Origin of the sequence: Acidovorax sp. LjRoot66, assembly GCF_964253305.1 — a bacterium.
Classification (GTDB): domain Bacteria; phylum Pseudomonadota; class Gammaproteobacteria; order Burkholderiales; family Burkholderiaceae_C; genus Acidovorax.
In genome coordinates this window covers 664,430-1,107,266 of the sequence record NZ_CAXUQU020000001.1, presented here as the reverse complement: position 1 = coordinate 1,107,266, position 442,837 = coordinate 664,430, and the positions used below count along the sequence as shown (strand labels likewise).

General features: G+C 66.0%; 415 protein-coding genes, 13 tRNA genes and 6 pseudogenes (2 of these 434 cut by a window edge). 191 read left to right on the top strand and 243 right to left on the bottom strand.

What is annotated here, in order from left to right; translation table 11 throughout:
• Nucleotides 1-480, bottom strand: the 5' portion of a protein-coding gene (locus ACSQ3Y_RS05255; protein ID WP_436176643.1) for a TauD/TfdA dioxygenase family protein. Its footprint begins 447 nt before the window's first position; only the first 480 of its 927 coding nucleotides appear in the window; the start codon lies at nt 478-480; the stop codon falls past the left edge of the window.
• Between the two features lie 135 nt (nt 481-615).
• Entirely contained in the window at nt 616-1,419 is an 804-nt protein-coding gene (hisN, locus tag ACSQ3Y_RS05250; RefSeq protein ID WP_428002619.1) for a histidinol-phosphatase, read from the bottom strand.
• A 215-nt stretch (nt 1,420-1,634) separates the two neighbouring features.
• On the opposite strand from hisN, the gene ACSQ3Y_RS05245 reads away from it, so the two are divergent.
• The 6 genes from ACSQ3Y_RS05245 to eutC are packed head-to-tail and all read left to right on the top strand — an operon-like array spanning nt 1,635 to nt 8,388.
• Nucleotides 1,635-2,660 (top strand): ABC transporter substrate-binding protein, encoded by a 1,026-nt coding sequence (locus tag ACSQ3Y_RS05245; RefSeq protein ID WP_436176642.1) that lies wholly within the window; start codon nt 1,635-1,637, stop codon nt 2,658-2,660.
• Nucleotides 2,661-2,714: 54 nt separating this feature from the next.
• Nucleotides 2,715-3,713 (top strand): ABC transporter ATP-binding protein, encoded by a 999-nt coding sequence (locus tag ACSQ3Y_RS05240; protein WP_428002621.1) that lies wholly within the window; start codon nt 2,715-2,717, stop codon nt 3,711-3,713.
• The gene (locus ACSQ3Y_RS05235; RefSeq protein WP_436176641.1) at nt 3,710-5,359 is read left to right on the top strand and encodes an ABC transporter permease subunit; all 1,650 of its coding nucleotides are present in this window, start codon (nt 3,710-3,712) and stop codon (nt 5,357-5,359) included. The genes ACSQ3Y_RS05240 and ACSQ3Y_RS05235 overlap by 4 nt, the downstream gene beginning before the upstream one ends.
• A 28-nt stretch (nt 5,360-5,387) precedes the next feature.
• Nucleotides 5,388-6,155, top strand: a complete 768-nt coding sequence (locus tag ACSQ3Y_RS05230; protein WP_436176640.1) for a DeoR/GlpR family DNA-binding transcription regulator — start codon at nt 5,388-5,390, stop codon at nt 6,153-6,155.
• A 23-nt stretch (nt 6,156-6,178) separates the two neighbouring features.
• The gene (locus tag ACSQ3Y_RS05225; protein WP_436176639.1) at nt 6,179-7,579 is read left to right on the top strand and encodes an ethanolamine ammonia-lyase subunit EutB; all 1,401 of its coding nucleotides are present in this window, start codon (nt 6,179-6,181) and stop codon (nt 7,577-7,579) included.
• On the top strand, nt 7,576-8,388 hold the full coding sequence (eutC, locus tag ACSQ3Y_RS05220; protein WP_436176638.1) for an ethanolamine ammonia-lyase subunit EutC: 813 nt from the start codon (nt 7,576-7,578) through the stop codon (nt 8,386-8,388). Before ACSQ3Y_RS05225 ends, eutC begins: the two co-directional genes overlap by 4 nt.
• Nucleotides 8,389-8,391: 3 nt before the next feature.
• Here eutC and ACSQ3Y_RS05215 read toward each other — a convergent pair whose 3' ends face one another.
• Nucleotides 8,392-9,507 carry a class I SAM-dependent methyltransferase gene (locus tag ACSQ3Y_RS05215; protein WP_436176637.1) on the bottom strand — a complete coding sequence of 372 codons (1,116 nt, stop codon included), beginning with the start codon at nt 9,505-9,507 and terminating at the stop codon, nt 8,392-8,394.
• An 8-nt stretch (nt 9,508-9,515) separates the two neighbouring features.
• Here ACSQ3Y_RS05215 and ACSQ3Y_RS05210 point away from each other — a divergent pair, with 8 nt between their 5' ends.
• Complete coding sequence (locus tag ACSQ3Y_RS05210) at nt 9,516-10,304, top strand: SDR family oxidoreductase (RefSeq protein ID WP_436176636.1); 789 nt, start codon at nt 9,516-9,518, stop codon at nt 10,302-10,304.
• Between the two features lie 28 nt (nt 10,305-10,332).
• A complete protein-coding gene (locus ACSQ3Y_RS05205) occupies nt 10,333-10,710 on the top strand; it encodes a dihydroneopterin aldolase (RefSeq protein ID WP_057266428.1) in 378 nt (125 codons plus the stop codon).
• 91 nt (nt 10,711-10,801) lie between these two features.
• Here ACSQ3Y_RS05205 and ACSQ3Y_RS05200 read toward each other — a convergent pair whose 3' ends face one another.
• The 4 genes from ACSQ3Y_RS05200 to ACSQ3Y_RS05185 form a co-directional block, all read right to left on the bottom strand.
• The gene (locus ACSQ3Y_RS05200) at nt 10,802-11,410 is read right to left on the bottom strand and encodes an HNH endonuclease (protein WP_436176635.1); all 609 of its coding nucleotides are present in this window, start codon (nt 11,408-11,410) and stop codon (nt 10,802-10,804) included.
• A 170-nt stretch (nt 11,411-11,580) separates the two neighbouring features.
• Entirely contained in the window at nt 11,581-11,769 is a 189-nt protein-coding gene (locus tag ACSQ3Y_RS05195; RefSeq protein ID WP_436176634.1) for a hypothetical protein, read from the bottom strand.
• 422 nt (nt 11,770-12,191) lie between these two features.
• Nucleotides 12,192-12,267 (bottom strand) — tRNA-Lys (locus ACSQ3Y_RS05190).
• A 26-nt stretch (nt 12,268-12,293) separates the two neighbouring features.
• Nucleotides 12,294-12,369: transfer RNA gene (locus tag ACSQ3Y_RS05185), tRNA-Trp, on the bottom strand.
• Nucleotides 12,370-13,186: 817 nt separating this feature from the next.
• Between ACSQ3Y_RS05185 and ACSQ3Y_RS05180 the strand changes: the two genes are divergently transcribed.
• The 6 genes from ACSQ3Y_RS05180 (at nt 13,187) to ACSQ3Y_RS05155 (ending at nt 19,088) form a co-directional block, all read left to right on the top strand.
• Entirely contained in the window at nt 13,187-13,597 is a 411-nt protein-coding gene (locus tag ACSQ3Y_RS05180) for a hypothetical protein (RefSeq protein WP_436176633.1), read from the top strand.
• A 165-nt stretch (nt 13,598-13,762) separates the two neighbouring features.
• Nucleotides 13,763-14,749 carry a tRNA 2-thiocytidine(32) synthetase TtcA gene (ttcA, locus tag ACSQ3Y_RS05175; protein WP_428002629.1) on the top strand — a complete coding sequence of 329 codons (987 nt, stop codon included), beginning with the start codon at nt 13,763-13,765 and terminating at the stop codon, nt 14,747-14,749.
• 56 nt (nt 14,750-14,805) lie between these two features.
• Nucleotides 14,806-15,432 (top strand): DUF4136 domain-containing protein, encoded by a 627-nt coding sequence (locus tag ACSQ3Y_RS05170; protein ID WP_436176632.1) that lies wholly within the window; start codon nt 14,806-14,808, stop codon nt 15,430-15,432.
• Between the two features lie 10 nt (nt 15,433-15,442).
• Nucleotides 15,443-16,081: a histidine phosphatase family protein gene (locus ACSQ3Y_RS05165; protein ID WP_179682246.1), complete on the top strand. Its 639-nt coding sequence runs from the start codon at nt 15,443-15,445 to the stop codon at nt 16,079-16,081.
• Nucleotides 16,065-17,237 carry a DSD1 family PLP-dependent enzyme gene (locus ACSQ3Y_RS05160; RefSeq protein WP_436176631.1) on the top strand — a complete coding sequence of 391 codons (1,173 nt, stop codon included), beginning with the start codon at nt 16,065-16,067 and terminating at the stop codon, nt 17,235-17,237. Before ACSQ3Y_RS05165 ends, ACSQ3Y_RS05160 begins: the two co-directional genes overlap by 17 nt.
• Nucleotides 17,238-17,273: 36 nt before the next feature.
• Nucleotides 17,274-19,088 carry a lysoplasmalogenase family protein gene (locus ACSQ3Y_RS05155; RefSeq protein WP_436176630.1) on the top strand — a complete coding sequence of 605 codons (1,815 nt, stop codon included), beginning with the start codon at nt 17,274-17,276 and terminating at the stop codon, nt 19,086-19,088.
• Here ACSQ3Y_RS05155 and ACSQ3Y_RS05150 read toward each other — a convergent pair.
• Together ACSQ3Y_RS05150 and ruvB are read right to left on the bottom strand one after the other, a co-directional pair.
• Nucleotides 19,021-19,929 carry a hypothetical protein gene (locus ACSQ3Y_RS05150; protein WP_436176629.1) on the bottom strand — a complete coding sequence of 303 codons (909 nt, stop codon included), beginning with the start codon at nt 19,927-19,929 and terminating at the stop codon, nt 19,021-19,023. The genes ACSQ3Y_RS05155 and ACSQ3Y_RS05150 overlap by 68 nt on opposite strands.
• A 19-nt stretch (nt 19,930-19,948) precedes the next feature.
• On the bottom strand, nt 19,949-21,010 hold the full coding sequence (gene ruvB / locus ACSQ3Y_RS05145; protein WP_436176628.1) for a Holliday junction branch migration DNA helicase RuvB: 1,062 nt from the start codon (nt 21,008-21,010) through the stop codon (nt 19,949-19,951).
• A 117-nt stretch (nt 21,011-21,127) separates the two neighbouring features.
• On the opposite strand from ruvB, the gene ACSQ3Y_RS05140 reads away from it, so the two are divergent.
• Nucleotides 21,128-22,267 carry a carbonic anhydrase family protein gene (locus ACSQ3Y_RS05140; RefSeq protein WP_436176627.1) on the top strand — a complete coding sequence of 380 codons (1,140 nt, stop codon included), beginning with the start codon at nt 21,128-21,130 and terminating at the stop codon, nt 22,265-22,267.
• Between the two features lie 14 nt (nt 22,268-22,281).
• On the opposite strand, the gene ruvA is transcribed toward ACSQ3Y_RS05140, so the two are convergent.
• Nucleotides 22,282-22,857 (bottom strand): Holliday junction branch migration protein RuvA, encoded by a 576-nt coding sequence (gene ruvA / locus ACSQ3Y_RS05135; RefSeq protein ID WP_057199954.1) that lies wholly within the window; start codon nt 22,855-22,857, stop codon nt 22,282-22,284.
• Nucleotides 22,858-22,939: 82 nt separating this feature from the next.
• Here ruvA and ACSQ3Y_RS05130 point away from each other — a divergent pair, with 82 nt between their 5' ends.
• Entirely contained in the window at nt 22,940-23,896 is a 957-nt protein-coding gene (locus ACSQ3Y_RS05130) for a PhoH family protein (RefSeq protein ID WP_057266435.1), read from the top strand.
• Nucleotides 23,897-23,927: 31 nt separating this feature from the next.
• Nucleotides 23,928-24,425, top strand: a complete 498-nt coding sequence (ybeY, locus tag ACSQ3Y_RS05125) for an rRNA maturation RNase YbeY (protein ID WP_436176626.1) — start codon at nt 23,928-23,930, stop codon at nt 24,423-24,425.
• Here the strand turns inward: ybeY and ACSQ3Y_RS05120 are convergent.
• Nucleotides 24,422-25,018, bottom strand: a complete 597-nt coding sequence (locus ACSQ3Y_RS05120) for a histidine phosphatase family protein (RefSeq protein ID WP_436176625.1) — start codon at nt 25,016-25,018, stop codon at nt 24,422-24,424. The two genes, ybeY and ACSQ3Y_RS05120, sit on opposite strands and share 4 nt — an antisense overlap.
• Nucleotides 25,019-25,293: 275 nt before the next feature.
• Here ACSQ3Y_RS05120 and ACSQ3Y_RS05115 point away from each other — a divergent pair, with 275 nt between their 5' ends.
• The 6 genes from ACSQ3Y_RS05115 to ACSQ3Y_RS05090 all read left to right on the top strand — a co-directional run bounded on the left by ACSQ3Y_RS05115 (nt 25,294) and on the right by ACSQ3Y_RS05090 (nt 31,197).
• Nucleotides 25,294-26,034, top strand: a complete 741-nt coding sequence (locus ACSQ3Y_RS05115) for a sulfite exporter TauE/SafE family protein (protein WP_436176624.1) — start codon at nt 25,294-25,296, stop codon at nt 26,032-26,034.
• Nucleotides 26,035-26,123: 89 nt separating this feature from the next.
• Nucleotides 26,124-26,999: an AEC family transporter gene (locus ACSQ3Y_RS05110; protein WP_436176623.1), complete on the top strand. Its 876-nt coding sequence runs from the start codon at nt 26,124-26,126 to the stop codon at nt 26,997-26,999.
• 150 nt (nt 27,000-27,149) lie between these two features.
• Nucleotides 27,150-29,519, top strand: a complete 2,370-nt coding sequence (locus ACSQ3Y_RS05105; RefSeq protein ID WP_436176622.1) for an ATP-binding protein — start codon at nt 27,150-27,152, stop codon at nt 29,517-29,519.
• Entirely contained in the window at nt 29,516-30,241 is a 726-nt protein-coding gene (locus tag ACSQ3Y_RS05100; protein ID WP_436176621.1) for a methyl-accepting chemotaxis protein, read from the top strand. Before ACSQ3Y_RS05105 ends, ACSQ3Y_RS05100 begins: the two co-directional genes overlap by 4 nt.
• 10 nt (nt 30,242-30,251) lie before the next feature.
• Nucleotides 30,252-30,806 (top strand): hypothetical protein, encoded by a 555-nt coding sequence (locus ACSQ3Y_RS05095; protein WP_057199946.1) that lies wholly within the window; start codon nt 30,252-30,254, stop codon nt 30,804-30,806.
• Nucleotides 30,807-30,828: 22 nt separating this feature from the next.
• A complete protein-coding gene (locus tag ACSQ3Y_RS05090; RefSeq protein ID WP_057266441.1) occupies nt 30,829-31,197 on the top strand; it encodes a response regulator in 369 nt (122 codons plus the stop codon).
• Between the two features lie 9 nt (nt 31,198-31,206).
• On the opposite strand, the gene dtd is transcribed toward ACSQ3Y_RS05090, so the two are convergent.
• A complete protein-coding gene (gene dtd, locus ACSQ3Y_RS05085; protein WP_057266442.1) occupies nt 31,207-31,665 on the bottom strand; it encodes a D-aminoacyl-tRNA deacylase in 459 nt (152 codons plus the stop codon).
• Nucleotides 31,662-32,597: a cation diffusion facilitator family transporter gene (locus ACSQ3Y_RS05080; RefSeq protein WP_428002638.1), complete on the bottom strand. Its 936-nt coding sequence runs from the start codon at nt 32,595-32,597 to the stop codon at nt 31,662-31,664. The genes dtd and ACSQ3Y_RS05080 overlap by 4 nt, the downstream gene beginning before the upstream one ends.
• Before the next feature lie 60 nt (nt 32,598-32,657).
• Between ACSQ3Y_RS05080 and ACSQ3Y_RS05075 the strand changes: the two genes are divergently transcribed.
• The 4 genes from ACSQ3Y_RS05075 (at nt 32,658) to ACSQ3Y_RS05060 (ending at nt 36,191) form a co-directional block, all read left to right on the top strand.
• A complete protein-coding gene (locus tag ACSQ3Y_RS05075; protein WP_436176620.1) occupies nt 32,658-34,202 on the top strand; it encodes a sensor histidine kinase in 1,545 nt (514 codons plus the stop codon).
• Nucleotides 34,199-34,831: a response regulator transcription factor gene (locus tag ACSQ3Y_RS05070; RefSeq protein ID WP_436176619.1), complete on the top strand. Its 633-nt coding sequence runs from the start codon at nt 34,199-34,201 to the stop codon at nt 34,829-34,831. Before ACSQ3Y_RS05075 ends, ACSQ3Y_RS05070 begins: the two co-directional genes overlap by 4 nt.
• A gap of 117 nt (nt 34,832-34,948) precedes the next feature.
• Nucleotides 34,949-35,440 carry a GlcG/HbpS family heme-binding protein gene (locus ACSQ3Y_RS05065; RefSeq protein ID WP_057266446.1) on the top strand — a complete coding sequence of 164 codons (492 nt, stop codon included), beginning with the start codon at nt 34,949-34,951 and terminating at the stop codon, nt 35,438-35,440.
• Between the two features lie 28 nt (nt 35,441-35,468).
• Nucleotides 35,469-36,191, top strand: a complete 723-nt coding sequence (locus tag ACSQ3Y_RS05060) for an ankyrin repeat domain-containing protein (protein ID WP_157412310.1) — start codon at nt 35,469-35,471, stop codon at nt 36,189-36,191.
• On the opposite strand, the gene dbpA is transcribed toward ACSQ3Y_RS05060, so the two are convergent.
• Entirely contained in the window at nt 36,181-37,584 is a 1,404-nt protein-coding gene (gene dbpA / locus ACSQ3Y_RS05055) for an ATP-dependent RNA helicase DbpA (RefSeq protein WP_057266447.1), read from the bottom strand. The two genes, ACSQ3Y_RS05060 and dbpA, sit on opposite strands and share 11 nt — an antisense overlap.
• A 127-nt stretch (nt 37,585-37,711) precedes the next feature.
• Here dbpA and ACSQ3Y_RS05050 point away from each other — a divergent pair, with 127 nt between their 5' ends.
• From ACSQ3Y_RS05050 to ACSQ3Y_RS05035, 4 genes are all read left to right on the top strand, one after another.
• A complete protein-coding gene (locus ACSQ3Y_RS05050; RefSeq protein WP_436176618.1) occupies nt 37,712-39,793 on the top strand; it encodes a putative bifunctional diguanylate cyclase/phosphodiesterase in 2,082 nt (693 codons plus the stop codon).
• A 111-nt stretch (nt 39,794-39,904) separates the two neighbouring features.
• On the top strand, nt 39,905-41,386 hold the full coding sequence (locus tag ACSQ3Y_RS05045) for an AMP nucleosidase (protein WP_436176617.1): 1,482 nt from the start codon (nt 39,905-39,907) through the stop codon (nt 41,384-41,386).
• 33 nt (nt 41,387-41,419) lie between these two features.
• On the top strand, nt 41,420-42,553 hold the full coding sequence (locus tag ACSQ3Y_RS05040; protein ID WP_057199936.1) for a GGDEF domain-containing protein: 1,134 nt from the start codon (nt 41,420-41,422) through the stop codon (nt 42,551-42,553).
• Between the two features lie 199 nt (nt 42,554-42,752).
• The gene (locus tag ACSQ3Y_RS05035; protein ID WP_057199935.1) at nt 42,753-43,694 is read left to right on the top strand and encodes an ATP-binding cassette domain-containing protein; all 942 of its coding nucleotides are present in this window, start codon (nt 42,753-42,755) and stop codon (nt 43,692-43,694) included.
• A 6-nt stretch (nt 43,695-43,700) separates the two neighbouring features.
• Here ACSQ3Y_RS05035 and purT read toward each other — a convergent pair whose 3' ends face one another.
• Nucleotides 43,701-44,903 (bottom strand): formate-dependent phosphoribosylglycinamide formyltransferase, encoded by a 1,203-nt coding sequence (gene purT / locus ACSQ3Y_RS05030; RefSeq protein WP_436176616.1) that lies wholly within the window; start codon nt 44,901-44,903, stop codon nt 43,701-43,703.
• A 138-nt stretch (nt 44,904-45,041) separates the two neighbouring features.
• Between purT and ACSQ3Y_RS05025 the strand changes: the two genes are divergently transcribed.
• The 8 genes from ACSQ3Y_RS05025 (at nt 45,042) to ACSQ3Y_RS04990 (ending at nt 53,112) form a co-directional block, all read left to right on the top strand.
• A complete protein-coding gene (locus ACSQ3Y_RS05025) occupies nt 45,042-46,655 on the top strand; it encodes a sigma 54-interacting transcriptional regulator (protein ID WP_436176615.1) in 1,614 nt (537 codons plus the stop codon).
• A gap of 235 nt (nt 46,656-46,890) precedes the next feature.
• Nucleotides 46,891-47,790, top strand: coding sequence for a sulfurtransferase (locus ACSQ3Y_RS05020; RefSeq protein WP_057199932.1), 900 nt, complete (start codon nt 46,891-46,893; stop codon nt 47,788-47,790).
• 69 nt (nt 47,791-47,859) lie between these two features.
• Entirely contained in the window at nt 47,860-48,429 is a 570-nt protein-coding gene (locus ACSQ3Y_RS05015) for an OsmC family protein (protein ID WP_057199931.1), read from the top strand.
• Between the two features lie 56 nt (nt 48,430-48,485).
• Entirely contained in the window at nt 48,486-49,640 is a 1,155-nt protein-coding gene (locus ACSQ3Y_RS05010; RefSeq protein ID WP_436176614.1) for an acyl-CoA dehydrogenase family protein, read from the top strand.
• The gene (locus ACSQ3Y_RS05005) at nt 49,637-50,917 is read left to right on the top strand and encodes an FAD-dependent oxidoreductase (RefSeq protein ID WP_436176613.1); all 1,281 of its coding nucleotides are present in this window, start codon (nt 49,637-49,639) and stop codon (nt 50,915-50,917) included. Before ACSQ3Y_RS05010 ends, ACSQ3Y_RS05005 begins: the two co-directional genes overlap by 4 nt.
• Before the next feature lie 141 nt (nt 50,918-51,058).
• A complete protein-coding gene (locus tag ACSQ3Y_RS05000) occupies nt 51,059-51,637 on the top strand; it encodes a DUF3455 domain-containing protein (protein WP_436176612.1) in 579 nt (192 codons plus the stop codon).
• 159 nt (nt 51,638-51,796) lie between these two features.
• The gene (locus ACSQ3Y_RS04995; RefSeq protein ID WP_057266458.1) at nt 51,797-52,363 is read left to right on the top strand and encodes a sigma-70 family RNA polymerase sigma factor; all 567 of its coding nucleotides are present in this window, start codon (nt 51,797-51,799) and stop codon (nt 52,361-52,363) included.
• Nucleotides 52,360-53,112, top strand: coding sequence for an anti-sigma factor (locus ACSQ3Y_RS04990; protein WP_436176611.1), 753 nt, complete (start codon nt 52,360-52,362; stop codon nt 53,110-53,112). The genes ACSQ3Y_RS04995 and ACSQ3Y_RS04990 overlap by 4 nt, the downstream gene beginning before the upstream one ends.
• A gap of 27 nt (nt 53,113-53,139) precedes the next feature.
• On the opposite strand, the gene cynS is transcribed toward ACSQ3Y_RS04990, so the two are convergent.
• From cynS to ACSQ3Y_RS04960, 6 genes are all read right to left on the bottom strand, one after another.
• Nucleotides 53,140-53,583 carry a cyanase gene (gene cynS / locus ACSQ3Y_RS04985; RefSeq protein WP_057199926.1) on the bottom strand — a complete coding sequence of 148 codons (444 nt, stop codon included), beginning with the start codon at nt 53,581-53,583 and terminating at the stop codon, nt 53,140-53,142.
• Nucleotides 53,584-53,688: 105 nt separating this feature from the next.
• A complete protein-coding gene (locus ACSQ3Y_RS04980; protein ID WP_436176610.1) occupies nt 53,689-54,564 on the bottom strand; it encodes an ABC transporter ATP-binding protein in 876 nt (291 codons plus the stop codon).
• Entirely contained in the window at nt 54,554-55,423 is an 870-nt protein-coding gene (gene ntrB, locus ACSQ3Y_RS04975) for a nitrate ABC transporter permease (protein ID WP_436176609.1), read from the bottom strand. Before ntrB ends, ACSQ3Y_RS04980 begins: the two co-directional genes overlap by 11 nt.
• A gap of 170 nt (nt 55,424-55,593) precedes the next feature.
• Entirely contained in the window at nt 55,594-56,997 is a 1,404-nt protein-coding gene (locus tag ACSQ3Y_RS04970; protein WP_436176608.1) for a CmpA/NrtA family ABC transporter substrate-binding protein, read from the bottom strand.
• Between the two features lie 146 nt (nt 56,998-57,143).
• Nucleotides 57,144-57,830, bottom strand: a complete 687-nt coding sequence (locus ACSQ3Y_RS04965) for a response regulator (protein ID WP_436176607.1) — start codon at nt 57,828-57,830, stop codon at nt 57,144-57,146.
• On the bottom strand, nt 57,827-59,038 hold the full coding sequence (locus tag ACSQ3Y_RS04960) for an ATP-binding protein (protein ID WP_436176606.1): 1,212 nt from the start codon (nt 59,036-59,038) through the stop codon (nt 57,827-57,829). Before ACSQ3Y_RS04960 ends, ACSQ3Y_RS04965 begins: the two co-directional genes overlap by 4 nt.
• 54 nt (nt 59,039-59,092) lie before the next feature.
• Here ACSQ3Y_RS04960 and ACSQ3Y_RS04955 point away from each other — a divergent pair, with 54 nt between their 5' ends.
• A complete protein-coding gene (locus ACSQ3Y_RS04955) occupies nt 59,093-59,938 on the top strand; it encodes an ABC transporter permease (RefSeq protein ID WP_436176605.1) in 846 nt (281 codons plus the stop codon).
• A gap of 19 nt (nt 59,939-59,957) precedes the next feature.
• Here ACSQ3Y_RS04955 and ACSQ3Y_RS04950 read toward each other — a convergent pair whose 3' ends face one another.
• The 3 genes from ACSQ3Y_RS04950 to ACSQ3Y_RS04940 all read right to left on the bottom strand — a co-directional run bounded on the left by ACSQ3Y_RS04950 (nt 59,958) and on the right by ACSQ3Y_RS04940 (nt 64,092).
• Nucleotides 59,958-60,290, bottom strand: a complete 333-nt coding sequence (locus tag ACSQ3Y_RS04950; protein ID WP_057199919.1) for an STAS domain-containing protein — start codon at nt 60,288-60,290, stop codon at nt 59,958-59,960.
• 95 nt (nt 60,291-60,385) lie between these two features.
• Nucleotides 60,386-61,453, bottom strand: a complete 1,068-nt coding sequence (locus ACSQ3Y_RS04945; RefSeq protein WP_436176604.1) for an ABC transporter substrate-binding protein — start codon at nt 61,451-61,453, stop codon at nt 60,386-60,388.
• Between the two features lie 20 nt (nt 61,454-61,473).
• Nucleotides 61,474-64,092 (bottom strand): MFS transporter, encoded by a 2,619-nt coding sequence (locus ACSQ3Y_RS04940; RefSeq protein WP_436176603.1) that lies wholly within the window; start codon nt 64,090-64,092, stop codon nt 61,474-61,476.
• A gap of 206 nt (nt 64,093-64,298) precedes the next feature.
• On the opposite strand from ACSQ3Y_RS04940, the gene ACSQ3Y_RS04935 reads away from it, so the two are divergent.
• The gene (locus ACSQ3Y_RS04935; RefSeq protein WP_436176602.1) at nt 64,299-64,967 is read left to right on the top strand and encodes a GNAT family N-acetyltransferase; all 669 of its coding nucleotides are present in this window, start codon (nt 64,299-64,301) and stop codon (nt 64,965-64,967) included.
• Here ACSQ3Y_RS04935 and ACSQ3Y_RS04930 read toward each other — a convergent pair.
• The 3 genes from ACSQ3Y_RS04930 to ACSQ3Y_RS04920 are packed head-to-tail and all read right to left on the bottom strand — an operon-like array spanning nt 64,946 to nt 69,778.
• Complete coding sequence (locus ACSQ3Y_RS04930) at nt 64,946-67,030, bottom strand: PP2C family protein-serine/threonine phosphatase (protein WP_436176601.1); 2,085 nt, start codon at nt 67,028-67,030, stop codon at nt 64,946-64,948. The two genes, ACSQ3Y_RS04935 and ACSQ3Y_RS04930, sit on opposite strands and share 22 nt — an antisense overlap.
• Nucleotides 67,020-68,987 (bottom strand): hypothetical protein, encoded by a 1,968-nt coding sequence (locus ACSQ3Y_RS04925; protein ID WP_436176600.1) that lies wholly within the window; start codon nt 68,985-68,987, stop codon nt 67,020-67,022. Before ACSQ3Y_RS04925 ends, ACSQ3Y_RS04930 begins: the two co-directional genes overlap by 11 nt.
• Nucleotides 68,984-69,778 (bottom strand): hypothetical protein, encoded by a 795-nt coding sequence (locus ACSQ3Y_RS04920; protein ID WP_436176599.1) that lies wholly within the window; start codon nt 69,776-69,778, stop codon nt 68,984-68,986. Before ACSQ3Y_RS04920 ends, ACSQ3Y_RS04925 begins: the two co-directional genes overlap by 4 nt.
• 95 nt (nt 69,779-69,873) lie before the next feature.
• Here ACSQ3Y_RS04920 and ACSQ3Y_RS04915 point away from each other — a divergent pair, with 95 nt between their 5' ends.
• Together ACSQ3Y_RS04915 and ACSQ3Y_RS04910 are read left to right on the top strand one after the other, a co-directional pair.
• Nucleotides 69,874-70,320 (top strand): ATP-binding protein, encoded by a 447-nt coding sequence (locus tag ACSQ3Y_RS04915; RefSeq protein ID WP_436176598.1) that lies wholly within the window; start codon nt 69,874-69,876, stop codon nt 70,318-70,320.
• 194 nt (nt 70,321-70,514) lie between these two features.
• Nucleotides 70,515-71,270, top strand: coding sequence for a diguanylate cyclase domain-containing protein (locus ACSQ3Y_RS04910; protein ID WP_436176597.1), 756 nt, complete (start codon nt 70,515-70,517; stop codon nt 71,268-71,270).
• 19 nt (nt 71,271-71,289) lie between these two features.
• On the opposite strand, the gene ACSQ3Y_RS04905 is transcribed toward ACSQ3Y_RS04910, so the two are convergent.
• Together ACSQ3Y_RS04905 and ACSQ3Y_RS04900 are read right to left on the bottom strand one after the other, a co-directional pair.
• Nucleotides 71,290-72,045, bottom strand: a complete 756-nt coding sequence (locus tag ACSQ3Y_RS04905; protein WP_428002658.1) for a hypothetical protein — start codon at nt 72,043-72,045, stop codon at nt 71,290-71,292.
• Nucleotides 72,046-72,234: 189 nt separating this feature from the next.
• On the bottom strand, nt 72,235-73,824 hold the full coding sequence (locus ACSQ3Y_RS04900) for a GMC family oxidoreductase (protein WP_436180086.1): 1,590 nt from the start codon (nt 73,822-73,824) through the stop codon (nt 72,235-72,237).
• Nucleotides 73,825-73,953: 129 nt separating this feature from the next.
• Here ACSQ3Y_RS04900 and ACSQ3Y_RS04895 point away from each other — a divergent pair, with 129 nt between their 5' ends.
• The 8 genes from ACSQ3Y_RS04895 (at nt 73,954) to ACSQ3Y_RS04860 (ending at nt 79,992) form a co-directional block, all read left to right on the top strand.
• Nucleotides 73,954-74,802: a 3-hydroxybutyryl-CoA dehydrogenase gene (locus ACSQ3Y_RS04895; protein WP_436176596.1), complete on the top strand. Its 849-nt coding sequence runs from the start codon at nt 73,954-73,956 to the stop codon at nt 74,800-74,802.
• An 83-nt stretch (nt 74,803-74,885) separates the two neighbouring features.
• On the top strand, nt 74,886-75,704 hold the full coding sequence (locus ACSQ3Y_RS04890; RefSeq protein ID WP_436176595.1) for a crotonase/enoyl-CoA hydratase family protein: 819 nt from the start codon (nt 74,886-74,888) through the stop codon (nt 75,702-75,704).
• Between the two features lie 183 nt (nt 75,705-75,887).
• Nucleotides 75,888-76,355 carry a MarR family winged helix-turn-helix transcriptional regulator gene (locus ACSQ3Y_RS04885; protein ID WP_007861056.1) on the top strand — a complete coding sequence of 156 codons (468 nt, stop codon included), beginning with the start codon at nt 75,888-75,890 and terminating at the stop codon, nt 76,353-76,355.
• A gap of 61 nt (nt 76,356-76,416) precedes the next feature.
• On the top strand, nt 76,417-76,833 hold the full coding sequence (locus tag ACSQ3Y_RS04880; protein WP_436176594.1) for an organic hydroperoxide resistance protein: 417 nt from the start codon (nt 76,417-76,419) through the stop codon (nt 76,831-76,833).
• A 3-nt stretch (nt 76,834-76,836) separates the two neighbouring features.
• Nucleotides 76,837-77,217: a DUF1304 domain-containing protein gene (locus ACSQ3Y_RS04875; RefSeq protein ID WP_082603993.1), complete on the top strand. Its 381-nt coding sequence runs from the start codon at nt 76,837-76,839 to the stop codon at nt 77,215-77,217.
• A 148-nt stretch (nt 77,218-77,365) separates the two neighbouring features.
• Nucleotides 77,366-78,460, top strand: coding sequence for a DUF2855 family protein (locus ACSQ3Y_RS04870; protein ID WP_436176593.1), 1,095 nt, complete (start codon nt 77,366-77,368; stop codon nt 78,458-78,460).
• 34 nt (nt 78,461-78,494) lie between these two features.
• A complete protein-coding gene (locus tag ACSQ3Y_RS04865) occupies nt 78,495-79,526 on the top strand; it encodes a serine/threonine protein kinase (RefSeq protein WP_057266476.1) in 1,032 nt (343 codons plus the stop codon).
• Nucleotides 79,527-79,686: 160 nt separating this feature from the next.
• On the top strand, nt 79,687-79,992 hold the full coding sequence (locus ACSQ3Y_RS04860) for a hypothetical protein (RefSeq protein WP_057199903.1): 306 nt from the start codon (nt 79,687-79,689) through the stop codon (nt 79,990-79,992).
• Nucleotides 79,993-80,065: 73 nt separating this feature from the next.
• On the opposite strand, the gene htpG is transcribed toward ACSQ3Y_RS04860, so the two are convergent.
• Nucleotides 80,066-82,042, bottom strand: coding sequence for a molecular chaperone HtpG (gene htpG, locus ACSQ3Y_RS04855; protein WP_436176592.1), 1,977 nt, complete (start codon nt 82,040-82,042; stop codon nt 80,066-80,068).
• 278 nt (nt 82,043-82,320) lie between these two features.
• On the opposite strand from htpG, the gene aqpZ reads away from it, so the two are divergent.
• Entirely contained in the window at nt 82,321-83,016 is a 696-nt protein-coding gene (gene aqpZ, locus ACSQ3Y_RS04850) for an aquaporin Z (RefSeq protein ID WP_428002664.1), read from the top strand.
• Between the two features lie 51 nt (nt 83,017-83,067).
• Here aqpZ and ACSQ3Y_RS04845 read toward each other — a convergent pair whose 3' ends face one another.
• The 6 genes from ACSQ3Y_RS04845 to ACSQ3Y_RS04820 all read right to left on the bottom strand — a co-directional run bounded on the left by ACSQ3Y_RS04845 (nt 83,068) and on the right by ACSQ3Y_RS04820 (nt 90,623).
• Entirely contained in the window at nt 83,068-84,003 is a 936-nt protein-coding gene (locus ACSQ3Y_RS04845; protein WP_436176591.1) for an exopolyphosphatase, read from the bottom strand.
• Between the two features lie 104 nt (nt 84,004-84,107).
• A complete protein-coding gene (locus ACSQ3Y_RS04840; RefSeq protein ID WP_436176590.1) occupies nt 84,108-85,352 on the bottom strand; it encodes an esterase/lipase family protein in 1,245 nt (414 codons plus the stop codon).
• Nucleotides 85,353-85,557: 205 nt separating this feature from the next.
• Nucleotides 85,558-86,352, bottom strand: a complete 795-nt coding sequence (locus ACSQ3Y_RS04835) for a pseudouridine synthase (RefSeq protein ID WP_436176589.1) — start codon at nt 86,350-86,352, stop codon at nt 85,558-85,560.
• 388 nt (nt 86,353-86,740) lie between these two features.
• Nucleotides 86,741-89,092, bottom strand: coding sequence for a putative bifunctional diguanylate cyclase/phosphodiesterase (locus tag ACSQ3Y_RS04830; RefSeq protein WP_436176588.1), 2,352 nt, complete (start codon nt 89,090-89,092; stop codon nt 86,741-86,743).
• Nucleotides 89,089-89,727: a methylamine utilization protein gene (locus ACSQ3Y_RS04825; protein ID WP_200963926.1), complete on the bottom strand. Its 639-nt coding sequence runs from the start codon at nt 89,725-89,727 to the stop codon at nt 89,089-89,091. Before ACSQ3Y_RS04825 ends, ACSQ3Y_RS04830 begins: the two co-directional genes overlap by 4 nt.
• Complete coding sequence (locus ACSQ3Y_RS04820; RefSeq protein ID WP_057266481.1) at nt 89,724-90,623, bottom strand: DUF4394 domain-containing protein; 900 nt, start codon at nt 90,621-90,623, stop codon at nt 89,724-89,726. The genes ACSQ3Y_RS04825 and ACSQ3Y_RS04820 overlap by 4 nt, the downstream gene beginning before the upstream one ends.
• A gap of 393 nt (nt 90,624-91,016) precedes the next feature.
• Here ACSQ3Y_RS04820 and ACSQ3Y_RS04815 point away from each other — a divergent pair, with 393 nt between their 5' ends.
• Complete coding sequence (locus tag ACSQ3Y_RS04815) at nt 91,017-92,705, top strand: methyl-accepting chemotaxis protein (protein WP_057266482.1); 1,689 nt, start codon at nt 91,017-91,019, stop codon at nt 92,703-92,705.
• Nucleotides 92,706-92,709: 4 nt separating this feature from the next.
• Here ACSQ3Y_RS04815 and ACSQ3Y_RS04810 read toward each other — a convergent pair whose 3' ends face one another.
• Nucleotides 92,710-93,438, bottom strand: coding sequence for a Crp/Fnr family transcriptional regulator (locus ACSQ3Y_RS04810; protein WP_057199895.1), 729 nt, complete (start codon nt 93,436-93,438; stop codon nt 92,710-92,712).
• A 157-nt stretch (nt 93,439-93,595) separates the two neighbouring features.
• Here ACSQ3Y_RS04810 and ACSQ3Y_RS04805 point away from each other — a divergent pair, with 157 nt between their 5' ends.
• Nucleotides 93,596-94,759: an ABC transporter substrate-binding protein gene (locus ACSQ3Y_RS04805; RefSeq protein ID WP_436176587.1), complete on the top strand. Its 1,164-nt coding sequence runs from the start codon at nt 93,596-93,598 to the stop codon at nt 94,757-94,759.
• A 19-nt stretch (nt 94,760-94,778) separates the two neighbouring features.
• Here ACSQ3Y_RS04805 and ACSQ3Y_RS04800 read toward each other — a convergent pair whose 3' ends face one another.
• The gene (locus tag ACSQ3Y_RS04800; RefSeq protein WP_436176586.1) at nt 94,779-95,591 is read right to left on the bottom strand and encodes a general secretion pathway protein GspB; all 813 of its coding nucleotides are present in this window, start codon (nt 95,589-95,591) and stop codon (nt 94,779-94,781) included.
• Nucleotides 95,592-95,596: 5 nt separating this feature from the next.
• The gene (locus ACSQ3Y_RS04795; RefSeq protein ID WP_436176585.1) at nt 95,597-97,354 is read right to left on the bottom strand and encodes an ExeA family protein; all 1,758 of its coding nucleotides are present in this window, start codon (nt 97,352-97,354) and stop codon (nt 95,597-95,599) included.
• 234 nt (nt 97,355-97,588) lie between these two features.
• On the opposite strand from ACSQ3Y_RS04795, the gene ACSQ3Y_RS04790 reads away from it, so the two are divergent.
• From ACSQ3Y_RS04790 to ACSQ3Y_RS04750, 9 genes are all read left to right on the top strand, one after another.
• Complete coding sequence (locus ACSQ3Y_RS04790) at nt 97,589-99,535, top strand: AMP-dependent synthetase/ligase (protein WP_436176584.1); 1,947 nt, start codon at nt 97,589-97,591, stop codon at nt 99,533-99,535.
• Nucleotides 99,536-99,656: 121 nt separating this feature from the next.
• Nucleotides 99,657-100,442 (top strand): ABC transporter ATP-binding protein, encoded by a 786-nt coding sequence (locus tag ACSQ3Y_RS04785; RefSeq protein ID WP_436180085.1) that lies wholly within the window; start codon nt 99,657-99,659, stop codon nt 100,440-100,442.
• A gap of 20 nt (nt 100,443-100,462) precedes the next feature.
• Nucleotides 100,463-101,392, top strand: coding sequence for a branched-chain amino acid ABC transporter permease (locus ACSQ3Y_RS04780; RefSeq protein ID WP_436176583.1), 930 nt, complete (start codon nt 100,463-100,465; stop codon nt 101,390-101,392).
• 151 nt (nt 101,393-101,543) lie between these two features.
• The gene (locus tag ACSQ3Y_RS04775) at nt 101,544-102,620 is read left to right on the top strand and encodes a branched-chain amino acid ABC transporter permease (protein ID WP_436176582.1); all 1,077 of its coding nucleotides are present in this window, start codon (nt 101,544-101,546) and stop codon (nt 102,618-102,620) included.
• Nucleotides 102,621-102,765: 145 nt separating this feature from the next.
• Nucleotides 102,766-104,094: an ABC transporter substrate-binding protein gene (locus ACSQ3Y_RS04770; protein WP_305743610.1), complete on the top strand. Its 1,329-nt coding sequence runs from the start codon at nt 102,766-102,768 to the stop codon at nt 104,092-104,094.
• 137 nt (nt 104,095-104,231) lie between these two features.
• A complete protein-coding gene (locus tag ACSQ3Y_RS04765; RefSeq protein ID WP_057199886.1) occupies nt 104,232-105,044 on the top strand; it encodes an ABC transporter ATP-binding protein in 813 nt (270 codons plus the stop codon).
• A 37-nt stretch (nt 105,045-105,081) separates the two neighbouring features.
• The gene (locus tag ACSQ3Y_RS04760; protein WP_436176581.1) at nt 105,082-106,332 is read left to right on the top strand and encodes a phenylacetate--CoA ligase family protein; all 1,251 of its coding nucleotides are present in this window, start codon (nt 105,082-105,084) and stop codon (nt 106,330-106,332) included.
• A gap of 348 nt (nt 106,333-106,680) precedes the next feature.
• Nucleotides 106,681-107,667 (top strand): tripartite tricarboxylate transporter substrate-binding protein, encoded by a 987-nt coding sequence (locus tag ACSQ3Y_RS04755; protein ID WP_436176580.1) that lies wholly within the window; start codon nt 106,681-106,683, stop codon nt 107,665-107,667.
• Between the two features lie 314 nt (nt 107,668-107,981).
• The gene (locus tag ACSQ3Y_RS04750; RefSeq protein WP_436180084.1) at nt 107,982-108,998 is read left to right on the top strand and encodes a Bug family tripartite tricarboxylate transporter substrate binding protein; all 1,017 of its coding nucleotides are present in this window, start codon (nt 107,982-107,984) and stop codon (nt 108,996-108,998) included.
• Nucleotides 108,999-109,125: 127 nt separating this feature from the next.
• On the opposite strand, the gene ACSQ3Y_RS04745 is transcribed toward ACSQ3Y_RS04750, so the two are convergent.
• Together ACSQ3Y_RS04745 and ACSQ3Y_RS04740 are read right to left on the bottom strand one after the other, a co-directional pair.
• The gene (locus tag ACSQ3Y_RS04745) at nt 109,126-109,452 is read right to left on the bottom strand and encodes a DUF1840 domain-containing protein (RefSeq protein WP_436176579.1); all 327 of its coding nucleotides are present in this window, start codon (nt 109,450-109,452) and stop codon (nt 109,126-109,128) included.
• Nucleotides 109,453-109,516: 64 nt separating this feature from the next.
• Nucleotides 109,517-110,785 carry a class I SAM-dependent methyltransferase gene (locus tag ACSQ3Y_RS04740; protein WP_436176578.1) on the bottom strand — a complete coding sequence of 423 codons (1,269 nt, stop codon included), beginning with the start codon at nt 110,783-110,785 and terminating at the stop codon, nt 109,517-109,519.
• Nucleotides 110,786-110,909: 124 nt separating this feature from the next.
• On the opposite strand from ACSQ3Y_RS04740, the gene ACSQ3Y_RS04735 reads away from it, so the two are divergent.
• The 6 genes from ACSQ3Y_RS04735 to ACSQ3Y_RS04710 are packed head-to-tail and all read left to right on the top strand — an operon-like array spanning nt 110,910 to nt 117,899.
• Complete coding sequence (locus ACSQ3Y_RS04735; protein ID WP_436176577.1) at nt 110,910-113,261, top strand: bifunctional salicylyl-CoA 5-hydroxylase/oxidoreductase; 2,352 nt, start codon at nt 110,910-110,912, stop codon at nt 113,259-113,261.
• A 3-nt stretch (nt 113,262-113,264) separates the two neighbouring features.
• Nucleotides 113,265-113,756 carry a MarR family winged helix-turn-helix transcriptional regulator gene (locus ACSQ3Y_RS04730; RefSeq protein WP_436176576.1) on the top strand — a complete coding sequence of 164 codons (492 nt, stop codon included), beginning with the start codon at nt 113,265-113,267 and terminating at the stop codon, nt 113,754-113,756.
• Nucleotides 113,753-114,607, top strand: coding sequence for an enoyl-CoA hydratase family protein (locus ACSQ3Y_RS04725; protein ID WP_436176575.1), 855 nt, complete (start codon nt 113,753-113,755; stop codon nt 114,605-114,607). Before ACSQ3Y_RS04730 ends, ACSQ3Y_RS04725 begins: the two co-directional genes overlap by 4 nt.
• Nucleotides 114,608-114,610: 3 nt before the next feature.
• A complete protein-coding gene (locus tag ACSQ3Y_RS04720) occupies nt 114,611-115,810 on the top strand; it encodes an acyl-CoA dehydrogenase family protein (protein WP_436176574.1) in 1,200 nt (399 codons plus the stop codon).
• Nucleotides 115,811-115,839: 29 nt separating this feature from the next.
• Nucleotides 115,840-117,504 (top strand): AMP-binding protein, encoded by a 1,665-nt coding sequence (locus tag ACSQ3Y_RS04715; protein ID WP_436176573.1) that lies wholly within the window; start codon nt 115,840-115,842, stop codon nt 117,502-117,504.
• Nucleotides 117,501-117,899, top strand: coding sequence for a RidA family protein (locus tag ACSQ3Y_RS04710; RefSeq protein ID WP_436176572.1), 399 nt, complete (start codon nt 117,501-117,503; stop codon nt 117,897-117,899). Before ACSQ3Y_RS04715 ends, ACSQ3Y_RS04710 begins: the two co-directional genes overlap by 4 nt.
• Before the next feature lie 33 nt (nt 117,900-117,932).
• Here ACSQ3Y_RS04710 and ACSQ3Y_RS04705 read toward each other — a convergent pair whose 3' ends face one another.
• Nucleotides 117,933-118,889 carry an EamA family transporter gene (locus ACSQ3Y_RS04705; RefSeq protein ID WP_436176571.1) on the bottom strand — a complete coding sequence of 319 codons (957 nt, stop codon included), beginning with the start codon at nt 118,887-118,889 and terminating at the stop codon, nt 117,933-117,935.
• 70 nt (nt 118,890-118,959) lie between these two features.
• Between ACSQ3Y_RS04705 and ACSQ3Y_RS04700 the strand changes: the two genes are divergently transcribed.
• On the top strand, nt 118,960-119,445 hold the full coding sequence (locus ACSQ3Y_RS04700; protein WP_305743622.1) for an Lrp/AsnC family transcriptional regulator: 486 nt from the start codon (nt 118,960-118,962) through the stop codon (nt 119,443-119,445).
• A 4-nt stretch (nt 119,446-119,449) separates the two neighbouring features.
• Here ACSQ3Y_RS04700 and ACSQ3Y_RS04695 read toward each other — a convergent pair whose 3' ends face one another.
• The 6 genes from ACSQ3Y_RS04695 to ACSQ3Y_RS04670 are packed head-to-tail and all read right to left on the bottom strand — an operon-like array spanning nt 119,450 to nt 125,981.
• Nucleotides 119,450-120,277 (bottom strand): aspartate dehydrogenase, encoded by an 828-nt coding sequence (locus ACSQ3Y_RS04695; RefSeq protein WP_082603990.1) that lies wholly within the window; start codon nt 120,275-120,277, stop codon nt 119,450-119,452.
• Nucleotides 120,274-120,882 carry a 3-hydroxyanthranilate 3,4-dioxygenase gene (locus ACSQ3Y_RS04690; protein WP_057199873.1) on the bottom strand — a complete coding sequence of 203 codons (609 nt, stop codon included), beginning with the start codon at nt 120,880-120,882 and terminating at the stop codon, nt 120,274-120,276. The genes ACSQ3Y_RS04695 and ACSQ3Y_RS04690 overlap by 4 nt, the downstream gene beginning before the upstream one ends.
• Nucleotides 120,883-120,890: 8 nt before the next feature.
• Nucleotides 120,891-122,318, bottom strand: coding sequence for an FAD binding domain-containing protein (locus ACSQ3Y_RS04685; RefSeq protein ID WP_436176570.1), 1,428 nt, complete (start codon nt 122,316-122,318; stop codon nt 120,891-120,893).
• The gene (locus tag ACSQ3Y_RS04680; protein WP_235514224.1) at nt 122,315-122,821 is read right to left on the bottom strand and encodes a (2Fe-2S)-binding protein; all 507 of its coding nucleotides are present in this window, start codon (nt 122,819-122,821) and stop codon (nt 122,315-122,317) included. The genes ACSQ3Y_RS04685 and ACSQ3Y_RS04680 overlap by 4 nt, the downstream gene beginning before the upstream one ends.
• Nucleotides 122,822-122,834: 13 nt before the next feature.
• Nucleotides 122,835-123,815: a dihydrodipicolinate synthase family protein gene (locus ACSQ3Y_RS04675; RefSeq protein WP_057199872.1), complete on the bottom strand. Its 981-nt coding sequence runs from the start codon at nt 123,813-123,815 to the stop codon at nt 122,835-122,837.
• A gap of 30 nt (nt 123,816-123,845) precedes the next feature.
• Nucleotides 123,846-125,981 carry a xanthine dehydrogenase family protein molybdopterin-binding subunit gene (locus tag ACSQ3Y_RS04670; protein WP_436176569.1) on the bottom strand — a complete coding sequence of 712 codons (2,136 nt, stop codon included), beginning with the start codon at nt 125,979-125,981 and terminating at the stop codon, nt 123,846-123,848.
• A gap of 82 nt (nt 125,982-126,063) precedes the next feature.
• Between ACSQ3Y_RS04670 and ACSQ3Y_RS04665 the strand changes: the two genes are divergently transcribed.
• The 3 genes from ACSQ3Y_RS04665 (at nt 126,064) to ACSQ3Y_RS04655 (ending at nt 129,030) form a co-directional block, all read left to right on the top strand.
• Nucleotides 126,064-126,984 (top strand): LysR family transcriptional regulator, encoded by a 921-nt coding sequence (locus ACSQ3Y_RS04665; RefSeq protein ID WP_436176568.1) that lies wholly within the window; start codon nt 126,064-126,066, stop codon nt 126,982-126,984.
• Between the two features lie 110 nt (nt 126,985-127,094).
• Entirely contained in the window at nt 127,095-128,123 is a 1,029-nt protein-coding gene (locus ACSQ3Y_RS04660; protein ID WP_436176567.1) for a Bug family tripartite tricarboxylate transporter substrate binding protein, read from the top strand.
• A gap of 40 nt (nt 128,124-128,163) precedes the next feature.
• The gene (locus ACSQ3Y_RS04655) at nt 128,164-129,030 is read left to right on the top strand and encodes a VOC family protein (protein WP_436176566.1); all 867 of its coding nucleotides are present in this window, start codon (nt 128,164-128,166) and stop codon (nt 129,028-129,030) included.
• A gap of 127 nt (nt 129,031-129,157) precedes the next feature.
• Here the strand turns inward: ACSQ3Y_RS04655 and ACSQ3Y_RS04650 are convergent, their stop codons facing one another.
• The 12 genes from ACSQ3Y_RS04650 to phnG form a co-directional block, all read right to left on the bottom strand.
• Nucleotides 129,158-129,715 (bottom strand): phosphonate degradation HD-domain oxygenase, encoded by a 558-nt coding sequence (locus ACSQ3Y_RS04650; protein WP_436176565.1) that lies wholly within the window; start codon nt 129,713-129,715, stop codon nt 129,158-129,160.
• 8 nt (nt 129,716-129,723) lie between these two features.
• Nucleotides 129,724-130,530, bottom strand: coding sequence for a phosphonate ABC transporter, permease protein PhnE (gene phnE / locus ACSQ3Y_RS04645; protein ID WP_057199866.1), 807 nt, complete (start codon nt 130,528-130,530; stop codon nt 129,724-129,726).
• 41 nt (nt 130,531-130,571) lie between these two features.
• Nucleotides 130,572-131,519 (bottom strand): phosphonate ABC transporter substrate-binding protein, encoded by a 948-nt coding sequence (phnD, locus tag ACSQ3Y_RS04640; protein ID WP_057199865.1) that lies wholly within the window; start codon nt 131,517-131,519, stop codon nt 130,572-130,574.
• A gap of 57 nt (nt 131,520-131,576) precedes the next feature.
• A complete protein-coding gene (gene phnC / locus ACSQ3Y_RS04635; protein WP_057200223.1) occupies nt 131,577-132,440 on the bottom strand; it encodes a phosphonate ABC transporter ATP-binding protein in 864 nt (287 codons plus the stop codon).
• Between the two features lie 92 nt (nt 132,441-132,532).
• The gene (locus ACSQ3Y_RS04630) at nt 132,533-133,690 is read right to left on the bottom strand and encodes an alpha-D-ribose 1-methylphosphonate 5-triphosphate diphosphatase (RefSeq protein ID WP_436176564.1); all 1,158 of its coding nucleotides are present in this window, start codon (nt 133,688-133,690) and stop codon (nt 132,533-132,535) included.
• Complete coding sequence (gene phnL / locus ACSQ3Y_RS04625; protein WP_057199863.1) at nt 133,687-134,418, bottom strand: phosphonate C-P lyase system protein PhnL; 732 nt, start codon at nt 134,416-134,418, stop codon at nt 133,687-133,689. The genes ACSQ3Y_RS04630 and phnL overlap by 4 nt, the downstream gene beginning before the upstream one ends.
• Nucleotides 134,415-135,206 carry a phosphonate C-P lyase system protein PhnK gene (phnK, locus tag ACSQ3Y_RS04620; RefSeq protein WP_057199862.1) on the bottom strand — a complete coding sequence of 264 codons (792 nt, stop codon included), beginning with the start codon at nt 135,204-135,206 and terminating at the stop codon, nt 134,415-134,417. Before phnK ends, phnL begins: the two co-directional genes overlap by 4 nt.
• Nucleotide 135,207: 1 nt before the next feature.
• Nucleotides 135,208-135,666 carry an N-acetyltransferase family protein gene (locus tag ACSQ3Y_RS04615; protein WP_436176563.1) on the bottom strand — a complete coding sequence of 153 codons (459 nt, stop codon included), beginning with the start codon at nt 135,664-135,666 and terminating at the stop codon, nt 135,208-135,210.
• The gene (locus tag ACSQ3Y_RS04610; protein WP_057199860.1) at nt 135,663-136,580 is read right to left on the bottom strand and encodes an alpha-D-ribose 1-methylphosphonate 5-phosphate C-P-lyase PhnJ; all 918 of its coding nucleotides are present in this window, start codon (nt 136,578-136,580) and stop codon (nt 135,663-135,665) included. The genes ACSQ3Y_RS04615 and ACSQ3Y_RS04610 overlap by 4 nt, the downstream gene beginning before the upstream one ends.
• The gene (locus ACSQ3Y_RS04605) at nt 136,577-137,692 is read right to left on the bottom strand and encodes a carbon-phosphorus lyase complex subunit PhnI (protein ID WP_057266502.1); all 1,116 of its coding nucleotides are present in this window, start codon (nt 137,690-137,692) and stop codon (nt 136,577-136,579) included. Before ACSQ3Y_RS04605 ends, ACSQ3Y_RS04610 begins: the two co-directional genes overlap by 4 nt.
• A gap of 5 nt (nt 137,693-137,697) precedes the next feature.
• A complete protein-coding gene (phnH, locus tag ACSQ3Y_RS04600; protein WP_428002694.1) occupies nt 137,698-138,336 on the bottom strand; it encodes a phosphonate C-P lyase system protein PhnH in 639 nt (212 codons plus the stop codon).
• A complete protein-coding gene (gene phnG, locus ACSQ3Y_RS04595; RefSeq protein WP_436176562.1) occupies nt 138,333-138,854 on the bottom strand; it encodes a phosphonate C-P lyase system protein PhnG in 522 nt (173 codons plus the stop codon). Before phnG ends, phnH begins: the two co-directional genes overlap by 4 nt.
• Nucleotides 138,855-138,929: 75 nt before the next feature.
• Between phnG and phnF the strand changes: the two genes are divergently transcribed.
• Genes phnF through phnN form a run of 3 tightly spaced genes read left to right on the top strand, consistent with a single transcriptional unit; the run spans nt 138,930 to nt 141,020 of the window.
• Nucleotides 138,930-139,709 (top strand): phosphonate metabolism transcriptional regulator PhnF, encoded by a 780-nt coding sequence (gene phnF, locus ACSQ3Y_RS04590; RefSeq protein ID WP_436176561.1) that lies wholly within the window; start codon nt 138,930-138,932, stop codon nt 139,707-139,709.
• Entirely contained in the window at nt 139,696-140,433 is a 738-nt protein-coding gene (locus ACSQ3Y_RS04585; protein WP_436176560.1) for a DUF1045 domain-containing protein, read from the top strand. Before phnF ends, ACSQ3Y_RS04585 begins: the two co-directional genes overlap by 14 nt.
• A complete protein-coding gene (gene phnN / locus ACSQ3Y_RS04580; RefSeq protein WP_428002698.1) occupies nt 140,430-141,020 on the top strand; it encodes a phosphonate metabolism protein/1,5-bisphosphokinase (PRPP-forming) PhnN in 591 nt (196 codons plus the stop codon). Before ACSQ3Y_RS04585 ends, phnN begins: the two co-directional genes overlap by 4 nt.
• Here phnN and ACSQ3Y_RS04575 read toward each other — a convergent pair.
• Nucleotides 141,001-141,660, bottom strand: coding sequence for a DNA-3-methyladenine glycosylase I (locus ACSQ3Y_RS04575; RefSeq protein ID WP_428002699.1), 660 nt, complete (start codon nt 141,658-141,660; stop codon nt 141,001-141,003). The genes phnN and ACSQ3Y_RS04575 overlap by 20 nt on opposite strands.
• A gap of 62 nt (nt 141,661-141,722) precedes the next feature.
• Between ACSQ3Y_RS04575 and ACSQ3Y_RS04570 the strand changes: the two genes are divergently transcribed.
• Genes ACSQ3Y_RS04570 through ACSQ3Y_RS04560 form a run of 3 tightly spaced genes read left to right on the top strand, consistent with a single transcriptional unit; the run spans nt 141,723 to nt 143,926 of the window.
• The gene (locus tag ACSQ3Y_RS04570) at nt 141,723-142,853 is read left to right on the top strand and encodes an aminopeptidase (protein WP_436176559.1); all 1,131 of its coding nucleotides are present in this window, start codon (nt 141,723-141,725) and stop codon (nt 142,851-142,853) included.
• Nucleotides 142,846-143,241 carry a polyhydroxyalkanoic acid system family protein gene (locus ACSQ3Y_RS04565; protein ID WP_057199851.1) on the top strand — a complete coding sequence of 132 codons (396 nt, stop codon included), beginning with the start codon at nt 142,846-142,848 and terminating at the stop codon, nt 143,239-143,241. Before ACSQ3Y_RS04570 ends, ACSQ3Y_RS04565 begins: the two co-directional genes overlap by 8 nt.
• A gap of 7 nt (nt 143,242-143,248) precedes the next feature.
• Nucleotides 143,249-143,926 (top strand): nitroreductase, encoded by a 678-nt coding sequence (locus ACSQ3Y_RS04560; protein WP_057266510.1) that lies wholly within the window; start codon nt 143,249-143,251, stop codon nt 143,924-143,926.
• Between the two features lie 106 nt (nt 143,927-144,032).
• Here ACSQ3Y_RS04560 and ACSQ3Y_RS04555 read toward each other — a convergent pair whose 3' ends face one another.
• Nucleotides 144,033-145,139, bottom strand: coding sequence for an ornithine cyclodeaminase (locus tag ACSQ3Y_RS04555; RefSeq protein WP_057199849.1), 1,107 nt, complete (start codon nt 145,137-145,139; stop codon nt 144,033-144,035).
• A gap of 128 nt (nt 145,140-145,267) precedes the next feature.
• Between ACSQ3Y_RS04555 and ACSQ3Y_RS04550 the strand changes: the two genes are divergently transcribed.
• Nucleotides 145,268-145,687, top strand: coding sequence for an Lrp/AsnC family transcriptional regulator (locus ACSQ3Y_RS04550; protein ID WP_057200222.1), 420 nt, complete (start codon nt 145,268-145,270; stop codon nt 145,685-145,687).
• Between the two features lie 17 nt (nt 145,688-145,704).
• Here ACSQ3Y_RS04550 and ACSQ3Y_RS04545 read toward each other — a convergent pair whose 3' ends face one another.
• Entirely contained in the window at nt 145,705-146,436 is a 732-nt protein-coding gene (locus ACSQ3Y_RS04545; RefSeq protein ID WP_057199848.1) for an IclR family transcriptional regulator, read from the bottom strand.
• 147 nt (nt 146,437-146,583) lie between these two features.
• Nucleotides 146,584-146,838, bottom strand: coding sequence for an acyl-CoA-binding protein (locus tag ACSQ3Y_RS04540; RefSeq protein WP_007860945.1), 255 nt, complete (start codon nt 146,836-146,838; stop codon nt 146,584-146,586).
• Nucleotides 146,839-146,988: 150 nt separating this feature from the next.
• Between ACSQ3Y_RS04540 and ACSQ3Y_RS04535 the strand changes: the two genes are divergently transcribed.
• Both ACSQ3Y_RS04535 and ACSQ3Y_RS04530 read left to right on the top strand, forming a co-directional pair.
• A complete protein-coding gene (locus ACSQ3Y_RS04535; protein WP_436176558.1) occupies nt 146,989-148,632 on the top strand; it encodes a wax ester/triacylglycerol synthase family O-acyltransferase in 1,644 nt (547 codons plus the stop codon).
• Between the two features lie 4 nt (nt 148,633-148,636).
• Nucleotides 148,637-149,197, top strand: coding sequence for a DUF922 domain-containing Zn-dependent protease (locus tag ACSQ3Y_RS04530; RefSeq protein ID WP_436176557.1), 561 nt, complete (start codon nt 148,637-148,639; stop codon nt 149,195-149,197).
• A 6-nt stretch (nt 149,198-149,203) separates the two neighbouring features.
• Here ACSQ3Y_RS04530 and ACSQ3Y_RS04525 read toward each other — a convergent pair whose 3' ends face one another.
• Nucleotides 149,204-149,779: a TetR/AcrR family transcriptional regulator gene (locus ACSQ3Y_RS04525; RefSeq protein WP_436176556.1), complete on the bottom strand. Its 576-nt coding sequence runs from the start codon at nt 149,777-149,779 to the stop codon at nt 149,204-149,206.
• 97 nt (nt 149,780-149,876) lie between these two features.
• Between ACSQ3Y_RS04525 and ACSQ3Y_RS04520 the strand changes: the two genes are divergently transcribed.
• On the top strand, nt 149,877-150,344 hold the full coding sequence (locus ACSQ3Y_RS04520) for a DUF1348 family protein (protein WP_428002706.1): 468 nt from the start codon (nt 149,877-149,879) through the stop codon (nt 150,342-150,344).
• A gap of 1 nt (nt 150,345) precedes the next feature.
• Here the strand turns inward: ACSQ3Y_RS04520 and ACSQ3Y_RS04515 are convergent, their stop codons facing one another.
• Together ACSQ3Y_RS04515 and ACSQ3Y_RS04510 are read right to left on the bottom strand one after the other, a co-directional pair.
• A complete protein-coding gene (locus tag ACSQ3Y_RS04515; protein WP_436176555.1) occupies nt 150,346-151,443 on the bottom strand; it encodes a M14 family metallopeptidase in 1,098 nt (365 codons plus the stop codon).
• 96 nt (nt 151,444-151,539) lie between these two features.
• Nucleotides 151,540-152,748 (bottom strand): M20 aminoacylase family protein, encoded by a 1,209-nt coding sequence (locus tag ACSQ3Y_RS04510; protein WP_428002708.1) that lies wholly within the window; start codon nt 152,746-152,748, stop codon nt 151,540-151,542.
• An 83-nt stretch (nt 152,749-152,831) separates the two neighbouring features.
• On the opposite strand from ACSQ3Y_RS04510, the gene argE reads away from it, so the two are divergent.
• Nucleotides 152,832-153,989, top strand: a complete 1,158-nt coding sequence (gene argE / locus ACSQ3Y_RS04505) for an acetylornithine deacetylase (RefSeq protein WP_428002709.1) — start codon at nt 152,832-152,834, stop codon at nt 153,987-153,989.
• A gap of 13 nt (nt 153,990-154,002) precedes the next feature.
• Here argE and ACSQ3Y_RS04500 read toward each other — a convergent pair whose 3' ends face one another.
• Nucleotides 154,003-155,151, bottom strand: coding sequence for an ABC transporter substrate-binding protein (locus ACSQ3Y_RS04500; RefSeq protein WP_436176554.1), 1,149 nt, complete (start codon nt 155,149-155,151; stop codon nt 154,003-154,005).
• A 125-nt stretch (nt 155,152-155,276) separates the two neighbouring features.
• Here ACSQ3Y_RS04500 and ACSQ3Y_RS04495 point away from each other — a divergent pair, with 125 nt between their 5' ends.
• Nucleotides 155,277-157,364, top strand: coding sequence for a molybdopterin-containing oxidoreductase family protein (locus ACSQ3Y_RS04495; RefSeq protein WP_436176553.1), 2,088 nt, complete (start codon nt 155,277-155,279; stop codon nt 157,362-157,364).
• 4 nt (nt 157,365-157,368) lie between these two features.
• Here the strand turns inward: ACSQ3Y_RS04495 and ACSQ3Y_RS04490 are convergent, their stop codons facing one another.
• The 5 genes from ACSQ3Y_RS04490 to ACSQ3Y_RS04470 all read right to left on the bottom strand — a co-directional run bounded on the left by ACSQ3Y_RS04490 (nt 157,369) and on the right by ACSQ3Y_RS04470 (nt 162,813).
• Nucleotides 157,369-159,003 (bottom strand): MFS transporter, encoded by a 1,635-nt coding sequence (locus ACSQ3Y_RS04490; protein ID WP_436176552.1) that lies wholly within the window; start codon nt 159,001-159,003, stop codon nt 157,369-157,371.
• Nucleotides 158,993-159,403 (bottom strand): DoxX family protein, encoded by a 411-nt coding sequence (locus ACSQ3Y_RS04485; RefSeq protein ID WP_057266520.1) that lies wholly within the window; start codon nt 159,401-159,403, stop codon nt 158,993-158,995. Before ACSQ3Y_RS04485 ends, ACSQ3Y_RS04490 begins: the two co-directional genes overlap by 11 nt.
• Nucleotides 159,403-161,292, bottom strand: a complete 1,890-nt coding sequence (locus ACSQ3Y_RS04480) for an amidohydrolase (protein WP_428002713.1) — start codon at nt 161,290-161,292, stop codon at nt 159,403-159,405. The genes ACSQ3Y_RS04485 and ACSQ3Y_RS04480 overlap by 1 nt, the downstream gene beginning before the upstream one ends.
• A 93-nt stretch (nt 161,293-161,385) precedes the next feature.
• Nucleotides 161,386-162,036 carry a hydrolase gene (locus ACSQ3Y_RS04475; RefSeq protein ID WP_369819433.1) on the bottom strand — a complete coding sequence of 217 codons (651 nt, stop codon included), beginning with the start codon at nt 162,034-162,036 and terminating at the stop codon, nt 161,386-161,388.
• 51 nt (nt 162,037-162,087) lie between these two features.
• Nucleotides 162,088-162,813, bottom strand: coding sequence for a pirin family protein (locus ACSQ3Y_RS04470; RefSeq protein ID WP_057199836.1), 726 nt, complete (start codon nt 162,811-162,813; stop codon nt 162,088-162,090).
• Nucleotides 162,814-162,997: 184 nt separating this feature from the next.
• Here ACSQ3Y_RS04470 and ACSQ3Y_RS04465 point away from each other — a divergent pair, with 184 nt between their 5' ends.
• A complete protein-coding gene (locus ACSQ3Y_RS04465) occupies nt 162,998-163,900 on the top strand; it encodes a LysR family transcriptional regulator (RefSeq protein ID WP_436176551.1) in 903 nt (300 codons plus the stop codon).
• 30 nt (nt 163,901-163,930) lie between these two features.
• Here the strand turns inward: ACSQ3Y_RS04465 and ACSQ3Y_RS04460 are convergent, their stop codons facing one another.
• The 10 genes and pseudogenes from ACSQ3Y_RS04460 to ACSQ3Y_RS04415 form a co-directional block, all read right to left on the bottom strand.
• Complete coding sequence (locus ACSQ3Y_RS04460) at nt 163,931-164,614, bottom strand: type 1 glutamine amidotransferase domain-containing protein (RefSeq protein ID WP_436176550.1); 684 nt, start codon at nt 164,612-164,614, stop codon at nt 163,931-163,933.
• A 39-nt stretch (nt 164,615-164,653) separates the two neighbouring features.
• Complete coding sequence (locus ACSQ3Y_RS04455; protein WP_436176549.1) at nt 164,654-165,817, bottom strand: iron-containing alcohol dehydrogenase; 1,164 nt, start codon at nt 165,815-165,817, stop codon at nt 164,654-164,656.
• Between the two features lie 110 nt (nt 165,818-165,927).
• Nucleotides 165,928-166,656 carry a TetR/AcrR family transcriptional regulator gene (locus ACSQ3Y_RS04450; RefSeq protein WP_436176548.1) on the bottom strand — a complete coding sequence of 243 codons (729 nt, stop codon included), beginning with the start codon at nt 166,654-166,656 and terminating at the stop codon, nt 165,928-165,930.
• Nucleotides 166,657-166,733: 77 nt separating this feature from the next.
• Nucleotides 166,734-167,138, bottom strand: a pseudogene (locus ACSQ3Y_RS04445) (GNAT family N-acetyltransferase).
• Between the two features lie 50 nt (nt 167,139-167,188).
• Entirely contained in the window at nt 167,189-167,815 is a 627-nt protein-coding gene (locus ACSQ3Y_RS04440) for a LysE family translocator (RefSeq protein ID WP_436176547.1), read from the bottom strand.
• Nucleotides 167,816-167,909: 94 nt separating this feature from the next.
• On the bottom strand, nt 167,910-168,365 hold the full coding sequence (locus tag ACSQ3Y_RS04435; RefSeq protein WP_436176546.1) for an SRPBCC family protein: 456 nt from the start codon (nt 168,363-168,365) through the stop codon (nt 167,910-167,912).
• A 95-nt stretch (nt 168,366-168,460) separates the two neighbouring features.
• Nucleotides 168,461-168,793 carry a DUF6176 family protein gene (locus ACSQ3Y_RS04430; protein WP_436176545.1) on the bottom strand — a complete coding sequence of 111 codons (333 nt, stop codon included), beginning with the start codon at nt 168,791-168,793 and terminating at the stop codon, nt 168,461-168,463.
• A 102-nt stretch (nt 168,794-168,895) separates the two neighbouring features.
• Entirely contained in the window at nt 168,896-169,873 is a 978-nt protein-coding gene (locus tag ACSQ3Y_RS04425) for a Bug family tripartite tricarboxylate transporter substrate binding protein (RefSeq protein WP_436180083.1), read from the bottom strand.
• A 54-nt stretch (nt 169,874-169,927) separates the two neighbouring features.
• Nucleotides 169,928-170,953, bottom strand: a complete 1,026-nt coding sequence (locus ACSQ3Y_RS04420; protein ID WP_436176544.1) for a TraB/GumN family protein — start codon at nt 170,951-170,953, stop codon at nt 169,928-169,930.
• Nucleotides 170,954-171,144: 191 nt separating this feature from the next.
• Complete coding sequence (locus tag ACSQ3Y_RS04415; RefSeq protein WP_436176543.1) at nt 171,145-172,152, bottom strand: fumarylacetoacetate hydrolase family protein; 1,008 nt, start codon at nt 172,150-172,152, stop codon at nt 171,145-171,147.
• Between the two features lie 104 nt (nt 172,153-172,256).
• On the opposite strand from ACSQ3Y_RS04415, the gene ACSQ3Y_RS04410 reads away from it, so the two are divergent.
• The 3 genes from ACSQ3Y_RS04410 to ACSQ3Y_RS04400 all read left to right on the top strand — a co-directional run bounded on the left by ACSQ3Y_RS04410 (nt 172,257) and on the right by ACSQ3Y_RS04400 (nt 174,726).
• Nucleotides 172,257-173,039 carry an IclR family transcriptional regulator gene (locus ACSQ3Y_RS04410; protein ID WP_057199828.1) on the top strand — a complete coding sequence of 261 codons (783 nt, stop codon included), beginning with the start codon at nt 172,257-172,259 and terminating at the stop codon, nt 173,037-173,039.
• 19 nt (nt 173,040-173,058) lie between these two features.
• On the top strand, nt 173,059-174,204 hold the full coding sequence (locus ACSQ3Y_RS04405) for a DUF3108 domain-containing protein (protein WP_436176542.1): 1,146 nt from the start codon (nt 173,059-173,061) through the stop codon (nt 174,202-174,204).
• A gap of 225 nt (nt 174,205-174,429) precedes the next feature.
• Nucleotides 174,430-174,726 carry a BTH_I0359 family protein gene (locus tag ACSQ3Y_RS04400; protein ID WP_007848772.1) on the top strand — a complete coding sequence of 99 codons (297 nt, stop codon included), beginning with the start codon at nt 174,430-174,432 and terminating at the stop codon, nt 174,724-174,726.
• A 27-nt stretch (nt 174,727-174,753) separates the two neighbouring features.
• On the opposite strand, the gene ACSQ3Y_RS04395 is transcribed toward ACSQ3Y_RS04400, so the two are convergent.
• Together ACSQ3Y_RS04395 and ACSQ3Y_RS04390 are read right to left on the bottom strand one after the other, a co-directional pair.
• Nucleotides 174,754-175,821, bottom strand: coding sequence for an AbrB family transcriptional regulator (locus tag ACSQ3Y_RS04395; protein WP_436176541.1), 1,068 nt, complete (start codon nt 175,819-175,821; stop codon nt 174,754-174,756).
• Nucleotides 175,822-175,921: 100 nt separating this feature from the next.
• Nucleotides 175,922-177,424 carry a PLP-dependent aminotransferase family protein gene (locus tag ACSQ3Y_RS04390; RefSeq protein WP_436176540.1) on the bottom strand — a complete coding sequence of 501 codons (1,503 nt, stop codon included), beginning with the start codon at nt 177,422-177,424 and terminating at the stop codon, nt 175,922-175,924.
• Nucleotides 177,425-177,532: 108 nt separating this feature from the next.
• Here ACSQ3Y_RS04390 and ACSQ3Y_RS04385 point away from each other — a divergent pair.
• Nucleotides 177,533-178,240: pseudogene (locus ACSQ3Y_RS04385) on the top strand (GNAT family N-acetyltransferase); the annotation flags it as partial.
• Here the strand turns inward: ACSQ3Y_RS04385 and ACSQ3Y_RS04380 are convergent.
• Genes ACSQ3Y_RS04380 through ACSQ3Y_RS04370 form a run of 3 tightly spaced genes read right to left on the bottom strand, consistent with a single transcriptional unit; the run spans nt 178,221 to nt 181,949 of the window.
• A complete protein-coding gene (locus tag ACSQ3Y_RS04380) occupies nt 178,221-178,736 on the bottom strand; it encodes a hemerythrin domain-containing protein (protein ID WP_436180082.1) in 516 nt (171 codons plus the stop codon). The pseudogene ACSQ3Y_RS04385 and the gene ACSQ3Y_RS04380 overlap by 20 nt on opposite strands.
• A gap of 53 nt (nt 178,737-178,789) precedes the next feature.
• Nucleotides 178,790-179,473: a nitroreductase family protein gene (locus ACSQ3Y_RS04375; protein WP_436176539.1), complete on the bottom strand. Its 684-nt coding sequence runs from the start codon at nt 179,471-179,473 to the stop codon at nt 178,790-178,792.
• 43 nt (nt 179,474-179,516) lie between these two features.
• The gene (locus tag ACSQ3Y_RS04370; protein WP_436176538.1) at nt 179,517-181,949 is read right to left on the bottom strand and encodes an adenosylcobalamin-dependent ribonucleoside-diphosphate reductase; all 2,433 of its coding nucleotides are present in this window, start codon (nt 181,947-181,949) and stop codon (nt 179,517-179,519) included.
• Nucleotides 181,950-182,176: 227 nt separating this feature from the next.
• On the opposite strand from ACSQ3Y_RS04370, the gene ACSQ3Y_RS04365 reads away from it, so the two are divergent.
• The gene (locus tag ACSQ3Y_RS04365; protein ID WP_436176537.1) at nt 182,177-182,977 is read left to right on the top strand and encodes a ChaN family lipoprotein; all 801 of its coding nucleotides are present in this window, start codon (nt 182,177-182,179) and stop codon (nt 182,975-182,977) included.
• A gap of 24 nt (nt 182,978-183,001) precedes the next feature.
• Here ACSQ3Y_RS04365 and ACSQ3Y_RS04360 read toward each other — a convergent pair whose 3' ends face one another.
• The gene (locus ACSQ3Y_RS04360; protein WP_436176536.1) at nt 183,002-184,987 is read right to left on the bottom strand and encodes a putative bifunctional diguanylate cyclase/phosphodiesterase; all 1,986 of its coding nucleotides are present in this window, start codon (nt 184,985-184,987) and stop codon (nt 183,002-183,004) included.
• 51 nt (nt 184,988-185,038) lie between these two features.
• On the opposite strand from ACSQ3Y_RS04360, the gene purU reads away from it, so the two are divergent.
• From purU to ACSQ3Y_RS04330, 6 genes and pseudogenes are all read left to right on the top strand, one after another.
• Nucleotides 185,039-185,890, top strand: coding sequence for a formyltetrahydrofolate deformylase (purU, locus tag ACSQ3Y_RS04355; RefSeq protein ID WP_436176535.1), 852 nt, complete (start codon nt 185,039-185,041; stop codon nt 185,888-185,890).
• Nucleotides 185,891-185,909: 19 nt separating this feature from the next.
• A complete protein-coding gene (locus ACSQ3Y_RS04350) occupies nt 185,910-186,824 on the top strand; it encodes a LysR substrate-binding domain-containing protein (RefSeq protein WP_436176534.1) in 915 nt (304 codons plus the stop codon).
• Nucleotides 186,821-187,348, top strand: coding sequence for an N-acetyltransferase family protein (locus ACSQ3Y_RS04345; protein WP_436176533.1), 528 nt, complete (start codon nt 186,821-186,823; stop codon nt 187,346-187,348). The genes ACSQ3Y_RS04350 and ACSQ3Y_RS04345 overlap by 4 nt, the downstream gene beginning before the upstream one ends.
• A 76-nt stretch (nt 187,349-187,424) precedes the next feature.
• Entirely contained in the window at nt 187,425-188,948 is a 1,524-nt protein-coding gene (locus ACSQ3Y_RS04340; RefSeq protein WP_436176532.1) for an FAD-linked oxidase C-terminal domain-containing protein, read from the top strand.
• 46 nt (nt 188,949-188,994) lie between these two features.
• Nucleotides 188,995-189,360: a CidA/LrgA family protein gene (locus ACSQ3Y_RS04335; RefSeq protein ID WP_057199815.1), complete on the top strand. Its 366-nt coding sequence runs from the start codon at nt 188,995-188,997 to the stop codon at nt 189,358-189,360.
• A pseudogene (locus ACSQ3Y_RS04330) lies at nt 189,357-190,080 on the top strand (LrgB family protein). The gene ACSQ3Y_RS04335 and the pseudogene ACSQ3Y_RS04330 overlap by 4 nt, the downstream one beginning before the upstream one ends.
• On the opposite strand, the gene ACSQ3Y_RS04325 reads toward ACSQ3Y_RS04330, so the two are convergent.
• The 3 genes from ACSQ3Y_RS04325 to ACSQ3Y_RS04315 form a co-directional block, all read right to left on the bottom strand.
• Entirely contained in the window at nt 190,077-191,372 is a 1,296-nt protein-coding gene (locus ACSQ3Y_RS04325; protein ID WP_436176531.1) for a DUF445 domain-containing protein, read from the bottom strand. The pseudogene ACSQ3Y_RS04330 and the gene ACSQ3Y_RS04325 sit on opposite strands and share 4 nt — an antisense overlap.
• A 28-nt stretch (nt 191,373-191,400) precedes the next feature.
• Nucleotides 191,401-192,540: an aminotransferase class V-fold PLP-dependent enzyme gene (locus ACSQ3Y_RS04320; protein WP_436176530.1), complete on the bottom strand. Its 1,140-nt coding sequence runs from the start codon at nt 192,538-192,540 to the stop codon at nt 191,401-191,403.
• Nucleotides 192,541-192,644: 104 nt separating this feature from the next.
• Nucleotides 192,645-195,911, bottom strand: a complete 3,267-nt coding sequence (locus ACSQ3Y_RS04315; RefSeq protein ID WP_436180081.1) for a carboxyl transferase domain-containing protein — start codon at nt 195,909-195,911, stop codon at nt 192,645-192,647.
• Between the two features lie 183 nt (nt 195,912-196,094).
• Here ACSQ3Y_RS04315 and ltaE point away from each other — a divergent pair, with 183 nt between their 5' ends.
• Nucleotides 196,095-197,162 (top strand): low-specificity L-threonine aldolase, encoded by a 1,068-nt coding sequence (gene ltaE, locus ACSQ3Y_RS04310; RefSeq protein WP_436176529.1) that lies wholly within the window; start codon nt 196,095-196,097, stop codon nt 197,160-197,162.
• A gap of 9 nt (nt 197,163-197,171) precedes the next feature.
• Here the strand turns inward: ltaE and ACSQ3Y_RS04305 are convergent, their stop codons facing one another.
• Complete coding sequence (locus tag ACSQ3Y_RS04305) at nt 197,172-197,888, bottom strand: YggS family pyridoxal phosphate-dependent enzyme (RefSeq protein WP_436176528.1); 717 nt, start codon at nt 197,886-197,888, stop codon at nt 197,172-197,174.
• A gap of 38 nt (nt 197,889-197,926) precedes the next feature.
• Here ACSQ3Y_RS04305 and ACSQ3Y_RS04300 point away from each other — a divergent pair, with 38 nt between their 5' ends.
• The 4 genes from ACSQ3Y_RS04300 (at nt 197,927) to ACSQ3Y_RS04285 (ending at nt 202,024) form a co-directional block, all read left to right on the top strand.
• Complete coding sequence (locus ACSQ3Y_RS04300) at nt 197,927-198,970, top strand: type IV pilus twitching motility protein PilT (protein WP_436176527.1); 1,044 nt, start codon at nt 197,927-197,929, stop codon at nt 198,968-198,970.
• Between the two features lie 226 nt (nt 198,971-199,196).
• A complete protein-coding gene (locus tag ACSQ3Y_RS04295; RefSeq protein ID WP_057199809.1) occupies nt 199,197-199,835 on the top strand; it encodes a cyclic nucleotide-binding domain-containing protein in 639 nt (212 codons plus the stop codon).
• A 43-nt stretch (nt 199,836-199,878) separates the two neighbouring features.
• Nucleotides 199,879-201,015, top strand: a complete 1,137-nt coding sequence (locus ACSQ3Y_RS04290) for a PilT/PilU family type 4a pilus ATPase (RefSeq protein ID WP_057199808.1) — start codon at nt 199,879-199,881, stop codon at nt 201,013-201,015.
• 94 nt (nt 201,016-201,109) lie between these two features.
• The gene (locus tag ACSQ3Y_RS04285; RefSeq protein ID WP_436176526.1) at nt 201,110-202,024 is read left to right on the top strand and encodes an NAD(P)-dependent oxidoreductase; all 915 of its coding nucleotides are present in this window, start codon (nt 201,110-201,112) and stop codon (nt 202,022-202,024) included.
• Nucleotides 202,025-202,148: 124 nt separating this feature from the next.
• Here the strand turns inward: ACSQ3Y_RS04285 and ACSQ3Y_RS04280 are convergent, their stop codons facing one another.
• The 3 genes from ACSQ3Y_RS04280 to ACSQ3Y_RS04270 form a co-directional block, all read right to left on the bottom strand.
• Entirely contained in the window at nt 202,149-202,805 is a 657-nt protein-coding gene (locus tag ACSQ3Y_RS04280) for a BON domain-containing protein (protein ID WP_057266551.1), read from the bottom strand.
• Nucleotides 202,802-203,407 carry an SIS domain-containing protein gene (locus ACSQ3Y_RS04275; RefSeq protein ID WP_057199805.1) on the bottom strand — a complete coding sequence of 202 codons (606 nt, stop codon included), beginning with the start codon at nt 203,405-203,407 and terminating at the stop codon, nt 202,802-202,804. The genes ACSQ3Y_RS04280 and ACSQ3Y_RS04275 overlap by 4 nt, the downstream gene beginning before the upstream one ends.
• Before the next feature lie 103 nt (nt 203,408-203,510).
• Nucleotides 203,511-203,930, bottom strand: a complete 420-nt coding sequence (locus ACSQ3Y_RS04270; protein WP_436176525.1) for a YraN family protein — start codon at nt 203,928-203,930, stop codon at nt 203,511-203,513.
• Here ACSQ3Y_RS04270 and rsmI point away from each other — a divergent pair.
• Nucleotides 203,930-204,850 carry a 16S rRNA (cytidine(1402)-2'-O)-methyltransferase gene (rsmI, locus tag ACSQ3Y_RS04265; protein WP_436176524.1) on the top strand — a complete coding sequence of 307 codons (921 nt, stop codon included), beginning with the start codon at nt 203,930-203,932 and terminating at the stop codon, nt 204,848-204,850. The genes ACSQ3Y_RS04270 and rsmI overlap by 1 nt on opposite strands.
• A gap of 9 nt (nt 204,851-204,859) precedes the next feature.
• Here rsmI and ACSQ3Y_RS04260 read toward each other — a convergent pair whose 3' ends face one another.
• Together ACSQ3Y_RS04260 and ACSQ3Y_RS04255 are read right to left on the bottom strand one after the other, a co-directional pair.
• On the bottom strand, nt 204,860-206,119 hold the full coding sequence (locus tag ACSQ3Y_RS04260) for an Hsp70 family protein (protein WP_436176523.1): 1,260 nt from the start codon (nt 206,117-206,119) through the stop codon (nt 204,860-204,862).
• Between the two features lie 229 nt (nt 206,120-206,348).
• Nucleotides 206,349-207,338: a LysR family transcriptional regulator gene (locus tag ACSQ3Y_RS04255; RefSeq protein WP_436176522.1), complete on the bottom strand. Its 990-nt coding sequence runs from the start codon at nt 207,336-207,338 to the stop codon at nt 206,349-206,351.
• Nucleotides 207,339-207,435: 97 nt separating this feature from the next.
• Between ACSQ3Y_RS04255 and ACSQ3Y_RS04250 the strand changes: the two genes are divergently transcribed.
• Nucleotides 207,436-208,695 (top strand): MFS transporter, encoded by a 1,260-nt coding sequence (locus ACSQ3Y_RS04250; RefSeq protein WP_436176521.1) that lies wholly within the window; start codon nt 207,436-207,438, stop codon nt 208,693-208,695.
• A gap of 17 nt (nt 208,696-208,712) precedes the next feature.
• On the opposite strand, the gene ACSQ3Y_RS04245 is transcribed toward ACSQ3Y_RS04250, so the two are convergent.
• From ACSQ3Y_RS04245 to ACSQ3Y_RS04125, 25 genes are all read right to left on the bottom strand, one after another.
• Complete coding sequence (locus ACSQ3Y_RS04245; RefSeq protein WP_436176520.1) at nt 208,713-209,183, bottom strand: nitroreductase family protein; 471 nt, start codon at nt 209,181-209,183, stop codon at nt 208,713-208,715.
• Nucleotides 209,184-209,490: 307 nt separating this feature from the next.
• Nucleotides 209,491-209,575, bottom strand: a tRNA-Leu gene (locus tag ACSQ3Y_RS04240).
• Between the two features lie 16 nt (nt 209,576-209,591).
• Nucleotides 209,592-209,665 (bottom strand) — tRNA-His (locus ACSQ3Y_RS04235).
• Nucleotides 209,666-209,693: 28 nt separating this feature from the next.
• A tRNA-Cys gene (locus ACSQ3Y_RS04230) sits at nt 209,694-209,767 on the bottom strand.
• A gap of 31 nt (nt 209,768-209,798) precedes the next feature.
• A tRNA-Arg gene (locus ACSQ3Y_RS04225) sits at nt 209,799-209,875 on the bottom strand.
• Between the two features lie 10 nt (nt 209,876-209,885).
• Nucleotides 209,886-209,959: transfer RNA gene (locus ACSQ3Y_RS04220), tRNA-Leu, on the bottom strand.
• Between the two features lie 1,074 nt (nt 209,960-211,033).
• Nucleotides 211,034-211,109: transfer RNA gene (locus tag ACSQ3Y_RS04215), tRNA-Phe, on the bottom strand.
• Between the two features lie 57 nt (nt 211,110-211,166).
• Nucleotides 211,167-211,847, bottom strand: a complete 681-nt coding sequence (locus tag ACSQ3Y_RS04210; RefSeq protein ID WP_057199800.1) for a response regulator — start codon at nt 211,845-211,847, stop codon at nt 211,167-211,169.
• A 40-nt stretch (nt 211,848-211,887) separates the two neighbouring features.
• Nucleotides 211,888-214,179, bottom strand: coding sequence for a sensor histidine kinase (locus ACSQ3Y_RS04205; RefSeq protein ID WP_057199799.1), 2,292 nt, complete (start codon nt 214,177-214,179; stop codon nt 211,888-211,890).
• The gene (locus ACSQ3Y_RS04200; protein ID WP_436176519.1) at nt 214,176-214,751 is read right to left on the bottom strand and encodes a DUF4390 domain-containing protein; all 576 of its coding nucleotides are present in this window, start codon (nt 214,749-214,751) and stop codon (nt 214,176-214,178) included. Before ACSQ3Y_RS04200 ends, ACSQ3Y_RS04205 begins: the two co-directional genes overlap by 4 nt.
• A gap of 40 nt (nt 214,752-214,791) precedes the next feature.
• The gene (rsmB, locus tag ACSQ3Y_RS04195; RefSeq protein WP_436176518.1) at nt 214,792-216,219 is read right to left on the bottom strand and encodes a 16S rRNA (cytosine(967)-C(5))-methyltransferase RsmB; all 1,428 of its coding nucleotides are present in this window, start codon (nt 216,217-216,219) and stop codon (nt 214,792-214,794) included.
• Nucleotides 216,220-216,289: 70 nt separating this feature from the next.
• Nucleotides 216,290-216,877 (bottom strand): LemA family protein, encoded by a 588-nt coding sequence (locus ACSQ3Y_RS04190; protein ID WP_436176517.1) that lies wholly within the window; start codon nt 216,875-216,877, stop codon nt 216,290-216,292.
• Between the two features lie 211 nt (nt 216,878-217,088).
• Nucleotides 217,089-221,336: a DNA-directed RNA polymerase subunit beta' gene (rpoC, locus tag ACSQ3Y_RS04185; protein WP_057199796.1), complete on the bottom strand. Its 4,248-nt coding sequence runs from the start codon at nt 221,334-221,336 to the stop codon at nt 217,089-217,091.
• A gap of 21 nt (nt 221,337-221,357) precedes the next feature.
• Nucleotides 221,358-225,470 (bottom strand): DNA-directed RNA polymerase subunit beta, encoded by a 4,113-nt coding sequence (rpoB, locus tag ACSQ3Y_RS04180; RefSeq protein WP_057199795.1) that lies wholly within the window; start codon nt 225,468-225,470, stop codon nt 221,358-221,360.
• Nucleotides 225,471-225,735: 265 nt separating this feature from the next.
• Complete coding sequence (rplL, locus tag ACSQ3Y_RS04175; RefSeq protein WP_057199794.1) at nt 225,736-226,113, bottom strand: 50S ribosomal protein L7/L12; 378 nt, start codon at nt 226,111-226,113, stop codon at nt 225,736-225,738.
• Nucleotides 226,114-226,153: 40 nt separating this feature from the next.
• Nucleotides 226,154-226,678 (bottom strand): 50S ribosomal protein L10, encoded by a 525-nt coding sequence (gene rplJ / locus ACSQ3Y_RS04170; protein ID WP_057199793.1) that lies wholly within the window; start codon nt 226,676-226,678, stop codon nt 226,154-226,156.
• Nucleotides 226,679-226,916: 238 nt separating this feature from the next.
• Nucleotides 226,917-227,612 (bottom strand): 50S ribosomal protein L1, encoded by a 696-nt coding sequence (gene rplA, locus ACSQ3Y_RS04165; RefSeq protein WP_057199792.1) that lies wholly within the window; start codon nt 227,610-227,612, stop codon nt 226,917-226,919.
• Nucleotide 227,613: 1 nt separating this feature from the next.
• The gene (gene rplK / locus ACSQ3Y_RS04160; RefSeq protein ID WP_057199791.1) at nt 227,614-228,045 is read right to left on the bottom strand and encodes a 50S ribosomal protein L11; all 432 of its coding nucleotides are present in this window, start codon (nt 228,043-228,045) and stop codon (nt 227,614-227,616) included.
• A gap of 119 nt (nt 228,046-228,164) precedes the next feature.
• Nucleotides 228,165-228,761 carry a transcription termination/antitermination protein NusG gene (gene nusG, locus ACSQ3Y_RS04155; protein ID WP_057199790.1) on the bottom strand — a complete coding sequence of 199 codons (597 nt, stop codon included), beginning with the start codon at nt 228,759-228,761 and terminating at the stop codon, nt 228,165-228,167.
• Between the two features lie 4 nt (nt 228,762-228,765).
• Nucleotides 228,766-229,149: a preprotein translocase subunit SecE gene (gene secE, locus ACSQ3Y_RS04150; RefSeq protein WP_057199789.1), complete on the bottom strand. Its 384-nt coding sequence runs from the start codon at nt 229,147-229,149 to the stop codon at nt 228,766-228,768.
• Nucleotides 229,150-229,238: 89 nt separating this feature from the next.
• Nucleotides 229,239-229,314, bottom strand: a tRNA-Trp gene (locus ACSQ3Y_RS04145).
• Between the two features lie 9 nt (nt 229,315-229,323).
• Nucleotides 229,324-230,514, bottom strand: coding sequence for an elongation factor Tu (gene tuf, locus ACSQ3Y_RS04140; protein WP_179682390.1), 1,191 nt, complete (start codon nt 230,512-230,514; stop codon nt 229,324-229,326).
• 75 nt (nt 230,515-230,589) lie between these two features.
• Nucleotides 230,590-230,664, bottom strand: a tRNA-Thr gene (locus tag ACSQ3Y_RS04135).
• Nucleotides 230,665-230,728: 64 nt separating this feature from the next.
• Nucleotides 230,729-230,802, bottom strand: a tRNA-Gly gene (locus tag ACSQ3Y_RS04130).
• 69 nt (nt 230,803-230,871) lie between these two features.
• Nucleotides 230,872-230,957 (bottom strand) — tRNA-Tyr (locus ACSQ3Y_RS04125).
• Between the two features lie 154 nt (nt 230,958-231,111).
• On the opposite strand from ACSQ3Y_RS04125, the gene ACSQ3Y_RS04120 reads away from it, so the two are divergent.
• Nucleotides 231,112-231,417: a diguanylate cyclase gene (locus ACSQ3Y_RS04120; RefSeq protein WP_082604273.1), complete on the top strand. Its 306-nt coding sequence runs from the start codon at nt 231,112-231,114 to the stop codon at nt 231,415-231,417.
• A gap of 75 nt (nt 231,418-231,492) precedes the next feature.
• Here the strand turns inward: ACSQ3Y_RS04120 and ACSQ3Y_RS04115 are convergent, their stop codons facing one another.
• The 3 genes from ACSQ3Y_RS04115 to ACSQ3Y_RS04105 all read right to left on the bottom strand — a co-directional run bounded on the left by ACSQ3Y_RS04115 (nt 231,493) and on the right by ACSQ3Y_RS04105 (nt 232,913).
• Nucleotides 231,493-231,834, bottom strand: a complete 342-nt coding sequence (locus tag ACSQ3Y_RS04115) for a hypothetical protein (protein WP_057203543.1) — start codon at nt 231,832-231,834, stop codon at nt 231,493-231,495.
• 285 nt (nt 231,835-232,119) lie between these two features.
• A tRNA-Arg gene (locus tag ACSQ3Y_RS04110) sits at nt 232,120-232,195 on the bottom strand.
• A 67-nt stretch (nt 232,196-232,262) separates the two neighbouring features.
• Nucleotides 232,263-232,913 carry a TetR family transcriptional regulator gene (locus tag ACSQ3Y_RS04105; protein ID WP_436176516.1) on the bottom strand — a complete coding sequence of 217 codons (651 nt, stop codon included), beginning with the start codon at nt 232,911-232,913 and terminating at the stop codon, nt 232,263-232,265.
• Nucleotides 232,914-233,076: 163 nt separating this feature from the next.
• Here ACSQ3Y_RS04105 and ACSQ3Y_RS04100 point away from each other — a divergent pair, with 163 nt between their 5' ends.
• From ACSQ3Y_RS04100 to ACSQ3Y_RS04085, 4 genes are all read left to right on the top strand, one after another.
• Nucleotides 233,077-234,381 (top strand): efflux RND transporter periplasmic adaptor subunit, encoded by a 1,305-nt coding sequence (locus tag ACSQ3Y_RS04100; protein ID WP_428002740.1) that lies wholly within the window; start codon nt 233,077-233,079, stop codon nt 234,379-234,381.
• A 9-nt stretch (nt 234,382-234,390) separates the two neighbouring features.
• Nucleotides 234,391-237,546: an efflux RND transporter permease subunit gene (locus ACSQ3Y_RS04095; protein WP_436176515.1), complete on the top strand. Its 3,156-nt coding sequence runs from the start codon at nt 234,391-234,393 to the stop codon at nt 237,544-237,546.
• A complete protein-coding gene (locus tag ACSQ3Y_RS04090) occupies nt 237,539-238,966 on the top strand; it encodes an efflux transporter outer membrane subunit (protein ID WP_436176514.1) in 1,428 nt (475 codons plus the stop codon). The genes ACSQ3Y_RS04095 and ACSQ3Y_RS04090 overlap by 8 nt, the downstream gene beginning before the upstream one ends.
• A gap of 158 nt (nt 238,967-239,124) precedes the next feature.
• Entirely contained in the window at nt 239,125-239,691 is a 567-nt protein-coding gene (locus tag ACSQ3Y_RS04085; protein ID WP_436176513.1) for a c-type cytochrome, read from the top strand.
• A 58-nt stretch (nt 239,692-239,749) separates the two neighbouring features.
• Here ACSQ3Y_RS04085 and ACSQ3Y_RS04080 read toward each other — a convergent pair whose 3' ends face one another.
• From ACSQ3Y_RS04080 to ACSQ3Y_RS04070, 3 genes are read right to left on the bottom strand one after another with little or no spacing between them, the layout of a single operon-like run.
• Nucleotides 239,750-240,283 (bottom strand): DUF2946 family protein, encoded by a 534-nt coding sequence (locus ACSQ3Y_RS04080; RefSeq protein ID WP_057265549.1) that lies wholly within the window; start codon nt 240,281-240,283, stop codon nt 239,750-239,752.
• On the bottom strand, nt 240,276-241,301 hold the full coding sequence (locus tag ACSQ3Y_RS04075; RefSeq protein ID WP_200961136.1) for a YheT family hydrolase: 1,026 nt from the start codon (nt 241,299-241,301) through the stop codon (nt 240,276-240,278). The genes ACSQ3Y_RS04080 and ACSQ3Y_RS04075 overlap by 8 nt, the downstream gene beginning before the upstream one ends.
• Nucleotides 241,302-241,312: 11 nt before the next feature.
• Nucleotides 241,313-241,762 (bottom strand): YybH family protein, encoded by a 450-nt coding sequence (locus tag ACSQ3Y_RS04070; protein WP_436176512.1) that lies wholly within the window; start codon nt 241,760-241,762, stop codon nt 241,313-241,315.
• A 381-nt stretch (nt 241,763-242,143) separates the two neighbouring features.
• Here ACSQ3Y_RS04070 and ACSQ3Y_RS04065 point away from each other — a divergent pair, with 381 nt between their 5' ends.
• From ACSQ3Y_RS04065 to ACSQ3Y_RS04055, 3 genes are all read left to right on the top strand, one after another.
• Complete coding sequence (locus ACSQ3Y_RS04065) at nt 242,144-242,437, top strand: hypothetical protein (protein ID WP_007857805.1); 294 nt, start codon at nt 242,144-242,146, stop codon at nt 242,435-242,437.
• 59 nt (nt 242,438-242,496) lie between these two features.
• Entirely contained in the window at nt 242,497-242,790 is a 294-nt protein-coding gene (locus ACSQ3Y_RS04060; RefSeq protein ID WP_436176511.1) for a DUF4148 domain-containing protein, read from the top strand.
• Nucleotides 242,791-242,990: 200 nt separating this feature from the next.
• Nucleotides 242,991-243,785 (top strand): hypothetical protein, encoded by a 795-nt coding sequence (locus tag ACSQ3Y_RS04055; protein ID WP_436176510.1) that lies wholly within the window; start codon nt 242,991-242,993, stop codon nt 243,783-243,785.
• A 65-nt stretch (nt 243,786-243,850) separates the two neighbouring features.
• Here ACSQ3Y_RS04055 and ACSQ3Y_RS04050 read toward each other — a convergent pair whose 3' ends face one another.
• The 9 genes from ACSQ3Y_RS04050 to ACSQ3Y_RS04010 form a co-directional block, all read right to left on the bottom strand.
• Nucleotides 243,851-244,267: a F0F1 ATP synthase subunit epsilon gene (locus ACSQ3Y_RS04050; protein ID WP_057203545.1), complete on the bottom strand. Its 417-nt coding sequence runs from the start codon at nt 244,265-244,267 to the stop codon at nt 243,851-243,853.
• Nucleotides 244,268-244,345: 78 nt separating this feature from the next.
• On the bottom strand, nt 244,346-245,752 hold the full coding sequence (gene atpD / locus ACSQ3Y_RS04045; protein WP_057203535.1) for a F0F1 ATP synthase subunit beta: 1,407 nt from the start codon (nt 245,750-245,752) through the stop codon (nt 244,346-244,348).
• Nucleotides 245,753-245,785: 33 nt separating this feature from the next.
• On the bottom strand, nt 245,786-246,652 hold the full coding sequence (gene atpG, locus ACSQ3Y_RS04040) for a F0F1 ATP synthase subunit gamma (protein ID WP_057203534.1): 867 nt from the start codon (nt 246,650-246,652) through the stop codon (nt 245,786-245,788).
• 18 nt (nt 246,653-246,670) lie between these two features.
• Nucleotides 246,671-248,224 (bottom strand): F0F1 ATP synthase subunit alpha, encoded by a 1,554-nt coding sequence (gene atpA, locus ACSQ3Y_RS04035; RefSeq protein ID WP_057203533.1) that lies wholly within the window; start codon nt 248,222-248,224, stop codon nt 246,671-246,673.
• A 42-nt stretch (nt 248,225-248,266) separates the two neighbouring features.
• A complete protein-coding gene (locus ACSQ3Y_RS04030; protein ID WP_436176509.1) occupies nt 248,267-248,809 on the bottom strand; it encodes a F0F1 ATP synthase subunit delta in 543 nt (180 codons plus the stop codon).
• A 10-nt stretch (nt 248,810-248,819) separates the two neighbouring features.
• On the bottom strand, nt 248,820-249,290 hold the full coding sequence (locus tag ACSQ3Y_RS04025) for a F0F1 ATP synthase subunit B (protein WP_007847746.1): 471 nt from the start codon (nt 249,288-249,290) through the stop codon (nt 248,820-248,822).
• Between the two features lie 34 nt (nt 249,291-249,324).
• Nucleotides 249,325-249,594: a F0F1 ATP synthase subunit C gene (gene atpE, locus ACSQ3Y_RS04020; protein WP_007847749.1), complete on the bottom strand. Its 270-nt coding sequence runs from the start codon at nt 249,592-249,594 to the stop codon at nt 249,325-249,327.
• 59 nt (nt 249,595-249,653) lie between these two features.
• Complete coding sequence (atpB, locus tag ACSQ3Y_RS04015; RefSeq protein ID WP_057203531.1) at nt 249,654-250,532, bottom strand: F0F1 ATP synthase subunit A; 879 nt, start codon at nt 250,530-250,532, stop codon at nt 249,654-249,656.
• A 19-nt stretch (nt 250,533-250,551) separates the two neighbouring features.
• Nucleotides 250,552-251,025: an ATP synthase subunit I gene (locus ACSQ3Y_RS04010; RefSeq protein ID WP_057203530.1), complete on the bottom strand. Its 474-nt coding sequence runs from the start codon at nt 251,023-251,025 to the stop codon at nt 250,552-250,554.
• A 274-nt stretch (nt 251,026-251,299) separates the two neighbouring features.
• On the opposite strand from ACSQ3Y_RS04010, the gene ACSQ3Y_RS04005 reads away from it, so the two are divergent.
• The 5 genes from ACSQ3Y_RS04005 to ACSQ3Y_RS03985 all read left to right on the top strand — a co-directional run bounded on the left by ACSQ3Y_RS04005 (nt 251,300) and on the right by ACSQ3Y_RS03985 (nt 254,951).
• Nucleotides 251,300-251,620: a YbeD family protein gene (locus tag ACSQ3Y_RS04005; RefSeq protein WP_057203544.1), complete on the top strand. Its 321-nt coding sequence runs from the start codon at nt 251,300-251,302 to the stop codon at nt 251,618-251,620.
• 61 nt (nt 251,621-251,681) lie between these two features.
• On the top strand, nt 251,682-252,320 hold the full coding sequence (lipB, locus tag ACSQ3Y_RS04000) for a lipoyl(octanoyl) transferase LipB (protein WP_369819474.1): 639 nt from the start codon (nt 251,682-251,684) through the stop codon (nt 252,318-252,320).
• A 14-nt stretch (nt 252,321-252,334) separates the two neighbouring features.
• Complete coding sequence (lipA, locus tag ACSQ3Y_RS03995) at nt 252,335-253,315, top strand: lipoyl synthase (protein ID WP_057203528.1); 981 nt, start codon at nt 252,335-252,337, stop codon at nt 253,313-253,315.
• Nucleotides 253,316-253,345: 30 nt separating this feature from the next.
• Nucleotides 253,346-254,050, top strand: a complete 705-nt coding sequence (locus ACSQ3Y_RS03990; RefSeq protein WP_436176508.1) for an AraC family transcriptional regulator — start codon at nt 253,346-253,348, stop codon at nt 254,048-254,050.
• Nucleotides 254,051-254,117: 67 nt separating this feature from the next.
• Nucleotides 254,118-254,951 (top strand): DMT family transporter, encoded by an 834-nt coding sequence (locus ACSQ3Y_RS03985; protein WP_436176507.1) that lies wholly within the window; start codon nt 254,118-254,120, stop codon nt 254,949-254,951.
• Here ACSQ3Y_RS03985 and ACSQ3Y_RS03980 read toward each other — a convergent pair.
• The 6 genes from ACSQ3Y_RS03980 to ACSQ3Y_RS03955 are packed head-to-tail and all read right to left on the bottom strand — an operon-like array spanning nt 254,917 to nt 260,527.
• Nucleotides 254,917-256,194 (bottom strand): MFS transporter, encoded by a 1,278-nt coding sequence (locus ACSQ3Y_RS03980; RefSeq protein ID WP_436176506.1) that lies wholly within the window; start codon nt 256,192-256,194, stop codon nt 254,917-254,919. The two genes, ACSQ3Y_RS03985 and ACSQ3Y_RS03980, sit on opposite strands and share 35 nt — an antisense overlap.
• A gap of 55 nt (nt 256,195-256,249) precedes the next feature.
• Complete coding sequence (ptsP, locus tag ACSQ3Y_RS03975) at nt 256,250-258,007, bottom strand: phosphoenolpyruvate--protein phosphotransferase (protein WP_305743739.1); 1,758 nt, start codon at nt 258,005-258,007, stop codon at nt 256,250-256,252.
• 52 nt (nt 258,008-258,059) lie between these two features.
• Nucleotides 258,060-258,329 (bottom strand): HPr family phosphocarrier protein, encoded by a 270-nt coding sequence (locus ACSQ3Y_RS03970; RefSeq protein WP_436176505.1) that lies wholly within the window; start codon nt 258,327-258,329, stop codon nt 258,060-258,062.
• The gene (locus ACSQ3Y_RS03965; protein WP_057203522.1) at nt 258,298-258,747 is read right to left on the bottom strand and encodes a PTS sugar transporter subunit IIA; all 450 of its coding nucleotides are present in this window, start codon (nt 258,745-258,747) and stop codon (nt 258,298-258,300) included. Before ACSQ3Y_RS03965 ends, ACSQ3Y_RS03970 begins: the two co-directional genes overlap by 32 nt.
• Complete coding sequence (locus tag ACSQ3Y_RS03960) at nt 258,744-259,994, bottom strand: MFS transporter (protein WP_057203521.1); 1,251 nt, start codon at nt 259,992-259,994, stop codon at nt 258,744-258,746. The genes ACSQ3Y_RS03965 and ACSQ3Y_RS03960 overlap by 4 nt, the downstream gene beginning before the upstream one ends.
• A complete protein-coding gene (locus tag ACSQ3Y_RS03955; protein WP_436176504.1) occupies nt 259,991-260,527 on the bottom strand; it encodes a hypothetical protein in 537 nt (178 codons plus the stop codon). The genes ACSQ3Y_RS03960 and ACSQ3Y_RS03955 overlap by 4 nt, the downstream gene beginning before the upstream one ends.
• Before the next feature lie 173 nt (nt 260,528-260,700).
• Here ACSQ3Y_RS03955 and ACSQ3Y_RS03950 point away from each other — a divergent pair, with 173 nt between their 5' ends.
• Nucleotides 260,701-261,204 (top strand): TlpA disulfide reductase family protein, encoded by a 504-nt coding sequence (locus ACSQ3Y_RS03950; RefSeq protein ID WP_057265567.1) that lies wholly within the window; start codon nt 260,701-260,703, stop codon nt 261,202-261,204.
• A 78-nt stretch (nt 261,205-261,282) separates the two neighbouring features.
• On the opposite strand, the gene ACSQ3Y_RS03945 is transcribed toward ACSQ3Y_RS03950, so the two are convergent.
• On the bottom strand, nt 261,283-261,738 hold the full coding sequence (locus ACSQ3Y_RS03945) for a c-type cytochrome (RefSeq protein WP_436176503.1): 456 nt from the start codon (nt 261,736-261,738) through the stop codon (nt 261,283-261,285).
• A 167-nt stretch (nt 261,739-261,905) separates the two neighbouring features.
• On the opposite strand from ACSQ3Y_RS03945, the gene ACSQ3Y_RS03940 reads away from it, so the two are divergent.
• Nucleotides 261,906-262,574, top strand: coding sequence for a cytochrome b/b6 domain-containing protein (locus ACSQ3Y_RS03940; RefSeq protein WP_436176502.1), 669 nt, complete (start codon nt 261,906-261,908; stop codon nt 262,572-262,574).
• A 47-nt stretch (nt 262,575-262,621) separates the two neighbouring features.
• Complete coding sequence (locus ACSQ3Y_RS03935) at nt 262,622-263,113, top strand: GNAT family N-acetyltransferase (protein WP_057203516.1); 492 nt, start codon at nt 262,622-262,624, stop codon at nt 263,111-263,113.
• Nucleotides 263,114-263,161: 48 nt separating this feature from the next.
• On the opposite strand, the gene ACSQ3Y_RS03930 is transcribed toward ACSQ3Y_RS03935, so the two are convergent.
• From ACSQ3Y_RS03930 to ACSQ3Y_RS03830, 21 genes are all read right to left on the bottom strand, one after another.
• Nucleotides 263,162-263,668, bottom strand: coding sequence for a peroxiredoxin (locus ACSQ3Y_RS03930; RefSeq protein ID WP_057203515.1), 507 nt, complete (start codon nt 263,666-263,668; stop codon nt 263,162-263,164).
• Nucleotides 263,669-263,801: 133 nt separating this feature from the next.
• A complete protein-coding gene (gene rpsQ, locus ACSQ3Y_RS03925; protein ID WP_007847796.1) occupies nt 263,802-264,071 on the bottom strand; it encodes a 30S ribosomal protein S17 in 270 nt (89 codons plus the stop codon).
• Between the two features lie 9 nt (nt 264,072-264,080).
• Nucleotides 264,081-264,275: a 50S ribosomal protein L29 gene (gene rpmC / locus ACSQ3Y_RS03920; protein ID WP_057203514.1), complete on the bottom strand. Its 195-nt coding sequence runs from the start codon at nt 264,273-264,275 to the stop codon at nt 264,081-264,083.
• A 16-nt stretch (nt 264,276-264,291) separates the two neighbouring features.
• A complete protein-coding gene (rplP, locus tag ACSQ3Y_RS03915; protein WP_007847799.1) occupies nt 264,292-264,708 on the bottom strand; it encodes a 50S ribosomal protein L16 in 417 nt (138 codons plus the stop codon).
• Nucleotides 264,709-264,710: 2 nt separating this feature from the next.
• Nucleotides 264,711-265,595: a 30S ribosomal protein S3 gene (rpsC, locus tag ACSQ3Y_RS03910; RefSeq protein WP_057203513.1), complete on the bottom strand. Its 885-nt coding sequence runs from the start codon at nt 265,593-265,595 to the stop codon at nt 264,711-264,713.
• Nucleotides 265,596-265,609: 14 nt separating this feature from the next.
• Nucleotides 265,610-265,942: a 50S ribosomal protein L22 gene (gene rplV, locus ACSQ3Y_RS03905; RefSeq protein ID WP_007847806.1), complete on the bottom strand. Its 333-nt coding sequence runs from the start codon at nt 265,940-265,942 to the stop codon at nt 265,610-265,612.
• 9 nt (nt 265,943-265,951) lie between these two features.
• Entirely contained in the window at nt 265,952-266,227 is a 276-nt protein-coding gene (gene rpsS, locus ACSQ3Y_RS03900) for a 30S ribosomal protein S19 (RefSeq protein WP_027997031.1), read from the bottom strand.
• A 10-nt stretch (nt 266,228-266,237) separates the two neighbouring features.
• Nucleotides 266,238-267,062: a 50S ribosomal protein L2 gene (gene rplB / locus ACSQ3Y_RS03895; protein WP_007847814.1), complete on the bottom strand. Its 825-nt coding sequence runs from the start codon at nt 267,060-267,062 to the stop codon at nt 266,238-266,240.
• A 2-nt stretch (nt 267,063-267,064) separates the two neighbouring features.
• A complete protein-coding gene (gene rplW, locus ACSQ3Y_RS03890; RefSeq protein ID WP_010467173.1) occupies nt 267,065-267,379 on the bottom strand; it encodes a 50S ribosomal protein L23 in 315 nt (104 codons plus the stop codon).
• The gene (gene rplD, locus ACSQ3Y_RS03885; RefSeq protein ID WP_010467171.1) at nt 267,376-267,996 is read right to left on the bottom strand and encodes a 50S ribosomal protein L4; all 621 of its coding nucleotides are present in this window, start codon (nt 267,994-267,996) and stop codon (nt 267,376-267,378) included. Before rplD ends, rplW begins: the two co-directional genes overlap by 4 nt.
• Nucleotides 267,996-268,670, bottom strand: a complete 675-nt coding sequence (gene rplC / locus ACSQ3Y_RS03880; RefSeq protein WP_057203511.1) for a 50S ribosomal protein L3 — start codon at nt 268,668-268,670, stop codon at nt 267,996-267,998. The genes rplD and rplC overlap by 1 nt, the downstream gene beginning before the upstream one ends.
• A 213-nt stretch (nt 268,671-268,883) precedes the next feature.
• On the bottom strand, nt 268,884-269,195 hold the full coding sequence (rpsJ, locus tag ACSQ3Y_RS03875; protein WP_005796953.1) for a 30S ribosomal protein S10: 312 nt from the start codon (nt 269,193-269,195) through the stop codon (nt 268,884-268,886).
• Nucleotides 269,196-269,224: 29 nt separating this feature from the next.
• Complete coding sequence (tuf, locus tag ACSQ3Y_RS03870; protein WP_179682390.1) at nt 269,225-270,415, bottom strand: elongation factor Tu; 1,191 nt, start codon at nt 270,413-270,415, stop codon at nt 269,225-269,227.
• Between the two features lie 178 nt (nt 270,416-270,593).
• Nucleotides 270,594-272,696 carry an elongation factor G gene (gene fusA / locus ACSQ3Y_RS03865; RefSeq protein ID WP_436176501.1) on the bottom strand — a complete coding sequence of 701 codons (2,103 nt, stop codon included), beginning with the start codon at nt 272,694-272,696 and terminating at the stop codon, nt 270,594-270,596.
• 151 nt (nt 272,697-272,847) lie between these two features.
• A complete protein-coding gene (gene rpsG, locus ACSQ3Y_RS03860) occupies nt 272,848-273,321 on the bottom strand; it encodes a 30S ribosomal protein S7 (RefSeq protein ID WP_005798541.1) in 474 nt (157 codons plus the stop codon).
• Nucleotides 273,322-273,484: 163 nt separating this feature from the next.
• Nucleotides 273,485-273,862 carry a 30S ribosomal protein S12 gene (gene rpsL, locus ACSQ3Y_RS03855; RefSeq protein WP_007851137.1) on the bottom strand — a complete coding sequence of 126 codons (378 nt, stop codon included), beginning with the start codon at nt 273,860-273,862 and terminating at the stop codon, nt 273,485-273,487.
• Between the two features lie 285 nt (nt 273,863-274,147).
• Nucleotides 274,148-275,317, bottom strand: coding sequence for a D-alanyl-D-alanine carboxypeptidase family protein (locus ACSQ3Y_RS03850; protein WP_057202587.1), 1,170 nt, complete (start codon nt 275,315-275,317; stop codon nt 274,148-274,150).
• Nucleotides 275,318-275,416: 99 nt separating this feature from the next.
• A complete protein-coding gene (locus tag ACSQ3Y_RS03845) occupies nt 275,417-276,058 on the bottom strand; it encodes an alpha/beta hydrolase (protein ID WP_436176500.1) in 642 nt (213 codons plus the stop codon).
• A gap of 92 nt (nt 276,059-276,150) precedes the next feature.
• Entirely contained in the window at nt 276,151-276,516 is a 366-nt protein-coding gene (locus ACSQ3Y_RS03840; protein ID WP_436176499.1) for a (2Fe-2S) ferredoxin domain-containing protein, read from the bottom strand.
• 58 nt (nt 276,517-276,574) lie between these two features.
• A complete protein-coding gene (locus tag ACSQ3Y_RS03835) occupies nt 276,575-277,672 on the bottom strand; it encodes a VanZ family protein (protein WP_436176498.1) in 1,098 nt (365 codons plus the stop codon).
• A 16-nt stretch (nt 277,673-277,688) separates the two neighbouring features.
• The gene (locus ACSQ3Y_RS03830) at nt 277,689-278,117 is read right to left on the bottom strand and encodes a CopD family protein (RefSeq protein ID WP_436176497.1); all 429 of its coding nucleotides are present in this window, start codon (nt 278,115-278,117) and stop codon (nt 277,689-277,691) included.
• Between the two features lie 284 nt (nt 278,118-278,401).
• On the opposite strand from ACSQ3Y_RS03830, the gene hemB reads away from it, so the two are divergent.
• Together hemB and ACSQ3Y_RS03820 are read left to right on the top strand one after the other, a co-directional pair.
• A complete protein-coding gene (gene hemB, locus ACSQ3Y_RS03825; RefSeq protein WP_057202592.1) occupies nt 278,402-279,412 on the top strand; it encodes a porphobilinogen synthase in 1,011 nt (336 codons plus the stop codon).
• Nucleotides 279,413-279,473: 61 nt separating this feature from the next.
• Entirely contained in the window at nt 279,474-280,592 is a 1,119-nt protein-coding gene (locus ACSQ3Y_RS03820) for a magnesium transporter CorA family protein (RefSeq protein ID WP_436176496.1), read from the top strand.
• A 43-nt stretch (nt 280,593-280,635) separates the two neighbouring features.
• Here ACSQ3Y_RS03820 and ACSQ3Y_RS03815 read toward each other — a convergent pair whose 3' ends face one another.
• The 3 genes from ACSQ3Y_RS03815 to ACSQ3Y_RS03805 form a co-directional block, all read right to left on the bottom strand.
• Nucleotides 280,636-281,199 carry a chalcone isomerase family protein gene (locus tag ACSQ3Y_RS03815; RefSeq protein ID WP_436176495.1) on the bottom strand — a complete coding sequence of 188 codons (564 nt, stop codon included), beginning with the start codon at nt 281,197-281,199 and terminating at the stop codon, nt 280,636-280,638.
• Nucleotides 281,200-281,351: 152 nt separating this feature from the next.
• Entirely contained in the window at nt 281,352-282,251 is a 900-nt protein-coding gene (locus ACSQ3Y_RS03810) for an amidohydrolase (protein ID WP_436176494.1), read from the bottom strand.
• Between the two features lie 4 nt (nt 282,252-282,255).
• Complete coding sequence (locus tag ACSQ3Y_RS03805) at nt 282,256-282,945, bottom strand: dienelactone hydrolase family protein (RefSeq protein WP_436176493.1); 690 nt, start codon at nt 282,943-282,945, stop codon at nt 282,256-282,258.
• A 117-nt stretch (nt 282,946-283,062) separates the two neighbouring features.
• Between ACSQ3Y_RS03805 and ACSQ3Y_RS03800 the strand changes: the two genes are divergently transcribed.
• Genes ACSQ3Y_RS03800 through creC form a run of 4 tightly spaced genes read left to right on the top strand, consistent with a single transcriptional unit; the run spans nt 283,063 to nt 286,636 of the window.
• Nucleotides 283,063-283,809 (top strand): SDR family oxidoreductase, encoded by a 747-nt coding sequence (locus ACSQ3Y_RS03800; RefSeq protein WP_436176492.1) that lies wholly within the window; start codon nt 283,063-283,065, stop codon nt 283,807-283,809.
• Nucleotide 283,810: 1 nt separating this feature from the next.
• On the top strand, nt 283,811-284,446 hold the full coding sequence (locus ACSQ3Y_RS03795; protein ID WP_057202598.1) for a MarC family protein: 636 nt from the start codon (nt 283,811-283,813) through the stop codon (nt 284,444-284,446).
• A gap of 14 nt (nt 284,447-284,460) precedes the next feature.
• Complete coding sequence (gene creB, locus ACSQ3Y_RS03790) at nt 284,461-285,153, top strand: two-component system response regulator CreB (RefSeq protein WP_436176491.1); 693 nt, start codon at nt 284,461-284,463, stop codon at nt 285,151-285,153.
• Between the two features lie 16 nt (nt 285,154-285,169).
• The gene (gene creC, locus ACSQ3Y_RS03785; RefSeq protein ID WP_436176490.1) at nt 285,170-286,636 is read left to right on the top strand and encodes a two-component system sensor histidine kinase CreC; all 1,467 of its coding nucleotides are present in this window, start codon (nt 285,170-285,172) and stop codon (nt 286,634-286,636) included.
• On the opposite strand, the gene ACSQ3Y_RS03780 is transcribed toward creC, so the two are convergent.
• Complete coding sequence (locus ACSQ3Y_RS03780; protein WP_436176489.1) at nt 286,633-287,175, bottom strand: hypothetical protein; 543 nt, start codon at nt 287,173-287,175, stop codon at nt 286,633-286,635. The genes creC and ACSQ3Y_RS03780 overlap by 4 nt on opposite strands.
• 121 nt (nt 287,176-287,296) lie before the next feature.
• Between ACSQ3Y_RS03780 and creD the strand changes: the two genes are divergently transcribed.
• Entirely contained in the window at nt 287,297-288,784 is a 1,488-nt protein-coding gene (creD, locus tag ACSQ3Y_RS03775; protein WP_436176488.1) for a cell envelope integrity protein CreD, read from the top strand.
• Nucleotides 288,781-289,116: a hypothetical protein gene (locus ACSQ3Y_RS03770; RefSeq protein ID WP_235516094.1), complete on the top strand. Its 336-nt coding sequence runs from the start codon at nt 288,781-288,783 to the stop codon at nt 289,114-289,116. The genes creD and ACSQ3Y_RS03770 overlap by 4 nt, the downstream gene beginning before the upstream one ends.
• 20 nt (nt 289,117-289,136) lie before the next feature.
• Here ACSQ3Y_RS03770 and ACSQ3Y_RS03765 read toward each other — a convergent pair whose 3' ends face one another.
• From ACSQ3Y_RS03765 to ACSQ3Y_RS03755, 3 genes are all read right to left on the bottom strand, one after another.
• Nucleotides 289,137-289,631: a hemerythrin domain-containing protein gene (locus ACSQ3Y_RS03765; protein ID WP_057266604.1), complete on the bottom strand. Its 495-nt coding sequence runs from the start codon at nt 289,629-289,631 to the stop codon at nt 289,137-289,139.
• A 175-nt stretch (nt 289,632-289,806) separates the two neighbouring features.
• A complete protein-coding gene (locus ACSQ3Y_RS03760; protein ID WP_057202602.1) occupies nt 289,807-290,388 on the bottom strand; it encodes a hypothetical protein in 582 nt (193 codons plus the stop codon).
• Nucleotides 290,389-290,516: 128 nt separating this feature from the next.
• Entirely contained in the window at nt 290,517-290,735 is a 219-nt protein-coding gene (locus ACSQ3Y_RS03755) for a CsbD family protein (RefSeq protein ID WP_057202724.1), read from the bottom strand.
• A gap of 349 nt (nt 290,736-291,084) precedes the next feature.
• Here ACSQ3Y_RS03755 and ACSQ3Y_RS03750 point away from each other — a divergent pair, with 349 nt between their 5' ends.
• From ACSQ3Y_RS03750 to ACSQ3Y_RS03740, 3 genes are all read left to right on the top strand, one after another.
• On the top strand, nt 291,085-293,250 hold the full coding sequence (locus tag ACSQ3Y_RS03750; protein WP_436176487.1) for a DUF1800 domain-containing protein: 2,166 nt from the start codon (nt 291,085-291,087) through the stop codon (nt 293,248-293,250).
• Between the two features lie 13 nt (nt 293,251-293,263).
• The gene (locus ACSQ3Y_RS03745; RefSeq protein WP_057202604.1) at nt 293,264-294,709 is read left to right on the top strand and encodes a DUF1501 domain-containing protein; all 1,446 of its coding nucleotides are present in this window, start codon (nt 293,264-293,266) and stop codon (nt 294,707-294,709) included.
• 90 nt (nt 294,710-294,799) lie between these two features.
• The gene (locus ACSQ3Y_RS03740) at nt 294,800-296,158 is read left to right on the top strand and encodes an NAD(P)/FAD-dependent oxidoreductase (RefSeq protein ID WP_436176486.1); all 1,359 of its coding nucleotides are present in this window, start codon (nt 294,800-294,802) and stop codon (nt 296,156-296,158) included.
• Between the two features lie 271 nt (nt 296,159-296,429).
• Here the strand turns inward: ACSQ3Y_RS03740 and ACSQ3Y_RS03735 are convergent, their stop codons facing one another.
• The 5 genes from ACSQ3Y_RS03735 to ACSQ3Y_RS03715 all read right to left on the bottom strand — a co-directional run bounded on the left by ACSQ3Y_RS03735 (nt 296,430) and on the right by ACSQ3Y_RS03715 (nt 301,480).
• Nucleotides 296,430-297,371, bottom strand: a complete 942-nt coding sequence (locus ACSQ3Y_RS03735) for a DUF6923 family protein (protein ID WP_057266607.1) — start codon at nt 297,369-297,371, stop codon at nt 296,430-296,432.
• Nucleotides 297,372-297,758: 387 nt separating this feature from the next.
• Complete coding sequence (locus ACSQ3Y_RS03730) at nt 297,759-298,439, bottom strand: ABC-type transport auxiliary lipoprotein family protein (protein ID WP_436176485.1); 681 nt, start codon at nt 298,437-298,439, stop codon at nt 297,759-297,761.
• Nucleotides 298,440-298,474: 35 nt separating this feature from the next.
• Complete coding sequence (locus ACSQ3Y_RS03725) at nt 298,475-299,452, bottom strand: MlaD family protein (protein ID WP_057266608.1); 978 nt, start codon at nt 299,450-299,452, stop codon at nt 298,475-298,477.
• Entirely contained in the window at nt 299,452-300,393 is a 942-nt protein-coding gene (locus ACSQ3Y_RS03720; protein WP_436176484.1) for an ABC transporter ATP-binding protein, read from the bottom strand. The genes ACSQ3Y_RS03725 and ACSQ3Y_RS03720 overlap by 1 nt, the downstream gene beginning before the upstream one ends.
• On the bottom strand, nt 300,353-301,480 hold the full coding sequence (locus tag ACSQ3Y_RS03715) for an MlaE family ABC transporter permease (RefSeq protein WP_436176483.1): 1,128 nt from the start codon (nt 301,478-301,480) through the stop codon (nt 300,353-300,355). Before ACSQ3Y_RS03715 ends, ACSQ3Y_RS03720 begins: the two co-directional genes overlap by 41 nt.
• 278 nt (nt 301,481-301,758) lie before the next feature.
• Here ACSQ3Y_RS03715 and ACSQ3Y_RS03710 point away from each other — a divergent pair, with 278 nt between their 5' ends.
• Nucleotides 301,759-303,432 (top strand): GMC family oxidoreductase, encoded by a 1,674-nt coding sequence (locus ACSQ3Y_RS03710; RefSeq protein ID WP_436176482.1) that lies wholly within the window; start codon nt 301,759-301,761, stop codon nt 303,430-303,432.
• A 10-nt stretch (nt 303,433-303,442) separates the two neighbouring features.
• Here the strand turns inward: ACSQ3Y_RS03710 and ACSQ3Y_RS03705 are convergent, their stop codons facing one another.
• Nucleotides 303,443-303,766 carry a hypothetical protein gene (locus tag ACSQ3Y_RS03705; protein ID WP_436176481.1) on the bottom strand — a complete coding sequence of 108 codons (324 nt, stop codon included), beginning with the start codon at nt 303,764-303,766 and terminating at the stop codon, nt 303,443-303,445.
• Between the two features lie 30 nt (nt 303,767-303,796).
• Complete coding sequence (locus ACSQ3Y_RS03700; protein ID WP_436176480.1) at nt 303,797-305,170, bottom strand: ammonium transporter; 1,374 nt, start codon at nt 305,168-305,170, stop codon at nt 303,797-303,799.
• Nucleotides 305,171-305,526: 356 nt separating this feature from the next.
• On the opposite strand from ACSQ3Y_RS03700, the gene ACSQ3Y_RS03695 reads away from it, so the two are divergent.
• The 6 genes from ACSQ3Y_RS03695 to ACSQ3Y_RS03670 all read left to right on the top strand — a co-directional run bounded on the left by ACSQ3Y_RS03695 (nt 305,527) and on the right by ACSQ3Y_RS03670 (nt 311,171).
• Nucleotides 305,527-306,285, top strand: a complete 759-nt coding sequence (locus ACSQ3Y_RS03695) for a sulfite exporter TauE/SafE family protein (RefSeq protein ID WP_436176479.1) — start codon at nt 305,527-305,529, stop codon at nt 306,283-306,285.
• A gap of 271 nt (nt 306,286-306,556) precedes the next feature.
• Nucleotides 306,557-307,321 carry an ABC transporter substrate-binding protein gene (locus tag ACSQ3Y_RS03690; protein WP_057266613.1) on the top strand — a complete coding sequence of 255 codons (765 nt, stop codon included), beginning with the start codon at nt 306,557-306,559 and terminating at the stop codon, nt 307,319-307,321.
• Between the two features lie 31 nt (nt 307,322-307,352).
• Nucleotides 307,353-308,135: an amino acid ABC transporter permease gene (locus tag ACSQ3Y_RS03685; protein WP_057202614.1), complete on the top strand. Its 783-nt coding sequence runs from the start codon at nt 307,353-307,355 to the stop codon at nt 308,133-308,135.
• Entirely contained in the window at nt 308,132-308,875 is a 744-nt protein-coding gene (locus tag ACSQ3Y_RS03680; protein ID WP_436176478.1) for an amino acid ABC transporter ATP-binding protein, read from the top strand. Before ACSQ3Y_RS03685 ends, ACSQ3Y_RS03680 begins: the two co-directional genes overlap by 4 nt.
• Nucleotides 308,876-308,921: 46 nt before the next feature.
• Nucleotides 308,922-310,217 carry a DcaP family trimeric outer membrane transporter gene (locus ACSQ3Y_RS03675; RefSeq protein WP_436176477.1) on the top strand — a complete coding sequence of 432 codons (1,296 nt, stop codon included), beginning with the start codon at nt 308,922-308,924 and terminating at the stop codon, nt 310,215-310,217.
• A gap of 66 nt (nt 310,218-310,283) precedes the next feature.
• Nucleotides 310,284-311,171, top strand: coding sequence for a DMT family transporter (locus ACSQ3Y_RS03670; protein WP_436176476.1), 888 nt, complete (start codon nt 310,284-310,286; stop codon nt 311,169-311,171).
• Nucleotides 311,172-311,177: 6 nt separating this feature from the next.
• Here ACSQ3Y_RS03670 and mrdA read toward each other — a convergent pair whose 3' ends face one another.
• The 4 genes from mrdA to ACSQ3Y_RS03650 form a co-directional block, all read right to left on the bottom strand.
• On the bottom strand, nt 311,178-313,124 hold the full coding sequence (gene mrdA / locus ACSQ3Y_RS03665; RefSeq protein ID WP_057202618.1) for a penicillin-binding protein 2: 1,947 nt from the start codon (nt 313,122-313,124) through the stop codon (nt 311,178-311,180).
• A 63-nt stretch (nt 313,125-313,187) separates the two neighbouring features.
• Nucleotides 313,188-313,706: a rod shape-determining protein MreD gene (gene mreD / locus ACSQ3Y_RS03660; protein WP_057202619.1), complete on the bottom strand. Its 519-nt coding sequence runs from the start codon at nt 313,704-313,706 to the stop codon at nt 313,188-313,190.
• A complete protein-coding gene (mreC, locus tag ACSQ3Y_RS03655; protein WP_057202727.1) occupies nt 313,703-314,626 on the bottom strand; it encodes a rod shape-determining protein MreC in 924 nt (307 codons plus the stop codon). Before mreC ends, mreD begins: the two co-directional genes overlap by 4 nt.
• 132 nt (nt 314,627-314,758) lie before the next feature.
• The gene (locus tag ACSQ3Y_RS03650) at nt 314,759-315,802 is read right to left on the bottom strand and encodes a rod shape-determining protein (protein ID WP_007858125.1); all 1,044 of its coding nucleotides are present in this window, start codon (nt 315,800-315,802) and stop codon (nt 314,759-314,761) included.
• A gap of 204 nt (nt 315,803-316,006) precedes the next feature.
• On the opposite strand from ACSQ3Y_RS03650, the gene gatC reads away from it, so the two are divergent.
• From gatC to gatB, 3 genes are read left to right on the top strand one after another with little or no spacing between them, the layout of a single operon-like run.
• The gene (gene gatC / locus ACSQ3Y_RS03645) at nt 316,007-316,306 is read left to right on the top strand and encodes an Asp-tRNA(Asn)/Glu-tRNA(Gln) amidotransferase subunit GatC (RefSeq protein WP_057202620.1); all 300 of its coding nucleotides are present in this window, start codon (nt 316,007-316,009) and stop codon (nt 316,304-316,306) included.
• A gap of 7 nt (nt 316,307-316,313) precedes the next feature.
• A complete protein-coding gene (gene gatA, locus ACSQ3Y_RS03640) occupies nt 316,314-317,813 on the top strand; it encodes an Asp-tRNA(Asn)/Glu-tRNA(Gln) amidotransferase subunit GatA (protein ID WP_057266617.1) in 1,500 nt (499 codons plus the stop codon).
• A gap of 1 nt (nt 317,814) precedes the next feature.
• Complete coding sequence (gene gatB, locus ACSQ3Y_RS03635; RefSeq protein WP_436176475.1) at nt 317,815-319,281, top strand: Asp-tRNA(Asn)/Glu-tRNA(Gln) amidotransferase subunit GatB; 1,467 nt, start codon at nt 317,815-317,817, stop codon at nt 319,279-319,281.
• 68 nt (nt 319,282-319,349) lie between these two features.
• On the opposite strand, the gene ACSQ3Y_RS03630 is transcribed toward gatB, so the two are convergent.
• Both ACSQ3Y_RS03630 and pyrE read right to left on the bottom strand, forming a co-directional pair.
• Nucleotides 319,350-320,051, bottom strand: coding sequence for a hypothetical protein (locus ACSQ3Y_RS03630; protein ID WP_057202623.1), 702 nt, complete (start codon nt 320,049-320,051; stop codon nt 319,350-319,352).
• 4 nt (nt 320,052-320,055) lie between these two features.
• Nucleotides 320,056-320,754: an orotate phosphoribosyltransferase gene (gene pyrE, locus ACSQ3Y_RS03625; protein WP_057202624.1), complete on the bottom strand. Its 699-nt coding sequence runs from the start codon at nt 320,752-320,754 to the stop codon at nt 320,056-320,058.
• Between the two features lie 10 nt (nt 320,755-320,764).
• Here pyrE and ACSQ3Y_RS03620 point away from each other — a divergent pair, with 10 nt between their 5' ends.
• On the top strand, nt 320,765-321,568 hold the full coding sequence (locus ACSQ3Y_RS03620) for an exodeoxyribonuclease III (RefSeq protein ID WP_428002774.1): 804 nt from the start codon (nt 320,765-320,767) through the stop codon (nt 321,566-321,568).
• Here the strand turns inward: ACSQ3Y_RS03620 and ACSQ3Y_RS03615 are convergent.
• The 6 genes from ACSQ3Y_RS03615 to ACSQ3Y_RS03590 all read right to left on the bottom strand — a co-directional run bounded on the left by ACSQ3Y_RS03615 (nt 321,550) and on the right by ACSQ3Y_RS03590 (nt 327,764).
• Nucleotides 321,550-322,551, bottom strand: a complete 1,002-nt coding sequence (locus ACSQ3Y_RS03615; RefSeq protein WP_436176474.1) for a hypothetical protein — start codon at nt 322,549-322,551, stop codon at nt 321,550-321,552. The genes ACSQ3Y_RS03620 and ACSQ3Y_RS03615 overlap by 19 nt on opposite strands.
• A complete protein-coding gene (locus ACSQ3Y_RS03610; protein WP_436176473.1) occupies nt 322,535-323,122 on the bottom strand; it encodes a DUF6932 family protein in 588 nt (195 codons plus the stop codon). The genes ACSQ3Y_RS03615 and ACSQ3Y_RS03610 overlap by 17 nt, the downstream gene beginning before the upstream one ends.
• 223 nt (nt 323,123-323,345) lie before the next feature.
• Nucleotides 323,346-323,618, bottom strand: coding sequence for a DUF3325 domain-containing protein (locus ACSQ3Y_RS03605; RefSeq protein ID WP_436176472.1), 273 nt, complete (start codon nt 323,616-323,618; stop codon nt 323,346-323,348).
• Nucleotides 323,618-325,273 (bottom strand): PepSY-associated TM helix domain-containing protein, encoded by a 1,656-nt coding sequence (locus tag ACSQ3Y_RS03600; protein ID WP_436176471.1) that lies wholly within the window; start codon nt 325,271-325,273, stop codon nt 323,618-323,620. The genes ACSQ3Y_RS03605 and ACSQ3Y_RS03600 overlap by 1 nt, the downstream gene beginning before the upstream one ends.
• Complete coding sequence (locus tag ACSQ3Y_RS03595; RefSeq protein ID WP_057202629.1) at nt 325,270-325,572, bottom strand: DUF3649 domain-containing protein; 303 nt, start codon at nt 325,570-325,572, stop codon at nt 325,270-325,272. The genes ACSQ3Y_RS03600 and ACSQ3Y_RS03595 overlap by 4 nt, the downstream gene beginning before the upstream one ends.
• A gap of 26 nt (nt 325,573-325,598) precedes the next feature.
• Nucleotides 325,599-327,764, bottom strand: coding sequence for a TonB-dependent receptor (locus tag ACSQ3Y_RS03590; protein ID WP_057202630.1), 2,166 nt, complete (start codon nt 327,762-327,764; stop codon nt 325,599-325,601).
• Nucleotides 327,765-328,299: 535 nt separating this feature from the next.
• Between ACSQ3Y_RS03590 and ACSQ3Y_RS03585 the strand changes: the two genes are divergently transcribed.
• Entirely contained in the window at nt 328,300-328,839 is a 540-nt protein-coding gene (locus ACSQ3Y_RS03585) for a DUF3016 domain-containing protein (protein WP_057202631.1), read from the top strand.
• Between the two features lie 372 nt (nt 328,840-329,211).
• Here the strand turns inward: ACSQ3Y_RS03585 and ACSQ3Y_RS03580 are convergent, their stop codons facing one another.
• The 8 genes from ACSQ3Y_RS03580 to ACSQ3Y_RS03545 all read right to left on the bottom strand — a co-directional run bounded on the left by ACSQ3Y_RS03580 (nt 329,212) and on the right by ACSQ3Y_RS03545 (nt 337,104).
• Nucleotides 329,212-330,051 carry a TniQ family protein gene (locus ACSQ3Y_RS03580; RefSeq protein ID WP_436180080.1) on the bottom strand — a complete coding sequence of 280 codons (840 nt, stop codon included), beginning with the start codon at nt 330,049-330,051 and terminating at the stop codon, nt 329,212-329,214.
• A 284-nt stretch (nt 330,052-330,335) separates the two neighbouring features.
• Nucleotides 330,336-331,448 (bottom strand): TniQ family protein, encoded by a 1,113-nt coding sequence (locus tag ACSQ3Y_RS03575; protein WP_436176470.1) that lies wholly within the window; start codon nt 331,446-331,448, stop codon nt 330,336-330,338.
• Nucleotides 331,441-332,721 (bottom strand): ATP-binding protein, encoded by a 1,281-nt coding sequence (locus ACSQ3Y_RS03570; protein ID WP_436176469.1) that lies wholly within the window; start codon nt 332,719-332,721, stop codon nt 331,441-331,443. Before ACSQ3Y_RS03570 ends, ACSQ3Y_RS03575 begins: the two co-directional genes overlap by 8 nt.
• Nucleotides 332,718-334,982: a hypothetical protein gene (locus ACSQ3Y_RS03565; protein WP_436176468.1), complete on the bottom strand. Its 2,265-nt coding sequence runs from the start codon at nt 334,980-334,982 to the stop codon at nt 332,718-332,720. The genes ACSQ3Y_RS03570 and ACSQ3Y_RS03565 overlap by 4 nt, the downstream gene beginning before the upstream one ends.
• Complete coding sequence (locus ACSQ3Y_RS03560) at nt 334,975-335,871, bottom strand: hypothetical protein (protein WP_436176467.1); 897 nt, start codon at nt 335,869-335,871, stop codon at nt 334,975-334,977. The genes ACSQ3Y_RS03565 and ACSQ3Y_RS03560 overlap by 8 nt, the downstream gene beginning before the upstream one ends.
• Before the next feature lie 8 nt (nt 335,872-335,879).
• Nucleotides 335,880-336,107, bottom strand: coding sequence for a hypothetical protein (locus ACSQ3Y_RS03555; protein ID WP_436176466.1), 228 nt, complete (start codon nt 336,105-336,107; stop codon nt 335,880-335,882).
• 205 nt (nt 336,108-336,312) lie between these two features.
• Nucleotides 336,313-336,579 (bottom strand): hypothetical protein, encoded by a 267-nt coding sequence (locus ACSQ3Y_RS03550; RefSeq protein WP_436180079.1) that lies wholly within the window; start codon nt 336,577-336,579, stop codon nt 336,313-336,315.
• A 291-nt stretch (nt 336,580-336,870) separates the two neighbouring features.
• Nucleotides 336,871-337,104 carry a helix-turn-helix domain-containing protein gene (locus ACSQ3Y_RS03545; RefSeq protein ID WP_436176465.1) on the bottom strand — a complete coding sequence of 78 codons (234 nt, stop codon included), beginning with the start codon at nt 337,102-337,104 and terminating at the stop codon, nt 336,871-336,873.
• Nucleotides 337,105-337,293: 189 nt separating this feature from the next.
• On the opposite strand from ACSQ3Y_RS03545, the gene ACSQ3Y_RS03540 reads away from it, so the two are divergent.
• Nucleotides 337,294-337,716: a hypothetical protein gene (locus tag ACSQ3Y_RS03540; RefSeq protein WP_436176464.1), complete on the top strand. Its 423-nt coding sequence runs from the start codon at nt 337,294-337,296 to the stop codon at nt 337,714-337,716.
• Between the two features lie 17 nt (nt 337,717-337,733).
• On the opposite strand, the gene ACSQ3Y_RS03535 is transcribed toward ACSQ3Y_RS03540, so the two are convergent.
• The 4 genes from ACSQ3Y_RS03535 to ACSQ3Y_RS03520 form a co-directional block, all read right to left on the bottom strand.
• On the bottom strand, nt 337,734-337,955 hold the full coding sequence (locus ACSQ3Y_RS03535; protein WP_436176463.1) for a hypothetical protein: 222 nt from the start codon (nt 337,953-337,955) through the stop codon (nt 337,734-337,736).
• On the bottom strand, nt 337,942-339,585 hold the full coding sequence (gene tnpC, locus ACSQ3Y_RS03530) for an IS66 family transposase (protein ID WP_436176462.1): 1,644 nt from the start codon (nt 339,583-339,585) through the stop codon (nt 337,942-337,944). The genes ACSQ3Y_RS03535 and tnpC overlap by 14 nt, the downstream gene beginning before the upstream one ends.
• 102 nt (nt 339,586-339,687) lie before the next feature.
• Entirely contained in the window at nt 339,688-340,026 is a 339-nt protein-coding gene (gene tnpB, locus ACSQ3Y_RS03525) for an IS66 family insertion sequence element accessory protein TnpB (RefSeq protein ID WP_055392902.1), read from the bottom strand.
• Complete coding sequence (locus tag ACSQ3Y_RS03520) at nt 340,023-340,415, bottom strand: transposase (RefSeq protein WP_436176461.1); 393 nt, start codon at nt 340,413-340,415, stop codon at nt 340,023-340,025. Before ACSQ3Y_RS03520 ends, tnpB begins: the two co-directional genes overlap by 4 nt.
• Nucleotides 340,416-340,857: 442 nt before the next feature.
• On the opposite strand from ACSQ3Y_RS03520, the gene ACSQ3Y_RS03515 reads away from it, so the two are divergent.
• From ACSQ3Y_RS03515 to ACSQ3Y_RS03460, 12 genes are all read left to right on the top strand, one after another.
• Entirely contained in the window at nt 340,858-341,160 is a 303-nt protein-coding gene (locus tag ACSQ3Y_RS03515; RefSeq protein WP_436176460.1) for a hypothetical protein, read from the top strand.
• Between the two features lie 471 nt (nt 341,161-341,631).
• Nucleotides 341,632-341,922, top strand: a complete 291-nt coding sequence (locus ACSQ3Y_RS03510; protein ID WP_436176459.1) for an H-NS histone family protein — start codon at nt 341,632-341,634, stop codon at nt 341,920-341,922.
• Between the two features lie 1,383 nt (nt 341,923-343,305).
• Nucleotides 343,306-343,521, top strand: coding sequence for a methylation-associated defense system helix-turn-helix domain-containing protein MAD1 (gene mads1, locus ACSQ3Y_RS03505; RefSeq protein ID WP_103524192.1), 216 nt, complete (start codon nt 343,306-343,308; stop codon nt 343,519-343,521).
• A complete protein-coding gene (gene mads2 / locus ACSQ3Y_RS03500) occupies nt 343,514-345,562 on the top strand; it encodes a methylation-associated defense system DNA methyltransferase MAD2 (RefSeq protein ID WP_436176458.1) in 2,049 nt (682 codons plus the stop codon). The genes mads1 and mads2 overlap by 8 nt, the downstream gene beginning before the upstream one ends.
• Complete coding sequence (gene mads3 / locus ACSQ3Y_RS03495) at nt 345,559-346,896, top strand: methylation-associated defense system AAA family ATPase MAD3 (protein WP_436176457.1); 1,338 nt, start codon at nt 345,559-345,561, stop codon at nt 346,894-346,896. Before mads2 ends, mads3 begins: the two co-directional genes overlap by 4 nt.
• Nucleotides 346,893-347,549 (top strand): methylation-associated defense system protein MAD4, encoded by a 657-nt coding sequence (mads4, locus tag ACSQ3Y_RS03490; protein ID WP_436176456.1) that lies wholly within the window; start codon nt 346,893-346,895, stop codon nt 347,547-347,549. The genes mads3 and mads4 overlap by 4 nt, the downstream gene beginning before the upstream one ends.
• Entirely contained in the window at nt 347,546-348,964 is a 1,419-nt protein-coding gene (mads5, locus tag ACSQ3Y_RS03485) for a methylation-associated defense system restriction endonuclease subunit S MAD5 (RefSeq protein WP_436176455.1), read from the top strand. Before mads4 ends, mads5 begins: the two co-directional genes overlap by 4 nt.
• Nucleotide 348,965: 1 nt before the next feature.
• On the top strand, nt 348,966-353,141 hold the full coding sequence (mads6, locus tag ACSQ3Y_RS03480) for a methylation-associated defense system protein kinase MAD6 (protein ID WP_436176454.1): 4,176 nt from the start codon (nt 348,966-348,968) through the stop codon (nt 353,139-353,141).
• Complete coding sequence (gene mads7 / locus ACSQ3Y_RS03475) at nt 353,141-354,814, top strand: methylation-associated defense system protein MAD7 (RefSeq protein ID WP_436176453.1); 1,674 nt, start codon at nt 353,141-353,143, stop codon at nt 354,812-354,814. The genes mads6 and mads7 overlap by 1 nt, the downstream gene beginning before the upstream one ends.
• Nucleotides 354,811-360,390 carry a methylation-associated defense system ATP-binding protein MAD8 gene (gene mads8 / locus ACSQ3Y_RS03470; RefSeq protein WP_436176452.1) on the top strand — a complete coding sequence of 1,860 codons (5,580 nt, stop codon included), beginning with the start codon at nt 354,811-354,813 and terminating at the stop codon, nt 360,388-360,390. Before mads7 ends, mads8 begins: the two co-directional genes overlap by 4 nt.
• 450 nt (nt 360,391-360,840) lie before the next feature.
• Nucleotides 360,841-361,479, top strand: coding sequence for an MBL fold metallo-hydrolase (locus ACSQ3Y_RS03465; RefSeq protein WP_057202653.1), 639 nt, complete (start codon nt 360,841-360,843; stop codon nt 361,477-361,479).
• 141 nt (nt 361,480-361,620) lie between these two features.
• Nucleotides 361,621-362,706 carry a GGDEF domain-containing protein gene (locus ACSQ3Y_RS03460; RefSeq protein ID WP_436176451.1) on the top strand — a complete coding sequence of 362 codons (1,086 nt, stop codon included), beginning with the start codon at nt 361,621-361,623 and terminating at the stop codon, nt 362,704-362,706.
• A gap of 7 nt (nt 362,707-362,713) precedes the next feature.
• Here ACSQ3Y_RS03460 and ACSQ3Y_RS03455 read toward each other — a convergent pair whose 3' ends face one another.
• Nucleotides 362,714-363,556: a M48 family metallopeptidase gene (locus ACSQ3Y_RS03455; RefSeq protein ID WP_428002795.1), complete on the bottom strand. Its 843-nt coding sequence runs from the start codon at nt 363,554-363,556 to the stop codon at nt 362,714-362,716.
• Between the two features lie 37 nt (nt 363,557-363,593).
• On the opposite strand from ACSQ3Y_RS03455, the gene ACSQ3Y_RS03450 reads away from it, so the two are divergent.
• From ACSQ3Y_RS03450 to ACSQ3Y_RS03440, 3 genes are all read left to right on the top strand, one after another.
• A complete protein-coding gene (locus ACSQ3Y_RS03450) occupies nt 363,594-365,210 on the top strand; it encodes an AmpG family muropeptide MFS transporter (RefSeq protein ID WP_436176450.1) in 1,617 nt (538 codons plus the stop codon).
• A 134-nt stretch (nt 365,211-365,344) separates the two neighbouring features.
• Nucleotides 365,345-366,061: a response regulator transcription factor gene (locus tag ACSQ3Y_RS03445; RefSeq protein ID WP_057202655.1), complete on the top strand. Its 717-nt coding sequence runs from the start codon at nt 365,345-365,347 to the stop codon at nt 366,059-366,061.
• 6 nt (nt 366,062-366,067) lie between these two features.
• Nucleotides 366,068-367,324 (top strand): HAMP domain-containing sensor histidine kinase, encoded by a 1,257-nt coding sequence (locus ACSQ3Y_RS03440; RefSeq protein WP_057202656.1) that lies wholly within the window; start codon nt 366,068-366,070, stop codon nt 367,322-367,324.
• Here the strand turns inward: ACSQ3Y_RS03440 and ACSQ3Y_RS03435 are convergent.
• On the bottom strand, nt 367,299-368,537 hold the full coding sequence (locus tag ACSQ3Y_RS03435) for a YbfB/YjiJ family MFS transporter (RefSeq protein ID WP_436180078.1): 1,239 nt from the start codon (nt 368,535-368,537) through the stop codon (nt 367,299-367,301). The two genes, ACSQ3Y_RS03440 and ACSQ3Y_RS03435, sit on opposite strands and share 26 nt — an antisense overlap.
• Nucleotides 368,538-368,652: 115 nt before the next feature.
• Between ACSQ3Y_RS03435 and ACSQ3Y_RS03430 the strand changes: the two genes are divergently transcribed.
• Together ACSQ3Y_RS03430 and ACSQ3Y_RS03425 are read left to right on the top strand one after the other, a co-directional pair.
• A complete protein-coding gene (locus tag ACSQ3Y_RS03430; protein WP_057202735.1) occupies nt 368,653-369,507 on the top strand; it encodes a LysR substrate-binding domain-containing protein in 855 nt (284 codons plus the stop codon).
• Nucleotides 369,508-369,537: 30 nt separating this feature from the next.
• Nucleotides 369,538-370,617, top strand: coding sequence for an NAD(P)H-dependent flavin oxidoreductase (locus tag ACSQ3Y_RS03425; protein ID WP_436176449.1), 1,080 nt, complete (start codon nt 369,538-369,540; stop codon nt 370,615-370,617).
• A gap of 10 nt (nt 370,618-370,627) precedes the next feature.
• On the opposite strand, the gene ACSQ3Y_RS03420 is transcribed toward ACSQ3Y_RS03425, so the two are convergent.
• From ACSQ3Y_RS03420 to ACSQ3Y_RS03395, 6 genes are read right to left on the bottom strand one after another with little or no spacing between them, the layout of a single operon-like run.
• On the bottom strand, nt 370,628-371,602 hold the full coding sequence (locus ACSQ3Y_RS03420) for a glycosyltransferase (protein WP_057202658.1): 975 nt from the start codon (nt 371,600-371,602) through the stop codon (nt 370,628-370,630).
• 20 nt (nt 371,603-371,622) lie between these two features.
• Nucleotides 371,623-372,879: an O-antigen ligase family protein gene (locus ACSQ3Y_RS03415; RefSeq protein WP_057202659.1), complete on the bottom strand. Its 1,257-nt coding sequence runs from the start codon at nt 372,877-372,879 to the stop codon at nt 371,623-371,625.
• A complete protein-coding gene (locus ACSQ3Y_RS03410) occupies nt 372,879-373,694 on the bottom strand; it encodes a glycosyltransferase family 2 protein (protein ID WP_436176448.1) in 816 nt (271 codons plus the stop codon). The genes ACSQ3Y_RS03415 and ACSQ3Y_RS03410 overlap by 1 nt, the downstream gene beginning before the upstream one ends.
• A gap of 3 nt (nt 373,695-373,697) precedes the next feature.
• The gene (locus ACSQ3Y_RS03405) at nt 373,698-373,904 is read right to left on the bottom strand and encodes a zinc-finger domain-containing protein (RefSeq protein WP_057202661.1); all 207 of its coding nucleotides are present in this window, start codon (nt 373,902-373,904) and stop codon (nt 373,698-373,700) included.
• 3 nt (nt 373,905-373,907) lie between these two features.
• On the bottom strand, nt 373,908-374,846 hold the full coding sequence (locus ACSQ3Y_RS03400; protein WP_057202662.1) for a branched-chain amino acid transaminase: 939 nt from the start codon (nt 374,844-374,846) through the stop codon (nt 373,908-373,910).
• A gap of 40 nt (nt 374,847-374,886) precedes the next feature.
• The gene (locus ACSQ3Y_RS03395) at nt 374,887-375,333 is read right to left on the bottom strand and encodes a glycerate kinase (RefSeq protein ID WP_436176447.1); all 447 of its coding nucleotides are present in this window, start codon (nt 375,331-375,333) and stop codon (nt 374,887-374,889) included.
• Between the two features lie 251 nt (nt 375,334-375,584).
• Between ACSQ3Y_RS03395 and ACSQ3Y_RS03390 the strand changes: the two genes are divergently transcribed.
• On the top strand, nt 375,585-377,351 hold the full coding sequence (locus ACSQ3Y_RS03390) for a methyl-accepting chemotaxis protein (protein WP_436176446.1): 1,767 nt from the start codon (nt 375,585-375,587) through the stop codon (nt 377,349-377,351).
• Between the two features lie 28 nt (nt 377,352-377,379).
• Here the strand turns inward: ACSQ3Y_RS03390 and radA are convergent, their stop codons facing one another.
• Nucleotides 377,380-378,759, bottom strand: coding sequence for a DNA repair protein RadA (radA, locus tag ACSQ3Y_RS03385; protein WP_057202665.1), 1,380 nt, complete (start codon nt 378,757-378,759; stop codon nt 377,380-377,382).
• A 156-nt stretch (nt 378,760-378,915) separates the two neighbouring features.
• On the opposite strand from radA, the gene ACSQ3Y_RS03380 reads away from it, so the two are divergent.
• Genes ACSQ3Y_RS03380 through ACSQ3Y_RS03370 form a run of 3 tightly spaced genes read left to right on the top strand, consistent with a single transcriptional unit; the run spans nt 378,916 to nt 381,379 of the window.
• Nucleotides 378,916-379,740 carry an aldolase/citrate lyase family protein gene (locus ACSQ3Y_RS03380; protein WP_428002801.1) on the top strand — a complete coding sequence of 275 codons (825 nt, stop codon included), beginning with the start codon at nt 378,916-378,918 and terminating at the stop codon, nt 379,738-379,740.
• Between the two features lie 30 nt (nt 379,741-379,770).
• On the top strand, nt 379,771-380,748 hold the full coding sequence (locus ACSQ3Y_RS03375; protein ID WP_057202667.1) for a 2-dehydropantoate 2-reductase: 978 nt from the start codon (nt 379,771-379,773) through the stop codon (nt 380,746-380,748).
• A gap of 22 nt (nt 380,749-380,770) precedes the next feature.
• On the top strand, nt 380,771-381,379 hold the full coding sequence (locus tag ACSQ3Y_RS03370; RefSeq protein WP_057202668.1) for a glutathione S-transferase family protein: 609 nt from the start codon (nt 380,771-380,773) through the stop codon (nt 381,377-381,379).
• 175 nt (nt 381,380-381,554) lie between these two features.
• Here ACSQ3Y_RS03370 and ACSQ3Y_RS03365 read toward each other — a convergent pair whose 3' ends face one another.
• Nucleotides 381,555-383,135, bottom strand: a complete 1,581-nt coding sequence (locus ACSQ3Y_RS03365; RefSeq protein ID WP_436176445.1) for an ABC transporter substrate-binding protein — start codon at nt 383,133-383,135, stop codon at nt 381,555-381,557.
• 118 nt (nt 383,136-383,253) lie between these two features.
• Nucleotides 383,254-383,868, bottom strand: a complete 615-nt coding sequence (locus ACSQ3Y_RS03360; RefSeq protein ID WP_436176444.1) for a LysE/ArgO family amino acid transporter — start codon at nt 383,866-383,868, stop codon at nt 383,254-383,256.
• Between the two features lie 70 nt (nt 383,869-383,938).
• Here ACSQ3Y_RS03360 and ACSQ3Y_RS03355 point away from each other — a divergent pair, with 70 nt between their 5' ends.
• A complete protein-coding gene (locus tag ACSQ3Y_RS03355) occupies nt 383,939-384,847 on the top strand; it encodes a LysR family transcriptional regulator ArgP (protein ID WP_428002805.1) in 909 nt (302 codons plus the stop codon).
• Between the two features lie 9 nt (nt 384,848-384,856).
• Here the strand turns inward: ACSQ3Y_RS03355 and ACSQ3Y_RS03350 are convergent, their stop codons facing one another.
• A complete protein-coding gene (locus tag ACSQ3Y_RS03350) occupies nt 384,857-385,663 on the bottom strand; it encodes a siderophore-interacting protein (protein WP_436176443.1) in 807 nt (268 codons plus the stop codon).
• 72 nt (nt 385,664-385,735) lie between these two features.
• On the opposite strand from ACSQ3Y_RS03350, the gene ACSQ3Y_RS03345 reads away from it, so the two are divergent.
• The 7 genes and pseudogenes from ACSQ3Y_RS03345 to ACSQ3Y_RS03315 form a co-directional block, all read left to right on the top strand.
• On the top strand, nt 385,736-386,197 hold the full coding sequence (locus ACSQ3Y_RS03345; protein WP_057202673.1) for a MarR family winged helix-turn-helix transcriptional regulator: 462 nt from the start codon (nt 385,736-385,738) through the stop codon (nt 386,195-386,197).
• A gap of 235 nt (nt 386,198-386,432) precedes the next feature.
• Nucleotides 386,433-386,945 (top strand): N-acetyltransferase family protein, encoded by a 513-nt coding sequence (locus ACSQ3Y_RS03340; RefSeq protein ID WP_436176442.1) that lies wholly within the window; start codon nt 386,433-386,435, stop codon nt 386,943-386,945.
• A 21-nt stretch (nt 386,946-386,966) separates the two neighbouring features.
• Nucleotides 386,967-388,235 (top strand): ABC transporter substrate-binding protein, encoded by a 1,269-nt coding sequence (locus ACSQ3Y_RS03335; RefSeq protein ID WP_436176441.1) that lies wholly within the window; start codon nt 386,967-386,969, stop codon nt 388,233-388,235.
• A gap of 60 nt (nt 388,236-388,295) precedes the next feature.
• The gene (locus ACSQ3Y_RS03330) at nt 388,296-388,769 is read left to right on the top strand and encodes a phage tail protein (protein WP_436180077.1); all 474 of its coding nucleotides are present in this window, start codon (nt 388,296-388,298) and stop codon (nt 388,767-388,769) included.
• 12 nt (nt 388,770-388,781) lie between these two features.
• Complete coding sequence (locus ACSQ3Y_RS03325) at nt 388,782-389,300, top strand: phage tail protein (protein WP_436176440.1); 519 nt, start codon at nt 388,782-388,784, stop codon at nt 389,298-389,300.
• Between the two features lie 33 nt (nt 389,301-389,333).
• A complete protein-coding gene (locus ACSQ3Y_RS03320) occupies nt 389,334-389,840 on the top strand; it encodes a phage tail protein (RefSeq protein WP_436176439.1) in 507 nt (168 codons plus the stop codon).
• Nucleotides 389,841-389,862: 22 nt separating this feature from the next.
• Nucleotides 389,863-393,996: pseudogene (locus ACSQ3Y_RS03315) on the top strand (beta strand repeat-containing protein); the annotation flags it as partial.
• Between the two features lie 1,639 nt (nt 393,997-395,635).
• On the opposite strand, the gene ACSQ3Y_RS03310 reads toward ACSQ3Y_RS03315, so the two are convergent.
• Entirely contained in the window at nt 395,636-396,502 is an 867-nt protein-coding gene (locus ACSQ3Y_RS03310; protein ID WP_436176438.1) for a hypothetical protein, read from the bottom strand.
• Nucleotides 396,503-396,600: 98 nt separating this feature from the next.
• A complete protein-coding gene (gene alr, locus ACSQ3Y_RS03305; protein ID WP_436176437.1) occupies nt 396,601-397,719 on the bottom strand; it encodes an alanine racemase in 1,119 nt (372 codons plus the stop codon).
• A 134-nt stretch (nt 397,720-397,853) separates the two neighbouring features.
• Between alr and lplT the strand changes: the two genes are divergently transcribed.
• Together lplT and ACSQ3Y_RS03295 are read left to right on the top strand one after the other, a co-directional pair.
• Nucleotides 397,854-399,158, top strand: coding sequence for a lysophospholipid transporter LplT (gene lplT / locus ACSQ3Y_RS03300; RefSeq protein WP_057202682.1), 1,305 nt, complete (start codon nt 397,854-397,856; stop codon nt 399,156-399,158).
• Nucleotides 399,159-399,369: 211 nt separating this feature from the next.
• Nucleotides 399,370-399,855, top strand: coding sequence for a glutathione peroxidase (locus tag ACSQ3Y_RS03295; RefSeq protein WP_436176436.1), 486 nt, complete (start codon nt 399,370-399,372; stop codon nt 399,853-399,855).
• A 10-nt stretch (nt 399,856-399,865) separates the two neighbouring features.
• Here ACSQ3Y_RS03295 and ACSQ3Y_RS03290 read toward each other — a convergent pair whose 3' ends face one another.
• Both ACSQ3Y_RS03290 and ACSQ3Y_RS03285 read right to left on the bottom strand, forming a co-directional pair.
• A complete protein-coding gene (locus tag ACSQ3Y_RS03290) occupies nt 399,866-400,339 on the bottom strand; it encodes a GNAT family N-acetyltransferase (RefSeq protein WP_436176435.1) in 474 nt (157 codons plus the stop codon).
• 36 nt (nt 400,340-400,375) lie between these two features.
• A complete protein-coding gene (locus ACSQ3Y_RS03285; protein WP_436176434.1) occupies nt 400,376-401,590 on the bottom strand; it encodes an acyltransferase family protein in 1,215 nt (404 codons plus the stop codon).
• Between the two features lie 141 nt (nt 401,591-401,731).
• On the opposite strand from ACSQ3Y_RS03285, the gene ACSQ3Y_RS03280 reads away from it, so the two are divergent.
• The gene (locus ACSQ3Y_RS03280; RefSeq protein ID WP_436176433.1) at nt 401,732-402,658 is read left to right on the top strand and encodes a LytTR family DNA-binding domain-containing protein; all 927 of its coding nucleotides are present in this window, start codon (nt 401,732-401,734) and stop codon (nt 402,656-402,658) included.
• Here the strand turns inward: ACSQ3Y_RS03280 and ACSQ3Y_RS03275 are convergent, their stop codons facing one another.
• The 9 genes from ACSQ3Y_RS03275 to ACSQ3Y_RS03235 all read right to left on the bottom strand — a co-directional run bounded on the left by ACSQ3Y_RS03275 (nt 402,659) and on the right by ACSQ3Y_RS03235 (nt 411,153).
• Nucleotides 402,659-403,219: a dihydrofolate reductase family protein gene (locus tag ACSQ3Y_RS03275; protein WP_436176432.1), complete on the bottom strand. Its 561-nt coding sequence runs from the start codon at nt 403,217-403,219 to the stop codon at nt 402,659-402,661. It abuts the gene before it with no gap.
• Complete coding sequence (locus ACSQ3Y_RS03270; RefSeq protein ID WP_057202687.1) at nt 403,216-403,941, bottom strand: helix-turn-helix transcriptional regulator; 726 nt, start codon at nt 403,939-403,941, stop codon at nt 403,216-403,218. The genes ACSQ3Y_RS03275 and ACSQ3Y_RS03270 overlap by 4 nt, the downstream gene beginning before the upstream one ends.
• Before the next feature lie 192 nt (nt 403,942-404,133).
• Nucleotides 404,134-404,598, bottom strand: coding sequence for a GyrI-like domain-containing protein (locus tag ACSQ3Y_RS03265; protein ID WP_436176431.1), 465 nt, complete (start codon nt 404,596-404,598; stop codon nt 404,134-404,136).
• 248 nt (nt 404,599-404,846) lie between these two features.
• The gene (locus tag ACSQ3Y_RS03260; protein ID WP_436176430.1) at nt 404,847-405,761 is read right to left on the bottom strand and encodes a ProQ/FINO family protein; all 915 of its coding nucleotides are present in this window, start codon (nt 405,759-405,761) and stop codon (nt 404,847-404,849) included.
• A gap of 129 nt (nt 405,762-405,890) precedes the next feature.
• A complete protein-coding gene (glcF, locus tag ACSQ3Y_RS03255) occupies nt 405,891-407,150 on the bottom strand; it encodes a glycolate oxidase subunit GlcF (RefSeq protein WP_436176429.1) in 1,260 nt (419 codons plus the stop codon).
• Nucleotides 407,151-407,207: 57 nt separating this feature from the next.
• Entirely contained in the window at nt 407,208-408,332 is a 1,125-nt protein-coding gene (glcE, locus tag ACSQ3Y_RS03250; protein WP_436180076.1) for a glycolate oxidase subunit GlcE, read from the bottom strand.
• 268 nt (nt 408,333-408,600) lie between these two features.
• On the bottom strand, nt 408,601-410,025 hold the full coding sequence (locus tag ACSQ3Y_RS03245) for an ammonium transporter (protein WP_057202691.1): 1,425 nt from the start codon (nt 410,023-410,025) through the stop codon (nt 408,601-408,603).
• Nucleotides 410,026-410,058: 33 nt separating this feature from the next.
• Nucleotides 410,059-410,397 (bottom strand): P-II family nitrogen regulator, encoded by a 339-nt coding sequence (glnK, locus tag ACSQ3Y_RS03240; RefSeq protein ID WP_007851823.1) that lies wholly within the window; start codon nt 410,395-410,397, stop codon nt 410,059-410,061.
• Between the two features lie 45 nt (nt 410,398-410,442).
• Nucleotides 410,443-411,153 carry a TorF family putative porin gene (locus ACSQ3Y_RS03235; RefSeq protein WP_305746902.1) on the bottom strand — a complete coding sequence of 237 codons (711 nt, stop codon included), beginning with the start codon at nt 411,151-411,153 and terminating at the stop codon, nt 410,443-410,445.
• Between the two features lie 214 nt (nt 411,154-411,367).
• Between ACSQ3Y_RS03235 and ACSQ3Y_RS03230 the strand changes: the two are divergent.
• Nucleotides 411,368-411,580 (top strand): annotated as a pseudogene (locus ACSQ3Y_RS03230) (magnesium chelatase domain-containing protein); the annotation flags it as partial.
• A gap of 341 nt (nt 411,581-411,921) precedes the next feature.
• Here ACSQ3Y_RS03230 and ACSQ3Y_RS03225 read toward each other — a convergent pair.
• Complete coding sequence (locus tag ACSQ3Y_RS03225; protein ID WP_436176428.1) at nt 411,922-412,224, bottom strand: helix-turn-helix domain-containing protein; 303 nt, start codon at nt 412,222-412,224, stop codon at nt 411,922-411,924.
• A gap of 209 nt (nt 412,225-412,433) precedes the next feature.
• Here ACSQ3Y_RS03225 and ACSQ3Y_RS03220 point away from each other — a divergent pair, with 209 nt between their 5' ends.
• From ACSQ3Y_RS03220 to ACSQ3Y_RS03210, 3 genes are all read left to right on the top strand, one after another.
• Nucleotides 412,434-412,922 (top strand): hypothetical protein, encoded by a 489-nt coding sequence (locus ACSQ3Y_RS03220; RefSeq protein ID WP_436176427.1) that lies wholly within the window; start codon nt 412,434-412,436, stop codon nt 412,920-412,922.
• Between the two features lie 1,151 nt (nt 412,923-414,073).
• A complete protein-coding gene (locus ACSQ3Y_RS03215) occupies nt 414,074-414,364 on the top strand; it encodes an H-NS histone family protein (protein ID WP_436176426.1) in 291 nt (96 codons plus the stop codon).
• A gap of 588 nt (nt 414,365-414,952) precedes the next feature.
• Nucleotides 414,953-415,294: a hypothetical protein gene (locus tag ACSQ3Y_RS03210; RefSeq protein ID WP_436176425.1), complete on the top strand. Its 342-nt coding sequence runs from the start codon at nt 414,953-414,955 to the stop codon at nt 415,292-415,294.
• A 1,533-nt stretch (nt 415,295-416,827) separates the two neighbouring features.
• Here the strand turns inward: ACSQ3Y_RS03210 and ACSQ3Y_RS03205 are convergent.
• The gene (locus tag ACSQ3Y_RS03205) at nt 416,828-417,796 is read right to left on the bottom strand and encodes a hypothetical protein (protein ID WP_436176424.1); all 969 of its coding nucleotides are present in this window, start codon (nt 417,794-417,796) and stop codon (nt 416,828-416,830) included.
• A gap of 430 nt (nt 417,797-418,226) precedes the next feature.
• Here ACSQ3Y_RS03205 and istA point away from each other — a divergent pair, with 430 nt between their 5' ends.
• The 5 genes and pseudogenes from istA (at nt 418,227) to ACSQ3Y_RS03180 (ending at nt 423,599) form a co-directional block, all read left to right on the top strand.
• On the top strand, nt 418,227-419,759 hold the full coding sequence (istA, locus tag ACSQ3Y_RS03200; RefSeq protein ID WP_436176423.1) for an IS21 family transposase: 1,533 nt from the start codon (nt 418,227-418,229) through the stop codon (nt 419,757-419,759).
• Between the two features lie 2 nt (nt 419,760-419,761).
• Nucleotides 419,762-420,514, top strand: a complete 753-nt coding sequence (gene istB / locus ACSQ3Y_RS03195) for an IS21-like element helper ATPase IstB (RefSeq protein WP_436176422.1) — start codon at nt 419,762-419,764, stop codon at nt 420,512-420,514.
• Between the two features lie 388 nt (nt 420,515-420,902).
• Nucleotides 420,903-421,102: pseudogene (locus ACSQ3Y_RS03190) on the top strand (IS5/IS1182 family transposase); the annotation flags it as partial.
• Between the two features lie 264 nt (nt 421,103-421,366).
• On the top strand, nt 421,367-422,071 hold the full coding sequence (locus ACSQ3Y_RS03185) for a hypothetical protein (RefSeq protein ID WP_436176421.1): 705 nt from the start codon (nt 421,367-421,369) through the stop codon (nt 422,069-422,071).
• Between the two features lie 19 nt (nt 422,072-422,090).
• The gene (locus ACSQ3Y_RS03180) at nt 422,091-423,599 is read left to right on the top strand and encodes a S8 family peptidase (RefSeq protein WP_436176420.1); all 1,509 of its coding nucleotides are present in this window, start codon (nt 422,091-422,093) and stop codon (nt 423,597-423,599) included.
• 55 nt (nt 423,600-423,654) lie between these two features.
• On the opposite strand, the gene ACSQ3Y_RS03175 is transcribed toward ACSQ3Y_RS03180, so the two are convergent.
• Nucleotides 423,655-425,061, bottom strand: a complete 1,407-nt coding sequence (locus tag ACSQ3Y_RS03175; protein WP_436176419.1) for an RCC1 domain-containing protein — start codon at nt 425,059-425,061, stop codon at nt 423,655-423,657.
• 744 nt (nt 425,062-425,805) lie between these two features.
• Here ACSQ3Y_RS03175 and ACSQ3Y_RS03170 point away from each other — a divergent pair.
• From ACSQ3Y_RS03170 to fliQ, 4 genes are all read left to right on the top strand, one after another.
• Nucleotides 425,806-426,000 carry a hypothetical protein gene (locus ACSQ3Y_RS03170; RefSeq protein ID WP_436180202.1) on the top strand — a complete coding sequence of 65 codons (195 nt, stop codon included), beginning with the start codon at nt 425,806-425,808 and terminating at the stop codon, nt 425,998-426,000.
• Nucleotides 425,973-426,161 carry a zinc ribbon domain-containing protein gene (locus ACSQ3Y_RS03165; protein WP_436180075.1) on the top strand — a complete coding sequence of 63 codons (189 nt, stop codon included), beginning with the start codon at nt 425,973-425,975 and terminating at the stop codon, nt 426,159-426,161. Before ACSQ3Y_RS03170 ends, ACSQ3Y_RS03165 begins: the two co-directional genes overlap by 28 nt.
• A 150-nt stretch (nt 426,162-426,311) precedes the next feature.
• Complete coding sequence (locus ACSQ3Y_RS03160; protein WP_436176418.1) at nt 426,312-426,650, top strand: DUF4148 domain-containing protein; 339 nt, start codon at nt 426,312-426,314, stop codon at nt 426,648-426,650.
• 179 nt (nt 426,651-426,829) lie between these two features.
• On the top strand, nt 426,830-427,099 hold the full coding sequence (gene fliQ / locus ACSQ3Y_RS03155; protein ID WP_100409543.1) for a flagellar biosynthesis protein FliQ: 270 nt from the start codon (nt 426,830-426,832) through the stop codon (nt 427,097-427,099).
• A 355-nt stretch (nt 427,100-427,454) separates the two neighbouring features.
• On the opposite strand, the gene ACSQ3Y_RS03150 is transcribed toward fliQ, so the two are convergent.
• The 3 genes from ACSQ3Y_RS03150 to ACSQ3Y_RS03140 form a co-directional block, all read right to left on the bottom strand.
• Nucleotides 427,455-428,632, bottom strand: a protein-coding gene (locus ACSQ3Y_RS03150; RefSeq protein WP_436176417.1) for an IS3 family transposase whose coding sequence is annotated in 2 segments (ribosomal slippage) — nt 427,455-428,350 and nt 428,350-428,632 — 1,179 coding nt in all. Because the reading frame shifts where the segments join, the coding sequence is not laid out codon by codon here.
• Nucleotides 428,633-428,824: 192 nt separating this feature from the next.
• A complete protein-coding gene (locus ACSQ3Y_RS03145; protein WP_100409542.1) occupies nt 428,825-430,159 on the bottom strand; it encodes a heavy metal sensor histidine kinase in 1,335 nt (444 codons plus the stop codon).
• A complete protein-coding gene (locus ACSQ3Y_RS03140) occupies nt 430,156-430,842 on the bottom strand; it encodes a heavy metal response regulator transcription factor (RefSeq protein WP_100409541.1) in 687 nt (228 codons plus the stop codon). Before ACSQ3Y_RS03140 ends, ACSQ3Y_RS03145 begins: the two co-directional genes overlap by 4 nt.
• 143 nt (nt 430,843-430,985) lie before the next feature.
• Here ACSQ3Y_RS03140 and ACSQ3Y_RS03135 point away from each other — a divergent pair, with 143 nt between their 5' ends.
• The gene (locus tag ACSQ3Y_RS03135) at nt 430,986-431,318 is read left to right on the top strand and encodes a DUF4148 domain-containing protein (RefSeq protein WP_436176416.1); all 333 of its coding nucleotides are present in this window, start codon (nt 430,986-430,988) and stop codon (nt 431,316-431,318) included.
• Nucleotides 431,319-431,461: 143 nt separating this feature from the next.
• Nucleotides 431,462-433,144 (top strand): phosphoethanolamine transferase, encoded by a 1,683-nt coding sequence (locus ACSQ3Y_RS03130; RefSeq protein ID WP_436176415.1) that lies wholly within the window; start codon nt 431,462-431,464, stop codon nt 433,142-433,144.
• A gap of 122 nt (nt 433,145-433,266) precedes the next feature.
• Here ACSQ3Y_RS03130 and ACSQ3Y_RS03125 read toward each other — a convergent pair whose 3' ends face one another.
• From ACSQ3Y_RS03125 to ACSQ3Y_RS03090, 8 genes are all read right to left on the bottom strand, one after another.
• A complete protein-coding gene (locus tag ACSQ3Y_RS03125; protein WP_436176414.1) occupies nt 433,267-433,617 on the bottom strand; it encodes a hypothetical protein in 351 nt (116 codons plus the stop codon).
• A 200-nt stretch (nt 433,618-433,817) separates the two neighbouring features.
• Entirely contained in the window at nt 433,818-434,750 is a 933-nt protein-coding gene (locus ACSQ3Y_RS03120; protein ID WP_436176413.1) for a cation diffusion facilitator family transporter, read from the bottom strand.
• A gap of 478 nt (nt 434,751-435,228) precedes the next feature.
• Complete coding sequence (locus tag ACSQ3Y_RS03115) at nt 435,229-435,609, bottom strand: hypothetical protein (RefSeq protein WP_436176412.1); 381 nt, start codon at nt 435,607-435,609, stop codon at nt 435,229-435,231.
• A 59-nt stretch (nt 435,610-435,668) separates the two neighbouring features.
• Nucleotides 435,669-438,854: a CusA/CzcA family heavy metal efflux RND transporter gene (locus ACSQ3Y_RS03110; protein WP_436176411.1), complete on the bottom strand. Its 3,186-nt coding sequence runs from the start codon at nt 438,852-438,854 to the stop codon at nt 435,669-435,671.
• A 15-nt stretch (nt 438,855-438,869) separates the two neighbouring features.
• Nucleotides 438,870-440,468, bottom strand: a complete 1,599-nt coding sequence (locus ACSQ3Y_RS03105) for an efflux RND transporter periplasmic adaptor subunit (RefSeq protein ID WP_436176410.1) — start codon at nt 440,466-440,468, stop codon at nt 438,870-438,872.
• An 8-nt stretch (nt 440,469-440,476) separates the two neighbouring features.
• Nucleotides 440,477-441,838 (bottom strand): TolC family protein, encoded by a 1,362-nt coding sequence (locus ACSQ3Y_RS03100; protein ID WP_436176409.1) that lies wholly within the window; start codon nt 441,836-441,838, stop codon nt 440,477-440,479.
• Nucleotides 441,839-441,992: 154 nt separating this feature from the next.
• Entirely contained in the window at nt 441,993-442,352 is a 360-nt protein-coding gene (czcI, locus tag ACSQ3Y_RS03095) for a cation efflux protein, CzcI family (protein WP_436176408.1), read from the bottom strand.
• A 197-nt stretch (nt 442,353-442,549) separates the two neighbouring features.
• On the bottom strand, nt 442,550-442,837 hold the 3' portion of the coding sequence (locus ACSQ3Y_RS03090; RefSeq protein WP_055402095.1) for a DUF4148 domain-containing protein. 234 nt of this gene lie beyond the right edge of the window; the window shows 288 of its 522 coding nt (coding positions 235-522); the start codon falls outside the window, past its right edge — the gene reads right to left on this strand; it ends in the stop codon at nt 442,550-442,552.

The window sequence follows — 442,837 nt, the reverse complement described above, 5'->3', positions numbered from 1 at the left end:
GTCGGCGAACAGGGTGTCGCCGCCCTCGCCCGGCAGCTCCTGCGCGTGCAGCAGCGAGCCCAGGCTGGGCTTGTCCTTGTACGACAGGTCCGAATGCCAGTAGTGGCCCGCATCGCCCAGACCGATGGGCTGGCCAGCGGCGTCCTTGATGTTGGAGACGATCAGGATTTCGGGATGGTCCGCAAGCTGGAAATTCTTGAGCACGTGGATCTGCAGCGGCCCGAACAGGCGGCTGAAATCGATGTGCTGGCGCGGCGTGATGCGCTGGTCTCGAAACACCAGCACATGGTGGTCCAGGTGCGCGCGGTGGATGCGAGCGAAGTCCTCCCGGCCCAGCGGGCGCGCCAGGTCCAGGCCCAGCACCTCGGCACCCAACGGGCCTGCGGAGCCGGCCACGGTGCGGATCACCAGACCTTGCGGTAGCGCATCGTCGGCTATGGCGGGCGGAGGATTGGAAGCGGGTGAAAGGACGGCCGACATGGGAACCTCGTGGGGAATCTGGGCATATGTGCCCCTGAGACCTTCACTCTAGGTCGCGCCGCTTGTTCTGGGAACGAATGTTTTCTCAGTTATTAACAACCAAAACAGCTAAGCATCAGCCGCCTTGCGTCCCTTTCAAGCGCCCTGGAGGCGCTGGAGCGCCAGCGCGTGCAGCGCCGGGGTGGCAGCCGCCACTACCCTGCCGTCCGAGTCGACCGAGAGCGCACGTCCCTGCCAGTCGGTGATGCAGCCGCCGGCCCCCTCGACCAGGCACACCAGCGCGAGGTAGTCGTAGGGCTGCAGGCCGGCCTCCACCACCAGGTCCACATGCCCTGCCGCGAGCTGGGCGTACGAATAGCAGTCGCCCCCGAACCGCCGCAGCGCACATTCGCGGCTCAGCGCATCGAAGCGGCGCCATTCATCGGCCGTGAAGGCATCGGGCGAGGTGGTGTAGATGCGCGCCAGCGCCAGTGCCTGGCAGGTGCTTGCGCGCACCGTGTGGCCGTTGCATTGCGTTTCCTCACCAGCCACGCCCACCCAGCGCTCGCCCAGCACCGGCATGTCCATCAGGCCCAGCAGCGGCCGGCCCTGGTGCAGCAAGGCCACCAGCGTGCCCCACAGCGGGGAGCCGGTGATGAAACTCTTGGTGCCGTCGATAGGGTCGATCACCCACAGATGGGGCGCCTCCAGCCGCTCGCGGCCATGTTCCTCGCCCAGGATGCCGTGGTCCGGGCACTGCGCGTGCAGCACGGCACGCATGGCGGCCTCGGTCTCGCGGTCGGCCACGGTCACAGGGCTTTCATCCGATTTGGTGAGCACGTCCAGCGGCGTGCGGAAGTAGCGCATCGACGGGGCGCGCGCCGCGTCGGCCATCGCCAGCGCGATGGACACGAACGCTGCGCCGCCGAGGACGGCAGGGGAAGGGGTGGTGCTGCTCATGGGATTCGACCGATCAGGGCAAGGGAGGTTGGATGGAGCCCATCGACGGACCTCGGCACGCAGTGCGAAGGGTCCAGCGGTTGGCATATTTAGTGCTTGTGTATTTTCATGCAAAAACAATAATTAGCACAAGTGCAATAAAACGCACAAATATGGTGAGAGTCCTGCGGCCCGCCGCCCCAACTTCTTGCAACGCACCGTTCTGGAGAAAATTCATGCTGACCCACTCCCCCACTCTTTCGGCCTTGCGGTTTCTTGCACTGTGCTGCGTGCTCGCTGGCGGCCTGCCCGCAGTGCATGCAGGCACCGTCACGGCCTACACCGCCCTCGAAGAGGACGAAATCAAGGAATACGTCGCTGCCGCAAAGAAGGACATGCCCGACGTGGACGTGAAGGTGCTGCGCCTGTCCACCGGCGACCTGGGTGCGCGCATCCTGGCCGAGGCCAGCAACCCGCAGCACGACGTGATCTGGGGCTGGGCACTGACCAACACATTGGACCCACGCATCACTGCGCTGCTGGAGCCCTACACCGCCAAGGGCAGTGACAAGCTGGCCGCCAAGGACAAGGCGGCCGACGGCAAGTGGTTCACCACCACCGGCTACATGGCCGCCTTTTGCGTGAACACCGAAGTGCTCAAGGCCAAGAACCTGCCCATGCCCCAGTCGTGGAAGGACCTGACCAACCCCGTCTACAAGGGCGAGGTGGTCATGCCCAACCCGGTGTCGTCGGGCACGGGCTACCTGCAGATCGCGGCGCTGCTGCAGTCCAAGGGCGCGGATGAAGGCTGGAAGTTCCTCAAGGCGCTGGACGGCAACGTGGCCCAGTACATCAAGTCGGGCTCGCGCCCCTGCAAGGCCGCGCGGGCGGGCGAGTTCGCCATCGGCACCTCGCTGGCGTTCGCCGCCATGCAGTCGGTGGAAGAAGGCTTTCCGCTGAAGATGGTCATCCCGACCGACGGGGCGGGCTATGAGCTCGAGGCCTCGGGCCTGATGGCGGCGTCGAAGAACAAGGCCGATGCCAAGCGCTTCCTCGACTGGACGCTGTCGCCCAGCGCCGCGGCGCTGTACACCAAGTACAAGGAAATCGTGACCATCCCCGGCGCGCCCCAGTCCAAGGCGGCCAAGGCAGCCGGCCTGCCGGTGGACCTGTCCAAGACCCTGTACCCGATGGATTTCGCCAAGTCGGCCAAGGACCGCGACACGATTCTCTCGACCTGGCAAAAGACCATCGGCCGCTGAGCCACGAGCACCGTTTCGACGACCACCCCAGAACCAGAAGGCGCGCGCACCACCATGTCCCTGCAGATCACCGACCTGCACAAGAGTTTCGAGGGCCAGGTGGCGCTCGAACGCATCACGCTCACCGTGGGCAGCGCCGAATTCGTCTGCCTGCTGGGCCCCAGCGGCTGCGGCAAGACCACGCTGCTGCGCATCGTCGCCGGGCTGCTGCCGGCGGACGGTGGCGCCATCATGCTGGGCGAGCGCAACCTGGCCACGCTGCCGGCGCGCGAGCGCGGCTTTGGCATCGTGTTCCAGTCGTACTCCCTGTTCCCGCACATGACCGTGGCACAAAACGTGGGTTACGGCCTGGCCATCCGCAACACGCCTGCAGCAGCCACCAAGGCGCGGGTGACCGAACTCCTGGACATGGTGGGCCTGGCCGACTTCGTCGGGCGCTACCCGGCGCAGTTGTCGGGTGGCCAGCAGCAGCGCGTGGCGATTGCGCGTGCGCTGGCGGTGAACCCCTCGCTGCTGCTGCTCGACGAGCCCCTGTCGGCGCTGGACGCGCGCGTGCGCGCCGACCTGCGCCATGAGTTGCGCGAAGTGCAGCGGCGCCTGGGCATACCGACCATCATGGTCACCCACGACCAGGAGGAGGCCATGGCCATGGCCGACCGCGTGGTCTGCATGCACCAGGGCCGCATCGAGCAGGCCGGCACGCCACGGGAGCTGTACCTGCGCCCGCGCACCCGCTTCGTCGCCAACTTCATGGGGCACAGCAACCTGCTCACCCCGGCGCAGGCGCAGACCCTGCAGCCAACACTACCCGGCTCGGCACCCGATGGCATGGCCCTGCTGTGCGTGCGGCCCGAGCGCCTGCGCATCGAGGCGCGTGCCGACGCGCCCGGGTGCGTGCTCGGCACCACCTTCCTGGGCAGCATCCAGCGCATACAGGTGCGCTGGCAAGACCTGGACCTGCTGGTGGAAACCAGCAGCGCCCAGCCGCTTCAACCCGGCGATGCCGTGGCCCTGGGCCTGAACGCCGACGACTGCGCCTGGGTGCAGGCATGAGCAGCGCCGCCCTGCCCCCCATGAGTGCAGGCGAACGCTGGCTGCTGCGCGCCTGCCTGTGGCTGCCGCTGGCGGCGCTGGTGCTGTTCTTCGGCATTCCCATGCTGTCCATCGCTTGGCGCAGCTTCATGCAGGACAGCGGCGGCATCGGCTGGGGCAACTACGCCGCGCTGCTGGACACGCCGGGCGTGTGGCGCGCCCTGTCCAACAGCCTGCTGCTGGGTGCGGTGACCACGGCCGTCACATTGCTGCTGGCCTTCGTGGTGGCCTACGGGATGGAGCGCACCTGCATGCCGGGGCGCAATTTCGTGGGCATGGCACTGGCATTGCCCATGCTGGCCCCTTCGCTGGTGCTGGGCCTGGGGCTGATCTTCCTGCTCGGGCGCAACGGCATCGTGGGCAAGATGCTCGGTGTGCGGCCCGATATCTACGGCTTCTGGGGCCTGCTGATTGCCGACGTGCTGTATGCCCTGCCCCAGGCGGTACTGATCGTGCGCACGTCCCTGCGCCAGGGCGACGCGCGCCAGTACGATGCCGCCGAGGTGCTGGGTGCCACGCCGTGGCGCCAGTTCCGCGACATCACACTGCCGCAGGCGCGCTACGGCCTGCTGAGCGCGGCCTTCGTGGTCTTCACCATCACCATCACCGATTTCGGCAACGCCGTGGTGATCGGTGGCAACTTCCCCGTGCTGGCCACCGAGATCTACAACCAGGTCAGCGGGCAGATGAAGTTCGGCATGGGGGCGGTGGTGGGCCTGCTGATGCTGGCGCCTGCGGCGCTGTCGATCTTCATCGAGCGCTTTGCGGCCCGGCGCGCGGGCGCCGGGGCCGAGTCGGCCCTGCCGCCCATACCCACACGCCGGGCAGGCCGCGACACCGCGTTCTTCTTCGCCAACCTGGTCATTGCCGGTTCCATCGTGGCCGTGGTGGCCACCGTCGTGCTCGCCAGCTTCATCCGCCTGTGGCCCTACCGGCTGGACCTGTCGCTCAAGCATTACGACATCACCATTGCGGGCGGCTATGCGCCGCTGTGGACGTCGCTCTGGGTATCGGCCCTGGCCGCCAGCATCGGCACCACCCTGCTGTTCCTGCTGTGCTTTGGAATACGCCGCCTGCCGGGGCCTGTGGCACGCGCCGCCACGCTGCTCTCGGCCCTGCCGGTGGGCGTGCCGGGGCTGGTGCTGGGCCTGGCCTACGTATTCACCTTCAACGCGGGCGGCATGCCCTGGGGTCTCTTGTACGGCACGGCCATTCTGCTCGCGCTGTGCAATTACTATCACTACCACACGCAGGGCTTCGTGACCATGATGACCGGCATGCGCAACGTGCCCGCCACGCTCGAAGACGCCACCACCGTGCTGGGCGGCGGCACCTGGCGCGTGCTGCGCGACGTGGTGCTGCCGGCCCTCATGCCCACGCTGCTGGCGGTGCTGGTGTTCCTGTTCATGCGCTCCATGGTGACATTGTCGGCCGTGATCTTCCTGATCACCCCGTCGCTGCCCATGGGTGCGGTCACGGTGATGCGGCTGGACGAGGCCGGTTTCACCTCGCAGGCAGCGGCGTTCTCGACCTGCATCATGGCAGTGGTGGGATCGCTGACACTGGCACTGCACCTGCTGGCGCGCAAGCGCCGGCCCACCGCATGACGAACACACCCGACAGGACCTGAAGGACATGCTGCAGGAAGAACGATTCATACGCATCCGCACGCTGCTGTCGACGCTGTCGCGCGTAAGCACCGAGCGCATCGCGCAGGAGCTCGATGTATCGCGCGAGACCGTGCGCCGCGACATCGTTGAACTGGAGGCCCAGGGCGTGCTGCGCCGCGTGCACGGCGGTGTGGTGGCCCCCGGCCCCGAGCCCGAGCCGCCGCTGTCGGTGCGCCAGGCCGTGCGTGAACGCGAGAAGCGCGCCATCGCCCGCGCCGCGCTGCAGCAGTTGCAGCCCGGGCAGACGCTGTTTCTGGATGCCGGCAGCACCACCACCATCCTGGCCGAGGAGCTGTCGGCCCTGTCCGGGATGACGGTGGTGACCAATGGGCTCAATGTGGCACTGCGGCTGGCCGGGGCCGATGCTGGACGGACGGCGCGCAACGAGGTGATCCTGCTGGGTGGGCGTACCGACCCCGGGGTGCAGGCCACCCATGGCGACACCACGGTGGCAGAGATCCACCGCTACCGCGCCGATGTGGCGCTGCTCTCGCCCGTAGGCATCCACGGCCAGCACGGGGCCACCAGCTTCGAGCACCGCGAGGCCGCAGTGGCGCGCGCCATGGCGGGGCAGGCGCAGCGCCTCATCGTGCTGGCCGACCACAGCAAGATCGGCCAGGCCAGCCGCGTGGTGTACGCCGGCCTGGCCGACATCGACACCATCATCACGGATGCGGGTGCGCGCGCCCTGTCGGCCTTGCAGGCGGCGGGCAGCCACGTCATCATTGCCTGACCCCCAACCGCTCTTACTCGACCATGCACGCGCCGGCCCCCTACCACCACACCGTCAGCGGCACCCACTGGGTGTTTGGTGACCTGCGCGAACTGATGGCCAAAGCCACGCCAGCGCGTTCTGGGGACGCATTGGCCGGCATCGCGGCGGGGTCGGCAGTGGAACGCATGGCCGCGCGCATGTGCCTGGCCGACGTGCCGCTGGCGCGCTTCCTGAGCGAAGCTCTGGTGCCTTACGAGAGCGACGAGGTCACCCGCCTGATCATCGACACGCACGACGCGGCGGCGTTTGCACCCATCGCCCACCTCACCGTGGGCGGCTTGCGCGACTGGCTGCTGGCCGCCGACACGGCCGCGCTTGCCGCCGTGGCGGGCGGCCTCACCCCCGAGATGGCCGCCGCCGTGAGCAAGCTCATGCGCAACCAGGACCTGGTGGCCGTGGCGCGCAACTGCCGGGTGGTCACGCGCTTTCGCAACACCATCGGCCTGCCGGGCCACCTGGCCGTGCGCCTGCAGCCCAACCACCCGACCGACGACCTGCGCGGCATCGCGGCGTCGATGGTCGACGGCCTGCTCTACGGTGCGGGCGACGCGGTGATCGGCATCAACCCGGCCACGGACAGCATCGCCGCCCTCACCGGCCTGGTACACATGCTGGACGAAGTGATCGACAAGCTGCAGATCCCCACGCAATCGTGTGTGCTGACCCACGTGACCAACACCGTGCAGATGATCGAGCAGGGCGCGCCGGTGGACCTGGTGTTCCAGTCCATCGCCGGCACCGAGAAGGCCAACGCCGGCTTTGGCGTCCACCTGGCGCTGCTGCGCGAGGCGCGCGAGGCGGCCCTGTCCCTCAAGCGCGGCACGCTGGGCGACAACGTGATGTATTTCGAGACCGGCCAGGGCAGCGCCCTGTCGGCCAACGCCCACCACGGCGTGGACCAGCAGACCTGCGAGGCGCGGGCCTACGGCGTGGCGCGCGCGTTCTCGCCGCTGCTCACCAACACGGTGGTCGGCTTCATCGGGCCGGAGTACCTGTACGACGGCAAGCAGATCATCCGCGCCGGCCTGGAAGACCATTTCTGCGGCAAGCTGCTCGGCGTGCCGCTGGGCTGCGACGTCTGCTACACCAACCATGCCGAGGCCGATTCTGACGACATGGACACGCTGATGACGCTGCTGGGCGTGGCGGGCCTGACCTTCATCATGGGCGTGCCCGGGGCCGACGACATCATGCTCAACTACCAGAGCACCTCGTTCCACGACGCGCTGTACCTGCGCGAGGTGCTGGGCCTCAAGCGCGCGCCCGAGTTCGAGGCCTGGCTGCAACGCATGCAACTGGCCGACGGCGCGGGGCGGCTGCTTCCCGCTGCGCAGCAGCAGGCAGCCATTGCGCAGCTGCGGCAGATCGGTATGCGGGCATGAACGATCCAGCGCCCTTCACCGGCCCTCCGCCCGACCCCTGGGGCGACCTGCGCGCCCACACCGCAGCGCGGCTGGCCTTGGGCCGCGCGGGCACGGCCATCCCCACGCGCGAGCTGCTCGACTTCGGCCTGGCCCATGCCCAGGCACGCGATGCCGTGCACCTGCCGCTCGACGCCGACACGCTGGCGGTGCAGCTCGCCGGGCTGGGCTGCACCACGCTGCGCGTGGCCAGCGCCGCGCCCGACCGTGCCACCTACCTGCTACGCCCCGACCTTGGCCGGCGCCTGGGCGATGCCGATGCGCAGCGGCTGCGCGGCCAGGCGGATAGCGATGGTGCGGGCTGCGACCTGCTGCTGGTGGTGGCCGACGGCCTGTCGGCGCTGGCCACCGAGCGCAATGCCTTGCCGCTGGTGCAAGCCATTTTGCGCACGGCACCGCCGGGCTGGCACATCGGCCCGGTTGCCATCGCCACCCAGGCGCGCGTGGCGCTGGGCGACGAGGTGGGCGCGCTGCTGGGTGCGCGCATGGTGGCGGTGCTGATCGGCGAGCGCCCGGGCCTGAGTTCACCCGACAGCCTGGGCATCTACCTCACCTGGCACCCGCAGGCGGGCCGCAGCGATGCCGAACGCAACTGCATCTCCAACGTGCGGCCCGAGGGGCTGGCGCCGGCCGCTGCGGCGGCGCGCCTGTGGTGGCTGTGCGCCGAGGCGCGGCGCCTGGGGCTCACGGGCATAGGCCTCAAGGACCGCAGCGATGCGCTGACCCTGAATGCCGGGCCGGCGCCGGGCGGCGCGCTGCCCGGCGGCTGACAGCTACAGCCGGTGCGAACGGTCGCCCTGGGCAAAGCTCACGGGCTCCCAGGGCTCGCCCGCGCCCAGGGCCAGCACCTTGAACAGCTCGCCCATCTCGTGCTCCATGATGAGTTTGGCGGCGGTGGCGCGCTCCAGGGGGGGCAGTTCCACCATGCGCTGGGCCAGTCCGCAGTTGATTAGGAAGTGCGCCTGCGTGGTGTAGCCCAGCACCTGCAGGCCGGCCTCCTGCGCGGCCAGCGCCATGGCGGTGAAGTTGACGTGGGCGGTGATGTCCTTGCGGCCCACCTCCACCAGCGGGTCGCTGTCGGACAGATGGCCCTGGTGGCACATCACGGTGCCCATGTGGCGCTGGGGGTGGTAGTACTCACTCTCGCCAAAACCGTAGTCCAGCAGGAAGGCCGCACCGCGCTGCAGGCGGTCAGCCAGCATGCGGATGAAGCCCTCGCCCTGGGGATGGATCTCGGTCAGGTAGTCCTGCGGGCCCTCCACCTCCACCGGCGGGCGCAGGTCGGTGGCTTGGTCTGCCCAGGTGAAGGCGCCGTCGTGCAGCGCTACGCCGCGCTCGTGCCACACGCCCCCGTGCTGGCCACCATGGCGGGCCAGCAGCTTCACGGGCATGGCGTCGAGCACCTCGTTGCCCACCACCACGCCTTCGAAACGTTCGGGCAGCGCATCGACCCATTGCACCTTGTGCGCGTGCGCTGCCAGCAGCGTCTGCTGGCGCCCGCGCAGGCTGCCCGAAAGGTCGACGATGGTGTAGCGCTGCACGCGCTCGCCCAGGGCATCGAGCAGCTGCAGCGCCAGCGCGCCGGACCCGGCGCCGAACTCCCAGACCTGGCTGGTGCCGGTGCGCTCGAAGGCCTCGCCCACCTGCACGGCCAGGGTCTGGCCGAACAGCGGCGTGAGCTCGGGCGCGGTCACGAAATCGCTGCCCGATTCGGGCAGCAGGCCGAACTTGGCGGAGTCGTTGGCGTAGTAGCCCAGGCCGGGCGTGTACAGGGCCAGGGCCATGAACTGGTCGAAGCCGATCCAGCCGCCAGCGGCGGCAATGGCATCGGCAATGTGCGCCGTGAGGGCGGTCGTTAAACTGTCGGGTGTTTTCTTCACGGCCCGCATTGTCCCTCATGCCTTCTTCACCCCGCCCCCGTACTGTGCTTGTCACCGGCGCCGCCAGGCGCCTGGGCCGCAGCATTGCGCTGGCGCTGGCGGCCGGCGGCTGGCAGGTGGCCGTGCACTACCGCAGCTCCGAGCAGGACGCCATCGACACGGTAGCCGAGTGCGCGCGACTGTCAGCGGGCCAGAGCGCGCATTTCGATGGCGACTTCGATGACGAAGCCGCCGTGCGCGCCCTGGTGCCGCGCGTGGTGGAACGTTTCGGCGCGCTCGATGCCGTGGTCAACAACGCCTCGCTGTTCGAGCATGACAACGCCGCCACGCTGGGCTTTGCCAGCCTGGAAAAGCACCTGCGCAGCAATGCCGGCGCCCCGGTGCTGCTGGCCCAGGCCCTGCACGAGCACCTGCAGGCCCGCGCAGCGGCCGGCGAGGCCGATGCCCAGGGCGCGGTGGTCAACCTGCTCGACCAGAAGCTGTGGAACCAGAACCCCGATTTCATGAGCTACACGCTGTCCAAGGCGGCGCTGGAAGCCGCCGGCACCATGCTGGCGCTGGCGCTGGCGCCGAGGGTGCGGGTGGTGGGCGTGGCCCCGGGCCTCACGCTCACGAGCCACATGCTCAGCGACGAGAAATTCGCACAGCTGCACGCCCTGAGCCCGCTGGGCCGCTCTTCCACCCCCGAAGACGTGGCCGCCACTGTGCGCTTTGCGCTGGAGAACCGCTCCATCACCGGCACCACGCTGATGGTGGACGGCGGCCAGCACCTGATGAAATTCGAGCGCGATTTCTCGTTGATGTGAGCACCCACCCGCTCACACAGGAAACACCATGACGACCACCCACGCCACAGGCACCCAGATCCTCACGCTCAGCGGTTTGCGCTTCGACGCCAACCTGGGCATCCTCTCGCACGAGAAGACCGACCCCCAGCCCATCCAGGTGGACGCCGAACTGAGCCTGGGCGCCCAGCCGCTGTCGCCGCGCGACGACGACATCCTGCACGTGCTGGACTACCGCAAAGTGCGCCAGATCATCATCGACGAGTGCCGCGCCGAGCACGTGAACCTGCTCGAAAGCCTGATCGGCAAGCTCGCCAACCGGCTGATGCAATTGCCCGGCGTGCTGGGCGTGCGCGTCAAGATCGCCAAGCTGGAGATCTTCGACGACTGCGAAGTGGCGATTCGCATAGAAACCGGGCAGTGGTGAGCGGCTGCCACGGCTGAAAACCGGGGAAGAAAAAAGGGCCGTGGTCACTGACCACGGCCCTTTCACATTCGGTTTGCAAACCCCAGGCGTCTCAATGAAGCCTGGAGCCCTTGGGCAGCCTCTTGGCCAGCCACTCGTGAACGTCCGCACGCACGTTGCGCCCGTCCAGCAGGAAGGACTCGTAGCGGCTGGGCACGTAGGGCAGGTACAAGAGCCGCATGCCGGCCTCCTCGGGCAGGCGGTCGGCCTTGTAGCCGTTGCACCCGGCGCAGGCCGCCACGAGGTTGGTCCACGAAGTGGCGCCACCGCGCGACTGCGGCACAATGTGCTCGCACTGCAGCAGCTCTTCGCCGAAGACACCGCCGCAGTAGGCACAGGTGTGGCGGTCACGGCGCAGCAGACGGCGCTTGGTGAGCCCGGGCACCACGTCAAAGAGGTTGATCCGGGACACACCGCGCAGGGCGATGATGGGCGCGATTTGAAGCAGCGACTGCCGGCCCGTCGCCGCGTTGTGCCCGCCACGCAATGTGGCCAGGGCATCGAGGCCGGCGTCCCAGGCGACGGCGCCGCTGGCGTAGTGCACGGCGGCTTGCTCCAGCGGCATCCAGGATTGGGGAGTGCCTTGCAGGTCCAGCTGCAGCACGCGGGGCGTGGGTGCCAGGGGCTTTCGGGCAGGGGCTTCGGTTACGGTGCGGGGCATGGGTGCTTCCTTTCTTGCTTGGCAATGGAGGGCGCAGCCGCCCAGCCAAGCGCACGCCCCGTTTCAACAGCAACAATCAGTCAATGCCAACAGGGGCCGTCCATCGGCAATCGATGGCTGCCCTGGTGGATGCAGTGGTGCAGGCAGCGGGCGCACGAACGCACACGCCGCTACCACTCGCCGACCTCGCGCACGCGCTGGTCGAGGTCCATGTGCTCAAGCCGACGGGCGGCAGGAGCAGCAACGCGGAAGGCCACACGGGGCAGGCGAGCGCGCACGGATGCCAGGCGGGCCAGCCAGCCGGCGAGGCCGGAACGGCGCTGCTGGACGCCAAGGGAAAAGGAATGCTGGATGGCCATGGTGGTCTCCTGAAAATTGAATGGATGGATAGAACGGGGTTGGTGGGTTGAAGAAAGAAGGGCAGACCGGGGAGGGATCGAACCTCCGAATGGCGGAATCAAAATCCGCTGCCCTGGAACCTGTTCAAGGCCTTTTTGAAGCCGCGTTGGGGCGCAATCGGGATGAGTGGATGCTTCGGATGCACCGCATGGGCTCGTGCCCATGCAAGCAGCCGGGGCGTCCAATCGCCCGATTTCGCCCCAACCCTTCGGGCAAGTACCTTGCCGGGCGGTCTGCGGCGTTGCGGCGCTTGCCGATAGCACGGGCTATCGGCTGCGCACCGCGCCTTGCATCCCATCCCGGCAAGGTACTTGCGCGGCTTCAAAAAGACCTTGAACAGGTTCCGACACTTGGCGACCGGTCAACAAAAGGAAAAAGGAGGCGCCGCAGACAGGAGTCGAACCTGCAATCCCCGGTCGAAAAGACCAGGCGCCCCAATCCGAGAGGGCTGCTACGGCATGGCTGGCCATGGCCAGGAAAAAGATGGCACGCGTGGAAGGAGTCGAACCCTCAACCCCTGGTTTTGGAGACCAGTGCTCTGCCAGTTGAGCTACACACGCAAAAAAGGAAAATGAACAGGCGCTCCCGCGGGAGCGCATCTCCATTTCGGTTGTGTCTTCACGCGACCACGGCCCACGGGGAGCTGCGCATGCACGTCGCTGCACTGGGTGATCAATCCCAGCACATCCCGCCGGGCCGCGCATGCGGCCGGTTCCGGCGGTGAAAAGCAAAGGCACACCCGAAATGGAGAGAGGGTCGGGGTGCTGCACACACCTGCCTCTCTGCTTTCGATGGGCAGGCCGGTCGTCTCTCTGGTTGAGCAGACCGCCTGCAGCGAACTGTTAAAGAACCTGGGGCCCCGGCGGGTCGATGCCTGCGGGGGCAGCGGCTGGCGCTGCGGGAAAAGAAGGGGAATTGAGAAAAACGGCCGGCAATGAAAAAGGCCCGGAACCACCTGGTTGCCGGGCCTCTTGATCAAGAGATCGGGAGGGAGAGCGCCTGTGGGCTATTGCCCTGCGCTGCAACCTCCGCCCGGGGGGGGAGCGGTATCCTCGAAACCATTGCCCAGCCACTGCGGCTGGCTGCCATTGCCCTGCAAATACGAGGTGCGCTGCTGCGATGGCAGTCGCTTTGCATGGGATGGCATGGACGACAACGTGCGCGCAATCAACGCCCCGCGCACGGCCACGGCACCCTGGCGGGAGCGGTGGAAGATGGCGGTGCGGCAGGCGTTCACGGTGGTCTTTCGGCGGCAGGTCGGTTCGGTGGTGAATTCGAGGAGGACAAGGAGTCCTGATGAAAATGGACTGTAAATAGTCTTTACTTACCCGTCAACACCCTGCACAATCTTTTTTCTGCGTTTGTTGTTTTTTCTTTGTGACCCCGCCTCCCCTCACCGTCATCCGCCGCACCAACGTGCTGGCACTGCACCGCCTGTTCCTCGAAAAAGAGATCGCTGCCGGCAAGCCGGCCAAGGGGCTGGACCAAGCCTTTGCCGCCTCGCTCGAAATCTCCCCGAGCATGTGGAGCCAGATCAAGAGCTCCCGCCCCATCGGCGACACGCTGGCGCGCCAGATCGAGCGCCATGCGCGTGTGGACATCGGCTGGCTCGACGCCGAGCACGCCTCGGAGCAGCCCGACCCGGGCGAGGAGCGCTTCCTGGCGCTGGCACGCGAGGCCTGGCGCCGGGCCAATGCAAAGGGCAAGCGCGACATGCGGCTGTGGCTTGCAGAGCGGGCCGCCCCCTTGCAACAAGCTGGCGGCGAGTCCTCGGAAGCGGAAAAATAGCGCTTTGAGCGGGGCTTCGCCCCCACTGGAGAGCCCGCTCCAGCCCATGGGCGGGCGGTTTCGCCGACAATTGGGGCTTATTTCCGTCATTTTGGCCCCAGCGCGTGCGCACCCTGTCCGGGCGCCCGGCGGGCATCGCTTTCACCAGACCCCAGAGCCCCTTCCATGAGCGCAGTGATGAACGAACCCCAACGGGCCGGCTGGACCGCCGAGCCCCCCGAAGTGGCAGACACCGGCCCCGATGCGGCCGCGGCTGCATCGGGCCCTGCGCGCCTGAAGATCGAACGCGAGGCGCACAAGCTCGAAAAGCGCCTGTGCCGCGAGGTCGGCAAGGCCATCGTCGACTTCAACATGATCGAAGAGGGCGACAAGGTCATGGTCTGCATGTCCGGCGGCAAGGACAGCTATGCCCTGCTGGACATCCTGCAAAAGCTCAAGGCGCGTGCGCCCATCCACTTCGACCTGGTGGCCGTGAACCTGGACCAGAAGCAGCCCGGCTTTCCCGAGCACGTGCTGCCCGAGTACCTGGCAAGCACGGGCGTGCCCTTCCACATCGAGAACGAAGACACCTACAGCATCGTCAAGCGCCTGATCCCCGAGGGCAAGACCACCTGCAGCCTGTGCAGCCGCCTGCGCCGGGGCATCCTGTACCGCGTGGCCGACGAGCTGGGCTGCACCAAGATTGCGCTGGGCCACCACCGCGACGACATTTTGCAGACGCTGCTGCTCAACATGTTCTTCGGCGGCAAGATGAAGAGCATGCCCCCGAAGCTGGTCAGCGACGACGGCCGCCACGTGGTGATCCGCCCGCTGGCCTACGTGACCGAGAAGGACACCACGCGCTGGGCCGCGCAGCGCAACTTCCCCATCATCCCCTGCAACCTGTGCGGCAGCCAGGAGAACCTGCAGCGCAAGCAGGTGGGCGAGATGCTGCGCGAGTGGGAGAAGAAATTCCCCGGCCGCGTGGAGAACATGTTCAACGCGCTGCAGAACGTGGTGCCCTCGCACCTGCTGGACGGCAGCCAGTACGATTTCAAGAACGCGCGCGCCACCGGCGTGGCCAGCGAAGACGGCGACAAGGCCTTCGACAAGGAAGAGTTTTCGGCCCCCAGCCCGTCGTTACCAGGTGTGCAGGTGGTGCAGCTGTCGTGAACCTCGGCGGCAGGAGCACACTCCAAGGTGGATTGACCCCATCCCTGGAGACAACCATGACCCGTCGCTGGATTTATGCCCTGCTGCTGTGCGCAGCAGTGGCCACCCTGGCCGGCTGCAGCACCACCCGCGTGGTGGAAGGCCAGGTGCAGAGCTTCTCCACCCTGGCCGCCGTGCCCAGCCCGGCGACCTACCGCCTCGACCGCCTGCCCTCGCAGCAGACCCCGGCGTTCGACGCCATTGCCGCGCTGGCCGAGCGGTCGCTGGCCCGTGCCGGCCTGCAGCGCGACGATGCCGCGCCGAAGCTGCTGGTGCAGATCGGCGTACAGGCCGGCACGGTGCCGCGCTACGACCCCTATTTGCCCTATGGGCCCTATAGGCACCCTGGTTTCTACGGCGCCTACGGAGGCTGGGGCTATCGCGGCTGGCATGGCCGCAGTTGGGGGGTCGGCGGCCTGTGGCGCATGGGCGAGCCCACGCCTCTGCACCGCCGTGCCGTTAGCCTGGTGATGCGCGACGCGGCCATGCAGGCCAGCGTCTACGAAACCTCGGCCGTGCACGAGGACGTGTGGGTGGCCGACCCCGCCGTGTTCGGCATCCTGTTCGATGCGGCACTTACCGGCTTCCCCAAGCCCTCCGGCGGCCCACGCCAGGTGCGCATTCCCTTCGCGCCCCCACCCTGATCCCACCTGAATGCAAGCCACCCGAATCATTGCCGTACGCCATGGCGAAACCGCCTGGAACGTAGACACCCGCATCCAGGGCCACCTGGACATTCCCCTGAACGAGACCGGCCAGTGGCAGGCGCAGCAGTTGGCGCAGGCGCTGGCCAGCGAGCCCATCGACGCCATCTACGCCAGCGACCTGCAACGCGCCTATGCCACGGCCCAGGCCGTGGCCGATGCCACGGGCGCACCCATCACGCCCGAAACCGGCCTGCGCGAGCGCAGCTTCGGCCATTTCCAGGGACGCACCTTTGCCGAGATCGAGGCCGAGATGCCCGAGGACGCGCGGCGCTGGCGCAAGCGTGACCCCGAGTACGTGCCCGAGGGCGGCGAATCGCTGGTCATGCTGCGTGAGCGCATCGAACGCACGGTGTTCGCGCTGGCCGAAAAGCACCCCGGCGAGCAGGTGCTGATGGTGGCCCACGGCGGCGTGCTCGACGTGCTGTACCGCATGGCCACGCGCCAGGAGATCCAGGCACCGCGCACCTGGCAGCTGTCCAACGCGGCCATCAACCGCCTGCTGTGGACACCCGACGGCCTCACGCTGGTCGGCTGGGCCGATACCCAACACCTGGACAACGCGGCCCGCGATGAAACCCTTACCTGAAGCCCTGCGCGCCAGCATCGGCGCGCGGGTGGACCTGATCGACACGCCCGCGCTGGTGGTGGACCTCGATGCCATGGAACGCAACATCCAGCGCATGGCCGACTTCGCCCGCAAGCACCGGGTGCGCTGGCGCCCCCATGCCAAGCTGCACAAGAGCGCCGAGCTGGCACTCCTGATGCAGCAGGCCGGCGCCCAGGGCGTGTGCGTGCAGAAGGTGGCCGAGGCCGAGGCCCTGGCCGCCGGCGGCGTGACCGACATCTACATCAGCAACCAGGTCGTGGCCGGCCCCAAGCTGCTGCGCGTGGCGCGGCTGGCGGCCCAGTTGGCCGCGCGTGGCGGGCGACTGGCGCTGGCGGTGGACCACCCCGAAGGCATCGAACGCCTGGCCGAGGCCATGGCGCTGGCCGGCAGCGATGCCTGCATCGACGTGTTCGTGGAGATCGACGTGGGCCAGGGCCGCTGCGGCGTGCCCCCGGGCGAGGATGCGGTGCCGCTCGCCCAGGCCATCGTGCGCCACGCCCAGCGCCTGCGCTTTGCCGGGCTGCAGGCCTACCACGGCCGCGCCCAGCACCTGACGGGCATGGCCGAGCGGCGCGAGACCATTGCCGGCGTGGTGCGCGCAGCGGCCTACACCCGCCACTGCATCGAGGCTGCAGGCATTCCCGTGCCGCTGATCACCGGATCGGGTACCGGCACCCTGGTGCACGAAGCGGCCAGCGGCGTCTACGGCGAGCTGCAGGCTGGCTCCTTTCTGTTCATGGATGCCGACTACGCGCGCAACGAGCGCGAGCCGGCGCAACCCACGTTCGAGCACTCCCTGTTCATCAAGACGCAGGTGATCTCCGTGCGCGACACCCATGCGGTGTGCGATGCCGGCCACAAGAGCCATGCCATCGACTCAGGCCTGCCCCTGGTGGCCATGCTGCCGCCCGAGCGCGCGCTGCGCTACGGCAATGGCGGCGACGAGCACGGCCTGCTGTACACCGAGAGCCCCAAGGCCCGGCTGCCGGCCCTGGGCCGCATGCTGTGGCTGATTCCCGGGCACTGCGACCCCACGGTAAACCTGCATGACCACCTGATCGGCGTGCGCGGCGGGCTGGCGCTGGGCACGGTGGAGCGCATCATCAGGGTTGATGCCAGAGGCGCGCTGACCTGATTGGGGCAAGAATCGGCGAAACACTGCATTCGCCCCATGAGCCCCAGCCAGATCATCGTCCTTGCCACACCCGTCTTCTTTTTGCTGATCGCCATCGAACTGGCGGTGGGCTACAAGCGCCAGCGCGTAACCTACCGCATGGCCGATGCCATCAGCAGCATCAGCCTCGGGATGCTGAGCCAGACCAGCGCAGTGTTCACCCGGCTCTTGCGCGTGGGCATCTACACCGCCGTGTTCGAGCATGTGGCGCTGTGGCGCAATGACGCCTTCTGGCTCAGCGTGCCGGGCTGGCTGCTGGCGCTGGTGTTCTACGACTTCTGCTACTACTGGCTGCACCGCATGGGCCACGAATCGGCCGTGCTCTGGGCCGCGCACGCGGTGCACCACCAGAGCCAGGACTACAACTTGTCGACCGCGCTGCGCCAGACCAGCTCGGGCGCGCTGCTGGGCTGGGTGTTCTACGTGCCCATGGCGCTGGCCGGCGTGCCGCCGCTGGTGTTCGCCATCGTGGCGCTGGTGGACCTGCTCTACCAGTTCTGGGTGCACACCGAGCAGGTCGGGCGCCTGGGGTGGTTCGACCGCTGGTTCTGCAGCCCCAGCAACCACCGCGTGCACCACGCGGTGAATGACGTCTACCTGGACAAGAACTACGGCGGCATCCTGGTCCTGTGGGACCGGATGTTCGGCACCTTCAAGGACGAGGACGACCAGGAAAAGTGCGTCTACGGCACGCGTGGCTTGCTCAACAGCTGGGACCCGCTGTGGGCCAATGCCCAGGTCTATGCAAGCCTGGCGCACGACAGCTGGCATGCACGCAACTGGCTCGACAAACTCCGGGTGTGGATCAAGCCGCCCGGCTGGCGGCCGGCCGATGTGGCCGAGCGCTTCCCCAAGCCCCCCTTCGACATCGCACGGATGCCGCTGTACCACCCGCCCATGTCGCGCGCGCTGCAGTGGTTTGCGGGCGTGCAGTTCGCCCTCATGCTGGCGGGCGTGGCCGCCTTCCTCTGGCAGGCCGACAGGTCACCGCTGAGGCACAACGCCATCTGGTTCGCCACATTGCTGGCCATGCAATGGGCCCTGGGAGCGGCGGTGCAGGGGCGCATCGGCATGGGCATGGCGCTGCTGATCGAGTCGGCTGCCCTGGCCACGGCGACCAGTGTGCTCGGACTGCAGGAATGGCATTGGCTCTTCAAGCCGCTGACCATGGTGATTGCCATCGCCGTGGTCGCCGGGCATCTGCGCACGGCGGCCCCTGGCAACCGCCTCGACAGGACCGAAGGCCGCTGGCTCATCGCTGCGCTGGCCGGCTCGCTCGCGGGCGATGTGTTCCTGATGTTCGGCGGCTTCTTCATTCCCGGGCTGGTGAGCTTTCTGCTCGCCCACCTCTGCTACATCGTGTTGTTCCGCAAGGGCGTGCCCTGGTTTGCGCGGCGCGGCGCGTTGGTGGTCACGCTGGCCATCGGCGTGGGCATGTATGCCTTCCTGTGGCTGGGCGGGCTGCCGGCCGCTTTGCGCGGGCCGGTGGCGGCGTATGTGCTGGTGATTGCGCTCATGGCCGCCCAGGCCATCGGCCGCGCCGCTGTGCTGGGTGGACGCGGCGCCTGGCTGGTCGCCATCGGCGCCGGGTTCTTCATGCTCAGCGATGCCACGCTGGCCACCAACCGCTTCGTGCAGCCCCTGCCGCTGGCGCAGTTGTGGGTGCTGGCGACCTACTACATCGCGCAGGTGCTGATCGTGGCGGGCATGCTGGACGGTGCCCGCAGCCAGCGCCGGGCTCCCGTCACTGAGGAGGGGCCTGCGGCGAGCGCTGCGCTGCCGCCGACGGGATATGCAACGCCCCGGCCATGAGCACGGCCCCCAGGGCCAGCAGGAACCAGGCGCTCAGCAACCACAGGAAGGTATCGGCATTGCGCTGGCCCGGATGGGACTGCAGGTTCAGCGCCGCCACCTCCTCGACCACCCCGGCAAACCCCCTGCCCGCCACATAGTGGTAGGCCGCGCCGCCCAGCGCCCACAGGCCGATGAAAATCAGCGCCAGGGCCATGCAGGCCAGCCCTGCGCGCGGCCGCCGACCCACGCAGAGGCACCATGCCGACAGGCCGCCCACCACCGCCGCCCCGCACAGCCACCACAGCTGCAGGTCATCGCGCGCCAGGGGCAGCACCCATTCCCATGCCCAGGGCAGCGGGGCCAACAGCCACTCGGATTGCGGCGCCAACCCGGGCCAGGCCCCCAGGGCGCCCCACATGCCCGGCGCGCTCAACAGCCACAGCAGCAAGGTGATACCCGCCAACACGGCCGTAGCCGCGTAGGCCCGCAACCGCCAGCGTTGGCAACGCTCGGACGCCCGGGCGGGCCAGTGGCGCCCCGCCAGGCAGGTGGCCCACGCCGCGGCCAGGCACCACACGCTGGCCGCGCCACACACGGCCACCCCGCCGGGCAGATCCTCGAAGCCCTCGAACATGAACACGGTGAGCTGGCCATAGACCACCCCGCCCAATCCGTAGAGTAGCAGGGTGCCAACGACCAGGGCCAGGCCGCAGGAACCCATGAACCTGCGCCCGGGCGCGAGGGCCTCCCACTGGGCCCGCAAGGCCGGCGTCCAGCTCACCCCAGGGCTCCGGCGCACGGGCTCCGCCTTGGCGGCGCTCTCGCGCGGGTTCTTGCGGCGACGGCTGGAGCGGGCCATGGGATAGCTCCCTTGCTTTTCAGGCTTCGAACAGGTCCTGCCCGCCGGCCTGGGGGGGGGTCACGCCCAGGTGCCGGTAGGCGGCCAGCGTGGCCACGCGGCCGCGGGTGGTGCGCTGCAGAAAGCCTTGCTGGATGAGGTAGGGCTCGATCACGTCCTCGATGGTGCCGGCCTCCTCGCCGATGCTGGCGGCGATATTGTCCAGGCCCACCGGGCCGCCATCGAAGCGGTGGATCACGGCCTCGAGCAGCTTGCGGTCCATCACGTCGAATCCCTGCGGGTCCACGTCGAGCATGGCCAGGGCGCGGTTGGCGATATCCAGGGTGATGCGGCCGTCGCCCTTGACCTCGGCATAGTCGCGCACGCGGCGCAGCAACCGGTTGGCGATGCGCGGCGTGCCGCGCGAGCGGCGGGCGATCTCGAAGCCACCCACTTCGTCCATGGGCACGTCGAGCAGGCCGGCGCTGCGCTGCACGATGCGCGCAAGCTCCTGCGCGGTGTAAAACTCCAGCCGCGCGACGATGCCGAAACGGTCGCGCAACGGGTTGGTGAGCATGCCGGCGCGCGTGGTGGCCCCCACCAGGGTGAAGGGCTGCAGGTCGAGCTTGATGCTGCGCGCCGCCGGCCCCTCGCCGATCATGATGTCGATCTGGTAGTCCTCCAGCGCCGGGTACAGGATTTCCTCGACCACGGGCGAGAGGCGGTGGATCTCGTCGATGAAGAGGACGTCGTTCTTTTCCAGGTTGGTCAGCAATGCGGCCAGGTCCTTGGGCTTTTCGAGCACGGGGCCGCTGGTCTGGCGCAGGTTCACGCCCAGCTCGGCCGCGATGATGTGGCTCAGCGTGGTCTTGCCCAGGCCCGGCGGGCCGAACAGCAGCACGTGGTCCAGCGCCTCGCCGCGCTTGCGCGCCGCGCCAATGAAGATCTCCAACTGCTCACGTGCCTTGGCCTGGCCCACGTACTCCTGCAGCAGCTTGGGGCGCAGGGCGCGCTCGATGGCCTCCTCCTGCGGCGAGGCGGGCGCGGCGGACACCACGCGCTTGGGCGGTATGGGGGCGAAGTCGTCGGTCTGGATGGTCACGGTGGTTCTGTCCGGGGTCGAATACCCGCGCGGGCGGGCCGGCTGGAACTATATAGCCCAGGCGGCCCCCCCAGGGGGTAAAGTAAGTGGGTACTGTGCCGATACATGAAGCACACCATGAAACAGATGCTGCCCGCGCCCACCCGCCTGCCACGGCCGCTGCAATTGCTGGCCGCACTGGCCGCCAGTGGCGCAGCCGCCCTGACCGCGACTGCCCAGACCGCGCCCCCGCCCGCCCGCACCGCCAGCGGCGCCATCCGCATCGAGAACCCGCAGGACAAGGCCACCCTGGCCACCCGGATCGACGAGGCCATCCAGTGCGCCAAGGACAAGAACGCCACGCCGGCCAAACCCGGTGCGCGCAAGAACGCCGGCCCTATCCCCAGCGTGGAAGTGCGCGTGCCACCCGACCGCGCGCGCAAGCCGGCCCAGGCCGAAGCTCTCCCGCCGGCATCGCCCCGGCAGACCGTGCGGGACCCTGGGGCCAGCCGCCGCTACATCCAGTCGCGTGCAGCCGAACTGGCCGCCGCAGCACCGCCTGCAGCCCCACCACCGCCAGCCGACCCGCGCACGGTGCGCTGGGACCATGCCAGCGGCGACAAGGGACCCGAGGCCTGGGGCGGCCTGCACCCGGATTTTTCGACCTGCAGCCAGGGCACGCGCCAGTCGCCCATCCACATCACCCCGCAGGACGTGGCGCTCGGCCCGGCCGACCCCTTGCCGTTCGGCAACCAGTTCTTCGGCGGCACGGTGTGGAACACGGGGCATGGCCTGGCGCTGGAGGTGGAAGGCACCAGCATCCTGCCCCTGCGCGGAGCGCCCTGGCGGCTCATGCGCCTGCAGTTCCGCCACCCCGCAGAGGAGCGCGTGCACCTGCAGAGCTACCCCATGGCCACCGAGCTGGTGTACCAGGGCCCGAGCGGCCAGATGGCCGTGGTCAGCGTGCCCATGCAACTGGGCAGCCCCAATGCCTTCATCACCCGCCTCTGGACGCACATGCCCCTGGACGCCCAGGACCGCGTGCGCCTGCCGCAGCCGGTGCTCTCGGTGGGCGAGTTGCTGCCGCAGGACCGGCGCTACTACCAGTACGCGGGCTCGCTGACCTCGCCGCCCTGCACCGAGGGCGTGCTGCGCATCGTGATGAAGACCCCGGTGAGCGTGGGCCTGGAGCAACTGCGCCTGCTGGCGCGCGTCTCGCAGCCCAATGCGCGGCCGGTGCAGCCGACCAATGGCCGCCTGGTGCGCGAGGCCCAGTAGGCGCCCGTTCGGACCTACCTGGCCAGCGACTTGAGCGCCAGCTTGATGCCGTCGCTCACACCCACGTCGGCCGGCAGGGCCTTGAGGGCAGCGGCCGCTTCCTTGTCGTTGTAGCCCAGGGCCAGCAGGGCCTGCAGGATGTCGGCCTGCGCATCGCTGGTGGCGTGGCTGCGCGCCCCCCCCATGTCGGCGCCCAGCTTGCCCTTGAGTTCCAGCAGCAGGCGCTCGGCGGTCTTCTTGCCGATGCCGGGCACCTTGACCAGACGCCCCGCCTCCTGCAGCGTGATGGCCTGGGCCAGGTCGCCCACGCCCATGCCGCTCAGGATGGACAGCGCCGTGCGCGGGCCCACGCCCGAGATCTTGATCAGCTCGCGAAAGGCCTGGCGCTCCTCGGAAGTGGCAAAGCCGTACAGCAGTTGCGCATCCTCGCGCACAATGAACTGCGTGAGCAGGCTCACGCGCTCCCCCACGGAGGGCAGGTTGTAGAAGGTGCTCATGGGCACATTCACCTCGTAACCCACGCCGTGGCAGTCCAAAAGCACCTCGGGGGGATTCTTCTCCAGCAGGGTGCCGGTCAATTTGCCTATCATTGATGTCCTTTGCCGTCGCTGGCGTGACAAGCAGCGCCGTCGCTCTTGCGTTCTGTTCTATTGCCTGACGGGAATTATCAGCGTGATCCTGCGCCACACCTTCACTCCCCACAACAACACCCGGCTCACGCACCTGTGCGGCCCGGCCGATGCGCACCTGCGCACCATCGAGGTGGCGCTGCAGGTGAGCATCGCGCACCGGCACGAACAGTTCAAGGTGGATGGCCCCAAGGCCAAGGCCACGCAGGCGATGGAGTTGCTGCAGGCCCTGTACGAGATGGCCGAGCGCCCGATCCCCGAGGACCACATCCAGCTCATGCTGGCGGGCGACAGCGAGCTGCTGGAGGCACCGGACGACGCCATCGTGCTCAGCACGCGCCGCCCGGACCTGCGCGGGCGCACGCCCACACAGAACCTGTACCTGCAGAACATCGCCACGCACGACATCACCTTCGGCATCGGCCCGGCCGGCACCGGCAAGACCTACCTGGCCGTGGCCTGTGCGGTGGATGCGTTGGAGCGCAGCAACGTGCAGCGCATCGTGCTGACGCGCCCGGCGGTGGAGGCCGGCGAGCGCCTGGGCTTCCTCCCCGGCGACCTGGCGCAGAAGGTCGACCCCTACCTGCGCCCGCTGTACGACGCGCTGTACGAACTGATGGGCAACGACAAGGTGCAGAAGGCCTTCGAGCGCAACGCCATCGAGATCGCGCCGCTGGCCTTCATGCGCGGGCGCACGCTGAACAACGCCTTCGTGATCCTCGATGAAGCGCAGAACACCACGCCCGAGCAGATGAAGATGTTCCTCACCCGCATCGGCTTCGGCGCGCGCGCCGTGGTCACGGGTGACGTGAGCCAGGTCGACCTGCCCAAAGGTGCCATGAGCGGCCTGGTCGATGCCGAGCGCGTTCTCAAGCGCGTCAAGGGCATCGCCGTCACCCACTTCACCAGCGCCGACGTGGTGCGCCACCCGTTGGTGGCGCGCATCGTGGACGCCTACGACGCACCCCGCCGTGCGGTAGCCACGCGCACCCGCGCGTGAGCGGACAGTCCTCTGACAAGACACCCCACCCATGCCCTTGAACCAACTTTCCCTGTCGCTGCAGTTCGGCCGCTTCGACGGCGCCGCCGCGCACCGCGCCGTGCTGCCGCGCCACAAGGTCACGCGCTGGATACGCCACGCCCTGGCCACCGACGCCGAGATCACCGTGCGCATCGTCGATGCAGAGGAAGGCCGCCAACTCAACAAGGACTACCGCCACAAGGACTACGCGACCAACGTGCTGACCTTCGACTACACGCAGGAACCCCTGGTCACGGCCGACCTGGTGCTGTGCGCCCCAGTGATCGAGCGCGAAGCGAAGGAGCAGAACAAGAGCCTGGAAGAGCACTACGCCCACATGCTGGTGCATGGCGCACTGCACGCCCAAGGCTGGGACCACGAGACCAGCGCGGCCGATGCCGACGAGATGGAGGCCTACGAGACCGCCATCCTGCAGGAGCTGGGCTTTGCCGATCCGTACGACGCCAAGCCGGTGGCACCGAAGCCCGCCAAGTCGCGCAAACGTTAGGGAGAGGGCCCGACTCCATCGACCGGCAGCCACCACGACAGCGCGCGGGGCTCTGGCCCCCACTGGATGCTGAAGTAGTTGCCACCGCCATTGGCGGGCTGGTCCCATTGCCGCGAGATGGGATGCCCGGTGAGGTGGCAGTACAGCAACGCACCCACCGCCCCATGCGAGACGATGGCCAGTGCCCCGGCAGAGGTATCGGCTGCGGCGATGGATGCCACGGCCTCCACGATGCGCGCCTGGGCGTGCGCCGCAGTCTCCCACCCGCGCACCGACTGCTCCGGCTGCGCAAAGAAGGCGTCGGCCACGGCCTCGAACTCGGCCAGTGGCAGGTAGCCGGTGGACGAGCGGTCGTTCTCGCCGAGCGCTGCCACCTGCGTGGGCGCCAATCCCCGGCGCTCCGCCAGTATCTGCGCACCATCGATGGCCTTTTGCTCGGTGCTGCAGTAGACAGCCGTGATCTCTGGCACCCAGGGCTGCGACAGGGCCGCCGCCATGCGCACACGCCCCCGCTCGGACAAGGGCCAGCGCGTGATCGGGACAAGGGGGCTGATCACCACGTCGGGATGGCTGATGAAATGGATCGTGCGCATGGGCTCCCTGCGGGAATGGGTTGGACAGCGCGAGCACGACGGCCCGGCCATCGCTGTTTTTAACGCAAAACACCTTTTACCCGGCGCAGGCATTGCCCCGCGCCTGGACAGTGCCATACCCAGGCCTGGCGCGCCCTGGCGGCCTGCTGTGCCCAGCCGCCAGGGCCCGCAACCGGCCGCAACGCAGGGCTCGGCGTCCGAAAAGGCAGGCGGCCCGCACCTAAGATGCGCGGCGCGCCGACCCCAGACCGGCTTCTCCTCCATGTGAAAGCCCCATGTTCGAAACCGCCCTGCTGCTCACCGCCGCCTTCGTGGCCGGCGCCCTCAATGCCGTTGCCGGGGGCGGCAGCTTCCTGACCCTGCCGGCCCTGGTGTTCACGGGCATGCCCCCCGTGGTGGCCAATGCCACGGGCACCGTGGCATTGCTGCCGGGCTACCTGGCCGGGGCCTGGGGCTTTCGCGAAGACACGGCCCCACCGCCGGGCCTGTCGATGCGGCTGCTGGTGGCGCTGTCCCTGGCCGGCGGCGCGGCCGGCGCAGCCCTGCTGCTGGTGACGCCCGAGGCCACCTTCCGCCGTGTGGTGCCCTGGCTGCTGCTGGCCGCCACCGCGCTGTTCGCCTTCGGCCCCTGGCTGCGGCAGCGCCTGGCAGGTGGTGTGCCCTCCACCCCCAAGGCCGTCGCGGGCGTGCTGGCCGTGGCGGCTTACGGCGGCTACTTCAACGGCGGCCTGGGTATTCTTCTATTGGCGCTGTTCGGGCTGCTTGGACAAACGAACCTGCATGCCATGAACGGGCTCAAGAACTGGGTCTCGGCCCTGCTCACGGCGATGGCCGTGGCCATCTATGCCGCCGGCGGCGTGGTCCTGTGGCCGCAGGCCCTGGTGATGATGCTGGCCGCCACGGCCGGAGGCTACGGCGGCGCGCGCTTGGCACGGCGCATTCCCGCGCAGTGGCTGCGCGGCGGCATCGTGGCCACGGGGCTGGTGATGGCAGCCTTGTTCTTCTGGCGGCGATGAACGGCGGCGCCTGAGGCCGAGGCACCCATCCCATCCGATGGGCGAGGCGGCTGGTGCCTTAAGCTCGGAGGGCTGCTTTCCACGTCCCCATGCTGCTGCGCATCCTCTCCATCCTGTTTCCCCTGTTCGCCATTGCCGCCCTGGGCTATGCCGTCGGGCGGCGCATGAAGCCCGATCTCTCGACCGCCAACCAGCTCAACCTGGCGGTGTTCGTGCCCGCACTCGTGTTCGGGGCCATGGCGGGCAAGGACTTCCGTGTGCAGGACCACCTGCCACTGCTGCTGGCCACGCTGGCGCTGATCGCCGGCACGGGCGTGGTGGGCTGGCTTGTGGCCCGCGCGCTGGGCCTGGAGCCCAAGACGCTGGTGCCGCCGATGATGTTCAACAACTGCGGCAACCTGGGCTTGCCGCTGGCGGTGCTGGCGTTCGGCCAGGAGGCGCTGGCCCCGGCGATTGCGATGTTCGTGGTGTCCAACGCGCTGCAGTTCTCCTTCGGCATCTGGCTGCTGGACCACCAGGCGCGGCTGCGCACCATGTGGACCTCGCCCTCCATCCTGGCCGCCATCGCGGGGCTGGCGGTGGGCATGGCGGGCATGGCGCTGTGGCCGCCATTGCTCACGGCCATCCGCATGGTGGGCGATGTGTCTATTCCGCTGATGCTCTTCGCGCTGGGTGCGCGCCTGGCGGATTCGCACATCCAGTCCGTCGGCTTCGGCGTCTTTGGCGCCGTGCTGCGCCCGGTGACGGGCATGGCCATCGCCTGGGCTGTGGCCTGGGGCATGGACCTGGCACCGCGCGAGCAGGGCTTGCTGCTGGTGTTCGGCGCCCTGCCCCCTGCGGTGATCAACTTCATCCTCGCCGAACGCTACCGGCAGGAACCCGAGAAGGTGGCCTCGATGGTGCTGATCGGCAACCTGGCAGCCCTGGTGTTCCTGCCCATCGCACTGGCGCTGACGCTGCAATAGCCGCAGCCGACCGCGCCACGAAAAGCGCAGACCGCGCAGGCCTGCGCCGCCTTGCCCCTCGAAGGCCCGGGGGAAATGTCATGAAGGCGCCACGGACGTCGCCGACAGTTGAATCAAATTGTTACATTGGTTCAGCAGCCAGTCCCTCCCATGACCGTTCGCCTGCGCATCATCCTGCTCATCACCCTCACCTTCCTGGCGCTGTGCGCCATCGGTGGCTTCGCGCTCTACCAGTCGTCCCGCGGTGCGCAGCAGGTCAAGGCCGTGACCGAGGGTGTGGTGCCCAGCACCATCCAGTCGGTGGAAATGATGGGGCAGCTCAAGGACGTGCACATAGCCACCATGGCCATGGTGTCGGCACCCGACGGGGAGAGCGCCAAGACCACCTACGAGGCGCTGAGCTCGCGCAAAAGCGAACTCAAGGCAGCCCTGGCTTCGCAGATGCGCCAGGCCGACAGCGATGCGCAGCGCGGCCTGATCAAGGAGGCAGAGATGAGCTTGGAGAACTACTTCCAGGCCATCGACGACACGGCCCAATTCAAGCTCGCCGGCCAGCAGGAGGCCGCCGAGGCCACCATGGCCGCCACCGTGGACCAGTACCTGCGCGAGCAGGGCCAGATGATCGAGGCCGTGCAGGTCGAGAAGCGCCGCGGCAAGGACCAGGCCATCGCCTCGCTGAACGCCAACCTGACCCAGACCACGACGACGCTCACCACGATCACGGTCATCGCCGTGCTGGGCATGGCGGGCATCGGCTTCATGCTGTACCGCCAGATCGTGCGCCCCATCGGCGAGATGGAGCACAAGATGACCGAGATCGCCACCAGCCAGGACTTCTCGCACCGAGTGCCGGTCACCCGAATGGACGAGATCGGGCGCTCGCTCACGGCCTTCAACCTGATGGTGGAGAAGATCCAGCAAAGCACGGAACTCGTGCGCCAGAAGACGGCCGACATCCAGGTCATGCTGCACACCATCCCGCAGGGCATCATGACCCTGCAGGCCGGCGGCGTGATCCACCCCGAATACTCGGACCACCTGGCCAGCATCGTGGAAACCAGCGATCTCGCGGGGCGCAGTGTGACCGATGTGCTGCTGGCCCATACCGACCTGGGCGCGGATGCACTGTCGCAAGCGACGACGGCCATCGATGCCTGCATCGGCGAAGACGCCATGAACTTCGATTTCAATGCCCACCTGCTGCCGGGCGAGGTGAGCGTGCGCTTCGCGGATGGCAAGACCAAGGTGCTGGACCTCACCTGGTCGCCCATCGCCTCGGGCGACGGCAGCACCGAGCGCCTGATGCTGTGCGTGCGCGACGTGACCGAACTGCGCGAGCTGGCACGCTCCGCGCAGGCGCAAAAGCAGGAGCTGGCAATGATCGGCGAGGTGCTCGCCGTGCAACAGGAAAAGTTCCACGACTTCGTGGACAGCTCGGCCTCCTTCGTGCTGCACAACCAGCGCCTGCTGGATGGCTCGGCCACCGATGCGGCAGCCCGCGCGGCCGCCGTGGCAGAGCTGTTTCGCAACATGCACACCATCAAGGGCAATGCCCGCACCTACGGCCTGCTGCAGCTGGCCGACTTGGCGCACGCGGCCGAGCAGCGCTACGACGCGCTGCGCCAGGACCTCTCTGGCTGGGACAGCGCGGCACTGGATGCCGAGCTGCAGGCGGTGCGCGCATCGCTGGACAGCTACGCGCACATCAACGATACCAAGCTGGGCCGCAAGGGCCCCGGGCGCCGCGGCAGCGTGGAGAAGTACCTGATGGTGCCGCGCGAACGCATCGACGAACTGCTGCACGCGGCGGGCAGTGCCCTGCAAGGCAGCAAGGACCTGCATGCCACGCGTGCCATGCTGGAACAGGTACAGCACGCCTTGCAGCTGCTGGGCACCCACACGCTGCACAACGTGCTGGAGACGGTGGTGGACTCGCTGCCCGACCTGGCGCTGGAACTGGGCAAGCAGGTGCCCAGGGTCGTCATCGCCGATGGCGGCATCGTGCTGCGCACCCAGGTGACCGACGTGCTGCGCAACGCCTTCATGCACCTGCTGCGCAACGCGCTCGACCACGGCATCGAAGCCCCGCCGGGCCGGGCCGCGCAAGGCAAGGCGCCACAGGGCCGGATCGAGATCGCCATGGGCCAGGCGGATGGCCAGATCACGCTGCGGCTTTCCGATGACGGCCGGGGCCTGGACCTGGACCGCATCCGCGCAAAAGCCATTGCATCGGGCCTCGTGCAGGAAGACAGCGCTTTGGCTCCGGCAGAGACCGCGCAGTTGATCTTTGCACCCGGTTTTTCCACGGCCAGCGAAGTGACCGCCATCTCGGGACGCGGGGTGGGCATGGACGCGGTGAAGGCCTTCATCGAATCCGTGGGCGGCAGCATCGCGCTGGAACTCCAGCCGGCCGATGGGCAAGCAGGCCACGCACCGTTCCACACCGTGATCCACCTGCCCGCCCAGTACGGCGTGGCACGCCGCGCCCCGGCGGAACATGCCGAGAAGGAAGCGCAATGATGGAAGTGCTGATTCTGCTGTGCGGCTGCGCGCTGGGCGCCGTGGTCGGCTGGTGGCTGTGCGGCCGCACGCTGCGCAACGCAGCCTTGCAGACCGAGGACGTCGGCAACGATGCGCAATGGGAAGTGGAGAACGAGAATGCCCGGCTCCAGTCCCAGGTCGATCAGTTGCACGGCTCGCTGCAGCAGGCACAGGCCAGCATGCAGAACGCCATTGGGCAGTGGGAGCAGGAACAGCGCCAGATCGAGCACAGTGCCGGCCAGCAGACGCAAGCCGTGGTGCGGGCCGTGGTGCAGGGTGCCATGGGCCACAGCCAGACGCTGGCCAAGGCACTGGCCGATCTGCAGGGCATCAGCAAGACCTTCGAGCGCTGGCATGCCGACATGAGCAAGCTCGTGACCCACAACAAGGACATGCACGAGAAGAACGACGAGTTCGCACGCATCGTGCGCCAAATGGTGATCGTGGCGCTCAACGCATCGATCGAGGCAGCCCGCGCGGGCAGCGCGGGCCGCGGCTTCGCCGTGGTGGCCAACGAGATGCGCACACTGTCGGTGAATGCCGAGGCCCTGTCCAAGCACTACCGGGACAACCTCTACAAGAACGACCTGATCGCCACCACCACCTTCCAGGACATGCAGGCCGGCGGCAAGATGATCATCAACGCGTCCATGGGGCTGGAGCTGACGAATCGCAAGATCCAGGCCGCCCTGTCTGCCTGAGCCATCCGCCATGACGTTGAGCCAACGCGCCAGGGACAGCCTGGACAGCATGATGATCGCCGGCCTGCGCCAGGGCATGGGGCCGCAGCATTCGGAGATGCAGATCCGCACCGTGCCTGCGGTGGAGCAGGACTCGCTCACCCACATGGCGGTGCTGTCGATTGCCTCCTATTCGTTTCGCGTCATCGCAGCGCTGCACTTTGCGCACGATGCGCGCACGCGTGCATGGATTGCGGGCGTGGTCGGGCAGGACGAGCGCGAGATGGGCCCGCAGCCATTCATCGACGCCATCTGCGAGGTCGGCAACATGTGCTGCGGCGCCATGAACCGTGAGCTGGGCGCCTTCTACGATTGCCTGGGCCTGTCGACCCCACAGATCCTGGATATCCGCAGCCTGCCTCACATGGCGCAGATCGGCACCGACCACCTGCAGCATTTCCGCATCGACATGCCCGGCGGTCTGCCGCTGCATGCCACCCTGTGCGCCCGTGCCTACACGCCCATGGACTTCCATTGGAAGCCGCCCGAGGTCGAACAGGTCGCGGGCGAACTGGAATTTTTCTGACCACTTTTGAAGGACTCGCACCATGGCCAACATCCTCGTCGTCGACGACTCCAGCACCGTGCGCAACGAAGTCGGCGGCTTCCTGGGCAAGAACGGTTTCGACGTCGCTTTCGCCGTGGACGGCCGCGACGGCCTGACCCAGCTGCAGCAGGACCCGCGCATCAAGCTCGTGGTCTGCGACGTGAACATGCCCCACATGGACGGCCTGACCATGGCCGAAAAAGTGCGCAGCGAACTCAGGAACACCGGGGTCAACATCGTGATGCTGACCACCGAGAACTCGCCCGCGATGAAGGAGCGCGGCAAGGCCGCCGGCATCCGCGGCTGGATCGTCAAGCCGTTCAACGGCCCGGCCGTGCTTGGCTCGTTCCAGAAACTGGTCGGTGCCTGAACGCCTGCGCTATGGCGTCGGTGCGGCCGGCGCAATGCGCAGCGGTATGGTGATCGGCCCATCGTTGACCAGGTGCACCTGCATCTCGGTGGCGAAGCGGCCGGTGGCCACCACCGGGTGCAGCGCACGCGCCTGCTGCACCACGTAGTCGAACAGGCGCCGCCCATCGTCGGGTGCTGCCGCCTGGGTAAAGCTCGGGCGGTTGCCGCCCGTCGTGTCGGCGGCCAGCGTGAACTGGCTCACCAGCAGCAGCCCGCCGGCCACGTCCTGCAGGCTGCGGTTCATCTTGCCGGCGTCGTCGGCAAAGATGCGCAGCTTGAGCAGCTTGGCCAGCAGTTTGTCGGCCTCGGCCTCGGTATCGCCGCGCTCGGCGCACACCAGCACCAGCAGGCCGGCGCCGATAGCGCCCACGGTGGTTCCATCCACATCCACGCGGGCTTCGCGCACGCGTTGCAAGACACTGATCACGTCACGTCCTTGGGGTCGTCAAAATGGGCTTCCACATCGGTGGGCAGCAGTTCGATGGTCGCACGCAGGCCAGGCACGGCGGCCATCAGCGCCCGCTCCACCTGGCCACGCAACTCGGCGGCCTGGCCCAGGGTCCAAATGGCTGGCACATGCAGATGCAGATCGACGAATTGGCGCTGGCCGGCCCGGCGTGTGGACACATGGTCAAAGCGCAGCACCCCCGGTGCCTGCCCTTGCACGAACTGCTGCAGGGTGGCTTCAATGCGGGCCTGCACCGCGGGCGGGGCGGCCTCGTCCATCAACCCCTGGGATGAGCGCCAGACCAGCGACACGCCTTCCTTGAGGATGTTGATCGCCACGGCGATGGCGGCCACGGCATCGAGCCAGAGCCAGCCAGTGAGCGCGGCACCGGCAATGCCGACCAGCACCCCGGCCGAAGTCCACACGTCGGTGACGAGGTGGCGGGCATCGGCTTCCAGCGCAATCGAGCGGTACGCACGGGCGGACCGGAACATGAACCATGCCAGCAGGCCGTTGAGGCCGGAACTCACCGCCGAGAGCACCAGGCCCCAACCCACCTGCTCCAGGGGTTGCGGGTCGAACAGCCGATGCCCGGCCGCCCAGAAGATGCCCAACGACACGCCAACGATCAGGATGCCTTCGAAGCCGGATGAAAAATACTCGGCCTTGTGGTGGCCGTACGGGTGGTTGTCGTCCGCCGGGCGTTGCGCCACGGTGACCATGGCCAGGGCAAAAATGGCGCTGGCCAGGTTGACGAAGGACTCCAGGGCGTCCGACAGCAGCCCCACCGAGCCGGTCACGTACCAGGCCAGCGTCTTGAGAACGATGGTGACCAGCGCCACGGCCACGGACGCCCACAGCAGGTTGCGCGGCGTGAACCAGGGGTGCAGGGTGGAGGCAGTGGGGGGCATGGGCGGGTGGAGGCGTTCGGACAGGATTACAACAGACCCGGCCGTGCCAGAATCCGCCCCATGACCAAGGCATGGCGTCACCGCCTCGCAGGATTGCTGTTGTGGGCCCTCGTGGCGGCTGCCGGTGCCGGCTGGCTGGCGCATGCGCGCGTGGAACAGCTGCGCGCGGCCTTCGATACGGATGCGCGCATCGTGCACCGGCTGCTGAGCCAGCGCGTGGTGCAGCACGATGCGGTGATGGCCACGCTGGCGCTGCTGCAGCCCCCGGTGCCGGGCGCTGTGGCCGACACGGCGGCGGCGTCGACCCTGCCTCGCCTGCCGTCCGTCTACCCCCAGATCCTGGCCGTGCTGCAGCGCCCGGCTGCGGGTGCCTGGCCCGCTGCGCAGAAGGCCGCGCTGGATGCAGCCGAGGCGGCCTCGCGCCGCTCCGGGCGCGCCGAGATGGCCCTGGCCGACCTGGCCGCCGGCCGCTACCACCTGGTGCTCGCCGGCACACCGGCCAGCTATGCGCTGCAGATCGACCTGGCGGCCACCGTGCCGCTGGACGAATGGCCCATGAACCCGGTGACCAGCCCGGTGCGCGTGGCGCTGGACCGGGCTGGCCAGTCCTTCGTCGTGCAGCCAGGGCGCCGGCTGGACCGCATGGGCTGGCACTTCAGCGTGCACAAGCTGCTGGCATCGCCGAGCCAGCCCCTGGACGTGGTGGCCGAGCGCACCGTGACCCCGGCCGAGCTGCCCTGGTGGGCCATGCTGGGCTGGTGCGTGCTCACGGCAGCCCTGTGGGCCGGCGCGCTGGCCTGGTGGCGCCAGCGCGTGGCACGCCAGCGGGCCGAAGAGCTGCTGCGCCTGGGCCAGGTGGCCCGGCTCAACACCCTGGGCGAGCTGGCCGCCGGCATGGCGCACGAGCTCAACCAACCCCTCACGGCCTTGCTGGCCAGCACCCAGGCCGCCAAGCGCCTGCTGGGCGAATCGCCTCCCGACCTGGACACCGCCTTCGACGCCATGGGCCGTGCCGTGGAGCAGGCGCGTCGCGCATCGGCCGTGGTGGGTCGGCTGCGCCGCCTGGTGGAGCGCCCCGACCTGGCCGGGCAGGCCCATCCGCTGGCCCTGCCCGCCGCCGTGCAGGACGTTCTGCACCTGGTGGAGCCCGAACTGCAGCAGCGCGGCGTGGCACTGGTCCTGGAGGCGGAACCCGACCTGCCTGCAGTGCTGGCCGAACCCGTGGCCCTGCAGCAGATCGTGCACAACCTGGTGATGAATGCCCTGCAGGCCATGGAGCAGGTGCCGGCCGCCGAGCGCCGGCTGGAGCTGCACCTGGCCCGGCAGGACACGGGCCAGGTGGCACTGACCGTGCGCGACCATGGCCCGGGCATACCGGCCGAGGCGCGCGACCGCCTGTTCGAGCCTTTCTACACCACGCGCGAGGGCGGCCTGGGCCTGGGACTCACGCTGTGTGAAAGCCTGGCCCAGGCCATGGGTGCGCAGCTGTGGCTCGCACCCGCTGCAGGCCGGGGCGCGGCCTTCGTGCTGGTGCTGCCGGTCACGGCGCAGGCCCCCGCTGCAGCGCACCCGGCTGCCCCCCTCCACACCCCCGTGCTTCCATGACCGACCATGCCACGCCCCTGTCCCCGCTGATCCACCTGGTGGACGACGATGCCGCCGTGCGCGAGGGCCTCGCCCTGCTGATCGGCACCGTGGGCCTGCGCGTGCAGGCCTGGGCCGACCCGCTGGCCTTTGCCGCAGGCTTCGACCGCGCCAGCATCGGCGCCATCGTGCTCGACGTGCGCATGCCGGGCACCAGCGGTCTGGCCCTGCTGGAGCAACTGCTCGAGCAGGGCGTGGACCAGCCGGTGATCATGCTCACAGGCCATGGCACGGTGGACATGTGCCGCCGCGCATTCAAGGCCGGGGCTGCCGAGTTCCTCGAAAAGCCGGTGGACGACGAGGTGCTGCTCGAAGCGCTGCAGAACGCGGTGCGCCAGCATGTGCGCTCGCGCGAGCGCCACCAGGCCGACCAGCAGGCGCGCGAGCGCCATGCCCAGCTCTCGGCGCGCGAGCGCGAGGTGCTGGGCCTGATCGTCGAAGGCCTGACCAACAAGGAGATCGGCCGTGCGCTGGAGCTCTCGCCGCGCACCGTGGAAACCCACCGCGCCAACCTGTTCGCCAAGCTCGGGGCCGAGTCGCTGGCCCAGTTGATAAGGCGCTACGCCGCGCTGGTGGACGGCGCTCCGTAGTTCTACGGAGGCCCGCGCGTAGCCGCACGAATGGCGCCGGCGGCCTGCATTTTTTACAGTTCTCCCACGGCCTGACGACCTGCCAGGCCGGCCTTCCAAACCACCGGAGAACACACCATGCAACGCCACTTCAAGACCGCCGCCATCGCCCTCGCTTTCGTCGCCACCGCTGCCAGCGCCGAAGGCGTGCGCACCGAAAAGAACATCTCGCTGGACCTGGCCACACAGATCGCCGCCCAGACCGTGGCCACCTGCACCGCCAACGGCTATGCCGTGACCGCCACCGTGGTGGACCGCGCCGGCACCGTGCGCGCCGTGCACCGCGCCGACAACGCCGGCCCGCACACACTGGAAGCCAGCCGCCTGAAGGCCTACACCTCGGCATCGGCCAAGAACACCACGCTGGCCATGATGGAAGGCGCCCAGAAGAACCCCGCTGCCGCCAACCTGGTCAACATCCCCGGCTACCTGCTGCTGGGCGGCGGCGTGCCCGTGAAGGTGGGCAACGAAGTGATCGGCGCCGTGGGCGTGGGCGGTGCGCCCGGCGGCCACCTGGACGAGCAGTGCGCTGTGGCCGGCATCGCCAAGGTGCAGGACCTGCTCAAGTAAGCCACACCTGACCGACCAGGAAAGAGCCATGGCCCACCGCACCGCCCCTTCTTTTTCGAGCACGGCGCGTGCGCTGTGCGCCATTGCCGCCACCCTGGCCTTCGCTGCCCTGCAGCCGGCCCAGGCCCAGGTTCCGCCCAACCCGGCGGAACTGGCGGCCTACCAGGGCGTGCATGCCGCTGCGGCACAGGGCGACACTGCCGCCCTGCAGCGCCTGCTCGCAGGCCCGAGTGCCGCAGCACAGCTCAATGCCCGCGACGCCCACGGCCGCACGCCCCTGCACGTGGCCGCCTTCGCGCGCCAGCGCGAGGCCATCCGCTTGCTGGCCAGGGCCGGTGCTGGGCTGGATCTGCTGGAAAACGACCGCTACGACGCGGTGACGATTGCCGCCGTGGCCGACGACGAGGACACCCTGGCCCTGCTGCTCTCGCTGGGTGCCAGCGCGAAGCAGGTGACCAGCCGCTACGACGGCACGGCCCTGATCGCCGCCGCCCACCTGGGGCATGACGGCGTAGTGCGCCAGCTGATCGCGGCCGGCGCACCGCTGGACCATGTGAACAACCTGCACTGGACAGCGCTGATCGAGTCCATCGTGCTGGGCAACGGCGGGCCACGCCACCAGGCCACGCTCAAGGCCCTCGTCAAGGCGGGGGCCAGCCAGGCACTGACCGACCGGCAGGGCAACACGCCGCTGCAACTGGCAAAGCAGCGGGGCTACGATGCCATGGTGCAGATGCTGGTCAGTCGGTGACCAGGCGGGCCTTCACGGACTTGCCTTTGACCTTGCCGCTGTTGAGGCGGTCGGCCACCTGGCGGCCCACGGTGCGGTCCACCGCCACGTAGGTGGAGAACTCGTTGACGTTGATCTTGCCGATCTGCTCGCGCGTGAAGCCCATCTCGCCGGTGAGCGCACCCAGCACGTCGCCGGCGCGGATCTTCTCTTTGCGGCCCCCGATGATCTGGATGGTGGCCATGGGCGGCACCAGCGGCCCGTCGCCGGTGGGCGTGAGTTCGGCCAATGGGTAAAAACGCGATTCGCGGCCCTGCAGCTGCTCGATCTTGCCCACGCTGCCCATCTCGTCCATGCTGGACAGGTTGAGCGCCAGGCCCTCGGCGTCGCCCCGGCCGGTGCGGCCGATGCGGTGGATGTGCACCTCGGCGTCGGGCGTCACGTCCACGTTGACCACCGCTGCCAGGTTGGCGATATCGAGACCGCGCGCGGCCACGTCGGTGGCCACCAGCACCGAGCAGCTGCGGTTGGCGAACTGCACCAGCACCTGGTCGCGCTCGCGCTGCTCCAGCTCACCATACAGCGCCAGGGCGCTGAAGCCCTGGGCCTGCAGCACGGCCACCAGGTCGCGGCACTGCTGCTTGGTGTTGCAAAAGGCCAGCGAGGACTCGGGCCGGAAGTGGTCCAGGATCTGCGACACGGCGTGCAGGCGCTCGGAATTCTTCACCTCGTACCAGCGCTGCTCGATCTTGCCCTCGGCATGCTGGGCCTGCACCGTGATCTGCTCGGGCGCCTTCATGAACTGCTGGCTCAGCTTGGCGATGCCCTCGGGGTAGGTGGCCGAGAACAGCAGGGTCTGTCGTTCCTTGGGGCACTGGCGCGCCACGGTGGCGATGTCGTCGAAGAAACCCATGTCCAGCATGCGGTCGGCCTCGTCGAGCACCAGGGTGTTGAGCGCTTCCAGCGACAGGTGCTGGCGCTCCAGGTGGTCCATCACGCGGCCGGGCGTGCCGACCACGATGTGGGCGCCGTGCTCCAGGCTCACCGTCTGGCCGCGCAGCGGCACGCCGCCGCACAGGGTGACGACCTTGATGTTCTCCTCGGCCCGCGCCAGGCGGCGGATCTCGGTGGTCACCTGGTCGGCCAGCTCGCGCGTGGGGCACAGCACCAGCGCCTGCACGGCAAAGCGGCGCGGGTTGAGGTTGGCCAGCAGGGCCAGGGCGAAGGCCGCCGTCTTGCCGCTACCGGTGCTGGCCTGGGCGATCAGGTCCTTGCCCAGCAGGGCGGGCGGCAGGCTGGCGGCCTGGATAGGGGTCATCTGCGTGTAGCCCAGCTGCTGCAGATTGGCCAGCGTGGCGGGGCTCAGGGCCAGCGTGCTGAAGTCAGTGCCGGCTTGGTTTTCTTTGGAGGTCATGGCCCCGATTATCCGGGGCGCGCCGGAAAAGACCTATTTGCCCTGCCACGTGCATAGGGAGAACTACCTTACGCCGGCGTCAGGTGAATCGGCTATAACGGAATACAGCGCAGGAACCGGGTGGTACATGCCAGAAACGATCAACGCAGCCAGCACCGCCGAGCAGGGCCGCTCCAGCGACCTGCTGCTGCGCCTGATCGCGGACTCCGTGCCCGCGCTGATGGCCTATTTCGACCTGCCCGGCCTGCATTGCCTGTTTGCCAACCAGGGCTATGCGGCCTACAACGGCCATTCCACCGAATCCATCCTCGGCCTCACGGTGCAGCAGGCCATCGGCGACAAGGCCTGGCAGGCCATACAGCCCCATGTGGAGCGCTCCACCCGGGGCGAGCACGTCAAGTACGCGCGCGAGCAGACCCTGCCCAATGGCGAAGTGCGCATGATCGAAGTGAATCTCATCCCGCACTTCGAAGGCGCGCAGAAGGACCGGCAACTGGGCTCCTTCGTGCTGATCACCGACATCACCGAGCGCTGGCGTGCCGAGCGCTCCGTGCGCGAGAGCGAAGAGCGCATGCGCAAGTTCACCGAAGCCACGGACGAGGCCATCGTGTTCCACCGCGACGGCCTGATCTCCGACGGCAACGAGGCCTTGTACCGGCTCACCGGCTATGCGCTGCACGAGGTGGTGGGCCTGTCCATCTTCAACTTCATCAGCCCCGAATGGCGCGCCGTGGCGCTCGACTACACGCGCAGCGGCCGCGAAGACCCCTACGAGGTCACCATACGCCACAAGGATGGCCATGCCATCCCGGTGGAGGTGGTGGGCAAGACCATGCCGTTCCACCATGCGGACTACCGCATCGTGGTGGTGCGCGACATCACGGCGCGCAAGCAGGCGCAGGAGCGCGAAGCCTTCAACGCCCTGCACGACTCGCTCACACAGTTGCCCAACCGCCGCCACCTGATGGACCAGTTGGCCAAGGCGCTGGCCCGCCGCCAGGGCCAGGTGGCGGTGCTGTTCGTGAACCTGGACCATTTCAAGACCGTGAACGATTCGCTCGGCCACCACGCCGGCGACCAGCTGCTGCGCGAAGTGGCCGACCGGCTGCGCCACGCTGTGGGCGAAGCCGACGTGGTGGCCCGCCTGGGCAGCGACGAGTTCGTGCTGGTGCTCACCAGCATCCACGCGCCCGAGGATGCGGCCCGGGTGGCCGACGCCGTGCTGCAGGCCATGCGCACTGTCTTCACGGTAGGCCACCTGCCGCTGACCATGTCGCCGTCCATCGGCATCAGCCTGTTCCCGGACGATGGGGCCACCGGCGACGCGCTGCTGCGCTGCGCCGACGCGGCCATGCAGCAGGCCAAGGACAGCGGCCGCGGCAACCGCCAGTTCTACCAGCCCGGCATGGACCTGCGCGCCATGGAAGTGCTGCAGCAGGAGCGCCTGCTGCGCGAGGCCATCGCAGACAACGCCTTCGTGCTGCACTACCAGCCGCAGATCTGCCTGAAGGACGGCACGCTCAGAGGCTTCGAGGCCCTGGTGCGCTGGAACCACCCGGTGCGCGGTCTGGTGGGCCCCACCGATTTCATCGCTTTCGCCGAGTCGCGCGGGCTCATCACGCCGATTGGCCGCTGGGTGCTGCACGAGGCCTGCCGCCAGCTCAAGGCCTGGCAGGACGAGGGGCTGGCCCTGGTGCCGGTGGCCGTGAACCTGTCGGCCCTGGAGTTTCGCCAGCGCGATGTGGCCGGCGAGATCGCCGCCGCCCTCACGGCCACGGGCCTGGCACCGCAGTACCTGGAGATCGAGCTGACCGAATCGGTGCTGATGCACCAGAACGGCCAGGTGCTCGATACGCTGCAAGCGCTCAAGGACCTGGGCGTGGGCATCTCCATCGATGATTTCGGCACCGGCTACTCGTCGCTGGCCTACCTCAAGCGCTACCCCATCGACAAGCTCAAGATCGACCGCTCCTTCGTGATGGACACCCCAGGCAGCGCCGACGATGTGGCCATCGTCACCGCCATCGTGCAGATGGGACGCAGCCTGCAGCTCCAAACCGTGGCCGAGGGGGTAGAGACTGCCGAGCAGATGGCCCTGCTGCGCAGCCTGGGCTGCGACCTGATCCAGGGACACCTGATCTCCGTGCCCCTGGACGCCCCGGCCATCCGCCAGTGGCTGCTGGGCCAGGGCGCGCAAACTGCGGCCTGAACGCCACACCGGCCCCGGGAGAGGGTCCGACAGGGCGGTTTCCCGCGAATTTCTGGTGCAGGGCAGGTGGCTGTCACCCCCACCACCCCGCCGCATGTGGACAATAGGGCCATGCCCCTGATTCCCGACTTCATCGCCCCCACCCGCCACACCGACCCGGCCGAGGCCCTGGCCCAGGTGCAGCGCATCTACCAGCAGCAGATAGGCCACCTGCGCGAGGCCATGCACCAGTTCGTCTCCGGCGATACGCCGGCGGGGCATGTACGCGCCTTCTACCCCTTCGTGCGCATCCACACCACCACGGTGGCACGGGCGGACACCAAGCTGGCCTATGGCTTCGTGGAAGGCCCCGGCCGCTACGAGACCACGCTGACCCGCCCGGACCTGTTTGCACGGTACTATGCCGAGCAGTTCCGCCTGCTGCGAAAGAGCCACAACGTGGAACTGGAAGTGGGCACCAGCGCACAACCCATCCCGATCCACTTCTCGTTCGCCGAGCACGACCACATCGAAGGCACACTGACGCAGGAGCGCCGCATGCTGATGCGCGACGTGTTCGACCTGCCCGATCTGGCCGCCATGGACGATGGCATCGCCAACGGCACCTGGGCGCCGCGCCAGGGCGAGGCACAGCCGCTGTCGCTGTTCACCGCGCCACGTGTGGACTACTCGCTGCACCGCCTGCGCCACTACACGGGCACGGCACCCGAGTGGTTCCAGAACTTCGTGCTGTTCACCAACTACCAGTTCTACATCGACGAGTTCGTGCGCCTGGGCCATGCCGAGATGGCCAAACCCGACAGCGAGTACGTGGCCTTCATCGAGCCGGGCAACGTGATCACGCGCCGCGTCGGCGTGCCGGCGGCGGAGGCCGACGCCCTGGGCGTGGCCCCGCCGCGCCTGCCGCAGATGCCCGCCTACCACCTGGTGCGCCAGGACCGCAGCGGCATCACCATGGTCAACATCGGCGTGGGCCCGGCCAACGCCAAGACCATCACCGACCACATCGCCGTGCTGCGCCCGCATGCCTGGATGATGCTGGGCCACTGCGCTGGCCTGCGCAACAGCCAGCAACTGGGCGACTATGTGCTGGCGCATGCCTACGTGCGCGAAGACCACGTGCTCGACGAGGAGTTGCCGCTGTGGGTGCCGATCCCGGCGCTGGCCGAGATCCAGGTGGCGCTGGAGCAGGCAGTGGCCGACGTGACCCAGATCGCCGAAGCCGACCTCAAGCGCATCATGCGCACCGGCACCGTGGCCAGCACCGACAACCGCAACTGGGAGCTCTTGCCCGACAACATGCCCCAGCGCCGCTTCAGCCAGAGCCGCGCCGTGGCGCTGGACATGGAAAGCGCCACCATCGCGGCCAACGGTTTCCGCTTTCGCGTGCCCTACGGCACCCTGCTGTGCGTGAGCGACAAGCCGCTGCATGGCGAGATCAAGCTGCCCGGCATGGCCAACCACTTCTACCGCGAGCGGGTGGACCAGCACCTGCGCATCGGCATGCGCGCCATCGAGATCCTGCGCGAGGGCGGCATCCACCGCCTGCACAGCCGCAAGCTGCGCAGCTTTGCCGAGGTGGCATTCCAGTAATACCATCCCCGCCACACGGCGGCGCACCCATCCATGCCACTGGACTTTCTGACACTGATGGCGGTGATGGCCGCCAACCTGTTCATGATCTCGGCCGCCCTGCCGCTGATCATGGGCCCCGGGGTGAGCCCGGCGGCCCGCTGCGTGCAGGCCAGCATGCTGCTGCAGGCCACGGCCTGGGCCGCCATCATCGCGGCTGGCTACTGGTGGGACCAGGCCCTGTCCACCCTTTCGGTGGCCTGCAATGCGCTGGCGCAGTGGATGCTGTACCGCGCCCTGGGCGAATGGCTGGGCGAGCGGCCCTTGAAGTCCCTGCTGCGGGTGCTGGTGGTGATCACCCCGCTGGGCTATACGCTCGCCTTTGGCGACTATGCCTGGCGCGTGGGCTGGGCCAACCTGCTGATGGCCGCCATCCTGCTCATCGTGGCACGCGCCACGCTCTACCCTGCACGCTATGCCGACCCGCGCTGGCGGCGCCTGCTGATGGCCTGCCTGGTCACCTCGGCGGCGTTCACCCTGGCGCGCGGCATGCTGGGCGCCTTCACCGACCAGTACCCGAGCTTTCGCACCCCCCACCCCGTGAACCTGGCGGCGGCCGTGGCCACCAATGTCTGCTTGGTGCTGGGCACCGTGGCCCTGCTGGTGGCTTGGCGTGCCGAGGCCGAGCAGAAGCTGCGCGCGCTGGCCATGACCGATGGGCTCACCGGCGTGCTCAACCGGCGCGGCTTCACCAAGCAGGCCGAGAACATGCTCTCGCACGCCTGGCGCCACCACCTGCCGCTCACGGCACTGGTGCTGGACCTGGACTATTTCAAGCAGATCAACGACACCCACGGCCATGAGAGGGGCGACCGGGCGCTGAAACTCTTCGCCCGCCTGCTGGAAGAAACCTGCCGCACCGGTGACCTGGTCGGGCGGCTCGGCGGCGAGGAATTCGGCGTGCTGCTGCTGCACAACAGCGCGCCTGCGGGACTTGCCTTCGACCGCCGCCTGCGCACGCGCCTGCACGACGCCAGCTCTGCCGAACTGGGCTTTGCGCTTGACTACAGCGCCGGCATGGCCGTGCTGCTGCCTGCGGAAACGCGCCTGCCCGACCTGATGGGCCGGGCCGATGCCGCGCTTTACCTGGCCAAGGCACAAGGGCGCGGCCGGATGGTTGAAGCCTGAGAGGCTGAGAGTCTTTCGTCCATGCCCGCCTTGCACGCCAAAACACCCCGGCTCGTCGTTGCAAATGCGCGCCATAGCCCGAGCTATGGCTGTGCTTTGCGCCTAGATCCAGGGCGTTCTGGCGCGCCCCTCGGACACGGCCAAAAAACTCCCAGCCTCTGAGCGCACGCCGTATTCCGGTATCGCACACAATCGGTGCATGAAGGATCTATTCGAAGTGCGCGATCTGCGCAAAAGCTATGGCGAGACCACGGTGGTCAACGATGTCTCGTTCGCCATTGCCCCCGGTGAATGTCTGGGCGTGATCGGCCCCAACGGCGCGGGCAAGACCACCACCATCCGCATGTGCCTGGGCCTGGCCAACCCCGACAGCGGCAGCGTGCGCTTTTACCCCAGCGCTGGTGCTGCCCCGCTGCACATGCCGCACGACGCCCTGGCCATCAAGGCGCAGATCGGGGTGGTGACGCAGTTCGACACGCTGGACCCGGATTTCACCTGCTACGAAAATCTGCGCGTGTTCGGCCGCTACTTCGGCATCAAGGGCCCGGCCATGGACGAGCGCGTGCCCAAACTGCTCGAATTCGCGGCCCTCACGCACAAGGCGAACGCCAAACCCGGTGAATTGTCGGGCGGCATGAAGCGGCGGCTGAGCCTGGCGCGCGCCCTGGTCAATGACCCGCGCCTGCTGCTGCTGGACGAACCCACCACGGGCCTCGACCCCCAGGCCCGCCACCTGATGTGGGAGCGGCTGCAATTGCTGCTGCAGCAGGGCAAGTCCATTTTGCTGACCACCCACTTCATGGACGAGGCCGAGCGTCTGTGCTCGCGCCTGCTGGTGCTCGACCATGGCAAGAAGATCGCCGAAGGCCGCCCGCGCGAGCTCATCGCCCAGCACCTGGAGCCCGACGTGGTGGAGGTTTTCGGGGTGGGCGCCGTGGCGCTGGCCGAAGATGCCGCGCTGCGCAGCCTGGCGGCGCGCGTGGAAGTCAGCGGCGAAACGGTGTTCTTCTACACCCAGAATGCCCAGCCGCTGCTGCACGCGCTGGGTGCGCACCCGCATCTGCGCACCCTGCACCGGCCTGCCAACCTGGAGGATCTGTTCCTCAAGCTCACCGGCCGGCAGATTCGCGAGGATGGTTGAACGGGATCAGGCCTTCCGTGGCTTGACTTTGCTGGCGGCCAGCTTGGCGTTGTCTCGCGCGGTGTGCACGTCCGCAGCGCGGGCCAGGGCCACGCCCATGCGGCGCTTGGTGAAGCTCTCTGGCTTGCCGAAGAGGCGCAGGTCGGTATCGGGCACGCGCAGGGCCTCTTCCACGCCGTCGAAGACGATGCCCACGGCGTCCACCCCGCCGTAGATCACGGCGCTGGCGCCGGGGTTGCGCAGGCTGGTGTCCACCGGCAGGCCCAGGATGGCGCGAGCGTGCAGCTCGAACTCGCTCTGGTTCTGGGTGCACAGGGTGACCAGGCCGGTGTCGTGCGGGCGGGGGCTCACTTCGCTGAACCACACGTCCTGGCCCTTGACGAACAGCTCCACGCCGAACAGGCCCTGGCCGCCCAGGTTGTCGGTCACGGCTTTGGCGATCTGGCGCGATTTTTCGAGCGCTGCCGGGTGCATGGGGTGGGGCTGCCAGCTTTCTACGTAGTCACCGCTGACCTGCACGTGGCCGATGGGGTCGCAGAAATGGGTCTCGATCTGGCCATCGGCGCCCACGGCGCGCACGGTGAGCTGGGTGATCTCGTAGTCGAAGTCGATGAAGCCCTCGACGATGACGCGGCCGTGGCTCACGCGACCGCCGGCCATGGCGTAGTCCCAGGCCTTTTTCACATCGTCGGGGCCGTCGATCTTGCTCTGGCCCTTGCCCGAGCTGCTCATCACCGGCTTGACGATGCAGGGGTAGCCGATGCCGGCGTCGATGGCCGCCTGCAGCTCGTGCAGCGAATTGCAGAATTGGTAGGGGCTGGTGGGCAGGCCCAGGGTTTCGGCGGCCAGCACGCGGATGCCTTCGCGGTCCATGGTCAGGCGCGCGGCGCGTGCGGTGGGGATCACGCGCACGGTGCCGGCGGCCTCCAGCTCTTCGAGCATGGGGGTGGCGATGGCCTCGATCTCGGGCACCACCAGGTGCGGGCGCTCGGCCTCGATCAGCGCCTTGAGCTGGGCCGGGTCGCTCATGGTGATGGTGCGACGGTGGTGGGCCACCTGCTGGCCGGGTGCGTTCTCGTAGCGGTCGACCGCAATGGTTTCCACGCCCAAGCGCTGCAGCGCGATCAGCACCTCCTTGCCGAGCTCACCCGAGCCCAACAGCATGACTTTGGTGGCATGGGGGGACAAGGGGGTTCCGAAGGTGGTCATGGCGGTGCTTTCGACAGGATGGGAGGGGTGGAGAAAAGGAATCGGGCAGGCGGCTGACCGCTCCGGGTAGCGACTTTAATGCACCGGACCGCCCGGACACCCATCGCGGCGGGCGCAAAACTTGCAAGAAGCACCCACATGACCGCCCCGCCATCCCCCGGCAAGCCCCGTGCTCAGGACACGCCCGACTGGCATGCGCAAGAGTTGCTGCTGATGCGCGAGGTGATGCGCCTGATTGGCCGCAGCCTGGCGCCGGGCCTGGTACTGCGCGAAATGCTGCACCTGATGAGCGAACTGCTGGGCCTGAACCGCGGGCGGATCGTGCTGGTGGATGCACCGGCGGGCGCGACCGCTGCTGCTGCGCGCACCTCCTCCATCCAGCACGCCTATGGCCTCACGCAGGCCGAGGTGGAGCGCGGGCGCTACGCCTGGGGCGAGGGCATCACCGGGCGTGTGCTGTCTACAGGGCAGCCGGCCATCGTGCAGGACATCGATGCCGAGCCGCTGTTCCTGGCGCGTGCGGTGGAGCGCAGCCACCTGCCGCCCGAGACGGTAGCCTTCATCGCCCTGCCCATCGAACTCAACCACGCGCCCATCGGCGTGCTGGCCTGCCACCGCATCCGCAGCCGCCAGCGCCACCTGAACGACGACTTGGCCGTGCTGCGCGTGCTGGCCACGCTGGTAGGCCAGTTGCTGCAGCTCGAGGCCCTGGTGGCCGAGCAAACGCGCCAGTTGGAGGCACGCAACGCCGTGCTGGCCAATGCGCTCAACACCAAGAGTGCGCGCTACGGGCTGATCGGCAACTCGCCGCCGCTGCTGCAGGCACTGGGCGAGCTTGAGCGCGTGTCTCAGACCCAGGCCACGGTGCTGCTGCTGGGTGAATCGGGCACGGGCAAGGAGCTGTTCGCGCGCGCCGTGCACCTGGCCAGCGGCCGGCGCGACCGGCCCTTTATCAAGGTCAACTGCTCGGCCATACCGGATGCGCTGTTCGAGTCGGAGCTGTTCGGCTACGAGCGCGGCGCCTTCACGGGCGCCAGCACCGCGCGCGCGGGCTGGTTCGAGCAGGCCGACAGCGGCACCATCTTCCTCGACGAGATCGGCGAGCTGCCGCTGGCCATGCAATCGAAGCTGCTGCGCACCCTGCAGGAGGGCACGCTGGTGCGTCTGGGCGGGCAGCGCGAGGTGAAGGTCAACGTGCGCCTGGTGGCCGCCACCAACCGCGACCTGGCGCGCGAGGTGGAGGCCGGGCGGTTCCGCCAGGACCTGTACTACCGGCTCAACGTGATCCCGATCCGCCTGCCCTCTCTGGCCGAGCGGCGCGAGGACATCCGTGCCCTGGCGCTGCACTTTGTGAGCCGCGCCAACCAGGCCCACCAGCGCAACGTGAACCTGGCGGCAGATGCCCTGGCGCGGCTGGAGGCACACCCCTGGCCCGGCAACATCCGCGAACTGGGCAACCTGATCGAACGGATGGTGCTGCTGGCCGAAGGCACGCTGGTGACCGGTGCGGAGCTGGATCGCTTCCTTCCTGGCGCCATGGCCATCCAGCCGGCCCCCGTGGCAGCCCCCCCGGCGCAGGCGCCAGCCGAGGCGCCCCTGGTGCGCGACTACGCCCCGGCGCATTCCCACAGCGCCCACACCCTGCAGGCGGCCCTGGCCGAGCACCACGGCAACCAGTCGCGCGCGGCTCAAAGCCTGGGGCTCACGTTGCGCCAGTTCAGCTACCGCCTGCGCAAGGCGGGCCTGCGCTGAGCCTGGCGGCAGGCCCGCCACTGTGTCGACAATTTGTCGACACAGTGTTCAGGGCAGTCGCCAACAGTCCATGCAATCGAGGCCATGAAGCCCATTTTTGCTATCTATTGAGTAGCACCTGAAATAGCATGGGAAACGATTTCATGGGATTTCACGCTGAATCGGCCGCGCTGGCACACCTGTTGCAGTAAGGGAAGCAGGCCATCCTGCCCACCACCGCATCGAAAGGTTTCCCATGAGCACCGATTCCGACGCCGTCCTGATCTCGCCCACCCAATTGCAGGCCCTGCAGGCCGCAGAGCCCGTCGTCCTGATCGACACCCGCGACGCCGACACCTATGCCCTGGGCCACATCCCGGGTGCGGTGAACCTGCGCGAGACCTTCACCTTCCTGGCCACCTCCAGCCCCGAAGGCCTGCAGGAACTCAAGGACACCTTTGCCGCGCACCTGGGGGCCATCGGCCTGTCGGGCGCCGAGACGGCGGTGTTCTACGAAGACGCACTGAACAGCGGCTACGGCCAGTCCTGCCGCGGCTACTACCTGCTGACTTGGCTGGGCTACCCCAAGGTCAAGGTATTGAACGGCGGCTATTCGGCCTGGAAGGCGGCCGAGCTGCCGGTTTCCACCGAAGCCGTGGTGCCCACTCCCGCGATCTTCCCGACCAGCCTGGCCACCGCCGATGTGATGCTGACCAAGGACAACGTCGCCGAGGCCCTGGGCACCGACACCGTGCTGCTGGACGTGCGCGACGTGGACGAGTGGATCGGCGAAAGCTCCAGCCCCTACGGCAAGGACTTCGCACCGCGCAAGGGCCGCCTGCCGGGCGCCAAGTGGGTGGAGTGGTACCGCTTCATGAAGCCCTCAGCGCAAGGCCCGGTCTTCAAATCGCCGGACGAGGTGCGCGCCGAGTGCGCCACAGCAGGCATTGCCCCGAGCGACACGGTGTACCTGTACTGCTTCAAGGGCGCACGTGCGTCCAACACCTTCCTGGCCCTTAAGCAGGCCGGCTTTGCCGACGTGCGCATGTACTTCGGCTCGTGGAACGAATGGTCGCGTGACGACAAGCTGCCCATCGAGAGCGGCTTGCCCCTGCTGCGCACGGCGCGCAAACCCGCGCTGGCCCTGGCCGCCTGAGGCACTGGCGGGCGCCTCCATGCGCCCCTTCTCATTTCTCCATCTTTCATCAATGCACCAAGGAAACCCATGTCCACCGACCTGCTGGAACCCACCGCCCCCGTCACCACCGTCCACACCGCGTTGCGTCCCATCGACCGCGATGGCCTGATGGCCTTTGCCGAAAAAGGCCGCAACAACCCCGCCAGCCGCGGCACCAACAAGGTCCACACGGTGATGGAGGGGCAGTACCGCTCGCTGAGCACCGTGGGCCAGCACACGCCGGTGGTGGTGGACGAGCCACTGCACCTGTTCGGCCAGGACACGGCACCCGCCCCGGGCGAGATCGTGCTCTCGGGCCTGGGCGGCTGCCTGGCCGTGGGCATCACCGCCGTGGCCACCTGGAAGCAGGTCCAACTCAGCAAGATCGAGATCTTCATGGAGGGCGACATCGGCAACCCCGCTGCCTGGGGTGCCGGGGGCGCGCTGCAGAAGCTGCCCCCCGAGATGGGCTTCCAGGCGATCCGCGTGAAGGTGCTGATCGAGGGCGACGCACCGCGCGAAGTGCTCGACGAGATCGTGCAGCACGCCAATTTCTACTCGCCCGTGGCCAACAGCATGCGCAACCCGATCCCGTTCGAGATCAGCCTGGCCGACTGAGCTACCCGCCCGTCCCCGTCTTTGCCCTGCCGCGCACACCCAAGGACCCTGCCCCCATGAAACCCGCCGACCTCCCTCCCCAACTCCACCTGGACGGCGCCCTGCAGGGCGACGCACTGCTCGCCGCCGTGCGCGCCATCGCCCAGGGCCCGCTGGCCGCGCAGGCCGAGGCCATCGACCGCGTGGGCTACTACCCGCGCGCCGAGCTGCAGCAACTGGGCGCCGTGGGCGCGATGGGCGTGCACCTGGACAGCACGGCCGGACCGGCGGACTATGGCGTGGCCATCCGCGCCATGGCCGAGGTCTCGCGCGTGTGCGGTGCCACCGGCTTCATGTTGTGGTGCCAGGCAGTGTGCGGGCTGTACCTGCAGCAGTCGGGCAACCCGGCGCTGATGGGCGAGGTGCTGCAGCGCCATGCCAGCGGGGTCGGCCTGGGCGGCACGGCCCTGTCCAACCCCATGAAGAGCTATGCCCAGATCGAGGCCCTGCTGCTCAAGGCCACGCCGGTGGACGGCGGCTACCTGGTGAACGGCACCCTGCCCTGGGTCAGCAACCTGGGGCCGGACCACTACTGCGGCGCCGTCGCCGCCATCGCCCAGCCCGAAGGCAGCGCGCCGCGCGAGCTGATGTTTTTGCTGCGCTGCGGTGCGCCGGGCGTGGAGATGCGCGAGTGCCCGAGCTTTTCGGGCATGGAGGGCACGGGCACCTACGCGCTGCGCCTCAAGGACCATTTCGTCGGCACCGACAACACCATTGCCGACCCCACTCGGCCAACCATCGCGCGCATCCGCGCCGCCTTCGTCATGCTGCAATGCGGCATGGCCGTGGGCATCACGCAGGGGGCCATCGACTCGATGTGGGCGGTGGAGGCCCAGCTCGGCCACGTCAACCAGTTCCTCGAAGACCGGCCCGACGCCCTGCAGGCCGAACTCGACGCGCTGACCGCGCGCGTGATGCGGCTGGCCGAGACGCCCTTCGACACCCGCACCGATTTCTTCGTCGACGTGCTGGACGCCCGCGCCCATGGCGCCGAGCTGTGCCTGCGCGCAGCCCAGTCGGCCCTGATGCACCAGGGCGCGCGCGGCTATCTCATGAGCTCGGACGTGCAGCGCCGGGTGCGCGAATCGCACTTCGTGGCCATCGTCACCCCGGCCATCAAGCACTTGCGCAAGGAGATCGCGCGCCTGTCCACCGAGGAGATGCCGGCATGAGCGCTGCCGCCCTCACCCACTCCACGCTGGCCGACGACCCCTGGCTGCAGTACATCTGCCACGCCTGCGGCTACATCTACGATGAGGCACAGGGCGACCCCGACGGCGGCCTGCCGCCCGGTACACGGTTTGCCGACATCCCCGAGGACTGGGCCTGCCCGCTGTGCGGCGTGACCAAGGGCGATTTCGAGCCCTACCTGGCACCCAGCCTGGAGGCGCTCCAGGCCCAGGCCCGCAGCCGCACGGCCAGCGCCCCCGCGGTCAGCCGCCATGCGGCCCCTGGCGTGGTCATCGTTGGCGCGGGCCGGGCCGGCTGGCTGGTCGCCGAAGCCCTGCGCGCCCTGAACGCTCAGCGCCCCATCACCCTGGTGACGGACTGCAGCGGCGATCTGTACGACAAGCCGCAGCTGTCCATCGCCATGGCCAAGCACCTGCCCGCCGAGCGCCTGGTGCGCGAAACCGGCACCGCCGCGGCGGCGCGCCTGAACCTGCGGCTGCTGGCACACACGCATGCCGTGCGCATCGACACATCTGCGAACGGTGGCACGTTGCGCACCACGCGCGGCCCGCTGCGCTACCAGCACCTGGTGCTGGCCCATGGCGCGCGCGCTGCCCTGCCCCCGGGGCTGCCGGCAGCGCTGTGCTGGCGCATCAACCACCTGCAGGCCTACCAGCGCCTACGCGCGGCCCTGGGCCACACGCCACGCCGGGTGCTCATCGTGGGCGCCGGTCTGATCGGCTGCGAGCTGGCCAATGACTTGGCGCTGGGCGGCCACAGCATCACCCTGCTCGATACCGAGCCCCTGCCGCTGGCGCGCTGCGCTGGCGAAGCCCGCGCCAGTGAACTGCTGGCGGCATGGGGGCAGCTGCCCATCGCGTTCGTGGGTAGCGTGCGCGTGGCTTCGCTTGATCCCCTCGCAGTGCCCAGTCCGGATGGAGCCCTGCAGCTGACCACCACCGACGGCCGGCAGTTCACGGCCGACCAGGTGATCGTGGCCGCCGGCCTGCAGACCCCGCCGCGCCTGGCCCAGAGTGCCGGCCTGGCCTGGGATGGCGGCATTGCCGTGACACCCGCGCAATTGCAGACCAGCGTCCAGGGCATCCACGCCCTGGGCGACTGCATCACCATCGGCGGGCAGGCCAGCCGCTTCATTGAGCCCATCGCCCGGCAGGCGCGCACCATCGCTGCGGCGATTGCCGGGGCGGGCGATGTGCCGTATGAGCCCCGGCCCGCCTCCATCCGGGTCAAGACCAGCTCCTGGCCCATGAGCCTCTGATCGGTGAAACCCGGGCACGCAAAAAAATTTTCAACTATTTTTCTGCGGGCCTGCATCCAAACGGCGTCCTCGTGGGTAGTACCTGCAGCAGCCCACTTTTTTGCTGCTGTCCATCCAACCCATTTGAAGAAGAGGAACGCCATGACGACCACCCAGCCAACGATCTCCCGCCTCATCCCCCTGGCCGGCGCCATCGCCGCCGCAGCCCTGCTGACGGCCTGCGGCTCGATGATGGGCTCCAGCACCGGGCCCATGTTCTCGCAGGACAGCCTGCCCGACACCGTGAAGGTGCCCGGCGGCAACAAGGTCGCCATGGAAACCGTGGGCGTGGGCGAGATCACCTACGAATGCCGCGACAAGGCCAACGCGCCCGGCCAGACCGAATGGTTCTTCGTGGGCCCCAAGGCCGTGCTCAACGACCGCGCCGGCAAGCAAGTGGGCACCTACTACGGCCCACCCGCCACCTGGGAGTCGAAGGACGGCTCCAAGCTGACCGCCACACAGGTGGCAGTGGCCCCGGCCGGTGCCGGCAACATCCCCTACCAGCTGGTCAAGGCCAACCCGGCCATGGGTTCGGGCGCCATGACGGGCGTGACCTACATCCAGCGCGTGGCCTTGAAGGGCGGCGCGGCACCCGCTGCCGCCTGCAGCGCCGCCAACAAGGGCGAGCGCCAGATCGTGAAGTACCAGGCCGACTACATCTTCTGGAAGGCAGCGTAAGACGCCGCCTGCCATTGCAGGCGTGTACGCAATCCCCTGGGACACAGGGGATTGCGCGTGGATTCAGTAGCTTCTCGGCTACGATGCATCCACGCTCTGGGCCCGCGCGCTGCGCGGTGCCCAGCCACAGAACCGACCGTGCCAAGCCCCTCGCAACCTGTGCCTGACACTCCTGGCGATTTTGACTACGAAGCGGCCCTGGCCGGCTGCGCTGCCGGCGACCGCCAGGCCATGCGCCGGCTGTACGAGCACGAGGGCCCACGCATGCTGGGCGTGGCGCTGCGCATCGTGCGCCAGCGGGCATTGGCCGAGGACATCGTGCACGACGCCTGCGTGAACATCTGGAGCCGGGCCACGGGCTACGACGCGGCGCGCGGCAGTGCGCGCGGCTGGATCTACAGCGTGGTGCGCCACCTGGCGCTGAACGCCGTGCGCAACGCGCGCCGCCACGTCGATATCGACGAGGAAACCACCCACACCCTGGAGGCCGACATGTCCGTGCAGGCCTTCCATGACGCCGCCAGCAGCTTCGAGTTGAACACCAGCCTGGGCCGCCTGCAGCACTGCCTGGAGGCACTGGACCCTGCCCGACGCAACTGCGTGCTGCACGCCTATGTCGAAGGCTGCTCGCACGGCGAAATCGCCGAGCGCCTGGGCGCGCCGCTGGGCACCGTGAAGGCCTGGATACGGCGCAGCCTCACCTCGCTGCGGGAGTGCATGGCATGAGCACGCCCACACCCGGACTGGACCCCGACGACCTGCAGCTGCTGGCCGGTGAATACGTGCTGGGCACCTTGCCGGCCGCGGAGCGCCTGGCCGTGTCGCAGCGCCTGGCCACCGAGCCTGCGCTGCAGCAGGCCGTGAACGACTGGGAAGAGCGGCTGCTGCCGCTGACCCATCTGGCCGAACCCGTGCCACTGCCCACGCACTTGGCTTCGCGCATCGAGGCATCGCTGCAAGGCCTGCGCCAGCAGGCCAGGGCGCAGAGCGCACCTGCGGCAATGCCCCCGCGCAGCACCTCCGGCAGATGGTGGAACCACCTGGGCCTGTGGCGCGCGCTCGCGGGGTCGGGCTTTGCCATGGCGGCCGTGATGGCTGCGGTGCTGGTCACCCGCACGGCACCGGTGGCAGCACCACCGAAATTCATGGTCGTGCTGGTGGCGCCGCAGGACAAGGCGCCCGGCTGGGTGGTGCAGGCCAACTCGACCCGGCAGATCAGCCTGATACCGCTGGGCGTGGCCGAAGTGCCGGCCGACAAGGCGCTCGAGTTCTGGACCAAGGCCGACGGCTGGAACGGCCCCGTCTCGCTGGGCCTGGTCAAGCCCGGCCAGCCGCTGCAACTGGCCCTCGACAAGCTGCCGCCACTGCAGCCCAACCAGCTCTTCGAGCTGACGCTGGAGCCACCCACGGGCTCGCCCATTGGCAAGCCCACAGGGCCTATCCAGTTCATCGGCCGGGCCGTCCAGGTACTCTGAGCGCTGCTGCCGGCGAAGCGAGCAGACTCAGTACTGCTTATAGGGAAGGAACTTGCCCGAGAGAACCACATTGACGCGGTCGCCCTTGGGGTCGGCTTCACGCGTGATGTCCATACTGAAGTCAATGGCGCTCATGATGCCGTCACCGAACTCCTCGTGGATCAGCTCCTTGATGGTCGTGCCGTAGACGCTCACGATCTCGTACCAGCGGTAGATCAGCGGGTCGGTGGGCACGGGTGTAGGCAGCGAACCCTTGTAGGGCACGACCTGCAGCCACTTCTGCTCTTCGGCCGTGAGGCCGAAGATCTTGCCCAGCACCTTGGCCTGCTCGGGCGATGCGGTCATCTGCCCCAGGCACAGGGCGGTGGTCCACTCCTTGGACTGGCCGACCTTCTTGGCAATGGCATCCCATTGCAGGCCCTTCGAGACTTTGGTGCTGATGATCTTTTCGGTGACGTCGTTGCGGTTCATGTTGGCTCCTTTGGGTTTGGACGTTGGAACAGGGGGCAAAAATTCAGGGTGCAGATCTCCCCGGCCACCCATGCAGGCGACCCGGCGGGGTGGTCTCTGGCGAGGTCAGTGGGCCTTGGCCCGGGTCACGAGAAAGTCCACGATGTGGTTGCGCAGCGCGTAGTAGCCGTCCAGGTGGTGCAGGCTGCTGCGCGTGCGTTCGCGCGGCAGCGGGTTCACCACCACCTCGGCGATGCCGCCCGGGTGGTAGCCCGCGGGCGACTCGTTGCCGTTGCTCATGAGCAGAATGCGGTCGGCCAGCAGGATGGCCTCGTCCACGTCGTGGGTGATCATGAACACCGTCTGCTGCGTCTGGCGCACGATGGCCATCAGCTCGTCCTGGATGGTGCCGCGCGTGAGCGCATCGAGCGCGCCGAAGGGCTCGTCGAGCAGCAGCATCTTGGGCTGGATGGAGAAGGCGCGCGCAATGCCCACGCGCTGCTTCATGCCGCCCGACAGCTGCGAGGGCTTCTTGTCGATGGCGGGCGACAGGCCCACCAGCGCGACAAACTTCTCCACATGCGCGTCGACTTGGGGCCTCTTCCAGTCGGGCCAGCGCGATTTGACGGCAAAGGCGATGTTTTGGCGCACCGTGAGCCAGGGCATCAGCGCGTGGCTCTGGAACACCACGCCCCGGTCCAGGCTGGGGCCGGCGACTTCGCGGCCGTCCATGATGACGGTGCCCGAGGTGGCGGTGTCCAGGCCCGCCAGCACGTTGAGGATGGTGGTCTTGCCACAGCCCGAGTGACCGATGATGCAGACGAACTCGCCCTTGTCGAGCACGAACGACACGTCGGCGAACACCGGCTTGGCGGCCACATAGGCCTTGCTGAGCTGGTCGATCTGGAGGAAGCCGGAGGTCACGGGGGAGGCCTTTCGTTGCGGGGCATCGGTGGCGATGGTCTGGGTAGCGGCGGGGCGCTGGGCGACATCACTCCACATAGGTCACCACCTTCTGCAGTTGGCCGAAGGCCAGGTCAAGCAGCATGCCGACCACGCCGATCACCAGGATGGCGAAGATCACGTTGGTGAGCGACAGGTTGTTCCACTCGTTCCACACGAAGTAGCCGATGCCGGTGCCGCCCACCAGCATCTCGGCGGCCACGATCACCAGCCAGGCGATGCCCATGCTGATGCGCATGCCCGTGAGGATGGTGGGCGCCGCCGCCGGCAGGATCACCAGGAAGGCCTTGCGCAGCGGGTTGACCTGCAGCGTGGCCGAGACGTTGAGCCACTCCCGCTTGACCGAGGCCACGCCGAAGGCCGTGTTCACCAGCATCGGCCAGACCGAGCAGATGAAGATCACGAAGATGCCCGAGATCGACGAATCCTTGATGGTGTAGAGCGCCAGCGGCATCCACGCCAGCGGGCTGATGGGCTTGAGCACCTGAATGAACGGATCGAACGCACGGCGCAGCAATGGCGACATGCCGATGATGAAGCCCAGCGGTATCGCCACCAGGCAGGCCAGGCCAAAACCCAGCGCCACGCGGCCCAGCGAATGCGCCAGCTGGATGGCGATGCCCTTGTCGTTGGGCCCGTTGTCGTAGAACGGGTTGGACATATGGCTCCACACCGTGGCGCCCATTTCGCCCAGCGAGGGGAAACCGCTGCTCTTGGTGCTGGCACCCGGGTCCTTGCCCATCATCTTGGCGTATTCGATCTGCTCCGCCGTCATGCCCGCAGTGCTGTTGGCGGGGCCCGACGACGCCGTGGCCGCGTACCAGATGCCCAGAATGATCAGGAAGATCAGCACGGACAGGAGGCCCGCGCGCAGGTTGAGGTTCTTGGAACTTGTCATGTCAAATCTCCGTGCGCTTCACAAATCCACCAGCCCGCGAAACGGGCAGGGCCGAAGCCAGCGCCCCCGCGCAAGGGCCGCCCCCCCGCGCTGGGGGCGTCCCCCTCCCGCACTGCGCAGCAATGCGAGAGAGGGGTGAAGGCGCGAAGCGACTCAGGGGGTGCTTCATTTCATGTCACCTTGCGAATCGGGAAACTTTTCGCGTACTCGGCGGCCTTGGCGGCGTCGAACTCGCGGCCCATGATCTTGAACTTGGGGTACGCGCCCTCGGGCACCTTCTGGTCCAGCGCTTTCATCTGCTTCTTGGCGTCCGTCAGCAGGAAGACCTTCTCGGCGATCTGCTTGTAGTCCACGTCGCCCTTGACGTAGCCCCAGCGCTGCATCTGCGTGAGCATCCACACGGCCATGCTCTGCCAGGGCATGGGGTCGAAGTCGGCGCGGTCAGGCACGTTCTGGATCTTGCCCAGGCCGTCGGCGAACTTGCCGGTGAGCACCTGCGTGATCACGGCTTCGGGCTGGTTCAGGTAGGCCTGGGGCGCGATCACCTTGGCGATGAGCTCGCGGTTGGCCGGGTCGCGCGCCATGGCGGCCGAGGTGAGCACGGCGCGGTACAGCGCGGCGAAGGTGTTGGGGTTCTTCTGGATGAACTCGGTGCTGGTGCCGAAGGCGCAGCAGGGGTGGCCGTTCCACAGGTCCTTGGTGAGCAGGTGGATGAAGCCCACTTCCTCGAACACGGCGCGCTGATTGAACGGATCGGGGCCCAGAAAGCCGTCGATATTGCCGGCGCGCAGGTTGGCCACCATCTCGGCCGGCGGAACCACGCGCAGTTGCACGTCGGTATCGGGGTTCAGCCCCGCCTCGGCCAGGTAGTAGCGCAGCAGGAAATTGTGCATGCTGTACTCGAACGGGATCGCGAACTTGAATCCCTTCCAGTTCTTCGGGTCGCGGTTGTCCTTGTGCTTGAGGCTCATCGTGATGGCCTGGCCGTTCACGTTCTGGATGGTGGCCACGTTCATCGGCGTGGCGTTGGAACCCAGGCCCATGGAGATCGCCAGCGGCATCGGCGACAGGAAGTGCGTGGCGTCGTACTCCTTGTTGATCATCTTGTCGCGGATCAGCGCCCAGCCTGCCGTCTTGGTGACTTCGACATTCAGGCCCTGCTTGCTGTAGAAGCCCAGCGGATGGGCCATGATCAGCGGTGTGGCGCAGGTGATCGGAATGAAGCCGATCTTGAGATTGGTCTTCTCCAGCGCGCCTTTTTCCTGTGCCATGGCCTGCATGCTGGCCACTGGCAGCACACTGGCAATGGCCGCCATGGCCGTGCCCTTGCCCACCGCCTTGATGAAGCGCCGGCGCACCGCGTCCTGCGGGAACAGCGCCTTGACCAGGGTGGCTTCGATGAATTCGTTGCTGTAGGCCTCGAACTCGCTGGTGAGGCTGCGCTGGCGCAGGGTGGCGGCGGCAGCGTCGGCCGACACCTCGGCATGGTGGTCTGCGGCCGTATGGTCGCGGCCGCAGCTGCACTTGAGCATCAACGGGCGGTCGGCATCGAAAGGCGAGAAGAATTCGGACATGGCACACCTCGGAGAAGTTGATGCCATGCACTACGCAAAGCGCGGGCCAGTTGCACCCTCACCCGCCCCGCCGCCATGAATTCGTGGGGGCGATGTCTACAGCATGTAGGGGCAGCACTACAAACCGGGCCTGCATTGCCCGGAAATCACTCCGCCGGCGTGCCGCGTGCCAGCAGCGCCAGCTCCACGTCGTTGCGCGCGCCGGTTTTTTCGAGGATGCGGGCGCGGTAGGTACTCACCGTATTGGGCGCAAGCTTGAGCTGCGCACCAATTTCGCCCACGCTCTGCCCCGCCGTGAGCAATCGGAACACCTGGTGCTCCCGGTACGATAGCGCGTCCACCCCGGCTGGCACGCCCTGCTGGGTCACCCGCACCACCCCGGTGCGCTCTACCGCGCCCGCCAGCGCCTGGGCCGTGGCCTCCGTAAGGTAGCGGCCACCGGCAGCCACCTTGCGCACGGCAGCCACCATGTCGTCGGGGTCGGCGCTCTTGTGCAGGTAGCCAGCCGCGCCCATCTGGATGCAGCGCACCGCGTACTGCCGCTCGGGGTAGGTGCTGAGCATCAGCACCGGCAGCACCGGCCAGGCCTTGCGCAGGGCCTGCAGCACCTCCAGGCCATCCATGCCCGGCATGGCGATATCGAGCAGCACCAGGTCGATGCCGGCCGGACCGGAGAGCGCCGCCACCTGGTCGAGCACCTCCTGACCATGGGTGGCCTCGCCTGCCACCACGATGTCGGGCAGGCCGTTGGCCGGGTCGCCCAGCACCTGTTTGAGGCCCTCGCGCACGATGCGGTGGTCGTCGCCAATGAGCACGCGCACCGGAGCGCTCATGGCGTAGCCTCCAGCGGGATGCGCAACTTCAGGCACGAGCCATCGCCGGGCTCGCTGCTGATGTGCAGGTGGCCACCAAGTTGCCGCGCACGCTCGCGCATGCCCATGACGCCATAGGCCGTGGGCGCCTCAAGCGCCTGGCGCGTGGCGCCCACCCCGTTGTCCTGCACACGCAACTGCAAGTGATCGTCCTCGATGTCGATGTGGATGCGAATAGCGCTGGCCTGTGCATGCCGCCCGACGTTGCTCAGCATCTCCTGGAAGATGCGGAACACCGCGATGGCGGCTGGCTCGGGCAGGTGCAGCGCCTCGGGCACCTCCATCTGCCAGTGGAGCTGCAATTCTGCCGACTGCACGAACTCCTGCGCCTGCCACTCCAGCGCCGCCCACAGACCCTGGTGGTCCAGGATGCTCGGGCGCAGGTCGGTGATGATGCGGCCCACATTGTCCACCGCATTCTCGATCAGGCGGCTCATGTTCTGGCACTTGCAGCGCATCTGCTGGCGCATGTCTATGGCCGCCTCGGGGGCGCGCTCGCCCTGCTCGCCCAGGCGCTTGTGCAGCCAGTTGACGTCCATCTTCAAAGCCACGAGCAGGCTGCCCAGCTCGTCGTGCACCTCGCGCGCGATGCGCGTGCGCTCGTCCTCGCGCACCTGCTCGGAATACGCCGAGAGTTCGCGCAACTGGCCCAGCGCCTGTGACAGCTCCTGTGTGCGCGCGGCCACCCGGCGCTCCAGTTCGTCGTTGGCGCGGGCCAGTTCGTCGTGCGCGCGCTGCAGTTCGCCGGCCGCGCGCCGGCGCTCGGTGATGTCCACGAAGGTGACCACCGCGCCCTGCACCTGGCCGGCCTCGACGATGGGGTGGCTCGAATACTCCACGGCAAAGGCCGTGCCGTCCGCGCGCCAGAAGACCTCGCTGTCCACTCGGCAAGGCAGGCCCGAGCGGAAGGCATTGAAGATCGGGCAGTCGCTGTCGGCATAGGGGCTGCCGTCGGGGTGGGAGTGGTGGGTCAGCGCATGCATGTTGCGCCCCATCACCTCCCCGGTGGCCAGCCCCAGCATGCGCGCGCCGGCCCGGTTGATGAAGACGCAATCGCCCGCCAGATCGATGCCGAACACGCCCTCGCCCGTGGATTCGAGCAACAGGCCCAGCCGCTCGCGCCAGAGGGCGGGGGCGTTGGGGGGCAGGTGCAGTGCGCTGGCGGACATGCGCCAGGGCGCAAGCAATGGCCATGCCCGGGCAAGCCGCAGCACAATAGGGCCATGCAAACCGCTCCCCCTTCGCTCCAGGCGCCGCCACCCACCCCGTCCGTATGGATGCCGCCTTCGCTGTCCTCGCGCTGGTGGCCCGTGTTCCTGCGCAACCTGCTGGTCTGGCGCAAGCTGGCCATCCCCAGCCTGGTGGGCAACATCGCCGAACCGCTGATGTGGCTGGTGGCCTTCGGCTACGGCATGGGCGCGCTGGTGGGCGAGGTGAACGTGGCCGCAGAGGGTGGTATGACCAAGGTGCCCTACATCCTGTTCCTGGCCAGCGGATCGATCTGCATGAGCGCCATGAATGCGGCGAGTTTCGAGGCGTTGTACTCGGCCTTCTCGCGCATGCACGTGCAAAAGACCTGGGACGGCATCATGAACGCGCCCGTGCGCCTGGACGACGTGGTGCTGGCCGAGATGCTCTGGGCCGCCTTCAAAGCCCTGTTCACCGTGACGGCCATCCTCGGGGTGATGCTGGCATTGGGCATCAGCCACAGCCCCAAGCTGCTCGTGGCCTGGCCCGTGCTGCTGGGCGTGGGCATCATGTTCTCGAGCATCGCGCTGATCTTCAACGCGCTGGCCAAGGGCTACGACTTCTTCACCTACTATTTCACACTGGTGCTCACGCCGATGATGTTCCTGTCGGGCGTGTTCTTCCCGCGCGAGCAGTTGCCGCCCATCGTGCGCGCCATCTCCGACTGGTTGCCGCTGACGAACGCCGTCGAGCTGGTGCGCCCGCTGTTCATGGACCAGTGGCCCGCCCACCCCTGGCGCCATGGCCTGGTGCTGGTGGTGACCACGGTGGCGGCCTTCTGGGTGGCATTGGCGCTGACGCGGCGGCGCTTTCGCAGCTAAACCCAGGGCGGTGGACCACTCAGACTTTGGCCAGTCCTTCGTCCAGGGTATGGGTCACAGCGAACAGGGTCAGGAAGCCGCTCATGTCAAACACCTCGCGCACCATGTCGCTCAGGCCGACCAGCACCAGCTTGCCCTTGCTGGCACGCAGCTTCTTGCCCGCGAGCAGCACCACGCGCAGGCCGGCGGAACTGATGTAGTCCAGCGCAGAGAGGTCAAACACCACGCGCTGCGTGCCCGCTTGGAGCTGCTCGGCGACCACGCGCTCGAGTTCGGGCGAGCTGTTGCTGTCGAGGCGGCCGCGTGGGCGCAGGATCAAGATGTCGTCGCGGCGCTCCTGTTCGAGGTTCATGGGCGCAATCCTTGGAATCGTGGCTGTAGAAAAGGAGTCCTGGAACTCCGGTTCGGTCCATTGTAGGGGCCGCACCGCAGTTCGCGGCCGGCGCTTCAGTTGGCGGCGGCCTGCTTGGGCACGTTGATCACTTCGGCCACATTCAGCAGCAGCATGGGCGGATACAGGTCCAGCGCCTGCACCGTGCGCATGTTGACCAGCAGCGAGAAGCGCTGAAGGGTAGAGGCCGCGATGGCCTGGGGCGGTTTTTTCTCGACCAGGATCTGGCGCGCCATGGAGCCGGCATAGCGGCCGATGTTGGCGCCATTGGAGAACAGCCCGAACAGGCAGCCTGACTGGCGCACGATGCTTTCGGTTGCGCAGAAGGTCGGCAGCTTGTTCTGGAGCGCGGCGGTGGTGACGGCGTCGCGGTGCGTGAAGGCCAGGAAGGTGATGGGGCCGACATAGAGGAAGTCGACCTTGCGTTCGGCCAGGGTCTGGATCTGCGGGGCGATCTGCGTGGGGTCGGGTCCGCCTTGGGGTAGCAGGGGCAGGCTGGCCTCGACCACCTCGAAATTCTGCGTGCGCGCCAGCTCCTTGAGCCGGTCGCGGATCAGGCCGGAGTTGGGCTCGGCCGGGTTGTGCAGGTAGCCCAGGCGCGTGAAAGGGCGGTAGGCACGGATGGCGTTGAGTTGCACCGGCAGCGGTGCCACGTGGCTCACGCCCGTGACGTTGCGGCCATGGCCCTCCAGCGTGCGCAGCAGACCGGCGCCCACCGGGTCGGTCACCTCGGTGAAGACGATGGGCAGGTCGCGAATCGCATCGTCTTTGCCTGCCTGGTCATCCCGGCCCGCCAGGGCGAGGGTGGTGGGTGTGCCCCAGGCATAGATCAGGTCCGGGCGTGCCGCGCGCACCTTGGCGCGCAGCTCGGGAATGTCCTCACTGCGGCCCGAGAAGCGGATGCTCACGTACTGCACGGGCACGTCCTGGCGCTGCAGGTAGCCGGTGAAGCCCGCCTCGATGTTCTGGTCGTCGCGCGGTAGCACCATGGCGATGGTGAAGCGCTTGGTGGCGGCCGCCACGCCAGAGGCCGCCGCGTTGGCGGCGCTCTGGGCCATGGCAGCCGAGCTGCCCAGCAGGGCGCAGGTGGCCCCGGCGGCGATGAGGAGGCGGCGCAGATTCATCGTAATTCTCCAGAGGGTCATCAGGCCGCCGCAGCGGCCTGGGTGCGGGGGTTGCGCAGGCCGGCGGCCAGGCTCAAGGTCGACACCGACAGCAGCAGGCCCACGGCCACCACTGCGCCGGCATAGCCGAAGGCGGTCACGGCGACCGCCGTGACAAAGGGCGCAACGATGCTGCCGCCACGCTCGATCAGCCGGAACGCGGCCAGCGCCTGCTCGGGTGTGGCGCTCGCGCGGCTCGCCTCCACGCCCTCGAAGGCCTCGGTCGTCAGCGCGATCTGCGGTGACGACTGCATCGCCTGGCCAAAGCCCAGCAGGGCGCAGCAGGCGGCCATGCCCCAGACGCCGCCCAGGGCCGGCAGCGACAGGCAGGCCAGCACGCTGAGCACGCCGCCCGCCACGATGAAGGGCTTGCGCTGCCCGAGCAGGTCCGACCAGTGCGCCGCCAGCGAGGCGGTGAGCGCAAAGCACAGGAAGTACAGCAGCAGCACCCGGCCCGCGACCGCAGGCGGCTGCTGCAGCTCGTTCATGTACAGGGGCACCACCACCGAGAGAATGGTCACGGCCACCAGGCGGCCCGGCAGGGCCGCACCCAGGATCACCCAGATGGCGCGCGGCTCGCGCAGCACCGCCATGTAGCCGCGCCAGCCGCCGGAGGTGGCCAGGCCGCGCTGGGCTGCGGCGCTGCCCTCGGGCACGGGCAGCGACAGGCGCAGGGCGGCCAGCAGGGCGCCGACCATGCACAGCGCGCAGGCCAGGAAACCGATGCCGTCGCCAGCGCGGGCGGCGATCATGCCGCCGAAGGGCGGGCCGACGATGCCTGCCGCCACAATGGCCGCAGCCACTTCGGCCAGACCTCGCGCGCGCTGTTGCGGCGGCGTGATGCGCACGATGGCCGTCTGCACCAGGATCAGCGCCAGGCCGTAGGCCGCACCACCCAGGGCGCGCAGGCCGATCAGGGTCCACGCGTCGGTCGCCCAGGCGGTGGCGGTCAGCGCGAGGGTGCCGACCAGGGCCGCCAGCATCAGGCTCCAGCGCAGGTCGAAGCGCCGCGCCAGTGCCGGGCCGGCGGGCTGGGCCAGGGCCAGCGTGGCCATGAAGGCGGCGACGGGCAATCCGGCCACCATGGCGGGCGACAGGGCGGCATCGATGGGCCGCACCTCGCTGGCGAACACGGTAAAGAAGGGGCGCAGCAGCTCTTCGGACAGGGCCACCAGGAACACGGTCAGGCGCAGCAAGGTGAGCTGGGCGCCGACCTGGGGCGTTTCGGCCGTGGCGCTGCCACTGCGCGCAGCGCGAATCAGCTGTGCCCGGCATTCGGCGGCGTCGCGCTCATGGGCCTGGGCGCTTTCCTGGTCGATGGTGTGGTTTTTTTGCCAGCGCCGCTGCAGCCCTTGCCACAACCGGGCCTGCACATAGGCGGCCAGCGGGAACAGCAGCGAGCGGCGCCACAGGCCGCGCGCGAGTTCGCGCACCAGCACGGCGGCGATCACCAGGGCCAGCACCAGGTCGATCAACATGCCCGCGAGCTGGCGGTCCACGAAGTCGGCAGGGTAGCCGACGACCACAGCGCCATCGCCGGCCGTGAGCTTGCGCCGCGGGAAGTCGGACGCATCTTCGCGTGCCTGCGCAGGCGCGTCGCCGCTCCAGGTGGCATTTTGCGCCGGGCCGCTGGGGGGCTGCAGTGCCAGGTAGTTCAGCTCGGGCGCTTCGACAAGCTGCTGCCGAAACAGTTCGTCCACCCCATTCATCGCGCTCCAGGGCACGCCGAGCGACAGCGCGCGCGCGACCTGGCCCGACAGCGCGCGGCCCACAGCGTCGGCGTTTTCCTGGATCTGCGCCGTGACGGCCGGGCGGGCTGCCTCGCGCGCGATCCACAGCATCGCGGCGGGCGCCACCACCGCGCTGAAGACCACGGCCAGCCAGAGTTGTTTGGCGGAGCCCTGGATGGCCCGTGCGCCGACGCCACTGCCGATGCCGCGCATGGAGGTGATGACGCGGCTGCTCCAGCGCAGCAGCAGCCACCAGGTGATCAACAGGGCCAGCAGCATCAGCGGCAGGGCGCGCAGCACCATGTCCAGCGCGACGCCCCGCGCCTGGGCGCGCACCTCGGCCAGGTCGAGCGCCCCCCACAGGGTGGCCGCTGGGACGCCGGTGGAATCGAAAATGGCCGCGCCAACCCACGCATAGCGGCCCGTGTTGCGTACCGCCGGGGCATGGCCCGGCCCGGCGTCGATCACCGCCTGCCTCCAGCGCGGCGCGATGGTGGCATGCAGCTCAGGGTCGCCCGAGCGCAAAACGGCCTCGCCCCTATCGGTGTCGATGAACACCCCGCGCAGCGGGCTGCCCGCTGCGCCCAGGCGCGCGACCCGCTCGGACAGCACGGTCTGGTCGGCCACGGAAACGCCGAAGCGCAGCCCGGACTCGGTCTCGTCGGCCACCTGGCGCAGCAGGCGCACGGTACGGTCCTGCGTGAGCTGGGTCAGCAACTGCTCGGTCCGCCAGGCGATCAGCACCAGGGACAGGCCAAACAGCACCAGCGCAAAGATCGCAGCGAATACCAGGGATTCGCGCCGCAGGCGTCGCTGCAGTGCGGCCACATCGATTTCGGTGCCGGGCGTGGGGTTGGTCGTGTCGGTCATGGAAGTGCTTCCTTGGTATGCCGGTTTCGTCGAATGTCATGGAGCTGTTCTATAGTCGGGGCGTCGTTACGAACCCTTTCAACCCTTTCGACCCGTTGCGCGCTGTTTGCGCCTCCTCGTCTACCGTGCTCAGCTCCCTGTCCCCCATCCCGCGCGTCCTGCTGCCCGAAGTGGGATTGGGCCAACTGCCCCAAGCGCACACCCGCTTGTTGGAGTCGCAAGACTTCGAGGCGTGGGTGGCCTTGCGCAACACCGTGCTGGCCACGCTGCCCGACCCTGACCTCTATGTGCGCGAGGACGACGAGGCGCGCTTCTTCCAGGCCCACCTGTCCCCCAGCGGCGAAGTCATCGGGGTGTTCGTGGACGACGCCCTGATCGCCTACGCCATGATCGAACTGCCGGGCGAACAGGAGGCCCACAACCTGGGCCATGTGATCGGCCTGGAGCCGGCACAGCAGGGCATGGTGGCGCATCTGTCGAGCTGCATGGTGCTGCCGCAGTGGCGTGGCCGCCAGTTGCAGCGCACGCTGCTGTCGGCGCGCCTGGGCCTGGCGCAGGCCTGCGGACGTCCCTTGTGCATGGCCCTGGTCTCCCTGCTCAACCACCGCAGCCGCCACAACATGCTGCGCCAGGGCTTGCGTGTCGTCTGGACCGGCATGATCGACGGCCTGCATCGCCACGTGGCCATGATCGATCTTGAGCAGGGCATGGACTTTGCGGCCGAGGGGGAGTTGCTGCTGCCCAGCCTGGACTACGAGGCGCTGCGCGCGGCGGCGCTGGCCGGCTACGCCTGCGTGGGCGAGGTGCGCGCACCCGACGGTGCGGTGTCGTTGCGCTACGCGCGCCATCTCGGTCACAACCGCCGCCCCCGGTAGGTCATTGCCACCACCGTGATGTCGTCGGCCTGCGCGGCGCCGTTCTCGAAGCCGCGCACGGCACGCACGAGCTGCTCGGGAATGCGCGCCGTGACCACCTCTCGGGGGTCGCTGACAATGGCTGCCATGGCCACCAGCAGGGCGGCGTCCCCAAAAAGCGCGTTCTCCGCATTGGTGGCCTCGGTCACGCCGTCGGTATAGAGCACGACGGTTTCGCCAGGGGCCAGCGTAACCTCGCCCTCGGTGTATTCCTGCTCTTCCATCACCGCCAGCGCCATGTTCCTGCCGCGCGGGAACAGCGCGGCGCTGGTGCCGGTCAGGCGCACCGGCGGGTTGTGGCCCGCATTCACATAGACCAGCCGCCCGGTGGGCAGGTGCAGCACGCCGTAGAACACGGTGACGAACATCATCTGGTCGTTCTCGGCGCACAGCTGGTCGTTCAGGGCCCGGATGGTGGCGCCGGGTTCGCGCAGAAACAGTGCGTTGCTCTTGAGCAGGGTGCGTGAGATCGCCATGAAGAATGCGGCCGGCACGCCCTTGCCCGACACGTCGGCCACGACCACCGCCAGGTGCTCGTCGTCGATCGGGAAATAGTCGTAGAAGTCGCCCCCTACTTCCTTGGCAGGGATCATGGTGGCCGCGATGTCGACCTCACCTACGTCGGGCGCCGAGCGCGGCAGGATGGACAGCTGCATCTGGCGGGCAATCTCCAGCTCCTGTTGCAGGCTGGCCAGGGTGGCCTGGGTCACCACCGCCGCCTGCAGCTCGCGCAGCAGCTTGAGCAGGCGGCTTTGCTGGTTGGTCACCAGGCCGGACATGCGGCCCAGGATCCCCGCGAGTTCGGCCAAATGGTTGGTCGGCGCGGCGCTGGCGTCGGCCGAGGCATGGCTGGCCGGCGTCTCGGCGCTCGAACCGAGCGCCGCGAGAATCTCCTCGCGCGAGGCCAGGTCCAGGCTGTCGGCCAGGGTACGCAGTTGGTCGCGGATCAGGCGCTCCTGCTGCTGGCGGGTGCGGATGCGCTCCTGGCGCAGGGTTTCGAGGTTGAGCAGTTCCGAGCGGATGGCCACCACGCCGCGCGCGATCTCTCCGGACTCGTCCTCGGCGTCTTCCTCGCCCTGGTCCAGCGAGGCATCGGTGGCGCCGCGCGCCAGCGCGTTGAGCACGCCGACCGAGCGCGCCAGCGGCTCCATCGCATGGCGCAGGTAGACCACGAGGCCTGCCGCCAGCATCGCTGCGAAGGCCAGCGCCGCCGCCAGCGCGGTGCGCGAGAACAGCTGGTCGGCGTAGTGCCGGTCGCTCACGTCCTGCATCCAGACCAGAGCGCCAACGATGCGCGCATCGGGGTTGCGCACGGGCTGGCTGACGATGCGCAGGGCGCGTGGTTCACGGTTGTGGCCTTCCAGCTGCACGGTGACGGCCTGGTTGGAGCGCACGGGGATCGGCGTTTCGGTGGCAGCCAGCACGCCCGCGCGGGTACCCACGGATTCCGCGCCGCGCATGTTGGCCAGGAAGATGTCACCTCCCAGGTAGGTGGCCAGCTCGGACAGCTTGGGGGCCACGTCCTGGCCCACAGCCAGCGCGCCGCCGTCGAAGCCGCGCACCACCACCCACTGGTACTGGCGCACCGCCACCTGGCTGAGCCCGCGCACGGCGCCGCTCTGGCCGATGGCCGAGGCCACCCACCGGACTTCGGCCATCGGCTGCGGATCGATGCCGGGCTCGGTGGTGGCCACCAGCGTGCCCTGGCGGTCGAAGACATCGATGCGCAAGCCTGGTGCGCGCCGAGTCGCGGCCGCAAGCAGCGCGTCGATGCGGGCCCCGGCGCCCTGCGCTGCAAGGTCGCGGATAGCCGCGTCCTCCAGCAGCTGCCGGGCCAGCACGTCCTGGCGGTCGAGGTTTTCGTTCTGCAGCTTGTCCCAGGCGATGCGCTGGTTCTGCAGCAGCACTTCGTCGTAACGCTGCGACCAGCGCTGATCGCTGAGCCAGCCCATCGCGGCGAAGGCAGCGACCAGCAGGGCCATGGCGGCCAGCAGGATGGCGATCAGCCGGTGCTTAAGGTGCATGGTGCCCCCCGGCGCGATCCGCGCCCGCAGCGGCGCGCGCAGCATGCCGGCTGCAAACCATCAGCAGCAACGCAGCCGCTAGCAGCGGCCAGCCGCCGTGCAGGTGGGCGCCCAGAGCGCCACTGGAAACCACGGCGCCGAGGCCCATCGCGGCCCATTGGGCCGCCGACAGCTCGGGCGGCCGGCCCTGGCCCTCGGCAATGCGCGCCAGGCGGCCCAGCGCGACGCCGGTCAGCAGGGCGGCCAGCACCAGCGCCGCATCCTGCAGATACCAGCCCGTGGGCAGCCACCCCGAGGCAATGACCAAGGCCAGCAGGGTGGCTACGGCGGCCACGGCGGTCAGGATGCTCGGGGACGGCATGCGCCCGCGCAGGAACAGCCCGGCCGCCACGCCCAACCCCAGCAGGGGTGCCCAGATGGGGGGCTGCCCCAGCGCATGTACGGCCAGCGCCAGGCCCAGCAGCAAGCCGGCGGCGCCGGACTGGCCCAGCGCCCTGGTGCGGTCGGCCGCGGGCCGGGCCGTTGCGGGCAGGGCGTTGCCGTGCCCCCCCGTGCGGCTGCGCCAGGGGCTGCGCGGTCCGTTCCAGCGCACCACAAAAAAGCCCGCGCACACGGCGGGCAGCAGCAGCGCATAGGCTCCCTGCAGCATGCCCAAGGCGTCCAGCGCCAGACTGCCCAGCGCCGGGCCCAGCCAGACGGCGGTGACGGTCCAGGCGCTCCAGGTCGCGGCGCGCCAGCGCGGCCGGGCATAGGCATATTCGGGCCGGGTGCGTGGCACATGTTCGACGGCCTGGCAGGCGGCCAGCACGGCGCCCGCCACCAGGCCGTGCCAGGCACCAGCCGCCATGGCGAAGGTCCAGGGCAGGCTCGCTGGCAGGCCGCTGGCGCAGGCCATGGCCGTGGCCAGCAGGGCGATGCAGGCGGGCAGCACCACGGTGGGCGCGGGCCAGCGGCGCCAGCGTGTCACGGACCAGGCCGCCGTGCCCGCCACGAAGAAGGTGGCCAGGCTGGCGGCAGTGGCCGGTGCCAAGCCGTGCCATTGCCAGGGTGTTTCGCCTTGCAGATGCAGGCTGCGCAGCCACAGGGTCTGCAGCGCCAGCGCGCTCAACGCCACAAGCAGGGTGACCCAGAAAGCCTGGGCCTCTGCTGCGACCACCCGCACCTGGGCGATACCGTGTTCGGCGAAGCGGTCGTCGGCCTCGGCCTTGGCCAGCAACTGGTCCAGGCGTTCGCGCCGCAGGTGCTGCGGCTCGGTCTGGCGCAGCGAGACGATGAGGCGGCGCACGCGTACCAGCCCTTCGTGCACCTCGCGCACCGCATGGCCCAACTGCTGCACCCGCAGGTCGAACCCGCGCCGTTGCGGCAGCACCACGGTGTTGTCGTAGCGACCCTGGGCGATGGCGCGGCGCGCGCGCCAGGCGGCATGGTTGCGCAGCTCGATGCCCTGGGCCTGCGAAAAGCGCGCGGCCAGATAGGCCAGCAGGGCCAGCAGCCCGATGGCCGGCAACAGCAGGGCGGCTGTGGCACGGGCGAAGGCGGCGGCACCGCTGTCGCGCAAAGCCAGGCGCAGGGTGGCCACGGGAGCGCCACGGACCTGCACAGGCGCCTCGGCCGTGGCACCTGCCGCAGCTGCGTCGCGCGTGACCTCCCAGAGCACCTTGCCGTCGGGCAGCACGAGTGCCACGGCATGGATGTCGGGCTGCGACGCCATGCGCTGCTGGAACAGCGCCTCTACGCCCACCAGGCCGCGCAGCGGGATGCCGGATTCGACGGCGTGGCTGATGCGCACGCTCAGCGACTGGGCCATCAGCTGCGAACGTGTGCGGTCGCTTGCGGCCCGCAGGTCGCGCAACTGGTCATAGGTGTAGATGGACAGGACGCAGGCAGCCAGCAGCAGCAGCACCAAGGCCGTGATGCCCAGGCGGGTCGCGGGGTCGAAAGCGCGGCGCGCGCTCATTCGGACCGCTCGCCTTCGTCCAGGCGCACCAGGCATTCGTCCATGCGCTGGCGAACCTGGGCACTGCGCACCAGTGCCCGCGTCTGCGAGCGCTGGCATTCGATGCGCAACCGGGCCGACTGCGGTTGCAGGGCCCAGAGCGTGGCCAGCCAGCCCAGCAGCGCGGCGATGGCCAGCACCAGCACCGCCATGGCGCCCAGCGTGAGCGTTTGCCCATCGGGCTGCCACACCGCGAGCCGAAAGCGCACGGGCTGGGTCGCATACGTGGCGCTGATGTGGCCCACGACCTCGCCGAAGGCGTTGTGCAGGGGAAGGCCCATGATGGCCTCTCCCGGGAGCGCTGCGCTCCAGATCCGGTCCTGGCGCGCGCCGGCTTCGGCCGCACGTGCCGCACGTGGCTGCAGCGCCTCACCGATGGCACCCCGGTCCGTGCTGAAGAGGGCGATGCCCGCGCGGTCCACCACATCGATGGCGTAAAGCTGGGTGTCACTGGCCAAGGCACCCTCCAGCCGGGGCTGGATGCCGCGGTGGTCGGGCAGGTCAAAGCCCAGCCCGAGGTCGCCCTCGATGGCCTCCTGCAGTTCCACCAGCGTCAGCGACAGGCGCGAGCGCTCTATCTGCGCTTCTTCCTGCGCGCGCACGTCCAGCAGCAGGCTGGTGATCAGTGCGATGCCGGCCAGCACGATGAGCAGCCACAGTCCGGCGAGTTCCCACAGCGCGGCGAGTGTGGGCCTTGCCGCGACGGCGGTGCCGGCGACCTGGGGTGCTGAGGGCGACGAAAGCGTTTGCATGGTCCGGCTCATGCCACAATGCTTCGGCGACCCACCGGACTGCGGCGCAGACAGCGCCCGCAGGAGCAGCCCAAGGTTTCAGCGCGCAGACATCTATGAATCCACCGCTCGAATGGCAGCAGACCCTGCACGGCACCGTTGCCGAGCTTCCCTTTTTCTTCGAGCGGCTGGAGGCCTGGGCGGACGACAACGGGGTGCCGATGCCCCTGGCGTCGTCCTTTGGACTGATGCTCGACGAATTGCTGACCAACGTGGCCATGCATGGCTATTCGGGACAAGGCGGCCTGGTGGAGGTGCATGTGCGCTTTGATGCGCCGGCCCGGCTGCAGGCCGTGTTGCGCGACCATGGGCGGGCATTCGATCCCACCACCTTGGCAGCGCCCGACGTGGGGGCCTCGCTCGATGATCGGGACATAGGTGGCCTGGGCGTGCATTTCGTGCAGAGGTTGGCAGATCGTTTCGAGTATCGGCGCGATGGTGAGGTCAACGAAGTCACGGTATCGCGTTGCCTGCCGGCCGCTGGGGCGACGCAATCACGGTAGGGCCTGCTGACAGGCCCTAGATTGTTAACAAGTGTACGAGCGTATCATCGTGTCCGTCGCGGGGCTGTCGTTTGTGCGCCTCGCTTTGCGCTTTTTGTAACACCCAAACATGCCGTTGTTGCTGTGATTTTCGCGCTGGCACGCGCCTGCAGCAGCCACGAACATGCTGCCTGCCGCCACGAGGAGAACACCCTGTGACCCCTGCCGAGACCGACGACGCCTTCCTGCAACGCCTGTGCGACATCATGCAGCGCATCGCCCAGCAGGGGGACCTGCGCGCCATCGGGCCGCTCATGGACATGACCGGCGAGCGCCCCGAGGAAAGCGTGCAGGCCCGCCTGACCGAGGCCTTCGCCCACATGGTGGTCAAGCTGGAGGCGCGCGAGTTCGAACTCGAATGCCGTATCTCCGATCTGGACGAGACCCGCCGCGAGTTGGAGGCCGCCAACCTGGACCCGCTGACCGGCCTGCCCAACCGCATGATTGCGCGCGACCGGCTGCGCCAGGCGCTGACCGACGCCAACACGCGCCAGGGGCTGCTCACGGTGCTGTTCCTTGACCTGGACAAGTTCAAGCATGTCAACGACACCATGGGCCATGCAGCGGGCGACGAACTGCTGTGCCTGGTGACGCAGCGCCTGCGCGGCTGCCTGCGCGAAGGCGACACCCTGGCACGCCTGGGCGGCGACGAGTTCCTGTGCGTCTTGCCCGGCGCCAGCGCCGAAGACGCACAGAGCGTGGCAAACCGCATGGTGGTGGCGCTGACCGACCGCTTTCAGCTCGCCGTCGGCGGCGCGGACATCGGCACCAGCATCGGCCTGTCGCATTTCCCTGACCACGGGCGCGGCGTGGATGAGCTGATCGCCCACGCCGACGCCGGCCTGTACGAGGCCAAGCGCAACGGCCGCAACCGCTGGTGCTACGCGCCGACCGAAGCCGCAGCGGACTAACCGCCCCGCACCGCCGGGCTCAGTACGGCGGCGCGATCTCGCAGGACATGCCCAGGCTGCGCATCAGCTTGATCCATTCGTAGGGCGTGAGATGGGGCTTCACGCTGTGGAGCACGCCGGTGAACACAGGTGCCGGGGCGTGGGCGCGCATGTCGGCCAGCAGGGCCGTGCGCTCGGGCGGCGACATGAAGGGCACCAGCCAGCGCAGGATGGCCATCATCTCCTCGGGCGGGATGGAGGCGACCAGGGCGTTGTGCACCTCCACCAGTTCCGAGTCGCTGTAGTGCGCCCAGAGCACGCTGTTGTGGGCGGTTTCCTCGGCATGCATGTGCTCGAAGTTGTGGGCGATGAACAGCGCCAGCTGGCGGTACAGCGCCTGGGTGGCCACGGGCCGCGCGGCACGCGCACAGCCCAGCAGCTGCGTGATGCCAGCAGCCAATGCGGCGATGGCGGCCTCGTGCTCAACATGCTCGCTTTCGAGCACGCGGGCCGCGCCCGGTGCCCGGGCTTCGATGGCCGTGTGCACGAAGGTGTTTTCGTGCTGCAGGTGCGAGCGGCACAGGTCCAGCAGGTCCATCACACGTTCGCAGTGGCTGGCGAATTCCTCCTCATCGGTCACGTCCATGCGGCCCAGGGCCAGCAGGGTGTGGGCCATCACGGCGCGCAGGGCCTTGTGGATGCCGGCATACATGTCCATGCGCGGCGCGCTGGGTTGTGCCAAAGGGTTGGTATGGGCCGAGATCAGGGCCGAGATTTCGCGGGGGTCGATGTTCATCGCTTTGCTCTTCTTTCATGCTGCCCTTGCGGGGCGTTGCCACACCGCCTGCAGGAGAGTTCTGGCGGTGTCCGGCCGGATGCACCATGCATCCGCAGCCGATGAAAGAAGTCTAGGAAAGCACTGCGATTTCGCCTGTGAAGAATTTCCGCTTTCAGCGCCCTGCGCCAATCCAGGGCGTGACATCCATCACGCCGCAGCGCGCAGCATGTCCACGGCCTTCTCGGCGATCATCACCGTGGGGGCGTTGGTGTTGCCACTCACGATGCGCGGCATGATGGAGGCGTCCACCACGCGCAGGCCCTGCAGTCCGTGCACGCGCAGTTGCGCATCCACCACGTCGAGCGGGCCCGGCCCCATGCGGCAGGTGCCCACCGGGTGGTAGATGGTGTCGGCGTACTGGCGGATGAACTGCTCGATCTGTGCCGGGGTCTGTGCACCGGCCGATGCAGGCAGCTCGCGCGCACCGAAGCGCGCCAGCGCCGGCTGCGCCAGGATGTCGCGCAGGCGCTGGAAGCCGCGCACCATGCGCTGCATGTCGTCCGCGTCCTCCAGGAAGCGCGGGTCCACCAGCGGCAGGGCCATCGGGTCCTTGGTGGCCAGCGCCACCGAGCCCCGGCTGCGCGGTTGCAGCAGGCACACGTGGGCCGAGTAGCCGTGGCCCAGCACCGTCTTGCGGCCATGGTCCACGAGCTTGCCGATCACGAAGTGCAGCTGCAGGTCGGGCGCGGCCTCGGCCGGGTCGCTCTTGATGAAGCCACCGGCCTCGGCGAAGTTGGTGGTCAGCATGCCGCTGCGGCTGCGGCGCCATTCGAGCACGCCAAGCAGTTGGCTCCACATGCCCGAGGGTGAGATGCCGAACAGGTCCTTGAGCTCGGGCGCGTTCATGACCTGCACCACGTCTGGATGGTCATGCAGGTGCTGGCCCACGCCCGGCAGGTCGTGAAGCACCGGGATGCCATGGCGGTGCAGGTGCGCGCCCGGCCCCACGCCCGAGAGCATGAGCAGTTGCGGCGAGAGCAGCGCGCCGGCGCTCAGCAGCACCTCGCGGCTGGCGCGCACCTCGTGCAACGCGCCACCCTGGCGGTACTCCACGCCCATGGCACGCTGGCCCTCGAACAGGATGCGCGTGGCGTGCGCGCCGGTGACCACCTGCAGGTTGCTGCGCGAAAGGTGGGGCGTGAGGTAGCCCTTGGCCACGCTGTGGCGCTCGCCGTTCTTGTGCGTCACCTGGTACATGCCCACGCCTTCCTGCGTGGCGCCGTTGAAGTCGGTGTTGTGCGGGTGGCCGGCCTGCACGCCGGCCTCGTTGAAGAACTGGCTGAAGCGGTTGGGCGAGCGCAGATCGGCCACGTTCAGGGGGCCACCCTGGCCGTGCCAGGCATCGGTGCCGCGCTCGTTGTGCTCGGCCCTGAGGAAGTAGGGCTTGACGTCCTCCCAACCCCAGCCGGGGTTGCCCTGGGCCGCCCAGTGGTCGTAGTCGGCATGCTGGCCGCGGACGTAGACCATGGCGTTGATGGAACTCGAGCCCCCCAGCACCTTGCCGCGCGGCTGGTAACCCTGGCGGCCATGGAGTGCGGCCTGTGGGGTGGTGTTCTGGCCCCAGCCGTTGAGCTCGAACTTGGCCATCACGGCCAGGCCCGCCGGGCAGTGGATGAGCACGCTCCTGTCGGCAGGGCCGGCTTCGAGCAGGCACACGCGCACGGCGGGGTCTTCGGTGAGCCGGCCGGCCAGCACGGAGCCGGCGGAGCCGCCCCCGATCACGATGTAGTCGAACAACATGTTTTTTGTCTCCAGGCCCTGCGCAAAGCCTTTGCCGCGCCGGGACCCGACAGACCATAACCGAACGGGCGTGCGATTCGGCTTACCATGCTGCCCGTCTGTTTCACTTTGAAGAGAGCTCTCTATATGACGATTCAAACGGTTGGCATCATCGGCGCGGGCACCATGGGCAACGGCATTGCGCAGGCCTGCGCGGTCTCGGGCATCGACGTGGTGATGGTGGACATCTCCGATGCGGCAGTGCAAAAAGGCCTGGCCACGGTGTCGGGCAGCCTGGACCGCCTGATCAAAAAGGAAAAGATCACGGCGGCCGACAAGGATGCAGCACTCGCGCGCATCAAGGTCTCCACCAGCTACGAGGACCTCAAGGCAGCCCAGTTGGTGATCGAGGCCGCCACCGAGAACTACGAGCTCAAGCTCAAGATCTTGAAGCAGGTGGATGCGCTGGTGGCGCCCGAGGTGCTGATCGCGTCGAACACCTCGTCGATCTCCATCACCAAGCTGGCCGCAGCCACCTCGCGTGCCGACCGCTTCATCGGCATGCACTTCTTCAACCCCGTGCCCATGATGGCGCTGGTAGAGATCATCCGCGGCCTGCAGACCAGCGATGCCACGCACGACGCCGTAAAGGCGCTGGCCGAAGCCCTGGGCAAGAGCCCCATCACCGTGAAGAACGCGCCCGGCTTCGTCGTCAACCGCATCCTGGTGCCCATGATCAACGAGGCCTTCTTCGTGCTGGCCGAAGGCCTGGCCACGCCCGAGGACATCGACGCCGGCATGAAGCTCGGCTGCAACCAGCCCATCGGCCCGCTGGCGCTGGCCGACATGATCGGCCTGGACGTGTGCCTGGCCGTGATGGACGTCTACCTCACCGAGTTCGGCGACAGCAAGTACCGCCCCTGCCCGCTGCTCAAGGAAATGGTGGCCGCCGGCCGCCTGGGCCGCAAGACGGGCCAGGGCGTCTATACCTACTGACGGTCCCGGGCGCGCTGTCCCCGCGGCGACGGCGCAACCATTCCATCGGGTTTTCAATCATGGGCAAGGAGACATCCGCGCCCATGACCAGCATCACCCCCACCATGCCCCCAGCCGAAGGCTGCATCGATACCCAGGTGCTCGGCCACGTGCTGCTGATCGGCATCAACCGGCCGGCCAAGCGCAATGGCTGGACACCGCCCATGTTCCGCCAGCTGGCCGAGGCCTATACCCGGCTGGACGACGACCCCGCCCTGCGCGTGGGCGTGCTGCATGCCTTTGGCGACCACTTCACTGCAGGCCTGGACCTGCCGGCCGTCAGCGCCTACATGCAGCGCGGCGAGAAGGCCGTCCCAGAAGGCATGGTGGAGCCCCACGACTACGGCTTGCCCGGCTACCGGCGCCGCACCAAGCCCATGGTGGTGGCGGTCAAGGGCATCTGCTTCACGGTGGGCATCGAGCTCATGCTGGGCGCCGACATCGTGGTCGCGGCGGATGACTGCCGCTTCTCGCAGATGGAGGTGCAGCGCGGCATCATGGCCACGGGCGGCGCCACGCTGCGCATGGCCGAGCGCGCCGGCACCGGCAATGCCCTGCTGCACCTGCTGACCGCCGACGAGTTCGGCAGCGCCGAGGCGCTGCGCCTGAACTTCGTACAGAAGGTGGTGCCAGCAGCCCAGGTGCTTGACGAAGCCCTGGCCATTGCCCAGCGCATCGAGGCCCAGGCCCCGATGGCCGTGGTGGCCACCCGGCTCAACGTGCTCAAGGCCATCGAGCAGGGGCAAGCGGCTGCGGTGGCCGATTTCATCCCGGTACAGAAGCAGTTGGCCAACAGCGAGGATGCAGCGGAGGGCGTGCGCGCCTTCGTCGAGCGGCGCCCTGCCCGCTTCTCGGGTCGCTGAAGGCCAATCCGGCAATGGGCCTGTCACGGATGGTTGCCACCATGGCCTTGCGCGCGCAACTGCGCCGTGCGTGAACAACAGCTTCCACTGAAACTGGCTGCACTGCGCCACAAGACCAACCCAGCAACAAAAGATTACACAATTCAATTGCACACAATTTAATTTCAGGGCACAATTCATCCCATGGCACGCAGCAACCCCTCCACCCACACCCCCAGCCCAGCCCTGCTGCGCCTGGACAACCAGGTGTGCTTCGCGCTGTATTCCGCCTCGCTGGCAATGACCAAGCTGTACAAGCCTCTGCTCGAAACCGTGGGCCTGACCTACCCCCAGTACCTGGTGATGCTGGTGCTGTGGGAGCAGGACGGCGTGACTGTCTCCGAACTGGGCGAGCGCCTGTTCCTCGATTCGGGCACGCTCACCCCTTTGCTCAAGCGCCTGGAAACCTCGGGCCTGATCGCCCGCATCCGTGATGCCCAGGACGAGCGCCGCGTGCGCATCAGCCTCACGGCCCCGGGCCGGGCGCTGCGCGACAAGGCCGAGGCCATTCCGCCCTGCGTGCTCGAAAGCAGCCAGTGCACCCTGCCCGAGCTGACCGCCCTGACCGGGCAGCTCAAGACATTCCGCGATCGGATCCAGCCGCCGCGCTGACTTTTTTTCTTTCCCACCCCGTCCGCATTCAGGACATTCATCCACTGCAAAGGAAGACACCATGACGCAACTCGAAAAAGTCCTCTACACCGCCAAGGCCCACGTGACCGGTGGCCGTGACGGCGCCGCCAAGACCGACGATGGCCGGCTGGATGTCAAGCTGTCCTCGCCTGGCACGTCCGGCACCGGCACCAACCCCGAGCAGCTGTTCGCCTCGGGCTACGCAGCCTGCTTCATCGGCGCCATGAAGGCTGTCGGCGGCAAGATCGGCATCCCCGTGCCCCAGGACGTGTCCATCGACGCCGAAGTCGACCTGGGCCCGATCCCGAACGCCTATGGCATCGCTGCCCGCCTGAAGATCAGCCTGCCTGGCCTGGACCCTGTCACGGCCCAGAAGCTGGTGGACGCAGCCCACCAGGTCTGCCCCTACTCCAACGCCACGCGCGGCAACATCGACGTGACCATCACGCTGGTGTAATCGGTGGCCCGGCTGCTGATTCCCCGCATCGCGGTGGCCCTGGTGGCCATCGAGCATGTGTACATCCTGGTGCTGGAGATGTTCTTCTGGAACAAGCCGCTGGGGCTGAAGACCTTCAACCTGACCCAGGAGCTGGCCGACGCCACCGTGACGCTGGCCGCCAACCAGGGCCTGTACAACGGGTTTCTGGCGGCGGGCCTCATCTTCGGCCTCGCCACCAACAACCGGGTGTTCAAGATCTTCTTTCTGGCCTGCGTGATCGTGGCCGGGGTTTACGGCGGTGCCACCGCCGTGCCCAAGATCTTCTTCACCCAGGCCCTGCCCGCACTGATCGCCCTGGCGCTGGTGCTGACACTGGACAAACCCAAGGCCCGCAACGCCTGAGACGCACCACCGCTACCAGGGCCGCGGCCCTGAACAAAGGCCCGCCGGCCTTGCTGGCGGGCCTTTTTCCATGGGGCGGTGCACCCGTGTGTCGCGCATGCGCCGACGCCTGCTTGAACGCATTGGCAGATTCGTTTAGCGTGCGGCCATGAGCACCACCACCCTCCTCGTGCGCCAGGATGCCCTGGCCCACACCGCCCTGCGCACCACCCAGGAAGTTCCTCTGGCCGATGGCCAGGTGCGCGTGCGCGTCGAGCGCTTTGCGCTCACGGCCAACAACATCACCTATGCCGCACTGGGCGGCATGCTCAATTACTGGCAGTTCTTTCCATCGGACGAGACGGGCTGGGGCATCGTGCCTGTGTGGGGCTTCGGCGACGTGGTCCAGTCCCTGCACCCTGGCGTGGCTGTGGGCGAGCGGCTCTACGGCTACTGGCCCATGTCCACCCACGCCGTGCTCACGCCCGCACGGCTGACCCCGGCAGGCTTTTACGACGGCGCAGCCCACCGTGCCAGCCTGCACGCGGTGTACAACCAGTACGTACGCACCCGCACCGATCCGTTTTACACGCCCGACTCCGAGGAGATCCAGGCACTGCTGCGCCCGCTGTTCATCACCTCCTGGCTGATCGACGACTTCATGGCCGACCAGCAGTTCTTCGGTGCCAAGCGCCTGCTGCTGTCCAGCGCATCGAGCAAGACGGCCTACGGCACTGCCTTCCAGCTCGCGCAGCGGGGCGGCCTGGAGGTGATTGGCCTGACCTCGCCCGGCAATGTGGCCTTCTGCGAAAGCCTGGGCTGCTACGACCGGGTGGTGGCCTACGACGCGCAGGAGCAGATCGAGGCTGCCACGCCCTGCATCTACATCGACTTTGCCGGCAGCGTGGCCGTGCGCGAGGCCATCCACCAGCGCTTTTCCGCGCTGGCCTACAGCTGCGCCGTGGGCGCCAGCCATGTGAACGACCTGGGCGGCGCCGGCCAGTTGCCCGGCCCGCGCCCGACCATGTTCTTTGCACCCGCAAAGATCAAGAAGCGCCGCGACGACTGGGGCGCGCAGGTGCTCAACGAGCGGCTCGTGGCTGCCTGGCAGGCCTTTGCCGCAGCCGTGCAGGCGCCGCCCACCCCCTGGCTGCAGGTGCAGCAGCACCAGGGCCCCGATGCCGCACAGGCGCTGTTTGCCACCGTTCTGGCGGGCGGGGGCGACCCCCGCAGCGGCCACATGGCCAGCCTTCAGCCCTCCTGATCGGCGGGGGCTCCAGCGCGGGGGACAATGGGGCATGAACCGACTGCCCCCGACCGACCCCACCGCCGCCCCCAGCGCCTCTGACCTGCACCCCTACGCGCGCCTGACGCCGGACCAGGTGCTCGACGCACTGGCCAGCGTGGGCCTGTACGGAGACGGCCGGCTCATGGCCCTGTCGTCCTATGAGAACCGTGTCTACCAGGTTTCGCTCGAAGACGGCCAGCGCGTGGTGGCCAAGTTCTACCGCCCCAGTCGCTGGACGGACGCCCAGATCCTCGAAGAGCATGCCTTTGCCGCCGAACTGATGGCGGCCGAGGTGCCGGCCGTGGGCCCGATGGCACTGAACGGCAGCACCCTGCACACCCACGGCGGCTTTGCCTTTTCCGTGAGCCCCTGGCGCGGCGGGCGCGGGCCCGAGCTCGACGACTTCGAGGTGCTCGAGTGGATCGGCCGCTTTCTGGCCCGCATCCACACCGTGGGCTCGGCCCGGCCCTTCACGCACCGCCCTGCGCTGGACCTGCAGGGCTTTGGCACGGCATCGCGCGACTGGCTGCTGGGCCACGACATGATTCCGCTGGACATGCAATCGGCCTGGCGCGAGCAGTGCGAGAAGGCGCTTGCGCTGGTGGCGGCCAGCAGCCTGCAGAATGCCAAGGCCATCCGCCTGCATGGTGACTGCCACCCCGGCAACATCCTCTGGACGCCGACCGACCTGCCCGGCGGCGGTCCGCACTTCGTGGACCTGGACGACGCGCGCATGGGCCCGGCCGTGCAGGATCTTTGGATGCTGCTGTCCGGCGACCGGCGCCAGCGCACGCAGCAGCTCAGTGCCCTGATCGAAGGCTACGAGCAGTTCCGCAGCTTCGACCGGCGCGAGCTGGCCCTGGTCGAGCCGCTGCGCACACTGCGCCTGATCCACTACAGCGCCTGGCTGGCGCGGCGCTGGGAGGACCCGATCTTCCCGGCCACCTTCCCCTGGTTCGGCAGCAGCGACTACTGGCGCGGCCAGGTGGACATGCTGATCGAGCAATGCGAAGCCATGGGCGAAGAGCCACTGAGCGCCTGAAGAAGGCGCATCGCGCAGGGCGATGCAGGGCCAGATCCGTGCGCAAGCGCTGGGAATGCAGCCAGTCTTGCGGCCGGGGAAAGGACCATTGGCGCTTGGGGCCCGAGCGGGCCTCGTATATGCTTGAAGCCATCTTTGCTATTGCACACTGGCCAGTCCCATGAAAGACCTGTTCCGCAACCTTCTCTCGATCCGCCAGCAACGCAAGCCGGCCCCCGTGGGCAGCGTGCCTGCAGTGGGGATCGCCATCATCCGTGGCGACGTCAAGATGACCGTCACCGAGCCCATCTCGCGCGACCTGTGGAGCTGGATGGTGCTGTCGGGCTGGCGCAATGTGCCGGTCAAGAACGATCGCCGCCAGTACACCGAGCTGCCCGACGGTCTGCTCAAGCAGTTGATCGATGCGGCGCCGACCGAGCGCGACGCCGTCCACGCCCGCATCATGGCCAAAGCAAAGGAAGAGTGACGACGACGCCACTCTCCAAGGCGCCCCGCGCGCCTGTCGGTGCAGCCGCCCGGGGCAGCTGCACGCGCAGGCATCACACCAGCAAGGCGTTCACGCGCTTGACGTAGGCCGCTGGGTCGGCAGGCAGGCCGCCCTCGGCCAGCAGGGCCTGGTCGAACAGGATGTGCGCCAGGTCATGGAAATGCACGCTGCCTTCGAGCTTCTTGACCAGGGCATGCTCGGCATTCACCTCCAGCACGGGCTTGGACTCGGGTGCCTGCTGGCCGGCCTGCTTGAGCATGCGGGCCAGCTGGGTGCTCATGCCATCGTCCTGGACCACCAGGCAGGCCGGTGAGTCGACCAGGCGCGTGGTCACGCGCACGTCCTCGGCCTTGTCCTTCAGGGCCTCCTTGAGCTTGGCCAGCAGGGGCTTGAAGGCCTCGGCGGCCTCTTCGGCGGCCTTCTTCTCGGCCTCGTCCTGCAGCGAACCCAGGTCCACCGCGCCCTTGGCCACGCTTTGCAGCGGGGTGCCATCGAACTCGTTGAGGTAGTTCAGCGCCCACTCGTCCACGCGGTCGGTCATCAGCAGCACTTCGATGCCCTTCTTCTTGAAGACTTCGAGCTGCGGGCTGTTCTTGGCTGCGGCCAGGGTGTCGGCGGTGATGTAGTAGATGGCCTCCTGGCCGTCTTTCATGCGCGCCTTGTAGTCGGCGAAGCTGACGCTGGCGGTGTCGCTGGTGGTGCTGGCAAAGCGCAGCAGCTTGGCCAGACGCTCGCGGTTGCCAAAATCCTCGCCCAGGCCTTCCTTGAGCACCGAGCCGAATTCGGCGTAGAACGCGCTGTACTTGCCTTCCTTGGCCTGGTCGTCGGCATCGACCACGTCGGTCACACCGTCGGCACCGGCGGCGGCTTCATGCTTGTCGTGCTTGGCCAGGTCTTCGAGCATGGACAGCACGCGCTTGGTCGAGCCTTCGCGGATGGCGCGCACGTCGCGGCTTTCCTGCAGCAGCTCCCGGCTCACGTTCAGGGGCAGGTCGGCCGAGTCGATCACGCCCTTGACGAAGCGCAGGTAGGTGGGCATCAGCGCCTCGGCGTCGTCCATGATGAACACGCGCTTGACGTACAGCTTCACGCCGGCCTTCTTGTCGCGGTTCCACAGGTCGAACGGCGCCTTGGCGGGGATGTACAGCAGCTGCGTGTACTCGGTGTTGCCTTCCACGCGGTTGTGCGCCCAGGTCAGCGGAGCCTCGTGGTCGTGGCTGATGGCCTTGTAGAACTCCTGGTACTGCTCTTCGGAGATGTCCTTCTTGGGGCGCGTCCACAGGGCACTGGCCTTGTTGATGGTTTCCCACTCGCCGGTCTTGGCCATGCCGCCGGGCTGGCGGCCACCGCTCTCGTCCGCAGGATTGATCAGCTCACCGTCCTTCCACTCTTCCTTTTCCATCAGGATGGGCAGGCTGATGTGGTCCGAATATTTGGCGATGACGGACTTGAGCTTCCAGGCGTTGAGGTATTCCTCGGCATCGTCGCGCAGGTGCAGGATGATGCTGGTGCCACGCGCGGCACGGGTGATGGCCTCCACCTCGAAGTCCCCGGTGCCGCCGCTGGTCCAGCGCACACCCTCTTCGGCCGGCACGCCGGCACGGCGCGACTCCACAGTGATCTTTTCGGCGACGATGAAGCCGGAGTAAAAGCCCACGCCGAACTGGCCGATGAGCTGCGCATCGGCCTTCTGGTCGCCCGAGAGCTTGCCCATGAAGTCCTTGGTGCCGCTCTTGGCGATGGTGCCCAGGTGGTCGATGGCTTCCTGCGCCGTCATGCCGATGCCGTTGTCGGTGATGGTCAGCGTCTTGGCGGCCTGGTCGAAGGACACCCGCACTTCGAGGTTGGGCGCGTCTTCGTACAAGGCATTGTTGTTCAGGGCCTCGAAGCGCAGCTTGTCGCAGGCGTCCGAGGCGTTGGAGATCAGCTCGCGCAGGAAGATTTCCTGGTTGGAGTACAGCGAGTGGGTGACCAGGTGCAGAAGCTGGGCCACTTCGGCCTGGAACGACAGGGTTTGTTTGTTGCTCATGGTGTCTTGGAGTTGCTTTCGAACGGTCTCAGGGAGCGCCGTCGGCACGCCAGAGGCCAGCGTGCAAAGGACGTTCGCGGGTGCTCAGCTCGGGGCGTATCCGCCGATTTCAAGGCTGGCGCTGCGCGGATGCCCGCCGGCCAGCGCAGCCCGGCGGCGAGCTTACCGCGCATTGTTGACATTTGGCGGGCCATTGGCGCTGGTATTGCCTATTTTGCCGCCATAAGATGCACCCGTGCTGCGGCGGGGTGCCGCCAGCCGTGCCTTTGGAATCCCCCATGCCCACCTCCCTGCAAAAATGGTCTGCCGAGTTCCTCGGTACTTTCTGGCTTACGTTCGGCGGCTGCGGCAGCGCCGTGCTGGCCGCCGCGTTCCCCCAGCTGGGCATCGGCTTCCTGGGCGTTTCCCTGGCGTTCGGCCTCACGGTGCTCACGGGCGCCTATGCACTGGGGCCCATCTCCGGCGGGCATTTCAACCCGGCAGTGTCGGTCGGCCTGGTCATCGGGGGCCGGTTCAAGGCGGCCGAACTGCCAGGCTACATCGCCGCCCAGGTGCTGGGCGCCATCGTGGCGGCAGGCGCGCTCTACCTGATCGCGACCGGCAAGCCCGGGGCCGACATCGGCGGATTTGCCACCAACGGCTATGGCGAGCACTCCCCCGGCGGCTACGGCCTGATGGCCGCCGTGGTGACCGAAGTGGTGCTCACGGCCGTGTTCCTCATCGTGATCCTGGGCGCCACCTCGCGCCGGGCAGCCGAAGGGGTGGGCGGGCTGGCGATTGGCCTGTGCCTGACGCTGATCCACCTGATCTCGATCCCGGTGACCAACACCTCGGTCAATCCGGCGCGCAGCACCGGCCCGGCCCTGTTCGGCCCGGGTTATGCGCTGTCGGAGCTGTGGGTCTTCTGGGCCGCACCCCTGGTTGGCGCCCTGCTGGGCGCAGCCCTGTACCGGGTTCTCTTCGGCGAAGATTGACCGAAGGGCGCAGGGAGCGCGGCACTCAGCCCCTCCCCTCGCCAGGCCACCTTAGCGGTCGAGCGTGATGCGCTGAATCAGCGCTTGCAGGATGTTGTCGGCCTTGTCATTGGCCACCTGGCAGGTGCCTGCGGCGGCATGGCCGCCACCGCCGAACTCCAGCATGAGGTTGCCCACATGGGTCTGGCTGCTGCGGTCCAGGATGGATTTGCCGGTGGCCAGCACGGTGTTCTGCTTTTGCAGCCCCCACATCATGTGGATGGAGATGTTGGCCGTGGGGAACAGCGCGTAGATCATGAAGCGGTTGGTCGCCCAGATGGTCTCCTCGTCGCGCAGGTCCAGCACCACCAGGTTGCTGATCTTGATGGCGCAGCGCAGCAGTTGATCCTTGGCCTTGGGCGCGTGCTCGCGGTAGAGCACCACGCGCTCCTGCACGTCGGGCAGCGCCAGGATCTCTTCGATGGTGTGGTCGCGGCAGTACTTGATGAGGTCCATCATCAGCGCGTAGTTGCTGATGCGGAACTCGCGGAAGCGCCCCAGGCCGGTGCGCGAATCCATGAGGTAATTGAGCAGCACCCAGCCCTCGGGGTTCAGGATGTCCTCGCGCGAGTACTGGGCCGAGTCTGCCTGGTCCACCGCCGCCATCATCTCGTCGGTGATGCGTGGAAACGCCGCCTTGCCACCATAGTGGTTGTAGACCACGCGTGCCGCCGAGGGCGCATGCGCCTCGATGATGTGGTTGCTGTCGCGCCGCCCCGAGTTGCGGACGGTTTCAGATTCATGGTGGTCGAACACCAGATGCGCGCCAGGCACGTAGGGCAGGTTGGTGGTGATGTCCCGTTCGGTGATCGGTACCTTGCCGTCCTGCATGTCCTTGGGGTGCACGAAGGTGATGTCATCGATCAGGTCCAGCTCATTGAGCAGCACGGCACACACCAGGCCGTCAAAGTCGCTGCGGGTCACGAGGCGGTATTTTTTGTCGCTCACTGCGTTTCTCCTTGTTACATGCGGCGCGAATGGCACGATGGTAGCAATGCCCGCGCCCCAGTTGGCGCGCGAGCACAAATAAAGGCGACAGCCGGCACTGGTGTTCAGCCTGCCGGTGCGAGCCAAAGCGCCAGTTGCCGCGCCACACGGACATTGCCCAGCAATTGCAGGTGGCCCACCCGGTGTACCACGCACTGCTGCGCTGCGGCAAACGCCAGGCGCCTCGCAGGGTCATCATGCCAGCCCAGGGCGCTGTGCAGCGGCACCAGGCCGTCGCCCACCAACCGCTCCGCCACCGGGCTGCGCTGGGCTGCCAGCGTTGCGGCAACGGTACAGCACAAGACCCCCACAGGCAATGGCAGGTGGGTGCGCACATCCGGGCTCTTGCGGAAACGATCGCGCCCCTGCCAGTCGGCATCCAGCACATGGCCATAGCGAAGGTCGGTGATGCCGCCGCTGCGCAGCTGGGCCAGGCGGGCGAAGGGGCGCGAGTACGGGGTGCTGCCCAGCAGCGCATCCACCCAGTGGCCGGCACGCTCCAGCGGCGCGCCATGGTGCGGCGTGCCCAGGCACACCAGGTGGCGCAACAGGCCGCGCCAGGGCAGGCCCGCCTGCTCGGCCTGCTGGCAGGCGCTGCGTGCCACCAGCCCACCCATGCTGTGGCCCACGATGCTCAGTTGCGTGACCGGCACCGGCCAGGCCGCCACCAGGGTCTGCAACTGGCGCGCCAGCTCGGCACCATTGGTGGAGGTGTGCAGCCCGGTGTTGTAGCGCAGGTACACAGGCGTGCAGCCCAGCGCCTGCGCCAGGTGCGCGCCATGGTCATGGCCCTCGTGCTCCCACTGCAGGTCGTTCATGCACAGGCCATGCACCAGCACCAGCAGGTGGACCGATGCCGTGCCCGCCGCCCCCAGGGCTACCGGATCCAGCGGCCGGCCCTGCTGAAAAAAGCCCATGGAGGTGGCCAGCGGGTTGCCATCCTCCGCCAGGCGGTCACCCATCACGCCATTGAGCGCGGCCAGCACAGCCTGGCGCTCGCGCGGCACCGCCTGCGCCTCTTCGGGCACGCCCATGATGAACGGCTCCAGCCGCACCAAGGCTGCCTGCAGGCCGGCATCCACCAGGCTGGTGATGCCCCGCACGCTGCCATAGACCATGCCGGTCAGGCCGCGCGTGCGGCCCGGCGTGGGGCCTCCCGGCAGGCCCATCGTGCCCAGCACCGATTGGTGCACCCCTTCAGCCACGCGGCTGATGCTGGCCGTGGCCTGGGTGGCCAGGCGGGCCACCCCCCGCAGGTCGGAGGGACGCAACTGGCGCAAGGCACGCGCGGGGGAGGGTTTGGATGGCATGGCTGGCTCCGGTCAATGAAAAATGGCTGGAGCCGCGCGGGACTCAGAGGCTGAGAATTTTTTAGCCGTGTCCGAAGGGCGCGTCAAAACGCACTGGATCTAGGCGCAAAGCACAGCCATAGCTCGGGCTATGGCGAGCATTTGCAACGACGAGCCAGGGTGTTTTGGCGTGCACAGCAGGCATGGATGAAAGACTCTCAGCCTCTCAGAATTGCTCGTGCGGCAACAGGTAGCGCCATTGCCCCACGGGCAGGTTGCCCAGCGTCACCCGCCCGATGCGGATGCGCTTGAGCCCCACCACCTTGAGGCCCACCTGCTCGCACATGCGGCGGATCTGGCGCTTCTTGCCCTCGGTGAGCACGAAGCGCAGCTGCTCGGGGTTCTGCCACTCCACCCGGGCCTGCTTGAGCGGCTGGCCATCGAGCTCCAGCCCATGGCACAGGCGCGCCAGCTGTGCAGGCGGAAACGCCGCCTGCACGTCGAGCGCCACATCCCCGTACTGCACGCGCACCAGGTACTCCTTGTCCACGGTGGAGTCCTCGCCGATCAGCTGGCGCGCTACGCGCCCATCCTGCGTGAGCACCAGCAGCCCCACGGAGTCGATGTCCAGCCGGCCGGCCGGCGCCAGGCCGCGCAACTGCGGCGGCGAAAAACGCATGCGCCCCGGGTCGTCGCGCCAGTGGGTGCGGGGGTTGATCAGCGCCACGGCAGGCGTGTGGCCGTCCTCGGCCTGCCCGCTCACGTAGCCCATGGGTTTGTGCAGCAGGATGGTGACCTGCTGCTCCTGCTGGCCCTGGGCCCGCTTGTCCACTTCGATGCGGTCGGCCGGCAGCACCTGCAGGCCCATGGGCGCCACCTCGCCGTTGACCTTGACCCAGCCGTGGGCGATCCAGTCGTCGGCCTCGCGGCGCGAGCACAGGCCGAGTTCGGCCATGCGCTTGTTCAGGCGCGAGGTGCCTGCAGCGGCTGCGGTGGCCTTGACCGGCACCGCTGGGCGCACGGGAGCAGCAGGGGCGGACGGCCGGACACCCTTGGCAGAAGCGGCTCCACGCGGGGCGGCTGGCGGCGCGGGCTCTGCTCGCCACACGTTGCCGCGTGCCGAGGGTGCTGCAGCGGCAGGGCGGGATGGCGGACGTGCATCGGGCCGCGCATTGCTGCGGGCAGCACCAGGCGCAGGGGCGCGGGACGTGGCCGCAGCGGGTGACGAAGAAGCAACAGGCGGCGCGGCGGGTCGGCGCAACACGGCGCGCCGGGGCAGCGGATCACCAGGCTCGGCGGCTGGGGCGGCAGGAGGACGGGAAGAAGGCATTGCCCGTATTTTCACCTCTGCGCAGGCATTTGGGCGGCCAAGCTTGCAAAGCGGGCACCAAATGGAGGCCCCGTAGCCGTTATGGCGTGGCGGCGTTGGCGATCTGGCGGGACTGCCAGGCCAGGAAGTCTTCGGCCCCCAGCGGGCGGCTGATGTGGTAGCCCTGCGCCTCATCGCAGGACAGGGCGCGCAACCGGTCCAGGATGGCCAGGGTCTCCACCCCCTCGGCCACCACCGTGAGGCCCAGGTTGTGGGCCAGGTCGATGGTGGAGCGCACGATCATCGCATCGTCCTCGCCGGACTCCATGCCCATCACGAAGGACTTGTCGATCTTGAGCTCGTCCACCGGCAAGCGCTTGAGGTAGGCCAGCGACGAATACCCCGTGCCGAAATCGTCGATGGACAGCTTGAAGCCCTGCTCGGACAGCCGGTTGAGCATGGCCTCGGCGCGCTGGGGGTCGTCCATGATCGCGCTTTCGGTGATCTCCAGGCAGAAGGCGCTGGCCTGCACGCCATGGCGCGCAAGGATGGTGGCCAGGCGCGCGCTGAGCTCCGGGTCCAGCAGGTCGCGCGTGGAGAGGTTGACCGATATGCGCAGCGGCATCTCCGCCGTGCGCGGGTCGGCCAGCAGGCGCGCCACCTCCTCGAACATCCACAGCGTGAGCTGGCGCACAAAGCCCGTCTGCTCGGCAAACGGGATGAAGTCCATGGGCGGCACCAGGCCGCGCTGCGGGTGCTGCCAGCGCACCAGCGCTTCGGCCGCCAGGCCCGCCTGGCCATGCAGGGGCACCTTGGGCTGCAGGTACAGGCGCAGCTCGTTGTGCTCCACGGCGTGGCGCAGCTCGGTCAGCAGCGACAGGGTCTGGGCGCTGGCCGAGTCGAAGGAGGCGTCGTAGCGCAGCGCGCCGCTGAGCTTGCGCTTGGCGGCGTACATGGCGATCTCGGAGCGGCTGAGCAGGGTGTCGGCATCACCAGCGTCGGCCGGCCAGCAGGCGAAGCCCATGCCGGCGCTCAGGTCCACCGTCTGGTCCTCGAAGGCCAGGGGCTCCTCGAAGGACTGGTTGATGCGCTGGGCCAGCGCGTACGCCTCCTGGGCACCCGTGCGCAGCAGCAGCGCGAACTCGTTGCCGCCGAGCCGGGCCACCATGTCGCTGTCACCCGGCAACTGCTTTTGCAGGCGCTCGGCCACGGCCTGCAGCAGGCGGTCGCCGAAGGCATAGCCGAGCACGTCGTTCACGTGCTTGAAACGGTCCAGGTCGAGCGTCAGCACCGTCAAGGGCTGCACGGAGCCTTCCTCCTGTGCGGCGATGGCGTGCACCACCGCCTCGCGAAAGCGCTCGCGGTTGGGCAGGCCCGTGAGCCGGTCCCAATAAGCCAGGCGGCGGATTTCGGCCTGCTGGCTGCCGATGTCCAGGCGCATGCGGTCGAAGGAGCGGGCCAGGTTGCCGATCTCGTCCTGGCGCCCGGTATGCGAGAGCGGCACCCCGTATTCGCCGCGCGACAGGCGCTGCGTGGCGGCCAGCAGGGAGCGCAGGGGCGTTGCCAGGCGCTGCGCCACCAGGCCGGTGCCCGCCGCAAACAGCAGCACGCCGGCCACGGTGATGATGGCCAGCAGCACCTGCAATTGCTGGTAGGGGGCCACCACCTCGTCCACCGAGCGCAGCAGCAGTGTTTTCACTTCACTGCCCGCGTTGCCCAGCGGGGCCTCGCGCACCAACAGCGTGCCCTCATCGGTCTTGAGCTCCGCAATCGGCAGGCCCTGGCGATGAAGGCCGGCCAGCGCCGGGCCCGACAGAGTGGTCACGGGCACCGACACACGGCCATCCGCCGCCCTGACCACCACGGCCACCTGCACCGACAGCAGTTGCCGCATTTCCTCGGCCAGTGGCTGGCCGATGGGAAAACCCATCAGCACCCACCCGATGACCACCGGCGCGCGCATGGGCACCATCACGAACTGGTAGGGCACGCCGGCCATCACCGCCACCTGGCTGCCCTGCGGCTGGGCCGCCAGCGGTGGCACGACCTGGCGCAGCGTGGCGGGAAAATCCAGCATGTCGTCCGACAGGCTGGCGGCGCGCAGCTCCAGGTTGGTGCCCAGCAGCGCCGTCACGGCCGCGCCGATGCGGTTGCCATGGTTCTCCAGCACCGACTGTATGGTCTCCTCGTCATCGGAATTGATGGCCGAGCGAAAGCCGTAGTCGGCCGCCAGCAGGGCCGAGCCCTGGCGCAGCTTGTCCGCGTTCTGGTCCAGCAGGCGCCGCCAGACGTTCTCGTCGGTATCGAGGGCGCGGGCGATCTGGCTGCGCGCATTGCGCTCGATGCTGGCACGCACCACGGCAAAGCCCGCCGCCTGCACGATGAGCAGCAGCAGCAGCGAGATGCCCACCAGCTTCAGGATGAGGCTGCGCCGCAACAGGGACAGGTTCAAGGCTGCAGTCCCGCCATGCGCACCGAGGCGCTGGCATTGCCGGTGGCCGCAACGGTCAGTGCCTGCTCCAGCGCCGGCGCCCCCACCGGCAACCGGTGGTGCCAGGCCCGGAGCTTGTAGGTGCCCGGGGCCACGTTGTCGATCTGGGCCTTGCCCGTCGCGGGCGAGCTGGCGTAGTAGGGGGTGTCCACCACCAGGATCCAGCCGGTCATCTGGTCATGGATGTTGCAGCCCAGCACCACCACCCCTGCCTGGTCGAAAAGAACCGGCTTGGCGGGCGTTCCGGCGTAGAGCTTGAGCTCGAACTTCTTCGTGGGCGAGAAGGAATAGACGTGGTGGCGCACCGTGTCGCGGTTGGGGAACAGCACCTCCGTGCCCACCGGCACCACCATCATCACGGGTACGAACTGGCGCTTTTCCTGCGCCATCTCCACACCGGGCTGGGGTTTGACCAGGCGCCTGGCCTCGGCCGATTCGAGGAACACCACGGCATCGGCCAGCGGCTTGCCCGCAGCATCGGTCAGCTCCACCTGCACCGAGGCCGCATGCGCCACGCCCGCCATGGCCGACACACAGCCGGCCAACACACACCCGTGCGCCAGCAGCCGTTGCGCCAGGACGGGCCGCGCACTCATGGCTCTATCGCCATGCCCGCCAGAGGGGCCCCACTGCCGATCACGCCCAGCGAGACGGCGCGGCCGGTCTCCAGATCTACCTTGTACAGGCGCGAGCGCGGATCGCCGGAAGTGCGCGCCGCCAGCAGGGCCACGTTGCCCACGTCGGAGATGTCAAAGGAGGCATCGGACAGCGGCCCCAGGCCCAACGGGCCCACAGTGCGCAGTTGGCCCGTGTTGGGCGAGACCACGGGCGTGGTGCCCTCGCGCGAGCCTTGCATCACCAGCGCGCCCCGGGCACGGTCGATGGCGTAGTTGGTGGTGATCTTGCTGTCCTGCGGGTTGTAGGTGTAGCCGGCGGCCACCACGTCGGGCACGCGGCCAACGTTCACATCACCAGGCGCGTAGTGCAGCACGGGGTCGGGCTGCACGCCCGGCTGGGCGGGGTCGCCATCGACCACGGCGCCGGTGTCCGGGTGCAGCCGCAGGTTCAGCCCGGAGGACGACACCACGCGGATGCGGTCCGCCGCCGGATTGAAATCGACACCGAAAGACCCACCCGTGAGCGGCAGCGCGGCCGGCGCGGAGCCCACAGCCGTCAGTGCCCCGGAAGAAATATCCAGCGTGTACAGGCGCCCCGCTTGGGACAGGGCGTACAGCACGCCCTTGGCCACGCGGAAATCCACACCGACCAGGCGCTCGCCCGAGGCCAGGCCCGTCACGCGCCGGCGCTCCAGCACGGTATCGGGTCGGCGCGCATCGAACACGATGAGTTCGTGGTCTGCCGTCACGGCCACGAGGCGCTCTCGTCGCTCCGATGCATCAGGCATCGGGCCGCCGGTGCATGCGGCCAGACCCATCAGCACCATCGTGGCCAGGACACCATGCAGAGGGCGGAAAGTGTGGAAGCGGCTCATGGAGGACCTTTGCTGAAACTGTAACGGGTTTATACCCGATAGGGCTTCGGCATGCTGCACTAGAGTGAACATCCTGCGCTGGCGCTCCCGTCAAAAACGATAGCACCCACTCCATGCGGAATATGTAACAAGAGACGTTTGATGGCCTGCGAATCGGCAAGCACCCAAGGGTTCCCCCTGGCCCGCACCCATGCCCCGGGCATGGCACCCCATTTGTAACAGCGGCCATGCGCGCTGCGCATGGGGCCATCCTGAAGCGTCATAACACTTTGTGACATTTGTCCCTACACTGTGTACGCCCACCCTGCGCCACGATAGTGACAGGCCACCCGCCTGCCTGGGCACCGTTATTGCTTCGTGTTACCCCATTGCATTCAACAGCCAAGGACCTCCATGCCGGCCGCCTCGCCTATCAAATCCCTGTCGATCTCCAGCCGCCTGGGCCTGGGCTTCGGTTGCCTGCTGGTCCTGCTGATGGCAGTGGCCGCCGTGGGCCAGCTCTCGGTGGGAAAACTGCACGAGCATCTGCAGCAGGTCACCGGCACCGGGGCCACCAAGACCCGGCTGGTCAACGAAATGCTGGACAGCGTGAGCGCCATCGGCATCCAGAGCCGCTCTGCCGCCATGCTCAACGAGATCGATCCCAAGCAGGCCCGCGACCAGATCAAGAACGCCGAAAAATCCGTGCAGGGCTATGCGCGCCAGGAGGCCAGCCTGTCGGACCTGTTCAAGGCCGACGGCACCACCGATGCCGAGCGTAAGCTGCTGGCCGAGGTGCAGGAATTCGGCCGCAAGAGCCGCCCCGAGCTGGACTCCGCGATGAAGGCCGCCGACGATGGCGACACCGTGAGCGCCACGCTGAACCTCATGACCAAAGTCGCGCCGCTGGAAACCGCCTGGCGCGGCAAGCTGGCCGAGCTGATCGAACTGCAGAACACCTTGAACAGCCAGGCCACGGCCTCGGCCGAGGTGACGCAGAGCCGGGCGCGCTGGACGGGTGGTGCGCTGGTGCTGCTGGCCATTGGCCTGGGCGCCCTCATCGCCTGGCGCATCACGAGCAGCATCACCGCCCCCATCGGCCGTGCGGTGGTGGTGGCCGAGCGCATTGCACGCGGCGACCTGACCTCGCAGGTGGAAGTGCGCATCCACGATGAGACCGGCCGCCTGCTCGAAGCCATTGCCGCCATGCAGGACCGGCTGCGCAGCCTGGTGGGTGACATCGGCGGCACGGCGGAATCCATCCTCGTGGCCAGCTCCGAAGTCGCCTCGGGCAACCTCGACCTGAGCCAGCGCACCGAGCAGACTTCGCACAACCTGCAGGGCGCCGCCAATGCCCTGGCCGATCTGACGGGCACCGTGTCGCAAAGCGCCGACGCCGCGCGCCAGGCCAACCAGCTCGCCTCCTCGGCGTCGGACGCGGCCACGCGTGGCGGTGAAGTGGTCTCGCAGGTGGTACGCACCATGGACACCATCAGTGGCAGCTCGCGCAAGATCGCCGACATCACCAGCGTGATCGACGGCATTGCCTTCCAGACCAACATCCTGGCGCTCAATGCGGCGGTGGAAGCCGCCCGTGCGGGCGAGCAAGGCCGCGGCTTTGCCGTGGTGGCCAGCGAGGTACGCAGCCTGGCCGGGCGCGCAGCCCAGGCCGCCAAGGAAATCAAGACGCTGATCGGCGCCAGCGTCGAGCATGTGCAGGAGGGCAGCGCCCTGGTGAACCACGCGGGCAAGACCATCGAGGAACTGGTGATGTCCGTGCGCCGCGTGTCCGACATCATGGGCGAGATCACCGCCGCCACGCAGGAGCAGAGCCAGCGCATCGGCGAGGTCAGCCATTCGGTGGGCGCGCTCGAAGAGATGACGCAGCAGAACGCCGCGCTGGTGGAGGAAGGTGCTGCCGCCGCCGACAGCCTCAAGGAACAGGCCAGCCGCCTGACGCAGATGGTGCACACCTTCCGCCTGAGCCGCGACCGCACCGACGACCGCGAATGGAGTGGCTCCCCAGACGCCGCGGCCTCCGTGCCAGCCCCCACTCCACTGGGCCAGCGCACGGCTGCCATGCCCGCGCTGCCGCGCGCCTGAGCATTTAGCGCGGCTCAGCCAGGCGCTGAAAGATGCTGGACTGCAGCGCCGCCAGGTCCAGCACCCGCAGGCCGCCGTATTCCACGCGGATGGCGCCCTCCACTTCCAGCGCCGCCAGCGCCTCGTTCACGCGCTGACGCGACAAGCCCACCAGATAGGCCAGTTCCTGCTGCGTGATGCGCAGCACCTCGCCCACCCCGGGGTAAAGCACCGGGTTGAACAGCGAGGCCAGGCTGCGCGCCACGCGCACATCAGGGTTGTTCAGCCGGTCGATCTCACGCGCCGCGATGAACTGGCCCAGCCGCTCGTTGAGCTGGTTCATCACGAAGCGGTTGAAGCCGATGGAATGGTCCAGCAGCCAGTGGAAGGTGTCGATCGGCAGACCGGCCACGATGCTCTTGCGCAGCGCCTGGATGTTGTAGCGGTAGGGCTCGCGCTTCATGGCCGTGCCCTCGCCGAACCAGCCGCCGGGCGGCACGCCGGTGTAGGTCATGGTCTGGCCCTGTGCGTTGTCGCTGCTCATCTTCAGCAGCCCCTCCACCACACCGAACCAGTAGGTCACGGGCCGGCCCACGCGGCACACGTAATCCCCCGGCGCGGCATCGCCCACCAACAGGGCTGCCTCGGCGCGTTCGCGCTCGGCGGGCTGCAGCGGCCTCAGCCACGGGATGTTGGCCAGCTCGGCCTCGGTGGGCAGGCGCCGGCGCTGGTGCAGTGACAGATCCTGGTTCATGGAGCGCGATGGAGGGGCGAAGCGGGCGGAGTGCGTGCGGGAATACCACGATGCGAATTGTCGCCGCAACGATAGATCTGCGCCAATCGCCTGCGGATGATGGCCGCCTGTCAGGCATTTTCGCGCGCGGCCACGACCCCAAGGAGACACCACCACCATGACCACAGGCAGCACCCACACCCCGAGCCCGCACTTGCAGCGGCGCACTTTGCTGGCCAGCGCCATCGCCCTGCCACTGGCGCACTGGGGCAAGGCCACGGCACAGGAGGGGGCGATCCGGATCGGCCAATCCACCGCCCTCACCGGACCGCTCGGAGACCTGGGCTCGGCCATGCACCAGGGCGCCAAGGCGGCCTTTGCGGGCATCAACGCCAAGGGCGGCGTGCACGGCCGCGCCATCGAGCTGACCACGCTGGACGACGCCTACGAGGTGCCCAAGGCCCTGGCCAATGTGGACAAGTTCCTGGCCGACCCGGGCAACTTCGCCCTCTTCAACTGCATGGGCACGCCCATGATCGAGGCCATGCTGCCCAAGGTGGTGGACAGCGGCGTGCCCTTCTTCGCCCCGTTCACCGGCGCCCAGCTCACGCGCACGAAGAACGCGCGCAGCGTGTTCAACATCCGCGCCAGCTATGCCGACGAGGCCGAGAAGCTGGTGCAGCACCTGTCCACCATCGGCATCCAGCGCATCGGCATGGTCTACCAGAACAACGCCTTCGGCAAAGAGGTGTTCACGGCGGCCCAGCAGTCCATGGGCCGGCTCAAGCTGCCCGCCGCCGTCACCGTGACGGTGGAGAACAATGCTTCGGACGCAGGCGCTGCGGCCGCAAAACTGGCAGGCTCGGACCTCGAAGCCATCGTCATCGGCCTGGCGGGCAAGCCCACGCTGGAGTTCGTGAAGGCCTTTCGCGCACTCAAGCGCGGCGTGACGCTGTATGCGCTGTCGGTCATGGGCACGCCCGCCACGGTGAAGGCGCTCGGCGCCGACGCCACCGGCATGGCCATCTCGCAGGTGGTGCCCCTGCCCTCCAACGTGGTGATGCCCGTGGTGCGCGACTTCCAGGCGGCCTGGAAGGCCTCGGGCGCTACGGCCGAACCCTCGCACCTGGCGCTGGAGGGCTACCTCAACGCCCGGGTCTTCGCCGAGGCCCTGCAGCGCGCCGGCCGCAACCCGACGCGCGCAGCCTTCATCGACGCCACCTGGAACCTCAAGAAATGGGACCTGGGCGGCTTCGAGGTCAATGCCAGCACGCCGGACCGCAATGCCTCGCGCTTCGTCGAACTCACCCTGATCGGCCGGGACGGGCGCTTCTTGCGCTAGGTTCTGTCAACCCCATAGGCTACTGCGGCGCCACGGCGTAGCGGTAGCCACGGAACGACCAGACGGTACGGCCCTGCTCGATGCGTTCGAGCTTGAGCCCCGGCGCAGCCTGGTCGCCCTCCTGCAGCACCTGGCCGTTGACGATGGCCATGCGGTGCGCCGGATTGCTGGAATAGGTGGCGCCCGTGACCTGCAGCGCGGGCAACTGCTCGCGCACCGAGGGCGGCAGGTCGTTCTGGGCGAACACCGGGCCGTTGGGCGGTGCGGCAGTGGGCGCCGCCGCCACGGCGGGTGCGGCAGCCAGGGGCGGCTGCGCGCGCGCTGCGGGCGCGGGTTCGCGTTGCACCTCGGCGTCACGGGGGCGTGCAGGCGCAGCCACCCCGGCCGGCTTCTCACGCACCGGCTCTGCCAGGCGCAGTGGTGCTACCGGCCGCGGCTCCACCCTGGCGGGGGTGATGGGAGGGCTGGCCACAGGGGCTGGCAGGGGCGCCAGGGGAGCGGCGGCAGGCGCTGGGGGCGCGGGCATGGCGGGGGGGGCCACGGCGGTGGCCGGTGGTGCAACGGGCGCGACAGACACAGGGGGCTGCGGCGTTGACGCAACGACCACCCCGCTGGCCGGGGCACTGCGCTGCATGGCCCACCAGGTGCCCCCGGCGGCCAGCGCGGCCACGGCCACCACCGCCGACCCGATCACCAGCAGGTTGGCAGAACCGGCCCGGTCAGCCCCCGGGGAGGCGCTCGTCGCGGGCATGGCCTGCGTATGGATGCTCGGCACGGCGCCCCGGCCCCGCTCGGCTTCTGCGCGCCGCAGCGCATCAAGGATGTAGGACATGGGGATCAGGCTCCGGTGCGCAGGCGCGGCTCTTTCACGCCGGTGGCGCGGTTGAGCAGTATGAGGGTCAGGGGGCCAGCGCGGCCGTCGGGCGTCACGCCCTGGGCCATCTGGAACCGGTGGATGCGCGACTGGCGCAGTGCTGGCGTCATGGGCCGGCTGCTGGGGCCCAGGCCCCCAGCCGCCTTGGAAGCCAGGCGCGCGTCGAGCCAGATTGCCCCCGCCGGGCTTTCGGTGATTTCGCCCTTGTCGGGCATGCCGGGGGGGGCACGCCACAGCGTGACCATGTCGCCACGCCAGACCTGCGCCAGGTCGGCCAGCGGCACGTGCAGCGTGCGGCCACCGCTCTCCAGTGTGGCTAGCTCTGCATCCAGGCTGCGCAGCACGGCCGATACGGCATTGTCACCCTCCTCCGAGGGGAACAGCGTGAGCAGCACGGGCCGGTCGATCTGGCGGATCAGGTTCAGCCCCGCACGGCGGTTGCGGTAGCAGCGCAGCCCGTCGCGCGGCAGCGTGGCGCAGGCGTCCGCGCCATCGGGCAGCGTAGCGCCCCAGGCCGACGCCAGGGCCTGCCAGGCCGACACATCGTTGGACGGCTGCGCCAGCAGGAACTGCTGCAGCCCGGACAGGGGGGCGGGAGCCGCTGCGACCGATGCCGCAGAGGCCGCTGGCGCCGGCACGGCAGCAGATGGCAAAGCGGGGGCAGAGGCCGCCGCTGCGGGCGGCGTCGACGCGGTGCTGGACGCACTGCGCTGCGGTGCCGCCGCTGGCGTGGCCACTCGCCCCGCCGCACCTGGTGGGCCCTGCAAGGGACGCACGCCCAGGGCCCAGCCGGCGGCAGCCACGATGGCAGCCCCAGCCACTACGCCCACCCCGGCCACCGCCCAGCGGGGCAGCCCCCCCTTGACGTTGGGAGTTGCGGCCGCCCCCGAGGCAGCCACCGGCGCACCAAAGACCTCGCGCGCGGCCCGCTCGACGATGGCCGTGCTGACTTCACGCGTGCCGGCCGCATAGGCCCCCAGCAGCGCCCGGTCGCACAGCAGGTTGATGCGCCGCGGTATGCCGCGCGACAGCGCATGCACGCGCCTGAGGGCGCGCCGGCTGAACGGCACCGGGCCGCGCAGCCCGGCCACGGCCAGGCGGTGCGCGATGTACTGCTGTGTCTCCTGCGGGCTCAGGGCGTCGAGGTGAAAGCGCGCAATCACGCGCTGGGCCAGCTGCTCCAGCGACGGGCGCGCCACCATGCTGCGCAGCTCCGGCTGGCCGATGAGGATGATCTGCAGCAGCTTGCGCTCGCGGGTCTCCAGGTTGGTCAGTAGGCGCAGTTGCTCCAGCACGTCGGCCTCCAGGTTCTGCGCCTCGTCGATGATGAGCACGTTGTTGCGCCCGGCGGCGTGCGCGGCCAGCAGGGAGGCGTTGAGCGGGTCGATGCAGTCCTTCACGGTCTCGTGGCCCGGCACCGCCGCCTTGTGCGGCACGCCGAACTCGTCGCAGATCGAGCGCAGCAACTCACCCACCGTGAGCTTGGGGTTGAAGATGTAGGCCACATTGCAGTGCTCGGGGATCTGCTCCAGGAAGCAGCGGCACACCGTGGTCTTGCCCGCGCCCACTTCGCCCGTGAGCAAGACGAAGCCGCCGCCGGCATCCAGCCCATACAGCAGGTGGGCCAGGGCCTCCCGGTGCCGCTCGCTCATGAAAAGATAGCGCGGATCGGGGGCGATGGAGAACGGCGGGTGCTGAAGACCGAAGAACGGGGCGTACATGTCCGTGAGGATACCGCCCCACCGTGAAGTGCTCCGCGATACCCTGCCCGCGACCGTCACCAAGCCATCGCCCCAAGGGGGCAGGGTTTCACCCAAGGGGTAGTTTCCCGTAAATTGTCGTCGGCAAGACAAGACGACGTCAAAGTCGGCCCTAGCATCCCTCCATCACGCAGCCACAAGGCCGCGCTCCCGGCTGTCACCGGGCGGACATCCCCTCATTTTTTAGGAACCGGAATGAAGACCACGTTCCCGCAATTGCTGCTCAAGCACGCCGCCGAGCGCCCGACGGCTGCGGCCCTGCGCGAAAAAGAATATGGTATCTGGCAAGCCCACAGCTGGGCCGACCTGGCGACGCTGGTGGAGCATGTGGCGGCCGGCCTGCACCAGGCGGGGCTGCAACGCCATGAGCACATGGTGGTGATCGGTGCCAACCGCCCGCGCCTGTACGCCACCATGCTGGCCGCACAGTCGCTGGGCGCCGTTCCGGTGCCGCTGTACCAGGACGCCGTGGGCGCCGAGTGCATCTTCCCGCTGAACAACGCCGAGGTGCGCTTTTGCCTGGTGGAAGACCAGGAGCAGGTCGACAAACTGCTCGAAATCCGTGAGCAGTGCCCGCAGATCGCCCGTATCTTCTTCGACGACCCGCGGGGCCTGCGCAACTACCAGGAAGAAGGCCTGTCGTCACTGGATGCGCTGATCGAAACGGGCAAGGCCTTTGCCGCCCAGCACCCGAAGTGGTTTCGTGACGAGGTTGCCAAGGTACAGCCCGAGGACGTGGCCGCGATGTTCTTCACCTCGGGCACCACGGGCAATCCCAAGGGCGTGGTGCACACCCACAGCACCTTGCTCGACCGCGCCTCGGCCGGCGCCGAGTTCGACAAGCTCACCGACAGCGAAGAGGTACTGGCCTACCTGCCCCCGGCCTGGATCGGCCAGAACATCTTCAGCTACGCGCAGTGGCTGGCCTGCGGCTACGTGGTCAACTGCCCCGAGTCGGCCAGCACCGTCACCATCGACTTGAAGGAAGTGGGCCCCACCTACTACTTCGCGCCGCCGCGCATCTTCGAAGGCCTGCTCACCAGCGTGATGATCCGCATGGAAGACGCCGGCACCCTCAAGCGCAAGATGTTCCAGGCCTGCATGGCCGTGGCCCAGCGCGTGGGCCCGGCCCTCATGGACGGCGCACCCGTGGGCGGCCTTGACCGCATCAAGTACGCCCTGGGCAACCTGCTGGTCTACGGCCCGCTGCGCAACAACCTGGGGTTCTCGCGCGTGCGGGTGGCCTACACGGCAGGCGAGGCCATCGGGCCCGACCTGTTCACCTTCTACCGCTCCATCGGCATCAACTTGAAGCAGCTCTACGGCTCCACCGAGACCGCCGTGTTCGTCTGCCTGCAGCCCGACAACCAGGCCCGCGCCGACACCGTGGGCGTGCCCATCCGCGGAGTGGAGATCAAGGTGGCCGAGAACGGCGAAATCCTCGTCAAGTCCGCCGGCCTGCTCAAGGAGTACTACAAGAACCCCACGGCCACGGCCGAGGTGCTCACGGCCGACGGCTGGTACCACACCAGCGACGCCGGCTTTCTCGACGCGCATGGCCACCTGAAGATCATCGACCGCGTGAAGGACGTAGGCCGCATCAAGGGCGGCGCCAACGACGGTGCCATGTTCGCACCCAAGTATGTGGAGAACAAGCTCAAGTTCTTCCCGCACATCAAGGAAGTCGTTGCCTTGGGCGACGGCCGCGAGAAGGTGTGCGTGATGGTCAACATCGACTTCGACGCCGTGGGCAACTGGGCCGAGCGCCGCAACATCCCTTACGCCGGCTACACCGATCTGGCGCAAAAGCCCGAGGTGTACGAGCTCATCCGCGAATGCGTGGAGAAGGTCAATGCCGACCTGGCCACGGACGCCCTGCTGGCGGGCAGCCAGGTCAGCCGCTTCCTGGTGCTGCACAAGGAACTGGATGCCGACGACGGCGAGCTCACGCGCACCAACAAGGTCCGCCGCGGCTTCATCGCCGACAAGTACGGCGTGCTGGTCGAGGCGCTGTATGCCGGGCGCACCGAGCAGTTCATCGAAACCCAGGTCAAGTTCGAGGACGGCCGCACGGGCAGCGTGAGCGCCACGCTCAAGCTGTCGGACACCAAAACGTATCCCAGCATGCGGAGCGCCGCATGATGGGATCGTTTCAGAGAAGGCTCACTTGCGAAGCAAGTTATGCCTTAACCAAGACCTTCGCCTCCGTCAAGGCCGCCGCATGAAACCCGCTCTCTACCCGCCCGAGCAGCAACACCCCACCATGAACCAAAAGAAGATCGGCGACGTCATCCTCGACGTCAAGAACATCAGCCTGCGGTTCGGCGGCGTGAAGGCGCTCACCGACATCTCGTTCAACGTCAAGGAGCACGAGATCCGCGCCATCATCGGGCCCAACGGCGCGGGCAAGAGCTCCATGCTCAACTGCATCAACGGCGTGTACACGCCGCAGGACGGCTCCATCACCTTCCGCGGCAAGACCTTCTCGCACATGAATTCGCGCCAGGTAGCCGAGATGGGCGTGGCCCGCACCTTCCAGAACCTGGCGCTGTTCAAGGGCATGAGCGTGATCGACAACATCATGACCGGGCGCAACCTGAAGATCAAAAGCAACCTGCTGCTGCAGGCGCTGCGCATCGGCCCGGCCGAGCGCGAGGAGATCCGCCACCGCGAGTTCGTCGAGCACATCATCGACTTCCTGGAAATCCAGGCGTTTCGCAAGACCCCTGTGGGCCAGTTGCCCTACGGCCTGCAAAAGCGCGTGGACCTGGGCCGCGCACTGGCCATGGAGCCGCAGGTGCTGCTGCTCGACGAGCCCATGGCCGGCATGAACGTCGAGGAAAAACAGGACATGTGCCGCTTCATCCTCGACGTGAACGACGAGTTCGGCACCACCATCGTGCTCATCGAGCACGACATGGGCGTGGTGATGGACATCTCCGACCGCGTGGTGGTGCTCGACTACGGCAAGAAGATCGGCGACGGCACCCCCGACGAAGTGCGCAACAACGAAGACGTGATCAGTGCCTACCTGGGCACGTCGCACTGAACGCGCAGGAGAACAAAAACATGGCATTCTTTCTTGAAACACTCATCGGCGGCCTCATGGCGGGCATGCTGTATTCGCTGGTGGCGCTGGGCTTCGTGCTGATCTACAAGGCATCGGGCGTCTTCAACTTCGCGCAGGGCGCAATGGTGCTGTTCGCGGCCCTCGCCATGGCACGCTTTGCCGAGTGGATCCCCAAGTGGACGGGCATCGCGAGCCCCGTGGTCGCCACCGTGGCGGCCTTCATCATCGCGGGCGCCATCATGTTCGTGGTGGCCTGGCTGATCGAGAAGCTGGTGCTGCGCCACCTCGTGAACCAGGAGGGCGCCACGCTGCTCATGGCCACGCTGGGCATCACCTACTTCCTGGAGGGCCTGGGCCAGACGATTTTTGGCAGCGACATCTACAAGATCGACATCGGCATGCCCAAGGAACCGATCTTCGCGTTCGAATCCCTGTTCCAGGGCGGCATCCTGATCAACAAGGAAGACGTCATCGCCGCCGGCATTGCCGCCGCGCTGGTGGTGCTGCTCAGCGTCTTCTTCCAGAAGACCTCCACCGGCCGCGCCCTGCGCGCCGTGGCCGACGACCACCAGGCGGCCCAGTCCATCGGCATCCCGCTCAACCGCATCTGGGTGATCGTCTGGTGCGTGGCCGGCGTCGTGGCCCTGGTGGCCGGAATGATCTGGGGCTCCAAGCTCGGCGTGCAGTTCTCGCTGACCACCGTGGCCCTGCGTGCCCTGCCCGTGGTGATCCTGGGCGGCCTCACTTCGGTACCCGGCGCCATCATCGGCGGCCTGATCATCGGCGTGGGCGAGAAGCTCTCCGAGGTCTACCTGGGCCCCTACGTGGGAGGGGGCATCGAGATCTGGTTTGCGTATGTACTGGCGCTGGTTTTCCTTCTCTTCAGGCCACAGGGCTTGTTCGGGGAAAAAATCATTGATCGCGTATGAAATACGAGAGCAATGATTTTTCGAAGGAGGCACAACGCGCAACGCGCGTTGTCAGCGGAGCCGAAGGCGCCGCGTGGCACCGCAGGTGCGCCCCCGGGCAAAAGATCATCGATCGCGTTTAACCCATAACAAGAACCAGCAGGAGACTCCCATGTTTTACCGCGAAAACGGCCAATTCAAGACCAGCTACCGCTCGGACCAGCAGATCTTCCCGATCGCGCAGGACCGCATCGCCATCTTCCTCATCCTGGCCGTGGCCTTCATCGCCGTGCCCATGCTGGCCAGCGACTACATCTTCCGCGCCATCCTGATCCCCTTCGTCATCATGGCGCTGGCGGCCCTGGGGGTGAACATCCTCGTGGGCTACTGCGGGCAGATCTCGCTGGGCTCGGGTGCCTTCATGGCTGTGGGGGCCTACGGCGCCTACAACTTCTTCGTGCGCATTCCGGGCATGCCGCTGATCCCGGCGCTGATCCTTGGCGGCCTGTGCGCTACCTTCTTCGGCATCCTGTTCGGGCTGCCCAGCCTGCGCGTCAAGGGCCTGTACCTTGCCGTGGCGACGCTGGCCGCGCAGTTCTTCAGCGACTGGATGTTCCTGCGCATCAAGTGGTTCACCAACAACTCCGATTCAGGCTCGGTGTCAGTGAACAGCCTGCAGGTCTTCGGCATGCCCATCGAGAGCGCGACCAGCAAGTACCTCTTTTGCCTGGCCGTGCTGGTGGTGGTGGCGCTGCTGGCCAAGAACCTGGTGCGCGGCGCCATCGGCCGCGAGTGGATGGCGATCCGCGACATGGACGTGGCTGCGGCCGTGATTGGCATCCGCCCCATGTATGCCAAGCTCAGCGCGTTTGCCGTCAGCTCCTTCATCATCGGCATGGCCGGTGCCCTGTGGGCCTTCGTGCACCTGAGCGCCTGGGAGCCGGCGGCCTTCTCGGTGGAGATCTCGTTTCGCCTGTTGTTCATGGTGATCATCGGTGGCCTGGGCTCCATCATGGGCGGCTTCTTCGGTGCGGCCTTCATCGTCGTGCTGCCCATCGTGCTCAACCAGTTCCTGCCCGCGCTCATGGGCCTCTTCGGCATCCAGATCTCCACGGCAGGCGTGTCGCATGCCGAGTTGATGATCTTCGGCGCGCTCATCGTCTGGTTCCTGATCGTCGAGCCCCACGGCCTGGCCAAGCTGTGGTCCACGGGCAAGCAGAAGCTGCGCCTGTGGCCCTTCCCGCACTGAGCAGGTTCGCTCATACCCATGCAGCCCCAAGGAAAGTCCCTACTCGCAATTCCCGATGTGGCTGGCCCGCTGGCCGCGTCCACTCGGTAGCTCACCCCGACTGTTTTCCCCCGTGCTTCAACACATTCATTCAAAGGAGACATCCATGAAGCTTTCGAAACTCGTGATCGCCGCTGCGGTGGTTGCTGCAGGTGCTTCGTCCATCGCGACGAGCGCCTTCGCGCAAGCCAAGGAGCAGTTCTTCCCGCTGCTGTCCTACCGCACCGGACCCTACGCGCCCAACGGCGTGCCATGGGCCAACGGCAAGCAGGACTACATCAAGATGATCAACGCCCGTGACGGCGGCATCAACGGTGTGAAGCTGACCTTTGAAGAATGCGAAACCGGCTACGCCACCGACCGCGGCGTGGAATGCTATGAGCGCCTGAAGGGCAAGCCCGGCGTGGCGCTGTTCGACCCGCAGGCCACGGGCATCACCTTTGCGCTGACCGAGAAGGCGCCTGTCGACAAGATCCCGCTGATGACGCTGGGCTACGGCCTGTCGGTGGCGCAGGACGGCCAGGCTTTCAAGTGGAACTTCCCCTTCATGGGCAGCTACTGGACCGGCGCCGACATCCTGATCCAGCACATCGGCAAGGGCGCGGGTGGCATGGACAAGCTCAAGGGCAAGAAGATCGCCCTGGTCTACCACGACAGTCCGTTCGGCAAGGAACCCATCCCGCTGCTGCAGGAGCGCGCCAAGATGCATGGCTTCGAACTGCAGATGCTGCCCGTGACTGCGCCCGGCGTGGAGCAGAAAGCCACCTGGCTGCAGGTGCGCCAGAGCCGCCCCGACTACGTGCTGCTGTGGGGCTGGGGCGTGATGAACTCCACCGCCTTGAAGGAAGCACAGGCCACGGGCTTCCCGCGCGACAAGCTCTACGGTGTGTGGTGGGCCGGTGCCGAGCCTGACGTGCGCGACGTGGGCGAAGGCGCCAAGGGCTACCACGCACTGGCGCTGAACGGCTACGGCACGCAGAGCAAGGTCATCCAGGACATCCTCAAGCACGTGCACGACAAGAGCCAGGGCACGGGCCCCAAGGACGAAGTGGGCTCGGTGCTGTACACGCGCGGCGTGATCATCCAGATGCTGGCCGTGGAATCGGTGCGCCGCGCGCAGGAGCGTTTCGGCAAGGGCAAGGTCATGACCGGCGAGCAGGTGCGCTGGGGCATGGAAAACCTCGCCCTGGACCAGAAGAAGCTCGACGCCATGGGCTTTGGTGGCGTGATGCGCCCCCTGTCCACCAGCTGCGCCGACCACATGGGCTCCACCTGGGCCCGCGTGCACTCGTGGGACGGCAGCAAGTGGAATTTCTCGTCCGACTGGTACCAGGCCGATGACCAGATCATCAAGCCCATGGTCAAGGCTGGTGCAGACAAGTACCTTGCCGATAAGAAGATGACCCGACGCGACGCCGCCGACTGTCAGTCCTGATGTGAATGGCACGCAGGGCCACCGCGCCCTGCCGCCATCACCACGGTGCGGCTCCATTGAGCCGCCAGCCGACAGGCTTGCAGCGCACGCAATGCGTGCGCCACCAGGCCTGCCGATTGGTCAACCGGTAACGACATATGGAACAAGCTACAAACATCGTTCTCAACGTCAATGGCATCGAAGTCATCTACAACCACGTGATCCTGGTGCTCAAGGGTGTCTCGCTGCAGGTGCGCGAGGGCAGCATCGTCGCCATCCTGGGGGGCAACGGGGCGGGCAAGACGACCACGCTGCGGGCCGTCTCCAACCTGCTGCAGGGCGAGCGCGGCGCGGTCACCAAGGGGAGCATCGAGCTGCGCGGCGAGCGCATCGAGAACCTCTCGCCGGCCGACCTCGTCAAGCGCGGCGTGGTACAGGTGATGGAGGGCCGCCACTGCTTCGCCCACCTGACCATCGAGGAAAACCTGATGACGGGCTCCTACACCCGCACCAGCAAGGCCGAGATCGCGGCCAATCTGGAGAAGGTGTACAACTATTTCCCGCGCCTCAAGACCCGGCGCACCTCGCAGGCGGCCTACACCTCGGGTGGCGAGCAGCAGATGTGCGCCATCGGCCGCGCGCTGATGGCCAACCCCAGCATGGTGCTGCTGGACGAGCCCTCCATGGGCCTGGCGCCGCAGATCGTGGAAGAGGTGTTCAACATCGTCAAGGACCTGAACACCAAGGAAAAGGTCACCTTCCTGCTGGCCGAGCAGAACACCAACATGGCCCTGAAGTACGCCGACTACGGCTACATCATGGAAAGCGGCCGCGTGGTGATGGATGGCGCGGCCAGCGACCTGGCCAGCAACGAGGACGTCAAGGAGTTCTACCTGGGCGTGGGCGGCGGTGAGCGCAAGAGCTTCAAGGACGTCAAGAGCTACAAGCGCCGCAAGCGCTGGCTGGCCTGAAGCCTGTCTTTGCCTTGTTCGCACCCGAAAGCATTCCATGACCGCAGACCACTACGACGATCTTGAAACCCGTGACCCCAAGGCGCGCGAAGCGGCCTTGCTCGCCGCCTTGCCCGGTCAGGTGGCCCACGCCCAGACAGCATCGCCCGCCTTTGCCGGCATCCTGGCAGGCGTCGACGCCTCGGCGGTCACCAGCCGCGCATCCCTGGCGCAGTTGCCCGTGACGCGCAAGCACGAGTTGCTGGAGCGCCAGCAGGCCGGCCGCGCCACCAATGTCTTCGGCGGCTTCAGCGCCCTCAACTTCGGTGCCGCCATGCCGCGCGTGTTCGCCAGCCCCGGCACCATCTATGAACCCGAGGGCACGCGCCGCGACTACTGGCGCATGGCGCGCGCCATGTACGGCGCGGGCTTTCGCCCGGGCGAGCTGATCCACAACAGCTTCAGCTACCACTTCGTTCCCGCCGGCTCCATGATGGAGACGGGCGCCCATGCGCTGGGCTGCACCGTGTTTGCCGGCGGCACCGGCCAGACCGAGCAGCAGGTGCAGGCCATGGCCGAGCTGCGGCCGGCCGGCTACATCGGCACGCCGAGCTTCCTCAAGCTCATCGTCGAGAAGGCCGCAGAGATGGGTGTGGCCCTGCCCACCGTGACCAAGGCCCTGGTCTCGGGCGAGGCGTTCCCGCCCTCGCTGCGCGACTGGTTCACCGAGCGCGGCATTGCCGGCTACCAGTGCTATGCCACGGCCGACCTCGGACTGATCGCCTACGAGACCAGCGCCCGCGAAGGCCTGGTGCTCGACGAAGGCGTGATCGTGGAGATCGTGCGCCCCGGCACCGGCGACCCCGTGCCCGAGGGCGAGGTGGGCGAACTGGTGGTGACCACGCTGAACCCCGACTACCCGCTGGTGCGCTTTGGCACCGGCGACCTCTCGGCGGTGCTGCCCGGCACCTGCCCCACGGGCCGCACCAACAGCCGCATCAGGGGCTGGATGGGGCGCGCCGACCAGACCACCAAGGTGCGCGGCATGTTCGTGCACCCCGGCCAGGTGGCCGCCATCGCAAGGCGCTTTCCGCAGGTGCTGCGCGCACGCCTGGTGGTCAGCGGCGAGATGGCCAACGACCAGATGCTGCTGCAGGTGGAGACCACCGAGACCGCCGAAGGCCTGGCGCGCCAGCTGGGCGACGCCATCCGCGAAGTGACCAAGCTGCGCGGCGAGGTGCAGATGGTGCCGCCGGGCAGTCTGCCCAACGATGGCCGTGTGATCGAGGACGCGCGCAGCTATCGGTGAAGACATGGATTCTCGCGAATCCGTTGGACCCATGGGGGATTAATGGAGCAGACCCATATTCCCTATATATAGACATATTCTGCGCATATGGAACCGGGCTGCTGACCCATTTTGCCGAACACCTCCAAAATCCTTGGCAAAGGTCAAACCAAGGGAAAACTCTGCCCCGCTTCGGCGCCAGTGTTTACCCTTAAGTTGCTACGCTATCAGTAGCAACAAACGGTTTTGTATAGAGCCCTTGAAGCCTCTTTTGCTTAAAGTCACTACCCCCCGCATGGTACGTAATTCCCGCAATACTGGCGAATGGGTCGCTGGATATCATGGCCCGTCTTTTACAGAGGAGCACTCATGAAAAAACTGATCCAACTCGCCCTTGTCGCCGCAGCGGCAGCAGCCGCATTCGGCGCCACCGCACAGGAATATCCATCCAAGGACAAGACGGTCACCATCGTGGTGCCCTTCGCTGCCGGCGGCCCCACCGACCGCGTGGCGCGTGACCTGGCCGAAGCCCTGCGCAAGCCGCTGGGCGCCAACGTGGTGGTGGACAACACCGCCGGCGCCGGCAGCTCCATCGGTGCCGCCCGCGTCGCCCGCGCCGCACCCGACGGCTACACCCTGCTGCTCAACCACATCGGCATGTCCACCATGCCTGCGCTGTACCGCAAGCTGGCCTTCAGCGTGCCCAACGACTTCGAATACCTGGGCATGGTCAACGACGTGCCCATGACGCTGATCGCACGCCCCACCATGGCGGCGAACAACTACAAGGAGCTGTCGGCCTGGCTCGCACAGAACAAGGGCAAGATCAACCTGGGCAACGCCGGCCTGGGTTCTGCCTCGCACCTGTGCGGCCTGATGTTCCAGAGCGCCGTGCAGATCGACATGACCCCCGTCCCCTACAAGGGCACGGCGCCAGCCATCACCGACCTTATCGGCGGCCAGATCGACCTGCTGTGCGACCAGACCACCAACACCTCGGGCCAGATCGAATCGAAGAAGGTCAAGGCCTATGCCGTGACCACGCCCAAGCGCCTGACCACCCCTCTGCTCAAGGACCTGCCCACGCTGGCCGAGTCGGGTCTGAAGAACTTCGAAGTGACCATCTGGCATGGCCTGTACGGCCCCAAGGGCACGCCACCTGACATCGCCAAGAAGATCAACGACGCACTCAAGGTGGCACTGAAGGACCCTGAATTCATCAAGAAGCAGGAAGGCCTGGGCGCCGTGGTCGTGACCGACAAGCGCATCGAGCCCGCCGAACACAAGAAGTTCGTCGTGTCCGAAATCGACAAGTGGACTGCCGTCATCAAGGCGGCAGGCACCTACGCCGACTGATCGGCAACCACACACGCAAGACCGCGTACACAGCACTGCGACGAAGCCACCACGCCCCCCGGGCCTGGTGGCTTTTTTGCGCCTTCGGGCGCCCGACAGGGTGTGGCGCCGGGTCCATCGGGTGTCGCATTGGAGCGTCGATCTGCGGGTATTCCATCTGCCCCCAATGCAGGCGCGCGCGTAGAACAGGGGCATACCACCCGACACGACAGACAAGGACGCACCCCATGGCCCAGCAAGCCCCTCGCCCCCTGCCAAGCAACACCGCCATAGCCACCAAGGTCCAGGCCCGCAACCGCCGCAAGGCCATCGCCATGGCCTTCACGCTGAGCGCGCTCGGCGCCCTGGCCGTGGCCACCGCCAGCGCCCTGCTGCTGCCCCGCTCTGCCCACGCCCAGGCCACCCCCGGCGGCTGGCCCAACAAGCCCGTGCGCATCGTCGTGCCCTTTGCGCCCGGCGGCACCACCGACATCCTGGCGCGCGCGCTGACGCCCGACCTGTCCCGCGTGTTCGGCCAGCAGTTCGTGGTCGACAACCGGGCCGGCGCCGGCGGCAACGTGGGTGCCGAGATCGTGGCCAAGGCCCCGGCCGACGGCTACACCCTGCTCATGGGCACCGTGGGCACCCATGGCATCAACCGCGCGCTGTACGCCAAGCTTCCCTACGACCCGATCAAGGATTTCGCGCCCATCACCCTGGTCGCCGCCGTGCCCAACGTCATGGTGATGAATGTCGACAAGGCCAAGTCCCTGGGCATCACCAACGTACAGGACTTCATCCGCGTCGCCAAGGCCAGCCCCGGCAAGTTCAACATGGCGTCGAGCGGCAATGGCACCTCCATCCACCTGGCAGGCGAGCTGTTCAAGAGCATGACCGGCACCTTCATGCTGCACCTGCCCTACCGGGGCTCCGGCCCGGCGCTGCTGGACCTGGTGGGCGGCAATGCCGACGTGATGTTCGACAACCTGCCCTCCTCCATGGCCCAGATCAAGGCCGGCAAGCTCACCGCGCTGGCCGTGACGAGCAGCCAGCGCTCCGGCGCCCTGCCTGATGTGCCCACGGTGGAACAGGCCGGCGGCCCCACGCTCAAGGGCTTTGAGGCCAGCTCTTGGTTCGGCCTGCTGGCTCCGGCCGGCACCCCGCCCGAGATCGTGAACCGCATCCAGCAGGAAGTCGCCAAGTCCCTGGCCTCACCGGCGATGAAGGAGCGGCTGGTGGCGCAGGGCGCGATCCCCGGTGGCAACACACCAGCCGAGTTCGCAAAGCACATCGACGCCGAGCACAAGAAGTGGGCGCAGGTGGTGAAGGCTTCGGGGGCCAAGGTGGATTGAACCTGACCACCTCAGCCATCAAGGGGCGGCTGCCAGCAGGCGTGGCGGCAACAGGCATCCGAAATGCACAAGGCCCGCGCAAGCGGGCCTTCTTCTCATGGTCGCGGCGTCCTGCTGCCGAGACGGGTCACACCCCCCAGACCACGTCCGCCTTCTCCGCCGCACTCTTGCGCAGCATCTCGATGAACGGCGCTGCGCGCTGGCGCAGCTTCACCGTATCGGCGCGGGCGCCTTGGTCGTCCTCCTCCTCCGCGTCCTGGCCTTCTGGGGCCGGCGGCTGGGCTTCGCTGGAGGCCACCGCAGCCTCCAGTGCCGAGATCGCACCGGGGATCTGCGCGGCGGTCACGATGCCGCTGCTGCCAGGGGCCTTGCCGATGATTTCCAGGATCTGGCGGCCCTGGGGTTCGAGCATGATCAGGTCGGCGGCGGCTTTGGACTTGAATTTGTAGAGCATGGTGTGCTGTGGTCTCTCGGGTTGGCTGTGGTTGTCGCAGTTGCCTGGTTGTCTGTGATGTCGTCTAGTTCTTGTAGATGTACTCCCGCGTGAACGGGTAGTCCGATTGTGCGCCGGGCATGGTGCCCGTTGCCGTATCCCCGTCGGGCCGTATAGCCAGCATCTGGTGCAGGGCCATCCAGCCGCGCTCGAACCCGAGGGCGCTCCCGGCAAGGTACAGGCGGTACGCACGCAGTACTTTATCTCCCCGCCCGGCCCCGCCCTGTGCGGCCAGCACCTCGCGCGCCGCAGGCAGTTGCGCCTCCAGCCTGTCGGACCACGCCCACAGGGTGCGCGCGTAGTGCGGGCGCAGGTTCTCGGTGTCCACCATTTCCAGGCCCGCGCGGGCCATGTCCGCCAGCACCACGCTCACGTGCAGCAACTCGCCACCGGGAAAGATGTACGCCTCGATGAAGTCGCCCATGCCGGCGCCCAATTGGGTGTTGCCCACCGCGCCAGCGGTGATGCCGTGGTTGAGCAGCAGGCCGCCTGGGCGCAGCAGGCGGTGCACGGTGTCGAAGTAGCGGCCCATCTGCGCGCGGCCCACGTGCTCGAACATGCCGACGGATGCAATCTTGTCGAAGGGTTCACGGGGCTGCAGCTCGCGGTAGTCGCGCAGCTCCATGCGCACTCGGCCCTGCAGGCCGCGCTCTTCGATCAGGCGCTGCACGTGCGCGTGCTGGTGGCGCGAGAGGGTGATGCCCGTGGCGTCCACGCCATAGTGCTCGGCCGCCCACAGCAGCAGGCCGCCCCAGCCGGCGCCGATGTCCAGGAAGCGCTCGCCGGGTGCCAGGCGCAGCTTGCGGCAGATGTGGTCGAGCTTGGCCTCTTGCGCCTGGCCCAGTTCCATGGCGGCGCCCTGGTAGTAGGCGCAGGAGTACACGCGCCGCTCGTCCAGCCACAGGGCATAGAAGTCGTCGGACAGGTCGTAGTGGAACTGGATATGCCGGGCGTCATGCCCCAGGGTGTGCGCGGCCATGGAACGGGCCCGCGCCAGCGCGCGGTGCCACCATCGGTGCTGCTGCCCGTGCGCGGGGTCGCGGGTGAGCAGGCCGGCCGCAGCGGCCATCAGGTCGCGCATGCCACCTTCGAGTGCCACGCGGCCCTCGACGATGGCGGCGCCCACGTTGCCGATCTCGCCCGTTGCCAGGGCGACGAGAGCCATGCGGTCGCGAAACCGCAAGGTGACGGCGGGCTTGCTGGCGCCCAGTTGCCGGCCCGCAGGCAGCTGGACCGCCATGGGCACGGGCAACGCAGCCAACCGCCCTTCCAGAGCGTGCAGCAGGTGCTTCATGCCAACCATTCTTGGCCCTGTGCTGCAGTGCGTCAACACCCCACCTGGATCGCAAAGGTCGCCCAAACGCTTTTTCGGGATGGCCCCATTGACAGTATTTTGTTTAAGCCTAAACTATTTTCCCATGAACATCCTTTGCATTGGCGGCGGCCCCGCAGGTCTGTATTTCGCCCTGCTCATGAAACAGCAGAACCCGGCGCACCGCGTGACCGTGCTGGAGCGCAACCGCCCGTTCGACACCTTTGGCTGGGGCGTGGTGCTGTCGGACCAGACGCTGGCCAACCTGCAGGCGGCCGATGCCGCCACGGCGCGCCAGATCGGCGATGCGTTCAACCACTGGGACGATATCGAGGTGTTCTTCAAGGGCCGCAGCGTGCGCTCGGGCGGGCACGGGTTCTGCGGCATCGGACGCAAGCGGCTGCTCAACATCCTGCAGGAGCGCTGCATCGCGGTGGGGGTGGAACTGGTGTTCGAAGCCGACGTGCAGGACGACCAGGAAGCCGCCGCGAAGTACAACGCCGACCTGGTGATCGCCAGCGACGGCCTGAACAGCCGCATCCGCACGCGCTACACCACCACCTACCAGCCCGATATCGACCTGCGCCAGTGCCGTTTCGTCTGGCTGGGCACGCACAAGAAGTTCGATGCTTTTACCTTTGCTTTCGAACAGACGGAGCATGGCTGGTTCCAGGCGCATGCGTACCAGTTCGATGCCGACACCTCCACCTTCATCGTGGAGACGCCCGAAGCCGTGTGGAAGGCCCATGGCCTGGACCAGATGGAGCAGCCCGAGGCGATTGCCTTTTGCGAGCGCCTGTTCGGCAAGTACCTGGATGGCAATGCCCTCATCAGCAACGCCACGCACCTGCGCGGTTCGGCCAACTGGATCCGCTTTCCACGCGTGATCTGCAAAACCTGGGTGCACCGCGAGGCCATCGGTGGCAAGCAGGTGCCCATCGTGCTGATGGGCGATGCGGCGCACACGGCGCACTTCTCGATCGGCAGCGGCACCAAGCTGGCGCTCGAAGACGCCATCGACCTGGCCAACGAGTTCGCCACCGGTCTGCCCGTCAATGAGGTGTTGCAGCACTACGAAACGCGCCGCAGTGTGGAGGTGCTCAAGATCCAGAACGCGGCGCGCAACTCCACCGAATGGTTCGAGAACGTGACGCGCTACACCGGCATGGAGGTGGAGCAGTTTGCCTACTCGCTGCTCACGCGCAGCCAGCGCATCAGCCACGAAAACCTGCGCCTGCGCGATGCGCAGTGGCTGGAAGGGTACGAGGGCTGGCTGGCGGGCGGCAAGACCGCCGTGCCGCCCATGCTGACACCGTTCAAATTGCGGGATCTCACGCTCAAGAACCGCATCGTCGTCTCGCCCATGGCCACCTACAGCGCGGTCGATGGCGTGCCGCAGGACTTCTTGCTGGTGCACCTGGGCGCGCGCGCCCTGGGCGGCGCGGCGATGGTGATGGTGGAGATGACCAGCCCCACGCCCGAAGGCCGCATCACCCCCGGCTGCACGGGCCTATGGAACGACGCGCAGCAGGCTGCGTTCGCGCGTATCGTGCAGTTCGTGCATGGCAGCAGCAGCGCCAAAATCGGCATGCAGCTGGGCCACAGCGGCCCCAAGGGCTCCACCCGCGTGGGTTGGGAGGGCACGGACGAGCCGCTCGAACAAGGCAACTGGTCCCTGCTGGCCGCCAGCCCCCTGGCCTATGGCGACCAGAACCAGACCCCCACGGCGATGACGCGCGCGGCCATGGATGCGATGACCGCAGCCTTCACCGACAGCGCGCGCCGCGCCGCTGCCTGCGGCTTCGACTGGCTGGAGCTGCACTGCGCGCATGGCTACCTGCTGGCCAGCTTCATCAGCCCCATCACCAACCAGCGCACGGACGAATACGGCGGCAGCCTCGCCAACCGCTGCCGCTACCCGCTGGAAGTGTTCACCGCGCTGCGCGCCGTGTGGCCGGCGGACAAGCCCATGAGCGTGCGCATCTCGGCCCACGACTGGGCGCCCGGCGGCACCACGCCCGACGATGCGGTGGAGATCGCGCGCCTGTTCAAGGCGGCGGGGTGCGACCTGATCGACGTGTCTTCCGGCCAGACCACGCGCAGCGCCAAGCCGGTCTACGGACGCATGTACCAGACACCGTTTGCCGACCGCATCCGCAACGAGGTGGACATAGCCACCATGGCCGTGGGCGCGATCACCGAGGCCGACCACGCCAACAGCATCATCGCGGCCGGCCGTGCCGACCTGTGTGCCATCGCCCGCCCGCACCTGGCCGACCCGGCCTGGACGCTGCACGCCGCGGCCCAGTTGAGCCCCGTGGCCGCCGCCCATACCGACTGGCCCGTGCAGTACCACAGCGGCCGCGACCAGATGCTGCGCGAGATCGGCAAACAAAAGCAGCTGCAGGCCGCATTGGAAGCGCAGCAAAAGCGCGGCTCCAACGAGGAAGAGGGCTAGGCCATGGACCTCGAAGCCCGACTGCACGGCGCCGCGCCGAGCGAGCACCCCGAGGCCCTGCGCCTGTGGCTGCGCATGCTGACCTGCACGCAGCTGATCGAAAAGCAGGTGCGCGCCGGCCTGCGCGCCCAGTTCGACACCACGCTGCCGCGCTTCGATCTGATGGCACAGCTCGAACGCGCGCCCGACGGCCTGAAGATGAAGGACCTGTCGCGCCGCATGATGGTCACGAGCGGCAACGTCACCGGCATCACCGACCAGCTCGTGGCCGAGGGCCTGGTGGAGCGCGTGGACGTGGAGGGCGACCGCCGCGCCTACTGCGTGCGCCTGACGCCCCAGGGCCGCCAGCAGTTCAACGACATGGCCCGCCAGCACGAGCAGTGGATCGTCGAGGCCTTCGCCTCGCTGGGCGAGCGCGACATCGCCACCCTGCACCGGCTGCTGGGCAGGGTCAAGGAACACACGCAACAACACCCTGTGGAGACAGAGCAATGAAGCACAACATCAGCGCGGCCAACCCCATGCGCGCGCAGTTCGAACCCAAGGCCCCTTACGCGGCCCAGCATTTCGCCTGGAGCTTTGCCGACGGCGTGGGCACCGTCACGCTGAACCGGCCCGAACGCAAGAACCCGCTGACCTTCCAGAGCTATGCGGAGCTGCGCGACTTCTTCTACGCGCTGCGCTTCGCCACCGACGTGAAGTGCGTGGTGGTCACCGGCGCGGGCGGCAATTTCTGCTCGGGCGGCGACGTGCACGAGATCATCGGCCCGCTGACCACAATGAGCATGCCCGAGCTGCTGGAGTTCACGCGCATGACGGGTGACCTGGTCAAGGCCATGCGCGCCTGCCCGCAGCCCATCCTGGGCGCCATCGACGGCATCTGCGCCGGTGCGGGCGCCATGATGGCCCTGGCCTGCGACATGCGCTACGGCACGGCGGCGGCCAAGACGGCATTTCTCTTCACCCGCGTGGGCCTGGCAGGCGCCGACATGGGCGCCTGTGCATTGTTGCCGCGCCTCATCGGCCAGGGCCGTGCCTCGGAGCTGCTGTTCACCGGCCGCGCGATGACCGCACAGGAAGGCCTGGCCTGGGGCTTCTTCAACGGCCTGTACGACGCGGCCGACCTGCTGCGAGAGGTGCAGGAGACCGCTCGCTCGCTGGCCAGCGGCCCGACCTTTGCGCATGGGATGACCAAGACCATGCTGGCCCAGGAATGGGCCATGACCATCGACCAGGCCATCGAGGCCGAGGCCCAGGCCCAGGCCATCTGCATGCAGACGCAGGACTTCCGCCGCGCCTACGAGGCCTTTGCGGCCAAGCAGAAACCCGTGTTCGAGGGGGACTGAGCCATGCACGTTGCCACCCCACCGGCGCCCTGCCCGCCTTCGACGGCCCACCTGGCCCTGCCCTTCTTCGACGACGCACACCGCGCGCTGGCGCGCGGCCTGGTGCCCTGGGCCGCGGCCCAGGACGTGGACGAGACCGACGACCGCGCTGCCTGCCGCGACTGGGTGCAGCGCCTGGGCGCGGGCGGCTGGCTGCGCTACTGTGTGCCGGCCGCGCATGGCGGCGCTCTGCCCGCGCTGGACTCGCGCGCGCTGGTGCTGCTGCGCGAAACCCTGGCCTTCCACTCGCCCTTGGCGGACTTCGCGTTTGCCATGCAGGGCCTGGGCAGCGGTGCCATCACCCTGGCCGGCAGCCCGGCCCAGCAGGCCCACTACCTGCAGGGCGTGGCCAGCGGCCAGCTGATTGCGGCTTTTGCACTGAGCGAGCCCGAGGCCGGGTCGGACGTGGGCGCCATGCGCACCACGGCGCTGCCGGCAGCCGGCGGGGCCTATGCCCTCGATGGCAGCAAGACCTGGATCAGCAATGGCGGCATCGCCGACTTCTACTGCGTGTTCGCAAAGACCGAGCCGGACGGCGGCACGCGCGGCATCAGCGCCTTCATCGTCGATGCCACGGCGCAAGGCCTGGACACGTCGAAGCACATCCACGTGATGGCCCCGCACCCGCTGGCCACGCTGGCCTTCACGGATTGCCAGGTGCCCGCCACCGCCCTGCTGGGCGAGTTGAACGGCGGCTTCAAGCTGGCCATGCGCACGCTGGACATCTTCCGCGCGTCCGTGGCTGCCGCAGCCCTGGGCATGGCCCGCCGGGCCCTGGCCGAGGCCGTGCACCATGCGCGCCAGCGCAAGATGTTCGGCCAGACGCTGGCGGACTTCCAGCTCACGCAGGCACGCATCGGCGAGATGGCGGCGCTGGTGGACAGCGCGGCGCTGCTGACCTACCGCGCCGCCTGGCTGCGCGACGAGGGTGAAAAACACGGCGGCACGCGCGTGACGGCGGAGGCGGCCATGGCGAAGATGACCGCCACCGAAAACGCCCAGCGCGTGATCGACATGGCGCTGCAGCTGCATGGCGGGCGCGGCGTGGAGGTGGGCAGCAAGGTGGAAAGCCTGTACCGCGACATCCGCTCGCTGCGCATCTACGAAGGCGCCACCGAGGTGCAGCAGCTCATCATCGGCAAGGCCGTCCTGCGAGCATCCTGACCCGCAGCCCACAAGGAAGGATCAACCCCATGGCCCACCCCAGCGCCCAGCCCGACCAGTTCGTGCACGACCGCCTGCCCGCACGCGAAGCCCTGCCTGCGTTCCACTACGACACACCCGAGCTGCAGATCGCCGACCAGGCCAATCTGGTGCAGGCCCTGTTCGACCAGGCCGAGCGCGCCGGCCATGGCGACCGCCCCCTGCTGCGCGGCCCGCACCGCAGCTACAGCTACCGCGAGGCACGCACCGAGGCCGCGCGCATTGCCGAGCTGCTGACACGGGAACATGGCCTGGTGCCCGGCAACCGTGTGCTGCTGCGCGGCGGCAACACGGTGGAGATGGCGCTGGCCTGGCTGGGCGTGGTGCACGCCGGGCTGGTGGCGGTGGCCACCATGCCGCTGCTGCGCGCGGTGGAGCTGGGCAGCATCATCGAGCGGGCCCAGCCCACGCTGGCGCTGTGCGATGGCCGGCTGCTGGCCGAGCTGCAGGCGGCCCAGGCGGAGCACCCGGTGCTTGCCACCACCATCGCTTTCCACACCGCGCCCGATGCGGGCGACCTGCTGGTGCGTGCGCAGGCCATGCCGGGCACCCTGCCGGCATGCCCCACGTCGGCCGACGACGTGGCACTGATGGCCTTCACCTCGGGCACCACGGGCGCGCCCAAGGCGGCCGTGCACACACACCGCGACGTGCTCGCCGCCTGCGAGGCCTGGCCGCGCCATGTGCTGCGCGCCCGGCCCGAGGACATCGTCGCGGGCTCGCCACCTCTGGCCTTCACCTTCGGGCTCGGCGGGTTGCTGCTGTTCCCGATGTGGGCCGGCGCCAGCATCTACTTCCCGGACCAACCCTACACGCCCGAGACCATGGTGCACCTGATGCGCGAGGCCGGGGTGACCATCTGCTACACCGCCCCCACCTTCTACCGCCAGATGGCGCCGTTCGCGCGCCAGCTGGGCCTGCCCACGCTGCGCACCAGCGTGAGCGCTGGGGAGGCCCTGCCCGACGCCACGCGCCAGCTGTGGAAGGAGGCCACGGGCATCGACATGACCGACGGCATCGGCGCCACCGAGATGTTCCACATCTTCATCTCGGCCGCAGGTGGCGAGAGCCGCGCCGGTGCCATCGGCAAGGTGGTGCCGGGCTACCAGGCCAAGGTGGTGGACGGCCAGGGCAAGGAACTGCCGCGTGGCACAGTGGGCAAGCTCGCAGTGGTCGGCCCCACCGGCTGCCGCTACCTCGACGACCCGCGCCAGGCCAAGTACGTGAAGAACGGCTGGAACTACCCGGGCGACGCCTTCGTGCAGGACGCGGACGGCTACTTCTTCTACCAGGCGCGCGACGACGACATGATCATCACCGCAGGCTACAACGTCGGCGGCCCCGAGGTGGAAGACGCCCTGCTGCGCCACCCGGCCGTGGCCGAATGCGCCGTGATCGGCGTGCCCGACGAGGAGCGCGGCATGGTGGTCAAGGCCTACTGCGTGCTCAAGCCCGGCCACACGGGCGACGCCGCCATGGCCAAGGCCTTGCAGGACCATGTGAAGGCCACCATCGCCCCGTTCAAATACCCGCGCCTGTTGGAGTTCGCGGCCACCCTGCCGCGCACGGAAACGGGCAAACTCCAGCGCTTTCGGCTGCGCCAGCGCGAAGCCGCTGCAGCAGCAGCCACTCCTTCATCGAACACGACACCATGAACACCCACTTGCACCCCCCCGGCTGGGCCATGCCCAAGGGCTACGCCAACGGCGTGGCCGCGCGCGGCACGATGATCTTCACCGGTGGCCAGATCGGCTGGAATGCCGAGCAGCAGTTCGAGAGCGATGACTTCATCGCCCAGACGCGCCAGACCCTGCTCAATGTGCGCGCCGTGCTCGAAGCCGGTGGCGCCGGCCCCGAGCACCTGGTGCGCCTGACCTGGTACGTGGTGGACCGCAACGAGTACAACGCACGGCTGAAGGAGTTGGGCGTGGTCTACCGCGAGGTGCTGGGCAAGAACTTCCCGGCCATGGCTTGCGTACAGGTGGCCGGCCTGATGGAAGAGCGCGCCAAGATCGAGATCGAGGCCACGGCCGTAGTGCCCGACGCGTGACCGCTCAGGGCGCACAGGGCCTGTCAACAAGCCCTATCCCGCCTGGCCTGCGCCGCTTTCGAGCGCAGCTGGCGCACGGCGCCCCCAACGTTCCATGAGCGCCTTGCCGTAGAGGATGAACACCAGCGCCGCACCGATCAGCGGCAACGCGGCATACACCCAGCCTGTGAGCAACTCGCCGCCCAGCGCCACGCCCACCAGCAGGGCCACGGCCGGGTTCACGAACGAATAGCTGCCCGCCAGCGCGGACGAGGTGTTCTGCAGCAGCCACAGGTAGGCGTTGAGCGCCACCAGCGTGCCGAAGAACAGCAGGTACACCCAGGCCGCCCACGACTTCGCACTGACCTGGCCGAGCGCACTGACCGGCTCGAAGCACAGCGCCACCACCAGGCCCATGGCCCCTCCCGTGAACCACTGCGCGGCCGAGGCCATGGCCGGCGCGGGCAGGCTCAGCCTGCGCGAGGCGTAGGAGCCGATGCTCCAGCACAGCGGCGCGCCGAAGGCCAGCAGCGCACCCAGCCAGGTGGCCGAGAAGTCGCCCTCCATCGCCAGCAGCAGCGCCCCCACCACGCCCAGGCCCAGGCCGATCCAGCTGGTGGCGGGCACACGCTCGCCACCCCAGCGCGACCAGAGCGCAAGCCACATGGGCATGGTGGTGACCACCGTGGCCATCAGGCCCGAGCCGATGCCCATCTTCTGCGCAAAGCCCATGAGGTTCATCGCCAGGAAGACCATGCACCCGCCCACCACGGCCGAGTTGCGCCACTGCACGGCCGTGGGCAGGGCATGGCCCTGCCACAGCGCCACGGCCAGCATGATGGCGCCGGCGCAGAGGAAACGGATGGCGTTCATCAGCAGTGGCGGCATGGTCTGCACGGCGATGCCGATGGCGAAATAGGTGGTGCCCCAGACCACGTAGACCAGCAACAAGGCGATGGCGATAGCCCACACACGGTGCTTGCCTGCTTGCGCATTGAAAAATGTCGGCATATTCTTCACCTGACCGGAAAATTTATGGAAATCACCTTGATTTCGGAATTTTTACCAAATTCATGCGCTTATGCAAGCAAATATTCAGACAGATGAGATAGACACCAGAATTATTTCTGCCTTGGGCACCGATGGCCGACGTTCATACGCCGACGTCGGGGCCGAAGTGGGCCTGTCGACGGCTGCCGTGCATGAGCGGGTGAAGAAGATGCTGGACAAGGGCGTGATCCGCCGTTTCTCGATCAGCGTGGACCATGAGCGCGTGGGGCTGAACTTCACGGCCTTTGTCGCCATCCGCAACGATGGCGGCATCCACTGCCGCGACGTGGCGCCGCGCCTGCGCGCCATGCCCCAGGTGGAAGAGCTGCACAGCGTGGCGGGCGAGTACGACTTCCTGGCCAAGATACGCACCACGCATGCACGTGCGCTGGAAGACGTGATCTACGAGATCAAGGCGATTGCGGGCGTGGCCCGCACCACCAGCACCGTGGTGCTCAATACCGAGTTCGAGGACCGCCCGCTGGACCTGAACTGGATGAACGACAAGGCGGGCTGATTCTTCAGATGGCGATGCCCGGCAGGGCATTGCGCACCGCGCGCACCAGGCTGTAGACCGTGAGGGCCGAGGTCTTGGGGTTGGCCGCCAGCGGCAGGTTCTCCATCTGCAGCTCAAGGCAGCCGAAGGCACCGCGTGCGATGACGGTATGCACGTTGCGCACCACGCCAGGGTCGGCCACCAGCTCGACCTGGGTGCGGTCCAGCCCCAGCCCGGCCAACGAGACCGTCGCCGCCACGTTGGCGTTCTTCGGGAACTGCCGGGCCGCCTCGCGTGCGCTGCCGCGAAAAATGACCTGTGGCGTCGCCAGGCGGGTCAAGTCGAAGGCCGGCTCGGCCGGCGTGCCCGCCCAGCTCAGCGGTGGCTTGCGCCCCACATAGACCACCTCGTCAAGCCCGCCGAAGCGCGCTGCGGCCAATGCGTCGATGGCGCCGATGGCGCCGGCCACCAGTTGCAGCCGGGTGCCGCCTTCATGGGCCGCCGCCTCCAGCCGTGCGAGCAGATCCGTATCGTGCAGGGCGCCGACCGAGGCCATGGCACAGGGGATGCCGGCCTGCAGGGCAGGCACCACATGGGCCAGCACCGCAGTGTGGCCAGCGCATTCGACGACAAGATCAGGGCGCTGCCCCGGCCCGCAATCCAGCGTGCTGGCCACACGCACATCCGGCGCGATGGCTGTGCACGCCGCCTGCGCGGCCACAGTGGAGCCCGGGGACACGATGACCTGCGCCAGCCGCACCCGATGGTCACTCGCCAGTTCCCGCGCCAGGGCCTGGCCGATGGCACCAAACCCGACCACGGCGAGCCGCAGCGGTGAGTGCACCCGCGTCATGCCGGGGCCGCCGTGTTCGGAAAGCGCTCGGCACAGCGTGCATGCCAGCGGCGCCAGTCGCGGCCCGGGTGCACCTCGCCGCAGTGCGCGCAGCTGCGCTCGGCCGGTGCGCAATCGTAGAAGGCCGAGTAGGTGCGCGGCAGGTCCTCGACGATGCTCGTGAGCTGCAGCTCGCTGCGCACCACCAAGCCGCCGCAGGCCGCGCAGTACCACTCGAAAGCGTCGATGGAGCCCACGGGCCGGCTGCGCTCCACCACCGTGCACAGGCTGCCCGGCTCCGGGCGCTGCGGCGAATGGCGCACATGGGCAGGCAACAGGAAAATGTCTCCCTCGCGCAGGTGCACGCGCTCGAACTTTCCGCGGTCGGCGATCAGCAGCGAGGCGTTGCCCTTGAACTGGTGGAAGTATTCCTCGTAGGGGTCGTCGTGGAAGTCGGTGCGCTCGTTGGGGCCGCCCACCACGGTGCAAACCAGGTCGGCGTTCTGCCATATCTGCTGGTTGCCCACGGGGGGCTGCAGGCGCGCACTGTTGGCATCGAGCCAGTGCTGGAAGTTCAGGGGCTTGCTGTGGTGGTCGTAGGCCACGTCGGCTGGCTGGTAGGGCATGGGGACACTCACTTTCGAAACAGGGAAAACCACCGCACCAGCAGGCGCCGCAGCCTGTGCCACGCAGATGGGGGAGGCAGGTGATCGGCGGAAACGCCCAGCAGCCGGCTGAAACGCTCGAAGAACTCTTCGCTGAGCTTGCGCGAGCTGGCCTCGACCAGCCGGTTGCCGAACTGCGCCAGGCGCCCGCTGAGCTGCACCTGCACCCACCAGTGCAGCACCGTGCCGCCATCGGCCGTGGGCGCAAAGCGCACGCGCGCCGTGCCCTGGCCGCTGCCCAGGGCGCCCGCCTGGCCGACGAAGACCATGGTCAGCGACCGGGGCGGCTGCAGGTCGTGCAGCGTGACATCGCTCTTGAAGCGCACCGACAGCGGGCCCAGGCCGACCTTGACCGTGGCCTCGTAGTCCGTGGGGCTGCGCTGGGCCAGGGCCTCGCAGCCGGGGATGCTGGCCTGCAGGTTCTTTGCATCGAGGATGGCCTGCCAGACCTGGGCCGGCGGTGCCGCCAGCAGCTGCCGGCCGCCAAAGCCATCCTTGGGCGCTGCTTCTTGGCCTGCCTCTGCTGGCGCCTGCCGGACCGCCGGTGGTGCCAGTGGCGCATGGCGCGGCAGCGCCTCGCCCGTGAGGGCGGATACGCAGCGCCGCACGAGCACACCCGCCAGGTGGCAGCGGTAGCCGGCCGAGGCATGCAGGTCGCCCAGCGCCGAGAGGCTATCGGGTGCGACGGCAGACAGGGCTGCCAAGCCGAGTTGGTCGCTGAGCGCCTCTTCGGCATCGGACCAGCGCGTGACGCCCATGCCCAGCCCGGTCACGGCCACGCGCACCTGGCCCGCCCCGGTATGCGCCACGGCCACGCCGACCAGCGCAAAACGCGAGGCCGGCTGCTCGAACTTGAGGTAGTGCAGGCCCGCCATCTGCGCAAAGCGCACCCCGACAATCAGCTCGCCCGATGCCAGCGCCGTGGTGTACAGGCCCTGGAAGTAGGCATCCGCCGCGATCTCGCGCTGCGAGGTGACAATGGTGGCACCCGCTGCCAGCACGCCCCCCGGCCAGCAGGCCGCTGGGTCGTTGTGCGCGAGCGAGCCGCCGAGGGTGCCCATGTTGCGCACCTGCGCATCGGCAATGCCGCCGGCCAGGGCCGCCAGGCCGGGCGCGAAGCCGCGCACGGTGGCGCTGGCCGCGACGCTGGCATGCGTGGCCATGGCGCCGATCCACAGCGCAGGCGCGCCGTCCGGCCCGGTTTCCACGCGGATATCGCGCAGGCCCGGCACGTCCTGCAGGTCGACCAGCAGCGACGGCGTGGCCATGCCCAGCTTCATCGCGGCCAGCAGCGACTGGCCGCCCGCCAGCCAGGCCTGGCTGCCTTGCGGCGAGGGGGTCATCAGCGCCAGCGCCTCGGCCAGCGAGGTGGGACGCTCAAAGTCCAGTGCGTTCATGCCGGCTCCGCTCCGCGCATCGCGGTCAGGCCTTCGCAGACCGCCTTCACGATGCCCTCGTAGCCCGTGCAGCGGCACAGGTTGCCACCCAGGGCATGGCGCACCCAGTGCGGGTCGATGGATTCGCCAGCGGCCTCGGGCTCGTCGGCCATGGCCACCGCGCGCATCAGAAAGCCCGGCGTGCAGAAGCCGCACTGCAGCGCATGGTGGCGGCTGAAGGCCTGCTGCATGGGGTGCAGCCGGCCCTGTGCCGGGGCCAGGCCCTCGACCGTGCGCACCGCCCTGCCCTGCACCTGCACGGCCAGCACGTTGCACGACTTCACGACCCGGCCATCCACCTGCACCGTACAGGCGCCGCACTGGGCCGTGTCGCAGCCCTGGTGCGTGCCGCACAGGCCCAGCGGGCCGCGCAGGCAATCCACCAGCAGCGTGTTGGCCTCGACCTGCACGCTGCACGCGCTGCCGTTGACCTCTATCCGGACTTCCTGCATGCCCTGCTTCATCCTGTGGTGGTCATCAGGCCAGGCGCAGGCCACAGCCCGCGAAGGCTTCGCGCGTGGCAGCCAGCTCGGCTTCGGTCATGTTCAGCAGTGGCCGGCGCACCGGGCCGCCGTGCTGGCCCAGCAACTCCTGCCAGGCCTTGCCATGCGCCTGCGGCTTGCCGGCAGGCTTGCTGGCGCGGAACGCGGCGCGCACGGGCTCCAGGCTGTCGCGCACCTTGCGCGCCTGTGCATGCTGGCCGGCAAACGCGAGACGGGTGTATTCGTTCATGCGCTGGTCGACCTTGGTCTGCAGCAGGAAGGGAGGCGTGGAGCACAGGTAGAGCTTCCAGTTGAGCTCGATGATGTTCTCCAGCCAATCCTCCTCGGAGGGGTTGCTCACCTGGATCTTGTGGCCGGCCAGTTCGGTCAGGCGCTTGTAGCGGGCGCGGTCGGCGCTGTACTTGATGGCCACGATGTTGGGCAGGTCGGCGATGCGGTTGCACAGCTCGGGGCTCATGGTGTAGCCGCAGTCGGGGTGGTTCCACATGGCGATGCCGATGTCCAGTTGCTCCGACAGGTAGCGGTAGTACTCGTAGATCGTCTCCTCGGTGTCGGCACCGAAGTGCAGCACCGGGCTGTGCACGATCACGTAGTCGGCGCCGGCGTTGGCCGAGTGGCGTGCCAGGTCGAGCACCACGTCGAGGTTGGTGTCGGAGCACGAGGTGATGATGCCGCAGCGGCCGATGCCGCAGCGGTCGCCTGCGGCCTGTGCGGCCTCGACCGACAGGGTGATCAGGCGCTTGCGCTCCTGCACCGACATGGCGAAGAACTCGGCCTGCTTGCCCGCGATGAACAGGCCGCCGAGCTTGAGGTCGCGGATCCAGTGGTCCATGTTCTGGCGCAGCGCCTTCTCGTCGATGCGCAATGCCTCGTCGAAGGGGGTGAGGTTGGCGGCCCAGACGCCGACGAAATGTTCGCGTGCGTATTCCTTGGCTTCAGACTTTTGGTAATCCATGGTGTTTTCCTTTCAAGACATGGGTTCGGTTCATGCAGACTGGCCGCTCATCGCGCGCCAGAACTGTTCGGAGGTGAGGGGAAACTGCAGCGCGCATTCGCCCAGTGGCGCCAGCGCGTCGCGCGCCGCGTTCATCAGCGCGGCCGGCACGCCGATGCAGCCGGCCTCGCCCACGCCCTTGGCGCCCAGCAGGTTGTGGGGGCTGGGCGTGGCAAAGCTCTTGATGTCGATGGCGGACGGCATGTCGTCGGCGCGCGGTGCGGCGTAGTCCATCAGCGAACCGGTCACCAGTTGGCCTGCGCCGTCGTAGACCAGGCGCTCCAGCATGGCCTGGCCCAGGCCCTGGGCCAGGCCGCCGATCAACTGGCCCTTGGCCAGCTCGGGGTGAACGATGTGGCCGGCGTCGTCGACCCAGGTGATCTGCTCGATGGTGGGGCGGCCGGTGTCACGGTCCACTGCCATGCGGGCGATCACGCAGCCATAGCTCCAGGCCTCGCCGCCCGTGAAGCGGCCCGCCGAGGACAGCGGCAGCGCCTCGCCCGCCGCGCGCCGCGCCAGCAGGTCGCGGCAGGCCTGCACGATGGCGCTGCCCGCAAGGGCGGTGCTGCGGCTGGCCAGCGCGCCCACACCGGGGGGGCACAGTGCTGTGTCGCCATAGACCACGGTGATGTCCTGCTCGTCCAGCTTGAGCGCCTCGGCCGCTATGCGCGCATAGGTGGTGCCATGGCCCTGGCCCTGCGCAGGCGATCCCGTGGCCACGGTCACGCGGCCGTCTGCGTGCCAGTCCACGCGCGCCGATTCCCAGCCCACGCCACAGGGCTCGACATAGAGCGCGAGGCCGATGCCCACCACCTCGCCGTTGGCGCGGCGCTGCGCCTGCAGCACGCGCTGCTCCGCGTAGCCGAAGCGCTCGCAGGCGAGCTCCAGCGCGCGCCGGTAGTCGCCACTGTCGAACACCTCGCCGGTGGGCGTGGTGTAGGGCATGTCGGCCGCCTCCACTAGGTTGCGCCGGCGCAGTTCCACCGGGTCGATGCCCGCCGCGCGTGCGGCCTGCTCGACCAGGGTTTCCATCAGCAGCGCGGCCTCGGGCCGGCCCGCACCGCGGTAGATGGTGACCGGCGCCGTGTGCGCCAGGCCTGCACGGCCCTGCACGTCGAGCCGCGCCACGCGGTACGGCCCGGGCAGGATGCGCGCCGTGTTGCGCAGCGGCACCACGGCCGAGAACGGCAGCCAGGCACCGAGCGTGAAATGCAGCTCGGCCTGCAGTGCAGCAAAGTGCCCTTGCGCCGTGACGGACAACCGGCCGGCCAGGCGCGCGCCGCGGCCATGCATGCCGGAGGTGAACTCGTCCGAGCGCGTCGAACTCCAGCGCACCGAGGCACCTAGCCGGCGCGCGGCCAGGGGAATGGCCAGGTCTTCGGGACACAGCGAGGACTTGGCGCCAAAGGCACCGCCCACGTTGCCGGTGATGACACGCACGCGCGCTTCGTCCCAGCCGAGCGCGGCGGCAATGTCGGCCTGCGCGCGGGACGGCGACTGCGTGCCGAGGTGGACCGTGAGGCGGGCCGTTGCCGCATCGGCACCGGCATGCCAGTGCGCGAGCATGCCGCGCGGCTCCATCGACAGGGCCAGCACGCGCGGCACCTCCAGCGCGGCATGGACCTCGCAGGCCACGGCAGCATGGGCCCCCGAGGCTTCGAAGTGGTGCACCACCTCGGTCACAAGGCTCGCACCATCAAAGTCCAGCACGGGTGCCAGCGGCTCGATGTCGAGCTGCACGCAAGCTGCGGCCTGCTGCGCCTGGGCCAGCGACCGGGCGAGCACCAGCGCCACGGGCTGGCCGACATAGACCACCTCACCGCGTGCCAGCGGTTCGATGCGCGGAACGCTTGCCACGGGCAGCAGCGAATTGGGAGGAGGCATGTGGACCACACGGCCGGCCTTCGACGGGGCCAGAAGGGTTGCGGCAGTGAGCACCGCCACGACACCGCCAGACTGCTCGGCCGCCTCGGTCGCGATGGAACGCAGCCGGCCGTGCGGCAAGGGCGAGCGCACGAACACCGCGTGCAGCGCGCCCTCGGCCGCCACATCGCCGGTGTACTGCCCACGGCCCGTGAGCAGGGCGGGGTCTTCGCGGCGAAGGGGATGGAAGGCCTGGTTCAGCATGGATCGGATTAGACCGACGCACCCCTCACCGGGCAATCGCATAATTTTGAAAGACTTTGAAGTTTGCCGACACAATCGCGCCATGGATCTTCTGGACAACCCCTCCAACCTCAGCCTGCGCCAGCTGCGCGCCTTCTGGCTCGTGGCGCACGAAGGCACCATGACCCGGGCTGCGGCGCGCATGCACCTGACGATCTCGGCGCTGTCGATGCTCGTGCGCACGCTGGAGGAAGAACTTGGCGTGCGCCTGTTCGAGCGCACCACGCGCCGCATCGAGCTGACCGAGGCCGGCCGCCAGTTCCTGCCCACGGTGCGCGACGTGTTCTTCGCACTCGACTCGGGCCTGCAGACGCTGCAGGAAAGCAAGCGCCGCAAGAGCGAGCGGCTCTCGGTCGTGACCTCGCCGCTGCTGGCGGCCAGCCTGGTGCCCGAGGTCATCGCGCGCTTTCGCGAGCAGTTCCCCAACGTCACGGTGACGCTGGTGGATGCGCCCGTGGACCAGGTCGTGGCGCATGTGCGCGAGGGCAAGTCGGACTTCGGCATCTGCACCGCCGACCTGGCCTCGACAGACCTGGTCTCGCAGGTGCTCTACAAGGACACGCTGGTGCTGGCCTGCAGCCCCGACCACCCGCTGGCCGAGCGGCACGAAGCCAGCTGGGGCGACCTCACGGACCAGAGCCTGATCCTGCTGACCTCGAACACGGGCCTGCGCCGGCTGGCCGACCAGACCCTGGGCCAGCTCACGCTGCGCCTGAAGCCAGCCTTCGAGGTGGCCAACATCCAGACCGCCGTCGGCCTGGTGGCGGCGGGCCTCGGGGTCTCGGTGCTGCCGGCCTACAGCCTGTCGCGGGTCGATGGGCAGCGCGTGGTCTCGGTGCCGCTGACCGACCCCGTGGTGACGCGCGAAATCGTCGCGCTGTGCACCCGCGCACGGCCATTTTCAATGGCCGCTGAAGCATTCTTGAAGCTGTTCACAAAATACGCGGACCAGAGCACGATTTAGGCGGTTTTCGATCGGTTTTGCTGGTGTTGCCTCTGTTCAGCAGGTCAACGCACCAGTACAAAAGTAAGGCGCCCTCACATGTCCCGGCGCACACACAAGGAAACCGATCCATGAAACCCCTTTGCGGCGCCAGCCCAACCCAGGCCCCCCCATCCCCCTTGTCCCGCCGCCAGGTCCTGGTGCTGGGCGCCGGCAGCACCGCCGCCTGGCTGCACGCCACGCCATCGATGGCGAACACCTGGCCTTCCAAGCCCATCAAGATCACCACCGCAGCCTCCACCGGCAGCGGGCCCGATGTCTCGCTGCGCCTGGTGGCCGAGCAGCTGTCGCGCCGCTGGGGCCAACCCGTCATCGTCGACAACAAGCCCGGCGGCAACGGCGTGGTGGCCTTCAACGCCACGCGCAGCGCCGCCTCGGACGGCCATGAGCTGATCCACCTGGACAGCAGCATGCTGACCTCCAACATGCACCTGTACAGCCGCCTGCCCTACGACCCGCAGCGCGACTTCGCCCCCATCCGCCCGACGCTGCAGACCGACTTCTTCGTCGCGGTGGCCAAGGACAGCCCTTTCAAATCCATCGACGACATCGTGCAGGCCGCCCAGGCCGCGCCGGAGCGTGTCACCTACGGCTCGTGGGGCCTGGGCAGCCCGGGCCACCTGGGCGCGCTGCGCCTGCTGGCCGCCACCAACACGCGCATGACGCATGTGCCCTACAAGGAAATCCCGCAGCTGTTCGCCGCCGTGGCCACCGGCGAGGTGCAGTGGGCGCTGGGCAGCATCGCGAGTGCAGGGCCCATGGAGAAGTCGGGCCGCATCCGCTTCGTGGGCGTGGCGGCAGCGCAACCCTCGCCCTTTGCGCCCGGGGTGCCCGGCATGGCCGCATCGGCACAGGCCAAGGCCTTCGTGGCCAATGCCTGGTTCGGCCTGTTCGCCCCCCGCAGCACACCCAAGCCCCTGCGCGAGAGGATCGCAGCGGACATCACCGAGATACTCGCCACGCCGGACATTGCCGACCGCTACCGCACGCTGGGCTACAACCGCTTCGACCAGAAGCCCGACGAGTTCGGCGAGTACATTGGCCGGGAGACACAGCTGTGGAGCCGCGTGATCGCCGACGCCAAATTGAAGCTGGACTAGCAAGCGCGCCCGGCAAAAAAATGACGGAGACAAAAAGAAGATGATTGTACTCAAGGACATCAGCTACGTGCGCCTGGGCACGCGCGACCTCGATGGCGCCTGCCGGTACGCCAACGACATCCTGGGCCTGCGCGAAGGGCAGCGCTACGGGCCGCCCCGGCATGGCAAGGCCGTGGGCTTTCGCAGCGATGCGCGCGAGCAGACGCTGGTGTACTTCGACGGGGACCCTGCGGACCACACGACCGGTTTCGAGATCGCCTCCATGGCCGAACTGCAGTCCGCCGCCGCCGAGCTCGAGCGCCTGGGCCATGCGGTGCGCGAGGGCCGTGCCTACGAGTGCGAGCAGCGCCGCGTGCAGGCCTTCATCGGCTTCAAGGACCCGAGCGGCAACGCCATCGAGCTGGCGGTGGCGCCCTTCCACAGCGGTGTGCGTTTCTTTCCGACGCGCGACACGGGCAACACCGGTTTCTCGCACGTGGGGCTGCGCAGCACCGACCCGGCGCGCGACGAGCGCTTCTGGACCACGGTGCTCAGTGCCAAGGTCAGCGACCGCATCGGCGCCGCCCCCTTGCTGCGCATCGACGAGGTGCACCACAAGATCGCGCTGTTCCCTTCGGGCTATGCAGGGGTGCAGCACATCAACCACCAGGTGGCGTCGATCGACGACCTGATGCGCGCCTGGTATCTGCTGCAGTCGCGCGGCGTGCGCGTGGTGTTCGGCCCCGGCAAGCATCCGACCTCGGGCGCGATGTTCCTCTACTTCGAGGGGCCGGACGGCATGGTCTACGAGTTCTCGAGCGGCGTGCGCATGGTCACCGACCCGGATGCAGCGCCGCGCCAGTTCCCGTTCCACCCGACGTCGTTCTGCATGTGGGGATCGGTGCCCGACATTCCAGAATTCCGCTGATACGGATTTGCCTTCAACCGTCTAACGTCGTTGGTTCGCCTTGCCGTGCCAACGCACTGTCTGCGGCTCCCCGCCTAGTTATACGGCCGAATGAAAATCCGTAGGAAGCGCCCGCCGCCTTCGTCGCTCAATCCGCAGCGGCCACGCGCTCCATCAGTGCCAGGTAGTGCGGCAGCGGCGGCGTGGCGCGGCCGGGCACCTTGGCCAGGTCGTCGTAGCGGCGCAGCCGGATGGCCTCCTGCGCAAAGGCCTGCTCGGCAAACCGGGCGCATTCGACCAGGCCGTAGGCGCCGCCCTGCAGCTCCAGGCTGTGCTGCGACGCGGGCGAGAGCGCGGCCCAGTAGTCGGCGTCCACCGCGCACAGGTAGCGCTTGGCATCGACGTGCATGCGGATGGGCTCCAGCACCGCCTCGGGCAGCACGCCGCGCAGGAACGGCAGGGCCACGTACTGGTGCAGGTCGTCGTGGCGCGGTGCACGGGCCTCGTGCTCTGCTGCGGCGAGGGCCAGCAGGTGGCCCAGGTCGTGCAACAGGGCCGCGACGACGGTGGCGGGGGTCTCGCCGGCCTCCTCGGCCAGGTGGGCGCATTGCAGCGCGTGGTCGAGCTGGCTCACGGCCTCGCGGCCATACTGCTTCTGGCCGCGCTCGGTGAGCAGCAGGGCGATGTCGTGCTGGGTCAATGCCATGGGAAGCCTCAGATCATGGTCTTGCGGATGCGCGCCGACACCATGTCGATCAGGCTCACGGTGACCACGATGATGAGCATCACCGCGCAGGTCTCGGCGTACTGGAAGCCGCGGATGATCTCCCACAACACCACGCCGATGCCACCCGCCCCCACCATGCCCACCACCGAGGCAGAGCGCACGTTGGCCTCGAAGCGGTAGAGGGTGTAGGAGATCCACAGCGGGATCACCTGGGGGATCACGCCGTAGATGATCTCGTGCAGGGCGCTCGCCCCCGTGGAGCGGATGCCTTCCACGGGCTGCGGGTCGATGGCCTCCACGGCCTCGGAGAACAGCTTGGCCAGCGTGCCGGTGGTGTGGATCCACAGCGCCAGCACGCCGGCGAACGGGCCCAGGCCCACGGCCACCACGAAGAGCATGGCGAACACCATCTCGTTGATGGCACGGCAGGCGTCGAGCACGCGGCGCACCGGCTGGTTCACCCACCAGGGCGCGATGTTGGACGAGGCCAGCAGCGCCAACGGCACGGCGGTGACCACCGCGAGCGCCGTGCCCCACAGCGCGATCTGCAGGGTGACCAGCATCTCCTGCACGTAGATCTGCCACTGCGAGAAATTGGGCGGAAAGAACTCGGCCGCGTACTGGGCCATGTTGCCCGAATCCTTGATGAGATCGAGCGGGCGCATGTCGGCGCCCTTCCAGGATGCGGCCAGCACCACCAGCAGGATGCCCCAGGACAAGTACCAGGCGAGGCTACGCTTGGGCGCAGTGGTGCTCGCCAGGGTTGCGAGCGAGGGGGTCAGTGCAGAGGACATGGTGGGGGCTGGCCGGATGCGTTACTTGCTTGTTTGCTTGCTTACTTCAGGGAGGCCAGTTGCTGGTCGATCTCGGCCAGGCGGGTCTTCTTGTCGCCATCGGCCAGGGTGGCGTCGGCCTCGATCTTGTTGCGCTTGCCAAACAGGTCGAGCTGGCGGATGGGCATGAGCTGCGCATTGGTCGACGGCTTGAAACCCGAGAGCTTGGAGATCTTCATGACGATCTCTTTCTCGCGCGCATCGGTCTTGGCGTAGTTGTAGAAGAAGTCCTTGATCTTGGCCTTGGTGGCTTCGGGCAGGTCCTTGCGCATCACCAACGGATCGAGCGCGATCAGCGGCGAGGTCCAGACGATCTTGATGTCCTTGAACTTCTCGGGCTGGCGTTCCTTGATCTTCTCGAGGTTTTCGCTGTTGTTGGTGGCCACGTCGACCTGCTTGTTGGCCACGGCCAGGGCATTGGTCTCGTGGTTGGCGCTGCGCGCAATCTTGAAATGGGTCTTGGCGTCGATCTTGTTCTGTGCAAAGGCGTAGTAGCCGGGCACCAGGAAACCCGAGGTGGAGTTGGGATCACCGTTGCCAAAACTCAGCGACTTGCCGTTCTTGAGCACGTCGTCCAGCGTGGCCAGGGGGCTGTCCTTGTGCACGATCAGGTGCGAGTAGTAGCCCTGGGTGCCATCGGCATTGACCATCTGCGCAAACACTTCGCCATTGGCGCGGTCCACCGCCTCCATGGCCGACTTGTTGCCCAGCCATGCGACCTGCATCTTGTTGAAGCGCATGGCTTCGATGAGGCCGGCATAGTCGGAGGCGAAGAAGGCATTGATCTTCAGGCCCGTCTGCTTGGCCATGTCGTCCAGCAGGGGCTGCCAGTCGGCCTTGAGGTTTTGCGAGGCTTCGGTCGAGATCATGCCGAAGTTGATGTCCTGGGCGAGGGCGCCCGTGGTCATGCCCAGGGCGAGGGCCAGGGCTGCGCACAGTTTCTTGATCATGGATGGCTCCAGAGAGGTGACAACGGTAGGGAAAAGGGAAGCAAAAGACAGAGAACTTCAGGCGGCCTGGGCCAGCGGCTGGGCTGCCCAGCCGGAAGCCGGCTGCTGCGCCGGTGCAGGCACCACGGCCAGCGGCAGGCTGGCGCCCAGGATCTCATCGGCCTGCACGCCATAGAGCTCGCGCAGCAGCGCCGGTGTGAGGGCGGCCGAGGGGCCGTCGTAGACCACGCGGCCCTGGTGCAGCGCGACCACGCGGGGGCAGTATTTGATGGCCACGTCCACCTGGTGCAGCGAGACGACGACGGTGCTGCCGTCCTCGCGGTTGATGCGCGCCAGGATGTCCATGACCTTGCGCGAGGATTCGGGGTCGAGCGAGGCGATGGGCTCGTCGGCCAGCACCACCTTGGCGCCCTGCACCAGGGTGCGCGCAATGGCGGCGCGCTGCTGCTGCCCGCCCGAGAGGGTGGAGGCACGCTGCGCGTGGCAGTCGGCAATGCCCACGCGGGCCAGGGCCTCCAGCGCCAGGGCGCGCTCGTGCGGGCGGAACACGCGCAGCCAGCCGCGCCATTTCGGCGTGCGGTGCAGCATGCCCACCAGCACGTTCATCATCACGGGCAGGCGGTCGACCAGGTTGAATTGCTGGAACACGAAGCCCACCTGCGAGCGCACCTTGCGGATGTCGCGGTGGATGCGCCCGCCCTGCTGCACGCAGCGGCCGTCAACCTCGATCAGCGAGTGGCTGTCGCCATCGGCCACCACCAGGCCGGCCACATGGCGCAGCAGCGTGGACTTGCCCGAGCCCGAGGCGCCGATGAGCGCCACCATCTCGCCGGCATGCACCGTGAGGTCGATGTCGCGCAGCGCGTGCTTGCCGTTGGCGAAGTGCTTGTTCAGTTGTTCGATACGCAGGGCGATGGGCATGGCGGATTCCAAGTCGTCTATACAAATGCAGTGTGGAAGGCGGCTGTGACAGTGCTTTGACAGTTGCGGGAAATTTGCATGTCAAGCTACGTTCAGAGCACGCGCTGCCCTTCGCGCCAGACACCGCGCACCACGGCCTGCTGTGAGCCATCGGGCAGATCGGCCATGTGCACCTGGACCAGGTCGGCGCGCAGGCCGGGCGTGAGCTCGCCCCGGTCCTGCATGCCCGACGCGCGTGCCGGGTTGCGCGTGACGGTGGCCACGGCCTCGGGCAGCGTGAGGATGCCGTCGTGCACCAGGCGCATCACGGCGCTCAGCAGGCTGCCGGGCACATAGTCGGACGAGAGGATGTCCAGCAGGCCCTGGCGCGCCAGGTCGGCCGCCGCCACGTTGCCCGAGTGCGAGCCGCCGCGCACCACGTTGGGCCCACCCATCACGGTGAGCAGGCCGCGCTCGCGCGCGGCCTTTGCCGCCGCCAGCGTGGTCGGGAACTCGGACATGCCCGCGCCTTCGGCATGGGCCTGCTCCACGTGCGCCACCGTGGTGTCGTCGTGGCTGGCCAGGGCGATGCCGTGGGTGCGGCAGTAGTCCACGAAGTAGGCACGGTGCGGCTCGGCGTACTGGGCCTGCAGGGTGGTGGCATGCTGCACCTGGCGCTCGAACTTCTCGCTGCTCCAGCCCTTCTTGCCGGTGTAGTAGGTGCGCGCCTGCTCGATGTTCTCCCACTGGCGCTGGCCCGGGGTGTGGTCCATCAGCGAGATCAGCGACAGGCGCGGGTGGCCGTGGAAGGGGCCGAACAGGTCGATGGTGTTGGGCGCGGGCAGCTCGCAGCGCACGTGCAGGTGGTGGTCGGCGCGCAGCAGGTTGCGCTCGGTGCAGGTGTCGATGGTGTCGAGCACGCGGTTCCAGGCGCTGCCGCGCAGGCTGTCCACGTCGGCCTCGCCCACGCCCAGCGCGTCAAGCACGGTGGTGATGCCCGCTGCTGCGATCTCGGCGTCGTGTGCCAGCAGGGCCGGCATCTCGGCCCACTGCACCTTGGGGCGCGGCATCAGGTGGCGCTCGAAGTTGTCGGTGTGCACCTCCACCAGACCGGGCAGCAGGTAGTCGCCCCCGAGGTCGATGCCCTGCAGCGCGGCGGTGCCGCCCGAGGCCAGGGAGTCGATGCGCCCGCCCTGCACCGAGAGCGAGCCCTGCACCACCTCGCCGGGCAGCACCATGCGGGCGTTGTGAAAGACCACGCCAGCGCTCATGCTGCCACCCCGCGGAAGTCACCCACGTTCACGCGGCGCGTGGCGACGGCGGCACCCACGTGCGCGTCGTGGAAGATGCCGACCAGCGCGGCGCCGCGCTCCACTGCCTCCCGGACCAGGGCGATCACCGTGTCGGTGTTGGCCGCATCGAGCGACGCCGTGGGCTCGTCGAGCAGCAGCAGGGGCTTGGGCTTGATCATGTTGCGCGCGATGTTGATGCGCTGCTGCTCGCCGCCCGAGAAGGTGGCGGGCGGCAGGTGCCACAGGCGCTCGGGAATGTTCAGGCGGGTAAGCCACTGGCGCGCGGTCTCGCGCGCGGCTTCCAGTGCGTGGGCGTCGTCGCCCGCATCTTCGGCCAGGGGTTCGGCCACCACGTCGAGCGCGCTCACGCGGGGGATCACGCGCAGGAACTGGCTCACGTAGCCCACGGTGTCGCGGCGCAGTTGCACCAGTGCGCGCGGGCTGGCCTGGGTCACGTCCACCGCCGGGCCGCTGGCGGGCTGCACGGTGATGCTGCCCGCGTTGGCGCGGTAGTTGGCGTAGATCATTTTCAGCAGCGTGCTTTTGCCCATGCCCGAGGGGCCGTCGAGCACCACGCATTCGCCCGCGCCGACGGTCAGGTCCACGTTGCCGAGCACGGGCAGCTCGATGCCGTTCTGGTGGTGCAGGGTGAAGCGCTTGGCCACGCCCTTGAGCTCCAGGATGGGGAGGTTGGTGTTCATCATCATGGTTGCAGTACCGAGGAAACGAGGAGCTGGGTATAGGGGTGCTGCGGGTCGTCGAGCACCTGGTCGGTCAGGCCCGACTCGACCACGCGGCCGCGCTGCATCACCACCATGCGGTGCGCCAGCAGGCGGGCCACAGCCAGGTCATGGGTGACGACGATGGCCGCCAGCTGCATCTGCCGCGTGAGCTGGCGCAGCAGGTCCAGGAGGCGCGCCTGCACCGAGACGTCCAGGCCCGAGGTGGGTTCGTCCATGAACACCAGGCGCGGCTGGGTGACCAGGTTGCGCGCGATCTGCAGGCGCTGGCGCATGCCGCCGGAAAAAGCGCGCGGCGCGTCGTCGATGCGGCTGGCATCGATCTCCACGCGCTGCAGCCACTCGGTGGCGGTGGCGCGCAGGCGGCCATAGTGGCGCTCGCCCAGGCCCATGAGGCGCTCGCCCACATTGGCACCGGCCGACACGTCCATGCGCAGGCCGTCGGCCGCGTTCTGGTGCACGAAGCCCCAGTCGGTGCGGGCCAGAAGGCGCTGCTGCGCCTCGCTCATGCCGAGCACGTCCTGCAGGCTGCCGTCGCGGCCCTGAAACTGCACGCTGCCCGCGTCGGGCCGGCTGCGTGCGGCCACGGCGTTGAGCAGGGTGGACTTGCCCGAGCCGGACTCGCCGACCACGGCCAGCACTTCGCCGGGCCACAGGTCGAACGAGGCGTCCTGCAGCGCCACGCGCTGGCCGTAGCGCTTGCTGATGCCGCGCACGCTGAGCAGGGGGGTGGGGGATGAAAGGGTGGCGTCCATGTCAGGGCTCGATCGAGAAACTGAGGCCGTGCTGCGCAAAGCCCAGGGATTCATAGAAGGCATGCGCATCGGCGCGCTTGCGATGGGACGACAGGGCCAGTTTGTAGCAACCGGCCTCGCGCGCCTGCTGCACGGCGTGGGCCATCATCTGGCGGCCGATGCCCTGGCCCTTGCGGTCGGCGGCGACCACCACGTCCTCGACCACGGCCGAGGGGGCACCCCGGTGGGCCAGGTTGTGCATGACCAGCAGCGCGTAGGTGCCGACCACGTCGGCATCGGGTTCGGCGCCCTCGCAGGCCACCCAGAGACGGTAGCTCGGGTAGGCGCGAAACTGGGCCAGCAGGGTCCTGGCCTCGGCCAGACTGAGCACCTGCTCGGGGCTGTCCTCGATGCCCTGGTACAGGGCCAGCACTTCGTCCAGGTCGGCCTCGGTGGCCTCGCGCAGGGTCACTGTGCTCATGCGGGCGCCCCTTCGGACACCGTTGCCGCTGCGGCAGCCTGGCGCTCCTGGCAGTAGTCCGAGTCGGAACAGACGTGCATGCGCGTGCCCTGGTCGTCGGTGATGACCTCGTCGAGGAAACTGTCGGTGGCGCCGCACAGGGCGCAGGCGCAGTCCCAGCGCTGCACCTCGAAGGGGTGGTCCTCGAAGCCCAGGCTTTCCACCGGCGTGTAGGGCGGCACGGCGTAGATGCGCTTTTCGCGGCCTGCGCCAAAGAGCTGCAACGCCGGGTTCATGTGCATCTTGGGGTTGTCGAACTTGGGGATCGGCGACGGCGCCATCACGTAGCGGCCGTTGACCAGCACCGGGTAGTCGTACGTGGTGGCGATGTGGCCGTAGCGCGCGATGTCCTCATAGAGCTTGACGTGCATCAGCCCGTACTCGGCCAGGCCGTGCAGGGTGCGCGTCTCGGTCTCGCGCGGCTCCAGGCGCTGCATGGGCTCGGGCACCGGCACCTGGTAGACGAGCACCTGGCCTTCGGCCAGCGGGGTCTCGGGGATGCGGTGGCGCGTCTGGATCAGCGTCGCCTCGGTGGTGCGCGTGGTGGTGGCCACGCCCGTGGTGCGCTCGAAGAAGCGGCGGATGTTGACCGCGTTGACCGTGTCGTCCGAGCCCTGGTCGATGACCTTGAGGCAATCGTCCGGCCCGATGATGGCGGCCGTGACCTGGATGCCGCCCGTGCCCCAGCCATAGGGCAGCGGCATCTCGCGCGAGCCGAAGGGCACCTGGTAGCCGGGGATGGCCACGGCCTTGAGGATGGCCCGGCGGATCATGCGCTTGGTGCGCTCGTCCAGGTAGGCGAAGTTGAAGTGCCCGTCGGTGGGCGCGGCATCGGCGGGCAGGCCCATCAGCGCGGGCTCGTGGGGCGCGTTCATGCGTCGTCTCCCAGGGTGGTTTCTTCGGAGGGGTTGGCCGCCGCAGTGGCGCGCATGCGGCGCACCAGCTCCAGCTCGGACTGGAAGTCCACGTAGTGCGGCAGCTTCAGGTGCTGCACGAAGCCCGAGGCTTCCAGGCTGTCGCTGTGCGAGAGCACGAACTCCTGCATCTGCGCGGGCGACTCCACCGGCTCGCCCAGCTCGTCGGCGCGCAGGGCGCGGTCCACCAGGCTCATGGCCATGGCCTTGCGCTCGCTGTGGCCGAAGGCCAGGCCATAGCCGCGCGTGAACTGCGGCGGCTGGTGCTTGCTGCCCGCGAACTGGTTGACCATCTCGCATTCGGTGATTTCCATATCGCCGATGGAGATGGCAAAGCCCAGCTCTTCAGGGACGATCTCCATCGCCACCGTGCCCAGGCGCAACTCGCCCACGAAGGGGTGCGAGTGCGCATAGCCGCGCTGCGTTGAATACGCCATGGCCAGCAGAAAGCCCTCATCGCCGCGCGCCAGGTTCTGCAGCCGCGTGGCGCGGTTGGCCGGAAAGCGCAGCGGCTCGCGCGTGAGGTCGGCGGGGGCCGGGTCGCCCTCGGGGATGGGGCGGGTCTCGATCAGCCCTTCCTGGTTGAGCAGGTCCACCACGCGCGGCGTGGTGGCGGGTGCATCGACCAAGGGCGCGGGAGCTGCGGCAGCGGCCACTGCATCGCCCCGGGCCAGCAGCGTGAAGTCAAGCAGGCGCTGGGTGTAGTCGTAGGTGGGGCCGAGCACCTGGCCGCCGGGCAGGTCCTTGAAGGTGGCGGAGATGCGCCGGGTGAGCACCATGCGCGCGGTGTCCAGCGGCCGGGTGGTGCCCAGGCGCGGCAGCGTGGCACGGTAGGCACGCAGCAAAAAGATGGCTTCGACCAGGTCGCCCGAGGCCTGCTTGATGGCCAGCGCCGCGAGCTCGGGGTCGTACACCGAGCCTTCGGTCATCACCCGGTCCACGGCGAGCTTGAGCTGCGCGCGGATCTGCGCCACCGAGAGTTCGGGCTCGGCAGTATCGCCCCGGCGCTGCTCGGCCAGCAGGCGGTAGCTGTTGAGGATGGCGGTTTCCCCGCCCTTGACGGCAACGTACATGCGCTTCAGGCCTCCACGGTGGATGGTTCGATACAGGTCGTGCGTGGCAGGCCGGCGATGTGGCTGGCCGTGGCCAGCACCACGTCCACCCCGCGCGGGAAGGCGCCGTGGTTGTCGGCCCACTGCGCAGCGAAGTCACCGGGCAGGCCGGCCACGTGCAGGTGCTGCGCGTCGCGGATACCCGGGCCCGTGAGGCGCCAGGCGCCCGCGCCGTGCAGGGCCGGGGCCAGCACCGCCACGTCGATTACGCAGGTGGCGGACTGGTCGGGGTATTCGTCGCTGCCGCACTGCAGGCCGGCCAGGGCGGGCATGGCATCGCCTGCGGCCACCCAGGCAAAGCGCGCCTGTTCGGGTGCATCGACCAGCACGCAGCCGGTATGAAAGCGCAGCCACACGCCGGCCTGGCTGGCCGCCAGCCGGGGCGAAAGCCACAGCGTGCATTCGCTGTCGAGCAGGGCCAGCAGCACAGCGGCCGAGGCCGCGTGCCCGGTGGCGGGCACTTCAGCGTCGTGCACGATGGCGACCGGGGCGCCTGGCTGCGACAGTGCCTGCAGCACGGCGCGGAACACGCCCTGGCTGCCCAGGGCCTCACTGGAGAAGCCCGCACCCAGGGCGGACAGGGAGGTGGTAGGGGTCGCGCTCATTCCTGGTCCTCGTCGCTGCCGTCGTTGCTGCCGCTTTCGCGGGCCACCGTGAAAAAGTCCACCCGCGTGCTGGCCGTGCGGGCCTGGCGCTCGGACTGCACCTGGGCCAGGTGGCGGCGGATGGGGTCGAGCAGACTGGCGTCCAGCGCGGCCTGGCGCGCAGGGTCCTGCAGCAGCGCATCGGCCAGGGCGGCCAGTTGCACCTGGCGGTGCGAGCGGCCGAGCACGTAGGCCACACCCACGGTGGGCTCTCCGCCATCGGCTCCATCCACGTCCACGCGCAGTGCGCAGCGGGTGACCGTGACCTCGCCCAGGTTGAAGCGCTCGCCGGTGCCGCCAGCGCGGCCCTGCACCATCATCAGCCCGGTTTCGGGGGCACGCAGCCAGCGGGCGGGCAGTGCGGTGTGGTCGTGCAGCGCGGGCTCCAGAAGGTCGATGGGCGCCCGGGCCAGCAGCGCCATCCAGTGCGCCCGCGAGAGCGGGCGGCCCGGGCCCGGGTTGTCAAAGGCTTGAAACATGAAGGTGGTACTCTTTAAGTTGTATAGACAAATTGAACAACTGGCGCCAGCTTAGACAGCGCGCATGTAGGTTTCATGACAGCCACCACCAGCACACAAGTTCTTGCCAACCCCGCCCCTACCGCACGCACGGCACGCCCGGCACGCGACAGCTTCTGGACCCGCATTGCCGCCGAACTGGCCGAGGCCATCGGCAGCGGCATCTACCCTCCGGGCCAGCGCCTGCCCTCGGAACATGCCTTGGCCGAGCAGTTCGGCGTGAACCGGCACACCATCCGCCGCTCGCTGGCCAGCCTGTGCAGCCAGGGGCTGGTGCGCATCACGCAGGGCAGCGGCACCTATGTGGAGGACTTCGCGGTGGACCTGGCACTGGGCAAGCGGGTGCGCCACCAGCAGGGCCTGGCCCAGGCCGGCCTGCGCGGCAGCCTGGTGGTGCTGCAGGAGCAGACGGTGCGCGCCACGTCCGCGCTGGCCAAGGCCCTGCAGGTGCCGGCCCGCAGCCCGCTGCTGCAGTTGCGCGTGATTGGCCAGGCCGAGGGCCAGCCGCTGCACGTGAGCGAGCGCTACTTTCCCCTGCCCCGCTTCGAGGGCCTGGCCACCATGGTGCGCGAGACCGGCTCCATCACCGCCGGCTTCACCGCGCACGGTGTGGCCGACTACACCCGGCGCGAGAGCCGCATCACCGCCGAGCTGCCCGATGCTGCCGTGGCCGCCGAGCTGCGCCAGCCCGCCACGCGCCCGGTGCTGCTGGTCGAGAGCCTGAACGTCGACCTGGCCGGCACGCCCATCGAATGGGCGCGCGCCTGGTTTGCGGGCGACCGCGTCAAACTCACCATCACCCATGACGACGAGTAACACCCCCTCCCCCACCGCCGCCCACCACCGCTATGCGGTGTACTTCGCGCCCAACCCCGGCACCCTGGCCTGGCTCGCTGGCAGCCACTGGCTGGGCCGCTGCGCCGCGCTGCTGCAGCCCATGCAGCCACTGGACATCCACGGCGTGGCCCGGGAAGAACTGGAGCGGCTGACCGCCGCCCCGCGCCGCTACGGCTGGCATGCCACGCTCAAGGCCCCGTTTGCGCTGGCGCCGGGCGTGGACTGGCTCACGCTGCACCATGCCGTGCAGACGCTGGCCCAGGGGCTGCGGCCGTTCAGCATGCCGCCCATGCAGGTCGAGCGCATCGGCGATTTCCTCGCACTGGTGCCCGTGGCCGCGCACCCGGCCAACGCCGAGATCCAGGCCGCAGCCGCTGCCTGTGTGACGCAACTGCAGCCGCTGGCGGCAGCGCTGTCAGAAGGGGAGCTGGCGCGCCGCCGCGCCGCCGGGCTCACACCCCGGCAGGATGCACTGCTGCAGCAGTGGGGCTACCCCTTCGTGCTGGAGGAGTTCCGCTTCCACTTGTCGCTGACCGGCTCGCTCGCGGCTGCGGATGACGAGACCGTGGAGCTGGTGCAGGACGCTGCCGACCAGTTCTTTGCCGACCTGCCGCCGCTGCGCTTTGGCAGCCTGGCCCTGTTCGCCGAACCCACGCCGGGAGCCGACTTCGTGCTGCTGGACCACCTGGAGCTCGGCGCATGAGCACCACAGCGAAATTGCTGTATTTCATGGGCCCCTCGGGCGCCGGCAAGGACAGCCTGCTCGACTGGCTGCGCCAGCACCTGCCCGCCGGCCTGCCCGTGCAGTGGGCGCGGCGCACCATCAGCCGCCCGGCCAGCCCCGGTGGCGAAGCGCATGAAAGCACCACGCCCGACGCCCACGCCGCGCTGCGCGCCGCCGGTGCGTTTGCCCTGCACTGGGAGGCCAACGGCCTGGCCTATGGCGTGCGCCATGCCGAGCTGGCGCCGCTGGGCCAGGGCCGCTGGCTGCTGGTGAACGGTTCACGCGCCTACCTGCCCGAGGCGCTGCAGCGCTACCCGGCCCTGGTGGCCGTGCACATCACGGCCAGCCCGGACGTGCTGCGCCAGCGCATCCTTTTGCGCGGCCGGGAAAGTTCTGACGAAGTGGAGCAGCGCGTGCAGCGCGCGCTGCGCTTCCTGGCGCCACCGGGCACGGCCGGCATCGAGGTGCGCAACGACACCAGCCTGGACGCGGCGGGCCGGCAGTTGCTGCAGGCCCTGGAAAGGCTGCCCGGCTGGCCAGGCCTGGTCAACGCCCCGGTGGGGTGAAATCCGCCCGCGCCTTGAGCGCCTTCTCGCGCGCATGGCAGCCTTCGAGGTGGTCGTTGACCAGGCCCATGGCCTGCATGAAGGCATACACGGTGGTGGGGCCGACAAAGCTCCAGCCGCGCTTCTTGAGGTCCTTGGACATCGCGGTGGAGCCTGGCGAGGTGATGAAGGTGCGCGCCACCTCGCGCGTGATGCGCTCGGGCCGCTCGCCAGCGGCGGGCTCGTACTGCCAGGCGTAGCGCGCAAGCGAGCCGAATTCCTGCCTGAGCTCCAACACACGCTTGGCGTTGTTGATGGTCGAGACGATCTTGCCCCGGTGGCGCACGATGGCTGCGTCCTGCACCAGGCGCTCCACGTCGGAGTCAGTGAACTCTGCGACCTGCTCGGCATCGAACTGCGCGAACGCCGCCCGAAATCCCTCGCGCTTGTTCAGGATGGTGAGCCAGCTCAGGCCCGACTGGAAGCCCTCCAGGCACAGCTTCTCGAACAGGCGCCGGTCGTCCGCCACCGGAAAACCCCATTCGCTGTCATGGTAGTGGCGGTACAGCGGCGTGGCCTGGCACCAGGTGCAGCGCGGGCAGCCTGCGTCGTCGGCGAACAGGCCGTCGGGAATCTCGGGGGTGGCGGTGGCTTCGGTCATGGACGGGATTCTAGGAATTCCATCCGCCATGCTGCTGACAGGCCCTAAACTGAACACCGGATATGCCACAGCCATTCGCTTCACGTTCCGTCCCGCTCCGCCTTGGCGCCGCACTGTCTGCCTTCATTGCCAGCCTGGCCCTGGCCGGCTGCGCCAGCAATGGCAATGCCCTGGGCTACTACTGGCAATCGGTGCGCGGCCATGTGCAGCTGATGCGCTCGGCCGAGCCGCTGGAGGACTGGATCGCGCGCACCGACATCCCGCTGCCGCTGCGCGAGCGCCTGCAACTGGCCCAGCGCGCCCGCGCCTTCGCGGTGACCGAACTGGGCCTGCCCGACAACCCGAGCTACCGCCGCTATGCGGACTTGAAGCGCCCGGCCGCCGTGTGGAACGTGGTCGCCGCGCCGCCCTATTCGCTGACGCTGCACACCTGGTGCTTCCCGGTGACGGGCTGCATCGGCTACCGGGGCTATTTCGACGAGGCGGACGCGAAGGCCGAGGCCGGCCGGCTGACGCAGGAAGGCCTGGAGGTCGAGGTCTATGGCGTGCCCGCCTATTCCACCCTGGGCTACATGAACTGGGCCGGGGGCGATCCGCTGCTGAGCACCTTCATCGGCTGGCCCGAAGGCGAATTCGTGCGCCTGCTCTTCCACGAGCTGGCGCACCAAGTGGTCTACGCCAAGGGCGACACGCTGTTCAATGAATCCTTTGCCACCGCCGTGGAGCGGCTGGGCAGCGCACGCTGGCTGGCCCAGCAGGCCACGCCCCAGGCCAGCACCGCCTTCGTGGCCAGCGAGGCGCGCCGGCGCGAGTTCCGCGCGCTGACCCAGGCCACGCGCGAACGCCTGGCCAGGATCTATGCCCAGGAAGGCATGCCGGAAAGGGAGGCGCAGAAGGCCGCTGCCATGCAGTCCTTTCGCGCCGACTATGCGGCCCTGCGCGAGCGCTGGCAGGCCACGCCGGCCCAGACGGCCGGCTACGACCGCTGGGTATCCAGCGCCAACAATGCCAGCTTTGCGGCCCAGGCGGCCTACAACGAGTTCGTCCCCGCCTTCGAGGCGATCTTCGAGCGCGAGGGGCGCGACTGGCACCGGTTCTATGATGCGGTGCGTGTACTGAGTGAACAACCCCAGGCACAGCGCCACGAGGCGCTGCGCCAATTGCTACCCAACCAGGAGACCCCCGGTGCCTGACATCCATATCCACCGCGAACACCAACTGGGCTTCAAGCAGGCCCGCAAAGTCGCTTTTTCCTGGGCCGAGAAGGCCGAGGAGAAGTTCGACATGGAATGCACCTACGAAGAGGGCGAGACCGAGGACACGCTGCACTTCAGCCGCTCCGGGGTCAAGGGCACCCTGCTGGTGGATGCCAACCAGTTCGAGATGAAGGCGCAACTGGGCTTTCTGTTCGGCGCGTTCAAGGACCGCATCGAAGCAGAGATCGGCGAGCAGCTCGATGCCCTGCTGAACGCCCCCCCGCCCGCCGCCAAAAAGGCCGCGCCGAAAAAGAAGGCCGCCGACGACGCGAAACCCGCCAAGGCGGCCGCAGCCAAGGCACCGGCCAAAGCCAAAAAGGCCTGAGCCCTCCATGGCCGCGCCCGCGTTCGACACGTTCAGCGACCTGCTGCACACGCGCTACAGCTGCCGCGCCTTTCTGCCTGAGCCGCTGCCCCGCGCCACCACTGAGAGCATCCTGGCCACGGCGCAGCGCACGGCATCGTGGTGCAACGCCCAGCCCTGGCAGGTGCACATCGCCAGCGGCGAAACCCTGGAGCGCCTGCGCAGCGCCTTCCAGGAGCGCATTGCCAGCACACCGCCGGAGCCCGACCTGCCCTGGCCGCGTGAGTACCGAGGCGTGTACCAGGAGCGCCGGCGCGAATGCGGCTACGGCCTGTACGAAGCGCTGGGTATTGCCAAGGGTGACCGGGCCGCATCGGCGCGCCAGGCGGCCGAAAATTTCAGCATGTTCGGTGCGCCGCACGTGGCCATTGTGAGCAGCGACGAGGCGTTGGGTGTGTATGGCGCGGTGGACTGCGGCGCCTACGTCGCCAACTTTTTGCTGGCCGCGCACAGCCTGGGCGTGGCTTCGGTGCCGCAGGCGGCGCTGGCCTCGTACCCCGGTGTGCTGCGCGAGGTGCTGGGCATCGGCGAGGACCGCACCATCGTCTGCGGCATCTCTTTCGGCCTGGCCGACCCGGCGCACCCGGCCAACCAGTTCCGCACCACGCGGGCGGATCCGGCCAGCAGCGTGGTCTGGCGCGACTGAGCTACAGCCCCGGGGCAGGACAGAGCCTCGCCTGTGACCCCACCGAGCAGCCTGCCGGTCACTGGATCCGCTCCGGTGCCGCTGGGCTGGTGAGGCTTTCGTCGCTTCAGGCAACGGCCTGAAGCCGGTGCGTCGCGCTCTGCACAACAGCCTCACCTGCTCCGGCCTGGCGCAAGGCACCGAACAGGTCCTTGGGGTTGGCCAGATCCGGGATCAACTGGATGCGTTCGCCCACGCCCAGTTCCAGCGCCGCATCGCGCATGAAGCGCAGGGCCGAGAAGTCCTCCAGTGCAAAACCCACCGAATCGAAAATCGTCACTTCGGCATCGCTCGCGCGGCCGGCCTCGCGGCCGGCCAGCACCTGCCACAGCTCGGTCACGGCAAAGTCGGCCGGCATCTGCTGGATCTCGCCTTCGATGCGGGTCTGGGGCGGGTACTCGACGAACACGCGGCCGCGCGTGAGCACCTCGGCCTGCAGCTCGGTCTTGCCGGGGCAGTCGCCCCCCACGGCGTTGATGTGCATGCCGGGCGCCACCATGTCGGCGGTGAGGATGGTGGCGCGGGTCTTGTCGGCCGTCACCGTGGTCACGATGTCGGCGCCGCGCACGGCCTCGGCCGTGCTGCCGCAGACGGTGACCACCAGGCCCGATGGCTGCAGGTTGGCCTGCAGCTTGGCGGTGGCGGCAGGGTCGGTGTCGTACAGCCGCACTTCGGTGATGCCCACCAGATGCTGGAAGGCCAGGGCCTGGAATTCGCTCTGCGCGCCGTTGCCGATCAGCGCCATCACCCGGCTGCCGGGCCGCGCCAGGGCCTTGGCCGCCACGGCCGACATGGCTGCCGTGCGCAAGGCGGTGGTCAGGGTCAGCTCGCTGAGCAGTTGCGGCGTGCCCGTGGCCACGTCGGCCAGCACGCCGAAGGCCATCACGGTGGACAGGCCCAGGCGCGTGTTCTTGGGGTGGCCGTTGACGTACTTGAAGGTGTAGGTCGCGTCGTCGGCAATCGGCATGAGCTCGATCGCGCCATCGGGCGAGTAGCTGGCCACCCGGGCCGACTTGTCGAAGCTCTCCCAGCGCAAGAAGTCCTCGGTGATGTTGGCGGCAATGCCAGCAAGGCAGGCCGCGAGGCCCTTGCGCCGGATCAGCTCCACCGCTTCGGGGGCGCTCAGGTAGAGGGTGGATACGCTGGTGTGGTGGGGGGTGGCGTCGTGTCGCATGGGGTGTCTCCGGTTCGGTGGCATCCAGTGTCCAGCGGGCGCGAGGCAATGTGAATCGGCAAAAATGTACCGAAATGCGCGGTTGATTGTCAAAATGGCAGCCATTGCTCACTTTCTGCACCACCACCATGGATGAACTCGACCGCTCCCTGATTGCACTGCTGCGTGGTAATGCGCGCATGAACGTCGCCGACCTGGCGCACAAGCTCGGTGTCTCCCGCGGCACGGTGACCAACCGCATCCGCAAGCTCGAAGACAGCCAGGTGATCGTGGGCTACACCGTCAAGCTGCGGCCCGAGGCCGAGCCCGACCGCATCCGTGCCTGGATGGGCGTGCTGGTCGAAGGCAACCAGTCGCGCCAGGTGGTGGCCAGCCTGCTGGGCGAGCCCGGCGTGGCCGCCCTGCACGACACCAATGGCCGCTGGGACCTGCTGGCCGAGCTGGAGGCGGGCAGCATGGCCGAGCTGGCGCAGGTGCTCGAGCGCATCCGACTGATTTCGGGCATCCGAGGCACCGAGACCAATATTCACCTCACGACCTACCGCTAGCGGTTGGCAGGCAGTGCTCAGCCGATCTGGCCGCCCAGGCTGCGTGCGGCTTCGAGCACGCTTTTCACGTAGCGCTCGTCGTAGCGGTGGGCCGGCATGGTCAGCGTGACGGCAGCAGCCACCGTGCCATCGGCGGCAAACACCGGCGCCGAGATGCCGGCCACCTCGCTGAGCCGGTCGCCCACGCTGGCCAGGTAGCCGTCGGCGCGGATGCGCGCGTACAGCGCGCGGTCATGCCGGCCGAGCGAGTTGGACAGTGCCGCGTCGAAGGCCACCAGCACGCGCCCGCCCGTGCCCCGGTCCAGCGGCAGCAGGTCGCCTGCGCGGATATGGTCGCGGATGGGGTGCGGCGAGTCCACGCGGAACTGGCACAGCCGCGCATCGCCCTGGCGCACGTGGTAGGCCGCGCTCTCGCCCGTGGCGGCCACCAGCTCGCGCAGCACGGGCAGCACCACCCGGTCGAGCGAGAACGAGGCCGCATACAGCGCATGCAGCCGCCCCACCTCGGGCCCGATGGCATAGCGGCCGTCGTCCAGGCGCTGCACCCAGCGCGCATGCTCGAGCGAGGCCAAGAGGCGCAGTGCCGTGCTCTTGTACAGCCGGGTGCGCGTGGCCAGCTCGGTCAAGGCCAGCGGCCCGTCGCCCTGGCGGAAGGCGGCCATCAAGCTCAGGGCGCGGTCCACGGCAGCCGCGCCGCCCGGGGCGGCATCGGCATCGGCAACGGATTCGGAAACGGCTTTGCGGGGCATGGAGACCAGGGTGCGCGAAGGAGTCGCCCAAGAGAATGAGGTTCTGTCTATTGAAACATTGATGCCCCCACCCGTCCAGCCCGTGCCGCAACGCCCATGAAAAAGCGGCCCGCAGGCCGCTCGGTCAGTCGCGGGGTATGGCCCGGATCAGCTCAGCTCGGTGATCAGGTCGATGTACTGCTGCTTGGCGGCATCGGCCTCGGTGCCCTTGAGCGCGTTCCACGCATCCCACTTGGCGCGGCCCACCATGTCGGAGAAGCTGGGCTTCTTTTCGGTGTTGTCGCCCACGGTGGCCTGCTTGTACAGCGCGTAGATCTTGAGCAGCGTGGCGTTGTTGGGGCGCTCGCTCAGGTTCTCGGAATTGGCTTTGGCGGCTTCGAAGGCGGCATTCAGGTCGGCCATGGGTTGCTCCTTGGGGTTCGAAAGATGGGGGAGGGAAAGAACGGTGTCGGCAATGGTTTGCGGCGTTGTATCTTACGGTCTGCACAAGGCCCTGCGCTGTGCAATCCATAGAGGCAAGCCCCCAAAACAACCACAACAGGTGTACATCCGATGGTGACCCGCATTGCTGCTCCCAACGCCACCCGCTCCGAAGGCCTGGCCAGCCCGCTGAACACCGCCTCCCAGGTCGCCCGCAAGGCGCGGGCCACCACTGCGGCCGCCGCCCAGGCCTTGCCACCCGCTGCGCGCAAGGCCGCCGGCGCGGTGCAAAAGAATGTGCGCCGCGCCGCCACCGGAATGCTCGGCCTGTCGGGCGAGCGCATGAGCAAGGTCGACACGGCCTGGCTGCGCATGGACTCGGGCAGCAACCTGATGATGATCAATGGCGTGTGGACGCTGGCCCCCGGCATCGCCTGGGAGGCGCTGTGCGAGCGCGTGCAGCAGCGCCTGCTGCAGTACCCGCGTTTTCGCCAGCGCGTGGTCGAAGACGCGGCCGGCGCCACCTGGGTCGAAGACCGCCAGTTCGATATTGCCGCCCACGTGCTGCGCGAGACCCTACCCCAGGAACCGGGCCAGAGCATGCAGCGCGCCCTGCAAGACCGCGTGGGTGAGCTGGCCATGCAGCCCCTGGACCCGCGCCGCCCGCTGTGGCAGATGCACCTGGTCGAGAACTTCACAGGCGACGACGGCCAGCAGGGCAGCGCACTGATCGTGCGCATCCACCACTGCATCGCTGACGGCATCGCCCTGATCTCGGTCACCATGTCCATCGTGGACGGGGGGTCCGAGCCGCCCAAGCGCAGCCGCAAGGAGCGCGAGGCCGCCGCGACGGCCGAGGACTGGATCGCCGATGCACTGATCAAGCCGCTGGCCGGCCTTACCGTGAAGGCGCTGGACCTGGCGGGCGATGGCGCGGCGCGCTCGTTCAAGGTGCTGGGGGACCCCGAGAAGGCCATGCAGCACGGCCTGGCTGGCACCATGGACATGGCGCGCGTGGCCTACCAGCTGGTGAGCGACGCGGCCGCTCTGGCGCTGATGCCCGACGATTCGCCCACGCGCCTGAAGGGCCAGCCCGGCCAGGCCAAGCGTGTGGCCTGGTGCCCGCCGATCCCGCTCGAAGAGGTCAAGGCCATCGGCAAGGCGCTCAACTGCTCGATCAACGACGTGCTGATGTCTTGTGTGGCGGGTGCCATCGGGGGCTATCTGCGCAGCCAGGGCGACGACCCTGCGGGCCAGGAGATCCGCGCCATGATCCCCGTGAACCTGCGTCCCATGGAGGAGGCCTGGAAGCTGGGCAACCGCTTCGGCCTGGTGCCACTGGTGCTGCCCATCGGCGTGGCCAACCCGGTGGAGCGCGTGTACGAGGTGCGCCGGCGCATGAATGCGCTCAAGGGCAGCACCCAGCCCATCCTCGCGTTCGCCATGCTGGCCGTGGCAGGCCTGATGATCAAGCCCGCACAGGACGCGCTGCTCAACCTCTTCGGCCGCAAGACCACTGCGGTGATGACCAATGTGCCCGGCCCCAAGGAGCAGCTCACGCTGTGCGGCGCGCGCGTCACGCAGTGCATGTTCTGGGTGCCGCAGTCGGGGGACATTGGCCTGGGGGTCTCCATCCTGAGCTATGGCGGCGGCGTGCAGTTCGGCGTGATCACCGACACCACGCTGTGCCCCGAGCCGCAGCTCATCATCGATGCGTTCGCGCCCGAGTTCGACCAGCTCTCGCTGCTCACGCTGATGCTGCCCTGGGGAGATTGAGATCTTGCGCTGGCTGGTCGTTCTCACGCTGGCCGTGCTGCAGCAACATCCCGCCGGCGCCGCCGTGGTGCAGGAGCATGTGCAGCGGCCCTACCCTGTGCAGTTGCAGCCAGGGCAGACATTGCGCCAGGCACTCCAGGCCGCCACGCCCATCGTGGTGAATGGCCGCCGCTTCCATGGTTACACACGCTGGAATGTGCGCTGGAACTACCGCTGGTGGCGCGAGGCCTCGGGCCGCTGCGCCATCACCGAAGTCGCCACGCGGCTGACCACGGAGGTGCAGTTGCCGGAGTCGCGCGGCGCGACTCCCCAGCAGCAGGCCACCTTTGACCGCTACCTGCGCGCCTTGGCGCAGCATGAGCAGGGGCATGCGCAGTTCGGGCGGGATGCGGCCCAGGCCATCGACCAGGGCATTGCAAGCCTGCCTGCGGCGGCCGATTGCGCCACGCTGGAGCGCAACGCCGACGCGCTGGGTCGCCGCCTGCTGCAGGAGCATGTGGAACGTGAGAAGCAGTACGACCGCGACACCGGCCACGGTGCGGCGCAAGGCGCACGGCTGGACTGAAGGCCGCTATTCGAGCCCCAAGGCGGGCAGCAGGCGCGACACGCTGGCCAGCACCGCGGGCACCGGCTCACCCAGTTGCACGCGCACGATGGCACCCTCCACCACCAGGGCCAGTGCCTGGGCATCCTGCGCCTGCGTGGCCGATGGCGGCAACAGCATGGCCAACAGGTCTGTCATGTCCTGCTTGTGGCGGCGGGCGATGGCGTTGACCTCGGGCACGGTATCGCCCAGTTCGCTCACGCTGTTGATGAAGGCGCAGCCCCGGAAGTCCTCACGGGTGAACCACTCGCCCAACGCAGGGGCCAGTGCGACCAATCCGGTGCCAGCCTTGCCATGGCGCGCCAGCGCATCGGCGAACCAGGCCATCCACAGGGCATGCCGCATCTCCAGGTAGGCGCAGACGAGATCGTTCTTGCTCGGAAAGTGCCGGTAGAAGGTCACCTTGGTCACCCCCGACTCGGCAATCACCTTGTCGATGCCGGTGGCGCGGATGCCCTCGCGGTAGAACAACCGGTGCGCTGTGTACAGCAGGCGGTCCCGGGCAGGCAGGTGTTTGACGTCAGTGGTCGGAGCAAGCAGCATGGCGCATTGTAGACAAGTCTGTCTACGTGCGGATATGATGATCACGTAGACAGACCTGTCCACATGACTTCCACCCTTTCCAACCGAGGTACTGCCCATGGAATCCCGCCCGCCCCTGCCTCCCTTCACCCTGGAGACCGCGATCCAGAAAGTCCGCCTGGCCGAAGACGGCTGGAATTCGCGCGACCCGGCGCGCGTGGCGCTGGCCTATACGCAAGACACACGCTGGCGCAACCGGGCCGAGTTCCCCGTGGGGCGCGAGGCCGCGCAGCAGTTTCTCGAGCGCAAGTGGGCGCGCGAACTCGACTACCGGCTCATCAAGGAGATCTGGGCGTTCAGCTCGCACCGCATCGGGGTGCGCTTTGCCTACGAATGGCACGACGACGCCGGCAACTGGTACCGCAGCCACGGCAATGAGAACTGGGAATTCAACGACGCCGGGCTGATGGCCGTGCGCCACGCCAGCATCAACGACCAGCCGATCAAGGCGGCGGACCGGCTGTTCCACTGGCCCCAGGGTCGGCGCCCGGACGACCATCCGGGTCTGACCGAACTGGGCCTTTGAGTCAGCGGCTCAGGCCGTCGATAGCCTGGAACATGGACTGCCGGGCCTGGCTCACGATCTGGCCCTTCCAGGCGTCGGTGTCGGTGTAGAACGCTTCCAGCATCTGCGCCTTGATCTGCTTTGCCTGCCCGGCCGGCGCCTGGGGGTGCAGGTTGAGCCACTGCTCGGCGCGGATGGCGTTCATCACGTCAAGTACCGGCACGGTGCCGTATTCCATCGCGATGCCGGTGCTCTCGGCGTGCGGGCATTCATCGTAGATCGCGTTCCACATCAGCCCGGTGAGGAAGGCCGAGGTCGATGATCCGTCGTAGATGGAGGTCACCGGCGTCGCGCCGCCGCCATCCCACCAGGCGCGGGCGCGGGCCACCGAGGCGTCGTCGTCCTTGCCCGCGTAGATGCGTTCGCCGTGGCCACTGGGGCCCAGGCCGGTGTGCAGGTCGATCCAGGCGATCTGCGAGGCACGGGCACCATGCTGGCGCAGCACCTGGCGCAGCGTGCGGTTGCTCCAGGTGGGCTCAGTGCCGCCGAAGAACACGCCTTCGGGAAACTCGTGCTGGCCGCGCGAGATGGCGGCCTGCCAGGATGCCTCGCCCTTGGTGTCTATGTACCACTGCACGGCCGCCAGGTTGTCGGCCGACGGTGGCCACACTTCAGGCAGCAGCAGCGGCTGCACCTCGCGGTAGGCCTCGTTCACGGGCAGAGGCTTTGAAAAGTCCTGGAAGTTTCGGTTCAGGTCCACGTTCTCGTGCGTGAAGCGGCGCACGTGCGAAAAGCCGTAGGGGTTGAGCGCATGGATGTAGAGCGTGGCCACGCCCGCCGCGTGCGCCTTGTCGCGCCACTCCTGGTCGTGCAGTGCATGCACCTGCACCCCGCTGCCGCAGTAGCCTTCCACGCCATGGCAGGCGCTGCTCACGATGAGCAGCTTGGTCGCATCGCCCGGCCCGTCGCGCACCACGTCCATGGCAAGGTCTTCACCATCACGCCCTTTGAGTGGGTGGGCATGCGACTCGATGGGCAGGCCCGCCGCGGCCGCGCCCTCGAGAAACTTCTTGCGGGCCTGGGCGTAGCTGGGCGAAAAGGCGTCGACGATGCCGATCATGGGGCGGTTGCTTTCGTGGGTGGGGTCGGGAACACAAGAAAACCCGGAGCGCGCGAGGGCACCCGGGGCTTCAGGAAAGAGACGACAACAGGGGTGTCAGGCCGTCGTGGGCTGCGCCAGCCAGTCCTCGGCCAGCTTCACCCAGTAGGTCGCACCCAGCGGGATCAGGTCGTCGTTGAAGTCGTAGCTCGGGTTGTGCAGCGTGCAGGGGCCGCCGCCATGGCCCATCTCGCGGTGCGCACCGTCGCCGTTGGCGATGAAGCAGTAGGCACCGGGCTTGGCCTGCAGCATGAAGGCAAAGTCCTCGGCGCCCATGGTGGGCTCCTGCACCAGCACGTTGGCCTCGCCGACGATGCCGGCCATGACCTTGCGCGCGAACTCGGCCTCGGCCGGCGAGTTCACGGTGGGCGGGTAGTTGCGGTGAAAGTGGAACTCGCAGGTGGCGTCGTGCGCGGCGCAGGTGTGCTCGGCCACCTGCTTCATGCGCTTTTCGATCATGTCCAGCACCTCGATGGAGAAGGTGCGCACCGTGCCCTGCAGCTCGCAGCTGTCGGGCACCACGTTGGTGGCCTCGCCCGCATGCACCATGGTCACCGAGATCACGCCCGCATCCACCGGCTTCTTGTTGCGGCTGATGATGGTCTGGAAGGCCTGCACCATCTGGCAGGCGATCGGCACCGGGTCGATGCCGTTGTGCGGCAACGCCGCATGGCTGCCCTTGCCGCGGATGGTGATCTTGAACTCGTTGCTCGACGCCATCACCGGGCCGGGGCTCACGGCGAACTGGCCCACGGGCATGCCGGGCCAGTTGTGCATGCCGTACACCGCCTGCATGGGGAACTGTTCGAACAGGCCGTCGGTGATCATCTCGCGCGCACCGCCACCGCCCTCTTCGGCCGGCTGGAAGATCAGGTACACGGTGCCGTCGAAGTTGCGGTGCTTGGCGAAGTGCTGCGCCGCCGCCAGCAGCATGGCGGTATGGCCATCGTGCCCGCAGGCGTGCATCTTGCCGGTGTGCTTGCTGGCATGGGCAAAGGTGTTGAACTCCTGCATGGGCAGCGCATCCATGTCGGCGCGCAGGCCAATGGCCCGGCCGCTGGCACCCCCGTCGCGCCCCTTGACGATGCCCACCACGCCCGTGGTGCCCAGGCCCCGGTGGATGGGAATGCCCCACTCGGTGAGCTTGTTGGCCACGACGTCGGCCGTGCGCACCTCTTGGAAGCACAGCTCGGGGTGGGCGTGAATGTCCCGGCGCACCGCTGCAATACTGGCCGCCTGGGTGACGATGGAGTCAATAACGTTCATGATATGTGTCCTTACGATTTCACAGTCTAGCCCGAGAGCAACCAGCGTGCCAACCCGGGTTATTTACTACACGAGCCCTTTTCATGATTTCACCCCAAGCCCTCGAACTGGCGCAATCCCTGGTACGCATGAACACCGTGAGCCACAACTCCAACCTGGAGTTGATCCACTTCATCCGCGACCACCTGGGCCAACTGGGCGTGAAAAGCCGCCTGACCTACAACGCCGACAAGACCAAGGCCAACCTGTTCGCCACGCTGGGCGAGGGCAAGCCCGCCGGGGTGATCCTCTCGGGCCACACCGACACCGTGCCATGGGACGGCCAGGATTGGACGATGGACCCGCTGAGCGCCCTCGTCAAGGACGGCAACCTGTACGGTCGGGGCAGCGCCGACATGAAGGCCTTCATCGGCATCGCGGTCTCGCATGCCGAACAGTTCCTCGCCAGCGACGCCCCGTTTGCCCTGCACTTTGCCTTCAGCTACGACGAGGAGGTGGGCTGCTTCGGCGTCAAGGAGCTGATCGCCGACCTGCGCGACGCCAGCATCCGCCCGCTGGCCTGCATCGTGGGCGAGCCCACGAGCATGGTGCCGGCCATCGCGCACAAGGGTGTGTACCGCTACAAATGCTGCGTGCGCGGCAAGGAGGCACATTCGTCCCTCACGCCGCAGTCGGTGAACGCCATCGAGATGGCGGCGCGCGTGGTCGGCCGGGTGCGTGACATGGCCGAGGGCTTCGAGCGCAGCGAGCCTCGCTTCGAGGGCTTCGACGTGCCGTTCTCCACCGCCAGCGTGGGCCAGTTCCATGGCGGCATTGCCGACAACGTGGTGCCGCGCGACGCCGAGTTCCGCTACGAATTCCGCGACCTGCCCACCGCCAACGCCGCCCAGATGCAGTCCGAGGTGTTGGCCTATGCGCGCTCGCTCGAACCCGCGATGCAGAAGGTGGCCCCGCAGACGGGCTTTTCTTTCGAGACCATCTGCGAGATCCCGAGCTTTCTGGGCAACAAGGACGATGCCGTGACCCGCCTGGCGCAGGAACTCAGCGGCGAGCAAGGCACCACCCTGGTGGCCTTCGGCACCGAAGCGGGGCTGTTCAAGAACGCCGGCATCCCCACGGTGGTGTGCGGCCCCGGCAGCATCCAGCAGGCGCACCAGCCCGATGAGTTCGTGAGCCTTGCGCAATTGGGCCGCTGCGAGGCCTTCATGCAGGGGCTGGCACGCACCAAGGCCTTCGGCTGAAACAGGAAGGCCGTCAGGTCCTCACGCGCCCATCACCGGTCAGCATCGACATTTCCACAAAATGCGATGCCGCATGGTCCGTGGCGCTGTACGACACCTGAAAGCCCGAGATGGCCTGCGAGCCCAGGCCTTCGAGCCCGGCGATCAGGCCTTCGCGGGTGATCTTGCCGCTGCCATTGGCCTGGCGCAGGCCCTCGGCAAAGACGCGCGCAGCGACATAGCCCTCCATGCTGGAGTAGTTGGCCTGCACCTTGTCGCCACCTTTCTTGATGGCTTCGAGGAACTCGCGCGTGATCTGGCGCGAGGGCTGGTAGGGCGAGGGCATGACCTGCGAGACCACCACCCCGGCACCGTCCTTGCCCAGTTCGTCGGCCAAGGCCTGCGTACCCACGAAGGACACGTTGTAGAACGTGCCGCCAAACCCCGCCTTGCGCGCGGCGCGCACGAAGGCGGCGCTGCCCGCATAGGCGGCGATCTGCACCACCGCATCGGGCTTGGCGGCCACCAGCTTGTCCACCGCAGCCTTCACGTCCACCGAGTTGCGCTCCACGGTGGCCGTGGCGGCGGGCGCCAGCTTCTGCTCGGTCAGCGCACGCACCACGCCGTCGAGCCCGGCCTTGCCATAGGCATCATTCTGGTAGAAGACCGCGATCTTCTTGATCCCCAGGTTGGTGAGCTGGCGCACGATGAGCGCGGTTTCGTCGTAGTACGAGGCTCGCACGTGGAACACCAGCCGGTTGAACGGCTGGCGCAATGCCTCGGCCCCCGTGAACGGGCCGAAGAACGGCACCTTCTCCTTGGTGAACAGGGGCAGCGCGGCCAGGCTGGTAGGGGTGCCGATGTAGCCGAACAGCGCAAACACGTCGTCGGCCATGAGCTTCTTGGTGTTCTCGGCGCAGCGGTCGGGCTCGTAGCCATCGTCGAGGGTGCGGATCTCGATCTGCCGCTTGCCCACGCCGCCCTGGGCATTGAGCTGGTCGAAGAACAGCTTGGCGCCCTGGTGGAACTGGATGCCCAGTTGCGCCGCCGGGCCGGTGAAAGGGGCCGACTGGCCCAGCACAATGCGCCCTTCGCCTTGCGCCTGGGCCATCTGGAAGCCGCCAAGCGCCGCTGCGCCCAGCCCCACCGAAAACTGCCTGCGCCCCACTACAGTCTGGTTCATGGTGAAATCCTGGTTTCAGGGCTTTGCGCCCCATTTGCCATCGCCGCAAGGCGACCCCTCTGGAAGGGCGCGCCACGAGCGCGCAGCCTCCAGCCCCGCAGCCAGTTTAACGACCAGCCCACCAAATGCCCACGATTTCGGCCTCTGTCCCCACTGATTCCGTGCCCTTTGCCGTGCGCGGCGCCTGCCCGCACGACTGCCCCGACACCTGTGCGCTGATCACCACCGTGGTCGATGGCGTGGCCACGCGGGTGCAGGGCAACCCCGACCACGCACACACCGATGGCGTGCTGTGTGCCAAGGTTTCGCGCTACACCGAGCGCAGCTACCACCCGGAGCGGGTGCTCACCCCCCTCAAGCGCACCGGCCCCAAGGGCAGCGGGCAGTTCACCCCGGTCACCTGGGACGAGGCGCTGGCCGACATCGCGCAGCGCCTGTCCACCATCGCCGCGCGCGACCCTGAGGCCATACTGCCCTACAGCTACGCCGGCACCATGGGCATGGTGCAGGGCGAGAGCATGGACCGGCGCTTCTTCAATCAATTGGGCGCCTCGCTGCTGGACCGCACCATCTGTGCGTCGGCCGGTGCCGAGGCCCTGGTGCAGACCCTGGGCGGCAAGGTCGGCATGAAGGTCGAGTTCTTCGCCGAGGCGCAGCTGATCCTGATCTGGGGCAGCAACTCCATCGGCAGCAACCTGCACTTCTGGCGCTATGCGCAGCAGGCCAAGCGCAATGGCGCCCGGCTGGTCTGCATCGACCCGCGCAAGACCGAGACGGCCGACAAGTGCCACGAGCACATCGCCCTGCGCCCCGGCACCGATGCCGCGCTGGCCCTGGCGCTGATGCACGAACTGATCGCCCACGACTGGCTGGACCACGACTACATCGCGCGCCACACCCTGGGCTGGGAGGGCCTGCGCGAGCGCGCCCTGCAGTGGCCGCCCGAGCGCGCGGCCGAGGTCTGCGGCGTGCCCGTGGAGCAGATCCGCCAGTTGGCGAAGGACTACGGCACCACCCAACCCGCCGCCATCCGCCTGAACTACGGCATGCAGCGCGTGCGCGGTGGCGGCAACGCCGTGCGCGCCGTCACCTGCCTGCCCGCGCTCACGGGGGCCTGGCGCCACCGCGCGGGCGGCATGCTGCTGTCGAGCTCGGGCCAGTACCCGGTGCAGCGCGCGGTGCTGCAGCGCCCCGACCTGCTGGCGGGGCGCCAGCCGCGCACCATCAACATGTCCACCATCGGCGACGACCTGCTGCGCCCGGCCTCGCCCGCCTTCGGCCCGCAGGTGCAGGCCGTGGTGGTCTACAACAGCAACCCCGTGGCCGTGGCGCCCGAGTCGGGCAAGGTGGTGCAGGGCTTTGCGCGCGAAGACCTGTTCACCGTGGTGTTGGAGCACTTTCACACCGATACAGCCGACTACGCCGACTACATCTTGCCGGCCACCACGCAGCTCGAGCACTGGGACGTGCACCTGTCGTACGGCCACACCGATGTGGTGCTCAACCGGCCGGCCATCGCGCCGCTGGGCCAGGCGCGCTCGAACGCGCAGATCTTCCGCGACCTGGCGGCCCGCCTGGGCTACACCAACCCCTGCTTTGCCGACAGCGACGAGACGCTGTGCCGCCAGGCCTTCGGCGATGCGGTGGACTTCGCACTGCTCGAATCGCAGGGCTTTGCCACGCTGGCCATGCCCGATGCGCCGTTTGCCGAAGGGCAATTCCCCTCGCCCTCGGGCAGGTGCGAGTTCTACAGCGCGCGCCTGGCCGCGCAGGGCCTGGACGGCCTGCCCGACCATCTGCCCAACTACGAGCTGCAGGGCAGCTCGGCCCAGTACCCGCTGGCCATGATCTCGCCGCCGGCGCGCAACTTCCTGAACTCCAGCTTCGTCAACGTGCAGAGCCTGCGCGACATCGAAGGCCGGCCGCTGCTGGAGATCCACCCCGACGACGCCGAGGCGCGCGGCATTGCCAACGACAGCATCGTGCGCGTGTTCAATGCCCGGGGCAGCTACCGCTGCCACGCCAGCGTGTCGCGCCGCGCCCGGCCCGGCGTGGTCAACGGCATGGGCATCTGGTGGCGCAAGCTGGGCCTGGACGGCACCAACGTCAACGAGATCACCAGCCAGGCCCTGACCGACCTGGGCCGCGCCCCCACCTTCTACGACTGCCTGGTGGAGGTGGAGGCCGTGGACGCGACGGACGCCGTGGCCTGAACCTTCACCCCGGCGCCAGCGCCAGGAAGTGGTGCACCACGGGCTTGCCGGGCCCCTGATGGAAGCGCAGCGCCTGGGCCTGCAGGTCGGCATCGGCCTGGGAGACGCGGTCGTGCTGGCGCAGGTGCTCGGCCCAGGACTCGACCAGGAACCATTCGATCACGCGCTCCGGCTCGCCCGTGTGCTCGGCCACGCCCCAGGCATAGGCCCCGTCACGGCGGCGCTCCGTGGCCACCAGTTGCATGGCCTGCAGGAAGGCCGGCTGGTCGGCCTTGCGGATGCGGTACTCCACCTGCACCATCACCGGACCACGGTCGTGCGCAACGGGCTCGGCCAGCAGGGGCTCGGGCCAGTGGCGCGAGGGCTGCAGGTCCGCCTCGCCCGTGGGCAGCTTCACGCGATGGAACACGAAGGCCACCACCACCAGCCCGGCCGCACCGATGAGCAAGGTGGTAGGCAGCCCCGCCTGCCCCGCCACCAGGCCCCAGCCCAGGCTGCCGGCGGCCATGGCGCCGTTGAACACCATGAGGTAGATGGCCAGGCCGCGCCCGCGCACCCAGTTGGGCAGCACGGCCTGGGCAACACCGTTGAGTGTGGTCAGCGCGATGATCCAGCCCAGGCCCAGCACCATCATCAGCACCACGGCGGCCCATTGCGGCGGCGCCAGGGTCAGCGCGCCCATCACGGTCGCCGTGAGCAGCGAGGCGGTGAGCACCAGGCCATCGGTATCGAGCCGGCGGCGCAGCCGGGGCAGCAGCACGGCACCCAGAATGGCACCCGCCCCCACGGCACCCAGCAGCACGCCATAGAAGCCGGCCGAGCCGCCCAGCATGCGCCGGGCCACCAGCGGCAACAGCGCCCACACCGAGCTGGCGAACAGGAAGAACACCGCTGCGCGCAGCAGCACCACGTGCAGCTCGCGGCTGGCGCGGGCATAGCGCACGCCGGCCCGGAAGGCGCCGAAGAACTGCTCGTTGCGCCCCGTGTCCACGGCGGGCGGCCGGCGCCACCACAGCAATGCCGCCACCACGAACACATAGCTCAGCACGTCGAGGCCATAGGCAGCGGCCGCGCCGAAGCTGGCCAGCAGCAGGCCGCCCACCGCAGGGCCCACGGCCCGTGCGATGTTGATGCCCAGCGAGTTGAGCGCCACGGCGTTGCGCAGTTCGCTGCGCGGCACCAGCTCGGGCACGATGGACTGCCAGGTTGGCCCCATGAGGGCCGCACCCACGCCACCCAGGAAGGTCAGCGCGATCAGGTACTCCACCGTGAGGGTGTGGGTCTGCGCCAGCAGCAGCAGGCCGCCGCTGACACCGGCCAGCAGGATCTGCACACCGATCAGGAAGCGCCGCCGGTCCAGGATGTCCGACAGCACACCCGCCGGCAGCGCCAGCAAAAAGATCGGCAGCGTGGCCGCCGTCTGCACCAGGGCCACGGCCGTGGGGCTGGTGGACAGCTCGGTCACCATCCAGGCGCTGGCCACATCGCGCATGAAGCTGCCGATATTGCCCAGCACCGTGGCGGCCCACAGCACCGCGAACACCGGCAGGCGCAACGGAGCGAAGCTGCCGGACGGCGCAGCGGGCACTGCCGCCGGCGCAGGGGTTTCAGGATGTTGGTGCTCGTGTTCATGTGCCATGCAGGCCTCCCAGGTCGTGCCAGGCCACGAGCACGAAACCGCCCGCCAGACCCCAGTGTTCAAAGAATGCGTTGGCTGCGCGCCGGCGCTCTGCCGGTGCTGCCTGCCAGAAGCGGTCGGCCACGAAGGCCGCCAGCACCGTGAAGCCTGCGAGCGCCAGCGCCCCGACCCACCGATACCAGCCCGAAACCACCAGGGCCGAGGCCCCGAGTTGCAATGCGATGGTGGCGGCCGCCAGCGGCGCGGCCGGCGCCAGGCCGAAGTGCCGCATCTCGGCCACGGCACCGGCGAAATCGCGCGCCTTGGCGAAGCCACCCTGCAGGTAGGCTGCGCACAGGCACAGCAGGGCCAGCGACTGCACCCAGGGTGCGGTCGCTGCGGAGTGAAGGGCCTCGGCCATCACACCGCCCAGCAGGCGCAGCCCAGAGCGCCCCAGAAGCCCTTGAGGTCGGCAATCGGCAGCTGGCTGCTCCAGGCCGTGGCGTGCTGGTGGCCGTGCACATTGCAGTCGTTGGCGCAGGCACAGGCGGCCGCCGCCTGGCGCAGGGCCGCCTGCAAGGGCTTGCCTTCCTGGTCGCCCCAGCCACCGTAGCCGCCGAAGGTGCGCACCGGCGACCAGTCGGGCATGGCGGGCGGCGGCGCGGCACCGTCGTGCGCGGCGAATTCGCCCACGCCGTAGACCACCTTGCCGCCCACCACGGTGAGCAGGGCCGTGGTGTCGGCGATGTCGGACTCGGGGCAGGCGAAGAAGTCGCGGTCGGGCACCACCAGGTCGGCGAGTTGGCCCACCTCGATGCGGCCCTTCTTGCCCTCCTCGTTGGAAAACCAGGTCACGTTCTCGGTCCACATGCGCAGCGCGGCTTCGCGGTCCAGGCAGTTGCGCTGCGGGGTCAGCTGCAGGCCACCCACCGTCTTGCCCGTGACCAGCCAGGACAGCGACACCCAGGGGTTGTACGAGGCCACGCGCGTGGCGTCGGTGCCGGCGGAGACCTTGACGCCTTTTTCGAGCATGCGCTTGACGGGCGGCGTGGCCTCGGCGGCGCCTGCGCCGTAGCGTTCGACGAAATACTCGCCCTGGTAGGCCATGCGGTGCTGCACGGCCACGCCTCCGCCCAGTGCGGCGATGCGGTCGATGGAGCGCTCCGAAATCGTCTCGGCATGGTCGAAGAACCAGTTCAAGCCGGCCAGCGGCGTGTCGCGGTTCACCTTCTCGAACACGTCGAGCGCGCGGGTGATGGTTTCGTCGTAGGTGGCATGCATGCGCCAGGGCCAGCGGTTCTGCGCCAGGATGCGCACCACGCCCTCCAGGTCGTCTTCCATCTCCGGGCCCATGTCGGGCCGGGGCTGGCGGAAGTCCTCGAAGTCGGCGGCCGAGAACACCAGCATCTCGCCCGCGCCGTTGTGGCGAAAGTAATCCGTGCCCTGCTTGTACTGCGAGGTCGCCGTCCAGTGCAGGAAGTCCTCTTTCTCCTGCTTGGGCTTTTGCGTGAACAGGTTGTAGGCCAGGCGGATGGTGAGCTGGTCGGCGTCGGCCAGTTCCTGGATCACGGCGTAGTCGTCAGGATAGGCCTGGAAGCCCCCGCCCGCATCGATGGCGCCAGTGACACCCAGGCGGTTGAGCTCGCGCATGAAGTGGCGCGTGGAATTGACCTGGTACTCGTGCGGCAGCTTCGGGCCCTTGGCCAGCGTGGCGTACAGGATGGCGGCATTGGGCTTGGCCAGCAACAGGCCAGTGGGGTTGCCCGCGCTGTCGCGCACGATCTCGCCGCCCGGGGGCGCGGGCGTCTCGCGCGTGTAGCCCACGGCGCGCAGCGCGGCGGCATTGAGCAGGGCTCGGTCGTACAGGTGCAGGATGAACACCGGCGTATCGGGCGCCACGGCATTGAGCTCGGCAATCGTGGGCAGGCGCTTTTCGGCGAACTGGTGTTCGGTGAAGCCCCCCACCACGCGCACCCACTGCGGCGCAGGCGTCACCGCCACCTGGCGGCGCAGCATGGCCATGGCGTCGGCCAGGCTGCGCACGCCGTCCCAGCGCAGCTCCATGTTGAAGTTCAGGCCGCCACGGATGATGTGCAGGTGGTTGTCGATGAGCCCGGGCAGCACAGAGCGGCCCTGCAGGTCGATGACGCGCGTGCCGGGGCCGGCCAGCGGCAGGATCTCGCGGTCCGCACCGACCTGGGCGAAGCGGCCGCCCGCGATGGCCACGGCGCTGGCCGTGGGCTGGGCCCGGTTGAGCGTGGTGAAGCGGCCGTGGTGCAGGATCAGGTCGGGCGTGCTGGTCTGGGCCATGGGAGAGGTTCCTTCAGAGGCGGGAGATGGCGAGGTGCCGCAGTATCGGGCACCCCTCGGGGCTGTTGGGTGACTCGGGGAAAGCGCAGCCCATCAACCTTCGTGCGCGTTGAACATGCTTTTCGCGTAGGTGATGCCCAAGCCGTAACCCCCGCCGAACTTCTTCGCGATGCCCGTCGTCATGTCATAGGTGTCGGTGCGGGCCCAGTCGCGCTGCAGCTCCAGCAGGTACTGCAGCGCGGTGATGGGCCGTGCGCCGGCCTGCACCATGCGCTCCATGGCGCGGTTGTGGGCCTCGGTGGAGATGTCGCCGCTGGCATCGGCGATCACGTAGACCTCGAACCCCTGGTCCAGTGCCGACAGGGCCGGCCCGACGATGCAGACGCTGGTCCACAGGCCGGCCAGCACGATGCGTGGCTTGCCGATGGCGTTGATGCGATCGATCACCGCGGCATCCTCCCAGGTGTTCATGGAGGTGCGGTCCAGTAGCGCCTGGCCGGGGAACGGGGCCGTGACTTCCTCGAACATGGGGCCCGAGAAGCTCTTTTCGGCCACGGTGGTGAGGATGGTCGGCACCTTGAAGCCGGCCGCTGCGCTGGCCACCAGGCCGGCATTGGAGCGCAGCGTGATCGCATCGATGGAGTGCGTGGCAAAGGCCATCTGCGACTGGAAGTCGATCATCACCAGGGTGTGGTCGTTCGGGGTCAGTAGCGTGGAACCGGCGGCGGGCTTGGCGATGGGCATCATGGGAATCTCCTAAAAATTGGAAAAAGGCCTTGGAAAAAGGGATCGGACTCAGCCGGGCATCACAGGCAACTCGTTGGGGCGCAGGTCGAACACCAGCACCTCGGCCTGCTCGCCATCGGCAAAGCGCAGCGCCTCGGGCTCGCGGATGCGGGCCCCGTCGCCTTCGGACAGGCGCTCGCCGTTGACCGTGAGGCTGCCGCGGGCCACGTGCACATACACATGGCGGTCGACACCCACGTCCAGCGTGGCGGACTCGGCACCATCGAACAGACCGGCATAGACCCGGGCGTCCTGGTTCACGGCCAGGGAGCCATCCGTGCCTTCGGGCGAGATGATCTGGCGCAGGCGGCCACGCTTGTCGGCCTCGCTGAAGTGCACCTGCTGGTAGCGCGGTGCGGCACCGCGCACGCCGGGCACGAGCCAGATCTGCAAAAAGTGCACGGCTTCGTCACCCGAGTGGTTGAACTCGCTGTGCTCCACGCCGGTGCCGGCGCTCATCATCTGCACGTCGCCAGGGCGGATGACCGAACCCGTGCCCATGGAGTCCTTGTGCTCCAGCGCGCCTTCGAGCACGTAGGAGAAGATTTCCATGTCGCGGTGGCCGTGGGTGCCAAAGCCCTTGGAAGGGGCGACGCGGTCGTCGTTGATCACCAGCAGGTCCGAAAAGCCTTGCTGCTTGAGGTCACGGTAGTGGCCGAACGAAAAGGTGTGGCGCGAGTGCAGCCAGCCGTGGTTGGCATTGCCGCGGTGTTGGGCTTTGCGGATGTCGAGCATGGTGATGTCCTTTCTTCAGATTCGATGGGGTTCACACTGAACTTCTGGCCTGCCGTCCGGCAGTTGTCAGAGAGCTGCAGTGCTCGGGTGAAGAAAGTATCTCGCCGCAGAGGGGGGCATAGGTTGAAACATCAACGGCTCCATGATCGATAATTTCGATGATTGAAACATCCCGCTTTTGGCCATGCTGAAACTGACCCTGGAAGCCATCGAACTCGTGGACGCCATCGCGCGGCACGGCTCCTTCGCGGGCGCGTCCGAGCAACTGCACAAGGTGCCCTCCACCATCTCCTACGCCGTGGGCAAGCTGGAGGAACAACTGGGCTTTGCCCTGTTCACACGCAACGGCCCGCGCGTCACGCTCACGCCTGCTGGGCAGGAGATGCTCAAGGAAGGCCGCTGGTTGCTGGTGGCCGCCGGTCACCTGGAATCGCGCATGCGCCAGATCGCGACGGGCTTCGAGTCGGAGCTGCGCCTGGTGCACGACTCGCTGATCCCTACCAGCGCCTTCAACGACGACATCTGCGCCTTCGAGGACCTCCATTGCGGCACGCGCCTGCGCATCGGCTGCGAGGCGCTCACCGGCACCTGGGAGGCGTTGCGCGAGGGCCGCGCCGACATCGTCGTGGCCGCAGGCGAGGGCCCGGCCGGCGGCGGCTACAAGGCCGTGGCCGTGGGCAGCCTCGCGTTCGCCTTCTGCGTGACGGCCACGCACCCGCTGGCGCAGCTCAAACGCCCGCTGGCGCGCAACGACCTGCTGGAGCACACGGCCGTGGTGGTGGGGGATGGCGCGCGATCGCTGTCGGACCGCACGGTGGGCCTGCTCGCCGGGCAGCGGCGCATCACCGTGCCCTCGATGCAGGCCAAGATCGCCTGCCAGGCCGCGGGCCTGGGCCACGGTTTCGTGCCGCGCGTGTGCGTGCGCCACGAACTGGAGACCGGCATTCTGGTGGAGTTGGTGGTGCAGGAGCCCCGCGCCGACGAAACCTTCTGGCTGGCCTGGAGGCCCGAGCACATGGGCGAGGCGCTCAAGTGGTGGCGCCAGCGGCTGGCCCGGCCGCTGCTGCCGGGGATCCTGCCGCACTGATCTGGCCGGGGACCAGGCCCCTGTCGGGCTTCAGCCCAGTTGCTGCAGCACGGCGTGCGCGCCCTGCTCCGACGAGGCCGGGTTCTGGCCCGTGATCAGGTTGCCATCGGTCAATACATAGGGCGCCCAGTCGGCCCCCTTGGAGTACTGGCCGCCGTTGGCCTGGAGCATGTCTTCCACGAGGAAGGGGACTACCTTGGTCAGTTGCACGGCCTCTTCCTCGGTGTTGGTGAATCCGGTGACCTTCTTGCCGTCGACCAGTGGCTTTCCGTTGGGCGCCTTGGCATGGCGCAGCACGCCCGGCGCATGGCACACCAGGGCCAGGGGCTTGCCGGCGGCAAAGGTTTTCTCGATCAGCGCAATCGACTGCGCGTCCTCGGCCAGGTCCCACAGCGGGCCGTGGCCGCCGGGGTAGAACACGGCGTCGAAGTCCTCGGCGCGCACGCTGGCCAGCGCCACGGTGTTCGCCAGCACGTTCTGTGCGTCGGCATCGGCCTTGAAGCGGCGCGTGGCATCGGTCTGCGCGCCCGGGTCGTCGCTCTTGGGGTCCAGCGGCGGCTGGCCGCCTTTGGGCGATGCCAGGGTGATCTGCGCGCCCGCGTCCTTGAACACGTAGTACGGCGCGGCAAACTCTTCGAGCCAGAAGCCCGTCTTCTTGCCGGTGTCGCCCAGCTGGTCGTGCGAGGTCAGGACCATCAGGATTTTTTTCGTCATGGTGTGGCTTTCAAAGTTGGTGAAGGAAATGGAAAGTGATCAAAGTGCCGCTTCGAGCACGCGGCGGCTCACCGCCGGTGTCACATCGCGGTGCTCGCCGAGCGTGACCATGCCGTGCGCTTCGAGCTGCGCCACCAGCTTGTCCACGCTGTCCGCGCCCACGCCGTAGGCCGACAGCCGCGTGGGGATGCCCATGCGCTCGAAGAAATTGCGCGTGGCGGCAATCGTGGCGTCGATGCGCTCTTCGTCGGTGCCGGCGCGGATGCCCCAGACGCGTTCGCCGTACTGCAGCAGCTTGGTGGCCTTGGTCGCGCGCTGCGCATCGAGCAGCGAGGGCAGCACCACGGCCAGCGTGCGCGCATGGTCAATGCCGTGCAGGGCGGTCAGCTCATGGCCGATCATGTGCGTGGCCCAGTCCTGCGGCACGCCGGCACCGATCAGGCCGTTGAGCGCCAGCGTGGCCGTCCACATCAGGTTGGCGCGGTCGGCATACACCGGCTCCGGCGCGGCCAGGATGCGTGGGCCCACCTCGATCAGCGTCTGCAGGATGCCTTCGGCAAAACGGTCCTGCACCGCGCCGTCCACCGGGTAGGTCAGGTACTGCTCCACCGTATGCACGAAGGCATCGACCACGCCATTGGCCAGCTGCTGCGGCGGCAGGGTATAGGTCTTGGTCGGGTCGAGCACCGAGAACACGGGGTAGGTGTGCTTGCTGCCGAAGGCCAGCTTGGACCCCTTGGCGCGGTGCGTGATGACGCCGCCGTTGTTCATCTCCGAGCCCGTGGCGGGCAGCGTGAGCACCGAACCGAAGGGCAGCGCACCGGTCACGTTGCGGCCATGCTGCTCCAGGATGGCCCAGGGATCGCCACCCTCGAACTTCACGGCAGCGGCGATGAACTTCACCGCGTCGATCACCGAGCCGCCGCCCACGGCGAGCAGGAAGTCGAAGCCGCCGCCCCGGATCTGCGCCACGGCCTGCATCGAGGTCTCGTAGCTCGGGTTGGGCTCGATGCCGCTGAAGGTGGCGTGCTGGCGCGCGCCGAGTGCCGTGCGCACCTCGGCCAGCGTGCCGGTCTTCTCGGCGCTGGCGCCGCCCACCAGGATGAGCACCTTGGCATGGGGCGGCACCAGCTTGTCCAGGTCGGCGATGCGGTCCTTGCCGAAGGCGATGTGGGTGGGGTTGTGGAAGTCGAAGTTGAGCATGGGGGTTCCGTGGGGTTGTGGTGGTGAAGGGTGGGAAGAAATTCGGTCAAAGTAGACCGGTCGGCTAGTTATTCAAATGGGCATGGCAAGCATTGAAGAGGCCGCTGCTTTCAGGCGGGTTGGCGCAGCGCCTTGCCTTTGCCCGCGCGAGGCGCCGCCCGGCCTCCCTGCGCATGTGCAACTTTCGGCCTGACTGGTGCCAGCGGAGCGCCCGGCCCGGCATCCGCGCCGCCCAGCAAGGCATCCGTGGCGCGCAACGCATGCTCGAACGATGAGCCATCGCGCCGCAGCTTGGCCAACAGGCTGGCGCCCAGCCACATCTCGTAGAGCGTGAGCGCCATGGCCTCGGGGTCCGTGGCCTGCGGCACCGAACCGTCCTGAACAGCCTCGCGCAGGCAGCGGGCGAGCCGCGCCACGATCTGCGTAGCGCCATCGCGCAGGGCGATGCGCATGGTGTCCGACATGTCGGCCACCTCGGCGCTGAGCTTGACGACCAGGCACTTGCTGCCTTCGCCTGTACCCGCATCGCAGGCCGGGCCGTCCACCCCGCACTGCGATACGTTCCAGTAGGCCCAGTAGCGCATCAGCCGCACGCGCGCTGGCTGGCCATCGGGTACCAGCATCTGCTCGAGGTGGGCCAGGTAGCGCTCCATGTAGCTGGCCAGCAGGGCCTCGCCGAAGCGCTCCTTGGAGCTGAAGTAATGGTAGAACGAGCCCTTGGGCACGCCGGCCGCGGCCAGGATCTCGGCCAGCCCCACGCCCACGAAGCCTTTGGTGGCGATGAGGCGCTCGCCACAGCGAAGGATGTGGGTGCGGGTGGAGGGTTGTTCGGTGGTCACGGGGCTATTGTGCGCCGATTAGACCGGTCGTCTAGCAATCTGCCGGAACGACCCTGTCGCCGTAATGGCCTTCCCGCTCAGCGGTTCAGGCCGCTCCGTACGCAGTGCATCAGCAGCGCGGCGCCATCCGGCGTGGTGATCTCTGCCACCGGCCGAAAACCGGCCTGCGCGTAGCAGCGGATGGCGCGCGCATTGTCGGGGCTGGGGTCCGTCTGGACCAGGCTCACGGCAGGGTCGGCCAGCAGTTGCGCGGTGAAGGCGCGCACCAGTGCGCGGCCCATGCCCATTGCTACTTAGGACTGGATGAATCCCACAGGCTCTCCGTTCAGCGAGGCGATGTACGCCAGCGTGGCGCCGGGTGCGCCCTGCCCGGCCACATGGTCCGCGTGCAGTTGCTCGATGGATTCGGCCGGCCCCCGCCATTGCGCCAAATGCGGCCGCAGCAGCCAGCCCTGCAGCATCGGCAGATCCTGCGCGCACACCAGCCCAAACCAGAAGTCGGATGCGCCAGGCAAGCGCGCAGCTCCGCCCATCACACCGGGCGGCGGGCCATCAAGGCCCACACGCCCGCAGCGCTGAGCAGCGAGCCCCCTGCAAGGTTGAAGCGGCGCTGCGCACGCGGCGAAGCCAGCAGTTGGCTGGCCGAACCGGCAAACACAGCATAGGCCGTGGCGTTGAGCGCTGCCAGCGTGACGAAGGTCGCGGCCAGGATCCACAGCTGCTGCGCAATCGGTGCGCCGGGTCGGATGAACTGCGGCAAGAAGGCCACGAAAAACACGATGCCCTTGGGGTTGAGCGCGGTCACGAGGTAGGTGTTGGCGAACAGCTTCCAGCGCGAGCCCGGGGCTTTGGGCGCGGCCAGTTCGGCCACCCCCACGCCGGCGCGCAGCATCTTGATGCCCAGGTACAGCAGGTACAGGCCACCGGCCCACTTGATGACCGTGAACCAGAAGGCCGAGGTGGCCAAGAGCGTGCCCAGACCCAGCAGTGAGACCGCCAGCGCCGTCGAATCGCCGAGTCCCACGGCAGCGACCAGCGGCACGTTGGCGCGGCGCCCGTGGGCCATGGAATAGCTGATCACCGTGAGGACGGTGGGCCCGGGGATGATGAGCATCACCGCGCAGGCGGCGACGAAGGCGAACCAGATGTCGAGGGACATAGGCGAAGGCTCCTTGGAAGGCGCAACGGCTGCGCCTGTGCAATACGCCCTCAGTATGGCAAAAAGCCGGGATGCCTGCCTTGCGTCCGCGCGCTCAGTACCCGGCCGGGATATCGGGCTCGACCAGCTGGATCAGCAGCGTCAGCGACTCCTGCCAGCCCAGGTAGCAGGCCTCGGTGGGGATCACGGCGGGGATGCCTTCCTGCACCACGCTCATCTCGGTGCCGCAGGACACGGGTGTCAGGGTGACCGTGGTGGTCATCTCGCCGGGCAGGTTGGCGTCGTCGAAGCGTGCGTTGTAGCGCAGGCGCTCGCCCGGCACAAGTTCCAGGTAGGTACCGCCGAACGAATGGCTGCCGCCCGCGCCGTGGTTGGTGAACGACATGCGGTATTCGCCACCCACGCGGGCATCGAGGGCGTGCACCTCGCCCGTGAAGCCGTGCGGCGGCAGCCACTTGGCCAGGGCCTGGGGGTTGAGAAAGGCGCGGTAGATGCGGTCGGGCGTGGAACGGATCACGCGGTGCAGGCGTACGGTGCCAGTAGTAGTCATGGTTGGTGCCTGTGAAACAGAGGACGGCCCTCTAGAACCTACGACGTTCGACCATGGCGGATATCGACACGGTCCAAATCAGGGAAAACCCCAGATCATGGCTTGCATGCAAGGTCCAGCAGCAAATCCAGTCGCCGCACCTGTGCCCAGGTGTCGCGCTTGAAGGCGCGGTGGTAGGCATCGATGGCCGCCACGGAGCGCGCAGCCACCTCCTGCGCCAGTTGCTGCGAGCCCGAGCGCATGTAGTAGACGAGGAAGTCGCCCTCGGCCCCCGAGTCGAGGAACACCGACTCCACCGTCACGCCCTCGGCCGCCAGGGTCTGCAGCGCTTCGTCGCGATGGGTGCGCAGGTGCTCCGCCCATTCCTGCACCCGGGACAGAGAGCCAGGCTGGAGCTGGATGCGGGCGCAGACGACGTCTTCGGGCATGGGGGCGGGCATCGCTTGGACGAGAGAAAGGGCCACTATCGCCGGTGCACCCGGCGATGGCAACCCTATGGCCCGGGGGTAGAGTGCCCCGGTGAAGACCACTCAGTCGAGTTTCACGCCCGCCGCCTTGATGATCTCGCCCCAGCGCTTGGATTCGGCGCGGGCCATGGTGCGGAACTGCTCGGGCGTGCCGGGCAGCGGCTCCATGCCGAAATCGGTCATGCGCTTGAGCACGGTGGGGTTGGCCAGCGCCTTGTTCAGGTCGCCGTTCAGGCGCGCGGTGATGGCCGCCGGAAGGGCCGCAGGGCCAAGGATGCCCTGGAAGGCGTAGACCTCGGTGTTGGGCACGCCGGCTTCGGCCAGGGTGGGCACGTCGGGCAAGGCCGCCACGCGCTTGGCAGAGCCGATGGCCAGGGCGCGCACCTTGCCCGAGGTGATCACGGGCAGGCCGGCCGCCAGGTCGAGGAACATGCACGGCACCTGGCCGCCCATCACGTCCTGCAGCGCGGGCGCCGCGCCGCGGTAGGGGATGTGCGTCAAGAAGGTCTTGGTGCGGTTCTTGAACATCTCCATCGCCAGGTGGTGCGGCGAGCCGTTGCCGGGCGATGCGTAGTTGACCTTGCCGGGGTTGGCGCGCACGTAAGCCAGGAATTCCTTGACGGTCTTGGCCTCGAACGAGGGGTGCACCACCAGCGCCAGCGGAAAGCGGCTGATGCCACCCACGTAGGTGAAGTCCTTCTCGGGGTTGAAGGGCAGCTTGGTGAACAGGTGCTCGTTGAAGGCCAGCACGGCGTTGTCGGCCGACATGAAGGTGTTGCCATCGGGCTTGGCCGTGGCCACCAGCTGCGCGCCGATGTTGGTGGCAGCACCCGGGCGGTTGTCCACCACGATCTGCTGGCCCAGGGTTTGGCGCATGGCCTCTGCCAACGTGCGGGCCAGCACGTCGGTGCCGCCGCCGGCCGGGTAGGGCACCACCCAGCGCAAGGGCTGGTCGGGCCAGGCCCCCTGGGCCTGGGCCCAGGGGGCTGCGGCAGACGCGCCGGCAGCGGCCAGGGCGGAAAGAACGGTACGGCGTTGCAGGGTCATGGTTTTGTCTCCGTTGCAGGAAGAAAGAAAAGGAAACTGGGAACGGGACTATCGCGGCGCATTCGGTGGCTTGCGCTGCCGTGAGCCCGATGCGGCAGGGGGCACGCGCGTCACGCGAAACCCCTGGGCGGCCATCAGGGCGGGCAGGCCCTCGGGGCCCACCATGTGCAGCACCCCAACGGCCGCGAACACCGCGTGGCCGGCCGCATGCTGCGCTGCGATGCCGGCGGCCAGGGCGGGGTTGCGGCCCTCCACGATGCGTGCGTAGTCGGCGCGGTCTTCGGCGGTGTTGAGGCAGCCGCACCAGTCGCCGTAGTGGCGCAAGGTTTCAAGCTGGCCGTCGGCCCAGGCACGTGTGAGGGTGGCAATGATCTTGCGGGCCTGCCCGCCTTCGAGCTGCCGCAGGCCCTCGTCCATGGTGCGCGCCACCTTGGCCGGGTCGTCCGACACCAGCAGCGCGATCTGCGCCTCGGCGGACTCCAGCGAGACGACCTTCTTGTCCATGGCGCGCGCCAGACCCGCGAGGAACAGGTCGATGCCATAGGCCGGGTCGATCCCGGCGGTGCGCGCAGCCAGGCCGACCAGCGACATGAGCTGAATCTCGGGCCGCAGGCGCGCCAGCGCCGCATCGGCGCACAGTGCTTCGCTCTGCACGCGCAGGCGCTTTGCCAAGGGCTCGGGCAGGGGTGGCGTGTTGGGGCCTGGCATGACGGCGGTGGCCAGTCCACCGGCGACCGCCGGGTCCATCAGGTCCACTTCCAGCGCGATGCGGTCGGCACGCCGCAGTGCTTCGCGCACCGCAGGTCCGGGCAGCACCCAGCCACGCTCGGCCGCATGGATGGTGCCGTAGAGCCAACTGGTGCGGCCGTCCTTCTCGATGCGCCAGAGCAGGCCGCGGTCGCGGTCGTCACGGCGGGCCGCCTCGGCATCGGCGGGGCCGATGGGGGTCGCGGCGGGTGGGCAGGCAGTGGCGTCGCTCTTGGCATGCACTACAAGGGCCGACACCAGCAAGGCCAGACCGACAAGGCCTGTGCGCAGGCAGCGGCCTGGGAGTGGCAGGAAAAGACTGGGCATATCAGCAGCCCAATGTGCCAAGCATCGCCACGGCTTGTAAAACTGGCGCGCTCCATACCAGTGCCCCCGCGCAAGGGCCGCCCCGCCGCGAAGGCGGCGTATCCAGCGCTTGCGCTGGGGGCGTCCCCCTCCCAGATTGCGAAGCAATATGAGAGAGGGGTGAAGGCGCGAAGCGACTCAGGGGGTGCATCTCAACCCGGCTCCACGATGGCCTGGTCGATGGCGCCAAAGATGCTCGCGCCGTCCTTGCCCTTGACCTCGATGCGAATGGTGTCGCCGAACTTCATGAACTCGGTGTTGGGCTTGCCGTCCTGGATGGTCTCGATGCAGCGCTTTTCGGCAATGCAGCTGTAGCCCTTGGGCCACTCGGTGCGGCCGTTCTGCTCCACGCCCTTGTTGCTCACGGTGCCGCTGCCGATGATGGAGCCGGCGCGCACGTTGCGCGTCTTGGCCACATGGGCGATGAGCTGGCCGAAGTGGAAGGTCATCTCCGGGCCGGCATCGCACATGCCGACCTTGCGGCCGTTCCAGGTGGACTGCACCACCAGGTCCAGGCGGCCCTGGTGCCAGGCGTCGCCCAGTTCGTCGAGCGTCACCGCCACCGGGCTGAAGGCAGTGGCCGGCTTGCTCTGGAAGAAGCCGAAGCCCTTGGCCAGCTCGGCCGGGATCAGGTTGCGCAGGCTCACGTCGTTGGCAACCATCACCAGGCGGATACCGTCTAGCGCCTGCTCGGGCGTGGCGCCCATCTTCACGTCGCCGGTGATGACCGCGATCTCGGCCTCGAAGTCGATGCCCATGGCTTCGCTGGGCACCACCACGTCATCGCAGGGGCCGATGAAGTCATCGCTGCCGCCCTGGTACATCAGCGGGTCGGAGTAAAAGCTCTCGGGCACCTCGGCATTGCGCGCCTTGCGCACCAGCTCCACGTGGTTGAGGTAGGCCGAGCCGTCAGCCCACTGGTAGGCGCGTGGCAGTGGGGCCATGCACTGGGCCGGGTCGAACGGGAAGGCATGGCGCGCGCGGCCGGCGTTGAGCTGGTCGTACACGTCCTGCAGCTGGGGCGAGAGGAAGCCCCAGTCGTCGAGCACCTGCTGCAGCTTGCTGGCAATGCCGGTCGCATAATGGGCCGTGCCCAAGTCGCGCGAAACGACGACCAGTTGGCCGTCGCGCGAGCCGTCTTTGTAAGTGGCTAGTTTCATGGGGCAGAACCTCTGTCTCTGGAAGGTGGATGGCACAACCCTTGGCGAAAATTACGCTTGGGTAAACTGATTTAACTAAACAAAACTACCAAATTTTAGTGCACATGGACAAAGAACGTGCAGGTATCCAGTCCGTGGAAGTCGGCTTTGCCTTGCTGGAAGGCCTCACCCATGCGCGAGGCCCGTTGATGCTCAAGGACGTGGCGGCCTCGGCCGGCATGAGTGCCGCCAAGGCCCACCGCTATCTGGTGAGTTTTCAGCGCCTGGGCCTGGTCACACAGGATAGCCGCACCGCGCGCTACGACCTGGGCCCGGCGGCTCTCAAGCTGGGGCTGGCATCGCTGGCGCGGCTCGACGCGGTGCGACTTGCGCGCGAGCGCATGCCGGCCCTCATGGGAGACATCGGCCACACCCTGGCACTGGCGGTATGGGGCAACCATGGGCCCACCATCGTGCACTGGGAGGAGTCGCCCCAGGCCGTCACCGCCAACCTGCGGCTGGGCGACGTGATGCCCTTGCTGGCCTCGGCCACCGGCCGCTGCTTCGCCGCCCACCTGCCGCCCGAGGTGGCCGCGCCCCTGCTCAAGGAAGAGCTGGCCCGCGCCAGCAAGATGCGCCGCACCGACCTGCCCACCACCATGGCCGAGGTGCAGACCATGCTGGCCGAGGTGCGCGAGCGCGGCGCGGCGCGTGTGGTGGACACCCTGCTGCCCGGCATCGTGGGCTTCTGCGCGCCGGTGTTCGATGCCGACGGCCACCTGGAGCTGGGCATCACCACGCTGGGCTCCATCGCCACCTTCGACCCCGAATGGGGCGGCGCCATCGACACCCCGCTGCGCGCCGCGGCGGGCCAGCTGTCGCGCGATCTGGGCGCGGGCTGCGCATGACGCACGGGCAGCCCCGCTGATGCCCCGGCGCGCGCTGATCGCCCTCACCGCGCTGGTGCTGGCGCTGCACTGGCTGCTGCTCCAAGGCGTGCCCCTGGTGTGGGACAGCCCGGCCGCTCCCTCAGGCCAGGTCTTCAGCACGCGCACCATTGCCGCCGCGCCCGCGCCCGTGGCCGCACCTGCAGCGACACCCACGCCTTCGGCCACCCCGCCACCCGCCGCGCCGGCACCCGTGCCACGCAAGAGACCACCGCGCCCCGCACCGGTCGCCGAAGCCCACCCTGCTGAGCCGGCAGTGGCAGCACCAGAACCTGTGGTTCCCCCCGAGCCGGCCCTGGAGGCGGCGGCCGCAGCGCCCTCCGCTCCTGCCATGCCCGAGCCCGCAGCCTCTGCCGCCGTGGCGACAGCATCCGCCCCGGCTGCACCCGCGTCCACCCCGGTGGAGGTGAACCCTACGGCCGCCGGCATCGACATCGCCCCGCCCGGCAGCGGCACGGGCCAGACCGCCAGTGCCGCGCCACCGCCGGTGCAGATTCCGCCGCCCGTGCGGCTGACCTACGAGGTCAAGGGCCAGGCCAAGAAATTCGATTACACAGCCCGGGCCGAGCTGCTGTGGCAGCACGATGGCAGCCGCTACGAGGCGCGCCAGGAAGTGAGCGCCTTCCTCATCGGCTCGCGCACCCAGCGCAGCACGGGCTTGGTCAGCGCCCAAGGGCTGCAGCCCGAGCGCTTTGGGGACCGCTCGCGCAGCGAGCAGGCCGCGCATTTCGACCATGCGCAGGGCCGCGTGACCTTCAGCGTCAACACGCCGCAGGCCGCCATCGGCCCGGGTGCGCAGGACCGGCTGAGCATGTTCATCCAGCTGGCGGCCATGCTGGCGGCCGACCCGGCCCGCTACACCCCGGGCACGCAGATCACGCTGACCACGGTGAGCGCGCGCAACGCCGACCGCTGGACCTTCAGCATCGAAGCCCCGGAGACCCTGAACCTGCCGGTAGGCGCCACCCCCACCCTCAAGCTGCTGCGCCTGCCCCGGCGCGACTACGACCAGAAGGCAGAGCTGTGGCTGGCCCCGGGCCTGGGCTACCTGCCCGCGCGCATCAAGCTCACCCAGTCGAATGGCGACTTTGCGGACCTCTTGTTGCGCGGTAGTGAGAAGCCCTGAGGCGCCGTAGGCCGTGGCGCCTCAGCAGGCGGCCGGACCGGCCAAATGCCCGTAAGGATTGCACTCCCGCCGGTGTTGCGTTATCCCCACCGCCTGCGAAATACCCCTGCGGGGCCACCGCTTCGCACAATTCGTGAAATACTGTTACCACGCAGGGCCAGCCCACAAGCCTTGAACTCTGCCGACCCGCTGTCATCTGACATTCATATCGACAAAGGGAACACGATGCACATGCTCTACGACTCCGAATCCTTTGTGGTGGTCCATATGCTGCCCGACGCCCGGGAGTCCGTTGGCCAGGCACTCAACGACACCGCACCACCCAAGCCCCAGCTGGCACGCCACGGCTTCGAGATCGTGGACAAGCGCTCGGGCAAGGAGGTGTACCTGGATGGATCGTGGGCCGAGATGTTCCAGCAGCAGATCCTGGCCTGGCAGCGCGACACCCCCACGCAGGAAGAAGTGGAAGATGCCCTGGACCGCTATGCGGGCCTGGCGCAAAACCCTGTCGTGGTCCACTGACCCACCGGCGCTCGCGGGCGCCGACCATCACTCCACCGGATAAAGCCGCCTGAACAGCGGCTCCACCAGGATCAGCACGGCAATCAGCCGGCAGACCTGGAAGGCCGTGACCACGGGAACGCCCAGCTGCAGCACCTTGGCCGTGATGGCCATCTCGGTGATGCCGCCCGGCGAGGTGCCCAGCAGCAGCGTCACCCAGGGCAAGCCCGTGCCCCAGGCCAGCACCGCAGCAAACAGTGCGCAGATGCCCATCAGCCCCAGGGTTCCCACCGCCACGCTGGCCAGCCAGTGCGGCGCGGCGCGCAAAAAATCCGCCCGAAAGCGCACCCCCAGGCTGACCCCGATCACCAGTTGCGCGGCATTCACCAGCCACTGCGGCACGGCCGAGAAGCTGATGCCCGCCATGGCAAAGCCCATGGACACCACCAGCGCACCCATGAACCAGGGGTTGGCACGGCCTAGCCGGTCCATGGCCAGGGCGCCCGCGCCGGTGAGCAATGCCATGAGCGCGAGGCCGGGCCAGTCCACCACGCGCGTGGCGGGCGGCAGGATGTCGATGCCGTGCAACCCGCTCCATTGCAGCGCGAACGGGATGGTGATGGTCACGATCAGCAGGCGCAGGCTGTGGCTGGCGGCCACGAGGTCGGTGCGCGCGTTCTCGCGCTCGGCCAGCAGGGTCATCTCCGACGCGGCGCCGATGGCGCCCGAGAAATAGCTGGTGGCGCGCATCATGCTGGCCGGCACGCCGTGCATGCGCGGCGCATGCACCCGGTACAGCCAGGCGCCGAACAGCCAGCCCAGCACCAGCGCCCAGACGATGCCCAGCGCAATGGCCCACCACAGGCCAGCCACCAGGCCCATGACCTGGGGCGTGAAATACAGGCCCAGCGCCGCGCCAATGGTCCACTGCCCCCCATTGCGCAGCGGCCCCCAGCTTTCGGTGGGCGCACCGGCGATGGACAGCAGCGAGGTGGCCAGCAGCGGCCCGATCATCCACGGCAGCGGGGTCTTGAGGGCGACGCAGGCGGCGGCCGCAGCCCATGCCACGGCAAGGGTCAGCACCACGCGGCTGGTGAATTGAAAATAAGTACGCATACGAAAGACGGCAACCCGCGAGTATCGCTTGCGCACTCGGATGTGCCCCAAAGCCCTGCACTGCCCGTGGGGCATGGCAGGCATCGCACATGGCGGGGGGTCACGCCCGGCGGACGTCTCCTGCCAGTTGCGACAGCCGCTGCACGAGCGGCGCAAACAGCTCCACGGGCGTGTGGCCATAACCCAGCACCAGGCCGTTGTCCTCGGGCCGGGGCTGGAGGGCAAAGGCCGACAGCGGCGCGGGCGCCATGCCGTGCCCGCGCGCTGCGGTGGCAATGGCCTGGTCCGGGTAAGCGGGCGGCAGGCGCAGCATGAGGTGCATGCCGCAGTGCCCGCCCTCGATGCCATGCGGCACCACGAGGTGCTGCGCCAGCGCCGCGCGCAGCTGCTGCTGGCGCTCGCGGTAAAGGCGGCGCATGCGGCCCAGGTGGCGGCTGAACTGGCCGCTGTCGATGAAGTCCGCCAGCGCCAGCTGGGCATGGCGCTGGCCGCCGCGCAGCATCTCGGCCAAGGGCGGGCGCACGGCGGCCAGCACCGCCTCGGGCAACACGACGAAGCCGATGCGCAGCGCGGGGAACATGGTCTTGCTGAAGGTGCCCACGTAAAGCACCGGCGCCCCATCGGCCAGCCCCTGCATGGCGGCGATGGGCTCGCCCGCATGGCGGAACTCGCTGTCGTAGTCGTCTTCGATGATCCAGGCGCCATGGCGGCGCGCCTGCTCCATCAGCGCCAGGCGCCGCGCCACCGACAGCACCGACCCGCCCGGGTACTGGTGCGAGGGCGAGGTGTAGACCAGGCGCGGCGTGCGCGTGCGCCAATCGGCCTCGTCGGCCACGAGGCCCTGCGCATCCACGCGCAGCGGCAGCGTGCGCAGGTCGCCCGCGTGCAGGGCCGATTGGGCGCCGCGGTAGCCGGGGTCTTCCACCCAGGCCGTGTCGCCCGGGTTGGTGAGCAGGCGCACGCACAGCACCAAGGCCTCCTGCGCGCCTTCGGTGATCACCACCTGCTCAGGCGTGCAGCGCACGCCCCGGGCCAGCGCCAGGTGGCGCGCGATGGCGGTGCGCAGCGCCATTTCGCCGAGCGGATCGCTATAGCCCAGGGCGGCAGGGCCGCCGTCGCGCACCGCGCGGTCGAGTGCGCGGCGCCAGGCAGCAGATGGGAACTGCGAGAGTGCGGGCGTGCCCGGGCTCAGCCAATGGGCCGGCCCCGGGCGCACTGCCCTGGGCTGCATGAGCGCCAGGCGCGCGGCCGTGGCGGGAAGCTGTACTGCCGGCTGCGGGACGGACGCGGCCACCGATGGCGACGACAGCGCTGCCACCCGTGTGCCCTGCCGGTCGGACTGCACATAGCCCTCGGCCAGCAGGTGCTCATACGCCGCCGTCACGGTATTGCGCGAGATGGCCAGGCCCTCGGCCAGGGCGCGCGAACCGGGCAGCGGGCTGCCAGCGGCCAAGCGCCCATCCAGGATGGCTTGGCGCAGCCGCTGGAACAGCTGGCGCCGCAGGGGCGCGGCCCCCGGGCCGTGGTCCAGCGCCTGCTCCAGCAGGGTTGGGGGAACCGAGGGTACTGCCGGGAGCGCGGCATCCATGAAGGCATCGGGCATGCGTGGCACCTGAAGTTTTTCTTAATCTGGCACTTTTCACAATGCCACGCTCAGTTTACCGTTCGGTCTGCCCTTTCCCCTGCCATCAACACAAAGGACCTCTTTCGCATGGCTTCCACCCTGAACGCCTACCAGCAGCCCGTCGGATCCCCCCTGCCCGGCTGGAGCGCACGCCCGCGCCCCGCACGCGACGTGATTGAAGGCCGCTACTGCCGCCTCGAGCCCCTGGACGCAGCGCGCCATGCCACCCAGCTGCATGCTGCCTACGTAAAGGCATCGGATGGCCGGGACTGGACCTACATGACCGTCGGCCCGTTTGCCGACGAGGCCAGCTACCGCACCCACTGCGAGCAGGCGGCGGCCAGCACCGACCCGCTGCACTACGCCGTGATCGACCAGCGCACCGACAAGGCCGTGGGCACGCTGGCGCTGATGCGCATCGACCCGGCCAACGGCGTGGTAGAGGTCGGGCATGTGATGTTCTCGCCGCTGCTCCAGCGCACGCCGATCTCCACCGAGGCGCAGTACCTGCTGATGAAGTACGTGTTCGCCGACCTCGGTTATCGGCGCTATGAATGGAAGTGCGACAGCCTGAATGGCCCCTCGCGCCAGGCGGCTGCGCGCCTGGGCTTCACGTTCGAGGGCATCTTCCGCCAGGCCATCGTCTACAAGGGCCGCAACCGCGACACGGCCTGGTTCTCCATCGTCGACAGCGAATGGCCCACGATCAAGACCGGCTTCGAGCGCTGGCTGGCGGCCGCCAATTTCGACACCCAGGGCGCGCAGCGCGCCTCGCTCACGCAATTGCGCGCGGCCGGCCCGGTGGCCGCGACGGTATGACCTGCCGCCTGGATGCCATCTCGCGCCCCATGGGGGCCAGGGCTTCGGGTGGCAACAGCTGCTGCACGGCCGGGTAGACCGCGCCTTCTTCATCTTCGATGTGGCGCACATAGCGCCGTGCAAAGCGCTCCAGAGCGGCCTCGTCCTCCGCGCTGAAGGCGCTAGCCTGGCCGTCCGCCAGGGCCTGCAGGGGCTGCCGCGCCGCAGCCCACTCGGCCACCATGTCCTGGTGGTCCTGCAGCAGGCGCTGCACCAGCGCGACCATCGCGGCGTCCCCCTCGGCCAGCAGCGGCGGGAACACATGCAGTTCCTCGTCCTGGTGGTGCAGGGGCGCCGCGATGTCGAAGTAGCGCAGCACATCGTGCGCGGCCTGCCGGGCGGACTCGTCGCTGCCCTGCAGCGCCACATGCGCGCGCAACCGGCCCAGCAGTGCCAGCGTGCGCTGCACCCGCTCGTGGCAGGCCTCGAGCATGGCAAAGGGCTCTTCGAAGCCCACGGCCGGGGTGTTGAAACCAGGAAGGGACGTCAACCGCGTCCCTCGGCCGGATCGAATGGCTGCACCACGCCGTCGGCGCCCAGGGTGCTCACATAGGAGCCCGCCCCAGGGCGCGTGCGGGCCGCCACCTTGCGCGCCTGCACGCTGCCGATGCTCAGAAAGCACAGGGCCAGTTCGTCCGGTCCCAGCCCGAAGAGCGCACGCAACCCGGCCGACTTGAGGGCCCGGCCACTGGTCAGCGCCGAGCCATAGCCCTGCGCCGTGGCCATGAGCAGCATGTTCTGCAGTGCGCAGCCGGTGGACACCAGGCGCTCGGCCAGGTCGATGCGCGGGTCGCCCCGGCCGGCATCCACCACCGCCAGCAGCAGCACCGGCGCGCGGTAGGCCTTCTCGCGCGCCAGCGCCAGTTGCTCCGGCGTGGCGGCCTCGTCGCGCTCGGCCAGCGCCTGGGCAAACACCTCCGCCAGGGCCGCGCGCGCGGCCTCGGGCACCAGCACAAAACGCCAGGGCAGCAACTGCCCGTGGTCGGGCGCATGGGCCGCCGCGTCCAGGATCGCCGAGAGCTCGGCGGCGCTGGGGCCGGGCGCCACCAGCCGCTTGGGCAGCACGGTGCGGCGGGTGCGCATGAGCGCCCAGGCACTGGCTGCCGTGGCCTCCACCGCAGGCGGCACGCCATGGGGCACGGGCCGCAGCGGCCAGGGGATCACCGCCATGGATGGCTTTCCGGACCGGCAGTGGGCAGGCAAGGGCTGCGCATCAGCCGCAGGCCCCGGTGTGCCCGCACTGCGTGCAGTAGTCGCAGCCATCCTTGCGGATCACGGCATGCGCACCGCATTCCACGCACTTCTTGCCGGCCATGGCCTGGGGCACGGCCCCGGGGGGCGCTGCCGGTTCGTCCAGCGGCAACTGCTGTTGCACCGGGTCGGCCACGCGGCGTGCGAGGATGTTCTGGATGGCATAGGCCATGGCCGCCACTTCGGAGTCATGCCACATGGGCACCTGCGTGCCATCCTCCTTGCGGTGCGTGCCCAGGCGCACGGGGCCCCGGTCCCAGGCCACCTTGCGCATGTCGCTGAGCGCACGCTCCAGAAAGCCACCGCGCGCCGCCAGCGAGAGCATGCGCATGCTGGAGGTGATCCACTGCTGCGACTCGCCGCTCTGCCCCACGGGCATGAAGAACTCGATGGCCCGGTCTACCGTGGCATGGCCCACGCCCGTGGGCACGGGCAGAAAGGAGACCAGCAGGTACAGGGTCTTGCGGCCCTCCTGCGTCCAGTACTCGACCTTCTCGGCCACGGCCGAGAGGCCGCCCTTGGGCCGGCTTTCGATCACGGTGCGCATCGGGTCCACCGGCGGCGCGGCCGGTGCCGGTGCCGCCGTCGCCGGGGCGCTGTGCGTTTCGAGCACCGAGCCCAGGATGGCATTCGGCCGGTAGGTCGCCAGGCCCTTGAGGCGCGCGCGCCAGGCGTGCAGGTACAGGTCCTTGAAACCTTCGTAAGGGTAGTCGGCAGGGATGTTCACGGTCTTGGAGATCGCCGTGTCCACAAACGGCTGCACCGCCTCCATCATCGCGATGTGACCCTCGGCCGGCATGGCCAGCGCCGAGACGAAGTACTCGGGCAGTTGCAGCACGTTGCCGCCGAGCTCGCGGTACAGGCGCCAGGCATGGTCTTCTACCGCGTACTCGCTGGTGCTGCCGTCGGCCTCCCGCTTCTTGCGCTTGTACATCCAGGAAAACGGCGGCTCGATGCCGTTGGAGGCGTTGTCGGCAAAGGCCAGGCTCACCGTGCCCGTAGGCGCGATGGACAGCAGGTGGCTGTTGCGGATGCCATGGGTGCGGATGGCCTCCTTGATGGGTTCAGGCAGGCGGCTGGCAAACGTGCCTTCAGAGAGGTAAGGTCCGGCCTCGAATTTCGGGAACGCGCCCTTCTCGCGCGCCAGGTCCACCGAGGCCAGGTAGGCCGCATCGCGCATGCCTGCAGCAATGCGCACCGCCATGTCGCGCCCCTCGGGCAGGTCGTAGCGCAGGCACAGCATGGCCAGCGTATTGCCCATGCCCGTGAAGCCCACGCCGATGCGCCGCTTGGCCATGGCCTCGTCGCGCTGCTGCGGCAACGGCCAGAAGGTCACGTCGAGCACGTTGTCGAGTGCCCGCACCTGCAGCGCCACCGAGGCGGAGAAGGCCTCGAAGTCGAACTGCGCAACCCCGCCGAAGCCGAATGGGTGGCGCACGAAGCGCGTGAGGATGATGGGCCCCAGGTCGCAGCAGCCGTACGAGGGAAGTGGCTGTTCCCCGCAAGGATTCGTGGCGGCGATGTCCTCGCAGTAGTGCAGGTTGTTGTCCTCGTTGATGTGGTCGAGGAACAGGATGCCGGGCTCGGCGAAGTCGTAGGCCGATTGCATGATGCTGTCCCACAGCGTGCGCGCCGGCACCGTGGCGTACACCCACTGGCCGTCAGCGCGCTGGTGGGCGCCCTGGGCGATCAGCGGCTCGATGGGTCGGGCCTGGTGCACCAGCTCCCAGGGGCCGTCGTTCTGCACGGCCTGGATGAAGGCATCGGGCACGCCGACCGAGACGTTGAAGTTGTTCCAGCGCCCGGGCGTGCGCTTGGCCGTGATGAATTCCTGCACGTCGGGGTGGTCGATGCGCAGCACGCCCATCTGCGCGCCGCGCCGCGCACCCGCGCTCTCCACCGTGGAGCATGACTGGTCGAACACGTTCATGTAGCTGCACGGCCCCGAGGCCGTGGAAGCGGTGCCCATCACCCGCGCGCCCTTGGGGCGGATGCGCGAGAAGTCGTAGCCCACGCCGCCGCCGCGGCGCATGGTCTCCGCGGCCTCGCGCAGGGCTTCGTAGATGCCGGGGTAGCCGCCGTCGTCCATGCCCTGGATGCAGTCGCCCACGGGCTGCACGAAGCAGTTGATCAGCGTGGCCTGGATGTCGGTGCCCGCCGCGCTCATGATGCGCCCGGCACCGATGGCGCCGGCCTGCAGGTTACCGAGGAACAGCGCCTCGTACTTGTCGCGCAGGGCGGGTGCCTCGACCGATGCCAGGGCACGCGCCACGCGCCGGTACAGGTCGTCGGCGCTGGTTTCGCCGTTTTTGAGGTACTTCTCGCGCAGGACGTCGAGGCTGATGGGTTGCATGGAGGTGGCGCCGGTCAAAGCACTGGATGTTTCGCGTTTCATGGCTGAAGGTCCTTGCGCTCCATCAACAAACAGAGGGTCCCCGCACGCTGCAACCCGGCCGGGGAGGCGAAAAACAGCACCATACATCGGCCCGATAGCCACACGGCTGCCGTGGCCTCACCTCTGCCGCCAGCCCGCAAGGCAGGCCCTGCATGGTGGGCCGCTAGCATTACGGCATGCACACCACGCCTTTGTCCAGCCTTGCAATGGCACGAAAAGCCCTGCCCATGGTGGCAGCCCTCGCACTGGCCGGCTGCGCGGCCCCGCCGGCCCAGAATCCCCCATCCTGGCCCGCCGACTTGCAGCAGGTGCTGCCCGCCGACGTGCTGCTGCTGGGCGAGCAGCACGATGCCCCCGAGCACCAGCGCCTGCAGCGCGAGGCCGTGCAATGGCTGGCCGCGCGGGGGGCGCTGGCAGCCGTGGTGATGGAGATGGCCGAGCAGGGCGGCAGCACCGCCGGCCTGCCGCGCGACGCCACCGACGCCCAGGCGCAGGCCGCCCTGCAGTGGCAGGACAAGGCCTGGCCCTGGGCCCAATACGGCCCGGTGGTGATGGCGGCCGTTGCCGCCGGCGTACCGGTGCTGGGCGGCAACCTGCCGCGCAGCCAGATGCGCGCCGCCATAGGCCAGGCTCAGTGGGACGCGCACCTGCCTGCCGCCGCGCTGCAGCGCCAATACACCGAGATCCGCGACGGCCACTGCGGCCTGCTGCCGCAAGCGCAGATCGCGCCCATGGCGCGCATCCAGATCGCACGCGACGCGAGCATGGCACAGGCCGCCACCTCGGCCCTGCAGCCCGGCAAGACCGTGCTGCTCGTGGCCGGCGCCGGCCACGTCTGGCGCGGCCTGGGCGTGCCCACGCACCTGGGCACCCAGGTGGCGGCCAAGGTGGTGGTGGCCCGCGCCGGCGGCGAACCGGCGGCCGCGCATGCCGATGCCGACCTGGTGGCACCGACACCGGCGCTGCCGCCGCGCGATGCCTGCGCCGAGCTGCGCGAGAAGTGGGGCAATGCCCCGCAAAAACCGTGAGCCCAGGCTGGCCGCAGGAACGTCCTATGCGGAGCGGTGATCGGACACGGGTTGGGCCTTGAGCAGCGCAGCAAACGCCTGCGCGCGCAAGGGCCGACTGCACAGGTAGCCCTGGTAGGTGTCGCAGCCCCGCTCCTGCAGGAAGGCCAGCTGCGCGGGGGTCTCCACCCCCTCGGCCAGCACCGACAGGCCCATGCTGTGCCCCATGGCGATGATGGCCGCGCTGATGGCCATGTCATCGGTGCTTCGCGGGATGTCGCGGGTAAAGCCCTGGTCGATCTTGAGCACGTCGATGGGAAAGCGCTTGAGCTGTGCGAGCGAGGAGTAGCCGGTGCCGAAGTCGTCCACCGCGATCCGCACGCCCAGGCCGCGCAGGCCCAGCAGTACCTGCAGGGCCTCTTCGGCGCGTTCGGCCAGCGCGGTCTCGGTGATCTCCAGCTCCAGCCGCGCCGCCGGAAAGCCCGAATCGGCCAGCGCCGCCGCCGTGCAGCCGGCCACGTCGGTCAGGTGGAACTGGCGCGGCGAGACGTTGACGGCCAGCGTCAGGTCCGGCAGCCCCTCATCGCGCCACTGCCGGCCCTGGCGGCAGACCTCGCGCAGCACCCATTCGCCGAGCGGGCCGATGACGCCCGAGGTCTCGGCCACGGGGATGAAGCGCGCGGGCGAGATGAGGCCTTCGTCGGGGTCGTTCCAGCGTACCAGGGCCTCGGCCCCCACGATGCGGCCGCTGGCGATATCGACCTGCGGCTGGTAGTAGACCTCCATGTGGCCCTGCGCCAGCGCCAGCCGCAGGCGCGACTCGAGCGCCAGGCGCTCGCGCGCGGCCTGGGTCATGGTCTCGTGGAAAAAGCACCAGGCACCGCGCCCGCGCGCCTTGGCGCCATAGACAGCGGCATGCGCGCCCTGCTGCAGGCCCTCCACCGTGTCGGCATGGGTCGGGTACATGCAGATGCCCACGCTGGCCCCGGCCACCACCTCCAGGCCGTCGGGCGAACGCCAGGGCTCGGCAACGGCCGCAATCAGCTGGCGCGCCACGGCCGCCGCGCCCTCGGAGTTGCGCATGTGGCGTGCCACCACGGCCAGTTCGTCCCCTGCCATGCGCCCCAGCAGGTCGCCCGGGCGCAGGGCCGACTGCACCTTCTTCGCAATGTGCTGCAGCACCTGGTCGCCGGTGGCGTGGCCATAGCTGTCGTTCACGTCCTTGAAGCGGTCCAGGTTGATCAGCAGCACCGCCAGGTGCTCGCCGCTCAGACGCGCCTCGCCCACCGCCTCGGCCAGCTCGGCGCCAAAGCGCGTGCGGTTGGACAGGCCGGTGAGCGCATCGTTGTGCGCCAGGAACTCCAGGCGCTGCTGCTGCGCCTTCTCCTCGGAGATGTCGGAGAACATGCACACGTAGTGCGTCACCGCGCCTGCAGGGTCGCGCACGGCGCTCAGCGACATGTGCTCGGGGAAGACCTCGCCGTTCTTGCGCCGGTTCCAGATCTCGCCCTGCCAGTGGCCGGCGCCGTGGATGGACGCCCACATGGCGTCGTAGAAGGCCTTGTCATGGCGGCCCGACTTGAACACGCGCGGGTTCTGGCCCAGCAGTTCCGTCTCGGTATAGCCCAGCAGCCGGGTGAACGCCGCATTGACCGACAGGATGCGGCCCTGCGCATCGGTCACCACCACGCCCTCGATGGTGTTGTCCACCACCGTGCTGGCCAGGCGCTGGCGCTCCTCGCTGGTGGCCAGGGCCGCACGCACGGCCGCGATGTCGACCCGGTCCTTGAGCACGCGCGCCCGGGCCTGCTCGGCCTCGCGTGCGCGGTGCGCCAGCCAGCCGGCCAGCACCCCGGTGAGCAGCACGTAGAGCCAGCCCTTCCAGGTCTGGTAGCGGGTCAGGTCATCCGGGTCCGTGACCCAGTGGGCCAGCAACAGGTCGCCCACCCACACCCACACCACGCCCAGCACGAGGTACAGCGCCGCCACGCGCCAGGGAACCAACGCCCGTGGGCCTTCCGACTCTTGCATGAAATCCCTCTTCCAAACCCGTCCGGGCCTTGCTGCGACAATGGTGCAGCTATGACGACCCAAGCCTATATCCTTACCCTGTCCTGCCCCGACCGCCTGGGGCTGGTGCACGCTGTCTCCGGCTTCCTGCTGGAGCACGGCGGCAACATCGAAGAAGCCGCGCAGTACAACGACCACGCCACCGGCCTTTTCTTCATGCGTGTGCAGTTCGCCTGCAGCCAGCACGACCATGCCACGCTCAAGGAGCGGCTGACCGCGTTTGCCGACCCGCACGAGATGCGCTGGAGCCTGCATGCCACGGCCCAGCCCGTCAAGACCGTGCTCATGGTCAGCCGCGAAGGCCACTGCCTCAACGACCTGCTGTTCCGCTGGAAATCCGGCCTGCTGCCCGTGGACATCCGCGCCATCATCAGCAACCACCGCGACTTCTACCAGCTGGCCGCCAGCTACAACGTGCCGTTCCACCACATCCCGGTCACAGCCGCCACCAAGGCGCAGGCCGAGGCCAAGCAGTTCGAGATCATCGAGGCCGAAGGGGCCGAGCTGGTGGTGCTGGCGCGCTACATGCAGGTGCTGTCGGACGACCTGTGCAGAAAGCTTGCGGGCCGTGCGATCAACATCCACCACAGCTTTCTGCCCAGCTTCAAAGGCGCCAAGCCCTATTACCAGGCGCATGACCGGGGCGTGAAGCTCATCGGCGCCACGGCCCACTACGTCACCGCCGACCTCGACGAAGGCCCGATTATCGAGCAGGACGTGGCCCGCGCCGACCACACCGACACGGTGGAAGACCTGACCGCACGCGGCCGCGACACCGAAAGCCAGGTGCTGGCCCGCGCCGTGAAGTGGCACAGCGAGCACCGCGTGCTGCTCAACGGGCACAAGACGGTCGTTTTCCGCTGAGCCCCGCGCCAGAGCGACGATGGCCACGGCCGCTCCATCACCCGCCTCTTCGTTCCTCAGCAGCGCGGCGCGGCGGATCCCGCCCATCCAGTGCCTGCTGACCTTCGAGGCGCTGGCACGCCTGCGCAGCGTGACGCAGACGGCCGACGAGCTGTGCGTCACGCCCAGCGCGGTGAGCCACCGCGTCAAGCAGCTCGAGCAGATCCTGGGCGTGCGGCTGTTCGGCCGGGCCGATTTCTCGCTGACGACCGAGGGCAGCGCCTACCTGGCGCATGTGCGCGAAGGGCTGGGGGCGCTGCAGCGCTTTCCGGGCGCGGCGGCGGCACCGGGCCGGCGCCGGCTCAAGCTGGCGGTGACGCCGACGTTTGCACGCACCATCCTGATCCCGCGCCTGCGCCAGTTCACCGAGGCCTACCCCGAGATCGACCTGGCGCTGCAGGTCTCCATCCCGCTGCTGGACGTGGTGGCGGAGGATGCCGACCTGATGGTGCGCTTTGGCGCGGGCCACTATGCCGACGTGGAGCATGTGGAACTGGCACGCGACGTGGTCACGCCCCTGGCATCGCCCGCCTTCGTGCGCGAGCACGGCCCGTTCGATCGCCCCGAGGACCTCGAAGGCGTGGCCCTGCTGCGTAGCCCGCTGGAGCCCTGGCGCACCTGGTTCGGCGCCACCGGCCTGGACTGGGCCGAGCCGAGCGAGGGCTCGCAGTTCAACGACATCGGCCTGATGTGCGACGCCGCGTCCGCCGGGATGGGCGTGGCGCTGGTGCGCCTGAAGCTGGGCGCGCCCTGGCTCGAGAACGGCACGCTGGTGCGCCTGTTCGACACCGACACCACCAGCCCCCACGCCCACTACCTGTGCTGGCGCACCGGCACCATGGACCGTTGGGAATGCGCGGCCTTTGCCGAATGGCTGCGCAAGATCATGGTGTGAGTGTGCGCATACGCCCGGCACAACAGGACGATGCCGCCGCCATCGCCCGCATCCATGTCGCGGCCTGGCAGGCTGCCTACACGGGCATCATCGACGCGGCCTACCTGGCGGCCCTGTCCACCGCCCAGCGCGCAGCCTACTGGGCCCAGGCCATTGTCCAGGGCCGTCCCAGGCTGCTGCTGGCGCAGGACGGCCAGGGTGCGGTGACGGGCTGGATCGCCTTCGGCGACTGCCGCGACAAGGATGCGCCGGCCACCCGGGGCGAAGTCTGGGCCATCTACGTGGACCCGGCCCGCTGGTCGCAGGGGGCGGGCCAGGCGCTGTGGCAGCAGGCCCGGGAGCAGCTGCAGCAACAAGGCAAGGACGAGGCCAGCCTGTGGGTGCTGGCCGCCAACCAGCGGGCCATCCGCTTCTATGCGGCGCTGGGCTTCGTGCCCGATCCAGGGAGCGACAGGACCATCACGGTGGCCGGAGCGCCGATTGGCGAGGTTCGCCAGGTCTGCCCGCTGGCGCAAGGCGGCTGACACCCTGCAGCGGATTTCACACCGGCACTCCAAAAATCTCACGGCGGCCGGCGCCGCCATGGCCTACAGTGGCGGCATGCAGACCGCTTCCCTCTCCTCCCTCGCAGCCAAGGCAGCCACCGGGCCCACGCCAGCCGAGCGCGCAGCGCGCCAGGCCGAGGTGGTGCAGGCACTGTCCCGCACCGTGCCGGCCCATGCCCTTCTGTGGCATGCCGAAGACACCACGCCCTACGAATGCGACGGTCTCACCGCCTACCGCCAGCGCCCGCTGGTGGTCTGCCTGCCCGAGACCTACGAACAGGTGCAGGCCGTGCTGCAGGCCTGCCACCGGCTGCACGTACCGGTGGTGGCGCGCGGCGCGGGCACCGGCCTGTCGGGCGGGGCCATGCCCGACGCCCTGGGCGTGACGCTCTCGCTGGCCAAGTTCAACCGCATCCTCGACCTGGACCCGGTGAACCGCACGGCCGTGGTGCAGTGCGGCGTGCGCAACCTGGCCATCAGCGAGGCGGCCGCGCCCTATGGCCTGTACTACGCGCCCGACCCCAGCAGCCAGATCGCCTGCACCATCGGCGGCAACGTGGCCGAGAACTCGGGCGGCGTGCATTGCCTCAAGTACGGCCTGACGATACACAACGTGCTCAAGGTGCGCGGGTTCACCGTCGAGGGCGAAGCCGTGGAGTTCGGCAGCGGTGCGCTCGATGCGCCCGGCTACGACCTGCTGGCCGCCGTGATCGGCAGCGAGGGTATGCTGGCCGTGACCACCGAGGTCACGGTACGCCTGATCCCCAAGCCGCAGTTGGCGCGCTGCATCATGGCCAGCTTCGACGACGTGCGCAAGGCGGGCGCTGCGGTGGCCGCTGTCATCGCAGCGGGCATCATCCCTGCAGGGCTGGAGATGATGGACAAGCCCATGACCGCCGCGGTCGAAGACTTCGTGCACGCGGGCTACGACCTCAACGCCGAGGCCATCCTGCTGTGCGAGAGCGACGGCACGCCCGAGGAGGTGGAGGAGGAGGTCGGCCGCATGACCGAGGTGCTGCGCGCTGCGGGCGCCGTGGCCATCTCGGTCAGCTGCGACGAGGCCGAGCGCCTGCGCTTCTGGAGCGGGCGCAAGAATGCCTTCCCGGCCAGTGGGCGCATCAGCCCCGACTACATGTGCATGGACTCCACCATCCCGCGCAAGCGCTTGGCCGACATCCTGCTGGCCATTGCCGAGATGGAAAAGAAGTACCAACTGCGCTGCGCCAACGTGTTCCACGCGGGCGACGGCAACCTGCACCCACTGATTTTGTTCGACGCCAACGACCCCGACCAGTTGCACCGCTGCGAGCTGTTCGGCGCCGACATCCTGGAGACCAGCGTGGCCATGGGCGGCACCGTGACCGGCGAGCACGGCGTGGGTGTGGAAAAGCTCAACAGCATGTGCGTGCAGTTCAGCGCTGCCGAGAATGCGCAGATGTTCGGCCTCAAGCATGCGTTCGATCCGGCCGGCCTGCTCAACCCCGGCAAGGTCATCCCGACGCTGCACCGCTGCGCGGAGTACGGAAAGATGCTGGTGCGCGCGGGGCAGATCAGGCACCCGGACCTGCCCCGCTTCTGACGTGCAGCAACAGCCGTCCATCGCGCCACCCCCATCGCCTGGCCCGATGAAGGGACTTCAGGGCCTGGCCTTCCTGCTCCTGATGCAGTCGGCCGGCGAGGCGCTGTCGCACTTTCTGCACCTGCCCGTGCCTGGCCCTGTGGTGGGCATGGTGCTGCTGCTCCTGGCATTGCACTGGGGGCCCGTGCAGCGGGCCGTGGCACCGGCGGCGGGTTTTCTGCTCACGCACCTGTCGCTGCTGTTCGTGCCGGTGGGCGTGGGGGTGATGACGCACCTGGACCTGCTGGGCGCCTACGGCCTGCGCCTGGTCATCGTGATCGTGCTGTCCACCTGGGCCGGCATGGCGGCCACGGTGCTGGTGCTGCGGGCGTTCAAGCCAGAGGCGACCACGCAAGGAGGCAGCACGCAATGACCAACTTCGTGGAGCTCTGGGTCTACCTGTCGCAGGCGCCGCTATTCGGCCTTACGGCCACACTGGCGGTGTACGTGCTGGCGCAGGCCTTTTCCGCACGCATGGGCCATGCGGCCTGGGCCAATCCGGTGCTCTGGTCGGTGGTGGTGCTGGCCTGTGCGCTGCTGGCCACGGGCACGGCCTACCCCACCTTCTTTGCCGGGGCGCAGTTCATCCACTTCCTGCTGGGGCCGGCCGTGGTGGCCCTGGGCTGGCCGCTGTGGAAACGCCGTGCCGAACTGCGCCAGCGCTGGGCCGCCTGTTGCTGGCCGCCCTGGCCGGCGGCAGTGCTGCAGCCGCGAGTGCCGTGGGCCTCGGCTGGCCATGGGCCTGCCGGTGGACATGCTGATGTCCCTGGCACCCAAGTCGGTCACCGCGCCCGTGGCCATGGGCGTGGCCGCGCAGATCGGCGGCGTGCCGGCGCTGGCCGCGCTGTTCGCGGTGCTCACCGGCATGGTCGGCGCGCTCTCGGGCCGCACCCTGTTTGGCTGGCTGCGCGTGGGCACCGACGCATCGGGCATGGTGGCACGCGGTTTTGCGCTGGGCACCGCATCGCACGGCATCGGCGCTGCGCAGGCGCTGCAGGACGATGCCGATGCGGGCGCCTATGCCGGCCTGGCTCTCGGACTGCAAGTGGTGTTGGCGGCGCTGCTGGTGCCGCTGGTGGTGCAGTTTTTCTAGCGCACCACGCGCCAGATCTCACCCGCGTGAGACAGGCCGAACAACACCAGCCCGATGAGCCCGCCCACCACCGTGCCGTTGATGCGGATGTACTGCAGATCCCGGCCGACCTGCAGCTCGATGAGGTCCGACATCTCCCGCGCATCCCAGCGCTGCACCGTGTCCTCTATGTGCTGGGCGATGAAGGCCGACACATCGGGCGCCAGGCCCTGCACCCAGCGCTCAAGCCGCGCGTTGAGCGATTCGCGCAGTGCGGGGTCGCCCGCGAGCGATTGCCCCAGCCAGCCCCCCATGGCCTGCACGTTGCGCGCCACCGCAGACCCGGGATCGTCCAGGTCACGCTGCAGCGCCGCGCGCATGCCTTGCCACAGCTCCTGCACATACCTGCCCAGCGTGGCATCGGTCTGCAGGTAGGTGCGGATCTCCTCGCCCCGGCGCTGCCAGTCGGGGTCGGTCTGCAGCCGCGCCACCAGGCGCTGCACGGCCTCGTCGAACTGGGCGCGCAGCTGGTGCTGCGGGTTCGCCGCCACCTCGCCCAGAAGACCGGCCAGGGCATTGGCCACCATGGCCGAGCCCTTGTCGCCCAGCCAGTCGGTGGGCAACACCTTTTCCTTGACCGGGTGGTCCTTCTTGAGCCACTGCACGATGGTGTGCGCGATCAGGTGGCGCGTCTCCTCGTTCTGCAGCAAGGTGATGAGCCGGGCCAGCGCATCGTCGAGCAGCGCCTGGTGGCGGCCGTTGTGCGTGAGCGCGCCCAGCACCGTGGCCATGGTCTGCGACAGGTCGATCTGCCCGATCAGCGTGCGCGCGGCACGCTGGATGAAGCGCTCCACCTGGGCATCCTGCACGGCATCGAGCCCAGCCGAAATGAGCCGCACCGCCTGTTGGCCCAGCAGCGCGGCATGACCCGGCGCCACCAGCCATTCGGCCAGGCGCGCGACCGGGTCGTGGCGGCGGATCAGCGCCACCAGCGAGGGCGGATCGAGGAACTTGTCGCGCACGAAACCGGCCAGGTTGCGGCCAATGCGGTCCTTGTTGCGCGCGATGATGGCCGTGTGCGGAATGGGCAGGCCCATGGGGTGGCGAAACAGCGCCACCACCGCGAACCAGTCGGCCAGCGCGCCCACCATGGCCGCCTCGGCCACGGCCTTCAGGCAATCGAGCGCCAGGCCCCGCTCCACCAGGCTGGTGCCAATGAACACCGCGGTAGCAAGCAGCAGCAGGGCCAGCGCCTGGCGCTTGGCCGTGCGCAGCGCCGCGCGCGCGGCGTCCGGCTCGGTGCGGGATGTCATCGTGCCGGCCCCATGGGCAGGAGGAAGCTCAGGCGGCTGCCGCGATCTGGCCCAGCGCCGTGGACAGGTGGCCCACCGTGCGCTCCACGTTGTGCCATTTTTCCAGGCCGAAGAGGCCGATGCGGAAGGTCTTGAAATCCGGGCCTTCGTCGCACTGCAACGGCACGCCGGCAGCGGTCTGCAGGCCGACCTCCATGAACTTCTTGCCGCTCTGGATGCCGGGGTCGGTGGTGTAGCTCACGACCACGCCCGGGGCCTTGAAGCCTTCGGCCGCCACGCTCGGGAAGCCCTTGGATTCGAGCAACGCGCGCACCTGGGCGCCGAGCTCGATCTGCTCGTCGCGCACCTTGTCGAAGCCGTACTCGCGCGTCTCCAGCATCACCTCGCGCAGGCGCACCAGTGCATCGGTGGGCATGGTCGTGTGGTAGGCATGCTGGCCCTTTTCGTAGCCCTCGGCGATCTGCATCCACTTCTTGAGGTCGCACGAGAAGCTGCTGCTGGTCGTGCCCTCGATGGCTTGGCGCGCACGCTCGCTGAGCATCACCATGGCGCAGCAGGGCGAGCCGCTCCAGCCCTTTTGCGGGGCCGAGATCAGCACATCCACGCCGGTGGCCTGCATGTCCACCCACATCGCGCCCGAGGCCACGCAGTCGAGCACGAACAGCGCGCCGACCTCGTGCGCGGCCGCCGTCAGCGTGCGCAGGTAGTCGTCGGGCAGGATGATGCCGCTGGCCGTCTCCACATGCGGTGCGAACACCACCTTGGGCCGCTCGGCGCGGATGGCGGCCGCCACCTCGTCGGCCGGGCATGGCGCCCACGCGTCCTGCGGGCCATCGCCCTGCTTGCGCGCCTTGCAGACCACGGCACCGCCGCCCAGGCCACCGGCCGCGTCGAAGATCTGGCTCCAGCGGTAGCTGAACCAGCCGTTGCGCACGATGAGCACTTTTTCGTTGTTGGCGAACTGGCGCGCCACGGCTTCCATGCCGAAAGTGCCGCTGCCGGGCACCAGCACAGCGGTGTGGGCGTTGTAGACCTGCTTGAGCGTGGCCAGGATGTCCTGCATCGCGCCGGTGAAGCGCTTGGACATGTGGTTGAGCGCGCGGTCGGTGTAAACCACCGAGAATTCGAGCAGGCCGTCGGGGTCGATATCGGGCAGCAAACCGGGCATGGGAAAGTCTCCGTTGGATGGGGCACAAGGCAGTGCGCGACCATTCGGCCGCGAGCGCCTCAATCAGCCGACCAGCTTAGCATGGCCTTTTCACACCGGAGTGGCTACCAGGTATCGACAAAGCGATGCCCCATGGGCGCCACCTGGGCCGATGCCAACCCCCGCGCCAGCCAGGCGCGGGTCTCTGCCGGGTCGATCACGGCGTCGATCTCCAGCGTCGCCGCCATGTGCATGGCCTCGCCATTGGCGTACTGGCGTGCCACAAGCTTCTGGAACAAGGCGTCGCGCTCCGCCCCCTCGGGTACGGCCTCGAGCTCCTTGCGAAAGCCCAGGCGCACGGCGCCTTCGAGCCCCATGGCACCGAACTCGCCCGTGGGCCAGGCCACGGTGAACACGGGGGCATGGAAGCCCCCGGCCGTCATGCCCATGGCGCCCAGGCCATAGCCCTTGCGCAGCACCACGCTGAAGCAGGGCACGCGCAGGCTCGCGGCGGTGACGAACAGGCGGCTCACGTGGCGCACCTGGGCCGTGGCCTCCACCTCGGGGCCGACCATGAAGCCGGGCGTGTCCACCAGGCTCACCAGGGGCAGGCCATGGGCGTTGCACAGCTGCATGAAGCGCGCGCCCTTGTCGGCGGCGTCGGCATCGATGGCGCCGCCCAGGTGCAGCGGATTGCTGGCCAGCAGACCCACAGGGCGCCCCTCGATGCGCGCCAGCGCCGTGTGGATGCCGGCGCCGAAGCCGGTGCGCAACATGAGCAGGCTGCCTTCGTCCACCAGACCAGCCAGGGCGGCGCGCGTGTCGTACACGCGCAGCCGGTTCTCGGGCACCACGGCGCGCAGCAGGCGCGGGTCGGGCGCAGTCCACTGCGCCACGCGCCCCTGGAAGAACGAAAGATAGTGCCGCGCCGCACGCACCGCGCCGGCTTCGTCCTCCACCAGCACGTCGATCACACCATTGGCATGCTGCACGCGGCTCGGGCCGATCTGCTCTGGCTTGAACACACCGAGCCCCCCGCCCTCGATCATGGCGGGCCCACCCATGCCGATGTTGCTGCTGCGCGTGGCGATGACCACGTCGCTGCAGCCGAGCAGCGCCGCATTGCCGGCAAAGCAGCGCCCCGCGGCGATGCCCACCACGGGCACCTGGGCCGACAGCGCGGCATAGCTGGCAAAGGTGTGCACGTGCAGGCCGGCCACCACCGGCATGTCGGTGTCACCGGGCCGCCCGCCCCCGCCTTCGGCGAACAGCACCACGGGCAACTTCTGCGCCAGGGCAATGCCGAGCATGCGGTCCGTCTTGGCATGGTTGCGCGCGCCCTGCGTGCCGGCCAGCACCGTGGCGTCGTAGGACATGACGACCGCGCGCGATTTCTCGGGCCCGAAATCGGCGCCGTTGATGCCGCCGATGCCCGTGACCATGCCGTCGGCCGGTGTGTTGGCGACCAGGTCCTCCAGGCTGCGCCGGCGTGTCTGCGCAGCAATGGCCAGCGCGCCGTACTCGATGAAGCTGCCTTCGTCGCACAGGTCGGCGATGTTTTCGCGCGCGCTGCGCCCGCCCTGCGCGTGGCGCTTGGCCATGGCCTCGGGGCGCGCGGCATCGAGCGTGAAGGCATGGCGATCGAGCACGCGCTGCAGGTCGGGGCGGATGTGGTCGGCGCCCTGTACAGCAGCGCCCTCCTCCACCACGGCCTGCGCGCCTTGCGCTGCGTCGAGCACCAGCAGCGGCTGGCCCTGTACCAGGTAGCCGCCCGGCACGGCCAGCAGTGCGCGCACCCGGCCCGCATGCGGCGCCAGCAGCACATGCTCCATCTTCATGGCTTCGAGCACGGCCAGCTCGGCCCCGGCGGCCACCACATCGCCCTCGGCCACCGACCATTGCACCAGCCGCGCAGGCATGGGCGCCAGCACCGCCCCTTCGGGTGCGGATTCTGGCTGCGCGGCCTCGTGACCAGCGGCCGCAGCCAGGGGCTCATCCGCCAGGTGCCCCGCCGCATCCAGCAGCTCGGGCAGCACCGTCTCCAGCCAGCGCGTGTGCACCTGCTGGCTTTCCATTTCGGGCCGTGCGGCCAGCGCGCGCAACAACGCCACATTGGTTGCTACGCCGCCGATCCGGCATTCGGCCAGCGCGCGCCGGGAGCGGCGCAGCACGTCGGCAATGCGGGGGCTGCGCGTGTGCACGATGAGCTTGGCCAGCAGTGTGTCGTAGTGCGGCGAGGGGGCCACCCCCGCCACGCCGTGCGTGTCCACGCGGATGCCCGGTCCGGCCGGCAGGTCGAAGCGCGTAAGCGGGCCGCTGCCGGGCACCGAACCACCCTGTGCATCCAGCGTCTCGGCGTTGATGCGCCACTGCAGGGCAAAGCCCTGCGCCACGGGCGGCGCACCGGGGTCGAGCCCCAGATCGCGCAGGCTCCGGCCGGCCGCCAATGCAATCTGGGTCTGCACCAGGTCCACGCCCGTGACTTCCTCGGTGATGGTGTGCTCCACCTGCAGGCGCGGGTTGGCCTCGATGAAGACGAAGGGCAGCGTTTCGGACGCCAGGTCCACCAGGAACTCGAAGGTGCCCAGGCCCTCGTACGCCACCTCGCGCGCCATGGCAAGCGCTGCCGCCACGATGCGTTCGCGCAGCGGTGCAGGCAGCGAGGGGCTGGGCGCCACCTCCACCAGCTTCTGGAAGCGCCGCTGCAGCGTGCACTCGCGCTCGCCCAGGGACATCACCTCGCGCCCGTCGCCGAGCACCTGCACCTCGATATGGCGCGCCCCGGCCATCAGCCGCTCGACATAGACGCCATCGACCCCGAAGGCCGCCAGCGCCTCGCTGCGGCAGCGCGCATAGGCAGCCGGCAGCTCATCGGCGGACTGCACGGGGCGCATGCCGCGTCCGCCACCACCGCCGATGGCCTTGACCACGATGCCCGCGCCGCCCTGCGCCTGCCAGAACTGCAAGGCCTCCTCCAGCGGGACGGCGGCCTGCGTGCCCGGCATCAGCGGCACGCCGCAGCGCAGTGCCATTGCGCGCGCCCGGGCCTTGTCGCCGAACAGTGCCAGTTGTTCAGGTGTGGGGCCGATGAAGCGCAGACCGGCCTCGGCACAGGCACGCGCGAAGTCGGCGCGTTCGCTCAGGAAGCCATAGCCCGGGTGCACGGCATCACAGCCCTGGGCGCGCGCAATGGCAATCAGGTTCGCGCCATCCAGGTAGGCCGCCGGGCCCGTGGCCCCAAGCGCCACCGCCGCATCGGCCGCACGCACGTGGGGCGCCTGGGCATCGTCCTGCGCGTACACGGCCACGCTGGCGATGGACAGGTCTTGCAGTGCGCGCACGATGCGCAGGGCGATCTCGCCGCGGTTGGCGACCAGGACTTTGTGGAACAACGGGGAATGGGCTGGCGGCATGGGTGCTTTCCGGTCGGGCAAGTGGCCCGGCATTCTGGCGCGCGCTGCGCGCCGCAGGTGGTACGCAGGGGACAACGGCCCAGGCGCATTAACCCCCAAGGTTCCACCCGCCATCGGTGCCCGCTACCATGCCTTGCATTTCCACAGCCTCCGAGAAGCCCCATGCCCGACTTTCGCAGCGACACCGTCACCCAGCCCACGCCCGCCATGCGGGCGGCCATGTTCGATGCCCCGCTGGGCGACGACGTGTTTGGCGACGATCCTTCCGTGAACGCGCTGCAGGAATACGCGGCGCAGTTGCTGGGCTTCGAGGCCGCTCTGTTCGCGCCTTCGGGCACGCAGACCAACCTGATCGCCCTGTGGGGCCACTGCCAGCGTGGCGACGAGGCCATCGTCGGCCAGAGCTGGCACACCTACCGCTGGGAGGCCGGTGGCATGGCGGTGCTGGGCTCCATCCAGCCCCAGCCCGTGGAGACCCAGCCCGACGGAACCTTGCGCCTGTCCGACATCGCCGCCGCCATCAAGCCCGACGACCCGCACTTCGCGCGCACCCGCCTGGTGGTGCTGGAGAACACCACGGGCGGCCAGGTGCTGCCCCCGGCCTACGTGGCCGAGGTGGCCGCGCTGGCACGCCAGCGCGGTCTGGCCATGCACCTGGACGGCGCACGCATGTTCAACGCAGCCACGGCCAATGCGGCGAAGGCCGGCACCGATGTGTACGACGAGGCCCGCGCCCTGTGCAGCCACTTCGATTCGGCCTCGCTGTGCCTGAGCAAGGGCCTGGGCGCGCCCATCGGCTCGCTGGTGCTGGGATCGCACGATTTCATCCGCCAGGCGCGGCGCACGCGCAAGATCCTGGGCGGCGGCATGCGCCAGGCTGGCGTGCTGGCCGCGGCCGGCCGCTATGCACTGGAGCACCATGTGCGCCGCATGGCCGACGACCACGCCCGGCTGGCCCAATTGGCCGAGGGCCTGGCCGAGGCCAACCGCAGCCACCCGGTGCTGCGCGGCAAGATCACCGTGCACCCCTGGCAGACCAACATTCTGTTCACCGACCTGCACACGGACGTGGCCCCCGCCTTCACCGCCTGGCTGGCCCAGCACGGCGTGCGCGTGACCAGCGGCCTCTACGCCGGCCAGACCCGCCTGCGCTGGGTGTCCCACCTGGATGTGAGCGACGCCGACATCAAGGCCGCGCTGGACTGCGTGGCGATCTTCACCGGGAACTGACCCCGGGGTTCAGCCGGCGGGATACGTCCGCCCGCCGAAGATGCCGGTCCCCACCCGCACCAGGGTGGCGCCCGCATGGATGGCAGCCTCCAGATCGGCCGTCATGCCCATCGACAGCGTGTCAAAGTCCGCCAGGCCCGGTTCGCCGCGGGCCTTGATCTGCCCAAAAAGGCGCTGCGCGCGCAGGTGGAGTTCCTTTTGCACCTCGAAATCGGGGGCATGGTCAGGGATGCTCATGAGCCCCCGCACCACGAGCCGTGGCAGTTTCGCCACAGCCTGGGCCAAAGCCAGCGCCTCCTCGGGAGGGACGCCGGACTTGGTATCGCCCCCATCCACGTTGACCTGGATGCACACTTGCAGCGGGGCCAGGTGCTCGGGGCGCTGGGTCGACAGGCGCTCGGCGATCTTCAGGCGGTCCACCGTGTGCACCCAGTCGAAATGTTCGGCCACCAGGCGCGTCTTGTTGCTCTGGATGGGACCGATGCAGTGCCACTGCAGGCTGGCGGGTGATAGTTGGCGCAGGGCTGCCACCTTCTCCACCCCCTCCTGAATGTAGTTTTCGCCAAAGGCCCGCTGGCCTGCGGCCACCGCCTCAGCCACCGCGTCGGCACCGAAGGTCTTGGAAACCGCCAGCAGCGACACCTCGGCCGGATCGCGCCCGGCAGCAGCGCACGCCTGTGCGATACGTCGCATAACCTGTTGGAGGTTGTTATCAATCGTGGTCATAATGATTGGCAAGCGTACCAAACGATAGAGGGGATCCCGTGGACATTACCCAGCTGCTGGCGTTCAGCGTCAAGAACAAGGCCTCCGACCTGCACCTTTCCGCAGGCCTGCCGCCCATGATCCGGGTCCACGGGGACGTTCGGCGCATCAACGTCGACGCGCTGGACCACAAGACGGTCCATGGCATGGTGTACGACATCATGAGCGACTCCCAGCGAAAAGCCTACGAGGAGTTCCTGGAAGTCGACTTCTCCTTCGAAATCGAGGGCCTGGCCCGTTTTCGCGTCAACGCCTTCAACCAGAACCGGGGCGCAGCCGCCGTGTTCCGGACGATTCCGAGCAAGATCCTGACGCTGGAGCAGCTCAACGCCCCCAAGATCTTCGGCGACCTGGCCCTGAAGCCGCGCGGCCTGGTGCTGGTGACCGGCCCCACGGGCTCGGGCAAGTCCACCACGCTGGCCGCCATGGTCAACTACCTCAACGAAACCGAGTACGGCCACATCCTCACGGTGGAAGACCCGATCGAGTTCGTGCACGAATCCAAGAAGTGCCTGATCAACCAGCGCGAAGTCGGCCCGATGACGCTGTCCTTCGCCGCCGCGCTGAAATCCGCGCTGCGCGAAGATCCGGACGCCATCCTGGTGGGTGAAATGCGCGACCTGGAAACCATCCGCCTGGCCATGACGGCCGCCGAAACGGGCCACCTGGTCTTCGGCACGCTGCACACCTCCAGCGCCGCCAAGACCATCGACCGGATCATCGACGTGTTCCCCGCCGAAGAAAAGGAAATGGTTCGCGCGATGCTCTCCGAATCGCTGCAGGCCGTGATCTCGCAGACGCTGTGCAAGACCAAGGACGGCTCGGGCCGCGTGGCCGCACACGAGATCATGCTGGGCACCAGCGCCATCCGCAACCTGATCCGCGAGGCCAAGGTGGCGCAGATGTACTCCACCATCCAGACCAGCAACAGCGTGGGCATGCAGACACTGGACCAGAACCTCACCGACATGGTGCGCCGCAACATCATCAGCCCCGCAGAAGCCCGCGGCAAGGCCAAGATTCCGGAAAACTTCCCCGGGTGACCATGAGCCCTCCCCTGAGTCGCTTCGCGCCTTCCCCTTCAAAGGGGACGCCGCCAGCGCGGCGGGGCGGCCCTTGCGCGGCGGCCGCTGGCCCGGGCCGCGCCGGTTTCATGCACGGCGGCAGAACCCGCAGCACAATGGGGCATTCGCAGGCCAGCAAAGGCCGCCATTTCCCCACATTGACAGACGACACGGCGGCGCAGTGCGCCGCACTACGGAGCACACTATGAAAGGCATTCTCGGCCTTCTGCGCATGAAGTCGATCGGCAACAAGCCGGCGGAGGACAACACCGATTCCGTGCTGTTCTCCACGGCCTTTGCCGGCCAGGGAGTGGACGACTCCATGCTGGTGCCCTGGGAGGCTCGCGCCGTGGAGGTGGGGGCCAAGCGCCTGCCCACGAGCCGTGGCGGCAAGCTGCTGCAAGGGCTGTGGGCCAAGGACAAGTACATGGCCCACCTGGACAAGGACGCCGTGGAGCGCATGGAGCGCTTTTTCGAGTTTGCCGCCATCCCCTCCAACCGCGACGTGATCCGCCAGGACGAGTACGGCAACTTCATGGTGGTGCTGCTCACCGGCACCATTGCCGTGGACCGCGTACAGCCCTGGGGCGAGCACCTGCGCCTGGCCGAGACCCGGCCCGGTGACATCCTGGGCGAAATGTCGCTGCTGGACAGCGGTATCCGCTTTTCGGCCTGCACCACGCTCACCGACTGCGAGATCGCCGTGCTGAGCGCCGAGGCCATGGACGACATGATGACCAAGGACCCCCAGCTCGCGGCCAGCCTGATTGCGCTGCTGGCCCGCAAGCTGTCGTTGCGCCTGCGCGTGGTGAGTGCCCGCCTGAGCGACAACAACCAGAAATGACAATGACCGTCCGGCAGACCAGGACCCCAAGGGAGAAACTCTGATGGAACGCGATCAGGCCAGTAAATTCATCAACGACCTGCTCAAGCTGATGGTCAGCCGCAACGGCAGCGACTTGTTCATCACGGCAGAGTTTCCACCGGCCATCAAGGTCGATGGCAAGGTGACCAAGGTGTCGCCGCAGCCGCTCACGCCCAACCACACGCTCACGCTGGCGCGTGCCGTCATGAGCGACAAGCAGGTGGCCGACTTCGAGCGCACCAAGGAATGCAATTTCGCGATCTCGCCCGCAGGCATCGGCCGCTTCCGGGTGAATGCCTTCATCCAGCAGGGCAAGGTCGGCATGGTGATGCGGACGATTCCGCTCACGCTGCCCACCATCGATGGCCTGGGCGTGCCCCAGGTGCTCAAGGAAGTGACCATGGCCAAGCGCGGCCTGTGCATCCTGGTGGGTGCCACGGGCTCGGGCAAGTCGACCACGCTGGCCGCCATGGTGGACTGGCGCAACGAGAACTCGTTCGGCCACATCATCACGGTGGAGGACCCGGTCGAGTTCGTGCATCCGCACAAGAACTGCGTGGTGACGCAGCGCGAGGTGGGCCTGGATACCGACAGCTGGGAAGCCGCACTCAAGAACACGCTGCGCCAGGCGCCCGACGTGATCCTGATGGGCGAAATCCGCGACCGCGAGACCATGGAGCATGCCGTGGCGTTTGCCGAGACCGGTCACCTGTGCCTGGCCACGCTGCACGCCAACAGTGCCAACCAGGCGCTGGACCGCATCATCAACTTCTTCCCCGAAGAACGCCGCGCTCAGCTGCTGATGGACCTGTCGCTGAACCTGCGCGCCATGGTCTCCCAGCGCCTGATTCCCAAGCAGGACGGCAAGGGCCGTGCTGCTGCCGTGGAGATCATGCTCAACACGCCGCTGATCTCGGACCTGATCTTCAAGGGCGATGTCTCCGAGATCAAGGAGATCATGAAGAAGAGCCGCAACCTGGGCATGCAGACCTTCGACCAGGCGCTCTTCGACGCCTATGAGGCCAACGTCATCAGCTACGAAGACGCGCTGCGCAACGCCGACTCGCTCAACGACCTGCGACTGCAGATCAAGCTCAACAGCCAGCGCGCCAAGTCGCCCGACCTGGCCCAGGGCACCGAGCATTTCGCGATCGTCTGAGTTTTCACCCTACAACAAGTACCGAGCAGAACCACACACACTCGCCCGCCCATGAGGGCGGGCTTTTTTTTGACCCCATCACGGACCGAATCCCATGCCAAGCACCAATCCCCGCAGCTACAACGCCACCCCTTCGCGCAAGGTCGCCTTCCTGGGCCTGGGCGTCATGGGCTACCCCATGGCCGGCCACCTGGCCATGGCGGGCCACGCAGTCACCGTGTACAACCGCACGGCCGCCAAGTCGGCCGCCTGGTGCGAGGAGTTCGCCGGCAGCCAGGCACCACGCCAGGCCGCCACGCCCCGCGAGGCGGCCGCAGGCGCCGACATTGTGTTCTGCTGCGTCGGCAATGACGACGACCTGCGCTCCGTCACCCTGGGTGCCGACGGTGCCTTCGCGGGCATGCAGGCCGGCGCCATCTTCGTGGACCACACCACGGCGTCGGCCGAGGTGGCGCGTGAGCTGTACGCCGCAGCGCAGGCTGCGGGCCTGCAGTTCGTCGATGCACCGGTATCCGGCGGCCAGGCGGGTGCGCAGAACGGTTTGCTCACCGTGATGTGCGGTGGCGACACTGCGGCCTTCGAGACCGCCCAGCCTGTGGCCATGGCCTTTGCGCGGGCTTTCACGCTGCTGGGCGCCAGCGGCTCGGGCCAACTGGCCAAGATGGTCAACCAGATCTGCATCGCCGGGCTGGTGCAAGGCCTGTCCGAGGCCGTGGCCTTTGGCCAGAACGCGGGCCTGGACATGAAGCAGGTGCTGGACGTGATCGGCAAGGGCGCAGCGCAGAGCTGGCAGATGGACAACCGCGGCAAGACCATGGTCGACGGCAAGTTCGACTTCGGCTTTGCCGTGGACTGGATGCGCAAGGATCTGGGCCTGGTGCTCGACGAGGCCCGGCGCAACGGCTCGCGCGTGCCCGTCACCGCGCTGGTGGACCAGTTCTATGCCGACGTGCAGGGCATGGGCGGCAACCGTTGGGATACATCCAGCCTGGTCAAACGCTTGAAATAAGCTCCCCCTGAGGCGCTGCGCGCCTTCCCCCTGAGGGGGACGCCCCCGGTGCGGCGGGGCGGCCCTTGCACGGGGGCACTGGCTTGGGCAGTGCCAGTTTCAAATGCCATGCCCCAAACAGAGGTCAGAGCGAACGAGCGGGCGCGGTGTCGGTGGTGACCGGCGCGGGTGTCGGCGCGTTGCGGCGCAGTTCTTCTTCGGTGACGATTTCGAACACGCGCACGACCTTGCTCACGCCGCTCACGCCACGGGAGATCTCGGTGGCGCGGCCGGCTTCGCGCTGGGTGACGCGGCCCATCAGGTAGACGATGTTGCGCTCGGTCACCACCTTGAAGGCGTTGGCCGAGATGTCGGCCGCATCCACGAAGCTGGCGCGCACCTTGCCGGTGATCACGGTGTCGTTGGAGCGCTGGCCCAGCGAGGTATTGGGCAGCACGCCCAGGTCATTGACCACCGAGCGCACGTTCTCCACACCGGTCACGATGCGCTCGACGGTCTCGCGGTCCTGGGCACTGGCCACTTCACCGGTCAGCAGGGCCTGGCGGTTGTAGCTGGTCACGTTCACATGGGCACGGTCGCCCAGTGCCTCGCGGATGCGGTTGGCGGCGCGCAGCTCGATGCCTTCATCCTCGACCTGGGTGCCCGTCGTGCGGCGGTCCACGGCCATCATGCTGCCCACCACGGCGCCCCCCACAATCAGCGGGGCGCAGGCCGACAGGCTGGCTGCCAGGGCGGCAGCGGCCAGGGCCGTGCAGAGGGTACGGGTCACGGTTTGCTTCATAGCGGTATCTCCTGTTCACCAAGTAACTGGGCGTCCACGCCGTCGCACAGGCAGTGCAGCACCAGGGCGTGGACTTCGCGCACGCGGGCGGCGCGGTCATGCGGCACGCAGACCAGCACATCGGTCTCGCGCAGCACGGCCGCCAGTTGCCCGCCGGTGCGGCCGGTGAGCACCACCACCGTCATGTCGCGCTCGTGCGCCGCTTCGGTCGCTGCAAGCAGGTTGGCGTCGTTGCCGCTGACCGACAGGACCAGCAGCAGGTCACCCGCCTGGCCCAATGCCCGCACCTGGCGGGCAAACTGCTGGGCCCCCACGTCCTGGGCGCCGGGCAGCCCGGCCGTCAGCAGGGTGCTGTCGGCCGTGAGGGCCAGGGCGGCCAGCTCGGGGCGCTCGCGCTCGAAGCCCGCGACGCAGAAGGCGGCGAACTGCTGCGCCTCGGCCGCCGAGGGGCCATTGCCGCAGGCCAGCACCTTGCCGCCGCTGGTCACGCAGGCCAGGATGGCCTGCACTGCCGCCGCGATGGGGGTGCTCAGGGTCTGGGCCGACTGGTATTTCAGATCGGCACTGTCGATGAAGTGCTGTTGGATGCGTTGCTCAAGCATGGAGGCCCGATGATACCCGCCGCGTGTTACAGCTTTTGCCGCAAATTTTGTAGCAAAGGGTTTAGGCTGCACAGGGCATTGCCCCTGGTCACGAACCCGATGCTCATTGGGAATCGAAAGCCGCCTTGAGCCATTGCACCTTCAGCTCCTCCACCAGCACCACATCGAAGCGGCAGGGCGGCGGAGAAGCCAGGCGCATCAGGTAAAACCGCGCCGCGAGCACGATGCGCTGCTGCTTGACGGCGCCGATGCTCGCCCCGGCCCCACCAAAGGCCTGGCTGGCACGGCTGCGCACCTCCACAAACACGGTCGTGCCATCGCGCTCGCGCATCACCAGGTCGATCTCGCCCCCGCCGCGCCCAGGCGTCCGATAATTGCGCTCAAGCAGTTGCAGGCCGGCAGACTGCAGATGCGCCAGGGCGCGGTCCTCCGCCGCGTTGCCTTGCGCCCGCGTGGTTCCCCCGCCGGTGGCGGGCGCCGGCTCTGCAACGGCCTGCTTTCGTCCCAATCCAAGGAATTTCATTGAGCGCCTCTTTCGCTTCCGCCCTCGATGCCGCACGCGATGCGGCGGCTGCGCAGCATTATCCGCAGGGGGCCCTGTACGTGGTGGCCACACCCATCGGCAACCTGGCCGACATCACGCTGCGTGCCCTGCACGTGCTGCAGATGGCCGACACCGTGGCCTGCGAGGATACGCGCCACACCCAGTCGCTGCTGCGCGCCTACGGCATCGACAAGAACACCTCGCAGCTGCTGGCGGTGCACCAGCACAACGAGGCCGAGGCCGCGCAGAACGTGGTGCAGCGCCTGCAGCAGGGCCAGCGTGTGGCCTATGTGAGCGACGCCGGCACCCCGGGCGTGAGCGACCCGGGCGCCCGCCTGGTGGCTGCCGTGCAGGCGGCGGGCCTGCGCGCCCTGCCCCTGCCCGGGGCCAGCAGCATCACCACGGCGCTGAGCGTGGCGGGCGCCGTGGCACACAGCGCCGAGCATGGCGGTTTCGTGTTTGTGGGCTTTTTGCCGGTGAAGAACGCCGAGCGCGCCAGCACCATCGCCCAACTGGCCGGCGAGCCGCGCTGCGTGGTGCTGCTGGAAGCCCCCCACCGCATCGGTGAACTCGCGCAGGCCCTGGCGGTGCTGGGCGAGCGCCAGGTGACCCTGGCGCGCGAGCTGACCAAGCAGTTCGAAGAGGTGGTGACCCAGCCTGCGCAGGCGCTCAGCGCCTGGCTGGAAGGGGCGCCCCAGCGCTCGCGTGGCGAGTTCGTGGTGCTGCTGCACCCGGTGCCGGTGGCCGCCGATGACGGCGAGAGCCTGCGCGTGCTGCGCCTGCTGCTGGCCGAGCTGCCCCTCAAGACCGCCGTGCGCCTGGCGGCCGAGATCACCGGCGCATCGCGCAACGTGCTCTACAACACGGCGCTCACCTGGAAAAAGGGCGAGGAAGGCTGAACCGAAGCTTCAGCGGCCCGACACCGCCAGGCCGGCGGCCACGCCACCGAACAGGTCGCCTTCGACCTGCGGCGTTGCAGGAAACGCCTGGCGCAACGCCTCGCGCAGCGGCCGCAATGCCGATGAGCCCCCGGTGAGGTAGATCGCATCGGGCCCGCGCGGTGCCAGGCCCGCGAGCTGCACGCACTCCTGCGCGCAGGCCACCACCTGCTCCAGGGGCGAGGCCAGGTGCTGCGACAGCCCTTCGGGCGTGATGGCCGAAGCCAGCGCGGGCTCGATCCAGTCCAGCGCCATGGGTGCCGCTGCATCCGACAGCGAGGCGGCGATCTTGGCCTGTTCCACCGTGTTCGCCATGCGGTGACCCAGGCGTTCGTTGAGCACCGTCATCAGCCGCGCATGCAGGACCTGGTCGGCATAGTCGGTGCGCAGGTTCTGGGCATCGCGCAGCGCGCGCGGCGCGTACAGCCACTGAATCAGGTGCCAGGTCGACAGGTCGAAGAACACGCGGTTGGGCACTTCGCGCCCGGTCGGCCCGAGGTGGCGAAAACCCAGCATGGGCATCAGCAGCTCCAGGCTCAGGCGCCGGTCGAAGTCGGTGCCGCCCACGTGCACGCCGGTCGTGGCCAGCACGTCGGCAGCGCGGTCGGTGCCCAGCGCCAGGCGCTCGGGCCCCAGGCGCACCACGGTGAAATCGGAAGTACCGCCGCCGATGTCCACCACCAGCACCAGCGATTCGTGGCTGATGCGCTGCTCGTAGTCGAGCGCGGCGGCAATCGGCTCGAACTGGAAGGACACGTTCTCGAAGCCGGCATCGAGCGCCGCCTTGCGCAGCGAATCCTCGGCCTGCTGGTCGCGCGCCGGGTCGTCATCCACGAAGTGAACGGGCCGCCCCATCATCACCTGGCCGGGCATGGCGCCCAGCGCCTCGGTCGCCTTTTTGGCCAGCATGCGCAGGAACAGGCCGATGATGTCCTGGTAGCTCATGAGCTGGTTGTGCACGGCCGTCTTGTCCTGCAGCAGCGCACTGCCCAGCAGGCTCTTGAGCGAGCGCATGAGCCGCCCCTCGGTGCCTGCAAGGTACTGGCCCACGGCGTCGCGGCCAAAGTGCGTGCGGTGGTCCTCGGCGTTGAAGAACAGCGCCGTGGGCAAGGTGACGCCCTCCCCTTCCAGCGCGATCATGCGCGCGGGCGAGCGCCCCTGGCGCACCGCCATGGCCGAGTTCGAGGTGCCAAAGTCAATGCCGAGCGTGGTGTCCTTCAGGAGGGGCATGGGAGAGTCTGCAAAAGAGAAGGGGAAGCAAGGCGCAAGCCAGGGCTGGACCCCCGGGAATGCACGGGGTGGAAATGCGGGAGCACAAGGCTCCTTCGGCCCACCACGGGAGAGGGAAGGGCCCCTTGAACGCCCAGGAGGCTGCGCCAGCGCAAGGGGAGCGGGATTGTGCCACGGCCTAGACGGCCCCAAGGGCACGGAGTGCATTCGACCCTGCCAGGCCCGATGATCACGCCTGAGGCGGCGAGGTGATCATGGCCGGCACAGCCTCCCGCATGGTCGAAACGAAACGCAGCAGCCGCGATGGGTAGAAGCTGGCGTACGGATAGGTCAGGTACACCGGTAGCGGTGCCGGTTGCCACGGGGGCGCAAGGTGAACCAGCCGCCCTTCGGCCACATCCTGCGCCATCAGCCAGGCCGACCCCGCGCAGGCGCCAAGCCCCAGCTTGGCCGCGCTGCGCAGGGCATACAGGCTGTCGGTGCTCATGCGCGGGCGCAGGGCGATGCGGCGCGTTTCCCCAGTAGCGGCGTGGGTCAGCGCCAGCTCATTGCGGTAGTAGGTATGCAGCGCCAGCCAGGGCAATGCCGCCAGGCCTTCGGGATCCGTGGGCACGCCCGCGCCCAGCAGCGCCGGGGTGCCGACCACGATGCGCGGCACCTCGGCCAGGCGGATGGCCACCACCGCCGGGTCGGCCGGCTCGCCAACCTGGATGGCGCAGTCGATGCCGGCACCGATAAAGTCGCGCACATCGTCCTGCAGCAGCCATTCCACCGACACGCGCGGGTGCGCCCGCAGAAACTGCGCCAGTGGCCCGACGAACATTTCCTGCCCGAAGGCATGCGGCATGGCCACGCGCAGCGTTCCCTCGGGCTCCTCCTGCGCGCCGCGCAGATCGGCCTCGAAGGAAGCCCAGCTCGCCAGCAACTCCTTGGCCCGTTGGTAACAGCGCTCCCCGTCCACCGTGAGGCGCATGGTGTGCGTGGAACGCTGCAGCAGGCGCACCCCCAGCGACTGTTCCAGCGCCTGCAGGCGGCGACTCACCGTGGGCTGGGTGGCATGCATCTGCGCTGCCGCAGCCGAGAGGCTGCCGGCCTCGACGATGCGCACGAAGGTCTCCATCAACTGCAGGCGGTTGCCCAGCGCACCGGCGCTGCCCGCCTGGGGCAGCGGTGCTGCGGACCGTGGGCCCGGGGGTGTGAACGCAGCGTCTTTGGTCATGCAATCAGCGTATATCCAATGTGCACCACATCCTACTACCAAGAGTACCGCCAGGCGATCACACTTGGGCTCAAGGTCCTCACCAAGGGTTAACACCATGTCTCTCATACACAAAACGGATGCCATTGGCGGCATCACCCCCGGCCCCCACAGCCCGATGGCCGACACGCCCACAATTGCGGCCCCCCTGGTGCTGCTGCTCGCGGCCGGTGCCGGCCTGGGGGTGGCCTCGCTCTACTACAGCCAGCCCATGCTGGGTGTGTTGGGGGCAGATATCGGGGCATCCGACCAGGCCGTGGGCTGGGTGCCTACGCTCACGCAGCTCGGCTACGCGCTGGGCATCCTGCTGCTGGCGCCGCTGGGGGACCGGTTCGACCGGCGCAGCATCATCCTGGCCAAGGCCGCCGCGCTGGTGGCGGCCTTGCTGCTGGCCGCCCTGGCGCCGACCATCGGCGTGCTGCTGGCCGCCAGCCTGGCGATCGGCATCACCGCCACCCTGGCACAGGACATCGTGCCCGCGGCCGCTGCGCTGGCGCCTGCCGCACATCGGGGCAAGGTGGTGGGCACGGTGATGACCGGGCTGCTGCTGGGCATTTTGCTGTCCCGCGTGGTCAGCGGCTTCGTGGCCGAGCATTTCAGCTGGCGCAGCATGTTCGTGGCAGCGGCCGCCAGCATGGCTGCCATCGGCATCGCCGCCTGGCGCGGCCTGCCGCGCTTCAGCCCGACCACCCAGTTGCCCTACGGCCAACTGCTGGCATCGCTGGCCACGCTGTGGCAGCGCCATGGCGGCCTGCGGCGCGCGGCACTGGCGCAAGGCCTGCTCTCGGTGGGGTTCAGCGCGTTCTGGTCCACGCTGGCGGTGATGCTGCATGGCGCGCCCTTCCACCTGGGCAGCACTGCGGCTGGCGCCTTCGGCCTGGCCGGGGCGGCCGGCGCGCTGGCGGCGCCGCTGGCAGGCCGCCTGGCCGACCGCCGGGGGCCCGGGCTCGTCACCCGCCTGGGGGCGGGCCTGGCCGCCCTGTCCTTTGCGGCGATGGCGCTGGCGCCTTGGCTGTCCCCCACCGCCCAGCTGTGCCTGCTGGTGGCCGCTGCCATCGGTTTCGACCTGGGTGTGCAGGCCGCGCTGATCGCGCACCAGACCCTGGTCTACAGCATCGACCCAGGTGCCCGCAGCCGGCTCAATGCCGTCCTGATGACCGGCATGTTCATCGGCATGGCCGCCGGCGCCGCCCTGGGCAGCCTGCTGCTGGTGCAGTGGGGCTGGATGGGCGTGACGCTGCTGGCCGTGTCGGCCAGCCTGGCGGCCCTGGCCGTGCGCATGGGAGGTTCGGCCCAACGGGCGGGCAGCACCGCCTGAGGCACGCAGGTTCCGGCTTATTCCACGGATCCCGTGGCCCAGAAGCCCCCAAAACCCAGGATGTGCAGCGCGTTGAGCATGTTCATCACCGCAGCACCGGTGGCCAGCACCTGCTCACTCTCTGGCACCTTGTGCGGCACCTTCACATGGGCGACCAGGGCCACGAGCATCGGCGCCGCCATGGCCTTGCCGCGAAAACGCTCGCCATCGTCATAGGGGTCGCGCGCCCGGGCCGCCCGCGCGAATACCTGGCCCAGCGCAGCCCGCGCGTCGCCGCGCACGACGACGAAACGCCAGGGCCGCAGCTGCCCCTGGTCAGACGCGCGCATGGCGGCGGCGAACACCAGGTCCAGCGCGGCAGCATCGGGCGCCGGCTCGACCAGCGGCCACGGCGAATGCCGGCTGAGCAGCAGGTCCATGGCATGGCGCTGCGCCGGCGACAACAGCGGTTGGGACAAGGCCAGGGTGGAGGGGTCGGAGACAGACATGGTGTCCTTTGCGATAGGGCGAAAAGAGCACCCCGATGCCGGTCGGCATCGCGACTGATGGCAAGGGACATGGTGGCGGGCGGCCGGGCGGCGACGGCCTTGCGCGCAACGGGCGTCGTGCGCGGGCGGTGCCCAGGGGCTGGCTGGCGCAGGGGTGGAAAGCCCACCCCATTGCGCGGCATGGAAGCCATCGTTCACCGGGGAGCTGGCGAACGGAACCATGTTAGACCAGGGTCGAGGGACACTGCCCGGGCGCGCGGCTTTCACCGGACTTGCGACAGGGTGTCTCGCCGGTGCATGCTGGCGCTGGTCTCTCCCGTCCGATTCGAACGGACATGCCCGAAGGCGCCAGGGTTTGAGGCTGGTGCGTCTGCCAGTTGCGCCATGAAGAAAGGCAAGGGGAATGAATGGGGTGCACGAACGGAATCGAACCGTCGTGGTCGGGATCACAACCCGCAGCTCTGCCATTGAGCTACGCGCACCACGAAAGAAAAGGGACACAAAAAATGATGGAGGCGCGGGCCGGATTCAAACCGGTGTCTGCGGATTTGCAATCCGCTGCATGGTCGCTTTGCTACCGCACCCTTGGGTGCCTGCGAAACAGGCACTGGAAACTGGCCCCACGTGCACGACTCGAACGTGCAGCCCCTTGCTTCGTAGACAAGTGCTCTGATCCATTGAGCTAACGCGGGAAAAAATGGGTGCCCCAGGGGAGAGTCGAACTCCCAGAATCTTGCTTCTAAGGCAAGCACGTATGCCGGTTCCGTCACCGGGGCTTGATAAAAAGGGAAATCCTCCATTTCGGTTGTGCCCTCACGCGATGGGCAACGCACGGCCGGCGCGCGCCCCGTCGACATCGCTGCACAGGGGTCCCCGGCACATCCCGCCAGGCCGTCCAAGCGGCTGCTTGCTGGCGGTGTGGTGAAGACACACCCGAAATGGAGCGGACCGTCGGGCCAGATCCCGGGGTCCACACAATGGGGTCGCAGTGCCGATTCCAGTGTTCAGCAGGGCCCCACGGCAAATTTTCAATGAACAGTACGCAGCAGCGCGGTCACTGCAGAGTGGATGGGGCGGCTTGCCGCCCGGTTGAAAAACAAAGAGGCCCGGAACCTTGCGGTGTCCGGGCCTCTGCGAAGAGAGCTTGGGAGGTGCGCGCCTATGCGCCCCCTCCACCCGGTAGCCACGGATCCCGATGGTCATGCGCACACCAATGCGCAGCCAGGCACGGCAGCTTGCGCAGGGCAGAACACAAGGCGACGCGCACGAGCGCCCGGCCCGGTGCGGGTCGGTTGCTGATGGGGGTGGCTGCTGCGTTCACGTTCAATCCTGGTGAATAGGTCAATCGGCGGAAATCGGGGGCGGTCGAAACCGCGATGAATCAGACTGTAAATAGTCTTTACTTTGCAGTCAACCACTTCATGGGAAAATTTTTTGTGCCCGGTTCGATGCGGCTCCCCCGCCCTGCCCAACGGCGGCCCACCGCGCACTCTGGGCAACGGCAGTCCTTGGGGTCGCGATGCAGATGCCATCGGCCCATGGCAACCTTAGGGTGCCGGCGCAGGCACAAGAGAAGTGGCTCAGGGATTGCGCAGTGGTGGCAATGGAGGCAACGGCGGCGGGGGACGCGGTTGACGAGATCAACGGCCACTGAAGGGGCCGGCGTCGCCGTCAAGGTGGCGTGACTGGCCGCTGACCCCATGCCGCCATGACAGGCGCTATCAATTTGCATCACGCCGGACCCTGAGGGCCCAGATGATGGCGCTGCCCCAACCCGCTCTGCAAAGAGGACCGGCGCGTCAAAGCAAAACGCCCCAGAACCCGTTAGGGCGCTGGGGCGCATGCATATTTGGTGGCCTGGGGCGGAATCGAACCACCGACACAAGGATTTTCAATCCTCTGCTCTACCGACTGAGCTACCGGGCCTGAGCCTCAAATTATAGCCAGAAAATTGGCCCTGAAAAAATTGGAGGCAAATTTTTTTCAAGCACGCTTGCCGCGGCCCAGGTCCACACCCAATTGGCGCAGCTTGCGGTACAGGTGGGTGCGCTCCAGGCCGGTCTTTTCGGCCACGCGGGTCATCGAGCCGCCTTCGCGGGCGAGGTGGAACTCGAAGTAGGCTTTTTCGAAACCGTCGCGCGCTTCGCGCAGCGGGCGGTCCAGATCGAAGCCCTGGTGCGAATGCGGGCCGGTCTCCACGCCGGACAGGGCCGTGATCACGGGCACCTGGGTGAAGGTCGCATCGGCCGGTGCCGCCGCCGGGGCCTGCACGGCCGCCACGGGGGCCGCATGGTGGGCTGCGTTGCGCGCCAGGCCCTGCTCCACCGCCTTGAGCAGCTTTTGCAGGGTGATGGGCTTTTCAAGGAACGAGAAGGCGCCGATGCGGGTGGCCTCGACCGCCGTGTCGATGGTGGCGTGGCCGCTCATCATGATGACGGGCATGGTCAGCACGCCGCCGGTGGCCCATTCCTTGAGCAACGATACGCCGTCGGTATCGGGCATCCAGATGTCGAGCAGCACCAGGTCGTAGTTGCTGCCGGCACGGGCCGCACGGGCCTGGGTCGCGTTTTCCGCGAGATCCACGCTGTGGCCTTCGTCGTTCAGGATTTCCGACAGCAGGTCGCGAATGCCGAGCTCATCGTCGACCACCAGAATGTTTGCCATGTGTGTTGAAGCGCCTTGGGAGGTACTGCGGGGGGCGTTGTTATGCCGCCACCGCTGGTTCAGTGGCGAATGATAACGACACTTGGGCGCCCCGCACCACGCCATCTTCCATCCGGTTGGACAGGTCGATGCGTGCGCCGTGCTCATCGGCGATCTTTTTGACCACGGCAAGACCGAGCCCCGTGCCCCGCGGTTTGGTGGTGACATAGGGCTCGAAAGCGCGCTGCAGGATGTGTGCGGGAAAGCCGCTGCCGCTGTCCGAAACCGTCAGCCGCACGCGCCGGGAGGACTCGCTCCAGCGCGTGGCGATGCGCACGGCGGGCAGGTTTTCGGCCCCGGCGGCACGTGCCTGCTCCGTCGCATCCTGCGCGTTCTGCAGCAGGTTGTGCACCACCTGGCGCAGTTGCTGGGCGTCTCCGGCGATGCTCGGACAGGACGGATCGAGCTCGGCTTTCACAGGGACGGTGGCGTTTTCCTCCCCATAGAGGTGCAGCACATCGGTCACCAGTGCATTGATGTCCAGGGCATGCAACTCGGCCGCCGGCAGGCGCGCGTAGTCGCGGAATTCGTTGACCAGGCGCTTCATCGCATCGACCTGTTCGACGATGGTCTTGACCGACTTGGCGAGCACGGCCTGCTCGCTCGCAGCCACCTTGCCGGTGAGCTTCATCTCCAGCCGTTCGGCCGACAGCTGGATGGGCGTCAGGGGGTTCTTGATCTCGTGCGCAAGGCGCCGCGCAACCTCTCCCCAGGCCTGCGCGCGCTGTGCAGAAACGATTTCAGAAATGTCGTCAAAAACCAACAGTCGGGTCGAATCGGGCAGTTCTGCCCCCCGCGCGATGATGCTCGTCGCATGCTGGCCGACCCCCGCGAGCGAGGCGTGCAGCTCGAACGGGTGCTGCCAGTGGTCCAGGCCGTGGTGGTCGCGCTCGCCCAGAAAGGCGGCGAACTGCTTCTGCACGGCGGCGGCAAAGTCGGCCAGGCCAGGCACCTCGGCCAGCGCCCGCCCTTCGAAGGCGGCCATGGGCGCGCGCAGGATGCGTGTGGCGCCGGGGTTGGACGAGCGGATGGCGCCCGCGCCATCGAGCACCATCACCCCGGCGGTCAGGTTGTCCAGGATGGTCTGCAGGTTGGCGCGCGCAGCATCCACCTCGCTCATGCTCTGCTCCACCGCGCCCCGGGCGTCGGCCAGTTGCTGGGTCATGAGCGCGAACGAGCGGGTCAGCCCGCCCAGCTCGTCCCTGCCTTGCAGGGCGGCCTTGGGGCTCAGGTTGCCGGCGGCCACCTCGCGCACCCCTTCGGCCAGCACCAGCAACGGCCGCACCAGTTGGTTGCCAAGGAGCACAGCCAGCAGCACGGCACCGAAGACGGCCAGGAACAGGCTCAGCGTGAGCGTGCCCACGTACATGCGCCGCAGGCCGCCGCGCGCCAGGGCCCGCTCCTGGTACTCGCGGTTGGCCTCCTGCACGGCGATGGCGTTCTCCACCAGGGCCGGCGGCAGCATCAGCGTGGCCTGCAGGTAGCGCGGCTCGGCCAGCAGGCCCACCGTGGGGCTGCTGACCAGGGCGATGATCTTCACACGCGCGTTCTGCACGGCGGCCGGGTCGGCGATGTCGTCCAGCCCCTCGATCTGCGTGAGGGCACGCTGCTGACGCACCGTGCGCAGCAGCGGCACACCGGGGCGCTCGGGGTTCAGGCTGAAGCGGGACTGGCCGGCGCTGGCCACGGCCTGGCCGGCGCTGTTCCAGAGGATGACGTCGGTGGCGCCCAATTGGTCGCGGATGCGCTCCAGTACCACGCCGGCCGAGGCGTCGGGGACCTGCGCCACCTGGGCACTGGCCGTGCGCGTCTTGGAGGCCATGTCGGTGGCCAGGGCATCGAGCGAGACACGCGCCAGGTTCACCCCGGCGGACAGCGCCCCCTCCACCTTCACGTCGAACCAGCTTTCAATGGAGCGGGTGACGAACTGGTAGGACACCACATAGATCAGCAAGCCAGGCACCAGGCCGACCAGCGCAAAGATGGCCGCCAGCTTCACCAGCAGGCGGCTGCCGAAGCGACCCCGGCGCAGCCGCAGCCACAGGCGCACGGCCACCCAGCCCAGCACCGCGAGCAGCAACAAGGCCACCAGCACGTTCACGCCGAAGAGCCAGGCGTAGTTGCGTTCGTACAGGGCGCGGTTGTTGGTGGCCAGGGTCAGCAAAAAGAGCAGCACCAGCCCGATAGCGGACATGATGGCCGCCCCCACCCCTACGGCCCAGCGCACGGCGCGGGACTGGCGCGCCGCCAGATGCGCCGAGGCCGACGCAGGCGGCCTGGGGTCCGGTGTCACTTGGCGCCCTCCTGCAGCGCGAGGCGGCCGGAGCGCGAGACAAGCAGGTTCCAGCCGGTCCGGCCCACGGCGCCGATCTGGAACGGCCGGGGCAGCTGTGACATATCAAGCCTGAACCTGAACTGTATCGTATGGCCGGCATCTGCATCGATTGCAGCACTTTCTGCAATCTTCCAGCGCGAAACCCGCTGCATGGCAGACAGGGCATCGTCCAAGTCATCGAAATTCTGGCCCAGCGCCACCCCCAGGCCGGTGTTGGTGAAGGGGGCGGTCGAGGTGCTCAGGCGCCAGCGCCGGGTCAGGGGCTGGTAGCTCAGCCGCAGGTAGCGCGTGGCCTCGGCCACCTGGCGGTCGGACCAGTACCAGCGGTCGCGCATGACCTGCGCCTCCATCACGAAGAACATCGGGATGCCCTTGCGCAAGGCCTCCTCGGCCAGTTCCGGCAGGTCGAACTCCAGGCTGGTGCTCAGGTAGACGCCATCGTCCAGGCGCTGCAGGCGCAGTTCGGCCACCTCGCCGCGGTTGGCTTCTGCCCGGGCCGTCGGCACCCAAGCCAGCAGGGTGATCAGCATCAAAAGCGCGCCAATCCAGAGCCAACGAGCCGCAAAGCGCTCAGTCGGTCGATTTTTGCAACAGTGCGTAAAAAAATCCGTCGTGGTCACCGAATCGATTGTCCGGGACAGCCCCCTGCTTGTCCGCTGCGCGAGGGATTAAATGCCCGGGCGAGGGGAGCAATTGTGCATCGGTGTTGTGTGCAAGAAACGTTTGTACCTGCGCATCACCTTCGGCACGGAAGACGGAGCAGGTGCAGTACAGCAGCCGCCCACCGGGGGCGACCAGGGGCCACAGGGTGGCCAGCAAGCGCTTTTGCAGGGCCGCGAGCTGGGCAATGTCCGTCTCGCGGCGCAGCCAGCGCACGTCCGGGTGGCGGCGCACGATGCCCGAGGCGGTGCATGGCGCATCGAGCAGGATGGCCTCGAACAGCGCCCCGCCATTGGCCGCCGGCCACCAGGCCTCGGGCTGGGCGGCGTCGGCCACCAGCACCTGTGCCGCCAGGCCCAGGCGGGCGAGGGTCTGGTGGATGCGTTCGGCGCGCGTGGCGTCGATCTCCAGCGCCGTCACCTGCAAGGGCTCGCCCTCGCCGGCCATCTCCAGCAGGTGGGCGGTCTTGCCACCGGGGGCGGCGCAGGCGTCCAGCACACGCAGGCTGCGCGTGCGGTCCATGCCCTGCAGCAGCAGCGGGGCGGCTTGCTGGGCGGCGGTGTCCTGTACCGACACCCGGCCAGCCGCAAAACCGGGCAGCGCCTGTACCGGCAGCGGCCGGTGCAGCACCAGGCCCTCGGTGCCAATCGGGTCGGCATCGGCGCCCATGGCGGCCAACTCGTGCTGGTACTGCGCCTGGCTGCCCTGCAGGCGGTTCACGCGCAGCGCCATCGGGGCGTGGGTGTTGTTGGCGTGCAGGATCTGCTCCCACTGCTGGGGGTGGTCCTTCTGCAGGCGCTTGATCCACCACAGCGGGTGGTTCCAGCGGGCCACGGGATCGGCATCGGTAGCCCCTACCAGCGCATCGCTTTCGCGCAGAAAGCGCCGCAGGCAGGCGTTGATGAAGGATGCCTGCGCATGCGTGGCCGGGTGCCGCTTGGCCGCTTCCACCGCCTGGTTGACCAGGGTGAAGGGTTCATAAGGCGCCTCGTCGGCGCGCCAGCACAGTGCCAGCGCGCTGCACAGCAGCGCGTCCGCATCGGGCGGCGGCGGCCGCTTGGCCAGTTGGCGCCGCAGCGCCTCGGCACGCCCCAGGTTGCGCAGCACCTGGAACAGCAGGGCTTGCACGCCGGGGCGCAGCGTGGTGCTGACCGCGTCCAGCGCGGCCGTGCCCGAGACACCCTCGCGGATGGCCTGTAGCACACCGGCCACGGCGCTGAGCTGCTGCCACAGTGCCACCTGCTGCGCATCGCCTCCACGGCCGGCACCGGCTTGCGCGGGGTTGCGATCAGGGCGCCGCCCTTCGGGCGCGGCAGGGTGGGAGGGGGCTGGATGCATGGTGGGTGCCTCGTGGTGCCGGCGCACAGGTGCGCTGGCGGTCAAAAGAAAGGGGGCCGGGGCGCGTTCATCACAGCCCCTTGGTGGCCTTGAAGCCGAAAATCCAGGCCAGCACACGGGCGGGAAACTGGTGGATGGCGGCGTCGTGCTGCCCGGCGGCATGGTTGATCACCTGCACGGCCAGATCGATCTGCGCGTGGTGCTCTTCCCAGCGGATGGACCAGGGCGCCAGCACCTCACTGGCTCCCGGGCCATCGGCCTCGGTGACCACGGTGCGCCAGGTGGCATCGAGCACGCTGCGCGCTGCGGTGAGCGCGGCCAGCGCATCGCGCTGCAGGGGCTGCGAGCGTGCCACGGCCAGCGACGCCCCCATCTGCGTGGTGGCGCCGCGCAGGGCCGCGATCTTGGCCGGGTCGAACACCGGGCGCTGAACCGGCGGCGCGGTGTCCGTGCAGCCGCTGGGCATGCCGGGGCCCGCGCTGTGGCCCTGGACCGCGTCGAACTCGCCCAGCAGCGCAATCAGTCGCACCAGGTGGGCGTCCACCGCGCCAAAGGCCTGGACCACGGAGGAGCGCAACCGCGTCAGCCGGTTGTAGGCCCCCAGGGCCCAGAACAGCATGATGGCGACAAGAATCCAGAAAAGAGGCGATGACCACATACGCATGGCCTGGGGCGTGCGCTGCAAACGCAGCCCGCGGCCGAGAAAGAGGGAACAGGGAAAAATCGGAGCGCTTGATCGCTCCAGTAAAAACGCTCCCGACCTGTCCAGAGACAGGGCGGGAGCGCATCAAGGCCCGGGGTTGCGCCGAACCAGAACCCCGTGCGCCGCGCATTGCATCGCTGGGTCCTTGTCCGGTGCCGCCTGGCTTTTAGTCTGCGGAAGCGTCCGTGGCAGTGGTGGTGCTGCTGCCTTCGACTTCCGTGGCATCGTCCGACGACGAGGACGCAGCCATTTCAGCGGCTTCGGCTTCGGCGATGGCGCGGCGCTCGGCGTCGTCCATGGCGTCCTTGGCCTTGCGTGCCTGGTGGTAGGCCATGCCGGTGCCGGCAGGGATCAGGCGACCCACGATCACGTTTTCCTTCAGGCCACGCAGCTCGTCGCGCTTGCCCATGATGGCAGCCTCGGTGAGCACGCGGGTGGTTTCCTGGAAGGAAGCCGCCGAGATGAACGAGTCGGTGGACAGCGATGCCTTGGTGATACCCAGCAGCAGGTTGCTGTAGGTCGCAGGGATCTTGCCTTCGGACTGCAGTGCATCGTTGGTGTTCAGGATCTCGGAACGCTCGACCTGTTCGCCACCGATGTAGTTCGACTCGCCAGTGTTCTCGACCACGACGCGGCGCAGCATCTGGCGAACGATCACCTCGATGTGCTTGTCGTTGATCTTCACACCCTGCAAGCGGTACACGTCCTGCACTTCATCGACGATGTAGCGCGACAGCTCTTCGATGCCCAGCAGGCGCAGGATGTCCTGCGGGTCGGCCGGGCCGTCGACGATGGACTCGCCCTTGTTCACCACCTGGCCTTCGTGCACCAGGATGTTCTTTTCCTTGGGCACGAGCTCTTCGAACACGTGGCCTTCGGGATCGGTGATCTGCAGGCGGACCTTGCCCTTGGTTTCCTTGCCGAACGACACGGTGCCGGTCATCTCGGCCAGCGTGCCCTTGTCCTTCGGGGTACGGGCTTCGAACAGCTCGGCCACACGGGGCAGACCGCCGGTGATGTCGCGGGTCTTCTGGCCTTCGACCGGAATACGCGCCAGCACTTCGCCGGGGCCCACGTCCTGGCCGTCACGCACCTGGATGAGCGAACCGATCTGGAAGCCGATGGTCACCGAGTGGTCGGTGCCAGGGATCTTCACTTCGTTGTTCTGCGCATCGATCAGCTTGACCTGCGGACGCACGACCTTGGCGGCGCCACGGCGCTTGGGATCGATCACCACCAGGGTGGACAGACCGGTCACTTCGTCGAGCTGCTTGGCAACCGTCAGGCCTTCTTCGACGTTCTCGAACTTCACCTGGCCGGCGAACTCGGTAATGATCGGGCGGGTCAGCGGGTCCCAGTTGGCCAGGATGGTGCCGGCCTTGATGGTCTGGTCGGCCTTCACCGTCAGCAGGGCGCCGTACGGCACCTTGTGGCGCTCGCGCTCGCGGCCATGCTCGTCATGGATGATGATCTCACCCGAACGTGCAATCACCACCAGCTCGCCCTTGGTGTTGCTCACGTAGCGCATCGTGGCGTTGAAGCCGATCACGCCGTTGGACTTGGCTTCCACGCTCGAAGCGATGGCAGCGCGCGATGCGGCACCACCGATGTGGAACGTGCGCATGGTCAGCTGCGTGCCGGGTTCACCGATAGACTGGGCAGCGATCACACCCACGGCTTCGCCGAGGTTGATCAGGCCGCCGCGGCCCAGATCTCGGCCGTAGCATCGGGCGCACAGGCCGTAGCGGGTTTCGCAGGTCAGTGCCGTGCGCACCTTCACCTCGTCCACGCCAGCAGCTTCCATTTCCTCGATGAGGTCTTCTTCCAGCATCACGCCGGCGGGCACCAGCACCGAACGGTTCTCGGGGTGCAGCACGTCTTCGGCAGCGGTACGGCCCAGGATACGGTCGCGCAGCGATTCGATCACTTCACCGCCTTCAACGATGGCGCGCATCAGCGAACCATTGGAAGTGCCGCAATCCTCTTCGGTCACGACCAGATCCTGCGTCACGTCCACCAGGCGGCGCGTCAGGTAGCCGGAGTTGGCCGTCTTCAGCGCCGTGTCGGCCAGACCCTTACGGGCACCGTGGGTGGAGATGAAGTACTCCAGCACGTTCAGGCCTTCGCGGAAGTTCGCGGTGATGGGCGTCTCGATGATCGAGCCGTCAGGCTTGGCCATCAGGCCCCGCATGCCGGCCACCTGGCGGATCTGGGCGGCAGAGCCGCGGGCGCCGGAGTCGGCCATCATGTAGATGGAGTTGAAGGACTCCTGGTCCACTTCCTTGCCGTGGCGGTCGATGACCTTCTGCTTGGACAGCTGGGCCATCATCACCTTGGACACTTCGTCGCCAGCCTTGCCCCAGATGTCCACCACCTTGTTGTAGCGCTCGCCAGAGGTCACCAGACCCGAGACGTACTGCTGTTCGATCTCTTTGACTTCCTTCTCCGAGCGCTCGATGATGCCGGCCTTCTGGGGCGGCACCAGCATGTCGTCGATGCAGATGGAAATGCCGGCGCGCGTGGCCAGGCGGAAACCGTTTTGCAGCAGCTTGTCGGCAAACACCACCGTTTCCTTGAGACCGCACTTGCGGAAGGAGACGTTGATGAGCTTGGAGATTTCCTTCTTCTTCAGGGCCTTGTTGATGTTCGAGAACGGCAGGCCCTTGGGCAGGATCTCGGACAGCAGGGCACGGCCGGTGGTGGTTTCCACCATCTTGACCTCGGGCACGAACTCGCCGGTGTCCTTGTTCTTGGTCCACTCGGTCAGGCGCACGTTGATGCGCGTGGCCAGCTCGACCTCGCCCGCGTCGAACGCGCGCTGCACTTCACCGGTGTCGGCGAAGATCAGGCCTTCGCCCTTGGCGTTGATGCGGTCACGGGTGGCGTAGTACAGGCCCAGCACCACGTCCTGCGAAGGAACGATGGAAGGCTCGCCCGAAGCGGGGAACAGCACGTTGTTGGAGGCCAGCATCAGCGTGCGGGCTTCCATCTGCGCTTCCACCGACAGCGGGACGTGGACGGCCATCTGGTCACCGTCGAAGTCGGCGTTGAAGGCCGCGCAGACGAGGGGGTGCAGCTGGATGGCCTTGCCTTCGATCAGGATGGGCTCGAACGCCTGGATGCCCAGGCGGTGCAGCGTAGGCGCACGGTTGAGCATCACCGGATGTTCCTTGATGACCTCTTCCAGGATGTCCCACACCACCGGCGTGCCGGATTCGACTTCCTTCTTGGCGGCTTTGATCGTCGTCGCGATGCCCATGGCTTCCAGGCGCGAGAAGATAAAAGGCTTGAACAGCTCCAGGGCCATCAGCTTGGGCAGGCCGCACTGGTGCAGCTTGAGCGTTGGGCCCACGGTGATCACGGAACGACCGGAGTAGTCCACGCGCTTGCCCAGCAAGTTCTGGCGGAAACGGCCGGACTTGCCCTTGATCATGTCGGCCAGCGACTTCAGGGCACGCTTGTTGGCGCCTGTCATGGCCTTGCCACGGCGGCCGTTGTCCAGCAGCGAGTCCACGGCTTCCTGCAGCATCCGCTTTTCGTTGCGGGCGATGATTTCAGGGGCCTTCAGCTCCAGCAGGCGGCGCAAGCGGCTGTTGCGGTTGATGACGCGGCGGTACAGGTCGTTCAGGTCGGACGTGGCGAAGCGGCCGCCGTCCAGCGGCACCAGCGGACGCAGGTCCGGTGGCAGCACGGGCAGCACTTCAAGCACCATCCACTCGGGCTTGATGCCCGACTTCTTGAACGCTTCGAGCACCTTCAGGCGCTTGGCGTTCTTCTTGACCTTGACTTCCGAGCCGGTCAGGTCGCCGCGCAGGCGTTCGATCGACAGGTCGATGTCGATGGATTCCAGCAGGTCCTTGATGCCTTCGGCGCCCATCTTGGCGATGAATTCGTCGCCGTATTCCTTGCGCTTGGCATCGTAGTCGTCCTCGGACATGATGCTGAACTTCTTCAGCGGGGTCATGCCGGGGTCGGTCACCACGTAGGCTTCGAAGTACAGCACGCGTTCGATGTCGCGCAGCGTCATGTCGAGCACCAGGCCCAGGCGCGATGGCAGCGACTTCAGGAACCAGATGTGCGCGCAGGGCGCGGCCAGGTCGATGTGGCCCATGCGCTCGCGGCGCACCTTGGTCTGCGTGACTTCAACGCCGCACTTCTCGCAGATCACGCCACGGTGCTTGAGGCGCTTGTACTTGCCGCACAGGCATTCGTAGTCCTTGATGGGACCGAAGATCTTGGCGCAGAACAGGCCGTCGCGCTCGGGCTTGAACGTGCGGTAGTTGATGGTCTCGGGCTTCTTCACCTCACCGAAAGACCACGAACGGATCTTCTCGGGCGAAGCCATGCCGATGCGGATGGCATCGAAGTGCTCATCCGGCGTGAATTGCTTGAACAGGTCGAGTAGCGATTTCATAGTGACTCTTTCCTTTTCCGCTTAGGAGCGTTCCAGCTCGATATCAAGGCCCAGCGAGCGGATTTCCTTGACCAGCACATTGAACGATTCCGGCATGCCGGCTTCGATCGCGTGTTCGCCCTTGACGATGGACTCGTACACCTTGGTACGACCGACCACGTCGTCGGACTTGACGGTGAGCATTTCCTGCAGGACGTAGGCTGCACCGTAGGCTTCCAGCGCCCACACTTCCATTTCCCCGAAACGCTGGCCACCGAACTGGGCCTTGCCGCCCAGCGGCTGCTGCGTGACCAGGGAGTACGGGCCCGTGGAACGGGCATGCATCTTGTCGTCCACCAAGTGGTGCAGCTTCAGGTAGTGCATGTAGCCGATGGTGGTGGGACGCTCGAAGCGGTCACCCGTGCGGCCATCGTGCAGGTAAGCCTGCGTGCGCGTGGGCGTCAGGCCCTTGCGCTCGGCGATGTCGTCGGGGTAGGCCAGCTTGAGCATGTCCATGATTTCTTCTTCCGAAGCACCATCGAACACCGGGGTCGCGTAAGGCACGCCAGCGGTCAGATGCCCGGCCATGGCCAGCACGTCTTCGTCGGTCAGCTGCGACAGGTCTTCCTTGCGGCCGCGGGAGTTGTACACCTCTTCGAGGAAGGTACGCATCTCGGAGGCCTTGGCTTCCTGCTGCAGCATGTCGCCGATGCGCTGCCCAATGCCCTTGCCGGCCCAGCCCAGATGGACTTCGAGCACCTGCCCGATGTTCATCCGCGAAGGCACGCCCAGCGGGTTCAGCACGATGTCGGCAGGGGTGCCGTCGGCCATGTAGGGCATGTCTTCGACCGGAACGATCTTGGACACCACACCCTTGTTGCCGTGGCGGCCGGCCATCTTGTCACCAGGCTGCAGGCGGCGCTTGACGGCCAGGTAGACCTTGACCATCTTGAGCACGCCAGCGGGCAGCTCGTCGCCTTGCGTGAGCTTCTTGCGCTTTTCCTCGAAAGACAGGTCGAAGCTGTGGCGCGTCTGCTCCAGGGCGTTCTTGATGCTTTCGAGCTGGGTGGCGACTTCGTCTTCCGCAGGGCGGATGTCGAACCAGTGGAACTTCTCGACCGAAGCCAGGTAGGCCTTGTCGATCTTCGTGCCCTTGGCCAGCTTCTGCGGGCCGCCATTGGCCACGCGGCCATTGAGCAGCTTCTCGATACGGTCGAAGGCGTCGGCCTCGACGATGCGCAGCTGGTCGTTCAGGTCCAGGCGGAAGCGCTTGAGTTCATCGTCGATGATCTGCTGGGCGCGCTTGTCGCGCTGGATCCCTTCGCGGGTGAACACCTGCACGTCGATCACGGTGCCTTGCGAGCCCTGGTCCACGCGCAGCGAGGTGTCCTTCACGTCGGAAGCCTTCTCGCCGAAGATGGCGCGCAAGAGCTTCTCTTCAGGCGTGAGGGTGGTCTCGCCCTTGGGCGTGACCTTGCCCACCAGCGTATCACCGGGTTGCACTTCGGCGCCCACGTAGATGATGCCGGACTCGTCCAGGCGGTTCAGTTGCTGTTCCGACAGGTTCGGAATGTCGCGCGTGATTTCTTCCGCACCGAGCTTCGTGTCGCGGGCCATGACCACCAGTTCCTCGATGTGGATCGAGGTGTAGCGGTCTTCGGACACCACGCGTTCGGAGATCAGGATCGAATCTTCGAAGTTGTAGCCGTTCCATGGCATGAAGGCGATCAGCATGTTCTGGCCGATGGCGATTTCGCCGAAGTCCGTCGATGCGCCGTCGGCAATCACGTCACCCTTGACCAGCATGTCGCCCTTCTTGACGATGGGGCGCTGGTGGATGTTGGTGTTCTGGTTGGAACGCTGGTACTTGATGAGGTTGTAGATGTCCACACCCACTTCACCGGCAACGGCTTCCACGTCGTTCACGCGCACCACGATGCGCGTGGCATCCACGTAGTCCACGATACCGCCACGGGTGGCTGTGACCACGGTGCCGGAGTCGACAGCGGCCACACGCTCGATACCCGTGCCCACCAGGGGCTTCTCGGGGCGCAGCACGGGCACGGCCTGGCGCGACATGTTGGCGCCCATCAGCGCGCGGTTCGCATCATCGTGCTCCAGGAACGGAACCAGCGATGCAGCCACCGACACGATCTGTGCGGGCGACACGTCCATGTACTGCACGCGGTCTGCGCCGCACAGGATGGATTCACCCTTTTCACGGGCAGACACCAGGTCGCCCGTCAGGCGGCCGTCCTTGTCGAGCAGGGCGTTGGCCTGCGCGATCACGTACTTGCCTTCTTCGATGGCCGACAGGTAGTCGATCTCGTTCGTGACCTTGGCGTCCACCACGCGGCGGTACGGGGTTTCGATGAAACCGTACTCGTTCAGGCGGGCGTACAGGGCCAGCGAATTGATCAGCCCGATGTTCGGGCCTTCAGGCGTTTCGATAGGGCAGACGCGGCCGTAATGGGTCACGTGCACGTCGCGCACTTCGAAGCCTGCGCGTTCGCGGGTCAGACCACCCGGGCCCAGTGCGGAAACACGGCGCTTGTGCGTGATTTCGGCGAGCGGGTTGGTCTGGTCCATGAACTGCGACAGCTGCGAGGCACCGAAGAATTCCTTCAGCGCGGCCGAGATCGGCTTGCTGTTGATCAGGTCGTGGGGCATCAGCGGCTCTTGCTCGGCCTGGCCCAGACGCTCCTTCACAGCCTTCTCGATACGTGCCAGGCCGGTGCGGTACTGGTTTTCGGCCAGTTCGCCCACGCAGCGCACGCGGCGGTTGCCCAGGTGATCGATGTCATCGACTTCGCCATTGCCGTTGCGCAGGTCCACCAGGATCTTGACCACGGCCAGGATGTCCTCGTTGGACAGCACCATGGGGCCGGTGGATTCGTCGCGGCCGATCTTGGCGTTGAACTTCATGCGGCCCACTCGCGACAGGTCGTACGTGTCCGGGTTGTAGAACAGGCGCTGGAACAGGGCCTGCACGGCGTCTTCGGTTGGCGGCTCGCCGGGGCGCATCATGCGGTAGATGGCCACGCGGGCAGCGAACTCGTCCACCGTTTCGTCGATGCGCAGGGTCTGCGACATGTACGCGCCCTGGTCGAGTTCATTGGTGTAGATGCACTGCACGTCCTGGATGCCGGCCACGCGCAGCTTCTTGAGCAGCGCTTCGGTCAGCTCGTCGTTGGCCTTGGCGATGATTTCACCGGTGTCCGTATCGACGATGTTGCGGGCCACCACGCGGCCGATCAGGAAGTCTTCGGGCACGCTGATGTGCGTGGTGCCGGACTGTTCCAGTTCACGGGTGTGGCGTGCGGTGACGCGCTTGTCCTTGGCGACCACGACCTTGCCCGACTTGTCGGTGATGTCGAAACGCGCGACTTCGCCGCGCAGGCGCTCGGACACGAATTCCATCTGCGCACCGCTGTCCATGATGCGGAAGTTGTCGTTCACGAAGAAGTTCGCGAGGATGGACTCGGGGTTCAGGCCGATGGCCTTGAGCAGAATCGTGACCGGCATCTTGCGGCGACGGTCCACGCGGAAATACAGGATGTCCTTCGGGTCGAATTCGAAGTCCAGCCAGGAGCCGCGGTAGGGGATGATGCGCGCGGAGAACAGCAGCTTGCCCGAGCTGTGCGTCTTGCCCTTGTCGTGTTCGAAGAACACGCCAGGCGAGCGGTGCAGCTGCGAAACGATCACGCGTTCCGTGCCGTTGATGATGAAGGAGCCCTTTTCGGTCATCAGGGGCACTTCGCCCATGTAGACCTCTTGTTCCTTGACTTCCTTGACCACCTTGGACTGCGACGTCGAGGACTCGCGGTCATAGATGATGAGCTGCACCTTGGCGCGCACGGCCGATGCGAAGGTCAGACCACGGGTCTGGCACTCGCGCACGTCGAAAGCCGGCTTGGCAAGGTTGTACTCGATGAACTTCATCTCCACAAAACCGTTGTGCGAGACGATGGGGAAGGCAGCGTCAAAGGCAGCCTGCAGACCTTCAATGGTGCGTTTTTGCGGTGCTTTATCAGCCTGCAGGAAGGCGGTGTATGCGTCCTTCTGCATCTGCAGCAGATAAGGAACTTCCAGCACGCTGTCGCGGCTGCCGAAACTTTTGCGGATTCGCTTGCGTTCGGTATAGGAATAGGCCATGAGATCTCCGGGCAAAGACATGAGTCCTGGGTCTTCGACGACTGACCCGCAAAGGCTCTCCTCCTTGCGGGCTTGGCGGTTGGCCACTACCAACCATGGCGGACGGCGATGCGTTGCACATCACCCGAACCAAGGTATCTTCTGCTGTCGGGGTTGTCAGAAGACACTCGAAAACCGCTTTATGGGTGCGGCTTTCGGGTGCGCTCTGAAAGCACCAAAGGCTGGAGGCCCGCGAGGAGCACTCCAGCCCTTGAAGGGGACTGAATTACTTCAGTTCAGCCTTGGCACCGGCTTCCACCAGCTTCTTGACTGCTGCTTCGGCGTCGGCCTTGGCAATAGCTTCCTTGACGTTCTTTGGAGCGCCGTCCACCAGGTCCTTGGCTTCCTTGAGGCCCAGGCCGGTGATTTCGCGCACAGCCTTGATCACGGAAACCTTGTTGGCGCCGGCTTCGAGCAGGACCACGTTGAATTCCGTTTGCTCTTCAGCTGCTGCAGCACCGCCGCCGCCGCCGCCGGCAGCAGGAGCTGCCATGGCAGCTGCGCTCACGCCAAACTTCTCTTCAATGGCCTTCACCAGGTCATTGAGTTCCAGAACCGTCATGCTGTCCAGAGCGGTCAAAAATGCGTCTTTATCGAATGCCATTTTTATTTCCTAACAATTTTGTTGGTTATCCATCGGGCCATCAGGCCGCGACAGGTTCGGCGGCCGGTACGGCAGCGCCTTCGCCTTTTTTGGCCGCCAGCGCGCCCAGCACAACGGCCGTACGCGACATGGGGGACATAAGCAAGCCACAAATCTGAGCCAACAGGACTTCCTTGGAAGGAATGTTGGCCAGTTGCTTAACGCCGTTGACATCCAGGGCTTTGCCACCGAAAGCGCCACCGCGAATCACCAGCTTGTCGTTGGTCTTCGCGAAATCGGCCACCACCTTGGCGGCGGCCACAGCGTCTTCGGAGAAGCCGTAGATCAGCGGGCCGGTCATCTGGTCAGCCACCACGTCAAATGCGCTGCCTGCTACAGCACGGCGGGCCAGGGTGTTCTTCAGAACACTCAAGGTCACGCCCTTGCTGCGAGCATCAACACGCAGTTTGGTCATGTCGGCGACCGTGATGCCACGGTATTCCGCGATCACAAGCGTTTGAGCTTTAGCGGCGAGGCTGGTCACTTCACTGATGACCGCTTCTTTCTCACTGCGATTAAGACTCAAGGTCTACTCCTTAAAATGCGCACTCGGCGGTTGCCTCGTGCACGCTCTTGTTGCAGCGACCAACTGTTCAGGAAAGTTTTCCATCTGCAGCGGGATCGCCATCTGCGTTGGCGTCTCTGTGTCTTTAAGCGCGACGGGATCGCGCACCAACGGTCTTGGATGGCCTGTGGCTACCGAAGCAGCCTCAGCCCACCACATCGGGCCTGCCCGTGAAGGCGGGTCCGAAGATTTCTTGCAATTACGCTGCGATGGTCTGCGTATCCACGCGGACACCCAGGCCCATCGTGGAAGACACTGCCACCTTGCGCAGGTACACACCCTTGCTGGTTGCAGGCTTGGCCTTGGTCAGGGCTTCGATCAGTGCAGCCAGGTTGCCTTGCAGCTTGTCGTTGTCGAACGAGCGGCGGCCGATCGTGCTGTGCACGATACCGGCCTTGTCGACGCGGAACTGCACTTGACCTGCCTTGGCGTTCTTCACAGCCGTAGCGACGTCAGGCGTCACGGTGCCCACCTTGGGGTTGGGCATCAGGCCACGTGGGCCCAGGATCTGGCCCAGCGTACCCACGACGCGCATGGCATCAGGGGCAGCGATCACCACGTCGAAGGGCATGTCGCCGGCCTTGACCATGGCGGCCAGGTCGTCCATACCGACGATGTCGGCACCAGCAGCCTTGGCTTCTTCAGCCTTGGCGCCCTGGGCGAACACAGCCACGCGGGTCGTCTTGCCGGTACCGTTGGGCAGCACCACGGCGCCGCGAACCACCTGGTCGGACTTCTTGGCATCGATGCCAAGCTGAACGGCCACATCGATGGATTCGTCGAACTTGGCCGTAGCGGCTTCCTTCACGATCACGACTGCATCGGCGAATGCGTACAGCTTGTTGCTGTCGACTTTGCCTTGCAGGGCTTTTTGCTTCTTGGTCAGCTTGGCCATATTACAAACCCTCCACCGTCACGCCCATCGAGCGTGCAGAGCCAGCCAGCGTGCGCACAGCGGCGGCTACGTTGGCGGCGTTCATGTCCTTCATCTTGGTCTTGGCGATCTCTTCGAGCTGTTCGCGCGTGATCTTGCCGACCTTGGTCTTCAGCGGGTTCGCAGAACCCTTGTCGAGCTTGATGGCCTTCTTGATCAGGGTCGTCGCAGGCGGCGTCTTGATGATGAAGGTGAAGCTCTTGTCTGCGAAAGCCGTGATGACCACGGGCAATGGCAGGCCTGGCTCAACGCCTTGGGTCTGCGCATTGAATGCCTTGCAGAACTCCATGATGTTGAGACCACGTTGACCCAGTGCTGGGCCGATCGGTGGGGATGGATTGGCCTTACCAGCTGGAACTTGCAGCTTGATAAAACCGACGATTTTTTTCGCCATGCTTTACTCCTTGCGGGTGATAACGCCTTGGCCTTGCGGCCTGAGCTCCCCGGGGTTAACGACTCGACAACACTTTCATCCGCACCGAGCCGAAAGGTGCGGCATCCAAACCTTGAAGCTCAGGTCTTTTCAACCTGGCCGAATTCGAGCTCCACCGGGGTGGAGCGGCCGAAGATCATGACGGACACCCGTACACGGCTCTTCTCGTAATTGACTTCTTCCACCGAGCCATTGAAGTCGGTGAACGGGCCTTCCTTGACGCGCACCAGCTCGCCCACCATGAACTCCACCTTGTGGCGGGGCTTCTCGGTGCCTTCCTGCATCTGGCTGACGATCTTCTGCACTTCGTCTTCCGAGATGGGGGCGGGACGGTTCTTGGCACCGCCCACAAAACCCGTGACCTTGTTGGTGTGCTTCACCAAGTGCCAGGTATCGTCGTCCATGACCATTTCAACGAACACATAGCCCGGGAACAGGCGGCGCTCGGTGGTCTTGCGCTGGCCGTTCTTCATTTCCACGACTTCTTCGGTGGGAACGAGGATGCGGCCGAACTTGGTCTCCATGCCCGAACGGCCGATGCGCTCCACAATGTTGCGCTCGACCGCTTTTTCCATGCCCGAGTAGGCATGAACGATGTACCAGCGCAGATCGGGATTCGATGGCGCGGCGGGTGCCAGAGCCTCGGCTCCGGTGGTTTCCACAGGGGTGCTTGTCATGGCGTTACTTCCTCCAGCCCAAAACGAGGTCGTACAGAAGCCATTCGAGGGTCTTGTCGGTGAACCACAGGAAAAGCGCCATGATGACGACAAACGCAAACACGTAGGCCGTCATCTGCAAGGTTTCCTTGCGGGTGGGCCAGACGACCTTCTTGACTTCGCGCCAGGCTTCGCGCGCAAACGCGACAAACTGCCGGCCTGGCTCGGACACCAGGAACACGGCAGCGGCAGCAACCAGTCCGACGATCAATGCGGCCCACTGGGCAATCGCACCCTGCTTGCTCAGCAAGTAAAAGCCAGCGACCGATGCAATGACCAGCGCGGCCACAGCAGCAAGCTTGGCTTTGTCAGCACCGGTATTGACGGTTTCAACCTGGGAAGTGGCCATGTGTATTGTTTCCTGCTCCGATTCGCGGCGTCGCCCAAGACGCCGAAGCCCGCCAGGGTCTGGCGGGCTTGTTGGGGGCCACATTCAAGTGGCAGGGGCAGTAGGAATCGAACCTACAACCTTTGGTTTTGGAGACCAACGCTCTGCCAATTGAGCTATACCCCTATAACCTTATTAGGCGATGATCTTGGCCACGACGCCGGCGCCGACGGTACGACCGCCTTCACGGATGGCGAAGCGCAGGCCTTCTTCCATGGCGATGGGGTTGATCAGCTTCACAGTGATCGACACGTTGTCGCCTGGCATGACCATTTCCTTGTCCGCTGGCAGCTCGATGGCGCCGGTGACGTCGGTCGTGCGGAAGTAGAACTGGGGACGGTAGTTGTTGAAGAACGGGGTGTGGCGGCCGCCTTCGTCCTTGCTCAGCACATACACTTCAGCCGTGAAGTGGGTGTGTGGCTTGATCGAGCCGGGCTTGCACAGCACTTGGCCGCGTTCCACGTCTTCACGCTTGGTGCCGCGCAGCAGCAGGCCAACGTTGTCGCCAGCCTGGCCTTGGTCCAGCAGCTTGCGGAACATTTCCACGCCGGTGCAGGTGGTCTTGACGGTGTCCTTGATGCCGACGATTTCGATTTCTTCGCCGACCTTGACGATACCGCGCTCGATACGGCCGGTCACGACGGTGCCGCGGCCAGAGATCGAGAACACGTCTTCCACAGGCATCAGGAAGGCGCCGTCCACAGCGCGCTCTGGCGTGGGGATGTAGTTGTCCAGTGCGTCGGCCAGCTTCATGATGGCTTCTTCACCCAGGGCACCCTTGTCGCCTTCCAGGGCGAGCTTGGCGGAACCGCGGATGATCGGGGTGTCGTCGCCTGGGAAGTTGTATTTGTCCAGGAGTTCGCGCACTTCCATTTCGACGAGTTCAAGCAGCTCTTCGTCGTCAACCATGTCGCACTTGTTCAGGAACACGATGATGTAAGGAACACCCACCTGGCGGGCCAGCAGGATGTGCTCACGGGTCTGGGGCATGGGGCCGTCTGCGGCCGAGCACACCAGAATGGCGCCGTCCATCTGGGCTGCGCCGGTGATCATGTTCTTCACATAGTCGGCGTGGCCTGGGCAGTCCACGTGGGCGTAGTGGCGGTTGGCCGTTTCGTATTCCACGTGTGCGGTGTTGATCGTGATGCCGCGGGCCTTTTCTTCAGGTGCTGCGTCGATCTGGTCGTATGCCTTGGCTTCGCCGCCGAACTTGGAAGACAGCACCGTGGCGATGGCCGCCGTCAGGGTCGTCTTGCCATGGTCCACGTGGCCGATCGTGCCCACGTTGACGTGAGGCTTCGTGCGCTCGAATTTACCTTTTGCCATTTTTCCGACTCCGAAAAAAATCTACAACTACACAACAAGGTTTCGGCACAACCTGAAGCGGATGCACCAGAATTTTGGTGCCCATGGCGGGAATCGGACCCGCGACCTCTCCCTTACCAAGGGAGTGCTCTACCACTGAGCCACATGGGCAATTGAAACTGCTTTCGCAGCATCAAAAGACTTCTACTTCTCAACCAACCAGCAAACCGAACAATGGAGCGGGAGACGGGAATCGAACCCGCGTCATTAGCTTGGAAGGCTAGGGTTCTACCATTGAACTACTCCCGCACTGCCAACTGGCCCTGCGACCCCAGCCCCGCGAAGGACCTGCCGCAACCTGCTTTCATTTTCTTCTACTGGTGGAGGGGACTGGATTCGAACCAGTGTAGGCGTAAGCCAACAGATTTACAGTCTGCCCCCTTTAGCCACTCGGGCACCCCTCCGGAGAATTTCGAATTATAGCACTGAATTTTTGCACTTCGCAAAAGTGCCAGCCGAAAAATTCCAAACACTACTTTTCATCCCGAACATTCCGCCGCACTTCTTGCGAGAGCACCGGCGTTTTTGTCCGAGACTTCGATTCTATGCCACCCACGGATGCCCTGGCGCCAGCCTGAGGCTTTCTGCACCAAAAAAATACCACCCCTGCGCCGAGGTCCACACGGCCCTCTCGTCTCGCCGCCAGCGCCACAGAGCCGGCCAGCGACCTCGGGTGGCGATGGCACCCTGGCGCGGCGGGCGATCCTGCAGCACGGCAGCGAAGAGATGATGCGCTGGCAGCGCTACCGCAATCCCTTCTCGGTACTGCTGCCGGACATCGACCACTTCAAGGCCGTCAATGACCAGCATGGGCATCTGGTGGGAGACCGGGTGCTGGCGGAAACCGAGGCTCCCGCCGCCTGATGCACATGCACATGCACATTCCCATGCCCGGGCAGGCCGGCGAGCGCCGCGCCCTGCCGCCGTGGCATGCCTACCTCATCTGCGGTCATCCACCACATTGAACTCGAAGCGGAACTGCACCGCCACTTTCTCGGGCAGCGTGACCACGACACGCGTCTCCTGCGGATGAAGCACCGTGCTGCCATCGGCCACGACAGCGCCGTGGGCCACGGTCAGCACCTCGTCCTTGCTGGTCGCGGTGCGGCGCGTGGCCTCCCAGCCAAACTGCCCTGGCCGCAGCTTCTGGCGCTGCACCCAGGCCCAGATCTTCACGATCTCGGCATCCACCTCGGCCTGCAGGGCCCGTGGTGTCTGGGCCTGGCCGGAAAACTCGTAACGGTCCTCACGGAGGACCCATTTGAATAGCAGATGCGACATGGGGGGAGAAGATGTTGTTCCAGGGTTGTGCCGCAGCCATCGACATCAGCACTATGGCGCGGCCTTTGCAGGCGGCATCAGGAACGAAGGCAATGGATGGAAAGTGGCGGCACGGCAATGCACCAGGCACCTGGCCCGGCGGCACTCGGCACGAACAGGGGCCGACAAGGCCCGGCACCGAAGACGCGAAGCCACACCAAGGCAAGCATGGGCGCGCTGCGCAGCGCTGCGGTCAGGTGGAGGGAGCACGCTCGCGTGTACATCCAGGTTCATTCCGGAAGATGGTGGTGCGGCTGGCGGGGATCGAACCCACGACCCTTGGCTTCGGAGGCCAATACTCTATCCACTGAGCTACAGCCGCATGCGTGTAGCTTTGGATTATCGCATGCAGCAGGACCCCTCCAGCACAAGCGGGGCCCGCCCACCGTTCACAGCCTGTCCGCAGCCGGCGCCGGCGCCCCGAGCCGCAGGCCCAGGCCGGAGATGAAGGCATCGGTGCAGACCCGGCCGATGCCGACGAGATCGAACACCCCGTTGGAGAGGATCCAGTTCTGGATCAGGCCATCGAACAGCGCGTGCAGCCCCATAGCCGCGCCCATCGGCGATACCGGCATGGCCGCGTGCTGGGCCTGGGCCGCCAGCTCGAAATCACGGGCCAGTTGGCGGATGAACCCATCACTGGCAGCCAGGTGGCGCTCGCGCACCGCCACCAGCTCGCCCACATATTCCACCTTGTGCATGGCGATCTCGAACACCCGGCGGGTGCGCTCGTCCGAGGCCACGCTCTCCAGCACCAGGGCCATCACGGCACGCAGGCGCTGCAGCGGATCGGGGCAGACGCTGGCCTCGAACTCGCCATAGCCCTGCTCCAGCGGCAGCGTCACCCGGTCCATCATGGCATTGAAGAGGTCGACCTTGTCCTTGAAGTGCCAATAGATGGCGCCCCGGGTCGTGCCGGCGGCCAGGGCAATGTCGCTCAAGGAGGCGCGGGAGACGCCCTTGTCGTAAAACACCTTTTCCGCTGCGTCGATCAGGCCGTTGCGGGTGGCAATCGCGTCCTCTTTGGTTCTGCGCACCATGGGTACAGCCTCTCATTCCGTGCAAATTCGCGGGCGGCCAGGGGTGGACGCCGCCTCTATTATACATCCATGGTTGTATGTATAATTGTCCATCTATTGGTAGAAACTCTTAGTCGCCGACGCAAATTGCTGGTCGGCGGTGCCTGCCGTGACCATACCGTTGATGCCCAACACAAGGACTCCCATGCCTCGCCTGCGTGACCCCTCTCCCCGCATTGCGCGCGTCCCTGCCCTGCAGCGGATGCTGCCAGTGGCCGCCCTGTGCGCCGTTGCCGTCTTTCTCGCCGCGTGCGGCAAGGCCGATGCCCCGGCCGCAGCCGGCGGCGCCCCCAAGATGCCTCCCGTCGAAGTGGGCGTGGTGGTTGCCACCCCAGGCGACGTGGGCCTGATCACCGAGCTGCCCGGCCGGGTGGAAGCGTCGCGCGTTGCCCAGGTGCGCGCACGGGCCGCCGGCATCCTGCTGCAGCGCCAGTTCCGCGAAGGCAGCGACGTGAAGGCGGGCCAGCCCCTGTTCCGCATCGACCCGGCCACCTACGCGGCGGCCGCCGACAGTGCCAAGGCCAGCCTGGCCAAGGCCGAGGCCAATCTGGCGCAGGCCACGGCCACGGTGGAACGCTACCGCCCACTGGTCGCCGCCAACGCCATCAGCAAGCAGGATTTCGTGAACGCCGAGGCCACCCAGAAGCAGGCCCAGGCCGATGTGGAGGCCGGCCGCGCCGCCACACGCACGGCGGGCATCAACCTGGGCTACGCCAGCGTGACGGCGCCCATCTCCGGGCGCATCGGCCGTGCCCTGGTGACCGAAGGCGCGCTGGTGGGCCAGGGTGAAGCCACGCCGCTGGCCATCATCCAGCAGATCGATCCGGTGTACGTGAACTTCACCCAGTCGGCCACCGATGTGTTCCAGCTGCGCCGTGCCATGGAAAACGGCCAGCTCAAGCGCGCGGGCGGCGAAGCGGCCAGCGTGAAGCTGCTGCTCAGCGATGGCTCGGCGTACGCACACCCCGGCAAGCTGCTGTTCTCGGACCTGTCGGTCGATGCCAGCACCGGCCAGGTCACGCTGCGCGCCGAAGTGCCCAACCCCAAGGGCGAGCTGCTGCCTGGCCTGTACCTGCGCGTGCAGATCGAGCAGGCCCAGGCCAGCAATGCCATCACCCTGCCACAGCAGGCCGTGACGCGCACCCAGCAGGGTGACACGGTGAGCGTGGTCGGCGACGACGGCAAGATCAGCCCGCGCAGCGTGAAGATCAGCGCTGCGCAGAACAACCGCTGGGTGGTGCTCGATGGTCTGAAGGCCGGCGAGAAGGTCATGGTCGACGGCTTCCAGAAGCTGCAGATGCTGCCCCCGGGCACGCCCGTGAAACCCGTCCCATGGCAGGCTGCCGGCGCCGCGCCAGCAGCGGCCCCTGCCGCCGCCGCAGCGTCCGACGCGGCACCCGCCGCCTCCGCAGCCGCATCGAAGCCATAAGGGGCATCCATGGCCAAGTTCTTTATCGACCGCCCGATCTTCGCGTGGGTGATCGCGCTGTTCATCATGGTGATGGGCGGCGTGGCGATCACGCAGTTGCCGATCGCGCAGTACCCGCCGGTGGCACCGCCATCGATCGTCATCAACGCCGCCTACCCCGGCGCATCGGCGCAGACGCTGGAGGACAGCGTGCTGTCCGTCATCGAACGCGAGATGAACGGCTCACCCGGCCTGATCTACATGGAGTCCGTGGCCCAGGCCGATGGCTCCGGCAGCATCACGCTGAGTTTCCAGCCCGGCACCAATGCCGAGCTGGCGCAGGTGGACGTGCAGAACCGCCTCTCGCGCGCTTCTCCTCGGCTGCCCTCGGCCGTGACGCAGCAGGGCGTGCGCGTGGACAAGTCGCGCTCCAACTTCCTGTTGTTCACGATGCTCTCGTCGACCAACCCAAAGATGGACACCGTGGCCCTGGGCGACTACGCCTCGCGCAACATCGTGCCAGAGTTGCAGCGCCTGACCGGCATCGGCCAGGCCCAGCTGTTCGGCACCGAGCGCTCCATGCGCATCTGGATCGACCCGGCCAAGATGGTCAGCTTCAACCTGTCATCGGCGGAGATCACGGCCGCCATTCGCGCACAGAACGCGCAGGTGGCCAGCGGCACCATCGGTGACCTGCCCAATGTGGCCGGCCAAGGCATCGCCGCCACGGTGGTGGTCAACGGCCAGCTGTCCAGCGTCGAGCAATTCGGCGCCATTGTGCTGCGCGCCAACCCCGACGGCTCCACCGTGCGCCTGAAGGACGTGGCGCGTGTGGAACTCGGTGGCCAGGCCTACTCCACCTCGGCACGCCTGAACGGCAAGCCCGCCGTCGGTATCGGTGTGCAGTTGACCCCGAGCGGCAATGCGCTGGAGGCTGCCAAGGCCGTGCGTGTGAAGATGGACGAACTGGCACGCTTCTTCCCCGAAGGCACGGAATGGAGCATTCCCTACGACAGCTCGCGCTTCGTGGACATCTCCATCACCCAGGTGGCCATCACGCTGCTGGAAGCCGTGGCCCTGGTGTTCCTGGTAATGTTCCTGTTCCTGCAGAACTGGCGCTACACCATCATCCCAACCATCGTGGTACCCATCGCCCTGCTGGGCACGTTCGCCACGCTGCTGGCCCTGGGCTTCTCGATCAACGTGCTGACCATGTTCGGCATGGTGCTGGTGATCGGTATCGTGGTGGACGATGCCATCGTGGTGGTGGAAAACGTCGAACGCATCATGAGCGAGGAAGGCCTGCCGCCGCTGGAAGCCACCCGCAAGGCCATGCGCCAGATCTCGGGCGCCATCATCGGCGTGACCGTAGTGCTGATCTCGGTGTTCGTGCCGCTGGCCTTCTTTGCAGGCTCCACCGGCAACATTTACCGCCAGTTTTCGGCGGTGATGGTGACCTCCATCGCATTCTCGGCTTTCATGGCGCTGTCGCTCACGCCAGCCCTGTGCGCCACACTGCTCAAGCCGGTGGAAGCCGGCCACCACCATGAAAAGAGCGGCTTCTTCGGCTGGTTCAACCGCGGTTTCTCACGCACCGCCAAGGGCTATGAAGGCGTGGTATCGCGCATCCTCAAAAAGGCCGCGCGCTACCTGATCATCTACGCCGCCATCGTCGGGGCCGTGGCGGTCGTTTACATGCGCCTGCCCACTTCGTTCCTGCCAGGTGAAGACCAGGGCAACATCATCGTCAACGTGCAGCTGCCGCCAGGCGCCACGCAGGAGCGAACGCTGGCCGTGATGCAGCAGGTCGAGGAATTCATCCTCAAGCAGCCCGAGGTGCAGAGCATGGTCGGCGTGCTGGGCTTCAGCTTCTCAGGCCAGGGCCAGAACGCGGCGCTCGCCTTCGTGACCTTGAAGGACTGGAAGGAACGCCACGCCCCCGGCCAGTCGGCCCAGGACCTGGCCGGCCGCGCCTTCGGCGGGCTGATGGGCATCCGCGATGCCTTCATCTACCCGCTGAGCCCGCCCCCCATTCCCGAGCTGGGCAATGCCAGCGGCTTCTCGTTCCGCCTGCAGGACCGCAGCGGCGCCGGGCACGAAGCGCTGATCAACGCCCGCAACCAGTTGCTGGGCATGGCATCGCAGAGCAAGGTGATCACCCAGGTGCGCCCCGACGGCCTGGAAGACGCGCCGCAGCTGCAGATCGATATCGACCGCGACAAGGCCAACGCACTGGGCGTACCGTTCGACGCGATCAACTCGGCCCTGTCCACGGCCCTGGGCTCCACCTACGTGAACGACTTCCCGAACCAGGGCCGTCTGCAGCGCGTGGTGGTGCAGGCCGATGCACCGGCACGCATGCAACCCGACGATCTGCTCAAGATCAACGCCACCAACAGCCAGGGCAAGCCCGTACCGCTGTCGGCCTTTGCCAGCACCCGCTGGATCAAGGGCGCGCAGCAGACGGTGCGCTACAACGGCTACCCTGCTGCGCGCATCTCGGGTTCGCCCGCGCCCGGCATGAGCACCGGCGCAGCCATGGCCGAGATGGAAAAGCTCGCGGCCCAGTTGCCCGCAGGCTTTGGCTACGAGTGGACGGGCCAGTCCCGCGAAGAAAAGCTCGCCGGCTCGCAGTCGCTGATCCTGTACAGCTTCGCCATCCTGGCGGTGTTCCTGTGCCTGGCCGCACTGTACGAGAGCTGGTCGATCCCGCTGGCCGTGATCCTGGTCGTGCCGCTCGGCGTGCTGGGCGTGCTGCTGGCCACCCTGCTGCGCGGCTACGCGAACGACGTGTACTTCCAGGTGGGGCTGATCACCATCATCGGCCTGTCCGCCAAGAACGCCATCCTGATCATCGAGTTCGCCAAGGACCTGCAGGCGCAGGGCAAGGGCGTGATCGAGTCGGCACTGGCCGCAGCCCACTTGCGCTTTCGGCCCATCGTGATGACCTCCCTCGCCTTCGGCTTGGGCGTGGTGCCACTGGTCATCGCCTCGGGCGCGGGCTCGGCGAGCCAGCGTGCCATCGGTACCGGCGTGCTCGGCGGCATGATCACCGGCACGGCGCTGGCCGTGTTCTTCGTGCCCGTGTTCTTCGTGGTGGTGCGCGGCCTGTTCAAGGGCAGCGCACGCCAGCAGGAGATGAACCGCCGCCATGCAGAAGAAGCAGGAGTTGGAACCCATGACTGATCGACGTACCCCCATGCCCCTGGCTGTGGCCGCCGCTGTGGCGCTGCTGCTCTCCGGCTGCTCTTTGATTCCCACGTACGAGCGCCCCGCAGCGCCCGTGCCCGGCACCTACCAGGCGGGCACGGCCACGCCTGCCGGTGCTGCCACCGCAGCCGCCGTGCCGTGGAAGGACTACTTCGCCGACCCGCGCCTGCAGACCCTGATCGGCGCAGCGCTGGCCAACAACCGCGACCTGCGCGTGGCCGCGCTCAACATCGAGCAGGCGCGTGCACAGTTCCAGATCCGCCGGGCCGACCAGTTCCCCAGCGTGGGCCTGGGTGTCAACGCCAGCCGGGGGCCCTCGGCCTCCAATGGCGACCTGACCAACTCGTTCAGCGTGGGCCTGGCCCTTTCGGCCTGGGAGATCGACTTCTTCGGCCGCATCGCCAGCCTCAAGGAACAGGCGCTGGCGCAGTACCTGGCCAGCGAGGAAGGCCGCAACGCCGCCCAGGTCAGCCTGGTGGCCGCCGTTGCCAACGGCTGGCTCACGCTGCTGGCCGACGAAGAGCTGCTCAAGCTCTCGCGCCGCACTCTGACTTCGCGCGAGGAATCGGTGCGCCTCACGCGCCTGCGCCTGGATGCCGGCGTGGCCTCAGAACTCGACTTCCGCCAGGCAGAATCGCTGACGCAGGCCGCACGCGCCACCCTGGCGCAACAGCAGCGCCAGCGTGCGCTGGACGAAAACGCGCTGGCCCTGCTGCTGGGCCAGCCGGTGCCGGCCGACGTGCTGGCCAGCCTGGCGGGCAGCACGCTGGCCAATGCGCCGGCCATGTCCGCCCTGCCTGCCGGCCTGCCGTCGGAGCTGCTCACGCAGCGCCCCGACATCCGCCAGGCCGAACAGCAGTTGATCGCGGCCAACGCCAACATCGGCGCTGCGCGCGCTGCGTTCTTCCCCCGCATCTCGCTGACGGCGCAGGCCGGCACGGCCAGCGGCGAGCTCTCGGGCCTGTTCAAGAGCGGCTCCTGGGGCTTCACCCTCGCGCCGTCGCTGCTGCTGCCGATCTTCGACGCGGGCCGCAACCAGGCCAACCTGCAGAGTTCGCAGGCCTCGCGCAGCATTGCTGTGGCGCAGTACGAGAAGGCCATCCAGACGGCGTTCCGCGAAGTGTCCGACGCGCTGGCCGGCCAGTCCACCCTGGCCGAGCAGTCCGATGCCCAGCAGCGCCAGGCCGAGGCCGAGGAAGCGCGCCTGCGCCTGGCCGACCTGCGCTACCGCAACGGCGTCTCCAGCTACCTGGACCTGCTCGATGCCGAGCGCTCCCTGTTCGCCACCCAGCAGGGTGTGGTGCAGGTGCGACTGGCCCAGCTGCAGAACCAGGTGCTGCTGTACAAGGCCCTGGGCGGCGGCGGTACGGCCGCCCCGGTGGCGGCGGGCTCCTGAGCCCCGTCGGGCGGCCACTGCCTGTGGCAGTGGGCCGCCCGGAAATGTTTTCTGTGCCTTTCAACGCGCAGGTCGCGCGCGCTTCAGGGCCCGGGGGCCCCGGCAGATATAATTGAAGGTTGATTGCATCAAAGCCCCACGATAAACCCGAGGAAGTCATGAGCGACACCCACCACGAAGAAGCCCATACCGGCCCGATCAAGAACCCCAAGCAGTTGCTGATCGCGGTACTTGCCTCGTTTGTGATTCCGATTTTTGCCATCATTGGCCTGGTCCTGTACGTCACCTCGGACAACAAGCCGGCGGCCGGCGCGGTGGACACCCAGAAAGCGACCGCCGCGCGCATCCAGAAGGTAGGCATGGTCGAAGTGCGCGACGCCAACCGGCCGCTGGCCAATGGCGAAGCGGTCTACAAGGCCCAATGCGCCGCCTGCCACGCCACGGGTGCAGCAGGGGCACCGAAGTTTGGCGATGCCGCCGCCTGGGGCCCTCGCATCGTTGCCGGCCTGGACGCGCTGGTGAATTCGGCGCTCAAAGGCAAGGGTGCCATGGCGCCGCAAGGAGGTGGCGATTTCAGCGACACCGAGATTGCGCGCGCCGCGGCCTTCATGGCCAATGCCGGTGGTGCCAAGTTCCAAGAACCTGCAGCCCCCGCGGCGGCGGCTTCCGCTGCAGGTGACGGAGCATCGGCCGCAATGGCGCCAGCGTCTGGCGCATCGCAATAAGCGAACTGCGCGCGCCAAGCAAAAGCCGACCCTGCGAGGTCGGCTTTTTTGTGGGAAATCAGGCAGCGGTGGCGTGCCGCGCTGCCGGGCTGGGCACGAAGCCATAGCGGGCCGGCAGTTCCTCGGCCTGCACCTCCACCGGCGTCCAGCGCCCCTGCTCCACCGCGTCGGCGGCCAGTCCCACATCCAGGGTGTGCACGAGGCCCAGGCCCAGGGGCGTGGCCAGGTAGACACGGCCTTGCGCATCGAGCAGGCATTGCTCCACGGTCGTGGGCTTGCCGGTGTGGGAGGTCACCGATCCATCGGCCGCCAGGCGCCAGACCAGCGGTGTGGCTTCGAGCTCCACATACACGCGCTGCGGCCCGTTCTGGAAGAACCACTGCCCTGCTTCGTCGGCTTCGTAGTTGCGGTGGATGAAGTCGATCAGCTTTTCGTGCTGCAGCAGCGAGCCCTTGGCCTGTGGAAACGGGCCGACGGCCTGCGTCCTGTCGTCGCGCATGTACCAGCGCCCGCGCGCATCCAGCCCCAGCCAGCCGTAGCAGTCGGGCACGTTGGGCCATTTGGCCAAGGCCTGTTTGACGATGTCATCCATGCCGCGATTGTGCCCCCGCGCCAGGATCTTCCGTGTCAGCCTGCGCCGCGAGCCAGGCGCCCACGGTGTCCGGCATGGCGCGCACATGGCCGGGCAGGCGCCCCTTGGCAAAGCCCACGTGGCCGCCATGCGCGGGCTGCCAGAGGGTGACGCACGGGCCCACCTCGCTCACACTGGGCAGGCTGCTGGCCGGAACGAAGGGGTCGTTGCGCGCATTCACCACCAGGGCCGGGATGCGGATGCGGTGCAGCAGCGGCTTGGCCGAAGCCCGCAGCCAGTAGTCCTCGGTGTTGCGAAAGCCATGCACCGGCGCGGTGAAGACGTTGTCGAATTCATACAGGTCGCGCGCCGCCAGCAGGGCCTGGCGGTCGAACAGGCCCGGGTGCTGCGCCAGCTTCTGCAAGGCCTTGGGGACCAGACTGCGCATGAACATGCGGGTGTAGACCTGCCGATTGAAGCCACGCCCGATGGCATGCCCACCGGCGGCCAGGTCGATGGGCGAGCACACCGCCGCCACGGCATCGGCACTGCGGCCGGCCTCCTCGCCCACCTCGGCGGCCCAGCGCAGGAGCGCATTGCCCCCGAGCGACACGCCTGCCGCCATCAGCGGGCCTTTGTGGCCAGCACGCAGGCGCTGCAGCATCCAGCCGATCTCGGCATGGTCACCCGAGTGGTAGGCGCGCGGGGCCCGGTTGATCTCGCCGCTGCAGCCACGGAAATGCGGCAACGCGCAGGCCCAGCCGCGCTCGCGCGCAAGGTCGGCAAAGGCCTCGCTGTAGTGGCTGCGCGAGGAGCCTTCGAGGCCGTGGAACACCACCAGCAGCGGGCGCTTCGTGCCCGGTGCCACCCCATCGTCCAGGAAGTCCACATCCACGAAATCGCCATCGGGCGTGGCCCAGCGCTCGCGCCGGTACCGCGGTGATGCGCCGAAGGCACGGCGCGAGTACAGCGCGGGCCAGATGGTCTGCAGTTGCCCGCCGGGCAGCCACCGTGGCGCCGTGTATTGCAGGGAGTGCATAGAGTGCAGCGTCAATGCAGCACCGGCTGCTGCGCCTGCATGGCCTGTACGTCCTCCGCCACGCCCGCGCTGGCGTGGTGCACCACCAGGCGCCAGCCCTGCGGGGTCTTGTGGTACACGTTGGTGGCAATCACGATGGCGCGGTGCATGCCGTCGGGCAACATCACCTCCACATGCTCGGCCACGCTGTGCACGGCGCTGGTCAGCGCCTGCACGCGGCGCACCTGCGTCGGCCGGGCACGCACCGTGCCGTTGGCAAACATGGCCTCGAACGCCGTGCGGATGGCGCCCGCCCCTACGAGCCGGGGGCCACCCGGGTGCACGCAGACGATGTCCTCTTCATCCGCCCAGCACGACATCAGCAGTTCGATGTCGCCCCGCTGGAGTGCGTCGTAAAAAGCGGCTTCGGTCTCGTCCGAAGAACCGCCCTGGGTGGCTGCGGTGGGTCGTGCACGTGGCATGGGCAAAAAAGGGGGTGGTGGGCGTGAGCCTATTGTGCGCGGTCCGCTGCCGCAGCGGATGGACCGGCATGGAACCGCCGTGGACAGCCTCTGCTCGACCCCCACCATCGTCCCGATTTTCGCTACGGGTTTTCATGTACCCAGACCCGGGAAGCGCCCGCTCGTTCCACTGAGGCTCGGGTAAACCCTTCAAAGTTCCTTCGGCATTGTTTCCAATACTGGAACAGTCAGTTCGCGACTGGGTGGTTTTTCTTTGATCACCTGCGGCGTACAGTTCAACCCATCGATGAGCCGAACCCGCAAGGCGACTCACCGAACCCGGTTCAGAGTTGTTTTTGCTCCGGTTTTTTTGAGTCACTTTTTTCTTCCAAGGATTTCATCATGAACACGACCGCACGCTTCCTCTCCATCGCCGCTGTTGCCGCTTTCGCTTCTTTCGGCGCTTACGCCGACGAAGCCGATGCTTCGCAATTCGCCACCAAGTTCGAAACCAACCGCACCCGCGCCGAAGTGGCCGCTGAAGCCGCTACCGTGGCCCAGACCCGCAGCATCGAACCCGCTGGTTCGCGTGTCGTGACGTACAAGTCCACCGCCGACCGCGCTGCCGTGCGTGCCCAGGCTGCCGATGCCGTGCGCACCGGCCAGATCTCTTCCGGCGAAATCGGCGCTCTGTAAGCCGCCCCGGATTGAACTGACCCCTGCCCCATCAAATTAATCAAAGAATCGAGATCACCATGAACAAGACCGCACGTTTCCTCTCCATCGCCGCCGTGGCTGCTTTCTCCGCTTTCGGTGCCCACGCTGACGAAGCCGACAGCTCGCAGTTCGCCCTGAAGTTCGACACGAACCGCACCCGCGCTGAAGTGGCTGCTGAAGCCGCTACCGTGGCACAGACCCGCAGCCTGGAACCCGCTGGTTCGCGCGTCGTGACCTACAAGTCCACGGCTGACCGTGCTGCCGTGCGTGCAGCAGCCGCAGAAGCTGTGCGCCTGGGCCAGATCCCTTCGGGCGAAATCAGCGCCCTGTAATTTGCAAGGCAACGGGGCTGCAGACCGCACTGCCGCCACCCTGCACAAGCCGAGATCTCGCAAGAGGCCTCGGCTTTTTTCATGGGCAATCGCACGGGCAGCGGCAAGTGACTGCTCACCCTGGGGCCCGGTCACAATGCACAGGCCAGCAACTTGTCTCCATGCCCTTGATGCCAGCCTACCGATCCATCGACCACATCATGCTGCGCCTGACCAACGCAGAGCCATTGTTCGACCTGTTCAGCCGCGTGTTCGGTTTGCCCGTGGCTTGGCCCCTGCAGCACGCCGCTTTCGCGACCTACGGCTGGGTGCATGCGGGCAACACGGACCTCGAATTCTGGGGCGCAGCTTCCAATGCCGATCTTCCCGGGCATGCACGGCCACCGCTCATCCACGGCTTCGCGCTGGAGCCCGCCCTGCCCTTGCCACAAGCGCTGGAGCACACAGCGGCTGCAGGCATCGCCAGCAAGCCCGCCCGTACCTTCCAGTCTCCCAACACACAAGGCGAAGTGGTCACAAACTTCACCAATGCCGTCGTGCTCGATGTATCCGAGCCGAGCTGCTGCATTTTCTTCTGTGAGTGGAATCCTCGCGCGGCCATCTATCCCTGGGACGAAGCAGCCACACCGGTACAACGCCGCGGCCGGCACCGGCAGGCGCTGCAGGAAGCCCATGGGGGCCCGCTCGGACTCATCGGGCTACAGTCGATACGCATGGGCACGCCCGATCTGGGCATGCATCGAAAGCACTGGCAGCGTCTCAGTGGCTCGCCCTCTGGGCAACCGATCATGCTTGCGCCGGGGATCTCGCTGGAACTGGTTCCCGCCGGACAGTTGCGGATCGAGTCACTCACGTTCAGCGTGCACTCACTGGCCACGGCACGCATGTTCCTGGCAAGCCGCCAACTGCTGCAGGATGACACTTGGGACACACTGTGGATAGCATGCGAGGGCCTGCGCATCGGCCTCGTTGAAAGCACGGGCGCGCAGGCATAAAAAAACCCGGCGGGGCCGGGTTTTTTGAACAGATCCGCAAGGATCTGGGGGCTTGCTTGTCTTATTTACTTCTTCTGGCGAAACTTGCGCAGCGCGGCGATCTGGGCGGCCATGACGGCCAGCTCGGACTGTGCCCGGGCCAGGTCGATCTCGCTCTTGGCATTCTTGAGCGCTTCTTCGGCCGATGCCTTGGCAGCATTGGCCTTCTCGTCGTCCAGGTCCTTGCCGCGGATGGCGGTGTCGGACAGCACGGTCACGCGGTTGGGCTGCACTTCCAGAATGCCACCGGCCACGAACACGAATTCTTCGCGGCCGTCGGCCATTTCGATGCGCACCGAGCCCGGCTTGATGCGCGTGATCAGCGGGGTGTGGCGGGGAAAGATGCCCAGTTCGCCAGACTCGCCCGGCAGCGCGACAAAGCGTGCTTCACCGGAGAAGATCGACTCTTCGGCACTGACCACATCAACATGGATGGTGTTCATCATTGCTCCTAGGAAAAGAGGGGTTGCTTGATTGCTCGTGAAGGCCGGGCAGCGCGGAGCTGCTCAGCCGCCAGGCAATCAGGCCACCTTCTTGGCCTTTTCGAAGGCTTCGTCGATGGTACCAACCATGTAGAACGCCTGTTCCGGCAGGTGGTCGCACTCGCCGCTGACGATCATCTTGAAACCACGGATGGTTTCCGACAGGGGAACGTACTTGCCTGGCGAGCCCGTGAACACTTCGGCCACGTGGAAAGGCTGCGACAGGAAACGCTGGATCTTGCGCGCGCGGGCCACGGCCAGCTTGTCGTCAGGAGCCAGTTCGTCCATGCCCAGAATGGCGATGATGTCGCGCAATTCCTTGTAGCGCTGCAGCGTGCCTTGCACCGCGCGGGCCGTGGCGTAGTGGTCTTCGCCCACGACGTTCGGGTCCAGCTGGCGGCTGGTCGAATCCAGCGGGTCCACGGCAGGGTAGATACCCAGCGAGGCGATGTCACGCGACAGCACCACGGTGGAGTCCAAGTGGGCAAAGGTCGTGGCAGGCGAAGGATCGGTCAAGTCATCGGCTGGCACGTAAACGGCCTGGATGGAGGTGATCGAACCGACCTTGGTCGAGGTGATGCGCTCTTGCAGGCGGCCCATTTCTTCGGCCAGCGTAGGCTGGTAGCCCACGGCGGAAGGCATGCGGCCCAGCAGAGCGGACACTTCGGTACCGGCCAGCGTGTAGCGGTAGATGTTGTCCACGAAGAACAGCACGTCACGGCCTTCGTCACGGAAGGACTCGGCGATGGTCAGGCCGGTCAGCGCCACGCGCAGACGGTTGCCTGGGGGCTCGTTCATCTGACCGTACACCATGGCAACCTTGGACTCTTCGAGCTTCTCCAGGTTCACCACGCCGGAATCGGCCATTTCATGGTAGAAGTCGTTCCCTTCGCGGGTACGCTCGCCCACACCAGCGAACACCGACAGACCCGAGTGGGCCTTGGCGATGTTGTTGATGAGTTCCATCATGTTCACGGTCTTGCCCACGCCGGCGCCACCGAACAGACCCACCTTGCCGCCCTTGGCGAACGGGCACACCAGGTCGATCACCTTGATGCCGGTTTCCAGCAGCTCTTGCGATGGCGACAGTTCGTCGTACGCAGGGGCCTTGCGGTGGATGGATGCCGTCAGTTCCTGGCTCACGGGACCACGTTCGTCGATGGGCGCACCCAGCACGTCCATGATGCGGCCCAGCGTCGCCTTGCCCACGGGCACGGTGATGGCGTTGCCGGTGTTGGTCACCATGATGCCGCGGCGCAGGCCGTCGGACGAACCCAGCGCAATGGTACGCACCACGCCGTCGCCCAGCTGCTGCTGCACTTCCAGCGTCAGGGTGGAACCTTCGAGCTTCAGAGCGTCGTAAATCTTGGGCATCTGGTCGCGTGGGAACTCAACGTCCACCACCGCGCCGATACATTGAACAATCTTGCCTTGCACTTGAGCCATTTTTCGCTCCAATTTAGATGTTGGTTGAGCTGCTTACACAGCAGCGGCGCCAGCCACGATTTCCGAAAGTTCTTTCGTGATCGCTGCCTGGCGCGTCTTGTTGTAGACCAGCTTCAACTCGCCAATGACGCTGCCGGCGTTGTCGGTGGCGGCCTTCATGGCCACCATGCGTGCCGACTGCTCGGACGCCATGTTTTCCGCAACCGCCTGGTAGATCAGGGACTCGACATAGCGGACCAGCAGATCGTCGATCACGGTCTGTGCATCGGGCTCGTAGATGTAGTCCCAGCCATGTTCGGTCTTCTCGGCCTGCATCTGCTCGGACGACAGGGGGAGCAGCTGCTCCACCACCGATTCCTGCTTCATGGTGTTGATGAACTTGGTGTAGCTCAGGTACACCGCGTTGATCTTGCCTTCTGCATAGGCGTCGAGCAGCACCTTCACGGGGCCGATCAGCTTGTCCAGGTGGGGCTTGTCGCCCAGGCCCGTCACGTGCGAAACCACCTTGGCACCGACACGGTTCAGGAAACCCAGGCCCTTGTTGCCGATGGCAACCGCCTCGGTGGACACGCCAGCGCCCTGCAGCTCACGCAGCTTGGCCGTCACGATGCGCAGCACGTTGGTGTTCATGCCACCGCACAGGCCCTTGTCGGTCGTCACCACGATCACGCCGGCGACCTTGGCATCGTTCACTTTCATGAACGGGTGCACGTACTCTGGATTGGCGTGGCCGAGATTGGCTGCAATGTTGCGGATCTTCTCGCTGTAAGGGCGGGCAGCCCGCATCCGTTCCTGCGCCTTGCGCATTTTGGATGCAGCCACCATCTCCATGGCTTTGGTGATCTTCTTGGTGTTTTCCACCGATTTGATCTTGCCGCGTATTTCCTTGCCTGCTGCCATGATGGCTCCTCGTCCGGTTTAAGCGAACGACTTCTTGAACGCGGCGACGGCAGCGGTCAATTCGGCTTCAGCGTCCTTGTCCATGGCCTTGGCCTGTTCCAGCTTGGCCAGCAGTGCGGCGTGGCTGGTCTTCAGGAACTGGTGCAGGCCGTGTTCGAAGTCGAGAACCTTCTTGACGTCGATGTCGTCCATGAAGCCCTTGTTCACAGCGAACAGCGTGGCACCCATCAGCGAGATGGGCAGCGGGCTGTACTGTGCCTGCTTGAGCAGTTCGGTCACGCGGGCACCGCGGTCCAGCTGCTTGCGGGTGGCTTCGTCCAGGTCGGAAGCGAACTGCGCGAACGCAGCCAGTTCACGGTACTGGGCCAGGTCGGTACGGATACCGCCGGACAGGTTCTTCACCAGCTTGGTCTGGGCGGCACCACCGACGCGCGACACCGAGATACCGGCGTTGATGGCGGGGCGGATACCGGCGTTGAACAGGCTGGTTTCCAGGAAGATCTGGCCGTCCGTGATCGAGATCACGTTGGTAGGAACGAAGGCGGACACGTCGCCGGCTTGCGTTTCGATGATGGGCAGTGCCGTCAGCGAACCGGTCTTGCCCTTGACTTCACCCTTGGTGAAGGCTTCGACGTAATCGGCATTCACGCGGGCTGCGCGCTCGAGCAGGCGGCTGTGGAGATAGAACACGTCGCCGGGGTAGGCTTCGCGGCCTGGTGGGCGGCGCAGCAGCAGCGAAACCTGGCGGTAGGCCACGGCCTGCTTGGACAGGTCGTCATAAACGATCAGGGCGTCCTGGCCGCGGTCGCGGAAGTACTCGCCCATCGTGCAGCCCGAGTAGGCCGACACGTACTGCATGGCTGCCGATTCGGAGGCCGATGCGGCCACCACGATCGTGTAGTCCATGGCACCGGCTTGTTCCAGCGCGCGCACCACGTTCTTGATCGACGAAGCCTTCTGGCCGATGGCGACGTAGATGCAACTGACGCCCTGGCCCTTCTGGGCGATGATGGCGTCGATGGCGACCGCCGTCTTGCCGGTCTGGCGGTCACCGATGATCAGTTCGCGCTGGCCACGGCCCACAGGCACCATGGAGTCGATGGACTTCAGGCCGGTCTGCAGGGGCTGGTCCACCGATTTACGGGCGATAACGCCCGGAGCGACCTTTTCGATCACGTCGGTGAGCTTGGCGTTGATGGGGCCCTTGCCGTCGATGGGCTGGCCCAGGGCGTTCACCACGCGGCCAATCAGCTCGGGGCCGACCGGCACTTCCAGAATGCGGCCCGTGCACTTGACGGTGTCGCCTTCGGAGATATGTTCGTACTCACCCAGAATCACGGCGCCGACGGAGTCGCGCTCGAGGTTCAGGGCCAGGCCGTAGGAGGGCTGGCCGTCCTTGGTGGCAGGGAACTCGAGCATTTCACCGGCCATCACGTCCGACAGGCCGTGCACGCGCACGATACCGTCAGACACGGACACCACGGTACCCTGGTTGCGGATATCGCTGCTGGCGGCCAGACCTTCGATGCGGCTCTTGATGAGTTCAGAAATTTCTGCGGGATTGAGTTGCATGACTCTTTCCTTCTTTCTTTGGTTCGCTGTCCTCGCCGCGCGTTACGCGGTGAGGGCCGCTTTCATTTGTTCAAGACGGGCCTTGACCGAAGTGTCCAGCACCTCGTCACCCACCACTACGCGAATGCCACCGATCAGGGACGCATCCAGCTGAACGGTGAGGTTGAGCTTGCGGCCAAAGCGCTTTTCCAGCGCCGAGCCGACCTCAGCCAGTGCAGCGGCATCCATCGGAAAGGCGCTGTGCACCACGGCGTCCGAAGAGCCGCTGCGGCGATTCACGAGGGCACGAAACTGCGCAGCGACTTCCGGCAGCGCCTGCAGGCGCCCGTTGTCGATGACCGTGCGCAGGAAGTTCTTGGCCGTATCGGACAGCGCCGAACGCGCAACACCCGTGACGACGGCAAACACCTGGTCTGCCGTCACCTTGGGGCTGTCTGCCAGCTGGCGCAACTGGGGGTTGGCGGCAATCGCCGCCAGTTCATCGACCCAGTCAGCGGTGCTGGCCAGGTCCATGCCCGCACCCGCAGTAGCGGCCTTGAACAGGGCTTCGGCGTAAGGGCGGGCAATGGTGGCGAGTTCAGCCATGTGTGTCCCCTTACAGCTCGGTCTTCAGGCGGTTGAGCAGGTCGGCGTGAACGCCGGCATTGACTTCCTTGCGGAGAATCTGCTCAGCACCCTTGACGGCCAGCGCAGCGACCTGCTCACGCAGGGCTTCGCGGGCTTGCACCGTTTGCTGTTCGGCTTCGGCACGGGCGGAGGCAACGATCTTGTTGCCCTCTTCCGTGGCGCGTGCCTTGGCTTCTTCGATGATGGCCTGGGCACGTCGGTCGGCGTCCGCAAGACGCGAGGCCGTTTCGTTGCGTGCCTGTGACAGTTCCTTCTCGACGCGCTGGTTGGCAGCGGTCAGTTCGGACTTGGCACGGTCGGCAGCAGCGAGGCCTTCGGCGATTTTCTGGGCTCGTTCATCCAACGCCTTCGCGATCGGGGGCCACACGAATTTCATCGTGAACCACACCAGGATCAGGAAGACGATGGCCTGAATGAACAGGGTCGCGTTGATACTCACGGCAACACCTTTCTAGAGTGGCGTTGGGTGGGAATTACTTGGGCAGGTTGGCCAAGAACGTGGAAGCGAAGGGGTTGGCGAAAGCGAACAGCAGGGCGATGGCCACGCCGATCAGGAAAGCCGCATCGATCAGACCGGCCAAGATGAACATCTTGGTTTGCAGTTCGTTGATCAGCTCAGGCTGACGGGCCGACGATTCGAGGAACTTGCCACCCATCAGTGCGATACCGATGGAAGCGCCGATAGCGCCGAGGCCAACGATCAGACCACAAGCCAGAGCGACGAGACCGAGAATGTTTTCCATGATGACTCCTGAGTTAAAAAAAGAAAGGTTGAAAAGGAAAGAGAAACGAAAGGGAACCGTTAGTGCGCGTTGTGCGCCTGACCGAGGTAGATCAGCGCAAGCATCATGAAGATGAAGGCTTGCAGCGAGATCACCAGAATGTGGAACAGCGTCCAGATGGTGCCAGCAATGATGTGGCCCACAGGCAGCAGCACACCCGACAGCGACAGTGCAGCCGCACCACCCATCAGGGCGATGAGCATGAACACCAGTTCGCCGGCGTACATGTTGCCGAACAACCGCATGCCATGCGAGACGGTGTTGGCGACATATTCAATGACCTGCATCAGCAGGTTGATCACGCCCAGGATCAGGGCGAAGATGGGATTCTTGCTGGTGCCGAACGGGGCCGACACGAGTTCGTGCGCCCAGCCGCCAGCGCCCTTGATCTTCACGCTGTACCAGAAGCGCAGAATCAGGATGGCGAATGCCAGGCCCAGGGTGGTGGACAGGTCGGCCGTGGGCACGACGCGCAGGTAGGCATGGTGCGGATCGTGGCCGGCAGCACCGTAGATCTGGGCCCAGATGGCGGGCAGCAGGTCCACCGGCAGCATGTCCATGAAGTTCATCATGAAGATCCAGACGAACACCGTCAGACCCAGGGGAGCGATGAACTTGCGGCTCTCGGCGTTGTGGATGTTGGCCTTGGCCTGGTTGTCCACCATCTCGACCAGCATTTCCACCGCCGCCTGGAAGCGGCCGGGCACGCCGGAGGTTGCCTTACGGGCAGCTGACCACAGGATCAAAAGCGTGAGGGCACCCAGAACCAAACCCACGATGATCGAGTCATAGTTGATGACCGTGAAGTCAACAATCTTGGTCTGGTTGACGTTTTGAAGATGCTGCAGGTGGTGAACGATGTATTCACTTGCAGTCGGAGCGTGCGCTTCTGCGGCCATCGGACAACTCTTCTCTATATCAATCGGTTTTTCGGACACCAGGCCGCACCAGAAGCGCGACCCAATACGTTTTCATCGTGACCACCATGCCCGCCAGCAAGGCAAGCCAGACCAACCCCGGCACAGCCCAGGGGGCCACAGCCAGCAGCGCGACGGTGAACACGATCTTGGCTATCTCCCAGCCAAAGAACCCCGCCATGGAGGCGCCTGCATTTCCAGACGCCATCTGGCGCGACATACCGCGGGCGAACAATGCGGCCGGAGCCACCACTGCAAGCGCGCCGTAGGCGGCAGACCAGCCCACTTCGGCCCTGCCCGTCAGCCCCCAGGCCACCAGGGCCACGAGCACGCCGACAAGCGCCTGACCCGCCACCACCTTCCACATCGAGACGGGAGGGTTGCGGCTGCGCCACTGGTCCGCTTCCTGCGCGGACAAGGGCTTGAAGTCAGAATCTTCAGCCTCAGTTTCTGTCTCAGGGGCGATTGTTTTCATTGTTGGTAACGCCCATGTTACAGACTGCAAATTTCACAAAGCCTCTAATTATAAGTAAAAACCCGTGGCGAACGACAAAGACCTGCAATCAGGGTCTGAAAGGGGGGTGCGCGCCAGCACCTCTGTGGTGACCCACCAACGCCCGCCATGGTGCGGCAGCCCCGGTTATGCACCAAAAAGGCGCGCAGCTGTATGACACATCCACGCCGACCCGAAGGGCTTGCCGCACAATGGCCCCGCCTGCACCGCCACCGAAAAATCGAAGCTCCTGCATATGACGTCCTCTCCTTTGCCACCGAACCTCACCATCCTCGACTCGGCCGCTGCGGATGCCCGCAAGGACTCGCTGATCGAGTACCCTTCGCAGTTTCCGATCAAGGTCATGGGGGCCAAGGTGGACGGCTTCGTGCACGCGGTCACCGAACTGGCCCGCCAGTACGATCCGACTTTCGACCCCGCCACCATTGAACTGCGCGACAGCAGCAAGGGCAATTACCTCGGGGTTACTGTCACCATCACGGCCACCAGCCGCGAGCAGCTCGACGACCTGTACCGCGCGCTGTCATCGCACCCCCTGGTCAAGGTCGTGCTGTAAGGCCGTGACCATCGATCTGCGCACGCTCGGGCGGGTGGACTATGCCGCCACGGTGCAGGCCATGCAGGCCTACACGGCCACACGCACGGCCGACACGCCCGATGCCCTGTGGCTGTGCGAGCACGACGCGCTCTACACGCAAGGCCTGGCCGGCAAGAGTGACCACCTGCTGAATCCCGGCGCCATTCCGGTGGTGCCCACCAACCGGGGTGGCCAGGTCACCTTCCACGGGCCGGGCCAGGTGGTGGCCTACCCGCTCATCGACCTGCAGCGCGCGGGCTACTACGTCAAGGAATATGTTTACCGGCTGGAAGAAGCGCTGATCCGCACGCTGGCGCACTTCGGCGTCACGGGCCACCGCGTGGCCGGCGCGCCCGGCATCTACGTGCGCCTGGATGACCCGCACAGCCACGCCCTGCTGCCCCAGCGCCCGCAAAAACGCGAAGGCCAGGCGGCACCCGAACCCAACTTCGAGGGCCTCGGGAAGATCGCCGCTTTAGGCATCAAGGTCAGCCGCCACAGCACCTACCACGGCGCCGCGCTGAACGTGGCGATGGACCTGGAACCCTTCGGCCGCATCAACCCTTGCGGCTACGCGGGACTGCGAACCGTGGACCTTTCTACAATCGGGGTCCAAACCACCTGGGAAGAAGCCGCGCAGGTGCTGGGCCAGCAGCTCGGCATCCGCCTGTCTCCCTGAACCGCCTACAAGCCATGAGCACCACCGACGTCGTCCGCGAAGCGCAGTCCACCGAAGCCTACAACCCGCTGGCCAAGCAGAAGGCTGCGGCCAAGCTGTCGCGCATTCCTATCAAGGTGGAACAGGGCGAAGTGCTCAAGAAGCCCGACTGGATCCGCGTGAAGGCCGGCTCGCCCACCACGCGCTTCTACGAGATCAAGGACATCCTGCGCCAGAACAATCTGCACACGGTGTGCGAAGAGGCCTCCTGCCCCAACATCGGCGAGTGCTTCGGCAAGGGCACGGCCACGTTCATGATCATGGGCGACAAGTGCACCCGCCGCTGCCCCTTCTGCGACGTGGGCCACGGCCGACCCGACCCGCTGGACAAGGACGAGCCGCTGAACCTGGCCAAGACCATCGCGCAGCTGCGCCTGAAGTACGTGGTGATCACCAGCGTCGACCGAGACGATCTGCGCGACGGCGGCAGCGGCCACTTCGTGGAATGCATCCAGAACATCCGCGAACTCTCGCCGCTTACGCAGATCGAGATCCTGGTGCCCGATTTCCGCGGCCGCGACGACCGTGCGCTCGAGATCCTCAAGGCCGCGCCGCCCGACGTGATGAACCACAACCTGGAAACCGCGCCGCGCCTGTACAAGGAAGCGCGCCCGGGCTCCGACTACCAGTTCAGCCTGAACCTGCTCAAGAAGTTCAAGGCCCTGCACCCCAAGGTGCCGACCAAGAGCGGCATCATGGTGGGCCTGGGCGAGACGGACGAAGAGATCCTGCAGGTGATGCGCGACATGCGCGCGCACGACATCGACATGCTGACCATCGGCCAGTACCTGTCGCCCAGCAGCAGCCACCTGCCCGTGCGCCGCTATGTGCACCCCGACACCTTCAAGATGTTCGAGCAAGAGGCCTACAAGATGGGCTTCAGCCACGCCGCCGTGGGCGCCATGGTGCGCAGCAGCTACCACGCCGACCAGCAGGCGCACGCCGCCGGCGTGTAAGCACTGCCGCAGCGCCAACGCGCACACGCCATGGACACCGCCGGCTCGCTCTCGCTGCGCCGGTACGGCGCCTCCCCCGGCAGCCACAGCCATGGACACTTCCAGGTGCTGCTGGGCCTGGCCGGCGCGCTCGACCTGGAGGTCGACGGATGCGGCATGCGCGTGGCCATCGGCGGCGGCTGCGTCATTGCGCCAGGTGCACACCACGATTTCGAGGCCAGCGGCGGCAGCCTGTGCCTGGTGCTGGACAGCAGCGACATGGGCTGGGCCCACTGCACCGCCCCTGCGCTGCAGGCAGCGCTACCGCCCCCGACGCTGACCCTGGCCCGCTACCTCGCCAGCGCCCTGCAGCAAGGCCGCCCCCTGGCCCAGGTCCACGGCCCCGCCCTGCTGCTGGAGGCCTGGCTACCCTCCTCCCGGATACCGGCCCCAGCGGAAGATGCCAGTGCACGCCGCCGTGCCATCGACTGGCCGGCGTTGCGCCAATGGGCCGCCCGGCATTGGCACCAGCCGCTGTCGGTGGCGGACATGGCGCAGCAGGTGCACCTGAGCCCCAGCCAGTTCGCGGCGCGCTGCCGTGCGGAGCAAGGCCAGGGCGCCATGGCCTGGCTGCGCAGCCAGCGGCTCGGGCATGCCCAGTTGCTGCGCGCGGGCGGCATGGCCGTGGCCGAGGTGGCGCGCCGCACGGGCTACCGCTCGCCATCGGCCCTGACGGCGGCGCTGCGCCGGGGCTGATCCCGGACCGCAGGGCGGCGACGATGCTCCGTCGTTGCGCGATGCCCAGCGCGCTTACAGTGCCCGCATGCAAGCCAACTTCTATGCCCTGGGCGCCATCGCGCTGTGGGCCTCCCTCGCCTCGCTGGGCGTTTCGCTCGCCCATGTGCCGCCGTTCCTGCTGACGGGCATTGCCCTCATCATCGGCAGCATTCCTGCCTGGCCCTTCGTGCTGCGCGACCCGTCGCAGTGGCGCATTCCACTGCGCACGCTGGCGCTGGGGGTGTATGGCCTCTTCGCCTACCACTTCCTGCTGTTCATCGCGCTGCGCAACGCACCGCCGGTGGAGGCCAACCTGGTCAACTACCTGTGGCCGCTGTTCATCGTGGTGCTCTCGCCCGTGCTGCTGCCGGGCATCCGGCTGCGCTGGCCGCATGTGCTGGCGGCACTGCTGGGCTTTGGCGGCGCGGCCATCGCCATCCTGGGCGGGCGCGAACTCAGCGGCACCCTGGCCTGGGGCTATGTGCCGGCCTTCGCGGCGGCGCTGATCTGGGCCACCTATTCGCTGATGACCAAGCGCGTGGCGGCCTTTCCGACCACGGCCATCGGCCTGTTCGGCCTGGTCTCGGGCGTGCTCTCGCTGCTGTGCCACGTGGCGCTGGAGCCTGCGGCCACCCTCGCACCGCGCGACTGGCTGCTGCTGGCCGTGATGGGCCTGGGGCCGCTCGGTGCCTCGTTCTTCCTGTGGGACAAGGCGCTCAAGCTCGGCGATGCGCGGCACATCGGCATCCTGAGCTACATCACGCCGCTGGCCTCGACCGCCCTGCTGATCGTGGTGAGCGGCCGTGCGTTCAGCGGGAGCATCGCGCTGGCCACGGCCTTGATCATCAGTGCGGCCATCCTGGGCGTTCGGGCGAAGTAGAGGCGTCCCTGCGCACCCTGCGCAATCGCAGGAAGAGCCAGCCGGTGATGCAGAGGTTCAGCAGGTTCCAGCCGATGCCGTTGAGGAAGGCGGCGTGGTAGCTGCCGGTGACGTCGAAGATAAAGCCCGACAGCCAGCCGCCCAGGGCCATGCCCACGAGCGTGGCCATGATGACGGCGCCGACCCGCACGCTCGCCTGTGCGGGCGCGAAGTGCTCGCGCACGATGATGGCGTAGGTCGGCACGATGCCGCCCTGGAACAGGCCGAACAGCGCGGAGATCACGTACAGCGGCACCAGGCCGTCATAGGGCAAAAATAGCAGCAGGGCGATGCCCTGCAGCGCAGACCCCAGCAGCAAGGTGCGGATGCCACCGATGCGGTCGCAGACCAGCCCGAAGACCAGCCGGCTCACGATGCCGCAGGCCAGCATGAGCGACAGCATCTGCGCACCCTGGGCGGCGCCGAAGCCCAGGTCGGTGCAATAGGCCACGATGTGGACCTGTGGCATGGCCATGGCGACGCAGCACGCCACACCGGCCACGCACAGCAGCGCCATCGCGACGCCAGGCGGCAGGCCGAAGGGACGCGTGTGGTCCACAGCGGCAGCCTGGGCTCCATCCGCCACGGCCTGGATGGCCGGCGGGCGCTGGCGCATGCGCAGCGACAGCGCGAGCATGCCCAGGCCGCAGACGACCCCCAGTGCCATGTAGGTCGGCCTCCAGCCGACGGTGTCGACACCGTACTGCACGATGGGCGGCCAGACCGCGCCCGCCACATAGTTGCCGCTGGCGCACACCGCCACCGCAATGCCGCGCCGCCGGTTCCACCACAGCGCCGTGTCGGCCAGCAGGGGGGCAAAGGTGGCCGAGCTGCCGATGAAGCCCATCACCGCGTGCGCCAGGCCGAAGGCCCATATGCTGCCGGAAAAGGCCGCGCCCACAAAGCCGCCGAGCACGGCCAGCGCGCCCAGCCAAAGCACGGGCGTGAGGCCATGGCGGTCCGCCAGCCTGCCCGTGAGCAGCCCGCCCAGGCCCAGGCAGACCATCATCAAGGTGTAGGGCAGCGACGCGCTGGCACGGCCAACGCCGAACTCGCTTTGCACGGCCGGGAGCACGACCGACACGACATACATGCTGCTGTTGCCCAGCACCACCAGGCCCAGGGTGACCAGCAGGCGCTGGAAGGCCTGGCGCGAGTCGATGAGGGACGCGTCTGCGGGTGCTGTTACCGGGATATGGGCCAACTCGACCTCCAGCGCTGGTCCAGCAGGCGCTGGCAGCTATTGAATCAAAAGCGTTCTACGACGCCAGCAAGGCCGCAGGCTCTTCGCCGTCGAGCACCTGCAGCGCCCAGGGTACGAGCTTGCGCGTGTCGGCGCGCAGGATCTCCTGCTTGACGGCCAGGATCTGCGCGGGGTGCATGGAGAAGCTGCGCAGGCCCAGGCCCAGCAGCAGGCGCGTCATGCTCACATCGCCGGCGGTCTCGCCGCAGACACAGACGCTCTTGCCCTGGCGCTCGCCCTCGGCGATCACATCGGCCACCAGGCGCAGCACGGCCGGGTGCACCGGGTCGTACAGGTGGGCCACCGCCTCGTCGGCCCGGTCGATGGCCAGGGTGTACTGGATCAGGTCGTTGGTGCCGATGGACAGAAAGTCGAAATAGCGCAGAAAGGTGCGCACCATCAGCGCCGCAGCCGGCACCTCGATCATGGCGCCCAGCTGGATAGGGCCATAGGGCTCTCCCCGGGCATCGAGCTCGGCGCGCGCCAGGTCCACCTGGGCCAGGGTCTGGTGGATCTCGTTGGTGTGCGCCAGCATGGGGAACAGCAGGTTCACTTTGCCATGCGCCGCCGCACGCAGCACGGCGCGCAGCTGGGTGCGGAACATGGCCGGGTCGGCCAGGCTCCAGCGGATGGCGCGCAAGCCCAGCGCGGGGTTCAGGTGCGTGTCCTTGTGCACCTTGTTGTCCAGCGGCTTGTCGGCCCCCACGTCGATGGTGCGGATGGTGACCGGCAGGCCCTGCATGCCGTCCAGGGCCTCGCGGTAGGCGCGGTACTGCTCATCCTCCCCCGGCAGGTTGCCGGTGCGCCCCATGAACAAAAATTCACTGCGGAACAGGCCCACACCCACGGCGCCGGCGCGCACCGCACCCACGGCATCGCCGGGCTGCTCGATGTTGGCCAGGAGTTCGATGCGGTGGCCGTCGATGGTGACAGCCGGCGTGTGCCGCAGGCGCGACAGGCGCTCGCGTTCGAGCTCGGTCTGGCGCTGGCGAAAGCCGTACTCGGCCAGGATGATGGGCGAGGGGTCGACGATGATCACGCCGGCATCGCCGTCGATGATGACCCAGTCGTCCTGCCGCACCAACTGGCTGGCCGCGCGCGCGCCGACCACGGCGGGGATGTCCATGCTGCGCGCGACGATGGCGGTGTGCGAGGTCTTGCCGCCCACGTCGGTCACGAAGCCGGCGAACACGCTCTGCTTGAATTGCAGCATGTCGGCAGGCGACAGGTCGTGCGCCACCAGCACCAGGGGTACGTCCACCGTGTCGTCGAGCAGCAGATCCTGCTGGGTCTTGCGGCGCGGGCTGCTGGCCGGCGGGGCCACGGGGCTGGCCACGCCCTTCATGTAGCGCAGGATGCGCTCGACCACCTGCTCCAGGTCAGCCTTGCGCTCGCGCAGGTACTCGTCCTCCATCTCGTCAAACTGGCGCGCAATCACTTCGAGCTGAGTGGTGAGCGCCCACTCTGCGTTGTACAGGCGCTCGGTGATCCAGTGCTTGACGCCGCCCGTGAGGGCCTCGTCCTGCAGCAGCATCAGGTGCACGTCGAGCAGTGCGGTGAGCTCGTGCGGGGCGTCGGCGGGCATGTCGGTCTGCAGGCGCTGCAGCTCCTCGACCACCGCATTGCGGCCCTGGCGCACGCGCTCGATTTCGGCCGGTATCTGCTCGGGCTGGATGAAGTAGTGGGCCACGTCCACGCGGCTCGAGGCCACGAGCACGGCACGGCCGATGGCAATGCCGCGCGCCACCGCCAGACCGTGAACGGCAAAGGTCATCGCAATTCCCTTTCTTCAGCCACCATGGATGCGCGCGCTGCGACCATGGCGTTTACTCGCCTTCGCCGAACTTGTCAGCGATCAGCGCCAGCAGGGCATCCATCGCCTCCTGCTCGCGCTCGCCATTCGTCTCCACCTCGACCTCGGTGCCGATACCGGCAGCCAGCATCATGACCCCCATGATGCTCTTGGCATTGATGCGGCGGTCGCCACGGCTCATGAAAACGTCGCAGGGGAAGCTGCCGGCCAGCTTGGTGAGCTTGGCCGAGGCGCGGGCGTGCAGGCCCAGTTTATTGCTGATGGTCGTACGAGTCTTGATCATGTCGGTTGCGTCGGGACTGGTTCTGCGGCGCGGCGATGGCCACCTGCATCACCCCTTGCGTGCCGCCCACCACCGCGCGGGTGACGACCGAATCAAGGGGCTCTGCACGGTAGCTCACGGCACGCAGCAGCATCGGAAGATTGACCCCTGTGACCAAACGCGAGCGGACACCGTCCACCAGGCGCTGCGCCACGTTGCAGGGGGTGGCGCCGAACACGTCGGTCAGCACCAGGGTGGAGTCGGGCCCCAATTGCTCCAGCAGGATACGCGCCTGGGCCAGGGACTCCTCGGGCCGCTCATTGGGCTGCACATCGAGTGCGGCCACGCTGTCGCCACAGTCGGCAAACACGTGCAGCACGCATTCGCGCAGGGCATGGGCCAAAGGGGCGTGGGCGATGATCAGGATGCTGGTGCTCATGGGACAGAGGTTTGAAGCGCATTATGGCGCTGCCCCCGCAGGGCGAACCAGAGGTAGGACCCCGTGTTGCACACCAGGAACACCCCCATGGCCGCCTGGAACGAGGCCGTCGTGGACAGGCCGGCGGCGGCAAATGCATCCACCGCCAGGCCAATGCCCCACTGCACCACGAACACGCCGGCAAAGATCACCAGGTTGAAGGCCGACAGCGCACGCCCCGCCAGAGCCTGCGGAAAGGCCATGCCCACTGCCGGTTGCGAGAGCGAAACGAAGGTGCACGACACGCAGAACAGTGCCCACGCCGCGCCCCCCGCCGCAGGCCCGGCGACGATGATGGCCAGCAGGATGAGAAGCGACAGCGGCAGGCCCGCGAGGATGAGTCGGTCGGCCCCGAGGCCGTGGCGCAGCAGCCAGGGATTGACCATGCCCCAGGCCCAGAAGGTGCACAGCATGCAAAGGTTGATCCAGAAGAGGCCGGTGGCCGACTCGAGCGCGCTGTAGCCGGCCACCTGCTGCATCCAGGGGCCCGCCCACAGGGTCTGCATGGCCACCATGCCGCCGTAGACGAAGAAGCCCAGCGGGGCCATGCGCTGAAAGTACGGATGGCGCCAGACCATGGCGTAGCCCCCCGGCGCGGGCGAGGCACCGGCGCCCGCAACCGGGGTGGCCGCATGCCAGCGCGGCACCCACAGCGCAATGCCCACCATGGCCACGCCGATCAGCACGGCCAACCCCCAGAACAGCGGGCGCCAGCCCACCAGCGGCACGGCCCACTGCACCGGCAGGGTGGAGGCCACCATGCCCAGCGAGCCCGTCATCAGCATCCAGGAATTGGCACGCATCTGCGCCGTGGCATCGAACCAGCGGCGGTAGCCGGTAAGCGGCGCCATCAGGCAGGCACTCACCCCCGCGCCGCACAGCACGCGCCCGGCCAGCAGGCCCGAGAACCCCGTGGCCATCGAGAACACCAGGCAACCCGCGACGGCCACGCCCAAAAAGCCGAGCAGCACCTTTTGCGGGCCATGCCGGTCCAGCCAGGTACCGAGCGGCAACTGCGTGGCAGAAAAGCCCAGAAAGTAGCCGCCCGCCAGCAGGCCCAGGTCGCTGGCGTGCAGGGTGAACTCCTGCGACAGCGTGGGCGCCAGGGTGGCCGTGACGGCGCGCAGCAGGGCCGAAAGGAAGTAGGCGAACGCGAAGGCCAGGAAGACGATGACGGCCGCGCGCCGTGGCAGCACACCGGCGCTCATGGCAACACCAGCCCGCTAAAGAAGGTATCGGCCACCTCGGGGCGGGGCTTGGGTGTGTAGACCACGGCGTGGTACAGCTGCATCTGCGGCCCCACGGTGCGGGCAAACCAGACCGCCTGCGCGGTGACGGCCTGCCCATCGGGTCCCTTCCCCTGGGCCACGGTGCGCACCGATTGGGGCAGCGGCAGGGCATTGCGGGGCACAAACGGCACCTCGTGGGCCTGGGCCTGCGCGCCACCCAGGCGCGCCAGCACGGCCGCGCGCCAGTGGGCCAGCGCCACGCCGGTCTGCGCCGGGTCGGCCAGCGTGGCGTGGGACACGGCAAAGGTCGCCCCGTCGGCCTCGCAGCCGACCATGGACAGGTCGACCGGCGTGCCCGCCAGCTCCACCTTGCGCGTGGCATGGTCGGGCTTGCAGGGCAGCGTGATGGTGAGGGCGGCTTCGGGCAGGGCCACGCTGCGCCAGTTGAGTGCCGGGCTGCATGCGGCCAGTCCCAGGAGGGCGCTGGCGGCGCCGGTCAATGTCCAGTTCATGGGCCCATTATCGGCAGTGGCCGGATATTTCGTGCGCGGAGCCCGGGAAGGGAGAACTTTTGCACCGCCCCGCACTCCATCACCTCAGTGGACAGGCCAGCCGGCAGGCGGGAGCCTTGTCCGGCACAATACCGTGCGGGTTGGAGCCCGCACTTCCGGGATGGGATGACGCCATGGGTATCAAGCAGTGGGCAGCAGGTGCAGCGGTGGTGGCTTTTGCCGCCGTGGGCGCCTACGTGTACCTGGACACGGGCCGCTCTGCGGCGCCCGAGTCCACTTTCGTGCTGCTCGACGGCTCGCGCCAGTCCACCGCCGACCTGCACGGCAAGGTGACGCTGGTGAATTTCTGGGCCACGAGCTGCACCACCTGCGTGGCCGAGATGCCCGAGATCATTGCCACCTACAAGAAATACCAGCCCAAGGGCTTCGAAACACTGGCCGTGGCCATGAGCTACGACCCGCCGAGCTACGTGGTGAACTTTGCAGAAACGCGCAAGCTGCCCTTCAAGGTGGCCATCGACAACACCGGCGCCGTGGCCCAGGCCTGGGGCGACGTGCGGCTCACGCCCTCGACCTTCATCGTCAACAAGCGCGGCGAGATCGTGAAGACCTATGTGGGCGCCCCCAACTTCCCGGAACTGCACCAACTGATCGAGAAGCTGCTCGCCGAGACCTGAACGGGTCTCTCGCAAAGCAAAAAAGCCTCTTCTATCTGGAAGAGGCTTTTTGCTTTGGGGCCGCCGCAGCGGCCGGCTTCACTTGGCGCGGTAGTTGTCGTGGCAGGCCTTGCAGGAATTGGCGGCCGAGCCGAAGGCAGTCTTCAGGTTGTCCAGGTTGCTCGTCTTGGCGGCTGCGGCGAGCTTGACGGTCTCGGCTTCGAGCTTGTCGGAATGCTCCTTGAACTTGGCCTGCTGGGTCCAGATCTCGGGCAGCGCCTTGGTCGGTGCCCCCTTGTCGGTGCCGGCACCAAAGGCGGCCCAGGGCAGCTTGGCCATCTCGGCGACAACGTCCGCATTTTCCTGTGCCGCCTTGGCGTCGAAGGGGATGCGGCCATTGGCCATGGCACCCAGGCGCCCGAAATGCTGGCCCATCACGAACAACGCGCTCTGGCGGTATTTGATGGCATCTTCGGGTTTGGCAAACTGGGCAGATGCGGGCGCCGACAGGGTGACGACGGCCGCAGCAAAGGCGACTACAGCGAGGGTTTTCATCGGATGTTTCCTTTTATCGTGGGGAGCAAAAACCAACCAGCCGCCGCCAGTATGCCGCGTTGCGGCGGTTTTGGCATGCCCGATGGTGCGCGTTGGCGGCGCCGGCCATCTCGCGCACAATGCGGCCAACGACACCCCCACGACACGGCAAGCGCCGGACCACGACCATGACACACACCGTCCGCATCTGGGATCTGCCCACCCGCCTCTTTCACTGGGCCCTGGCCGCCAGCGTGATCGCCCTGGTGGTCACCGCGAAGGTGGGCGGCAATGCCATGGTCTGGCACCTGCGCCTGGGCTATGTGGTGCTGGCGCTGCTGGTCTTTCGCCTGGTGTGGGGGCTTGTGGGCGGGCGCTGGTCGCGCTTTGGCGCCTTCCTGTACTCGCCGGTGCGTCTGGTGCGCTACCTGCGCGGCGCGGGCCACCCCGAGGACGGTGTGGGCCACAGCCCACTGGGCGCGCTCTCGGTCTTCGCCCTGCTTGCGGTGCTGGTGGCACAGGTGGGCACCGGCCTGCTCAGCGACGATGAGATCGCCTTTTCAGGGCCGCTGACCCGCTTTGTCTCCAATGCGGTCGTGGGCCAGGCCACGGGTTACCACAAGGAGATCGGCCAGTACCTGGTGCTGGGCCTGGTGGCGTTGCATGTCCTGGCCATCGGTTTCTATGTGCTGGTGCGCAAGCACCGGCTGGTGGCGCCCATGCTGCATGGTGACAAGGAAATGCCCCAGCCCGTGGCGCCATCTCGCGACGACCTCGCCACCCGCGCCCTGGCCCTGGTCGCATTGGGTGTGGGCGCTGGAGTGGCGTGGTGGGTGTCCACCCTGAGCGCGTTCTGAGTGCGAGCCGCTACACTGCGGATTCCTGCATTTCCTGAATTCGCGCCTTGGACAAGCCTGCCGTCACCTTGCTGAACCCGTCGTCTGCCGCCGAGATGGAGACGGTCCGCGAGATTTTCCGGGAGTACGCCGCGACCCTGGGGGTGGACCTTGCGTTCCAGGACTTTGAGGCCGAGCTGGCCAGCCTGCCGGGCGACTACGCTGCCCCACGCGGGCACCTGCTGCTGGCCCAGGTGGATGGCGCCATCGCCGGTTGCTGCGCCCTGCGGCCGCTGGATGCGGCCGACTACCCCAATGCCAGCGAGATGAAGCGCCTGTACGTGCGCAAGGCCTTCCGCGGCTTCGGCCTGGGCCGCGAGCTGGCCGAAGCCATGCTTGACCAGGCGCGCCGCGCGGGCTACGCCTGCGTGCTGCTCGATACGCTCGACGACATGGAGTCGGCCCGTGCGCTCTACACGGACCTGGGGTTCGAGGAGATCCCGCCTTACTACCACAACCCCATTGCAGGGTCGCATTACCTCAAGGCGGATATCTCCTGAACGCCGCCGGCCCCTTCGCAGCAGGTGCTGCCCAGGGCCGGGAGTCGATTACGCCTTGGCCTGGGCCAGGAGGGTGGCGGCGTCGCTGACTTCGAACTTGCCCGGGGCCTCGATGTTGAGCGTGACGACCTTGCCGTCGCGCACCAGCATCGAGTAGCGGTTGCTGCGCAGGCCCAGGCCCTTGCCGTTGAGGTCCAGCGTCAGGCCGGTGGCCTTGGCGAAGGTGGCGTCGCCGTCACCGAGCATGCGCACCTTGCCTTCGGTCTTCTGGTCGCGCGCCCAGGCGCCCATCACGAAGGCATCGTTCACGCTCACGCACCAGATCTCGTCCACGCCGGCGGCCTTGAACTCGTCCACCTTTTCCACATAGCCGGGCACGTGCTTGGCCGAGCAGGTGGGCGTGAAAGCCCCGGGCAGCGCGAACAGGGCAATGGTCTTGCCCGCCGTGGCCTTGTCCACCGGCACCGGGTTCGGGCCAATGGAGCAGCCTTCGCCCTCGACTTCCGAGTATTCCATCAGCGTGCTGGCTGGCAGGGTGTCACCGACTTTGATCATTGATCTCTCCTAGGGTTGTTGGGGTGGTATCCGCATGCCCGGGGCAGAGCGCACAAAACGCAGGCCCCAAAAGCAAAACGACCCACATTGTGGGTCGTTTTGGAGGGCAGTGCTGCCAACAAGCCGGGAGGGCTTAGAGCAGGCCGGCCTTTTGCACCAAGCGGGTGGCAACCCAGTTCTTGGTCTTGGAGAGCGGACGGCTCTCGGTGATTTCGATCACGTCGCCCAGCTTGTACTCGCCATTTTCATCATGGGCGTGGTACTTGCTCGACTTGCCCACGATCTTGCCGTAGAGCTCGTGCTTCACACGGCGCTCGATCAGCACGGTCACGGTCTTCTGGCGCTTGTCGCTGACCACCTTGCCAATCAAGGTGCGCTTGAGGGATTTTTTAGCTTCCGTCATGTCGGCTCCTTACTTGGCGGCTTGCTTTTCAGCAAGGATGGTTTTTGCACGGGCGATATCGCGGCGGGTGGTACGCAGCGTGTTGGTGTTGGCCAACTGCTGGGTAGCCTTCTGCATGCGCAGGCCGAAGTGGGCCTTCTGCAGAGCCTTGATTTCGCCTTCGATGCCGGCAACGTCTTTTTGGCGCAGTTCAGTAGTCTTCATTGCTTGTTCTCCTGAATTACGAGCCAATGTGGCGGCTGACGAACGTGGTGCGCAGCGGCAGCTTGGCCGCAGCCAGGCGGAACGCTTCACGGGCCAGTTCTTCGGGCACGCCGACGATCTCGAACACGATCTTGCCGGGCTGGATCTCGGCCACGTAGTACTCGGGGTTGCCCTTACCGTTACCCATACGCACTTCTGCGGGCTTGGTAGAGATTGGCTTGTCCGGGAACACGCGGATCCAGATGCGGCCACCACGCTTCACGTGGCGGGAGATTGCACGGCGTGCAGCCTCGATCTGGCGGGCCGTCAGGCGGCCACGGTCGGTGCACTTCAGACCGAAATCACCGAAAGCAACGGAAGCACCCCGCGTTGCGACACCGGTGTTACGGCCCTTTTGCTCCTTGCGGTATTTGCGGCGAGCAGGTTGCAGCATACTTATTCTCCTTTTCCGTCCGCTGCTGTAGCGGGCGCGGCGACTTTGCGTACGCGCTTAACGGCGGTGTTATCAGCGCCACCAGCTTCCACTGGCTTGTCGCTGCCGTCGGCCGGACCGGTGTTCACACCGGCTGGACGACGTGGGCCTCCACGGCCAGCACCTGGACGGTCGCCACCTGGGCGGCCATCACGGCGTGGACCGCGTGGGCGGCGTTCTTCGTCTGGACGTGGGGTTTCCACGGCAGGCAGGTCGTTACGACCCAGCGTATCGCCCTTGTAGACCCAGACCTTGACGCCGATCACACCGTAGGTGGTCTTGGCTTCGGAGGTGCCGTAGTCGATGTCGGCGCGCAGCGTGTGAAGTGGCACGCGGCCTTCACGGTACCACTCGCAGCGGGCGATTTCGATACCGTTCAGACGGCCGGACGACATGATCTTGATGCCCTGGGCACCCAGACGCATGGCGTTCTGCATGGCGCGCTTCATGGCACGGCGGAACATGATCCGCTTTTCGAGCTGCTGCGTGATGCTGTCGGCGATCAGCTTGGCATCGATTTCGGGCTTGCGCACTTCTTCGATGTTCACTGCGACAGGCACGCCCAGGCGAAGAGCGAGTTCCTTCTTGAGGTTCTCGATGTCTTCACCCTTCTTGCCGATCACCACACCAGGACGAGCCGAGTAGATGGTGATGCGGGCGTTCTTGGCGGGGCGCTCGATCAGGATGCGCGACACGGCGGCGTTCTTGAGCTTGGCCTTCAGGTACTCGCGCACCTTGATGTCTTCGGCCAGCATGCCCGCGAAGTCGCGGTTGCTGGCGTACCAACGGCTGGACCAGTTGCGGCTGACCGCAAGGCGGAAGCCGGTAGGATGGATTTTTTGTCCCATAGTCTTCCGAGCCTTTAGTTGCCAACCGTCACGTACACATGGCACGTGGGCTTGCTGATGCGATTGCCGCGGCCTTTGGCGCGCGCGGTGAAGCGCTTGAGCGTGGTGCCTTGCTCGACGTAGATGGTCTTGACCTTCAGTTCGTCGATGTCAGCGCCGTCGTTGTGCTCAGCGTTGGCGATGGCGGACTCCAGAACCTTCTTGACGATTCCCGCAGCTTTTTTCTGCGTGAAGTTCAGGATGTTCAGAGCCTGGTCCACCTTCTTGCCGCGGATCAAGTCAGCGACCAGACGGCCCTTGTCGACCGACAGACGGACGCCCCGGAGGACTGCACGTGTTTCAGACATGGTCGTTCCTTATTTCTTGACTTTTTTGTCAGCGGGGTGACCCTTGAAGGTGCGCGTCAGGGCGAATTCGCCGAGCTTGTGGCCCACCATCTGGTCGGTAACGTAGACAGGTACGTGCTGCTTGCCGTTGTGCACGGCGATGGTCAGACCGATGAAATCGGGCAGAACCATGGAGCGACGCGACCAGGTCTTCACTGGCTTCTTATCCTTGGTGGCAACGGCCTTTTCGACCTTGGCCAGCAAGTGATGGTCAACAAATGGACCCTTTTTGAGAGAGCGAGTCATCTGTTACCCCTTACTTCTTGCGACGCGACACGATCATGATCTGTGTGCGCTTGTTGTTACGGGTGCGATAACCCTTGGTCAGATTGCCCCAAGGATCGACTGCATGGCGGCCTTCGCCGGTGCGGCCTTCGCCACCACCGTGAGGGTGATCCACTGGGTTCATGGCAACGCCGCGAACCGTAGGACGAATACCCATCCAGCGCTTCACACCGGCCTTGCCGAGTTGGCGCAGGCTGTGTTCTTCGTTGGCCACTTCGCCAATGGTGGCGCGGCATTCGATGTGGATCTTGCGCACTTCACCCGAGCGCATGCGCACTTGAGCGTAGGTACCTTCGCGGGCCAGCAGGGTTGCCGAAGCACCAGCCGAGCGGGCGATCTGAGCACCGGCACCGGGCTTGAGCTCGATGCAGTGGATGGTCGAACCCACAGGGATGTTGCGGATAGGCAGCGTGTTGCCAGCGCGGATCGGGGCTTCCGAACCGGACAGCAGGGTTGCGCCCACTTCCAGGTTGCGGGGAGCGATGATGTAGCGACGCTCGCCGTCGGCATAGCACACCAGAGCGATGTGGGCCGTACGGTTTGGATCGTACTCAATGCGCTCGACCTTGGCTGGAATGCCGTCCTTGTTGCGCTTGAAGTCCACCACACGGTAGTGGTGCTTGTGGCCACCGCCCTTGTGGCGGGTGGTGATGTGACCGTTGTTGTTACGGCCGGCCTTCTGGAACTGGGGTTCCAGCAGGGGGGCGTACGCTTCACCCTTGTACAGGTGGTCACGCGTGACCTTCACCACGGCACGTTGGCCGGGCGAAGTGGGTTTCATCTTGATGACAGCCATGATTACGCGGCCTCCCCGGAGAGGTTCAGCTCTTGACCTGGTTGCAGCGTGACATAAGCCTTGCGAACGTTGTCGCGGCGGCCGATGGTCTTGCCAAAACGCTTGGTCTTGCCTTTGGTGTTCACCACAGAAACGCCCTTGACCTCGACCTTGAACATCAATTCCACAGCGGCCTTGATTTCTGGCTTGGTTGCGTTCTGCAGCACCTTGAACGTCACAGCATTGGACTTCTCGGCAACCATGGTGGCCTTTTCGGACACGATGGGAGCGACCAGCACTTGCATCAGACGACCTTCGTCAAACTTGAGTGTGCTCATGCGAACATCTCCTTGAGTTTGTCGATTGCACCCTTGGTGACGAGCACTTTCTTGAAACGGACCAGCGACACGGGGTCGGCGTAACGGGGCTCGACGACGAGCACGTTCACCAGATTGCGCGAAGCCAGGTACAGGTTTTCGTCCACTTCCTCGGCGATCACCATCACCGATTGCAGGTTCATCGCCTTGAACTTGTCGGCCAGGACCTTGGTCTTGGGCGAGTCAAGCTTCAGCGAGTCAACCACCGCCAGACGGCCTTCGCGGGCCAGCTGCGACAAAATCGCAGACATGCCGGCGCGGTACATCTTCTTGTTGATCTTTTGCGTGAAGTTTTCGTCAGGCATGTTCGGGAAAATCCGACCGCCCCCGCGCCACAGTGGCGACGAGGTCATACCTGCACGTGCGTTACCCGTACCCTTTTGCTTGAAAGGCTTCTTGGTCGAGTGGCGGACTTGTTCACGGTCCTTCTGCGCACGGGTGCCCTGGCGGGCGTTGGCTTGGTAAGCCACGACGATCTGGTGCACCAGATCTTCGTTGTATTCACGACCGAACACGGTCTCAGGAACGTCCAGCTTGGACGCGCCCTGGCCTTGGTCATTCAGGAGTTCGAGCTGCATTAGTTCGCTCCTTTGGAGGCTTTGGCCTTGACCGCTGGACGCACCGTCACGAACCCACCCTTGGAGCCCGGAATAGCGCCCTTGATCAAGAGCAGTTGACGCGCTTCGTCGATGCGGATCACATCGAGGTTTTGCGTGGTCTTGGTGACATCGCCGAGGTGGCCCGTCATCCGCTTGCCAGGGAACACGCGGCCTGGATCCTGCGCCATACCAATGGAGCCGGGAACGTTGTGCGAACGGCTGTTACCGTGCGACGCGCGTTGCGACTTCATGTTGTGACGCTTGATGGTGCCGGCGTAGCCTTTACCGATCGAGGTGCCTTGCACGTCGACCTTCTGGCCCACGGAAAACACGGACGTCACAACGACCGATGCGCCAGCTTGGTACTGGGCAGCGGTGTCGGCGGTCACGCGGAATTCCTGGATGATTTCACCGGCTTCCACACCTGCCTTGGCAAGGTGACCGGCTTCTGGCTTGGTCACGCGCGATGCTTTGCGCGAACCGAACGTGACCTGCAGGGCCACGTAGCCATCGTTCTCTTGGGTTTTGATCTGGGTTACGCGGTTGTTGGACACATCCACCACCGTGACAGGCACTGCGTCCCCGTCATCGGTGAACAGACGCATCATGCCCACCTTGCGACCCAGCAACCCGAGGGAGTTGCTCAGACTCATTTGTTTCTCCAAAACTTCCACCGCCGCAACTTCAATTGGCTGCGGCGTTGCACTCGCGTGCATGAAAGAGGGTTATTAAAACTTCGCCCTGCGAGCACCCGTAAGCGCACGCAAATTAAGCGAAGCCCTAAAGTATAACGCGAACTGCTTTTGCAAGCAAGTTCGCGTTATACGAGACCACACCCGGCGGGCAAGCCCGCCAGGAAGGGATCATTACTGCAGCTTGATCTCGACGTCCACGCCGGCGGGCAGGTCGAGCTTCATCAGGGCGTCCACCGTCTTGTCGGTAGGGTCCACGATGTCCATCAGGCGCTGGTGCGTGCGGATTTCGAGCTGGTCGCGGCTGGTCTTGTTGACGTGCGGCGAGCGCAGGATGTCGAAACGCTTCATGCGCGTCGGCAGGGGCACGGGGCCCTTGACGATGGCGCCGGTGCGCTTGGCGGTGTCAACAATTTCGGCAGCGGACTGGTCGATCAGCTTGTAGTCAAACGCCTTCAGGCGGATGCGGATTTTTTGCTTGGACATGTCAAGTTCCTTGTTGTTCTACTGAGCGATTAGGCGATGATCTTGGCCACGACGCCGGCGCCGACGGTACGACCGCCTTCACGGATGGCGAAGCGCAGGCCTTCTTCCATGGCGATGGGGTTGATCAGCTTCACAGTGATCGACACGTTGTCGCCTGGCATGACCATTTCCTTGTCCGCTGGCAGCTCGATGGCGCCGGTGACGTCGGTCGTGCGGAAGTAGAACTGGGGACGGTAGTTGTTGAAGAACGGGGTGTGGCGGCCGCCTTCGTCCTTGCTCAGCACATACACTTCAGCCGTGAAGTGGGTGTGTGGCTTGATCGAGCCGGGCTTGCACAGCACTTGGCCGCGTTCCACGTCTTCACGCTTGGTGCCGCGCAGCAGCAGGCCAACGTTGTCGCCAGCCTGGCCTTGGTCCAGCAGCTTGCGGAACATTTCCACGCCGGTGCAGGTGGTCTTGACGGTGTCCTTGATGCCGACGATTTCGATTTCTTCGCCGACCTTGACGATACCGCGCTCGATACGGCCGGTCACGACGGTGCCGCGGCCAGAGATCGAGAACACGTCTTCCACAGGCATCAGGAAGGCGCCGTCCACAGCGCGCTCTGGCGTGGGGATGTAGTTGTCCAGTGCGTCGGCCAGCTTCATGATGGCTTCTTCACCCAGGGCACCCTTGTCGCCTTCCAGGGCGAGCTTGGCGGAACCGCGGATGATCGGGGTGTCGTCGCCTGGGAAGTTGTATTTGTCCAGGAGTTCGCGCACTTCCATTTCGACGAGTTCAAGCAGCTCTTCGTCGTCAACCATGTCGCACTTGTTCAGGAACACGATGATGTAAGGAACACCCACCTGGCGGGCCAGCAGGATGTGCTCACGGGTCTGGGGCATGGGGCCGTCTGCGGCCGAGCACACCAGAATGGCGCCGTCCATCTGGGCTGCGCCGGTGATCATGTTCTTCACATAGTCGGCGTGGCCTGGGCAGTCCACGTGGGCGTAGTGGCGGTTGGCCGTTTCGTATTCCACGTGTGCGGTGTTGATCGTGATGCCGCGGGCCTTTTCTTCAGGTGCTGCGTCGATCTGGTCGTATGCCTTGGCTTCGCCGCCGAACTTGGAAGACAGCACCGTGGCGATGGCCGCCGTCAGGGTCGTCTTGCCATGGTCCACGTGGCCGATCGTGCCCACGTTGACGTGGGGCTTGGTGCGTTCGAATTTACCTTTTGCCATTTTTCAATTCTCCAAAGAGCGATGCCTGTGTTGTGGTTTAACGTCTGCATCCGATTGCTGGTTCGCCCTGCACAGGCAACGGGGCGGCACCGGATCGCAGACTGCAAAAATCTTGCGTGGGGCGGGTGGTGCCGCCAGTACCTGGAACCAGGTGCTGGCGCCAGTCCCTGCGAACGGCTTACTTGGCGCGGGCAGCCATGATGGCTTCCGACACGTTGCGAGGCGCTTCGCTGTAGTGCTTGAATTCCATCGAGTACGTGGCGCGGCCTTGCGTGGCCGAGCGCAGCGTGGTCGAGTAGCCGAACATTTCCGACAGGGGCACTTCGGCGCGGATGGCCTTGCCACCGCCAGGAATGTCTTCCATGCCTTGCACCATGCCGCGACGCGAGGACAGATCGCCCATCACGTTGCCGGCGTAGTCTTCAGGCGTTTCCACTTCCACGGCCATCATGGGTTCCAGGATGACCGGGTTGGCCTTGCGGCAGCCTTCCTTGAAGCCGAAGATGGCAGCCATCTTGAACGCCAGTTCGTTCGAGTCCACATCGTGGTACGAACCGAAGTGCAGCGTGACCTTGACGTCCACCACGGGGTAGCCGGCCAGGACGCCTTGCGTCACGGCTTCGTTGATGCCCTTTTCCACGGCCGGGATGAATTCGCGAGGAACCACACCGCCCTTGATGGCGTCGACGAACTCGATGCCCTTGCCCACTTCGTTGGGTTCGATCTTGAGCACGACGTGGCCATACTGGCCCTTGCCGCCGGACTGGCGCACGAACTTGCCTTCGGCTTCTTCCACCGTCTTGCGGATGGTTTCGCGGTAAGCCACCTGGGGCTTGCCCACGTTGGCTTCCACGCCGAATTCACGCTTCATGCGGTCGACGATGATTTCCAGATGCAGCTCGCCCATGCCGGCGATTAGGGTCTGGCCCGATTCTTCATCGGTCTTCACGCGGAACGACGGATCTTCGGCAGCCAGGCGTTGCAGGGCGATGCCCATCTTTTCCTGGTCGGCCTTGGTCTTGGGTTCCACAGCCTGCGTGATCACGGGCTCAGGGAACACCATGCGCTCCAGAATGATCTGGGAGTCGATGTCGCTCAGCGTTTCGCCGGTGGTCACGTCCTTCAGGCCCACGCAGGCAGCGATGTCGCCGGCGCGGATTTCTTCGACTTCCTGGCGCTCGTTGGCGTGCATCTGCACGATACGGCCAATGCGTTCCTTCTTGCCCTTGATGGGGTTGTAGACGGTGTCGCCCTTGGTCAGCACGCCGGAGTACACACGCACGAAGGTCAGCTGGCCCACGAACGGGTCGGTCATCAGCTTGAATGCCAGGGCCGAGAACTTCTCGCTGTCATCCGCCTTGCGGGTCACGGGATTTTCGTCTTCATCGGTACCGGTCACGTCTGCGATGTCCGTCGGCGCGGGCAGGTAGTCGATCACGGCGTCGAGCATGCGCTGCACACCCTTGTTCTTGAACGCGGTGCCGCACAGCATCGGATGGATTTCCGTGGCGATGGTACGAGTGCGCAGGCCGAACTTGATCTCGTCCTCGGTGAGGTCGCCCTCTTCCAGGTACTTGTTCATCAGCTCTTCAGAGGCTTCAGCCGCAGCTTCGACCATCTTTTCGCGCCACTCCTTGGCGGACGCCAGCAGTTCGGCCGGAATTTCTTCGTAGCTGAACTTCATGCCCTGGGATGCTTCGTCCCAGATGATGGCCTTCATCTTGAGCAGGTCGACCACGCCGGTGAAGGTGTCTTCTGCGCCGATCGGGATCACCACGGGCACGGGGTTGGCCTTAAGGCGCAGCTTCATCTGGTCATAGACCTTGAAGAAGTTGGCACCGGTACGGTCCATCTTGTTCACGAATGCCAGACGTGGCACCTTGTACTTGTTGGCCTGGCGCCAGACGGTTTCCGACTGGGGCTGCACGCCGCCCACGGCGCAGTACACCATGCAGGCGCCGTCGAGCACGCGCATCGAACGTTCCACTTCGATGGTGAAATCCACGTGGCCGGGGGTGTCGATGATGTTGAAACGGTGCTCGGGGTAGGAGTTGTCCATACCCTTCCAGAAGCAGGTCGTGGCAGCCGAGGTGATCGTGATGCCGCGCTCTTGCTCCTGTTCCATCCAGTCCATGGTGGCAGCGCCATCGTGCACTTCACCAATCTTGTGGCTCACGCCCGTGTAGAACAGGATGCGTTCGGTGGTCGTGGTCTTGCCAGCGTCAATGTGGGCCGAGATACCGATATTGCGGTAGCGCTCGATGGGAGTCTTGCGAGCCATGGTGGATCCTTGGATGGGTCGTGTTATTCAGGGGAGGGGCCCAGCATTGTGGCGCTGCAACCCGTCAATTTTGTGACCACCTCAATCGCCACAAGGCTGCAGGCAAAAATGCCGGCAGCCTTGCGCTTGGCGACGAAAGCAGTTCGTCGATTTAGAAGCGGAAGTGGCTGAAAGCCTTGTTGGCTTCGGCCATGCGGTGAACTTCGTCACGCTTCTTCATGGCACCGCCACGGCCTTCGGTCGCTTCGAGCAACTCGTTGGCCAGACGCTGGGCCATCGACTTCTCGCCGCGCTTGCGGGCCGCTTCCTTGATCCAGCGCATGGACAGGGCCAGGCGACGGACAGGGCGCACTTCGACTGGCACCTGGTAGTTGGCACCGCCCACACGGCGGGACTTCACTTCGACCATGGGCTTCACGTTGTTGATGGCAACGGTGAAGGCTTCCAGCGGGTCCTTGTCAGGGTGCTTCTTCTCGATCAGTTCCAGGGCACCGTAAATGATGCGCTCTGCAACAGCTTTCTTGCCGCCTTCCATGATCACGTTCATGAATTTCGACAGCTCTACATTGCCGAACTTGGGATCCGGCAGGATTTCACGTTTGGGGACTTCGCGACGACGTGGCATTTTTCACCTCATATTGCTTCAGTTGGCATCTTTTCAGACACCGCGAGATTCATTCAGAACCCCACTTACTCGACCCACACGGAACAGTCCGCGCTTGGGGTCACTTCGTTTGACTGCGCCTGCCAGGCGAATCAAACACCGATGGAGACACAACCGCCAGGGCTTACTTGGCCTTTGGCTTCTTGGCGCCGTACTTGGAGCGCGATTGCTTGCGGTCTTTCACGCCTTGCAAGTCGAGCGAACCACGCACGATGTGGTAACGCACACCGGGCAAGTCCTTGACACGACCGCCACGAACCAGCACCACGCTGTGTTCCTGCAGGTTGTGGCCTTCGCCGCCGATGTAGGAAATGACTTCGAAGCCGTTGGTCAGGCGAACCTTGGCGACCTTGCGCAGAGCGGAGTTAGGCTTCTTTGGCGTCGTGGTGTACACACGGGTGCACACGCCGCGGCGCTGAGGAGAGTTTTCCATCGCAGGGCTCTTGGACTTGATCTTTTCGACCTCGCGCCCCTGACGGACTAGTTGATTGATGGTTGGCATGAATACGTCCCTAAACGTAAAAAACGAAAACGTGAAACCCTTCGGAATTTCCGAAAAGCCTTCTAATGTAGCAGCATGGACACCGATGGGCAAGTGCCGCGCGGCTTCCCCCTTAAAGCCCCTCCCGGTACGCCGACATCGCCCGCCGCCTTTGAAAGCGCGCGGCCGATGCCAGGGCAGCCGTGCAAGGGCCGCCCCGCCGCACGGGCTGCGTCCCCCTTCCCGAATGGCGCAGCCATTCGAGAGAAGGGGTGAAGGCGCGGCAGCGCCTCAGGGGGTTGCACTCTATTTGATCCAGAGGCGGATGGCATCCCAGGCGCGGCCCAGAATGCCGGCCTGCGCCACGCCATCGAGCGCCACCAGAGGCACCTCGGCCAGCGTCTGCTCGCCCAGCACGACCTTCAGCGAGCCCACCGCCTGGCCCTTGGCAAAGGGTGCCACCAGGGGGTCGGGGCGGGCGATCTCGGTCTTGATCTTGCCGCCGCTGCCCGAGGGCACGGCCACCACGATGGCCTCCGCACGGCCGATCTTGAGGGTGTTTTCCGTGCCCTTCCAGACAGCGGGGGTGGCCACGGGCTGGCCGGCGTCGAACAGCTTGACCGCCTCGAAGGCGGTGTAGCCCCAGTTCAGCAGCTTCTGGCTTTCATTGGCACGGGCATTCTCGCTGGCGGCGCCCAGCACGATGGACAGCAGTCGGCGCTGGCCGACATTGGGGAAGTCGCGCTTGGAGGTGGCCACCAGGCAGTACCCGGCGGCGGCGGTATGGCCGGTCTTGAGGCCATCCACCGTCGGGTCGCGGAACAGCAGGGAATTGCGGTTGTTGCCGTTGGAGACGGGCGTGCCCGGGTAGCTGTACTGCTTGGTGGCGTAGTAGTGCATGTACTCCGGGAAGTCCTTCATGAGCCGGCTGGCCAGCACGCCCAAATCGCGGGCGGTGGTGGTGTGGCCGGGCTCGGTCAGGCCCTCGGGGTTCTTGTAGGCGGTGTTCTTCATGCCCAGGGCCTTGGCCTGGTCGTTCATCAGCTTGACGAAGTTCTCGGCGGTGCCGCCCACGCCTTCGGCCAGGGCCATGGTGGCGTCATTGCCCGACTGCACGATCATGCCCTTGATCAGGTCGTCCACCGGCACCTGCATCTTGGGGTCGATGAACATGCGCGAGCCGGGCATTTTCCAGGCCAGCACGCTCACCGGCAGCTTCTGGTCGAGGGCGATCTTCTTGGCACGCAGGGCATCGAACACCAGGTAGCCGGTCATCAGCTTGGTCAGCGAAGCCTGCTCCACTGGCGCATCGATGTCCTTGGCGGCCAGCACCTGCCCAGCCGTGATATCCAGCAGCAGGTAGTTGCGCGCGGCGATCTCCGGTGGCTGAGGGGCCTGCACCTGCGCCCACAGGGCGGCTGGCGCGAGCACCGCAGCAAGGAGGACGGAGCGCAGCGTGTGCAATAAGGACTTCATGGAAACAAGCATTCGGGTGAGAGAAGAGGAAAAAAAACAGCAGAAAGCAGCGGAATGGCAGTGTGCAGCCTGCGCGGCGCACCGGCCAGCCGTGGAGCGTCAGGCCCCGGCCAGCAGATGGCGGGTCACCAGATTTTTCAGAAGCGGCAATTGTCCGTGAAAGAAATGCCCCCCACCGGGGACGACTGTCACAGGGAGTATCTGGGGGCGTGCCCAGTCCATCACGGCGGCCAGGGGCACGGTGTCGTCCTGTTCGCCATGCACGACCAGGGTGCGCTCGTGCGCCTCGGGCGGCACCGGGGCCACGGTGAAGCGGCTGGCCGCGGTGCCCACCAACACCACGCGCTCAATGGCGCGTTCGCCCCACAGGCTGGCCAGCGCATGGCTCGTGACGAAGGCCCCAAAGGAGAAGCCAGCCAGAGCCAACGGCCCCTCAGGCGCCGCCTGGCGCACCACGTCCAGAAAGTCCTCGGCTTCGCCCCGGCCTTCGTCGTGCGTACCAGCACTGCCACCCACGCCGCGGAAGTTGAAGCGCACCGCCGTCCAGCCGCTGTGCACGAAGGCCCGCGCCAGGGTCTGCACCACCTTGTTGTCCATGGTGCCGCCAAACAGCGGGTGGGGGTGGGCAATGACGGCAATGCCGCGCGGGGCCGCGCCCTCGGGCAGCACGGCGGCGTCGCGCACCGCCTCGATGGCGCCGGCGGCGCCGGTGAGGGTCAGGCGTTCGGTCTGGGAATTCACGAAAATTTGCTACCAGGTCAATAGCAGCCTGCGCATGCAAGGCAATGCAGGCCGCCTGGAATCAGGAGGGGCGACAGCGCTCTGAATGCGAATCAGCGGCCGAGTTCCGGCGGCGTGAGCAACCGTTCCACGACTTTGCCGTTCTTGAGGTGGGATTCGACGATCTCGTCGATGTCGGCGTTGTCCACGAAGGTGTACCAGGTGGCCTCGGGGTAGACCACGGCGATCGGCCCGCCGGCGCAGCGGTCCAGGCAGCCCGCCTTGTTCACGCGCACCTTGCCGGCGCCGGACAGGCCGGCGGCCTTCACCTGCGACTTGCAGCGGTCAAAGGCGGCCTGCGCACCGTGGTGGGCGCAGCTGTCTTCGCCGTTGGTGCGGTCGTTCAGGCAAAAGAAGATGTGCCGCTGGTAGTAGCCCGGCTGTGCCGCCGGTGCCGTTGTCGTGGAGGTGTCGGTCATGCCGCCATTCTAGAAGCGGTCCCCTGCACGGCCTATGCCCAAAACCCCCAAAAGGAGCTCAGGCCGGGCCATCGCGCCGGGCCACGCGCACAACCACATAGGCCAGTGCCGCATAGGGCCAGACCCAGCCCAGCCACTGGCCCAGGCCGTAGAAGCGGATGAAGCGCCCCTGCTCCCAGGCCTGCAGGGTCTGGGCAAAATAGGCACTGGTCGGCGCCTGGTTGAGCAGCCCCAGGTGCCACACCAGCACCAGCAGCAGCACGGCCGCGCAGGCGCGCCGGGGCAAAGCCAGCAGCACGACCGCAAGAGCAAGCGCGCTCCACACGCCCACGCGCACGGGCAGGCCCATCCATTCCCACGCATGGGCGGGGCCCCAACTCAGCGCCGCCGACAGCGCCGTGAGCACCACGCCCACCACCACCACAGCCAGAGCGAACAGCGCCCGGCGCGATGCCTGGCGGATCACGCAGTAGCCCAAAAGACAGGGAATCAGCAGACCCAGCGTCACGCACAGCAGCTCGCCGCCGGGGGACAGGGGGTCGAGCGCGGTGTCGCGCATGGGCAGCCAGTCCAGGAACGGGGTGTCGGCCAGGATCTCGACCAGGGCCCCTTCCAGCCGCTCGAGCACCTGACCCAAACCGAACGGCAGGGCCGCCGGGAACAGCAGGGCCAGGGGCCACAAAGCCAGCAGCACCAGCGCGCCATGGGCATCCTGCACGAACCACCGGTTGCGAAAGTCGCTCCAGCGGTCGATGGCGCCCAGCCGCTCCAGCGCCGACGCCGTGAGCGCCCCCGCCAGCGTGCCTGCCGAATTGAGCAGCAGGTCCATGTTGGAAGGCACGCGCCGGGGCAGGTAGATCTGCAGGAACTCCAGGGTCAGCGACAGCAGCACACCGGCCACCGTGGCCAGCACCCAGGCCCCCCAGCGCCAGCGCATGCGCAGCAGAGCGAGCGCCAGCAGGAAGCCCAGCGGGGCATAGCCCACCAGGTTGGAGGTGACGTCAAAGCCGGTCCAGTACGGCGGCGGAATCGGCGAGGCGAGGAACACCCAGGGATCGATGCCTTGCGCGCGCCAGCCGTCGAACGGAAACAGGCTGGCAAAGACGATCAGCGCCGCATAGATCAGCGCGAGGGGGCCGGCCGAGCTTTTGTACACGGGCGCTCTGGTGCCGTCAGAAAGGCTTGACCACCACCAGCACCACGGCGGTCACCAGCAGCAGCACCGGCACCTCGTTGAACCAGCGGAACCACCGGTGGCTGCGGCGGCTGCTGCCATCGGCCAGCTTGCGCAGCAGCACGCCGCAGGCGTGGTGGTAGCCGATGGCCAGCACCACCACGGCCAGCTTGGCATGCATCCAGCCATTGCCCGGCCCGCGGCCAATGCCATAGCCCAGCCACAGCCAGAGGCCCAGCGCAAGCGCCGGCACCGCCAGCAAGGTGGTGAAGCGCAGCAGCTTGCGCGCCATGAGCACCAGGCGCTCGCGCTCGGCCACCGAGCCCGGCGCCACCATGGCCAGGTTCACGAAGATGCGTGGCAGGTAGAACAGGCCGGCGAACCAGCTGGCGATGAAGACGATGTGGAAGGCTTTGACCCAGAGCATGGCTGCAGTTTAAGGGAACGCTGAACAAATCCTGGCGACGCGCACGCACAGAAGGCCAAGCAGGCAAAGCCCCAAAAAAAAAGCCCGGCAAAAGCTGCCGGGCTTCGAAAGCCCTGCCCGCATTGCGGCAGCCCAGGGCCCCGCTCAGGGAGGAAAAGCGGGGGACAGCAAGCTGCCCGCAACCAATTTAGCACCAGCCTGCGGGGCGTACAAGCAGGGTTTGACAACTCCGGCAGCAGCCCTCTCGCCGCCTTGGTGGGCGCGCTTGAGGCACAATTTTCCCCATGCACCTCCCAAGCCCCGCCCCTTTTCCGCAAAACCGCCCGCGCCGCCTGCGCCGCGACGCCTTCACCCGCAACCTGGTGCGCGAGCACAGCGTCACCCCGCACGACCTGATCTACCCGGTGTTCGTGCACGAAGGCGAGAACCGGCGAGAGGCCGTGCTTTCCATGCCGGGTGTGGACCGCCTGAGCCTGGACCTGCTGCTGCCCGTGGCCGAGGACTGCGTGCAGTTGGGCATCCCGGTGCTGGCCCTGTTCCCGGCCATTGACGCGGCCCTGAAGACGCCCGATGGCAAGGAAGCCCTGAACCCCGACGGCCTGATCCCGCGCGTGGTGCGCGCCTTGAAGAAGGAATTTCCCACCCTGGGCGTGATGACCGACGTGGCGCTGGACCCCTACACCAGCCACGGGCAGGACGGCGTGCTGGACGACACCGGCTACATCATCAACGACGACACGGTGGAGATCCTCACCGGCCAGGCGCTCACGCATGCCGAGGCGGGCGTGGACATCGTCGCCCCCAGCGACATGATGGACGGGCGCATCGGTGCCATCCGTGAGGCGCTGGAGGTGCAGGGCCACATCCACACGCGCATCATGGCCTACAGCGCCAAGTACGCCAGCGCCTTCTACGGCCCCTTCCGCGACGCCGTGGGCACACGCGGCGCGCTGGGCAAGGCCGACAAGAACGTCTACCAGATGGACCCCGGCAACACCGACGAGGCGCTGCGCGAGGTGGCCCAGGACATCGCCGAAGGCGCCGACATGGTGATGGTCAAGCCCGGCATGCCCTACCTGGACGTGGTGCGCCGCGTGAAGGACGAGTTCGGCGTGCCCACCTTCGCCTACCAGGTGAGCGGTGAATACGCCATGCTCAAGGCCGCTGCGGCCAACGGCTGGCTGGACCACGACGCGGTGATGATGGAAAGCCTGCTGGCATTCAAGCGTGCGGGTGCCGATGGCGTGCTGACCTACTTTGCCCGCGACGCCGCCCGCTTGCTCCTCAAGCGATAGAGAAACGCGGCGCTAACAGCGCCGCCGCCACTTCCCACAGACATCCAACCAACGGGCATCGATGCGCATTTTCCATATCCAGAGCAGTGGGGCCCAGGAGCTGGACGTCCTGCCCCATGCGCCGCCAGAGCAGGGCTTTTTCTGGATTGCCTGCGCGCGCCCGGCCTTCCAGGCGCAACTGGCCGAGGTCCAGGGTGCCCTGCAGCGGCTGACCGGCCTGCAATTGGTGGACTTGCATGTCTCCGACCTGCTCAACGGGCAGTTGCCGTCGCACTACGACTACACCTCGCAATACGACCTTCTGGTGTTCCGCCGCCTGGCCACGGTGCCTTCGGAGGACAGCGCTGACACGGCGAAGGCCACGCACCGGCGCGGCGGCACGCCGGTGCTGCGGCGCATCGACACCAGCCCGGTGGGGTTCGCCGTGTTCGACCGGGTGCTGCTGACGGTGCACCCTGGCGACTGCAGCGTGCGCGACGCCTATGCGGCGCGCCTGCTGGCGCCGGCCCCCATGGACCCGCGCGAAGGCCGGGCCAATCCCACCGCATCTGGTTCGCGCAAGCCCACCTCACCGGCCGACCTGATGCTGCGCGTGGTGAACCTCATGGTGGATGGCTACCTGGACCTGCGCCGCGAACTCTCGCGCGAACTCGATCACTGGCAGACCGAGCTCCTCAAGCCCAGGGCACGCAACGTCAACTGGAGTTCGCTGCTGGAGGCACGCCTGTCGCTGCACGCACTGGACGAGATCTGCGAGGACCAGCGCACCGCCGTGCAGGACTGGATCGACGCGCTGGAGACCTGGGAGACGCCCCAGACACCCGCCGGCATGCGCGACCTGGACCTGCTCAAGGTGCGCAGCCGCGACGTGCTGGAGCACATCGAGCGCGTGGTGCACCATGTGCGGCGCATGGAGCAAAGCACCGAAACCACGGTGCAGATGCATTTTTCGATGCAGGGCAACCGCACCAACGACATCATGCGCACGCTGACGGCGCTCACGGCGGTGTTCCTGCCGCTGAACCTGATTGCCGGCATCTTCGGCATGAACTTCGAGTTCATCCCGCTGGTGCACAAGCAGGACGGTTTCTGGTGGGCCATGGGCTCCATGATCACCATCGCCACCCTCCTGATCTCGGTGTTCTGGCGCAAGCGCTACCTGGCCCGGACAGGCTCCTGAAAGCCTTTGCCGACATGCCCGTGCGTTCGCAGCGGGAGGCAGGTCAGTTGGTGCCGGCCGACAGCAAGGCGTCCTTGAGCTGGCTGTCCACCGGCGAGGCCCCCAGCCAGATGCGCAGCACCATGCCGAAGTATTCGGCATCACCCACCGGCGCGCCCTGGGCCTGGCCCTGGATATAGAAGGTGGTGCCCTTGCCCGGCACGAACTCCATCGCGAAGGTGTCGCCCGATGCCAGCTTGGTGCGGCCCGAGAAGATCTCGACCAGGCGGTTGCTCGACGGCGTGTGGCGCCGGATCTGGTCGGGCGTGGCGTTGGCAGACAGGCCCTTGATGAAAGACAGCCCCAGGTCCGTGCCCGGAATGTCGCGCTGGGCGACAAAATCCAGCCGCATGGGGCCGGTGGTGGCCAGGATCTCCTCGGCCGTGCGGACCTTGCGCGGCAGGTACAGCGCCATGTCGTAGACCTTGAACACGGCGCGGTAGCGCGTGCCCGCGCCCTGCAGCACCAGCGGTGTGCCCTGCACGGCCTGGGTGGGCCCGAAGGTCGGGGCGCCGCCATGGCAGGGGCCAGGGCGCCCAGGCTGGCGGCCGCCAGGGCCAGCGCGCAAGCGGTGCGCGCCAGAGGCCGCACGGGACGGGTCAAAAGGGTTGTTGTGGTTTTCAAGGACTTGTCTCCGCAATGCAGGCTGCGGCGCGCCAGGAAAGCCCTGGCCGCGCCACGCCGGCACGGAAATCATAGGCGACAGCGCGCCCCAAAGCCCTATTTGCGTGGCACGGGCACCCCGAACAGGGCCGCGCTGTTGCCAAACGCCACACCCTGCGCCACGGCTGGTGGCAGGCCACCCAGCCAGGTCCGGTAGCCCTTCATGAGACCTTCGTAGTGCTGCCAGCGCTGGTTGACCCAGGTGTCCGAGCCCACCACGAAGCGCGTGGGGTACTTGAGCAGCAAGGCGCGCCAGGCAGGGCACAGCTGGTTGTCGTCGCACACCAGGCCGGGGCGGTACGACAGCTCGCCCACCAGGCCCGGGTAGCGCGCCATGAGTGCGTCCACCCGCTCCACCGGTGCGCCGCCGATGCCCGTGTGCGCCCAGACCAGGCGCAGCTTCTGGCCCTTGGACGGGGTGTTGGCCATGAGCAGGTCGATGGCGGCATCGTCCACATGCGCCAGCACCACCAGGTCGCGCTGCTCGGCCAGCAGCATCAGCTTTTTGGCCACGGGGCCATCGGCATTGGCGCTGTCGTACAGGTGGAACTCGCCAATGCCCTTGTAGGGGCCGGATGCCGTGCCCTTGGCCAGTTCGGCCAGCACCATCTCGTAGATGCTCTCGTCGCGGAACCAGTTGCTGTAGTCCTCGCGGTTGCGGTACAGGCGCACGAAGGGCACGACGGCGATGCCCGCTTCGCGCACTTCCTTGGAGGCAGCCAGCGCGAGAGAGCCCGTGTTGGGCCGCGAGTTGGCCACGATGGCGCGCACGCCCGATGCCTGCATGCGTGCCAGCACGTCAGCCGGTGGGTGCGGGCCTGCCGCACCGTTCCAGGCCTCCTCGTTGTAGTGCAGGTGCGAGTCGAACAGAGGGCCGGTGTAGTCGGCCGCCTGGGATGCGCAGGCCAACCCACCCAGTGCCAACGCCACGAAACCGCGCAGGAAGCTGCAGGCCATGGCGTCAGCCCAGGTGCTTGTCGAAGAAAGCCAGCGTGCGGTCACGCGCGGCCAGGGCCGAGGCCTCGTCGTAGCTGCCGCGCTGGTCGCAGTTGAAGCCGTGGTCGGCCTCGTAGATATGCACTTCCACCTCGGGGTGCGTGCGCGCGAAGGCCTGCACGCCATCCACCGGGATGTGCTTGTCGCGCTGGCCGAAGTGGGCCAGCACGGGGACCTGGGGCTGGCGCGCCATCTCGGTCTCGGTGGTGATGCCGCCACCATAGTAGGGCACGGCGGCCGACAGGCCCTTGAGCAGGCAGGCCGAGCGCCAGGTCAGCAGGCCGCCCCAGCAAAAGCCCACGATGCCCACCTTGCGGCTGCTGCGTTCGGCCGCGTGGTCGATGGCGGCCTGGATGTCGGGCAGCACGCCGGGGCTGGGCAGGCCTTCCACGGCCGCCTTGAGGGCTGCGCCAGCAGCAATGTCCTCGGGCGTGTAGCCCAGTTCCACGCCGGGCTGCACGCGGTGGAAGGTGGCAGGCGCCACGGCCACGTAGCCCCGCGCGGCAAAGCGGTCGGCCACGGCGCGGATGTGCGAGTTGACCCCGAAGATCTCCTGCAGCACGACCACGGCGCCGCGTGGGGCGGTATCGGGCTCGGCCACCCAGGCGGGAAAGACGAAGCCGTCGGCGGACTTCAGATCGACAAATTGGCCCATGGTGCAACTCCTTGAAGACGAAAAAACCAGACAGATAGAGAATGGAAGGGGGCCAACCAGGCCCCGCAGGGGTCCCCGGCAATGCTGTAATGCCCCATTCTTGCAGGAGACGCCGATTTGGACAAAGTCGCATTGATTACCGGGGGCAGCCGGGGCATTGGCGCCGCCACCGCCGTGCTGGCCGCCAGCCAGGGCTGGGCCGTGGCCGTGAACTACCTGGCCAACCAGGCCGCCGCCGAGGCCGTGGTGCAGCAGATCCGCGCCCAGGGCGGCCAGGCCATCGCCGTGCAGGGCGACGTGGCCCATGAAGAGCAGGTGCTGGCCATGTTCGCAGCGGTCGATGCACAGCTCGGTCGCCTCACGGCCCTGGTGAACAACGCCGGGGTGGTGGATGTGACGGCCCGTGTGGACGAGATGGGCGTAGCGCGCCTGCGCCGCATGTTCGAGACGAATGTGATCGGCGCCATTGTCTGCGCCCGCGAGGCGGTACGGCGCATGAGCACGCGCCATGGCGGCACGGGTGGCTCCATCGTCAATGTGTCCAGCGCCGCCTCGCGCCTGGGCTCGGCCCACCAGTATGTGGACTATGCGGCCAGCAAGGGCGCCATCGACAGCTTCACCATCGGCCTGGCGCGCGAGGTGGCAGCCGAGGGTATCCGGGTGAATGCCGTGCGACCGGGGCTCATCGAGACCGAGATCCACGCCAGCGGCGGCCTGCCCGACCGGGTGCAGGACCTGGCCCACCAGGTGCCCATGCAGCGCGGCGGCACGGCCGACGAGGTGGCCCAGGTCATCGTGTGGCTGATGTCCGATGCATCGCCCTACACCACCATGTCATTTTTAGACGTCTCTGGAGGCCGTTGATATGGACCTGAAACCCCTCATCACCTTGCTGGCCATCGTGAACCCGCTGGCCATCGTGCCCTTCTTCATCCACTACACGCAGGGGTTTTCGGCGGCGCAGCGGCGCGCCACGATCCGCACGGCGGCGTTTGCCTCGTTCTGCGTGATCGCGGCCTGTGCGCTGCTGGGCCTGCAGATCCTGGAGTTCTTCAACATCTCGCTGCAGAGCTTCCAGGTGGGCGGGGGCATGCTGCTGCTGATCAGCGCGATGAACATGCTCAACGCCCAGCCGGCCGAAGCCAAGCCCATGACCAATGAGCTGGAGGAAGGTGTGGAGAAGGCGGCCACGGGCTCCAGCATCGCGGTGGTGCCGCTGACCATTCCACTGCTCACGGGGCCGGCCAGCATGTCCACCGTGGTAATTTATGCCGACAGGGCACAGACCATCTGGCAGCAGCTGGCGCTGGTGGGCTACGGCGTGGTGATCGCCCTGGCCACGGCGGTGTGTTTTTCGCTGGCCGACCCGATCGCTCGCGTGCTGGGCAAGACCGGCATCAACGTGATGACGCGGCTCATGGGTCTGATCCTCGCAGCCCTGGCGGTGGAAGTGATGGCCGACGGCCTGGGCAAGCTGTTCCCGGTGCTGGTGGCGCGTTGATTTCGCTGCGCACCATGCCGGCACGCCTGCTGCTGCTGGAAGACGACCCGGCCATCGCGCGCACCGTGGCCTATGCGCTGGAGCGCGAAGGCCTGGCGGTGACGCACAGCCTGCTGGTGCACGATGCACGCCAGCAGATGCGCCAGCAGCCCTTCGACCTGCTGGTGCTGGACGTGGGCCTGCCCGATGGCAGCGGGCTGGACCTGCTGCGCGAGCTGCGTGGCGCGCCTGCCACCGCCACCCTGCCGGTGCTGGTGCTCAGCGCGCACGGTGAAGAAATCGACCGCGTGCTGGGCCTGGAGCTGGGGGCCGACGACTACCTGGCCAAGCCCTTCAGCCCGCGCGAGCTGGGGGCGCGTGTGAAGGCCCTGCTGCGCCGCGCCAGTGCGCACACTGCCGCCATCGCCACGACAGCCCCTGCGCCGCTGTTCCACGACGACGAGGCCGGTCAGCGCATCAGCCTGCGCGGCCAGCCGCTGGCGCTCACGCGGCGCGAATACCGGCTACTGGCCTGCCTGCTGCGCGGCGCGGGACGCATCCACTCGCGCGATGCGCTGCTGGCCGCGGCCTGGGGCGACGACAGCGAGAGCACCGACCGCACGGTGGACACGCACATCAAGACGCTGCGCGCCAAGCTGCGTGAGATCGATTCCAGCCGCGAATACATCAGCACACACCGCGGCATGGGCTACTGCCTGGACCCGTAGACAAGGACTGCCGCCTATGCGCCTGGGCATCCGCCTGCTGTTCGCCTTCTTCCTGATCAACGGCATCGCTGCCTTCTTCGTGCTGCGCGTGTTCACGGCCGAGATCAAGCCCAGTGTGCGCGAGGTGATGGAGGACATGATGGTGGACACCGCCAACATCCTGGCCGAGCTGGCCAGCGATGACCTGGCGGCCGGCCGGCTGGAGGATGGCGCGGCGGGCAGTGCCTTTGCCCAGCATGTGCGTCACTACGCCACCCGGCCCATTGATGCGGCGATCTGGGGCTTTTCCAAGCAGTCGCTGGACTACCGCATCTACGTGACCGACGCCACGGGCCGGGTGCTGTTCGATTCGGAAAACCGCGCGGTGGGGGCCGACTATTCGCAGTGGCGCGACGTCGCGCGCACCCTGCGCGGCGAGTACGGCGCGCGCTCCACCCGCGACGTGGAGGGCGACGACACCAGCGGGGTGATGCATGTGGCCGCCCCCATCTACGTGCCGGGCACGGCGGCCGAGGGCAGCCGCATCGCCGGCGTGCTCACCGTGGCCAAGCCCACGCGCACAGTGCAGCGCTTCATCGACCGGGCCGAGAACAAGGTGCTGGCCAGCGGCGTGCTGCTGCTGGTGCTGTCGGCCGCCGTCGGCGTGGCCGTGACACTTTGGATGGTGTGGAACGTGCGCCGCCTGCGCGACTATGCGCTGAGCGTGCAGGGCCCCGCTGCGGGCGACCACGATTCGCCGCCCACCACGGCCCTGGCCGTGCCCAAGGTGCCGGGCGAGCTGGGCGACCTGGCCCGCGCCATGGACCGCATGCGCGCGCGGCTGGAGGGGCGCGACTACATCGAAGGCTATGTGCGCGCCCTCACCCACGAGCTCAAGAGCCCCGTGGCCGCCATCCGCGGCGCCGGCGAGCTGCTGCAGGACGATCTGCCCCCGGCCGACCGCGCCGAATTTGCCACCCAGGTGGTGCAGCAGGCCGAGCGTCTGCAGCGCATCATCGACCGACTGCTGGAGCTGAGCAAGCTGGAGCAACGCCACCATGCCGATGCGCCCGTGCCCGTGGCGCTGCAGGACTGCGCGCGCGCCGCCGTGGCCCACACGCAAGGGCGCGCGGGCCAGCGCGGCATCGCCCTGGCCGTCACCGGCAGCGGTGCCAGCGGCCCTTGGGAGGCCGAGCTCGTGACCCTGGCCCTGACCAACCTGCTCGACAACGCCATCGATTTCGCCCCGGCCGGCAGCCGCGTGCAGGTGGAGCTGGCCGGCAGCACCGTGGCCGTGCAGGACAGCGGCCCGGGCGTGCCCGACTACGCCCTGCCGCGCCTGGGCGAGCGTTTCTTCACCACCGCACGGCCCGGCGGCGAGCGCAGCGGATCGGGCCTAGGGCTGGCCATCGTGCGGCGCGTGATGGCGCTGCACGGCGGGCAGATGGTGGTGCGCAATACGGCGCCGGGGCTGCGGGTGGAGCTGGAGTTCCGCAGCGACTAGCCAGCGGTGGCAAGCCGTGGCTGGGCGTTCAGGAAGTGGACCAGATCGCCGATGGTGGTGACCCGGTCGTAGAAGGGATTGGCCTGCGGGCAAGAGAGGTCGCGGCCCGCGCGCTGGGCCATATTTACAAGGACATCGTCCAGGTCTTCAGAGTCCAGCAGCAGATCGTCCTTCAGACGGTCTGTCGCACGCAGCGGCAGCACCCACCTTGCCGAGTAATAGCGCTGAAGCTCCTCGTACACCGACCGAACGACCCAGGTGTCCACCTTCCGGCAGTCGATGGCCCGGGCAAATTGGCATATGGACTCTCCCGACCGCGCCTGCACCCATTGCACCAGACGCTTGTTCTGCTGCCGCCCCTCGATGGCCACCAGAGCCCAGAGCGCCGCGGCTATCGCGCACCCAGTGACGGGATAGGCCCACAAGAAGAGCAGCAGTGAGCGCAGCAGTGCCAATGCAGCCACAGCCACGAAGATGCGGCCGAGCCAAGGCATGGCGGGGCGCTGGACCTTGGGCATGAACCGGGAAGCTCTGCGCACGGTGATCCTCCTGCAGTGGCTGAAGAAAAGCCATTCTGCCACCGGCTCCACTTCACACTGCCCTCACAAACTTCATCGCCCCCTCACACCCGCCGCCAACACTGCCTCCACCTAATTCCCTATGGAGGATCTCTTGAAATACCCCTTGTTCACCAAACTGGGCGCACTCGCGGTCATCGTGCTGCTGCTGCTCATCGGGCTGGGCCTGATCGAGGACGTGGTGCGCGACCGGCAGCGCTACCGCAGCATGACGGCGCAGAGCGTGGCCGACAGCCTGGCCGGGCCGCAAACGCTGATGGGCCCGATGATCCACAGCGCCTGTGTGGAAAGCTGGGACGTGGAGACCGGCAAGGGCGAGGAGCGCCGCACGGTGGAGCAGCGGCGCGAGTTTTTGCTCACGGCCATGCCCGAGCAGCTCAAGGTGGTCACCGGCGCAGCGATGGAAGAGCGCGCGCGCGGCCTGCACAAGGTCAACACCTACAACCTCAAGTCGCACGTCACCGCGCAGTGGGGGGCGCTCACCAGCCTGCAACCGCAAAGCACCATGAAGGGCTCGCGCATGAACTGCGGCGCGCCCATCCTGATGGTGGCCGTGGGCGATGCGCGCGGCATCCGCACGGCGCGGGTCACGCTGGGCGAGCAGGCGCTGGTGCTCAAGCCCGGCACCTTCCACCCCACCTACACCCGTGGCCTGCATGCCGGCCTGCCCGAGTCGGTGCGCGGCCAGGCCACAGGCCTGACCGCCACGCTGGACCTGGAGCTGGTGGGCACGGAGCGCCTGGCCATCGTGCCGATCGGGGGCAACACCGAAGTACAGATGAGCAGCAGTTGGCCCCACCCTTCGTTCTCGGGGCAGTTTCTTCCGTCCGAGCGCGAGGTGACCAAGGCAGGTTTCACCGCCCGCTGGCGCCTGTCCTCGCTGGCGACCACCGCACAGAAAGACATTGCCGACGGCAAGCGGGTGTGCGTGAACAGCGGCGGCGGTGGCGACGACAGCAGTGAGTACGCCACGGGCAACGCCACCCCGCGCGAATGCGCCGAAAGCTTCAGCGTGGCCTTCGTGGACCCGGTCAACCCCTACACACTGGCCGATCGGGCCACCAAGTACGGCGTGCTGTTCATCGCCCTGACCTTCGTGGCCGTGGGCCTGTTCGAGTTGATGAAGAAGCTGCGCGTGCACCCGGTGCAGTACCTGCTGGTGGGCAGTGCGCTGTGCAGCTTCTTCCTGCTGCTGGTGAGCCTGTCGGAGCACCTGCCGTTCGGCATCTCCTACGGCGTTGCGGCCACCGCCTGCGTGCTGCTGCTGGCCTACTATGCAAGCCACATGCTGGGCAGCCTGGCGCGCGGCATACCGCTGGGTGCGGGGATCGCGCTGCTGTACGGCCTGCTGTACGTGCTGCTGCAGCTGGAGCAGACGGCGCTGGCCGTGGGTTCCATCGCGCTGTTCCTGGTACTGGCCGCCGTGATGGTACTGACCCGCAAGGTGAACTGGTATGGACTGACCTCACCCGCCGGCACGCCCCGCCCACCCCTGCCGCCACGGGAGCCACCCAGCGTGCCCCCGCCCCACTCGGGCCTGGCCACCTCCACCCAGCCAGGGCGTCCATGATGCACAGCACCGAGCAGCCCACCACCTCGCCCGCATTGGCCTGGGCACACCACCTCAGTGCCGCAGCCACCACCCACCCGGCACCGGACCTGTCGGACGCGGAGGCCCGGCGTGTGCAGCGCTACCGCGACCAGTTGCTGGCGGCCCTGCAGGCGCACGACCGTGCCGCGCTGCACAGCGCCAAGCAGGCCGTGCTGCGGGCAGCCTATGGCCCGCCGGGCACATCCGGGCCACCCGCCTCGGCGGCGCTGCGCTCTGCACTGCGGGATCTGTCTTGGCACATGGCGATTGTGCTGCTTCCACGCCATCCCACCAGTGCGCTGAGCCACTGAGGTACGCGCCGTGCCAACGCTCAGGCTGGCACGGGCTGGGCCGAAGGCGAGCAGCTGGCACTGCCGCAGCCGTGCACCAGCCCCTGGGGCAAGGCCTCGGGGGCCTTCACCACACCGGTGGCCGCGTCGAACCCCACGCGGCGCAGGTGCAGCGCCAGGGCGGCGTCCATGCTCTGCGCATGCTGAGGAAACCACAGCGCCAGTTCGCCGGCCATCATGCGCAGCACCTGCAGCTCACCCCGGCCAGCACGCTCAGCCCCTTCGCGCATGACCTGCAGCACCACCTTGTGCTGCATGCTGTGGCAGTTGCCCGCTGCAAAGCGCGTGCCGGCCATCCACTGGTCTTCCATGCCGAAATGCTGCTCTGTGTGGGCAATGAGCGCCTGCCAGCGCGCCAGCAGTTGCGCATCGTCCGAATGCTCCGCCCGCGCCAGGAGCTCGACGAACTCCTCATGGGTCTCGTCCATCAGCGGCAGGTCCAGTGCCAGTGCGTCAGACCATTCCAGTGCTGCCATGTGCCGTTCCGTTCTTGCAAGCCAATTGAAGGGCCAGCTTAGAGGCGCAAGGCCAAGGCCGCTTTGATGCAGGTCAGACACCATGGCGCAGCTCCATGACAAAGCCCCGCACGGGGCGGGGCTAGGTGAAGCACCATCGGCCCTGAAGGCCGTGGTGCGGGGGCTGGCCCGAGATTTAGCTCTGGCCGTACATGCGCTTGGCGTCGTCCACACACTTGGACTTGGCATCACCGCTCATGGCGTCGCAACGCTCCTTGGCGGCCTTGTAGTTGGCTTCGTTCTTTTCGGCCGATGCGTCCTTGCGGGCTTCGGCGACCTGGGCGCCCTTCTCGGCGGCATTGTCGGCAGGCTTGGCTGCGGCCTTGGCCACCTTGGCGTTTTCCTTGGCGGTGGTGTGGGCTGCCTTGGCATCCTTCACGCACACGTCCTTGGCGTTGCCCTTCAAGTCATCGCACTTTTCCTTGGCCACATCGTAGTCGGCGTCGGCACGTGCCATGCGGGCCTTGTTCGTGGCCTTGTCGGAAGGCTTGTGCTGGGCATCCAGTTCGGCCTTGGCCACGTTTTCGGCGCCCTTGGCTTCCTTGACGCAGATGTCCTTGGCGTTGTCCTTCAGGGTGTCGCAATTGGTCTTGGCAGCCTTGTAGTCGGCAGAGATCTTGTCCTTGGCCGTCTTGTACTCGGCGTCGGTCATGGCCATCGCGGAAGTGGCCAGCAGGCCGGCGGCGATGGAAGCGATCAGGGTGCGTGCGAATTTCATGGTTTTCTCCTCGGGGTCTCAGGGGATGTCTTGTAGGGGTGCTGAAAGAGCGTTGTGCATTCGGTAGCCCGCCAGCTGCAGGGCCTTGGGCCCTGGAGGGTTCTGGCTACCGGTGCGCCAAGGCCATGTCAGTCGTTGAAGCGGAAGTCGGGATGGCGGGTTTGCCAGTCGCTGAGCTGCTTTTCGGCGGCGTCGCGGGCAATGCCCTGGCGTTCCTGCAGCTTGCCCAGGAACTGCTCGCGCTTGCCGTCGATGACGTCCAGGTCATCGTTGGTGAGCTTGCCCCACTGTTCGGTGATCTTGCCGGTGAACTGCTTCCAGTTGCCCTTGATGGTGTCTTCGTTCATGGTGTGCATCCTCGAAAAAATTCGCTTCAGCCATCCACTCGGTTTGCGTGGAACACTTGCGTGATGCGATGGAGAGACTGTAAGAAGGAGTCCGCCTGCGGCGCGTAGTCCGCACCGTGGTACCCACGTCGGCGCACGCCTACGGGCATGCCGGACAAGCACCCGCTAAAGCAGCCTGGGTGTTTCAATCGTTGAAAAAGCAGGTGTTGCTGCTGCGCATCGCGCCATGCGGCCCTCTCCTCTGTACGAGGCCAGCACGTTTCTTTTGGTAACGCTTACTGTCGGGTAGGGAATGCCACTTTTGTAGGAGGTTGCCTACACTTCTGTACAAATCTTCACAAAAGTCGCTATGACACACGCCCACGAAGCATCCGATGCAGCCTTGGCAGCACCGCTGCACGCCCGCACAGCCTCCTCTTTGTCGCCGGCTGATGCAGCGCCAACAGCATCGGACTCCGCGGGCGCTCCCTGGCTCAAGCTGTCGGCGGCAGCCGCCGCCAGCGCGGCCCTCGCGGCCTGCGGCGGCGGCGAGGCCGAAGCCGAGGCCCCCCAGGCGCTCAAGCAGGCCGACAACGCGCCCCGCATGCCCCTGCTGGGCGACATGGGCGGCTCGGGCTCCTTCCGGTCGGACCAGGCGGCCAGCCGCACGCCCACACCCGACGAACTGATGGACTGGGCGGAGATGGTCTTCCCGCAGTACTTCGACTCGCACCAGGCCACAGTGACCAGCGGCACGCTCGTCTTCCGCTACTACGGGGGCACGCGCAACTACCTGGGTGTGTACCAGGGCAACGTTGTGGTGCTGGGCCCGCCCACCAACAACGCCGTGGTCAACGTCGGCGCGCTGGCCAGCTTTGGCGATGCGGTCTTCTCCAGCGGCCGGCCGCTCAACGACCAGGACGCTGCTCGCTTTCTGCTGCAGGCAGGGTTCGCCGCCACCACGCAGGACATCGCCACCGTCCGCTCCATCGGCTTCGACGCCTGGCTGAACTCGCAGTTCAACGCCCCCATCGGCATATCGGGCTGGGAGTGGCTCAACCAGCGCGGGTATGCGGCGGTCGACAATTCCACGGCCTACTACGACAACACCTATCCGGGCGACTGCATGATCTGGTCGCAGCTCATGACATCGCCCGATGGCCTGCGCAAGCGGGTCGCGCTGGCGCTGTCGGAGATCTTCGTGGTTTCGCTCTCGGGCCTGGACTTCAACTGGCGCAGCCACGCCATCGCGCACTACTGGGACACCCTGGTATTCCATTCGTTCGGCAACTTCCGCAACCTGCTGCAGGACGTGTCGCTCAACCCCGCGATGGGCTACTACCTCAACACCCGCGGCAACCAGAAGGAGAACACCGCCACGGGCCGCCAGCCGGATGAGAACTATGCGCGCGAGGTCATGCAGCTCATGTCCATCGGGCTGGTCATGCTCAACATCGACGGCACCGTGCGCCGCGACGGCGCGGGCCAGCCCATCGAAAGCTACAGCCAGTCCGACGTGACCAACCTGGCGCGCGTGTTCACGGGCTACGATTACAACCAGTCGCTGAACCAGCAGGGCACCGTGCCCGGCACGACACGCACAGTGCCCAACACGGCGTTCACGCGGCTGCCCATGTCGCTCAATGCCTCGCTGCACTCCAACCTGGCGGTCAACTTCCTGGGTGCCTCCATTCCGGCCAATACGCCCGGTGCCGCGGCCCTGGCCACGGCAATGGACACCCTGTTCTACCACGGCAACGTGGCGCCGTTCATCTGCAAGCAGCTGATCCAGCGGCTGGTTACCAGCAACCCCTCGCCGGCCTATGTGGCGCGCGTTGCCAGCGTGTTCAACAACAACGGTGCCAGCGTGCGCGGCGACATGAAGGCGGTGGTCCGCGCCATCCTGCTCGACGATGAAGCGCGTTCGTCCGCGGGACTCACACAACCGGGCTTCGGCAAGCTGCGCGAGCCCATGCTGCGCCTGGTGCAGTGGGGTCGCACCTTCAACATCAGCTCCACCTTCGGCAGCTGGAAGATCGGGGACACCAGCTCCGCCAGTTCGCGCCTGGGCCAGAGCCCGCTGCGCTCACCCTCGGTGTTCAACTTCTTTCGGCCCGGCTATGTGCCGCCGTCCACGGCCCTGGCCCAGAGCGGTGCCGTGGCGCCCGAGTTCCAGCTGGTCAACGAAAGCAGCGTGGGCGGCTACCTGAACTACATCCAGGGCGTGATCCGCAACGGCATCTACGTGAACGCGCCCGACCTGCCCAACAACGGCAGCAACGGGAACAACGGCTATGACATCAAGGCGCTGTACACGCATGAGATGGTGCTGGTCGTCGACCCCGACGCCCTGGTCGCGCGCATCAACCTGCTGATGTGTGCGGGCCAGCTGTCGGCCGCCACCGTGAAACTGATTGCCGATGCGATCAAGGCAACACCCGTCACGGCCGCGAGCACCGACGCCGTCAAGCTCAACCGCATCGCGTCGGCGATCTTCCTGGTCATGGCTTCGGCCGAGTACCTCATCCAGAAATAAGAGGACGCGCGCCATGCACCTGCTCCAACCCGAACTCCACACCCGCCGGGCCTTCCTGCGCCGCAGCGGCCAACTGGGCCTGGCCGGCACCGCCCTGCCGTTTGCGCTGAACCTGGCCGCCATGGGCGAGGCGGCCGCCTTCACCGCCACCGACTACAAGGCCCTGGTCTGCGTCTTCCTCTATGGTGGCAACGACTATGCCAACACCGTGGTCACCTACGACGACCCGAGCTACCTCAAGTACAGCGCCATCCGGGGCGGCAATGGCCTGGGTGGTGGCGGCATCGCCATCCCCAAGGCGGAGCTGGCGGCGACGCTGCTCAACCCCACGGCCGGCCTGCCAGGTGGGCGCCAGTACGCGCTGCACCCTGCCATGTCGGGCCTCACGGGCCTGTTCAACAACGGCAAAGCCGCCGTGCAACTCAACGTGGGCCCGCTGGTGGTGCCGCTGACCAAGGCCCAGTACAACGGCTCCAACCGCAGCCTGTACCCGCTGCCACCCAAGCTGTTTTCGCACAACGACCAGCAGTCGGTGTGGCAGTCGTCCTCGCCCGAAGGCTCCACCATCGGCTGGGGCGGCAACATCGGCGATCTGGCCCTGTCGTCCAACGCCAATTCGCTGTTCACCTGCATCTCGGTCACGGGCAATGCGGTGTTCCTCTCGGGCGACTCGGCGCTGCAATACCAGGTGAGCACGAGTGGCGCGATCCCGATCAATGGCGTCAAGAGCAGCGTCTATGGCTCCACGGCCGTGCGCTCGGCGCTGACCAGCCTGATTCAGCAGACCAGCAGCCAGACGCTGGAGAACGAATACAACAAGGTGACCACGCGCGCCGTGACCTCCGAATCGCTGGTCACCACCGGCATTGCGGGCGTGAACCTGGCCACGCCCTTCCCCGCCAACAACGGCCTGGCGGACCAGCTCAAGATGGTGGCCCGCCTGATCGGCGCGCGCGGCACCATGGGCACCAAGCGCCAGGTGTTCATGGTCTCGATGGGCGGCTTCGACCTGCACGACAACCTCATCTCCCAGCAGCCCGGCCTGATGCAGCGCCTGAGCGATGCGATGACCGCCTTCCACAGCGCCACGGTGGAGCTGGGCATTGCCGACAAGGTGACGGCCTTCACCGCCTCGGACTTTGGCCGCACGCTCAACTCCAATGGCGATGGATCCGACCATGGCTGGGGCAGCCACCACCTCATGGTGGGCGGTGCCGTCAAGGGCAAGGCCTTTTACGGCTCGGCCCCCCCGGTCAGCAACACCAGCACCGCCGCACCCGATGACCAGTGGCACGTGGGCCAGGGCCGCCTGCTGCCCAGCACCTCGGTGGACCAATACGCCGCCACGCTGGCCAAGTGGTTTGGCGTGAGCAGCACCGAGATCGCCAGTGTGTTGCCCAACCTGAGCCACTTCGGCGGTGCCGAATACCCCGTGGACCTGGGCTTCATGAACGCTTGAGCGGCCACGCCGTCACAACGCCCCGCACGCTGCAACGCCTGCGGGGCGTGCCTTTACGGGACCCCACTGCAGACTGCCCATAATGCAGCCATGAGCAGCATTCCCAACACACCCATCCGCCCCCGGGTCGTCATCATCGGTTGCGGGTTTGGCGGGCTGGAGGCGGCGCGCGCGCTGCACGGCAGCGCCATCGACGTCACGGTGGTCGACAAGACCAACCACCACCTGTTCCAGCCCCTGCTCTACCAGGTGGCCACGGCCGGACTCTCGGCACCGGCCATTGCTGCGCCCATCCGCCACCTGTTTCGCAAACAACCCAACGTGACCACGCTGCTGGGCGAGGTGGAGCGCATCGACGTGGCCGCGCGCAGCGTGCTGCTGCAAGGTGGCGACGCCCTGCCCTACGACCACCTGATCGTGGCCGCGGGTGCCACGCACAGCTATTTCGGCCGCGACGACTGGGCGCCCTTCGCCCCGGGCCTCAAGACGCTGGACGATGCCTTCGACATCCGCCGTCGCATCCTGCTGGCCTTCGAGGCCGCCGAGCGCACAGGCGACCCTGTGCAGCGCGCCGCCTGGCTCAATTTCGTGGTGGTCGGCGGTGGCCCCACGGGCGTGGAAATGGCCGGCACCCTCGCCGAGATCGCGCGCCACACACTGCCCGGCGAGTTCCGGCACATCGACCCGGCCAGCGCGAAGATCATCCTGCTCGAAGGGGGCACGCGCGTGCTGCAGGCCATGCCCGAGCCCTTGAGCCAGCGCGCCAAGGAGCAACTGGAAAAGCTGGGCGTGGAAGTGCGCGTGAACGCACGGGTGACGGCCATCGATGCGATCGGCCTCACGGTGGCAGGCCCCGCGCCGGGTGCTGACCCCACGGCCACCAGCTACGCGATTCCCAGCCAGTGCATCGTCTGGGCCGCCGGCGTGGCCGCCTCGCCCCTGGGCCGGCTGCTGGCCGAGGCCACCGGCTGCACCACCGACCGCGCCGGCCGCGTGGTGGTCGAGCCTGACCTCACATTGCCCGGCCACCCAGAGATCAGCGTGGTGGGCGACCTGGCCGCCGCCAAGAGCCATGTCCCCGGCCAGGAACCCACGCCCGTCCCCGGCGTCTCCCCCGGCGCCAAGCAGATGGGCCGCGCCGCCGCCGCCAACGTGCTGCGCCGCCTGGCCCAGCAGCAGACCCAGCCGTTTCGCTACCGCGACTACGGCAACCTGGCCACCATCGGCCGCAACGCAGCGGTGGTGGACCTCACCTCACCGATCGGCCCGGTGCGCTTTTCAGGCTACTTCGCCTGGCTGTTCTGGTTGTTTGCCCACGTGTACTTCCTCATCGGCTTTCGCAACCGCCTGGTCGTGCTCATGGACTGGGGCTGGGCCTACTGGAGCTTTGCGCGCTACGCGCGCGTGGTGACGGGCATCGAGGGATCGAAAAAGCGAGTCCAGGAATAGGGCGATAACGCGCACAGCCTGTGTGCACGCTCGGCTTAAGAGCGGCTAACAAAACTCTTCTGGCGTCGTTGCTGCGTCTTGTCGTACTACTCGTACTGCCTGCGACGCACCGCCTAGCCAGAACCGCTTCGCTGAGTTTTGTTATCCGCTCTAAGCCAGGGCAGCCGTGCAAGGGCCGCCCCGCCGCACCGGCTGCGTCCCCCTTCCCGAATTGCGCAGCAATTCGAGAGAAGGGGTGAAGGCGCGAAGCGCCTCAGGGGGATGTACCGAATCAATACCCAGCGCCGATTGCCAGCGGCAGGAAGGTATCCACCGGGCCCAGCACGGCGGGCGAACTGCCGACGATGGTGTAGCTCAGCTGGCCATTGCTGATGGACAGGATGGCGCCGGTGTCGCGGTAGAAGCGGTAGTACTGGTTGCCGTAGGTCAGCGAGGGCGAGAACGAGGGCTTGAACAGCGTGGGGAAGGTGTCTTCCGCATAGTTGAACAAGCGGTCGTCGGCACGGGTGACCACGGCCTTGAATGGTGCCAGGCCACCGGCCTGCCCCAGCCCCGTGAACTCCATCACGTAGCTGATCGAACCGGTGGAGGGGTCCACCTTGAACAGCTTGGTGAATGCGGCGCCGTACAGGGTGTTGCTGTCGCCTTCCGCCAGGCCGTAGACCGAAGTGGCCAGGCCGAAGCTGCCGACGTTGGCCGACTGCTGGTTGTTGCGCAGGTTGACGATGCCCAGCGAGTCGTTCTCGCCCGCAAAGAACAGCCGGCCATTGAGGTAGGCCAGGTCACCCGCCGATTGCGCCGGAAGGGTACCGACCACCGTGGCCTGCGCGGTGGCGGGGTTGACCTGGTAGAGGTTCTTGTTGACGGCGGAGGCAGCGTACAGCTTGCCGCTGCCATCGAAGGTCAGTGCATTGGCGGTGCTGATGCCGTGCTTGCCGAGCAGCACGGCACTGCCATCGGCGGCCAGGCGGTACAGCGAATTGAAGGTCAGCACGTAGAGGGTGCCCGCCGCGTCGGTGGCGATGTCGGTGATGGAGCCATCGACCGTGGGGCGGGACACCAGGGTCAGGGACTTGGCGTCCACATCGACGAGCATGATCTTGCCACTGTCCTGCACGTAAAGCTTGTCACCGGCCCAGGCGGTGGTGGCAGTGGCGGCGAGGGCGATGGTGGCGGCACAGGCGGAGCGCAGCAGCGATGGCTTGAAGAACATACGGGAAATTACCTCGGCAATGAACGTGGATCGGAGCCCGCTGTGGGCCGCGATGGCGGCATGCCATCCGGCGCTGCACTCGCAGGCGAAGGGGAACACAAGGGCTGGAGGCGGTGGCGGGCGATGGGCTGGCCATGGCAGTGCCCCACCGGGAGCCAGGCACCCAGGGAACGCATTGGCGGTCTGCGGGCCCCGTACCGGACAGCCTGCCTCGTTGCAGCCCGACAAGAGATTTGCGCAATCCCGAAGGCCGTCAACACGTTCAGGCACATTATGGAAGAGCACCGCAAGCACCGACACCCTACCTGAGTAGGGGTGCTGCAACCATCCGTAACAAGACTGGCTTTGGGGGTGCGCCGGTGCGGGTGCGTGTCCGCTTCCTGCGGCTCAGCGCCCCACCTGTTCCAGCCATTCGTCCAATTCGCGCGCCGCCTGGTTGGTAGCGTCGGCCAGTGCCCGGGTGCCGCCAGCCGCATCGGCTGTGGCAGCGGGGCGTTGCACGATGAAGACACGCTGGCCCACCAGGTTCTCGCCCAGATGCGTCGGCTCGGCAACGGTGGCACGCAGGCGCACCAGGCCGGCGCTTTCTGCGGCGCTGGTGAACACCTGGCTGAACTCTTCGAGCTCCAGGCGCAGCACGGTGGGCCGCTTGTTCGCCACACGGGCCTGCACGGCCGCGTCGCTGGTGCTCAGGATGGCCCGGCGCAGGCCCAGGTGCTCGCGGATGCGCTGCTGCACCAGCACGGCCGGGGGCTGGCTCCAGCGTGCTGCGGCATAGGGGCGTGGCTGCTGGGCATCGGCGTAGGCCAGCCGGTAGAGCACCGACGTGCTGCTTTCGGGCATGCCGGTTGACTCCACATCGGCCAGGGCCAGCGGCGCCAGCGGGGCCCGGCGGTCGCCCGGGGCCGTTGCCATGGCACCGGGGCCGAAGTCGTACTGCACCGCCCGCGTGGGCGGGCCGGGCAGGGCCGAGCACCCGGCCAGCACGGCAGCGGCGCACACCAGGGCGGCGCCCCGGCGGGCCAGGCGAGCCAGGCGCCCCGAGACAGTGCGTTGGATATCCAGCATGGCGATGTACTCCTTGAATTCGTCGGACGGCGGCATCAGCGCGCGGCGCCTGGTGCGGCAAAGCCCTCTTCGCCCGGACCAGGCGGGATGCGGCCCGAGCCATAGATGAACGACTGCGGGTTGTCGCTCACGCTGTTGGCGGCCCGGCCGATCTGGCGCGCGGTGCGCGACAGTTCGTCGGCCGCACGGGTGACGCGCGGCAGCGTATTGCTGCCCAGTGCATCGGCCGCGCGCGTGAGCGCCTGGGTGCCCTGCGTGATCTGGTCGATGGGGCCGCCTTCAACGGTGAGGCGCTGGTTGGTGGCGTTGATGCCTGCGGCCATGTCCGACACACTGGTGCCGGCCTTCTGCAGCGACTGCAGCGTCTGGCGTGCATCGCCGGCCAGCGCGGGCAGTGACGCCAACGCAGGGTCCAACCGGGTTTGCACCGTGGTGTCCAGCCGCTTGGTGAGCGCGTTGACGCTGCCGGCCGCCTGGCCGATGTTGCCGATGGCGTCCGTGAGCAGCTTCTGGTTGGTGTCGCCCAGCAACTGGTTGATGCGACGCGTGGCCTCCTCCACCTGGCCCAGGATGGCCGGCGCCTGCTCGGCCAGGCGGCCAAACGGCGAAGGCTTGAGCGGCAGGCGCGGCAGGCCGCTCGGGCCGGGGGGCAGCTCGGGGTACGGCGCTGCGGCATCGTCGAGCTGCACATGGGCCAGGCCGGTGACGCCCTGGTAGCCCAGCACGGCGAAGGTGTTGGGACTGATGGGCGCCTGCTCATTCACGGCAATGCGGATCAGCACATTGCCACTGACCTGGGGATCGAAGCCGATGCGCGTGACCTTGCCCACGGCCACGCCCTTGTAGCGCACCGTGGCCTGGGGCTGCAGGCCGCTCACGCCGTCCTTGGTGGACAGCTCGTACTGCTCGTAGTTGGCGTTGTCGCGCGTGAGCCAGATGGCCAGCCCTGCCAGCATGGCGGCCACCACGATGACGAAGATGCCGGCGGCGAGTGCGTGTGATTTGTTTTCCATCAGGCGTCCTTGGAAGTCTGCATTGGGGCCGCGGGCGGCTGCTCGGGCAAGCCCGCCAGGGGGGCCATGGCGCGCTGGCCACGTTCACCCATGAAGAATTGCTCGACGAAGGGGTGTTTGAAACGCGCCACTTCAGTCGGCGGGCCAGTGACGACAACCTTCTTGTCGGCCAGCACGGCCACGCGGGTGGACAGGGCAAACAGGGTGTCGAGGTCGTGCGTGACCATGACCATGGTGAGGCCCAGCGCCGCGTGCAGCTCGCGCAGCAGTGCGCAGAACTCGTCGGCACTGCTCGGGTCGAGCCCTGCGGTAGGCTCGTCGAGCAGCAGCAGCGGCGGATCCATGATGAGGGCGCGCGCCAGGGCCACGCGCTTGACCATGCCACCGGACAGATCGGCCGGCATGCGGCTGGCGTGCTCGGGCTTGAGGCCCACCATCTGCAGCTTGACCAGCGCGGCATCGCGCACCAGATCGTCGGGCAGGGTGCCCTGCTCGCGCAGCGCGAAGGCCACGTTGTCGAGCACGTTGAAGGCCGAGAACAGCGCACCGTGCTGGAACAGCATGCCCACCCGACTGGCAGCACCTTCGCGCCCCATCTCGGAGGCCGGGCGGCCGAGCACGGTGACCGTGCCACGCGCGGGCCGGGCCAGGCCCAGTATCTGGCGCAGCAGCACCGTCTTGCCCGTGCCCGAGCCCCCTACCAGCGACAGCATCTCGCCTCGCTGCACGGTGAATTCAAGGTCCTGGTGCACGGCGAAGGCTTCGCTGCCCTTGCCGAACACGCTCCACAGGCCCTTGACCTCAACCACGGGCGGTGTGCCCGAGGGCACGGCCAGCTCCTGGGGCGCGTTGCTGCCTGCGGCGTTTGGCGGGGTGGCGATGTCGGCGGTGCTCACGGCGTCAGATCCCGATGCTCTTGAAGGCGATGGCAAACAGCGCATCCACGATGATGACCATGGTGATGGAAGTGACCACCGATGCGGTCGTGCCCTCGCCCAGGCTCTGCGTATTGGGCTTGACGCGCATGCCCCAATGGCAGCCGATGAGCGCGATGCAGGCACCGAACACCACCGACTTGGCCATGGCCAGGCCGAGGTTGCCCACCTTCACGGCAGACGGCAGGGCCTGCACAAAATACGCGGGAGAAATATCCATGGCCACATCGGCCGCGAGCATGCCCCCGGCCAGCGCCGCCAGCGTGGTCCACACGCTGATCAGCGGCATGGCCAGCGCCAGCGCCAGGGTGCGCGGCATCACCAGCCGAAAGCCGTGCGGGATGCCCATGACGCGCATGGCATCGAGCTCTTCGGTCACACGCATCACGCCGATCTGCGCGGTGATGGACGAGCCCGAGCGCCCCGCCACCAGGATGGCCGCGAGCATGGGGCCCAGCTCGCGGATGAGGGAGATGCCCAGGATGTTGACGATGAACGATTCGGCGCCGAACTGGCGCAATTGCAGCGACATCAGATAGGCCAGCACCACCCCGATGAGAAAACCGACCAGGGCTGTGATGGGCAGCGCCGTAGCGCCCATGCGGTACAGGTGGCCGGACACGTCGCGCCAGGGCCCGCGCTGGGGGGCACGCGCCAGGCGCAGCAGGTCGAGCACCAGCTGTCCCACCATTTGCAGCATGTGGCGCGCGTGGTCCACACCATGCAGCACCAGCAGGCCCAGGTGGTCCACTTCACGGGCCAGGCTCCAGGGCTCGGGCGGCGGCGGCTCGGCCACGGTGAACTCGGCGACACGCTCCAGGATGTCGCGCTGGATGTCGGTGAGCGCCAGGCGCGCGGGCCAGGCACGGCCCCAGTGGTTCCACAGCAGTTGCGCGCCCACGTGGTCCAGCCACTGCAATTCACGCAGATCCCAGCCGAGCTGCGCGCCGGGCTGTTGGGCCTGGAGCTGCTCGGACAGTGCCTTCCATTGCCGGCGCGTACCCAGCTCAGCCGCGCCCCAACGCCCATGCAGCAGCAGCTCCGGGCCTTCGGAGGTGTCGGTGCGGGCAATGCGCGGAGCAAGGTCGGTCATGAAACGGGCGGCGCAAGCCACCAGCAAGGAGGTAGGGGAAGCATGGTAGCGGAGCCCATGGCCGGCAGGTAGGACAAGCCCTTGCGTGCAAGCACGACACGGGCCCGAATGCTTGCAATTATTATCAAATTGCGTGCAGTCACAACCGCTGCAAGCCACACCAGCTACAAACTTGCTAGCAAGCCGCGTTTACCCCCTCGACACCACCAGCGCGGTCCGCACAATGGCGCCGACCCTTCCGATCAACCCGCGACACCTCTTGCAACACCGTTATTCCCATGAGCGACACCACGTTTGACCACATCATCATCGGCGGCGGCACAGCGGGCGCCCTGCTGTGCAACCGCCTGAGCGCCGATGGCCGCCGCCGCGTGTTGCTCATCGAAGCGGGTCGCAAGGATGATTACCACTGGATACACATTCCCGTAGGCTATCTGTATTGCATTGGCAACCCGCGCACCGACTGGCTCTACAACACCGAGCCCGACGCGGGCCTGAACGGCCGCACCCTGCGATATCCGCGCGGCAAGACACTGGGGGGTTGCAGCAGCATCAACGGCATGATCTACATGCGCGGCCAGGCACGCGACTACGACCAGTGGGCCGAGCTGACCGGTGACGCCAGTTGGCGCTGGGACAACGCCCTGCCCCACTTTCGCCGCCACGAGGACCACTGGCGCCTGGACCAGCCCGGCGACGTGAGTGAAAACTTCAAGCGCCTGCACGGCAACAAGGCCACCGGCAGCACCGGCGAGTGGCGCGTGGAGAAGCAGCGCCTGCGCTGGGATGTGCTGGACGCCTTTTCCAAGGCTGCGCAGCAGGCCGGCATTCCGGCCACCGAGGATTTCAATGGCGGCGACAACGAGGGCGTGGGCTACTTCGAGGTCAACCAGAAGAGCGGCTGGCGCTGGAACACGGCCAAGGCCTTTCTGCGGCCGACCTGCTACGGCCGGCCCAACTTCGAGATGTGGACCAACGCGCAGGCCACCCAGTTGATCCTCGAAATCCAGCCGGACGGCACACGCCGCTGCACCGGCGTGAAGGTCTGGGACGGGCACGAGATGGTGACAGCCCACGCCACCGGAGAGGTGATCCTGAGCGCGGGAGCCATCAACTCGCCCCAATTGCTGCAGCTGTCGGGCATCGGCCCGGCCGCCCTGCTCCGGCAGCACGGCATCGACGTGGTGCACGACCTGCCGGGCGTGGGCGCCAACCTGCAGGACCACCTGCAGATCCGCGCGGTGTTCAAGGTCAATGGCGTGCCCACGCTCAACACCATGGCCAACTCGCTTTGGGGCAAGGCCAAGATCGGCATGGAATACGCGATGAAGCGCAGTGGCCCGATGAGCATGGCACCCTCGCAACTCGGCGCCTTCACGCGCAGCGATCCCAGCCAGCCCTGGCCCAACATCGAGTACCACGTGCAGCCCCTGTCGCTCGACGCCTTCGGCGAGCCCCTGCACAGCTTCCCGGCCTTCACGGCCAGCGTCTGCAACCTCAACCCCACGAGCCGGGGCACGGTACAGATCAAGAGCGCGGACTTCAAGGCCGCGCCGGCCATTGCGCCCAACTACCTGAGCACCCCCGAAGACCGGCAGGTGGCGGCCGACAGCCTGCGCGTCACGCGCCGCATCGTCGCCCAGCCCGCCCTGGCCGCCTACCAGCCCGAGGAGTGGAAGCCCGGCGTGCAGTTTGAAAGCGATGAGGACCTGGCGCGTCTGGCGGGCGACATAGCCACCACCATCTTCCACCCCGTGGGCACGACGCGCATGGGCCGCGCAGATGACCCGATGGCGGTGCTTGATTCGCAACTGCGCGTGCGTGGCATTGCCGGCCTGCGCGTGGTGGATGCGGGCGCCATGCCCACCATCACCAGTGGCAACACCAACTCACCCACGCTGATGCTGGCCGAAAAGGCAGCCGAATGGATCCTGGCCGCGCAGAAGGCGTGAGCTTTCAAGTTCAGCGGATGCCACCGACATAGCGGGGCACTTCGACCACCGGTGCAGGCGCCAGGCGCTGGCGCACCGCCTGGCCGGCGGTCTCCAGCAAGGGACGCCGTTGTGGCGCAGGGGCCGGTTCGTGCACGGCGCGGTCGAGCCGTTCGGCCCATTCGGCAAGTTCGGGCACGCCGTCTTCGACCGCGTGCTGGCGCGCGAAGCGCACGATCTCCATCGCGTACTCTGCGTTGGCTGCCATCCACTCGGTGTCGGTCACCCGGCCGGTCTTGCGGCGCAGCAGCACGTGCAGGTGCGCTGCGATGGCGAGTTTGTCGCTGTCCTGCATGATGGTGAACTCCTCAGAACATTGGGAGACCTACTGACCCAGGCGTTCCCGGTGCTGTGCAATATCCAGGCCCACTTGCTCGCTTTGCTCGTCCACGCGCAGGCCGAGCACGAGGTTGGTGATCCACAGCAGCAGTGCCGTGCCCACCAGGCTGAACAGCATCACGGCCCCCACGCCGATGGCCTGGGTCCAGAGGCTGCCCGCGACACCACCGACCGTGCGGCTGGCCAGCACGCCCGTGAGCAGCGAACCCACGATGCCGCCGATGCCATGCACCCCGAACACGTCCAGCGAATCGTCGGCTCGCAGCAGGCGCTTGAGCCCCGTCGCGCCCCAGTAGCAGGCCAGGCCCGCCACCAGCCCGATGACAACGGCCGAGCGCAGGGTGACGAAACCGGCAGCCGGCGTGATGGCCACCAACCCGGCCACCAGGCCCGAGCACAGGCCCAGCAAGGAGGGACGACCGCGCATGACCGCCTCGCCCAGCATCCAGGACAGCGCGCCCGCGGCAGCGGCCACATGGGTTACGGCCATGGCCAGCCCCGCCCGGCCATCGGCCGCCACGGCCGAGCCCGCGTTGAAGCCGAACCAGCCCACCCAGAGCATGCCCGCGCCCACCATGGTCAGCGCCAGGCTGTAGGGTTCGAAGGGTTCGCGCCCATAGCCGCTGCGCCGCCCCAGGAACCAGGCGCACACCAGGCCGGCCACGCCGGCATTCACATGCACCACGGAGCCCCCGGCAAAGTCGAGCGCCCCCATCTGCGCCAGCCAGCCGCCCGGCTCCCAGACCCAGTGCGCCACGGGCGCGTAGATGAACACCGTCCACAGGCTGATGAACAGCAGCATCGCGGAAAAGCGCATGCGCTCGACGACGGCCCCCACCAGCAGCGCCGCCGTGATGATGGCAAAGGTCAGCTGGAACATGGCGTAGACCGATTCGGGGATGGCCGGTGCCACATGGCTCACCGACAGCTTGCCCGCGGCCAGCTGGAAGTCGAACCCGGCAAATGCCATGCGCTCGGTACCGCCCAGCCAGGCGCTGCCCGGCGTGAACGCCCACGAGTAGCCGATGGCAAACCACAGCAGGCTCACCAGCGCGGCAATGGCGACCACGCTGGCCATGGTGTTGAGTACGTTCTTGCGGCGCACCATGCCCGCGTAGAACAGGGCGATGCCCGGCAGCGTCATGAGCAGCACCAGCGCCGTCGAGGTCATCATCCAGGCGGTGTCCGCGGCATTGATGGACTCCTTGGCCACCAGGCCGGGGCGCGTCAAGGGAGCGGGTGCCGGTGCGGCTGCCGTTGCGGCGGCCTCGGGGGCGGGCGCCTGCGCCCAGACCGTTGCGGTGCAAAGCCCGAGGCACAAGGCCACGACCGTGACGAACCCATGGATGACTGCCCGCATGTGGAAGCTCCCTTTTCGCAATTTGTTACAAGACACAGTGCACAAGGCATGCCAAGCAAAAAATCGCATTTGGGGCATCCAGGGCGTCTTTCGGCCCGATTCGCCCCCCAAAAGGGGGCGGGAAACCCCCAATGCACCAAGCGGGTGCCGCCGTTACAGTACCGTCACTCGAAAGCGCGCCCTGGTGTGCTGGACGAGGGGCCGAGGAGACATCCCTACAAGCAACAACCCAATAAAGCACCCAACGAGGTGCACCCCCTTTTCAGGCGCTGGCAATCCCAGCGCCTTTTTTCTTTCCGCTCGGGGAATGCCTTCGCTACCAAAACCGTAGCTGGGTGGGTGCGAAAATCAGGGGGATGGAATGGATTTTCATCACCCTCGCCTCGCTGCTGGCAGGCTTTGTGGACGCGATTGTGGGCGGCGGCGGCCTGGTGATGGTGCCGGCGCTGTTCGCCGCGTTTCCCGTGGCACCTCCTGCCACGCTGCTGGGCACCAACAAGGCGGCGGGCGTCTGGGGTACGGCCATGGCCACCTGGCAGTACAGCCGCCGCGTGCAACTGCGCTGGAGCTCCCTGCTGCCGGCCGCAGCCGCCGGGTTTGCCGGCTCGTTCGCAGGGGCCTGGGCCGTCACGGTCATCTCGCCCGAGTTCCTGCGCCGGCTGCTCCCCCTGGTGCTGCTGGGCGTGCTGGCCTACACGCTGGCCAGGAAGGACATGGGGCGCCACCACACGCCGCGCTTCGCCGGGCGCGCTGAAATAGCGGCCGCCAGCCTGATCGGTCTGGCCATCGGCTTCTATGACGGTTTCTTCGGGCCGGGCACGGGCAGCTTCTTCGTGTTCCTGTTCGTGCGGCTGCTCGGGTACGACTTCCTCAATGCCTCGGCGTCGGCCAAGCTGCTCAACACGGCCACCAACGTGGCGGCCATCGCCCTGTTTGCCGCCAAGGGCCATGTCTGGTGGCATTTTGCGGTGACGCTGGCCGTGGCCAATGTGGTGGGCAGCCTGATCGGCACGCACATGGCGCTCAAGCACGGCACGGGCTTCGTGCGCGGCATCTTCATCGTGGTGGTGGGGGCGCTGATCCTCAAGACAGGCTACGACGCCTTTCTGCGCTGAGCGCGCGCTGCAAAGGGCGCCCGCGCGACTACCAGCACTTGGAAAAGTTCGGGAGCCTTCTCTAAAACCTGTTGTGAATTGGCCTACAACCGGCTTTTGTAGGGCGCCCCCTGTGGCGGCAGAAAAAGACCCATCCTTATAATTGGTGACTATTTCGTGACGCCAGCCATCGCAATCCGCGATGGCTGCGGACGCATTTCCCGAGCCTCCGGCCTGCCTACCCGCATGCCGGATTTTTTGTACCTGAAATACCCCGGACAGGACCCATCCCATGCAATTGTTCAAGGCTGTAGCCACCGCCCTCGCGCTCTGCGCCGCCTTCTCCGCCCAGGCCCGGACCCTGGACGAGGTGAAGAAGGACGGCAAGATCCTCATCGCGACCGAAGGACAGTTCGCTCCCTTCAACTTCTTCAGCGGCACCACGCTCACCGGCTTCGAAGTGGAGACGGCCGAGCTCGTGGCCAAGAAGATGGGCCTCACGATCCAGTGGAAGACCCTGGGCTTCGACGCCCTGCTCACAGGCCTGCGCCAGGACCGCTGGGACCTGGTGATCGCCTCCCACGGCATCACCGAAGAGCGCGCCAAGGCCGTGACCTTCACCGAGCCCCACTACTGCTCGGGCGGCATGATCATCGCCATGGACCCGGCCATCAAGAGCGCCAAGGACCTGGCCGGCAAGGTGGTGGCCGTGCAGACCGGCACCAGCTACCTGGAGAACGTGCAGAAGGTCTCGTCGATCAAGGAAATGAAGAACTTCCCCACCGACGTGGATGCCCGCAGCGCGCTGAACTCGCGCCGCGTGGACGCCTGGGTGACCGACCGCTTCGTGGCCAAGGCTGTGGCCGAGAAGAACCCCGGCGCCGGCTTCAAGCTCGGCGACATGCTGTTCATCGAGCGCATCGCCGCCGCCGTTGCCAAGGGCAACAGCTCGCTGGCCGGCGGCTGGAACAAGGCGCTGGCCGAAGTGATGGCCGACGGCAGCTATGCCGCACTGTCCAAGAAGTACTTCAACGAAGACGTTCGCTGCACCAACTGAGCAAGCCCGCTTGTAATCACCAGGGGTTTTCATGCTCACTGCCCTTTGGCCCGAGCGCTGGTCTCGCCAGCAGCGCAGCAACGCCACGCTCGTCTCGGCCGTCGTCCTGATGGTCCTGGCGCTGGCGCTGCTGGGCCGGTTGCTCTCTTTCCTGCCCGAGCCCATCGGCCCCAACGCCCAGGCGTTTTCTGACGGCGCACGCACCACGCTGTGGCTCACCCTGGTGAGCGGCAGTGTGGGCCTGGTGCTGGGCACCGGCGCAGCCCTGGCCCGCACCTCGCGCCTGACGGCCGTGCGCTGGGTGGCCGGCTTCTACATCTGGGTCATCCGCGGCACGCCGCTCTTGGTGCAGATCCTGTTCGTCTACTTTGCGCTGCCGGTGCTGGTGCCGGGCCTGAACCTGCCCGACTTCGCGGCCGCCGTGCTGGCCCTGGGCCTGAACGTGGGGGCCTACAACGCCGAGGCCATCCGCGCCGGGCTGCTGGCGGTACCGCGCGGCCAGACCGAAGCCGCCAAGGCCCTGGGCCTGGGCCGCTTGCATGTTTTCCTGGACGTGGTGTTCCCGCAGGCCTTCAAGATCTCGCTGCCGCCGCTGGTGAGCAACTTCGTGGCACTGCTCAAGGATTCGTCGCTGGCCTATGCCATCGGCGTGGTGGAACTGACCAACGTGGGCAATCGCATCCAGTCGGCCACTTTCCAGCCCATCGCCACCCTTTCCACCGTGGCCATCACCTACCTGCTGCTGACCACCCTGGTCACGCAGATCTCGAACGCCGTGGAATACCGCTTCGACGTGGAAGGCCGCAACCAATGAGCCGGCCCACGCCCTTCATCGTGGTGGACCGCGTCTGCAAGTCTTTTGGCACCCACCAGGTGCTGCGCGACGTGTCCACCGTGTTCAACACCGGCGAGGTCACCGTGATCATCGGGGCCTCGGGCTCGGGCAAGAGCACGCTGCTGCGCGCCATCAACCGGCTAGAGCCCCACGACTCGGGCCGCATCACCATCGACCGGGTGGAAGTGACCGATGACATGGCCACGCTGCAGCGCCAGCGCAGCGAGGTCGGCATGGTGTTCCAGCAGTTCAACCTGTTCGGCCACATGAGCGTGCTGGACAACGTGACGCTGGCCCCCCGGCGCATACGCAACACGCCGCGCGCCCAGGCCAACGAACAGGCCATGGCCCTGCTGCGCCGCGTGGGCATGCAGGACCATGCCCACAAATACCCGTGGCAGCTGTCGGGCGGCCAGCAGCAGCGGGTGGCCATTGCGCGGGCGCTGGCCATGCAGCCCAAGGTGATGCTGTTCGACGAGCCCACCTCGGCCCTCGATCCCGAGATGGTGCAGGAGGTGCTCGACGTGATGCGCGAGCTGGCCCGTGGCGGCATGACCATGATCGTGGTGACCCACGAGATGGGCTTTGCCCGCGAAGTGGCCGACCGTGTGATGTTCTTCGACCAGGGGCGCATCGCCCACGACGCGGCGCCCGCCGAATTCTTCAACAACCCCGCCAACGACCGCATCCGCGCCTTCATCGGCCGCATGAGCGCCTGAGATCCAGGCCCGTGCCATGCCATTACCAGCCCCTACCGGAGTGACCATGAAACTGAACCACACGTTCCTCGCCCTGCTGGCCGCCGGCCTGTGCAGCCTGCCCCCTGCGGCCTTCGCGCAGTCCGCCAAGGACTTCGAAGAAATGCGCAACGAACTCAAGGCCCTGCGCGCCGAGCTCAACCAGCTCAAGGCCCAGCAGGCCCAGGCGCCCGCCGCCCCTGCGGCGTCGGCATCGGCCTGGAACGACCGCATCGAGGCCGTGGAACTCAAGCAGAAGGACGCCGTGGTGCTGGGCGATATCCCGGGCAGCTTCCGCCTGCCGGGCAGCGAGACCTCGATCCGCGTCTACGGCTTTGCCGAAGCCAACATGGTCAAGGACTTCAAGGGCACGGCCCCCGGCGACAATTTCACGAACCTGATGGAGCAGCCCCTGGGCGACTCGCGCCAGGGCAAGAGCAGCCTGACCGCGCAGACTTCGCGCTTTGGCTTCGAGACCTCCACGCCGACTTCCATCGGCACCTTCAACACCAAGATCGAGGCCGACTTCTACGCCTATTGCGGTGCCGAGTGCAACCGCAACCGCCTGCGCCTGCGCCACGCCTACGGCGAATACGCTGGCTGGCTGATCGGCCAGACCTGGTCGACCTTCATGGACACGGACAACCTGCCCGAGACCGTGGACTTCAACGGCCCGCCCGGCGCCACCTTCCGCCGCCCCGCGCAGATCCGCTACACCTACAACAACCCCGATCTGGCCAAGTTCCAGTTCGCGCTCGAAGAGCCCACCGACGGCGCCAAGGGCCTGAACTTCGTGGCCCGCGTAGACAAGGCCTTCGACTGGGGCAACGTGAACGCCCGCCTGCTCTCGCACGAGCAACGTGTCGACGGCTTCAGCAAGCGCGGCCTGGGTGTGGGTATCGGCGCCGGCTACAAGATCACCGGCACCACCACGCTGATGGCCCAGTACACGCGCCTGGATGGCGATGGCGATGGCGCCTACCTGGTGGGCGCGAACTACCCCGTGCTTGACGGCAGCACCGTGCGCCTGGACCGCTCGCACGGCGTCGTGATCGGCCTGAGCAACGTCTTCAGCGAGAAGATGCGCGGCACCGTGTCGCTGGGCGCCGTGCGCTCGCGCCACCGCCTGGGCGACGACTACGTGAACGCCTACGGCGGCGAAGGCAACCACAAGCTCTACCAATGGCACGCCGGCATGTACTACCTGCCGATCAAGAACGTGGAACTGGGCAGCGAGCTGATCGGCGGCCGCCGCACCACCTTCGACGGCCAGAAGGGCGACATGCTGCGCCTGAATCTGCAGGCCCGCTACCTGTTCAATTGATCCACGGCGCCCCTTGCGCCCGACAGGCTGGCCGGAGACCCCGGCCAGCCTTTTTTCTTTTTGCCCATGCGATCTGAACGTTTTGGCCTGTTGGCCCTGCTGGTGGTGACCGCGGTGTGGGGCACCACCTTCCCCGCCATGAAGCTGCTGTCCGCCCAGCTCGATGCGCTGCAGATCATCTGGCTGCGCTTCGTGATTGCCCTGGCGGTGCTGGCACCGCTGTGGTGGGGCATGCTGCGCCATGAACGCCGCTGGGGCTGTGCACTGGGCCTGCTGCTGTTCCTGGCGTTCTGGCTGCAGATCGAGGGGCTGGCGCGCACCAGCAGCAACCGCAATGCCTTCGTGACCGGACTGAACGTGCTGGTGGTGCCGCTGATCGCCATGGCACTGATGGGCCGGCGCTATGGCTGGCGGCTGTGGGCCGCATGCGCCATGGCCTGTGCGGGCATGGCGCTGATGTTCCATGAGAACGAACCCTGGAACCTGGGCGATACGCTGACGCTGGCCAGCACCGTGTTCTATGCCCTCTACATCCTGGCGCTGGAGGAGTGCGCGCGGCGCACGGCCGCCAACCCGCTGCGCGCCACGCGCATGGCCGCCGCGCAGGCTGGCGTGATGGCCCTGGCCTCCACCGTGCTGCTTCTCGCGCGCGAGGGCGGCATGGGTTGGCTGGAGTCTGCGGCCCGGCTGCCCGCAGAGGCCTGGGTGGCCGTGGTCTATCTGGGCCTGCTGGCCAGCGTGGTGGTGGTCACCCTGCAGGCCTGGGGCCAGCAGCGCGTGGATGCGATGCGCAGCGCCATCGTCTTCGGACTGGAGCCGGTGTTCGCCGCCCTCACGGCCTGGGCCTTGTTGGGCGAGCGGCTCGGCTGGGCGGGAGTAAGTGGCGCGGCAATGATCGTGGCAGCCTTGGTGTTCAGCCAGTTGGCCCCGCCAGCATCGGGCGCGAAGGTCTGATGAAGCTCAGGGAGCGGGCGGGCTGATCACTACGTCGGCCACCGCGCGCGGCTTGCCGATGGGCGCGGCGGCGATGCCCTTGCGCACTGCGGCAAGGTCTTCATCGTTCGGGTACTCGCCCTGAAGCCAGTAGTCGAACACACGCCGCGCAATCGGGCCGGCCGCCGCAGCGCCAAAGCCGGCGTTCTCGACGATGACGGCCAGTGCGATCTGGGGGTTCTCGGCCGGGGCAAAGGCCGCAAACAGCGAGTGGTCGCGCTGGTGCTCTTCGAGCAGCTTGGCGTTGTAGCGCACGTTCTGGCCCAGGCTCATGGCCTGCGCAGTGCCGGTCTTGCCGGCGGACGTGTAGGGCGCGCCTGCAAAGATGCGCGTGCCCGTGCCACCCTTGTTCACCGCCACCAGCGCGTTGCGCACGATCTCCACGTTCTTCGGCAGGTAGCCAAGGTTTTCTCCCGGAGGCTGAACCACCGGGGTCACGGTGCCGCTGACCGTGTCGCGCACGGCCTTGATGAGGTGGGGCGCATACTTGATGCCGCCGTTGGCCAGCGTGGCCTCGGCCTGCGCCAGCTGCAGGATGGTGAAGCTGTTGTAGCCCTGGCCGATGCCCAGGGACACGGTTTCGCCGGGGTGCCAGCGCTTCATCTCGGGGCGCTTGTAGGCATTGCGCTTCCAGGTGGTGCTGGGCAGCACGCCGCGCACCTCGCCGTTGAGATCGATCCCCGTGCTCTGGCCCAGGCCCAGCGGCTTCATGAAATCGTGGATGGCATCGACCCCCATCTCCACGGCCAGCGAGTAGAAATAGGTGTTGCTCGAGAACTGGATGGCGCGGTGCATGTCCACCCCGCCCAGGCCCCCTTCGTGGCTGCGGAAGGTGTGGCCGCCAAAGGTGTAGAAACCCGGGTCGTTGACCACCATGCTGGGCGCACGCTTGCCCAGCTGCAGCGCCGCGAGCGCCATGAAGGGCTTGTAGGTGGAGCCCGGCGGGTAGGTGCCGCGCAGCGCGCGGTTGAGCAGCGGCTTGTCGATCGACTCGTTGAGCGCCTGCCAGCTTTCGCTGTCGATGCCCTCGACGAACAGGTTCGGATCAAAGGTGGGTTTGCTCACCAGCGCCAGCACCTCGCCATTGCGCGGGTCGATGGCCACCAGGGCGCCGCGGCGGTCGCCGAACATGTCCTCGATGAGTTTTTGCAGCTTGATGTCCAGCGACAGCATCACCGTGTTGCCCGGCGTGGCCGGGTGGCTGGCCAGCCGCCGCACGGCGTGCCCGCCGGCCGAGGTCTCCATGCGCTCCACGCCGGTCAGGCCGTGCAGCATGTTCTCGAAACTCTGCTCCACGCCGAGCTTGCCGATGTACTCGGTCCCCCGGTAGTTGGCCTCGTCGTCCGAGTCCTGGATGCGTGCCTTTTCCGTCTGGTTGATGCGGCCGATGTAGCCGATGGCATGGGCGCCCGCGTCGCCCAGCGGGTAGTTGCGAAACAGCCGGGCCTTGATGTCCACGCCGGGAAAGCGGTAGCGCTGCGCGGAAAAGCGCGCCACTTCCTGGTCGGTCAGGCGCGTGCGGATGGGCAGGGATTCGAAGTTGCGCGACTCTTCCAGCAGGCGCTTGAAGCGCCGCCGGTCGCGCTGCTGAATATCCACCACCTTGGACAGGGCCTCGATGGTCTCCTCCAGCACGCCCACGCGCGAGGGGGTGATCTCCAGCGTGTAGGCCGCGTAGTTGGTGGCCAGCACCACGCCGTTGCGGTCCATGATCAGGCCGCGGTTGGGCACGATGGGAACCACCGCCGTGCGGTTGCTCTCGGCCTGGGCGGCCAGGTCCTCGTGGCGCACCACCTGCAAGAACACCAGGCGCGCGACCAGCAGTCCGAACGCCAGGAACACCACGAAGGCGACGGTGAAGATGCGGGCGCGAAAACGCGACGAGTCCGCTTCGGCATTGCGCAGTTCAGTCACGCTGCGCCCTCCCCACCACCGTGCGGCAAGCGCAGGCGGATCGTTGGAGGGTCCACACCAGGCTCATAGCGGTCGATTCTGATCGCGATCAGGCGGGCGGCGCTGGGGCGCCAGCAATACCCAACTGGCCAGTGGCCACAAAAGCGCTTCGAGCACTGGGGCCACGAAGACCCACAGCCCCGGGAAAATGCCGCCCGACACCACGCGCACCAGCAACTCGATGGAATGCGCAATGAGGAACAGCGGCAACACCTGCAGCGCCTGCGAAGGCACGCTGAACCACAGCAGACGGCGGTGGATGGCGATGGCGCCAAAAGCCAGCACCGAATACGACAGCGCATGCTGGCCCAGCAGCGAGGACTGCTGCACATCCATGCACAGGCCCAGCAGGAAGGCCGTGCCCATGCCGATGCGCAGCGGCTGGTGCACGCTCCAGAACACCAGCAGCAGCATCAGCAGGTCAGGCGTCCAGACCACACGCCCCAGAGGGATCATGTTGATGGCCAGGCCCGCCATCAGGCTCACGGCGATGAAGACGGGGTTGACGGGCAGCAGCAGCGGCTGGCCGCGCGGCATGATCATTTGTGGCGTCCCTTCTTGCCAGCGGTGGGCGGGGCGGCCGGCTCGGGCCGCTCGGGAATGTGTCCCGACAGGGGCTTGAGCACCATCACATGGCGTGCGCCTTGCACCTGGGCCAGCGGCTCGCAGTAGATGCGCGCAAAGGCCGAGTCGGCCCGGCGCTCCACGCGCACGATCTTGGCCACCGGCAGGCCGGGGGGGTACAGGCCGTCCACGCCACTGGTGGTCAACAGGTCGCCTTCGCGCACGTCGGCATTGGCGGGCATGAAACGCAGCTCCATACCGCCGTTGTTGCCCGCCACGGGATCCCCGTAGGCCACGCCGCGCGCACCGGTACGGATATTGAGCACGGGAATGGCCTGGTCCCGGTCGACCAGCAGCGTCACTTCGCTGAGCATGGGGAACACGCGTGTGACCTGGCCCAGGATGCCCGCTTCGTCGAGCACGGGCGCACCGAGTTCCACCCCCGCCATCAGCCCCTTGTCCACCACCACGCGGCGGGTATAGGGGTCGGCGGTGTCATAGATCACTTCGGCCGCCTCGGCCGAAGTGGTCAGCCGCTCGCGCAGCGTGAGCAGCTTGCGCAGCCGCTCGTTCTCCAGTATCAGTTGGTCGGCCTGGCTCGCACGCTGCGACATCTGGGCCATCTTGCTGCGCGCGGCATCGGCGTCCTGCTGCGCGGTCTGCAGGTTCTGGAAGTAGCCGGCACCGCGCCCGGCAAACTCCACTGGCTGCAGCATCAGCCACTGCACCGGGTAGAGCACGGTGGACACGGCCTGGCGGAACGGGCCGGTCAGCTTGAAGCGCACGTCCGCCACCATGAGGAAAAGGGCCAACGCGCCGTAAAGCGCCAGCCGCGACAGGGCCGAGGGGCCTTGCTTGAAGAAGGGAGGCGCACTGCGCTCCAGGGTTCCCAGGGGCATGGCGCTCAGCGGTGGGCCTGCACGGCGCGCCAACGCGGCCAGGGGCACGGCTCAAAAAGCATCGGTGCGGTTGCGGTCATGCCATTTCAGCGCGATGGGTGCCTGCATGGCTGGCACGCAGGCACGGGGGACTTACTCGCTTGTAAAAATGCTGCCCTGGCGGTCCATGCGCTCCAGCGCAATGCCGCAGCCACGCACCACGCAGGTCAGCGGGTCTTCGGCCACCAGCACCGGCAGGCCGGTCTCCTCGGCCAGCAGGCGATCCAGGTCGCGCAGTAGCGCGCCGCCGCCGGTCAGCATCATGCCGCGGTCGGCAATGTCGGCGCCTAGCTCGGGCGGGGTCTGTTCCAGGGCGTTCTTGACGGCCGAGACGATCTGGTTGAGCGGATCGGTCAGCGCTTCCAGCACTTCGTTGCTGGAGATGGTGAAGCTGCGCGGCACGCCTTCGCTGAGGTTGCGGCCCTTGACTTCCATCTCGCGCACTTCGGAGCCGGGGAAGGCCGAGCCGATGTTCTTCTTGATGGATTCAGCCGTGGGCTCGCCGATCAGCATGCCGTAGTTGCGGCGGATATAGCTGATGATGGCTTCGTCGAACTTGTCGCCGCCCACGCGCACACTGCCCTTGTAGACCATGCCGCCCAGCGAGATCACGCCCACTTCGGTGGTGCCGCCGCCGATGTCCACGACCATGGAGCCGCTGGCTTCCGAGACCGGAAGGCCTGCACCGATGCCGGCAGCCATGGGTTCTTCGATCAGGTAGACGGCGGTGGCGCCGGCCGCCTCGGCCGCGTCCTTGATGGCACGGCGCTCGACCTGGGTGGAACCGCAGGGCACGCAGATGATGATGCGCGGGCTGGGGGTGAACAGCGTGCGCGGGTGCACCATCTTGATGAACTGCTTGATCATCTGCTCGGTGATCACGAAGTCGGCGATCACACCGTCCTTCATGGGCCGGATGGCTTCGATGTTGCCGGGCACCTTGCCAAGCATGGCCTTGGCTTCATGGCCTACGGCCTGAATGACTTTCTTTCCATGGGGTCCGCCTTCGTGGCGGATGGCGACAACAGAGGGCTCATCGAGCACAATGCCTTTGTCGCGGGCGAATATCAGGGTGTTGGCTGTGCCAAGATCAATGGCCAGGTCGGTGGAGAAGTACCGACGGAAAGCTCCGAACATTCAAGAATCCTCTCAGGCATGGCGTGCGCATCGGCCTGCCATCGCCGGGTTTACGGGGTCAAATTTCGCTTTTTTCGCACAATGACCGGCATGAGGGAGGGTATTGCGGCAAAGCCGGGATAATACCCTATCCCCTGTGAATAACTCCCCTGGTCCCACCCCCCATTTCAGCTTTACATCTGGTTTCTCCCGAATTTTTCCCCTATGGCACTGACATCCCTGGACATCGATCGCATCGCCAATCTGGCACGACTGGAATTGAGCGCGAGCGAAAGTGAGCGCATGCTCACACAACTCAACGGCTTTTTCGACATCGTGGAGAAGATGCGCGCTGTGGATACCGGGGACTTGACACCCCTGGCACACCCCGTGGCAGCCATCCAGGAGATCGCCCTGCGCCTGCGCGACGACGTCGCCAGCGAACCCAACCAGCGCGAGGCCAACCAGCGCAGCGCCCCGGCAGTGGAACGCGGCCTGTTCCTTGTGCCCAAAGTGATCGGTTGAGGCCAGCATGAACAAGCAAATTGCAGACCTGCACGATCTGACCGTCACCGCCCTGGCCGCGCAACTGCGCGAGCGCCAGGTCTCCGCCGTGGAAGCGGCCCAGCATTTCCTGGCCCGCGCCAAGAGCCACCAGTCGCTGGGCGCCTACGTGGCGGTCAATGAAGACGTCACGCTGGCCCAGGCGCGTGCGGCCGATGCCCGCATTGCCGCCGGTACGGCAGGCGCGCTGGAAGGCGTGCCCCTGGCCCACAAGGACATTTTCGTCACGCGCGACTTCCCCAGCACCGCCGGCTCGAAGATGCTGGCGGGCTACCAGTCCCCGTTTGACGCCACCGTGGTGCGCAAGCTGGCCGAGGCCGGCGCCGTGACCCTGGGCAAGCTCAACTGCGACGAGTTCGCCATGGGCTCGGCCAACGAAAATTCGGCCGTGGCCCCCGTGGGCTTCGACGCGCCCGCCCCGGTGCGCAACCCCTGGGATACTTCGCGCATCCCCGGTGGCTCCTCGGGCGGCAGCGCGGTGGCCGTGGCTGCGCGCCTGGCCCCGGCCGTGACCGGCACCGACACCGGCGGCTCCATCCGCCAGCCGGCCTCGTTCTGCGGCATCACCGGCATCAAGCCCACCTACGGCCGCGCCTCACGCTACGGCATGATCGCCTTTGCCTCCAGCCTGGACCAGGCCGGCCCCATGGCGCGCACGGCCGAGGACTGCGCGCTGCTGCTGTCCACCATGTGCGGCCCCGACCTGGACCGCGACTCGACCTCCATCGACATGCCCGCCGAGGACTTCGGCCGCTCGCTGAACGACTCCATCGACGGCCTGCGCATCGGCATCCCGGCCGAGTTCTTCGGGGACGGCCTGGCGCCCGACGTGCGCGCTGCGGTGGACGCTGCGCTCAAGGAATACGAGAAGCTTGGCGCCAGGCTGGTGCCCATCAGCTTGCCGCGCACCGAACTCTCGATCCCGGTGTACTACATCATCGCGCCGGCCGAGGCCTCGTCCAACCTGAGCCGCTTCGACGGCGTGAAGTTCGGCCACCGCGCCAAGGACTACGGTGACCTGGAGGACATGTACAAGAAGACCCGCGCCGAAGGCTTTGGCGACGAGGCCAAGCGCCGCATCATGATCGGTGCATACGTGCTCTCGCACGGCTACTACGACGCCTATTACCTCAAGGCCCAGAAGATCCGCCGCATGATTGCCGACGACTTCCAGCAGGCCTTCGCGCAGTGCGACGTGATCGCCGGCCCGGTGGCTCCCACCGTGGCCTGGAAGCTCGGCGAGCATGGCGCCGACCCGCTGGCCGACTACTTGGCCGACATCTTCACCCTGCCCGGCTCGCTGGCCGGCCTGCCCGGCATGAGCGTGCCGGCGGGCTTTGGCGAAGGCGGCATGCCCGTGGGCCTGCAGCTGATCGGCAATTACTTCCAGGAAGCGCGCCTGCTCAACGCAGCACACCGGCTGCAGCAGGCCACCGACTTTCACCTGCGCCAACCCGAAGGTCTGTGACATGACGACGACGACAGCAACCAGCAGCAAATTGATCCACGGCTACGAGGTCGTGATCGGCTTCGAAACCCACGCCCAGCTCGCCACCCAGAGCAAGATCTTCAGCCGCGCCTCCACGGCCTTCGGTGCCGAACCCAACACCCAGGCCTGCGCCGTGGACCTGGCCCTGCCCGGCACGCTGCCGGTGATGAACCGCACCGCCGTGGAATGCGCCATCAAGCTCGGCCTGGCGCTGGGCTCGCACATCGCGCCCGAGAGCATCTTCGCGCGCAAGAACTACTTCTACCCCGACCTGCCCAAGGGCTACCAGATCAGCCAGTTCGAGATCCCCGTGGTGCAGGGCGGCGAGGTGCAGTTCTTTCTCGGCGACGAGAAGAAAACCGTGCGCCTGGTGCGCGCCCACCTTGAAGAGGACGCGGGCAAGTCGCTGCATGAGGACTTCATCGGCCAGAGCGGCATCGACCTGAACCGCGCCGGCACGCCGCTGCTGGAGATCGTGACCGAGCCCGACATGCGCTCCAGCGACGAGGCCGTGGCCTATGCGCGCGAGCTGCACAAGATCGTGACCTGGATCGGCATCTGCGACGGCAACATGCAGGAGGGCTCGTTCCGCTGCGATGCCAACGTCTCGGTGCGCAAGCCCGGCGCCCCCCTGGGCACGCGCCGCGAGATCAAGAACCTGAACAGCTTCAAGTTCATGCAGCAGGCCATCGACTACGAGATCCGCTGGCAGATCGAGGAGATCGAGGATGGCCGCGCCATCCAGCAGGCCACGGTGCTGTTCGACCCCGACACCGGCGAAACCGAGGCCATGCGAACCAAGGAAGACGCGGCCGACTACCGCTACTTCCCCGACCCGGACCTGCCGCCGCTGCAGATCTCGCGCCAGTGGGTGGACGAGCAGCGCGCACTGATGACGGAGCTGCCGCGCGCCATGGCCGCGCGCTTCGTGGCCGACTATGGCCTGCCCGAGTACGACGCGACCACGCTGACCCAGAGCAAGGCCATGGCCGCCTATTTCGAGACCGCAGCCCAGGCCAGCAAGCAGCCCAAGCTGGCCAGCAACTGGATCATGGGCGAGGTCTCGCGCCGCCTGAACGCCAACGACATGGCGCTGGATGCCTCGCCCGTGTCGGCCGCCCAACTGGGCACGCTGATCGGCCGCATTGCCGACGGCACGGTGTCGAACAACGCCGCCAAGCAGGTGTTCGAGGCGCTGTGGACCGGGGAATCACCCGACGTGGACGCCATCATCGAGGCCAAGGGCCTCAAGCAGATGAACGACACGGGTGCCCTGGAAGGCATCATTGACGACGTGATTGCGGCCAATGCCGACAATGTGGCCCAGTTCCGCGCCGGCAAGGACAAAGCCTTCAACGCACTCGTGGGCCAGATCATGAAGGCCAGCAAGGGCAAGGCCAACCCGCAACAGGTCAACGACCTGCTGCGCGCCAAGCTCGCTGTCTGATCACGCCCGGTGGATGCCGCCCCCTGCGTGGAGGGCATCCATCGCCGAGAACCCTGAATGGGCCCTGATCAGCGGGCACCGCCGGCGGACGCCGGGGGGGCGCTGCTCGCAGCACCAGGCACGCCAACGCCCCGCTGCTCATCCCACAGCTTGCGCAGTTGTGCGAGCTCCACGTCGAAGCGCTGGTGCACACGGCGCTTTTCGTCGTCCTGGCCGCCAATGAAGCGCTGCTGTTCGGCAATGCTGTCGTCGTTCTCGGCGATCTTGCGGCGCAGCGTCATCGGGGCCTTGTTGGGGTCCTTCTTGTAGAACTCCATCTCGGTGTCCATGGCCTGGCGTTGCTGGCGCAGCTCGACGATGCGCTTCTGGGCCGTGGCCGCCACGTCTTCCACCATCTGGATGGCGGCCTTGCGCTCCACGTCGTGCGCGGCCTTGTCGGGGTAGCGCGACGTCAGGGCACGCTCGCGGCGGCGTTCTTCCAGGGCGCGGCTGCGTTCCTCTGCTTCCTTGCGCTGGCGCACTTCGAGGGCGGCGCGCTCCTGCTCGGTCAGCGTGGGGCCAATCTGGCGCCGTACGATGCCAGAAGGGCCCAGCTCGCGCTGCTCGCGGTCCACGCATTCGGCAATGGGGCGGTCGGCCGTGAGCCGACGGCCATTGCGGTCCACGCAGGTGTAGATGCTGCCCACCGGTCCCGTCTGCTGCGCCCACGCGGACGCCGTGGCCAGGCCTGCCAATGCCAATTCGCCAATGAGCCACGCCGTCTTGTGCAACTAGTTACCCTTCGTTCACCCCGTACCGCTCGCGGTAGGCCGAAACCCGTTCGTGATGGGCGCGCATCTCCGCCCCCCCTGTTTGCGATAGGTACAGCAATAAGTCTGCCAGCCTGGCGATAGTACAAACCTTCATGCCAAGCTGCTGGCGCACATACTGCACTGCACTGTGCTCCACGTCCAGCCCATTCTCGGTGGCTTTCTCCTGGCGGTCCAGCGCAATGGCCACCGCATGGGGGGTGGCGCCTGCGGCCTGGATGAGGGCAATCGACTCGCGCGCCGCAGTGCCGGCCGACATCACGTCGTCCACGATCAGCACCCGGCCCTGGAGCGGAGCCCCTACCAGGGTGCCCCCCTCGCCATGGTCCTTGGCTTCCTTGCGGTTATAGGCAAAGGGCACATTGCGCCCCTGGCGTGCCAGCTCCACCGCCACGGTCGCGGCCAGCGGGATGCCCTTGTAGGCCGGCCCGAACACCATGTCGAACTCGATGCCGCTGGCGATCAGGGCTTTTGCATAGAATTCGGCCAGGCGCCCCATCTTGCTGCCGTCGTCGAACAGACCGGCATTGAAGAAGTAGGGGCTCAGGCGCCCGGCCTTGGTCTTGAACTCCCCGAAGCGCAGCACGCCCGATTCGACGGCAAACCGTACAAAGTCCTGCGCCAGCTGGCCCTCATCCGAGCCCTGCGCAACAACATCTACCATGGGAAATTCCTTGTTCAATTTGACCAGCCTCAACCTCAATGGCATCCGTTCGGCCACCACCAAGGGCGTGGAAAGCTGGATGGCTGCCACACGGCCGGATTGTATTTGCGTCCAGGAAGTCAAGGCGCAGGCCGCCGACGTGGCCACACGCTTCGAGCGCCTGGCCGAGATGGACGGGCACTTCCACTACGCGCAGAAGAAGGGCTATTCGGGCGTTGGCATCTACACCCGCCACCTGCCCAGCGACGTGATCGTGGGCTACGGCTCGACCGAGTTCGACGCCGAGGGCCGCTACCTCGAGCTGCGCTTCGACACCCCCGCGCGCAAGCTGTCCATCATCAGCGCCTACTTTCCCAGCGGTTCCTCGGGCGAGGAGCGCCAACTGGCCAAGTACCGCTTCCTTGCGGAATTCCATCCCCACCTCATGCAGCTCAAGCGGGAGCGAGAGTTCATCCTATGCGGCGACATCAACATCGCCCACCAGCAGATCGACCTGAAAAACTGGCGCAGTAACCAGAAGAACAGCGGCTTCCTTCCCGATGAACGCGCCTGGATGACAAAGTTGTTGCACACAACTGATGAAGGCGGCGGCCTGATCGACGTTTACCGTCAGTTACAACCGACCACCACCGACACGGCTTACACATGGTGGAGCAACCGCGGGCAGGCCTACGCCAACAATGTGGGCTGGCGGCTGGACTACCACCTTGCGACGCCAGCCATGGCTGCGCTGGCGCGCACCGAGACCATTTACAAGGACGTGAAGTTCTCGGACCACGCTCCGATCACCATCGGCTACGACTTCACGTTGTAGTCGTTCGACAACGTGGCAATAGATTGTTGCGCCGCTCTCACCGGCCAGTCCGGAGGTGCTCCAATGCGTTCGACCGACTGCAATACAAACGTCTTTCGAGGAGCGCGATTGCGCAGCCTAACTTCGCGGACCTTGACCCGCGCACTAACGTGCTGGTGCAGCGGGTTAACGCCTTCTTCCAGTAGCTTCTGCATCGCTTCCCGTAACATCGAACCGACAATCACGTTTCGGTCCGCATGGAGGAGCACTTCGAAGCGAAGCGAGTATTCGGCCCATCCGATGATTTCGCCTTCATGGGTCTCGAGACGATCTTCGATCACAAGCGCTTCGACACGTTGGCGAGCGCGCTGCACTGCTTGCGTCGTCAACTCGAAATCCCGCTCACCCTCCACGACTCGCAAGCTTGCTCCCTCGTCGTCGAGCAGTTTGAAAAACTCCTTCAATGCGCCGAGTTGCCGATTGTCAAATCGAGCGGACGCTTCATCGAATAGCGCATCGTCTACACTGGCCATTCGTGAGAGCGTGTCAGCGACCTCGCCCACTACCTGTCTGAGCGTCGCATCGCTTTCTGCAGGCTGACTTCCTTGCAGGACAAATCCAAAAGACCCTCGCACTACATCAGTCACAAGAAGCTGAGTTTCCTCGCTCATTGGCACTCGTCCGCGTGACGCCAAGGGCCCCGTCTCCGCTGCCGCGTAGCGCTGGCTGACTAACTTCTGAAACTGGCCCACAGCCTGTGTTCCGAACGCAGCCTTGATGCCATGCGATCCAATCACCGGCCTACCACCAAAGAACAAGGCGACCCCGGTCGGAGCGCTCTGGGCTTTTACAGCAAGCTCAGTCAGTTCGCGCTCAAGCCGTGCCACTCGCTGGCTATATTGGCTTTCTGCAAAAGGGTCGTTGTGCGCGCATCCCTCGGCGAGTAGTTGCCGAGCTTGCGCGAGATCGGCCTGAAGGAATTGCCTCTCAAGTTGAGCCAGCATTGCTCTCTCCTTCAAAATTCAGTTCCGTCAGCATTTGGAGCCCTTCGAGGTCGTTCGAATCCAAGGGCAACTGCAACATGCCCTTCCACAACGCATCGCCTCGGCGATGGGAGTAGAGGCCGTACCAGTAACGAGTCTGAGTGACCAGCCACTCTGGTGAAGTTGCCAGGTTGACGATCGCAGTGTCGCCGCGGAAAGCCGCTTTGCACAGAGCGTGGTCGAAAAGATCTGCATGCGATTGCATCATGTCCCTGATCTGCTCGGTGCTCATGCCGGCGGGAGGATGCGCAAACGTCACGATGTCTATGTCCCTGGGCGCGCGCCCCTCACGAGACTCGACATCTTCAACGAAACTGCCGTCGAGCCACTGAAATCCTCGGACAAACCCTAGACGGCGCAATTCGCCACGGTAGCGCATGAACCCATCAATGATCGCGTGGCGCGCCGCGTTGATGGCGAAGCGCTGCACGAACTCTCCAGTCGCAACTACATAGGGCGAACTGTGTGCACTGGTCAGACGCTCGCCCTCGAAAGGGGGCAAAACGTGAGAGTGATTGAAAGCTGGGATCATGGTGCAGCAGGGTAACAGTGCTCACGAAATTGGCAGGGCGCGAAATCGCCCGAAACAACCATTCTCTCGCACCCTGCGCCCTCGCGATCAACGCCACTTGGCAACGCCGGCGACAACTACCCTTGCGCGTACCGTGACCATCTAAGGAGGTGGAGTTCTCGGACCACGCGCCGATCACCCTCGGCTACGACGTCAAGATGTGAGAGCGGCAGCACCGGCTCAGTCAGCGCCGACTGCGCACGATGAGCCCGCACAGCACGATGCCGGCCGCCAGGCTGGTGTGGCCGCTGTAGCTCACCAACCCCATGCCCCAGCCCTGGGCATGCACGATGATGGCCAGCGCCACGGCCAGGGCGCCCCAGCCCGCGATGCGCAACAGCCAGGTGGCGCGCGGTGCCAGCGCCTGGCCGAACAGCTCGTCCTGCGGGCGTTCCGTCCCTAGTGCCAGGGCTGCGAAGGCGGCCAGGCAGGTCACGAAGGTGAGCAGATGGTGCATCACGCACCCCCCTGGGGCATGGCAGAGCCGGTGGGTGCGGATGGCGCTGGCGCCCGTGCCGCACGGGGCTTGGACCCCTGGTGGCGCGCCGTGCGCACCGCCAGCCAGGCATGCAGGCCGGCCAGCGCCCAGAGCATGAACTCGAAGCCGGCAAACACCCAATCCCCCTCGGCCAGGCTGCGCCACAGCGGCCGCTCGGTGGTCAACGCGCTGACCAGGGGCAGCAGGGCCAGCGCGGCCGCACCAATCCAGAACTGCTCGATCCAGGCGCGGCGCGAGGGGCGCAGCATGGCATGCGCCAGCGTCAGGGCCCAGACGATGAAAAACACATGCACCTCCCATGCCGTGCGCTCGGCCATGCCTTGCGGCAGCAGGCGGTTGCCCCAGAGGAAGCCGGCCATGGCGATGGACAGGCCCGCGATGCTGGCGATATTGAGCTTTTCCACCAAGCGAAAGCCGAAGTGCGGCCGCGCCGGATCGCCCAGCTTGCGGCGGCGCTTGACGGTCCACATCACCAGGCCCGTGCCCACCATGGCCGTGCCCGCCAGACTCACGATGAAGTACAGCCAGCGCATGTGCAGGTCACTGAAGCGCCCCAGGTGCAGCGAATAAAGCACGCCACGCGTTTCGGCTGAGGGGCCTACGCTTTCCTTCACCTCCAGCAGCTTGCCGCTCACACCATCGAACAGCATGTACTGCGGGCTCATGGAGACCCGGCCCTCCTCGCCGCGCGTCACGCTCACACGCGCCGCGGAGTCGCCGGCATTCGTGGCGGTGAGGCGGCCCACGTTGCCCTCGCCCCAGCGCGCCTGGGCCTGGCGCACCATGTCGTCCACCGGCGCCAGCGGCGCCGGCTGGCCCGTGGCCTTGCCGGGCTGGATGAAGGCGCTGAGCTGGGAGGTCATCTCCTGCTTCTGCGCCGGTGTCGTGTACGCCGCCTGCTCGCCGAACGGCATGTACAGCGCCATCAGCGTGATCAGGCCGGTGTAGGTGATCATGAAGTGGAACGGCAGCCCGAACACCGACAGCGCGTTGTGCGCATCCAGCCACGAGCGCTGGCCCTTGCCCCAGCGGAAGGTGAAGAAGTCGGTGAAGATCTTCTTGTGCGTGATGACCCCGCTGACGATGGCCACCAGCATGAACATGGCGCAAAAGCCCGCCAGCCAGCGCCCCCACCGCACGGGCATGTAGTGGAACTGAAAGTGGAAGCGGTAGAAAAATTCGCCGCCCACCGTCTCGCGCGAGGCCACCTTCTCGCCGGTCAGCGGATCGAAGTTGGCACTGCCGAAGTTGCGCCCATTGGCAGCCGCCCCCTGCTCGGGTGCCAAGCGCCAGAAGCTGTCCACCGTGGTGTAGCGCTCGTCGGGCAGGCGCATGCTCCACTGCGGCGCATTCGGCACCAACTGCACGAGCTGGTTGGCGATGCGCTGGGCCGATTCGGCCGCATCGGGCACCACCGCGCGGTGCGGCAGCTCGGGCCGCATCCACTGCGATATCTCGTCCTTGAAGTAGCTCACGGTACCCGTGAGAAACATCGCATACAGGAACCAGCCACACAGCAGGCCGGCCCAGGTGTGCAGGTCCGACATGGTCTGGCGGATGCCCGGCGCCTTGGGCTCGTCCAACGGCACGTCGTCGTTGTTGTTCGTCGTCATTGGGAAGCTCCTGCAGAGGACCACACGGTCCATGCGGCCAGCAGCAGCGGCACGGCCGCCACCACCAGCCCGGCCCAGGCGCGCCAGGCGCTGCGCACCGCAAACACCCAGATCACCGCGCCCGTGTAGATGGCAAAGCTGGCCAGCATGCCCGTGATCACGGCCTGCGCCCGGGCCATGGGCAGGGCCAGCACCGCCACGCTGAACAGCGCCGCCAGCACATAGCCGCCGCCGATGGCCGCAACGATGCGCGACACCAGCGGCCCGGCGCGCCAGATACCGCGCAGCACGGGCATCATGGCAAGACTCCGGTCATGCCCATACCTCAGAAGTCCACTGCGGCCGACAGCATCAGCGTGCGGGGCGCGCCCACGGTCACGTAGTTGCTGATGACCCAGTAGTTCTTGTCGCTCACGTTCTCCAGGTTGGCGCGCAGCACCACGGGCTTGCCGGCCACCTTGGTGGCGTAGCGGGCACCGATGTCCAGGCGCGTCCAGGCAGGCACGCGCAGGCGGTTGGTGGCGTCGGCGTACATGCCGGAGGTATTGATCACGCGGCCGTTCACGCTCAGGCCCTGCAGCGGCGTATCCCAGTCCAGGCCCAGGTTGAAGGTGCGGTCCGGCACGCCGGCCGCGTCGTTGCCCTGGTTCACGCCACCGGCGGTGCGCGTGAGCTTGGCGGTGTTGAACGAGGCGCTGGCCATGGCACGCAGGCCACGCTGGACTTCGCCATAGGCCGTCAGCTCCAGGCCGCGGTTGCGCTGCTCGCCACCAAAGCTGTAGCGGTTGGTGGCCGGGTCGGTCAGGGCGCTGGGGCGCTTGATCTGGTAGATGGCGGCCTGGGTGGTCAGTTGGCCCCAGTCCACCTTGATGCCCACTTCGTTCTGCTTGGACTTCTGCGGCGCAAACGTCTCGCCCGCATTGGCCGTGCCGGGGCCGGCCGTGCCGCCACGGGTCAGGCCGGCGGTGTAGTTGGTGTAGACCGAGATGTTCTTCGTCGGCTTGATCACCAGGCCCGCCAGCGGTGTCACGGCACTGGCCTTGTAGTAGCCGGTGCCTGCGCCGGTGTTGACGTTGAAGCTGCCCTGCTCGATGGTCTGGTCGCGCACGCCCAGCGTCAGCAGGTAGCGGCCATTGTCGAACGACATGGTGTCGGCCAGCGCCAGGCTGTGCTGCTTGAGCTCGCTGCTCTTGCTGGGGTTGCCGCGCGGGAAGTTGATGGTCGGCAGTGGTGCGGGGTTGTAGATGTTGGACGGGGCGTAGGTGCTGGTCAGCTGGTAGAAGTAACCGATCTCCTGGTCCAGGTAGTTTGTGGCCAGGGCCACGGTGTGGCCGATGGCGCCGGTCTGGAACTTGGTGCGCAGGCCTGCGTCCATCGACGAGGTCTTGTTGTAGGCATCGTAGTAGCCGTTGGCCACCGTGAAGTTGCCCAGAGCGTCAACGCGCAGCCCGGCGGTCGGGAAGTGCTGCTCGTTGGTGTTGTGGGTGTAGCCCACGCCGCCGTACACGGTGGTGCTGTCGTTGATGTCGTACTCCAGGCGCGACATCACGGTGCGCATGTCGTCCGTCAGGTTGGCGCCGGGGTAGATGCTGGTGCGGTTGTCCGGCGCCGCAGGCATCTGCGTGACGCCGGCGCGGAAGGCCGTCTGGGGGCGGAACTGCCGGGTTTCGCCTTCGGTGGCGAAGGCGTCCAGCGACCAGCGCAGGCGGCTGCCGGCGTAGTCCACCCCAAGGGCCGCCACGTCGGCGCGCTGGCGGCCACCGTCGACATTGCCTTCGCCGTTGCGCACCAGCGCATTGGCGCGCACGCCCCACTGGTTGTCTTCACCAAAGCGGCGGCCCACGTCCAGGTGGGCACCGAACTGGGCCTTGCCCATGTAGCTGGTGGTCAGGCGCGTCAACGGCGTATCGGCCGCGCGCTTGGTCACCAGGTTGATGCTGCCGCCCACGCTGCCGCCGGGGCCCACGCCGTTGGTCAGGGCGCCAGGGCCCTTGAGCACTTCCACGCGCTCAATCATTTCCAGCGGGATGCGGGTGGACGGGCTCAGGCCGAACAAACCGTTCAGGCTCACGTCGGTGTTGGACACCGTGAGGCCGCGCACCTGGAAGTCATCGCCGTAGCCGCCACGCGCCTGCAGGCTGCGCACGGAGGCGTCGTTCATCACCACGTCGGCCACCGTCAGGGCCTGCTGGTTCTGGATCAGCTCGTTCGTGTAGTTGGTGGTGCTGAACGGCACGTTCATCTGGTCGGTGCGGCCCAGGATGCCCAGATCACCGCCGCGCGCGAACTGGCCGCCGTGGTAGGTCTTCTGCAGGCCGCCGATGGCCTCGGCCTGCTCGCGCACCTTCACCTCGTCGAGCGTGGTGCCGGAAGTGCTGGTCTGCGCAGCCACGCCCACGGCGGCAATGGCCAGCCCGGCGCCCAGGTATTGGCGGATCAGCAGGGGACGGGGAGCGAAGCGATGGAACGCGCGGACGGTCGAGGAATGCATGGTGGGTGGGGCCAGGAAACAAGAAAAAGACGAGCGAACCAAAACCGGCAGGGCCGGGTCGAATCCAGAAAAGGAGGTCATACAACCAGCGGCAGAGCCCTTGGCCTGCCGCCCTGGTTCTAGAAACAAATCAGAACGACAACTATTCGCATTTTAATTTAGCAATCTCTGAACGTGTAGGCCCTCCCCGGTAAAGCCCGCCAGAGGCCCATCCGTGCCGTGCCAGGAAAACCCCAATCCACCGCAATGCGTGGCCCGTTGCTACAAAATTCGCAGCAAAGTAGTTATCAATACGTTGCATCGTTGCAACGAAAATGGGCATTCCGGGGCATGCAACGCCGCCTGTCTGGGGGCAGTTGCACTCCGAGAATGAAGGTCGTATGGGTCCCCTCCACCCCGATTGGCCCCCAGAGGTAGGAGGACTGATCGACCGACTGCCGCAATCCCTGCCGGCGAGCCGACCCATCGATGGTGGAATGGAACCACGTACCGCCGCCCTGCGTCACACTGCCAACCATTCAAGGAGAAACGCGCCATGTCGCTGCTGCTGCCATTGCTGCACCCACCAAGCCCCGCCCGCCTTCTGGCTGCCGGCCTGCTCGCCGCCTGCGCCGCCATCACGGCGACCAGCGCGGCGGCGGGCACTGCCAGCGTCACGTTCACAGCGCCGGAGAAGTACACCGACGCCAGTTACGCCCACCCCGTGGCGAACGAATCCGACCGCGCCCAGGTGCTGCGCGACGTGGAGCAGCACCTGCAGCGCCTGGCCACGCGGGGCCTGGCACCCACCGACACCCTCAAGGTCGAGGTGCTGGACATCGACCTGGCCGGCCACTTCCCGCCCATGGGCGTGGGCGGCTCGGACGTGCGGGTGGTCACCGATGTCACGGGCCCGCGCATCAAGCTGCGCTACAGCCTGGTGCGCGATGACAGCGCCCCGGTTTCCGGCGGCGAAGAGGTGCTCAGCGACCTGAACTTCATGGTGCCCAGCAACAGGTATTCGAGCGGGGACCGGCTGCGGTACGAGAAGGCGTTGCTGGATCGGTGGTTCGAGAAGCGGTTTGGCACGCGGTAACAAGCAGGCGCTCACCTTGGGCGCACGCAGGTTCACGACCGATGTCTAATCTCGGCCAGGAAATCCATACCCATGTTTGTTGCTAACAAAGAATGGCGAGATGCGCTCGGTGCGACGCGCGTTCCGGTTGGCCGCTAGATTCTGCACGTACATCAAAGAATGGCCATTTCGGGCAACCTTTGGTGCTTGCTAACAAAGCGTGGCTATCACTTTCTGTTCGGTCGCGAGAGCGCTCCCCGCGCAAATCAGGAACGATGCTGATGCTGATGCTGAATGCACTGAAAAGTGCCTGTTGAGGGACCACCGCTACCGTGTGCAGGCCTCCAAGTGAGCGAAACCAGTTCCATTTGGCCTGTCGCGCTCCGAGCCTCCCTATAGCCGACTCAACCGCCTCAAGTGCATTCGCCTCATCTTGAGGATGAGGGATTTCTCAGCGTTAAGAGAGCCAAGAAAGCGTCGTACAGTCCCCAGAGAAAACCCTCGATCCCGGATGGCGGCCCAGTCCCCGTGAATCAGCAGCAATACGATTTCAGTAGGCATCCCGGAAAGAAGTGCCCTATCGAACACCAGTTCATCTTGTTTCTTGTAGCGCATAAAACTCCAGATTGGTGCGTCCACAGGAGCTCCCGTAGGCAAGTCTGGGGCTGTGAGCACATACGAGTGAAAAAAGCTAGCCAGTCCATATACGCCAACGATGCTTTCTGGCGGAACGCCAAAGAGAAGTGACCTCCTTATTTCAGCAGGGTCAGCACCCAAGCGTTTGCACGCAACTCGCCAAGAGTCGACGTTCCAGAACTTTGCGAACATCCAAAGCAAATCCTCGCCATGACGGACCGACAGTTCAACGAATCGCTGCAATGCGACGCTCAACTGGTCGGGACGAACTTCTGGAGCTTGGCCCACTAGGCCCCGATGGAGAAGGTCAGAAAAAGCTGCGTAACCGGCGGAGTGGACGTGATCCACTGGTCGCCCAATTGCCGACTGACATAGGCTGCAGCGCTCCAAGCATCTCCGACGCACATTGGCCCCTGTTAACCTGTATTCGTGGCCGCAGTCTCCGCAAGCGTTTTCAAGCCTGCTACCGTGCACGGAGCAGGTTCGAATGCTCGGAATCTGATGCGAAACTCGTGTAAATGCTAGGCCGTACTTCGAGACATCCTCGTCAACGCATTGCCGACACACTCGAAAGGCTGTGACCGCACGAGGCAGCATCGCTTTCAAATCGTCCGCCAATTTCGCAATCGGTTCTTGATCGCAAAGCTTTGAGAGTAGCGTTTGTTTCTGATCCTCAGAGAGCGTGGAGATCACCAGAGGCAGCGCCGTGAATTGCATCGCGACCCATGAGGCAGTTCGTTGTCCGCCAAGCAACTCCAAAGCGACTTGATGTGCACCCCACAAAAAGGTATGGCGGTTGAGAGAGAGGCACAAGGTCCCACGGAGATACAGAAGACCATTGATCAGTGATCGCAATGTGCATCCCCCAGGGATCTTCGGGATCATCGGCTCCAATCCCAGTGCCTGCTCACTGCAACGAGTTCAGGATGAGTCCTGACCCAATCGCGAATCGTGCTCCCATTCACGCCGATGATCTTCCCGGCTTGCCTTGAATTCTTCGCTTTTGCAAACGCATCAAGCACCACGAGAGGGATGCTCTCCATCTGACTCCAGAGACTTAGTTGGCGGTCTGCCGCATTCCTGGCATGGGCGAGAAAGCCTTCAATCGATGACCACGACCGCTCTTGAAAGTACGCGAGCAGATACGCCCATTTCATTGGATTTCTTTCTGAACGCCTGAAGCGAAGTATGTCTGTAAGCCATAACTCCGGAAACGCGACCTGTTGTGGCTGAAAACGCCTGCACCAACTCGCCAGAGTGGACTGCCGCCAGTCCGCGTCAACGACATGGGGATCTAAGCGCTTGACGTCGACGACTCCATAGCCTTCGCAGACAACAAGTTGCGCTTGCCTTCGCAAGACATCGACGTCCAGGGCATGACTATCTGCAATGTATTGAGCGGCCACTGCAACAGCGCGCATGACCTCAAACTCTGCCTTCGTGCGGATATCGATTTCTCGATGATCCTCGGTCCCAGGCACTGACCAAAGCTGTCGTTTGCCAACATGCTCAATCAACGGTTGGCCGTGCTCTACACACAAGGCGGTTCCAGGTAGTTGATGTCCCACTCTCCAAAGTGCGATGCCCAACGCGCTTTCATGGCGCCTCGCGCATTTGGGACAGTAGCGCAAAGACAAGGCAATGCCGGACTTGGCACTTACCAAGAATGAGGGCGGTACCTCACCGCTCTCAACACGGCGTCGATCCTCCGGCTTTGCAAGAGGCAGATAAGAGCCTACGATCGTTCTTCCTCGCAGGATTTCAAGAGGGTGGCCCAAAGCCCCCCGCGTGGCCGCGCAGAACTGGCCAAAAGGATTCGGGGCAATCCAAACCTTAGCAGCGCTAGGCACTCCAAACAATGCGCTGCCCGAGGTTCTTGTCCTATTCATCGTCAGTCGGTGCCAGCGACAGCACCATGAGTACAGCGTCTCGTCCTCCGCCCAAGCTGGAAGGACTGGAGCTTGGGAAGGCACGCAGACGACCTCGTCAGGCATTCGAAGACCGAACCGAAGCTTCGTAGGCTCTAATTTGCCGCTCGCGCTCCCACATCTCAGAAAGATACGCAACAGGCTGATCGGTGAACTTGTGAGCAAGCGCCTTGAGATCTTTCCGTCTATACGCATCAATAAGCTCATGCATGCCTGCCATTGAAGGAGACCAGAAAGCCGCGTCGACGTGCGCTGCCGTCACGTATTCGGACCCGGCTCTGATGGCTTCGATCAAAGCTTCTCGCCGATAGGTACTCAAGAGGCCCGGGATGCCTCCCGTCCGTTCGTACAACAGTTGCTCCAGGTTGAGTATTGGCACATCCGCGACAGGCAACGGCGTCCATCCCCATACCCCCGGTACCAGATCCATTGCCCACTCATCATCGGTGTGGTCATAAGCTGAAGAGAAGTTAAACAGGCCTGCATTTGTGAGCCGGCGACGATCCTGCGAGAAGCTCATGACGTGCTCGAAAGACATCGGATTTCCCACCAAGACGAGGGGAATGCCCGCGTTGAGGATCTTCAAAAATACTGTGGAAAACTCGCTGCCCAGAGCTTTGGAGGCCACGTTGCGATCTTGAACCTCCTCAAGAATGAGCAGTCCGCACCGATGGACTGCTAGCAGCGTCAGGACCTTCACCAACAACTGCTCCTGAGTCAGCTGCTTTGTGAGTTCTCTCGCATAAGACGTATCCAGTGCTTCATCAATCTTCCAAACGATGTTGATGAGCAACCCTTTGCGGCTCGAATCTGCAGGCATCGGAACTCGCAGATAGACCAGCTGTTGCAGATACTCCCATCCGCAATCTGCGTTCTTTTCGTGTTCGACGCATTGGGGTAAGAGGCGAAGAAAGGCATCGCAGGAATGCGTCTTTGAGCAGCCTGTAGGCCCCCTGACGATGCCGCCCGAAGCCCCCTCTCCAACCCAAGGAATCTGATCTAAGTTCCGCTCATTTATCCGGTCTCCGAACAATGGCAGCTCAAACAGGTATTTGCGATTGGCTGCAATCCTAGGATCACGACGTCTTAAGCTTGCAATCATCATCCCGCTGAAGTTCAGCGCCAGGGTGATTGACTTTCGCGTCGGGATGGAGAGTTGGTCGATGCGATGAATCAGGCTTTCTGCCAACTGTGTTCGGCTTTGATAGTGGCTTGCGAGTGGATCGAAGTAAAGGTCGGCGGCCCACTGCGCAAACGTTCTTTCAGGCAACAGAGGCTGGAGCAAAGGATTGCCTTCGTCAGCGTTGAAAAGGTGTTGCTGATGCTCTGTGCTTCTCATCGCGCTCGTGCCCTTCTCGAAGCAGCCATCAAGTCTGCAGTGACGCTTTGAACAACTGGGGGGGGAGGCGGCACACAAAGGGCCTCACTGCCTTCAGGGCTCTTTTGCAAAGCTTGGGAGTCAACGATTCCCAGTCTCTTCATTCGCAAATGCTCCAATTCGATTTCGCGATTTTTTCGTTTGTCGTACCGACTCGCGACTGGGGCATCGCCCGCAGCGGCTTGCGCTAGCGCCGCCTTTTTTGCTGCGCGCGAGGCCCTGTTTTGAGCGCGATTGCCCGCATGGAGCTGCGCATCAGATGACTCCAAGAAGCCGCGCATCTCGTTGACTGTCGCCAAGTCATCGTCCGTCATCAAGAGGTACTCAAGCAACGGCAGCTCATTCAACAGTGGGTCGCTAGATTTACGATGAAGCTGGTGCAGTTTGTTTTTTCTAGTGATATAGCAGACAGCCAGATTTTGCGGGTCGATTTGGACTTCACACGGAATGCTTCCGTTCCCAGCCTGCTCGCTCAGTCGAGACTCTCGTAACCATTCGCTCGCGTACACCATCTGAGGAATGAGTCGTCTGCTGTCCCGAGGGTCGAAGACATGGATGCCATCGCGTCGAATCGCTCCTTTAAATCTCGGTAGACATTGGGCCAGCAGCATGTCTAGGTGCGCCGGTTCGCTTGCAGCGTAGCCTTTTGAAAGAAGCCACTCGTAGATCGCGCGGCGTGTCGGCTTAACCCCATCTTGACGCATCTCGACGGAAAGGAGATGGTCTACAGGCTCTTCATTGTTGTGGCGCAAAATTGCTTTTATGACGAACGGCATGTTTTCGTCAAAAGTCCTGCACGCATCTTTCTCTCTGAGGTCCTCACCACGCTCACGCCGACGGCCTTGAGTGGAACCGGCTGCGTGATGATCAACAATCCGGTGCAAGGAATGGTGGGAACTCTCAGCGCCGGATTTCAGATCTCCAGCATACGAACGCACGAACTCGCTTGCGACTTCCGATGCGCTCATGGTCGAAATGCCTTTTTCACTTTTGAGTTCACCGTTGTCGCCGCGGATGCGTTTGGGCAACCGCGAGAACCATTCGCCCTCAGTGATATGGATGTTGTAGCGTGCACAAAATTCGACCTTCGAACTCACGCAGTTGAGGAGCGCCAGCAGAGATGTCAAAGTGCTAGGGTGTTCGAAACCGCAGTAGACACCGAGGATGTAGCCGCACCAAGCCTCAACTACGACGGTGCGATATGTCGAGGGGAGCACCTTCAACCTGTTTAGGCTGGACACTGGGGTCTGGTCCTCGCTCGTGCTGTCGATTACGGCAACCTGGGCTAAGGCGTATATGCCGTCCTTGGCGCTACCGATGAGTGCTCGCTTGGTAAGGCTGAAGACCTGCTCTCCCATGTTTACTCTTGAGGCGGACAAGCCCTGCAATCTAGCTGCCCACTTAAATTGAGCAAAAGTTGGGCGCTGGTGGGGCGGCTTGAGAAAGTATTGGTTCTTGTATGAATCGTTTACCCGTTCCGGGCCCGGCCAGTATTGGCTGGATGTCTGAAGGTACGCAACTCTGACGGACACCCCCTTTTTCTTGTAAGTCTTCCAACCATTGGACAGCTGTTCCCTGTCTCCTTCAGCAACCACGAATTCTGGTTTGGCGTCCGGTTTGAGACTTTTCGCACTTGGGCGCCCAGTCTTGGACACAGAGAATTTTTTGATTCCTCTGGATCCTACTTCTGCCCAGTTTGGAAGCAATGCATTTGGGTGGCCGCAGCCGAAGTAGTACCGACGCATGGCTTGAACGATGATTCGTTCATCTTTTACGCCGGCTTCTTTCACATGGTCGCGCACCTTTGCGTTCAGAAGCCCAAGCTCAAGAAGCTCATAGTCGCCAAAATCTTTGAGTATTGGGGCAATTAATGCCTTCTTGTTTTCCCTATGCGCTAACCACGCCGGCAAGTTCCGCCGAGTCTTGTCCAGCGAAAGACTGTTCCCCGAGAGCTCCTCATCAGTCAAGATCCACTCATCTGGAGGAACAAAATCCACCAATGTGACTTCATGCCCGTTACCAAGCAGTGGAATTTGAACTCGCTTTAGCCTCTTGGGAGCACGCAGGCGCGCGTCCTGTCCCTTCCCACAGCGTGTCTCGGCGGGCAAGGGAATGTAGAGAATGTCGTCGCAATCACGGCAGTCGTACACCACGCGACCGAGGTCGCGGAAACCAGTAGGTAAGTGAAGCCTTACGAGTTTGCCTTTCAGGAGCTCACGCATGTTCCACCCCCAACAGCGCCACGCTCAGTGAACATTTGAATCCGGTGCAATCACGCTTTAGAGGCCGGGACATGACGATAGGGCGCGAGAAGTCCAAGTCAATGTGCCCCAACCAAGCTGCCGTTCGAAAGATCACCTCCACGAGGTGCTCAGGAACTCCTGTCCTTTGCGCAGCGAATTGCTTTGCGGCGGCTAGAGAGTCTTCAGCGACCGACATGAAATGCTCGCTGAACTCTTGCATCGGCCCCACGATTGCTGGGTTCTCCATTTCGGATCGAAGGGGCCTGAACCAGTCCAACTGGCCGATCAACTGCGCACTAAAGAGCCGTCCGTCCACCACAACATGTCGCGCCCCGATGGCTTCACTGTAGAGCCGTTCCATCTCGATTCGCTCAAGAATCCGGTCCTTACTCGCGGAGTCACTTAGGACCTTCCATGGCTTGCAACTCCAATGCACGAACTTGGAGTTCTCCCATGGACCTATGGAGAGCGTGAAGTCGATGGTCGCGACGAAAGGGACATTCGTGCCCGGATAGACACCATGTTTGATACCTGCAGATTTGGCGATTTCCAACAACCCAGGTGCTGCCTGGAAGCTCTTGTCGAGGTCAGGATGTCGACCCGTTCCTGGGTGGGGGTGGTCCCACGGCCAAAACGGGTGCTGCTCGCGAATCTCATTGCATTGGAGCCATAGAGCCACATTTGCAGCTGCGTGCTCTAACCCTGACAGCAGGTTGAGCGCGCGAGCATAGACCGGCGAGGTCATGCAGTGCAAATTCGACACGGGGGAACTAAGCTTGCGGCGTACTCGAATCCAAGCCTGGTAGCCTTCATCGCGCCCCGAGCCATATCCCGCTGCAAGAAGTCGTGCCAACTTGCCCTGCGTCATCGCGCGGCTCATTTCAAAACACCGATGAAGGTCGCCGCATCTTCGCGCACGCCGCGGGCTAGATTGGAGTAGATCACCCAGGCTTCCACGCCACTTACTTGGCGAGATTTACGAGATAAGCCTTGGTGAGGTCCGGCTACACAGCGCTGCTCTAGAGGGCGCGGTACGCTTCCTGGCAACGGATAAAAAAGCAGCTTGTCGTCTGAAAAACAGCTGCCCTTGCTGGAAACCTGCATGGGAACTCCAATAGGTCTGTCAATGAAAACTCAAGAATTTCTTGGGTGTGTTCATCCAGCCCAACCCGAATCGCTTGACTCAGGATGGAGATCGGTTCATACTGCAGTTGTGATTCCGCCAAGAACACACCGCAGTTAAACTGCACGAAAAGGCCTGAGTTCTCTCAGGCCTTTTCGTTTCTGGACGATCTAGCTCGCACTGGCGCTATTTCATGGCTCTCCTTTTGGGAGTTGATTTCATTGTGGAGAGCGGTGCCTCAGGCCGAGGGCACTTGCCCATGCACTCTCCTGCAGTTTCGCTTTGGATTTCAAGCAGCTTGTCTCTGATCTTTAGCGAGCTTCCTCGGGTTCCTTTGATTCGCCCCGACAGAACGCCATAGACCAAGTCCTTCGCGAAACCATGGGCTACGGCCCACTCTCCGATGGGCGTTTTTGTGTCTACGAACCATTGCCGAGATGGCCTTACTTGCATTGATCGAAGCTTTTCAAGATCCAAATTTGATCAAAGCATACGCGGCATCCGGGCATATTGGCAAGCGTTTTGATAATCGTCGTTAACGGCTCGGCCGGATGAGTCAGAGTTAGCACGCAATAAAGTGCCGAATAAATTCCGTTTTATCGAAAATCAACAAAAATGCGTCGTTACGCTTTTTGAAATCTGCACCCCCCAAGAATACAGAGGTCGCAACATTTAATGAATGTTTGCCAAATTCCCCTGTGAAATTGCAGAGGAGCAAAGTTCCGAGCCGATATGGCGCAAGTCTTACTTGAAGAGATCTCGAACAAACGCGCTCATATCGCTGTCCAAAGCATCGAGCCAAAGCTTGAGTTCGATGACATCTAGCCGCCTCACCCCTGTTTCGCACTTGCTCACTTCGGCTTGTGTCCATTCCAGCCGCTTCGCTAGCTCAGCTTGGCTCATCTCGGCATGGATGCGCCTCTCCCGCAGCAGCATGAGCATCTGCTGGTACTCGCGGGTGTAAAGCGTCTTCTGCATGGGTGGCTCGATCACTCGAGCTTCCATGCGATCTTGGAATATGCGAAAATCGCATTATTTGGAACTACGTCGGCTGGCCTGAAATCCGTCTCTTCTGCGCAGTGAAAGGCAGACGACGTGCGTGGCAGCGTTGCCCGTCACTCTGGAGCTGGAGCCCAAATCGGGCTCCGCCGAAAAATTGGAGGCCGCTTGAGCTACTTCGACAACTTGAGTGGGCAGAATCTGTGCAACGCCGGTCCCATCGTTTTCGACGTTGCCAACGTCCGATTCGTCGCGACCTTCCCGAACGATCCGGCACAGGTCTGGTCCGCCGATGTAACCGCACGCCGAAGTGGGGGCGAGACGAGCCTCTTTGAGTCGATCCTGTTCGTGGAGACGGATGACACCGCGAGCATCTACGGAGCCGAATGCAAGGATGGTCGCCCCGAGTTTCTTCGCGAGGACTTGGCCACAAAACAGCAGAAGTTCATCGAGTTCCTGCGGAACGCAACTGCCTCAGACAACACAACCTTGGGACCGATGCACGTGATCTTTACCGGCCACGAGTACTCCAACGAACTCAAAGCTACAAGGGCCTACTTGGAAGGTAAGCGGCCAGCCATGCCATCTTGACGGCGACGCTGATCGCCTCAGTAGCCGTTGATCTCGTCAACCGCGTCCCCGCCGTCGTAGAACTTACCGATGGCTTTGTCCAGCCTCTTGAGCAACGCGTTCAGCGTCTCACCTTCCCGGCGAACCAGCATGGCCACACTGTTGTGGCCGTCAGCAGCTGTGGCTGCGCATTTGATCGGGTAGATCGCACCAAGGGTGATGTCGCCGCCGTCGTCGATGAGTGCTTCAATGTTCTTCATGCGACGGCATTTTGCCGTCTTCCGCAGGGCTCCAGCGATGCGGCAGCAACTCATCAATCCGGTGGTTCGGGTGCGCTTGCAGCCGCTCCAGCACGTCCTTGACGTAACCCCAGGGATCGTGCCCATGCAGCTTGGCTGACTGCACGAGGCTCATCACCATGGCGGCCCGCTGACCAGCCAGTTCGCTGCCACAGAAGAGCCACGCTTTGCGCCCCATCGCCCATGGGCGCATCATGCGCTCGACGTGGTTGTTGTCGATACTGACATCACCATCGTGCAGGAAGCGCCCCAGTGCCTCCCAGCGCTTGAGGCTGTAGTCCAGAGCAGCGGCGATGCCCCCACCGTCCGCCACCCGGGTTCTCTCCAGCCGCAGCCACACGTGCAACTCGTCCCACAGCGGCTGTGCGTGCAACTGGCGTAGTGCCAACCGATCCGCCGCTGTCATCTCCCGCGCTTGCTGCTCGATTCGGTACAGCGCGGCCATGCGCTGGATGGCCTGTGCAGCTACCGGGCTTGCATGAGCTTTGGCCAGTTCATCGAACTTGCGGCGCGCATGCGCCAGGCACCCAGCCTCTTTGCGTCCTTCTGTGCGCAACACCGCGTCGTACGCCTTGTAGTCGTCACAGGTGATGGTGCCGCACCAGCCTTGCAGGAACGCCATTGGATACTTTGCACCCCGACCTGCGCAGAAGTCGTAGATCACGCCAGGAGTGCAGTTGTGCTCGCCTCGGGCATACGCCCAGATGTAGGCCTTGGTGGTCTTGCCTGCCCCGGGGTCGAGCATCCTCACCGGTGTTTCATCGGCGTGCAGTACCTGCGCTCCCAGCACGAACGCACGATGCGCGTCATACAGCGGCTGCAGGCTGGCCCCAGCAGCTCCAGACCACGCAGCCAACGTCGAGCGCGGCGTGTGCACGCCAGCGCGGGCATTGATCTGTTCTTGCCGGTAGTACGGCAGATGGTCCACGAAGCGGCTGACCAGTGTGTGCGCGAGCAGCCCCGATGTCGGCATGCCCTTGTCGATGATCTGAGGCTCGACGGGCTCTTGCACCAGTAGCTGGCAGCACTTGCAGGCCCACTTGCCGCGCACGTGGCGCTGCACGAAGAATTCGGCTGGAACGATATCCAGCCGCTCGCTCACGTCTTCGCCAATACGCACCATTGCCCGACCGCACCCAGGCGATGTGCATGTGGTGTTCTCGGGTTCGTGGCGATGCTCGACGCGGCGCAGGTGCTCTGGCAGCGGTTGGCGACGCGGCTGGCGCTTGGTGCCTGCCGCAGGCGAGGTGCTCGGCTCGGATGTGCCCTGCAAGGCCAGCAGTTGGGCCTGCAGGCTGGCCTCATCCTCGGCCGCTGTCTCTTCGAACATCTGCCGCTGCCCGGCGTTCATGCGTTCGGTCTTGGCTCCGAACTTCCAGGCCTTCAGACGCGCCAGCTCGTGCGTGATGCGCTCCAGCTTGGTGTCCTTGAACTTGATCTCCTGGGCGTGCTCGGCTGCCTGCTTGTCGCGTGCCTGCAGCAGAGTGTTCATCGCCGCGATCCGGGCCAGCATCTCTGTGGCCAACTCGACCATGGCGCTCTGGCTCAGACCTTGGAGGTCCTGGGCTTTGAGCGCATTCACATCGAGCATGCGCCATTGTCCGAAGCTTGGCGATGGATGTCATCGGGGCATTCTCGAATTGCCCCGGGCGCGACCCTCACCGGCGCGCACGGGGCTATCCGTCACACACCATCACACGCGCGTGATGGTCTGCATGTGCGCGAGCCGCTGCCACGGCAGGCCCACGATCAGGGCTTCGAACTGGGCCTGCGTGAGTGCGGGTTGCTGCAGCGGCGCCCCATCGCTGGGCCAAGCGAAGCGTCCCTGGTTGAGCCGGCGCGTTGCGCACCATACGCCAAAGCCGTCATGCACCACCAGCTTCATCCGCGTGCCGCGCGCATTGGCAAAGAGGTAGCCGTGGTGGGCCTGCGCGGCGCCGAAGACTTGCACCACGCGGGCGATCAGGCGGTCGGCGCCGGCACGCATGTCCACGGGGTCCACTGCGAGCCACATGGCATCGATGCGCATCATCGAAGCAGCTCGCGCACCCAGGCCGCGCACTCGCTGGCGGCATCGATGGGCCATGTCATGGAGATCGAGGTATTGCCGCGACGCAGTTCAATGCGGATGTCAGCCGCAGCAGCCTTGGCGGGTAGCTGCATCGGCACGAAGGCTGTAGGTGTGTTTGCCCCCTGGCGCTTGGGCGCCGGCGGTGCATCTGGAACGACGCTACCGGGGCGCATCTCGGCAGACTGCACCCAGCGGCGCAGAAGGTTCGCGTTGATCCCATTGGCCATCGCCACCGCAGCCATCGAGATGCCTGGCTGCATGCATGACGCCACTGCGTTCGCTTTGAATTCGTCACTGTGCAAGCGTCGGCGCCGACGACCTTCGCCGCTTTGTTCAGGAGTAGTGTTCACGTGTCCACCTAGAGTTGAGGTGGACACGAGGCTCCTACGAGTACGCCATTGTTTCAAGATGCCATGGCTGGCCGCTTACCTTGGAAGCGCGAAGCTCGGACCTGGACATCGGTGTTGGCTATGTCAACGGCGAAGGAGACTACGTCTTGCTGGCGGTTGCAGCCGTGGACTGCTGAGGAGATGTGGGCTGGCTCAAGGAACGTTGGGAGTAGACAGGGCCGCCAGCCAGCGTTCAAAGTCAGCGACGTAGGCATAGCGATTTCGTCCATCTCCCACAGGGCATGCTGAGCCACGCAGGAAATTTGAAAATGCATCCTGATAGGGTTGAGGTAACGAGTCCACGACGACATAGACTGCGTCGGAGTAGCGATAGGTCTGTACCAGGTCCTTAAGCTCGTTGGGTGTCATAGCGTCTGAATTTTTCCTTCGAAGGAAGTGAGTCATGCAACCTGAAGAGACTTCCACAGTGCACGCTGAAATAGCGAGCACCGGCGGCGGTTTAAGCCCATGTCTGTGCCCTCGATGCAATTGGCTCGGCACCAACGATCAAACAGGTGACGCTTCTTCTTGCCCTCAGTGCCACGCCAAGGCGAATCCGCTGCGGCAAAAGGGGCTGGACAGCTTGCGTACCCACTATCGGCTGCTTTCAAAGTTGGGCTACTCGCCGGCGTTCACACTCCAGCAAAAAGACGCGGAGCGGGTTCGCCTGGAGCAGTTTTTCCAGCGCATCGGAGCGCCATTGTGAATCTTGCCGACCTTGAAGCGAAGTATCCGAAGATCTTTACTCAGGGGAAGCCCCGCGGCGGACCGGGCTGGGTAGCAATGCTCGATGTGCTTTGCACCCAAATTCAGGCACGCGCCGACGAAACTGGAGTGCAGCCCATTGCGCTTCAAGCACGTGAGAAGTGGGGGGTTCTCAGCCTCCGCTTCCATAGGCTCGACCCAGCAGACACGTCGATGGTGTCATACGTTGAAGCGCTGTCCAGAACTGTCTGCGAGGTCTGTGGTAGCCCAGGGCGGCACATCGCGGAGAACTACCATCGGACACGGTGCGATGAGCATCGAGACGTACTGCCAACGTGGCCCACCTCGGCGCGCTAGGTGCTGGGAGAACAATGGGCAGAACCGTCCATTTTCTTTACTCAGATCCTGATGAAGTGTTCAGACTCTGTTAGCCCGCTGGCCGTAGTATGTCCAACTTTGACTTAAAGAAATAATGCCCAGCTACAAAGAACTTCTCGCCCGGCGCCAAGCCCTGGACGCTCAGATTGAAGCCATGCGCAAATCAGAGTCCCAGGATGCGCTTGCAACCGTCCGCCAACTGATTGCCGAGTTCGGCCTCACCCAGGCTGATATCTTTCCTGCTGGCCGAGGCAAAAGCCCGCTCAAGGGCAACACCGTTGCTCCCAAATACCGCGACCCGCAGACCGGCGCTACCTGGACAGGCCGCGGCAAGCCACCTCTGTGGATTGCGAACCAAGACCGCACCCAGTTCGAGATCAAGTAACCCTGCACTGCAAGCGCTATGGGCATAGACCTCAAACCGACTGCTGACCCTCATCTCACACCTGAGGCTCGGGCCCGGCGTCGCAGGTTGGGAGAGCAATTTGATCGCGCTGCATGCACTCTTGAAGAATCGCTCGAACACGCCCAAGCCATGGTCGATGAACTGAAGCGCGATCCTCGGTACACGCCAACTCCGACGTCCAGCTGACTTTTAAAGGTCCCACTCTTGAAAAGCCCCAGCGATGACATACCGATCCGAACTGCGACCGCTACCCGGCCATTCTTGAACATGCATCGTTGAGTTACGGCGCAGGATGGACCGGGCTGCTAGACGCCCTCTGCGAGCGACTACAGCACCATGCAGACCAAGGCGGGCAGGCAGTTCAAATCATCCAGGCAAAAGAGAAATGGGGTGAGCTGTCTTTGAACTGCATGGGCGGCGATGCTGACGCGTACGGACTGATCGACATGGCTGAAGCGTTGTCGGCGCACATCTGTGAACTGTGCGGCAGTCCTGGCCGCCTGCAGGATGGGCCTGTGTTTCGCACACGCTGCGGTGAACACGCTGATCGATAGGCAGTTTCGCGACGTAGGCAAAGACTAGCCCAGCTGAAGGATGCTCGGTCTGACACGCTTGCCCAGCTTGATATAGAGCTTAACTGCTCGGACTCTTCTTTGTATGAACTACTTTCAAGTAGTCAGAGTCTTCATCCCCACTCTCAGTGGGTCACTTCCGTACGGAAATCAACCCCCTCTGCTACCGACGGTGAGGCGTGTGCAGTCCGGCGTGCACAAGCCGTAATCCGCCATAGTCCTTCGGGTGAGTGAAATCTGTCGCTTGAGAAATGAGAGCGCGAGATGCGCATGAAAACAGCAGAAGGGAATTTGGGGTCAACCCGCGTGGGATTGCGTGGAGGCCATCATTGAAAAAATGTGCGAACTCTTCTCGCCAGCCTTGTTGAGCTACGCCATGTCTGGAACCCGTGCAAGCGTGAGACATCTGGGCATTTGATGACTCCCTTCTTGCGACAAGTACCCCAGCATGGTCGGCCGCAACAATTGCGGTCACGGGGCCAACGCTTTTTAAGGATCCAAGGCCCGTCCTCAGAGGTTGCTGCGAGCAAGCAGACCATCCCAGCTCCTTCCAGGAACGCTGTCTGTCAGCCGGCGATGTTCATTGACACCGTTCCGGCTTCGAGGCGCTGCGAACAACGTGTGTGAGCGATTGCGTTCAACGATGCCTCGAAAGGCCGCTAGTGGTTGCGTGACCGATCCATAAACCGCACGCAACCCAAGCAAACCCGGCCTAAGACGGCCAAAGACGGCCAAAGACGGCCATAATGCTCATTAATGGCATATCGCCGCCAATCTCGGGCTCAATGACATGGACGACCGCTGGCTCTCCGTCGACGAAATCGCCGACTACCTCGGTGTTGCCAAAGACACCATCTACACCTGGGTGACCTCCAAGGGCATGCCGGGGCACAAGGTTGGGCGCTTCTGGAAATTCAAGAAGGAGGACGTGGACGCCTGGGTTCGAGAGGGTGGTGCCGCTGCCAGCAGTGATGACTTTGATGATAAGGAGCCCCGCAATGCCTAAGCAGCGCTCCACGCAGGACAACAACGATATGAGCGACCTTGATCAAGAAGCCCAAGCGCCAGAGAGCACGCTCGAAGAGGGCAAGGTCTTTGACTACATCACCGGCAATCCGGTGAAGGACAGCGACAAAGAGAAAGTTCGCCAGCACATTGAGCGTGCTCTCATCCATGAGTACGGCATCGCCGCCGAAGATATGGAGCCTGACTTCAAGGTCAAGGTGCTTGGCAAAAACCGCAAGATCGACATCGCCATCTTTAAGCCCAGTCAAGAGCATACGGAGGAGAACCTTTACCGCGCGGTGGTGGTGGAGAAAGAGCCCAAGCTCGGCACTAAGGGCGCCTATCGCATGCGTGATCCGGAAGAAGCGCGCAAAGACTTCGAAGTGCTGGAAGCCGTGATGGCCGAAGTCGAAAGCTGCACCTACGGTCTGTGGACCAATGGCCTAGAGTTCTTCTTCTTCAAGAAGGAGGTCACTCGTTTCGACACCAAGTTCAAACCCATCGGCGATTGGCCTCTGGGAGATGACACATTTAGCGTTGATGGCCGATCAGTTGCTAGTCTCCGATCAGCGAAGAAGGAGCGGCTCATTACGGCATTTAAGCGCTGCCATAACTACATCCATGGCAATGAGGGCATGCCCAAGGACGCTGCTTTCTGGCAGTTCCTGTACCTCATTTTCTGCAAGATGTATGACGAACAGCAGTTCCGGGAGCGCGGGATTCGCGAGTTTTGGGCTGGTGCTTTTGAGCCTTTTGAGCCCAAAGGCCAAGAGGCAATTCGAAAACGCATCCTGCCACTCTTTCAGCAGGTCAAGCGAGCTTACACGGAGCTATTTAGGGGGAATGAAGAAATAACCCTTTCCGATCGCGCGCTTGCATTCATAGTTTCAGAGCTATGTCGTTATGACTTTGGCAGGACTGAGGTGGATGCCAAAGGGGTTGCTTATCAGGAGATCGTTGGTACGAATCTTAGGGGCGACCGTGGCCAATACTTCACCCCACGGGGTGCCATCAGCCTAGTGGTCAAAATGTTGGCGCCTAAAGAGCATGAACGTGTGCTCGATTCATCCTGCGGCACAGGCGGCTTCTTGGTTGAGACCCTTAGCTACTTGGACAAGATTTTCCACGAAGAGAAACGCGTCAAGGCGGGCGACGAAAACACCGAAGATTTCGTTTCCATTCGTGATCGGCTCGCCAACTACACTGCTAAAAACTTGTTTGGTGCCGACTTCGACCCCTTCCTGGTCCGCGCCGCGCAAATGAACGTGATGATGGCCGGCAACTCACTGGGCAACCTATACCACATGAACTCGCTGGAGTTTCCAGCGGGGCACCTGCCCGGCGTCCAGACCGCCAAAGTGGCTATCCCGCTAGGCTCTATCGATGTCTTGATGACCAATCCTCCGTTTGGCTCCGACATCCCGGTTACTGAGAAGACCATCCTGGAGCATTACGAGTTGGCCCGGCGCTGGGAGCGGCAGGGCGATGGCTTCGTGATGACCAACGCCATCAAGCCTGCTGTGTCGCCAGAGGTGCTATTCATCGAGCGTTGCGTTAAATGGCTCAAGCCGGGTGGCCGCGCGGGCATCGTTTTGCCCGATGGCATCTTGGGCAACCCCGGCGATGAGTTCATCCGCTATTGGATTCTTCGACACTGCTGGGTTCTGGCCAGTATCGACCTGCCGGTGGAGTCTTTCATCGTCGAAGCCAACGTCAACATTCTGACCAGCTTGCTCTTCTTGAAGCGCAAGTCTGAAGAGGTGATCAAGGCAGAGGACCTGGGCCAGAAGAACGACTACCCCGTATTCATGGCCGTCGCCGAGAAGGTGGGCTTCGACCGTCGTGGCAACACGCTTTATAAGCGCCACCCTGACGGCGAAGAAATTCTGGTGGAGGTCAGCCACGAAGAAAGGGTCCGCATCGGTGGTGGCCTGCAAGTGCGCACACTACACCGGAAGGAGCGCATCCTCGACGACGACCTGCCCGAAATCGCCAAGGCATATGCCGAGTTCCGCGTACAACATCCGGAGCCCAGCAAGTGATCACTCGACTTGAAGCTACACGCTATCGCTGCTTCGAACGCCTGGGCGTCGATGTCGGCGACTTTCGTGTTCTTGTCGGGGCGAACGGCTCAGGCAAAACCACCTTGCTTGATCTACCCGTGCTCTTCGGCGATCTTCTGCGTACCAGCAATGTTTCTGCGCCATTCATGGAGCGTCGGCCCGAATTACCGCCGCGTGCTGGCAGCCTGAACGAACTGGTGTTCGCCGGACGTGGCAGCGATTTCTCGCTGGCTGTCGAAGCACGCCTTCCCGAGACCGTGCAATCGAAGGTTCTTGAGGGCTTGTTTGCCGGCAAACGCACGGAGCGCTCGCGCCAAGCGTTGCAGGAAGACCGCCGCCAATGGCCGACCCACATCCGCTACGAGATCGGTTTGCGCATCGGTGCAGACCAATCGTTGCAAGTGGCATACGAGTACCTCTTCCTTTTCCCCGAGGCTGATGGGCCAGACCGCCGACAGGCAGGCTTTCATGGTCCATCGGCGGCAAACAAGAAGCTCTGGCATCTCACGCTCAAGCGCGAAATTGGCTACGAGTCGGAGTTCAAGCCGGAAACGCCGCACGCCAAAGCCGTCAAGGTCGGTCTACCCGAGACTTTGCTGGCCATGCCGCGTGTGCTGTTCGAGTCTGAGACTGGCTACCCCGCTGCTCGTTGGCTGCACAGCTTGTTGACTACTGACGCAGTGTTCCTTGAGCCCAGCTGGTCGGCCATGCGTCAAGCCAGCCCACCGGGCCAGCCCAAGGTCATCACGGCTAACGGCCGCAACATCCCATGGCTCGCATTGGAGCTGAAGCGCGAGGATGCTCCCGAAGATCCGCCCGCCGAATACCGCAGTGAGCGCTATGCCGATTGGATTGGCCACGTGCAAACCGCTCTACCCCAGGTTGTTGACATTGAAGTACGTGAACGCGACGACGACCACCACGCCTATTTCGTGGTCAGCTACAAGGGCGATTTCAAAGTGCCTTCCTCAGGCTTGTCGGATGGCACCTTGCGCATCCTCACGCTTACGCTGCTGCCTTACCTCAGCAAGCAGCCCGCTATCTTGGTGACCGAGGAGCCAGAGAACGGCATTCATCCGCGCGCCATCGAAGCGGTGTTGCAATCGCTATCTTCCATGTACGACAGCCAGGTGTGGGTGTCATCACATTCTCCGGTGGTGCTGGCGCGTGCCAAGTTGGATCAGTTGCTGTGCGCGCGACTGGCCAGCGAGGGCGGCGTGGAGATGGTGGCCGGGACGGACCATCCCCGTCTTCAAGAATGGCGAGGCGGCATCGATCTTGGCAGCCTGTTCGCAGCGGGGGTGTTGGGATGACGAACAAGCGCTCCTGCGTCATCTTGGTGGCCGACAGCAATATGGCAGCGACCTTCCGTGGGTACTTCAAACGCGAGCGTTGGCACCTAAGCCTCGCTTGCGCACCCTTCGAGATCGACACTGATGTCGGTGCCGACTTACTGGTGGATGAAGGCGGCAACGACCCCGGCGTCTATACAAAGGGCCACGAGCTGCTACGCCCCTACCAGAACAGTCATTGTCGTGCCCTCGTGGTGCTGGATTGCCAATGGGAAGGCTCGCCTGGCAAAGACGCGATCGTCGCCCACATCACGGCCAATCTAGTGGCAAGCGGTTGGGCTGAAGATGCGGTCAAGGTGATCGCCATCGAGCCCGAGTTGGAGAACTGGCTGTGGCAGGACAAGCCGCAGGTGGCAGACGTACTTCGCTATAAAGGCGACAAGCCGCTGCGTCAGCATCTGGCGGAGAGCGGATGGTGGCCTGCTGACGCTGCCAAACCACCGCGACCGAAGGAAGCCGCCGAATGGGTGCTGAAGCAGACCCGGCAACCTCGTTCTTCTGCGATCTACCAGAAGCTGGCTGAGCACATCTCTATAAGGGGCTGCACCGATGCTGCCTTTTCCGACATGCATGCTGCATTCCAGGCGTGGTTCCCACAGGAGGTCGGAGCATGACCTTCGCGAGTTTCAAGAACGCACGCATTGTTCGGTCCGGATGGCTTGACGAAGGTGGGCGTCGACTGGATTGCAACCCTTACATGTCTGGCGCTCAAGAAGCCAGGGATGCGCTACGCCGCTTGAACGTTCGTAAAGACGCGCTGCTGACTGTGACCTCCGGGTATTCAGGCGGTATCTACAACGGACCAGTGTTCTCGCGCATTTGGGTAGATCGCCCGGAGTACGGCGTTCCATTCCTTGGAAGCAGCGATATCTCGAATGCGGACCTGGCTACGCTGCCTCTCCTAAAGAAGTCTTACGCTCAATCGAAGAAGCTCTCGCATCTTGAGTTGACAGAAGGCACGACACTGATCACGTGTTCCGGGACGATAGGCCGCATGGCCTATGTCCGCCCGGATATGGAAGGCATTTGGTCCTCGCAACATGTCATGAAGGTTGTGCCTGACACTAGCAAGATTCCTGCGGGGTACCTCTACGCATTTCTTTCGAGTCGCTATGGCGTCCCTCTGATCGTCTCAGGAACTTACGGCGCCATCATTCAGCACATTGAACCCGAGCACATCGCCGCGCTGCCAGTGCCTAGATTCGATGCTCGCACCGAACGTGCCATCGCCATGAAGATGGACGCGGCTGCACGTTCGCGTGCTGAAGCTGTGGAATTGCTTCAAGAATCAACCAGTCGCTTGCAAAGGAAGCTGGGGCTGAAGTTGCCAACACCAGTTCCTTCACTACCAAAACCAGATGTGGCAGCGGTATCCAGTGACGCTTTTCGGGATCGGGGGGACGCGTACTATTACAGCGCGAGAAATGCTGAGTCCCGCATTGTGTTTGATGCAGTTGGCGCAAGCCGTGCGCTGGGAGATGTTGCTGAGGTATTCATTCCGGGCATTTTTAAGCGACTCTATGCATCTGATCCGCAATTCGGCAGCCCCTACGTTACTGGCGGTGATGTATTTGAGTTGGCTCCCACTTCCGACAAGTTCTTGATGAAGCGCGTTGCAGCGGAATACCGCCTGCTGCTTAGGAAGGGAATGATCGTTGTTCAGGAGGCTGGTCAGCTGGGGGGCCTTATCGGACGCTCGGTGATGGTCGGAAGCTATCTCGATGGGTTCTCCTGCAGCAACAACATGATTCGGATCGTGCCTGAAGACGACATCGACGGTGGCTATCTGTTTGCGCTGCTGTCTAGCGAGCATGGAGTTCGATTGCTGTCTCGAGAAGCGGCTGGGTCCAGCATCCCTCACACAGATGAGCAACGCGTCAAGCGAATTCAGGTTCCTTGGCCTTCGCGCACAGACCGAGAAGATATCGGCGCCCCTGCGATTCGCGCTCGGAATTTGAGGGATCAAGCTTGCGTTTGGGAGCGAGAGGCGCGAGACATGCTCGAAGCAAGAATTCTGGGAGCGGAATGAGATGGCCAAAGTGATCCCAGTAGGTCAGCCGGTCAACGATGCAGAGCGCAGCGCCATCGCTTACCTGCGGGATCGCTTGCCAGACAGTTTCGTTCTGCTGCACAACTTCGAGATCCAGAGGCAGGGCGAGCGCTTCGAGATCGACATCGCGTTGCTGACCCCGCACGCCCTGTATCTGATCGACGTGAAGGGCACGCGCGGCACCATCGATGTGTATGGCAACAAGTGGTACCCGGAGGGGCGCGCGCCATATCCGTCGCCGCTGGGCAAGCTGCGCGGCCATGCGCGCTCGGTGAAGGGGCTGGTGACTCAGGCCAATCCCGGGCGGAATGAGCTGGACGGTATCTATGTCGATGCCGCCATCCTGCTCACCGCGCCTGATGCACATCTGAATGACCGGGAGCAGCTGGATGCAGACCGGGTGGTGAAGCTGAAGGACGCGGAGCGCTACTTCAAAGATGCCACGCGCATTCCGATGCGCTTCTCAAAAAACATCCTGCAGCAGCAGGGGTTGATCCTGCATGCCTTGAAGGTGGTGAAGCCAGCTTCCGCCGTGCAGCGCATTGGGCACTGGCAGCTGAAAGAAAAGCTTGGGGCAGCAGAGGCCTACACCGAGTTTCGTGCCGAGAACGCGTTCGCGGGTGGTACGGCCCGCCTGCGGGTTTACCAGGCTGACCCCTATCAAACTGAAGTTGTGCGCAAGGCGCAGGTCAACCGCATTGCCAATGCCTACAGGGCGCTGTCCAAGCTACCGCTGCATCCCAATATCGTGGCGGCGCGAGATTTCTTCGCGACCGATGACGACAAGTCTTTCATCCTGATCCTGGACGATGCACCGGGTCAGGCGTTGACGGTGCACATGGCTCGGCCCCAGTTGACGCTGACGCTGGACCAGAAGTGGCGCGTGGCCAAAGACCTCCTGGCGGCTTTGGCTCATGCCCACCATCACGGTGTGGTGCATCGCAACCTCACGCCGGGCGCGATCTTGATTGGCCAGGACGGCACCACACGCATCACCGACTTCGATTTCGCCAAGCCCGGTGTGGACCGCAGCCTGACGATCGCGACGGAAATTGTTGATCTGGTTGAAAAAGCCTATGTGGCGCCCGAGGCGTTCCGGGAGCCGGGAGCTGCCTCGAGCGCATCAGACATCTTCTCCGCTGGGGTCATCCTCTACGAACTCTTCACCGGAGAACGCCCTTTTGCAGGCGAGCCCACCACGGTATGGGATCGGGCCGGCGAGTTTCTTAACAAGCCCTCGGCACTGCGGCCGGAGCTGAACGAGACCTTTGATGCTTGGCTTCAGAGCCTCTGCGCTTTTGATGAGCACCAGCGGCTGACCGCATCGGCCGCGCTGACCACTTTGAATGCTTTGCTGGAACCTGTGGCGCAAGCAGCCAGCCAAGCTGCTGAGGCACCGAAGCTTGAGGTCTTTGGAGTCGAGGATGCTCAGACCGACTACCTGAACTTGGCGGCAGGCCATCGCCTGACCCACAAGTTCATCGTGGAGAAGAAGCTTGGGCGCGGCAGCTTCGGTGTGGTCTACAAGGTGATCGACACCTTGGGTGATGTGGCGCGCACGGTGAAGCTCATCGTCAGCGACAGGCATTCGACCCTGGAGCGTCTGAAGAAGGAGTACCGCCATCTGGTGCTCATTCCAGAACACCCTCACGTGGTACGTGTGCTTGATGCGGATCTGATTCCAGGGCGTGACATCCCCTTCCTGGTGTTTGAGTACGTGGAGGGGGCCGATGTCGGCGACATGATCCACGACCGCCTGCTGTCTCCCGAGGATGCGTTGGAATTGGGTAAGCAGGTGATTGAGGGGCTGGTGCATCTGCATGCGCAGGGTTTCCATCACTGCGACATCAAGCCGCGCAACCTTTTGTGGACCCAGAAGGGCGCCAAGATCATCGACTTCAATGTGTCGGTGCGGGCCGACGACAAGGAGTCGCGTGGCGGAGGCTCACGGCGCTATTTGCCGCCGGACTTTGACCCGGAAGTCATCCCGCACAACGGCGAGCGCGCGGATCGCGATCTGTATGCGTTGGGCCTGACTTTATACGAGGCGTTGACGGCCCGCTACCCGTGGGACACGACGGAGCCGCCCTTCAACAAGCCTGCGCCCGACCCGCGCGAACTGTCAGGATTTGCCGACTTGGCGCCGGAACTGGTGAACGTGGTGCTCAAGGCCATTGCACCGCGCAGGGCAGAGCGCTTCCACACGGCCATCGATTTCCGGGATGCGCTTGCGGATGTTCGTCATGCGCGTCGTGTGCAGACGGTCAGCCTGTCTGCCATGGTAACGGCGGTGGGTAGCGGGCTGCCCGCCTTGACTGGGTCGGCACCCAACACCAACGCGTTCGTATCACACCTGCTGACGCTCTACAGCCAAAGCCGCCGCAGCAATGCGGGTACGCGGGGCATGGATGCGCTTGGGTTCTCAGCCTATGTGGACACCGCGCTAGACCGTGCCTTGTTGCCTGCTGTGCTGCAGGGTGAGTTCCGGCTCGTGCTGATTTCGGGCAACGCCGGTGACGGCAAGACCGCCTTTTTGCAGCGGCTGGAGAAAGAGGTCGAAGCGCGCGGCGGGGCCGTTAATCGTGGTTTGGCAAACGGCAGCGAGTTGAGCTTGGACGGCAAGCGCTACCTGATTAACTACGACGGTAGCCAAGACGAAGGAAACAAAGACAACAACCAGGTGTTGCTGGACTTCCTGGCCCCCTTCAAAGGGAATGACGCAGCGTCCTGGAGGCCCCAAGAGACGAGACTGATTGCGATCAACGAAGGCCGCTTGGTGGACTTCCTCGCTACGCATGAGCGGGATTTCCCGGCGCTCACGGCCCTGGTTCGGCGTGCGTTTGCCACTGGGGAAGCGGAGTCTGGCGTGGCGGTGGTGAATCTGAATCTGCGCAGCGTGGTGGCCGATGACGCCAGCACTGCTGAGAGCGGCTCGATTCTGGAGCGCACGCTGCAAAGCATCGTCCGCCCCGAGAACTGGGCTGCCTGTGAGCAGTGTAACTTGAAAGAAAGTTGCTACGCCTTGCACAACGCACGCAGCTTCCAGGATGAGATCGCCGGGCCGCGCTTGTTGGAACGCCTCAAGACGCTTTACACGATGGCGCACTTGCGCGGGCGCTTGCACATCACGATGCGCGACCTGCGTTCAGCGCTGTCGTTCATGCTGATTGGCAATCGCGACTGTGCCGAAATTCATGCGCTCTACGCCTCAGGCAAGCATGATGACGTGGCCCGGAGCTTCTACTTCAACAGCTGGATGGGTGGCGGGCAAGCCACCTCGGATCGGCTGCTGACGCTGCTGAGCGACCTGGATGTTGGCAGACAGGAAGACCCCCGCTTCGACCGAGGCTTGGACTTTGTTCAGCCGGATGACCGCGCCCTGTTCCGCTTCGAGCGCCGAGGGCAGTTTGACTTGGAGGTGTTGAAGCGTCTGTTCAGCGACCTGCCGCGTGGCGTTTCTAACTCGGCAGTCCGCCACCGGGCGCGCAAGCATCGCGAGTATGTGGCCATGGCACGCCGCAAGCATTTCTTTGAGCGGCGTGACGCGGGCTGGGAAAAAATGCTTCCCTATCGCTCCGCCAAGCGCATGGTGGAGATCGTTCGAGGCGAAATGCCCATCGACGAACTCACCAGCGAAATCCTGCATGCCATCAACCGAGGCGAGGGGCTGCAGCGCCCGGAGCGCCTTGGAGCCAGCCTGGCCTTGCAGTTGCGGCAGGTCGAACACGGTACGGTCCGCAGCTACCGGCTCTTCCCAGTGGAGGGCTTTGGGCTGCAGGTACAAGACTTTGCGGCCAAGGCTCGCTTCGTCGAGCACCTGCCGACCGGTCTGCTGCTGAAGTACCAAGGCCAAGGCGCAGGTGCCATCAGCAGTGAGCTAATCATTAACCTCGACGTATTCGAGATGCTGGTGCGGCTAAATGAAGGCTATCGGCCTAGCGTTGAAGAGATGCAGGGTTTCTATCTCTGTCTTGGCGTGTTCAAAAACAGCCTCAACGCTCAGCCTTACCGCGAAATCCTGCTGACCACCACAGGGCACGACTTCTACCGCTTGGCCCGCCATGACGACGGGCGGGTGGAGATGCGTTTGCTGCACGGCCCGGTGAGGGGCGCTCGCCAAGAAGAAGCCGCGGAGAGTGGCGTGAGGGGGAATTGATGGCATTGCAGAAGAAAGACAGGGAGTTCCGACTCCCAAAGATCAGCTATCTCGACTTCAAGACGATCGAGATGGATCGGGTGCTCACGGGCTTGTTCGAGCGGCTGGAGCATGGGGGCTATCCGAGCGTTTTTCGCGACAAGCGTGAGCTGACCGTGGACAAGTTTGTTGATGACATCCTTGATGCCAGCGACAAGTTCTTGGGCTTCACGCAGCACCGAGACATGGTGGAGCGTTGGGTGGAAACCCACCTGATGGACATCGTGAACCGAGGCAAGAAAAACGCCGCCGTGGCAGGGCCGCGACCGCTGCATGGCTATACCTATCGCTTTCGCAACCCGAAGCACTCGCGTGACTACGGGGCTGCACAGCATCTTTACCAGATGCTGCACCACGCACGCCAACTCGCCGGCCATAAAGCCATCGAGCATCTCAAGGGCTTCTTCTTCGACGGGTTCGACAAGCTCACACGAGAGCTGAACGACAAGGCGCTGACAGACATCGAGACGGCGACGCTGCTGCACTTTTTGTCGCAGAGGAAGGACACGGCGGACACACGCGCGGGAGGAGATCGGTTCGCGCCTGTGTGCATCGGCTCGGCCGATCTGATGGCCGAAGACATCCAGCGGCTGCTGTTCTACAAGCCCTTCATGCCACGCTCGGTGATGGTGGAGTACCTGAAGGTGCTGTTGTCGTTCCACTTGGCTCTGTACCACCTTCGCCTGCTGAAGCTGCTGCCTGCCTGGCAGAAGCTGGAGGGAGCCAACTCGCTATGCGCTGAATCGGCATGCCCCATGAGGCCCCGCGAGCAACGCGATCCTCAGGGTGACTGCCCCTACAAGCTCGGCCTGTTCGTTGATCTATCGGGGAGCGCAGAGTCCTCTACCGCCGCGCTGGCAGAGCGCAGCGCAGATGGCTACTACCGGCGCATTCCTAGCTTTGTGCGAGCGTACTTCGTCGCCAAGAAGCTTGACGAGTTTTCTGAGCACCTTGTTCGGAGAGGGAAGCTGATCCGGCCCTTGAATTCCGTGTTCTCGGTCGGCGAACTCTACGGTCTGCAAGGAGCGCCGTTCGCGGAAGAGCGGGACAAGTTCTTTGGTGAGCGGCTGGCCGGGCTGCTGGAGTCTTTGTCTGAGGGTGATGCAGGCCTTGACGCAGAAGTCGAGGCCATCACAAAGATGGGACTCTCGGACTTCGAGACCTACATCGAGATTCTGGTGGCTCTGCGTGGTGCCTTCCATCGGAAGTACATCATCGAGTCTTTGGACGCGACGATGTTGAAGAACAAGTCGGGGGCGCTGCTTGCGCAGACCCGCGCGCGGAACGCACCTCGGCGATTTGCGCTGGAGAGTCGCCTGCTGGAGGTGTTGCTGCAGATCGCGGTGTTGCGCCCCGGTGGGGACAGGGGCTACTTCACCGGCGAGATGCGGATCGACGACTTGCTTTCGTTCTTGCGTGAGCGCTATGGGCTCTACATCGATCAGCTGCCGCCCGGTGAGGGGTTCAGCGCTCCGACCATCGACGAACGGAAGGCATTGCGCAGCAATGTGCAGGCATTTACCGGACGCCTGCGTGAGATTGGCTTCTATCGAGATTTGTCTGATGCCTACGTCACCCAGACCGTAGTGCCGCGCTACCCGATTGCAGAACGAAACGAAGGAGCGCGCGCATGAGCCAGGGACTGCGTGAACTCACCAATCAAGAACTGAACGCCGCGCTGGAATCAGTCCTGCTTCCAAAACTGTCTCAACTGCTTTCAGCCCGCGAGTTTGGGCATTGCATGCGGGTCACAGACTTGGATCGGGAGCTGATGATTCGCTTGGCAGGTGGCCTGCGGGCTGCCGTGCCGTCAGCGAACGTCGTGCTGCTGGCGGACGCAAGCTTGCGAGCGATGGCACCGGACATGGCTGTCAGCAGTACCAAACTGGTTGAATTGCGTAACCCGCTGCCAGACGATGAGCTTCGGGCCCCGTTGCTGGTGTTTGTGCCGAATGACCTGCGCGCTTCAGCGGAAGATTCTTTTGGCGTCGCGACGTTCGAAGAGGTCTCGATCGATGGCGCCTATGCGGAGTTGAACGCGCAGTTGCTCGCCCAAGTCCCCGCCAACTTACGGGTGGCCGTAGAGGCTTGCTTGAGCGAATTGCGGCAACGTGTCGCTCGGTGGCGGTATGCAGATGACTCTGCTGTGGCGCGTTACCTGCTTACCTGCAAGATCAATGATTTTGATCCGGATGCAATGGGGGCAGCGCTGTTTGAGCTTGCTCTGGTGCCGGACTTGGAGTTATTTCAGCAGGCCGAGCGCGCGCCTGCGCGGGTGGCGCGCAACCGAGAGTGCGTTGAGCGCGTGACTTGGTCCACGAAGACGGAGCGCGTTCGCGCGCTTGAGCTGGGCTTGCTGGACCCTGTGTTCTCCAAGCAGCTTGGCGAGTTCTTCTCCCGTAACGGTGTCTCCAATCCCAAGGAATGGACGCAAGCCATCGTTCGTGACCGCGTGAATTGGCCACTTGCGTTCAACAAATGGTTGTTCGAGGACGGTGGAGTCAACCCCGACGCTATCTATATCGGCGATGTCGTACTGCCTGACTTGCCCGTGGTGAAGGATGACAACGAAGACCCCCGGTTGGCCGAGTTGATCGGGCACAAGGTGCTGCCCATCTCAAAAACCGGGCTCAAAAAGTTCAGTGTCTCTTTCCGTGTCGACCCGGTGCCGTCTAAGGTCGAAGGGCTGTCACGGTTTGTGGCAGAGGTTGTTTCGCGCGACAACGGGCCGACAGGCCTGCGTAGGCGTAAAGCCGCTTGGAGCAAAGGAACCGACTCCGGTGCGATTGCTTTCTCGTCGATTGGCAAGATCGACTGGGAGGAAGGCTGGCACTACGTGCGGTTGTATGCAGAGACTGTGGACGGTGATCGCATCCCCCTCGCAGACGGAGAAGGCAATCCCATCCGGTTCAACACTGATGCAGCGGAGACACACGCCAGCCCCAACGAAAGTGACCTCTTTTACGTGGTCACTGACGACGAGGTCGAGGTAGAGCCACCACAGCGCGCCGTACCGCGCGAGGTGAGCTTGATGCATGCGTTGCTCCGTGCACGTTTTGCTGCCGTGACTCAGGATCGTGATCCTGGAACCGTTACTGTGACCAGCTGCGCCTGGGTGGATCGCAGTAGCAAGGCCACAGCCGGCGGCGAGACCTTGGAGATCCGCCTCGGCAAGGAGGGCAAGGCGAACGTCATGGTGTCCACGCTTTTGGCGAACCTGGAACGGGCGTTTCTTGAAGACCCCGAAGGCCTAAACCGCTTGAGACTTTCGATCAGCGCTTCGGGTGCTGCCACGCAATCCCCAACATCGTTTAAGTGGCCGGTCTCGGATGAGGTGACCCAGTTCCGAGAAGCGCGGGAGACGTTTTTCGCCGCCGTGCTGAAGGGAGACCAACGGCTGATCATGCAGGCCAGCGATCTTCTGTCCCTTCAGGAATCAGCTCAGAATTATGCCTCCGCTTACCTGGCTTGGATCGATGCGGTGCTTGCACGCGCCAGTTCCTCAGAGATGACCGTTGCGCGGCAAGCTATGGATGAGCTTCGCTATGCGCTCACCATAGATTCAGTGGCCCTCGTGTTGGAAGACTACCAAGCCAGGCGACGAGATGCTGTGCTGTTAGGGCCAACGCATCCGCTGCGGGCCAACTGGCATGTCGCATGGGGCCATCTCGGCCAAGCCTGGATGGAGCAGAGCCGGGCTAGCAACAAAGAGTTTGTGGGCCCTACGCGTGACGCGGTGATCAAGCAGCTAGCGCCAGCGGCATTTCCTCCGGTCGTTCCCTTCGGTGAGGAGCTGGGGCGGACGGCGCTGGCTGTGGACAATATCAACCCGTTCTGGTCCTTGTATGCAGCGACCGATGAGAAAGACCCCCGTGGTTTGATTGGGGAAGTTTGTGCTGCCTTGGGCTTGCCAGAGCCAGCCATCGGCGGGGCAACCATCGATAGTGCTTATCTTGCCGCGCGCGTGCAGCGTTATCTGGTCCAGCACCCGTATGTGGAGACACTTACGATCAACGCTTTTAACGCGGGGCGCTCAGGCGCAATGGCCGAGGTGCTGCTGGCTCTTCAACGACATCCTGATTTCGCCGATCTGCGTTACGACATCCGGCTCTTCGTGCTTGATCCTGCAGCACCTTCGACCGGGGAAGCGTTGCTGGAGCTTTTGTCGCCAGATTCGGGAACCAGCGCCAAGGAAGCAGACGCCTTTTCGACGCCGACCAACAGTCATATGCACCCCAAACTGCGACTGGCCATTCGAGCGATCAAGGAATTCCGTGAGGATCCGGATTTGCATGCGGCGCACCTGTCCTTCTTGTTTGACCTGTTTCCTGCAGAAGAGATCCGAGCTGTTGATGTTCAGGACAGTGACGACTCTTCATTTGTCCATGGTCTGGTACAGCCCTTCAAAGTGGACTATTTGGAAGACGAGCAATCCATCACGTGGCTGCGTCGTCCGCTTCATGGTGCAGCACAGCCGCTGGAAGGAGCGGAGGCCTTATCGGATCTCATGGGCGGCGTTTCCCGTGCTCTCTCGGTCGCAATAGCGACGGTGGCTCGCAGTCAATACCTGCCGCACGCGCGCCCTGTTGTTGCGTTGAGCCTGTCCGCAGATGAGCGTGCCATGCTCCATCAGGTTCATGAGGTCAGCGATTGGGTGCTCACGATTGATCGAAATTTGGGGATCGAATTCTTCGACCATCGTCGGCATGCCACAAGGCCAGACTATTTGATCGACCACTCGCCCGACATGGCGAGCGCGATGAGCCATCGCCTGGCGATCACCTCTCGGTCCGTTGCTGAGCTTGAGTCTTTGCTGATTCCAATCTTGGGTGAGTACGGACTGCCCAATACTGGCCGACATGCCTTGGTGATGCTGGATCAGCTTCGATCGTTGTCCGGCCGGTTGGCCTTAAAGCTACTGTCCTCTTCATCCCAGCGAGCCGAGGCGATGGGCTTGGCGCTCTCGCGATTGTTCCTTGAACATCAAGGCGTGTTCCAGAACCAAGTTGTAGTGCCGTTGGACGCGCACTTGGAGTTGTACAAGGCGTTGAAGCAAAGCGCTGAGGAAATGGGCGATGAAGTCAGCTTCCGTCGGACTGACCTTGCCCTGTTCGACCTCGACCCAGCAAGTCGCGTGGTGACATGTCGGCTGGTCGAAGTGAAGTGCTACAGCCAAGTGGGCGATGTGGCTGCCTACGCGCAGATGAAGTCGTCCATCGTTGATCAGATCGCTCAGTCCGAGCACGTCTTGGCCTATCACTTTGACCCCAGGATGGCTGACGTAGATCGGCCTGATCGCCCCATAAAGAATCGGGATTTTGCTGCACTGCTGGGCTTTTACCTAGACCGATCCGAACGCTATGGCGTGGTCTTGCCAGAAGCAGCTGAAGAGGCTCACTACTTCCTGCGACGCCTTGATGAGCGCCCTTATACCCTGCAGTTCACACGAAGCGCAGTGGTGTTTGACTTCAGCAAGCCGGGTACTGAGCCCGCCGAGCATGAGAACGGCATCGAGTTCTATCGTATAGGTAGTGATTTGATCCGGCAGCTGGTGGAGTCGGCAGTGACTGACACCGAAACGGTGGCCAGCGTTCCGTACGCACGCTCTGCCGAGACATCGCGAGAGGTCACGCAGGAACTTCTTCGCCGCAGGGAGTTGGCGCCTGCCGTTCCTACCTTTGAAACGGCAGCCTTCCTCAGCCCGCCACGGGATCGAACAATCGCGTGGGACGACAGTCCGAGAGGCAGATACACGCAACATGAGGTGGTTTCCAGCATGCCCGTGCTGGAGCCAGCACCTGCCGCCTTGGTGCAGGAGGCTCCTTTGCCAGTTGGCTCTGTGCAGGCTGCAAGTACTGACACGCCACCACCAGCCGACGAGCTGGATACGACTACGGAAAAGGCGTCCGCATCGATTCTTGTTGGGGAGGAGGATGAGGCTCCCCAGAGTGCGTCCGTTAAACGGCCCCAAATTCAAGATGGCGAGGCTACCGAAAGCCGCGTGGCTTACGACATCATGCTCGGTGCCACGGGAGCAACACCGCAGTATGGCCTGATTGGCGAGGTGTCTGGGCGCAAGGTGGCACTTGACCTCAATCAGACCCACACCATCAGCCTGTTCGGCGTTCAGGGTGGCGGCAAGAGCTACACCTTGGGCAGCGTGGCAGAGATGGCTTCGCTGCAGATCCCTGGTATCAACTGCCTTCCCGAACCGCTGTCCACGGTGATCTTCCACTACAGCCCGACGATGGACTACAAGCCCGAGTTCACGTCGATGGTGGGGGCGAACTCTGTGGAAGATCAGGTTCGTGCGCTGAAGGAAGTGTATGGCGCGGAGCCGAAGGCGCTCGCGGATGTCTTGCTTCTCGTACCCGCCGACAAGATCGAAGAGCGTCAGGCCGAGTACCCCGACATCGAAGTGCGGCCTTTGCAGTTCTCGGCTTCAGAGCTGAAGGCTTCGCACTGGAAATTTTTGATGGGCGCCGTAGGCAATCAAGCCACTTACATTCGTCAGATCATGCGCATCATGAAGGCGATGCGCGACGACATCACCCTTGAGGGCTTGCGTGCAGGCATCGATGCATCGTCGGTTCCCGATCACCTCAAGGAGCTGGCTCGGATGCGCCTCGACCTGGCCGCTGAGTACATCAACGACGGAACCTCGCTCACTGAGGTGGTGAGGCCAGGCCGACTGATCATCGTGGACCTGCGGGACGAATTCATCGAGAAGGACGAAGCCCTTGGACTGTTCGTCGTGCTCTTGCAGTTGTTCGCTGATGCGCGCATCGATGGGCGCAGCTTCAACAAGCTGGTGGTGTTCGATGAGGCCCACAAATACATCGAGAGTCCCGACCTGGTTGCCGGGCTCATCGAAGTGGTCCGAGAGATGCGGCACAAAGGCGTCAGCATCATGGTCGCAAGCCAAGACCCGCCATCTGTGCCTGTCAGCCTGATCGAGCTGTCCAGCCAGATCATCATGCACAAGTTCAACTCGCCTGCTTGGTTGAAGCACATCCAGAAAGCCAACGCTGCACTCGGCAACCTGACGCCAGAGCGCATGGCCCTGCTGAAAGCCGGAGAGGCCTACGTGTGGTCAAGCAGGGCTAGTGATGAGTCCTTTTCAAAAGGGGCCGTAAAGCTTCGCTGCCGACCTCGAGTCACGCAGCATGGTGGAGCCACGCGCGTGGCCGTGGCGACAAGTACCTTGTAGATGTATGCACTTTGTTGTTGGACCAGTTCATCGAAGGCATCAGGGCTCAGGACTGGATCGGATCTGCAGCTCTGCGTGTAGAGATGCACCCCGCATTGCTCATGAAATCAGCGGACCAGCCGCTTGGTAGTAAGTAGTCGTCGCCGCTCACCAGCATCCCAGCATGTGCGGCCGGCCGCCCTGCATTGATCAAAGGCAAGACCTCTGCAGCATGTCCACAAGCCAACGGCTAAACGAGATGTCCGCCGTACACCTAGCAGAACGAGTCCGGCTGTCAGAGGTGCTTAGCCACACTCTGTTTGCAAGAACCACTTCTTGTTTTGCAAAAACCAGCGGGGAGAGCTCAAAGTGCGTGACCCATCTCTGTTAGCTCCTCGCCATTCTTTGTTAACTACCTGACCAGTCTCCGTTAGCAAAAGCCAATCTTTGTTAGCAACAAACAACCCACCCATGCTCCACTACCTCACCGTCCCCGTCACCGCCTTCCAGCAAAACTCCTCCATCCTCTGGTGCGACGCCACGAACAAGGCCACCATCGTCGACCCCGGCGGTGACCTCGACGTGCTGCTGGCCGAGGTGGAGCGCCTGGGCCTCACGCTCGACCAGATCTGGCTCACCCACGCCCACATTGACCATGCGGGCGGCACGGGCGAACTGGCCGAGCGCCTGTCGCTGCCCATCGTGGGGCCGCACCCCGGGGACCAGTTCTGGATCGATGCGCTGCCGGATCAAAGCGCGATGTTCGGGTTTCCGCCCGCGCAGCATTTCACGCCCACGCGCTGGCTGGCCGATGGCGACACCGTGCAGATCGGCAACGAGACGCTGCACGTGCGCCACTGCCCTGGGCACACGCCGGGCCATGTGGTGTTCCACGCGCCGCAGATCGACCGGGCCTTCGTGGGCGATGTGCTGTTTGCGGGCAGCATCGGGCGCACGGACTTCCCACAGGGCAACCACCAGGACCTGATCGACAGCATCACCGGGCGCCTGTGGCCCATGGGGGACCAGACGGTGTTCATTCCCGGCCACGGCCCGGAGAGCACTTTCGGCCGCGAGCGCAAGAGCAATCCCTACGTCGGCGGCACCTGAGTCCCTCCCTTTGCGGGTAACGCAGAATTGGGATGCTTTGCCCCGCCTGATCCGGCGATGCGCTGCATTGCAACTTTTTAAGATGTGACATTCTGTTAACAATCCCGGCGGTCGGAGGCGCGTGCCGGGCATCGTCCCGCCATGGCATACCCTGCAAGCACCGTTCCCACCGCCCATCCTCCCCGCCCCTTCGCCATTCCACAGCGCGGCTCCAGCGTTGCTGGCAAGGCCTACTGGGCCATGGCGCAGCGGGTGGCGCTGACGGCCGCAGCCATTGACTGCGGCTACATCCTGCTCTTCCTCTGGCTGGGCTCGGTGCCGCTGGCGCTGGTCAACCTGGCCAGCATCGGCATGTACCTGGGCGCCTACGCGCTCATCAAGCGGCGGCGCAACACGGCGGGCATCTCGCTGATCTGGCTGGAGGTGATCTTCCACTCGGCACTGGGCTCGCTGCTGGTGGGCTGGGACAGCGGCTTTCACTACTACCTGCTGCTGTTCATACCGGCCGTGGTCATTGCCAACTCGGGCCGCTACGCCGTACCGATCGTGCTGGCACTGCTGACCTACTACCTGGGCCTGCGCCTTGCCTGCGACCACTGGGGCGCCCTCGCGCCCCTGACCGGCAAGGGCCAGCAGGTGGTCAACGCCATCCACGTGTGCATCGTCTTCGGCATGTTTGCGGCGCTGGCGGCGTTCTACCGCCGCACCATCCTCATCGCCGAAAACCGGCTGCTCAAGCAGGCCACGCTGGATGCGCTGACCGGGCTGAACAACCGCGCGCATTTCCACACCTTGGCCGGGCACACGCTGAACCGCACCCAGCGCACCGGCGAACCGGTGGCACTGCTGCTGTGCGACATCGACCATTTCAAGCAGGTCAACGACCGCCACGGCCATGCCATGGGTGACCGCGTGCTGGTGACCGTGGCCGGCGTGCTCGCGCGCAACCTGCGCGAGAGCGACGTGATCGCGCGCTGGGGCGGCGAGGAGTTCCTGGCGTTGATGCCGGCGAGCCCCCAGGCGTCCGCCATGGAAGTCGCCGAGCGCATCCGCATGGCGATGGAGCAGATCCAGATGGACTGCCAGGGCCAGCCGGTACCTTTGAGCATGTCTTTCGGGGTAGCGCAGGTGGCCCATGGCGACGACCTTCAAGCGGCCATTGCACGGGCCGACCAGGCGCTCTACCACAGCAAGAACAACGGCCGCAACCGCGTCACGGCAGGCTGATCAGCCGTCAACCCTTTCGAGCCGCTTCGTACAGCTTTTGCACCTTGGGCACGTTGAGCTCCAGCTGCTGGATGCGTGCCGGGCCCGAGGGGTGGGTGGACAAAAAGGCCAGGCCTCCCTGCTTGCTGCCCGTGGCGCCGCCCATCTTCTTCCAAAGGCTTACCGACGCATCGGGCTGGTAGCCCGCGCGCGCGGCCAGCTCCAAGCCCACCAAGTCGGCATCGCTTTCGTCCGAGCGGCTGAACTGCAGTGTGAGCAGTTGCCCACCGAGGCTGGCGGCGGCATTGCCCAGGTCACCCAGGCCCAGCAGCTGCGAGCCCAGGCGCAGGCCAATGTTGGTGGCCTGGGTCTTGGCCAGGCGCTCGCGCGCATGCTCGCGCAGCGCGTGGGCCATTTCGTGGCCCATGATCATCGCGGCTTCGTCGTCGGTGAGCTTGAGCTGGTCGAGGATGCCGGTGTAGAAGGCGATCTTGCCACCGGGCATGCAGAAGGCGTTGATCTGTTTGCTGCCAATCAGGTTCACCTCCCAGCGCCACTGGCTTGCGCGCTCGTTCCAGGGCTTGGTGTGCGGGATCAGCCGCTGGGCGATCACGCGCAGGCGCTGCAGCTGTGGAAAGTCATCGGGCGCGAGCGCGCGCTTGGCGCGGGCCTGTTCAAGCATCTGCTGGTACTGCTGCGCGGCGGAGCGCTCCAGCGTCTCGGCCGGTATCAGCTTGCGCAGGGTGGAGGATGTGCCCACGTCCACCTGCGCGATGGCCGGGGCCATGGCACCCGTCCCCGCCGCCAGAAGAAAAGCGCGGCGCGCGGACCACATCGATGACGGCGTGGCGGAAGGAGAGGGGCAAAGCATGCACATGCAGGAATAATAGACAAAAACCCAGGTACCCATGTCAGACACCTCCCCTATCCCGACCGCATCGACCGTATCCGCTGCGCCGACCGACGCCCCCCGCCCCACCTGGCTGCAGACGTTGCGCGTCTACCTGGAGCCTGCGAGCCTGCGCATGCTCACCCTTGGCTTCTCGGCCGGCCTGCCGCTCCTGCTGGTGCTGGGCACGCTGAGTTTCCGGCTGCGCGAAGCGGGCATCGACCGCAGCACCATCGGCTACCTGAGCTGGGTGGGCCTGGCCTACGGCTTCAAGTGGGCCTGGGCGCCCCTGGTGGACCGCATGCCCCTGCCCCTGCTTACCCGCTGGCTGGGCCAGCGGCGCAGCTGGCTGCTGTTGTCGCAACTGGTGGTTGCGGCCGGCTTGGTGGGGATGGCGGTGTCGGATCCACGCCTGGCTCTCGGGCCCATCATCTGGTGTGCATTGGCCGTCGCCTTCGGCTCGGCCACGCAAGATATCGCACTGGATGCGTTCCGCATCGAATCCGCCGATGCCGACCACCAGGCGGCGCTTGCAGCCTCGTACCAGACGGGCTACCGCCTGGCAATGATCTGGGCTGGCGCCGGCGTGCTCTGGATAGCGGCGCGAGCCGAAGTGGCAAACCCGGCTGCCAGCTACCAAAACGGTGCGTGGCAGACCGCCTACCTCGTGATGGCCGTATCCATGCTGGTTGGCATGCTCTCCTCGCTCCTGTCCAAAGAGCCCATGCCCCGCGACCTCGATCTTGAAAAGAAACGCCTGTCCGCATCCGCCGCCGTGTTCCAGGAGCAAGGCATGCGTTTTACCTGGCCGCTGGCAGTTGCAGCCTTGGGAGTGGCGGGCCTTTTGGGTTGCATGGTGCGGCTGGCCATCTCCACGCTTCCTTCGGTGGTACCCGTGGGCTTCGGCCTGTTGGCCATCGTGGGCTTCGTGGGGCTTGATCAATCCTGGGGACGCAGCGCACTGATTCGCACCCCCGTCCACCGTGCGGTGGCCCCGGCGTTGGCTTGGCTGCACGCGGCTGTTTTCGAACCGTTTGCCGACTTCGTTCGCCGCTACCGCCGCCAGGCGGCGCTGATCCTGGCCCTGATCGCCGTGTACCGCATCAGCGATGTGGTGATGGGCATCATGGCCAACCCCTTTTACGTGGACATGGGCTACACCAAGGACGAAGTCGCGGCCGTGACCAAGATCTACGGCGTGGTGATGACCCTGGTGGGCGCCTTCGTGGGCGGCGTGCTGTCCATGCGTTTCGGTGTCATGCGCATCCTGATGCTGGGCGCCGTGCTCAGCGCGGGCAGCAACCTGCTGTTTGCCTGGCTGGCGGGGCATGGGCACGATGTGACGGCGCTGATCGCTGTGGTCTCGGCCGACAACCTGGCCAGCGGCATCGCCTCGGCGGCCTTCATCGCCTACCTTTCGAGCCTGACCAACGTGAGCTACTCGGCCACGCAGTACGCGATGTTCAGCTCGCTGATGCTGCTCTTGCCCAAGTTCATCGCCGGCTTCTCGGGCCGCTACGTGGATGGGTTCGGCTACGCGCACTTCTTCACGGCCACCGCGCTACTGGGTGTGCCCGTGCTGCTGCTGGTATGGCTGGCGTCTCGGGTCGAAATCGTGGGCACTAACCACAGATAGACGATTTTTTGCTATGCATTGCATAGCAATGCAGCCGATGGCACAGGCAGCAGGTTTACGGGAGCTTTACAGGCGCTTCAACACCTTGTGACGCCTTTGCGCGACCATGGGCAGGCCGCTACTACACTGACCCCATGAGCTCCCAACTGCTGATGATCGAAGACGACACCCGCCTCGCCGAGATGGTGGGCGAGTACCTGGGCCAGTCCGGCCTGGTGGTGACGCACCGCGCCGACGGCAAGAGCGGCCTGGCGCAACTCCAGGGGCCAGACGCCGCCGCCCTGCCCGACCTGGTGATCCTGGACCTGATGCTGCCCGACATGGACGGCCTGGAGGTGTGCCGCCGCATCCGCTCGCTGCAGGGCCCGGCTGCGCAGGTGCCGGTGCTGATGCTCACGGCCAAGGGCGACCCGATGGACCGCATCATCGGCCTGGAGCTGGGTGCCGACGACTACCTGCCCAAGCCGTTCGAGCCGCGCGAGCTGCTGGCGCGCATCCGCGCCATCCTGCGCCGGCGCACCGATGGCGGTACGCCGGTGGCCCAGGCCCTGCGCTTTGGCACACTGGAGATAGACCGCGATGCGCGCACCGTCACCGTGGCCGGCCAGCCGGCCGACCTGACCTCCTACCAGTTCGACCTGCTCGTGGCGCTGGCCGAGCGCGCGGGCCGCGTGCTCACGCGCGACCAGATCATGGAGGCCGTGCGCGGCCGCGAACTGGAGGCCTTCGACCGCTCCATCGACGTGCACATGGGCCGCATCCGCGCGGCCATCGAGGTCGATGCCAAGAACCCGCGCCGCATCCTCACCGTGCGCGGCGTGGGCTACGTGTTCGCCAAACAGCAGGATTGAAGCCCGGTGAGCCTTTCCAACCCCTTTGCCCGGCGCCTGTACCTGCGCATCTGGCTCGCCGTGGTCGGCGGCATCGCCGTGCTCACGCTGGTCGTGGGCTGGGCCTGGCGCATTGCCGAGGAGCAGAAGGCGAGCAACAACCAGCCCTTCGTACCGCCCTCGCGCGAAATGGTGCTGCGCGATGCCAAGGGCGATGTCGTCTTTCAGGGGCCTGCGACACGGCAGCCGTCGGAGCCCGGCGAGAACGTGGAGTTCCACATCGAATCCGACACCGGCCAGGCCTTTGTGCTGCAGATGGCACCGCGCCAGCCCCGCATCGGCGGGCGGCCCGGTAGCGGTCCCAACCAGGGCGACGCGGCCTTCTGGACCCGCCCGCCCTTTGGCTTCCTGTGGCTGCTGGGCATCGTGGGCCTGGCCGTGGCGGCGGGGGTGTACCCCATCATCCGGCGCCTGACCCTGCGGCTGGAGGCGCTGCAGCGCAGCGTCAAGCACTTTGGCGAAGGCGATCTCTCCGTGCGCGTGCCCGAGCAGGGCCAGGACGAAGTGGCCGACCTGGCGCGCCAGTTCAATGCCGCAGCGGAACGGGTGGAGACCCTGGTCAAGTCGCACAAATCGCTGCTGGCCAACGCCTCGCACGAGCTGCGCTCGCCGCTCACGCGCATCCGCATGGGCATGGAGCTCATGGGCGGGCAGCAGCCCTCGCCGACGTTCCGCGCCGAGATCCTGCGCAACATCGCCGAGCTCGACCAGTTGGTCGACGAGATCCTGCTGGCCAGCCGCCTGGACGCGCGCGAGGCCGATGTGGGCACGGTGGAGACAGTCGACCTGGTGGGCCTGGCGGCCGAGGAATGTGCGCGCGTGGACGCCGACCTGGACGTGGGCGCCAGCCCCGATGCGGTGGACGTGCGCGGCGTCTCCAAGCTGCTGCGCCGGGCCATCCGCAACCTGCTGGAGAACGCGCGGCGTTACAGCACAGGCGAGGTCAGCGTGGTCGTGCACCGGCGCCAGGGCCATGCCGAGGTGCGCGTGTGCGACCATGGCCCGGGCGTTCCACCCAACCAGCGCGAACGCATCTTCGAGCCCTTCTACCGCCTGCCGGGCGCCAGCGAGCGCGCGGGCGGCGTGGGCCTGGGCTTGTCGCTGGTGCGCTCGATCGCCGGGCGCCACAGTGGCATGGTGTTCTGCGAAGACCGGCCCGATGGCGCCAGCGGTGCGTGCTTCGTGCTGCGGCTACCGGTCACTTCTTCCAGCGCCACGCCATGAAGGCGTAGAGCGCGGCGCCCAGCACCAGCACCGAGCCCGCTACACCAAGCGCCCAGTCGAAACCCTGCGCCCGCGAGCCTGCCTGCGCCAGCAGCGCGGCCGCCATGGGCGGCCCAGCGATCTGGCCGATGCCATACAGCGCCGTGAGCAGCCCGGTGAAGCCCGCGCCCGCCTGTGGCCACTGGTGCCGCGCCTCCTGCAAGGCGAAGAAGGTGATGGCCGTGAACGGCACTCCCAGCAGCAGGCTGCCGAGGGCAAAGCCCGCCGGCCCCGGCCACAGCAGCCCCAGCGCAATGCCCACCGCCTGCAGCAGGTAGGCGCCGGCCAGCAGCCAGCGGCGGTCGCGGTGGGGTGCGATGCGCGTGGACAAAAAGGCGCCCAGGGCCACGCCGGCGCCGAACACCGGCCAGAACAGGTCGGGCCAAGCCGAGCCGGCCGGAAGCGCGGCGCGCGCGATGACGGGCAGGAAGGTGGCGGTGACGATGTAGCCCAGGCCTGCCAGCCCATAGGCCACGGCGTGCAGTGCCCGCTGCGCTGCAGGCGCAGGCACGGAGACTGCGGCGGCCGGCCCCGCAGATTGCCCAGGCGCCTCGCCGCCGCGCAGCACCCGCCAGATCGCCGCGCACAGCAGCGCCGCCAGTGCGGCAAACGTGGCCCAGCCCGCCGCCGCGCTCCAGCCCGCAGCGACCATGGCACCGGTGGGCAGGCCGGTCACCACGATGCCTAGCCCCGGCCCGCAGAAGATCAGGCCGGCGAGCTGGGGCCGCCCCAACCGGGTGAGCTGGCCCATGCACCAGTTGGCAGTCCCCAGGAACACCAGGGCACTCGCGATACCCGCCAGAAAACGCAGCAGGGGCCACGATGCGGGCCAGGGAAAGGCAAGCACCCCGGTCAGCAGCACGGTGGCCACCAGCCCGCCGCGCGCCAGGGCCGCATTGCCCGGGACTGCGCCCAGGCGACGGCCCAGCCACGGCAGGGCCATGTACAGCAACGCCCCGGCAAGGTAGCCGGCGTAGTTGGCCGTGGCCAGCCAACTGCCGGTGGCGATGTCCACCACGCCGTCGTGCAGCATCATGGGCAGCAGCGGGGTGAAGGCGAAGCGGCCGATGCCCATGGCGACCGCGAGGGCGACCATGCCGGCCAGAGCGACCCGCAAAGGCGCCATGTCAGCGCTGTGCACGCGGGCGGGGGAGGGGGAAGACACCTGGTCCATGCGGGAGATACCGGAAAGAGTTGCCACGGCAGATGCCGTTGCATATCATCTTACCAAGAGATTGAATTTTTGTAATTCATACTTTTTTAAGATGATTGAATTTTCTTCACCCTTGCTGGACCTTGCGGCCCTGGACATCTTTCGCACCGTGGCGGCCGAAGGCAGCGTCACGCGCGCGGCCGATCGGCTGGGACGCGTGCAGTCCAACGTGACCACCCGGGTGCGCCAGCTGGAGGCGGACCTGGGCACCCCCCTGTTCCTGCGCGAAGGCAAGCGCATGGCGCTCACGCCCGAGGGCCAGGTGCTGCTGGGCTATACCGACCGGCTGCTGACGCTGGCCGAGGAAGCGCGCCAGGCAGTGCGTCCAGGCCCACCCGGCGGGCGCCTGCGCCTGGGTTCGATGGAGAGCACGGCGGCGAGCCGCCTGCCTGTGCCGCTGGCACGCCTGCACAGCCAGTGGCCGGGCGTGGCGCTGGAGCTGTCGACCGCACCCACGCGCGAGCTGGTGGAGCGGCTGCGCGCACACGCGCTCGATGCGGTACTGGTGGCGTGGCCGCCGGGCCAGGCCCCGGACCCGGCGCTCGAAACCCGGCCTGTGTTCACCGAAGACCTGTTGCTGGTGCTGCCCGCCGGCCACCCTGTCGTTGCCGGCCCCCAGGATGTACAGCCCGGCACGCTCGCGGTCTTCGAGCCGGGTTGCACCTACCGCCGCATCGGGCAGGACTGGTTCGCTCCCCGGCCGCAGCCCATGCAGGTGCTGGAGCTGGGCTCGTACCACGCCATTCTGGCCTGCGTGGCCGCCGGCAGCTGCGCGGGCATCGTGCCGCGCTCGGTGCTGGCCATGACGCCCCACGCCGGGCTGCTGAGCCACCAGCCGATCACCCGTATCGACACCCTGCTCACCTGGCGCAAGGGCTACCGCTCCAGCGCGCTCGATGCCCTGCAGCAGGCGCTGCTTTCCGCAGCCTGACCGCTTTTCAATTCCCCCAAGGAGTCCGCCATGACCGACCGCAGCCTTCGCACCGCCCTTTCACTGCGCCTGCCCATCATCCAGGGCCCCATGACCGGCTCCGACACCCCGGCCCTGGCGGCTGCCGTCTCCGCGGCTGGCGGCCTGGGCTCGCTGGGCTGTGGCATGCGTTCACCTGCAGCCATGGCCGAGGCGGCTGCCGAGGTGCGCAGGCGCACCGACCGGCCGTTCTGCATGAACCTCTTCGTGCAGGACACGCCCGCGCCCGACGCGGCCACGGTGGACGCCGCCGTGGCGCGGCTCGCCCCGCTGTACGCCGAGTTCGGCCAGCAGCCGGCCGCACCCGCGCGCTGGTGCGAGGACTTCGCGGCGCAGTTCGACGCGCTGATCGCTGCACGCCCGGCGGTAGCGAGCTTCACCTTCGGCATCCTCAGTGCCGCGCAGGTGGAACGCCTGCACGCTGCAGGCTGCTATGTGATCGGCACCGCGACCACGGTCGCCGAGGCCGTGGCCTGGGCCGACGTGGGGGCCGACGGGGTCTGTGCCTCGGGCATGGAGTCGGGCGGGCACCGGGGTACCTTTCTCGGGGACTTCGCCTCTTCGATGATCGGCACCATGGCCCTGGTGCCGCGCTGCGTGGATGCGCTGCAGCCGCGCGGCGTAGCGGTGGTCGCGGCTGGCGGCATCATGGACGGGCGCGGCATCGCCGCCGCGCAGGCGCTGGGGGCCGAAGCGGTGCAGATGGGCACGGCCTTCCTCTCCTGCGATGAATCGGGCATCGGCGCGGCCTACCGCCAGGCGCTGGCCACTGCCAAGGGCACCGACACGCGCACCACGCGCGCCCTGACAGGGCGCCACGCACGTGGCATCGTCAACGCGCTGATGGACCGGCTGCAGGCCGATGAGGCGGCCGTGCCGCCCTACCCCGTGCAGAACGCCTTCACGGGCGCCCTGCGCAAGGCGTCGAACGAGGCCGGCCGGGCCGACTACCTGTCGCTGTGGGCTGGCCAGGGCGTGGAGGCGGTTCGGCCCATGGCCGCCGCTGCGCTGATGGCGCTGCTCGAAGAGGAATGGAAGCAGGCCTGCGCGCGCGTGGGCGCTGCGCACTGAAGCAAGAAGCTCAGCGCGTCCAGGGCAGGTCGCGGGCCGTGCCTTGGATAACGGGGTGCTCGCGGTGCAGCACCTCGCCGGCCAGCACGCGCTCGTAGTAGCGCAGGTAGCCGCGTGCCATGGCCTCGGCGCTGAAGTGCTGCTGCACATGGGCGTGGCAGGCGCGCGGGTCGGCCTTGTGGGCACGCACGGCCTCGGCCAGTTCGCTGGCGCTGGCCGACAGGCTGCCGCACTCGGCAGGCACGAGTTCGGGCAGCGCGCCGTAGGGCGTGCTGAACACCGGGCAGCCGAAGTACAGGCTTTCGATCACCGCCAGGCCAAAGGGCTCGTGCCAGCGCACGGGGAAAATCAGGCCGCGCGAGGCGTTAAGCAGCTCGTTCTTCTGCTGGCCGCCGACCATGCCGAAGAAATGGATCCGGCGGGACAGCGTCCAGCGAAAACCGCGCTTGAAGTTGATGCGGTTGCCGCCGAGCACGTCGAGCTCCACACCGGCCAGCTTGGCCACCTTGATGGCGCCGGCCACGTTCTTCACGCCCCAGGCCGCCTTGCCCAGGAAGTGGTAGTGCGAGCGCGGGCGCTCGAAGTCCACCGGGCCATAGGCCGACCAATCGAGGCCGTTGTAGACGAACTCAGTCGACCCATAGCGCGCGGCATGGTTGCGCGAGAGGAACACCGTGTTCAGCGGCAGCGGCTTGGGCTTGCGCGCGTTGCCGTGCTCGGTGACGAGGTAGGGGCGCGAGGGTTCGCTGCGCGGGTTGAACTGGAAGTGGGTGATGTCCACGTCGGCCGGGATCTGGCTGTCCCAGGGCTGATCAGGCTTGATCGGCAGCACCTGGGCGAAGTCGCAGCTCGAGCCCTCGGGCACCAGGTAGCTCACGCGGTGGCCCAACTGCACCAGGGTCTTGCCCAGGTCCCAGATCACGCGCTCGGTGCCGCCGTAGCCGTACACCGGGATGGAGGAGTTGTTGACCAGCAGGATGTGCATGGAATGGAGGATACCTGTCGTCAGAAGGGGCGGCCGCAGCCGATGCGGGCGCGCCGCTCATGCAGGGCCGCCAGCACCAGAGGGCACATGAAGAGGTAGAACATGTTGCCGCTGTTGTGCGCCAAGAAGACCTGGGTCAGGCCGAAGCCGATGTACGACAAAGGCAGCATCACGCCCACCAGGCACAGCGAGAGCGATTCGCGGTCCATCTTGCCCGCGCCGTCGCGGATGCGCCGGGCCGTGGGCCAGAACATGACCAGCGGAATGCCGTAGAACGCCAGCAGCAGCAGCACGCCAGGCAGGCCGCGCTTGGCGAACAGGTCGAGCGCCTCGTTGTGCGCGTGGCCGAATTCGAGCACCACGGGGTGCGCCAGGCCAGCAGCGACGCGGCGCGCCTTCTCCTGCTCGTAGCCGGCCCGGCCCCAGCCGGTGAACGGCCGGTCCCAGCCCATCTGCCAGGCCAAGTGCCAATGGGCCAGGCGCTGGCCCACGGAGCTGCGGCCATCACCGCGCTGCTGGTAGGTCTGCACCTCCTGGCGCGCTTCGTCCACGCGCTGCTCGACGGCCGGCACCTGCGACAAGGCCGCAGCGGCCAGCGCCAGGGCACACAGGCCCCAGTACACACGGCGCTGGCCCGTGGTGCGCACCAGCAGCCAGGCGCACACGGGCAACAGCAACACCAGCGCCAGCCAGCCGCCGCGCGACTGCGACAGCACCGAGCCCACCGCGCCGAGCACGATGGCGGCCGTGAGCAGCAGCCGCTGCCAGGCCACCCAGCGCTTCCACTGCACCACCAGCAGCAGGCCGCTCATCACGGCCAGCAGCATGCTCAGGTTGCCGTACTGGATGGCATTGGTGAAGCCACTGGCGCGCGGCAGCGCCTGCACGCCAATCTGGTAGATGGCCACCAGGCCGCTGCCGACGGCGCCCACCGCCACGCCCATCCACAGCCAGGAGGCGCGCGGCTCGAACGTCATGAGGTAGAAGATGCACGGCAGCGCCAGCAGGTACTTGACCGGGCGGTCCATGCTGCCCCAGCCCCAGGTGGCGCCCACGTCGAGCAGCCACAGGGCGGCCATGCACGAAAAGGCGGCCAGCAGCCACCAGGCGGCGCGGGGGGCGGGGCGCTTCCACCACACTGGCGCGCTGGCCAGCGCCGCCAGCAGCAGCAGCGCCGCGCCATAAGAATAGCCCGAGGGCAGCCACAGGGCCAGGCCAGGCACCATGAATGCGCCGATGCTCGCGCAGCGCCCGAACCAGCGGTAGGACCTGACCATCACCGTATCACCCGGCCGGTGAGGCTGTCGCGGTCGTAGTGCAGGGCGACATACCGAAAGAAGCCCTCCAGCGCCACGAACAGGCAGTACAGGAAGCCCGCGCCCCCACACAGGAAGCCCAGGCGGAACACATACAGACGCAGGAACATCGAGCCGCCCGAGGCCAGGCCGCGCAGCACGCCACCGCGCTTGCCCGCCTCGGCCCGCTTGGCGGCGCCCAGCATCACATACTGGGTGAGCTTTTCGAGGCTGGTGCGCACCGAGTTGCGGGTGTAGTGCAGCAGGCGGGCGCGTACCAGATGGCGCGGCACGGCCACACCACCGGGTTCGGGGTGCAGCTGCGCCTGCTCGTGCACCACGCCCGTGAATTCACGGACCATGGAGCGCACGAACAGCCGCTCGATGCGCGACTGCGACAGAAAATAGCGCAGCTCCTGGCCAAAGGCCACCATGCGCCAGCGGATGGTCCACACGCCGCGCGCGCCCGAGCGCACGATGGCCTGCAGCTCCTGCTGGAAGGCCGGGGTCATGACCTCGTCGGCATCGAGGAAGAACACGTAGTCACCCCGCGAATGGGCGAGCAGGCGGTTGCGCTGCACGGCAAAGCCCTGCCAGTCGGGGTAGGAATGGACCTCTGCACCCAGGCCCTGGGCCAGGGCGACGGTGTTGTCCGTGCTGCCGCTGTCAACCACCAGTACCTGGTGGGCAAAAGCGGCGCTGCGCAGGCAGGCTTCTATACGGTGCGCTTCGTTGTGCGTGAGCACCGCCACCGTGAGCGTGGGCGACACCTTCGCGTCGCCAGCGGCCGCCGACATCCGTCAGTGGCCAGCGTGCACGTGCTCGCCCGCCTTGAGGCGGTACACCGTGCCGCAGTAGGGGCACTTGGCCTCTCCGCTGCGGGCCACGTCCAGATAGACCTTGGGGTGGTTGTTCCAGATTTTCATGTCCGCCTTGGGGCTCGGGCAGAAGACCCCGCCCTGGGCGTTCAAGTCCTTGGCCAGCAGTTCGATCGCAGCTTGGGACATGGTTCAGACCTTTGCCAGCCAGTGGGCGTATTGGGGATTGCGGCCGTTGACGATGTCAAAGAAGGCGCTCTGGATCTTCTCGGTGATCGGGCCTCGGCTGCCGCTGCCGAGCTCGATGCGGTCGAGCTCGCGGATCGGCGTGACTTCGGCGGCCGTGCCGGTGAAGAAGGCTTCGTCGGCGATGTAGACCTCGTCGCGCGTGATGCGCTTTTGCACGATCTCCAGGCCCAGGTCCTTGGCGATGTGGAACACGGTGTTGCGGGTGATGCCGTTCAGGGCGCCGGCCGACAGGTCGGGGGTGTAGATCACGCCGTTCTTGATCACGAAGATGTTCTCGCCCGCGCCTTCGCTCACGAAACCGCTGCTGTCCAGCAGCAAGGCTTCGTCGTAGCCGTCGTCCAGCGCTTCCATGTTGGCCAGGATGGAGTTGGTGTAGTTGCTCACCGCCTTGGCCTGGGTCATCGTGATGTTCACGTGGTGGCGGGTGTAGCTGCTGGTCTTGACGCGGATGCCGCGCTGCATGCCCTCTTCGCCCAGGTAGGCGCCCCAGGCCCAGGCGGCCACCATCAGGTGGATCTGGTTGCCCTTGGGCGAAACGCCGAGCTTTTGCGAGCCGATCCAGGTCAATGGGCGCAGATAGCCCGACTCCAGGTTGTTTTCGCGCACTACGGCCTTCTGCGCCTCGTTCACTTCTTCCTTGCTGAAGGGGATCTTCATGCGCAGGATCTTGGCACTGTTGAACAGGCGGTCGGTGTGCTCTTCGAGGCGGAAGATGGCCGTGCCGTCGGCGGTCTTGTAGGCGCGCACGCCTTCGAACGCGCCGCAGCCGTAGTGCAGGGTGTGGCTCAGCACGTGGATCTTGGCGTCGCGCCAATCCACCATCTGGCCGTCCATCCAGATCTTGCCGTCACGGTCGGCCATTGAGGGAACTACGGGGCTCATGGGTGTCCTTTGAATTGCTGTGGGTCGCAAAAGAGCGATTTTACGGGGCTGGCGGCACCTCGGCCACTGGGGCAACTGCGGGCGGCACCTCTTCCTCCTGCGCCGGGCGCACGAGCTCCCACTTCACGAGCTTGCCGTTCTTGAACTCGCAGGTCACGAACGAGCGGCTGCCGTCCGTCCAGCGGTACAGCTCAGGCTGGGCGCCATCGTCCGACAACAGCTGTCCCAGCGAGCGCGTCATGGCCACCACATGCATCAGGTTCACCCCGGCCCGCAGCTTGGCGTTGAGCATGACGGCGCTGCCCACATGGCCGATGGGCCTGTCTGCCGCTTTTTTCAGCACAGTCATCAGGCGCGTGAAGTGCAGCAGCGCCCACATCAGGAGCCCGCCCCCCACAGCGGCCACGCCGGGCCACCCATAGGACACAAAACCGAACACCAGGGCACCCACGGCAGCGAGCGGAACAAAGATATTGCGCAAATTCATGGGCGGTATTGTCATATGGCCAGCGCGTGCCGCCGTACGTGAAGACCGCAGGTCCTGCGGGTACTGCCCCCCGATGGGCGCCCAAATCCCGCGCAGGCCGCACCAGCATGGCCCGGGCTGCAGATTCGTTGTGCAAACGCTACATCAAATGCATACGGGTGCCTGGCGTATGGCGCAACCGTGCGCTGCGGTTTACCCTCGCCAGTTGATACAACCTGATACGCCGGGTGACGCCTGCGCAAGCACAAGCCATGAAACTGGACAACATACGCCTTTCCCCCAAGCTCTGGGGGTCTATCGTGGGCCTGCTGGGTGCCATGCTGCTGGTCTCCCTCTGGTCGCAATACCAGGCCTCGCAGGTCATGGCGCAGACCCTGGCGTCGCTGGAGGCGTTCGAACAGCGCATCTCCCTGGCCCAGCAATGGAAAGGCGCGACCGAAACCACGGGCGAGCGCGTGCTGGCCAGCAATTCCACGCCCGATGCGGAGCTGACCACGCTGTTCGACGCACGCGTGAAGGCAGGCGTGACCGGCATCTCCGGCATCCAGTCCAAGGTGGTGGAACTGGCCACCAGCCCCGCCGACAAAGCTGCGCTGGAGCGCGTGGCCAGCGAACGCACCAATGTGCTGGCGCTGAACAAGCAGGCCCGCGAGATCAAGCTGGCCGGCGATGCTGCCGCTTTCAAGACCTTCGTGGAGTCGAAATACCTGGGCGCCATCGGCCGCTACGTGGATTCGCTGGAAGCCTTCGTGCAGCTGCAGCAGTCGCAGCGCGACACGGCCAAGCAGGAGGCTGCAGGCGCCATGGCCCGTGCCCGCGCGCTGGCCTGGACCATCCAGGCCGTGGTGTTCCTGCTGGGACTGGCACTTTCCTTCCTGCTGGTGCGCTCGATCACCCGGCCGCTGAACGATGCGGTGCAGCTGACCGACGCCATTGCCGGTGGCAACCTCACCGTGCAGTCCTCGGATGACCGCCAGGACGAGTTCGGCCACCTGCTGCGCTCGGTCTCGCAAATGGCGGCCAAGCTGCGCGGCCTGGTGTCGGAAGTGCGCAGCGGCGTGGATTCGATGTCCAACGCCTCGGTGGAGATCGCCACCGGCAACCACGACCTCTCGTCGCGCACCGAGCAGACCGCCGCCAACCTGGAAGAAACCGCCGCCAGCATGGAGGAGCTGACCGCCACCGTGACCCAGTCGGCGGACACCGCACGCCAGGCCAACCAGCTGGCCAGCACGGCTGCGCAGGCCGCCGGTCGGGGTGGCGAGGTGGTGGCCCAGGTGGTGACCAGCATGCAGACCATCACCCACAGCTCGCGCAAGATCGCCGACATCATCGGCACCATCGACGGCATCGCATTCCAGACCAATATCCTGGCGCTCAATGCCGCCGTGGAAGCGGCCCGGGCCGGCGAACAGGGCCGGGGCTTTGCCGTGGTGGCCAGCGAGGTGCGCGGCCTGGCGCAGCGCAGCGCCGAGGCGGCCAAGGAGATCAAGGGCCTGATCACGGCGTCGGTGGAATCGGTGGAGACCGGATCCGAGCAGGTCACCCAGGCCGGCCAGGCCATGGACGAGATCGTCAGTAGCGTTCGCCGCGTGTCGGACCTGATCGGCGAGATCACCGCCTCCTCGTCCGAACAGCGTGACGGCATTGCCCAGGTGAACGTGGCCGTGACCCAACTCGACCAGATGACGCAGCAGAACGCCGCGCTGGTCGAGGAATCCGCCGCCGCCGCCTCGTCGCTGCGCGATCAGGCCCAGCGCCTGGCCGAGGTGGTGTCGGTGTTCAATGTGGGCTACCAGCCGGCGGCTGCTGCGCCCGCGCCCCGGCCGGCCCCTGCCCGCGCCCCGGTGCCGCGCCCAGCCGCGACGGCCACTGCCAAAGTCACTTCACTTGGCAGCGCGACCCGCAAACTGCAGGCGCCCAAGCCCGCACCTGCGGCCGCCAAAGCCCCGGCACCGGCCGCCGCCAGGCCCGCCCCCAAGGCCAAGGGCTCGGACGAAGACTGGGAATCCTTCTGACTCCGCGAAACTGAAAGGCTGAAAGCCTTCAGCCCATCTCGCGCACGACATTCATCGCCTCTTCCACGCGCTCCACGGCGTGGATGGTGAGCCCCTCGATAGGCTTCTTGGGCGCATTCGCCTTGGGTACCACGGCCACGCTGAAGCCGAGCTTGGCGGCTTCCTTGAGCCGCTCCTGCCCGCGCGGTGCGGGCCGCACCTCGCCCGCCAGGCCCACCTCGCCAAACGCGAGGAAGCCGCGCGGCAGCGCCTTGCCGCGAAGGCTGGAGGTGATGGACAGCATCACTGCCAGGTCGGCTGCAGGTTCACTGATGCGCACACCGCCCACCGCGTTCACGAACACGTCCTGGTCCATGCAGGCCACGCCCGCGTGGCGGTGCAGCACGGCCAGCAGCATGGCCAGGCGGTCCTTGTCCAGGCCCACCGACAGGCGCCGGGGGCTGGGGCCGCCGCTGTCCACCAGTGCCTGGATCTCCACCAGCAGCGGGCGGGTACCCTCCAGGGTGACCATCACGCAGCTGCCCGGCACGGGCTCGCTGTGCTGGCTCAGGAAGATGGCGCTGGGGTTGCTCACGCCCTTGAGGCCCTTCTCGGTCATGGCGAACACGCCGATCTCGTTGACCGCGCCGAAGCGGTTCTTGATGGCGCGCACCAGGCGAAACTGGCTGTGCGTGTCGCCCTCGAAGTAGAGCACCGTGTCCACCATGTGCTCGAGCACGCGCGGGCCGGCAAGCGCTCCTTCCTTGGTGACGTGGCCGACGAGCACGATGGCCACGCCCGAGGACTTGGCCGCGCGCGTGAGGTGGGCCGCGCATTCGCGCACCTGGGCCACCGAGCCCGGTGCCGAGGTGAGCTGGTCGGAGTACACCGTCTGGATGGAATCGATCACGGCCACGGCGGGCTGCATGGATTCGATGGTGGCCAGGATTTTTTCGAGCTGGATCTCGGCCAGCACATTGACCTGGCTGTGGTCCAGCCCGAGCCGGCGCGAGCGCAGCGCCACCTGGGCGCCACTTTCCTCGCCGGTCACGTACAGCGTGGGCAGGCCCGCGCGCTGCAGCGCATCGAGCGCCTGCAACAGCAAGGTGGACTTGCCGATGCCAGGGTCGCCGCCGATCAGTACCACGCCGCCCTCGACGATGCCGCCGCCCAGCACCCGGTCAAGCTCGTCGATGCCGCTCGGTGTGCGCTCCACGTCGCTGGCCTCGATGGCCGACAGCGGCATCACCGCCTGCGCCTGGTTCAGGCCCGCGAACTGCGCGCCGCTGTAGCGGTTCTTGCCCGGCCCGGCCTCGGCCACCTGCTCGATCAGCGTGTTCCAGGCGCCGCAGGCGGGGCACTTGCCCAGCCAGCGCGGGCTGGTGCCGCCGCATTCGGTGCAGGTGAAAACGGTTTTTTCTTTGGCCATGGCGTGGGAAATGGGGACAAACAGAAGGCAGGCTGGTGACTATACCGGCCAGCCCAGCCAAGGCGCATTGCCGGGGCAATTGGCGCACGCCCGCCGCAGGGTGTGCACAACCCGTACGATGGCGGCCTTGCACCAGAGCCAGAAAGAGACGCACGCATGCAAACCCCCATCAACCCCTTCAAGCAGGCCATGGCCCAAGGCCGCGCGCAAATCGGCCTGTGGCTGGCCCTGGCCGATGCCTACAGCACCGAGGTACTGGCCGGCACGGGCTACGACTGGCTGCTGCTCGATGGCGAGCACGCGCCCAACGACCTGCGCTCGCAGCTGCACCTGCTGCAGGCGGTGGCCAGCGCAACCAGTGCGCTACCCGCTGGCGCGCAACCACCCCACGCGATTGCGCGCGTGCCCGTGGGCGACACGGCGCTGATCAAGCAATACCTCGACATTGGAGCCACCACCCTGCTGGTACCCATGGTGGACACCGCCGAGCAGGCCCGCGACCTGGTGCGCGCCACGCGCTATGCGCCCGAGGGCGTGCGCGGCATGGGCAGCGCCCTGGCGCGCTCCTCGCGCTGGCAGGCCTACCCGAACTACGTGCACGAGGCCAATGCCCAGGTGTGCCTGCTGGTGCAGGCCGAGACGGTGCAGGCCATGGACAACCTGGATGCCATCGCCGCCGTAACCGGCGTGGATGGGGTCTTCATCGGCCCGGCGGACCTGTCCGCATCGATGGGCCACCCGGGCAACCCCGGCCACCCCGACGTGCAGGCCGCGATCACCGAGGGCATTGCGCGCATCCTGCGCGCGGGCAAGGCGCCGGGCATCCTGGCCACCAACGAAGCACAGGCGCGCCAGTGGCTGGCAGCGGGCGCGCTGTTCGTGGCCGTGGGGGTCGATACCATGCTGCTGGCCAGTGCGGCCCGGCAGTTGCTGGCGCGCTTTCGCGCGGACGCCCCAGCCGCAATGCCCAACGGATACTGAACACCCTTCGATATGGAAAGCAATGCAACGATGAAAGCATGTATCTACGGCGCCGGCGCCATTGGCGGCTGGATCGGGCTGGCCCTGGCGCAAGCGGGCAGCGAGGTCAGCATGGTGGCGCGCGGCGCCACGCTGGCGGCCCTTGAGAAACACGGCCTGCGCTTGCGCCGCCCCGATGACAGTGTGGTGCACGCCTCCGTGCGCGCCAGCGACAGCACGGCCGCATTGGGCGTGCAGGACCTGGTGGTGGTGGCCGTGAAGGCGCCGGGCCTGCCCGAGGTGGCGCGCGCCATGGCCCCGCTGATCGGCCCCCAGACGGTCGTGCTGACCGCGATGAACGGCGTGCCCTGGTGGTTCCTGGGTGGCTGCAGCGGCGCGGCGCAAGGCCGCACGCTGGAATCGGTGGACCCCGGCGGTGCCATCGCCCGTTCCATCCCCGCAGGCCAGGTGCTGGGCAGCGTGGTGCACACCAGTTGCTCGCTGGAGGCACCGGGCTTCGTCAAGCAGCACTTCGGCAACCGGCTGATCGTGGGCGAGCCCGATGGCAGTGCCAGTACGCGGCTGCAGGCCCTGGCCGACGCGCTGCAGCGCGGCGGCATCGACGTGGAGGTCTCCACGAACATCCAGAAGGACATCTGGTTCAAGCTCTGGGGCAACCTCACGGTGAACCCGATCAGCGCCCTCACCGGCGCCACCACCGACCGCATCCTGGACGACGAGCTGGTGCGCGGCTTCGTCTCGGCCGTGATGCTGGAGGCCAAGGCCATCGGCGAAAAGCTGGGCCTGCCCATCGACCAGCAGCCCGAGGACCGCCACGCCGTGACGCGCAAACTCGGCGCCTTCAAGACGTCCATGCTGCAGGACGTGGAGGCCGGCAAGCCCGTGGAGATCGACGCCCTGGTGGGCGCGGTGCATGAGCTGGGCCAGATCACCGATACACCGACCCCGCACACCGCCGCCCTGCTGGGCCTGGCACGCCTGATGGCCCGCACCCGCGGTTTGTACTGATTTACTACTTCACCACGCAACCATGCTCAAACTCTATTCCGCCCCCGGTACCTGCTCCCTGGCCGCGCACATTGCCCTGCAGGAGGCCGACGCCGGCCATGAATTGGTGACACTGGACTTTGCCAATCAGCAGCAGCGCAGCCCCGAGTACCTGGCCATCAACCCCAAGGGCCGCGTGCCCACGCTGGTGACGGAGCAGGGTGTGCTCTCCGAGACGACCGCGCTGCTGCTCTACATCGCCCAGCGTTTCCCGGCCGCGAAGCTCGCCCCTCTGGACGATCCGTTCGCGCTGGCGCGCATGCAGGAGTTCAACAGCTACCTGGCCTCCACCGTGCACGTGAATCACGCCCATGGGCGGCGCGCCGGGCGCTGGGCCGATGAGGCCGGCTCCATCGCCGATATGCAGCGCAAGGTGCCGCAGACCATGTCCGAGGCCTTCTCCGTCATCGAGAACCACTACCTGCAAGGCCCGTGGGTACTGGGCGAGGCGTATTCGGTGGCCGATGCCTACCTGTTCACCATTGCCTCGTGGCTCAAGTCGGATGGCGTGGACATTGCGCTGTTTCCCAAGGTGGCTGCGCACACCGCGCGCATGCTGGAGCGCCCCGCCGTCCAACGCGCGCTGGCCTGATCTCTCTGATCAACAAAGAAGCCCTCGCAGCCAGAACGGCTGCGAGGGCTTTTTTCGCGAGTGAGCCCGGTGCCCACGGCTTTGGATTCGACCGGATAGGCAGGCGGGAAGCCGCAGACAGTGCTGTAGCACGGCAAGGCTGCCCAACGACGCTAGCCGGTTGAAGGCAAAGCTGTCAGTTGACCTTGAGAATGCGCCAATCGACGCGGTTGTCCGCACGGTGCACGATGTCCACTTTCTGAGTGGCCGCCCAGGGGATGATCTGGTTGTACAGCGGAATGTGCGAGATCAACTCGTGGTCGGCGATCAGGGCCTTTTCGATCAGGCCGTTGCGCGTGGCGGTGTCGGTCTCCTTCTTGATGCGCTCGATCAACGCGTCCTGTTGCGGGTTGGAGAAGCGCCCCAGGTTGAAGTTGCCGTCGCCGCCGGCACCGCTGGAACGGACCAGCGACTGCAGCGAGTAGAAGGCGTCGAAGGTCGGCACGCCCCAGCCCAGCAGGTAGATGCTGGCCTCGTTGCGCTGGATCATCGGGAAGTAAGTGGCAAACGGCAGCGAACGCAGCTTGGCCTTGACGCCGATCCTGGCCCACTGGGCCGTGATGGCCTGGCACAGCTGCTCGTCATTGATGTAGCGGCCCGCGCTGCAGGCAAAGTCGACCTCGAAGCCCTGCGAGTAGCCGGCCTCGGCCAGCAGCTTCTGCGCGGCAGAGGGGTCATAGGGCCAGCGTGCGTCGGCCTTGGGCGTCCAGCCGTTGACCTGGCGCGCGATGATGGCGCCCGTGGGTTGGGCCAGGCCGCGCAGCACCACGCGCTGGATGGCGCTGATGTCGATGGCCTGGTAGAGCGCCTTGCGCACGCGCACGTCCTTGAGCGGGTTCTTGCCCTTCACGTCGGAGCCCGGCAGCTCCTCGCGGAACTGGTCCAGGCCGAGGAAGATGGTGCGGTTCTCGGCCCCGTCGAGGACCTTGAGGTTGGGCGTCTGGCGCACGCGCGGCAGGTCCTGCAGGCCCGGGTCGAGCACGAAGTCGAGTTCGCCCGAGAGCAGCGCGGCTGTGCGCGTGGCGTCGGACTTGATCGGCGTGTAGACAATCTGCGTCACGTTGCCCGTGTACTTGCCCTTGCCCCACCAGGTGGGGTTGGCCTTGAGCACCAGGCGCTGGTCGGGCGTCCACGACTCGAGCGTGAAGGGACCAGTGCCCAACGCGTTGCGGTGCGAGAAGGGTTCGTCCTTGGTCTTGATGTCCTTGGGCGCCGTGGCATTGTTCTTCTCGGCCCAGGCCTTGCTCAGGATGCGCAGCTCCGTGAGCTGGTTCACGAGCACGGGGTTGGGCACCTCCGAGAAGATGTCGATGGTGTGGGAATCGACCTTCTCGACCCGGTCGATGCCCTGGGTGTAAACGGCGAAGTTGGAGGTCTTGGCCTTGGCGCGTTCGAGCGAGAATTTGGCGTCGTCGGCCGTGAAATCGCTGCCGTCGCTGAACCTCACCCCCTTGCGCAAGGTCAGCCGCAGCTGCGTGGGGCTGACGCGCTTCCACTCGGTGGCCAGCGAGGGCTCGGGCTTGAAGGTCTTGCTGTTGTATTCGACCAGGGTGTCGTACACCGCTGCATGCAGCGTGTTGTTCACGCCCACGTTCTGCGCGTGGATGTCCCAGGAGGACAGGTCGGTGGAACGCGACCAGCGGAAGGTGTTGGCGTGGCTGGCCAGGGGCAGCGCACCGGCCAGCGCAGCCGCCAGCATGAGGGATTGGAATCGCATGAAAGGTAGGCCTGTACAGAAAGTCGTTGTGCGCTGCACTATGGACCGGGCTTGCTTCCACACGAACGAATTTCTCGTTGTAACCTTATGCACCGCACCCCCAGGGCGCTGCCGGGTTTCAATGTAGCAGCAACCCCACGGCGAGTGCGACCATCATGGCCGCGACAACCGCATCGAGCACGCGCCAGGCGTGCGGCGATGCGAACAGCGGCGCCAGCCAGCGTGCCCCCCAGCCCAGCGCGGCGAACCACACCAGGCTTGCCAGGCTGGCGCCTGCCGCGAAACCCATGCGCAGCGATGGGGGGTAGGGGCTGGCGATCGCCCCCAGCAGCAGCACCGTGTCCAGGTACACGTGGGGGTTGAGCCAGGTGAAGGCCATGGCGGTGAGCACCACGGGCTGCCAACCGGCGGGCGCCGTACCGTCGGTTGCTACCTGCATCGCGGCCGGCTTGCAGGCGCGCAACAAGGCGCGCGCCGCATAGGCCAGCAGAAAGGCCGCGCCCAGCCAGCGTGCGGCCACGAGCAGCGCGGGGTGGGACTGCACGGCCGAACCCAGCCCCCACACGCCGGCCTGCACCAGGATGGCGTCGGACAGCGCGCACACGGCCACCACGGGCAACACATGCTCACGCCGCAGGCCCTGGCGCAGCACGAAGGCGTTCTGCGCGCCAATGGCGATGATCAGGATAGCGGTCGAGGAAAAGCCGTTGGCGAAGGCCGAGGAAAGGTTCATGGCCCCAATGGTGCCCAGCCGTGGAGGGAAAGAAAAGCTATACTTTTTTGCTACCCGTAAGCAAAACTGAATGCACCTCGACACCGCCCAACTGGCCGCGCTGGCCGCCGTGCTGGAGCAAGGCAGCTTCGAGCGCGCAGCACTGGCCTTGCACGTCACGCGCTCGGCCGTGTCCCAGCGCGTCAAGCTGCTCGAAGAGCGCGTGGGCCAGGTCTTGGTCCGCCGCGCCTCGCCCTGCACCCCGACCGAGGCCGGCCAGGCCCTGTTGCGCCACGCCCAGCAGATGGCGCTGAGCGAGGCCGACGCCTTGCGCAGCATTGCGGGCAGTAGCGCCGGCCTGGCGCCGGTGCGGCTGGCGCTGGGGGTGAATGCCGATTCGCTGGCCTCCTGGTTCGTGGACGCCATGGCCCGGGCCGCAGAGCCGGGCGAAGGCAGGGCCCCGCCCATCACCTTCGACATCCACGTGGAGGACCAGGACCATTCTTCCGAGCTGCTGCGCCAGGGCCGTGTGATGGCCGCCGTGACCGCCGAGCCGCAACCCGTGCAGGGCTGCCAGGTGGTGCGCCTGGGCACCATGCGCTACCGGGCGCTGGCCAGCCCCGCGTTCATGGAACGCCACTTTGCCCAGGGTGTGACCGCCGCAGCGCTGGCCCAGGCACCCGTGCTGGTCTTCAACCGCAAGGACGCCCTGCAGGAGCGCTTCATGCGCCGCATCGCCCGGCGCGCGCTGGCGCCACCAGTGCACTGGCTGCCCTCATCCCAAGGCTTCGTAGCGGCTACCCTGGCCGGGCTGGGCTGGGGCATGAGCCCCGAGCAACTGGCACACGAGGCCGTCGATGACGGCCGCCTGGTCGAACTGGTACCCGGCAAGCCAGTGGACGTGGCGCTGCACTGGCAGTTCTGGCGTCTGAACGTACAGGCACTGCAACGCATGACCGAGGCGGTGCAGCAGGCTGCGGCCACCGCCTTGCTGCCTTAGGCTGCGGGATCAGGCGGGAAGATCCTCGTGGTGGTCGGCCACGCCTTTCTTCCAGTAGGCCGCGATGCGCATGCGCTTGGGGTTCACGCCCGGCTTGGCCAGCACCACCTTGCGCAGGGCTGCCATGTCGGCGTGTTCGCCAGCCGCCCAGACATAGCCATCGCCTTCGGGGATCGCCAGCGCCTGGGCCGCCTCGGGCAGTGAGGCCACCCACAGCAGATCCAGCTTCGCGGCGCTAGCCAGGGGCCGCTGGTCGGCGGGGTTGCGCACCTGGATGCGCACGGTCGCCGCGGCTTCGGCCGGCAGCTCGGCCAGGCGGCGCACGATGGCGGGCACGGCGGTCTCGTCGCCCAGCAGCCAGTGCCACGCAAACGCCGTGGGCACCACCATGCTGCCGCGCGGCCCGGCCACGCCCACCCAGTGGCCCACGGCCGCGGCGGCAGCCCAGTCCGACGCGGGGCCGGCGTCGTGCAGGGCCACTTCGATGTCCAACTCGCCCTTGGCGGTGTCGTAGTGCGCGGGGGTGTAGTCGCGCAGCACCGGGCGCGGCTCGGACATCACCGGGCGGCCATCGTGCACCGTCGGCAGCGAGGCGCGCTCCTGGCCTGGGTGCGGCAGGATGAGCTTGATGTGGTCGTCAAAGCCCACGCTCACGAAGTCGGCGAGATCCGGCCCGCCCAGCGTGAACCGTACGAAGCCGGGGCTGACCTCGGTGCGGCGCAGCACCTGTGCATGGCGGGCCTTGAGGGTGTGGCGCACGCGGGTGATGGCCAGAGGATCGGCAAAGGCAAGGGGGCTGGAGACTTCAGTGCTCATGATTTAAAATGTTGACTTAATCAACCAGATCATCTCCCAACAAGTTGACTTTGTCAACCGGTTGGCTTTGCAATGCACCGCAACCGCCCCCCTGCCGATGTCTTTGAAGCGATGCACGACCTGATGCACGTGTACCGCGCGCACATGGTGCGGGCCATGGCGGCCATCCACCCCGGTCTGACGATGAACGAGGTGCGCGCCCTGGGCTTCATCGGTCGCCACCCCGGGGCCACCCAGAAAGACCTGGTACGCCACAGCGGCGCCGACAAGGCCCAGGTGGCGCGCATGGTGGCCCAGCTGGCCGAGCGCGGCTGGATCACCAGCCACCCTAACCCGGAGGACGGCCGCAGCCGCATCCTGGCCCTGAGTGCGGAAGGCCAGGCCCTGCAGGACACGGTGCGCGGCCTGCGCCAGACGCTGTCGGCCCGGTTGCTGGAAGGCTGCGATGCAGGCACCCAAGCGCAGTTGCTCGCGCTGCTGGGACAGCTGCGTGGCGAGCTGGACGCCTTGCCTGCGTGCGGCCAGCGGGGCTGACACAGGCACCACGGCCACCTGGCACCGGCCCCATGCAGAATTTGCCTGTGGCGGACCTGCCGCTTCGGGGCCACAATCGCGCCAGTCCGTAAAACTTTACGTGCAATCGTTAAAATTTGCGTGTAACTTCGAGTTTCCGCGGCCCTGCGCCGCCAGGCAGCGCCTGCCCGGATGGGAGGCAAGAAAGGTGTGGCAAGTGGGAGCGTCAACGGCGAAGCAGCAGCAGGCCCTCGCGTTGCGTCCTGCGACGGAGCAGGACGCCGCGTTCCTGTGCGCCGTGTACCGCTCGGTGCGCGAGCCGGAGTTGCTGGCCATCGGCTGGCCCGATGCGCAGATCACCGCCTTCTGTGAAATTCAGCACCGCTTTCGCACGGCCGGGTACGAACAGTACCTGCCGCCCGTGGAAAGCACCCTCCTGCTGTGGGAAGACACCCCGGTGGGAATGCTGGCAGTGTGCCGCGCCCCGGAACGCTGGGTGCTCGTGGCCATCGAAATCCTCCCGTCAGCCCGCAGCAAAGGCATAGGCACCGAAGTCATCGCCCGCCTCCAGCAGGAGGCCAAGGCCGCTGGCGTCGGCTTGCAGCTGCAGACCCGCACCAACAGCCCGGCACTGCGCCTTTACGAGCGCTGCGGCTTCGCCTGCGTGGCCAGCGATGGCGCGGTGCAGCGCATGGAATGGCCACACGGCAAGACCCGGGCGTCCAGAAGGCCGGGAAAGAACGGCGAGAACCCGAAAACGGTGGACTGATTGAACGAGGAACACAACTCCATGGAATTGCAGGAATACACGCATCCGGGCAGCCCGCTGCTGGCGTCGGAAGGCCGGCGCCGCTTCATGGCCCATGCGGGGATGATGACGGCCTCCGCCCTGGCACTGGGCGGGACGGGTGCAGCTATGGTGGCCGTGCAGTCGCCGCTGCCCGCGACGCCGCTCGCACCGGGCATGGCACCGCTGCGCGTGGGCATGCTGCTGCCTGAGGCCCAGGCATACCCCTCGATGGCTGCGCAATTGATGGAAGGCGCCCAGGCCTATGCAGCGCAGGCCGCCGGCCCGGCCCTGCAGTTCCTGCCCGTGGTCTATGGCAACCGCCCGAGCCAAGCCGAGCAGGCGGCAGCCGAACTCCTGGCTCGCACGGGCGTGGACCTGCTGGGCGGCTTCGTCTGTGCCAATACCGCCGCGCAATGGGAGCCCCTGCTCGCGCAGCACGGGGTGCCGCTGCTCGTGGGCGATGCCGGGGCCAATGCCCTGGCTCCCACGGCCCGCTCCGCCTGGGTGGTACGCAACAGCCTGGCTTACTGGCAGACAGCCTGGGCCACCGGCCGCTGGGCCGCCAAGGCGCTGGGTCCCCGGGCCGTGGTGGCCACGGCTCCGGCCGACAGCGCCTTCGACCACCTGCCCGCTTTCGAGCGCGGATTCGCTTCGGCGGGCGGACGGGTGCAGGACATGCTGTTCACCTCCGCCCCCAACGGCACCAGCCGCCTGGACACGCTGGCCCAGAAGGTCCGCCAGACGCGGCCGGACTTCGTCTATGTGCTGGCATCGGGCGCCGATGCCGCAGCGTTCCACCAGTTCTGGAACGCCTCGGACATGTCCGCGCAGCTGCCCCTGGTGGCAGCGGGCATGCTGGGTGAAGACCTAGCCCGCTCCCCGCGGGTGGCAGGTCAGGTGTGGGCCGCGCGGACGCATGCCGGCGACCACCCCGCCCTGGCCGCCCGTGCGAGCGCCTTGCCAACACCGTTCCACCTGCTGGGCTTCGAGATGGCGCAGCGCATGCACGCTGCAGCCGTCCAGGGTGGCGGGCAGGCACGCGGCCTTGCGCTGGCCCAGGCCATGGCACTGGCCGCGCTGCAAACCCCGCGCGGCGAGGTGCGCATCGATCCGTCCACGGGCGAAACCGTGGCGCCCATCCATCTGCAAGGCCTGCACCAGGGCCCTGCCCTTGCCGCCGTCTCCTTGCCCGCGGCCGGCGCTGCCGCCTGCCAGGGGCTGTGCGATGTCCTGATCAGCAGGGCTCTGGGCACCTACCTCGCCACATGACCACCAAGAACATCCAGGAAAGCAACTGACATGGGACAACCATATGTAGGCGAGATCCGCATGTTTGCCGGGACCTTCGCCCCGGCAGGCTGGATGCTCTGCCAAGGGCAGCTGCTGCCCATCTCCGAGAACGAAACCCTGTTCCAGCTCATTGGCACCACTTACGGTGGCGATGGGCAAAGCACCTTCGGCCTGCCCGATCTGCAAAGCCGGGCACCCGTGCACGCCGGCAACGGCTACACCCTTGCCGAAACAGGTGGCGTGGAATCGGTCACCCTCACGTTCAACCAGATGGCTGCGCACAACCATGCACTGGTCTATGGCGTGGGCACTCAGGCCTCGCCCCAGGGCGGCAAACTCGGGATCACGCCAGCGCGGGACTTCCGCTACGCCAGCAGCGGGGCGCCCACGGTGCAGCTCAAGGCGGATGCGGTGGAGCAGGTCGGGGGCGCACAGCCCCACGACAACATGTCCCCCTATCTGGTGGTGAACTTCATCATCTCGCTGTACGGGATCTTCCCGTCGCAAAACTGAGCAAGGCAAACCATGGCCAATCCGTTTGTGGCGGAAATCCGCATGTTCCCCTTCAATTTCGCACCCAAAGGCTGGCTGCCCTGCGATGGGCGGCTGCTGCCCATTTCGCAGAACACGGCGCTGTTCTCCCTGCTGGGTACCTTCTATGGCGGCGACGGCAAGTCCACCTTTGCCTTGCCAGATCTCATGGGCCGAACACCCATGGGGCCAGGCCAGGGACCTGGGCTGAGTCTTTACGACATCGGCCAGAGCGGCGGGTCGGAAACCGTGAGCCTGCGCAGCACGGAAATACCGCCGCACACCCACGCGCTCTCGGGCGTGGCCGCCATCGGAGACACGGACGTCCCTACGGGGCCGCTGCTGGCCCAGTCGAGCATCCGCTCGTCGGTCTACGCACCGAGCGCCGACACAAAGATGGCAGCCACCGCGATGGCAAGCGCGGGCACCGGCGCGCCCCACAACAACATGTCGCCCTACCTCACGCTCGGGTTCTATATCGCCACCCAAGGCGTTTTCCCGCCACGCTCATGACGCGCCCCCACAGCACCCATTCCGGAGCATTCCATGGCTGAGCCCTTTCTGAGCGAGATCCGCATCTGCAGTTTCAATTTCCCGCCCAAGGGCTGGGCGTTTTGCAATGGGCAGCTCTTGCCCATCAACCAGAACCAGGGCCTGTTCTCGTTGCTCGGCACCACCTATGGAGGGGACGGGCGGGTCAACTTCGCCCTTCCCGACCTCAGGGCTCGCCGCCCGCTGATGGAAGGCAACGGGCACACGCTCGGTGAACGCGCAGGTTCGGACTCCCATACCCTAAGCCTGCAGGAAATGCCGGAGCACACCCACACCATCAAGGCCTCCACCGCCGTGGGCACCCAGGCCTCGCCGGCCAATGGCTACCTGGCCGCCTCGAACGTGGATGTGCCCTACACCGGAGGCCAGGGCACTCTGCTGGGTGGCAACAGCAGCGCGGTCACGAACGTGGGCGGCTCCCAGCCCCATGAAAACCGCCCGCCATTCCTGGTACTGAACTTCATCATTGCGCTGCAGGGCATCTTCCCTTCGCCGAACTGACCATCTCACCACCCCATACGGCATGCGCAAAAGCGCTGCCCGGCCCCTGGCCGACGAAGGAGTCGACTTCATGCAACGATGGATAAAAGCCCTGCGCCAGCGACCGCTGACTGGCATGGCTGTACTGGCAATAGCCTTGTGCACTGCAGGCCAGGCGCATGCAGGAACAGTGATGGTCACGAGCGAACAGGATGATGGCACAGGCGGCTGCACGTTACGCAATGCCATTGCCAGTACCAACACGGGCGGCGCACAAATGGGGTGTGCGGGTGCCGACGCCGGCCCCAACACCATCGTTTTCGCCAGTGCACTGAACGGAAAGCCGATTAAGTTGATCGGATCTGTTCCATTGAGCATCACCCGTTCCGTGACCATCACGGGCTCCGGAGTAGCCAACATCACGATCGAGGGTGGGCAAGCGAAGCAGACAGGAAGGAAGGTGTTCGACATTCCGCCGGGCAGTGCCATCGCGGTCACCATCAGCAATCTTACCGTCCTGCGGGGCAGCGCCTTGGCCAGCAGCGGGTTGAGTTCAGGTGGAGGCTTATTCATCGCAAGTGAAGCCACCGTCACGCTCAGCAACTGCGCATTTACCGACAACTACGCGCAATCCAGCGGCGGCGCCATCGAAAACCGGGGCACGCTGACAGTCACCAACTGCACCTTCACCGGCAACGAAGCGCGCGGCGAAGGCGGCGTGATCCGCAACATCGGCCTGCTCACGGTGAACGGCAGCACTTTCAGCACGAACAAAGCCGAGCGCGGCGGAGCCATCTGGATCAGCCACCCTTCGGCCACCATCAACATCAACACCTCCAGCTTCAACGGCAACTCCGGCTCCAGCAACGGCGGTGTGACCGCCTATGGCGGTGCGCTGATGAATGCGGACGAAAGCGGCGCAACGCTGGTGCTGGGTAGCAACAGCAATGGCGGAGGCAACGACGCAGGCGGCAACGGCAACGTGGTGTGGGAAGGCAATCCCATGGTCAAGGTGCTGCCTACCACGCCCATCCTGGCGGGTGCGTCCGCACCACTTTCCGTGGAAGTGCGCGGCCCCTTCTATGCCGCCACAGGCACCGTGGGCCTGCGCACCGGGCTGGCAGCGATTGCCGGGTGCGGCGCCCTGTCCTTGACGGGACAGGGCGAGGCCAGCTGCAGCGCAGCGGGCCTGCCATTGGGCGTACACACCATCTCCGCCGACTATTCGGGCGACAGCAACCATGCTGGCGGCTTCTCGACGGGCGTGGCCCAGGTGGTGAACGGCTACACCAACCAGAATGCCACCCAGGTCAAGGTGACCGGCCCGGCCAATGCCACGGTCTGGGTGGACAGCGCGAACGTCGGCACGCTCGACGCCCAAGGCACGCTGATCACGACCGTGAACACGCCTGCGCCCGATGGCAACAAGAGCTTTGCCATCCAGACCCGGGCCGATGCCACGGTGCTGACCAACAGCACGCTGAGCATCACCCGTGACAGCACCCAGCCCGCCTGGTCCGGTCTGCAGCCGGCCAGCTCAGGCTACCTGAAGAACGGCGCCATGCTGGACTACCAGCTCAGCGAGAACGCCGCCAGCGCCAGCATCAGCTTCAACCGCACAGGGGGAAGCGCGGATCCTGCGACGCATACCTGCACCCTGCAGGGCGGTGCGCTGCTTTCCGGCGCGCACAGCATCGCCCTGGGCACGGGCGCCAATGGCTGCGCAGCCAATACCGCGCTGGTGGAAGGCGCTATCTATACGCTGACCTTTGTCGCGACGGATGTGGCGGGCAATGTGTCGACAGCCACCACGACCACAGGCGTCACCTACGACACCCTGTCACCCGCCTTTACAGCCCTGTCTCCGGCCTCGAGCGGCGCACTCAAGATCGGCAGCACGCTGGGCTTCTCGCTCAGCGAACCGGTGGCCAGCGGCCGCATCGTGGCAACGCGCACCTCGGGCCCTGCCGACGCGGGCTCACCCCATACCTGCACGCTGCAGGGCACGGCACTGGCTGCCGCTGCCGGGGCGCGCCAGGTAGCACTGACCGCCAACACCAATGGCTGCGCGGCAGCGCTCAACCTGGTCGACGGCGCGGTATACAACTTCGACTTCGATGCCACCGATACGGCCGGCAACAGCGCCGCCACGGTCCAGCTCACCGGCATCACCTACGACAACACGCTGCCCACGGCCCAGCTCACCCTGCCCGTCTACAGCACGGTGCGCAACGTCCCCATCGGAGCTGCCTTCACCGGGACCGACACGGGCTCGGGCATCGCCACCGACGGCTACTGCCTGCAAGACACCAACGCCGTGGGCACCTGCGCCTGGGGGGCCCAGCCTCCCAGCTTCCCCTTCGCCAGCGATGGCCCAAAGACGCTGTACGGCTTTGTGCGCGACAAGGCGGGCAATGTCTCTGCAGCCGCCAGCGCCTCTCTCACGGTGGACACCGGTGTGCCTGTCGCTCCGACACTGACCACCACGCCCTCCTGGGCCACCGGCAACGCGATGCAGGTGGAGGTCCAGGGCGAGGTGGGTGCACAGATCTGGGTCAACGGCGTGAACACCGGCCAGACCGTGGGTGCTGGCGGAAAGACCACCATCACGCTGGACACCAGCGCCATTGCCGAAGGGCAGCGCCAGACCTTCAGCATCACGCTGCGAGACGCCGCCGGCAACATCAGTGCTGCGCTTAGCGTGGAACTCACCCGCGATGGCCAGGCCCCGGCTTTCAGCGCTATCGCCCCGGTCGCCAATGGTGCAATCAAGGCCGGCAGCACGCTGGACTTCACGCTCAGCGAAGCTGCGGCAACGGCCCGCATCACTGCCCAACGCACCGCCGGCACGCCGGATGGCGCGTCACCGCACATCTGCACCCTGCAGGGAACTGCCTTGGCCGCAGGCGCCCACCAAGTGGCCTTGACCGCCGATGCCAACGGCTGCGCAGCGGCGCTCAACCTGGTCGATGGTGCGGTCTATGCTTTCGCCTTCGAAGCCACGGACGCGGCGGGCAACACGTCCACACCCGCATCAGTGGCGGGGATCACGTACGACACCACAGTCCCCGTGGCCCAGCTGAGCCTGCCAAGCTATAGCACCGTGCGCAATGTCTCCATCGGGGCCGCCTTGAGCGGTACCGACACGGGTTCGGGCATTACCACCGATGGCTACTGCCTGCTGGACACCAACGCGGTGGGCAGTTGCACCTGGGGCACACAGCCTCCCGGCTTCCTATTCGCCAGCGATGGTCCCAAGACGCTGTACGGCTTTGTGCGCGACAAGGCGGGCAATATCTCTGCAGTCGCCAGCGCCACCCTCACGGTAGACAGTGGCGTACCCGTCGCGCCGACACTGGCCACCCCCCCCGCATACGCCATCGGCAACTCCACCATCGTGGAAGTCCGGGGAGAAGTCGGTGCCCAGGTCTGGGTCAACGGCGCCAACACCAGCCTGGTCATCGACGGGACCGGCAAGGTCAACGTCCCGCTCGATACGAGCGGCATCGCCAACGGCAATCAGGCGATCTACAGCATCACCCTGCGCGATGCGGCGGGCAATGTAAGCACACCCTCGCTGGACCTGCAACTGGCGCGCGACACGAACACCCCCCTGTTCAGCGCCCTGGCGCCTGCCAGCAACAGCGCCATCAAGGTTGGCAGCACCCTGGGTTTCACGCTCAGCAAGGCCGTGGTCAGTGCCCTCATCACCGCCACCCAGTCGGGCGGGGTTGCCGATGGCGCATCGCCCCACACCTGCATGCTGCAGGGCACGGCCCTGACGGCCGGCGCCCACACCGTGGCGTTGACCGCCGATGCCAATGGCTGCACGGCTCCCCTCAACCTGGTGGACGGTGCGGTGTACACCTTCGCGTTCGGTGCGACCGATGCGGCCAGCAATGCCGCGGTGGCCGCCTCCATCACGGGCGTGAAGTACGACATCAGCGCTCCGACGGCGCCGGTGGTGACCACGCCTGCCAACAACGCGTCGGGCGAGGGCCCCTCCCTTGTCCTCCGCGGCACAGCAGAGGCTGATAGCCGTGTGGAGGTCTACGAAGGCGCCACCCTGCTGGGCAGCGCCACGGCCACGGGCGGCAACTTCTCGGTGACGGTGTCCGGCCTGGCTTTCGCGGTGCACAACTTCACGCTCAAGGCCAGGGATGCTGCCGGCAACGAAAGTGCCAGCAGCCCGGTGCTGATCTATACGGCCCTGGTGCCCAGCAGCTCCGGCGGCCCGTCCACCCCCACCGGCCCGATCGTGACGGAAGGCAGTGTGGCGGTGACGCCGAGCACACCGGTCACCGTGGGCGGCAGCGTCCAGGTGACGGCTGCGCCAGGCAGTACGATCACGCTCAGCCCGCAATCGGGTGGCTCCACCATCACGTTGCCGCCTGCAGGCAACGGCGGCACCCCTGCGCCGGTGACCCTGGTGATAGGCGGGCAGACCTTCAGCATCCAGCCCCAGTCCGATACGGCCACGGTGCTCACCGTGGTGACGCTGATTGGAGCCAACGGCCAGCCCCAGGTGGCCCTGGTGCTCAACCCATCGCCCTCCGGCGACTCCCAGGTGACGCTCAGTGGCTCGGTGAGCCAGGGCACGGTGGTGGCCCTGCTGTCCACCAGCCAGGGCAACCTGCCACTGACCTCTCTGGGCAGTGGCGTGGTGTCGGTGACACTGGTGACGACCCCGCGCGCCGCAGCAGGCACCCCGCAGTCGTGGAGCGTGTTTGTGCGCGAAGGCCGGATTGCACTGCCACCGGCAGCCAACGGGGCCGCCGCCGTGACGGTGTACAGCGGCGAAGTGGCACGGCTGGACGGCACCGGCAAGGTGCTGAGCGTGCGCCTGGGCACTGTGGCCGGTACCGGCCTGGGTGACCCGGTAGTGCGCGCCGATCTGCCGGCCGGCATCAATGCCAGCGGGGGCTTCGTGCGCCTTGCGGGCGTGCCCACCCGCACGGGCGGCAGCACGCCGTTGGAAACCCTGGTCAACAACGGCCTGCGCACCGTTGGCATCACCAGCGCGGCGCAGGCTGCGGATGGCAGCGTCACCTGGACCCTGGGCGGCGTGAGCTTCCCCGTGGTGCCGCTGGAAGTGCGTGTGGTGCCCGGCCGCGCCGATGGCGCGACCGTGGCGGACGATGGCAGCATCGAGGTGGCCACGGCAGGCCTGGTGACCCGCTTCGGACCGGCCCTGCAGTCCCTGCCCTCCATGGGCCAGGCCCTCACGGCCCTGGGCGCCACGACGGTACTGCAGCCCAATGGGGCCCTGCGCGTCTCCCTGGGCAGCACCGTCTTCCACCTGCGCGCGCAATGGTTGCCGATGGGCCGCACGGGCAATGCCCCAGGCTTCGTCTTCCACAGCACGACCGGCCTGGTCTTCACGGATGCGAATGGTGTGAGCCAGGCGCTGCAGGGCGACGTAGCCGACTACGACGGGCTCACCAGCTTGCTGCAATCGCTCCTGGGCACGGCCACCGTCCTGCGCACCGGCCTCGACCTGCAGACCGAGCTGATCGTGGCCGGCCAGCGCTTTCAGCTGGTGCCCGACCTGGCTCTGCTGCCTGCGGGCACGGGGCCTGCCGACAGCAACTGGTGGTTTGAAGGCAGCAAGCTATTCGTCCGCTACACCGGTGGCCTGGTACAGGGCTTTGCTGTGACGGCACGCTGAGCACACCAGCAAGAACCCTGTCCAGCCGCACAAAGCGGGGGGCGCCCAAGGCGCCTCCCGCTTTTTTTTGGGGTGGCCGGAATGATGCCAGGTAGACGGCCCGAACCTGTACTGGTGTGGTTGAGCATGCGCCCGACCAGCGCAGGGTTCAGCGTGCCTTCATGCCGGACTGTATGGCCCGCACCGCCTCGGGCAGCGAATTCACATGGGGCAGGAAATGGTCGATGGTGGCGCCCAGCGCCACGGCGCACACCACGGCGCCAAGCATGGGCTTCCAGGTCAGGCGCACGGCGGCGCTGAGCCAGCGCTCGCGTTCCACGCCCATGGCGGCGCGTGCCGTCACCACGGAAAAGGCCAGCTCCACCGCCACGGTGAGCAGTACGTCCCAGCCGAAGAACAGCATGGCCAGGGCGCCCGCGCCGAAGACGATGGCGGCCCCGATCAGGAAGATGGCGACGATGGGGATGACCACCACCGCGCCTTCGTCAGCGCCCGACACCGCATCGGCCGCACCGCTGGCCAGGTCGCCCAGGCCGGAGCCCGCGTCCGAGAGCCCCGAGCCGAAGTCGCCTGAGCCACTGCCGGTGTGCACGCTGCTCCCACCGGATCGGGGCATGGGCATGCGCGGCCCGCCACCACCGCGCCAGGTCACGGCATCGATCGCCATGTCCGCCACATCCGTCGCGGCCTCGGCCGCATTGCCCGCGCCGCTGCCAGAATCGCCGTCCTCATCTATCAAACGGGCGGCCCACATGCGCAGCACCAGCAGGTAGCCCACATAGCCGACCGAGAGGGTGACCAGGTAACGCAGCGCCAGCGTCTCCATGCCCAGCAGCATCTGCACGTGCGATATGCACCACATGATGAGCAGCGTGAAGCCGCCGATCAGAAAGCCGTGCAGGCGCAGGCTGTAGCGCTGCTGCAGGCTGTCCACCAGCTGGTGCTGGGGCTGCATGCGCACGGAGCGCCAGTTCGAGGTCTTTTTACGGGAACTGCTGCGCTTGTTGTCGGCCATGGATGGCACTCCTGTCAGAGCGGATGGTCAGGCGCGCAGCGTACCCGATCCAGCCGTGTTTCACGGAATTGCCCGCGTGGCACACCGTGAAGAAATCCTCATTCCACGGCGACGGGCACGCGCTGCGCCAGCGCGCACATGAGCTCCCAGGACACGGTACCCGCCGGCTGGGCCACTTCATCGATGGTCAGCACGGCGCCGTTGCCGGCCCGGCCCCAGAGCGTGACCTCGCTGCCAAAACCGACATCCGTGCCCAGCGCCATGCCCGACTGCAGCAGCGGCGTCAGGTCCACGGTGACCATGTCCATGCTCACCCGGCCCACGATGCGCGTGCGCACGCCATTGACCAGCACCGGCGTGCCGGTGGGGCAGTGGCGCGGGTAGCCGTCGCCGTAGCCGCAGGCAGCCACACCGATGGTGAGCGGCCCCTCGGCGGTGAAGCTCGAACCATAGCCCACGGTGTCGCCCGCCTGCAATTGCTGCACGGCCAGCAGCTTGGTGGACAGCGTCATCGTGGGCTCCAGCCCCCAGTGGCCGGCCGAGTTCTCCGGGTGATCGGGCGCGTTGCCGTACAGCACGATGCCCGCGCGCACCCAGTCGGCGCGCACAGCCGCGTCAGCGCTGTGGCGCAGGGTGGCAGCGCTGTTGGAGAGTGTGCGCTCACCCGGCAGGTCGGCGGCGGCGGTGTTGAACGCGGCCATCTGGTGGGCAATGCCGCGCGGGCCGTCGGCATCGCTGAAATGGGTCATGAACGAGATCTCGTCCACCTGCGGCAGCGCGTTGAGCCGGGCCCAGGCAGCGCGGTAGCGTTGGGGCGTGAAGCCCAGGCGGTTCATGCCCGAGTTCATCTTCAGGAACACGCGGTGCGGCACCTGCGTCTTGTGGGTGGCCAGCATATCGATCTGCTCGTCGCAGTGCACGGCATGCCACAGGTTAAGGCGCGAGCACAGCTCCAGGTCGCGCAGCTCGAACACGCCTTCGAGCAGCAGGATCGGGCCGCGCCAGCCCAATTGGCGCACGCGCTCGGCCTCGGCCAGGTCCAGCAGGGCAAAGCCGTCGGCCCCGCGCAAGCCCTCATAGGCACGCTCGATGCCATGGCCGTAGGCATTGGACTTGACCACGGCCCAGACCTTGGCGTCGGGCGTGCTGCTGCGCACGCGTTCCAGGTTGTGGTGCAGGGCGGCGGTGTGGATGGTGGCTTGTATCGGGCGTGGCATGGGGTTTGACCGGGTGGGATGTCCAGGATTCTGGCACCGTGACCGTTTACCCACGTGATATAACCATCCGTCGGCCAACAGGCTCCCCATATTTAACAGGGCATCAGTCCAACTGATGCAGCACCAGCCATTCGATGAAGCGCGGTTTTTACACCATCATGTCGGCGCAGTTCTTCAGCTCGCTGGCCGACAATGCGCTGTTCGTGGCCGCTGTCGAACTCCTCCGTTCCGAAGGTGCCCCCGAGTGGCAGCGCGCCGCCCTGGTGCCCATGTTCGCGCTGTTCTACGTGGTGCTGGCGCCCTTCGTGGGCGCTTTTGCCGACGCCTTGCCCAAGGGCAAGGTGATGTTCGTTAGCAATGCCATCAAGGTGGTGGGCTGCCTGATGATGCTGTTCGGCTCACACCCCCTCATTGCCTATGCGGTGGTGGGGCTGGGCGCTGCGGCCTACTCGCCCGCCAAGTACGGCATCCTGACCGAACTGCTGCCCGCCTCCCAACTGGTCAAGGCCAATGGCTGGATCGAAGGGCTCACCATCGCCTCCATCATTCTCGGGGTGCTGCTGGGCGGCCAGCTCGTCGGGCACAACGTCTCGGGCATGATGCTGAGCTTCGACTTTCCGATGATCGACACCGGCGTGGACACGCCTGCCGAAGCAGCCATCGCCGGGCTGATCTTCATCTACATCCTGGCAGCCTGGTTCAACACCCGCATCCCGCACACGGGTGTGGAGATGCGCCCCATGCGATCCGACCCCTCGCGCAGCATCCTGGCCAACACCATGGCGCTGCTGCCCGACTTCTGGGCCTGCAACAACCGCCTGTGGCGCGACAAGCTGGGCCAGATCTCGCTGGCCACCACCACCCTGTTCTGGGGGGCGGGCGGGAATCTCAAGTTCATCGTGCTGGCCTGGGCCGGCGTGGCTCTGGGCTACAACACCACGCAGGCCTCGGCCCTTACCGGCGTGGTGGCCATCGGTACCGCCGTGGGCGCCGTGGTGGCCTCCATGCGCATGCGGCTGGATATGGCCACCCGGGTCATCCCGCTCGGTATCGCCATGGGCCTGCTGCTGATATTGATGGTCTTCATCAAGAACATCTGGCTGGCCATTCCCTTTTTGATCCTGCTGGGCGGCCTGGGCGGCTACCTGGTCGTGCCCATGAATGCGCTGCTGCAGCACCGCGGCCACAACCTCATGGGCGCCGGCCGCTCCATCGCCGTGCAGAACTTCAACGAGCAAGCCTGCATCCTGGCGCTGGGCGCCTTCTACAGCCTGTCGCTCAAGTTCGGCCTGTCGGTGTTCGGCGCGATCACCATCTTCGGCCTGGTGGTGGCAGCCATCATGTGGATCATCCGCCGCTGGCACCAGCGCAACTGCGTGAACCACCGCGAAGAGGTGGAGCACCTGCTGCATATCGCGCGCCAGGACGCACATCACTAAGGCATCCCCCTGAGGCGCTGACGCGCCTTCCCCCTTCTCTCGAATTGCTGCGCAATTCGGGAAGGGGGGACACCGCCAGCGCGGCGGGGCGGCCCTTGCGCGGCGGTCACTGGCTTGGGCCGCGCGCCTTGCACAGGCCGCAGCGATACCTGTGCGGGCAAATACATCGTACAGCGGCTACCATGGGCCCTTCAGCCACCGAGGAACCCCCATGCCCGACAGCATCTACGATTTCGAAGCCCAGCAGATGAATGGCCAGAGCGTGCCGCTTTCGCAGTACCAGGGAAAGGTGATGCTCATCGTCAACACGGCCAGCGCCTGCGGGTTCACACCGCAGTTCGGCGGGCTCGAAGAGTTGCACAAGGCGTACGGCGACAAGGGGCTGATGGTGCTGGGCTTTCCCTGCAACCAGTTCGGCAGCCAAGACCCGGGCAGCAACGACGAGATCGCGAGTTTCTGCCAGCTCAACTACGGCGTGAGCTTTCCGATGATGGCCAAGATCGACGTCAACGGTGCCAACGCCTCGCCGCTCTACCAATGGCTCAGCGCAGAGGCCCCGGGCCTTCTGGGCAGCAAGGCCATCAAGTGGAATTTCACCAAGTTCCTGGTGGGCAAGGACGGCAAGGTGATCCGCCGCTATGCGCCGCAGGATGCGCCCAAGAAGCTGGCTGGCGACATCGAGGCAGCGCTGGCCTGAAGCCCAGGTCCTACGCCTGCCAGCGGCACAGCACGCGCTCACGCCCTGTGATCGGGTGGCGGTCGTGCCCGTGCTCCTGCAGGCCGTAGCGCGCATAGAAGCGGCGCGCCCGCAGGTTGGTGCTGGCCACATGCAGCGACCAGCCCTGCGGGCAGAGCTCACACACATGGGCCACCAGGGCAGCGCCGATGCCGGTCCCTTGCGCGCCGGGGTCGACGAACAGCTGGTGCAGATGGGCCGCCTCCATGTCCAGCACCATGAACGCCACGGCGGTTCCGTCGTGCACCCCCACCAGCGTGAGGCAGGGCGGGCCGAACTCGGCATGGACTCGCTCCAGCCAATGCGCCAGGGGCGCCACCTCGGCCACCAACGGATTGGCCGAGGCCCAGGCCCGGCGCCACAGGGCTGCCAGCATCGGGGCATCGGTCCCGGTAGCGGGCCGCAGCGCTGAGAGTCCGGCAAGGTTCGGTGGGGTGGATTCCATGGATTTCGGAGTGGCCAGGCGGCCAGTATCGCGCCATCACGGCATCTGCGGCGAACCCAGCGAAAGCCCTGCCGCCCGTGGTCGCAAGCCCTTGGCTCCTCGGGGCAACCCGAACAGCGGCCGCAGCCACCGCACCCGTCGCACCACCGCCGTCATGGCCCAGCACACCAGCACCGTGCCGGCCAGCAGGGCCAGCGGCTCCAGCACCGGGCCGAGCTGCCAGCGTGCCAGTGCCACCGCCAGCACGATGATGGCGGTCTGGTGCAGCAGATACCAGGGGTAGACCGCCTCCTGCGCCCAGCGCAGCCAGGGCCATGGCCGGTTGAGCCGGTGGTGGGCCCAGCCCAGGATGGCCAGCAGCGTGCTCCACAGGTACAGGTCGGCCAGCACGCGCATGGCAGTGCGCGCCAGCCAGCCGCCCTGCTGCACGGCCACACCGCGCAGCGCCGTGAACAGCACCAGCAGTGCCAGTGCCGCGACCAGGGCGCGCCAGCGCAGGCGCACCAGCTCGGCCCACAGGCCGGCGTCGAGCCCGATCCAGTAGCCATACAGGAAGAGCGTGAAGTACACCGCATGCAGCCAGGCGTCGTGAATGAGGTCGTGGGTGGGCGGAAAATGCCGCCACAGCAGCACCGAATACAGCACCAGCGGCAGCACGGGCCAGGCAAAGAGCGCCAGGCCACGCAGGCCGGTGAACGCCCGGCGCAGCCGCTGGCCCGGTGCGGACTCCAGCCAGGGCAGCAGCACGGCCAGCACCACGGTGTAGGCCCACAGGTAGGCCAGGTACCACAGGTGGTTCCAGGTCACGCGGGCCTCCCAGCCATCGAAGGCGCCGGCCGGCCAGGGGCCCCCGCCGTAGTAGCGCAACAGGAAGGCGCCGAAGCCCGGAGTGATCAGGCCATTGGCCACGCCCTGCACATAGGGCTGGTAGGGCACGACCACCGCCATGCCAAAGGCCAGGGGCAGCAGCAGGCGCCCACTGCGCAGCCGGACCAGCCCCGCCAGCGTCTGCCCCCGGCGCACCAGGCCGAGCGCCAGGCCGGAGACCAGGAACACCAGGTCCATGCGCCAGAGATTCAGTGCCCGCATGGGCATCTGCAGCCACTCTGCGGCGTGCGGGCTCTTGATGTGCCAATGCCAGTCGGCCACGTAGTACATGGCGACGTGGTAGACGATGACCAGGGCGAAGGCCAGGGCGCGCAGGGCATCGATGTCGTGGCGGCGGAAAATGGAGTGCGATCGAGCAGTCATGGCCCCATGCTCGGGCGCTCCGACGGCGCGGCGGGCCTGCTTGGGACCGGAGCGATCCCTTTTGGGACGAGCGGTGGCCACCTGGGATGTGGCGGAGGGCGGATTTACCAAGGTGCTGTGCGCCTTGCCTACACTGGCGGCATGTCCCGACCTGCCCTGCCCTGGCCCGAACGCTATCGTCCCTTGCGCCGCCGTGCAGAAGTGGCGTTCTGGGCCGTCCTGCTGCTGGTGCAGGCGGCCTTCAACAGCGTGGTGACGCTGATCGACCTGCGTTCTGCCGGCCGGCCCGTGGCCGCCTGGGAGCCGGCACTGTGGGAACTGTCCAGTGTGCTCGTGGTCGGGCTGCTGATCCCGGCCATCGTGGCCTTCGAGCGGCGCTTTCCGCTGCACTGGGACATGCTGCGCCGCCACCTGCCCTGGCACCTGGTGGGCAGCGTGGCCTACTGCAGCATCCACCTGGCAGGGATGATGGCCCTGCGGCACCTGGCCTATGCCTCCATGGGCGCCGAATACCGGCTGAACGGCCCCTGGTGGGCCCAGTGGGGCTACGAGTACCTCAAGGACGTGCGCACCTATGCACTCATCGTCAGCAGCCTGGTGGGCTACCGCTTTTTGCTGCTACGGCTGCAGGGCGAGGCCCGGGTGCTGGACATGCCCGAATCCCCCGCCATTCCCGAACCATCACCCGCCACCGGACCGGCGGCGCCTGAACTGGCCCCGTCCCTGCCCGTGCAGCGCCCCGAACGCTTCCTGGTGCGCAAGCTGCGCCGCGAATTCCTGATCGCCGCCACCGACATCGCCTGGCTGCAGGCCGAGGCCAACTACGTGGGCCTGCATGTGAACGGGCACGACTACCTGGTGCGCTCCACCCTGGCGGATTTCCTCACACAGCTGGACCCGGCGCGCTTCGTGCGCGTGCACCGCAGCTATGCCGTCAACCTGGATGCGGTGGCCGAGATCGAGCCGCTGGACAGCGGCGATGCCCGCCTGTTGATGAAGGATGGCAGCACCGTGCCTTGCAGCCGCCGCTACCGCAGTGCGCTGGCCCAGCAGGGCACAGCGAGCTGATCAGCCGCAGGAGGGAGCGCTGCGCACCCGCTTGAAGTGCTGCGTCAGCACGCCATTCGGATAGGCCTGGTGCGCCTGCAGCGTCCAGTGCTGCGGCGCCATTGTCTGCGGCACGCCCCACAGCGGCAGGCCCGCCCCCAGCGTGACCGGAATGGTGGCCAGCATCAGGTGGTCCACGAGCCCGGCACGCAGGAACTGCCCCGCCAGCTGGCCGCCGCCCACCAGCCAGACCTGCCGGAGGTCTCGATCCATCCATTGCGCCACCAGTTCGTGCGGTTGCGCAGCACCCCAGAACACACTGGGCGGCAAGCTTCCATCGGTGGGTGCGTCCTGGTGGCTCAATACCCAGGCCGGCCGCTCGCCGTAGGGCCAGTCGCCAAAGGAGCGGGCCACGGCATAGGTTGTGCGCCCCATGACCAGGGCATCGACCCCGGCCATGAAGTCCGCCAGGCCATAGTCGGTACCGGCCTGCTCGAAGGGGTGCAGCCAGTCGAGTTCGCCGCTGGGGCCGGCGATGCAGCCATCCAGCGTGGCAGCCACATAGTAGGTCACCGCGGTCATGCGCAAGGGGCCTCGTCGCTCAGGGATGGGGGGCGCGAGGCCATCTCGGCCTCCACCTGGCGCAGCATGTCGGCCAGGGTCTTGCCGGGCTCCTGGCGGAACTGCTCGGGCAGCACCGTGAGCTCGGCGATGCGGTCGATGCGAAAGCCCCGGAAGTCTTCGCGCAATTCGCACCAGGCAGAGAGCGTCCAGACCTTGCCCCAATAAAAGCAGCCCAGGGGCCGCAATCTGCGCACGCTGGGCCGGCCCTGCACGTCCGCATAGTCGATCTGCACCACGTGGCGGCTGTGCACCGCCTCGCGCAGGGTCTGCAGGGTGGCCTGGGCACGCGGGCCCAGGCCCACCGAAGGGGCGTAGAGCGCCTGCGACTCGGCGGCCACGCGCGCCTCGGGTGGCAGCACCGAGAGGATCTTGCCCAGCGCCCCTTCCACCTCGCGCGCCAGCCCTGCATCGAGCCAGGCCTGCGCCAGCCGCGCGGCGGCCACCAGGGCATTCGCCTCGCCCTGGCTGAACATCAGCGGCGGCAGGTCAAAGCCCGCGCCCAGGCGGTAGCCCACACCCGCCTCGCCCTCGATGGGCACGCCCTGGTGCTGCAGGTCGGCCACGTCGCGGTAGATGGTGCGCTGCGACACCTCCAGCCGCTCGGCCAGAAAGGCGGAGGTGGACAGGCGCCGCCCGCGGATGAGCTGGACGATCTGAAACAGGCGGTCGGCACGGCGCATGGTTAAAAGGGCACCAAAACGTTGAACAGCGATCGCGTATCAGTGATCACGGCGCAGCGCTTGAAACTGGCGCGGCCGAGGCCAGCGCCCCCGTGCAAGGGCCGCCCCGCCGCACCGGGGGCGTCCCCCTCCCGACTCGCACAGCGAGTCGAGAGAGGGGTGAAGGCGCGAAGCGACTCAGGGGGTGTCATCTCAAATGCCGATGTGGATGGCCACGCGATCGGGGCCCGCATAGGCCTCGAAGTCGGTGGTGAAGCGGCGCTGGATCTGCGGGTTCTCGCCAAAGTAGCGCCAGACCTCGCCCCAGGCGTCGATCACCATCTGCGGCATGCTGCCCTGGCCGTGGAAGACCAGGTAATCGCCAGCCTCGATGGCGATGGTCGAGGCCCCGCCCACGACCTGCGCGTCCTCGGGCGCAGCCACGCCGGCCAGGACGTCGAAGGCGCCCTGCTCGTTGGACTCATAGGCGCTGTAGACGCCGAAGATGCGGCCATCCGCTCCCGGGCGGGGCAGCTTGTGCTCCCAGCTTTCGCTGAAGAAGCGGTCCCACAGGCCGCCGATGCGGGAGGTCTCGGGGTTCATCTCGTCGCTGTTGCGGGTGCGCACGGCAATGCCGGCAACGCGGAAGGCAGGAATCTTTTCAGAAACGGGTGGCATGCGGTTTCCTCTCTCTTTTGGTTGGTCTGGAGTACCTATGGTGCCGCCCTGCTGCTGACAACCTGGTGTCAGCAGGATGGCGCGGCAATCCACCATTTGCAACCGAAAGTGAGAGGTAAACGCCACTGCATGGTACGCGTGCCCACTGCTGCCAACGCTGTGTCAGCAGGGAGCCATTGCACCACGCACGGCCTGCAGCGCGGGCGCGACCGGGCTGCCACCGGGCAAGGCCCGGTGTCGGTGACCGCTCAGTCGACGGCAGGGACCGCCGAAGCGGGAGCAGCAGCCGCCACCAGGCCACGGTAGCGCCGTGCGCGCTCCAGCGTCTGGCCCACGGCGCGCGGCGCCATGCCATACATGTCGGCAAACGCCTCCAGGGCCTGGCCGCTGGCATCGAAGGCGCGCAGCAGCGCCTCGTCCTTGGCGTTGCGCACGGACCATTCGGCAAAGGCCTCTTCGAGCAGGGCGTTGGCCTCCTCGTCACGGCCGGCCACGAGCTCGGTGTAGGCCTCGCGCGTCAGGCCCGAGGCCTCGAAGGCCTGGACCATGCGGTTGCGCAGCTTGGGCAGCAGGTCCTCGCTGGCGCGGGCCTTGTTGTTCTTTCTGCGGCGGTAGACCTCCAGCAGGGCGTGGTGCACATGCTCGGGGGCCATGGCCTCCACGGGCTGACCGGCCAAGTCGTGGCGCTTCTCGCCGGCCGCCACGCTTTGCAGGTAGCGGGTGGAGCGGGTATGCAGCCCCAGGGCCACCTTGAGTGCATCGCGCTCGAACTGCTCGGGGTGCGCGGCCAGGATGTCCTGGAAGATGCCGCGCTTGAGCGGGCGGAACACCGCGCCGAACAGCTGCGGGTACAGGCCGGCCAGTTGCTCTAGTGCGGGATGGGTGCGCTGCGGCGCACGGGCGCCTGCTGGCGCGGCCGCAGCGGGCTGGCCTGCAGCCGGGGCGCCGGCCTCGCCACGCGGACGGCCGTCGCGGCGATTGTTGTTGCGGCCACCGCGGCCGCCCCGGCCCTCACGGTGGGGGGCCGCAGGAGCGGCAGCCGCCGCAGCACCCTCCCCGGCATCGCCTGGAGCCACGGCGGGGGCCGATGCAGCGTCTGCCGCCGTAGGGGCAGCGGCGGCGGGCGCGGCGGTCTGTTCTTGTTCTGGCACGTTGTCGGTCATGGCGTAGCGAAGGAAGGGGGCAACAAAACCCTCAATCATGCCAGTCTTGGCGCCGGGCACCTAATTCAGGGCCTCCGGCCGGCCCCTCGCACGACGGTGCAGCATCCATCCGGACGGAGACACACGCCCTTACTGCGCAGCGGTCAAGGCCTCGTCCAGCACCTCGATCCAGTGGCGCACAGGCGTCGCGGTGCCGCTTTGCAGGTGCGTGATGCAGCCGATGTTGGCCGACAGGATGGCATCCGGCGGCTGCTCACCAAACGCCTCGCCCAGCGCGCCGACCTTGCGGTCGCGCAACTGGTGGGACAGGCCGGGGTTGAGCACCGAGTAGGTGCCCGCCGAGCCGCAGCACAGGTGCGATTCATTGCGCGCCACCCGGAGCTTGAAGCCCAGCCTGCCCAGGTGCGTTTCCACCCCGCTGCGCAGCTTTTGCCCGTGCTGCAGCGTGCAGGGGGGGTGGTAGGCGAACAGCGTGTCAGGCGGGGGCTGCACACGGCCGGCCAGGCGCTGGGCAAGTTCGGGCAGCAGGTCCGGCAGCAACTCGGACAGGTCGCGGGTGAGCGCGCTGATGCGCGCGGCCTTGGCGGCGTACTGCGCATCGTTCTGCAGGATGTGGCCGTATTCCTTGACGGTGACGCCGCAGCCCGAGGCGTTCATCACGATGCACTCCACGCCACCCGCTTCGACCAGCGGCCACCAGGCGTCGATGTTGGCGCGCATCTCGGCCTTGCCGCCGTCCTGGTCGTTGAGGTGGAACTTGACCGCGCCGCAGCAGCCGGCCTTGGGCGCTACCAGGGTCTCTATGCCTGCGGCGTCGAGCACGCGCGCCGTGGCGGTGTTGATACCGGGCATCATCGCGGGCTGCACGCAGCCGGCCAGCATGAGCACCTTGCGCGCATGCGCCCCCGTGGGCCAGGCGCCCGGATCGCGTGGCGTCGGCACCTTGGCCTGTAGGGACTCGGGCAGCAGGCCGCGCACCATCTGCCCGGCCTTCATCGCCGGGGCGAACAACGCCGAAGGCAGGCCTTCCTTGAGCGCCCAGCGCAGGGCCTTCTCGCCCAGGGGGCGCGGCACCTTCTCGTCCACGATCTTGCGGCCGATGTCCACCAGGTGGCCATACTGCACGCCGCTGGGGCAGGTGGTCTCACAGTTGCGGCAGGTCAGGCAGCGGTCCAGGTGCATCTGGGTGGCGCGCGTGGGCGCCTGGCCTTCGAGCACCTGCTTGATCAGGTAGATGCGGCCGCGCGGGCCATCGAGCTCATCGCCCAGCAGCTGGTAGGTCGGGCAGGTGGCGGTACAGAAGCCGCAGTGCACGCACTTGCGCAGGATGGCCTCTGCCTCGAGGCCGTCGGCGCGGGCGCGGTATTCAGGGGAGAGTTGGGTTTGCATGGTGCATGCCTGGACAGTGAATGGTTGTGCCGCGCAGTGGCGGTGCGGATGGACCGCCTACCAGCCCGGCGCCATGCGCCCGGGATTGAAGATGCCGGCCGGATCAAAGCTGTGCTTCAGGCGTGCATGGATCTGCTCCAGCGCGCGCGACGGCAGGGCCGCATGGCCCGCCCCGCCCGGCTCGCGCGCCAGGGGTGCCCGGAACATCGCCGCGCTGCCACCTGCGGCCCGGGCCGCCTCGCGCAGCGCATCGCCTGCGGATTCAGGCGCCTGCACCCAGCGCAGCGCGCCATGCCATTCGACCAGCGGCTGGGCGCCACCGGGCAGGGCCATCACGGGTGCCGTGGCTGGCAGCGACAGTCGCCACAAGGCGTGCCCGGGTGGGCGCGCGGCGAACCAGGGCAGGGCCTGGTCACGGCAGGCGCTCCAGTCAGCGGCTACCACGGCGGGGTCCAGGCGCTCGCCGCCCATGGTGCGGCAGGCCGCCTCCACTGCGGCCACGGCGCCGCGCAAGCGCACCTGCAGCATGCCCGTGTGGGCGTCACCGGCCCAGCGGCTGGCGTTGAGCGGCAGGGGCTGGCCACCCCAGGCGTGCAGGCGGCGCAATGCATCGGCCTGGTTGCATTCGAAGCGCAGCGTGGCCTCGCCCGGGGCCACGGGCAGCACCTTGAGGCTGACCTCGGTGAGCAGGCCCAGCGTACCCCAGGCACCCGCCATGAGGCGCGACACGTCGTAGCCTGCCACGTTCTTCATGACCTGGCCGCCAAAGGTCAGCAGCTCGGCCTGGCCGTTGAGCAGCACCACGCCCAGCAGGTAGTCGCGCACGGCACCCACGCTGGCACGCGCCGGGCCCGAGAGACCGGCCGCCACCATGCCGCCGACCGTGGTGGCCTGCGGCTGCGCACCGAAGTGCGGGGGTTCGAAGGGCAGGCACTGCCCCCGGGCGGCCAGGGCGGCCTCCAGCTCGGCCAGCGGCGTGCCGGCGCGCACGGTGACGACCAGCTCGCTGGGCTCGTAGTCCACGATGCCCTGGAGCACCCGGGTGTCGAGCACCTCGCCATGCAATGCCAGGCCATGGAAGTCCTTGCTGCCCCCACCGCGGATGCGCAAAGGGGTCTGGTCGGCTGCGGCGGCGCGCACGCGTTCGGTGATCTGGGCAAGGGCTGAGTCCATGCCTTGGATCGTAGCGGCTGCACCCCGCCCAGGCCCTGCCTGCCGCCGTGAATTTTTTGAACGGCCGGCGTGAGGACAGCGGTGGGGGCGGTCCGTTCCAGTACCCCCATGAAAAACCCGCCGAAAGGCGGGTTGGTCAAAAAGAAGCCCGCCGGGACGGCGGGCAAAGGGATCCGAGGAGGATTCCGAGGAGACTCTCGCAGAAAAACCAAAAATCAGAAAATCAGGACCGGGCGGGCTGCGGCACCACCAGACACCGCAGCCTCCGGCCCATCCATCAACGGTTGTAAGCCGTTTCGCCGTGGGACGTGATGTCCAGGCCTTCGCGTTCGGCTTCTTCCGAGACACGCAGGCCCACCAGCAGGTCAGCGATCTTGTAGGAGATGAAGGCCACGACGCCGGACCACACGATGGTGAACAGCACGCTCTTGACCTGGATCCACACCTGTGCGCCCATGGCGAAGGTGTCAGGCGTCAGGCCGCCCGTACCACCCAGGCCCTTGGAGGCGAACACACCGGTCAGGATGGCACCCAGGATACCGCCCACACCGTGCACGCCGAACACGTCGAATGCGTCGTCCACGTTGAGCATGCGCTTCAGGCCACCCACACCCCACAGGCAGACGATACCGGCGATCAGGCCCAGCACGATGGAACCCATGGGGCCCACGAAGCCGGCAGCAGGCGTCACCGCCACCAGACCGGCCACAGCGCCCGAGGCAGCACCCAGCATGGACGCCTTGCCCTTGTGCAGCGCTTCACCGGCGATCCAGCTCAGCGTGGCAGCGGCAGTGGCCAGCACGGTGTTCACGAAGGCCAGGCCCGCATTGGCGTTGGCGGCACCGGCGGAACCGGCGTTGAAGCCGAACCAGCCCACCCACAGCAGCGAGGCACCCACCATCGTCAGCGTCAGGCTGTGGGGCGTCAGGGCCTCCTTGCCGTAGCCGATGCGCTTGCCCACCATGTAGGCACCCACCAGACCGGCGACACCGGCGTTGATGTGCACCACGGTACCGCCAGCGAAGTCCAGCGCGCCGTCAGCACCCAGCAGGCCGCCGCCCCACACGATGTGGGCCATGGGCACGTAGCTGAAGGTGAACCACAGCACCGAGAAGATCAGCACGGCAGAGAACTTGATGCGCTCGGCAAAGGAGCCGACGATCAGCGCCACGGTGATGGCCGCGAACGTACCCTGGAAGGCGATGAACACGTACTCGGGGATGGTGATCAGGGCACCGAAGGTCTCCTGGTTCACGCCCTTGAGGAAGATCTTGTCCAGGCCGCCGAAGAACTTGCCTTCACCCGAGAACGCCAGGCTGTAGCCGTAGATGGCCCACAGCAGGGAGATCAGCGAGAAGACCACGAAGACCTGCATCAGCACGGACAGCATGTTCTTGGAACGGCCCAGGCCGCCGTAAAACAGCGCCAGGCCGGGGATGGTCATCAGGATGACCAGCAGCGTGGAGGTCAGCATCCAGGCGGTATCGCCGGAGTCGATCTTGGGTACGGGAGCGGCAGGGGCAGCCTCGGAGGCGGCCGCAGCAGGTGCCGGTGCAGCCGCAGGGGCAGCAGCCGCAGCAGCGGGCGCGGCTTCTGCCGGCGCCGATGCGGCTGCATCGGCGGCAGGTGCCTGGGCCAGCGACAGTCCACCGACGGACAGCAGGCTCAGCCCCAGAATGAAGGAAGCAAGCAATTTTTTCATGGCATTTGTCTTTCGTGTTGTGCGGCGGGCCCTTTAAAGGGCTTCCTTGCCGGTTTCGCCGGTGCGAATGCGTACCACCTGCTCCAGGTGGGTCACGAAAATCTTGCCGTCGCCGATCTTGCCGGTGCGTGCAGCGGCTTCGATGGCCTCGATCACCCGGTCCACCAGTTCGTCCGCCACGGCGGCTTCGATCTTGACCTTGGGCAGGAAGTCGACCACGTACTCTGCACCACGGTACAGCTCCGTGTGGCCCTTCTGGCGTCCGAAGCCCTTGACCTCGGTCACCGTAATCCCCTGCACCCCGATGTCCGACAGGGCTTCACGCACCTCGTCGAGCTTGAAGGGTTTGATGATGGCTGTCACCATTTTCATTTTTGATTCCTCCAGGAAGGGGCGCACGAGGCGCCCCCGAAAGATTTACAGGGTTTTGGTCAGCGTGACGATCACGCGCGACTTGTTGACGGGGCCGAAGAAGTCCTTCTTGTTGGCGCCCACCACAGCTGCGCCCAGCGACAGGCCCGAGCCGAAGTCATAGGCACCGCCGACGCTGTAGTCGATGTAGTTGGGGGCAGCGATGTCGCCGCCGAAACGCGTGTAGCCCACAGCGGCCTTGAGCATGACCTTGGGCATCACTTCCTGGGCGAACGCCAGGTTGAGGTAGCCGGTGTTGCGGCCCTTGAAGCCAGGACCGGCGTAGGCGAAGTAGTCCTTGGACAGGGTGTGCGAGTACTTGGCAGTCACGGGGCCGAAGGTGGCGGCGCCATAGACTTCGGTGGTGTTGCCGTTGCTGTTGCCGGGGTAGATGTAGGTCAGCAGGCCCACGTCCAGGTCGGCGCCGCCGGCCTTGAACTTGTAGCCGCCGTAGATGTCGGACTCGATGGAGTTGCCGGAGAGCCAGTCGACGCTGGAATTCCAGTTGCCGACGTAGAAACCGGACTCGCCGAAGGCGTAGTCGAAGCCGCCCTGGATCGCGGGCTTGACGGCCTTGACCTTGGAGACATCCTGGTCCTGGCCACGGAACTTGTAGTTCGAGGTCAGGCTGACGTTGCCGGTGAGCTGGGCACTGGCCAGCAGGGGCAGGGTTGCAACAAGGGCAGCGCCCAGGAACTTGATGGATGCGCGGGTCATGTTTCCTCCGGTTGGACAAAGTAGGGACAAGCGCTTTAAGCATGGACCGTGCCATGCGCTGCAATGCCCCGTTCTGCCGGGGTTCGGGACAGGTGAAGATTCCCTATTAAAGTGGGGGTTTGGAAGATCCTTGATTCGCACCACGATGGTGCGGTCGTGAAGCATTTCACACAAGCGTCTTGCAAATTGCACCCATCTGGGGAGAAAGTCGTCCATGAGTCTTGCTTTGGTGCAAAGCCGCGCCCTTCTGGGGCTGCAGGCACCGTCCGTCACCGTTGAAGTGCACTTGGCCAATGGCCTGCCCAGCTTCACTCTGGTGGGCCTGGCCGAGGTGGAGGTGAAAGAGGCACGCGAGCGCGTGCGCTCGGCACTGCAGAACGCCGGGCTGGAGTTCCCCCACAACAAGCGCATCCTATGTAGTCAAGCGGTTTTTGCTTGAAATGCGCACAGTAGTCCGCGGTCTCTGGATTTATGGAGTTGTGTACAACTCCCCGCGGCCCGGCGGGTTGGAAAGCGCGAGTTGGGGAGAGAAACGGCTACCTGTCCGCCAGGTTGCCAACATCTTTCGAGTCAGAGCCAGCGCCCCTAAGAGCGCCTTTCGGCTGGGGAGAAGAAAGTACGAGCAGCGCGAGCGGACCACGACCTTGTTTAGGTTCGACTCTTCAAGCCCCGCGTAAGCCCAAATCAGGCCAATTTTTGCTATCAGGACGGCAGTTTCGAGTAAACAGTGCAGCAGTGGGCTGAGCACGGAAGTTGCCGCATCTGAACCTAAACTTCGCCCGGCCAAAGCTGGTCAACATCGCGCTGGACTATGTCGAACATTTCAGCGGCCGCATTAGGCGAGGCCGAGCTGGCGTAGGTGAGTGCCAACAATGTGAGGGGATGGATTTGCATCACCGATGCGATCTGCTCCAGCTTGCCTAACGTTGGGCTCTTGAGGCCACGTTCCACGGTGCTCATGTACGTACGGCTGGAAACCAGGCTGAAATCCTCCTGGCTGAGCGCACGTACGTCCCGAATCGCCTTCATCGCGCGAGGAAGGTTGTTGATGACGCGGCGCTTTGAGGACATTCCTCGATTACCGCTAAATGAACACTATAGGACTACAATCTATAGTGTTCATTTGAAAGCAGCTTTTTCGAGGGCTGCGCATAGGCGGGGAACGACGCTTGACGTTCTTCTGGCGCGGTTCTCCCCGCCTTTCACGAACACGCGTGGTGCGACGTCGCTGCGCTCTTCACCGATGGAGTCAGACCGCGATGCGACTGGACAGTCTGGATTTGACCGACGACGCGGCCCCGCTGGTCGCCGAAGTGAACCTCCCGCGCTTCATAGCCAAGTTTCCGAGATGTGATGAAGAGCTTTGGGTAGCCGACGTGGAGGTGAGCCGAAGCGAATCTTCGATCCAGCGTTTTGAGGCGATTTTCTTCGTAGAGGGATCCGGGCTGGTCAGCATCTTTGGCATCGACTCTCCCGACGGTTATCCCCATGGCCTGGCATCCGATCTGGCACTTGAACAACAGGCATTCATTGCGTTTTTGCGAGCAGAGAACGCGCGCATGGAGCGTCTTCTAGGTCCAGTTGTGCGGATTTTCAGTTCGCACCTGTACTACAGTGAACTGACGGTGACGAAAGCCTATCTTTCAGCCCGCGGCAGCAGCTTGGATTCGGGTGTTGGGTACCACGATCCCGAGACGGGGACATACGTCACGCACGTGGTAGAGGAGGAACACTCCGAACGTGAATGTTCCACTCACGCGTCGAAATAGGGTTGGGGTCAGGTTGCACGCCGGTACTCCCATATGAAACCCAATGGGCGCTCGACAGCGTTGAGTGCGCTCCGAGATGACTGACTCGCGTGCGTGGTCTCAATACTTGCAGGTGACCCATGCACCAAATTACAGTACCGTGGCGAATCCGTTGCGCCCCAATAGAGTGAATAAGCTTCGCGACTACCTTCGGCATTTGGCATGCATCGAATTTCTGCTATCTCATACTGAAATGTCCAGCAAAGAGATCATCGAATGACCTTCGAAGTCGAATCCGCTAACAGTCCGATGGGATGCCCTCGCTGCGATTGGTTGGGCACTCGCGGCGATGTTGGCGAAGCGGGGAAATGCCCTGTGTGCAGAAGCGGTGTCAATCCTTTGAAACAGAAGGGCTTAGACCATTTGCGCCTTCACTATCGGCATCTTTTGAAGTTAGGCTACAGAACAGAATGGACCATCGACCAGAGAACAGCCGAGCAACATCGAATCGAAGCTTTCTTCAAAAGCATCGGGAGTTCGCTATGAGCATTTCTGACTTGGAGTCAAAGTTCCCACTAATCTTCACCAAGTGTCGCCCAACCGGAGGTCCAGGCTGGGTCGCAATTTTCGAAACGCTTCTGATTCAGCTGCAGGCTCGCGCTAATGGCGGAGGGGTGCAGGCCCGAGCGCATACCGCCCGTGAAAAATGGGGTCGCTTAACTATGCGTTTTAGCCCGCTCGACCCCGCCGACGCGGCGATCGTTGCGCACACTGAAAGCCTCTCGCTCCAAACCTGTGAAGTGTGTGGAGCACCTGGGAAGCTCATTCAAGAGGCGTGGCACCGCACGAGATGTGAGGTTCACACGGATTTCCAACCGAACTGGCCCACTTCTACGCGCTGAAAATGTCAAGTTCACTCGTGCTTGAAGGTCTTAGGAAGCCTGTTGCAACCTATCGGTATGCGGACGCGATCTACGTTGTGGTTGACTCACTTCCCGAGCCCTACCAAAGCAGCTTTTGGCTATTTCTGCGAGGCTCGGCGATTCCCATAGCAGACGGCAAAAACAGGTACGCATTCGTTCAAGACTTTCAACGGTGGATCGAGTCCATTTCGGCGGAGAACTGATGTAGTATCTGGGTCAATATTGAGTATTTAACGGACCGATAAATTTATGCCGACCTATAAAGAACTTCTCGCGCAACGCCAAAACCTCGACGCTCAAATCGACGCTTTGCGAAAGACAGAAAGTCAAGACGCGCTTGCAACCGTCCAGCAGCTGATTGCTGAATTCGGTCTAACCCAAGCCGACATCTTTCCCGCAGGCCGTGCCAAAAGCCCTCTCAAGGGCAACACCGTCGCTCCGAAGTACCGTGATCCTGCTACGGGTTCGACTTGGACTGGCCGAGGAAAGCCACCTCTCTGGATTGCGAGCAAAGACCGCACCCAGTTCGAGATCAAGTAATCCTGCATCTCGTGCAATGGACGATGACCACCAGCCAACTGAGCCTCATCTCACGCCAGAGGCATATGCCCTCCGACGTAGGCTGAGCGAGCAGTTTGATCGCGCGGCGCACACTTTTGAAGAGTCGCTAGAGCACGCACGAGCGCTGATCGAAGAACTGAAGCGTGACCCCCGGTACAAACCCCTGCCGCCCTCCCATCTTGCCCGGGTAGGTCTTGGGGAGGTGAATCAGGAGTAAGGGAACGGCGAATGGAAACCGCTGCACTTGGCGCTATCAGAAGCAAGGTCGGGGGTCAGCGTGCAGCCCGGTGAGCTCGTGCCGAACGCTGCGAACATCTGAGCAAGTGGGCAGGGGCGTATACGTCGCCTGTCAATCGTGGCACGACTGAGAGCATGACGGTTCGGGGGCAAGTGAGGATACGACCAACTAGTTGGCTTAAGACAGATGCTGAATTCCAGCATGAGCCACAAAACCTCGCGTGCGACTCCCATTGGCAAGCCTCAGAGAAGGACATTCGGGCCTCTTTTCGTTGGTGCGCGGCCGTACTGGCGCATTTGGGACAATCCCTTCATCCTTACCGCCCAACGATGAAGCACTTCCAATTCAAATGGGTCCTGCGCGACCAACAGTACGAGTTCTCCGCCCTAGCTCAGACCAGCCGCGGCCATCAGCCAGAAGTCGAAGCCGAGCTGGTAGAAATTTGGACCTGGCTGCTGCGCCAGAAGCTGCGCCCAGGCCAGTTCGGCTGGGATGCAACCCGCAAGACCCTGACCAGCAAGATCGAGACCCTGTCGGTGAGCCATGGCACTGTCGAGAGCGACGGAGAGACCATCTTCCATCCCCAGGAAACCCGTTTGGTGCTGACATTGCCCGACACGGCCGCGGTCAATTTCCGATTCGAGTTCAATGTGGTGGACGATCGGGGGTAAAACTGCAGGCATGGAGTCTTCTCAACCATCTCCCAGGAACTGCTGTGAAATCTGCAGCGCGACCAGCTACCGCAAGGTGATCGCGCGCGACGCCAGCGGCGCCATGCGCACTACGGAGCGGCTGCGCTGCACCGGCTGCGAGCGCGAGTTCCAGGATGTGCAGTCATGGCGCCAGGGCATGCCACAGGTTGATGCGCCATCCGAGGTCGTCCAATGAGCGGTACCTACCTCGTCTCTTCGTATATGGACAAGGACAGCGTCAAATGCTGGGTGCCCGCTGAGACCCAGCGCGCAAGCAGTGGTATGTCCCGGCAGGCCTCGCGCTCACGCCGTTCGCCGAATGGCTTCCCGCCAGCGGCGATGCGCCTCCATCCTCTTCCACCGCGTTGATCGGCCCAGAGCTGGACCAGGGCGCCGCCAGGAGCCTGTCCACCTCTCCACGGGGCATCCTCCTTTCTCAGCTGCTGTGCGGTATCGCCTCGACCCTGGCACAGGCCTTCCGGGCCGGGGTCTGGACCTTGGTCGAGGTTGTGGATTCCCGCGTGCGCGGCGGCCACGTCTACCTGGAGGTTTCCGAGCGGGCGTCGTGGTCTCCAAGGCAAGTGCGGCGATCTGGGCCACCACTCAGTAGATTCGATGCCGCAATGCAGAAGCTTGGAGTTTCGGATGACGCACTTCCGCATATCCGCGCACGTTGGAGGCGGTCAGGCAAGCCATCCATGCGGTAATTTGCTCCCGACGCATCACAAGTGCTGTGCGTTGAAGCCTTCTTCGCGGCAGGTACTGCCGCGCACCTGATCGCAGCTGAACGTCCAAGCAATCGCATCGACGTCGCCTAACTTTTTACCTATCGTTCTGCCACTTCTCCGTGTCGGGCGACAAGTTGCACAGAAACTGCGTGCACCATTTCTTACGTGAGGACCAAGAGTTTGTGTGGGAGCACTGAAAGCTGACCTCCACTCAATTGACGCCCACTCAAGGCGCAGCCGGTATCCGTCGGATCGCTGCCAAGCGACAGGCTCCTCAAGGACGTACTGACAGGTCAGGGGATAGCACGCCAGCTGCATGTGAAGTTCGCGCCGAACAGCTTCTCGGAGAGCGAAGTAGATCTGTCCCAGATGTCGCCCGATAGCCGGCAGAAACTACTGGAGGAGAAATGGGTGGCGAGCGGCAAATACGCTGCCTAGCAACATTGAGGCCCGCGAGGAAATAATTGAAGGGTTTGCACTGGAACGCTTCGAGTCGCCAAAAAGTTTTATGGATTCAAGTTGGTCCTGAAGTTCCCGACTCACCGCCTTGAAAGCCCAAACCGCCTGAGCCTGCGGCACGCTTGAAGAGCGGGCGTGAACCTGATGAAGGACCAAATACTGGCATCTCCTCAAGAGTTTTTTGCCGTGCTCACTTATCTTTGCGTATTTCGGAGTTCCTGGACACCAAGTTCGGCACCGTTGACACTTTGTTCGGCACCGAAGTCAGCCAGCTTCATCAATCACCCTGTGGAAAACTCCCCGCGGCCCATCGATTGTTGATAACTCACTGATTGGGCTGAGTGGTGTCCTTGTTCTTGGCAGGCGCCGCAGGCTTGCCGGCCCCTTGTCGCTGGCCGCCCCAACTACCTCGGCCCCTCCAGGCGCAAAGCCAGGCCTCTGCCCTCGCCGTGATAGGGGTCAACAGGTGCAAGGATCGTCCAATGGCCTGCGCTACCTCTGTCCCTTCAGTTCCGTACATGACGTGAAGCAGAGCCGGAAGAAACCGAGCTTCACCTGGGCGCCCATCTGCTTCCAGTAGCAGCGCCAAAGCCGGTCGACGCTCTTTCAACCAGTTGCTGAGACCCGATAGCGGCAGCATGACGGCCGAGCCAAACTCGGATTCGTGAAACTGCCACTCCTCGGTGCTCACAAGGCGTGTCAGTTCCTTCTCAAAAGCGGGGCGCAGCCGCTGGACTTGCTTGTGGGTGGCCACGGCGCACGCCGGAGCACCGAACTTGTCCACGGGTTTGGAACTGGTGGAATGGTGCTCGCACACACCACGCGAGCGCTGCGGCAACCAGCAGTACCGGCAGAAGGCATATAGCGGCGTGGCGACGCCCTTTTTGCCCACATGCGGATGCGCCTTGGGCAGGCCCAGCACGGTAGCCATCCGCGCGAACGAAGCGAGCTCCAGGTGGGAAGGAAACTCTACCTCGCGCGGTGGCTGGGTGGTGTGCTGCACGAGGATGCTCACCACGGCCGCGCTTGCCATGAGCTGCTTGTCCGTACCACCGCTGGCAGCTGCCAGGTTCGCATACAGGATCCAGAGGCTGTCCCAGCTGGTCTGCCCCCGTAGGTCAAACAGTGGCTTGTGCACGTCCGGCAAGAGGGGCCTCAAGCGTTCACGCAGCAGACCGATGGCCATGGCCGGGTTCACGGACTCTTCGCCGATGAGGCTATGGCAATCGAGTAGCACGTCCAGAAAAGCCCGGGGCATGGGCGGCGGCACTGCGTCATCGAGGTACAGCGGCATTTCAAGTGTCCAGATAGCCCAGTAGTTTGGCGCGAGCGACCTTCGTACCATGGCCGATCCCCGCGTTCGGCGTGCCGATCCAGGTGTCCAGCTTGCCGTTTCGGCGACCCAAACACTCCTTTCGGTGACGTGGACACTTGTTTCGGCAACGTGGTCGGGGGAGTTCGATAACGTGCGCAGCGCCGGAGGCGTCGCGCCGGCAGATCCACAGCAACCTGGAGCCTCACAGAGCAAGATAAAACAACACGTCCAGAAACGAAAAAGCCCGAGTTGCAGCTCAGGCTTTTTTGTCCGGCCGAGGCCAGCAAGATTTGAAAAAGATCTAGTGGCATGGAGTATCGGCCGCAGCGTCGGGCACGTCAAGTGCCGAGCGTGCTGGGCAAACTCGTCCTTGCGGCGCGTCCTCCCGCGCTGCGCAAGAAATGAGTCCATGCGCATTGCAATTCACATGCAGCGGGAAATCGCCCGCCTGCACTACTACGACACCGGCAACTCAGACCGCGCCATCGCCGGCATCGTGGGTATCTCCCCTTCCACGATCGGTACGTTCCGCCGAATGCTGCGAAAGCAGGCACACGAATGGTCAGCGATCGAGCCGCTTGACGACGACCAGTGGCGAGACACCCTGGGCACGCACAACCGCTCCATTGCGCAGCGAAAACCACTGCCCGACTGGCAGTGGGTGCACGCGGAAATGCAGCGCCCCGATGCGACGATGGAGCAGCTGTGGCGGGAGTGGAGAGAAACCTGCCCCGAAGGGGTGGCCTACACCCAGTTCGCCGTGGGGTACAGGGCCTGGCGAAGCACTCTGCACGTCGTCATGCGCCGGGTACACCGGCCCGGCGACAAGCTGTTCGTGGACTTCGCGGGCAGGACCGTGGAGATCCGGGATCCAGCCGGCGGCCCGTCACTGCACGCCCAGATTTTCATCGCGGTGCTGGGCTATTCCAACTACACGTTTGTGCACGCTGTCCCGACCCAGACGACAAGCGACTGGGTGCAGTGCCACACCGAGTGCTTCGAGTTCATGGAAGGTGTGCCAGGCTGGGTGGTGAGCGACAACCTCAAGGCTGCGGTCTTGCGCCGCGGCCGCGATGAACTGGTCATCAACCCGACCTACCGCGACTGCCTGCGGCACTACGACACGGCTGCGGTGCCCACCAGGTCAAGACGCCCCAAAGACAAGTCCAAAGCAGAGGTGGGCGTACAGATCGCTCAGCGCTGGATTTTGTTCAGACTGCGCGATCGCGTCTTCTTCAGTATCGAAGAGCTCAACAACGAGTTGCGCCAGTTAAACCACGCGTTGAATGACCACCCCTTCAAGAGACTGCCTGGCTGTCGGCGCAGCAGGTTTGAGAGCGGTGAGCGCCCCACACTCAAGCCGCTGGCGCAAAAGCGCTTCGAGATGTGCGAGTGGCGTTACCAGGTCCGGGTCGGCAGCGATCACCACGTGGAGCACCTGCGCTGCTTTTACTCGGTTCCCTCCCAACTGGCCGGAGAACGCGTGGACCTGCGCATCAACGCTTCCATGGTGGAGGTGTTTCGAGCTGGGCGCCGTGTGGCATTGCACGCGCTGCTCGCTGAGCCAGGCACAAGCACAACCTTGCCAGAGCACCGGCCGGTGGCGCATCAGCGTGTTCTGGAAGGCGAGCCCAAGGCGCTGATGCAATGGGCCACTTCTGTGGGAGTCAGTGCGCAGGGAATGATTAGCCACCACCTCAACACACGGTCAGATCTCGCGAATGGCATCCGTGCTGCCCGAAGGATGCGTGACCTTGCCCGGGACCATGGCGAGGATCGCTTTGAGTCCGTCTGCCGATATGCGCTGCCGCTGAACATCACTTCGCTGCGGAGCATCACCTCGATCCTGACCAACCAGGCCGACCTGCGGCCCCGCGCGGCTACGCCACCACCCCGGCAGGACCACGACAACCTGCGCGGCGCCCAATACTTCGGAGACTGAAAATGAACACCAACACCCAGAACCTGGCCAAACTACGCGAACTGCGCCTGGGCGCCATGGCGGCGGCATACGAACTCCAACAGGAGCAGGCCAAGCTGCAAAAACTTGCGTTTGATGACCGCTTTGGTCTGCTGCTGGAGTCCGAAACCGCCTCCCGCAATTCCCGCAAGCTCAATCGACTCGTGAAAACGGCGGGGTTTCCCGAAGTGGCGGCATTCGAAGACTACGACACACGCACGAGCCGGGGGCTGGATCAGGCGCTGATTTCCACGTTGTCCAGCTGCAGCTGGATCACGCGAAAGCAGAACCTCATGATTCTCGGCCCTACGGGCGTGGGCAAAACCTGGCTGGCGGCTGCGTTCGGCCATCAAGCCTGCCGGCTTGGCATGACCGTAGCTTTCCATGTGACCAGCAATCTCTTTGACAGAATAGGTGAGGCCGTCCTCGATGCCTCGTTGCCAAAGCTCAAGGCGGCTCTCTACAAGCCCAACCTGTTGATCCTCGACGACTTTGGTATCGGCGCGATGTCGCCCACCGCGGCCCAGGTCCTGCTGGATGTGGCTGATCGGCGTATGCGCACTGGATCTCTGCTTCTGACCAGCCAGTACCCCTCGGAGAATTGGCATGGCATCTTCCCCGATCCGACGATCGCTGACGCGGTTCTTGATCGCGTGGTTCATCAAGCGCACAGGCTTCAGCTCAAGGGCGAATCGATGCGCAAGATCCGGGCGCGGGCCGGGCTCGGGCCTGCCTGAAACGGTACAAGTTGTGGCGCCAAATGGACAGCAAGTCGGTCCGAGGGCGAGCGATGATATGGACCTGCTGCCTAGTGTGAGCCTGATCCTGCATACCAGCAGGGGCAACAGGACCTGGCATGGGTCTTCCACTAAGCGGACCCCGTGAAGGGCCTTCCGGCCCTTTTGTTGTTGGCGCCTTGCCTGAGCAAGCTTCAGGGATCTAGCGACAAGGCTTCCACCAGTCGGTATTTAACCTGCACGTCCCCAGCTGAGGCGTATGCTCTTGGGCTTACGGCTCATTGGGAGCGCTGTATAACCATCCTCCTCGATTCAGACATCGCCAGGCATGAGAGCCGAGAAACTGTGCCGATGATCTTGCAGAGTGCATCCGCTCAGCCACGGTCTCAAAAGCAAGATAGCAAGGAGAGGCGTCGAAAGCAGCAAGCGTCTGGGCAAGCGCCGTTGGGAGTGAAGAGAACCCATGCGTGGTTTGTCGGTTTCGGCGAGCTGCGCATTCGATTCAAGCGCAGACTGGACGTTCACAGGGCGCTGCTCATGCTGGCTGCGGCAATCATCTACTCACGCTTCGTCAAGCGGGCATGTTAGCGACTATTAGCCGTCGCACTACCCAAAAGCAGTTGATTGGTCTACTCACAAATTACCGAATTTGACCCCCAGATGGGGGATTGACTAAGTTGCGCACCAGGAAATAAATAGTTTTTTGCAATACATATGTCTTATTGTAATATTTTGTATTGCCTGCTGATATTGAGCTTGAGGGAGTCCGTTTTTAATGATGTAAATTGTCACAATTCATACGGAAGTTGCTCGCTATGATGATTCTCCACACAATTTTTCGGAAGATTTTTGATGAAGATATGTCCAATCGCCGCTGCAATAGCCCTGCAACTAGCGAGTGCTGGAGCTTTTTCTGCTGAAATCGATTCTACGCATTTACCAATTATGGAGAGTCACGCTGCAAGATTTGGATTTACTCCTGTCACCGTGGTGCTCCCTCAGCCGCACCCTGACGAAGCTAGAAAAAATCCTGCCTCTTTTGCGACACAAACTCGTGAAAAAGCCGCAGTTGTGTTGCAGGAACTTGGTGAGAGTGTAAAGCTGGGGGCGCGGTACATAAGTCCGTTGGGGAGCATGGATATCTGGGTTACCCGCGAAGGTCTTGATCTGTTGCGTAAATCCACGAGTGCCACAGCTGTCATTATTGGACCAGACTGGCACCATAAGACTCTTTTGCCGAAAACCGATGGCAGTATCGAGGCTATCAATAAGTTATTGGAAAGTAGCTCGGATGTTGAAGTAGAACTAACGCTGAACATCGATGGCGCAAGTTTTGATGTCGATCAAAGGACTGGACGAGCAACAACTCTAGTTTCAGGTGAGGCCCAAATTCAATCTGCTAGAACTATCGCGGCATCACTGCTCAACGGGATCGGCATATCCTCGGTCTCCAAAGGGTCCCAGGATACGAATAAAAACCTCACCTTGCTGCGGACAGATGCGGCAGAGAAAAATGGCATTATTACGGTAAAAGCAAATCGACAAGGGCTTTTTTGATTTGGCAAGAAGAGCAGAAGTGCGAGCCATCAAGCCCGCAAATTACGCCGAAAACACCGCGCCATCTATTGATCAAGCGGCTGTTGAGGAGGCCTCGCGCGCGGGGAAAGTGGGGGTCATCATTCAGTTGCGCACCCCATATGTAGGTGGGAAGACCACGACAGCATCAAATAAGGCGCAAAGGGCCACTTATGAGGCCATGCTCGCAAACTTTCTCTCGCCTTATAAAATGCTGCGCGAAATCCAGCTATATCCCGACGTAGGAGCAGCTGGCATTGTAATATCCAGCGACGACTTCAAGCGCATGATCTCCAGCGGAGATCGACGCCTCCAGGGTATCGTCGGGAATAAGCCGCAGTACAAGCTCAGTTTAGCTAAATCAACGCTAGCAATGAATCTGCCGCCATATTGGGGCGCTGGAGCGACTGCATCTGATCAAACCATAGCGATCCTCGACTCAGGCATCCTAAAAACACACGCGATGCTGCAAAATGCGGGCGGGGGGAGCAAAGTAACCACTGAGTCGTGCTACCAGTCGGATACAACCTGGGACAATCAACCTTACGTCTCTGCCTGTATTAATAAGCAGAGCACGGGAGTTGGCGACAGTCCTGCTGGAACTCCCGACGCGGGTCGCATCTTTCCCCAAACTACCTGTCAAAGTAACTTTGGTTCGGGATGGGAATCATATTGTGCTCACGGTACGCACGTGGCAGCGATTGCGGCCGGTAGGCCAAGTTCGGCAATGAATCCACAGCTATCGGGTGTGGCCCCGGGAGCACAGATCGCGTCCGTGACGATAACGACACCAGGCAATGGGTTGCATGTTTTCCACGAAGACTACACTAAAGCCCTTACTGATTTAAACAATGGCCTCACTGCTGGAAGCTATCCATATACGATCAGCATGAGTCTAGGCGATGGTCTTGAGAACCAACCAGATTCGTTGGTCGGAAATGTTGGACCTAATCATACGCCTATCGCCGGTGGGACCAATACATTCGCTGCACTGGTTAATAGTCTGAAGCAAAAGAACATTCCGGTGGTTGCGGCAATGGGCAATCAAGGTGACTATTTCCGGATGAATGAACCCGCGAGCGTGCCGGGTGTTATCAAAGTTGGCTCGGTTGCAAACAACGGGGCACCTCATCCCACCTTCGGCACTGCGCTCACCATTGCAACCTTGTCGAATCGAGTGCGACCAGAATATTGGCCGGGGGAGTACATTCTTTTTGCGCCAGGAGGTGAGGATCAGTCGGCGGGTGTTGTTTCTGCAACACCTTATCCGACTGGATCCACCACTAACACCATGCCGATTGCTGGAACTTCCATGGCAACACCTCATGTAGCGGGGTACTACGCATTGCTCAAGTCATACTACCCAACCTATGGTATAGATGACATATCCACCTATATTCAAACGACTTTCAGCGTGGGCTTCCAAATCCCTACTGGCCAAGCATGTGGACCACAGCCTGGCCCCTCGTGCAATTCGCCTACGTCAGTGAGGTTCGTAAGACTGCCTTAAGCTCGGGAAAAGTGGACGAAAGCCGCGTCCACTTTTCCTGATCTGGTACCGATGCCTAATTAGCGAGACTGGACCACATCGACAACTCACCGAGATCCAAAAGCTGATTGTTTGACTCCGGGCCAAGATACATTAATCGCGGAGTACCGTGTGCGGTGACTGCTAGGTTGTGCCCGCCGACATACCTTCGCCAGAAATAGCCACCGACCTGCACCTCATGCGTAATTCCTTCACCCATTCCGAAAATGGTTGGAATACTACGCTCCGCCCAAATCATAACTTTGTCAGCATTCGCTCGGACGTCGAACCCCTTGACCGAATAGGGGGTCAGTGCCTTGTCGTTCACGCATAGCCCCAAACTGTTTGTGAGGTATGGGCGTCCTGTGTAGCCCTGATAAAAAGCGGATTGGGTGTAGCACAAACCGGTACCTAAGAGTCCGCTCTCATTGCTGCCCCAGCATTGGATATACGATCCTATTTCGATAACGGCGCAAGAATGCCGCGCTCCTGAGCTTACAAACGCTGCGTTCGTGATGCCAATCACCGTCTTCGACCGGACAGCCTCGTTCCCGTTACCCAACTGACCGACTTCATTTGCGCCCCAGCATTGAATTTTTCCATCCATCAGCATGGCGCAACTGAACCCTTTTCCCACAGAAACAGATCGGGCTGGGGGAAGCGTTGCTACCTCAACCGCCGTGGGTGAAATGATTGAAGTCGCTGGAACCCCAAGTTGTCCAAATTGGTTCTGACCCCAGCAAGCCACGGTGCCGGAAGCGCGCAGCACGCATGCATGTCCTTCATTTATAGCAACGTCAACAGAATCATTAATATTCGGAAGCTGCAGTGGCTGCATGGGATTTGCGATTGATCCCTCTAGGTTACTAGCAGCTCCAATGCATACTGTCTTTCCAGACTTCAATGCAGCGCAGGTAGCATCTTTTCCCGTCGCAATTTTCACCGCGCCAGAAAGTTCGGGTACATTGACCGCCTTGCCGGTAGTCAACGTCGACGAGCTTACGCCCCCCATTTGGCCTTTTGACGCATCCCCCCAGCAATATGCCTCGCCGTTTGTGGAAACAGCGCATGCATGGGTTGGGCCTGCTGCAATCTGGGACGAGTCCACTACCCCTGAAATGGCGACTTCACCCTGCGAAGCGACGATCGAACCCCAGCATCTTACGGATTTGTCGTCAAGCAGCGCGCAGGAAAAGTCCTTTCCCACCTTGACATCTTTCACTCCTTTGGCGAGGCCCGCCACTGCTACAGGGGTCATGCTGGGTTGCACTGTCCCATCACCGAGTTGACCCTTGCTGTTGGCGCCCCAACACTTTGCCGCACCTGCAGACGTCACTGCGCAGCTATGGCTCTCTCCAACGCTAACGCCGGTTGCAGAGGCCGAAGCACCGGCTGCAGAAAATAGGATGCATCCTAAGATGCTCACAAGCCGCCTATAAAACATATATCTCTCCCCCAAAAAATACCATTGTTGCTGAGGGAGCAATAAATTAAGTACGCCGTTGCAATTCTTACGTGACCGCTGTCACCGGATGAGCAAATGATCGACAGCTGAAGTCGGCGAATGGGTACGCCGTGCAGTCTCCCTCAGAGTACGGACGGCCGATAGAAGTCGTAAATGAGGAGATCCGCGAGGCTGTCGTAGAAGCCTGCGCTCCGCCGCAGTCTGGGAATGCAAGTCTGGCGGGGGCCTGCATCCAATGCCTATAGATCGCTGCACCTAAAAGAGATCTGCGCATCCGGAAGCTAAAAGTTCGAGTTGCAATTGGAGGCGAGTTGAGCGGCCTTCACACTTTTTCGGTGTGTCAAGTGATCGGAACAGTTGTGAAAGATGACATGCACAGACACTCATTACGCCGTAAACGGACGAACATCCCAGCGTGACTGACCGCTTCCGCGCGGCAGATAGACTCCAGCTATTGGCCGAGGCTGCGTGAAAGCGCTCAACGAGCATGTGGTCGAACCCCGTCATGCGTCACTGATCCGCATTTTCGAACAGATGCTCATCGTCAGCGGCCTTGGACTGCTCACGAAAGCCGATCTCTGTGTCCAGTTCCCGCCGTTCCCTCTGTCCAACTCAATTCGCCCCCACTGTCCAGCTGCGACCGAAATACGCAATCTTCAGATAACGGTCTGATTGCTCATAGATTACATCTCTGTAATCAAGGTGCAGATTTCTGATTTTTGCTTGACCCTGAAGTCACTTCAAGCATTCCAATCTTCCTATCACTTCATCAAAGGGAGATTTTTATGGGAATGTTCGAAAGATTTTTTAGCGGCCACCACGGCAAAAGGAGCCACCACGACAGTGGCTATCGCAACGACGATCACCACCGAGGCTATCGCGATGATCGAGTGCCTCAACAACCTCCAGCCCAAGTGAACCAGATCCCTTGCCCATCGTGCGGAGCTGCCAACGTGCCAGGCGCGCGGTACTGCCATCAATGCGGAGGAGGCATGGTTCCAGCACAGTGCGCAAAGTGCTCTGCAACCCTTGCGCCTGGAGCGCGATTCTGCGGTGGATGCGGGCAACCCAAGAGTTGATGCAAGCCTGACTTTCACATAACAAACTTGTAATCCAGCAGTGCGCAAGTTGTCGGCATGCGGTCAGCAAACTGTCACACGTGACTCGTCGGCTGTCCAAATGTCGGGGCAGTTCTCCGGGCACGTTGTTAACACCTAAGGAGATACCAAATGACTGCTCGCACTTTTATCACTGCCTTGACCCTTGCTGCGGTTGTAGGCCCGGCCATGGCCAGCAGCGTGATTCATCCCGCACCGACAGAAATGGGATACACAACGCACCCTGAGCATGCTGAACCAGGGAAGTCGCGTGATCAAGTGATCGCTGAGATGGAAAAGGCAAAGCAGGACGGGCTGTGGCAATACCACCGCTTTGGCGCACCAGTACCGGTGAAGGGCACAGCAGCAACGCGCAACGAGGTCCTGGCAGACTTGGAGCGCTCGCAAAAACATCCCAGCTGGGCAGCGCGCCGCGTTGGTGCTCCAGTCCCTGCCGTGCCAGCTCCTTGAGTTGGCCACGCAAGACTCAATCTAGCCCCGCGCGAGGCTGTTCGATAGGGTGTGAGACTGCACAACCGAGTTCGCACTCAGGCCCAGGCATTGCGACTACGCACAGGGCCGACCTCAGAACTAAGACCCCATGAAGCGTCGCTTCAAACGTCTGAACTCCCACCGCGGGGCCTGTATTCATGAACTCCCAACAAGTCCTCACAGCAGGGCAGCATGCACTCTACATGTTGCTATTGTTGGCGGCCCCCATCGTGTTAGTTGTACTACTGGTTGGATTTATCGTGAGCGTCCTGCAGGCTGCTACGCAGATTAACGAACCAACCCTCTCGTTCATCCCAAAGCTTGTGGCCGCAGTCGTGGCCTTGATTGTTGCGGGCCCATGGATGATCGGAAAACTGGTGGACTACCTGCAGGGAATACTTTGGTCGATACCCAGCTTGGTCGGATAGCTTCCATCTAGAGACCTTGTGCTGCCAGGCCCGGTGGCAATCAGCAATTGGCACTTCCATTCTAGGAATGACTTTTTGATCACTGGCCGCCCATGCGCAATGGAGCACCCCCAGTCCTCACACGGCACTCTGGCGCTCAACCAGGATCAAGCTGGCAATACCCATAAGCAGCACTCCGCCCAGCCCCTCGGATCAACTGCCCACGACTTCATTGAGCACACGGCCCATCATCACACCCAAAGTCACCAGGGTGAAGGTCGCCAGTGCGATGGCCAAGGCCAACGTAGCCACGTTGACTTTGAGCAATGTGTCGTGGTCAAGTCTTTTTGGACACCCCGATAGGGAATTTTCAAGCTCAGTGAGCTGGCGCCATGCGCTGCAACTCGTAGCTGTTGGGTGACTGGTATCCCAGCGTGGAGTGCAGCCTGATTGGGTTGTAGAACCCCACAATGTAGTCAGCGATATCCGCCTTGGCCTCTGCATGGTTGGCGTAGTCACGCGTCCAGACTCGCTCCATCTTGAGATTCAGGAAGAAGCGCTCCATCACGGCGTTGTCCCAGCAGTTGCCTTTGCGGCTCATGCTGCACACCAGCCCGTGGCGCTGCAGCAGCCCTGTGTGTAACTGGCTGGCGTACTGACTGCCCCGATCAGAGTGCACCAGCAAGCCCGGCGGGGGGCGGCGGCTTGCAATGGCCATGTGCAGTGCCTCACACACCAGCTGTGCGGGCATGCTCGCAGCCATCGCCCAACCAACCACTTTGCGTGAGAACAGGTCCAGCACCACGGCCAGGTAGAGCCAGCCGCTGCGCGTGCGAACGTAGGTGATGTCGCTGGCCCAGGCCTGGTTGGGCTCGTCGGGCTTGAACTGGCGCTCCAGTAGGTTGCCCGCGACGGGTAAGTCATGGCGGCTGTCGGTGGTGTGCGTGAACTTGCGCCGCCAGCGAGCACGCAGCCCGTTGGCGCGCATGAGCGTTCGTGCTCGATGGCGCCCGACAGCCAATCCCTGCTGCTTCATCGCTGCGCTCAGGCGCCGACTGCCATAGCAGCCTCCGCTGGCTTGGAATGCGGCATGGGCCTGGAGGATCAGCGGGTTCACTGACGCATTGTTGGCTGCGCGCTTGCGGGCTGCATACACGCCTGAACGGCTAACACCCAGCACCCTACACCATTGGCTTACCGTGGCCTTCTGCACCTCTGTCTGTGCTCTCATCAGGTCCTGAATCATTTCATTTCCCGGGCGAAGAAGGCCGACGCTTTTTTTAGCAGTTCATTGTCCGACTGCAGTTGCCGGACCTGGGCCTCCAGTTGCCGAATGCGCTGCTGCTCTGCTGTCAGTGGTTTGCCGATCCCCGGGCGGCCAGCGGCCTCTTCGTCGTACTGCGCAAGCCAGCGGCGCACCGCGCTTTCCACCAGATCCAGATCCTTGCAGACTTGGCCGACGCTCAGGTTCTGCTCTCGAATCATCCTGACCACCTGCAGTTTGAATTGCGAGTCAAACTCTCTGCGCTCTCTTTTTTCTTTCATGTTCGTCATCTCCTCTGGGGTCTATGGGCCCCTATCGAGGTGTCCTATTTCATTGGACCATGACAATGCATGGGCCCATGCCAGTACCCCAAAAGCACTCCCACTCACTGAAACTGCCTCCCAGTTCAGCCGAAAGGGCGGACCACAGTCCTCAATTGCGCGGTGCAGATCCCTGAACTGATCTTCGGCCTTGTATGCACCTTACGCACGCGTGTGAACCAACTCCAGCCCAATTTCTGTGATCCCATCCCTGCTTTGCGCGGTGGTGCGACCACCATGCATTCGAGCAATGGCTGCCGTGATTGCAAGCCCTAACCCATGGTTCTTCTGACCATGGGTGCGGGAGGCAGATGCTCTGAAAAATCGATCAAAGATGCGCTCAACCACATCAGGAGGAATGGTGTCTCCCACGTTTGCGACGGCAACGCTAACCTTGTCTTTTGATACGGCAGAGATCTTCACGAGCACTCGTGTGCCAGGGCGCGCGTACTGGGTGGCATTGCCGATGAGATTTGACAGCGCTCTTCGCAGAAGTGGCTCATCAAAGTAGCCTGATGTATCGCCTGAAATCGTGAGTTCCAACCCGGCTTCCGCGAGGGCCGCCTCGTGATAGTCCGCGACCTGCTCGACGACACCTGCCAAGCTCTGGGTGAACGCGCGCCTGGCCACCGCTCCGCGGTCCGCCTGGGAAAGAAATAGCATGTCGTTAACGATTCCCGTCAGGCGGTGCAGTTCCTCGAGGTTGGACGAAAGCACTTCCCCCATGTCAAAGCTGCTGGGTTTGCGCAATGCCAATTCGTTGCTTGCAAGCAAAGTTGCCAATGGCGTGCACAGCTCGTGGGCGACGTCGGCATTGAAGCCCTCCAGTTGCGTATAGGCTTGATCCAATCGGCCGAGAAGTCCGTTGAACTGTTCAACCAGCGGTGCCAGTTCAGCGGGCTGACCGGCGCCATCGAGTCGTTGGCGAAGATTGTCAACGGACAGGGACTGAGCCTGCGAAGCCAATTTGCGAACCGGGGCCAGTCCAAAGTGCACGATCGACAGCCCGCCCAGGGAAACTATCAGAGTGCCCACGATAGCAGCCACCGCTAGCGTTAACGCAAGGCGCTGGAGGTGAAGTATGTCGGCCGTGACATCCATCGAGAGCGTGACCTGGAGAGGCTCGCTCAGACCCTCGCTAGGCCGGACCTCGAACAGCCTCGCAGTGCGTTTGATCGCGTCAGGCGGCGGCTCAACAGAGGGGAAATACAGGTGTCCATCCTGGGTGCGGACGATCAAGCGGAAGTTCTCGTGCCCTATCAGAAAGTCCTTGAGCGGATGATCCCTGGGAGTCTGTTGCGCATGCTCCGTCGTGCTTGTCAGCAGGTGACGCACGATGGCTTCCTTCTGCGAGAGCGTCTCATCCTGTCGCTCAGCGAGATTCGACGCAGTGACGAGGTAGACGACCAGGCACACTGCGCCAAGGCCGATAAAACTCTGCACCGCCAGCCACAGAGACAGTCGTTGGCGCAGCGATCGTGGGCGCAGCAGCGTCATCCGAGGCGCTCTTCCATGATGTACCCCATACCCCTCACTGTATGGAGTAATGCCTTGTCAAACGGCAAGTCCATCTTGGTGCGAAGTCGGCGGATGGCGACTTCCACAACGTTGGTGTCGCTGTCGAAGTTCATGTCCCACACCTGTTCGGCGATCTCCGTACGCGAAAGCACTTCGCCCTTTCTGCGAAGAAAAAGTGTCAGAAGCAGAAACTCCTTGGCGGTGAGCTCGAGCCTCTGCCCGCCTCGGGTTGCTTTGCGCCGAATCAAATCCAGCTCAAGGTCAGCAATCCCAAGCACCGTAGGCTCACCTGCATCGCGTGAGCCGTGACCGCGCCTAAGAAGTACCTGAATGCGTGCGCAAAGTTCGGAAAATGCGAACGGCTTGACCAGGTAGTCGTCGGCCCCCGTCTGCAGACCTAGTACGCGGTCTTCCACACTCACCCTGGCAGTCAGCATCAACACAGGAGTTTGCTTCGTCTTTCGAAACGCACTCAACAACGTGAAGCCGTCGATTCCAGGAAGCATGGCATCAAGCACCAGCAAGTCGTAGGAACCCTCGATGGCCATGTGAAGACCATCAACGCCGTTGTGCACCACATCGACGTTGTAACCCGCCTCTCCGAGCCCTTTGCGAAGGTACTCAGACAGCTTGACCTCGTCTTCGATAAGCAAAATTTTCATGGCTCCATTTTCCGAGGAAATAGCATCTTTCCAGATTACAAATTCGTAATCTCATTGTTGGCGCTATGTCGAGGATGGGTTTCTAAAGTTCGCTTCAAGGTCGTTGCACATCGCGGTGACCGAACTTAAACGAGGAGACCCCAGTGAACAAGCAACACAACATTCTTCTGTCACTAGTGGCCGCTGCAGTGCTCGCCCCGAGCGCTTCATTTGCGTCCTCCCTTTATCACGAGACTGGTGGCGAGATGGGCTCTTCGACCAACCCCAGCCACGTCACCAGCCAAGTCTCGCGCAACGACGTTCTACAGGCATTGGATGCGGCCCGCAAAGACGGATCGTTGGCCATCCTTTCCAAAGGTGGTGTTCCGCCCGTAAGCGCCACCGGCCCTGCAAAAACCCGAGACGAGGTGCGCCAAGAGTATCTGAACATGTCGGTGGAAGAACGGGTACGTCTGCAAAGGCTGCACGGAAGGTAATTTCCGCCGCGATTGCAATCGACCAGTTGCCATTGAGACGCGCCACGCAGCTCGGGTGATTGAGGTGGTCACCCCTTGGTATCAGTACCAGCGGACCTATTGTGGGTCGAATTCATGTACTGAGCAAACGCCTGAAGAGCCAGATGAACCAGAGACAGGAACGGCTCATCAAGCCGCAGCACATTGCCACACCGTGGCTTCGTTGGCTTTTGCACCGCCCCAGGCTAACTATAGAGTCGCTGGTGCTGTGCCTCAGTCTGTACTTCGCGCTGGTATGCAACAGCTCATTCCTTAGCGCGACTACTGCAAATCGCGATTGGGCAGACCCCCAGACTTGGCTCTTTGCGACTGCCCTTGTGCTGTCTTTGATTGCGGTACACGCGATGATCCTTGGTGTCGTACTGTCTCGCTGGACCGCGCGTCCTATCCTGAGTCTGCTCGTCATTGCTACAGGGTTCGCTACCTTCTACATGCAACGCTATGGGGTGTACTTCGACCCTAGCATGCTGCGCAACGTGATTCGCACGGACCTAACGGAGGCAAGCGAGCTAATCTCCTGGAGCATGCTTGCTCATGTACTCGCGTACTCAGTAGTGCCTGTCTGGTGGATATGGCGGGTCCGCATCGATCACCGGCCGATAGTCCTGACACTCGTTCGACGTTTCATCTTCGTTGGGTGCGCTGTAGTCCTGAGCGTCGTTGCAATTCTGGCTATGTTCCAGGACTTCTCTGCGCTGATGAGAAACCAAAAGGAGTTGAGATATCTCATCACGCCTGCGAACCTGGTCTATTCGACCGCGCGAGTCCTTTCGGCGGACACGCAGGCGGTGGCACGGGCACGGACATCGGTGGGTCTTGACGCAAAAATGGCCGCATCGTGGGCTGGCAAAAAGCCAGCGCTGGTAATTCTGGTCGTGGGCGAGACTCTCCGAGCAGCCAGTTGGGGAATGAATGGGTATGAGCGCCAGACAGCACCCAATATGCAGGCGTTGGGAGCGCTGAACTTCAGCAACGTGACAGCTTGCGGAACCAACACCGAGACGTCACTTCCATGCATGTTCTCTGCGGTTGGCCGTCGGGACTACGACGAGAGCCGGATACGCTCCAGTGAATCCCTGCTGCACGTTCTCTCGCGTGCCGGATTCTCGGTCCACTGGAGGGACAACCAGTCTGGCTGCAAAGGCGTCTGCGATGGATTGGATGAGCAACGAGTCGATACGGCCACATCGCCGCAGTTGTGCTCAGACGGTCGATGCCTCGACGAGGTACTGTTGAAGGACCTGGAGTCGCTCACCGGCAACGCTCAGGGCAGTGTGGTCGTTGTCCTTCACATGCTGGGCAACCACGGCCCTGCTTACTACAAGCGCTACCCCGATTCCTTTAAGCGTTTCGAGCCAACTTGCGACACTGCTGAGCTTCGCAAATGTGATCGCGAAAGTATCGTGAATGCCTACGACAATGCCGTGCTCTACACCGACCATGTTCTGAGTCAGACGGTCCGCTTCCTCAAGAGCCAGGATAACCAGTTCGACACGGCAATGCTCTACGTGTCCGACCATGGTGAATCATTGGGCGAGAAAGGTCTGTTCCTTCATGGCTTGCCAAGAGCCATTGCGCCGAGTGAACAGACGCAGGTACCGATGGTCTGGTGGCTCTCTGAAGGATTCACGCAAAGCATGGGCTTGAAACGAGATTGCCTCTATGAGACGAGTACAGATGCACTCTCTCACGACAATCTGTTCCACTCGGTTCTGGGAATGCTGCAGGTTACGACCAACGCCTACGAACCCAAACTCGACATCACAGCTGGATGCCGCGCGCAATAGCGGCAAGGCAGGCTGCAAGCATGTTCGGGCCACACAAATGGTCAAGTTGTCAGGTGGGGGGTGACCAACCAGTGAGTCGTGTCAGCGCTGCTACGAGTTGCCAACTGCAGTGCGCTTATGCTTCAGCTTTTTTCGCGCTTCACCAGGGCCGTCGAGCAATCCCACACCTTGACATAGACCAAGTCCCCCGCAGCGACAGCCACATCTTCAGGGAGAAGTGCGATGGTCCAGCGTGAACGACTCACATCGCGCCACTGAACGATGGCGAAACGCGCAGGCGTTCCTTCGAGCTGATTGGCTCTGCAACGGCGCTTGTAGAACGCAAAGTCGTCTGCTGTGGCTTCAGCCCTGCTTACCTTGCCCAATCGCCAGCCTTCGGACCATGGCAGGTAGTTTTCATACACGGGGGTCGCGCAGCCTGTAGCCAGGACGGCGGCTGCACTTAGAGCTAGCAAGCGCAAGAGGGGTGCCATGGACGTTCTCCAGAATAAGACTTGCCGTCTTCCGGCACATCCAACCGCAGCCAGTACCTGGTAGTCACAGAGCGGCCCAGAAGCAAGGCGAGCACCTTGCAGTGCATGCGTGGAGCACGATGCTTCCTTCCGATCGTCTGAACGTGCTCGCATTGACCGTTGTGCCGCTGTTGCGGAGCGGCTCCTGAGCCGTGCGGAGCTCACACGGTGGCCTTCCAGTGATCCGCACCTGCACTCGGGGCATCGGCCACACCCTTGCCACAGACTTCGGCTTCCAGTTGGATGGTGGTGTGCGTGATCTCGAATTGCTTTTCGAGCAACTGATTGACGACCTCCAGAATAGCTCCCGGATTTGCGGTCTGCGGGTCGTACGCAACGTGCGCGCTGAGACTTGTCTTGGCGCTGCTCACAGCCCAAACATGCAGCTCATGCACGGACACTACCCCTGGCAAGTCCAGCAGTGCCTGCTTTAGCTGAGGGAGGTCGATGCCTTCTGGGACACCTTCCAACAGGATGTTGAGCGTCTCCTTCAGAAGGATCCACGTGCGTGGTAGCACCCACAGACCTATGGCCACCGCAATGACGGTGTCTACCCAATTCCATCCCGTGAATCGGATGACGAGCGCTCCTACGATGACCCCAATAGAGCCGAGCAGGTCGCTCCACACTTCCAGGTAGGCGCCTTTGATGTTGAGGCTTGAATCCTTGCCAGAGGACAAAAGACGCATGCTCACAAGGTTGACGATCGCGCCAAGTACAGCGATCACCAGCACCCCTGTGGTTTGAACTGCAGGCGGATTGCTCCAACGTTGCCATGCCTCATAAAGAATGTAGGCCGCGACACCGAACAAGAGCAATGCGTTGAACGCGGCGGCCAGGATCTCGAATCGGTGGTAGCCGAACGTGCGTTTGTCGTCCACGGCTCTTCGCCCGACGCGAATTGCCGCCAGCGCAATTGCCAGCGCCGCCACATCGGTAAACATGTGTGCGGCGTCTGACAGCAGTGCCAGACTGTTGAGCATGACCCCGCCAATAACCTCGGCCAGCATGAAACCACCGGTCAACATCAGCGCATAGCGCAAAGCCGTTTCTTTACCCGCCGCTGGCAAGGTGTGGCCAGAACTATTTCCCATGACCTGTCTCCTCTGATTGCATTTCGTTATGCCACTCGCCTCTGGTCAGTTCACGATTCATGTCCACCCAACAGGCGCTCAAGGTCAATGCCGGCGTCGCGGTTTCCTCGTGGTTGGACGCTTCAAGCGCATTGACTGCTGCTCTCTCAATCGCTTAGCCAGGCGCCGGCTGTACTTGGTTTTACCGTCTATCGGCGGATGGCGTTTGAGCCACATGTGCCGCAGCCGCCAGAACACAAACACAGACGTCAACAAGCCGATCCAAATCCAGAACAGCTTGGCAAAGAGTTTTCCCTGGTCCGCCGGCATTGACATGGATCGCTCCTTTTGCGCCCTGGTGGAGCTCAGGCACTGCGTCGGGGGCGATCCAAGCCCACCACTACGTTGTCGTTCGTTTGCACGAAAGCCCTTTTCGCAGAAGAGTGCAATCGCCGCCGGATCGCCGCGTGGGCGAGCGCACAAGCCGGCGGCGTTCGTGTTACTTCAGCGTGAAGCGGACGGAAGCGACCGATTTGCCTGCCTTCGAGACAGCGACGACGGCTTTGGTACCTGCGGGGACCTTGAAGCTGCCCAACGCTTCTAGCTTGCCGTCACCGGCCAGGAGCTGAACCTCCTGCTTTTCTGTGCCTGCCAGCAAAGTGACCTTGGCGGTCATGCCCGCCACGGCAACCGGCTTTCCATGGTCGCGCATATACAGCTGCAGCTTGTCGGCGCCGGCGACGAGTTCGTATTCGACCTCCTTGGCTTCGGCCACAGCCCCTCCGTGCATTGGCTTTGCGTCGTGGCCGTGGTTGTCAGCAGCGAAGGCTGCGCCGGAGATCGACAACGAGACGGCGAGAATGAAGTGTGAGAATTTCATAACAGTTCCTTTGGGGTTGGAGAGAAGAAAGGTCCCGCGATCAGCGGGACCGTATACGTCTACACGGGCTTCGGTGCGTCCGGATGAGAGGGCTCAGCAGACACGTCCTCCACTTCTTCATCCGGCTTGTGGGCCAGGCGATAGAGGATGGGAAGCACGAGCAGGGTCAGCAGCGTGGAGGAAAGAATGCCCCCGATCACCACTGTTGCCAAAGGCCGTTGAACCTCGGCCCCCGTGCCGGTGGCAATCGCCATGGGAATGAACCCGAGCGAAGCCACGAGCGCGGTCATGAGCACAGGGCGTAGTCGCGTCAGCGCGCCTTCGTGAATTGCCTCATCCAGCCCGACGCCGCTTTCCCTCAGACTGCGGATGTACGAAATCATCACCAACCCGTTGAGCACGGCCACTCCCGAGAGCGCAATGAAGCCAACGGCTGCTGAGATCGACATCGGGATGTCGCGAAGCCAAAGCGCCAGAATGCCCCCGGTCAATGCGAATGGGATGCCGGTGAACACCAGCGCTCCATCCTTGGCATTGCCGAACATTGCGAACAGCAGTACAAAGACCAACAGTAGCGACACCGGTACGACGATCTGCAGACGTTGCGTGGCCGACTGCAGGTTTTCGAAAGTTCCGCCCCAGCTTGTCCAGTAGCCAGTAGGAATTTTGATCTGAGCCAAGCCCTTCTCAGCTTCTGCTACGAAGGAACCCACATCGCGACCACGCACGTTGGTACTCACCACGATGCGTCGCTTCCCGTTCTCGCGGCTGACCTGGTTTGGTCCGGGGGCAAGTTCGAAAGTGGCGACCTCACCCAACGGAATGAAGTTGGTTCTGGCTTCGGTGCCATTCGCAGAACGCGGCAGAGGTATGGGCAGTCGCTTCATTCCTTCCAGGTCATTGCGCAGCGCTTCAGGGAGGCGTACCAAGATGTCGAATCGGCGATCTCCTTCAAACATGGTACCGGCCTCGCGGCCACCGATTGCAGTCGCCACGGTGTCCTGAACGTCGGCAACGTTCAGGCCATACCGCGCAGACTTCTGACGGTCGATGTTCACAGTGAGCATTGGAAGCCCGGTAGTCTGCTCAACCTTTACCTCAGACGATCCCTGGATCTTCTGCAGCATTGCAGAAACCTCTTCCGCTGACTTGTTCAGCACGTCCATGTCGTCGCCGAAGATCTTCACTGCCACGTCACTTCTCACACCCGAGATCAGTTCGTTGAAGCGCAGCTGGATGGGCTGGGAGAACTCATAGTTGTTGCCAGGAATTTTCCCCAAGACCTCTTGAATCGCAGCGAGCAGTTCATCACGGGTCTTGCGAGGCTCAGGCCATTCATCCACCGGCTTGAGCATGATGTACCCGTCCGAAATGTTCGGTGGCATAGGGTCGGAGGCAATTTCCGCAGTACCTGTTCTGGCGAAGATGCGTTCGATCTCAGGGAACTTCTCCTTCAGAGTGCTTTCAATCTGCTTTTGCATCGCAACCGACTGCGAAAGACTGGTGCCCGGAATTCGCAGCGCTTGAATTGCAAAGTCACCCTCATTGAGGTTGGGGACGAACTCACTGCCCATGCGGGTCGCGATCAGTCCACACAGGATCACTGCCACCGCTGCGATGGAAAGAACGAGTGCCTTGGCAGACATCACTCGAACCAGCAGCGGCGCATAGATGCGCTTTGCATGCCCGAGGAGGAAGTTTTCCTTCTCGCTGACGCGATTCCCGATGAAGAGAGCCACGGCGGCCGGGATGAACGTCACAGACAAAATCATTGCGCCCACCAGTGCGGCGACAACGGTAAATGCCATCGGATGGAACATCTTCCCTTCAACGCCGGTCAGCGCGAAGATTGGCAGGTAAACCACCATGATGATGAGCTGACCGAACAGTAGCGGACGGCGGGATTCCTGAGATGCCAGGAACACTTCGTGGAAGCGCTCGGCTCGTGTCAACGGTCGGCCGTGGTGTGCCTGCGCGTGAGCCAGGCGGCGTACGCAGTTCTCAACGATCACCACTGCGCCGTCGATAATGATGCCGAAGTCCAGCGCCCCCAAGCTCATCAAGTTGGCACTCACCTTGTACTGGACCATGCCCGTGAAGGTGAAGAGCATCGACAAGGGAATAACCATTGCCGTGATGATCGCTGCACGGATGTTGCCCAGAAAAAGGAACAGGATCACGATCACGAGAACCGCGCCTTCAAGCAGGTTCTTTTTGACGGTGTTGATGGCCTTGTCGACTAGCACCGTACGGTCATATACCGTCACCGCATGCACGCCTTCGGGCAGGCTCTTGTTGACTTCCACCATCTTTTTGTCCACTGCCTGGGACACGGTGCGGCTGTTCTCGCCGATCAGCATGAACACAGTGCCGAGCACCACTTCTCGCCCGTTGTCCGTTGCTGCGCCCGTTCGCAGTTCCCGGCCAATACCGACGTCAGCCACATCCCGCACACGCACAGGCACGCCGTTTGCGCTGCTGAGGATCACATTGCCGATGTCTTCCAGGGACTTCACCTGCCCAGGTGCTCGAATGAGGTACTGTTCACCACGCTTTTCGATGTAGCCTGCGCCCACGTTGCCATTGTTGCGGTCCAGGGCGGTGACCACATCCTGCAGCGTCACTCCCAACGAAGCCAAGCGCTCCGGGATGGGCGCGATCTGGTACTCCTTGGCGAAACCGCCAATGGAGTTGATTTCGGTCACGCCAGGAACGTTTCGCAATTGCGGTTTGATGATCCAGTCTTGGATCTCGCGCAGGTCGGTGGGTGTGTACGGAGACCCATCAGGCTTTTTCGCACCGTCCTTGGTTTCTACCGTCCAAAGATAGATTTCACCCAGCCCGGTCGAGATAGGCCCCAGCGCTGGCGTAATGCCTGCAGGCAGCTTGTCGCGCGCCTCCTGGATGCGCTCGTTGACGAGCTGGCGAGCAAAATAGATGTCGGTGCCATCCTTGAAGATGACGGTGACCTGCGACAGTCCATACCGCGAGAGAGACCGTGTCTGATCCAGGTTCGGCAGGCCGGCCATGACCGTCTCGATGGGGTATGTGACCCGCTGCTCGGTCTCCAGGGGCGAGTATCCGGGCGCCTGTGTGTTGATCTGGACCTGAACGTTCGTGATGTCGGGCACGGCGTCGATGGGTAGCTTCTGGTAGCTGAAGACGCCGAAGGCACCCATGGCGAGGGCCGCAAGCAGCACCAACCATCGCTGCTCGATTGAAAATCGAATGAGTTTCTCAAACATGTATGGGCTCCGCGATTAGTGCGTGTGTTCGGCAGATCCCTTGCCGAGTTCGGACTTCACGACGAAGCTGCCAGTCGAGGCGTAGGGCATGCCGGGCTTGAGACCCGACAAGACTTCGATCCGCTTGCCGTCGCTTCGGCCCAGCTTCACGGGTTGGGCAATGAAGCCACCGTTGACCTTGAGGAAGACCACGGGCTTTTCTCCAACGTTCTGGACGGCGTCGGCCGATATGGTCACAGGCGCTGCCGTTTCTTCAGACACCACCTCGACATTCACAAACAAGCCTGGGCGCCAGGCGCCTTTGGGGTTCTCCAGGACGACGCGGGCCTTTGCGGTACGGGTCTGCTCACCAATCAATGCACCAACAAACGCAACAGTACCGGTGGCAGATGCTTCAAACGCAGTGGCTTTGATGGTCACCTTCTCGCCCACTCTCACCGAAGGCAGATCCTTCGCTGGAACGTTGATCTCGGCCCACACCTGGGTCAGATCGGAGATTGTGAACACGGCGGCGTCTTCTTTTACGGCTTCGCCGAGGCTCAGATGCTTCTCGATGACGATTCCGTCAAAGGGCGCACGCAGTTCGATCCGATTCAAGCCTGACACTGACGACGAAGACAGGCCCATAGCACTCAGCTTTTGATTGGCATTGGCTACAGATACCTCCGCTTCACTCAAGGCTTGCCTCGCTTGCAAGTAGTCCTGCTCGGCCGAGACCTTCTGCTCCCAAAGCTTCTTTTCCCGCTCGTAAGTGGTCTTGGCCAAGGTCAGGCGCTTTTGCGCCGTCTGCAGCTCGCTTCGTTGCTCAGAAGCAGTCGGGCTTGCGATCGCAGCCAGGACCTGGCCCTTCTTGACCACTTGGCCCAAGCTGGCGCTGACGCTCTCAACGACCCCTGCAAGACGGGGGACCACGTGCGATGTCCGGTCTTCGTTCAGCCGGATCTCGCCGGGCAACAGCAAGGCCGTCTTGATGTTGGCAGCCGACGCAGAGTCCACGGTGATGGACGCCGCCTTGATCTGGGCATCGGTCAGTTCGACTTTTCCTTCTTCCTTGCTCATCACGAACATGAAAGGCTCGGTGGCCGTCTGCGCGATGATCTCGATGTCGAACGCATGGGGTTCGGCAACGATCTCGCGGCTGACCAGGCTGTCCTTTTCCACGGCAAACGTCAGCTTCTGCTTTTCGTCTGATGGGCGGGTCACTGTTGCCGTGACCGTTGCCGCATTCAAGGGCAGGGGCTTGTCTTTGTCGGACAGCCAGATGCGCAGCCGAGGCTCGCCACCGTCCTCGGAGAGCAATGCTTCCAGGCTGAAATCGCCTTCCTTGAAAACAGTACCGCCATTGGGGCCCTTGGCCGCACTCTTTTCGTGGTGTTCGCCATCTGCATGACCCTTGTCGTCGTCGTGACCCTTTTCGCCGCCTTTCCCATGGTGCTCACCGTCTCCGTGGCCCTTTGCCTCGGTGTGGGTGCCATGGCCATCACCTTCGGCGGCTGCGGCCTTTGGCTTGCCTCCGCTTTGCAGGATGAAGGCTCCCGCCCCAACGCCCAGCGCGAGGACGACGGCAATGGCGATGAGGTGCTTTTTGCTGATAGTGGATTTGCTGTTATTCATGATCAATCTCAGTTCTGCGTTGCGATCGGGCCTGGATTCGAGGGGGCGCCGAGCAGGCGGTCCACATCGGCAGCTGCGCGATGAGCTTCGCCGAGTGCCTTGAGGTATTGGGATTTCGCAGTGAAATAGGTGCGTTGGGCGTCAAGCACCTCTAGGAAGTTGAACTTCCCGTTCTCGAAGCCAATGGTGGCTGCGTCGTATGCCGACTTCGCGCCTGGAAGAACGTCTTGCTGCAGAGCCTGGATCTCAGCGCCGATGGTCACCAACCGCTCTTGCGCCTGCGCGACATCGCTGTACATTCGAACGGTTACAGCCTGCAGGTCGTCTCTCGCCTTGTCTTCCAGCTTCAGGGCCTCCAGAAGGTTCCCCTGGTTGCGGTCAAAGACAGGAATTGGCACCGAGACGCCGAACAAGAGGACGTTCCGCTGCATCTCATTCGCACGCTGCATGCCAACGCTGATGGTCACATCTGGTGCCCGCTTGCTTTGCTCAACGGCCGTCAGGGCTTGGCGGCGGTCCACTTCGAGCCTCGCTCGTGCAACGCTAGGAGACGAGAGAATCATGGCCTGGAGCTCTGCGAGCTTTGGGGCGGCTGGGAGATCGTCGGCTCTCCCTTCCAGGACAGCAAACATCGTTGTTGTCCTCCCAAGGAGCGCGGACAGGCGAGACATTGCATTGCGTTCTTCACTTGCTGCCTGGGCGAGCTCCACACGGATGCCTGCTTCGGCAACCCGTGCCTTGGTTTCCTCGACCGGAGACACCTTGCCGGCAGCTACACGCTTTGCAACGGTGTCGGTTGACGACTTCGCAAGAGACGCGCTATCTCGCGCAAGCGCCAAACGCTCCTGCGCCGTGAGCACATCAAAGTATGCTGCTGCAACGTCGGCTCGCACAGTCGCCTTCAGCTCGATGAGCTGAGCCTGAGCCTGCTCACGGGCCTTTTCGGCTGCCTTGGTCCGTGCTGCGCGTTTGCCTCCCAGTTCTATCGGGAGATTGAGCTGAATGCTCTGCGTGCGCGTCTTAGAGCGGGTGTCTTCCAGCGAGTACGCGATTTCAGGATTGGGCCGCGCACGCCCTTGCAGAACCTGCCCCTCCGTCGACTCGACCTGGCGGGTTGCCGCTGCTACCTCTGGATTGCCTTCCATGGCCAACTCGATGGCTCTGGCCAATGACAAGACCGCAGTAGGAGCGCTTGAGGATCCCTGCAGCGTTTCCTGCCCACCGCCAATTTGCGGTTGCGCAGTGACCTGAGAGAACGCGACGCTGGACGCGCCAAGCAACATGACTACGACGCTCGCCGCGACGAAACTAGCCTTCCTGTGGCCGTGCACGCCGTGGGGCGTTCGTTGAACGTAAATACCCTTGAACATCCGATTCTCCGTTGATTTCAAAACACGAAGTAATCGGCGGGATGGCAACCGTGTAGATGCCTGGCAACCCGTAACTCATCTCATCCGCGACACGCGCAGCGATATCCGCCTAGTAGGCGGATCTGATGACTGAAGGAAGAAGATGCCCCGCCGACTAGGCGAGGAATGGCCACTGAGGGCGGTCGGGGGGAGTAGGCGTCACACCAGCCAACGGCCCGATGGGCCGTGCCCCTACACTGTCGCCGTGGGATATGACTTTCTTGGCATGCGGAATGTAGATGACGCCAATACCGGCTCCATGGCAAAGGCAGCAATCGATGTCGAACTGATCGGCGCTTTGCCCTGTCTTTTCCGCTTTGTCTACCTTGCTCTTGGACTCATGATTGTGCTCATGGTGGCCCACATGCTGCGACTGAGCCGTAGTGCGTTCATGCATGCAATACGTCGCAACCGCGGACCAGCTGAACTGGAACGGTAGCAAGGCAAGCATAAAAACGGCGATGAGACGACTCATATTTTTAGTCTAGCACGCGACTATGAATTCGTTTAAGCAGAATCGATAGAGCGGAAAGATCCGAGGGCCAATTGAGGCAGGCAACCCACAGGGTCGCGGTGCTTCGCCATCTTGGTCAGACTCATGTTCCGCTCTATCGACCATCTACAGCACACATTGAACGATCACTTTGGGTAAAAGCTACCCGAACCTACCGCTCAGAAGCGACGCTCGCCTGATTGCGGCGCCGAGTCGGAGGCCACGTTGTGACTATCTCGATACAGGCCTGGATAGATCTCATTGAGCATCCGGCCATCTTCGCCGTTTGCCATCATCTCGCCATGGTGAATCGCTTCTGCGAGTTCTTGTTTAACTTGCTCGCGGCTCTTGGACTGGCCGGCAGTAGCCTGAACCGGGTAGCTTGCCGGGGCGATTTCATTGAGCTTTGCGCCAGACTCACCGGCGGCCATGACGTCACCGGTCTTGATGGCTTGTTCGAGTTCCGT

What these genes read in the sequence shown, in the direction of transcription:
- hisN (WP_428002619.1), bottom strand. Translation starts at nt 1,419, where the DNA reads ATGAGCAGCACCACCCCTTCCCCTGCCGTCCTCGGCGGCGCAGCGTTC.
- ACSQ3Y_RS05245 (WP_436176642.1), top strand. Translation starts at nt 1,635, where the DNA reads ATGCTGACCCACTCCCCCACTCTTTCGGCCTTGCGGTTTCTTGCACTG.
- ACSQ3Y_RS05240 (WP_428002621.1), top strand. Translation starts at nt 2,715, where the DNA reads ATGTCCCTGCAGATCACCGACCTGCACAAGAGTTTCGAGGGCCAGGTG.
- ACSQ3Y_RS05235 (WP_436176641.1), top strand. Translation starts at nt 3,710, where the DNA reads ATGAGCAGCGCCGCCCTGCCCCCCATGAGTGCAGGCGAACGCTGGCTG.
- ACSQ3Y_RS05230 (WP_436176640.1), top strand. Translation starts at nt 5,388, where the DNA reads ATGCTGCAGGAAGAACGATTCATACGCATCCGCACGCTGCTGTCGACG.
- ACSQ3Y_RS05225 (WP_436176639.1), top strand. Translation starts at nt 6,179, where the DNA reads ATGCACGCGCCGGCCCCCTACCACCACACCGTCAGCGGCACCCACTGG.
- eutC (WP_436176638.1), top strand. Translation starts at nt 7,576, where the DNA reads ATGAACGATCCAGCGCCCTTCACCGGCCCTCCGCCCGACCCCTGGGGC.
- ACSQ3Y_RS05215 (WP_436176637.1), bottom strand. Translation starts at nt 9,507, where the DNA reads ATGCGGGCCGTGAAGAAAACACCCGACAGTTTAACGACCGCCCTCACG.
- ACSQ3Y_RS05210 (WP_436176636.1), top strand. Translation starts at nt 9,516, where the DNA reads ATGCCTTCTTCACCCCGCCCCCGTACTGTGCTTGTCACCGGCGCCGCC.
- ACSQ3Y_RS05205 (WP_057266428.1), top strand. Translation starts at nt 10,333, where the DNA reads ATGACGACCACCCACGCCACAGGCACCCAGATCCTCACGCTCAGCGGT.
- ACSQ3Y_RS05200 (WP_436176635.1), bottom strand. Translation starts at nt 11,410, where the DNA reads ATGCCCCGCACCGTAACCGAAGCCCCTGCCCGAAAGCCCCTGGCACCC.
- ACSQ3Y_RS05195 (WP_436176634.1), bottom strand. Translation starts at nt 11,769, where the DNA reads ATGGCCATCCAGCATTCCTTTTCCCTTGGCGTCCAGCAGCGCCGTTCC.
- ttcA (WP_428002629.1), top strand. Translation starts at nt 13,763, where the DNA reads ATGAGCGCAGTGATGAACGAACCCCAACGGGCCGGCTGGACCGCCGAG.
- ACSQ3Y_RS05170 (WP_436176632.1), top strand. Translation starts at nt 14,806, where the DNA reads ATGACCCGTCGCTGGATTTATGCCCTGCTGCTGTGCGCAGCAGTGGCC.
- ACSQ3Y_RS05165 (WP_179682246.1), top strand. Translation starts at nt 15,443, where the DNA reads ATGCAAGCCACCCGAATCATTGCCGTACGCCATGGCGAAACCGCCTGG.
- ACSQ3Y_RS05160 (WP_436176631.1), top strand. Translation starts at nt 16,065, where the DNA reads ATGAAACCCTTACCTGAAGCCCTGCGCGCCAGCATCGGCGCGCGGGTG.
- ACSQ3Y_RS05155 (WP_436176630.1), top strand. Translation starts at nt 17,274, where the DNA reads ATGAGCCCCAGCCAGATCATCGTCCTTGCCACACCCGTCTTCTTTTTG.
- ACSQ3Y_RS05150 (WP_436176629.1), bottom strand. Translation starts at nt 19,929, where the DNA reads ATGGCCCGCTCCAGCCGTCGCCGCAAGAACCCGCGCGAGAGCGCCGCC.
- ACSQ3Y_RS05140 (WP_436176627.1), top strand. Translation starts at nt 21,128, where the DNA reads ATGAAACAGATGCTGCCCGCGCCCACCCGCCTGCCACGGCCGCTGCAA.
- ruvA (WP_057199954.1), bottom strand. Translation starts at nt 22,857, where the DNA reads ATGATAGGCAAATTGACCGGCACCCTGCTGGAGAAGAATCCCCCCGAG.
- ybeY (WP_436176626.1), top strand. Translation starts at nt 23,928, where the DNA reads ATGCCCTTGAACCAACTTTCCCTGTCGCTGCAGTTCGGCCGCTTCGAC.
- ACSQ3Y_RS05120 (WP_436176625.1), bottom strand. Translation starts at nt 25,018, where the DNA reads ATGCGCACGATCCATTTCATCAGCCATCCCGACGTGGTGATCAGCCCC.
- ACSQ3Y_RS05115 (WP_436176624.1), top strand. Translation starts at nt 25,294, where the DNA reads ATGTTCGAAACCGCCCTGCTGCTCACCGCCGCCTTCGTGGCCGGCGCC.
- ACSQ3Y_RS05110 (WP_436176623.1), top strand. Translation starts at nt 26,124, where the DNA reads ATGCTGCTGCGCATCCTCTCCATCCTGTTTCCCCTGTTCGCCATTGCC.
- ACSQ3Y_RS05105 (WP_436176622.1), top strand. Translation starts at nt 27,150, where the DNA reads ATGACCGTTCGCCTGCGCATCATCCTGCTCATCACCCTCACCTTCCTG.
- ACSQ3Y_RS05100 (WP_436176621.1), top strand. Translation starts at nt 29,516, where the DNA reads ATGATGGAAGTGCTGATTCTGCTGTGCGGCTGCGCGCTGGGCGCCGTG.
- ACSQ3Y_RS05095 (WP_057199946.1), top strand. Translation starts at nt 30,252, where the DNA reads ATGACGTTGAGCCAACGCGCCAGGGACAGCCTGGACAGCATGATGATC.
- ACSQ3Y_RS05090 (WP_057266441.1), top strand. Translation starts at nt 30,829, where the DNA reads ATGGCCAACATCCTCGTCGTCGACGACTCCAGCACCGTGCGCAACGAA.
- ACSQ3Y_RS05080 (WP_428002638.1), bottom strand. Translation starts at nt 32,597, where the DNA reads ATGCCCCCCACTGCCTCCACCCTGCACCCCTGGTTCACGCCGCGCAAC.
- ACSQ3Y_RS05075 (WP_436176620.1), top strand. Translation starts at nt 32,658, where the DNA reads ATGACCAAGGCATGGCGTCACCGCCTCGCAGGATTGCTGTTGTGGGCC.
- ACSQ3Y_RS05070 (WP_436176619.1), top strand. Translation starts at nt 34,199, where the DNA reads ATGACCGACCATGCCACGCCCCTGTCCCCGCTGATCCACCTGGTGGAC.
- ACSQ3Y_RS05065 (WP_057266446.1), top strand. Translation starts at nt 34,949, where the DNA reads ATGCAACGCCACTTCAAGACCGCCGCCATCGCCCTCGCTTTCGTCGCC.
- ACSQ3Y_RS05060 (WP_157412310.1), top strand. Translation starts at nt 35,469, where the DNA reads ATGGCCCACCGCACCGCCCCTTCTTTTTCGAGCACGGCGCGTGCGCTG.
- dbpA (WP_057266447.1), bottom strand. Translation starts at nt 37,584, where the DNA reads ATGACCTCCAAAGAAAACCAAGCCGGCACTGACTTCAGCACGCTGGCC.
- ACSQ3Y_RS05050 (WP_436176618.1), top strand. Translation starts at nt 37,712, where the DNA reads ATGCCAGAAACGATCAACGCAGCCAGCACCGCCGAGCAGGGCCGCTCC.
- ACSQ3Y_RS05045 (WP_436176617.1), top strand. Translation starts at nt 39,905, where the DNA reads ATGCCCCTGATTCCCGACTTCATCGCCCCCACCCGCCACACCGACCCG.
- ACSQ3Y_RS05040 (WP_057199936.1), top strand. Translation starts at nt 41,420, where the DNA reads ATGCCACTGGACTTTCTGACACTGATGGCGGTGATGGCCGCCAACCTG.
- ACSQ3Y_RS05035 (WP_057199935.1), top strand. Translation starts at nt 42,753, where the DNA reads ATGAAGGATCTATTCGAAGTGCGCGATCTGCGCAAAAGCTATGGCGAG.
- purT (WP_436176616.1), bottom strand. Translation starts at nt 44,903, where the DNA reads ATGACCACCTTCGGAACCCCCTTGTCCCCCCATGCCACCAAAGTCATG.
- ACSQ3Y_RS05025 (WP_436176615.1), top strand. Translation starts at nt 45,042, where the DNA reads ATGACCGCCCCGCCATCCCCCGGCAAGCCCCGTGCTCAGGACACGCCC.
- ACSQ3Y_RS05020 (WP_057199932.1), top strand. Translation starts at nt 46,891, where the DNA reads ATGAGCACCGATTCCGACGCCGTCCTGATCTCGCCCACCCAATTGCAG.
- ACSQ3Y_RS05015 (WP_057199931.1), top strand. Translation starts at nt 47,860, where the DNA reads ATGTCCACCGACCTGCTGGAACCCACCGCCCCCGTCACCACCGTCCAC.
- ACSQ3Y_RS05010 (WP_436176614.1), top strand. Translation starts at nt 48,486, where the DNA reads ATGAAACCCGCCGACCTCCCTCCCCAACTCCACCTGGACGGCGCCCTG.
- ACSQ3Y_RS05005 (WP_436176613.1), top strand. Translation starts at nt 49,637, where the DNA reads ATGAGCGCTGCCGCCCTCACCCACTCCACGCTGGCCGACGACCCCTGG.
- ACSQ3Y_RS05000 (WP_436176612.1), top strand. Translation starts at nt 51,059, where the DNA reads ATGACGACCACCCAGCCAACGATCTCCCGCCTCATCCCCCTGGCCGGC.
- ACSQ3Y_RS04990 (WP_436176611.1), top strand. Translation starts at nt 52,360, where the DNA reads ATGAGCACGCCCACACCCGGACTGGACCCCGACGACCTGCAGCTGCTG.
- cynS (WP_057199926.1), bottom strand. Translation starts at nt 53,583, where the DNA reads ATGAACCGCAACGACGTCACCGAAAAGATCATCAGCACCAAAGTCTCG.
- ACSQ3Y_RS04980 (WP_436176610.1), bottom strand. Translation starts at nt 54,564, where the DNA reads ATGTGGAGTGATGTCGCCCAGCGCCCCGCCGCTACCCAGACCATCGCC.
- ntrB (WP_436176609.1), bottom strand. Translation starts at nt 55,423, where the DNA reads ATGACAAGTTCCAAGAACCTCAACCTGCGCGCGGGCCTCCTGTCCGTG.
- ACSQ3Y_RS04970 (WP_436176608.1), bottom strand. Translation starts at nt 56,997, where the DNA reads ATGTCCGAATTCTTCTCGCCTTTCGATGCCGACCGCCCGTTGATGCTC.
- ACSQ3Y_RS04965 (WP_436176607.1), bottom strand. Translation starts at nt 57,830, where the DNA reads ATGAGCGCTCCGGTGCGCGTGCTCATTGGCGACGACCACCGCATCGTG.
- ACSQ3Y_RS04960 (WP_436176606.1), bottom strand. Translation starts at nt 59,038, where the DNA reads ATGTCCGCCAGCGCACTGCACCTGCCCCCCAACGCCCCCGCCCTCTGG.
- ACSQ3Y_RS04955 (WP_436176605.1), top strand. Translation starts at nt 59,093, where the DNA reads ATGCAAACCGCTCCCCCTTCGCTCCAGGCGCCGCCACCCACCCCGTCC.
- ACSQ3Y_RS04950 (WP_057199919.1), bottom strand. Translation starts at nt 60,290, where the DNA reads ATGAACCTCGAACAGGAGCGCCGCGACGACATCTTGATCCTGCGCCCA.
- ACSQ3Y_RS04945 (WP_436176604.1), bottom strand. Translation starts at nt 61,453, where the DNA reads ATGAATCTGCGCCGCCTCCTCATCGCCGCCGGGGCCACCTGCGCCCTG.
- ACSQ3Y_RS04940 (WP_436176603.1), bottom strand. Translation starts at nt 64,092, where the DNA reads ATGACCGACACGACCAACCCCACGCCCGGCACCGAAATCGATGTGGCC.
- ACSQ3Y_RS04930 (WP_436176601.1), bottom strand. Translation starts at nt 67,030, where the DNA reads ATGCACCTTAAGCACCGGCTGATCGCCATCCTGCTGGCCGCCATGGCC.
- ACSQ3Y_RS04925 (WP_436176600.1), bottom strand. Translation starts at nt 68,987, where the DNA reads ATGAGCGCGCGCCGCGCTTTCGACCCCGCGACCCGCCTGGGCATCACG.
- ACSQ3Y_RS04920 (WP_436176599.1), bottom strand. Translation starts at nt 69,778, where the DNA reads ATGCAAACGCTTTCGTCGCCCTCAGCACCCCAGGTCGCCGGCACCGCC.
- ACSQ3Y_RS04915 (WP_436176598.1), top strand. Translation starts at nt 69,874, where the DNA reads ATGAATCCACCGCTCGAATGGCAGCAGACCCTGCACGGCACCGTTGCC.
- ACSQ3Y_RS04905 (WP_428002658.1), bottom strand. Translation starts at nt 72,045, where the DNA reads ATGAACATCGACCCCCGCGAAATCTCGGCCCTGATCTCGGCCCATACC.
- ACSQ3Y_RS04895 (WP_436176596.1), top strand. Translation starts at nt 73,954, where the DNA reads ATGACGATTCAAACGGTTGGCATCATCGGCGCGGGCACCATGGGCAAC.
- ACSQ3Y_RS04890 (WP_436176595.1), top strand. Translation starts at nt 74,886, where the DNA reads ATGACCAGCATCACCCCCACCATGCCCCCAGCCGAAGGCTGCATCGAT.
- ACSQ3Y_RS04885 (WP_007861056.1), top strand. Translation starts at nt 75,888, where the DNA reads ATGGCACGCAGCAACCCCTCCACCCACACCCCCAGCCCAGCCCTGCTG.
- ACSQ3Y_RS04880 (WP_436176594.1), top strand. Translation starts at nt 76,417, where the DNA reads ATGACGCAACTCGAAAAAGTCCTCTACACCGCCAAGGCCCACGTGACC.
- ACSQ3Y_RS04870 (WP_436176593.1), top strand. Translation starts at nt 77,366, where the DNA reads ATGAGCACCACCACCCTCCTCGTGCGCCAGGATGCCCTGGCCCACACC.
- ACSQ3Y_RS04865 (WP_057266476.1), top strand. Translation starts at nt 78,495, where the DNA reads ATGAACCGACTGCCCCCGACCGACCCCACCGCCGCCCCCAGCGCCTCT.
- ACSQ3Y_RS04860 (WP_057199903.1), top strand. Translation starts at nt 79,687, where the DNA reads ATGAAAGACCTGTTCCGCAACCTTCTCTCGATCCGCCAGCAACGCAAG.
- htpG (WP_436176592.1), bottom strand. Translation starts at nt 82,042, where the DNA reads ATGAGCAACAAACAAACCCTGTCGTTCCAGGCCGAAGTGGCCCAGCTT.
- aqpZ (WP_428002664.1), top strand. Translation starts at nt 82,321, where the DNA reads ATGCCCACCTCCCTGCAAAAATGGTCTGCCGAGTTCCTCGGTACTTTC.
- ACSQ3Y_RS04840 (WP_436176590.1), bottom strand. Translation starts at nt 85,352, where the DNA reads ATGCCATCCAAACCCTCCCCCGCGCGTGCCTTGCGCCAGTTGCGTCCC.
- ACSQ3Y_RS04825 (WP_200963926.1), bottom strand. Translation starts at nt 89,727, where the DNA reads ATGAGTGCGCGGCCCGTCCTGGCGCAACGGCTGCTGGCGCACGGGTGT.
- ACSQ3Y_RS04820 (WP_057266481.1), bottom strand. Translation starts at nt 90,623, where the DNA reads ATGAGCCGCTTCCACACTTTCCGCCCTCTGCATGGTGTCCTGGCCACG.
- ACSQ3Y_RS04815 (WP_057266482.1), top strand. Translation starts at nt 91,017, where the DNA reads ATGCCGGCCGCCTCGCCTATCAAATCCCTGTCGATCTCCAGCCGCCTG.
- ACSQ3Y_RS04810 (WP_057199895.1), bottom strand. Translation starts at nt 93,438, where the DNA reads ATGAACCAGGATCTGTCACTGCACCAGCGCCGGCGCCTGCCCACCGAG.
- ACSQ3Y_RS04805 (WP_436176587.1), top strand. Translation starts at nt 93,596, where the DNA reads ATGACCACAGGCAGCACCCACACCCCGAGCCCGCACTTGCAGCGGCGC.
- ACSQ3Y_RS04800 (WP_436176586.1), bottom strand. Translation starts at nt 95,591, where the DNA reads ATGTCCTACATCCTTGATGCGCTGCGGCGCGCAGAAGCCGAGCGGGGC.
- ACSQ3Y_RS04795 (WP_436176585.1), bottom strand. Translation starts at nt 97,354, where the DNA reads ATGTACGCCCCGTTCTTCGGTCTTCAGCACCCGCCGTTCTCCATCGCC.
- ACSQ3Y_RS04790 (WP_436176584.1), top strand. Translation starts at nt 97,589, where the DNA reads ATGAAGACCACGTTCCCGCAATTGCTGCTCAAGCACGCCGCCGAGCGC.
- ACSQ3Y_RS04785 (WP_436180085.1), top strand. Translation starts at nt 99,657, where the DNA reads ATGAACCAAAAGAAGATCGGCGACGTCATCCTCGACGTCAAGAACATC.
- ACSQ3Y_RS04780 (WP_436176583.1), top strand. Translation starts at nt 100,463, where the DNA reads ATGGCATTCTTTCTTGAAACACTCATCGGCGGCCTCATGGCGGGCATG.
- ACSQ3Y_RS04775 (WP_436176582.1), top strand. Translation starts at nt 101,544, where the DNA reads ATGTTTTACCGCGAAAACGGCCAATTCAAGACCAGCTACCGCTCGGAC.
- ACSQ3Y_RS04770 (WP_305743610.1), top strand. Translation starts at nt 102,766, where the DNA reads ATGAAGCTTTCGAAACTCGTGATCGCCGCTGCGGTGGTTGCTGCAGGT.
- ACSQ3Y_RS04765 (WP_057199886.1), top strand. Translation starts at nt 104,232, where the DNA reads ATGGAACAAGCTACAAACATCGTTCTCAACGTCAATGGCATCGAAGTC.
- ACSQ3Y_RS04760 (WP_436176581.1), top strand. Translation starts at nt 105,082, where the DNA reads ATGACCGCAGACCACTACGACGATCTTGAAACCCGTGACCCCAAGGCG.
- ACSQ3Y_RS04755 (WP_436176580.1), top strand. Translation starts at nt 106,681, where the DNA reads ATGAAAAAACTGATCCAACTCGCCCTTGTCGCCGCAGCGGCAGCAGCC.
- ACSQ3Y_RS04750 (WP_436180084.1), top strand. Translation starts at nt 107,982, where the DNA reads ATGGCCTTCACGCTGAGCGCGCTCGGCGCCCTGGCCGTGGCCACCGCC.
- ACSQ3Y_RS04745 (WP_436176579.1), bottom strand. Translation starts at nt 109,452, where the DNA reads ATGCTCTACAAATTCAAGTCCAAAGCCGCCGCCGACCTGATCATGCTC.
- ACSQ3Y_RS04740 (WP_436176578.1), bottom strand. Translation starts at nt 110,785, where the DNA reads ATGAAGCACCTGCTGCACGCTCTGGAAGGGCGGTTGGCTGCGTTGCCC.
- ACSQ3Y_RS04735 (WP_436176577.1), top strand. Translation starts at nt 110,910, where the DNA reads ATGAACATCCTTTGCATTGGCGGCGGCCCCGCAGGTCTGTATTTCGCC.
- ACSQ3Y_RS04730 (WP_436176576.1), top strand. Translation starts at nt 113,265, where the DNA reads ATGGACCTCGAAGCCCGACTGCACGGCGCCGCGCCGAGCGAGCACCCC.
- ACSQ3Y_RS04725 (WP_436176575.1), top strand. Translation starts at nt 113,753, where the DNA reads ATGAAGCACAACATCAGCGCGGCCAACCCCATGCGCGCGCAGTTCGAA.
- ACSQ3Y_RS04720 (WP_436176574.1), top strand. Translation starts at nt 114,611, where the DNA reads ATGCACGTTGCCACCCCACCGGCGCCCTGCCCGCCTTCGACGGCCCAC.
- ACSQ3Y_RS04715 (WP_436176573.1), top strand. Translation starts at nt 115,840, where the DNA reads ATGGCCCACCCCAGCGCCCAGCCCGACCAGTTCGTGCACGACCGCCTG.
- ACSQ3Y_RS04710 (WP_436176572.1), top strand. Translation starts at nt 117,501, where the DNA reads ATGAACACCCACTTGCACCCCCCCGGCTGGGCCATGCCCAAGGGCTAC.
- ACSQ3Y_RS04705 (WP_436176571.1), bottom strand. Translation starts at nt 118,889, where the DNA reads ATGCCGACATTTTTCAATGCGCAAGCAGGCAAGCACCGTGTGTGGGCT.
- ACSQ3Y_RS04700 (WP_305743622.1), top strand. Translation starts at nt 118,960, where the DNA reads ATGCAAGCAAATATTCAGACAGATGAGATAGACACCAGAATTATTTCT.
- ACSQ3Y_RS04695 (WP_082603990.1), bottom strand. Translation starts at nt 120,277, where the DNA reads ATGACGCGGGTGCACTCACCGCTGCGGCTCGCCGTGGTCGGGTTTGGT.
- ACSQ3Y_RS04690 (WP_057199873.1), bottom strand. Translation starts at nt 120,882, where the DNA reads ATGCCCTACCAGCCAGCCGACGTGGCCTACGACCACCACAGCAAGCCC.
- ACSQ3Y_RS04685 (WP_436176570.1), bottom strand. Translation starts at nt 122,318, where the DNA reads ATGAACGCACTGGACTTTGAGCGTCCCACCTCGCTGGCCGAGGCGCTG.
- ACSQ3Y_RS04680 (WP_235514224.1), bottom strand. Translation starts at nt 122,821, where the DNA reads ATGAAGCAGGGCATGCAGGAAGTCCGGATAGAGGTCAACGGCAGCGCG.
- ACSQ3Y_RS04675 (WP_057199872.1), bottom strand. Translation starts at nt 123,815, where the DNA reads ATGGATTACCAAAAGTCTGAAGCCAAGGAATACGCACGCGAACATTTC.
- ACSQ3Y_RS04670 (WP_436176569.1), bottom strand. Translation starts at nt 125,981, where the DNA reads ATGCTGAACCAGGCCTTCCATCCCCTTCGCCGCGAAGACCCCGCCCTG.
- ACSQ3Y_RS04665 (WP_436176568.1), top strand. Translation starts at nt 126,064, where the DNA reads ATGGATCTTCTGGACAACCCCTCCAACCTCAGCCTGCGCCAGCTGCGC.
- ACSQ3Y_RS04660 (WP_436176567.1), top strand. Translation starts at nt 127,095, where the DNA reads ATGAAACCCCTTTGCGGCGCCAGCCCAACCCAGGCCCCCCCATCCCCC.
- ACSQ3Y_RS04655 (WP_436176566.1), top strand. Translation starts at nt 128,164, where the DNA reads ATGATTGTACTCAAGGACATCAGCTACGTGCGCCTGGGCACGCGCGAC.
- ACSQ3Y_RS04650 (WP_436176565.1), bottom strand. Translation starts at nt 129,715, where the DNA reads ATGGCATTGACCCAGCACGACATCGCCCTGCTGCTCACCGAGCGCGGC.
- phnE (WP_057199866.1), bottom strand. Translation starts at nt 130,530, where the DNA reads ATGTCCTCTGCACTGACCCCCTCGCTCGCAACCCTGGCGAGCACCACT.
- phnD (WP_057199865.1), bottom strand. Translation starts at nt 131,519, where the DNA reads ATGATCAAGAAACTGTGCGCAGCCCTGGCCCTCGCCCTGGGCATGACC.
- phnC (WP_057200223.1), bottom strand. Translation starts at nt 132,440, where the DNA reads ATGCCCATCGCCCTGCGTATCGAACAACTGAACAAGCACTTCGCCAAC.
- ACSQ3Y_RS04630 (WP_436176564.1), bottom strand. Translation starts at nt 133,690, where the DNA reads ATGAGCGCTGGCGTGGTCTTTCACAACGCCCGCATGGTGCTGCCCGGC.
- phnL (WP_057199863.1), bottom strand. Translation starts at nt 134,418, where the DNA reads ATGATGATGAACACCAACCTCCCCATCCTGGAGCTCAAGGGCGTGGCC.
- phnK (WP_057199862.1), bottom strand. Translation starts at nt 135,206, where the DNA reads ATGGACGCCACCCTTTCATCCCCCACCCCCCTGCTCAGCGTGCGCGGC.
- ACSQ3Y_RS04615 (WP_436176563.1), bottom strand. Translation starts at nt 135,666, where the DNA reads ATGAGCACAGTGACCCTGCGCGAGGCCACCGAGGCCGACCTGGACGAA.
- ACSQ3Y_RS04610 (WP_057199860.1), bottom strand. Translation starts at nt 136,580, where the DNA reads ATGAACGCGCCCCACGAGCCCGCGCTGATGGGCCTGCCCGCCGATGCC.
- ACSQ3Y_RS04605 (WP_057266502.1), bottom strand. Translation starts at nt 137,692, where the DNA reads ATGTACGTTGCCGTCAAGGGCGGGGAAACCGCCATCCTCAACAGCTAC.
- phnH (WP_428002694.1), bottom strand. Translation starts at nt 138,336, where the DNA reads ATGAGCGCGACCCCTACCACCTCCCTGTCCGCCCTGGGTGCGGGCTTC.
- phnG (WP_436176562.1), bottom strand. Translation starts at nt 138,854, where the DNA reads ATGTTTCAAGCCTTTGACAACCCGGGCCCGGGCCGCCCGCTCTCGCGG.
- phnF (WP_436176561.1), top strand. Translation starts at nt 138,930, where the DNA reads ATGACAGCCACCACCAGCACACAAGTTCTTGCCAACCCCGCCCCTACC.
- ACSQ3Y_RS04585 (WP_436176560.1), top strand. Translation starts at nt 139,696, where the DNA reads ATGACGACGAGTAACACCCCCTCCCCCACCGCCGCCCACCACCGCTAT.
- phnN (WP_428002698.1), top strand. Translation starts at nt 140,430, where the DNA reads ATGAGCACCACAGCGAAATTGCTGTATTTCATGGGCCCCTCGGGCGCC.
- ACSQ3Y_RS04575 (WP_428002699.1), bottom strand. Translation starts at nt 141,660, where the DNA reads ATGACCGAAGCCACCGCCACCCCCGAGATTCCCGACGGCCTGTTCGCC.
- ACSQ3Y_RS04570 (WP_436176559.1), top strand. Translation starts at nt 141,723, where the DNA reads ATGCCACAGCCATTCGCTTCACGTTCCGTCCCGCTCCGCCTTGGCGCC.
- ACSQ3Y_RS04560 (WP_057266510.1), top strand. Translation starts at nt 143,249, where the DNA reads ATGGCCGCGCCCGCGTTCGACACGTTCAGCGACCTGCTGCACACGCGC.
- ACSQ3Y_RS04555 (WP_057199849.1), bottom strand. Translation starts at nt 145,139, where the DNA reads ATGCGACACGACGCCACCCCCCACCACACCAGCGTATCCACCCTCTAC.
- ACSQ3Y_RS04550 (WP_057200222.1), top strand. Translation starts at nt 145,268, where the DNA reads ATGGATGAACTCGACCGCTCCCTGATTGCACTGCTGCGTGGTAATGCG.
- ACSQ3Y_RS04545 (WP_057199848.1), bottom strand. Translation starts at nt 146,436, where the DNA reads ATGCCCCGCAAAGCCGTTTCCGAATCCGTTGCCGATGCCGATGCCGCC.
- ACSQ3Y_RS04540 (WP_007860945.1), bottom strand. Translation starts at nt 146,838, where the DNA reads ATGGCCGACCTGAATGCCGCCTTCGAAGCCGCCAAAGCCAATTCCGAG.
- ACSQ3Y_RS04535 (WP_436176558.1), top strand. Translation starts at nt 146,989, where the DNA reads ATGGTGACCCGCATTGCTGCTCCCAACGCCACCCGCTCCGAAGGCCTG.
- ACSQ3Y_RS04525 (WP_436176556.1), bottom strand. Translation starts at nt 149,779, where the DNA reads ATGCTGCTTGCTCCGACCACTGACGTCAAACACCTGCCTGCCCGGGAC.
- ACSQ3Y_RS04520 (WP_428002706.1), top strand. Translation starts at nt 149,877, where the DNA reads ATGGAATCCCGCCCGCCCCTGCCTCCCTTCACCCTGGAGACCGCGATC.
- ACSQ3Y_RS04515 (WP_436176555.1), bottom strand. Translation starts at nt 151,443, where the DNA reads ATGATCGGCATCGTCGACGCCTTTTCGCCCAGCTACGCCCAGGCCCGC.
- ACSQ3Y_RS04510 (WP_428002708.1), bottom strand. Translation starts at nt 152,748, where the DNA reads ATGAACGTTATTGACTCCATCGTCACCCAGGCGGCCAGTATTGCAGCG.
- argE (WP_428002709.1), top strand. Translation starts at nt 152,832, where the DNA reads ATGATTTCACCCCAAGCCCTCGAACTGGCGCAATCCCTGGTACGCATG.
- ACSQ3Y_RS04500 (WP_436176554.1), bottom strand. Translation starts at nt 155,151, where the DNA reads ATGAACCAGACTGTAGTGGGGCGCAGGCAGTTTTCGGTGGGGCTGGGC.
- ACSQ3Y_RS04495 (WP_436176553.1), top strand. Translation starts at nt 155,277, where the DNA reads ATGCCCACGATTTCGGCCTCTGTCCCCACTGATTCCGTGCCCTTTGCC.
- ACSQ3Y_RS04490 (WP_436176552.1), bottom strand. Translation starts at nt 159,003, where the DNA reads ATGGCACATGAACACGAGCACCAACATCCTGAAACCCCTGCGCCGGCG.
- ACSQ3Y_RS04485 (WP_057266520.1), bottom strand. Translation starts at nt 159,403, where the DNA reads ATGGCCGAGGCCCTTCACTCCGCAGCGACCGCACCCTGGGTGCAGTCG.
- ACSQ3Y_RS04480 (WP_428002713.1), bottom strand. Translation starts at nt 161,292, where the DNA reads ATGGCCCAGACCAGCACGCCCGACCTGATCCTGCACCACGGCCGCTTC.
- ACSQ3Y_RS04475 (WP_369819433.1), bottom strand. Translation starts at nt 162,036, where the DNA reads ATGCCCATCGCCAAGCCCGCCGCCGGTTCCACGCTACTGACCCCGAAC.
- ACSQ3Y_RS04470 (WP_057199836.1), bottom strand. Translation starts at nt 162,813, where the DNA reads ATGCTCGACATCCGCAAAGCCCAACACCGCGGCAATGCCAACCACGGC.
- ACSQ3Y_RS04465 (WP_436176551.1), top strand. Translation starts at nt 162,998, where the DNA reads ATGCTGAAACTGACCCTGGAAGCCATCGAACTCGTGGACGCCATCGCG.
- ACSQ3Y_RS04460 (WP_436176550.1), bottom strand. Translation starts at nt 164,614, where the DNA reads ATGACGAAAAAAATCCTGATGGTCCTGACCTCGCACGACCAGCTGGGC.
- ACSQ3Y_RS04455 (WP_436176549.1), bottom strand. Translation starts at nt 165,817, where the DNA reads ATGCTCAACTTCGACTTCCACAACCCCACCCACATCGCCTTCGGCAAG.
- ACSQ3Y_RS04440 (WP_436176547.1), bottom strand. Translation starts at nt 167,815, where the DNA reads ATGTCCCTCGACATCTGGTTCGCCTTCGTCGCCGCCTGCGCGGTGATG.
- ACSQ3Y_RS04435 (WP_436176546.1), bottom strand. Translation starts at nt 168,365, where the DNA reads ATGACTACTACTGGCACCGTACGCCTGCACCGCGTGATCCGTTCCACG.
- ACSQ3Y_RS04430 (WP_436176545.1), bottom strand. Translation starts at nt 168,793, where the DNA reads ATGCCCGAAGACGTCGTCTGCGCCCGCATCCAGCTCCAGCCTGGCTCT.
- ACSQ3Y_RS04420 (WP_436176544.1), bottom strand. Translation starts at nt 170,953, where the DNA reads ATGCCCAGTCTTTTCCTGCCACTCCCAGGCCGCTGCCTGCGCACAGGC.
- ACSQ3Y_RS04415 (WP_436176543.1), bottom strand. Translation starts at nt 172,152, where the DNA reads ATGAAACTAGCCACTTACAAAGACGGCTCGCGCGACGGCCAACTGGTC.
- ACSQ3Y_RS04410 (WP_057199828.1), top strand. Translation starts at nt 172,257, where the DNA reads ATGGACAAAGAACGTGCAGGTATCCAGTCCGTGGAAGTCGGCTTTGCC.
- ACSQ3Y_RS04405 (WP_436176542.1), top strand. Translation starts at nt 173,059, where the DNA reads ATGCCCCGGCGCGCGCTGATCGCCCTCACCGCGCTGGTGCTGGCGCTG.
- ACSQ3Y_RS04400 (WP_007848772.1), top strand. Translation starts at nt 174,430, where the DNA reads ATGCACATGCTCTACGACTCCGAATCCTTTGTGGTGGTCCATATGCTG.
- ACSQ3Y_RS04395 (WP_436176541.1), bottom strand. Translation starts at nt 175,821, where the DNA reads ATGCGTACTTATTTTCAATTCACCAGCCGCGTGGTGCTGACCCTTGCC.
- ACSQ3Y_RS04390 (WP_436176540.1), bottom strand. Translation starts at nt 177,424, where the DNA reads ATGCCCGATGCCTTCATGGATGCCGCGCTCCCGGCAGTACCCTCGGTT.
- ACSQ3Y_RS04380 (WP_436180082.1), bottom strand. Translation starts at nt 178,736, where the DNA reads ATGCTCGAGGCCTGCCACGAGCGGGTGCAGCGCACGCTGGCACTGCTG.
- ACSQ3Y_RS04375 (WP_436176539.1), bottom strand. Translation starts at nt 179,473, where the DNA reads ATGGCGGTGATCCCCTGGCCGCTGCGGCCCGTGCCCCATGGCGTGCCG.
- ACSQ3Y_RS04370 (WP_436176538.1), bottom strand. Translation starts at nt 181,949, where the DNA reads ATGAAACGCGAAACATCCAGTGCTTTGACCGGCGCCACCTCCATGCAA.
- ACSQ3Y_RS04365 (WP_436176537.1), top strand. Translation starts at nt 182,177, where the DNA reads ATGGTGGCAGCCCTCGCACTGGCCGGCTGCGCGGCCCCGCCGGCCCAG.
- ACSQ3Y_RS04360 (WP_436176536.1), bottom strand. Translation starts at nt 184,987, where the DNA reads ATGCAAGAGTCGGAAGGCCCACGGGCGTTGGTTCCCTGGCGCGTGGCG.
- purU (WP_436176535.1), top strand. Translation starts at nt 185,039, where the DNA reads ATGACGACCCAAGCCTATATCCTTACCCTGTCCTGCCCCGACCGCCTG.
- ACSQ3Y_RS04350 (WP_436176534.1), top strand. Translation starts at nt 185,910, where the DNA reads ATGGCCACGGCCGCTCCATCACCCGCCTCTTCGTTCCTCAGCAGCGCG.
- ACSQ3Y_RS04340 (WP_436176532.1), top strand. Translation starts at nt 187,425, where the DNA reads ATGCAGACCGCTTCCCTCTCCTCCCTCGCAGCCAAGGCAGCCACCGGG.
- ACSQ3Y_RS04335 (WP_057199815.1), top strand. Translation starts at nt 188,995, where the DNA reads ATGAAGGGACTTCAGGGCCTGGCCTTCCTGCTCCTGATGCAGTCGGCC.
- ACSQ3Y_RS04325 (WP_436176531.1), bottom strand. Translation starts at nt 191,372, where the DNA reads ATGACATCCCGCACCGAGCCGGACGCCGCGCGCGCGGCGCTGCGCACG.
- ACSQ3Y_RS04320 (WP_436176530.1), bottom strand. Translation starts at nt 192,540, where the DNA reads ATGCCCGGTTTGCTGCCCGATATCGACCCCGACGGCCTGCTCGAATTC.
- ltaE (WP_436176529.1), top strand. Translation starts at nt 196,095, where the DNA reads ATGCCCGACTTTCGCAGCGACACCGTCACCCAGCCCACGCCCGCCATG.
- ACSQ3Y_RS04305 (WP_436176528.1), bottom strand. Translation starts at nt 197,888, where the DNA reads ATGACCACGATTGATAACAACCTCCAACAGGTTATGCGACGTATCGCA.
- ACSQ3Y_RS04295 (WP_057199809.1), top strand. Translation starts at nt 199,197, where the DNA reads ATGAAAGGCATTCTCGGCCTTCTGCGCATGAAGTCGATCGGCAACAAG.
- ACSQ3Y_RS04290 (WP_057199808.1), top strand. Translation starts at nt 199,879, where the DNA reads ATGGAACGCGATCAGGCCAGTAAATTCATCAACGACCTGCTCAAGCTG.
- ACSQ3Y_RS04285 (WP_436176526.1), top strand. Translation starts at nt 201,110, where the DNA reads ATGCCAAGCACCAATCCCCGCAGCTACAACGCCACCCCTTCGCGCAAG.
- ACSQ3Y_RS04280 (WP_057266551.1), bottom strand. Translation starts at nt 202,805, where the DNA reads ATGAAGCAAACCGTGACCCGTACCCTCTGCACGGCCCTGGCCGCTGCC.
- ACSQ3Y_RS04275 (WP_057199805.1), bottom strand. Translation starts at nt 203,407, where the DNA reads ATGCTTGAGCAACGCATCCAACAGCACTTCATCGACAGTGCCGATCTG.
- ACSQ3Y_RS04270 (WP_436176525.1), bottom strand. Translation starts at nt 203,930, where the DNA reads ATGAAATTCCTTGGATTGGGACGAAAGCAGGCCGTTGCAGAGCCGGCG.
- ACSQ3Y_RS04260 (WP_436176523.1), bottom strand. Translation starts at nt 206,119, where the DNA reads ATGCCCCTCCTGAAGGACACCACGCTCGGCATTGACTTTGGCACCTCG.
- ACSQ3Y_RS04255 (WP_436176522.1), bottom strand. Translation starts at nt 207,338, where the DNA reads ATGACCAAAGACGCTGCGTTCACACCCCCGGGCCCACGGTCCGCAGCA.
- ACSQ3Y_RS04250 (WP_436176521.1), top strand. Translation starts at nt 207,436, where the DNA reads ATGTCTCTCATACACAAAACGGATGCCATTGGCGGCATCACCCCCGGC.
- ACSQ3Y_RS04245 (WP_436176520.1), bottom strand. Translation starts at nt 209,183, where the DNA reads ATGTCTGTCTCCGACCCCTCCACCCTGGCCTTGTCCCAACCGCTGTTG.
- ACSQ3Y_RS04210 (WP_057199800.1), bottom strand. Translation starts at nt 211,847, where the DNA reads ATGGCAAACATTCTGGTGGTCGACGATGAGCTCGGCATTCGCGACCTG.
- ACSQ3Y_RS04200 (WP_436176519.1), bottom strand. Translation starts at nt 214,751, where the DNA reads ATGCTGATCACCCTGCTGGCTTGGGTGCCGACGGCCCGGGCAGAAGCC.
- rsmB (WP_436176518.1), bottom strand. Translation starts at nt 216,219, where the DNA reads ATGCATCCAGCCCCCTCCCACCCTGCCGCGCCCGAAGGGCGGCGCCCT.
- ACSQ3Y_RS04190 (WP_436176517.1), bottom strand. Translation starts at nt 216,877, where the DNA reads ATGTGGTCATCGCCTCTTTTCTGGATTCTTGTCGCCATCATGCTGTTC.
- rpoC (WP_057199796.1), bottom strand. Translation starts at nt 221,336, where the DNA reads ATGAAATCGCTACTCGACCTGTTCAAGCAATTCACGCCGGATGAGCAC.
- rpoB (WP_057199795.1), bottom strand. Translation starts at nt 225,470, where the DNA reads ATGGCCTATTCCTATACCGAACGCAAGCGAATCCGCAAAAGTTTCGGC.
- rplL (WP_057199794.1), bottom strand. Translation starts at nt 226,113, where the DNA reads ATGGCATTCGATAAAGACGCATTTTTGACCGCTCTGGACAGCATGACG.
- rplA (WP_057199792.1), bottom strand. Translation starts at nt 227,612, where the DNA reads ATGGCCAAGCTGACCAAGAAGCAAAAAGCCCTGCAAGGCAAAGTCGAC.
- rplK (WP_057199791.1), bottom strand. Translation starts at nt 228,045, where the DNA reads ATGGCGAAAAAAATCGTCGGTTTTATCAAGCTGCAAGTTCCAGCTGGT.
- nusG (WP_057199790.1), bottom strand. Translation starts at nt 228,761, where the DNA reads ATGACAAGCACCCCTGTGGAAACCACCGGAGCCGAGGCTCTGGCACCC.
- secE (WP_057199789.1), bottom strand. Translation starts at nt 229,149, where the DNA reads ATGGCCACTTCCCAGGTTGAAACCGTCAATACCGGTGCTGACAAAGCC.
- tuf (WP_179682390.1), bottom strand. Translation starts at nt 230,514, where the DNA reads ATGGCAAAAGGTAAATTCGAGCGCACGAAGCCTCACGTCAACGTGGGC.
- ACSQ3Y_RS04120 (WP_082604273.1), top strand. Translation starts at nt 231,112, where the DNA reads ATGCCCTGGCGCCAGCCTGAGGCTTTCTGCACCAAAAAAATACCACCC.
- ACSQ3Y_RS04115 (WP_057203543.1), bottom strand. Translation starts at nt 231,834, where the DNA reads ATGTCGCATCTGCTATTCAAATGGGTCCTCCGTGAGGACCGTTACGAG.
- ACSQ3Y_RS04105 (WP_436176516.1), bottom strand. Translation starts at nt 232,913, where the DNA reads ATGGTGCGCAGAACCAAAGAGGACGCGATTGCCACCCGCAACGGCCTG.
- ACSQ3Y_RS04100 (WP_428002740.1), top strand. Translation starts at nt 233,077, where the DNA reads ATGCCCAACACAAGGACTCCCATGCCTCGCCTGCGTGACCCCTCTCCC.
- ACSQ3Y_RS04095 (WP_436176515.1), top strand. Translation starts at nt 234,391, where the DNA reads ATGGCCAAGTTCTTTATCGACCGCCCGATCTTCGCGTGGGTGATCGCG.
- ACSQ3Y_RS04090 (WP_436176514.1), top strand. Translation starts at nt 237,539, where the DNA reads ATGACTGATCGACGTACCCCCATGCCCCTGGCTGTGGCCGCCGCTGTG.
- ACSQ3Y_RS04085 (WP_436176513.1), top strand. Translation starts at nt 239,125, where the DNA reads ATGAGCGACACCCACCACGAAGAAGCCCATACCGGCCCGATCAAGAAC.
- ACSQ3Y_RS04080 (WP_057265549.1), bottom strand. Translation starts at nt 240,283, where the DNA reads ATGGATGACATCGTCAAACAGGCCTTGGCCAAATGGCCCAACGTGCCC.
- ACSQ3Y_RS04075 (WP_200961136.1), bottom strand. Translation starts at nt 241,301, where the DNA reads ATGCACTCCCTGCAATACACGGCGCCACGGTGGCTGCCCGGCGGGCAA.
- ACSQ3Y_RS04070 (WP_436176512.1), bottom strand. Translation starts at nt 241,762, where the DNA reads ATGCCACGTGCACGACCCACCGCAGCCACCCAGGGCGGTTCTTCGGAC.
- ACSQ3Y_RS04065 (WP_007857805.1), top strand. Translation starts at nt 242,144, where the DNA reads ATGAACACGACCGCACGCTTCCTCTCCATCGCCGCTGTTGCCGCTTTC.
- ACSQ3Y_RS04060 (WP_436176511.1), top strand. Translation starts at nt 242,497, where the DNA reads ATGAACAAGACCGCACGTTTCCTCTCCATCGCCGCCGTGGCTGCTTTC.
- ACSQ3Y_RS04055 (WP_436176510.1), top strand. Translation starts at nt 242,991, where the DNA reads ATGCTGCGCCTGACCAACGCAGAGCCATTGTTCGACCTGTTCAGCCGC.
- ACSQ3Y_RS04050 (WP_057203545.1), bottom strand. Translation starts at nt 244,267, where the DNA reads ATGAACACCATCCATGTTGATGTGGTCAGTGCCGAAGAGTCGATCTTC.
- atpD (WP_057203535.1), bottom strand. Translation starts at nt 245,752, where the DNA reads ATGGCTCAAGTGCAAGGCAAGATTGTTCAATGTATCGGCGCGGTGGTG.
- atpG (WP_057203534.1), bottom strand. Translation starts at nt 246,652, where the DNA reads ATGGCAGCAGGCAAGGAAATACGCGGCAAGATCAAATCGGTGGAAAAC.
- atpA (WP_057203533.1), bottom strand. Translation starts at nt 248,224, where the DNA reads ATGCAACTCAATCCCGCAGAAATTTCTGAACTCATCAAGAGCCGCATC.
- ACSQ3Y_RS04030 (WP_436176509.1), bottom strand. Translation starts at nt 248,809, where the DNA reads ATGGCTGAACTCGCCACCATTGCCCGCCCTTACGCCGAAGCCCTGTTC.
- atpE (WP_007847749.1), bottom strand. Translation starts at nt 249,594, where the DNA reads ATGGAAAACATTCTCGGTCTCGTCGCTCTGGCTTGTGGTCTGATCGTT.
- atpB (WP_057203531.1), bottom strand. Translation starts at nt 250,532, where the DNA reads ATGGCCGCAGAAGCGCACGCTCCGACTGCAAGTGAATACATCGTTCAC.
- ACSQ3Y_RS04010 (WP_057203530.1), bottom strand. Translation starts at nt 251,025, where the DNA reads ATGAAAACAATCGCCCCTGAGACAGAAACTGAGGCTGAAGATTCTGAC.
- ACSQ3Y_RS04005 (WP_057203544.1), top strand. Translation starts at nt 251,300, where the DNA reads ATGACGTCCTCTCCTTTGCCACCGAACCTCACCATCCTCGACTCGGCC.
- lipB (WP_369819474.1), top strand. Translation starts at nt 251,682, where the DNA reads ATGCAGGCCTACACGGCCACACGCACGGCCGACACGCCCGATGCCCTG.
- lipA (WP_057203528.1), top strand. Translation starts at nt 252,335, where the DNA reads ATGAGCACCACCGACGTCGTCCGCGAAGCGCAGTCCACCGAAGCCTAC.
- ACSQ3Y_RS03990 (WP_436176508.1), top strand. Translation starts at nt 253,346, where the DNA reads ATGGACACCGCCGGCTCGCTCTCGCTGCGCCGGTACGGCGCCTCCCCC.
- ACSQ3Y_RS03985 (WP_436176507.1), top strand. Translation starts at nt 254,118, where the DNA reads ATGCAAGCCAACTTCTATGCCCTGGGCGCCATCGCGCTGTGGGCCTCC.
- ptsP (WP_305743739.1), bottom strand. Translation starts at nt 258,007, where the DNA reads ATGACCTTTGCCGTTCACGGTCTGGCGGTGGCGCGCGGCATTGCCATC.
- ACSQ3Y_RS03970 (WP_436176505.1), bottom strand. Translation starts at nt 258,329, where the DNA reads ATGATCAAGACTCGTACGACCATCAGCAATAAACTGGGCCTGCACGCC.
- ACSQ3Y_RS03965 (WP_057203522.1), bottom strand. Translation starts at nt 258,747, where the DNA reads ATGAGCACCAGCATCCTGATCATCGCCCACGCCCCTTTGGCCCATGCC.
- ACSQ3Y_RS03960 (WP_057203521.1), bottom strand. Translation starts at nt 259,994, where the DNA reads ATGAGCGCCGGTGTGCTGCCACGGCGCGCGGCCGTCATCGTCTTCCTG.
- ACSQ3Y_RS03955 (WP_436176504.1), bottom strand. Translation starts at nt 260,527, where the DNA reads ATGAACTGGACATTGACCGGCGCCGCCAGCGCCCTCCTGGGACTGGCC.
- ACSQ3Y_RS03950 (WP_057265567.1), top strand. Translation starts at nt 260,701, where the DNA reads ATGGGTATCAAGCAGTGGGCAGCAGGTGCAGCGGTGGTGGCTTTTGCC.
- ACSQ3Y_RS03945 (WP_436176503.1), bottom strand. Translation starts at nt 261,738, where the DNA reads ATGAAAACCCTCGCTGTAGTCGCCTTTGCTGCGGCCGTCGTCACCCTG.
- ACSQ3Y_RS03940 (WP_436176502.1), top strand. Translation starts at nt 261,906, where the DNA reads ATGACACACACCGTCCGCATCTGGGATCTGCCCACCCGCCTCTTTCAC.
- ACSQ3Y_RS03930 (WP_057203515.1), bottom strand. Translation starts at nt 263,668, where the DNA reads ATGATCAAAGTCGGTGACACCCTGCCAGCCAGCACGCTGATGGAATAC.
- rpsQ (WP_007847796.1), bottom strand. Translation starts at nt 264,071, where the DNA reads ATGACGGAAGCTAAAAAATCCCTCAAGCGCACCTTGATTGGCAAGGTG.
- rpmC (WP_057203514.1), bottom strand. Translation starts at nt 264,275, where the DNA reads ATGAAGACTACTGAACTGCGCCAAAAAGACGTTGCCGGCATCGAAGGC.
- rplP (WP_007847799.1), bottom strand. Translation starts at nt 264,708, where the DNA reads ATGCTGCAACCTGCTCGCCGCAAATACCGCAAGGAGCAAAAGGGCCGT.
- rpsC (WP_057203513.1), bottom strand. Translation starts at nt 265,595, where the DNA reads ATGGGACAAAAAATCCATCCTACCGGCTTCCGCCTTGCGGTCAGCCGC.
- rplV (WP_007847806.1), bottom strand. Translation starts at nt 265,942, where the DNA reads ATGTCTGAAACACGTGCAGTCCTCCGGGGCGTCCGTCTGTCGGTCGAC.
- rpsS (WP_027997031.1), bottom strand. Translation starts at nt 266,227, where the DNA reads ATGACTCGCTCTCTCAAAAAGGGTCCATTTGTTGACCATCACTTGCTG.
- rplB (WP_007847814.1), bottom strand. Translation starts at nt 267,062, where the DNA reads ATGGCTGTCATCAAGATGAAACCCACTTCGCCCGGCCAACGTGCCGTG.
- rplW (WP_010467173.1), bottom strand. Translation starts at nt 267,379, where the DNA reads ATGAGCACACTCAAGTTTGACGAAGGTCGTCTGATGCAAGTGCTGGTC.
- rplD (WP_010467171.1), bottom strand. Translation starts at nt 267,996, where the DNA reads ATGCAGCTCGAACTCCTGAATGACCAAGGCCAGGGCGCGTCCAAGCTG.
- rplC (WP_057203511.1), bottom strand. Translation starts at nt 268,670, where the DNA reads ATGAGTCTGAGCAACTCCCTCGGGTTGCTGGGTCGCAAGGTGGGCATG.
- rpsJ (WP_005796953.1), bottom strand. Translation starts at nt 269,195, where the DNA reads ATGTCCAAGCAAAAAATCCGCATCCGCCTGAAGGCGTTTGACTACAAG.
- tuf (WP_179682390.1), bottom strand. Translation starts at nt 270,415, where the DNA reads ATGGCAAAAGGTAAATTCGAACGCACCAAGCCCCACGTCAACGTGGGC.
- fusA (WP_436176501.1), bottom strand. Translation starts at nt 272,696, where the DNA reads ATGGCTCGCAAGACTCCCATCGAGCGCTACCGCAATATCGGTATCTCG.
- rpsG (WP_005798541.1), bottom strand. Translation starts at nt 273,321, where the DNA reads ATGCCACGTCGTCGCGAAGTCCCCAAACGTGAAATCCTGCCGGATCCC.
- rpsL (WP_007851137.1), bottom strand. Translation starts at nt 273,862, where the DNA reads ATGCCAACCATCAATCAACTAGTCCGTCAGGGGCGCGAGGTCGAAAAG.
- ACSQ3Y_RS03850 (WP_057202587.1), bottom strand. Translation starts at nt 275,317, where the DNA reads ATGAAGTCCTTATTGCACACGCTGCGCTCCGTCCTCCTTGCTGCGGTG.
- ACSQ3Y_RS03840 (WP_436176499.1), bottom strand. Translation starts at nt 276,516, where the DNA reads ATGACCGACACCTCCACGACAACGGCACCGGCGGCACAGCCGGGCTAC.
- ACSQ3Y_RS03830 (WP_436176497.1), bottom strand. Translation starts at nt 278,117, where the DNA reads ATGCTCTGGGTCAAAGCCTTCCACATCGTCTTCATCGCCAGCTGGTTC.
- hemB (WP_057202592.1), top strand. Translation starts at nt 278,402, where the DNA reads ATGCACCTCCCAAGCCCCGCCCCTTTTCCGCAAAACCGCCCGCGCCGC.
- ACSQ3Y_RS03820 (WP_436176496.1), top strand. Translation starts at nt 279,474, where the DNA reads ATGCGCATTTTCCATATCCAGAGCAGTGGGGCCCAGGAGCTGGACGTC.
- ACSQ3Y_RS03810 (WP_436176494.1), bottom strand. Translation starts at nt 282,251, where the DNA reads ATGGCCTGCAGCTTCCTGCGCGGTTTCGTGGCGTTGGCACTGGGTGGG.
- ACSQ3Y_RS03805 (WP_436176493.1), bottom strand. Translation starts at nt 282,945, where the DNA reads ATGGGCCAATTTGTCGATCTGAAGTCCGCCGACGGCTTCGTCTTTCCC.
- ACSQ3Y_RS03795 (WP_057202598.1), top strand. Translation starts at nt 283,811, where the DNA reads ATGGACCTGAAACCCCTCATCACCTTGCTGGCCATCGTGAACCCGCTG.
- creB (WP_436176491.1), top strand. Translation starts at nt 284,461, where the DNA reads ATGCCGGCACGCCTGCTGCTGCTGGAAGACGACCCGGCCATCGCGCGC.
- creC (WP_436176490.1), top strand. Translation starts at nt 285,170, where the DNA reads ATGCGCCTGGGCATCCGCCTGCTGTTCGCCTTCTTCCTGATCAACGGC.
- creD (WP_436176488.1), top strand. Translation starts at nt 287,297, where the DNA reads ATGGAGGATCTCTTGAAATACCCCTTGTTCACCAAACTGGGCGCACTC.
- ACSQ3Y_RS03770 (WP_235516094.1), top strand. Translation starts at nt 288,781, where the DNA reads ATGATGCACAGCACCGAGCAGCCCACCACCTCGCCCGCATTGGCCTGG.
- ACSQ3Y_RS03765 (WP_057266604.1), bottom strand. Translation starts at nt 289,631, where the DNA reads ATGGCAGCACTGGAATGGTCTGACGCACTGGCACTGGACCTGCCGCTG.
- ACSQ3Y_RS03760 (WP_057202602.1), bottom strand. Translation starts at nt 290,388, where the DNA reads ATGAAATTCGCACGCACCCTGATCGCTTCCATCGCCGCCGGCCTGCTG.
- ACSQ3Y_RS03755 (WP_057202724.1), bottom strand. Translation starts at nt 290,735, where the DNA reads ATGAACGAAGACACCATCAAGGGCAACTGGAAGCAGTTCACCGGCAAG.
- ACSQ3Y_RS03750 (WP_436176487.1), top strand. Translation starts at nt 291,085, where the DNA reads ATGACACACGCCCACGAAGCATCCGATGCAGCCTTGGCAGCACCGCTG.
- ACSQ3Y_RS03745 (WP_057202604.1), top strand. Translation starts at nt 293,264, where the DNA reads ATGCACCTGCTCCAACCCGAACTCCACACCCGCCGGGCCTTCCTGCGC.
- ACSQ3Y_RS03740 (WP_436176486.1), top strand. Translation starts at nt 294,800, where the DNA reads ATGAGCAGCATTCCCAACACACCCATCCGCCCCCGGGTCGTCATCATC.
- ACSQ3Y_RS03735 (WP_057266607.1), bottom strand. Translation starts at nt 297,371, where the DNA reads ATGTTCTTCAAGCCATCGCTGCTGCGCTCCGCCTGTGCCGCCACCATC.
- ACSQ3Y_RS03730 (WP_436176485.1), bottom strand. Translation starts at nt 298,439, where the DNA reads ATGCTGGATATCCAACGCACTGTCTCGGGGCGCCTGGCTCGCCTGGCC.
- ACSQ3Y_RS03725 (WP_057266608.1), bottom strand. Translation starts at nt 299,452, where the DNA reads ATGGAAAACAAATCACACGCACTCGCCGCCGGCATCTTCGTCATCGTG.
- ACSQ3Y_RS03720 (WP_436176484.1), bottom strand. Translation starts at nt 300,393, where the DNA reads ATGCGCTGTTTGCCATCGCCTTCAAGAGCATCGGGATCTGACGCCGTG.
- ACSQ3Y_RS03715 (WP_436176483.1), bottom strand. Translation starts at nt 301,480, where the DNA reads ATGACCGACCTTGCTCCGCGCATTGCCCGCACCGACACCTCCGAAGGC.
- ACSQ3Y_RS03710 (WP_436176482.1), top strand. Translation starts at nt 301,759, where the DNA reads ATGAGCGACACCACGTTTGACCACATCATCATCGGCGGCGGCACAGCG.
- ACSQ3Y_RS03705 (WP_436176481.1), bottom strand. Translation starts at nt 303,766, where the DNA reads ATGCAGGACAGCGACAAACTCGCCATCGCAGCGCACCTGCACGTGCTG.
- ACSQ3Y_RS03700 (WP_436176480.1), bottom strand. Translation starts at nt 305,170, where the DNA reads ATGCGGGCAGTCATCCATGGGTTCGTCACGGTCGTGGCCTTGTGCCTC.
- ACSQ3Y_RS03695 (WP_436176479.1), top strand. Translation starts at nt 305,527, where the DNA reads ATGGAATGGATTTTCATCACCCTCGCCTCGCTGCTGGCAGGCTTTGTG.
- ACSQ3Y_RS03690 (WP_057266613.1), top strand. Translation starts at nt 306,557, where the DNA reads ATGCAATTGTTCAAGGCTGTAGCCACCGCCCTCGCGCTCTGCGCCGCC.
- ACSQ3Y_RS03685 (WP_057202614.1), top strand. Translation starts at nt 307,353, where the DNA reads ATGCTCACTGCCCTTTGGCCCGAGCGCTGGTCTCGCCAGCAGCGCAGC.
- ACSQ3Y_RS03680 (WP_436176478.1), top strand. Translation starts at nt 308,132, where the DNA reads ATGAGCCGGCCCACGCCCTTCATCGTGGTGGACCGCGTCTGCAAGTCT.
- ACSQ3Y_RS03675 (WP_436176477.1), top strand. Translation starts at nt 308,922, where the DNA reads ATGAAACTGAACCACACGTTCCTCGCCCTGCTGGCCGCCGGCCTGTGC.
- ACSQ3Y_RS03670 (WP_436176476.1), top strand. Translation starts at nt 310,284, where the DNA reads ATGCGATCTGAACGTTTTGGCCTGTTGGCCCTGCTGGTGGTGACCGCG.
- mreD (WP_057202619.1), bottom strand. Translation starts at nt 313,706, where the DNA reads ATGATCATGCCGCGCGGCCAGCCGCTGCTGCTGCCCGTCAACCCCGTC.
- mreC (WP_057202727.1), bottom strand. Translation starts at nt 314,626, where the DNA reads ATGCCCCTGGGAACCCTGGAGCGCAGTGCGCCTCCCTTCTTCAAGCAA.
- ACSQ3Y_RS03650 (WP_007858125.1), bottom strand. Translation starts at nt 315,802, where the DNA reads ATGTTCGGAGCTTTCCGTCGGTACTTCTCCACCGACCTGGCCATTGAT.
- gatC (WP_057202620.1), top strand. Translation starts at nt 316,007, where the DNA reads ATGGCACTGACATCCCTGGACATCGATCGCATCGCCAATCTGGCACGA.
- gatA (WP_057266617.1), top strand. Translation starts at nt 316,314, where the DNA reads ATGAACAAGCAAATTGCAGACCTGCACGATCTGACCGTCACCGCCCTG.
- gatB (WP_436176475.1), top strand. Translation starts at nt 317,815, where the DNA reads ATGACGACGACGACAGCAACCAGCAGCAAATTGATCCACGGCTACGAG.
- pyrE (WP_057202624.1), bottom strand. Translation starts at nt 320,754, where the DNA reads ATGGTAGATGTTGTTGCGCAGGGCTCGGATGAGGGCCAGCTGGCGCAG.
- ACSQ3Y_RS03615 (WP_436176474.1), bottom strand. Translation starts at nt 322,551, where the DNA reads ATGCTGGCTCAACTTGAGAGGCAATTCCTTCAGGCCGATCTCGCGCAA.
- ACSQ3Y_RS03610 (WP_436176473.1), bottom strand. Translation starts at nt 323,122, where the DNA reads ATGATCCCAGCTTTCAATCACTCTCACGTTTTGCCCCCTTTCGAGGGC.
- ACSQ3Y_RS03605 (WP_436176472.1), bottom strand. Translation starts at nt 323,618, where the DNA reads ATGCACCATCTGCTCACCTTCGTGACCTGCCTGGCCGCCTTCGCAGCC.
- ACSQ3Y_RS03600 (WP_436176471.1), bottom strand. Translation starts at nt 325,273, where the DNA reads ATGACGACGAACAACAACGACGACGTGCCGTTGGACGAGCCCAAGGCG.
- ACSQ3Y_RS03595 (WP_057202629.1), bottom strand. Translation starts at nt 325,572, where the DNA reads ATGATGCCCGTGCTGCGCGGTATCTGGCGCGCCGGGCCGCTGGTGTCG.
- ACSQ3Y_RS03590 (WP_057202630.1), bottom strand. Translation starts at nt 327,764, where the DNA reads ATGCATTCCTCGACCGTCCGCGCGTTCCATCGCTTCGCTCCCCGTCCC.
- ACSQ3Y_RS03585 (WP_057202631.1), top strand. Translation starts at nt 328,300, where the DNA reads ATGTCGCTGCTGCTGCCATTGCTGCACCCACCAAGCCCCGCCCGCCTT.
- ACSQ3Y_RS03580 (WP_436180080.1), bottom strand. Translation starts at nt 330,051, where the DNA reads ATGCTGCCTCGTGCGGTCACAGCCTTTCGAGTGTGTCGGCAATGCGTT.
- ACSQ3Y_RS03575 (WP_436176470.1), bottom strand. Translation starts at nt 331,448, where the DNA reads ATGCCTGACGAGGTCGTCTGCGTGCCTTCCCAAGCTCCAGTCCTTCCA.
- ACSQ3Y_RS03570 (WP_436176469.1), bottom strand. Translation starts at nt 332,721, where the DNA reads ATGAGAAGCACAGAGCATCAGCAACACCTTTTCAACGCTGACGAAGGC.
- ACSQ3Y_RS03565 (WP_436176468.1), bottom strand. Translation starts at nt 334,982, where the DNA reads ATGCGTGAGCTCCTGAAAGGCAAACTCGTAAGGCTTCACTTACCTACT.
- ACSQ3Y_RS03560 (WP_436176467.1), bottom strand. Translation starts at nt 335,871, where the DNA reads ATGACGCAGGGCAAGTTGGCACGACTTCTTGCAGCGGGATATGGCTCG.
- ACSQ3Y_RS03555 (WP_436176466.1), bottom strand. Translation starts at nt 336,107, where the DNA reads ATGCAGGTTTCCAGCAAGGGCAGCTGTTTTTCAGACGACAAGCTGCTT.
- ACSQ3Y_RS03550 (WP_436180079.1), bottom strand. Translation starts at nt 336,579, where the DNA reads ATGCAAGTAAGGCCATCTCGGCAATGGTTCGTAGACACAAAAACGCCC.
- ACSQ3Y_RS03545 (WP_436176465.1), bottom strand. Translation starts at nt 337,104, where the DNA reads ATGCAGAAGACGCTTTACACCCGCGAGTACCAGCAGATGCTCATGCTG.
- ACSQ3Y_RS03535 (WP_436176463.1), bottom strand. Translation starts at nt 337,955, where the DNA reads ATGAAGAACATTGAAGCACTCATCGACGACGGCGGCGACATCACCCTT.
- tnpC (WP_436176462.1), bottom strand. Translation starts at nt 339,585, where the DNA reads ATGCTCGATGTGAATGCGCTCAAAGCCCAGGACCTCCAAGGTCTGAGC.
- tnpB (WP_055392902.1), bottom strand. Translation starts at nt 340,026, where the DNA reads ATGATGCGCATCGATGCCATGTGGCTCGCAGTGGACCCCGTGGACATG.
- ACSQ3Y_RS03515 (WP_436176460.1), top strand. Translation starts at nt 340,858, where the DNA reads ATGCAACCTGAAGAGACTTCCACAGTGCACGCTGAAATAGCGAGCACC.
- ACSQ3Y_RS03510 (WP_436176459.1), top strand. Translation starts at nt 341,632, where the DNA reads ATGCCCAGCTACAAAGAACTTCTCGCCCGGCGCCAAGCCCTGGACGCT.
- mads1 (WP_103524192.1), top strand. Translation starts at nt 343,306, where the DNA reads ATGGACGACCGCTGGCTCTCCGTCGACGAAATCGCCGACTACCTCGGT.
- mads2 (WP_436176458.1), top strand. Translation starts at nt 343,514, where the DNA reads ATGCCTAAGCAGCGCTCCACGCAGGACAACAACGATATGAGCGACCTT.
- mads4 (WP_436176456.1), top strand. Translation starts at nt 346,893, where the DNA reads ATGACGAACAAGCGCTCCTGCGTCATCTTGGTGGCCGACAGCAATATG.
- mads5 (WP_436176455.1), top strand. Translation starts at nt 347,546, where the DNA reads ATGACCTTCGCGAGTTTCAAGAACGCACGCATTGTTCGGTCCGGATGG.
- mads6 (WP_436176454.1), top strand. Translation starts at nt 348,966, where the DNA reads ATGGCCAAAGTGATCCCAGTAGGTCAGCCGGTCAACGATGCAGAGCGC.
- mads7 (WP_436176453.1), top strand. Translation starts at nt 353,141, where the DNA reads ATGGCATTGCAGAAGAAAGACAGGGAGTTCCGACTCCCAAAGATCAGC.
- mads8 (WP_436176452.1), top strand. Translation starts at nt 354,811, where the DNA reads ATGAGCCAGGGACTGCGTGAACTCACCAATCAAGAACTGAACGCCGCG.
- ACSQ3Y_RS03465 (WP_057202653.1), top strand. Translation starts at nt 360,841, where the DNA reads ATGCTCCACTACCTCACCGTCCCCGTCACCGCCTTCCAGCAAAACTCC.
- ACSQ3Y_RS03460 (WP_436176451.1), top strand. Translation starts at nt 361,621, where the DNA reads ATGGCATACCCTGCAAGCACCGTTCCCACCGCCCATCCTCCCCGCCCC.
- ACSQ3Y_RS03455 (WP_428002795.1), bottom strand. Translation starts at nt 363,556, where the DNA reads ATGCTTTGCCCCTCTCCTTCCGCCACGCCGTCATCGATGTGGTCCGCG.
- ACSQ3Y_RS03450 (WP_436176450.1), top strand. Translation starts at nt 363,594, where the DNA reads ATGTCAGACACCTCCCCTATCCCGACCGCATCGACCGTATCCGCTGCG.
- ACSQ3Y_RS03445 (WP_057202655.1), top strand. Translation starts at nt 365,345, where the DNA reads ATGAGCTCCCAACTGCTGATGATCGAAGACGACACCCGCCTCGCCGAG.
- ACSQ3Y_RS03435 (WP_436180078.1), bottom strand. Translation starts at nt 368,537, where the DNA reads ATGGACCAGGTGTCTTCCCCCTCCCCCGCCCGCGTGCACAGCGCTGAC.
- ACSQ3Y_RS03425 (WP_436176449.1), top strand. Translation starts at nt 369,538, where the DNA reads ATGACCGACCGCAGCCTTCGCACCGCCCTTTCACTGCGCCTGCCCATC.
- ACSQ3Y_RS03420 (WP_057202658.1), bottom strand. Translation starts at nt 371,602, where the DNA reads ATGCACATCCTGCTGGTCAACAACTCCTCCATCCCGGTGTACGGCTAC.
- ACSQ3Y_RS03415 (WP_057202659.1), bottom strand. Translation starts at nt 372,879, where the DNA reads ATGGTCAGGTCCTACCGCTGGTTCGGGCGCTGCGCGAGCATCGGCGCA.
- ACSQ3Y_RS03410 (WP_436176448.1), bottom strand. Translation starts at nt 373,694, where the DNA reads ATGTCGGCGGCCGCTGGCGACGCGAAGGTGTCGCCCACGCTCACGGTG.
- ACSQ3Y_RS03405 (WP_057202661.1), bottom strand. Translation starts at nt 373,904, where the DNA reads ATGTCCCAAGCTGCGATCGAACTGCTGGCCAAGGACTTGAACGCCCAG.
- ACSQ3Y_RS03400 (WP_057202662.1), bottom strand. Translation starts at nt 374,846, where the DNA reads ATGAGCCCCGTAGTTCCCTCAATGGCCGACCGTGACGGCAAGATCTGG.
- ACSQ3Y_RS03395 (WP_436176447.1), bottom strand. Translation starts at nt 375,333, where the DNA reads ATGAATTTGCGCAATATCTTTGTTCCGCTCGCTGCCGTGGGTGCCCTG.
- ACSQ3Y_RS03390 (WP_436176446.1), top strand. Translation starts at nt 375,585, where the DNA reads ATGAAACTGGACAACATACGCCTTTCCCCCAAGCTCTGGGGGTCTATC.
- radA (WP_057202665.1), bottom strand. Translation starts at nt 378,759, where the DNA reads ATGGCCAAAGAAAAAACCGTTTTCACCTGCACCGAATGCGGCGGCACC.
- ACSQ3Y_RS03380 (WP_428002801.1), top strand. Translation starts at nt 378,916, where the DNA reads ATGCAAACCCCCATCAACCCCTTCAAGCAGGCCATGGCCCAAGGCCGC.
- ACSQ3Y_RS03375 (WP_057202667.1), top strand. Translation starts at nt 379,771, where the DNA reads ATGAAAGCATGTATCTACGGCGCCGGCGCCATTGGCGGCTGGATCGGG.
- ACSQ3Y_RS03370 (WP_057202668.1), top strand. Translation starts at nt 380,771, where the DNA reads ATGCTCAAACTCTATTCCGCCCCCGGTACCTGCTCCCTGGCCGCGCAC.
- ACSQ3Y_RS03365 (WP_436176445.1), bottom strand. Translation starts at nt 383,135, where the DNA reads ATGCGATTCCAATCCCTCATGCTGGCGGCTGCGCTGGCCGGTGCGCTG.
- ACSQ3Y_RS03360 (WP_436176444.1), bottom strand. Translation starts at nt 383,868, where the DNA reads ATGAACCTTTCCTCGGCCTTCGCCAACGGCTTTTCCTCGACCGCTATC.
- ACSQ3Y_RS03355 (WP_428002805.1), top strand. Translation starts at nt 383,939, where the DNA reads ATGCACCTCGACACCGCCCAACTGGCCGCGCTGGCCGCCGTGCTGGAG.
- ACSQ3Y_RS03350 (WP_436176443.1), bottom strand. Translation starts at nt 385,663, where the DNA reads ATGAGCACTGAAGTCTCCAGCCCCCTTGCCTTTGCCGATCCTCTGGCC.
- ACSQ3Y_RS03345 (WP_057202673.1), top strand. Translation starts at nt 385,736, where the DNA reads ATGCACCGCAACCGCCCCCCTGCCGATGTCTTTGAAGCGATGCACGAC.
- ACSQ3Y_RS03335 (WP_436176441.1), top strand. Translation starts at nt 386,967, where the DNA reads ATGGAATTGCAGGAATACACGCATCCGGGCAGCCCGCTGCTGGCGTCG.
- ACSQ3Y_RS03330 (WP_436180077.1), top strand. Translation starts at nt 388,296, where the DNA reads ATGTTTGCCGGGACCTTCGCCCCGGCAGGCTGGATGCTCTGCCAAGGG.
- ACSQ3Y_RS03325 (WP_436176440.1), top strand. Translation starts at nt 388,782, where the DNA reads ATGGCCAATCCGTTTGTGGCGGAAATCCGCATGTTCCCCTTCAATTTC.
- ACSQ3Y_RS03320 (WP_436176439.1), top strand. Translation starts at nt 389,334, where the DNA reads ATGGCTGAGCCCTTTCTGAGCGAGATCCGCATCTGCAGTTTCAATTTC.
- ACSQ3Y_RS03310 (WP_436176438.1), bottom strand. Translation starts at nt 396,502, where the DNA reads ATGGCCGACAACAAGCGCAGCAGTTCCCGTAAAAAGACCTCGAACTGG.
- alr (WP_436176437.1), bottom strand. Translation starts at nt 397,719, where the DNA reads ATGCCACGCCCGATACAAGCCACCATCCACACCGCCGCCCTGCACCAC.
- lplT (WP_057202682.1), top strand. Translation starts at nt 397,854, where the DNA reads ATGAAGCGCGGTTTTTACACCATCATGTCGGCGCAGTTCTTCAGCTCG.
- ACSQ3Y_RS03295 (WP_436176436.1), top strand. Translation starts at nt 399,370, where the DNA reads ATGCCCGACAGCATCTACGATTTCGAAGCCCAGCAGATGAATGGCCAG.
- ACSQ3Y_RS03290 (WP_436176435.1), bottom strand. Translation starts at nt 400,339, where the DNA reads ATGGAATCCACCCCACCGAACCTTGCCGGACTCTCAGCGCTGCGGCCC.
- ACSQ3Y_RS03285 (WP_436176434.1), bottom strand. Translation starts at nt 401,590, where the DNA reads ATGACTGCTCGATCGCACTCCATTTTCCGCCGCCACGACATCGATGCC.
- ACSQ3Y_RS03280 (WP_436176433.1), top strand. Translation starts at nt 401,732, where the DNA reads ATGTCCCGACCTGCCCTGCCCTGGCCCGAACGCTATCGTCCCTTGCGC.
- ACSQ3Y_RS03275 (WP_436176432.1), bottom strand. Translation starts at nt 403,219, where the DNA reads ATGACCGCGGTGACCTACTATGTGGCTGCCACGCTGGATGGCTGCATC.
- ACSQ3Y_RS03270 (WP_057202687.1), bottom strand. Translation starts at nt 403,941, where the DNA reads ATGCGCCGTGCCGACCGCCTGTTTCAGATCGTCCAGCTCATCCGCGGG.
- ACSQ3Y_RS03265 (WP_436176431.1), bottom strand. Translation starts at nt 404,598, where the DNA reads ATGCCACCCGTTTCTGAAAAGATTCCTGCCTTCCGCGTTGCCGGCATT.
- ACSQ3Y_RS03260 (WP_436176430.1), bottom strand. Translation starts at nt 405,761, where the DNA reads ATGACCGACAACGTGCCAGAACAAGAACAGACCGCCGCGCCCGCCGCC.
- glcF (WP_436176429.1), bottom strand. Translation starts at nt 407,150, where the DNA reads ATGCAAACCCAACTCTCCCCTGAATACCGCGCCCGCGCCGACGGCCTC.
- ACSQ3Y_RS03245 (WP_057202691.1), bottom strand. Translation starts at nt 410,025, where the DNA reads ATGAAAAAATTGCTTGCTTCCTTCATTCTGGGGCTGAGCCTGCTGTCC.
- glnK (WP_007851823.1), bottom strand. Translation starts at nt 410,397, where the DNA reads ATGAAAATGGTGACAGCCATCATCAAACCCTTCAAGCTCGACGAGGTG.
- ACSQ3Y_RS03235 (WP_305746902.1), bottom strand. Translation starts at nt 411,153, where the DNA reads ATGACCCGCGCATCCATCAAGTTCCTGGGCGCTGCCCTTGTTGCAACC.
- ACSQ3Y_RS03225 (WP_436176428.1), bottom strand. Translation starts at nt 412,224, where the DNA reads ATGTCCTCAAAGCGCCGCGTCATCAACAACCTTCCTCGCGCGATGAAG.
- ACSQ3Y_RS03215 (WP_436176426.1), top strand. Translation starts at nt 414,074, where the DNA reads ATGCCGACCTATAAAGAACTTCTCGCGCAACGCCAAAACCTCGACGCT.
- ACSQ3Y_RS03210 (WP_436176425.1), top strand. Translation starts at nt 414,953, where the DNA reads ATGAAGCACTTCCAATTCAAATGGGTCCTGCGCGACCAACAGTACGAG.
- ACSQ3Y_RS03205 (WP_436176424.1), bottom strand. Translation starts at nt 417,796, where the DNA reads ATGCCGCTGTACCTCGATGACGCAGTGCCGCCGCCCATGCCCCGGGCT.
- istA (WP_436176423.1), top strand. Translation starts at nt 418,227, where the DNA reads ATGCGCATTGCAATTCACATGCAGCGGGAAATCGCCCGCCTGCACTAC.
- istB (WP_436176422.1), top strand. Translation starts at nt 419,762, where the DNA reads ATGAACACCAACACCCAGAACCTGGCCAAACTACGCGAACTGCGCCTG.
- ACSQ3Y_RS03185 (WP_436176421.1), top strand. Translation starts at nt 421,367, where the DNA reads ATGAAGATATGTCCAATCGCCGCTGCAATAGCCCTGCAACTAGCGAGT.
- ACSQ3Y_RS03175 (WP_436176419.1), bottom strand. Translation starts at nt 425,061, where the DNA reads ATGTTTTATAGGCGGCTTGTGAGCATCTTAGGATGCATCCTATTTTCT.
- ACSQ3Y_RS03160 (WP_436176418.1), top strand. Translation starts at nt 426,312, where the DNA reads ATGACTGCTCGCACTTTTATCACTGCCTTGACCCTTGCTGCGGTTGTA.
- fliQ (WP_100409543.1), top strand. Translation starts at nt 426,830, where the DNA reads ATGAACTCCCAACAAGTCCTCACAGCAGGGCAGCATGCACTCTACATG.
- ACSQ3Y_RS03145 (WP_100409542.1), bottom strand. Translation starts at nt 430,159, where the DNA reads ATGACGCTGCTGCGCCCACGATCGCTGCGCCAACGACTGTCTCTGTGG.
- ACSQ3Y_RS03140 (WP_100409541.1), bottom strand. Translation starts at nt 430,842, where the DNA reads ATGAAAATTTTGCTTATCGAAGACGAGGTCAAGCTGTCTGAGTACCTT.
- ACSQ3Y_RS03130 (WP_436176415.1), top strand. Translation starts at nt 431,462, where the DNA reads ATGAACCAGAGACAGGAACGGCTCATCAAGCCGCAGCACATTGCCACA.
- ACSQ3Y_RS03125 (WP_436176414.1), bottom strand. Translation starts at nt 433,617, where the DNA reads ATGGCACCCCTCTTGCGCTTGCTAGCTCTAAGTGCAGCCGCCGTCCTG.
- ACSQ3Y_RS03120 (WP_436176413.1), bottom strand. Translation starts at nt 434,750, where the DNA reads ATGGGAAATAGTTCTGGCCACACCTTGCCAGCGGCGGGTAAAGAAACG.
- ACSQ3Y_RS03115 (WP_436176412.1), bottom strand. Translation starts at nt 435,609, where the DNA reads ATGAAATTCTCACACTTCATTCTCGCCGTCTCGTTGTCGATCTCCGGC.
- ACSQ3Y_RS03110 (WP_436176411.1), bottom strand. Translation starts at nt 438,854, where the DNA reads ATGTTTGAGAAACTCATTCGATTTTCAATCGAGCAGCGATGGTTGGTG.
- ACSQ3Y_RS03105 (WP_436176410.1), bottom strand. Translation starts at nt 440,468, where the DNA reads ATGAATAACAGCAAATCCACTATCAGCAAAAAGCACCTCATCGCCATT.
- ACSQ3Y_RS03100 (WP_436176409.1), bottom strand. Translation starts at nt 441,838, where the DNA reads ATGTTCAAGGGTATTTACGTTCAACGAACGCCCCACGGCGTGCACGGC.
- czcI (WP_436176408.1), bottom strand. Translation starts at nt 442,352, where the DNA reads ATGAGTCGTCTCATCGCCGTTTTTATGCTTGCCTTGCTACCGTTCCAG.